The sequence below is a fragment of the Halosolutus halophilus genome (assembly GCF_022869805.1).
GTDB lineage: Archaea > Halobacteriota > Halobacteria > Halobacteriales > Natrialbaceae > Halosolutus > Halosolutus halophilus.
The window spans coordinates 1,914,493-2,373,066 of record NZ_CP094974.1 but is presented as its reverse complement, the minus strand read 5'-3'; the positions used below and the strand labels follow the sequence as shown (position 1 = coordinate 2,373,066).

Annotated in this window: 424 protein-coding genes, 9 tRNA genes and 17 pseudogenes (2 of these 450 cut by a window edge); 225 read left to right on the top strand and 225 right to left on the bottom strand. The window is 61.7% G+C overall.

The features are described 5' to 3' along the window. A protein-coding gene (locus tag MUG98_RS11630; RefSeq protein ID WP_265112271.1) for an SIR2 family protein crosses the window boundary here: on the top strand, positions 1-87 show its final stretch. It extends 1,620 nt beyond the left edge of the window; 87 of the gene's 1,707 nt are visible here — the last part of the coding sequence; the start codon falls outside the window, past its left edge; its stop codon occupies positions 85-87. A gap of 197 nt (positions 88-284) precedes the next feature. Here MUG98_RS11630 and MUG98_RS11625 read toward each other — a convergent pair whose 3' ends face one another. From MUG98_RS11625 to MUG98_RS11610, 4 genes are all read right to left on the bottom strand, one after another. Further along, on the bottom strand, positions 285-1,574 hold the full coding sequence (locus tag MUG98_RS11625; RefSeq protein ID WP_265112270.1) for an SGNH/GDSL hydrolase family protein: 1,290 nt from the start codon (positions 1,572-1,574) through the stop codon (positions 285-287). Positions 1,575-1,812: 238 nt separating this feature from the next. Continuing rightward, positions 1,813-2,079 (bottom strand): hypothetical protein, encoded by a 267-nt coding sequence (locus MUG98_RS11620; protein ID WP_265112269.1) that lies wholly within the window; start codon positions 2,077-2,079, stop codon positions 1,813-1,815. Between the two features lie 51 nt (positions 2,080-2,130). Then, positions 2,131-2,604 carry a hypothetical protein gene (locus MUG98_RS11615; RefSeq protein WP_265112268.1) on the bottom strand — a complete coding sequence of 158 codons (474 nt, stop codon included), beginning with the start codon at positions 2,602-2,604 and terminating at the stop codon, positions 2,131-2,133. After that, positions 2,601-3,065: a hypothetical protein gene (locus MUG98_RS11610; RefSeq protein WP_265112267.1), complete on the bottom strand. Its 465-nt coding sequence runs from the start codon at positions 3,063-3,065 to the stop codon at positions 2,601-2,603. The genes MUG98_RS11615 and MUG98_RS11610 overlap by 4 nt, the downstream gene beginning before the upstream one ends. Before the next feature lie 149 nt (positions 3,066-3,214). Here MUG98_RS11610 and MUG98_RS11605 point away from each other — a divergent pair, with 149 nt between their 5' ends. The 3 genes from MUG98_RS11605 to MUG98_RS11590 are packed head-to-tail and all read left to right on the top strand — an operon-like array spanning position 3,215 to position 5,645. Beyond that, positions 3,215-3,886 (top strand): hypothetical protein, encoded by a 672-nt coding sequence (locus tag MUG98_RS11605; protein WP_265112266.1) that lies wholly within the window; start codon positions 3,215-3,217, stop codon positions 3,884-3,886. 47 nt (positions 3,887-3,933) lie between these two features. Then, positions 3,934-5,361, top strand: a complete 1,428-nt coding sequence (locus tag MUG98_RS11595) for a lamin tail domain-containing protein (protein ID WP_425601090.1) — start codon at positions 3,934-3,936, stop codon at positions 5,359-5,361. A 5-nt stretch (positions 5,362-5,366) separates the two neighbouring features. After that, the gene (locus MUG98_RS11590) at positions 5,367-5,645 is read left to right on the top strand and encodes a DUF3006 domain-containing protein (RefSeq protein ID WP_265112265.1); all 279 of its coding nucleotides are present in this window, start codon (positions 5,367-5,369) and stop codon (positions 5,643-5,645) included. Between the two features lie 423 nt (positions 5,646-6,068). Here the strand turns inward: MUG98_RS11590 and MUG98_RS11585 are convergent, their stop codons facing one another. Both MUG98_RS11585 and MUG98_RS11580 read right to left on the bottom strand, forming a co-directional pair. Beyond that, positions 6,069-6,500: a universal stress protein gene (locus MUG98_RS11585; RefSeq protein WP_265112264.1), complete on the bottom strand. Its 432-nt coding sequence runs from the start codon at positions 6,498-6,500 to the stop codon at positions 6,069-6,071. Between the two features lie 88 nt (positions 6,501-6,588). Next, entirely contained in the window at positions 6,589-7,674 is a 1,086-nt protein-coding gene (locus tag MUG98_RS11580; protein ID WP_265112263.1) for a hemolysin family protein, read from the bottom strand. A 743-nt stretch (positions 7,675-8,417) separates the two neighbouring features. Here MUG98_RS11580 and MUG98_RS11575 point away from each other — a divergent pair. Beyond that, the gene (locus MUG98_RS11575; RefSeq protein ID WP_265112262.1) at positions 8,418-8,693 is read left to right on the top strand and encodes a PadR family transcriptional regulator; all 276 of its coding nucleotides are present in this window, start codon (positions 8,418-8,420) and stop codon (positions 8,691-8,693) included. Between the two features lies 1 nt (position 8,694). Here MUG98_RS11575 and MUG98_RS11570 read toward each other — a convergent pair whose 3' ends face one another. The 4 genes from MUG98_RS11570 to MUG98_RS11555 all read right to left on the bottom strand — a co-directional run bounded on the left by MUG98_RS11570 (position 8,695) and on the right by MUG98_RS11555 (position 11,188). Then, a complete protein-coding gene (locus tag MUG98_RS11570; protein ID WP_265112261.1) occupies positions 8,695-8,883 on the bottom strand; it encodes a hypothetical protein in 189 nt (62 codons plus the stop codon). Positions 8,884-9,325: 442 nt separating this feature from the next. Beyond that, entirely contained in the window at positions 9,326-9,601 is a 276-nt protein-coding gene (locus MUG98_RS11565) for a Fic family protein (RefSeq protein ID WP_265112260.1), read from the bottom strand. A 201-nt stretch (positions 9,602-9,802) separates the two neighbouring features. Beyond that, the gene (locus tag MUG98_RS11560) at positions 9,803-10,459 is read right to left on the bottom strand and encodes a hypothetical protein (protein ID WP_265112259.1); all 657 of its coding nucleotides are present in this window, start codon (positions 10,457-10,459) and stop codon (positions 9,803-9,805) included. Between the two features lie 231 nt (positions 10,460-10,690). After that, complete coding sequence (locus MUG98_RS11555; RefSeq protein WP_265112258.1) at positions 10,691-11,188, bottom strand: hypothetical protein; 498 nt, start codon at positions 11,186-11,188, stop codon at positions 10,691-10,693. Positions 11,189-11,377: 189 nt separating this feature from the next. Here MUG98_RS11555 and MUG98_RS11550 point away from each other — a divergent pair, with 189 nt between their 5' ends. Beyond that, the gene (locus MUG98_RS11550) at positions 11,378-11,590 is read left to right on the top strand and encodes a hypothetical protein (RefSeq protein ID WP_265112257.1); all 213 of its coding nucleotides are present in this window, start codon (positions 11,378-11,380) and stop codon (positions 11,588-11,590) included. 361 nt (positions 11,591-11,951) lie between these two features. Continuing rightward, a complete protein-coding gene (locus MUG98_RS11545) occupies positions 11,952-12,137 on the top strand; it encodes a hypothetical protein (protein ID WP_265112256.1) in 186 nt (61 codons plus the stop codon). Between the two features lie 64 nt (positions 12,138-12,201). Here MUG98_RS11545 and MUG98_RS11540 read toward each other — a convergent pair whose 3' ends face one another. The 3 genes from MUG98_RS11540 to MUG98_RS11530 all read right to left on the bottom strand — a co-directional run bounded on the left by MUG98_RS11540 (position 12,202) and on the right by MUG98_RS11530 (position 14,573). Further along, positions 12,202-12,801 carry a hypothetical protein gene (locus MUG98_RS11540; RefSeq protein ID WP_265112255.1) on the bottom strand — a complete coding sequence of 200 codons (600 nt, stop codon included), beginning with the start codon at positions 12,799-12,801 and terminating at the stop codon, positions 12,202-12,204. A 353-nt stretch (positions 12,802-13,154) separates the two neighbouring features. After that, positions 13,155-13,868, bottom strand: a complete 714-nt coding sequence (locus tag MUG98_RS11535; protein ID WP_265112254.1) for a hypothetical protein — start codon at positions 13,866-13,868, stop codon at positions 13,155-13,157. Positions 13,869-14,327: 459 nt separating this feature from the next. After that, positions 14,328-14,573, bottom strand: coding sequence for a hypothetical protein (locus MUG98_RS11530; protein WP_265112253.1), 246 nt, complete (start codon positions 14,571-14,573; stop codon positions 14,328-14,330). 175 nt (positions 14,574-14,748) lie between these two features. On the opposite strand from MUG98_RS11530, the gene MUG98_RS11525 reads away from it, so the two are divergent. The 8 genes from MUG98_RS11525 to MUG98_RS11490 all read left to right on the top strand — a co-directional run bounded on the left by MUG98_RS11525 (position 14,749) and on the right by MUG98_RS11490 (position 19,311). Beyond that, positions 14,749-14,946 carry a hypothetical protein gene (locus tag MUG98_RS11525; protein ID WP_265112252.1) on the top strand — a complete coding sequence of 66 codons (198 nt, stop codon included), beginning with the start codon at positions 14,749-14,751 and terminating at the stop codon, positions 14,944-14,946. A 1-nt stretch (position 14,947) separates the two neighbouring features. Further along, a complete protein-coding gene (locus MUG98_RS11520; protein WP_265112251.1) occupies positions 14,948-15,430 on the top strand; it encodes a hypothetical protein in 483 nt (160 codons plus the stop codon). Beyond that, a complete protein-coding gene (locus MUG98_RS11515; RefSeq protein ID WP_265112250.1) occupies positions 15,430-16,023 on the top strand; it encodes a hypothetical protein in 594 nt (197 codons plus the stop codon). Before MUG98_RS11520 ends, MUG98_RS11515 begins: the two co-directional genes overlap by 1 nt. Continuing rightward, the gene (locus MUG98_RS11510; protein WP_265112249.1) at positions 16,023-16,361 is read left to right on the top strand and encodes a hypothetical protein; all 339 of its coding nucleotides are present in this window, start codon (positions 16,023-16,025) and stop codon (positions 16,359-16,361) included. The genes MUG98_RS11515 and MUG98_RS11510 overlap by 1 nt, the downstream gene beginning before the upstream one ends. Continuing rightward, the gene (locus MUG98_RS11505) at positions 16,358-16,555 is read left to right on the top strand and encodes a hypothetical protein (RefSeq protein ID WP_265112248.1); all 198 of its coding nucleotides are present in this window, start codon (positions 16,358-16,360) and stop codon (positions 16,553-16,555) included. Before MUG98_RS11510 ends, MUG98_RS11505 begins: the two co-directional genes overlap by 4 nt. Further along, entirely contained in the window at positions 16,556-16,753 is a 198-nt protein-coding gene (locus MUG98_RS11500) for a hypothetical protein (RefSeq protein ID WP_265112247.1), read from the top strand. It begins immediately after the preceding gene. Next, on the top strand, positions 16,753-16,971 hold the full coding sequence (locus MUG98_RS11495; protein WP_265112246.1) for a hypothetical protein: 219 nt from the start codon (positions 16,753-16,755) through the stop codon (positions 16,969-16,971). Before MUG98_RS11500 ends, MUG98_RS11495 begins: the two co-directional genes overlap by 1 nt. Positions 16,972-18,249: 1,278 nt before the next feature. After that, complete coding sequence (locus MUG98_RS11490) at positions 18,250-19,311, top strand: Cdc6/Cdc18 family protein (RefSeq protein WP_265112245.1); 1,062 nt, start codon at positions 18,250-18,252, stop codon at positions 19,309-19,311. Between the two features lie 254 nt (positions 19,312-19,565). Here the strand turns inward: MUG98_RS11490 and MUG98_RS11485 are convergent, their stop codons facing one another. Further along, a complete protein-coding gene (locus MUG98_RS11485) occupies positions 19,566-22,622 on the bottom strand; it encodes a PAS domain S-box protein (protein WP_265112244.1) in 3,057 nt (1,018 codons plus the stop codon). 394 nt (positions 22,623-23,016) lie between these two features. After that, positions 23,017-23,520, bottom strand: a complete 504-nt coding sequence (locus MUG98_RS11480) for a DUF8162 family protein (protein WP_265112243.1) — start codon at positions 23,518-23,520, stop codon at positions 23,017-23,019. A 276-nt stretch (positions 23,521-23,796) separates the two neighbouring features. Between MUG98_RS11480 and MUG98_RS11475 the strand changes: the two genes are divergently transcribed. Continuing rightward, the gene (locus MUG98_RS11475; protein ID WP_265112242.1) at positions 23,797-24,387 is read left to right on the top strand and encodes an NAD(P)/FAD-dependent oxidoreductase; all 591 of its coding nucleotides are present in this window, start codon (positions 23,797-23,799) and stop codon (positions 24,385-24,387) included. A 122-nt stretch (positions 24,388-24,509) separates the two neighbouring features. Here MUG98_RS11475 and MUG98_RS25650 read toward each other — a convergent pair whose 3' ends face one another. Continuing rightward, on the bottom strand, positions 24,510-24,662 hold the full coding sequence (locus MUG98_RS25650; protein WP_486606254.1) for a DUF7837 family putative zinc-binding protein: 153 nt from the start codon (positions 24,660-24,662) through the stop codon (positions 24,510-24,512). A 260-nt stretch (positions 24,663-24,922) separates the two neighbouring features. Here MUG98_RS25650 and MUG98_RS11470 point away from each other — a divergent pair, with 260 nt between their 5' ends. Further along, on the top strand, positions 24,923-25,189 hold the full coding sequence (locus MUG98_RS11470) for a hypothetical protein (RefSeq protein ID WP_265112241.1): 267 nt from the start codon (positions 24,923-24,925) through the stop codon (positions 25,187-25,189). 8 nt (positions 25,190-25,197) lie between these two features. Here MUG98_RS11470 and MUG98_RS11465 read toward each other — a convergent pair whose 3' ends face one another. Further along, a complete protein-coding gene (locus MUG98_RS11465; protein ID WP_265112449.1) occupies positions 25,198-25,446 on the bottom strand; it encodes an ArsR family transcriptional regulator in 249 nt (82 codons plus the stop codon). Positions 25,447-25,982: 536 nt separating this feature from the next. Between MUG98_RS11465 and MUG98_RS11460 the strand changes: the two genes are divergently transcribed. From MUG98_RS11460 to MUG98_RS11435, 6 genes are read left to right on the top strand one after another with little or no spacing between them, the layout of a single operon-like run. Beyond that, positions 25,983-27,245 carry an FmdB family zinc ribbon protein gene (locus tag MUG98_RS11460; RefSeq protein WP_265112240.1) on the top strand — a complete coding sequence of 421 codons (1,263 nt, stop codon included), beginning with the start codon at positions 25,983-25,985 and terminating at the stop codon, positions 27,243-27,245. Further along, positions 27,242-27,616: a hypothetical protein gene (locus MUG98_RS11455; protein ID WP_265112239.1), complete on the top strand. Its 375-nt coding sequence runs from the start codon at positions 27,242-27,244 to the stop codon at positions 27,614-27,616. The genes MUG98_RS11460 and MUG98_RS11455 overlap by 4 nt, the downstream gene beginning before the upstream one ends. After that, a complete protein-coding gene (locus tag MUG98_RS11450) occupies positions 27,613-28,005 on the top strand; it encodes a hypothetical protein (protein ID WP_265112238.1) in 393 nt (130 codons plus the stop codon). Before MUG98_RS11455 ends, MUG98_RS11450 begins: the two co-directional genes overlap by 4 nt. Then, the gene (locus tag MUG98_RS11445) at positions 28,002-28,769 is read left to right on the top strand and encodes a hypothetical protein (RefSeq protein ID WP_265112237.1); all 768 of its coding nucleotides are present in this window, start codon (positions 28,002-28,004) and stop codon (positions 28,767-28,769) included. The genes MUG98_RS11450 and MUG98_RS11445 overlap by 4 nt, the downstream gene beginning before the upstream one ends. After that, on the top strand, positions 28,766-29,062 hold the full coding sequence (locus MUG98_RS11440; RefSeq protein ID WP_265112236.1) for a hypothetical protein: 297 nt from the start codon (positions 28,766-28,768) through the stop codon (positions 29,060-29,062). The genes MUG98_RS11445 and MUG98_RS11440 overlap by 4 nt, the downstream gene beginning before the upstream one ends. Continuing rightward, entirely contained in the window at positions 29,059-29,388 is a 330-nt protein-coding gene (locus MUG98_RS11435) for a hypothetical protein (protein ID WP_265112235.1), read from the top strand. Before MUG98_RS11440 ends, MUG98_RS11435 begins: the two co-directional genes overlap by 4 nt. Positions 29,389-29,562: 174 nt before the next feature. Here MUG98_RS11435 and MUG98_RS11430 read toward each other — a convergent pair whose 3' ends face one another. After that, positions 29,563-30,891, bottom strand: a complete 1,329-nt coding sequence (locus MUG98_RS11430) for a tyrosine-type recombinase/integrase (protein WP_265112234.1) — start codon at positions 30,889-30,891, stop codon at positions 29,563-29,565. A 462-nt stretch (positions 30,892-31,353) separates the two neighbouring features. Between MUG98_RS11430 and MUG98_RS11425 the strand changes: the two genes are divergently transcribed. Next, entirely contained in the window at positions 31,354-32,688 is a 1,335-nt protein-coding gene (locus tag MUG98_RS11425; protein ID WP_265112233.1) for a glycoside hydrolase family 68 protein, read from the top strand. A gap of 82 nt (positions 32,689-32,770) precedes the next feature. Here the strand turns inward: MUG98_RS11425 and MUG98_RS11420 are convergent, their stop codons facing one another. Both MUG98_RS11420 and MUG98_RS11415 read right to left on the bottom strand, forming a co-directional pair. Beyond that, entirely contained in the window at positions 32,771-34,927 is a 2,157-nt protein-coding gene (locus MUG98_RS11420) for a GH32 C-terminal domain-containing protein (RefSeq protein WP_265112232.1), read from the bottom strand. Between the two features lie 304 nt (positions 34,928-35,231). Next, positions 35,232-35,498 carry a cytochrome C oxidase subunit IV family protein gene (locus MUG98_RS11415; RefSeq protein WP_265112231.1) on the bottom strand — a complete coding sequence of 89 codons (267 nt, stop codon included), beginning with the start codon at positions 35,496-35,498 and terminating at the stop codon, positions 35,232-35,234. Between the two features lie 102 nt (positions 35,499-35,600). On the opposite strand from MUG98_RS11415, the gene MUG98_RS11410 reads away from it, so the two are divergent. Both MUG98_RS11410 and MUG98_RS11405 read left to right on the top strand, forming a co-directional pair. After that, a complete protein-coding gene (locus MUG98_RS11410) occupies positions 35,601-37,013 on the top strand; it encodes a hypothetical protein (protein WP_265112230.1) in 1,413 nt (470 codons plus the stop codon). Between the two features lie 127 nt (positions 37,014-37,140). Then, positions 37,141-37,464: a DUF7410 domain-containing protein gene (locus MUG98_RS11405; RefSeq protein WP_265112229.1), complete on the top strand. Its 324-nt coding sequence runs from the start codon at positions 37,141-37,143 to the stop codon at positions 37,462-37,464. A 413-nt stretch (positions 37,465-37,877) separates the two neighbouring features. On the opposite strand, the gene MUG98_RS11400 is transcribed toward MUG98_RS11405, so the two are convergent. Continuing rightward, positions 37,878-40,331 carry a cbb3-type cytochrome c oxidase subunit I gene (locus MUG98_RS11400; RefSeq protein ID WP_265112228.1) on the bottom strand — a complete coding sequence of 818 codons (2,454 nt, stop codon included), beginning with the start codon at positions 40,329-40,331 and terminating at the stop codon, positions 37,878-37,880. Continuing rightward, on the bottom strand, positions 40,331-41,110 hold the full coding sequence (gene coxB, locus MUG98_RS11395) for a cytochrome c oxidase subunit II (RefSeq protein WP_265112227.1): 780 nt from the start codon (positions 41,108-41,110) through the stop codon (positions 40,331-40,333). The genes MUG98_RS11400 and coxB overlap by 1 nt, the downstream gene beginning before the upstream one ends. 602 nt (positions 41,111-41,712) lie before the next feature. On the opposite strand from coxB, the gene MUG98_RS11390 reads away from it, so the two are divergent. After that, positions 41,713-42,003, top strand: a complete 291-nt coding sequence (locus MUG98_RS11390; protein WP_265112226.1) for an amphi-Trp domain-containing protein — start codon at positions 41,713-41,715, stop codon at positions 42,001-42,003. 11 nt (positions 42,004-42,014) lie between these two features. On the opposite strand, the gene MUG98_RS11385 is transcribed toward MUG98_RS11390, so the two are convergent. Next, positions 42,015-42,440, bottom strand: coding sequence for a DUF7975 family protein (locus tag MUG98_RS11385; protein WP_265112225.1), 426 nt, complete (start codon positions 42,438-42,440; stop codon positions 42,015-42,017). 59 nt (positions 42,441-42,499) lie between these two features. Between MUG98_RS11385 and MUG98_RS11380 the strand changes: the two genes are divergently transcribed. Beyond that, on the top strand, positions 42,500-43,135 hold the full coding sequence (locus tag MUG98_RS11380; protein ID WP_265112224.1) for an adenylate kinase: 636 nt from the start codon (positions 42,500-42,502) through the stop codon (positions 43,133-43,135). Positions 43,136-43,169: 34 nt separating this feature from the next. Here MUG98_RS11380 and MUG98_RS11375 read toward each other — a convergent pair whose 3' ends face one another. From MUG98_RS11375 to MUG98_RS11365, 3 genes are all read right to left on the bottom strand, one after another. Then, complete coding sequence (locus MUG98_RS11375; protein ID WP_265112223.1) at positions 43,170-44,606, bottom strand: DUF7289 family protein; 1,437 nt, start codon at positions 44,604-44,606, stop codon at positions 43,170-43,172. A 375-nt stretch (positions 44,607-44,981) separates the two neighbouring features. Continuing rightward, the gene (locus tag MUG98_RS11370; protein ID WP_265112222.1) at positions 44,982-46,514 is read right to left on the bottom strand and encodes a DUF7289 family protein; all 1,533 of its coding nucleotides are present in this window, start codon (positions 46,512-46,514) and stop codon (positions 44,982-44,984) included. A gap of 300 nt (positions 46,515-46,814) precedes the next feature. Then, on the bottom strand, positions 46,815-49,163 hold the full coding sequence (locus tag MUG98_RS11365) for a vWA domain-containing protein (protein WP_425601095.1): 2,349 nt from the start codon (positions 49,161-49,163) through the stop codon (positions 46,815-46,817). A gap of 325 nt (positions 49,164-49,488) precedes the next feature. Between MUG98_RS11365 and MUG98_RS11360 the strand changes: the two genes are divergently transcribed. From MUG98_RS11360 to MUG98_RS11315, 11 genes are all read left to right on the top strand, one after another. Continuing rightward, positions 49,489-50,430, top strand: a complete 942-nt coding sequence (locus MUG98_RS11360; protein WP_265112220.1) for a DUF106 domain-containing protein — start codon at positions 49,489-49,491, stop codon at positions 50,428-50,430. 143 nt (positions 50,431-50,573) lie between these two features. Next, positions 50,574-51,152: a (d)CMP kinase gene (gene cmk, locus MUG98_RS11355; protein WP_265112219.1), complete on the top strand. Its 579-nt coding sequence runs from the start codon at positions 50,574-50,576 to the stop codon at positions 51,150-51,152. Then, positions 51,152-52,060, top strand: coding sequence for an RNA-guided pseudouridylation complex pseudouridine synthase subunit Cbf5 (locus MUG98_RS11350; RefSeq protein ID WP_265112218.1), 909 nt, complete (start codon positions 51,152-51,154; stop codon positions 52,058-52,060). The genes cmk and MUG98_RS11350 overlap by 1 nt, the downstream gene beginning before the upstream one ends. Positions 52,061-52,377: 317 nt before the next feature. Then, positions 52,378-53,745 (top strand): ABC transporter substrate-binding protein, encoded by a 1,368-nt coding sequence (locus MUG98_RS11345; protein WP_265112217.1) that lies wholly within the window; start codon positions 52,378-52,380, stop codon positions 53,743-53,745. A gap of 10 nt (positions 53,746-53,755) precedes the next feature. Next, positions 53,756-54,574 (top strand): ABC transporter ATP-binding protein, encoded by an 819-nt coding sequence (locus MUG98_RS11340; protein WP_265112216.1) that lies wholly within the window; start codon positions 53,756-53,758, stop codon positions 54,572-54,574. Next, positions 54,571-55,269 carry an ABC transporter ATP-binding protein gene (locus MUG98_RS11335; protein ID WP_265112215.1) on the top strand — a complete coding sequence of 233 codons (699 nt, stop codon included), beginning with the start codon at positions 54,571-54,573 and terminating at the stop codon, positions 55,267-55,269. Before MUG98_RS11340 ends, MUG98_RS11335 begins: the two co-directional genes overlap by 4 nt. 118 nt (positions 55,270-55,387) lie before the next feature. Further along, positions 55,388-56,398 carry a branched-chain amino acid ABC transporter permease gene (locus MUG98_RS11330; RefSeq protein ID WP_425601094.1) on the top strand — a complete coding sequence of 337 codons (1,011 nt, stop codon included), beginning with the start codon at positions 55,388-55,390 and terminating at the stop codon, positions 56,396-56,398. Then, positions 56,388-57,755 (top strand): branched-chain amino acid ABC transporter permease, encoded by a 1,368-nt coding sequence (locus MUG98_RS11325; RefSeq protein WP_265112213.1) that lies wholly within the window; start codon positions 56,388-56,390, stop codon positions 57,753-57,755. The genes MUG98_RS11330 and MUG98_RS11325 overlap by 11 nt, the downstream gene beginning before the upstream one ends. Positions 57,756-57,912: 157 nt before the next feature. Next, positions 57,913-57,983 (top strand) — tRNA-Pro (locus tag MUG98_RS11320). Further along, positions 57,943-58,443: a DUF7563 family protein gene (locus tag MUG98_RS25550; RefSeq protein WP_425601093.1), complete on the top strand. Its 501-nt coding sequence runs from the start codon at positions 57,943-57,945 to the stop codon at positions 58,441-58,443. Before MUG98_RS11320 ends, MUG98_RS25550 begins: the two co-directional genes overlap by 41 nt. Before the next feature lie 98 nt (positions 58,444-58,541). Continuing rightward, positions 58,542-58,997, top strand: a complete 456-nt coding sequence (locus MUG98_RS11315) for a response regulator (RefSeq protein WP_265112212.1) — start codon at positions 58,542-58,544, stop codon at positions 58,995-58,997. 565 nt (positions 58,998-59,562) lie between these two features. Here MUG98_RS11315 and MUG98_RS11310 read toward each other — a convergent pair. Then, complete coding sequence (locus tag MUG98_RS11310; protein ID WP_265112211.1) at positions 59,563-60,282, bottom strand: hypothetical protein; 720 nt, start codon at positions 60,280-60,282, stop codon at positions 59,563-59,565. Between the two features lie 934 nt (positions 60,283-61,216). Next, positions 61,217-62,362 (bottom strand): S8 family peptidase, encoded by a 1,146-nt coding sequence (locus MUG98_RS11305; RefSeq protein WP_265112210.1) that lies wholly within the window; start codon positions 62,360-62,362, stop codon positions 61,217-61,219. 694 nt (positions 62,363-63,056) lie between these two features. Between MUG98_RS11305 and MUG98_RS11300 the strand changes: the two genes are divergently transcribed. The 3 genes from MUG98_RS11300 (at position 63,057) to MUG98_RS11290 (ending at position 65,833) form a co-directional block, all read left to right on the top strand. Beyond that, positions 63,057-63,878, top strand: coding sequence for an Nmad3 family putative nucleotide modification protein (locus MUG98_RS11300; RefSeq protein WP_265112209.1), 822 nt, complete (start codon positions 63,057-63,059; stop codon positions 63,876-63,878). A 204-nt stretch (positions 63,879-64,082) separates the two neighbouring features. Then, positions 64,083-64,628 (top strand): acyltransferase, encoded by a 546-nt coding sequence (locus MUG98_RS11295; RefSeq protein ID WP_265112208.1) that lies wholly within the window; start codon positions 64,083-64,085, stop codon positions 64,626-64,628. Positions 64,629-64,720: 92 nt separating this feature from the next. Next, the gene (locus MUG98_RS11290) at positions 64,721-65,833 is read left to right on the top strand and encodes a DUF4013 domain-containing protein (protein ID WP_265112207.1); all 1,113 of its coding nucleotides are present in this window, start codon (positions 64,721-64,723) and stop codon (positions 65,831-65,833) included. A 92-nt stretch (positions 65,834-65,925) separates the two neighbouring features. Here MUG98_RS11290 and MUG98_RS11285 read toward each other — a convergent pair whose 3' ends face one another. Next, the gene (locus MUG98_RS11285; RefSeq protein WP_265112206.1) at positions 65,926-67,095 is read right to left on the bottom strand and encodes an NAD(P)/FAD-dependent oxidoreductase; all 1,170 of its coding nucleotides are present in this window, start codon (positions 67,093-67,095) and stop codon (positions 65,926-65,928) included. A 96-nt stretch (positions 67,096-67,191) separates the two neighbouring features. Next, positions 67,192-68,112, bottom strand: coding sequence for an arginase (gene rocF, locus MUG98_RS11280; RefSeq protein ID WP_265112205.1), 921 nt, complete (start codon positions 68,110-68,112; stop codon positions 67,192-67,194). 92 nt (positions 68,113-68,204) lie between these two features. Here rocF and MUG98_RS11275 point away from each other — a divergent pair, with 92 nt between their 5' ends. Further along, positions 68,205-68,885, top strand: a complete 681-nt coding sequence (locus MUG98_RS11275; protein WP_265112204.1) for a metal-dependent transcriptional regulator — start codon at positions 68,205-68,207, stop codon at positions 68,883-68,885. A 136-nt stretch (positions 68,886-69,021) separates the two neighbouring features. Here the strand turns inward: MUG98_RS11275 and MUG98_RS25415 are convergent. Continuing rightward, positions 69,022-69,177 (bottom strand): annotated as a pseudogene (locus MUG98_RS25415) (RNA-guided endonuclease TnpB family protein); the annotation flags it as partial. Between the two features lie 154 nt (positions 69,178-69,331). On the opposite strand from MUG98_RS25415, the gene MUG98_RS11270 reads away from it, so the two are divergent. Both MUG98_RS11270 and MUG98_RS11265 read left to right on the top strand, forming a co-directional pair. Then, positions 69,332-69,565, top strand: coding sequence for a hypothetical protein (locus tag MUG98_RS11270; RefSeq protein ID WP_265112203.1), 234 nt, complete (start codon positions 69,332-69,334; stop codon positions 69,563-69,565). A 195-nt stretch (positions 69,566-69,760) separates the two neighbouring features. After that, complete coding sequence (locus MUG98_RS11265) at positions 69,761-70,294, top strand: Rrf2 family transcriptional regulator (RefSeq protein WP_265112202.1); 534 nt, start codon at positions 69,761-69,763, stop codon at positions 70,292-70,294. Between the two features lie 116 nt (positions 70,295-70,410). On the opposite strand, the gene gyrA is transcribed toward MUG98_RS11265, so the two are convergent. Both gyrA and gyrB read right to left on the bottom strand, forming a co-directional pair. Next, positions 70,411-72,960 (bottom strand): DNA gyrase subunit A, encoded by a 2,550-nt coding sequence (gene gyrA / locus MUG98_RS11260; RefSeq protein ID WP_265112201.1) that lies wholly within the window; start codon positions 72,958-72,960, stop codon positions 70,411-70,413. Between the two features lie 18 nt (positions 72,961-72,978). After that, positions 72,979-74,910 (bottom strand): DNA topoisomerase (ATP-hydrolyzing) subunit B, encoded by a 1,932-nt coding sequence (gene gyrB, locus MUG98_RS11255; protein WP_265112200.1) that lies wholly within the window; start codon positions 74,908-74,910, stop codon positions 72,979-72,981. Between the two features lie 704 nt (positions 74,911-75,614). Here gyrB and MUG98_RS11250 point away from each other — a divergent pair. From MUG98_RS11250 to MUG98_RS11210, 9 genes are all read left to right on the top strand, one after another. Continuing rightward, positions 75,615-76,871, top strand: coding sequence for a divalent metal cation transporter (locus MUG98_RS11250; RefSeq protein WP_265112199.1), 1,257 nt, complete (start codon positions 75,615-75,617; stop codon positions 76,869-76,871). Positions 76,872-77,026: 155 nt separating this feature from the next. After that, on the top strand, positions 77,027-77,806 hold the full coding sequence (locus MUG98_RS11245; RefSeq protein ID WP_265112198.1) for a sulfite exporter TauE/SafE family protein: 780 nt from the start codon (positions 77,027-77,029) through the stop codon (positions 77,804-77,806). A gap of 67 nt (positions 77,807-77,873) precedes the next feature. Next, entirely contained in the window at positions 77,874-79,013 is a 1,140-nt protein-coding gene (locus MUG98_RS11240) for an AI-2E family transporter (RefSeq protein WP_265112197.1), read from the top strand. Positions 79,014-79,401: 388 nt separating this feature from the next. Next, positions 79,402-79,830, top strand: a complete 429-nt coding sequence (locus MUG98_RS11235) for a universal stress protein (protein WP_265112196.1) — start codon at positions 79,402-79,404, stop codon at positions 79,828-79,830. 48 nt (positions 79,831-79,878) lie between these two features. Beyond that, the gene (locus MUG98_RS11230) at positions 79,879-80,193 is read left to right on the top strand and encodes a hypothetical protein (RefSeq protein WP_265112195.1); all 315 of its coding nucleotides are present in this window, start codon (positions 79,879-79,881) and stop codon (positions 80,191-80,193) included. A gap of 10 nt (positions 80,194-80,203) precedes the next feature. Beyond that, positions 80,204-81,472: a hypothetical protein gene (locus tag MUG98_RS11225; protein WP_265112194.1), complete on the top strand. Its 1,269-nt coding sequence runs from the start codon at positions 80,204-80,206 to the stop codon at positions 81,470-81,472. Positions 81,473-81,627: 155 nt separating this feature from the next. Beyond that, positions 81,628-82,626: a potassium channel family protein gene (locus MUG98_RS11220; protein ID WP_265112193.1), complete on the top strand. Its 999-nt coding sequence runs from the start codon at positions 81,628-81,630 to the stop codon at positions 82,624-82,626. Between the two features lie 223 nt (positions 82,627-82,849). After that, positions 82,850-85,330 (top strand): DNA topoisomerase VI subunit B, encoded by a 2,481-nt coding sequence (locus tag MUG98_RS11215; RefSeq protein WP_265112192.1) that lies wholly within the window; start codon positions 82,850-82,852, stop codon positions 85,328-85,330. Beyond that, the gene (locus tag MUG98_RS11210) at positions 85,327-86,415 is read left to right on the top strand and encodes a DNA topoisomerase IV subunit A (protein ID WP_265112191.1); all 1,089 of its coding nucleotides are present in this window, start codon (positions 85,327-85,329) and stop codon (positions 86,413-86,415) included. Before MUG98_RS11215 ends, MUG98_RS11210 begins: the two co-directional genes overlap by 4 nt. Positions 86,416-86,588: 173 nt before the next feature. Here the strand turns inward: MUG98_RS11210 and MUG98_RS11205 are convergent, their stop codons facing one another. The 4 genes and pseudogenes from MUG98_RS11205 to MUG98_RS11190 all read right to left on the bottom strand — a co-directional run bounded on the left by MUG98_RS11205 (position 86,589) and on the right by MUG98_RS11190 (position 89,619). Next, positions 86,589-87,566: a zinc ribbon domain-containing protein gene (locus tag MUG98_RS11205; RefSeq protein WP_265112448.1), complete on the bottom strand. Its 978-nt coding sequence runs from the start codon at positions 87,564-87,566 to the stop codon at positions 86,589-86,591. A gap of 120 nt (positions 87,567-87,686) precedes the next feature. Beyond that, a pseudogene (locus MUG98_RS11200) lies at positions 87,687-87,890 on the bottom strand (Nramp family divalent metal transporter); the annotation flags it as partial. A 182-nt stretch (positions 87,891-88,072) separates the two neighbouring features. Continuing rightward, on the bottom strand, positions 88,073-88,774 hold the full coding sequence (locus tag MUG98_RS11195; protein WP_265112190.1) for an MBL fold metallo-hydrolase: 702 nt from the start codon (positions 88,772-88,774) through the stop codon (positions 88,073-88,075). Positions 88,775-88,881: 107 nt separating this feature from the next. After that, on the bottom strand, positions 88,882-89,619 hold the full coding sequence (locus MUG98_RS11190; protein WP_265112189.1) for a fumarylacetoacetate hydrolase family protein: 738 nt from the start codon (positions 89,617-89,619) through the stop codon (positions 88,882-88,884). Between the two features lie 187 nt (positions 89,620-89,806). Here MUG98_RS11190 and MUG98_RS11185 point away from each other — a divergent pair. The 3 genes from MUG98_RS11185 (at position 89,807) to MUG98_RS11175 (ending at position 92,528) form a co-directional block, all read left to right on the top strand. After that, positions 89,807-89,881, top strand: a tRNA-Glu gene (locus MUG98_RS11185). A gap of 230 nt (positions 89,882-90,111) precedes the next feature. Beyond that, entirely contained in the window at positions 90,112-91,431 is a 1,320-nt protein-coding gene (locus MUG98_RS11180; RefSeq protein ID WP_265112188.1) for an APC family permease, read from the top strand. Then, complete coding sequence (locus MUG98_RS11175; RefSeq protein ID WP_265112187.1) at positions 91,428-92,528, top strand: 3-hydroxyacyl-CoA dehydrogenase; 1,101 nt, start codon at positions 91,428-91,430, stop codon at positions 92,526-92,528. The genes MUG98_RS11180 and MUG98_RS11175 overlap by 4 nt, the downstream gene beginning before the upstream one ends. Positions 92,529-92,558: 30 nt before the next feature. On the opposite strand, the gene MUG98_RS11170 is transcribed toward MUG98_RS11175, so the two are convergent. Further along, a complete protein-coding gene (locus tag MUG98_RS11170; RefSeq protein WP_265112186.1) occupies positions 92,559-94,205 on the bottom strand; it encodes a thiamine pyrophosphate-binding protein in 1,647 nt (548 codons plus the stop codon). Positions 94,206-94,464: 259 nt separating this feature from the next. Between MUG98_RS11170 and MUG98_RS11165 the strand changes: the two genes are divergently transcribed. From MUG98_RS11165 to MUG98_RS11140, 6 genes and pseudogenes are all read left to right on the top strand, one after another. Further along, positions 94,465-94,641, top strand: coding sequence for a hypothetical protein (locus MUG98_RS11165; RefSeq protein WP_265112185.1), 177 nt, complete (start codon positions 94,465-94,467; stop codon positions 94,639-94,641). Between the two features lie 435 nt (positions 94,642-95,076). Beyond that, the gene (ppc, locus tag MUG98_RS11160; RefSeq protein ID WP_265112184.1) at positions 95,077-97,767 is read left to right on the top strand and encodes a phosphoenolpyruvate carboxylase; all 2,691 of its coding nucleotides are present in this window, start codon (positions 95,077-95,079) and stop codon (positions 97,765-97,767) included. Positions 97,768-97,881: 114 nt separating this feature from the next. After that, positions 97,882-97,966, top strand: a tRNA-Ser gene (locus MUG98_RS11155). Positions 97,967-98,455: 489 nt separating this feature from the next. Further along, positions 98,456-98,602, top strand: a pseudogene (locus MUG98_RS25545) (4Fe-4S ferredoxin N-terminal domain-containing protein); the annotation flags it as partial. Next, positions 98,598-98,774: pseudogene (locus MUG98_RS11145) on the top strand (4Fe-4S ferredoxin N-terminal domain-containing protein); the annotation flags it as partial. The pseudogenes MUG98_RS25545 and MUG98_RS11145, both read left to right, overlap by 5 nt. 94 nt (positions 98,775-98,868) lie before the next feature. Further along, on the top strand, positions 98,869-99,066 hold the full coding sequence (locus tag MUG98_RS11140; protein ID WP_265112183.1) for a hypothetical protein: 198 nt from the start codon (positions 98,869-98,871) through the stop codon (positions 99,064-99,066). 336 nt (positions 99,067-99,402) lie between these two features. Here MUG98_RS11140 and MUG98_RS11135 read toward each other — a convergent pair whose 3' ends face one another. Beyond that, on the bottom strand, positions 99,403-100,974 hold the full coding sequence (locus MUG98_RS11135) for a right-handed parallel beta-helix repeat-containing protein (protein ID WP_265112182.1): 1,572 nt from the start codon (positions 100,972-100,974) through the stop codon (positions 99,403-99,405). A 396-nt stretch (positions 100,975-101,370) separates the two neighbouring features. Further along, on the bottom strand, positions 101,371-102,903 hold the full coding sequence (locus MUG98_RS11130) for a (R)-citramalate synthase (protein ID WP_265112181.1): 1,533 nt from the start codon (positions 102,901-102,903) through the stop codon (positions 101,371-101,373). 229 nt (positions 102,904-103,132) lie between these two features. Here MUG98_RS11130 and hpt point away from each other — a divergent pair, with 229 nt between their 5' ends. Further along, positions 103,133-103,690: a hypoxanthine/guanine phosphoribosyltransferase gene (gene hpt, locus MUG98_RS11125; RefSeq protein ID WP_265112180.1), complete on the top strand. Its 558-nt coding sequence runs from the start codon at positions 103,133-103,135 to the stop codon at positions 103,688-103,690. A 7-nt stretch (positions 103,691-103,697) separates the two neighbouring features. Here the strand turns inward: hpt and MUG98_RS11120 are convergent, their stop codons facing one another. After that, entirely contained in the window at positions 103,698-104,057 is a 360-nt protein-coding gene (locus MUG98_RS11120) for a DUF192 domain-containing protein (protein ID WP_265112179.1), read from the bottom strand. Positions 104,058-104,206: 149 nt separating this feature from the next. On the opposite strand from MUG98_RS11120, the gene MUG98_RS11115 reads away from it, so the two are divergent. Both MUG98_RS11115 and MUG98_RS11110 read left to right on the top strand, forming a co-directional pair. Continuing rightward, positions 104,207-104,746 carry a DUF7097 family protein gene (locus tag MUG98_RS11115; RefSeq protein WP_265112178.1) on the top strand — a complete coding sequence of 180 codons (540 nt, stop codon included), beginning with the start codon at positions 104,207-104,209 and terminating at the stop codon, positions 104,744-104,746. Between the two features lie 75 nt (positions 104,747-104,821). Beyond that, a complete protein-coding gene (locus MUG98_RS11110; RefSeq protein ID WP_320443130.1) occupies positions 104,822-105,268 on the top strand; it encodes a VOC family protein in 447 nt (148 codons plus the stop codon). 13 nt (positions 105,269-105,281) lie between these two features. Here MUG98_RS11110 and MUG98_RS11105 read toward each other — a convergent pair whose 3' ends face one another. Next, complete coding sequence (locus tag MUG98_RS11105) at positions 105,282-105,479, bottom strand: DUF5800 family protein (RefSeq protein WP_265112177.1); 198 nt, start codon at positions 105,477-105,479, stop codon at positions 105,282-105,284. A 145-nt stretch (positions 105,480-105,624) separates the two neighbouring features. Between MUG98_RS11105 and MUG98_RS11100 the strand changes: the two genes are divergently transcribed. From MUG98_RS11100 to MUG98_RS11075, 6 genes are all read left to right on the top strand, one after another. Continuing rightward, on the top strand, positions 105,625-106,476 hold the full coding sequence (locus MUG98_RS11100) for a polymer-forming cytoskeletal protein (protein ID WP_265112176.1): 852 nt from the start codon (positions 105,625-105,627) through the stop codon (positions 106,474-106,476). A gap of 184 nt (positions 106,477-106,660) precedes the next feature. Then, complete coding sequence (locus tag MUG98_RS11095; RefSeq protein WP_265112175.1) at positions 106,661-107,530, top strand: electron transfer flavoprotein subunit beta/FixA family protein; 870 nt, start codon at positions 106,661-106,663, stop codon at positions 107,528-107,530. A 2-nt stretch (positions 107,531-107,532) separates the two neighbouring features. Further along, positions 107,533-109,113 carry an electron transfer flavoprotein subunit alpha/FixB family protein gene (locus MUG98_RS11090; RefSeq protein ID WP_265112174.1) on the top strand — a complete coding sequence of 527 codons (1,581 nt, stop codon included), beginning with the start codon at positions 107,533-107,535 and terminating at the stop codon, positions 109,111-109,113. Further along, positions 109,113-110,783 carry an FAD-dependent monooxygenase gene (locus MUG98_RS11085; protein ID WP_265112173.1) on the top strand — a complete coding sequence of 557 codons (1,671 nt, stop codon included), beginning with the start codon at positions 109,113-109,115 and terminating at the stop codon, positions 110,781-110,783. Before MUG98_RS11090 ends, MUG98_RS11085 begins: the two co-directional genes overlap by 1 nt. Positions 110,784-110,785: 2 nt before the next feature. Then, a complete protein-coding gene (locus MUG98_RS11080; protein ID WP_265112172.1) occupies positions 110,786-111,163 on the top strand; it encodes a DUF8055 family protein in 378 nt (125 codons plus the stop codon). Positions 111,164-111,336: 173 nt separating this feature from the next. After that, positions 111,337-111,978 (top strand): cupredoxin domain-containing protein, encoded by a 642-nt coding sequence (locus MUG98_RS11075; RefSeq protein WP_265112171.1) that lies wholly within the window; start codon positions 111,337-111,339, stop codon positions 111,976-111,978. Positions 111,979-112,077: 99 nt separating this feature from the next. On the opposite strand, the gene MUG98_RS11070 is transcribed toward MUG98_RS11075, so the two are convergent. The 6 genes from MUG98_RS11070 to MUG98_RS11045 all read right to left on the bottom strand — a co-directional run bounded on the left by MUG98_RS11070 (position 112,078) and on the right by MUG98_RS11045 (position 117,286). Beyond that, a complete protein-coding gene (locus MUG98_RS11070; RefSeq protein ID WP_265112170.1) occupies positions 112,078-112,668 on the bottom strand; it encodes a hypothetical protein in 591 nt (196 codons plus the stop codon). A gap of 98 nt (positions 112,669-112,766) precedes the next feature. Next, positions 112,767-113,438 (bottom strand): phosphate signaling complex protein PhoU, encoded by a 672-nt coding sequence (gene phoU / locus MUG98_RS11065; RefSeq protein WP_265112169.1) that lies wholly within the window; start codon positions 113,436-113,438, stop codon positions 112,767-112,769. 185 nt (positions 113,439-113,623) lie between these two features. Next, a complete protein-coding gene (pstB, locus tag MUG98_RS11060) occupies positions 113,624-114,499 on the bottom strand; it encodes a phosphate ABC transporter ATP-binding protein PstB (RefSeq protein WP_265112168.1) in 876 nt (291 codons plus the stop codon). Continuing rightward, positions 114,496-115,392: a phosphate ABC transporter permease PstA gene (pstA, locus tag MUG98_RS11055; RefSeq protein ID WP_265112167.1), complete on the bottom strand. Its 897-nt coding sequence runs from the start codon at positions 115,390-115,392 to the stop codon at positions 114,496-114,498. The genes pstB and pstA overlap by 4 nt, the downstream gene beginning before the upstream one ends. After that, positions 115,392-116,315 carry a phosphate ABC transporter permease subunit PstC gene (gene pstC, locus MUG98_RS11050; RefSeq protein ID WP_265112166.1) on the bottom strand — a complete coding sequence of 308 codons (924 nt, stop codon included), beginning with the start codon at positions 116,313-116,315 and terminating at the stop codon, positions 115,392-115,394. Before pstC ends, pstA begins: the two co-directional genes overlap by 1 nt. Beyond that, positions 116,312-117,286, bottom strand: a complete 975-nt coding sequence (locus MUG98_RS11045; protein ID WP_265112165.1) for a PstS family phosphate ABC transporter substrate-binding protein — start codon at positions 117,284-117,286, stop codon at positions 116,312-116,314. The genes pstC and MUG98_RS11045 overlap by 4 nt, the downstream gene beginning before the upstream one ends. Before the next feature lie 854 nt (positions 117,287-118,140). Here MUG98_RS11045 and MUG98_RS11040 point away from each other — a divergent pair. Beyond that, the gene (locus MUG98_RS11040; protein WP_265112164.1) at positions 118,141-119,136 is read left to right on the top strand and encodes a phosphate uptake regulator PhoU; all 996 of its coding nucleotides are present in this window, start codon (positions 118,141-118,143) and stop codon (positions 119,134-119,136) included. A 110-nt stretch (positions 119,137-119,246) separates the two neighbouring features. On the opposite strand, the gene MUG98_RS11035 is transcribed toward MUG98_RS11040, so the two are convergent. From MUG98_RS11035 to MUG98_RS11025, 3 genes are all read right to left on the bottom strand, one after another. Beyond that, on the bottom strand, positions 119,247-119,618 hold the full coding sequence (locus MUG98_RS11035) for a 30S ribosomal protein S8e (protein ID WP_265112163.1): 372 nt from the start codon (positions 119,616-119,618) through the stop codon (positions 119,247-119,249). Positions 119,619-119,733: 115 nt separating this feature from the next. Next, positions 119,734-120,312, bottom strand: a complete 579-nt coding sequence (locus MUG98_RS11030; RefSeq protein ID WP_265112162.1) for a DUF2150 family protein — start codon at positions 120,310-120,312, stop codon at positions 119,734-119,736. A 107-nt stretch (positions 120,313-120,419) separates the two neighbouring features. Then, on the bottom strand, positions 120,420-121,277 hold the full coding sequence (locus tag MUG98_RS11025; RefSeq protein WP_265112161.1) for a TatD family hydrolase: 858 nt from the start codon (positions 121,275-121,277) through the stop codon (positions 120,420-120,422). 342 nt (positions 121,278-121,619) lie between these two features. On the opposite strand from MUG98_RS11025, the gene MUG98_RS11020 reads away from it, so the two are divergent. After that, the gene (locus MUG98_RS11020; protein ID WP_265112160.1) at positions 121,620-123,242 is read left to right on the top strand and encodes a S8 family peptidase; all 1,623 of its coding nucleotides are present in this window, start codon (positions 121,620-121,622) and stop codon (positions 123,240-123,242) included. Positions 123,243-123,303: 61 nt separating this feature from the next. Here the strand turns inward: MUG98_RS11020 and MUG98_RS11015 are convergent, their stop codons facing one another. Then, positions 123,304-123,762: an NYN domain-containing protein gene (locus MUG98_RS11015; RefSeq protein ID WP_265112159.1), complete on the bottom strand. Its 459-nt coding sequence runs from the start codon at positions 123,760-123,762 to the stop codon at positions 123,304-123,306. 185 nt (positions 123,763-123,947) lie between these two features. On the opposite strand from MUG98_RS11015, the gene gcvT reads away from it, so the two are divergent. Both gcvT and gcvH read left to right on the top strand, forming a co-directional pair. Continuing rightward, positions 123,948-125,075, top strand: a complete 1,128-nt coding sequence (gene gcvT / locus MUG98_RS11010; RefSeq protein ID WP_265112158.1) for a glycine cleavage system aminomethyltransferase GcvT — start codon at positions 123,948-123,950, stop codon at positions 125,073-125,075. Then, positions 125,075-125,458 carry a glycine cleavage system protein GcvH gene (gcvH, locus tag MUG98_RS11005; protein WP_265112157.1) on the top strand — a complete coding sequence of 128 codons (384 nt, stop codon included), beginning with the start codon at positions 125,075-125,077 and terminating at the stop codon, positions 125,456-125,458. The genes gcvT and gcvH overlap by 1 nt, the downstream gene beginning before the upstream one ends. A 47-nt stretch (positions 125,459-125,505) precedes the next feature. Here gcvH and MUG98_RS11000 read toward each other — a convergent pair whose 3' ends face one another. Further along, on the bottom strand, positions 125,506-125,697 hold the full coding sequence (locus MUG98_RS11000; RefSeq protein ID WP_265112156.1) for a hypothetical protein: 192 nt from the start codon (positions 125,695-125,697) through the stop codon (positions 125,506-125,508). Positions 125,698-125,707: 10 nt separating this feature from the next. Continuing rightward, positions 125,708-126,418 carry a helix-turn-helix domain-containing protein gene (locus MUG98_RS10995; RefSeq protein WP_265112155.1) on the bottom strand — a complete coding sequence of 237 codons (711 nt, stop codon included), beginning with the start codon at positions 126,416-126,418 and terminating at the stop codon, positions 125,708-125,710. Positions 126,419-126,559: 141 nt separating this feature from the next. Between MUG98_RS10995 and MUG98_RS10990 the strand changes: the two genes are divergently transcribed. Further along, the gene (locus MUG98_RS10990) at positions 126,560-127,219 is read left to right on the top strand and encodes a metal-dependent hydrolase (protein ID WP_265112154.1); all 660 of its coding nucleotides are present in this window, start codon (positions 126,560-126,562) and stop codon (positions 127,217-127,219) included. A gap of 49 nt (positions 127,220-127,268) precedes the next feature. On the opposite strand, the gene MUG98_RS10985 is transcribed toward MUG98_RS10990, so the two are convergent. Next, positions 127,269-127,469, bottom strand: coding sequence for a DUF7835 family putative zinc beta-ribbon protein (locus tag MUG98_RS10985; RefSeq protein WP_265112153.1), 201 nt, complete (start codon positions 127,467-127,469; stop codon positions 127,269-127,271). A 236-nt stretch (positions 127,470-127,705) separates the two neighbouring features. Between MUG98_RS10985 and MUG98_RS10980 the strand changes: the two genes are divergently transcribed. The 3 genes from MUG98_RS10980 (at position 127,706) to MUG98_RS10970 (ending at position 129,114) form a co-directional block, all read left to right on the top strand. After that, the gene (locus MUG98_RS10980; RefSeq protein ID WP_265112152.1) at positions 127,706-128,056 is read left to right on the top strand and encodes an ArsR/SmtB family transcription factor; all 351 of its coding nucleotides are present in this window, start codon (positions 127,706-127,708) and stop codon (positions 128,054-128,056) included. Between the two features lie 69 nt (positions 128,057-128,125). Continuing rightward, complete coding sequence (locus MUG98_RS10975; RefSeq protein WP_265112446.1) at positions 128,126-128,398, top strand: DUF7521 family protein; 273 nt, start codon at positions 128,126-128,128, stop codon at positions 128,396-128,398. A gap of 71 nt (positions 128,399-128,469) precedes the next feature. After that, positions 128,470-129,114 carry a metal-dependent hydrolase gene (locus tag MUG98_RS10970; protein WP_265112151.1) on the top strand — a complete coding sequence of 215 codons (645 nt, stop codon included), beginning with the start codon at positions 128,470-128,472 and terminating at the stop codon, positions 129,112-129,114. 32 nt (positions 129,115-129,146) lie between these two features. Here the strand turns inward: MUG98_RS10970 and MUG98_RS10965 are convergent, their stop codons facing one another. Beyond that, a complete protein-coding gene (locus MUG98_RS10965) occupies positions 129,147-129,905 on the bottom strand; it encodes a competence/damage-inducible protein A (protein WP_265112150.1) in 759 nt (252 codons plus the stop codon). A gap of 310 nt (positions 129,906-130,215) precedes the next feature. On the opposite strand from MUG98_RS10965, the gene MUG98_RS10960 reads away from it, so the two are divergent. After that, positions 130,216-131,577 carry a hemolysin family protein gene (locus tag MUG98_RS10960; RefSeq protein ID WP_265112149.1) on the top strand — a complete coding sequence of 454 codons (1,362 nt, stop codon included), beginning with the start codon at positions 130,216-130,218 and terminating at the stop codon, positions 131,575-131,577. Positions 131,578-131,614: 37 nt separating this feature from the next. Here MUG98_RS10960 and MUG98_RS10955 read toward each other — a convergent pair whose 3' ends face one another. Both MUG98_RS10955 and MUG98_RS10950 read right to left on the bottom strand, forming a co-directional pair. Then, positions 131,615-133,129: a glutamate-cysteine ligase family protein gene (locus tag MUG98_RS10955; protein WP_265112148.1), complete on the bottom strand. Its 1,515-nt coding sequence runs from the start codon at positions 133,127-133,129 to the stop codon at positions 131,615-131,617. A 101-nt stretch (positions 133,130-133,230) separates the two neighbouring features. Then, complete coding sequence (locus MUG98_RS10950; protein WP_265112147.1) at positions 133,231-133,998, bottom strand: phytanoyl-CoA dioxygenase family protein; 768 nt, start codon at positions 133,996-133,998, stop codon at positions 133,231-133,233. 610 nt (positions 133,999-134,608) lie between these two features. On the opposite strand from MUG98_RS10950, the gene MUG98_RS10945 reads away from it, so the two are divergent. From MUG98_RS10945 to MUG98_RS10930, 4 genes are all read left to right on the top strand, one after another. Next, on the top strand, positions 134,609-134,839 hold the full coding sequence (locus MUG98_RS10945; RefSeq protein ID WP_265112146.1) for an AbrB/MazE/SpoVT family DNA-binding domain-containing protein: 231 nt from the start codon (positions 134,609-134,611) through the stop codon (positions 134,837-134,839). After that, positions 134,840-135,214, top strand: coding sequence for a PIN domain-containing protein (locus tag MUG98_RS10940; protein ID WP_265112145.1), 375 nt, complete (start codon positions 134,840-134,842; stop codon positions 135,212-135,214). Positions 135,215-135,257: 43 nt separating this feature from the next. Next, positions 135,258-136,769 carry a replication factor C large subunit gene (locus MUG98_RS10935; protein ID WP_265112144.1) on the top strand — a complete coding sequence of 504 codons (1,512 nt, stop codon included), beginning with the start codon at positions 135,258-135,260 and terminating at the stop codon, positions 136,767-136,769. 124 nt (positions 136,770-136,893) lie between these two features. After that, complete coding sequence (locus MUG98_RS10930) at positions 136,894-137,100, top strand: hypothetical protein (protein ID WP_265112573.1); 207 nt, start codon at positions 136,894-136,896, stop codon at positions 137,098-137,100. Here MUG98_RS10930 and bioD read toward each other — a convergent pair. The 4 genes from bioD to bioB all read right to left on the bottom strand — a co-directional run bounded on the left by bioD (position 137,097) and on the right by bioB (position 141,459). Continuing rightward, the gene (gene bioD, locus MUG98_RS10925) at positions 137,097-137,795 is read right to left on the bottom strand and encodes a dethiobiotin synthase (protein ID WP_265112143.1); all 699 of its coding nucleotides are present in this window, start codon (positions 137,793-137,795) and stop codon (positions 137,097-137,099) included. The genes MUG98_RS10930 and bioD overlap by 4 nt on opposite strands. Continuing rightward, positions 137,792-139,024: an aminotransferase class I/II-fold pyridoxal phosphate-dependent enzyme gene (locus MUG98_RS10920; protein ID WP_425601089.1), complete on the bottom strand. Its 1,233-nt coding sequence runs from the start codon at positions 139,022-139,024 to the stop codon at positions 137,792-137,794. Before MUG98_RS10920 ends, bioD begins: the two co-directional genes overlap by 4 nt. A gap of 215 nt (positions 139,025-139,239) precedes the next feature. Beyond that, positions 139,240-140,319, bottom strand: a complete 1,080-nt coding sequence (bioU, locus tag MUG98_RS10915; RefSeq protein ID WP_265112141.1) for a (S)-8-amino-7-oxononanoate synthase BioU — start codon at positions 140,317-140,319, stop codon at positions 139,240-139,242. Positions 140,320-140,352: 33 nt separating this feature from the next. After that, positions 140,353-141,459, bottom strand: coding sequence for a biotin synthase BioB (gene bioB / locus MUG98_RS10910; RefSeq protein ID WP_265112140.1), 1,107 nt, complete (start codon positions 141,457-141,459; stop codon positions 140,353-140,355). Positions 141,460-141,632: 173 nt separating this feature from the next. Here bioB and MUG98_RS10905 point away from each other — a divergent pair, with 173 nt between their 5' ends. Together MUG98_RS10905 and MUG98_RS10900 are read left to right on the top strand one after the other, a co-directional pair. Continuing rightward, positions 141,633-142,532, top strand: a complete 900-nt coding sequence (locus MUG98_RS10905) for a haloalkane dehalogenase (protein ID WP_265112139.1) — start codon at positions 141,633-141,635, stop codon at positions 142,530-142,532. A 244-nt stretch (positions 142,533-142,776) separates the two neighbouring features. Further along, a complete protein-coding gene (locus tag MUG98_RS10900) occupies positions 142,777-143,529 on the top strand; it encodes an MSCRAMM family adhesin SdrC (RefSeq protein WP_265112138.1) in 753 nt (250 codons plus the stop codon). A gap of 304 nt (positions 143,530-143,833) precedes the next feature. Here MUG98_RS10900 and sucD read toward each other — a convergent pair whose 3' ends face one another. Both sucD and sucC read right to left on the bottom strand, forming a co-directional pair. Further along, complete coding sequence (sucD, locus tag MUG98_RS10895) at positions 143,834-144,706, bottom strand: succinate--CoA ligase subunit alpha (protein WP_265112137.1); 873 nt, start codon at positions 144,704-144,706, stop codon at positions 143,834-143,836. Next, positions 144,703-145,854, bottom strand: coding sequence for an ADP-forming succinate--CoA ligase subunit beta (sucC, locus tag MUG98_RS10890; RefSeq protein ID WP_265112136.1), 1,152 nt, complete (start codon positions 145,852-145,854; stop codon positions 144,703-144,705). The genes sucD and sucC overlap by 4 nt, the downstream gene beginning before the upstream one ends. Positions 145,855-146,292: 438 nt before the next feature. Here sucC and MUG98_RS10885 point away from each other — a divergent pair, with 438 nt between their 5' ends. After that, the gene (locus tag MUG98_RS10885) at positions 146,293-147,165 is read left to right on the top strand and encodes a UbiA family prenyltransferase (RefSeq protein WP_265112135.1); all 873 of its coding nucleotides are present in this window, start codon (positions 146,293-146,295) and stop codon (positions 147,163-147,165) included. Between the two features lie 100 nt (positions 147,166-147,265). On the opposite strand, the gene MUG98_RS10880 is transcribed toward MUG98_RS10885, so the two are convergent. Beyond that, positions 147,266-147,493, bottom strand: coding sequence for a DUF5795 family protein (locus MUG98_RS10880; RefSeq protein WP_265112134.1), 228 nt, complete (start codon positions 147,491-147,493; stop codon positions 147,266-147,268). A 463-nt stretch (positions 147,494-147,956) separates the two neighbouring features. On the opposite strand from MUG98_RS10880, the gene MUG98_RS10875 reads away from it, so the two are divergent. From MUG98_RS10875 to MUG98_RS10865, 3 genes are all read left to right on the top strand, one after another. After that, entirely contained in the window at positions 147,957-148,541 is a 585-nt protein-coding gene (locus MUG98_RS10875) for a hypothetical protein (protein ID WP_265112133.1), read from the top strand. Further along, complete coding sequence (locus MUG98_RS10870; RefSeq protein ID WP_265112132.1) at positions 148,538-149,188, top strand: DUF2238 domain-containing protein; 651 nt, start codon at positions 148,538-148,540, stop codon at positions 149,186-149,188. The genes MUG98_RS10875 and MUG98_RS10870 overlap by 4 nt, the downstream gene beginning before the upstream one ends. Before the next feature lie 188 nt (positions 149,189-149,376). Further along, the gene (locus MUG98_RS10865; RefSeq protein WP_265112131.1) at positions 149,377-149,928 is read left to right on the top strand and encodes an asparaginase domain-containing protein; all 552 of its coding nucleotides are present in this window, start codon (positions 149,377-149,379) and stop codon (positions 149,926-149,928) included. Here the strand turns inward: MUG98_RS10865 and MUG98_RS10860 are convergent, their stop codons facing one another. From MUG98_RS10860 to MUG98_RS10835, 6 genes are all read right to left on the bottom strand, one after another. Further along, positions 149,929-150,828 (bottom strand): polysaccharide deacetylase family protein, encoded by a 900-nt coding sequence (locus MUG98_RS10860; RefSeq protein ID WP_265112130.1) that lies wholly within the window; start codon positions 150,826-150,828, stop codon positions 149,929-149,931. 256 nt (positions 150,829-151,084) lie between these two features. Beyond that, positions 151,085-151,447, bottom strand: a complete 363-nt coding sequence (locus MUG98_RS25540) for a hypothetical protein (protein ID WP_425601088.1) — start codon at positions 151,445-151,447, stop codon at positions 151,085-151,087. Between the two features lie 236 nt (positions 151,448-151,683). Beyond that, positions 151,684-152,631: an isocitrate lyase/PEP mutase family protein gene (locus MUG98_RS10850; protein ID WP_265112129.1), complete on the bottom strand. Its 948-nt coding sequence runs from the start codon at positions 152,629-152,631 to the stop codon at positions 151,684-151,686. A 63-nt stretch (positions 152,632-152,694) separates the two neighbouring features. After that, the gene (locus MUG98_RS10845) at positions 152,695-153,330 is read right to left on the bottom strand and encodes an isochorismatase family protein (protein WP_265112128.1); all 636 of its coding nucleotides are present in this window, start codon (positions 153,328-153,330) and stop codon (positions 152,695-152,697) included. Between the two features lie 21 nt (positions 153,331-153,351). Next, positions 153,352-155,208 carry a hydantoinase B/oxoprolinase family protein gene (locus MUG98_RS10840; protein WP_265112127.1) on the bottom strand — a complete coding sequence of 619 codons (1,857 nt, stop codon included), beginning with the start codon at positions 155,206-155,208 and terminating at the stop codon, positions 153,352-153,354. Further along, positions 155,205-157,268 (bottom strand): hydantoinase/oxoprolinase family protein, encoded by a 2,064-nt coding sequence (locus MUG98_RS10835; protein ID WP_345779798.1) that lies wholly within the window; start codon positions 157,266-157,268, stop codon positions 155,205-155,207. The genes MUG98_RS10840 and MUG98_RS10835 overlap by 4 nt, the downstream gene beginning before the upstream one ends. Before the next feature lie 163 nt (positions 157,269-157,431). On the opposite strand from MUG98_RS10835, the gene MUG98_RS10830 reads away from it, so the two are divergent. After that, positions 157,432-158,088 (top strand): helix-turn-helix domain-containing protein, encoded by a 657-nt coding sequence (locus tag MUG98_RS10830; protein ID WP_265112125.1) that lies wholly within the window; start codon positions 157,432-157,434, stop codon positions 158,086-158,088. Positions 158,089-158,216: 128 nt separating this feature from the next. Here the strand turns inward: MUG98_RS10830 and MUG98_RS10825 are convergent, their stop codons facing one another. Then, positions 158,217-158,777, bottom strand: coding sequence for an FAD-binding oxidoreductase (locus MUG98_RS10825; RefSeq protein ID WP_265112124.1), 561 nt, complete (start codon positions 158,775-158,777; stop codon positions 158,217-158,219). A gap of 150 nt (positions 158,778-158,927) precedes the next feature. Here MUG98_RS10825 and MUG98_RS10820 point away from each other — a divergent pair, with 150 nt between their 5' ends. Then, on the top strand, positions 158,928-159,863 hold the full coding sequence (locus MUG98_RS10820; RefSeq protein ID WP_265112123.1) for an SDR family NAD(P)-dependent oxidoreductase: 936 nt from the start codon (positions 158,928-158,930) through the stop codon (positions 159,861-159,863). A gap of 76 nt (positions 159,864-159,939) precedes the next feature. Here the strand turns inward: MUG98_RS10820 and MUG98_RS10815 are convergent, their stop codons facing one another. The 5 genes and pseudogenes from MUG98_RS10815 to MUG98_RS10790 form a co-directional block, all read right to left on the bottom strand. After that, positions 159,940-161,031, bottom strand: coding sequence for a glycolaldehyde reductase (locus MUG98_RS10815; protein ID WP_265112122.1), 1,092 nt, complete (start codon positions 161,029-161,031; stop codon positions 159,940-159,942). A gap of 372 nt (positions 161,032-161,403) precedes the next feature. Continuing rightward, positions 161,404-162,276, bottom strand: coding sequence for an EamA family transporter (locus MUG98_RS10805; RefSeq protein ID WP_265112121.1), 873 nt, complete (start codon positions 162,274-162,276; stop codon positions 161,404-161,406). Positions 162,277-162,358: 82 nt separating this feature from the next. Then, positions 162,359-162,589 (bottom strand): hypothetical protein, encoded by a 231-nt coding sequence (locus MUG98_RS10800; protein ID WP_265112120.1) that lies wholly within the window; start codon positions 162,587-162,589, stop codon positions 162,359-162,361. A 166-nt stretch (positions 162,590-162,755) separates the two neighbouring features. Beyond that, positions 162,756-162,835, bottom strand: a tRNA-Glu gene (locus tag MUG98_RS10795). A 167-nt stretch (positions 162,836-163,002) separates the two neighbouring features. Continuing rightward, positions 163,003-163,634 (bottom strand): annotated as a pseudogene (locus MUG98_RS10790) (IS6 family transposase). Between the two features lie 95 nt (positions 163,635-163,729). On the opposite strand from MUG98_RS10790, the pseudogene MUG98_RS10785 reads away from it, so the two are divergent. After that, positions 163,730-164,732 (top strand): annotated as a pseudogene (locus MUG98_RS10785) (IS630 family transposase). 13 nt (positions 164,733-164,745) lie between these two features. On the opposite strand, the gene MUG98_RS10780 reads toward MUG98_RS10785, so the two are convergent. Both MUG98_RS10780 and MUG98_RS10775 read right to left on the bottom strand, forming a co-directional pair. Then, positions 164,746-165,369, bottom strand: coding sequence for an NAD(P)(+) transhydrogenase (Re/Si-specific) subunit beta (locus MUG98_RS10780; protein WP_265112445.1), 624 nt, complete (start codon positions 165,367-165,369; stop codon positions 164,746-164,748). A 12-nt stretch (positions 165,370-165,381) separates the two neighbouring features. Further along, positions 165,382-165,540, bottom strand: a pseudogene (locus MUG98_RS10775) (cobalamin-dependent protein); the annotation flags it as partial. A 404-nt stretch (positions 165,541-165,944) separates the two neighbouring features. Here MUG98_RS10775 and MUG98_RS10770 point away from each other — a divergent pair. Together MUG98_RS10770 and MUG98_RS10765 are read left to right on the top strand one after the other, a co-directional pair. Beyond that, a pseudogene (locus MUG98_RS10770) lies at positions 165,945-166,510 on the top strand (inositol monophosphatase family protein); the annotation flags it as partial. A 281-nt stretch (positions 166,511-166,791) separates the two neighbouring features. Next, the gene (locus tag MUG98_RS10765; RefSeq protein WP_265112119.1) at positions 166,792-167,652 is read left to right on the top strand and encodes an amidohydrolase family protein; all 861 of its coding nucleotides are present in this window, start codon (positions 166,792-166,794) and stop codon (positions 167,650-167,652) included. 203 nt (positions 167,653-167,855) lie between these two features. Here MUG98_RS10765 and MUG98_RS10760 read toward each other — a convergent pair whose 3' ends face one another. Continuing rightward, positions 167,856-169,556 (bottom strand): methylmalonyl-CoA mutase family protein, encoded by a 1,701-nt coding sequence (locus tag MUG98_RS10760; protein WP_265112118.1) that lies wholly within the window; start codon positions 169,554-169,556, stop codon positions 167,856-167,858. A 1,549-nt stretch (positions 169,557-171,105) separates the two neighbouring features. On the opposite strand from MUG98_RS10760, the gene MUG98_RS10755 reads away from it, so the two are divergent. The 3 genes from MUG98_RS10755 (at position 171,106) to MUG98_RS10750 (ending at position 173,075) form a co-directional block, all read left to right on the top strand. Then, the gene (locus tag MUG98_RS10755; protein ID WP_265112117.1) at positions 171,106-171,921 is read left to right on the top strand and encodes an enoyl-CoA hydratase/isomerase family protein; all 816 of its coding nucleotides are present in this window, start codon (positions 171,106-171,108) and stop codon (positions 171,919-171,921) included. A gap of 91 nt (positions 171,922-172,012) precedes the next feature. Continuing rightward, a complete protein-coding gene (locus tag MUG98_RS25535; protein WP_425601087.1) occupies positions 172,013-172,414 on the top strand; it encodes an MFS transporter in 402 nt (133 codons plus the stop codon). A gap of 181 nt (positions 172,415-172,595) precedes the next feature. Beyond that, on the top strand, positions 172,596-173,075 hold the full coding sequence (locus MUG98_RS10750) for a PaaI family thioesterase (protein WP_265112116.1): 480 nt from the start codon (positions 172,596-172,598) through the stop codon (positions 173,073-173,075). 97 nt (positions 173,076-173,172) lie between these two features. Here MUG98_RS10750 and MUG98_RS10745 read toward each other — a convergent pair whose 3' ends face one another. The 3 genes from MUG98_RS10745 to MUG98_RS10735 all read right to left on the bottom strand — a co-directional run bounded on the left by MUG98_RS10745 (position 173,173) and on the right by MUG98_RS10735 (position 176,003). Then, on the bottom strand, positions 173,173-174,396 hold the full coding sequence (locus MUG98_RS10745) for a class I adenylate-forming enzyme family protein (RefSeq protein ID WP_265112115.1): 1,224 nt from the start codon (positions 174,394-174,396) through the stop codon (positions 173,173-173,175). 117 nt (positions 174,397-174,513) lie between these two features. Then, positions 174,514-175,614, bottom strand: a complete 1,101-nt coding sequence (locus tag MUG98_RS10740; protein ID WP_265112114.1) for an Ldh family oxidoreductase — start codon at positions 175,612-175,614, stop codon at positions 174,514-174,516. A gap of 2 nt (positions 175,615-175,616) precedes the next feature. Continuing rightward, entirely contained in the window at positions 175,617-176,003 is a 387-nt protein-coding gene (locus MUG98_RS10735) for an aminotransferase class III-fold pyridoxal phosphate-dependent enzyme (protein WP_265112113.1), read from the bottom strand. An 881-nt stretch (positions 176,004-176,884) separates the two neighbouring features. On the opposite strand from MUG98_RS10735, the gene MUG98_RS10730 reads away from it, so the two are divergent. Next, positions 176,885-178,564, top strand: coding sequence for a class I adenylate-forming enzyme family protein (locus MUG98_RS10730; protein WP_265112112.1), 1,680 nt, complete (start codon positions 176,885-176,887; stop codon positions 178,562-178,564). A 35-nt stretch (positions 178,565-178,599) separates the two neighbouring features. On the opposite strand, the gene MUG98_RS10725 is transcribed toward MUG98_RS10730, so the two are convergent. The 4 genes from MUG98_RS10725 to MUG98_RS10710 form a co-directional block, all read right to left on the bottom strand. After that, positions 178,600-179,511: an NAD(P)/FAD-dependent oxidoreductase gene (locus tag MUG98_RS10725; protein ID WP_265112111.1), complete on the bottom strand. Its 912-nt coding sequence runs from the start codon at positions 179,509-179,511 to the stop codon at positions 178,600-178,602. Continuing rightward, entirely contained in the window at positions 179,508-180,617 is a 1,110-nt protein-coding gene (locus MUG98_RS10720; RefSeq protein WP_265112110.1) for a hypothetical protein, read from the bottom strand. Before MUG98_RS10720 ends, MUG98_RS10725 begins: the two co-directional genes overlap by 4 nt. A gap of 2 nt (positions 180,618-180,619) precedes the next feature. Continuing rightward, positions 180,620-181,183, bottom strand: coding sequence for a UGSC family (seleno)protein (locus tag MUG98_RS10715; protein WP_265112109.1), 564 nt, complete (start codon positions 181,181-181,183; stop codon positions 180,620-180,622). Between the two features lie 189 nt (positions 181,184-181,372). Next, positions 181,373-182,128 (bottom strand): SDR family NAD(P)-dependent oxidoreductase, encoded by a 756-nt coding sequence (locus MUG98_RS10710; protein ID WP_265112444.1) that lies wholly within the window; start codon positions 182,126-182,128, stop codon positions 181,373-181,375. Between the two features lie 400 nt (positions 182,129-182,528). On the opposite strand from MUG98_RS10710, the gene MUG98_RS10705 reads away from it, so the two are divergent. The 3 genes and pseudogenes from MUG98_RS10705 to MUG98_RS10695 all read left to right on the top strand — a co-directional run. Beyond that, complete coding sequence (locus MUG98_RS10705) at positions 182,529-182,981, top strand: nuclear transport factor 2 family protein (RefSeq protein WP_265112108.1); 453 nt, start codon at positions 182,529-182,531, stop codon at positions 182,979-182,981. A 66-nt stretch (positions 182,982-183,047) separates the two neighbouring features. Continuing rightward, on the top strand, positions 183,048-184,679 hold the full coding sequence (locus MUG98_RS10700) for a class I adenylate-forming enzyme family protein (protein WP_265112107.1): 1,632 nt from the start codon (positions 183,048-183,050) through the stop codon (positions 184,677-184,679). 212 nt (positions 184,680-184,891) lie between these two features. Further along, positions 184,892-185,272: pseudogene (locus tag MUG98_RS10695) on the top strand (transposase domain-containing protein); the annotation flags it as partial. A 401-nt stretch (positions 185,273-185,673) separates the two neighbouring features. Here MUG98_RS10695 and MUG98_RS10690 read toward each other — a convergent pair. From MUG98_RS10690 to MUG98_RS10665, 6 genes are all read right to left on the bottom strand, one after another. Then, positions 185,674-185,742 carry a hypothetical protein gene (locus MUG98_RS10690; RefSeq protein WP_265112443.1) on the bottom strand — a complete coding sequence of 23 codons (69 nt, stop codon included), beginning with the start codon at positions 185,740-185,742 and terminating at the stop codon, positions 185,674-185,676. A 524-nt stretch (positions 185,743-186,266) separates the two neighbouring features. After that, positions 186,267-186,980, bottom strand: a complete 714-nt coding sequence (locus MUG98_RS10685) for an ABC transporter ATP-binding protein (RefSeq protein WP_265112106.1) — start codon at positions 186,978-186,980, stop codon at positions 186,267-186,269. Next, on the bottom strand, positions 186,977-187,765 hold the full coding sequence (locus tag MUG98_RS10680; RefSeq protein WP_265112105.1) for an ABC transporter ATP-binding protein: 789 nt from the start codon (positions 187,763-187,765) through the stop codon (positions 186,977-186,979). The genes MUG98_RS10685 and MUG98_RS10680 overlap by 4 nt, the downstream gene beginning before the upstream one ends. Next, on the bottom strand, positions 187,762-188,937 hold the full coding sequence (locus MUG98_RS10675; protein ID WP_265112104.1) for a branched-chain amino acid ABC transporter permease: 1,176 nt from the start codon (positions 188,935-188,937) through the stop codon (positions 187,762-187,764). Before MUG98_RS10675 ends, MUG98_RS10680 begins: the two co-directional genes overlap by 4 nt. 2 nt (positions 188,938-188,939) lie before the next feature. Next, on the bottom strand, positions 188,940-189,803 hold the full coding sequence (locus tag MUG98_RS10670) for a branched-chain amino acid ABC transporter permease (protein ID WP_265112103.1): 864 nt from the start codon (positions 189,801-189,803) through the stop codon (positions 188,940-188,942). Positions 189,804-190,053: 250 nt separating this feature from the next. Further along, positions 190,054-191,379 carry an ABC transporter substrate-binding protein gene (locus MUG98_RS10665; protein WP_265112102.1) on the bottom strand — a complete coding sequence of 442 codons (1,326 nt, stop codon included), beginning with the start codon at positions 191,377-191,379 and terminating at the stop codon, positions 190,054-190,056. Positions 191,380-191,537: 158 nt separating this feature from the next. Between MUG98_RS10665 and MUG98_RS10660 the strand changes: the two genes are divergently transcribed. Beyond that, positions 191,538-192,323 carry an SDR family NAD(P)-dependent oxidoreductase gene (locus MUG98_RS10660; protein WP_265112101.1) on the top strand — a complete coding sequence of 262 codons (786 nt, stop codon included), beginning with the start codon at positions 191,538-191,540 and terminating at the stop codon, positions 192,321-192,323. 239 nt (positions 192,324-192,562) lie between these two features. After that, on the top strand, positions 192,563-193,522 hold the full coding sequence (locus MUG98_RS10655; RefSeq protein WP_265112100.1) for an MBL fold metallo-hydrolase: 960 nt from the start codon (positions 192,563-192,565) through the stop codon (positions 193,520-193,522). A 101-nt stretch (positions 193,523-193,623) separates the two neighbouring features. Here MUG98_RS10655 and MUG98_RS10650 read toward each other — a convergent pair whose 3' ends face one another. From MUG98_RS10650 to MUG98_RS10635, 4 genes are all read right to left on the bottom strand, one after another. Continuing rightward, complete coding sequence (locus MUG98_RS10650; protein ID WP_265112099.1) at positions 193,624-194,760, bottom strand: lipoate--protein ligase family protein; 1,137 nt, start codon at positions 194,758-194,760, stop codon at positions 193,624-193,626. A 230-nt stretch (positions 194,761-194,990) separates the two neighbouring features. Continuing rightward, positions 194,991-195,386: an AMP-binding protein gene (locus MUG98_RS10645; RefSeq protein WP_265112098.1), complete on the bottom strand. Its 396-nt coding sequence runs from the start codon at positions 195,384-195,386 to the stop codon at positions 194,991-194,993. Positions 195,387-195,555: 169 nt separating this feature from the next. After that, positions 195,556-195,963, bottom strand: coding sequence for a nuclear transport factor 2-like protein (locus tag MUG98_RS10640; RefSeq protein ID WP_265112097.1), 408 nt, complete (start codon positions 195,961-195,963; stop codon positions 195,556-195,558). Between the two features lie 216 nt (positions 195,964-196,179). Next, the gene (locus MUG98_RS10635; protein ID WP_265112096.1) at positions 196,180-196,509 is read right to left on the bottom strand and encodes a hypothetical protein; all 330 of its coding nucleotides are present in this window, start codon (positions 196,507-196,509) and stop codon (positions 196,180-196,182) included. A gap of 145 nt (positions 196,510-196,654) precedes the next feature. Between MUG98_RS10635 and MUG98_RS10630 the strand changes: the two genes are divergently transcribed. Then, complete coding sequence (locus MUG98_RS10630; protein WP_265112095.1) at positions 196,655-197,287, top strand: FAD-binding protein; 633 nt, start codon at positions 196,655-196,657, stop codon at positions 197,285-197,287. Here MUG98_RS10630 and MUG98_RS10625 read toward each other — a convergent pair. Continuing rightward, on the bottom strand, positions 197,248-198,423 hold the full coding sequence (locus tag MUG98_RS10625) for an acyl-CoA dehydrogenase family protein (RefSeq protein ID WP_265112094.1): 1,176 nt from the start codon (positions 198,421-198,423) through the stop codon (positions 197,248-197,250). The genes MUG98_RS10630 and MUG98_RS10625 overlap by 40 nt on opposite strands. Positions 198,424-198,757: 334 nt before the next feature. On the opposite strand from MUG98_RS10625, the gene MUG98_RS10620 reads away from it, so the two are divergent. Then, positions 198,758-199,927, top strand: coding sequence for a hypothetical protein (locus tag MUG98_RS10620; RefSeq protein WP_265112093.1), 1,170 nt, complete (start codon positions 198,758-198,760; stop codon positions 199,925-199,927). Positions 199,928-200,150: 223 nt separating this feature from the next. Further along, entirely contained in the window at positions 200,151-202,100 is a 1,950-nt protein-coding gene (locus MUG98_RS10615; RefSeq protein WP_265112092.1) for a 3-hydroxyacyl-CoA dehydrogenase/enoyl-CoA hydratase family protein, read from the top strand. Between the two features lie 146 nt (positions 202,101-202,246). Here MUG98_RS10615 and MUG98_RS10610 read toward each other — a convergent pair whose 3' ends face one another. From MUG98_RS10610 to MUG98_RS10590, 5 genes are all read right to left on the bottom strand, one after another. Continuing rightward, positions 202,247-202,477 carry a DUF7979 domain-containing protein gene (locus MUG98_RS10610; RefSeq protein WP_265112091.1) on the bottom strand — a complete coding sequence of 77 codons (231 nt, stop codon included), beginning with the start codon at positions 202,475-202,477 and terminating at the stop codon, positions 202,247-202,249. 41 nt (positions 202,478-202,518) lie between these two features. Then, positions 202,519-203,721 (bottom strand): phenylacetate--CoA ligase family protein, encoded by a 1,203-nt coding sequence (locus MUG98_RS10605; RefSeq protein WP_265112090.1) that lies wholly within the window; start codon positions 203,719-203,721, stop codon positions 202,519-202,521. 183 nt (positions 203,722-203,904) lie between these two features. After that, positions 203,905-205,743, bottom strand: a complete 1,839-nt coding sequence (locus MUG98_RS10600; protein ID WP_265112089.1) for an AMP-binding protein — start codon at positions 205,741-205,743, stop codon at positions 203,905-203,907. Then, entirely contained in the window at positions 205,682-206,116 is a 435-nt protein-coding gene (locus MUG98_RS10595; RefSeq protein WP_265112088.1) for a MaoC family dehydratase, read from the bottom strand. Before MUG98_RS10595 ends, MUG98_RS10600 begins: the two co-directional genes overlap by 62 nt. Continuing rightward, the gene (locus MUG98_RS10590) at positions 206,113-206,583 is read right to left on the bottom strand and encodes a MaoC family dehydratase N-terminal domain-containing protein (protein WP_265112087.1); all 471 of its coding nucleotides are present in this window, start codon (positions 206,581-206,583) and stop codon (positions 206,113-206,115) included. The genes MUG98_RS10595 and MUG98_RS10590 overlap by 4 nt, the downstream gene beginning before the upstream one ends. Before the next feature lie 190 nt (positions 206,584-206,773). On the opposite strand from MUG98_RS10590, the gene MUG98_RS10585 reads away from it, so the two are divergent. Next, a complete protein-coding gene (locus MUG98_RS10585; protein WP_265112086.1) occupies positions 206,774-207,628 on the top strand; it encodes a 3-hydroxyacyl-CoA dehydrogenase family protein in 855 nt (284 codons plus the stop codon). Positions 207,629-207,739: 111 nt separating this feature from the next. Here the strand turns inward: MUG98_RS10585 and MUG98_RS10580 are convergent, their stop codons facing one another. Next, entirely contained in the window at positions 207,740-208,198 is a 459-nt protein-coding gene (locus tag MUG98_RS10580; protein WP_265112085.1) for a nuclear transport factor 2 family protein, read from the bottom strand. A 135-nt stretch (positions 208,199-208,333) separates the two neighbouring features. Between MUG98_RS10580 and MUG98_RS10575 the strand changes: the two genes are divergently transcribed. After that, positions 208,334-209,275 (top strand): amidohydrolase family protein, encoded by a 942-nt coding sequence (locus MUG98_RS10575; RefSeq protein WP_265112084.1) that lies wholly within the window; start codon positions 208,334-208,336, stop codon positions 209,273-209,275. A 186-nt stretch (positions 209,276-209,461) separates the two neighbouring features. Further along, entirely contained in the window at positions 209,462-210,241 is a 780-nt protein-coding gene (locus MUG98_RS10570; RefSeq protein WP_265112083.1) for an enoyl-CoA hydratase/isomerase family protein, read from the top strand. Between the two features lie 220 nt (positions 210,242-210,461). On the opposite strand, the gene MUG98_RS10565 is transcribed toward MUG98_RS10570, so the two are convergent. Next, complete coding sequence (locus tag MUG98_RS10565; protein WP_265112082.1) at positions 210,462-211,604, bottom strand: acyl-CoA dehydrogenase family protein; 1,143 nt, start codon at positions 211,602-211,604, stop codon at positions 210,462-210,464. Between the two features lie 156 nt (positions 211,605-211,760). Between MUG98_RS10565 and MUG98_RS10560 the strand changes: the two genes are divergently transcribed. The 6 genes from MUG98_RS10560 to MUG98_RS10535 all read left to right on the top strand — a co-directional run bounded on the left by MUG98_RS10560 (position 211,761) and on the right by MUG98_RS10535 (position 217,374). Then, positions 211,761-212,927, top strand: a complete 1,167-nt coding sequence (locus MUG98_RS10560) for a thiolase domain-containing protein (protein WP_265112081.1) — start codon at positions 211,761-211,763, stop codon at positions 212,925-212,927. Next, positions 212,924-213,310 (top strand): Zn-ribbon domain-containing OB-fold protein, encoded by a 387-nt coding sequence (locus MUG98_RS10555; protein ID WP_265112080.1) that lies wholly within the window; start codon positions 212,924-212,926, stop codon positions 213,308-213,310. The genes MUG98_RS10560 and MUG98_RS10555 overlap by 4 nt, the downstream gene beginning before the upstream one ends. A gap of 225 nt (positions 213,311-213,535) precedes the next feature. Then, entirely contained in the window at positions 213,536-214,033 is a 498-nt protein-coding gene (locus MUG98_RS10550; RefSeq protein WP_265112079.1) for a Zn-ribbon domain-containing OB-fold protein, read from the top strand. A gap of 87 nt (positions 214,034-214,120) precedes the next feature. Beyond that, the gene (locus MUG98_RS10545) at positions 214,121-215,263 is read left to right on the top strand and encodes a thiolase family protein (RefSeq protein WP_265112078.1); all 1,143 of its coding nucleotides are present in this window, start codon (positions 214,121-214,123) and stop codon (positions 215,261-215,263) included. Further along, a complete protein-coding gene (locus MUG98_RS10540) occupies positions 215,260-216,429 on the top strand; it encodes a thiolase family protein (RefSeq protein WP_265112077.1) in 1,170 nt (389 codons plus the stop codon). Before MUG98_RS10545 ends, MUG98_RS10540 begins: the two co-directional genes overlap by 4 nt. A gap of 159 nt (positions 216,430-216,588) precedes the next feature. After that, complete coding sequence (locus MUG98_RS10535; RefSeq protein WP_265112076.1) at positions 216,589-217,374, top strand: SDR family NAD(P)-dependent oxidoreductase; 786 nt, start codon at positions 216,589-216,591, stop codon at positions 217,372-217,374. Positions 217,375-217,486: 112 nt separating this feature from the next. On the opposite strand, the gene MUG98_RS10530 is transcribed toward MUG98_RS10535, so the two are convergent. Continuing rightward, the gene (locus tag MUG98_RS10530) at positions 217,487-218,917 is read right to left on the bottom strand and encodes a zinc ribbon domain-containing protein (protein WP_265112075.1); all 1,431 of its coding nucleotides are present in this window, start codon (positions 218,915-218,917) and stop codon (positions 217,487-217,489) included. Beyond that, the gene (locus MUG98_RS10525) at positions 218,914-220,098 is read right to left on the bottom strand and encodes a thiolase domain-containing protein (RefSeq protein WP_265112074.1); all 1,185 of its coding nucleotides are present in this window, start codon (positions 220,096-220,098) and stop codon (positions 218,914-218,916) included. The genes MUG98_RS10530 and MUG98_RS10525 overlap by 4 nt, the downstream gene beginning before the upstream one ends. 136 nt (positions 220,099-220,234) lie before the next feature. Between MUG98_RS10525 and MUG98_RS10520 the strand changes: the two genes are divergently transcribed. Next, positions 220,235-221,389, top strand: coding sequence for an acyl-CoA dehydrogenase family protein (locus tag MUG98_RS10520; RefSeq protein ID WP_265112073.1), 1,155 nt, complete (start codon positions 220,235-220,237; stop codon positions 221,387-221,389). A 176-nt stretch (positions 221,390-221,565) separates the two neighbouring features. Further along, positions 221,566-222,501 carry a TIGR03619 family F420-dependent LLM class oxidoreductase gene (locus tag MUG98_RS10515; RefSeq protein ID WP_265112072.1) on the top strand — a complete coding sequence of 312 codons (936 nt, stop codon included), beginning with the start codon at positions 221,566-221,568 and terminating at the stop codon, positions 222,499-222,501. A gap of 97 nt (positions 222,502-222,598) precedes the next feature. On the opposite strand, the gene MUG98_RS10510 is transcribed toward MUG98_RS10515, so the two are convergent. The 4 genes and pseudogenes from MUG98_RS10510 to MUG98_RS10495 form a co-directional block, all read right to left on the bottom strand. Beyond that, positions 222,599-222,994 carry a cupin domain-containing protein gene (locus tag MUG98_RS10510; protein ID WP_265112071.1) on the bottom strand — a complete coding sequence of 132 codons (396 nt, stop codon included), beginning with the start codon at positions 222,992-222,994 and terminating at the stop codon, positions 222,599-222,601. A 15-nt stretch (positions 222,995-223,009) separates the two neighbouring features. After that, positions 223,010-223,306 carry a HalOD1 output domain-containing protein gene (locus MUG98_RS10505; protein WP_265112070.1) on the bottom strand — a complete coding sequence of 99 codons (297 nt, stop codon included), beginning with the start codon at positions 223,304-223,306 and terminating at the stop codon, positions 223,010-223,012. Between the two features lie 108 nt (positions 223,307-223,414). Beyond that, a pseudogene (locus tag MUG98_RS10500) lies at positions 223,415-223,956 on the bottom strand (transposase domain-containing protein). 42 nt (positions 223,957-223,998) lie between these two features. Next, on the bottom strand, positions 223,999-224,754 hold the full coding sequence (locus MUG98_RS10495) for an IclR family transcriptional regulator (protein ID WP_265112069.1): 756 nt from the start codon (positions 224,752-224,754) through the stop codon (positions 223,999-224,001). 2,056 nt (positions 224,755-226,810) lie between these two features. Between MUG98_RS10495 and rdfA the strand changes: the two genes are divergently transcribed. The 4 genes and pseudogenes from rdfA to MUG98_RS10480 all read left to right on the top strand — a co-directional run bounded on the left by rdfA (position 226,811) and on the right by MUG98_RS10480 (position 230,950). Further along, positions 226,811-227,422 (top strand): rod-determining factor RdfA, encoded by a 612-nt coding sequence (gene rdfA / locus MUG98_RS10490; RefSeq protein ID WP_265112068.1) that lies wholly within the window; start codon positions 226,811-226,813, stop codon positions 227,420-227,422. An 84-nt stretch (positions 227,423-227,506) separates the two neighbouring features. After that, positions 227,507-229,441: an archaea-specific SMC-related protein gene (locus tag MUG98_RS10485; protein WP_265112067.1), complete on the top strand. Its 1,935-nt coding sequence runs from the start codon at positions 227,507-227,509 to the stop codon at positions 229,439-229,441. Between the two features lie 276 nt (positions 229,442-229,717). Then, positions 229,718-229,906: pseudogene (locus MUG98_RS25410) on the top strand (hypothetical protein); the annotation flags it as partial. A 45-nt stretch (positions 229,907-229,951) separates the two neighbouring features. Further along, positions 229,952-230,950 (top strand): annotated as a pseudogene (locus tag MUG98_RS10480) (IS630 family transposase). A 221-nt stretch (positions 230,951-231,171) separates the two neighbouring features. Here the strand turns inward: MUG98_RS10480 and MUG98_RS10475 are convergent. Both MUG98_RS10475 and MUG98_RS10470 read right to left on the bottom strand, forming a co-directional pair. Further along, positions 231,172-231,348 (bottom strand): annotated as a pseudogene (locus MUG98_RS10475) (transposase); the annotation flags it as partial. A 27-nt stretch (positions 231,349-231,375) separates the two neighbouring features. Next, a complete protein-coding gene (locus MUG98_RS10470; RefSeq protein WP_265112066.1) occupies positions 231,376-232,212 on the bottom strand; it encodes a CBS domain-containing protein in 837 nt (278 codons plus the stop codon). 121 nt (positions 232,213-232,333) lie between these two features. On the opposite strand from MUG98_RS10470, the gene MUG98_RS10465 reads away from it, so the two are divergent. From MUG98_RS10465 to MUG98_RS10450, 4 genes are read left to right on the top strand one after another with little or no spacing between them, the layout of a single operon-like run. Further along, positions 232,334-232,690: a DUF8165 family protein gene (locus MUG98_RS10465; RefSeq protein ID WP_265112065.1), complete on the top strand. Its 357-nt coding sequence runs from the start codon at positions 232,334-232,336 to the stop codon at positions 232,688-232,690. A 56-nt stretch (positions 232,691-232,746) separates the two neighbouring features. After that, positions 232,747-233,016, top strand: a complete 270-nt coding sequence (locus tag MUG98_RS10460; protein WP_265112064.1) for a DUF8110 family protein — start codon at positions 232,747-232,749, stop codon at positions 233,014-233,016. Positions 233,017-233,058: 42 nt separating this feature from the next. After that, positions 233,059-233,967 carry an ADP-ribosylglycohydrolase family protein gene (locus tag MUG98_RS10455; protein ID WP_265112063.1) on the top strand — a complete coding sequence of 303 codons (909 nt, stop codon included), beginning with the start codon at positions 233,059-233,061 and terminating at the stop codon, positions 233,965-233,967. Continuing rightward, complete coding sequence (locus MUG98_RS10450) at positions 233,967-235,679, top strand: HEAT repeat domain-containing protein (RefSeq protein ID WP_265112062.1); 1,713 nt, start codon at positions 233,967-233,969, stop codon at positions 235,677-235,679. Before MUG98_RS10455 ends, MUG98_RS10450 begins: the two co-directional genes overlap by 1 nt. Before the next feature lie 264 nt (positions 235,680-235,943). Here MUG98_RS10450 and MUG98_RS10445 read toward each other — a convergent pair whose 3' ends face one another. From MUG98_RS10445 to MUG98_RS10435, 3 genes and pseudogenes are all read right to left on the bottom strand, one after another. Then, on the bottom strand, positions 235,944-236,699 hold the full coding sequence (locus MUG98_RS10445) for a hypothetical protein (protein ID WP_265112061.1): 756 nt from the start codon (positions 236,697-236,699) through the stop codon (positions 235,944-235,946). A gap of 202 nt (positions 236,700-236,901) precedes the next feature. Continuing rightward, positions 236,902-237,399 carry an HNH endonuclease gene (locus MUG98_RS10440; RefSeq protein ID WP_265112060.1) on the bottom strand — a complete coding sequence of 166 codons (498 nt, stop codon included), beginning with the start codon at positions 237,397-237,399 and terminating at the stop codon, positions 236,902-236,904. A 6-nt stretch (positions 237,400-237,405) separates the two neighbouring features. Continuing rightward, a pseudogene (locus MUG98_RS10435) lies at positions 237,406-237,450 on the bottom strand (hypothetical protein); the annotation flags it as partial. A gap of 6 nt (positions 237,451-237,456) precedes the next feature. Between MUG98_RS10435 and MUG98_RS10430 the strand changes: the two are divergent. The 3 genes from MUG98_RS10430 (at position 237,457) to MUG98_RS10420 (ending at position 239,365) form a co-directional block, all read left to right on the top strand. Next, the gene (locus MUG98_RS10430) at positions 237,457-237,615 is read left to right on the top strand and encodes a hypothetical protein (RefSeq protein WP_265112059.1); all 159 of its coding nucleotides are present in this window, start codon (positions 237,457-237,459) and stop codon (positions 237,613-237,615) included. 200 nt (positions 237,616-237,815) lie between these two features. Beyond that, positions 237,816-238,415, top strand: a complete 600-nt coding sequence (locus tag MUG98_RS10425) for a MarR family transcriptional regulator (protein ID WP_265112058.1) — start codon at positions 237,816-237,818, stop codon at positions 238,413-238,415. 203 nt (positions 238,416-238,618) lie between these two features. Continuing rightward, on the top strand, positions 238,619-239,365 hold the full coding sequence (locus MUG98_RS10420) for a proteasome assembly chaperone family protein (protein WP_265112057.1): 747 nt from the start codon (positions 238,619-238,621) through the stop codon (positions 239,363-239,365). Positions 239,366-239,405: 40 nt separating this feature from the next. Here the strand turns inward: MUG98_RS10420 and MUG98_RS10415 are convergent, their stop codons facing one another. The 5 genes from MUG98_RS10415 to MUG98_RS10395 form a co-directional block, all read right to left on the bottom strand. Next, complete coding sequence (locus MUG98_RS10415) at positions 239,406-240,029, bottom strand: SRPBCC family protein (protein ID WP_265112056.1); 624 nt, start codon at positions 240,027-240,029, stop codon at positions 239,406-239,408. 27 nt (positions 240,030-240,056) lie between these two features. Further along, positions 240,057-240,356 carry a hypothetical protein gene (locus tag MUG98_RS10410; RefSeq protein ID WP_265112055.1) on the bottom strand — a complete coding sequence of 100 codons (300 nt, stop codon included), beginning with the start codon at positions 240,354-240,356 and terminating at the stop codon, positions 240,057-240,059. Between the two features lie 458 nt (positions 240,357-240,814). Further along, positions 240,815-241,720 (bottom strand): alpha/beta hydrolase, encoded by a 906-nt coding sequence (locus MUG98_RS10405; RefSeq protein ID WP_265112054.1) that lies wholly within the window; start codon positions 241,718-241,720, stop codon positions 240,815-240,817. A gap of 870 nt (positions 241,721-242,590) precedes the next feature. Then, positions 242,591-242,977: a DUF4352 domain-containing protein gene (locus tag MUG98_RS10400; RefSeq protein WP_265112053.1), complete on the bottom strand. Its 387-nt coding sequence runs from the start codon at positions 242,975-242,977 to the stop codon at positions 242,591-242,593. Positions 242,978-242,995: 18 nt separating this feature from the next. Continuing rightward, on the bottom strand, positions 242,996-243,409 hold the full coding sequence (locus MUG98_RS10395; RefSeq protein WP_265112052.1) for a hypothetical protein: 414 nt from the start codon (positions 243,407-243,409) through the stop codon (positions 242,996-242,998). 210 nt (positions 243,410-243,619) lie between these two features. Between MUG98_RS10395 and MUG98_RS10390 the strand changes: the two genes are divergently transcribed. Next, the gene (locus tag MUG98_RS10390; protein ID WP_265112051.1) at positions 243,620-244,078 is read left to right on the top strand and encodes a DUF7344 domain-containing protein; all 459 of its coding nucleotides are present in this window, start codon (positions 243,620-243,622) and stop codon (positions 244,076-244,078) included. Between the two features lie 146 nt (positions 244,079-244,224). On the opposite strand, the gene MUG98_RS10385 is transcribed toward MUG98_RS10390, so the two are convergent. Beyond that, on the bottom strand, positions 244,225-245,019 hold the full coding sequence (locus MUG98_RS10385) for a DUF429 domain-containing protein (protein ID WP_265112050.1): 795 nt from the start codon (positions 245,017-245,019) through the stop codon (positions 244,225-244,227). A 162-nt stretch (positions 245,020-245,181) separates the two neighbouring features. Here MUG98_RS10385 and MUG98_RS10380 point away from each other — a divergent pair, with 162 nt between their 5' ends. After that, positions 245,182-245,703: a DUF7342 family protein gene (locus MUG98_RS10380; protein WP_265112049.1), complete on the top strand. Its 522-nt coding sequence runs from the start codon at positions 245,182-245,184 to the stop codon at positions 245,701-245,703. 720 nt (positions 245,704-246,423) lie between these two features. Continuing rightward, positions 246,424-247,440, top strand: a pseudogene (locus tag MUG98_RS10375) (DUF7961 domain-containing protein). 103 nt (positions 247,441-247,543) lie between these two features. On the opposite strand, the gene MUG98_RS10370 reads toward MUG98_RS10375, so the two are convergent. From MUG98_RS10370 to MUG98_RS10340, 7 genes are all read right to left on the bottom strand, one after another. Beyond that, positions 247,544-248,182 (bottom strand): HNH endonuclease, encoded by a 639-nt coding sequence (locus tag MUG98_RS10370; protein WP_265112048.1) that lies wholly within the window; start codon positions 248,180-248,182, stop codon positions 247,544-247,546. A gap of 45 nt (positions 248,183-248,227) precedes the next feature. Beyond that, the gene (locus tag MUG98_RS10365) at positions 248,228-248,425 is read right to left on the bottom strand and encodes a hypothetical protein (RefSeq protein WP_265112047.1); all 198 of its coding nucleotides are present in this window, start codon (positions 248,423-248,425) and stop codon (positions 248,228-248,230) included. 142 nt (positions 248,426-248,567) lie between these two features. Further along, a complete protein-coding gene (locus MUG98_RS10360) occupies positions 248,568-251,447 on the bottom strand; it encodes a UvrD-helicase domain-containing protein (RefSeq protein ID WP_265112046.1) in 2,880 nt (959 codons plus the stop codon). Next, positions 251,444-254,104, bottom strand: a complete 2,661-nt coding sequence (locus tag MUG98_RS10355; RefSeq protein WP_265112045.1) for a PD-(D/E)XK nuclease family protein — start codon at positions 254,102-254,104, stop codon at positions 251,444-251,446. Before MUG98_RS10355 ends, MUG98_RS10360 begins: the two co-directional genes overlap by 4 nt. Positions 254,105-254,274: 170 nt before the next feature. Then, the gene (locus MUG98_RS10350) at positions 254,275-255,963 is read right to left on the bottom strand and encodes an ATP-binding protein (RefSeq protein ID WP_265112044.1); all 1,689 of its coding nucleotides are present in this window, start codon (positions 255,961-255,963) and stop codon (positions 254,275-254,277) included. Positions 255,964-256,053: 90 nt separating this feature from the next. Continuing rightward, positions 256,054-258,339 (bottom strand): MBL fold metallo-hydrolase, encoded by a 2,286-nt coding sequence (locus MUG98_RS10345; protein WP_265112043.1) that lies wholly within the window; start codon positions 258,337-258,339, stop codon positions 256,054-256,056. A gap of 21 nt (positions 258,340-258,360) precedes the next feature. Then, positions 258,361-258,633: a hypothetical protein gene (locus MUG98_RS10340; RefSeq protein ID WP_265112042.1), complete on the bottom strand. Its 273-nt coding sequence runs from the start codon at positions 258,631-258,633 to the stop codon at positions 258,361-258,363. Between the two features lie 112 nt (positions 258,634-258,745). Here MUG98_RS10340 and MUG98_RS10335 point away from each other — a divergent pair, with 112 nt between their 5' ends. From MUG98_RS10335 to MUG98_RS10315, 5 genes are all read left to right on the top strand, one after another. Further along, on the top strand, positions 258,746-261,289 hold the full coding sequence (locus MUG98_RS10335) for a Piwi domain-containing protein (protein WP_265112041.1): 2,544 nt from the start codon (positions 258,746-258,748) through the stop codon (positions 261,287-261,289). A 215-nt stretch (positions 261,290-261,504) separates the two neighbouring features. Continuing rightward, positions 261,505-264,078 carry a DEAD/DEAH box helicase gene (locus tag MUG98_RS10330; protein ID WP_265112040.1) on the top strand — a complete coding sequence of 858 codons (2,574 nt, stop codon included), beginning with the start codon at positions 261,505-261,507 and terminating at the stop codon, positions 264,076-264,078. 155 nt (positions 264,079-264,233) lie between these two features. After that, positions 264,234-265,157 carry a PIN domain-containing protein gene (locus MUG98_RS10325; RefSeq protein WP_265112039.1) on the top strand — a complete coding sequence of 308 codons (924 nt, stop codon included), beginning with the start codon at positions 264,234-264,236 and terminating at the stop codon, positions 265,155-265,157. Positions 265,158-265,623: 466 nt separating this feature from the next. Then, a complete protein-coding gene (locus MUG98_RS10320; RefSeq protein ID WP_265112038.1) occupies positions 265,624-270,477 on the top strand; it encodes a sacsin N-terminal ATP-binding-like domain-containing protein in 4,854 nt (1,617 codons plus the stop codon). Positions 270,478-270,612: 135 nt separating this feature from the next. Next, positions 270,613-271,320 (top strand): DUF604 domain-containing protein, encoded by a 708-nt coding sequence (locus tag MUG98_RS10315; protein WP_265112037.1) that lies wholly within the window; start codon positions 270,613-270,615, stop codon positions 271,318-271,320. A 599-nt stretch (positions 271,321-271,919) separates the two neighbouring features. Here the strand turns inward: MUG98_RS10315 and MUG98_RS10310 are convergent. Next, the gene (locus tag MUG98_RS10310; protein ID WP_265112036.1) at positions 271,920-272,885 is read right to left on the bottom strand and encodes a DNA-processing protein DprA; all 966 of its coding nucleotides are present in this window, start codon (positions 272,883-272,885) and stop codon (positions 271,920-271,922) included. Next, on the bottom strand, positions 272,885-276,514 hold the full coding sequence (locus MUG98_RS10305) for a helix-hairpin-helix domain-containing protein (RefSeq protein WP_265112035.1): 3,630 nt from the start codon (positions 276,512-276,514) through the stop codon (positions 272,885-272,887). Before MUG98_RS10305 ends, MUG98_RS10310 begins: the two co-directional genes overlap by 1 nt. A 763-nt stretch (positions 276,515-277,277) precedes the next feature. Here MUG98_RS10305 and MUG98_RS10300 point away from each other — a divergent pair. Next, positions 277,278-280,466 (top strand): DUF5797 family protein, encoded by a 3,189-nt coding sequence (locus MUG98_RS10300; protein ID WP_265112034.1) that lies wholly within the window; start codon positions 277,278-277,280, stop codon positions 280,464-280,466. 103 nt (positions 280,467-280,569) lie between these two features. Here MUG98_RS10300 and MUG98_RS10295 read toward each other — a convergent pair whose 3' ends face one another. Next, the gene (locus MUG98_RS10295; RefSeq protein ID WP_265112033.1) at positions 280,570-281,559 is read right to left on the bottom strand and encodes an HNH endonuclease; all 990 of its coding nucleotides are present in this window, start codon (positions 281,557-281,559) and stop codon (positions 280,570-280,572) included. A 540-nt stretch (positions 281,560-282,099) separates the two neighbouring features. On the opposite strand from MUG98_RS10295, the gene MUG98_RS10290 reads away from it, so the two are divergent. After that, positions 282,100-282,489 (top strand): DUF7344 domain-containing protein, encoded by a 390-nt coding sequence (locus MUG98_RS10290; protein WP_265112032.1) that lies wholly within the window; start codon positions 282,100-282,102, stop codon positions 282,487-282,489. Between the two features lie 160 nt (positions 282,490-282,649). On the opposite strand, the gene MUG98_RS10285 is transcribed toward MUG98_RS10290, so the two are convergent. Continuing rightward, a complete protein-coding gene (locus MUG98_RS10285) occupies positions 282,650-283,477 on the bottom strand; it encodes an endonuclease NucS domain-containing protein (protein ID WP_265112031.1) in 828 nt (275 codons plus the stop codon). A 250-nt stretch (positions 283,478-283,727) separates the two neighbouring features. Between MUG98_RS10285 and MUG98_RS10280 the strand changes: the two genes are divergently transcribed. Further along, a complete protein-coding gene (locus MUG98_RS10280) occupies positions 283,728-284,387 on the top strand; it encodes a queuosine precursor transporter (RefSeq protein ID WP_265112030.1) in 660 nt (219 codons plus the stop codon). A gap of 81 nt (positions 284,388-284,468) precedes the next feature. On the opposite strand, the gene MUG98_RS10275 is transcribed toward MUG98_RS10280, so the two are convergent. From MUG98_RS10275 to csa3, 7 genes are all read right to left on the bottom strand, one after another. Then, complete coding sequence (locus MUG98_RS10275) at positions 284,469-284,939, bottom strand: hypothetical protein (protein ID WP_265112029.1); 471 nt, start codon at positions 284,937-284,939, stop codon at positions 284,469-284,471. Positions 284,940-285,038: 99 nt separating this feature from the next. After that, positions 285,039-286,190 (bottom strand): BREX system ATP-binding domain-containing protein, encoded by a 1,152-nt coding sequence (locus MUG98_RS10270; protein WP_265112028.1) that lies wholly within the window; start codon positions 286,188-286,190, stop codon positions 285,039-285,041. After that, complete coding sequence (locus MUG98_RS10265) at positions 286,187-287,089, bottom strand: hypothetical protein (RefSeq protein ID WP_265112027.1); 903 nt, start codon at positions 287,087-287,089, stop codon at positions 286,187-286,189. The genes MUG98_RS10270 and MUG98_RS10265 overlap by 4 nt, the downstream gene beginning before the upstream one ends. Next, positions 287,086-288,120 (bottom strand): tRNA-guanine transglycosylase, encoded by a 1,035-nt coding sequence (locus MUG98_RS10260; RefSeq protein WP_265112026.1) that lies wholly within the window; start codon positions 288,118-288,120, stop codon positions 287,086-287,088. Before MUG98_RS10260 ends, MUG98_RS10265 begins: the two co-directional genes overlap by 4 nt. Before the next feature lie 80 nt (positions 288,121-288,200). Then, a complete protein-coding gene (locus MUG98_RS10255) occupies positions 288,201-288,902 on the bottom strand; it encodes a DUF6884 domain-containing protein (protein WP_265112025.1) in 702 nt (233 codons plus the stop codon). A gap of 2 nt (positions 288,903-288,904) precedes the next feature. Beyond that, entirely contained in the window at positions 288,905-291,106 is a 2,202-nt protein-coding gene (locus tag MUG98_RS10250) for a queuine tRNA-ribosyltransferase tRNA-guanine transglycosylase (RefSeq protein ID WP_265112024.1), read from the bottom strand. Between the two features lie 453 nt (positions 291,107-291,559). Beyond that, positions 291,560-292,210: a CRISPR-associated CARF protein Csa3 gene (gene csa3, locus MUG98_RS10245; RefSeq protein ID WP_265112023.1), complete on the bottom strand. Its 651-nt coding sequence runs from the start codon at positions 292,208-292,210 to the stop codon at positions 291,560-291,562. 351 nt (positions 292,211-292,561) lie between these two features. Between csa3 and MUG98_RS10240 the strand changes: the two genes are divergently transcribed. Genes MUG98_RS10240 through MUG98_RS10210 form a run of 7 tightly spaced genes read left to right on the top strand, consistent with a single transcriptional unit; the run spans position 292,562 to position 311,379 of the window. Continuing rightward, positions 292,562-293,425 carry a hypothetical protein gene (locus MUG98_RS10240; RefSeq protein WP_265112022.1) on the top strand — a complete coding sequence of 288 codons (864 nt, stop codon included), beginning with the start codon at positions 292,562-292,564 and terminating at the stop codon, positions 293,423-293,425. Beyond that, positions 293,422-294,312 carry a hypothetical protein gene (locus MUG98_RS10235; protein ID WP_265112021.1) on the top strand — a complete coding sequence of 297 codons (891 nt, stop codon included), beginning with the start codon at positions 293,422-293,424 and terminating at the stop codon, positions 294,310-294,312. Before MUG98_RS10240 ends, MUG98_RS10235 begins: the two co-directional genes overlap by 4 nt. Continuing rightward, positions 294,309-297,674, top strand: coding sequence for an immunoglobulin domain-containing protein (locus tag MUG98_RS10230; RefSeq protein ID WP_265112020.1), 3,366 nt, complete (start codon positions 294,309-294,311; stop codon positions 297,672-297,674). The genes MUG98_RS10235 and MUG98_RS10230 overlap by 4 nt, the downstream gene beginning before the upstream one ends. Positions 297,675-297,676: 2 nt before the next feature. Continuing rightward, a complete protein-coding gene (locus tag MUG98_RS10225; protein WP_265112019.1) occupies positions 297,677-298,420 on the top strand; it encodes a hypothetical protein in 744 nt (247 codons plus the stop codon). Between the two features lie 2 nt (positions 298,421-298,422). Further along, positions 298,423-303,927, top strand: coding sequence for a DEAD/DEAH box helicase (locus MUG98_RS10220; RefSeq protein WP_265112018.1), 5,505 nt, complete (start codon positions 298,423-298,425; stop codon positions 303,925-303,927). Further along, positions 303,924-309,419: a DEAD/DEAH box helicase gene (locus MUG98_RS10215; protein ID WP_265112017.1), complete on the top strand. Its 5,496-nt coding sequence runs from the start codon at positions 303,924-303,926 to the stop codon at positions 309,417-309,419. Before MUG98_RS10220 ends, MUG98_RS10215 begins: the two co-directional genes overlap by 4 nt. Further along, complete coding sequence (locus MUG98_RS10210; RefSeq protein WP_265112016.1) at positions 309,412-311,379, top strand: phospholipase D-like domain-containing protein; 1,968 nt, start codon at positions 309,412-309,414, stop codon at positions 311,377-311,379. The genes MUG98_RS10215 and MUG98_RS10210 overlap by 8 nt, the downstream gene beginning before the upstream one ends. 17 nt (positions 311,380-311,396) lie before the next feature. Here MUG98_RS10210 and MUG98_RS10205 read toward each other — a convergent pair whose 3' ends face one another. Beyond that, complete coding sequence (locus tag MUG98_RS10205; RefSeq protein ID WP_265112015.1) at positions 311,397-311,963, bottom strand: hypothetical protein; 567 nt, start codon at positions 311,961-311,963, stop codon at positions 311,397-311,399. Between the two features lie 574 nt (positions 311,964-312,537). On the opposite strand from MUG98_RS10205, the gene MUG98_RS10200 reads away from it, so the two are divergent. Then, positions 312,538-313,632, top strand: a complete 1,095-nt coding sequence (locus MUG98_RS10200) for a hypothetical protein (RefSeq protein ID WP_265112014.1) — start codon at positions 312,538-312,540, stop codon at positions 313,630-313,632. A 79-nt stretch (positions 313,633-313,711) separates the two neighbouring features. Here the strand turns inward: MUG98_RS10200 and MUG98_RS10195 are convergent, their stop codons facing one another. After that, positions 313,712-314,884 carry a cold shock domain-containing protein gene (locus MUG98_RS10195; RefSeq protein WP_265112013.1) on the bottom strand — a complete coding sequence of 391 codons (1,173 nt, stop codon included), beginning with the start codon at positions 314,882-314,884 and terminating at the stop codon, positions 313,712-313,714. A 741-nt stretch (positions 314,885-315,625) separates the two neighbouring features. On the opposite strand from MUG98_RS10195, the gene MUG98_RS10190 reads away from it, so the two are divergent. Next, on the top strand, positions 315,626-316,945 hold the full coding sequence (locus tag MUG98_RS10190; RefSeq protein WP_265112442.1) for a tyrosine-type recombinase/integrase: 1,320 nt from the start codon (positions 315,626-315,628) through the stop codon (positions 316,943-316,945). 74 nt (positions 316,946-317,019) lie between these two features. On the opposite strand, the gene MUG98_RS10185 is transcribed toward MUG98_RS10190, so the two are convergent. The 3 genes from MUG98_RS10185 to MUG98_RS10175 all read right to left on the bottom strand — a co-directional run bounded on the left by MUG98_RS10185 (position 317,020) and on the right by MUG98_RS10175 (position 319,775). Then, a complete protein-coding gene (locus MUG98_RS10185; RefSeq protein WP_265112012.1) occupies positions 317,020-318,141 on the bottom strand; it encodes a tyrosine-type recombinase/integrase in 1,122 nt (373 codons plus the stop codon). 221 nt (positions 318,142-318,362) lie between these two features. After that, positions 318,363-318,437: transfer RNA gene (locus MUG98_RS10180), tRNA-Glu, on the bottom strand. A 102-nt stretch (positions 318,438-318,539) separates the two neighbouring features. Further along, entirely contained in the window at positions 318,540-319,775 is a 1,236-nt protein-coding gene (locus tag MUG98_RS10175) for a helix-turn-helix transcriptional regulator (RefSeq protein ID WP_265112011.1), read from the bottom strand. A gap of 196 nt (positions 319,776-319,971) precedes the next feature. Between MUG98_RS10175 and MUG98_RS10170 the strand changes: the two genes are divergently transcribed. Then, positions 319,972-320,550: an MBL fold metallo-hydrolase gene (locus MUG98_RS10170; protein WP_265112010.1), complete on the top strand. Its 579-nt coding sequence runs from the start codon at positions 319,972-319,974 to the stop codon at positions 320,548-320,550. 31 nt (positions 320,551-320,581) lie between these two features. Here the strand turns inward: MUG98_RS10170 and MUG98_RS10165 are convergent, their stop codons facing one another. The 11 genes from MUG98_RS10165 to MUG98_RS10115 form a co-directional block, all read right to left on the bottom strand. Then, positions 320,582-321,412: an ATPase gene (locus MUG98_RS10165; protein WP_265112009.1), complete on the bottom strand. Its 831-nt coding sequence runs from the start codon at positions 321,410-321,412 to the stop codon at positions 320,582-320,584. Next, entirely contained in the window at positions 321,409-321,675 is a 267-nt protein-coding gene (locus tag MUG98_RS10160; protein ID WP_265112008.1) for a DUF5827 family protein, read from the bottom strand. The genes MUG98_RS10165 and MUG98_RS10160 overlap by 4 nt, the downstream gene beginning before the upstream one ends. Before the next feature lie 144 nt (positions 321,676-321,819). Beyond that, positions 321,820-324,846, bottom strand: a complete 3,027-nt coding sequence (locus MUG98_RS10155; protein ID WP_265112007.1) for an FAD-binding and (Fe-S)-binding domain-containing protein — start codon at positions 324,844-324,846, stop codon at positions 321,820-321,822. A 319-nt stretch (positions 324,847-325,165) separates the two neighbouring features. Continuing rightward, positions 325,166-325,768 carry a superoxide dismutase gene (sod, locus tag MUG98_RS10150; RefSeq protein ID WP_265112006.1) on the bottom strand — a complete coding sequence of 201 codons (603 nt, stop codon included), beginning with the start codon at positions 325,766-325,768 and terminating at the stop codon, positions 325,166-325,168. Between the two features lie 194 nt (positions 325,769-325,962). Then, complete coding sequence (locus MUG98_RS10145; protein ID WP_265112005.1) at positions 325,963-326,337, bottom strand: DUF7344 domain-containing protein; 375 nt, start codon at positions 326,335-326,337, stop codon at positions 325,963-325,965. Positions 326,338-326,477: 140 nt separating this feature from the next. After that, positions 326,478-328,196, bottom strand: coding sequence for a sensor histidine kinase (locus tag MUG98_RS10140; protein ID WP_265112004.1), 1,719 nt, complete (start codon positions 328,194-328,196; stop codon positions 326,478-326,480). Positions 328,197-328,372: 176 nt separating this feature from the next. Further along, positions 328,373-328,837 carry a nucleoside-diphosphate kinase gene (gene ndk, locus MUG98_RS10135; protein ID WP_265112003.1) on the bottom strand — a complete coding sequence of 155 codons (465 nt, stop codon included), beginning with the start codon at positions 328,835-328,837 and terminating at the stop codon, positions 328,373-328,375. Beyond that, positions 328,834-329,232, bottom strand: a complete 399-nt coding sequence (locus MUG98_RS10130; protein ID WP_265112002.1) for a 50S ribosomal protein L24e — start codon at positions 329,230-329,232, stop codon at positions 328,834-328,836. The genes ndk and MUG98_RS10130 overlap by 4 nt, the downstream gene beginning before the upstream one ends. Further along, positions 329,232-329,456, bottom strand: coding sequence for a 30S ribosomal protein S28e (locus MUG98_RS10125; protein ID WP_006064297.1), 225 nt, complete (start codon positions 329,454-329,456; stop codon positions 329,232-329,234). The genes MUG98_RS10130 and MUG98_RS10125 overlap by 1 nt, the downstream gene beginning before the upstream one ends. Before the next feature lie 11 nt (positions 329,457-329,467). Then, on the bottom strand, positions 329,468-329,830 hold the full coding sequence (gene rpl7ae / locus MUG98_RS10120) for a 50S ribosomal protein L7Ae (RefSeq protein ID WP_265112001.1): 363 nt from the start codon (positions 329,828-329,830) through the stop codon (positions 329,468-329,470). Between the two features lie 242 nt (positions 329,831-330,072). Further along, entirely contained in the window at positions 330,073-331,686 is a 1,614-nt protein-coding gene (locus tag MUG98_RS10115; RefSeq protein WP_265112000.1) for an oleate hydratase, read from the bottom strand. A gap of 201 nt (positions 331,687-331,887) precedes the next feature. On the opposite strand from MUG98_RS10115, the gene tmcA reads away from it, so the two are divergent. Beyond that, the gene (gene tmcA, locus MUG98_RS10110) at positions 331,888-334,203 is read left to right on the top strand and encodes a tRNA(Met) cytidine acetyltransferase TmcA (RefSeq protein WP_265111999.1); all 2,316 of its coding nucleotides are present in this window, start codon (positions 331,888-331,890) and stop codon (positions 334,201-334,203) included. Between the two features lie 67 nt (positions 334,204-334,270). On the opposite strand, the gene MUG98_RS10105 is transcribed toward tmcA, so the two are convergent. Then, positions 334,271-335,005 (bottom strand): SDR family NAD(P)-dependent oxidoreductase, encoded by a 735-nt coding sequence (locus MUG98_RS10105; RefSeq protein WP_265111998.1) that lies wholly within the window; start codon positions 335,003-335,005, stop codon positions 334,271-334,273. A gap of 204 nt (positions 335,006-335,209) precedes the next feature. Between MUG98_RS10105 and MUG98_RS10100 the strand changes: the two genes are divergently transcribed. From MUG98_RS10100 to MUG98_RS10090, 3 genes are all read left to right on the top strand, one after another. After that, positions 335,210-337,009, top strand: a complete 1,800-nt coding sequence (locus MUG98_RS10100) for an SLC13 family permease (protein ID WP_265111997.1) — start codon at positions 335,210-335,212, stop codon at positions 337,007-337,009. A 71-nt stretch (positions 337,010-337,080) separates the two neighbouring features. Then, positions 337,081-337,566 carry a DUF456 domain-containing protein gene (locus MUG98_RS10095; protein ID WP_265111996.1) on the top strand — a complete coding sequence of 162 codons (486 nt, stop codon included), beginning with the start codon at positions 337,081-337,083 and terminating at the stop codon, positions 337,564-337,566. 47 nt (positions 337,567-337,613) lie between these two features. Then, a complete protein-coding gene (locus MUG98_RS10090; protein ID WP_265111995.1) occupies positions 337,614-337,778 on the top strand; it encodes a DUF8014 family protein in 165 nt (54 codons plus the stop codon). Between the two features lie 42 nt (positions 337,779-337,820). Here the strand turns inward: MUG98_RS10090 and MUG98_RS10085 are convergent, their stop codons facing one another. Continuing rightward, a complete protein-coding gene (locus MUG98_RS10085; RefSeq protein ID WP_265111994.1) occupies positions 337,821-339,539 on the bottom strand; it encodes a glutamate--tRNA ligase in 1,719 nt (572 codons plus the stop codon). Between the two features lie 203 nt (positions 339,540-339,742). On the opposite strand from MUG98_RS10085, the gene MUG98_RS10080 reads away from it, so the two are divergent. Next, positions 339,743-341,416 (top strand): vWA domain-containing protein, encoded by a 1,674-nt coding sequence (locus tag MUG98_RS10080; RefSeq protein ID WP_265111993.1) that lies wholly within the window; start codon positions 339,743-339,745, stop codon positions 341,414-341,416. A 9-nt stretch (positions 341,417-341,425) separates the two neighbouring features. On the opposite strand, the gene idsA3 is transcribed toward MUG98_RS10080, so the two are convergent. Further along, on the bottom strand, positions 341,426-342,484 hold the full coding sequence (gene idsA3 / locus MUG98_RS10075; protein WP_265111992.1) for a geranylfarnesyl diphosphate synthase: 1,059 nt from the start codon (positions 342,482-342,484) through the stop codon (positions 341,426-341,428). A gap of 1 nt (position 342,485) precedes the next feature. Further along, positions 342,486-343,838 (bottom strand): ribonuclease J, encoded by a 1,353-nt coding sequence (locus MUG98_RS10070; RefSeq protein ID WP_265111991.1) that lies wholly within the window; start codon positions 343,836-343,838, stop codon positions 342,486-342,488. Between the two features lie 346 nt (positions 343,839-344,184). On the opposite strand from MUG98_RS10070, the gene MUG98_RS10065 reads away from it, so the two are divergent. After that, the gene (locus MUG98_RS10065; protein ID WP_265111990.1) at positions 344,185-345,096 is read left to right on the top strand and encodes a DUF726 domain-containing protein; all 912 of its coding nucleotides are present in this window, start codon (positions 344,185-344,187) and stop codon (positions 345,094-345,096) included. 50 nt (positions 345,097-345,146) lie between these two features. Here MUG98_RS10065 and MUG98_RS10060 read toward each other — a convergent pair whose 3' ends face one another. Together MUG98_RS10060 and mvk are read right to left on the bottom strand one after the other, a co-directional pair. Next, positions 345,147-345,899 (bottom strand): isopentenyl phosphate kinase, encoded by a 753-nt coding sequence (locus MUG98_RS10060; RefSeq protein ID WP_265111989.1) that lies wholly within the window; start codon positions 345,897-345,899, stop codon positions 345,147-345,149. Next, positions 345,896-346,882, bottom strand: coding sequence for a mevalonate kinase (gene mvk / locus MUG98_RS10055; protein WP_265111988.1), 987 nt, complete (start codon positions 346,880-346,882; stop codon positions 345,896-345,898). Before mvk ends, MUG98_RS10060 begins: the two co-directional genes overlap by 4 nt. A 98-nt stretch (positions 346,883-346,980) precedes the next feature. Here mvk and MUG98_RS10050 point away from each other — a divergent pair, with 98 nt between their 5' ends. The 3 genes and pseudogenes from MUG98_RS10050 (at position 346,981) to MUG98_RS10040 (ending at position 350,224) form a co-directional block, all read left to right on the top strand. Next, complete coding sequence (locus MUG98_RS10050; protein ID WP_265111987.1) at positions 346,981-347,904, top strand: thiamine-phosphate synthase family protein; 924 nt, start codon at positions 346,981-346,983, stop codon at positions 347,902-347,904. A 228-nt stretch (positions 347,905-348,132) separates the two neighbouring features. Further along, positions 348,133-349,223, top strand: a pseudogene (locus tag MUG98_RS10045) (DUF354 domain-containing protein). 8 nt (positions 349,224-349,231) lie between these two features. Further along, complete coding sequence (locus MUG98_RS10040) at positions 349,232-350,224, top strand: glycosyltransferase family 4 protein (RefSeq protein WP_265111986.1); 993 nt, start codon at positions 349,232-349,234, stop codon at positions 350,222-350,224. Between the two features lie 481 nt (positions 350,225-350,705). On the opposite strand, the gene MUG98_RS10035 is transcribed toward MUG98_RS10040, so the two are convergent. The 16 genes from MUG98_RS10035 to moaA form a co-directional block, all read right to left on the bottom strand. Next, complete coding sequence (locus MUG98_RS10035; RefSeq protein WP_265111985.1) at positions 350,706-350,900, bottom strand: DUF7285 family protein; 195 nt, start codon at positions 350,898-350,900, stop codon at positions 350,706-350,708. A 117-nt stretch (positions 350,901-351,017) separates the two neighbouring features. Next, positions 351,018-351,146 carry a hypothetical protein gene (locus MUG98_RS10030; protein ID WP_265111984.1) on the bottom strand — a complete coding sequence of 43 codons (129 nt, stop codon included), beginning with the start codon at positions 351,144-351,146 and terminating at the stop codon, positions 351,018-351,020. Positions 351,147-351,335: 189 nt separating this feature from the next. Beyond that, entirely contained in the window at positions 351,336-352,124 is a 789-nt protein-coding gene (rpsB, locus tag MUG98_RS10025; protein ID WP_265111983.1) for a 30S ribosomal protein S2, read from the bottom strand. Then, entirely contained in the window at positions 352,121-353,332 is a 1,212-nt protein-coding gene (gene eno, locus MUG98_RS10020) for a phosphopyruvate hydratase (RefSeq protein ID WP_265111982.1), read from the bottom strand. The genes rpsB and eno overlap by 4 nt, the downstream gene beginning before the upstream one ends. Beyond that, positions 353,329-353,514, bottom strand: coding sequence for a DNA-directed RNA polymerase subunit K (locus MUG98_RS10015; protein WP_250139668.1), 186 nt, complete (start codon positions 353,512-353,514; stop codon positions 353,329-353,331). The genes eno and MUG98_RS10015 overlap by 4 nt, the downstream gene beginning before the upstream one ends. 3 nt (positions 353,515-353,517) lie before the next feature. Then, on the bottom strand, positions 353,518-353,712 hold the full coding sequence (locus tag MUG98_RS10010; protein ID WP_265111981.1) for a DNA-directed RNA polymerase subunit N: 195 nt from the start codon (positions 353,710-353,712) through the stop codon (positions 353,518-353,520). A 12-nt stretch (positions 353,713-353,724) separates the two neighbouring features. Continuing rightward, positions 353,725-354,123, bottom strand: coding sequence for a 30S ribosomal protein S9 (locus MUG98_RS10005; RefSeq protein ID WP_265111980.1), 399 nt, complete (start codon positions 354,121-354,123; stop codon positions 353,725-353,727). Then, positions 354,117-354,566, bottom strand: coding sequence for a 50S ribosomal protein L13 (locus tag MUG98_RS10000; protein WP_265111979.1), 450 nt, complete (start codon positions 354,564-354,566; stop codon positions 354,117-354,119). The genes MUG98_RS10005 and MUG98_RS10000 overlap by 7 nt, the downstream gene beginning before the upstream one ends. Continuing rightward, a complete protein-coding gene (locus MUG98_RS09995) occupies positions 354,563-354,916 on the bottom strand; it encodes a 50S ribosomal protein L18e (protein WP_265111978.1) in 354 nt (117 codons plus the stop codon). The genes MUG98_RS10000 and MUG98_RS09995 overlap by 4 nt, the downstream gene beginning before the upstream one ends. An 89-nt stretch (positions 354,917-355,005) precedes the next feature. Further along, positions 355,006-355,090 (bottom strand) — tRNA-Leu (locus tag MUG98_RS09990). Between the two features lie 134 nt (positions 355,091-355,224). After that, on the bottom strand, positions 355,225-355,974 hold the full coding sequence (locus MUG98_RS09985) for a DNA-directed RNA polymerase subunit D (protein WP_265111977.1): 750 nt from the start codon (positions 355,972-355,974) through the stop codon (positions 355,225-355,227). Between the two features lie 3 nt (positions 355,975-355,977). After that, entirely contained in the window at positions 355,978-356,367 is a 390-nt protein-coding gene (locus MUG98_RS09980; RefSeq protein ID WP_006182145.1) for a 30S ribosomal protein S11, read from the bottom strand. A gap of 3 nt (positions 356,368-356,370) precedes the next feature. Continuing rightward, entirely contained in the window at positions 356,371-356,892 is a 522-nt protein-coding gene (locus MUG98_RS09975; RefSeq protein ID WP_265111976.1) for a 30S ribosomal protein S4, read from the bottom strand. Then, positions 356,892-357,413 (bottom strand): 30S ribosomal protein S13, encoded by a 522-nt coding sequence (locus tag MUG98_RS09970; protein WP_265111975.1) that lies wholly within the window; start codon positions 357,411-357,413, stop codon positions 356,892-356,894. Before MUG98_RS09970 ends, MUG98_RS09975 begins: the two co-directional genes overlap by 1 nt. A 144-nt stretch (positions 357,414-357,557) precedes the next feature. Further along, positions 357,558-357,640 (bottom strand) — tRNA-Ser (locus tag MUG98_RS09965). A gap of 232 nt (positions 357,641-357,872) precedes the next feature. Beyond that, positions 357,873-358,898 (bottom strand): GTP 3',8-cyclase MoaA, encoded by a 1,026-nt coding sequence (gene moaA, locus MUG98_RS09960; protein ID WP_265111974.1) that lies wholly within the window; start codon positions 358,896-358,898, stop codon positions 357,873-357,875. 186 nt (positions 358,899-359,084) lie between these two features. Here moaA and MUG98_RS09955 point away from each other — a divergent pair, with 186 nt between their 5' ends. Together MUG98_RS09955 and MUG98_RS09950 are read left to right on the top strand one after the other, a co-directional pair. Beyond that, a complete protein-coding gene (locus MUG98_RS09955; RefSeq protein ID WP_265111973.1) occupies positions 359,085-359,759 on the top strand; it encodes a helix-turn-helix domain-containing protein in 675 nt (224 codons plus the stop codon). Positions 359,760-359,806: 47 nt separating this feature from the next. Next, entirely contained in the window at positions 359,807-360,022 is a 216-nt protein-coding gene (locus MUG98_RS09950) for a hypothetical protein (protein ID WP_265111972.1), read from the top strand. A 76-nt stretch (positions 360,023-360,098) separates the two neighbouring features. Here MUG98_RS09950 and MUG98_RS09945 read toward each other — a convergent pair whose 3' ends face one another. The 3 genes from MUG98_RS09945 to MUG98_RS09935 form a co-directional block, all read right to left on the bottom strand. Next, positions 360,099-361,565, bottom strand: coding sequence for an RtcB family protein (locus tag MUG98_RS09945; RefSeq protein WP_265111971.1), 1,467 nt, complete (start codon positions 361,563-361,565; stop codon positions 360,099-360,101). Between the two features lie 142 nt (positions 361,566-361,707). Beyond that, positions 361,708-362,820 carry a DoxX family protein gene (locus tag MUG98_RS09940; RefSeq protein ID WP_320443127.1) on the bottom strand — a complete coding sequence of 371 codons (1,113 nt, stop codon included), beginning with the start codon at positions 362,818-362,820 and terminating at the stop codon, positions 361,708-361,710. Positions 362,821-362,893: 73 nt separating this feature from the next. Then, positions 362,894-363,367 (bottom strand): archease, encoded by a 474-nt coding sequence (locus MUG98_RS09935; RefSeq protein ID WP_265111970.1) that lies wholly within the window; start codon positions 363,365-363,367, stop codon positions 362,894-362,896. Between the two features lie 159 nt (positions 363,368-363,526). Here MUG98_RS09935 and MUG98_RS09930 point away from each other — a divergent pair, with 159 nt between their 5' ends. Then, the gene (locus tag MUG98_RS09930) at positions 363,527-364,003 is read left to right on the top strand and encodes a GNAT family N-acetyltransferase (protein WP_265111969.1); all 477 of its coding nucleotides are present in this window, start codon (positions 363,527-363,529) and stop codon (positions 364,001-364,003) included. A 143-nt stretch (positions 364,004-364,146) separates the two neighbouring features. Here the strand turns inward: MUG98_RS09930 and MUG98_RS09925 are convergent, their stop codons facing one another. Next, the gene (locus tag MUG98_RS09925) at positions 364,147-364,683 is read right to left on the bottom strand and encodes a winged helix-turn-helix domain-containing protein (protein ID WP_265111968.1); all 537 of its coding nucleotides are present in this window, start codon (positions 364,681-364,683) and stop codon (positions 364,147-364,149) included. Positions 364,684-364,877: 194 nt separating this feature from the next. Between MUG98_RS09925 and MUG98_RS09920 the strand changes: the two genes are divergently transcribed. The 6 genes from MUG98_RS09920 to bcp all read left to right on the top strand — a co-directional run bounded on the left by MUG98_RS09920 (position 364,878) and on the right by bcp (position 370,655). Continuing rightward, positions 364,878-365,093 (top strand): heavy-metal-associated domain-containing protein, encoded by a 216-nt coding sequence (locus tag MUG98_RS09920; RefSeq protein WP_265111967.1) that lies wholly within the window; start codon positions 364,878-364,880, stop codon positions 365,091-365,093. Between the two features lie 6 nt (positions 365,094-365,099). Then, entirely contained in the window at positions 365,100-367,001 is a 1,902-nt protein-coding gene (locus MUG98_RS09915) for a heavy metal translocating P-type ATPase (protein WP_265111966.1), read from the top strand. Positions 367,002-367,033: 32 nt separating this feature from the next. Beyond that, positions 367,034-367,684, top strand: a complete 651-nt coding sequence (locus tag MUG98_RS09910) for a formylmethanofuran dehydrogenase subunit E family protein (protein WP_265111965.1) — start codon at positions 367,034-367,036, stop codon at positions 367,682-367,684. A gap of 128 nt (positions 367,685-367,812) precedes the next feature. Further along, the gene (gene priS / locus MUG98_RS09905) at positions 367,813-368,988 is read left to right on the top strand and encodes a DNA primase small subunit PriS (protein WP_265111964.1); all 1,176 of its coding nucleotides are present in this window, start codon (positions 367,813-367,815) and stop codon (positions 368,986-368,988) included. Then, positions 368,985-369,983 (top strand): DNA replication complex subunit Gins51, encoded by a 999-nt coding sequence (locus MUG98_RS09900; RefSeq protein ID WP_265111963.1) that lies wholly within the window; start codon positions 368,985-368,987, stop codon positions 369,981-369,983. The genes priS and MUG98_RS09900 overlap by 4 nt, the downstream gene beginning before the upstream one ends. A gap of 195 nt (positions 369,984-370,178) precedes the next feature. Next, on the top strand, positions 370,179-370,655 hold the full coding sequence (gene bcp, locus MUG98_RS09895) for a thioredoxin-dependent thiol peroxidase (RefSeq protein ID WP_265111962.1): 477 nt from the start codon (positions 370,179-370,181) through the stop codon (positions 370,653-370,655). A gap of 147 nt (positions 370,656-370,802) precedes the next feature. On the opposite strand, the gene MUG98_RS09890 is transcribed toward bcp, so the two are convergent. Beyond that, positions 370,803-373,067 (bottom strand): CDC48 family AAA ATPase, encoded by a 2,265-nt coding sequence (locus MUG98_RS09890; RefSeq protein WP_265111961.1) that lies wholly within the window; start codon positions 373,065-373,067, stop codon positions 370,803-370,805. Continuing rightward, positions 373,064-373,312 (bottom strand): DUF7127 family protein, encoded by a 249-nt coding sequence (locus tag MUG98_RS09885; RefSeq protein ID WP_265111960.1) that lies wholly within the window; start codon positions 373,310-373,312, stop codon positions 373,064-373,066. The genes MUG98_RS09890 and MUG98_RS09885 overlap by 4 nt, the downstream gene beginning before the upstream one ends. A 258-nt stretch (positions 373,313-373,570) precedes the next feature. On the opposite strand from MUG98_RS09885, the gene MUG98_RS09880 reads away from it, so the two are divergent. Further along, complete coding sequence (locus MUG98_RS09880; protein ID WP_265111959.1) at positions 373,571-374,347, top strand: alpha/beta fold hydrolase; 777 nt, start codon at positions 373,571-373,573, stop codon at positions 374,345-374,347. A gap of 234 nt (positions 374,348-374,581) precedes the next feature. Here MUG98_RS09880 and MUG98_RS09875 read toward each other — a convergent pair whose 3' ends face one another. Next, positions 374,582-374,776, bottom strand: coding sequence for a DUF7511 domain-containing protein (locus tag MUG98_RS09875; RefSeq protein WP_265111958.1), 195 nt, complete (start codon positions 374,774-374,776; stop codon positions 374,582-374,584). A gap of 209 nt (positions 374,777-374,985) precedes the next feature. After that, positions 374,986-375,798 carry a 3-methyl-2-oxobutanoate hydroxymethyltransferase gene (gene panB, locus MUG98_RS09870; RefSeq protein ID WP_265111957.1) on the bottom strand — a complete coding sequence of 271 codons (813 nt, stop codon included), beginning with the start codon at positions 375,796-375,798 and terminating at the stop codon, positions 374,986-374,988. 235 nt (positions 375,799-376,033) lie between these two features. Here panB and MUG98_RS09865 point away from each other — a divergent pair, with 235 nt between their 5' ends. Beyond that, on the top strand, positions 376,034-376,270 hold the full coding sequence (locus tag MUG98_RS09865) for a DUF5822 domain-containing protein (RefSeq protein WP_265111956.1): 237 nt from the start codon (positions 376,034-376,036) through the stop codon (positions 376,268-376,270). Between the two features lie 52 nt (positions 376,271-376,322). Here the strand turns inward: MUG98_RS09865 and MUG98_RS09860 are convergent, their stop codons facing one another. The 4 genes from MUG98_RS09860 to MUG98_RS09845 form a co-directional block, all read right to left on the bottom strand. After that, entirely contained in the window at positions 376,323-376,862 is a 540-nt protein-coding gene (locus tag MUG98_RS09860) for an HAD family hydrolase (protein ID WP_265111955.1), read from the bottom strand. Between the two features lie 91 nt (positions 376,863-376,953). Continuing rightward, a complete protein-coding gene (locus MUG98_RS09855; RefSeq protein WP_265111954.1) occupies positions 376,954-378,078 on the bottom strand; it encodes an acyl-CoA dehydrogenase family protein in 1,125 nt (374 codons plus the stop codon). A 121-nt stretch (positions 378,079-378,199) separates the two neighbouring features. After that, positions 378,200-378,877, bottom strand: a complete 678-nt coding sequence (locus MUG98_RS09850; protein ID WP_265111953.1) for a helix-turn-helix domain-containing protein — start codon at positions 378,875-378,877, stop codon at positions 378,200-378,202. A 407-nt stretch (positions 378,878-379,284) separates the two neighbouring features. Then, positions 379,285-380,601, bottom strand: a complete 1,317-nt coding sequence (locus tag MUG98_RS09845; RefSeq protein ID WP_265111952.1) for an HAD family hydrolase — start codon at positions 380,599-380,601, stop codon at positions 379,285-379,287. A 141-nt stretch (positions 380,602-380,742) separates the two neighbouring features. Between MUG98_RS09845 and gfcR the strand changes: the two genes are divergently transcribed. Beyond that, positions 380,743-381,399, top strand: a complete 657-nt coding sequence (gfcR, locus tag MUG98_RS09840; RefSeq protein ID WP_265111951.1) for a transcriptional regulator GfcR — start codon at positions 380,743-380,745, stop codon at positions 381,397-381,399. A gap of 105 nt (positions 381,400-381,504) precedes the next feature. Here the strand turns inward: gfcR and MUG98_RS09835 are convergent, their stop codons facing one another. Then, positions 381,505-382,467 carry a transcription initiation factor IIB gene (locus tag MUG98_RS09835; protein ID WP_006108914.1) on the bottom strand — a complete coding sequence of 321 codons (963 nt, stop codon included), beginning with the start codon at positions 382,465-382,467 and terminating at the stop codon, positions 381,505-381,507. 162 nt (positions 382,468-382,629) lie between these two features. Here MUG98_RS09835 and rnhA point away from each other — a divergent pair, with 162 nt between their 5' ends. Next, positions 382,630-383,223 (top strand): ribonuclease HI, encoded by a 594-nt coding sequence (rnhA, locus tag MUG98_RS09830; RefSeq protein ID WP_265111950.1) that lies wholly within the window; start codon positions 382,630-382,632, stop codon positions 383,221-383,223. A gap of 76 nt (positions 383,224-383,299) precedes the next feature. Then, positions 383,300-383,917, top strand: a complete 618-nt coding sequence (locus tag MUG98_RS09825) for a DUF7108 family protein (RefSeq protein ID WP_265111949.1) — start codon at positions 383,300-383,302, stop codon at positions 383,915-383,917. Positions 383,918-383,967: 50 nt separating this feature from the next. On the opposite strand, the gene MUG98_RS09820 is transcribed toward MUG98_RS09825, so the two are convergent. Next, entirely contained in the window at positions 383,968-384,336 is a 369-nt protein-coding gene (locus tag MUG98_RS09820; RefSeq protein ID WP_265111948.1) for a PadR family transcriptional regulator, read from the bottom strand. Positions 384,337-384,539: 203 nt separating this feature from the next. On the opposite strand from MUG98_RS09820, the gene MUG98_RS09815 reads away from it, so the two are divergent. From MUG98_RS09815 to MUG98_RS09795, 5 genes are all read left to right on the top strand, one after another. Then, the gene (locus MUG98_RS09815) at positions 384,540-385,073 is read left to right on the top strand and encodes an inorganic diphosphatase (protein WP_265111947.1); all 534 of its coding nucleotides are present in this window, start codon (positions 384,540-384,542) and stop codon (positions 385,071-385,073) included. 173 nt (positions 385,074-385,246) lie between these two features. Beyond that, on the top strand, positions 385,247-385,369 hold the full coding sequence (locus tag MUG98_RS09810) for a hypothetical protein (protein WP_265111946.1): 123 nt from the start codon (positions 385,247-385,249) through the stop codon (positions 385,367-385,369). A gap of 201 nt (positions 385,370-385,570) precedes the next feature. Next, positions 385,571-386,914 carry an alkaline phosphatase family protein gene (locus MUG98_RS09805; protein ID WP_265111945.1) on the top strand — a complete coding sequence of 448 codons (1,344 nt, stop codon included), beginning with the start codon at positions 385,571-385,573 and terminating at the stop codon, positions 386,912-386,914. A gap of 80 nt (positions 386,915-386,994) precedes the next feature. Next, positions 386,995-387,408: a DUF371 domain-containing protein gene (locus MUG98_RS09800; protein ID WP_265111944.1), complete on the top strand. Its 414-nt coding sequence runs from the start codon at positions 386,995-386,997 to the stop codon at positions 387,406-387,408. Positions 387,409-387,497: 89 nt separating this feature from the next. Continuing rightward, positions 387,498-388,310, top strand: a complete 813-nt coding sequence (locus MUG98_RS09795) for an endonuclease III domain-containing protein (RefSeq protein WP_265111943.1) — start codon at positions 387,498-387,500, stop codon at positions 388,308-388,310. Positions 388,311-388,373: 63 nt separating this feature from the next. Here MUG98_RS09795 and MUG98_RS09790 read toward each other — a convergent pair whose 3' ends face one another. Together MUG98_RS09790 and MUG98_RS09785 are read right to left on the bottom strand one after the other, a co-directional pair. Continuing rightward, complete coding sequence (locus MUG98_RS09790) at positions 388,374-388,784, bottom strand: EamA family transporter (RefSeq protein ID WP_265111942.1); 411 nt, start codon at positions 388,782-388,784, stop codon at positions 388,374-388,376. A gap of 173 nt (positions 388,785-388,957) precedes the next feature. After that, positions 388,958-390,892: a beta-CASP ribonuclease aCPSF1 gene (locus MUG98_RS09785; RefSeq protein ID WP_265111941.1), complete on the bottom strand. Its 1,935-nt coding sequence runs from the start codon at positions 390,890-390,892 to the stop codon at positions 388,958-388,960. A gap of 320 nt (positions 390,893-391,212) precedes the next feature. On the opposite strand from MUG98_RS09785, the gene MUG98_RS09780 reads away from it, so the two are divergent. Then, positions 391,213-391,692: a DUF7984 family protein gene (locus tag MUG98_RS09780; protein WP_265111940.1), complete on the top strand. Its 480-nt coding sequence runs from the start codon at positions 391,213-391,215 to the stop codon at positions 391,690-391,692. Positions 391,693-391,785: 93 nt separating this feature from the next. Here MUG98_RS09780 and MUG98_RS09775 read toward each other — a convergent pair whose 3' ends face one another. Then, positions 391,786-392,295, bottom strand: a complete 510-nt coding sequence (locus tag MUG98_RS09775; RefSeq protein WP_265111939.1) for a hypothetical protein — start codon at positions 392,293-392,295, stop codon at positions 391,786-391,788. A 121-nt stretch (positions 392,296-392,416) separates the two neighbouring features. Between MUG98_RS09775 and nucS the strand changes: the two genes are divergently transcribed. Then, positions 392,417-393,160 (top strand): endonuclease NucS, encoded by a 744-nt coding sequence (gene nucS, locus MUG98_RS09770; RefSeq protein WP_265111938.1) that lies wholly within the window; start codon positions 392,417-392,419, stop codon positions 393,158-393,160. Here the strand turns inward: nucS and MUG98_RS09760 are convergent. Together MUG98_RS09760 and MUG98_RS09755 are read right to left on the bottom strand one after the other, a co-directional pair. Beyond that, positions 393,137-394,762, bottom strand: a complete 1,626-nt coding sequence (locus tag MUG98_RS09760) for a PAS domain-containing protein (protein ID WP_425601086.1) — start codon at positions 394,760-394,762, stop codon at positions 393,137-393,139. The genes nucS and MUG98_RS09760 overlap by 24 nt on opposite strands. 156 nt (positions 394,763-394,918) lie before the next feature. After that, complete coding sequence (locus MUG98_RS09755) at positions 394,919-395,374, bottom strand: YbhB/YbcL family Raf kinase inhibitor-like protein (RefSeq protein ID WP_265111937.1); 456 nt, start codon at positions 395,372-395,374, stop codon at positions 394,919-394,921. Positions 395,375-395,664: 290 nt separating this feature from the next. Here MUG98_RS09755 and MUG98_RS09750 point away from each other — a divergent pair, with 290 nt between their 5' ends. Beyond that, a complete protein-coding gene (locus MUG98_RS09750; RefSeq protein WP_265111936.1) occupies positions 395,665-396,192 on the top strand; it encodes a GNAT family N-acetyltransferase in 528 nt (175 codons plus the stop codon). A gap of 10 nt (positions 396,193-396,202) precedes the next feature. Here MUG98_RS09750 and mutS read toward each other — a convergent pair whose 3' ends face one another. Beyond that, positions 396,203-398,968, bottom strand: a complete 2,766-nt coding sequence (mutS, locus tag MUG98_RS09745; protein ID WP_265111935.1) for a DNA mismatch repair protein MutS — start codon at positions 398,966-398,968, stop codon at positions 396,203-396,205. 158 nt (positions 398,969-399,126) lie between these two features. Between mutS and MUG98_RS09740 the strand changes: the two genes are divergently transcribed. Continuing rightward, on the top strand, positions 399,127-400,725 hold the full coding sequence (locus tag MUG98_RS09740) for a winged helix-turn-helix transcriptional regulator (RefSeq protein WP_265111934.1): 1,599 nt from the start codon (positions 399,127-399,129) through the stop codon (positions 400,723-400,725). A 295-nt stretch (positions 400,726-401,020) separates the two neighbouring features. Here the strand turns inward: MUG98_RS09740 and gvpO are convergent, their stop codons facing one another. Genes gvpO through gvpA form a run of 3 tightly spaced genes read right to left on the bottom strand, consistent with a single transcriptional unit; the run spans position 401,021 to position 402,939 of the window. Further along, on the bottom strand, positions 401,021-401,563 hold the full coding sequence (gene gvpO, locus MUG98_RS25255; protein ID WP_320443126.1) for a gas vesicle protein GvpO, halophile-type: 543 nt from the start codon (positions 401,561-401,563) through the stop codon (positions 401,021-401,023). A gap of 54 nt (positions 401,564-401,617) precedes the next feature. Then, positions 401,618-402,646 (bottom strand): gas vesicle protein GvpN, encoded by a 1,029-nt coding sequence (gene gvpN, locus MUG98_RS09725; protein WP_265111933.1) that lies wholly within the window; start codon positions 402,644-402,646, stop codon positions 401,618-401,620. A gap of 5 nt (positions 402,647-402,651) precedes the next feature. Next, positions 402,652-402,939: a gas vesicle protein GvpA gene (gene gvpA, locus MUG98_RS09720; RefSeq protein ID WP_250139719.1), complete on the bottom strand. Its 288-nt coding sequence runs from the start codon at positions 402,937-402,939 to the stop codon at positions 402,652-402,654. Between the two features lie 289 nt (positions 402,940-403,228). On the opposite strand from gvpA, the gene MUG98_RS09715 reads away from it, so the two are divergent. The 8 genes from MUG98_RS09715 (at position 403,229) to gvpM (ending at position 408,118) form a co-directional block, all read left to right on the top strand. Then, positions 403,229-403,846, top strand: a complete 618-nt coding sequence (locus tag MUG98_RS09715; protein ID WP_265111932.1) for a GvpL/GvpF family gas vesicle protein — start codon at positions 403,229-403,231, stop codon at positions 403,844-403,846. A 2-nt stretch (positions 403,847-403,848) separates the two neighbouring features. Continuing rightward, positions 403,849-404,103 (top strand): gas vesicle protein GvpF, encoded by a 255-nt coding sequence (gene gvpF, locus MUG98_RS09710; RefSeq protein WP_265111931.1) that lies wholly within the window; start codon positions 403,849-403,851, stop codon positions 404,101-404,103. Then, on the top strand, positions 404,103-404,906 hold the full coding sequence (locus tag MUG98_RS25250; protein WP_320443125.1) for an Hsp20/alpha crystallin family protein: 804 nt from the start codon (positions 404,103-404,105) through the stop codon (positions 404,904-404,906). Before gvpF ends, MUG98_RS25250 begins: the two co-directional genes overlap by 1 nt. Beyond that, entirely contained in the window at positions 404,899-405,804 is a 906-nt protein-coding gene (locus MUG98_RS09700; protein WP_265111930.1) for a hypothetical protein, read from the top strand. Before MUG98_RS25250 ends, MUG98_RS09700 begins: the two co-directional genes overlap by 8 nt. 77 nt (positions 405,805-405,881) lie before the next feature. Next, positions 405,882-406,451, top strand: coding sequence for a gas vesicle protein GvpJ (gene gvpJ, locus MUG98_RS09695; protein ID WP_265111929.1), 570 nt, complete (start codon positions 405,882-405,884; stop codon positions 406,449-406,451). A 1-nt stretch (position 406,452) separates the two neighbouring features. Next, positions 406,453-406,797 (top strand): gas vesicle protein K, encoded by a 345-nt coding sequence (locus tag MUG98_RS09690; protein WP_265111928.1) that lies wholly within the window; start codon positions 406,453-406,455, stop codon positions 406,795-406,797. Next, entirely contained in the window at positions 406,794-407,720 is a 927-nt protein-coding gene (gvpL, locus tag MUG98_RS09685) for a gas vesicle protein GvpL (protein ID WP_265111927.1), read from the top strand. Before MUG98_RS09690 ends, gvpL begins: the two co-directional genes overlap by 4 nt. After that, positions 407,717-408,118, top strand: a complete 402-nt coding sequence (gene gvpM, locus MUG98_RS09680; RefSeq protein ID WP_265111926.1) for a gas vesicle protein GvpM — start codon at positions 407,717-407,719, stop codon at positions 408,116-408,118. The genes gvpL and gvpM overlap by 4 nt, the downstream gene beginning before the upstream one ends. Before the next feature lie 197 nt (positions 408,119-408,315). Here gvpM and MUG98_RS09675 read toward each other — a convergent pair whose 3' ends face one another. From MUG98_RS09675 to MUG98_RS09665, 3 genes are all read right to left on the bottom strand, one after another. Next, a complete protein-coding gene (locus MUG98_RS09675; RefSeq protein WP_265111925.1) occupies positions 408,316-408,531 on the bottom strand; it encodes a hypothetical protein in 216 nt (71 codons plus the stop codon). 784 nt (positions 408,532-409,315) lie between these two features. Continuing rightward, positions 409,316-410,383, bottom strand: coding sequence for a zinc-dependent alcohol dehydrogenase family protein (locus tag MUG98_RS09670; RefSeq protein WP_265111924.1), 1,068 nt, complete (start codon positions 410,381-410,383; stop codon positions 409,316-409,318). A 62-nt stretch (positions 410,384-410,445) separates the two neighbouring features. Beyond that, positions 410,446-410,853, bottom strand: a complete 408-nt coding sequence (locus MUG98_RS09665) for a hypothetical protein (RefSeq protein WP_265111923.1) — start codon at positions 410,851-410,853, stop codon at positions 410,446-410,448. A 209-nt stretch (positions 410,854-411,062) separates the two neighbouring features. Between MUG98_RS09665 and MUG98_RS09660 the strand changes: the two genes are divergently transcribed. The 5 genes from MUG98_RS09660 (at position 411,063) to MUG98_RS09640 (ending at position 414,863) form a co-directional block, all read left to right on the top strand. Then, complete coding sequence (locus MUG98_RS09660) at positions 411,063-412,874, top strand: aldehyde ferredoxin oxidoreductase family protein (RefSeq protein ID WP_265111922.1); 1,812 nt, start codon at positions 411,063-411,065, stop codon at positions 412,872-412,874. Further along, positions 412,867-413,631, top strand: coding sequence for a DUF7124 domain-containing protein (locus MUG98_RS09655; RefSeq protein WP_265111921.1), 765 nt, complete (start codon positions 412,867-412,869; stop codon positions 413,629-413,631). Before MUG98_RS09660 ends, MUG98_RS09655 begins: the two co-directional genes overlap by 8 nt. Before the next feature lie 129 nt (positions 413,632-413,760). Beyond that, on the top strand, positions 413,761-414,018 hold the full coding sequence (locus MUG98_RS09650) for a hypothetical protein (RefSeq protein ID WP_265111920.1): 258 nt from the start codon (positions 413,761-413,763) through the stop codon (positions 414,016-414,018). 183 nt (positions 414,019-414,201) lie between these two features. Beyond that, the gene (locus MUG98_RS09645) at positions 414,202-414,555 is read left to right on the top strand and encodes a hypothetical protein (RefSeq protein ID WP_265111919.1); all 354 of its coding nucleotides are present in this window, start codon (positions 414,202-414,204) and stop codon (positions 414,553-414,555) included. 149 nt (positions 414,556-414,704) lie between these two features. Further along, entirely contained in the window at positions 414,705-414,863 is a 159-nt protein-coding gene (locus MUG98_RS09640) for a hypothetical protein (protein WP_265111918.1), read from the top strand. 60 nt (positions 414,864-414,923) lie between these two features. Here MUG98_RS09640 and MUG98_RS09635 read toward each other — a convergent pair whose 3' ends face one another. Next, positions 414,924-415,556, bottom strand: coding sequence for a TorD/DmsD family molecular chaperone (locus MUG98_RS09635; RefSeq protein ID WP_265111917.1), 633 nt, complete (start codon positions 415,554-415,556; stop codon positions 414,924-414,926). Beyond that, the gene (locus tag MUG98_RS09630; RefSeq protein ID WP_265111916.1) at positions 415,553-417,730 is read right to left on the bottom strand and encodes a hydrogenase iron-sulfur subunit; all 2,178 of its coding nucleotides are present in this window, start codon (positions 417,728-417,730) and stop codon (positions 415,553-415,555) included. The genes MUG98_RS09635 and MUG98_RS09630 overlap by 4 nt, the downstream gene beginning before the upstream one ends. A gap of 261 nt (positions 417,731-417,991) precedes the next feature. Here MUG98_RS09630 and MUG98_RS09625 point away from each other — a divergent pair, with 261 nt between their 5' ends. The 7 genes from MUG98_RS09625 (at position 417,992) to MUG98_RS09595 (ending at position 425,145) form a co-directional block, all read left to right on the top strand. Further along, positions 417,992-421,309: a molybdopterin-dependent oxidoreductase gene (locus MUG98_RS09625; RefSeq protein ID WP_265111915.1), complete on the top strand. Its 3,318-nt coding sequence runs from the start codon at positions 417,992-417,994 to the stop codon at positions 421,307-421,309. After that, positions 421,306-421,989: a 4Fe-4S dicluster domain-containing protein gene (locus MUG98_RS09620; RefSeq protein WP_265111914.1), complete on the top strand. Its 684-nt coding sequence runs from the start codon at positions 421,306-421,308 to the stop codon at positions 421,987-421,989. Before MUG98_RS09625 ends, MUG98_RS09620 begins: the two co-directional genes overlap by 4 nt. Continuing rightward, positions 421,982-422,656, top strand: a complete 675-nt coding sequence (locus MUG98_RS09615) for a hypothetical protein (protein ID WP_265111913.1) — start codon at positions 421,982-421,984, stop codon at positions 422,654-422,656. The genes MUG98_RS09620 and MUG98_RS09615 overlap by 8 nt, the downstream gene beginning before the upstream one ends. Continuing rightward, entirely contained in the window at positions 422,653-423,693 is a 1,041-nt protein-coding gene (locus MUG98_RS09610; RefSeq protein ID WP_265111912.1) for a cytochrome b/b6 domain-containing protein, read from the top strand. The genes MUG98_RS09615 and MUG98_RS09610 overlap by 4 nt, the downstream gene beginning before the upstream one ends. Before the next feature lie 148 nt (positions 423,694-423,841). Then, positions 423,842-424,021, top strand: coding sequence for a hypothetical protein (locus tag MUG98_RS09605; RefSeq protein WP_265111911.1), 180 nt, complete (start codon positions 423,842-423,844; stop codon positions 424,019-424,021). 208 nt (positions 424,022-424,229) lie between these two features. Then, positions 424,230-424,895, top strand: a complete 666-nt coding sequence (msrA, locus tag MUG98_RS09600; protein WP_425601092.1) for a peptide-methionine (S)-S-oxide reductase MsrA — start codon at positions 424,230-424,232, stop codon at positions 424,893-424,895. A gap of 100 nt (positions 424,896-424,995) precedes the next feature. Continuing rightward, positions 424,996-425,145 (top strand): hypothetical protein, encoded by a 150-nt coding sequence (locus MUG98_RS09595; RefSeq protein WP_265111909.1) that lies wholly within the window; start codon positions 424,996-424,998, stop codon positions 425,143-425,145. Positions 425,146-425,321: 176 nt separating this feature from the next. Here MUG98_RS09595 and MUG98_RS09590 read toward each other — a convergent pair whose 3' ends face one another. The 4 genes from MUG98_RS09590 to MUG98_RS09575 form a co-directional block, all read right to left on the bottom strand. Then, entirely contained in the window at positions 425,322-425,462 is a 141-nt protein-coding gene (locus tag MUG98_RS09590) for a hypothetical protein (protein WP_265111908.1), read from the bottom strand. A gap of 127 nt (positions 425,463-425,589) precedes the next feature. After that, positions 425,590-426,378 (bottom strand): DUF8081 domain-containing protein, encoded by a 789-nt coding sequence (locus tag MUG98_RS09585; protein ID WP_265111907.1) that lies wholly within the window; start codon positions 426,376-426,378, stop codon positions 425,590-425,592. Between the two features lie 366 nt (positions 426,379-426,744). After that, entirely contained in the window at positions 426,745-427,665 is a 921-nt protein-coding gene (locus tag MUG98_RS09580) for a DsbA family protein (RefSeq protein ID WP_265111906.1), read from the bottom strand. Between the two features lie 423 nt (positions 427,666-428,088). Continuing rightward, positions 428,089-428,163, bottom strand: a tRNA-Val gene (locus MUG98_RS09575). A 182-nt stretch (positions 428,164-428,345) separates the two neighbouring features. Here MUG98_RS09575 and trpD point away from each other — a divergent pair. From trpD to trpG, 4 genes are read left to right on the top strand one after another with little or no spacing between them, the layout of a single operon-like run. Next, complete coding sequence (trpD, locus tag MUG98_RS09570; protein WP_265111905.1) at positions 428,346-429,374, top strand: anthranilate phosphoribosyltransferase; 1,029 nt, start codon at positions 428,346-428,348, stop codon at positions 429,372-429,374. Beyond that, entirely contained in the window at positions 429,371-430,027 is a 657-nt protein-coding gene (locus tag MUG98_RS09565) for a phosphoribosylanthranilate isomerase (protein WP_265111904.1), read from the top strand. The genes trpD and MUG98_RS09565 overlap by 4 nt, the downstream gene beginning before the upstream one ends. Beyond that, positions 430,024-431,682 carry an anthranilate synthase component I gene (gene trpE / locus MUG98_RS09560; protein ID WP_265111903.1) on the top strand — a complete coding sequence of 553 codons (1,659 nt, stop codon included), beginning with the start codon at positions 430,024-430,026 and terminating at the stop codon, positions 431,680-431,682. Before MUG98_RS09565 ends, trpE begins: the two co-directional genes overlap by 4 nt. After that, positions 431,679-432,377, top strand: a complete 699-nt coding sequence (trpG, locus tag MUG98_RS09555) for an anthranilate synthase component II (protein ID WP_265111902.1) — start codon at positions 431,679-431,681, stop codon at positions 432,375-432,377. The genes trpE and trpG overlap by 4 nt, the downstream gene beginning before the upstream one ends. A gap of 56 nt (positions 432,378-432,433) precedes the next feature. Here the strand turns inward: trpG and MUG98_RS09550 are convergent, their stop codons facing one another. Further along, positions 432,434-432,613: a DUF8029 family protein gene (locus MUG98_RS09550; protein ID WP_265111901.1), complete on the bottom strand. Its 180-nt coding sequence runs from the start codon at positions 432,611-432,613 to the stop codon at positions 432,434-432,436. A 459-nt stretch (positions 432,614-433,072) separates the two neighbouring features. Here MUG98_RS09550 and MUG98_RS09545 point away from each other — a divergent pair, with 459 nt between their 5' ends. Together MUG98_RS09545 and MUG98_RS09540 are read left to right on the top strand one after the other, a co-directional pair. Continuing rightward, positions 433,073-436,183, top strand: coding sequence for an adenosylcobalamin-dependent ribonucleoside-diphosphate reductase (locus MUG98_RS09545; protein ID WP_265111900.1), 3,111 nt, complete (start codon positions 433,073-433,075; stop codon positions 436,181-436,183). Positions 436,184-436,324: 141 nt separating this feature from the next. After that, positions 436,325-436,465: an HVO_2523 family zinc finger protein gene (locus MUG98_RS09540; RefSeq protein ID WP_265111899.1), complete on the top strand. Its 141-nt coding sequence runs from the start codon at positions 436,325-436,327 to the stop codon at positions 436,463-436,465. Between the two features lie 138 nt (positions 436,466-436,603). Here the strand turns inward: MUG98_RS09540 and MUG98_RS09535 are convergent, their stop codons facing one another. Beyond that, positions 436,604-437,383 (bottom strand): TVP38/TMEM64 family protein, encoded by a 780-nt coding sequence (locus tag MUG98_RS09535; RefSeq protein WP_265111898.1) that lies wholly within the window; start codon positions 437,381-437,383, stop codon positions 436,604-436,606. Positions 437,384-437,478: 95 nt separating this feature from the next. On the opposite strand from MUG98_RS09535, the gene MUG98_RS09530 reads away from it, so the two are divergent. After that, positions 437,479-437,901 (top strand): DUF5830 family protein, encoded by a 423-nt coding sequence (locus MUG98_RS09530; protein ID WP_265111897.1) that lies wholly within the window; start codon positions 437,479-437,481, stop codon positions 437,899-437,901. A 56-nt stretch (positions 437,902-437,957) separates the two neighbouring features. Here MUG98_RS09530 and MUG98_RS09525 read toward each other — a convergent pair whose 3' ends face one another. Then, a complete protein-coding gene (locus MUG98_RS09525) occupies positions 437,958-439,148 on the bottom strand; it encodes a DUF7115 domain-containing protein (protein ID WP_265111896.1) in 1,191 nt (396 codons plus the stop codon). A gap of 112 nt (positions 439,149-439,260) precedes the next feature. Between MUG98_RS09525 and MUG98_RS09520 the strand changes: the two genes are divergently transcribed. The 8 genes from MUG98_RS09520 to MUG98_RS09490 all read left to right on the top strand — a co-directional run bounded on the left by MUG98_RS09520 (position 439,261) and on the right by MUG98_RS09490 (position 443,278). Continuing rightward, positions 439,261-439,411: transfer RNA gene (locus MUG98_RS09520), tRNA-Met, on the top strand. Between the two features lie 144 nt (positions 439,412-439,555). After that, on the top strand, positions 439,556-439,705 hold the full coding sequence (locus tag MUG98_RS09515) for a hypothetical protein (RefSeq protein ID WP_265111895.1): 150 nt from the start codon (positions 439,556-439,558) through the stop codon (positions 439,703-439,705). Then, positions 439,698-439,862 (top strand): hypothetical protein, encoded by a 165-nt coding sequence (locus MUG98_RS09510; RefSeq protein ID WP_265111894.1) that lies wholly within the window; start codon positions 439,698-439,700, stop codon positions 439,860-439,862. The genes MUG98_RS09515 and MUG98_RS09510 overlap by 8 nt, the downstream gene beginning before the upstream one ends. Next, entirely contained in the window at positions 439,846-440,394 is a 549-nt protein-coding gene (locus MUG98_RS09505; RefSeq protein ID WP_265111893.1) for a hypothetical protein, read from the top strand. Before MUG98_RS09510 ends, MUG98_RS09505 begins: the two co-directional genes overlap by 17 nt. A gap of 6 nt (positions 440,395-440,400) precedes the next feature. Further along, positions 440,401-440,526, top strand: coding sequence for a hypothetical protein (locus tag MUG98_RS09500; protein ID WP_265111892.1), 126 nt, complete (start codon positions 440,401-440,403; stop codon positions 440,524-440,526). After that, positions 440,519-440,746 carry a MarR family winged helix-turn-helix transcriptional regulator gene (locus MUG98_RS09495; protein ID WP_265111891.1) on the top strand — a complete coding sequence of 76 codons (228 nt, stop codon included), beginning with the start codon at positions 440,519-440,521 and terminating at the stop codon, positions 440,744-440,746. The genes MUG98_RS09500 and MUG98_RS09495 overlap by 8 nt, the downstream gene beginning before the upstream one ends. 283 nt (positions 440,747-441,029) lie before the next feature. After that, the gene (locus MUG98_RS25530; RefSeq protein ID WP_425601085.1) at positions 441,030-441,407 is read left to right on the top strand and encodes a DUF7344 domain-containing protein; all 378 of its coding nucleotides are present in this window, start codon (positions 441,030-441,032) and stop codon (positions 441,405-441,407) included. Between the two features lie 539 nt (positions 441,408-441,946). Beyond that, entirely contained in the window at positions 441,947-443,278 is a 1,332-nt protein-coding gene (locus tag MUG98_RS09490) for a hemolysin family protein (RefSeq protein WP_265111890.1), read from the top strand. A gap of 194 nt (positions 443,279-443,472) precedes the next feature. Here the strand turns inward: MUG98_RS09490 and MUG98_RS09485 are convergent, their stop codons facing one another. Beyond that, on the bottom strand, positions 443,473-443,886 hold the full coding sequence (locus MUG98_RS09485) for an EamA family transporter (RefSeq protein ID WP_265111889.1): 414 nt from the start codon (positions 443,884-443,886) through the stop codon (positions 443,473-443,475). Between the two features lie 700 nt (positions 443,887-444,586). Further along, positions 444,587-444,832: an MBL fold metallo-hydrolase gene (locus MUG98_RS09480; protein WP_265112438.1), complete on the bottom strand. Its 246-nt coding sequence runs from the start codon at positions 444,830-444,832 to the stop codon at positions 444,587-444,589. Between MUG98_RS09480 and MUG98_RS09475 the strand changes: the two genes are divergently transcribed. Next, positions 444,809-445,885 (top strand): DUF4397 domain-containing protein, encoded by a 1,077-nt coding sequence (locus MUG98_RS09475; protein ID WP_265111888.1) that lies wholly within the window; start codon positions 444,809-444,811, stop codon positions 445,883-445,885. The genes MUG98_RS09480 and MUG98_RS09475 overlap by 24 nt on opposite strands. A gap of 161 nt (positions 445,886-446,046) precedes the next feature. On the opposite strand, the pseudogene MUG98_RS09470 reads toward MUG98_RS09475, so the two are convergent. Both MUG98_RS09470 and MUG98_RS09465 read right to left on the bottom strand, forming a co-directional pair. After that, a pseudogene (locus MUG98_RS09470) lies at positions 446,047-446,322 on the bottom strand (Lrp/AsnC ligand binding domain-containing protein); the annotation flags it as partial. Between the two features lie 171 nt (positions 446,323-446,493). After that, complete coding sequence (locus tag MUG98_RS09465) at positions 446,494-446,676, bottom strand: recombinase family protein (protein ID WP_265111887.1); 183 nt, start codon at positions 446,674-446,676, stop codon at positions 446,494-446,496. 90 nt (positions 446,677-446,766) lie between these two features. On the opposite strand from MUG98_RS09465, the gene MUG98_RS09460 reads away from it, so the two are divergent. The 5 genes from MUG98_RS09460 to MUG98_RS09445 all read left to right on the top strand — a co-directional run bounded on the left by MUG98_RS09460 (position 446,767) and on the right by MUG98_RS09445 (position 450,819). Next, positions 446,767-447,264 (top strand): hypothetical protein, encoded by a 498-nt coding sequence (locus MUG98_RS09460; RefSeq protein ID WP_265111886.1) that lies wholly within the window; start codon positions 446,767-446,769, stop codon positions 447,262-447,264. Positions 447,265-447,274: 10 nt separating this feature from the next. Then, positions 447,275-448,081: an HNH endonuclease gene (locus MUG98_RS09455; protein ID WP_265111885.1), complete on the top strand. Its 807-nt coding sequence runs from the start codon at positions 447,275-447,277 to the stop codon at positions 448,079-448,081. Between the two features lie 169 nt (positions 448,082-448,250). Further along, on the top strand, positions 448,251-448,742 hold the full coding sequence (locus MUG98_RS25645; protein ID WP_486606253.1) for a DUF8162 family protein: 492 nt from the start codon (positions 448,251-448,253) through the stop codon (positions 448,740-448,742). A gap of 231 nt (positions 448,743-448,973) precedes the next feature. After that, positions 448,974-449,339 (top strand): hypothetical protein, encoded by a 366-nt coding sequence (locus MUG98_RS09450; RefSeq protein ID WP_265111884.1) that lies wholly within the window; start codon positions 448,974-448,976, stop codon positions 449,337-449,339. A gap of 298 nt (positions 449,340-449,637) precedes the next feature. Continuing rightward, positions 449,638-450,819, top strand: coding sequence for a PQQ-like beta-propeller repeat protein (locus MUG98_RS09445; RefSeq protein ID WP_265111883.1), 1,182 nt, complete (start codon positions 449,638-449,640; stop codon positions 450,817-450,819). 681 nt (positions 450,820-451,500) lie between these two features. Here MUG98_RS09445 and MUG98_RS09440 read toward each other — a convergent pair. Further along, entirely contained in the window at positions 451,501-452,331 is an 831-nt protein-coding gene (locus tag MUG98_RS09440) for an IS5 family transposase (protein WP_265112437.1), read from the bottom strand. Between the two features lie 485 nt (positions 452,332-452,816). Here MUG98_RS09440 and MUG98_RS09435 point away from each other — a divergent pair, with 485 nt between their 5' ends. Continuing rightward, a complete protein-coding gene (locus MUG98_RS09435) occupies positions 452,817-454,034 on the top strand; it encodes a hypothetical protein (protein ID WP_265111882.1) in 1,218 nt (405 codons plus the stop codon). 131 nt (positions 454,035-454,165) lie between these two features. On the opposite strand, the gene MUG98_RS09430 is transcribed toward MUG98_RS09435, so the two are convergent. The 7 genes from MUG98_RS09430 to MUG98_RS09405 form a co-directional block, all read right to left on the bottom strand. Further along, positions 454,166-454,429: a hypothetical protein gene (locus MUG98_RS09430; protein WP_265111881.1), complete on the bottom strand. Its 264-nt coding sequence runs from the start codon at positions 454,427-454,429 to the stop codon at positions 454,166-454,168. Between the two features lie 242 nt (positions 454,430-454,671). Next, positions 454,672-454,995: a GYD domain-containing protein gene (locus MUG98_RS09425; RefSeq protein WP_265111880.1), complete on the bottom strand. Its 324-nt coding sequence runs from the start codon at positions 454,993-454,995 to the stop codon at positions 454,672-454,674. A gap of 187 nt (positions 454,996-455,182) precedes the next feature. Next, positions 455,183-455,392: a Rid family hydrolase gene (locus tag MUG98_RS09420; protein WP_265111879.1), complete on the bottom strand. Its 210-nt coding sequence runs from the start codon at positions 455,390-455,392 to the stop codon at positions 455,183-455,185. Between the two features lie 57 nt (positions 455,393-455,449). Continuing rightward, entirely contained in the window at positions 455,450-456,130 is a 681-nt protein-coding gene (locus tag MUG98_RS09415; protein WP_265111878.1) for an ATP-binding protein, read from the bottom strand. Positions 456,131-456,466: 336 nt separating this feature from the next. After that, entirely contained in the window at positions 456,467-456,574 is a 108-nt protein-coding gene (locus MUG98_RS25640; RefSeq protein ID WP_486606252.1) for a DUF7989 family protein, read from the bottom strand. A 125-nt stretch (positions 456,575-456,699) separates the two neighbouring features. After that, positions 456,700-456,999 carry a HalOD1 output domain-containing protein gene (locus tag MUG98_RS09410; RefSeq protein WP_265111877.1) on the bottom strand — a complete coding sequence of 100 codons (300 nt, stop codon included), beginning with the start codon at positions 456,997-456,999 and terminating at the stop codon, positions 456,700-456,702. 107 nt (positions 457,000-457,106) lie between these two features. Further along, a protein-coding gene (locus MUG98_RS09405; protein ID WP_265111876.1) for a PAS domain-containing protein crosses the window boundary here: on the bottom strand, positions 457,107-458,574 show its 3' portion. 1,682 nt of this gene lie beyond the right edge of the window; the window shows 1,468 of its 3,150 coding nt (coding positions 1,683-3,150); its start codon lies off the right edge, out of view; its stop codon occupies positions 457,107-457,109.

Below are 458,574 nucleotides of genomic sequence, written 5' to 3'. Positions count from 1 at the left end.
CAGGCCCTTTTGGACGAAAATATCGGGGAAGACGTAGTCCCCGACCTAATTGAGAAGTTCCGAGATGAGTCGACTTGGTTCATGTAGAGGGTCAAGCACTCGCTACACTGTGTGTTCAACTCAGCAAATTCATCTAACGACTGTTTCGGTGATGGCACGCTGATGGAAGGTCGACTGCTGAGCACACCCTCTGTATTCAGCACCCCGTTTGTATCAATCGCTGAGGGTCTCAGCAGAGTCGTGTCGCGTAAAGATGGGATTGGAGTCGATGACCTCTATTGGCCCTACCCACGGGCCTGGAACAATGTGAGATCAACTGCTTCTGCCATCGCCTCGTAGCCGGCGTCGTTCGGGTGAAGTTTGTCACCGCTATCGTACTTCGGAAGGATTTGCTTGGGGTCGTCGGGATCGCGAATCGCCTTGTCGAAGTCGACGACACCGTCGAATTCACCACTTGTTCGGATGAATTCGTTGACCTGTTGGCGCTTCTGCTCGCCCTCTGGGTAATAGTACCCCGCTCCTTTGAACGGTGTCAGCGTTCCACCGATAATGCGAACCCCCTTCGCGTGGGCGCGACGGATGAGTTGCTGATACCCATCGATGATCTGTTCTGCCGTCACACTGGGTTCTTCAGGACCGAGTTTCTCAAAGCCGATGTCATTGATGCCCTCCAAGACGATGACGTCAGTTACCCCGGTCTGGGCGAGGACATCTCGGTCGAATCGAGCGAGTGCATTGACGCCACAGCAGGCCGAGTCATTGAGTACGCGGTTGCCGGAGATGCCGGCATTCAGTACCGATTTCCGTAGGCTCTGACGGTCGTTAACCCGTTCTGCAAGGAAGTCGGGATAGGCGGCATTGGCGTCAACGGTCGAGGCAAAGCCGTCGGTGATCGAATTGCCGAGACAGGCTATCGTGCCAACCGTGTCCGGCGAGATCACCTCGACACCGTCGAGGTAGAACCAATGCGTGGTCTCTGTCGTGAACGGATCAGCATCCGTCGTATCGGTGTAATCGCCGCCCGTCGAGATGTACGACGTTTTCGTCGGAAGTGCGTGCCACGTCGTCGGTCCGGTTGCCCCGGCAGTGTAGAGATTCACGACGAGGTCTTGCTCTGATGGGACCTGTAGGTCGACAGCGTCGCTCAGTACACGGCCTCCAGGAGTCAGTGTGACATCGGTGTCGCCACCGAATGTGAGTTGCCGAAGTGTCCCAGATTCGACCGCCGCACTCCTGTCGGCTGCTCGCAGGCCCACTGAAACGCGGTCAAACGTGACCGAGCCATCACCAAACGTGTTCGCCAGCCGAATGCGGACGCCTTGGCCGCCCACACTCGTTCGAGTCATCATCCGGAGTGTCTGATTCTCGAACCCCTGATTGGAGATGCCACTTGAGTACGGTGTCTGCGGGCTTGCTGTCCACGTTCCTACGAACTGTGTGTCGGGACGACTGAGCGAGGCTGTACCACTCTTATCTGATTCACCGGTCAGCACCCCGGTCGCGGATCCGCCCAGTGCAAGACCCGACGCCGCGCCAATCGATTTTAGCGTTTCACGACGCGTCAGCCCAGTCATCGCTCGTTCCTCCGTATCTGGTGGTTGGGTTGTAGTCGCATTCCATGACACCAAATCACAAATTGGTATTTATATTTTTATATCAAAAATATGTTATTATGTAGTCGAGTCGACTTGCGTGCAGATCTGAACTACTGATCGGCTCGAACAGAGAATCACGGCCAAACGTCAAATGCGTTCAATGGTTTCAGACGCACCCGTGAGAGGTTGAAGCGGAGGTTCACCGCGTCTCTCTTGCTCATCCTGATTTTTCGTCGACGCCATCCGGGTATTCGAGCACCTCCTGGCTGACGATCTCCCGTTGCTCGACCAGGACGACGTCGTGACCGAGATCGCCCTCCGGTCCCTTCATTAACCGATGCTTCTTCTGGTAGCCTTCCGCGGTCAGCCCCTCAACGTGCTCGGCAATGATCTGCGCACCCCCGTTCGCCCATCGGCGGATGAAGATTGACCACTCGTCTCCCCATCGTTCGGTGGCTTCCTCCTCCAGTTTTACTGAAGCCATATCAATTTTAAGACCTGAGTGAGACATTCCTTGAGATCATAATTTCAGAATCTATTCCATGTCTTCTAGAACTGATGGAGTCATACCCATTCGAGGAACAACACCGTTGAACGAGTTCCCGACAAGGTCGCCAATTGGTGTTATTATACGATGTAGGACGCCGGACTCTAGATGTTGCCTGAACTCTGAGTCCACATCATAATATGACCCGTCTTCCCATCTCTGATAATTCGGCTTGAAATTGTCATGTTCTCCCGGAATGAATATATATGTATTAGCCTCTATACGGCCAAATTCTTCGGGTGTTTCCGACTCAGAGACTTGCCATGGTGCATCTCCTTCCTGGTACAGGTCTAATTCCAATTTAGCTTCACAGGTTAACCCGTCGGGTTCTTCGATAAGCTCTGGGTTGGTTACCTCGAACTGGCTAGATACTTGTCCCTGAATTGTTTGGCCCAATTCTGGTGAGATATCAATGTTTACTGATGTAATATAGTACTCTGGGAGTTCAAGACTAGAGATCATTTTGGTAGAGGCGCTTCCTCAGATTCTGTATCTGAAACCGGACGAAGGTGATACCCCTCTACGATGAGGTCTTCACCAGTCCGTCTGTCTTGGTAGTTTTCCACCTTTTCGTATGGCTCTCCCTTCATGTCGAAGGAATCGACGGAACCGAGCGACTCAAAGAGGCAATGGACGAACCGTGATCCAAATTCGCTGATTTCGTAGTAAGCCTCGTACTCATCTTCATCGGCATCTGCAGCCCGCTTTCTGATCATTCCACTGGTCTTGAGGGGATCAAGCGCGTTGGTGAGTTGCTGAGAGTACAGTTCAAGCTCATCTTTGAGTTCTGTAAATGATTTAGGCCCCTCTTCCAGTAATGTGGCTATCACGGCCTTCGCATTCTCCTTTTCAAACGCTCCAACCGCCTGCCTGATCTCAAGCGGGAACATTTCTGCCCGCTCAGTTGTAATATCGTCGGACATGATCAAACTTATTTGACTTTTGGTGGTACGCTTGGAGTTGATTCGGCCCTATTGGGGGCTGTCGATCCAACCTCCACGCCACGTGGTCAACATTTCTTTACCTGGGGTATTAAAAGTGTTGGTCAGAAATCACTCCTCTGTAAGTAGACATGGACAAGAGGTTTCCTGATGGATTAAGTGGTGAGGTCGAAAAAGTCAATAATAGGTCGGATAAGGCCCTCTATCAATATTTGCAACTCCATATCTTCGGTCCCTATACTGGCGATTGTGAAGCATTTCTGAACGAAGTCAAAATTCGGCTACAGAAGCACCGATTCAAGAGAGCAAAGATTTGTTCGGATCGAGAAGACGAACCACCAAATGGTATTTCACGGGAGGAAAAGGCAGAGTTCTGGCGTGATGTGAGCTATGATTTTGCGGACCATGCTGACACAGCAGTTTTCATTTTCCTTGAGGGTCAACTTGATCGCGCAGATGAACTCCCCGATCGCGCTTTCAAAGACGAACCCTTTGGACATGGAGAGACCCCATCAGACCTCAATTCATCACCCATACAAGAATTGAACTACTGGCTGCGTGAGATAGACGCAGAAAGGGAACGCACGCTTGTACTCTTCGAAGGGGACAAAGCCGATGACATTGGACCTGTTTTTCGGGGCGAGGTAAGCAAAGAAGGTGTCGATGTAGATGAGATTGATGCTAACAATCCAGAACAGGCCTTCAAACGCATTCATGGTGTAGCTCGAAATTGGGCAATGGACACCTGCAAGCAACGTTTACAAGACAGATACATACGAGATACTATTGATGAAGGTGTGTGAACAATTATATTGAATCGTGTATGAACCGAGCGATCCTCGTGGTCTTCGTGGCACTTCTCGTAGTTCTTGCGGGATGTGCGAGCGGTACTGAAGGAACCGAAGATACAAGAGACGACCCACAGGCGGTTGGGAAAGCCCTGGAAGTCGTCGACCTGAATGTCAAGGATGTCTCACCCGATGAGGAGTACATCGAACTCGAGAATACCGCCGATGAGCCTGTCGATCTCTCAGGGTTCGAGCTCCGTGACCGAGAGGGTGGACAGGTCGATGGCGGCCTCTCACCATTTTCGTTCCCAAGTGAATTCGTCCTCGAACCCGGGGACACAGTACGGATAACGACCGGTGAAGGCGACTCGACAGAGACCGAGCTGTACTGGGGGTACAACGTGAATATCTGGCGGGGCGATGGCGACGTGGTTCGACTTGTCGACGCCAACGATCAGGTCGTACTCGAGCACGCCTACGGTGATATTGATCTCGATGAGTCGGACGGCGATGGAGATGGCGGAGATGGTGACGAGAACGATGGAGACGGTGCGAGTACTGTCGAGGGCGAACTCGAGATTCATCACATCGACGTCGGGCAAGGCGATTCGACGCTCATCGTCACGCCAGCCAATGAGACGATCCTGATCGACAGTGGCGACTGGCGACAGGATGGCAGTGAGGTAATCGCCTACCTCGAGGCCCAGGGGATCGATCGGATTGATCACCTGGTCGCGACGCACGCCGATGCCGATCACATTGGCGGCCACGCCGCTGTGATCGAACACTTCGAGACGAACGGTGAGGGCGTTGGGGCCGCGTACGACTCGGGCGTCCCATCGGATTCAGCGACCTACGGGAACTACCTCGATGCCGTCGACGAGTACGGTGTCGATCTTCTCATCGTCGAAAGCGGTGACGAACTGCCGATCGAGGGTGACGTCTCCGCCCAGGTGATGCATCCGCCTGCCGGGGATACCGGGAGCGATGTCAACAAGAACAGTGTGGTGCTGGCATTCGAATTCGGCGACTTCCAGTATATGATGACCGGCGATGTCGACACCGGAGTCGAACAGCGACTGGTCGATGAGTGGGGAAGTGACCTCGAGAGCGACGTGTACAAAGCCGGCCATCACGGCTCATCGACCTCCTCAAGTGAAGCCTTCGTAGATGCCGTGGGCCCAGAGACGGCCATCATCTCGAGTGCCTACGACTCACAGTACGGCCACCCGAGCGATGAAGTGCTCGAACGGTTTGCCGATCGGGATATCGAAACGTACTGGACGGGGGTCCACGGCAATATCGTGGTTCGAACCGATGGCACGTCGATCGATGTGGACACGAGCGAGTCGTTCTCGACAGACGCCGAGGATATCCTCGCGGAAACGCCCGAATCCGACGACGAGACGAATGCACTGGCATCACGTCCGCGTGTCGCAGGTGATGTAGCCAGTGGGATTGATGGAGCTGTCGCGCCTGTGATGGGGTGAGAACGATGGATGGGACCTACACCGGCGTTGTTGACCGGATCGAGGACGGCAAGATCGCCGTGGTCTTGCTCGAGGAGGGCGAGCAGGTGATCGAGCAAATCGATGTCCCTGCCGATCGACTGCCAGAGCCCGCTCAAACGGATGGTGGTGTGCTTTCGGTGACGCTTGAGGAAGGAGAGGTGGTGTCGATGGAGTACCGAGCGGACGCAACGCGAGACCGCCGTGAATCTGCGCAGGAGAAACTTGATCGGTTGTCGGAGAAATTGTCCGATCGGGAGAAATGAGTCGGTTCTGGAGTTGGCGAAGGGAGACTTTCGAGGAAAGGATCAGCTGTAGTGAACGATTGGTTCCGTTTCGGCATCTCCGTCCGATAGAGAGGTAAATCTTGGACGGTCAAACGCTCAGTACAGGCGAGGACGTTACCGAAGCGGCCATCTACCTCTTTGATAGCTGTCAGAAACGGCGTGCTGAATACAGAGGGTGGCCTTGTTTAGACGCGCCTGGATGAACGGGTCAGGAGTCATTTTGATTGAACAAAATCCGTTGGTAAGCACATCACAGTACGGTTTCACACTTTGAGAACGATGCGTTAGTGCCGATCTCGCTCGCGTCTAAACAAGGCCCAGAGGGTGTATTCATCAGCGTGGTTGCTCACGAACGAGCCGTTAGGAAGGTCTGCGAATGGAGCGCTACCGTTGTACCAGTAGTTAGGGGCGTGCGAGGAGTACAGATGTCTCTACTGTACGGATGACACGGTCGGACGTACTGCCAAGAAGGTGTTCTTTCAATCCAGATCGGCCGCTTGCCCCCATCACGATGAGATCGATATCGTAGTCGGCGACGTATGTCGCGATCTCATCATGCGGATCACCCTCGCGAATGGTTCGGTTGTAAGTGACGCCCGCTTCCTCGGCCCGATTCACAGCGTCGTCGAGGACCGTATCGGCTTCCTCCTCAAGTGTCTCCGTTATCTCCGGCGCGATCATTCCCGACGCACCCGCAGACATCTCCGTCCCCACGTCTATGACGTGGAGGAAGTGAACAGTGGTCGTCTCTCGGTCCGCTATCTTAAGAGCATCGTTGAGTGCAGCCGTGCTTGAATCGCTCCCGTCCGTCGGGACCAAAATATCGTTGAACATACTTGATAGTCTCGCCTCGACACAGAAAAACCAGAAGCGAGCGAATGCATGGTACCCCAAGACAGTACTCAAAGTATAGTCGACCGGACTAATTACCAGTCAGCCCTTCGACTTGGGCTCGATCCAATGGATCTTCGATATCGCCCATCACCGCCTCGAGAAGATCGGTCACAGTGATGAGGCCGACGACAGCACCGTCTTCGATCACAAGCGCAAGTTCCTGATTTTCGGCCTGAAACTGGTCAATCGCGTCGCTGACGTCCGTGTCGGGCGAGAGCGTCATCGACGGCGCGGCCAGTTTGGTGAAATTGATGTCGCCGCTAGCTAGGTCATTGCGGTGTCTGAGGAGGACTGGTGTGTAGACGATCCCGCGGAAGTCGGTCAGATCCTCACCGACGAGTGGAAACCGCGTCTGCGGGTGCTCCTCCATCGTCTGGAAGTTCTCCTCGGCACTGTCCTGAGCCGACAGCGCGACAATCTCATCAGTGCCGACCATTACATCTTGGATTGGGTGTTCGCCGACCCGAAAGGCATTCATCACCTCCTCGCGACGCTCGTTGGACAGATCCCCCTCCTCGAGAACCGAGCCGAGTTTGTTCCGGAGGTCGGCGCGAGACTCGATGACATCCTCTTCAGTCTCAAGCCATGCGCCGGTCATCTCAACCCCGAACAGCCTGAGCGTCCACTTCGCGATGGCATCGCCGAGCGTGATGAGCGGCGAAATGATCCAGTGGAACCAGTACAGTGGTGCCGCACCATACCGACAGACCATCCGCGAGCGTTCGACGCCAAGGTATGTCGGCGTCTGCTCCCCGTGGGTCAGGTGGACGAGGTTGATGAGGAGGAAGGCGAGAATCGCCCCCGCTCCGACCGTTGCTAGCACTGTATTTGCGAACAGCGGTTCAAAAATGGCCGCCAACGCTGGTTCGGCGACGATCCCGACGGCGATGCTCGAGGCCGTGATCCCGACCTGACACGTGGTGAGATAGATCTCGAGGTTGTCGGTCATCTCCCACGCCCGCTCGAGGGAGGGATTACCGGCGACGAACTCCTCTTCCGTGAACTGCCGCGCCCGAGTTAACGCGAACTCGATGGCAACGAAGAAGCCGTTCGTAAGGATGAGTAAGAGACCTGCAATGATGCGGCCTGTGATTTCGAATGAGTTCCTGACCATGGTTCTCAGCCTCGGACGTACCGGCTTTCCGCAAAGGAGGGCTGATACTGTTTCCGAGTTGCTCCTGCGAGCATCGCTGTCGCAACTGCGTCACTCGCAATCATAACGAGAAACAGAACCACCAAGAATAGCAGCATGAGAAGAACAAGGATCATATCTCTATCCATAATTATCCTTGTGTCACTTGCGTGTATGCCCACAATTTTTCGGGTAACTGACTTTGCGAATTATTGTGCATTCAGTGACACCCGTGTTTGCAGTCGGATACACAGAAATGTTGGCTTTCAAATGACGGCTTCTTCAACGAATCAAGATTTCACTGCGCCAACTCCTCACGAGTGTGTGAATTGACAAAGACTGTAGGGTACCCCCTCAGAACCGATCACTTGCTCTCTGTCGATATGAACCCCCGACGTGCCCGCTGTGCGTTTCGGGACTCGCTTATCAGCCCGATCGCAGTGAGAGGAAGTCAGCGGCTCATAGAGCAGATTGATTAGCGAGCAGACCAGTCGGTTCTCGGGTTAGCGGAAGGAGACTCTTGAGAAAGGGTCGTCTGTACTACAGTAACTCAACGAACTACCGAGATACTGTCAAAAGAGCCCTGGTGAATTCCACATCGCGAGTGATGAACGCTCGACAGGTCAGCCTTAGATATTAATCCGGTTGAGAGTTCTACATATTTCTGACATTCAATTCTAGTCTGAAAAGAAGCTAAATACAGGATCGTTGAACACTCACGTAAGATGTACGACCTGACCGGGTTTCAACGTGACCTGCTGTACGTGATCGCAGGTGCCGACCAGCCGTCAGGCCAGGACGTCAAGGACGAAGTGGATAAGTACTACAACGCCGACATTAACCACGGCCGGCTCTATCCGAATCTTGACATGCTCGTTAAGAAAGAACTTGTTGAGAAGGGGCAACTCGATCGTCGGACGAACTACTACGCGATCACCGACGCGGGAGAGGAAGCAATCCAGGACCGTCGGGAGTGGGAGAGGCAGTTCGTCGATCTCTAAGTTATGGAAACCTCTCACCGATTGGCAGTTCGTCGACTGCCTCTTTTGGGGTGACATCCCATGTAACCAGCCGATCGGCGGCCAGTTGCCACGCGTGGGCGGCAAGTTCAGGATCAACGTCCACGGTTTCGTAACTGAATTCGACGAGTACGACCGCAATCAGGAGGTCTTCCTGACGATTAGAGAGCATCGCTGACCTTGGCCGCGGCTTCTGGTAAAAAGTCTTGGTAGAATCAGGGCGAGAGAGTCGAGGAATAGGGGGTGTCTGGCCGGACAAGCACAAATCCATGCCCTCTCGCCACTTCAGTGGAGCCACCCATGGCAATTAATTCTAATGGCCGAGAAGATATTCCATTGACATATCCAGAAGAAACGGAACCAACGCGGTCACTGTAAGCGTGTTCGACGATATTCAGTCGAATATGCGCGATCAGGAACTGGCGTGATCAGATACGCACTTAGCAAGTGGCCCTTAGAACTCTGCGGCGACGTCAAGGCGATAGTCGATCGACTTATCCGTAGGTTGGGCCAGCCGGAGATCACGGACGGCCAGGGGACCGTTTCGAACACGTCGATCGACTTCGCTGTAGATTGTATACTGGAGTAGCGAGGAATAGAGTCGAGGCAGACGATCAGTGGGTAGGCTCTTCGCCAGCCTGCTCGGGCTGGAGCCAGTAGACACGAGCGCGAGCGCCGATCTTTTTCGTCGCGACGACGTCGTCGTCGACGAGCTCGTTAAGCTTGTTCGCTGCCGTCCGCCGCGACATATCCAGCCGATCGCCGACGCCTGTGGCGTCCATCGGCTCCGGATAGACCTCGCGGAGTAGCTCGAGGACCTCGCTGCTCGAGTACTTTTCTTTGAACTCTCCGGTCTCCTCCTGGTCGAGATCGCCGCGCACTTCGCCCATACCTACCGATAGAACACCGATCACTATACTGCATTCCCTCAACGGAAAGCACACGCGAGTAACGTTTAAGCCGATCGAGAGGAAAGAAGCGGCCGGTCAAGATCGGTCACCGGGGTAACCCACGACTCCGGCTTTTCACCGATCCTCCGACGTTCCTGAGTGGCGACGCCGGCGATCGCGCGGACGTCGACGTCGCGCACGCTACGCCGAGTCGTCGCGGTCGCGGTCTAGGAACTCTTTACGGACGATGTCCCAACCGTTCTCAGCGAACGCCTTGCTCGACTGTCGGCGAAGGGTCTGGAGCGCCTCGTAGCGCGGGTCGTCGTCGTCGATCGCATAGAGGGTCGACGTTCCGGACTCGGCGACCTCGACGAGCAGGCCGGACGCCAGGAGTTCGTCGCGAACGGTCGCATACCAGCTGGACGTCGAGATCCCGGCCGCGCGGCAGATGTCCGTGGCGTTCCGGGGCCGCGAGTTGAGCATCGCGAGCAGGACCTTCGCTTTCGCGCTGTTACCGATCAGAGCGATCAGCGGATCGGTCTCGACGAGGTCGGCCGGCGATTCGAGGGCGTCGACGTCGAGTTCGACCGTCCCGTCCGGTCGCATTATCGGAATGCCGTTCTCGTCGGTCGCGAGGCCGTAGCCGGTCTCCTCGTCGACGTAGCCGTAGTACCCGCGCTCGATGAGCTCGTCGTGACGCCGGGCCGGATCGATCTCGCGAAGTTCCTCGATCTCCTCGCGCGTGATCCCCAAGTCGGCCGTCACGCGCTCTCGCGTCTCTTGGCGGTCGGCCTCGAGGTTGGCACTGTGTGTATTCGGATTCGATCCACCATCTGCCATGAGTCTCCGTCGTGGCATGGCCCACCCTTGTCCAGTCAAATACATATTTTTGTCCAATTAATCGGACACAAGTGCCCACTATAGAAAGGCACTTGTCCGATATAATAATGGTAATCCTCAAAGGAAGCCATAATGTGGAAGGTGTTCTATTATCTAATTGCCGGGGCAGAACCCAGCGGAGGAAACGGCCACCTATGACCGACCTCAGACGCGAGGTGCCGGAAGACAAAAAACGACTCAAAGCCGTGGTCAGCCGTCGTGATCCGCTTGCTTGCAGCTTTCGCACTTCTCGACGGTCAAATCGTCTGTAGCGGATAGATCACCCGTAGTTTTTTGGTCGATCTCGGCTTCCTCAAGGACATCGCCACAGGCGAGTGTCAATTCATCGTTACCGTCATCGACGACCCGGTGCCACTGGTCGTCGCGATCTTTGACCCATGACCAGAGCGGTTCTGATTCATCGACCAAATCGTATGGATCGGCGACGACTTCTCGATCGACAGTGGCCCCAACTTGTACTTGAATCCGTTCGACGACGTGCTGGCCCTCATCATTGAGAAAGAGGAGTTCTTTCTCATGGACACGGCCGTCGACATCCTCGACGTCGACGAGACCACGCATATGGTAGGCATGTTCTGTAGTCGACCCGTCGGCCCAGTGCTTTTGCTGGATCGCCCACTTCTCTCCCCAGCGTTCGCGGGCGAGCTCTTCTAGACGTTCGAACCGGTTGATGCCGGTCTTACTCATCGTGTATCGCCTCCTTTGGCTTCAGAACCTGCTTTTACTTCTCGATATCGGGAACTTCATCAGGCTCTCAACGTTTGCTGGAATCCTCAGAAAATGACAGGTATAGATCCTCGATATTCAGTACAGGCGAAGTAGTGAGCAAACAATCTCTCACTGAAATTTATAGTACCTCAACAAAATACGTATGGTATGAGCGTTGGAGATACTCTGACTGCCGTGGGACAGTCAGAAATATCGCTTCTGAATGCAGTTTCAATCGTTATCGCTACCGCACCGTTTGGAAGCCTATTCGGGTTTTTCTTCACGACCCACTTCGTCTCCGAGGAGACAACAGCAGTGTGGCTGACAAGTACCCTGTTTGCCGTTCTGGCTTTAATCATCTGGTCGATTTGGTTTGAGTGAATCGCTCAGTTCGCCCATCTACGTAACAGTTGTTCCAGGCAAAATCACATCTGATGAATAGGGTTTCAATAGAAGCGTCTCAGTAGAATCGGAGCGAGAGAGTTGTGTAATGGGGGTGCCTGACCGGATACCAATAGATCTCCACTCCCTCGACACTTCAATGAAGTCACTTGTGGAAATTAATTCTAATGGTTAACTATTATCATATTGTCGATCTTGGAAGAAACAGATCTGCCCCGGTCAGCCCTAAGAGTGCTCGTCAACGCATTCCCAGTATGTACAAACAGGAACGGAACCGTCGGATCGTCAGATACAGTTCGACAAGCGCCTCCTGGAACTCCGTGGTGGCGACGTCGAAGCGATGGTCGATCGACTCGCCCGCGGGTTCGTCGATGGCGACCTGGTCGCGATCCGCGATCGCGGTCGCGAGGCACTGGTGTACGACGACGCCATGGCGGATCTGCTCGATGGCCGGCTCGATCTCTACCGGATTGATCGGGACGGGTCAACATCGCGTCTCGAGACAGGCCTGGCGGGGCGATCTTGAGGAGTGGCTCGCTGACCATCGCGACGAACTGGACTGGGTTCACCACGAGTGGCGATGACGCTACTTAGTATGGCTCATCAGTAGGGAACCGATCGGTGGACTGGTTTGTCATCCTGAAATTGAAGGTGCGACCACACACAGTCAGGGTATGACACAACTCTGGCTCGTCCCCGTCGACGAACCATCGTTCTAGGAGACGCTCGCTGACCCCATCGATCTCAGTGATCAGGACGAAAAGCCCGACGAATTTCCTGATGTAACTCGAGTGTGGGATGTTCGGACCGATCCAGAGCAAGGAGACTGGAAACGGAACAAGCGGAATCTCGAACGGATAGAGACGGGCGATCCGTTGTTGATCTACCGGAACAGTCTGAGTCGGTACCATGCGAAAGGCCGAATCGGGGAATTTTGGCTCGACACGGAGTATGTCCGGGACGAGTTCTGGAACGGCGGGCCAGCGCTCGATATCTTTGCCGTCGGGGAGTACGAGGAGATCGACGTCGATCGAGAGACGGTCAACGACAGCCTCGGCTACAAGGATCAGTTCTGGCCACAGGGACTCTGGCGTGTCGCTGACGATCGGCCAACTGATCGGATTGTTCGGAAGTTCGACATCTGAGGGCATGTTTGAGTACGGCGTTGCCTTTCTACCGCATTCCAGCACGCTGTGTCGCCAAGGGGACAACACAAAAAATTACAGCGCCCCCGCCCCCCTCCGCACGCGGATTTCCAGTTGAAGCACGTGAAAGAGGGGTCAATCACATCAAATTAGATAGAACATATGGTTAGATTCTAATTGTATGATATGCCATCTATTGAAGCTGCTACCGTACTTTTAACAGTTCTTTCGAGCATCCAAGAAGGGTGACGGCGGCTACGCTGGCTGGGTGGGCTATTGCTCCGCGTCTGAACGAGGCTAAAAGCTAGTATAGCCCCAACGCTGCCACCGGCAGTTCTACTTTTTCTGGTGTTGAACCGACCAGAATTTGGGGCGGAAGTACGTGACAAAGAGGATAGTTAGGAAGTCGTAAATCGGCCTCGTATTGGGCCGTCGGGATGGGACAGCCATTGCCAGTTCTCCATCTCACGAAGCGGAACACCACGTCTATTCGCCGTGATCTTATTGATGTCTAATTTTCCGTCGGATGCTATTTTACCGTACACCTCAATTTCTTTGAACCCTTTCCAGTGCTCTGTCGAGAGACGCAGGTCGATTGTGACAAAGCCCTCGTCTCTGATCTCGTCGTCGCTCGTGAGCAGCCCGACGATCACGATTCGTGGGCTATCACCATCGATGATATATGGATTATTCTGGAGGTTCTCGGAGTCAACTCGCTGTCCATCAATTCTCACAATCTTATCAGTCTTCCATGGCTGCCCGCCGTGTTCATACCAAAAATCGATACTCGACAGTTCAGCCCTGTCTGCGCACCAGAGATAGAAGTCAAGGTGGACATCATAAGTCTTGAAATCATCCGTGTCTTTCGAGCCGGGCCCCATCAATGTCCGTCGGAAGATGTTCGCTGCTTGTTGGTCGATAGGGAGTATAGTGAGGGGCGGCTGGACTGGCAACATGAGATAATGGAGAACGACAAACAATGCTAAGGCGAACACTACCCCAAAGATAAGTTCTCCACTTGTCTGCGCGAGGAGTGCGCCAGAAATAACGGAAATAAGGACTTCTATGGCTATTTGTCGTGAATCTTCTTGGAGGGTGGCACCAACTAACATAGCGATATACTACGACATCCACTACGATAAATAGAAGCCATCTTCTGTATTCAGTAGACAACCCCTATCAGTTATTGTGTATTTCAACAGAGCCACCTACGAGGGTTTATAGATGAAGCCACAGCCACACAAGGGCGGCATGCGACACCCACAAGAAGACCTGTTGATCGTCTACGCATTGGTATTGCTCACGCAGGAGTACAAAGGAAGGGAGAAAGAAGATTGGGCCTTGAACCTTGCCGCTGACATCACTGATCAGCATGGTCTGCGACATAGCCGGCCGGCGTCGAGTGAGGCCCCACATAGGGGCCAGCGCTGCTCAAGTTCATCGACGACGCTCTGGAACGACTCCGTGCGAGTGAGCGAGAGATCGGCCAGGTACGATTCGCGTTCTGCGGGTTCGGTTTGATCGGGCTGGTCGGGCCAGTCAACTATCCTGTCTCTGTCGGTCTCTGGTCGCTACTCATCGCCTTCTTCCTCGCAAACAATGTTGCGAAGTTCTTCAAGCAAATCTCGGTGGTGTTCGTCGAGTACTTCGACGTCCTCCTCAAGTGCATCCAGTTTCGTCCTAATTCGACTCACAACGCGGTAACGATAATTGTCAGTCACGTCCGCGTCGCCGGAGAGGATCTCACGTTCGCGCTCAGTGAGAAGCCCCCGGTACTGGTCATCAGCCATCTCTGGCTGTTTGTTTTTCGTCGCCATACATGACTGTATCCAGTCGCCACCAACATATAATTACTGCATACAGTATCGTTACTATCAACAGTAATGTTTATGTGACTGCATATAGTAAGTTCTGATAGAGGCGCAGGATAGTCGGAAAACTCTCGGCCGGGTGTTCCAGCACCCGACCTGCGCTTCTGGTGCTACAGAAGCAATGTCGACTACAACCACGACCCACGAAACGATTTCGGAAGAATCGGCAGAAACGGAACCCACCCAGATCGACCTAAGTACGATCGCGGCCCAGACGACATCGACGGTCGACGCGCTCCCGGACTGGGAGGTCCACAACGCGGCGTGTCACGCAGTCCGCGACACGCTCAAGCGCGCCGTCGAAACGGAGGGGATCTGAAATGCAGGTCAACACGCGCCCGAACCTGGACTGGGAGAAAGCCTATCAGCAGTACCGGGGTCCCGAACCGTCGATCGACGAAGCGGAGGCAGTCGCCGGTCCCGAAGGCGTCCTGACCGACGGCGGCGAGGATAGCCACGCCGAGCCCGCCGAGACCCAACTGCGCATGGCCGACGGCGCGGGCGACGGCGATCGCGGTCCGCTGTACGTCGGCGATCACGTCCATGACGTCACCGAGGACGACGACGAGAAGACGATGGTCGTTGTCGAAACGACGCCGCACAACGCCGACGAGTACCGCCTCGAGGGCACGAACAAGACCGTCGCGGACGTCAACCCCGAGTTCGATCCAAAGGATGACGTGTACGAGGTCGTCTACCCTGATCGAACTACCAAGTCGATCGAGACGCTGAAGCGCTACGCGTTCCCCCGAAGCCGACTCGAGCGCGTTGCATCCGTCCACGACGTCGGAGGTGAGGAGTGATGGCGATCGAGGCCAGTAGCGCCGACGTCGCAGGGGCGCTCGAAGGTGAGCAGGTGACGCCACTCCCGCGATCGTTTCTCGTCGAGGCCAGCGGACCGGCGACGATCATCCGCGAGCATGGCGACGTGACCGAACGAACCGAAGGCGAGGTCGAGATTTCCTACCGGATCGAGACCCTCGAGGAGTTCGGTGAGTTCTGGGCGCTGCGGAACAAGCGCCACCCGAAGCAGAAGGCGATCCACAAGCTACTCGGGCGGCAGGACGACGACCAAGTTCGGTACGACGAACAGGTCGAAGAGTGGGATGTCCAGATCGACGGCCACGTCCAGGCCTACTTCGGCCTCGCCGAGACGATCGTCGAGTTCGACGGTGACCTCGACGTCTTCGACGCGCCGGATCGACGGTTCTTCCAGCGCATCGCGAACAACATCGGCAAAGACGTCGACGAACTCGTTGCGGGCTTCGCTCACGACCTGAAACCATCCTCGCTGTGGGGACCTGGCGCTCGAATTGCCGAACTCGCAGTCAAGCACGGCAACCGGGAGAACCTCGAGGGACATGTCGAGGCACTGCTCAAGGAGGTCGATGCATGATGGCAGCCGCCGAAGCCGAGTCCATCCAAGAGGACGTCGACGGCATCGATCGCCGAGCACTGACGCAGTACCTCACCGTCCTCGAGGACGTCAGCCGCGTCGCCGGCGCCGATGGCCAGTATCTCGTCGTCTCGGAGAGCGGCTCGGAGTACCTCGTCGACACGAGGCTGAAGGCGTGCGAGTGTCCCGATCACCGGTACCGCGAGCGAGAGTGCAAGCACCTCAAACGGGTCGCCTACGCGACTGGCGCTCGGCCGGTCCCGTCGGTTGTCGATCGCGACGACATCGCCGGCGAGCTCGGCGAGCACTGCAGCGGGGAACCGCGGTGGTCGCGATGACCGAGCGAGGGTTCGACGTTCGCTGGCGTGGTGTCGATGGCAAAATCCGGAAGGTCGCGTTCGAACCGATGGCCGGCGGCGATCACATGCGGATCGAATACGAGCGCATCGCTGGCATGTGGAAGCCGGTGGGTCGCGAACCCGTCGAGGACGTCGCGATCGAGTGCGCTGACGGTGTCGTGGAGGGGAGATAGATGGGGCTCAAACGTGGCCTTCTCGCGGCGATCATCGAGACACTCCCCCTCGTGAGTGTGGCCGACGCCACGGGTGACGGTGAACTTGAGCTCGTGATCGGCCCGCAGCCCAGCGGGGCCGCTGGAACAGTGCTCCGACACACCGACAACCGGACAGTCGAGATCGGCCGCCTCGTGATCGTGCTGGGGGTGCGGTAATGCGTGACGCGCTCGCCCCTGAGACGGAGTACAAACTCATCCGGAGTGAGACGCCAGTCTGGGACGACGGCTTCAAAGTCGGCGAACCGACCGGCGAAATTGAGTGCTGTGGGTGTGGAAAGTCGGCGCTGAACATTGACGAGATCCCACATGCGTCGGACTGCCCGCAGCGCTGGGCGAAGACCGATTTCTGGCGCGATCGCTTCCTCCAGAAGTAGTCCTTTCTGATCCTATTTCATCCTCCGCCGGTGACACGTATTCGACAACTGTGATAAGTACAGATGTGAACTAAGTACGGATATTTAGTGCGTGTGAATTCAAACACAGTTCATGAAATGTGAACGATGTGGGAAAGATACCTCTGTCGAATGTTACGATGTAGACGGGTTTACCGGGTATCTTTGTGGCGAGTGCGAGGAAGTGTGGGAAACACTTCTGGACAAAGAATGTTAATCTCCAGTAGAAACGATGGGGGTGGGGGTGTGTGACGGGCTTTGAACTACCAAGCCCTCCAGAATCAATTTTTTCTCATAAGTCCTAACTCTGTATTTGTCCTGTATTGAGAGATATAAGGGTTGTCTGAACTGAACAGACCTTTCTTGGAACTGCTGATAGACTTCTGAACTCACCAGTTCCTTATCCGTGTCTGGATACACTGTACATACGCGGCCATTGGTTCAATTGCCCAACTACGAGTTGATGGCCGCAATACTTCTTCATGATCATCGTGACCAAAACAGAACATCAGATACTGTTGTATTCTCGTTTATTCGGTCCAATCGGTTCTGGTGAATCACTAGGCGGCGTCGACTTCCAGGGATAAGATCCGATAACTTGAGGCGCTATTCTGGGACAATTTAGCTACGATTTCGAAGGAATCCATGATAGCGGAGCGATTGGACTCTGCCACAGGCCCTCTAAAACCACTCAACCTAACGCCGTATGGCGATTCAGCAAAGCCATCCAATCTAATCGGATCTGGAATCCAGTTTCTGTCCCTTGACCCGGGCAAATCGCGAAACGTCTGGGTTTTATCAGCCTTGACAGAGTGTTCTGATTGGGTTTGAGATAGATGTCTGACGACGATGAAATCCAACGGGCGGCACTCCAATGTGCTAATTGCGGATCAATTGTGCCAGCCCAGATCAAGCCGAATGGGACGGTTACCCCACTCGGAGCGGCCAACACATGTGACTGTGAGGAGTCTGATTTTCAAGTCCTTAGTAAAGATGACCCTGCTAACGAGGAGTAGCGAGGCTTGCTTTTCCCTGCTGAATGGCTTTATATGTGACCTACTTTCATCTCACTTGCCTCGGGCATACCCCCCAGAGGAATTCTTCTATGGAAGGTGAATGAGTTCCTCTCCCGAGGCAGCTTTCACTGCCAGGAGTTCTCGTGTCCCAAATATCGTTTCAATAGAGCTGCTACCCCTATAACGAAAATACAATTCGGAATTGCAAGTAGTCTTTTTGTGTTACCTGATCGTCGGACAGAATATGATCGCGGATCCGCGGGTGTTCGACGACAAGTTCATTCCACCCAATCTGCTGCATCGAGAGGACGAGATCGAGCAGCTTCTCCGCCGATTCACGACCGGCCCCTGCGACACGGACGCACTCATCTCGGGCCCGAGCGGGGTCGGCAAGACACTCCTCGCGAAGAAGGCCGTCGATCGTCTTCAACGACAGACGGGCGTCACCCGTGTCTTTGTTGATTCACTCGGCAAAACCACTGGGGGCGTCCTTCGAGCAGTCCTCGAGCAGCACCCAAATGGACCAGACGACGTCCCACGGACTATGACAGTGGACGTGGCCTGCCGCGAACTCCGCGACGCGATCGACGACGAGACGATCGTCGTTCTGGACGAAGGTGACGACCTGCCGGAGACCGAGGCGATCGGCGAACTACTCGCGATTGCCGATGTGACCGTCGTCGCGATCGCTCACGATGGGACCGACTGGCTCTCGCGACTGGACGTCGACGACGGCCATCCATTCGACCAGGAACACGTCGAACTCGATCGCTATCGCGTACCCGAGCTCGCGGATATCCTCGAGCGGCGGGCCCGGCAGGGATTGCACGGGGACGTCGTCTCGCGAGCGCAACTCGAGGCGATCGCGGATGAGGTCGCTGGCGTTGCCCGCAAGGGAATCCAGTCGTTGCGAGCCGCTGCCGAGTTAGCACACGATCGTGGCCATCTTTGGATCCAGGATCGCGACGTCGACGATGCCTACGAGCGCGCGCAGCACCGGATCCGAGAGTTGAACCTGGAGTCACTCCCGTATCATCATCAGGTGCTCTACGCGATCGTCCACGAGGCCGGTGAGCTTTCGGGTGAAGAGTTACACGATCGCTATGATGCAGTGGCCGATGCGGTCTACGAAGGGACGCCCGTCTGTCCGATCGGAGAACGGGCCCGGCGTAATAAGTTCCCGAAGCTCGAGGCGTACGATCTCATCGCATTCGACGGGACGACCAAAGATCGGGTCTACGAGGCGATCGATCCGACTATCGAACCAGTCGTCGAGTTGCCGGACAATCCGACACTCTCCCGATAGTCTGATCGACTGAGAGCGCATCGGATGATCTCCATCGATCTGAGTTCACGTCTGATAATTGATCGGGTTGTGTTGAACTCCTATTCTTTAGATATAGTGCGATCTGAAACAGCTGTTATGTGGAGAGTGCGGACATACCGCTGATACTTCTATCAGTAATCGGTGATGTTGGCAGAGCCGTGCTGAATACAGGGGTGTATCCACCATTCTGTACGGTATAAACCAAATTAGAGAAACCGGTTGTTATAGGTAGTCTATCCCTCGTGGTCACTCGCCGCAGGTAGTGTAAACGAGAATGTTGTCCCCTCGCCAGGTTCGGAGTCGATCCAAATATCACCATTGTGGCGCTCGACGATGCGCTTGCACACCGCGAGCCCGATCCCCGTCCCTCCATGTTCGTCTGGGGGGTGGAGGCTCTGGAACACCTCGAAGACGCGGTCGGCGTCGTCTGGCTCGATACCGATCCCCTCGTCGCTGACCGAGACGACCCATTTAGCATCGTTTCGTTCGGCTGAGATATCCACCTTGGGCGGTTCATCGTCGCTGTACTCAATGGCGTTGTCCAGCAGGTTTTGGAACACTTGGCGCAACTGCTCCTCGTCACTGTTGACGCGTGGCAACGAGTCAGCGGTGATTTCGGCGTCAGTCTCCTCGATCCGGACTTGAAGATCATCGCAGACGTCCTCAACGACGGCGTTCAACTCGACTGGCTCAAAGTCGTCACCCTGTGTCTCGACTCGTGAGTACTGAAGGAGCCCATCGATCATGTTGCGCATTCGGTCGGCGCCGTCGGTGGCGAACTCGATGAACTCCTGCGCATCCTCGTCGAGGTCGTCAGCATAGCGTCGTTCGATGAGTTGGAGGTAGCTGGAGACCATCCGCAGGGGTTCTTGCAGGTCGTGAGAGGCGGCGTAGGCGAATTGCTCCAGGCGTTCGTTCGATTCCTCGAGCCTTTCGATCAGTTCTTCGAGTCGCTGCTCGCGCTGTTTACGTTCGGTGATGTCCTGAACCGCCCCGCGGAACGAGATGACCTCGTCGTCGACGGTCTCCGGATCTCCCTGAAGTCGAAGCCAGCGTATTTGGTCGCTGGCCGCCGTCCGGAGCCGCACCTCGACATCGAAGGGGTCGCCGGAGGCGAGCGCGTCCTCGACGGCATCCTCAACGATCGGTTTGTCCTCCTCGTGATACATGTCGAGCGCCTCGTCCAGCGGGGGTTCCTCGTCGGAGTGTACCTCCAGGAGTTCGAAGACGTGGTCGGTCCAGAACACGTCCTGGGTCTGTGGATTGAGCTCCCAGCCACCGACGTCCGCGATGCGCTCAGTCCGCTCAAGCAAGTCGAGTGCCCGTTCGAGTTCACGTTCGTGTTCCTTTTGCTCGGTGATATCTTGGGCGAAGCTCAGTCCGGCATATATCTCGCCGTCCGCATCCCGTAACGGTGTGGCCCATACCCGCCAGTCGCGACCGACAACCTCGGTTTCGATGGTTCCGGTCTCGCCGTCTTCGATGGCAGTTCGGAATAACGGCTCGAGATCCGTCACGGCATCGTCGGAGTATAGCTCTGGCATTCGTGTCCCTTCGATTTCCTCTGCGCTGGGTGCGGGGTCGCCCACTTTCTCCCCTGCCGCCAGCGTGTACCGGAGGTCGTGGTCGTAGACGCCGACCGTCCCGTTCGGAAAGTTCTCGGTCAATGTACGGTAGAGTCGCTCAGATTCTTCGAGTTGACGCTGCGCCTCCTTGCGCTCGGTAATGTCGCTCAGGGTGACGACTCCGCGGGTCACCTCGCCAGTCCCGTCCCGGATCGGCATGCCCTCCGCTCGGATGATCCGTCGCTCGCCGTCAGCAGTGTCAATCTCGAAGATATCGGGTTCGGTCACCTCTTCGCCGTTGACCACACGGGCCAGCGTCATCTCCTCAGGTTCGACTCGCACGTCCGAATGAGCCCATCGCACCGGGTACCGGTCGTACTCCTCGATGGAGTCGGCGTCGAAGACGTCCCCGCCCCAGATCATGTGTGCGGTATCATTGGCCTCGATTATCTCTCCGTCAGCCTCCGCGACGACGACACCGACCGGGAGCACCTCGAATAGAGTCTCGAGGTGCTCCTTATTTCGCTCGAGTTCGCGTTCGCGTTTCTTGCGCTCGGTAACGTCCTGGACGACGATCATGCCAGCGAACACCTCGTCTGTGGCGTCCCTTACCGGGAGAGCGTGCACGTGGAGGTATCGGCCCCTGAACTCGATCTCGAAGGTACCGGCCTCTCCCGCGAGTGCGCCCTGGAAGTATGGTTTGATTTGTTCAACGAGATCGTCCGAATGGATTTCGTGGATGGTTCTTCCGATTCGGTCCTCCGGCTCCATATCGAGCGTATTCAAGAGCTGTCCACCAACTGCGGTGTACCGCATATCCTCGTCGAACATACCCACCGATCCATTCGGGAAGTTCTCGACAAGCGTCCGGTACCGCTGTTCGCTCTTTTCGAGCCTGCGCTCGTTCTCACGTTGCTCGGTCACGTCCTCAAACACGAATACGGCCCGTTCCAGTTCACTGTCCTCGTTCAATTGCGGGGCGCCGTTGACTGACACCCAGACGCGCTCACCGGAGGGCTTGCGAAGGCCGAGGACCTGATCGTAGATCGCCTCTTCCTCCGTGACTACGTGGTCAAACGGTGCTTCTCCCGTCTTGAGCGGCTTGCCATTCTCGTCAACGAGATCCCAGCGAGGGTCGTCGTGGGAGAAACCGCTGAGTTCGTCACGGGAGCGACCGTATATCTTCTCGGCGCGCTCATTGGCGAAGGACACCTCGCCGTCGGCGTCGACGACCGCGATTCCGACGGGACTGGTCTCGACGATTCCTTTGACGAGATCGCGTTCTTGTCGGAGTTCGCGTTCCGCCTGCTTGCGGTCGGTGATGTCGCGCACGACCCCTATGGACCCCTGCAACGTGCTATCTTCGACGACCAGGTGTAGCTCCATTTCACACGGGATTGTGTCACCGTCGGCCGTCCAGGCCGTGAACTCGATGGCCTCGTTCTGACGGTCGTCGGCGGTGAGCCGCCGATCGATCTCGTGCTGGATACGGCTGACGTCGTCGTCGGCGAGCATGAGCGACGCGTGCTCGCCGAGGATCTCCTCTCGAGAGTAGCCGGTTAATTCGACGATGGTATCGTTCACCGCGACGAACCGCCCATCGGCGTCGAGCTGGTAGATACCGTCGTCGACCATATTGACGAGAGTAGAGTAGCGATCGAGTGCGTGTTCGCCGGCAGCGTCCGCCCAGAATCTGCCCCCTGAACTCCTTGCTTGATCGCTCATATGAACGATGGTGGGTCCCAGGTAGGATAAGTTCGTCGTGTACTGACCGGGTCGTGAATTCCTCCTCGATTGGATACCATGAGACGGCAGGTTCCACCCTCGTTCCAGATTTCAGGCACCGGTCTCGCATTCGATGAATGAGTCTCCTGAGAACGCCGTTGTCGGAGCCATACTCTGTATTCAGCAGGCCATTTTTGATAGCTATCAGATCGATTGGGGACAGGACCGGTAACAGCTTCACCTGTACTGGACGGCAACTATACGTGCGTACTGATCGATGATGATTCAACCAAGTAGTCGAGAACTTCTGACTGACTCGATGCATGTTTCTCGCCCTATACCAGGTTATGGTAGCCATTGCCACATCCGCCATCCAGCGGCACAGTCTGGTTACTCAGGGTCCGGTCATGACGTCCCCAAAGCCAGCAAAGAGGACGATGAGATAGGTCGGGATGATGAGCCACGGTAGATAGCAGATGGTTCCCCCGATGACGAGTGTAACCGTCGGTGACGTGTCTTTGTTTGAGTACCAGTCAACCCCATGAACTGGCAGCACGTACAGCAGCAGGGCTGGCCACAAAAGGACCGAGACCGCGGTCGCCACTATGATACCGTCCAGTCCGGCTACATAGAGCGGCGATGCATCGGTTGGCGGTCGGACGTCGAGGCTCAGCGAAATGACACTCCCACAGAGAAACCCCCAGCACACCGCCGGGAGCGGTATCCAGAGAACGTAGTTTATGTGCCAATCGAAGGAAGAAAGCAAGCCGAAGAGTTGACGAAAGTGTTCCGTAAGGAGGAAGGGCGACCAGAAGAGTGCGATGAGCAATCCGTAGAGTCCACTGACAATTGCGAGAAAGACCCCCATATGCAGAATTGCAATCGGTTCGATATTCATTTCGCATACGATTTCTACCTACCAGCATGAATCTTGTGTTCCGATTGACATCACTCTCCGATTGAAAACGTCCTCTGTATCTGACAACTTTTTGAGAATAAATTGATACTTCGATAACTGTTTTACATGAATAGAACGCGCAAAGGGGGCAAGGATGATCGATTTTTACAAGCAGTATAGAAATAAGATCGGATCGACAGTTATGTCATGAGTAGCAGGGGGTGACGTATACGTTACTCGGAAATACTTATTGCTGAGACACAAACCGATCAGTGCATGAGTGACACAGATGTCATCGTCGTCGGTGGCGGGCCGGCCGGATTGAGCGCTAGTCTCTACACGCAGAAGAACGGGCTCGAAACGATTCTCTTCGACACGGACTCGACGTGGATGCACAAGGCCCACCTGTTCAACTATCTCGGTATCGGCTCGATAGATGGGTCGGCGTTCATGGAGACCGCGAGAACGCAGGTAGACCGTTTCGGTGTCGAACGAAAGCAGGGTGAGACGGTCGAAGCCGTCACTCCCTCGGACAACGGGTTTGTTGTCGAAACACCAGCGGACGAATACGAGGCCACCTACGTCGTGCTTGCGACCGGCGCAAACCGTGACTTGGCAGAATCGCTCGGCTGCTCGTTCGATGGAGATGTCGTAGACGTTGATGTCACGATGGAGACGACCGTTACCGACGCGTACGCGACAGGAGCGATGGTTCGAGCCGAAGAGTGGCAAGCAATTATTTCCGCCGGTGACGGTGCAGCTGCCGCGTTGAATATCCTCTCGAAGGAGAAGGGGGAGCACTATCACGACTTCGACGTTCCGGAGGACGCCGCCGGCGTATTTGGCGCGATGGCAGCCGAAGAGTAGCGGAAAAGCGGGTGTACAGCGGCGCGTTCGTCCTTCTTCCGAGTGAGTAGTCCTACACAACGTCCCTGATATCTAGTGTGGTTTCAGCAGCACTGCCGATCAGAACAGTCGGATCACCGGTATTACTCTGGAGCGACGACTTCGTTACACGACGGGCATTCAGCGAAGACTCCGAGTGGTCCGTCATCGCGTTCGTACTCAATCAACTTCCATCCGCTCGAGATCGAACTGCCGCACTCTGGGCACTGCCCGACCGTCGATTGATCACCTGTCATAGACGTTGGAAGAGGGGGGTGGGGCGTGTGAGATAGTAGCCCACCATCTGGATCTGGGAACCCATACCATTTAAAATTTTGTAAATTAATTATATGTATATGTTATCATGGATACATATTATTAGCTAACTCCAATTTATTATAAAGATATTCAAAACCTCCTCTACTAGTCATTTGTGTCATATCATCATAACTTTCGGCATGAGGATTCGGAAATCCAAGGGGTTTTTAAGCAATTTCCAGCCCAACAAGCGACTGTTATGTCGACGACTGACCGCCAACGAATCGACATCGATCTCCGGCCCGATCTCGGGGCCGACGTACCACCGGAGGCCCCCAGAACAGCTACGTTAGAGTTGACCCACAGCGAGGACGGCGATCGAACGGTCACCATCGATCACGGCCAGGACGAGTGGGTCCTTGAGTTCGACAGCGCAGGGAAATGTGTCAATCGGGATCCACCGACGAGACCTCTGCCCCAGTGGATCAGTGACGCGATCGAACTCGTTCGCGGCAAACTTCGGTGAAAACGATGTCAGTCCTCGATATCCTCGACTGGTTCGAGTTCGCTCGCGTCGAGTTCCTCGTCAAGAAAATCCCGGCCGTCGTCGTTGAGTCGATAGAGGCCTTGTGCGATTCGGTCAACCAGCCCGTATTTCGCAAGTTTGGAAAGCCGAAGGCTTGCATGGCTACGGGAGCAAACGTCGAAGTTTTCCACAGCTTGCGGCGTGAGATTCCCTTCATCACGCATCGTTTCCATGATGCGCTCATCAACTGGGCGCATCCACTCGGCCCGTTGTCGTACCACATCTACGGTGGGGCGATTAGTAGCCATAGGTTTACCGATACGTACGAAAACGTAACCAAAGTGTTTGAAACTGGTGGTGTATCGTTATCAGACGATTGTAAATCGTTAGGAAATTATTTGTAAGGGGAGGCTCAATATTCAATCGACCCGGCCCTTTCGGGCCAAAAGTCCGACGTGTCCCTAGCACGCCGGGGTCGGGTCAACCTCCGCACGAGGTTTCCGACCATGCAAAACGAGAGCTTCGGGGTAAATGAGTATTGCCCCACTGACCGCGGTATAGCCGGCTGTGCGGACAGTCGAGATCAGAGTACGGATCGCGACGCCGTAGCAAAAACGCCGCCGCGCGAGGATGCGGCAGCACGGACGGGAGGTTGTTCAGGAGCTCAGGCCCGTCCAACTGGATCGTCAACGCGCGACGGGGATAACAACACCGGTGACAAATCGAACTACCTGGTGGCCGCCCTCGAGCGCACCGAGTTGCGCGCTGGCGTCTTCTTCCACGGGGGTGGACGATGAGCGATTGCCCGACCTGCGGGAACCACTCGTGGCTCTGCCAGCAGTGTAAGATGGAGGCCCTCGAGAGCCGCCACGGAGTTCCGTCCGACCACTTCGAGACGGCCGCCGACCTCAATGACCAAGATAATCAGGACAACCTCGAGTACCGGTGTACGAGCTGCGGGCACGAGTACACCGGCTCGGCTCCGTGTCCAGAGTGTAGTGCACATCGCCGCCGGTACATCGGTCCGCTTCCAGGCGAGGAATCTAGGACGGATGGCGAATCTGAGGTCGCGACCGACGGTGGCCGCGAGTCCGAGGGGCGTGAGGCGTTCCTCACCGGCAACGCCCACTGGTGTGATCTCTGTAAGCGACCGTTCGATACGATCACTGATCTCGCGAACCACGATTGCCGGCCAGTCCGTACAGACGGTGGTGCTGACCAGGACGACGAGTACTACGTTGTCGATGAGACACGATCGGCGGTCGTCGACGGGCCGTTCAACGCGAAAGAATTGGCGGCCGCAGCAGCACGCGATCGCGGGCCCGAGCACATCGTCGCGACCGACGGCGCACTCGAGTTGCTCGCACTCACGTCGAACACGACGATCCGCTGGGAGAACGACGACGTCGACCTGGTGACTGATGGCGGACGCGTCCAGGACCATGTCTCGATCGAGAATCGCCCCTCGATCAAGAGCCGCCTCGAGGAGATCGACCAGCTGACCGAGTCGCTCCTCGAGGACGTCCAGGACGACGAGGACCTCGCCGAGCCCACCCGGAAGGCAGGTGAACGCTACCTCCGTGGAATCCGCGCACAGACCGAGAGCGCGATGACCGTCCTAGTCGGACCCGAGGCTGCTTTCGACGACTGGCCAGACGACGATCACGATGACTCGGCGCCGGTCGCGACCACGGACGGCGGGCAGCCGATCCACCGTGCGACGTGCGAGGATTGCGCCTGGTCGTTCGAGAACACGGACCTCGTCGATGTCTCCGACGAGATGGACCGCCATGCGCGCAAGGAGATGCACGACGTCGACCTCAAGCGAGCCGTCGCGACCGACGGGGGGATCGATCAACCCTTGACCGGAACACAACGGCCGTGGCCGGCCAACCCGGACGTGACGTGTCACACTTGCGATGCTACGGTGCCGTACAACGACATGGAGTCAGAGGGTTGGACCTACGAAACCCTCGAAAACGGTGAGCAGCCCGCTTACTGCCCGGACTGTTCAGCAGACATGGGTACTGAACAGGACGGAGGTGAATCCGCGTGACGGGTGGATCGTACCGCATCACCTGCAACGGGTGTGGGGGAGAGATTCGTGCATCTGCGCGCTACTGTCCGATCTGCGGCGATCGGCAGCCGTGGATCACCGACGACGGGATCCAGGTCGGTGATCGCGAGACCGGCGACGAGATCGACGACGTTTGTTCGTCCCTCGAGGCCCTCCGCAACGAGGTCGACCATCCCGAAGTCCGAGCTGCGCTTCGATCGGCGGTCGGGCACGTCTGGCGGGCGTCCATCCTGCAGCGCGCCGACGAGAACAGCGACGTTCGACTGATCGCCGACTGCGGCGGCACGGGCGTGACCATCCACGGACCGGATCCAGTCGCGTACAAACGCGAGCGGGGTGAGAGCCGATGAGTGCCGGAGTACCCAGTGACATCCCGCAGGACCAACTGCCGTACATCCGGCGGAATGCCCAGCGGCTCCTGGCTCTTCCCGAACCAGGGGAGCGCTGGCGATCCGACGTGATCCCTGACGACCTCGCGAACCAGCTGGTCGGCCTCCAGAACAAGGGGATCGTTCGCCGTGTCGATCGGGTCAAGTGCACGGAATGGTCCAAACGCCGCTGTCTCTGGGAAACCGATCCGGACGCCTACCAGCGGATCCAGGCCGTCCTCGAGGGCAACGATCGCGATGGCGCCCTCCCGTGCGGTCACTCGGCGATCCGTAACGAGCGCGGCGTCGACGGTGTGACCTGCGGCGTCTGTGGAGTGGTCCACGATCGCGAGGAGGTGCGTTCTCGATGACGATCGCCGCTGACGACCTTCGCCGTTTCGCCGATGTCGTCGATGCACTCCAGAACACGCCGGTCGACATCGACGGCGCGCAACTACTGGAGGCCAATGAGGATGCGATCCGCGGCCGCGTGACGCTGACCGTTCCCGATGATGCTGAGCTGGATACCCTCGCGATGCCAACGGAGGAGCGGGGGGCCGACGCCGACGATGATCGCGAGAAGGATGCCGAGGAAATGCTCGACCACACGTCGACCGCGGATCTCCAGCGTGCCTACGACGAGGCGGACGGGAATATCAGCGCTGCGTCTGATCGCTTCGAGGTCGGCTACGGTGCAGTCTACCGTCGGATGGTCAAACACGGCGTCCACGAAACCGAGAGTGACGAGACTGGCGAGAGCGGCACTTCCATCGAGGACGACACACCCGATTCAAAGTCAACGTCAGAGTCAGAGGCACGAGACGTCGACCTCGAGGAGGATGGCGCGGACGACGCGCCAGCGGGCACCGGCGACGACGTCCAGGACGAACCGACGGATAATCACGACGCCGAGACGATCACCGTCGACGCCGTCGACGATCAGGACGAGATCGACGTCGAACTTCCAGAGGGGGTAACTCAAGGCGACGTCGAAGCGGCCGTCGACGAGCATGAAACGCTCGGCGAAGTCGCCAAAACGATCGGTGTCACACGTGGCCGGGCCAGAACGATCACAGTAGCGTTCGGGTGCTATAGTGACGTTCGCGATGTCCCACCGCGGGGTGAGAAGGCGTGACGGCGAAGTACTCCACCGGCCGCGACGACGCGACCCACTGGGAATCCGACACCCGTCACGTTATGGCGGAATGGTCGACGAAACCGTTCACTGGGTTTCGACACCGCCACGAGACGGTCGAGCATCGGCTCGTCGTCGAGTACACGCACGGCGTCGGTGTCGACATCCGCCACGAGGTTCGGTCGGAGGAAAGCAGCAAGTTCTCCGGCGAGTGGTCGGCGGTCGAGACGCTCGAGGTGCGAGAGTACGGGGCCCGTCTCGATCGCCAGCTTGAAGCGAGGTGGTTGCAGTGAGCGCCGCCACCTTCGGTTTCGACGACGATGTCGCCGAGCACGAGCGCCGGCGCGCTGCGGAGGTCTCGATCGGCGAGATCACGGACCACGTCGAAGACCGCTGGTCCGACCGGGCGCTACTCGACGACGTCGACGTCCAAGAGGCATGGCAGGAGGCCGCGCCGATCCACTACCCAAGTGCCTATCGGGGCGCCGTCGCCCGCTACCATCGTCGTACCGACACCGTCCTGCTCGCCCGTCAGGGTGGGCTCGTGACGTGTATCGAGTTGATGGACCGACCGTGGTCCGCGCGCGTCTACGTCCGCAATCAGGTGATCGACCGATGAGCCAAGCAACGAACTCTCTAACAGATGGGCCAGACGAACCGAATTCTGCCGAGGAGCTCTACGAGCAGCACGGTCCCGTCCTTGAGGACTGGGCTACCGAAGACTCCCGTGCCGGACAAATCGCGAAAGCCGTTCTCCAAGTTGCAGGGCAGGCGGGTGATGACGATGCGTGATTCAGTCGATGTGACCGAGCGTTTGGGCGAGTTTCTCGGCCAGTTCGGGATCGGTCTCCGCAACCCGAGCGATGTCGATCGCCACTTTTCGACGGTCCGGATCGTCCTCTTCGACGGCCCGGTCCTGCATTTCGACACGGGTTTCGTCGATCGCTTCGCGAATCTCGTCTCGAAGCGCGACTCCACACTTGGGACAGTGCCACGCCGAGGATTTTACCTCCGAACGGCAATTGAAACAGTTGACGATCTCGAGGCCGCCATCTTCGTCCTCATCTTCGTCGACAAACCCGTGGCGTTCGAAGATGGAATCGTTCCGCTCCTCGTGAGTGGTGTGATCGTACCTGTCGAGCATCCGCATCTGGTCGTCAGTCAGCATCGACATGTGCTCGATCTCGCGATCCTCGAGGTCGGAGTTCCGGACCCGAGTCATGAAGACGTGCCGGAAATGGTGGGGTGTGATCCGGCGCGAGATGCCGGCTCGTCGAGCGATCCGATCGAGCGTCCCACGGAACCCGTCGGTCGACAACGCCATCTCGTCGCAACGATCGTGGTCGTACTCCTCGATAACGGGGAACAATGGTGCGTCGTCGTGTGGTCTTCCCCGGTCACCGGTTCGATCGGGATGATGACGGTTCAACCACTCCCGGAGCTCCGCACGCGAGTACAGGATCGGGTACGGTCGGTCTTCGACACCCTTCAACCCGACTGCGGCGCTATTCGGCCGGAAGGTTGGTTTGGGACCGTCGATACCGGAGACGTCACCGACGCGCAGCGAGAGAGCCAACGAAATTCGGGCCCCGACGTCAGCGAGAAAGTCAATCAGAACTGGATCTCGATTGTTCGCAGCTGCTCGCTTCAGCTCCTCGATCTCGTCTTCGGAGAGGAGATCGTCACGGGTGATCGTGTCCTCTTCGACGTTCCGATCAGGGAGTTCGATTCGGTCGTAAAAGTCGAACTCGTCGTCATAGTCCGGATCGTCGTCGAGCCATTTGAAGAAGACCCGCAGCGCACGGCAGTAATTGTACATTCCGCTGCCGTTGGGGTCGAGGCCATAGCCGCCTGCGTCGCGAGGATCACTAAGCACGCCCAGAAAGACGCGGACGTCGCCGATATCCATCTCAATGAGCGATTTCTCGGCCCTCTCACTGGCACGCCGGAGGTTCCCGAGGTCGTTGATCAGCGTATTCTCGGCGACACCCTGGCGCTCGCGGTGGCGGGCGAAGTCCTCGATCGCCTCCCGGTCGGCGTCGTTGATCGACGACTTCTCGAGGTGTTCCCACTCGCGTTCGAGCTTCTCGAGCGTATTATTCGGATCGTTAATGTCGGCCATAGGAACATGATACTGCCCCAGATATTTGGTTCCCTAGCACAGAAACGCGCCAGATGTTCGGCAAAGAGTAACGGCCCGCAGTTCTTTTCGCTGTCCGGTTTCGTCTCGATCGTGACGCTGAGACGCCAATGCTCGTGAAGCCGTGAAACTGGCGTCACGACCGGCGTCCTGCCCGATCGTCGATCGAGTCAGTGTCCCGACCATCGACACCACGGAGGCCTGTATCTCGACTCGCAGCCTCCGTGACGATGAGCGAACGTACCTCGAAACGACTCGACGACCGCGTCGAACCCTGCGTCGTGACGCCAGCGAAGACGGTCTTGACGCTTCCGCCTCGGCAACGCCGTCGCGGTCGACGTCGACGGCGCCGGCGACGGTGAACCGTCCGGCAGCCTGGATATCAATTAACAACACATGTTGTGAACCGGAACTATTTTTCGCCGGTCGGCCGGAGGTCGACGTATGGCAAACCGGATGGAACCCGACAGAGCGGCACGATCGCCCCCGCAGTGGACGCGATCGCAGGCCGCCGGGATCGAGCGTACCGACGAAACCGTCGCCCCGATCGTCTATCCGCCCGATTCGGAGATCGATCCCGACGTTCACCTCTGGGACACGTGGCTGCTCCGGACCCGCGACGGCTCGATCGCCGAGATCGACGGCTATCGCGTCATCTTCTCGCTGACTGCGCCGTCCGATCTGCTGCCGGGCACACGCCACGACGTGGCGACGATCCGGTACTTCTACTCGTCGGACGGACGGAACTGGACCTGCGGCGGACCGGTCTTCCCGGAGGGGACCGCGTTCGGCTCCCGCCAGTGGGCCGGCTCTGCGCTCTACGACGACGATCGACTCTTCCTGTTCTACACGGCTGCCGGCTCACGCGACGAGGACGACCTCAGCTACACGCAGCGTATCGCAGTTGGTGCCGGCGGCAGGATCGCCGCAGACGAGAACGGGGTGTCGATCGCGGGACCGTTCGAGCACGAGATCCTGCTCGAACCGGACGGCGAGTACTACGAGCGTGAGGACCAGTCCCGGGGGATGATCTACACCTTCCGGGATCCGTGGTTCTTCGAGGATCCACGGTCCGGCGAGACGTGCCTGCTATTCGAAGCCAACACGCCGATTCCGGATCCCGAGGGCGAGGACCGCTTCGACGCCGATCCCGCCGCGCTCGACTTCAACGGTAGCGTCGGGATCGCCGTCTCCCCGTCCGGCGATCCGACCGACTGGACGCTAGAACCGCCGTTGCTCGAGGGAGCGGGGACGAACCAAGAACTCGAACGGCCCCACGTGGTGGTACAGGACGGCAGCTACTACCTGTTCGTCTCGAGCCACGAACACACGTTCGCACCCGGCATCACGGGTTACGACGCGCTGTACGGGTTCGTCGCAAACTCGCTTCGCGGCGAGTACGCGCCCCTGAACGACTCGGGACTCGTCGTCACCAATCCGGAACGCGCCCCGTTCCAGACCTACTCGTGGCTCGCGTATCCACACCGCGACGAGATCCTCGTCAGCAGTTTCTTCAATTACTACGACCTGCAGGGACTCTCACTCGACGACGTCGCCTACCTCCCGCCCGCAGAACAGCAGCGACGCTTCGGCGGGACGCTGGCACCGACCCTTCGACTGGCGGCCGAGAACGCGGAGACTCGCATCCTCGGGACGCTCGAACACGGCCACCTGCCGATCGCTGACGAGGACTTGCCACCACTGCTCTCGACGTTCGTGGACGACGGATCTGGAACCGAATCGGGGGACGGGTACGACGACGGAACCGCAAGTCACTGATTCGTCACTGACACACCGAATCACGCACGGCGCAGTTCGATCGAGACCGTCGATACTGTTCCAGTACGTCGCCGAACCCCTGTCACTCGTGTTCGGACCAGGCGCTGCCGAGTTCCCAGACGTCCAGTTCCTCGAGGGTGGCCGATCCGCCTGCCGCGTACATCGACACGCCGTCGCTCTCCTCGCGGGTCGGATAGATCCGGGTCGTCAGACAGTGGCGATCGTTCGCGAAGAGTTCGAGGACCGAGCCGTCGACGAAGAGCCGGAGCGAGAGCGAGTCGTCGACCGGTGAGACGGGCATCGAGACCGGTGCGTTCGAAGCGCGCGGGTCCAGGCTCGACCCCGCTCGATCGACTACCACGGTGCTCTCTCGCGTGTATCTGATCAGGGTCTCCTCTTCGTTGTCGGGCGACTCGCGAACGACGAACCCGAACTCGTCTGCGTCCTCGATCCGGATCTCCGCCCCGATCTCGAGCGCGTGTCCGGTGACGGGGAGCGACCGGTGATCGTCGGTGAGCGTCGTCGTCTCGCCGTGGACGTGTGCCTCGCGAAGGGCCGTCAGTTCGGGGGCAGGTCGCTGGCGAAGTCGACCGTCGGCGTCGAGGTCGACGTGACGCGGGAGCGACAGCGTGCCCGACCAGCCGGCGTCCCACTGGGCGCTCGCGTCCCGGTCCTCCTTCACCCAGCCCCACATCAGCCACCGGCCATCATCGTCGCGCAGCGACTGCGGCGCGTAGAAGTCGCCGTGATCGAGCAGCCCGGACCGATCGAGGTCGAACGAACCCTCGTCGGCGTCGTACGTACCGAGGTAGTACCGGACCTCCTCGTAGTTCGAGACGTGGAGCAGTTGGCTCTCGCCGAAATCGAGCAGTTCCGGGCACTCCCACATCGCCCCGTCGCGTTCTGGATCACCGACGAGGATCGGCCCCCGGTACTCCCAGTCGGTCATGTCGCCGTCGCTCGTGTACAGCAGGGCCGTCCCGCCGCCGTCCTCGATGCCGGAGCCGATCAGGTGATGCCAGGTCCCGTCGTCCGCCTGCCAGACGCTGTGGTCCCGGAACTCCGCGCGCCAGTGCTCCGTCGATCGTAACGGCGGCTCCTCGGGAGGGGCGTCGATAACGGGGTTCTCGCTCGACTTCGCCCACGCCGAGAGGTCGTCGTCGACGGCCGTCCCGAGACAGGGCAGTTGCAGGTCGCCGCGGCCACCGGTGTAGAGGATCGTCGGCGTTCCGTCGACCTCGATCGCACAGCCGGACCAGCAGCCGTTCCGATCGGGGCCGTCGGGTGACGGGGTGAGTGCCACGGGTCGGTCCTCCCAGGTGACGAGGTCGTCGCTGACGGCGTGGCCCCAGTGGATCGTCTCGTGGTACGGTCCACCCGGGTTGTACTGGTAGAACGCGTGGTACCTGCCGTTCCACTGGATCATCCCGTTGGGGTCGTTGAGCCAGTTCGCCGGCGGCGTGAGGTGATACTGCGGGCGGTTGTGATCGCCGGCCAGCGCGGCCCGACGGCGCGAGAGGGCGGCGGCGTCTTTCGGCCGTCGCTCCGCGATCCGTTCCCCGTCGGCTCCGAGGACGGCGAGGAGGTTGTCGACGAGCCGTGTCCGGTTTTGCACCGGGTCTCCGGTCGCCGGTCCCTCGAACTGCAGTGCCGTTCCGAGGCCGGCGACGTCGCCGTCACCGACCTGCCACCCCACGAGAGCGACCTCGGTGGGGGCTTCGTGGTGCTCGCGAAGGGTACTCGCGAGAACCTCGCCACGCTCGGGCAGGACGGATTCGTACCGCGTGGACGGCTGCGGGCCGTCGGCCGATCGCGTCGGAACTCGCAGCCCGTCCAGCCCGTCGAACGCCGGGTGACCGACGGACGCCGCCTTCACGAGCAGCCCGGTCGTCGACGTGGGTTCCTCGACGAGCGAGACGTCCGGCGAGACGGGATCGATCCCGAGGGACGTGACGGCCTCGAGCGCCCGGAGGGAGAGCAAGAGTCCACCCCCGTCCCGAAGGTGTGCCTCGATCGATTCCCGGCAGTCCGACAGTTCGGCGATCGACTCGATCGGGTCCGTCCGGTGCCACCAGAGGACGTCGTAGGCGTCGATCGGTCCGGGTCCAGCGGCAACGTCGGCGATCGCCAGCGGCCGGGCGTCGATCCCCGCCTCCGCACACCAGTCGAGCGCTGCTCGCTGTTCCGGCGACAACTCCCCGTCGACCAGAAACCCGACGGGATTCGCGGATGTACTCATCTATACGCAGTCCAACGCCGGACCGTTATAGAACTGCCGCAGTGGGTCGCCGATCGGCGTCGGAACCCTCCGTGGGATGCGTTTGACCCGGGCCATCGCCCGGGGGACACACGGCCACCATCCGGCGGATGCCACGCCCGTTCGCTATCTCTGCGCGACGCCGACCGTCGGCGTCCAACGACGGGTGGCTGGGATCGGCTCGATCGGGAAGCGCAGTCGAGTATACGCGTCAGTCTGACGCGGCCGATCGCGCCAGAACGAGATCCGGACGGAGAACCGTCGAAGAAGCGGTTTCGGGACCCGATTACTGGATCGAGTAGCCCGCCGCGATCGTCAGCAGGAGGACCATGAACAGGGCCGTCGCCATCAGATAGGTGATCGATCGCGGTTCCTCGATCAGGTGCTGGAAGTAGCCCGCGATCAGGCTCGACTTGATGATGGCGAGAACGATCGTTCCGCCCACCGCCATCTGATACGTAAAGATCTCGTCGAACTCGAAGAACACGAACTTCCCCGTAGCCAACACCAGCAGTGCGACGTAGATGAGTGCGTACGTGCGAAGGCCAGCCATTGGTACGCTATCGGATTGACGGCCACTTATAGCTTCCTCATGCGATCGAACCCGGCCGCCGAAAACGACACGTAGATGGGGCCGCGGACGAACCATCGGACAATGAGTGGACGTTCGGCTCTCGGTCGCCGGACCGCGATCGCGGTCGTGATCGTCCTCGCGACGCTCACGGTGGGCGTCGGTATCGTAGCCGCGAGTAACGTCGCCGCCGGACTCTCCCAGGAGAGCGGCGACGTCACCGTTCCGACGTGGCTCTACATCGCGACCGGTGGCGGCGTCATCGGCGCCTCCGCCCTCATGACGATGCTCGTCACCGATCGCGCTGTCATCGCCGACTATCACGACCGGACGCTCGGGATCACGACCGAGCAGTTACTCGCCGCCGGCTCGCTCGTACTCGGCACCATCGGGCTGTTCGGGCTGGCCCTCGTGATAATCGTCGCCGGGCTCAACCCCGACGTCGCTGGCTTCGCCAGCGCCGCGGTCCTCCTGACGTTCGTCGGCGCTCGCGCACTGCTGACGACGATCGCGTACACCGTCGGGAACCCGTGGCCCGCCCTGAACCCGTGGCGACGGATCGCCCTGGTCCTCCCGAACGGACTCGTCGCCGACGAGTATCCCCGGCGACTGGGCTCGTGGCCGGCGGTGGCTGCGCTCCTCGTGCTCGTCTGGCTCGAGATCGTCGCGCCGCTGAGTTCCTCACCGGGGGCACTGCTCCTCGCAGTGCTGGGCTACTCCGCGTTCACGATCGGCGGTGCCGTCGCGTTCTCGCCGGACTCGTGGTTCCAACGGGGCGACCCGCTCTCGACGTGGTTCCGCCTCTACGGGGCCGTCGCCCCGGTCCAGCGGACCGACGACGGCCTCGCGGTGCGGTTCCCCGGGGCGCGTCTCAGCGACGACGACGTGATCACCGACGTCTCGGCGATCGCGTTCGTGCTCGTCCTCGTCTGGGAACTGACCTACAGCGGCTTCATCGTCACCGCACCCGGCGTCACCACGATCGGATTCCTCGTCGACCTCGGGTTCCCGCCGGCGTTCGTCTACCTCGCGCTCTTGCTCGCCGGCTTCTGGCTGTTCTGGAAGGTCTACTGGCTCGCGGCCGAGCGAACGCGTGAACGCGCAGGGACCTATATCTCGACGCGCTACCTCGCGCTCCGGTTCGCGCCGGCGTTGCTGGCGATCGCGGCCGGGTATCACTTCGCCCACTACGCCGGATTCACGATCACGCTGTGGCCGTCGCTGCTGGAGACGCTCGCGGCACCGCTGAATCCGCCCGCGAACCCGACTCAGTACCGGCTTACGTCGTGGTTCGGCTACGTCGAGATCGCCGGCATCCTGATCGGGCACATCCTCGCGGTCTGGGTCGCCCACACGATCTCGTTCGAACTCTTCCCGGGAAAACTGCAGGCGATCCGTAGCCAGTACCCCTTCATCGTCGTGATGATCTTCTTTACGATGGTCAGCCTCTATCTCGTTTCGCTGCCGACCGTGAACCCGCCGTACGTGGCGGGGTGAGATGCCCCCGGTCACGGGCGTGTCACGGTCGCCGCCCGGGCACCGCCCGACTCGATCGGCGGGCAGCGGGGCCCGACCGACACCGGTACACACTTGATCGAGACGCCACAAGGTGATCCTACTGGCAATGAACGTCGAACGGGTCGCGGACGCCGAATCGGCGGCCGCCGTGGAACAGGTGACCGACGTCGAGTACGACGTCCCGACGGATGAGTCGCCAGATCACACCTGCCCCTACTGCGACCGTCCCTTCCGATCGGAACGGTACGTGACCTTCCACGTCGGGAGTACCCACCCCGAAGAGTGCTCCGAGTCGGAACGCGAGGCGTTCGACGAAGCGCGCGACGACGAACAGTACGAACTGTTCACCTTCCACCTCAAGGCAGCCGTAACCGTCTTCCTGCTGTACTTCGTTTTCACGTTCCTGTACGCCCTCGTCTGGTCCGGGTGACCGGAGAACGGGATCAGTCGCGGCGTCGACGACTGACCCGATCACCGGGTTCGAATCGCTGCCCAGTATTTCGATCCTTCGTCACTGTCCTGTAGAGGCCTCGCGGCCGCTCGTTTCCCGTTGGTTCCCGTCTCGCGAAACCACCGACGCGTCGTCCTCGCGGGTTCGCTCCCGCTGGCGTCGTGATCGCTGGAGACCCGATCGTGCGACTGACACGGGCGAACTACCCGGTGGCCGTCTGATCCGGGGGAGAGCCAGCGCGTCAGTCGCCGCTGTGGACCGGCGTGGCCGCGACACGGCTTCGGTCGATCGTCCCGCGGTCGAGAAGAGTGCGCTCGCGGAGAACAGTGTCGAACGGTGTGCAGTCGAAAGTGCGCTACAGTTACGGGGAATCGGATGAAGCGGGGAGCCCGCTACATCAGGTAGAACAGTGGGAACAGGAACACCCACACGATGTCGACGAAGTGCCAGTAGAGCCCGAAGTACTCGACTGGCCGGTGATCCTCGAGGTAGGCGTCGACGGACACGATCCGGTAGATCATGAAGCTGGCGACCAGCAGCCCGAGGATCACGTGCAGCGCGTGCATCCCCGTGGTCACGAAGTAGATCGAGTAGTGCAACTCCGTGAACCAGTAGACGCCCTGAGCGAACTCGTACGACCACTCCCAGCTTTTCACGCCGAGGAACGTGAGCCCGAGCAGGAGCGTCGCGACCATGGTTCCGAGCAGCCCCTTCCTGTTCTCGCGTTCGGCCATCACCAGCGCGAGGATGACCGTGAAGCTCGAGGTCAACAGGATGTACGTGTTGATGAGCCCGGCCTCCGTCGACGGCGGCACGGGATCCCAGGTGCCCCAGCCCGCGTGGATGCGCGCGAAGATGTACGCGCCGATCGCGGCACCGAAGACGACGACGTCCGACGCGAGGAAGACCCAGACGCCGAACTTGGTGTTGTCGACGCCGCCGAACGGCCAGCGTTCGGCGATCGCCATCTCGGGGACGTTGAACTCCTCTTTGCCGAAGTTGAACAGGGTGATCGCCAGGATGGCGAGCCCCGCGACCAGAATGACCGGATAGAGCACGTTCGTCTGGCCCATGTTGGTCAGTTCGGCGCCGCGTTGGGACGCGAACTGGGCCACGTACGGAGTCATGCCGCTCAGACCGAGGAAGAACACGCCCATCCCGAGCCCGATTCCGAGAGGCCAGATGCTGGCGTGGTCCGCGTGTTCCTCCTCGTGGGCCGCCGTCTCGGCGGTAGCGACGCCACCGTCAGTGGCGGTCGTCGAGTCGTCGACGAACTCGAGCTGACCGCTCGCGTAGCTCGGCCGATCGTGCCAGTTCTCGAGCGGCGGTGGCGAGGGGATCGCCCACTCGGCGGTTCGCGAGAACTCCCACGGGTTGTCGGGTGCCCGTGGCCCCCTGAGCCAGCTGTGGGCGAACGTCGCGAACATGATGAGGAACGACGCACCGAAGACGAACGCCCCGACCGTCGAGAGCTGGTGGTAGATCTGGACGCTTTCGGAGTAGTGGAAGACCCGTCGGGGCGTCTCCCACGCCAGGAACTGTGGGAAGTACAGCAGGTTGAACCCGATGAAGTAGACCGCGAAGTTGAGCTTGCCCAGCGCCTCGGAGTACATCTTCCCGCTGATCTTCGGCCACCAGTAGTAGAGGCCGCCGACCAGTGCGGTGACTCCCGCGACCATCACGTAGTGGAAGTGAGCGACGACCCAGTAGGTGCCCCGGAACTCGTAGTCCAGCACGACGGCACCGAGGAAGACCCCGGTGATTCCGCCGAGGATGAACAGTACGAGCGCGCCGAGACTGAACAGGAACGGGGTCGTAAACCGAACCCGGCCCTTGACCATCGTGTAGATCAGCGCGAAGACCATCAGGTCGAACGGGAGCGAGATCCCGATGGTCGTCGCCATGAACAGGGTCTTGATCTCGAGGTTGATCGCCGTCAGGAACATGTGGTGCATCCAGACGAGGAACGACTGCACCGCGACGAGCACCATCGCGATGATGACCCACTTCCGGCCGACGAGACGTCGTCCACAGAAGGTCTGGAACGTCTCGAACATGATCCCCAGCGCGGGGAAGAAGACGATGTACACCTCGGGGTGACCGAAGAACCAGAACAGGTGTGCCCACATCAGGCTCGAGCCCTCGTCGGTCGCGAAGTACTGCGTGAGGAAGATGCGGTCCGTGGAAAGCAACAACAGCGCAGCGAGCAGTGCTGCGAACGCGAACAGCATCATCCAGACGGTCAGCAGCCACGACCAGGTGAACATCGGGAGATTCCACAGCCCGAGTCCTTCCGCGCGCGACCGGTGGATCGTCACGAGGAAGTTCACAGTCCCGATCGTGATCGACATGACGAACAGCGTCAACGCGAGGATCGTCGCGGTACCGCCGGTCATCGCCTCCATCGCCGGCGTGTACGTTGGCACGTTCAGCGGCGCGTACATCGTCCAGCCACCGGCGAAGGAGCTGCCCTGGAAGAACGAAATCCCGAGCAGCATTCCCGAGAAGAGATAGAACCAGTAACTCAGGGCGTTCAGTCGTGGGAACGCAAGGTCTTTCGCCCCGATCTGAAGGGGGACGAGGTAGTTCGCGAACCCGGTCGCGATCGGCGAGAGGAACCAGAAGACCATCACGAGCCCGTGTACACTGACGGACTGGTTGTACTCGCGGTTCGTCAGCAGATCGATCCCGCCGGCTTCCCACAAGTGCGTACGGAAGATCAGGGCCAGGACGCCGCCGAAGACGAGAAAGAACAGGGACGTCGAGAGATAGAGGATGCCGACGTCCTTGTGGTTTGTCGTCACGAGCCACCGCTTGACCGATGTCCTCGGTGGAAGATCACTCATCAGTTCCCACCTCCACTCTCGTTGTCAGCGCTGTCATTGTTCGTTTCGTTTCCGGTTTCGCTGTCACTGTCTTCGTTGCCGCCGTTCTCTCCGTCGCTACTGTTCTCGTCACCGCCACCGCCGTCTTCCTCGGGTGCCTCTTCTTCGAGCCACTGATCGAACTCTTCTTGCTCCATGACGTTGACCTGGCCGGTCATCTGGGTGTGACCCTCACCGCAGAGTTCGAAGCACTTGATCTCGTACGTCGCGCCTGGCTCCTCTGCCATGAACCAGGTCTGTTCGTACTCACCGGGGATTGCGTCGGATTTCACCTTCAATTCGGGTATACCGAACGTGTGCCATACGTCGCCGCCGGTCGTCTCGATCCAGATCGGCGTGTTCGCCGGAATGTTCATCGTACTGACCGATTCTGCGCCGTTCTCGTATTCGAAGAACCACGCGAAGCCCTCACCGGTCACTTCGATTTCGACGGCGTCCTCACCCGGGCTCTCGCCCGGGCCATCTTCGACGTACAGCAGCATCCCGTACGTCCAGATGACCAGCGAAATCACGATGATGGCACTCAGACCGAACGAGAGGAACAGTTTTTTGCCGCCCTTTCCACCAGTCGGTAACTCTCCGAGCGTCGGTGTGTCGTCGTCGTCTGTCGAGCCAGTATCGCGGTACTTGTACGCGTTGTACAGCGTATACGCGACCACGACGACGCCGACGAGCGTCCCGAGTCCGAGGAAGACGAGGAAAATCTCCTCGAATACGTCGACGCGCGTCTGCACCTGCATCGGAGTCGTAACTGCGTTGAAGATCGTATTCACCTCTTTTGAAGACCTCTTATATGTCGGACGATGATGTCTGAGAGCACTTATCTATTTGGAAACCGCCCTGCCGCGTCCCGTCATTTGGCGGGTATCGGCGAACGTTACCGGAAATATTCAATCGGCGTTCGCGAACTCCGACTCGATCCATCACCGATCCGTTGGACCGCCACGACTTTTGTCTATCGTTCGTCTCGTGGGACAGCCGCGGTGCAAAACCGGATTACCACCGATCACGCCATCCCCGTCGAAGGCGTTCGGCGCTTAACCACCTGTTGCGCCGGCGGTGGCAAGAGGTCGGTTCGATCGCAGACGCAGGGACGGACGACTAATCCGACCGCAACAGGACAGTGAGTCGGCCGACGAAGATCTCCCCGGGGGCGCCGAGTTCAGGCGCACCCTGCTGTTCGACGTCCTTCCGCAAGAACCGATCGGGCCGGGGCGGGCGATCGCTCGCGACACGCGATACTACCCGATGCTGACTACCTGCCGGGGTGGATGGATCTCGTCCCGACGGCGTTTGTCCTCCCGTCGGTAGACTCTATACCCGGGGGAACCTACCGGCGAGCATGCCGGAAGAAGTTCTCTTCGAGTTCGAACAGTCGATGGAGACGGCGGAGATCGCCGACTACCTCCGGACGATCGCGGACAAACTCGAGCGCGGCGACGATCTCGCCCTCGAAGCGGGCGGGGAGTCGGTGACGATGTCACCGCCCGCCCGGCCGACGTTCGAGATCAAGGCCGAACGAGAGACCTCGAGTACCGGCGGTCCGGGCGAATTGAGCGTCGAGTTCGAACTCGAGTGGGACGAAGGTGCGGACGGCGGGGACGAGGGATCGGGTGGGCTGACGATCGAATAGCCCGATCGGCGTCAGAGTTCGACGACCCAGACCCGGAACTCCGACGGCAGGTCGTACACCCGCTGGAACGCGGCGTCGATGAACTGGGCGATCCGGTTCGGGTCGGCCTTGGCGCTGATCCGGGCGTTGACCCCCTCGGCTTCCTCGGGGCGATGGAGGTCGGCGATCTTGAACGCCGGGTACTCCCCCAGAAGCGTCTTCAGCGTCTCGAGTTCGTCGTCCGTACAGTCGAGGTTGATCGTGCCGTCGCCGAACTGGATCCACGGGACCCCGAGGTCGGGATCGGGACCGGCACCGGCCTCGGCAGTTTCGCCCGTGAGCAGTTCCTCGTCGACCTCGAGTGTGAGAAAGCCGCTTCCTCGATCGCGGTGGGCCGTGATCGCGTCGACGTACAGTTTCCGTCGCTCCACCGGGTCGACTGCATCGAATCTGGTCATACCCGTACGGATGTGACCAATTCTTTAAGCCTTTATGCGGTGGCGCTGAACGAGCGCGTATGGCACAGCCACGAATCCTCATCCTGGGTGCACCCGGGGCGGGAAAGGGGACACAGAGCCAGAAGATCACCGACGAGTTCGACGTCGACCACGTTACCACCGGCGACGCGCTCCGCGCGAACAAGGACATGGACATCTCCGACATGGACACGGAGTACGACACGCCACGCGAGTACATGGACCGGGGCGAACTGGTCCCCGACGAGGTCGTCAACGCGATCGTCGACGAGGCCCTCTCGGCGGCCGACGGCTTCGTCCTGGACGGCTACCCGCGGAACCTCGAACAGGCCGAGGAACTCGACGAGATGACCGATCTCGACGTCGTCCTCTATCTCGACGTGAGCGAGGAGGAACTCGTGCATCGGTTGACGGGTCGGCGGATAGATCCCGAGACCGGCGAGATCTACCACGTCGAGTACAACCCGCCGGAGGATCCGGACGTCGAAGCCCGACTCGAACAGCGCGACGACGACACCGAGGAGACCGTTCGCGAACGGCTGCGCGTGTTCCGCGAGAACACCGAACCCGTCATCGACCACTACGACGAGCAGGGGGACCTCGAACGGATCGACGGCGAGCAGGCACCGGACGAGGTCTGGGCGGACGTGAAGGCGACGATCGAGGACGCCGCGTAATCCCGGATACGTAACCGTATTTTTCGACGCCGCGCTACGTGTTCTCGACGTCGATTTCGTGGTGGGCGACGTTGAGGTAAGTGAGCTGAGGGGGGAGATCGTACTCGTCCGGGTAGAGCGTTACCGGTTCTTCCCCGAGGTCGTCGTCGTATTCGAAGTTAATGCCGCCGAGACCGCCCTGGAAGTGTGCCGTAGATGTGACGATTGCCCCGGTGAAGTCGACGTTCGAGAGGATACAGATCTGCTCGTCATCGCACCCGCCTTCGATCGGGTTCGTCCCCGTCCAGTCGTTACTGGGTGCGTAGATGGTCCCCGTGAACGAGCCGTCCCGCATCGCCACGTACATCTCCGACGTGCCGTACACCTGCATATGCGTCGCCGAACTCCCACCCATATCGCCATTTGTGCTGAGGTTGCCCGTCGAGTAGATCTTCAGTGAGTTGTTCGTTCCGGTAGCGTTTTCGACATTTAGCGCGGATCCGGTGTGATTGAGCGAGACGTCTCCGTCCACCATGAGTGTCGCGTTCCCGTCCGAGAGGTCGAACGTCACCTCGTCGGTATTGTCGTCGAGGACGACCTCGTCCGCCAGGTAGGTTCCGTTCGTGAAGGTTTCGTTGTCCGTGATCGAACCGACTTCTTCGACGTCGTCGTAATACTCGTCGTTTTCCATGTCTTCGAGCATCCTTTCGATCACGTCGTCGAGTTCGGGCATTTGCTCGTGCCGGACGGTCTCGTTTCCGTAATCGACCTCACCCGATTCTTCGGCCGGTTCCGAGAGCGTGACACCGGAGTCGAAGGCGTCCTCGATGTCGAGATAGCCAAGCCTGATCGAGACGGTCTGGTTCTCGTGATCGACGTCGCGGACGACGGTGTCGCCGGCTTCGCGCGTGAAGAACCGTTCCCAGCCACGGTAGTACTCGCTCGTGATCGTAATCCGGACCTCGGCGTTCTCGACGTTGGCGTCCGCGTAAACCGTCGTCCGTTCGTGACTGACCGAGATGTCGCCCGAGTCGAGCATCGTTTCGCCATTGATGGTCGTCACCGGCAACGTGAGCGTTTCCGTCCTCGCGTCGTAGTATATCGGCGGAACGGAGACGACGCGCGTCTCGTTACCCGTCCCGCTGAACACGGCCCCGGACTCGTAGGCGATCCTGCTTCCGTCGTCGCCTTCCCACTCGACGGTACCGATCGTCTCGTTGATCGGTCCGTCGAGTTCCGCCGAGGAGACGTTGATCCACCCGGTTTCGGCTCGCGCTACCGCACCTCGTTCACCGGCATCGAGATCCATCGAGTGTGTCACGTCGCTGTCGATCCGGGCCGACCCCATCTTCTGGCTCAGTTCGACGAACGCCGGTTCGACACGTTCCGCTTCCGTCTGTGCTTCCGTGTTCGTTAGCACTTCGCCCGCCGTGAGAAAGAGAACGGAACTGGTAACCCCGACCATCCCGATCAGGAGAACGATTCCAATCATCGCCGACTGACCCCGATCGGCAGTTTCGGGGCCGTCACTGTGATCCCGCGAATTCATATCTCTTTCACTGAACACCATCGTATTAAGAAAGACGACCTGCCAGACATTTCACGACGGTTTATACCACACTTTGTAGATATATAATAACCGTGCGGCAGGTAGATTGGACGATAAATGGTTCGTAATTTGACCACATTCTCGATCGAACAATACTCTCACTCGAGTCCTAGCTGCAGTTGGTCTGCCGACGCCGGACTAACGAATTGTATTCCGGATCCGACGCGAGCTCACGCCCCGATGTCGGTGGAACCGATCGTGGCGTCAGCCATCGGATCGTCGGAAAGAACGGTAGATCGAGTGTTTCGAGACCGGGAATTACTCGTTTTTCACGTCGAGTTCGTGAACTGCGACGTTCAGGTACGTGATCTGAGGCGGCCGTTCGTATCCCTCGGGGTAAGGATCGACGTCCGCATCTGCAAGGGCCTCGGCATAATTGAAGGTCGACGCATTCGATAGTGCACAGACCGAGTACGCAACTATTGAACCACTGAAATTCGTGCCTCCTCCTGCCTGCATGTGAACCTGGTAATCCTCCTTATCACGATTCTGGTCTGGTGCGCAGGTTCCTCCGTCTTGAATCGTTAGTCCATCCCACCAGTCTTTCTTTTCGTCTGATGCGACATAGAGAATCCCCTCGAAATGTCCACTGTTATTGGGACCAAAACTTACAGCCATTGTTGACGGACCGTAGAACTGGATCACCTCTGCATTTCCATTACACCCTTTAACACAGACTTCGCCGTCAAATTCGGCGATGTCACCACCGACATAGATCCGGAGAACGTTGTCTCCAGCACGGTCCGTGACGTTTATTTCCCCTTCATGTTTCCAGTCGCCTCCCACTATGAGCGTCGTATTACCGTCCGAGAGATCGACGTTGTAATCAACATCTCCGTTGACCTCATCGACGTAGTACGTTCCATCTTCAAGAGTGGCAGTCTGGTCACCAGTGAGGTTCTCGTCGACGTCACCGGACTGTGCGTCCTCAATCATCTCGTCAATGACATCGTCCATCGGCGGCATTGGGGTCCCGGTCTCGTATTCGTCACCGATAACGCCTTGTTTATCGTCAAAATCCCCTTCTCCACCGTTAATCATCACGCCTTCTTGGAACGCATCGTCGAAATCCGCGTATCCGAGCATCACTTTCACCGTTCGATTCTCGTGATCGACTTCTTGGACCGACACGCCGCCAGCCTCCTCCCGGAAGAACTGTTCCCAGCCGCGGTAGTACTCGCTCTGGATCGTCATCGTGACCGAATCGTTCTCCACGAACCGCACGCCGTCCATCGGATCCGTCGAGTTCTGCCGGACGGCGATCTCGCCGGAGTCGAGGGTTCCCTCGCCACTCAACGTCGTGATCGGGAACCAGAGGGTTTCGGCTTCCGGATCGTAGTTGACGTTTGGAGCAGAGAGCATCCTGGTCTGGTTCCCCCGTTCGCTCCAGACCCCGCCCGCCTGGTACGCGACGACCGTGCCGTCGTCTCCCTCGTACTCGACGGCACCGATCGACCTGTTGATATCCACGTCATCGCCTTCGATCCTGATCCAGCCGGCGTCGGATTTCGTGACCGCACCCGAGTCACCGGCCTCGAACTGCATGGACCGCATCCCATCACTGTCCGCCGACGCCGTCGCCATCGTGTGTCCCATCTCGACGAACGACTGTTCGATGCGTTCGTTCTCCGTTTGCTGTTCCGTATTAGTGATGGCCTCACCACCGACGAGGAAGATTCCGACGCTGGTGACTGCGACCATCCCGATAAGCAACACGATTCCCAGTAGCGCCGCCTGGCCTCGGTTAGATGTAATAGAGTTTATATATTTGCTCCCGAGTCGAGACTCCATAGCCGTCACACGGATACTCTTCGTATTAAGTAAGTCGACGTATCAAACCATTCAGGATAGTTTATACACCAGATCGTGATTGCTATAATTGGCAGACTGAAGCCGAATCGTTCTATAAACAATCCAGATATTATATATAATATATCAGTGATAATGTCGCCAGAAACGATCGTGATCTGACGACTACCGTCGGCGCTGAGTCGACGAGTTTTCGGACACAGTTCACGGTCCGGTTCGTCGATCGAATCGGTCCTGCTGAGAAATTCGATACCGGAGGATCGAAGGCTCCGAATTACCGACTCAGTCCTCGATCACGACGTTCTGTTCGTCGATGTCGATCACGTAGTCGCTCGAACCGCTCGACGAGTCGGGTGCCGATCCGACGTCGAAGCTAACGTCCGAGTCGGCAGTCACGTCGTCTGCGATGGCTTTGAAGACACTGTCGAGTTCGTCCGCGTTGTCGACGTTCACATTTTTCCCACCAGTTTCGTTCGCGATGTCTTCAAGCAACTCCTCGTCGAGGTCATTGAAACCTAGACCGATGGTATGAACGGTGACGTTCATGTCCTGTGCCCGGTCTACTTGAGCCATTGTCGCTTCACGGGCATTATCATATTCGGGGTTGGTCCACAACGCATACCGGCTCCAGGGTGGGTTGTTTTTACCGTCGCTTAGCAGGATCATCGTCCGATTTTGATCCTCCGATGGCTCGTCTTCGTAATCGTCTAGCGCAGTTTTCATTCCTCGGGAGATATCGGTACCGCCGCCAGCAGTGGCTTCGACACTGTCGTTAACTGATTCGAGATCGGAACCCAGTTCGTGTTCTACGTATCCGTCCGTATTGAATTCGTAGACACCAGCCCGATCGTTATTTGACTCGTCGAGATATCCGATAAAGTCCCGAGTCGCGTCGATACGTTCTCCGTGTGGATCGTTCGTCGACATCGATCCCGATCGATCCAGCACGAACGTCACGTCCAGCGGCTCTCGGTCGCCTTCCTCGACGAGTTCGATCTCCCTGTTCTCCTCGGGGATCGGCACCGCCGTTCGCAGCGATCGATCGAAGTTGACGTCGACGTGGTCGCCGAGGGTCGTTTCGCCGCCGATGACCGCACCGGTGATCTCGACGCCGTCTTCGATCACGAGATTACTCCCGGGGGCGTAGATCACGCCGTCGAAGTCGTCTTCGACTCTGACCGTCGCACCGCTTCCCGCGTAGACCCAGAGTGCGTTGGCCCGGTCATCGTCCTTGATGGTGATGTCGCCGTCGATCGTGACGTCGTCCTCGGTGTAAATGTACGCGGAATTCTCGTCCTTGACCTCGAGATCCGACAGCGTCACGTCCCCGTCGATGCCGATGTGAGCGTCGCCGTCGCCGGTCTCGATCGAGTTGAGATCGTCGTTCAGTTCGTCCCCGTAGTATAATCCGGCGCCGATGCTGTTGTTAGACTCGACATCTTGAGCGTCGCCGTTGCTCTCGAGGTACTCCAGGTCGTCGACGGCCGTCTCGAGTTCGTCGTCGATGTCGTCGATCGACTCGAACGGTTCCGACACGTTCGCTACTAATATCTCTTCTTCGTCCTCGTCAAGCCAGTACACGGCCGTCTCGCCGTCTCCGGACGTATTGATGTATCCGTATCCCGCCGGGGGATCGGCCCGATCGAGGTCCGCAGCGTACGCGATCTGTGAGACGGACGGATTCGAACCGTCGTCCTTGGTTAGTTCTCCGTTGACGACGGGGACCGCGTCGATATCGGCCCCGGCGTCCAGCGTGAGTCGGTCGTCGACGACGAACAGATCGTCGGTGACGTTCGCACTCGCGTCGTGATTATCGTAGGCCGTCACGCTCGTACTGTTACCGAACTGTCCCCCGATGCCTTCCGTGTGGAGGCCGCCGTAAACCACCGGATCGATCCCGACGTGCTCCGCGAACGGATTGGCGTTGTCGATCGTCGCGACGACGGTGACCGACTCGTTCGCCGGATCGTGACAGACCTCGTTCTCGTCCGGAGCGGGGTTCTCCTCGCAATCGACCGCCTCGAACTCCTCCTGTAGGAAGTCGTACCAGGCGTCGTGATACGGCGTGTTCGTAACCGTCAGTTCGATCTCGTCGACGAACCCGACCTCGTCGATCACGTCGTCGACGTTCGCCGACTCGTCCACCGGTTGACTGGTGACGGCGTGTTCGCCGCCCCCGGCAGTGCCCTGGTGATTCGTTACCGAGAGATCGATTCGGCCGACCTCTTCGCCCGCGGCGTTCGTTTCGGTATAGTACCGAACGTCCGGCTTCGAGACGAGCGTCGTTCCTCCGTCTACCTCACGCCAGATGCCACCGGCCTGGTGGCCGAATTTGTTGCCTGCACTGTCCTCGTACCGGAGCGTTCCCATCGTGATGTCGTCCAGTTCTTTCGGTTCACTGTATCCGTTGGAGACGCTGATCGAGATCGTGCCATTACTGGACACCTCGTATTTACCGTCCTCGTCGAGATACACGGATCCGCTCGAATCGCTATCCATCATCGCCGTCCGCAGGTCGTGGTCGAACTGCTGCATGACCTGCTCGCTTTGCGCTGCCGACGCTTGCGATTCGACCGTGTCGAGCGCAACCATACCTGTCAGTGCTACCACAGCAACTCCCACGGAGACCATCCCGAACAGCAATACGAGCCCCACCTGTGGACTCATCCCACGTTCGGTTCCGGATGGTCGATTGTCTATGCACCCCATAGAACACCCAATATATGCATGATAGAACTACAAAAATTTACCGAGTCAGTGACGTCTTTTAGGGGCCGTCTGGCGATCGGGCTATCGTAGGGTGTTCAGAGGCTCCGGGAGAGAGATACCGGCGGGAGAGCCGCGACGAGGCTTTCGGGAACCGGAATTCGGACTCCGAATAGCACCTCGGTTGCTCCGAGCGTGGCCCGCCGAAGAAAAACACTTGTATATCGGACGGGCCCTAGCCAACGACTAGATGACGCGTACAGCCGAGAAGATCAACGCCCTCGTCAGCGAGGATTCCTCGATGGCAGCGGCCCTAGAGGCCATCCGCGATGAGGCCGACGAGAACGGCGGCGAGGTCGAGTGGGCCGACGTCCGCGACGACCTGACGAGCGGCCAGTGGGGCCGCCTGATCGAAAAAGGAGTACTGGTCGACGGCGACGAGGGATTCGAGATCGCCGATCGCGAGGCCTTCGACGAGGCACTCGACGGTGACGGCGAGGCCAGCGTCCCCGACGTCGACATCGACGACAACGAGACGAGCTGGTCACAGTGGGACAAGACCGCTGCCATGGGTGCAGTCCTGCTGATGGTCGGTTACTGGCTCGACCCAGTCCAGAACACGGTTGGAAGTACCCTCGATCTCGTGCTCGGACCGCTGGACACGGCCCTGCCGTTTTACGCCGTGATCCTCTCCGTCGCGTTGCTGACGGGCCTGTACTCGACGCTGCTGCAGGCGAACCTGATGAACCCCGAGATCATCGGCAAGTACCAGGAGCGGATGAAAGCGATGCAGGACAAGCAAAGCGACATCAAGGAACGCAAGCAGGAGGCCGAAGAGCGCGGCGCGAGCGAGGCCGAGATCGAACGCCTCGAAAACGAACTCGAACGGGCGCGCGAAGAGCAGATGGAAGCGATGACGGAGAACATCGGGATGTTCAAAGAGCAGTTCCGGCCGATGGTCTGGATCATGCTGTTTACCATCCCGCTGTTCCTCTGGATGTACTGGAAGATCAGGGCCGGCGGTGTCGGCGACTCGACGGTCGTTATGCCGCTGGTCGGCGAAACCACCTGGCAGTCCGGGGTGTTCGGTCCGATGCAGGCGTGGATCGTCTGGTACTTCCTCTGTTCGATGGGATTCACCCAGCTGTTGCGCAAGTCGCTGAACATCGACATGTCGCCGACGGGATCGTAGCAATCGCCGTCGACATCCGTCGTCCCCGCTCGTTCACCGCCGTTCCCAGTGTAGACACGTTGACACCCGACTATGCCGCATAACAGCGCGGGCAACGCCGACTGATCCAAAACCCATTTTACCCACCGCATCGGAGCAGGGATATGTTACTCACCGTCTCCGGCCCACCGGGAAGTGGGAAGAGCACGACGGCGGGGTTGCTCGCCGATGCGTTCGATCTCGACCACGTCAGCGGCGGAGACATCTTCCGCGAACTGGCCGACGAACGCGGCTATACGCCGCTCGAGTTCAACAAACTCGCCGAAGAGAACGACCAGATCGATCGGGATCTCGATCGCCGACTGCGAGAGATCGCGACCGAGGAGGACGACCTGGTGCTCGAGTCGCGACTCGCCGGCTGGCTGGCGGGCGAACACGCCGACTTCCGGTTCTGGCTCGACGCGCCGGCGGACGTCCGCGGCGAGCGAATCGCCGAACGCGAGGCGAAAGATCCCGTGCGTGCGACCGAAGAGACCAAAGCGCGAGAGGCCAGCGAGGCGCAGCGATACGAGGAGTACTACGGGATCGACATCCGGGATCTGACGATCTACGACCTCTCTATCAACACGGCTCGCTGGGAACCGGACGCGGTGCTGGACATGCTCGTCACCGCCGTGGGGGAGTACGACGCCGCCGGTGACGAAGGGAAAGCACCCGTGACCGGCATCGACTACCGGTTCTGATGACGCTCCGAGGCCCACCCGAGGACCGATCGCCCGCCGAACTGCTCTCCTTCGGCGTCGTCAACCTCGACAAACCGCCCGGCCCCTCCTCACACCAGGTGAGCGGCTGGCTCCGGGACGCCGTTGCCGACACCCTCGCCGAACGCGACGCCGACGCGACGATCGACCAGGCGGCCCACGCCGGGACGCTAGACCCGAAGGTCACCGGCTGTCTCCCGGTCATGCTCGGCGACGCGACGCGGCTCGCGCAGGTCTTCCTCGAGGGGGCGAAGGAGTACGTCGCGGTGCTCGAGTGTCACGGCCCCGTGCCGGCCGACGCGGAGGCCGTCATCGCCGAGTTCGAGGGGGCGATCTACCAGAAACCACCGCGCAAGAGCGCGGTCGCGCGTCGTCTGCGAGTACGTGAGATCTACGATCTCGACGTGCTCGAGACCGACGATCGGCGGGTCCTCCTGCGGATCCGGTGTGAGAGCGGGACCTACGTCCGGAAACTCTGTCACGACCTCGGCCTTGCGCTCGGGACCGGTGGCCACATGGGCCACCTGCGGCGGACGATGACGGAGCCGTTCGACGACACCGATCTTCACACGGCCGCCACGTTCCTCGACGCGCTCGCCTTCTGGGTGGAGGACGACGACTCCGGACCGCTCCGCGAAGTCGTCTCGCCCGCCGAACGCATCCTCGAACCGCTCCCATCGGTCGTGATCGCCGAGAGCGCCGCTCGCGAGGTCGCCACGGGCGCGCCCGTCTACGCCCCCGGCGTGTTCGACGTCGACGACGGGGCGGATCGCGGCGACCTCGTGGCCTGTTACACGCCCGACGGCGCGGCGGTCTGTCTCGGCGAACTGGTCGGCGATCCCGCCGGCGAGAGCGGCGTGGTGGTCGATCTCGAACGGGTACTGGTGTGAACGCCCTCTACTCGACCACTACTGACACGGTTCACACTGTGGGACCGGAGGTTTCGCTTCGAGTCACCCTGAACCCGCTTCGGTTCTCGACCACGACAGATCACGCTCGATACAGCATTCCCGCATCTCGACACAGGGACCAGTCTCGATCCGGAGATCGATCTCGATCGGTCTCCACGTACTGCTCCCGATCGTAGCGGTTGGTCGACGCCTGCTCGTCTCTCGATCCGCCGACTCGGCGGTCGGGAGAACCTCACGATATGTTTACCTGTTAACCTACCACTCTTTGAAGATATAATGATACTTTATTAGTTAGTATGGTACGAGACCTCACGCGTCGAACGGTACTCGAGCGATCAGGTGCACTCGCCGCAGTCGGAACGGCGGCGCTCGCGGGATGTGTCACGGAAGACAGCAGCAACGACAACGGCGATCCGAACGACGAAACTATCCGGATCGGCGCGTTCCAGCCGACCTCGGCCGACCTCCAGTACTACGGACAGACGGCCCTGCAAGGGTTCTACGGTGGACTGGCGTACAAGTACGACGACGTCGACCCGATCGACGGACTCGACGTCGGCGAGTACACGATCGATCCCGACGACGGACCGACGTACGAGATTATCGTCGAAGACACGGCGTTCGATCCGGACACCGCACAGCTCGTCGCGGAGGACCTGGTGGTCGACGACGAGGTGGACGTGCTGTTCGGCGGTACGTCGTCCGACAGTGCGCGCCGCGTGATCGACACCGTCGTCACACAGTCGGACGTGCTGTATCTCTGTGGCCCGGCGGCGGACGGGGACATCACCACGTCGGACGAGTACTGCCACGAGCGGGTCTTCCGTGCGAGCGAACACACCGCGATGGACGCCCGCTCGGGTGCCACCTACGTCGCCGAGCAGATGGACGTCGAGAACGTCGCGATGTTCGGATCGGACAACTCGTTCGGCAAGGGTGGCGTCGAAAACTACGCCGCCGTGTTCGAGGAGTACGACCACATCGAACTGCAAGAACCCCGGTACACCGAGGCGGGGTACGCCGAGTTCGGGGGACTCCTGGACGAGGCCGTCGCCAACGGCGCCGACGCCGTCGCCGGCGTCTACACGGCCGTGACGCTCCCGTCGTTCATACCCACGGCGATGGACTACGACGTCGAGATCTTCGGCGGGTTCGCGGAGATGCTGACGATCGGTGCGCTCGGTGGCGCGTTGCGACAGGCACTCGGCGAAGACTTCACCGCCGAAGACATCGAAAACGCAGGTCTCGGTCCGTTCACGACGCGGTATCACTGGAACCAGTTCGACAACCCGATCAACGACGCGTTCATCGAGATGACCATCGACGCCTACGACCAGGTTCCGGACCTGTTCCACTCGGGAACGTTCACGCTCGCCTCGGCGCTCGCCCAGGCGATCGACGAGTCCGGCTCGACGGCCACCGACGACATCGTCGATGCGATGACGGGAATGACCGTCACGGACACGCCGAAAGGCGAGAACGGGTACGAGTTCCGGGAGGCGAACAATCAGGCAGCGTCGGAGATGGCGATCGCGTATCCGGTCCCGACGAGCGACGAGTGGGCGGACACCTGGGACGCCAACATCATGCCCGGTGAACCGGTCCAGTACGTGTCGGCCGAGGACGCGATGGTGCCGGAAGACGACGTCGGGTGCAGCCGCTGATAGCTCACCGATGTTGCTTTCGACGTCCGAACTGACGAAGTCCTTCGGTGGCATCACTGCCGTCGACGGTGTCGAGTTCGCCCTCGAACCGGGACAGCTCTGTTCCGTGATCGGTCCGAACGGTGCCGGCAAGACCACGTTCTTCAACCTGATCACGGGCGAACTCGAGCCCACGAGCGGCACGGTCGAGTTCGATTCCTCCGTCACGGAGGGGACCGCCGACATCACGACGGCGGACCCGGCAGCGACCGCGCGCCTGGGGCTGCACCGATCGTACCAGATAACGAATATTTTTCCGACGATGTCGGTCCTCGAGAACGTCAGAATCGCGGCCCAGGCCCACCGCGGAACCGATTCGTGGCGATTCTGGCGGAACGTCAACAGTTTCGAGGGACACTTCGAGGAGGCACGCGCGATCCTGGAGCGGATCGGTCTGGCCGACGACGCCGACATCGACGCTCAGAACCTCAGCCACGGTGAAAAACGGAGCCTCGAGATCGGTATCGCACTCGCCGGCGATCCGGATCTGCTCCTGCTGGACGAACCGACCGCCGGGGTCTCCAGCGAGGACGTCGGCCGACTCACCGACCTCATCGAGAACATCGCGGCGGACCACTCGATCATGCTGATCGAGCACAACATGGACATCGTGATGGACATCAGCGACCGTGTCGTCGTCCTCGACAACGGGTCGCTGATCGCCGACGGCGACCCGGCCGCGATCCGCGACAGCGAACGGGTCCAGCGGGCCTACCTCGGCGGCTACGGCGACGACGAACTGGACGGAACGGAGTCCGACGACACCGGGACGGGGGTGGCGACCGGATGAGTTTCCTCGAACTCGAGGAGGTCCACACCTACTACGGCGAGAGCCACGTGCTACAGGGAGTGAGCCTCGACGTGGAGGAGCGAGAGATCGTCGCGCTCATCGGTCGCAACGGGGTCGGAAAGACGACGACGCTGCGATCGATCCTCCAGCTTACCCCGCCCCGGGAGGGGACGATCCGGTACCGGGGCGAGGACATCACCGGCAAGAACACGCACGAGGTCGCAACCGACGGCATCGGCTGGGTCCCGGAGGAACGACGGATGTTCGGCTACCTCACCGTCGAGGAGAACATCCGCGTGGCGGTCCCCCCCGGCGGCGACTTCGAGGCCCAGCGCGAGTACGTTTACTCGCTGTTTCCCGCGCTCGAAGAGTTCCGGGAGAACGAAGCCAGGAACCTCAGCGGCGGCCAACAGCAGATGCTGGCGATCGCACGCGGCATGGTCGGCGAGAACGACCTGCTGCTGGTCGACGAACCGAGCGAGGGACTCGCCCCGATGATCGTCGACCAGGTCGTCGACGCCCTCGAGACGGCCTCCGAAGAGACGACGATGGTCCTCGTCGAGCAGAACTTCCCGCTCGCGATGGACCTCGCGGACAGGTTCTACCTCATCGACCACGGAACGGTCGTCGAGTCGGGTTCGACCGAGGGCGTCACGGCGGACGACGAACGGATACGGAGGTATCTGAGCGCATGATCGGATGGAGACTACGCGATAGAGACCGGAACGACGCAAGGCGCACGGCTCTCGAGAGGGTGACGCGCCGATGACGATCGAACTGGCGACCGGCCTACCGCCGGCGACCGACTTTCCGATGGCGACCGACCTCCCGCTGGTAGTCGATACGCTCGCCCGACTGTTCCAGCCCGATACGCTCGCGCGGATTCTCGTCGAGGGACTCGGCAAAGCCGCCGTGTACTTCGTTCTCGCCGTCGGGTTGACGCTCGTCTTCGGACTGATGGGGGTGCTCAACTTCTCTCACGGGGCGATGGCGATGCTCGGTGCCTACATCGGGGGGCTCCTCATGGTGCTCGCCGTCTCCGACGGAACGGGGACAGTCGCGAGAATCGCGTTCTTCTTCGTCGCCATCGTCGCGGTATTCGCCGTCCTCACCGCGTTCGGGAGCACGATCGAGTACTCGCTCATCCGGCCGATCTACGATCGGACGCCGATGTACCAGATCCTCCTCACGTTCGGGCTCGCGCTGATCGTAGAGGAGGTGACGCGGATCGTCGTGCTCGCCCGGGGGATCCAGCCGGATCCGGCGTGGTCCGCGGCGATGGCGACGGCGCCGACGCAGTTTACCGATCGGCACGATCTTCTGGGTGCGTCGATCCGCGGACTCTACGCGTTCGAGATCGTCCTCGGCGTCCTCGCCGTCGTCGGCGTCTGGCTGTTCCTCAACAGGACGCTGTACGGCCTCTACATCCGGGCCGGCAGCGAGGACCCGGAGATGGTCGAAGCGCTCGGGGTCGACGTGCGCCGCACGTTTACGATCGTGTTCGGGCTCGGAACGGGACTCGCCGGGATCGGCGGCGTGTTCCTCATGTGGGATCCACTCTGGGGACCGAGTGCACTGCTCGCCATGGACGTGTTGCTGTACGCGTTCGTCGTGGTGATCATCGGCGGCCTCGGCTCGTTCGAGGGAACCGTCGTCGCGTCGCTCCTGGTTGGGATCACCGACTCGTTCACGACCTGGCTGTTCTCGACCGGAATCGTGACGTTCACCGGGCTGCCGGCGCTCACGATATTCGGCCTGCTGGTACTCATGCTGATACTCCGTCCACAGGGGCTGTACGGCGTCGAGGAGGTGGGTGGCCATTAGCCCGACTGACCGCGGTCGCGAGCCGCGATCGGACGGCGGAGCCGACTCCGCCCTCGAGACGCCGTCGGACGGTGCCGACTCGGCCGACACCCGATCGACGGCTTCCGCGATTTCCAGCGACGACCACTGGCTCGCGTCGTACGCTCGCGATCACGTCGCACACCTGCTGGTCGTCGCCGCCTTCGCGCTGTACCCGATCGTCCTCGGCGTCCTCGATCGGACGCCGCTCGCGACCGAGGCGTCGTCGTTCCTGCCGGGACTGACGGCCATGATCGTCGTCCTCTACATGGGCCTGTTCGCGATGAGTTTCGACTTCGTCAGCGGCTACACCGGCTACCTCTCGTTCGGCCACGCCGCGTTCTACGGGACCGGCGCCTACGTCGTCGTCCTCGCGGCGAACGGGAAGGTGCCGGGTGTACCCGCGGACACGCCGTTCATGCTGATCGTGCTCCTGGCCGCGCTGCTTGCGTTCGTCGTGGCGCTCGCGATCGGTGCCGTGTCGTTCCGCCTCAGCGGCGTCTACTTCGCGATGATCACCCTCGGGTTCGCCCAGGTGATTTACGAGTTCGTCCGTCACTGGGGGTACGTCGGGACGAACCCGACCGAGGGCGCGACGATAGCCACTCCGGACGGGCTCTCGATCGGCGTCCCGTACGTCGACTCGCTCACCTTTGCGGTCGGACGACTGACCGGGGATCGCTTCGAGAACGTCCTCGGCCTGGGGATCGACGTCTCCGCGACGATGACGTCCTACTACGCCCTCGGAGCGGTCGTCCTCGTCTGCTACTTCGCGATGCAGCGGATCCTTCACTCCCCGTTCGGGAAGGTGATGGTCGCGATCCGCGAGAACGAGGAGCGAGCGAGAGCGGTCGGATACGACGTCTTCTGGTATAAAATGGCCGCGTTCGCGACCAGCGGGTTCTTCGCCGGCATCGCCGGGGCCCTGTTCGCCGCGTACGCCCGCGGCGCGTCGCCGGACAACTCCTTCTACTTCCTCGTCACGGCTGACGCGCTGATCATGGCGATCATCGGTGGTATCGGGTCGCTCGCCGGGCCGCTGTACGGGGCGCTCTTTCACGAGTGGCTCGGGGACATCCTCACGACGGACGACGAGGGAATCGCGACGTATCTGGAACAGTTCCTCCCCGAGGGAATCCTTACGACCGAAATCGGCGGCGTGACGCTCTACGACCTCGTCGGAACGGCCCTCACCGGTCGCGCACCGCTGTACCTCGGGATCATCTTCGTGCTGTTCGTGCTCTTCGTCCCCGACGGCTTGCTTGGCTCCCTTCGCGATCGGGTCGGCGGCCCCGTCGGCAAACGGCTCCCCGACGTGCTCGACCGCTACCGGCGGTAAGCCGACTCCCCCTTCTGCGACGACGGTGTCGCGCCCGATCGGACACGGCCCTGCGTTGGCTCGGTGACGCACGACGCTATCGAGACCCGGTCGATCACCCCGGAGCCCGGTCTCGAAACGACACGCTTAAACGGCAGACGACCGTCGATCCACGTGCGGGACCGTGGGGTAGTGGTATCCTCTGCGGATGGGGTCCGTAGGACCCGAGTTCAATTCTCGGCGGTCCCACTCGAAATTATCTAAGTGTTCAACTCTTAGCGTCTCATACCCTCGAGACGGCCGAAAATCCAATTCTCGGTTTCGGTGCATTATAACTTATCTTACAGTATATCCTGGGGGTGGTCGGCGTGACGATCGCGCCGTGGCCCTCAGTCGATCGACGTGTCTTCACTGTGGTGCCCACGCCGCCGATCGATTCCGTCGCGTCTTCGGTGACGATCGCCAGCCCGCTGCAGCCGTGCGGACGGTAGGCGACGAATACAGCGCGTCGCTCAGGCAGAACGCGACGGGGGTGACGATGCCGATCCTGCCGATCCGAGCTCGGATGACCACCCGTGGACGACTCGGGAAGTTGGTTCGATCGAGCGACAGCGAAGTACGGCTCGATGCCCTGTTCGGTGCCGCTGGCGTAGCCCTCGTTCTCTTCCCGGGGAGGAGAACGAGCTACCAGGAACTACCGCGTACGTAGAATTCGCCATTTTTGCAGTTAGGTGGTACGGAAGTCACTATCGAGTGCGGGGGATACTGACCACGCAACTTAAAGTCGGCACCAGCATAGTAGGGTCAATGAATCGGAAGTCCTCTGTCCCCGGCCAGGAGGCAGAGGTTCTGCTAGTAGAAGACAATCCCGGCGATGTTCGACTCGTCAGAGAATTGTTTTCAGACGCAGCTATTACAAACACACTTCACGTTGCTACTGACGAACAAGAGGCGCTCGATTTCCTGAATCAGCGCGGCGAGTTCACCGACGCCCCGCGACCAGATCTCGTTTTGCTCGATTGGTATCTCCCGCGAGCGACCGGTGAGGATGTGCTTCGTGCTATTAGGAATGATCACGAGTTGGAGGAGGTTCTCGTAATAGTGTTAACGGGCTCCGATGCGGGAGAAGATTTCCTCAATTCGCCCGAGATCCAGTTCGACGCCTATCTCACCAAGCCGATCGCTCCCGATGAATTCGTCTCACTCGTTCGCTCATTCGAGTTCTTTTGGCTGACCGTTCTCTGCTCACCATCTGATTCGTAGTACTGGCGAATTCCTACTCACTATACAGCGTTCAATACGCATCTACACGTAGCGGTTAGTTCAGTCTCATCGGATCGAAATTCCTGTCCCGTTAGACGACGTGCCGCTCGCGTATGATGATCAATCCCGTTCCAGTCGACTCGTTCGTGCTGTGGCAGTCTTCGGGGTGGACATCCCACTCGTCGTCCTCGCTGTCCTCTACGCTGGCAGCCGAGCAGCCGATCTCGAGTTCGGTATGTGGTGTTCGTCCTCACCGGAATTACCGCCATTGCGTGGGTGGTCCTCGCGGGATGGGGACGGCGGATGGATGCGGCGCGTCCAACCGGTGAACTGGTGCGCTTCTCGGCCGCAACCTACGCGAGGGAGGTCCCCGGGGGAACGTATGCCCAACTCCCACTTTCGATCCGTCTACTGTTTGTTCTGACAAGTGCGGTTATCCTCGGATGGGGCGTGCTTCTGGCCACGTTCTAAGCGGTACGCATCTACACATAGCGGCCGGACCATCCCCATTGGCTGGAAATCGTATCAAAGCACGAATGATCGTATACAATCCGTTTTGGGAGAATCAGTCAGTGGCCCATACCGTGATCCAACAGCCGATTCCGAGCGCCAGTCCAGCAACGGTGAACCCGATCGGATTCGTATCGATCCCCGAATAAATCATAATGTAAGGCCAGATGACGAGTGGAACGCCGTATCCAGTGGATCCGAGCGACAGCAGGGGATTAGATTCGCCTCTGTAGTACGCGAATCCGACGATGAACAGACCGTACGCAGCAAATGGTACTATCGTCACCATGTAGAGCAGTGCCGACACGTCCCAGGACGGAAGAACTTCAACCGCGACGTAGAGTTCGCCGTCGTGCGTCACGACACTCCCGGAAATCGAAGGCCCATCTGCGGCGGGAGCGTACGATTCGGTCGTTCGAAAATCTGGCCGCTCCGCGTACTCGTCACACACGAGCATTCCTCGGAAACAGACGTCGATATCGGTATGCTGCCAACCCGAGTGTCCCCCGTACCGTGACTCAACCGGTTGGGCTTTCAGTTCGTAAAACGCGCGTTGCGTCTCGGGTGAGAGGTCGCTAATTTCGACGGGATCGTCCGTGTCAAGGTTCGTCCCATTGAGTAGTTCGTCGAACGCCTCGGTTGACTCATGAGCAATTGCGTAGTCCGGCGAACGAGTCTCGTACGGTTGGTGAAAGGGCCCGGAGACAAAAGCGCCCAGCGTCAGAAACAGCGCCACGACAACCGCAAAACGGAGTGTGATCCGACGGTAGTTCATACAGATATGAAATTACAATATCTGTAAGTGTATTCTGGTGTCTCGCCTCGAGCGTTACATCGGTAGTATTTGCTGGGTGCGCATCTTCACAGACGGCTGGTTCAGTCTCGAGGGAGAGAAAGTGACGATTGAGTTACGATGAATCCAGACTCTGTCTTCAGCATGTGTCTTCCGTCACTTGCTGAGGGGTTCGAAACGGCCTAGGAAGTTGGTTTTCAGGTTCAGATCGCTTTCGCTATCGGGACTAGAGCCGAAGCGATCGAGCGGCATCGGCCAGATCGTCACCACTCGATCGCCGGACGTTACGCGCTCGCCGGCAACGTCCTCGATCAGCGCGGCCAGTTCGTCGCGGTGCGATTTGGGCCGCTGTTCCTGTTCCTGTTCCTGTTCCTGTTCCTGTTCCTGTTCCTGTTCCTGTTCCTGTTCCTGGATCGTATCTTTGTCCGGACAGTGGAGCGCTCGATTCGCGAGATACGCGAGTACGAACGTTTCACGCGTCTGGTGTGGTGCCTCGTCGAGATACCACGATGGGAGTTATCGTCGAGGTCGGTTTTCGGGCCGACGTGTGCTCCCAGGACGGCCAGCACTCGACCGAGCACCGTTCCGTCCTCGGTCGGCCGAAGCCTCACTCGCGCGATCGTCGCTGTCCGCGTGGACGAACTCGGAGGCGATACCCGTCGTTTCGAGAGCGTCGACGACGTGTGAATGGCGGCCGTTCTCGTTAAGTACGAAAAAGGGGACGGAGTTCCCCGTCACGATCGAGCAACCGGAGAACACATTCGCTACGAGCGTATTCGGAGCGGTTCATTCTCGATCGTCTCACCCGATTCGGTGAATCATCGAGCGCACCGGCGTCCGCGATCGGGGTCAGCCGCACCCGTCGACGTGGGCCCCAATAGCCGTTCGTGACCGACGAAACGGGGACCGAGCCGATTCAACTCGAGAGTCCGAGCGCTGCAGCGACGTCGAGCAGGCCGCTTCCCTGCTCGTTGTCCGCGAGGCCGATGTCCTCGGCGGTGTCCGTCAGTTGCTGGCGGGCTTCGGTATTCGTGTAGCCGTTGGCCATCAACTGGCCGCCTGCACCGGAGACGTGCGGACACGCCATCGACGTCCCCGAGAACGTGTCGTAGCCGCCGGGGATCGTCGAGTAGACGTCCTCGCCCGGCGCGGCGATCTCGACCTCGGGACCGGTCGAGGAGAAACTCGCCAGCGAGTCGTCCTCACTGGTCGCGCTGACGGCGACGAACTCCGAGTAGGCGGCCGGATAGCCGACGCAGTCGGTACACGGGCCGTCGTTACCTGCGGCGGCCACGAGCAACACGCCCTTGTCGTAGGCGTACTGACCGGCGTCCTTGACCGCCTGGGACCCGGAACTCGCGCCGAGACTGAGGCTGGCGACGTCCCAGCCCTGGTCGGCGACGTACTCGATGCCGGCCGCGACGTCGGAGAACGACCCGCTACCGCGCTTGTCGAGCACCTTCACCGCGTGCAGCGTCGCCTCCGTCGAAACGCCGACGACGCCCTCGTTGTTGTCGACGGCGTCGGCGGTCCCCGCACAGTGGGTGCCGTGGTCGTTGTCGTCGTCCCAGGGCTTGCGACACATCCTCGGATTACCCTTGCACTCCACGAACGCCTTGCCTTTCCCCAGGTTGGCCTGCAGGTCGGGGTGGTCGGAGTCGATCCCGGTGTCGACGATCGCGATGTCGGCACCGGCGCCGGTTTCGCCGTTGTCGTGGGCGACGTCCGCGTCCGTGCGATCGATACCCCACGGCATCGTCTGCGCCAGCGCGTGCATCTCGCCGTTCTCCTCGACGTAGCGTACGTTCGGGTTCTGCCGGAGCCCGGAGACCGCACGCTTTTGCGTCCGGATCGTCACGGCGTCGAAGGCGAACTCGCGGACCGTCTCCGACGCCGCGTTGAGCGCCGCGGACCGTCCGTCGGCGTTGGCGAACCCCACGTTGACTTCGACGACGTCGCCCGGATCGGCCGCTGCGAGTCCGGTCGTGCCGACGGTGGCGAGTGCGCCCCCAGCGGCTTTCAACACTGTACGTCTGTTCACTGGTTGGCTGTCATCTGACATCCATCCCCACGTGACACTCACTCATGCATGAATGTTTTGGCAACCACAATCAAAATAGTTATCAATTTTATACTATAGATTAATGGAGGTACCGCTGCCAAACTCGAGGGAGTGTGGCCCCATTCGGAAAGTACCCTACTGAACGCCGTCTCGAAGCCCGAATCGGGGAACGCCGGCTACGTGAGAGACGCCGATTCCGGCGAGAACTCGATCGTGGATCCGCGCGGACGAGGCGGGGTGTGTTGGAAAAGTGATCGAGATCAGTTCAGGGACGCTTCTAACGGCCGAAAGTCGCTGTCACCGCAACTGCATCCCTGCTTCGTTCCGATCGGCCGAACGGACCCGTCGTCCCAGACCTCGGAAACGAAGATGGCACTGCAGTTTGCACACCGCGCAGCGACCCGTCTTCGTGAAGTTGAGGATGGCATCGTACTAGTCCAGGGGTCCGTTTCGTAATCAGGCCATCTCCAAATCGTATTGGTGGCGAACCCGGGTTGTCGCAGATCGATCGATCGGAAACATTCGATCGATCGAGTCGAGGTTCGTTAGGCGCCCCGTGACCGATCGATCAGAGTAACGACTGTCGCCGTTCCCTGTCGGTACACAGCGGACCGACGAGGCGGATCGGGACGAGCAGGCGGCGTCTCCGCGAGCGATCGGGGGCTTTTTCGTCCCACCGATCCGACGGCCTGCCATGACGGTCGTCCTCGCGGGTGTCGGCGCGGACAGCACCAATCTCGGTGCGCTGGGGCCGCTGTACGACGATGGCCGCTTCGAGTACGTACCGATCCCGGAGAAGACCCGGCGAACGGACGAGCCCGAGACCCTGGGGACGTGGGAGTTGCGGGGCCGCGACGGGACGGCCGCCGACCTGACGACCCGAATCGATCCTCAACCGGTCCGCGGCGACGCCGACCCCGTCGGCGGGGACGCACTGGCGGACTGGCCGCTGCACCGCGACCCCAATTTCGAGGCGCTGACCTACGGCGAACACCGCACGAGCGGCTACGTCTCGCGGCTCTCGGCCCTCGAACCCGGCGACGTGGTCGGCTTTTACGCCGGCCTGCGGCGACCGGGTGGCGATCGCGCCCACCGCTATCTCGTCGGCTACATGACCGTCGCCGACGTGACGGTGATCCGACCCGACGCGCCGGCCGCCGAACGTCGCCGCCTCCTCGACGCCCATCCCGAAAACGCCCACGCGAAGCGCGCCCGCGACGGCGATCTCTACCTCGACAAACCGGTCGTCATCGTCGACGGCCGCGAACCCGGCGGACTCTTCGATCGCAACCCCATCAGGCTCAGCGACTACTACGTGAAAGACGGCAACGAGCGCCCGCAGTACTACCTCCGCGACGAGGTCGCGTCGGCGTTCGCCGTGGCGGCCGGCGGCCGAAACATGATGTACAAACCCGCCTACCGGTGTGCCCAGTCGGGTGCGACGTTCCGCGATCGGGTCGGGATTCCCGGCGAACGGACGGGTTTCGAACTCGGGTCGGCCTCGACCTCGCCGTAGGGCTGCGGGATCCACCGGTTCGAACCGCCGCGTCCGGGATTCCGAAGCGTTCCGGTTCGAGGCACCCCCGCGAAATCCGGCCGTCGAGACGCTCGGGTCGTGAGGCCGACGCACACCGACCGCTGCCGGGACAGCGAGCCACGCGGACGCCCACGATGCCGGATCGATCGAATTGATAAGGTCCTGGTGCGAACCCTGCTTGCAGTGACGGACGATACGACCCGGCGGCACGATCGCGTCACGTCCCACCCGACGCCCGGTGCCGGAAACTCCCTCGCAGCGTGGACGCGTGCACGCCACCCGCTGCGGGTCGCGATCAACTACGTGGTCGTCTGGCTCGTGCGGATCTCTCCGAGTCTTCGGCTCAAACGCTGGCTTCTGCGCCGGATCGGCGTCACGGTCGGTCCGGGAGTCTCCTGGGGTCTCGAGGCGACGCCGGACGTCTTCTGGCCGGACCTGATCACGATCGAGCGGGAAGCGATCGTCGGCTACGACGCGACGATCCTCTGTCACGAGTTCTTGCAGGACGAATACCGCACCGGCGAGGTCGTCGTCGGCGAACGGGCCATGATCGGGGCCGGCGCGATCGTCCTCCCCGGCGTCGAGATCGGCGAGGGTTCGAGCGTCGCGGCGAACTCGCTGGTGACCCAGGACGTCGCCCCCGGGGAGACGGTCGCGGGGGTTCCCGCTCGCCCGATGAACAGCGACGCGATCGACGACGGTGATCTCGGGTCCGGGTCCGCGACGTGACGCCGTTCGCGAGCGCGGTCCCGGCCTGATAGTCCATTCCTCAACAGCGATACTTCAGAACAGTTATCACTTTCTGAACGAATTCCCCGTCCATGTCCTACTGTCGCGACTGTGACGAGACCTTCGAGCGGGGGACGATACGCTGTCCGAGGTGTGATTCCGGGCTGGTCGATGAGGAGTCGCCCTCGGACTCGGTCGACGACTGGGGCGGCGACGACCCGGCGAACGCGACAGAGGGCTGGTTCGGCGACGATGGAGGTGACTCTGCCGACAACTGGTTCCGGGACGACGATGCGGACTCGTCGAGAGGCTGGTCCGGCGACGACGGAACTGGGTCGAGTAGTAGCCGGTCCGGCCCGGACGCGACGGATCGGCGGGGAGTCGACGACGCCACCGGCGGTGGGGCCGCGACCGCCGCCGCGCACCACGAAGCACGGGAATCGCGGGGCCCGAAACCGACCCAGCAGGAGCCAGCGTCGGCGGCGACGACTGGACCACAGTTCCACGACGCGGATCTGGTCAGTTTCTCGGTCACGTTTCCACTCGGAAAGAGCGGCAAACCCCTGCTCATCGATACCGTGATGTCGATGGCGTATTTCCTGATCGTCCCCATGTTGTTTTCCTACGGGTACTCGTTCCGGGTCGGCCGGGCCGCCGCGAGAGGGGATTCGGAACCACCCTCGTTCGACGACTGGGGTGGGATGGCGAAAGACGGGGGAATTCTCTTCGGGATCGGTCTCCTGGGGGTCGTCGTGTTCGTCGTCGGTCTCGTCGCAATCGGTGCCGTCGACGAAATGATGGCCGGATCACCGCTGGCCCCGGCGTTCGACGGCGTCGTCGTTCTCGGCGCGCTCGCCGGGACGTATTTTGCAGGTGCGATCGGTCCCGTCTTGATCGGCACCGGCAGCCTCCGCGAGACGGTCGGCGAGTTCCAGTTCGCGACGTTCGCCCTCACGAGACACTATCTTCTGGGGCTCGTGATAACCGCCGTGGTCGCGGTCGTCGGCTACGTCGCGTTCCTCGTCCTCCTCGTCGCGCTCGTGTTCACCATCGTCGGTATTCTCCTGGCGATTCCGCTGGTCGTGGCGTTCCCGGTCTATCTCGTGAACGTGCTGTTTGCCGTCTGGGGCTACGTCTACAACCGGGCAGCAAAAGCGGGTGACGTCGACCCAGTACAACCCGACGACTCCCTGGGGATCACGTAACGCTACAACTGGGAACGGCGACGTCGGGCGATTCGAATCCGATCGAGACGAGGACCGAAGAAAATCGAACTGTCCCTTCGACGATTCGAGCCCTACAGCGACGACCAGCACTTGCGGGCCGTGTTCCAGGACGTGATGTCGGCGATCCAGCGCGCGGCGATCATCTTCTTCAGGTTCTGGGCCGCGAAGCCGCCGAAGGTATCGACGGGCAGAGAGACGCCGAAAGCCGGCTTGATTTCGTGGGCGACGGCCTTCTCGCCGACGGAGACGACGGTCCCTTTGTTCTCGTACTCCCAGGTCTTCAGCGGCCGGCCCTCGATGGCACGGGCGATGTTCTCGCCGACTATCTCGGCGGCCTGCCAGGCAGCCTGTGCCGTCGGCGGTGCGGGCTGGTCGCCCTGGTCGATGATCGCCGAGTCGCCGATCGCGAACACGCGCTCGTCCGAGGTCTGGAACGTCGCGTCGGCGTGGACGCGGTTGTGCTCTTTCTCGACGTCGGCGTCCTCGAGGGCGTCGCGACCCGTGATCCCGCCGGTCCAGACGAGCACGTCGTGGTCGAGCGGCTCACCGTCGTCGAACTCGATGACGTCTTCGTTCGCCTCGGTGATCGGGTCGTCGGTGTGGATCTGGACCCCTGCCTCCTCCAGGAGGTCACGCAGTGCCTGCTGGATCTTCGGATCGTTGCCGGGGAAGATCTCCTCCAGCGCCTCGACGAGGTGGATTTCGATCGGGGCGCGGTTGTTGTCGCGGAACTCCGCAATTTCGCCGGCGGTCTGGATGCCGGACAGGCCAGCGCCGCCGATGACGACCTGCGCAGGATCGCCGCGCGTGGCGTCCTTGCTCGCCTGTTTGACCGCCTCGTGGATCTCGAGGGCGTCGTCGAGGCTCTTCAGCGTCAGCGAGTGCTCCTCGAGTCCGGGGATACCGTAGTAGGCGGTCTTGGTGCCGAGCGCGACCAGTACGTAGTCGTACTCGACGTCTTCCTCGTCCGCGAGTTCGACGACCTGCTCCTCGGTGTCGAGACCGGTTACGTCCGCCCGGATGAACTGGGTCGACGGATCGGCGATTTCGTCGACCGGGAACGTGATGTCCGACCGAACGTCGGGATCCCGGATCACGCGGTGGGATTCGTGGAGAACGAGGTGATAATCGACGTCGGCGATCCACGTTAGCCGCACGTTGTCCCCGAGCTCCGACTGGAGCGTATTGATCGCACCGGCCCCGGCGTATCCGGCCCCGAGTACGACGACGTTTTCAGTCATACCCGACCATCAGAAACACTCCGATACAAAGGTGTTGAAACACGAACCAGCGTGTGTCGTGTTCCCACTCGTCGAAACGTGCGGAAAGTGGCGGTGTCAGAGGATTCGCTTGCCGAACGCGCTCGCGGTCAGTTCGGCGGCGAGCGTGGCCGTCTCGTTCGCCTCGTCGAGGATCGGGTTCACCTCGACGACGTCCATCGATCGGAGCACGCCGTCGCGTTCGTGGCGCGTCGAGACGGTCTCGAGCGCGGAGTGGGCTTCCCGGTAGGTGACGCCGCCGCGGACGGGCGTCCCGACGCCCGGGGCGGTCTTCGGGTCGAGCCAGTCGAGATCGAGGCTGACGTGGACGCCGTCCGTCCCGTCGGTCGCGACCGCGAGGGCGTCCTCGACGACCGACGTCATACCTCGCTGGTCGATGTCCGACATCGTGAACGCCGTCATCTCGCTCTCCTGGACCAGTTCGCGTTCGCGGTCGTCGATACTCCGGAGGCCGACGTAGGCGATCGAGTCCTCGCGGATGCCCGGCGCGCGCGCCCACCCCATCTCACCGAAGACGCCCCGACCCAGCGCCGCAGCGAGCGGCATGCCGTGGACGTTGCCGCTGGGGGACGTCCCGGGCGTGTTCAGGTCCGCGTGGGCGTCGAACCAGATCACGCCGAGATCCGCCTCGCGCGACGAGCCGTGCATCGAGCCGATCGCGACGGAGTGGTCCCCGCCGAGGACGAGCGGAAACGCGCCATCGGCGAGCGTGGCCGCCACCTCGTCGTCCAGCCGTCGGCAGACCTCCTCGACTTCCCGGAGGAACTTCGCGCTCCCGCGACTCGGCGGGTCGGCGTCGGGGTCGCGTTCCTCCGCCCGCGGCATCAACAGGTCGCCGCCGTCGACCGGATCGACGCCCGCCTCCTCGAGTTCGTCTGCCAGGCCCGCGTATCGGATCGCGGACGGTCCCATGTCGACGCCGCGTCGATTCGCACCGTAGTCCATCGGCGCACCGATGATCCGAACGGTCTCTTCCATACCACTCGTTCGACGGACGGGGGTTTGACCGTGACGATTTCCGGTATCGACGCCGACAGATTTAGGGTTAGACCGCTCTAAATCCGGGTACGATGATGCTGAGCGACGTGATGGAGGACTACCTGAAAGCCATCTACCAGCTCCAGCGGTCCACCGACGACCGGATCAAGACCTCGGCGATCGCCGAGGAGCTGGACGTCACGTCGCCGACCGTCACCAGTATGGTCGACAAACTGGAGGATCGAGGGCTCGTCGACCGCGAGAAGTACCGCGGAGTCACGCTCACGGACGAGGGCGAGACGGTCGCACTCGAGGTCGTCCGCCACCACCGCCTGCTCGAGGCCTACCTGACCGAACACCTCGACTACGACTGGTCGGAGGTCCACGAGGAGGCCGACCGCCTCGAGCACCACATCAGCGAGGACTTCGAGGCACGCGTCGCGAACGCCCTCGACCAGCCGACGGTCGATCCACACGGCTCGCCGATCCCGAGTGCCGACCTCGAACCGCCCGAACGTCCAACCGGCGAATCCATCACGGAGTTCGCCGAAGGAGACACCGTGATCGTCGAGGAAGTCGCCGATCGGGATCCGGAGATGCTCTCGTATCTCGCCGACCACGGCATCGAACCCGGCGTCGAACTCGAAATCGTCGAGATCGCCCCGTTCGGAATGGTGACGGCCCGATCGGCGACACACGACGAGCCGGTGTCGCTCCCGGAAACCGTCGCTCACCAGGTCCGCGTCGGCCGTCCGGTCGACATCGACCACTGATTCGAGGGGCGCTGGCGACGGTCGGAACCCGTCTCAGCCCGGCGAACAGGTAGAGCGATCACAATCGACTTCTGCTCGAGGAAGAGATAACAGTAAACAGCCTCGAGCCACCGCGCCCGAGGCTTTGTTGGTTCCCTCAGCCGTGCGCTAGCACTCCCTGTTCCGCGAGGGAATGGGATGAGGTTGGGCGGCTTACGCGCCCCGACCCGGACAGACGCACCAACCGGACCCGTGGGTGGGTTCTGTGAGTCCGGTAATTCGTGTTGTTGCCGTCGAGTTTTGCCTTCTCGCGGTTGAGCGGTATATCGAGGAGACGGAACACTAGATCGAGTGTCGGGCTTCACCCCTGACCCCGGTGGGTCTGGGAACTCGTCCTTGCAGGTTGTTTCGACGAGCCTAAACACGGCTAATGGAACGGCAGGCCGGTCGACCCGAGGAGTCACACGGTGTCTGATCGGGCACCGATTCACGATCGGGTTCCACAGTGGGCGCTCGCGATCGCGTTCTACACCGTCGCCATCGGGGTGATCCCGCAGGTCCTGGTCGGACTCGAGGAACTCATCCGCTTCGACGCCGACGCGATTCTTTCGCGCCTCGACGCGACGACGTTCGTAATCGGCGTCGCCATCATGTTCGTCCTCGAAGACGGCGTGGTCGAGGGCTGGCTGCTTCCCGGCTAGACTGGCATCTTGCTATCACGCGCCGCTCGATCGGTTTCCCGACGGCGTCCCGACCGCTAGGAGCCGATCGGGGCGTGACGATTCGAAAACGACGAGAAAGGAAACTGATTACTGTACTGGGCCACCGATTCGTAACTGAACGAACTCTCCGGCACACCCGTCGGGTTTAAGGAAGTCAATTGCGAACAATTCACTATGTCATCCATCGAACTCACCCCGAGCCAGAAGAAAATCCTCCGTGCACTGACGAACCTTCACAAGGAGTCCGAGGACGCGATCAAGGGCGAAGACATCGCCGAACAGGTCGACCGCAACCCCGGCACCATCCGGAACCAGATGCAGAGTCTCAAGGCCCTGCAACTGGTAGAGGGAGTACCTGGCCCCAAAGGCGGCTACAAACCTACGGCCGCCGCCTACGAGGCCCTCGAGATCCAGCAGATGGACGACCCGGCCTCGGTCCCGCTCGAACACGAGGGTGAGGTGGTCGAGGGCGTCATCGTCGAGGAAATCGACCTCTCGAGCGTCCACCACCCGGAACTCTGCCGTGCAGAGGTCCACATTCAGGGTGCCCTCGGCGGGATTCGAGAGGGCGACTCGGTGACGGTCGGCCCGACGCCGCTGTCGAAACTCGTCATCGAGGGGTCGCTCGACGGGAAAGACGACACCAACAACATCCTCATCCTGCGCATCGACGACATGATCGCGCCGGCCGAAGAGCCGGAGCACTGAGTCGGTCGATTCCTCCGATCGGTCGCGTCACCGTCGACCCCCCTGTGGAATCGAACCCGGAGCGACATCGCCCTCCAGGTGGCCAAAACGGGCCATAGACTCCATAGAACCGATCGTCAGTTCGCTGTAGGTTCGTCGTCGGCCCCGCCGTCCGCTGCAGACTCGTCGTCGCCCGTTCCCTCCGCTGCAGACTCGTCGTCGACCGTTCCCTCCGCTGCAACCGCCGGAATCTCGTCGACGCTCGCGACGGCGTCGCCGTCCTCGACGTCCATCACGATCACGCCCATGGTGTTTCGTCCGACCGTCGAAATTTCGTCGACGCGCGTGCGGACGATCTGCCCACGTTCGCTCATCAGGACGATCTGGTCGTCGTCGGAGACGGCCTTGACGGCCGTCACGGGCCCGTTCCGATCGCCCGTCTTGATGTCGATCAGCCCCTTGCCGTAGCGCGACTGGGTGCGATACTCGGCGAGGCGAGTCCGCTTGCCGTACCCGTTCCGGGTCACGGTCAACAGCGCCTGCTCGTCGCCCTCGTCGGTGGCAACCAGCCCGGCGACGGCATCGCCGTCCTGAAGTTTGATGCCGTTGACGCCGCGAGCGTTCCGGCCCATCGCGCGCACTTCGTCCTCGTCGAACCGGATCGTCATCCCGCCTTCCGTCGCGATTACCAGGTCCTGCGAGCCGTCGGTCACCTCGACGTCGACCAGTTCGTCACCCTCCTCGAGGTCGGCGGCGATGATGCCGGTCGACCGGATGTTGTCGAACTCGTCGCCGGCCGTCCGTTTGACGTAGCCGTTCCGGGTGACCATCGTCACGTACTCGCCGTCACCGAAGGCGTCGGTGTCGACGATCGCCGTGATGTCCTCGCCCGGATCGAGATCGAGGATGTTGACCGCCGATTTGCCGCGAGCCGTGCGACCCATCTCCGGGATCTCGTAGGTCTTCAGCTGGTAGACCGCGCCGTGATTGGTAAAGCACAGCAGGTAGTCGTGGGTGTTGGCCCGGAACACCGTCGCGACGCGATCGTCCTCCTTGACGTCCGCGCCGATGATCCCTTTCCCGCCCCGACCCTGGGGGTCGAACTGGTCCATCGGCATCCGCTTGACGTAGTCGTCCTCGGTCATGACGACGAACACCTCTTCCTCGGGGATCAGGTCCTCGTGGGTGACCGTTCCCCGATCCTCGACGATCGAGGTCCGGCGGTCGTCGGCGTACTCCTCTTTAATCTCCCGGAGTTCGTCCTTGATGACGCCGAGCAACTCCTGCTCGCTCTCCAGGATCTCGGTCAGGCGTTCGATCTCGGCCTGGACCTCCTCGTACTCGTCCTCGATCTCGGCGGCCTCCATCGAGGTGAGGCTGCCGAGTTGCATCCGGACGATGTGGTCGGCCTGGTCCGTCGAGAAGTCGTAGGCCTCCTGCAAGGCCTCCTTCGCCGCCGATCGGTCCTCGCTGTTGCGGATCAGTTCGACGACGTCCTCGGCGTTCTCGACGGCCGTCAACCGGCCTTCGAGGATGTGCGCGCGGTCCTCGGCCTCTTCGAGGTCGTACTCGCTGCGCCGGCGGACGACCTCGCGCCGGTGTGCGACGTACTCCGCCAGGGTCTCTTTCAGCGAGAGGACCCGCGGCTGACCGTCGACCAGCGCGAGGTTGATGACCCCGAACGTTCGCTCGAGGTGGTTCTCGAGCAGTTTGTTCTTGACGACCTCGACGTTGGCACCGCGCTTGCACTCGACGACGATGCGCACGCCGTCCCGATCGGACTCGTCGCGGAGGTCGGAGATCCCCTCGATCTCGCCCTCGTTGACGTCGTCGGCGATGCGCTCGACGAGTCGCGCCTTGTTGGCCTGGAAGGGAAGTTCGGTGATGACGATGCGCTCGCGGCCCGACTTCCACTCCTCGACCTCGAACTCGGCACGGACGCGGATGCGGCCGCGGCCGGTCTTGTACGCCGAGTAGATAGCGTCGCGGCCGACGATGTTGGCACCCGTCGGGAAGTCCGGTCCCTTCACGTGCTCCATCAGGTCCTCCACCGTCGCGTCGGGGTTGTCGATCAACTCGATCGTCGCGTCGATCACCTCGCCGAGATTGTGCGGCGGGATGTTCGTCGACATCCCGACGGCGATCCCCGAGGAGCCGTTCACCAGGAGGTTCGGAAACGCCGACGGGAGCACGTCGGGTTCCTGCAGTCGATCGTCGTAGTTCGCGGAGAAGTCGACGGTGTCCTTGTCGATGTCCTCGAGTAACTCTTCGGCGATGGGTGCCATCCGGGCCTCCGTGTAGCGGGGCGCGGCGGGCGGATCGCCGTCCATCGAGCCGAAGTTCCCCTGGCCGTCGACCAGCGGATAGCGCATCGAGAAGTCCTGGGCCATCCGGACCAGCGTGTCGTAGATCGCACTGTCGCCGTGCGGGTGGTAGTCACCCATCGTCTCGCCGACGATCGAGGAGGATTTCCGGTGGCTCGATCCGCTCGTGACGCCCATCTCGTGCATCGCGTACAGGATGCGCCGGTGGACCGGCTTCAGGCCGTCCCGGACGTCCGGGAGGGCACGACCCGCGATGACGGACATCGCGTAGTCGATGTAGCTCTGTTCCATCTCGTCTTCGATGCGGACGTTTTCGATCGCCCGTGCCTCTACGTCGGTCGGATCGGGTACGTCTGAACTCATGTAGTTACCTCACCTCGTCTAGATGTCGATCCACTCCGCTTCCGGCGCGTTCTCCTTGATGAACTGCTTGCGCGGTTCGACGGCGTCGCCCATCAGGACGGAGAACATCTTGTCCGCCGCGGCCGCGTCCTCGATCGTGATCTGCTTGAGGATGCGGTTTTCGGGGTTCATCGTCGTCTCCCAGAGCTGTTCGGGGTTCATCTCGCCGAGCCCCTTGAACCGCTGGACCTGCGAGGGGTTGCCGTTGCACTTCTCTTCGACGATCTCGTCGCGTTCGGCGTCGGTCATCGCGTCGTACGTTTCCCCCCGGTAGCGGATCCGGTACAGCGGCGGCTGGGTGGCGTAGACGTAGCCACCTTCCAGCAGCGGCCGCATGTGCCGGTAAAAGAACGTGAGCAGAAGCGTCCGGATGTGAGCCCCGTCGACGTCGGCGTCCGTGGCCATGATGATCTTCTTGTAGCGGACGTCATCGACGTCGAACTCGTCGCCGATCCCCGCGCCGATCGCGGTGATCATGTTCCGGATCTCGTCGTTCTCTAAGATGCGATCGAGTCGGTGTTTCTCGACGTTCAGGATCTTCCCCTTGATGGGGAGGACGGCCTGGAACTCCGGATTGCGGGCCTGCTTCGCGCTGCCACCGGCGGAGTCACCCTCCGCGATGAACAGTTCGGCCTCGTCGGGGTCTTTGGTCTGGCAGTCGGCCAGTTTGCCGGGCAGGGACGTCGACTCGAGCGCGGACTTCCGGCGGGTCAACTCCTCTGCCTTCTGGGCTGCCTTGCGAGCCTTGGCCGCCTCCTCCGCCTTGGCGACGATCGCCTCGGCGGTGTCGGGGTGTTCCTCGAAGTAAGTGCCCAGGCCCTCGTGCATGGCGCTCTCGACGATCCCCCGCACTTCCGAGTTGCCGAGTTTCGTCTTCGTCTGGCCCTCGAACTGCGGGTCGGGGTGTTTGATCGAGATGACGGCGGTGAGCCCCTCGCGGATGTCCTCCCCTTTGAGGTTCTCGTCGAGGTCCCTCAACAGGTCGTTCTCGTCGGCGTAGTCGTTGACGACGCGCGTGAGCGCGGTCTTGAACCCGGTCAGGTGGGTGCCGCCCTCGCGCGTGTTGATGTTGTTCGCGAAGGCGTGGATCGAGCCCTGGAGTTCCTCGGTGGCCTGCATCGCCACCTCGATCTCGATGTTCTGCTCGCTGTCCTCGAAGTAGATGACGTCCTCGTGCATCGCCGACCGGGTCTCGTTCAGGTACTCGACGAACTCTCGGATCCCACCCTCGTACTGGTAGGTCTCCTCGATCGCGTCGCCCTCGCCGTCGGTCTCGCGTTCGTCGCGGAGCGCGATGCGGACGCCCGAGTTGAGGAAGGCAAGTTCGCGGAGTCGGTTCGACAGCGTCGAGAAGGCGAAGTCGTTCCCCTCGAAGATGCTATCGTCGGGCCAGAACCGGATCTCCGTACCGGTCTCCTCGTCGGGTTCCATGTCGCGAACCCGTTCCATGTCGCCGACGGGTTCGCCCCGTTCGAACGCGTGACGGAAGACACCCCCGTCGCGTTTGACCTCCGCTTCGAGTCGCATTGAGAGGGCGTTCACGACGCTCACGCCGACGCCGTGGAGTCCGCCGGAGACCTGGTAGGACTTGTTGTCGAACTTCCCGCCGGCGTGGAGGACGGTCAGAATGACCTCGAGCGCGGGGCGATCGTACTCCTCGTGGGTGTCGACGGGGATCCCGCGGCCGTCGTCCGACACGCTCACCGACCCGTCGTCGTGGATCGTGACGGCGATCTCGTCACAGTACCCCGCCAGCGCTTCGTCGATCGAGTTGTCCACCACTTCGTAGACGAGATGGTGGAGCCCTCGAGAATCGGTAGAGCCGATGTACATCGCCGGCCGTTTTCGTACGGCCTCCAGGCCCTCGAGGACCTGGATCTGTCCGGCGCCGTACTCGCTTTCCTGGGACATGTAAAACCTGTGTGCGGGTAGCGCCCGGCGGCCTATAAAGGTTCGCGTACGCGCGCGAGCGCGATCCGATCCAACGTGACTGTCGCGACAGCGTGACCGTTGCCACGACGTCGTGAACCCGCCAGCCTGCCCGGGGAGACCGCAGAGCCCGATCGGCGGCACCGATACAGTCGCCGGTCGACGCGTGAGAATCCATCCCTCGCCGATCGGTGCGTTCGCGTCGATCGAAACGGTGACGGAACTCGCGTGTGTAACCAGTCTGAGAGTAGGTCGTCGTCACGCCTGTCAGTGAACGGCGTTTCTGAGGCCTGAGAGCGCCCGAAAGCCGTACGGTCGCGGTTCACCTCGTTCTGTACGACAGCTATTGATAGGCTGCTTTCACATGACGGCTTCGTCCTCAATCCGCTGGGAACTTCCAGAGACACGTGAGGCGACTCAGACGACGTATCGCCCCCCGCGGTCGAACGCCGAGACGGCCGCTCCGTTTGGACAGGGGGCGACAGCGTTCGTCTCCGGAGTAACTCAGACATGTTAGGCCCATCCGATCGGACGGACGGACCGGAATCGAATACGACCACTCGCTTTCGTTCACCCGGGGTCGACCTGCCAGTCGATCCAGGAGTCGGAGTACCCGAATTCGCGATCGGTGCCCGCGTCTGTACCGACGAGCGCGTCCACCGATTCGCTGGTCGCGGTGATTACGGATGAGCGAACGAACTGCGTCGTCCTCCGAGTTCATCAAGGCGATTCCCGGCGGCGAAACCATCCACGGTGCACTCTACAGGTACGGGCTCGGCGTCCTGTTCGCCGCGAACGTCTTCGGCGCCGGATCGGTGTACATCCTCGCCGACACGGGAGCGAACTTCGCGTTTTCCCTGCTCTGGGTGCTCCCGCTGGCGTTCCTGATCGACATCGCGTTACACGACATGAGCGCCCGCCTCGCAGTCGCCAACGAACCGCTCGCGGACTACATCGTCGATCGGCTCCCGATCGGCGGGACCACGGTCGTCGTCTCGATGTCGCTGATGTCCGCGCTGTGGGCCGTGTCGAACTACGCCGTCGCGGGCGCCGCGCTCGCCTGGCTCCTCCCGGGGTTCGACGACGTGATCGGCGGGATCGTCCTCGCCGCCGGCGCGGGCATCGCCATCGTCCAGCTCAAGGTCTACGATCGCGTCGAAGCGGCGATCGCAGCGGCCGTCTTCGCCGTCTTCGGCTCGTACGGGCTGCTCCTGGCCGGACTGGACGTCCCGTGGCAGTCGGTCGCCGCCGGCCTGCAACCGGTACTCGAGAGCGAGATCGGCTACCTCACTGCGGTCATCGCCCTGCTCGGGACGACCGTCTACTGGCCGAACTTCTTCATCCAGTCGAGCATCAAGCCGACCAAGGAGTGGACCGACATCTGGCGGTACCGACAGGACAACGCCGTCGGGATCGCGACGACGCTGCTCATCGGGAGCTTCGTGATGATCGTCTCCGCGGTTACGCTCTCGGAAGGGGAGATGACGCTGACGGGACCGGGCGTTCCGCTCGCGGACATTCTCGGCCGGACTGCGCTCGTCGTCTTCATGCTCGCGGTGTTCCTCGCGAGTATCACGTCGGCGACCGGGACGCTGTTCGGTGCCGGCTTCATGGTGCCGCAGTCGCTCGGCCGCCACACGGTCTTCGGCGACGCCGCGTTCCGGCGAACGGTCGTCGGACTGATCGTCCTCTCGGCGCTGACCGCCCTCCCGATGCTGGTCTACACCGGTTTCGGGCCCGTGGAGATGGCGATCGTCATGCCTGCCATCAACGGCGCGATCGGTCTTCCGATCACCGTCTTCGCGCTCATCGGTGCCGTCAACGAGTTCTACGACGTCGAGTGGTACGAGAACCTCGGCTTTCTCGCCGCGGGGCTCGTCCTGCTGATCGGCAGCCTCCTGACGGTCCAGTCGCTCTACGAGACGATCGTGACCATCCTGTGATCGGGACGGGCGACGATCGGATCCATGTGCCGGACTCGTGTTTCCAGACCACTCCCCGCTCCCCGGTCCCAACTCACCGGAAACCGGTGAAACGGATACCGATCGGAAGGGTTAGGCGGATCCGGACGAGTGGGTAATCCGCTCCACGACGTGATATGCTCGCAGTCCCCTTCGACCCGTCCCTCGCGCTGTTGCTCGTCGCGATCGCGTTCTTCGCCGGCATCGGCATCACCACGATCGGTCCCGGCGGCATCTTCGTGACGATCGCGCTCTACTCGCTCACGCCGCTCCCCTCGAGCCAGGTCGCCGGCACCGCACACGCAACGTTCGTCGTGACGGGACTCGTCGGCAGCGCCGCGTACCTCCACTCCGGCGAGATGAACACCGGCGAGAGCCGCGCGATCGCGATCGTGCTCAGCCTCTCGAGTATCGTCGGGGCGCTGCTCGGCGCGCAGGCGAACACCTACGTCCCCCGATCGCTGTTCGGCGTCCTGCTCGGCGGCGTCTCGATGGCGGTGGGCGGCGTCATCCTCTACCGGGAACGGCGCGGCTTCAATCCGCTGTTCGAAGTCGATCCGATGTCGCGATTCGGTCGACTCGGGCTGGCTTGCCTCGGCCTGGGCCTCGGGGTCTGTAGCGGCCTGCTCGGCATCGGCGGGCCGGTGCTGGCCGTCCCGACGCTGGTGCTTGTCGGCGTTCCCATGCTGCTCGCCGTCGCCGTCGCACAGGTCCAGTCGATCTTCATCGCGGTGTTCGCGGCTTCGGGGTACTACCTCCAGGGGAACGTCTTGCTCCCGCTCGCCGTCGTCATCGGCACCCCGCTGCTCCTCGGCGTCGTCGTCGGGTGGAAGGTGGCCCACGTCGCCGATCCCGATCGGCTGAAGATCGCGCTGGGGGTCGTCCTCTTCGGCGTCGGCCCCTACCTGGCGCTCTGATTCCGGGCCGGCGCGGCTGACGCGTCGTATCAACGGGCTAATTTCTCGGACCGTCGAATTACCTCCCATGTCAGTTAGCCACGATCCGCCCGATTGGATTCTCGAACAGCCCGGACTGACCGCGATCGCACTGCTGAGCGGACTCCTCGCGGTGTTCGTTCTCCTGCCGTATCTCCAGTACGTCCTGTTCGGCGTCGTTCTCGCGTACATTCTGTTTCCCGTCCAGCGACGCCTCGAGAAGCACGTCAGGCCGGTAGTCGCGGCGATCGGCGTGGTCGTGGCGACGTTACTCGTCGTACTGATTCCGCTCATCTACGTCGTCACGGTCGCCGTTCGACAGGCACTCCGCGTCGTCCGCTCTATCAGACAAGGACAGTTCGACATCGAGACGATCGAGGACGTACTCGAGACCAACGGCTACACCGTCGATATCGTCGGCCTGTACGAATCGAATCAGGATCGGATCGCGACGGGTCTCCAGGAAATCGCGACGGAGGTGCTCAATCTCGTCGGCAGTTTGCCGAGGTTGTTCATCGGACTGACCGTCACGCTGTTCGTCCTCTTCGCCCTGTTGCGGGACGGAGATCGGCTCGTCGAGTGGTTCCAGTGGGTGCTGCCGATCGACGACCGGATTCTGGACGACCTCCGCGCGGGACTGGATCAGCTCATGTGGGCCTCGGTCGTCGGGAACGTCGCCGTCGCAGCCGTTCAGGCGGTGCTGCTCGGCGTCGGACTGGCGATCGCCGGCGTCCCCACCATCGTCTTTCTCACCGTCGCCACGTTCGTCCTGACGCTACTTCCGCTCGTCGGCGCGTTCGGGATCTGGATTCCGACTACGGCCTATCTCGTCGCGATCGGGCGGCCGACCGCCGGCGCGGCGATGGCCGTGTACGGTCTGCTCGTCACCTTCTCCGATTCGTACCTTCGGCCAGCACTGATCGGCCAGACCAGCGCCTTCAACTCCGCTATCGTCGTCGTGGGCATCTTCGGCGGTCTCGTCGTTTTCGGTGCCGTCGGGCTGTTCATCGGACCCGTCGTCCTCGGCGGCGCGAAACTCACCATCGATTCCTTCGCTCGAGGACACGCCGGAGGGTCGACTGCCGAAGCCCCGATCGAGAGTACAGACGACGATTCGGGATCGGCGGATACGGATGCCGAGACGGAGCCGTCGACCGATGGAGACGACGAGGGCGAGTCCGACGAGTGACCGTGCGGTATCCGGTTCACCCCCGACGCAGGGGTAGGTCGTCTCTCGTCGCCGTCCCTCGAGCGAAGGGGCGAAACGGGTGCGTTCATCGCCTTGTGCTCGGTAGAGGGTAGTACGGTATCTCGAACCGAACGCCGTGGACGGCGAGAGCGGAGGAGCGAAGTACCCGACCGAGAGGCGACGTCGCCCCGAACGGATCGAACCCCCGATTCGGGCCGAGGCGTAGCGAGCCCGTACCGAGCGAGTCGGCGGATCGCCCAGCGGGGCCCGAGAGCCGCGTTACGATTCGCGAACTGGTTTCGGTGACCGCGTACCGCTCGGACGCGTCTCCGAACGCGATCGCGCGAGGCGGAACCAGACTGAAGGCAGTAGGGGTAGACGAACGGGTATGGCCGCCCGGATCCTCGTCCCGTTCGACGACTCCGAACCCGCTCGCGAGGCCCTCGCGTACGCGATCGAACTATTTCCCGACGGCGAGTTCGTCACCGTCACCGTCGTCGACACGTCCGCGCTGTCGTTCATCCCAAACGCAGCCGACGATCCGGAAACCACCGACCAGTTGCAGGGACGGCTCGGTGAGGCAGCCGAGAAACTCGAGGCCGCAGAACGGATCGCTGCCGATCACGGCGTCGACCTCGAGACGCAGTCGCGCGTCGGCGCGCCAGCCCAGGAGATCGTCGACTGTGCGGAGAACGGGAACTTCGACCACGTCGTCATGGGGAGTCGCGGCCGATCGGGCGTCAGCCGGATCCTGCTGGGTAGCGTCGCGGAAGTCGTGGTCAGACACTCGCCGGTTCCGGTCACCGTCGTCCGGTGACGGCTGGACGGCTGCGTCGACGCCTCGCGTTCCGATCGAACGGATCCCATGCAGGACGACTACGGGGACACGACCGAGCACGACCCGGACGCGAAACACGACAAGCGCGGGGACGGGCAGGCGGTGACCCACCGCGACAGGATCGAGTACGAGCCGAACCCGGATCGTCGCGGTCGGTGGCTCTCAGCGATCGTCGGACTGCTCGGACTCTGGCTCGTCGGGACGGCCGTCGCGCTCGACCCGTCGGCGGCGGTCTGGAACGACGTTCTCGTCGGCGCGGCCAGTGACGACGCCGACACCCGCTTCGTCGACACTATACGTCGGATATTGCCGGCACAACGCACTTCCTTCGGGTTCCGATAGGGGGAATCGAATGCTACCGTACGTAGCGCTCGCGCTCGGTCTCGTCGTCGCAGCGATCGGTCTGGAGCGGGTGTCCTACGCCGCGCTCGAACGGATCCCCGCGGTCGCGACGGAGGAGTTTCCCGAGATCGATCGGGCCCTCCTCGAGAAGTTCAGCAGTTTCGACGCCGAACTGGGCTGGTGTCCCCAGCCGAACCGGGAGAAACAGAAAGACACCGGAGATCACCTCCCGGGAGAGGAGGTGCGAACGGTGGTCACGTACTCCACGGACGAGTACGCCAGCCGGGTCTGTCCCGCAAGAGAGAGGGACGCCGACGCGGACGTCACCGTCTCGACCTACGGCGACTCCTATTGCTTCTGCCGGGAGGTCAACAACGACGAAACGTTCCAGAACTACATGGCCCGGGAACTCGACACCCACGTCGCCAACTACGGCGGCGGTAACTACGGCCTGGACCAGGCGCTGATGCGACTCAAGCGCAAGTACCCTGAGGATCCGACCGACTACGTGTTCATGGTCGTCACGGCCTCATCGATCGCCCGCATCCTCTCGGTCTGGAAACACTACCAGGAATTCGGCAACATCCTCGCCGTCAAACCCCGGTACGTGATGGAGGACGGCGAACTCCGGCGGATCGAGAGTCCGGTCGACGCAAAGGAGGATCTGCTCGACCTCGAGTCGAAGGCCGACTTCCTTCGGGAGTACGACTTTCACTACGATCACTGGTTCCAGCCCCACTACGCGTCGCCTCCGTACACGCTCGACCTCTTCGACGACCCGGAACACCTCCGGTACACCCTGTACACGGGTGGGAAGGAACTCGAGCGCCGGCTCGGAACCTCGATCCCCGGCATCGACTTCGACGAGTCCCAGACCCAGTCGGCCCTGCGGATGGAACGGCCCCGGGTCCGGTACCACGAACGCCTGTTCGACACTCACGAGCGCCTCTTCGACGCGCTCATCGAGGAGTTCGTCGACTACGCGGACGAGCAGGACTTCACACCGGTATTCGTGATGGTCCAGCAGCTCCGGTACTCGAAGTACGAGGCCGAACACGGCCCGATCTACGGCGACCTGCTGGACAGGCTCGACGATCGGTACGACGACCTGGCGACGATCGACATGGCCAGACACCTCTCGCCCGCTGACGGCGACGTGGAGTCCCTGTACGTCCAGCGCGGCGAGGGCGGACACTACAGCCCGGAGACGAACGAAGCGATCGCGGACGTACTCGCGGACGTCGTCGAAGAGCGGGCGGAGATCGTCGAGGAGACGTGATCGCCACCGGGGTCGAGACCGAAGCGGACGAACCGATCCAAGGCCCGTCCGGTGACGTGACCCGACGGCACGGCTCCCGGATCCCGTCGGCACGGAAAAAACCGCGTCAATCCCCGGGGAACGGTTGACGGACGTCCGGACTGTAGGAAACCGAAATGCGTCCGCTGTATCTCGTCGCCGGTATCGGCCTGCTCGTCCTCGTCATCGTGGACATCATCTGGACGACGCTCTGGGTCGACGGCGGCTCCGGTCCCGTCTCCGGTCGGCTCACGTCCGGCGTCTGGCAGGGTCTCCGGGCCGTGAGTAGGAAGCACAATCGCACCCTCAGCCTCGCCGGGCCGCTCATCCTCACGCTCACGCTCGCGACGTGGATCGGTCTCCTCTGGGTTGGGTGGACCTTCGTCTTCGCCAGCCACCCGTACGCTCTCGTCAGCACGCGCAGCGGGGCCGTCGCGGACTGGTCGGGCAGATTCTACTACGTCGCGTACACGATGTTCACGGACGGCAACGGCGACTACACGCCGCTCGGAGACGTCTGGGAGATCGCCAGCGCGCTCACGACGGCCACCGGAATGGCCTTCGTCACGCTCGGCGTTTCCTACGTTCTCACCGTCCTCGGGGCGGTCTCCGACAAACGATCGTTCGCCAATACCGTCACGGGACTCGGAGGCCGAAGCGAAGCGTTCGTCCGAACGGCCTGGACCGGGGAGGACTATCGCGGTGCCGACCTCTCCCTCGAGACGCTGGCCTCCGAGTTGGGGACGCTCGCCGAACAGCACAAATCCTATCCGATCCTGCACTACTATCACAGCGAGCAGAGCGATCGAGCCTCGGCCGTGGCCGTTCCGATCCTCGACGAGGCGCTCACGCTCTACCGCCACGGCGTTCCGGACGGCCACGGGCCCGACCCGATGCTCGTCGAGGCTGCCCGCTCGAGCACGCAGGACTACCTCGAGACGCTCGATACCGCGTTCATCGAACCGGCGGACGAGGTTCCGCCGCCGCCGGAACTCGATCGACTCCGCGAGGAGGGAATTCCGACCGTCGACGACGAGGCGTTCGCCGACGCCCTCGCGGACCTGACCGAACGTCGGCGACGCCTGCTCGGCGTGGTCGAAGGTGACGCGTGGGAGTGGCCGCCGATCGACGAGTGAGAGTGGTCCACATATCGTACGTCGACGCCGACGGGATAGGTCCACGGAGATCGCATTCTAGATTATCGAGATATATCGATTTGTCTGTCAATAGTTGACTATAATTGTATAGTTTGATATTGATTCGAACGTTTGTGGCTGTTTTCATCGAAACACTACCTGACGTTCACTTTCACTCCGGTAGCACACACCTTTTAGCCCCGCCGTTAGTACAGGCAGAGTGATGACGTCGTTCCAGTCGACACTCGGTGACGAGCCGGGGATCGCCGAGGAGCTGGCCGAGAACCAGCAGGCGATCTCGATCGCCGAGTTCTTCGAGAAGAACAAGCACATGCTCGGCTTCGACAGCGGCGCACGGGGCCTCGTCACGGCCGTCAAGGAGGCCGTCGACAACGCCCTGGACGCCGCCGAAGAAGCCGGAATTCTCCCGGACATCTACGTCGAGATTCAGGAAGCCGGTGACTACTACCGCCTGATCGTCGAGGACAACGGGCCGGGAATCACGAAAGAATCGCTTCCGAAGGTTTTCGGAAAACTCCTCTACGGATCGCGCTTTCACGCCCGCGAGCAATCCCGCGGCCAGCAGGGCATCGGAATCTCCGCTGCGGTTCTCTACGCCCAGCTGACCAGCGGGAAGCCGGCGAAGATCACCAGTCGAACCCAGGGTGCGAGCGAGGCGGAGTACTTCGAACTGATCGTCGACACGGACAACAACGAACCCGAGATCAGCGTCGAGGAGACGACCTCGTGGGACCGTCCGCACGGTACGCGCATCGAACTCGAGATGGAGGGGAACATGCGCGCCCGCCAGCAGCTCCACGACTACATCAAGCACACGGCGGTCGTCAACCCCCACGGGCGTCTCGAACTCCGCGAACCGAAGGCTCACTTCAAGTTCGAGCGGGCGACCGACCAGCTCCCCGAGGAGACCGAGGAGATCCGACCACATCCCCACGGCGTCGAACTCGGTACCGTGATGAAGATGCTTTCGGCGACGGATTCCCAGACGGTCTCGGGGTTCCTCCAGGAGGAGTTCACGCGCGTCGGCAAGAAGACCGCGGAGTCGATCACCGACGAGTTCCGCGATCGCTACTACGGCCGCGAGATGCGCTGGCGACCGCCGGCAACTCGCGAGGACGTCGATCTCCACGAGGCAGTCTCGGACGCCACCGCGAACAAGGGACCCAACGCGACCGCCGCGTTCGCCGCGGCCGTCGCGGACGCCGTCGACGACTACGATCGGATCGCCCACCACGAACTGCTCGACGTCGTCGACGCGGCAGCCGAGGACGTCGAGGCCGAGCACGGGACGACGTTCGGCGACACCGTCCGCGAGAACGCCGTCGACGCCGTCTGGCGTGCGCTCGTCGACGCACCCGAAGCGGAAACGGACGACGTCGACAGCGATGACGATCCGGACGCCGAACCCGACGAGTCGCGTCTCGTCGCCGACCTCTACGACCTCGCGGACGAGGCGACGAGCACCCGCAAGGACGACGAGATCGTCCACGCCTTCGCCGATCGGCTCGCCGGTCGATTCGAGGACGAACGAAGCGAGGACGTCCGTCACCGACTCACGCACGCTCGGCTTCGCGAGTACGTCGATCGTGCCGCAGACCTCACCGAGGAGTACGACGACGTCGCGTTCGGCGAGACGGCCCGCGAGAACGTCACCGAGGCCGTCTGGGACGTGATGGCGACCGTCCCGGACGATCCGCCGCTGGTCCGCGAACTCGACGGCCACCGCGACGCCACGAGCGACCTCGTCGACGGGATGCGCGCGACCGACATCATGGCCCCGCCGACGCGGTGTCTCGCACCGATCACCGACGACCTCATCCGGGCAGGCCTGGAGAAGGAGTTCGACGCCGACTTCTACTCGGCCGCGACCCGCGACGCGGAGGTCCACGGCGGCGATCCGTTCATCGTCGAGGCCGGGATCGCCTACGGCGGCGAGATCGAGGCCGACGGCAGCGTCGACGTCATGCGCTTTGCGAACCGCGTCCCGCTGGTCTACCAGCGCGGCGCGTGTGCGACGACCGACGTGGTCAAGTCGATCGGCTGGCGCAACTACGGACTCGACCAGCCCGGCGGCTCGGGGCTCCCGAACGGCCCCGCCGTCGTCATGGTCCACGTCGCCTCGACGAACGTCCCCTTCACCAGCGAATCCAAGGACGCCGTCGCGAACGTCCCCGAGATCGAAGACGAGATCGAACTCGCCATCCGCGAGGCGGCCCGCGACCTCAAGAGCTACCTGAACAAGCGCCGATCGATGCAGAAACGCCGGAAGAAACAGAACGTCCTCGGGAAGATCCTGCCGGAGATGGCCGAGAAGGTCGCCGAGGTCACCGATCGCGACGAACCGGACATCGACGACGCGCTCGCCCGCATCATGAACAACGTCCTCGTCGAGCGCCACATCGAGGAGAACGGCGACGGACGGGCCATCTCGGTCGTCGTCGAGAACCACTCGGGGACGACCGAGTCACTCGAAGTGACCGACATCGTCTCGGCGGAACCGCGGAACCTCTCCGACGGCGCGACCGTCGTCGAGATGGACGGCGAGTGGTTCGTCAAGTGGGAACCGGACGTCTCGAGCGACGACGAAGCCGTCCTCGAGTACGAGGCACCCGACGACGCGTCGTTCGACCTCGACGTGAAAGGTGTCGAGGGCGAGAAACTCACCGTAACTGATACCCAATGAGCGCAGACAACGACGACGCACGAGACCAACTGATCGATCTCGCGGCACAGTTTTACGACCAGTTCGAACTGGGCGAGATCCCCCACATGTCCGTTCCGACGCGGACGAAGGCTAACATCGAGTACGACGAGGACAAGGAGGTCTGGGTGTACGGCGATCGCGAGTCGACCCGATCGGCGAACTCCGTTCGGGGTGCCCGGAAGCTTCTGAAAGCCGTCTACACGATCGAGTTCCTCGCCAACCAGCTCGACGAGGAGCGGTCGTCGACGCTGCGAGAGCTGTACTATCTCTCCGAGAGCTGGGACAACGACGAGGCCCAGTTCGGCGACCAGGACGAGTCCAACCAGTTGATCGAAGACCTGGAAATCGTCTCTGGGGTCACCCGCGAGGACTTCCACATGCGCCCCGAGGAGTCGGGCGCGACGATCATGGGCCCACTCCACCTCCGCGAGCAGACCCGTCGGGGGGAACGCGAGATCCACTGCCAGGAGGACGTCGGCGAGGGCGGCTACCAGATCCCGAACAACCCGGACACGATCGAGTTCCTCGACTGCGATTCCGACTTCATCCTGGCGGTCGAGACCGGCGGGATGCGCGACCGACTCGTCGAGAACGGCTTTGACGACGAGTACAACGCGCTGATCGTCCACCTCAAGGGCCAGCCAGCGCGGGCGACCCGGCGGATCACGAAGCGCCTGCACGACGAACTCGACCTCCCGGTGACCGTCTTTACGGACGGTGACCCGTGGTCGTACCGCATCTACGGCTCCGTCGCCTACGGATCGATCAAGTCCGCCCACCTCTCGGAGTACCTCGCGACGCCGGACGCGCAGTTCATCGGCATCCAGCCGGCCGATATCGTCGAGTACGACCTCCCGACCGATCCGCTCAGCGACTCGGACGTCAACGCCCTCGAGAGCGAACTCGAGGACCCCCGCTTCCAGACCGACTACTGGGAGGAACAGATCGAACTCCAGCTCGACATCGAGAAGAAGTCCGAACAGCAGTCGCTCGCGGCTCGCGGACTCGACTTCGTGACGGATACCTATCTCCCTGAACGACTCAGTGAGATGGGCGTCCTCTAGACGCCCGTCGAACCGTCGTTCAGGGAGATTATCCTCCGAACGGCTCGACGAGATGGACGTCCTCTGGACTCGACCGCTCTCACGACCGATCGCGACTTACCGTCTCGATTCCCGAGTTCGAGCGACGCGACCCGGTTAGTTCGGGACGTCGATCGCCGGACGAACGCGGACCGTCAGTCGTGATCTCGTTCGGGTTCCGGCTCCCCCAATTCGTCCGAGTCGCGATCGGATGGCGAACGAGTCCGGGCCGATCCCGTTCGGTCGGCGATCCCCTCAGATATTGTAGGGTCCCCTGCCTGCTCGGCGTTGGCACATCGCCGGCAGTAGTAGTTGGTCCCGTCCGACATCGAGAGCGGGAAGCCGAACAGGCAGCTCTCCTCCCGGTAGGTGCGTTCGACGCCCCGATCGACGATATCGGCACACACAGCACACGGTCGATCGGGTGCGACGACGGCCCGTTCGTCGACGGAGCGGATCCGGCCGGTCGCCGTCACCGGATGGCGTCGGTCGAGTCGCCGCCGAACCGACGGCAGCGTACCGACACCACCGATCGCGAAGAGGGTCGCGAGGGCGAAGAGCACGAAGCTCACCGCCGCTGCGGACACGAGAAGCCCCACGCCCGCGAGGACGGCGGTGACGAGCCAGCAGACAGCCGCCGTCAGGCGTGCGAGCGTTCGCCAGCGGGTATCCGCGTCGGTGCCCGTGTCGGTGTCCGCGGTCGCGGCCCCGTTCTCCGCCACCCGATCCGCACGGAGCACCAGCCGATCGGGGTCGCCGAAATACCGGTACGCGCCGTACAGCGCGTTCCCGATCCCACCGGTCCACCAGACGGTCACGAGTGCGACGAGGAGGTGATCGGTCACGCTGCCGAACGAACGCCGGACCACGACGGCACGATCGCCGAAATCGTGTTCGAGTTCCCACCCCCGCTGGACGGCGCGAGCGATTCGCCGTTCGAGGGCGGTCCGATCGGTCGACGAACGCGGGGACGTGGTCTCTCTCGATCGCCGATCGGTTGCCGATGAGCGTTCCCTCGACGGTGTTCCGCAACTGGGACAGTAGTTCGCAGACGGTACGAGAGAGTCGCCGCAGTTCGAACAGTACAGTCCGCCCTGACCACGATCCGGGCCGCGCGGACGATCGCCGCTCATACCCGTGCGCACGCCGACCGCGACAGTAACTCTTTGGAGCGGTCGGAAATCGAATGAAACGAGCCCCGGCGAAACCCGTTTCCTCGGGCAGTTGCGTTTCTGAAAGGACTGTACTACAGCGTACTTCGCGACGTAGATGAGCGCGAACATCCAGATCGCGACCAGTCCGAAGCTGCCGCCCATCGACGGCGCGATGACGATGTGACTCCCGCCGATGCTGATCAGTGCCCAGAGCATCGAGGGACCGAAGTGGTTCTTGAAGAAGCCCGCCCGCCCCGAAGACGGGTACGTGAGATCGGTCTCGGGGGGTTCCGATCGCCGCATCCGACTCTCCTGCCACGTCCATCACCCTCTTCGCGATCCACCGGTCAGTCTTCCATGCTGGCTGGTATCGCCCAGCATTTCGAAAGTGTATGTTTGTCAATATTCGGCGTGGATTTCATGAGTGAATTGGCGACACGTGACTTGTACTCGCGGATCCGTCGCCGGATGGACAGTTCCGGACGTCAGTGTCCGTCGAGGACCACCGGGATGCCCCGGTTCGCGACGTCGACGACGAACGCGTCCGCGTCCGTCTCGAGTGCGTCGAACGTGTCGTAGTGAATCGGCAACACGAGTCCCGGGTCCAGTCGCTCGGCCAGCGCCGCGGCCTCGCGTCGGTCCATCGTGAACGACCCGCCGATCGGCGGCAGGAAGAGGTCGACGTCGAGATTTTCGTGAATCGGGAGGACGTCGGTGTCGCCGGGCCAGAACGCTCCGACGCCGTCGACGGTGACGGCGAACCCGCAACCCTTCCCCTCCGGATGGTACGGCTCGCCGTTCTCGTCGACGTGCGGACCGGCGGCATCGTTGTAGGCGGGCGTCGTGAACAGGTCCAGCGGTCCGAGGACGAACGACTCGTCCGCGCGGACGCGTTCGACCTCGTATGGGAGGGCCTCCGGTCCTTCGTCGACTCGATCGATCTCGCTCGCGTCGATCGACTCGTGGACGACGACGAGCGCGTCCTCGTGGGCGACCCGACGGATGCCGTCCGGGTCGTAGTGGTGGTCGTGGGAGACGAGTACGAGATCGCCGTCCCGGGCGTCGTAGTCGTCGAGCACGCCGTAGCGACCGGGATCGAGGTAGATGACGGCCCCCGTCTCGCCCTCGAGGCGGACGGTCGCGTACCCGAGCCAGTCGACGGTCACGGCACCGAAGCGAACGGTCATACCAGCCCTTCGATCGACGCGGGGGAAAATCGTTCGACTCGGTTCGGGGCGGACGGCGGGTCGTCGGCCCGATCCCGATCGGATCGAGTCAACGGTCAGGATCAGGGTCAGGGACGGCGGATCGAATGCGAGAGGGTCCCGACGCCCTCGACCTCGATCTCGACCTCGTCGCCGTCTTCGAGCGGACCCACGCCCTCCGGCGTCCCGGTCGCGATCACGTCGCCCGGTTCGAGGGTCATGTAGGCCGTGATCTCCGCGATCAGTTCCGGGATGGAGAAGATGAGTTGCTCCCGGGAGCCGTCCTGTTTCAGTTCGCCGTTGACGCGCGACTGGACGGCCGCGTCGTCGGGGACCTCGTCGGGCGTCGCGAGCAGCGGGCCGATCGGGGCCGCGCCGTCGAAGGCCTTGCCGCGGATCCAGTTCTGTTCCTGGCGCTGGTCGTCGCGGTTCGAGACGTCGTTCACGCAGGTAAAGCCCTCGACGACGTCCATCGCGTCGCTCACGGGAACGTGCCGACACTGCTCGCCGATGACGACGCCGAGTTCGGCCTCGTAGTCGATTCGGTCCTTCCCCGCGGGCGCGGTCACGGTGTCGCCGTGGCTCGCGACCGCGTTCGGCGGCTTCAGGAACAGCAGGGGTCGATCGGGCACGTCGGATCCCATCTCGTCGGCGTGGTCGGCGTAGTTGCGCCCGATGCAGACGATCTTCGAGGGTTCGCACGGCGGGCGGACGTCGATCGACTCGTCGTCGAGCGCGTAGCTCTCGTTTCCGAAGTGAACGTGACCGTTCTCGTACTCGCCGCGGCGAACGGCACCGGCCGGGTCGCGAAAGCGGACGTATTTCATGACCGATCCGTCGCGTGCCGGCGCCAAAAGCGTTGAGATGTCGGCGCCGATCACCAGCCCGAGGCCGCGGGACGAACGTGGCGGGGCCGAATCCGATCTGCCGGCGATCGGAGTACGTGAGGGCGTGCCACTCCGCGATCGGAACGGAACGCTTTTTACTAGTCCCCAGCAAGCAGTGAATGCGTTGGCTCCGTTGGTGTAGTCCGGCCAATCATTTCGGCCTTTCGAGCCGATGACCTGGGTTCAAATCCCAGACGGAGCACTCTTCTGAACGAACGAAGCGAGTGAAGAAGGAAGTGTACGCTCCGGGATTTGACGTAAAGAATCGCGAGCATCGGAAACGTTTCGGGTAGTTCAAATCCCAGACGGAGCAGTTTTCGACGAGCAAATTCGCGAGTCGTAACTGCGACTTGCTGGCGATCGACTCCGCGAAGGTGTTACCGGGGGAGAACTTTTGCCGATCGAATACGTGTGGAGAGTTGTCACAGAGCAATGAGCAAGGAGACGGGTGACGTCACGCTCGTGCAGGCGGTGGCCATCGAGGTCGGGTTGATCGTCGGCGGGGCGCTGTTTAGCCTCACGGGCGTCGCGGTGGGGATCGCCGGCCCGGGCGTCGTAGTTGCGTTCGTGCTCGCGTTCGGCATCGCGATCCTCGGACTGGTGCCGACCGCGATGCTCGGGGCGGCGTTCCCGACGACCGGCGGGAACTACCGCTACCCGGCGCGGTTCGTCTCGCGACCGGTGGCGTTTCTCGCGGCCTGGGGGCTCGGGGTCAGCATGTTCGGCGGCGGCCTGCCGCTGTACGCTCTGACCGCGGGCCAGTACGTCGAAACGGTCGTTCCGATCGGCCCCGCCCTCGTCGGCGTGGTCCTGCTAACCGGCTTCTTCCTCGTCAACGTCGTCGGGATTCGGCCGGCCGCGACTGCCCAGCTGGCCATGTTCGTCGGCCTGATCGCGGCCCTGTGCTCGTTCATCCTGCTCGGCGTCCCGGCGGTGGAGCCCGCGAACCTGACGCCGGCCTTTCCCAACGGGGCGATCGGTGTCGCGACGGCTGCCGGCGTCCTCTACTTCGTCTGCCTCGGTGCGAACTTCGTCGTGGACATCGGCGGTTCGGTCCGCGACGCGACGGTAACGATCCCCCGCTCGTTCGCCATCGCCGTCCCGCTCGTGCTCGTCGTGTACGTCGGTATCGGTCTCGTCGCCGTGGGCGTCGCCGGCACCGACGCGCTGGGTGGCGAAACGCTCGCGGTCCCCGCCGGGATGTTCCTGCCCGGACCGCTGCAGTCGGTTTTCGTTTTCGGGGGTGCACTGTTCGCCATCGCCACGAGCATCAACGCCGTCTACATGATCACCCCGAAGTACCTCGAAGTTCTGGCCACGGACGGTCTCATGCCGTCGGTGCTGGCCCGCACGAACGACCGGTTCGACACGCCGCACTGGGGGCTCCTCGTCGTCTACGTGCTCTCTGTCGGGGCGTTACTCTCGCCGCTTCCGATCGCGGAACTGGGATCGTTGCTCGGCTTCGGCGGCGCGTTTCTGGTCGTCCCGGTGATGCTCGCGGCCATCGTGGTTGGACGGACGAAGGCGGAAACGGCCGAATCGGCGCTCGGAATCCGGTCGGGGTACGTCACGGCGATGGCAGCGCTAGCGATTCCCTGCAATCTCGCCTTGCTCGGACTGCTCGCCGTCCAGTCGCCGTCGGTGTTCGCCCTCTGGGTGATCCTGCTGGTGGTGGGCGGCAGCTACTACGTGTTCCGCACCCGGATTCGAACGCGTTCAGCGGACGGTATCCACGGAGATCTGAAATTATGACCCAGAACACGACTGGCGTCGTCGGTGCCGGACTGATGGGCCGCGACATCGCTGGCCTCCTCGCCAACGGCGGCTTTCCGGTTACCCTCGTCGACGTCGACGACACCGCGCTCGAATCGGCACGCGACTACCACCGAACCACCCTTCCGGAGGCACTCGAGTCGGCCGGTCTCGACCCCGACGATCCCGCGAGTCGCATCGCGTACGAGACGGACCTCGCGGCGCTTTCAGGCCACGACTTCGTCGTCGAGGCCGTCCCGGAACGCCTCGACCTCAAACGCGACCTCGTCGCCGACCTGGAGTCGATCCTCGACGCCGAGGCGGTCATCGCGACGAACACGTCGTCGCTCACCCCGGGCGACATCGCTGCCGACCTCGCCCGTCCGGAACGGGTCGTCCTGTTTCACTTCGCCAATCCGGCGCTGGAACGGGACATCGTCGAAATTTCGGGCGACGACGCCAGCGAGCGAGCCCTCGAAACCGCGACGACGATCGCCGAGGCGATCGATCGGACACCCGTCCGTCTCGGGGCCGAGTACCGGGCGAACTGCCTCTCGCGGCTCTCGGCGAGCATCAAGTGTGCCGGGACCTGGGAACTGCTCGCGGCGTCCCCCGCCGAAGTCGATCGAGGCGCACGGGCGATCGGATTCGACCGGGGACCGATCGAGTTCGTCGATCTCATCGGGATCGACGTCCACCTCGCGACGATCGACAACCTCGCGGCCGCGTACGGCGATCGATACGCGCCGCCGCCCGAAATCCGCGATCGGATGGAAGCCCTCGTCGACGCGGGCGACCTGGGAAAGAAGAGCGGGAAGGGATTCTTCGAGTGGGACGGCGAGGAACCCCGGATTCCCGTCGTCGACGATCCACACGACGTGACGCCCGTGGTCGGCGCGCTGGTCAACGAGGCTCACCGCCTCGTCGGGGACGGGGTCGCAGATGGAGAAACGGTCGACGACGTCCTCAAACGCGGCTCCGGGGGAGATATCGGCCCGTTCGACGTCGAAGCGATGCTCGGCAGGGAGTTCCTCCGGGAGTCGTTGCGGGACCGACACGAGGAAACGGGTGCCGAGGTCTATGATCCGGTCTTCTGATCCGCTTGCATTACGGCCGGGCCCAGCCGGTCAGACCAGCAACGGCGGCGCGGCGTAGGGATCGACGCGCACGTCGAGGAGGGTCGGAACGTCGCTCTCGAGACTCTCCTCGATCGCCGGGCCGACCCGGTCGGGATCCTCGATCGTTTCTCCCGCACAGCCGAACCCGCGAGCGACCTGGGCGTAGTCGACACCACCGTGAAAATCGGTCGACATGTCGAAGCTGTACGTTCCGAGTTGGCTCATCTTGGAGGAGCCGAGCGAACCGTTGTTGGTGACGACGACGGTGATCGAGAGGTCCTCGCGAACGGCGGTCTCGAGGTCCGCGACGTGGTAGCCGATTCCGCCATCGCCGGACAGCGCGACGACCGGCCGATCGGGCATCGCGGTCTTGACGCCCAGCGCCTGGGGGAGACAGACGTTGATGCCGTCGCTGCCCCTGGCCTGGAGGTAGGACAGGCCGGCCCGCTCGGGTTCGTAGAACGCCCCCGAGAAGAACCCGGGGAAACTCGTCGCACTCACGAGCACCGCCTCGGCCGGGAGTCGATCGTTCAGTTCGTGAATTACGCGCTGTGGCTTCACCGGCGTCTCGTCGCTCGTCAGGTCGTCCTCGAACCCCGCGCGCCAGTCGGCCCGGGCCTCGGCGAGCGCGTCGATTCGAGACGCCCGGTCGCCGTTGCTCGACGCGCTCTCGGCGAGCGCTGCGAGCGTCGATTTGAGGTCCGCCTGCACGGCGACCGTCGGTTCGTAGTTTCGCCCCAGCCAGGCGGGATCGAGATCGACGTGGACCAGCGGCACGTCCTCGGGCACCAGCGACCAGCCGACGGTCGTGAGTTCGCCGAACCGGGTTCCGAAGCCGAGAACCAGGTCCGCGTCCTCGACGGCGTCGTTCGCCACCTGACAGAACCCCCAGCGGCCGACGACGCCGAGCGCGTGCGGCTCGGTTTCCGCGATCGCTCCCTTCCCGTTCATGGAGGTCACGACGGGGACGTCAGCCGTCGTCGCAAACCGTGTCAGTTCGGCGGTCGCGTCCGCGCGGACGACGCCCTCGCCGGCGACGATCACGGGACTCTCGGACCGGGTTAGCAGGTCGACGATCGCGTCGACGGCGTCCGGGTCGGGTGCTGGCCGGGTCCGCGGGTAGATTCCGGACACGTCGTCGCGGGGCTCCCGTTCGGTTTCGCCCGCCAGGACGTCTTCGGGGAGGTTGACGTGTGCCGGACCGGGAACTCCGGTCGTGGCTACCCTGAGCGCGTTCTCGACGGCCTCGACGGCGCGGCCGGGCGTTTCGGCGTCGAACGTCGCCTCGGTGAACGGGTCGAGGATCGCCTCGTTGTCCCCGTCCTGGATGACGCCGTTGCCGCGGGTCTCCCGATCGTTGCCGCCGGTGAGGGCGAGGACCGGCGACGACGCGCCGGCGGCCTCGCACAGTCCGACGCCCATGTACGCGGCCCCGGGACCGCTGACGCCGTCGACGACGCCCGTGGTTCGCGCGGCCCGGGCGTAGCCGTCCGCCATCAGGGCTGCGCTCGCCTCGCTCCGTGCGAGGACGTGCCTGACCGTCGACCCGTCGATGCTCGCGTAGTATGGATCCATCTGCTCGCAGGGGAACCCGAAGACCGTCTCGATCCCCGCCCGCTCGAAGAGCGCGGCGATCGCGTCCGACGATCGCGCCATCATCGCCACCTCGCGTACAGTGGTTGCTGGTGACACATAACGATCGATACTCACGGACCGAACAAAAAACACGCCCCTGGACAGTCGTCCGTAGCCGACGGTCTACACTGGAGTCACCGCCAGGCGAAGCGCACTGGTCGGGAGTCGGCGAACTCGTAGACGGGGGAGCGACGCCGTTGCTGGCTCACACCCGTTTGCGTGTACCGCCGCCTGAATCTGAAACCGCGCCCGTTATTCGGCCTCGGCCCTGAGTACTGGTGTGACTTCAGCCGAACCGAACGCAATCGAAGACGGCGAGCCGCTGCGGAGTCGCGGCTACCACATCACAGTCGACGACGGACGGGACTCGTTTTTCGCGCTCAGCATCGAACGAGCGGACAGTGACACGGCGTGGCTCATGTCGGACACCGTACTCGCACTCGACGAGATGCGGTAGCTGATACGTTCCCACGCGCCGCGCCGTCGTCTCGGTCTTCCACACGACTACGACTCGATCGATCACCAGACGCGTGGCGAGTTGCGCGCGCGAGCACCGTCGCCGTCGTACTTCGGCCCAGCCGGGCCGGAACTGGCACTGTCTTGAGCCACGACAACTAATCACAATAATACCGAAAGTGAATGTCGGCGCGTCTGGCCGGCCATCGAGTGTAGAACAGACAGATGCATTATGAATTACGATGGTAGTAAATATTGGCCCCATCGGCGTCGAACGCCGGTGTTCTAGAACGAATAGCTCCTTGTGATTCGATCGCATACGTTCGACACTGTTCTGTTCGCTGTCGCACCGCCAGTAACTATCACGGAAGACGATGAATGACGGTGAAATTGTGTGACACGGGGATTTTTAGCGTCGGCCACGTACGGGCCGGATATGACACTACATAACAGGGGCGTTCGGCAGGACGTCCGTGAACTCGGGGCACTGCTCGGGGAGGTCCTCGAGGACCAGACCTCGCGACGCTCCTTCGAAACCGTCGAATCGTGCCGACGAGCGGCGATCGATTACCGCGCCGACGAACTGGAGTCGCGAGAACCGCTCATCACGGAACTCGAGGGGCTGTCACCACACGAACAGCGGATCGTCGCACGGGCGTTCACGACCTACTTCGAACTGATCAACCTCGCAGAAGAGCGCGAGCGGGTCCGATCGCTTCGAACCGAATCCCACGAGGGGACCCTCGAGGACAGCCTCGAGACGGCGGCCGCCGAACTCGCGGAGACCGACATTGAGACGGTCAGACAGATCCTCGACGACGTGCTGATCGAGCCGACCTTCACGGCCCATCCGACGGAAGCCCGTCGAAAGACGGTCAAGTCGAAGCTCCGGACGGTCTCGACGTACCTCGAGACCCTCGACGAGCGGCTGTTGACGAACAAAGAGACGGAGCAGCTGTGGCGGGACATCGACGCCGAGGTGACGAGCCTCTGGCAGACCCCGCAGGTCCGGCGTCGCCAGCCGGAACCCGAGGACGAGGCCCGGAACGTCCAGTGGTACCTCGAGAACACGCTGTTCGACGTCGTCGGCGAGGTCTACGACGAACTCGCCGACGCGATCGACGAGGAAGTCGAGGGCGACCTCGAGGTGCCCAAACTGTTCGAGTTCCGCTCGTGGGCGGGGAGCGATCGCGACGGGAACCCCTACGTGACTCCCGAGGTGACGGCGAACACGCTCGAACGCCAGCGCGAGGTCGTCCTCGACCGCTACCGGGAACAGCTCAAACGCCTCTCGGGCGTGTTGAGCCAGGACGGGAGTCGGATCGACGCCGGTTCGGAGTTCCAGGCCTCGCTCGAGGAAGACCTCGATCGGCTGCCAGGCAGCGCCAGAACCGCCGAGGAGCGGTATCCCGGCGAACCCTATCGACAGAAACTCAAGCTGATGCGCGAACGTCTGGAGCGCGTCGGTGACGTGCGTCCGGGTGGCTACGACGACGTCGACGAACTCCTCGAGGACCTCGAATACATCGCCAAGAGCCTCCGGAACAACGGGGCGGAGGTAGTCGTCGACGCACACGTCGATCCGATCCGTCGGCAGGTCGCCACCTTCGGCTTCTCGCTGGCCAGTCTCGACCTGCGCGAACACCAGCAGAAACACACCGACGCGATCGCGGAAGCCCTCGAGACGGAGGGGATCGACTACCACACGCTCTCGGAAGACGAACGCGTCGACCTGCTGACCGAGGCGATCCTCCAGGACGAGTCCGTCATCGACCTCGGCGATACAGAGGGACTCTCGGAGGATTCGACGCGCGTTCTGTCGCTGTTCGACAGTCTCGCCGACTGGCAGACCGAGTACGGCGTCGAGGCGATCGACACGTACTGTATTTCGATGACCGAGGAACCGAGTCACGTCCTCGAAGTCCTGTTCCTCGCCGACCAGGCGGACGTCGTTTCCCTGCCGGAACACAGCGGGATCGACATCGTCCCGCTGCTCGAGACCGAGTACGCCCTGTCGGGTGCCCGTCGAATCATGGGGACCCTCTACGAGAACGAGGCCTACGCACAGGCGCTCGAAGCCCGCGATCGGACCCAGGAGATCATGCTCGGGTACTCCGACTCGAACAAGGAGAACGGGTTCCTCGCGGCCAACTGGTCGCTGTACAAGAACCAGCGCCGACTGGGCGAGATCTGCGACGACCACGACGTGACGATGCGGCTGTTCCACGGCCGCGGCGGCTCGATCTCGCGTGGCGGCGGCCCGATGAACGAGGCCCTGCTCGCGCTCCCCAACTCGACCGTCACCGGACAGGTCAAGTTCACCGAACAGGGCGAGGCCATCGCCGAGAAGTACGCCAACCCGCGGATCGCGGAGCGAAACATCGAACAGATGGTCAACGCACAGCTCCGATCGCGCCTGTACGCGATGGACCGGCCCGAAGAGGAGGTCCGAGAGGAGTGGATCGACGCGATGGACACGATGGCCGACGCCGCCCGGCAGGAGTACCGCGACCTGCTCGAGAGCGAGGGATTCGTCCAGTACTTCGAGCAGGCGACCCCGATCACCGTCATCGAGGACCTCGACCTGGGCTCGCGACCGGCCTCACGGAGCGGCGAGCGAACCGTCGAAGACCTGCGGGCCATCCCGTGGGTGTTCTCCTGGACCCAGTCGCGGTGCATTCTGCCCGGCTGGTACGCCATCGCGACGGGCGTCGACGCCTATCTCGAGGACGGCGGCTCGATGGAGACCCTACAGGAGATGTACGCCGAGTGGCCGTTCTTCCGGACCACGCTCGACAACGCCGCGCTCTCGCTCTCCCGGACGGAAGTCGAGATCGCCGAACAGTACGCCGATCTGGCAGACGACGACCTCCGCGATCGGTTCTTCCCGCGGCTGACCGACGAGTACGAGCGGGGTGCCGAGTTGATCAAGGAGATCGGCCAGCGCGAGGAACTCCACACGCGCGACTGGCTCGGAGAGAACCTCGAGCGGCGCAACCCCTACGTCGACCCGCTGAACCTGCTCCAGACGTACCTCCTCGATCGGACTCACCGGACCGACATCGAGGAACGGACGCTCCGGCTGACGGTGAAGGGGATCGCTGCCGGGATGAAGAACACCGGATAGGTTCGTCGCCGAGGCTTCGTCTTTCGGAGGGCACACGGGCGGCGAACGTGACACGCTGACAGACCTGCGAGGAATCGAAACGGGTAAAAACGTTACCCGGGTAGATAGGAGTGAGCCGAGATAGCCTAGCCCGGCCAAGGCGGCAGATTCGAAATCTGCTGTCCTCACGGACTCGGGAGTTCAAATCTCCCTCTCGGCGCTTTTCCGCGAACCAACCCACGAGCACCGCGTAGCGTGTGCTCGCAACTGTGAGCGGAAAACGACGACCAGGGGAATTTGAACTAAACGGGTCGTAGCCCGGGAAGGGAACGGAGTGAACGACCCGGAACGTCTCGGCGTAGTTCAAATCTCCCGCTCGGCGCTTTTGCAGCGACAATTCGATGAGCGTCGCGTAGCGGCGCGAATCACTTCGTTGCTGCAAAACGGCTCGGAGATTTGATCGAGAGAAGTCGCAGCGCCGAACGGAGTGAGGCGATCGTCCTCGCGTAGTTCAAATCTCCCGCTCGGCGCTTCGCTGCGACCTCGTCGACGAGTACCGCTACGCGGGACTCCCCCGGTCGCGACCACCAAGCACCGGCAGTGCGATCGGTACCGGAATCGAGATCGGAGACGGTGAGTCGATCGAGTGTAATCGATCGTCGGCTGCCTTCTAGAACCATGGCAGAACGGTCGGGAGTGAGGGAGATCGATGAGTTCCAACGAGGACGGCGACTCGGGGGACGAACCGGTCCATCCACTCGGGGAAGGATGGCAAACCGAACTGGAGGGGATGCTCGAGGAGACCGAGTACGACACGGAACTCGGCCTCGAGATGGCCGAAGACGAGATGAAGGTTCCGGCACCTCGAAGAGATCGGTACGCACCCGAACGTCGTCTACATCGGCAACGAACCGGGGCCGGAGGCCGAGCAGGTCGAGGGGTCGGTCGCCTACGAGGACGTCGGCCGGACCGACAACCGCAAGACGGTCCGCGACGACGAAACGGTCGACGCCGATTCGTTCATCTGACCCGGCCGATCGGGCCAGCAAAGCAGCAAAGCCCACTCCCTCGACGGTCGTGGCGACTCGAGAGCTTCTTACTCCGTGACGCGAAGGGACACTCATGGACCGTCGCCAGCGAGTGATCGTCGGCCTCCTCTGGATCAGCGTCGCGGGAGTGATGGCGCTCACGCTCGAACCGGCGATCCCGTCGTCGGCGAGCGCGATCGCGCGACTGTTCGTCGTCGTCCTCGCGCTCTTTCTCGCCGTCGTCTACCTGTTCGATCCGTGGGGCGTCCTCAGTCGCCAGCCGTTTCACTGATGGCACGACCGTGATCGCGACGGCCGCGGACAGCCCCGAACGCCTTCGAGAGCCGTCAGCGCCTTCCGGGTGTGGCAAGCCCTGGCCAGTCGCGACCGTCACTCCGTGTTCCGGCAGCAACGTCATCGCCATCGCAGTCTGTCGGGTGAGCCGGTCATTTTCACGGGCGATCGTCTCGTTCTGCGTGACATCCGTCCGATCGGGACGCACTATCGAAGAATCGTATCCGGGGTGAAACCAGTCTCCGCCGGCGAGCCTACGGCCGTCGGAGACCGCTTACACGCACCGGAACGACGGTCAGGACAGGACGTCCCGCGAACGGCGTCCGGGACGCGGTCAGACGGTGAATCCGAAGTTGAAGTCGCCCTTCCAGTTCGATCGCTCCCCGCGGAAGACGGTGTCCCCGCGGTGGCGATTGCCGATCCAGAGTACGTCGGCGAGCGCGGTACCGGGATCGCTCATCACGAGGCCGTCGAAGACGGCGTTCTCGATGTTGTGTGCCCGCCCGCTTTCGCCGAACCGGAGACTCGCACCGTCGGCGTCGATGTCGCTGTTGTGCAGGACCAGTCGGTCGACGTCGGTGCCCCGTCGACTGACGAAGAAGCCGTGCCGATCCTGATCCGTCTGGGATTCGAGGTCGTACTCGCAGTCCTTGAAGACGACGTTCGACGAGCGGACGTACACCGCGTAGTCGGAGACGCTCGGGCTGGTTCGATCGGTGATCGTACACCCTTCGAACACCGTCCGCGTGTCGTCGTTGTCGGCGACCCGGATCGCCCGGCCGTTGCCCCCTTTGTCGGTGATGTGCACGCCCGACAGCCGCGCCGGACCGTCCTGGGTCAAGCGGATGATCTCGGTTTGCTTCTCGACGCCGTTCCAAACGGTGACCCCGTCGACGACCTGGCCTCCGCCGTTCTCGAGCCAGAGGCCGGACCACGGGTACTCAGGCTCTTCGGTTTTCGTGATGCGGCAGTTCTGGACGTAGTCGTTGGCGCCGATGCGGATGGCCGCGCCGGCGCAGTCGCGGACGTGACAGCCCCGTATGATGTTTCGGCCGGAGTTGCTCGACACGTAGATCCCGTTGTCGACGTAGCCCGTCACCTGGCACCCCTCCCAGAAGTTCGTTCCCCGGTTGTAGATCTCCGAACTGAGGGGGATCGCGTGCCCGACGTGTGTGTCTCGGTCGTAGTGGGTGTCGCCGTTGTTCAATTGGCAGCCGCGGATGATGTTCGTCGTCGTGAACTGCCGACCGGCGACCATGATCGTGTGTCGGTCGCCGCCGAAGTCGGGGTTGCGCCTGTCCCGCCGGCCGCGCATCGAGACGTTCTCGATCAGACCGTACGCGTAGGTGTACCAGCGGCCGATTCCGGTGTCGTAGTCGCCCCGGATGTCGATCCGGAGGTCTTTCATCACCGTGCGCTGGGCGTGTGGCAGCGAGTCGTCGATCTGTCCGACGGTCATCATCCGGTCGACGTCCTGGTCGGTGACCCTGAGCGTGGCGAACGGTTCGCCGACGAGTCCGAAGTGCTCGTGGGCGTCCAGGTGGATGTTGTCGGTCCGGACGTCCCACGTCCCGGCCGGGATCACGTAGCGATGGTTCCGCTCGGTCGGTCTGAACGACTGGTAGTGCTCGTAGATCGCACCCCAGACGTCGTCTTCCTCGGGTTCGACGTCGAGGTCGTCCCGCACGTCGACGATGTTCGGGGACAACGAATCGCCGCGAGGCTGGATCCGCACGCTTCGTGCGTCGTTCGCGCCGTCGGGACTGACCGGCGAGAGCGAGCCAGCGAAATCGAGGTGCGTTACCCCCTCGCTCACGGCCGCCCCCGAGTCGGTGACGGTGAGTCCCCGCCCGCTGGCTCCTTCGTTTGCGGTCGCTGCGGCGGCGTCGTACCCGTCAGAACCCACAGCCTGCGAGCCTGCGACTCCGCTACCGACGCCCAGCGCGCCGAGTACTCGAACGTACGAGCGTCGCGTTACTCCTCGATCCGTTGTACCTGACCGATCGTGCCGTCGATCTCCGTTCATCGCAGGAAGACACTCATCCAAATTGACGATTTGTTATCAGACGACTACTTCGAGACAGTGACCGGATTCACGTCCGTTGCAGATCTGTAACTGATCGGGATTCCGTTTCGCGTTCGCAAACGACCGGGAAACGGCAGGTTTGATGACTACCGTGGCGGATTGCGACCCCGGACTCGACTGTCCGACGGTAGATCGAACGAAATGACGCTGTGACGAAAGAACCGACGACGGATCGACAGTGGATCGAACCGACGAATCGCGGCCGCCCGCTCGCGGTCAGTCGTCGGCCGGTGTGAGTGGCTGTGCGTCCGTCGCCAGCAATCGATCGAGCGCGTCGACCATCGCCTCGACGCTCGCACGGGTGATGTCGGCCTCGCTGCGGGCGACGGTGACCGAGCGATCGTTGCGCACCATCGTCACTTCGACGGTGACGACGGCGTCCGTCCCGCCGGTGACCGCGTCGACGTGGTAGGACTCCAGTTCCGCGTCGGCGGCGGAGCCGAGTGCCTCGCGGACGGCGGAGACGGCGGCGTCGACGGGACCGGAACCGGTCCCGCTGGCGACGCGCTCCTCGCCGTCGACGTCGAGTCGGATGCTCGCCGTGGGGACGGCACCGCCGCTCGTGGCGGTGAGATCGCGCAGTTCGACTACGCGTTCGCGGTCGTCGCCGGTGACGTCCTCGGCGATGGCGAGCAGGTCGGCGTCCGTGACGCGACGCCCGCGGTCGCCGAGTTCGGTGACGCGATTTGCGATCGCGGCGACGTCGTCGTCGCTGGCGTCGACGCCGTGTTCCTCGAGCGTCGCCGCAACCCCGGCACGGCCCGTGTGTTTCCCGAGTGCGAGTCGGCGTTCGCGGCCGACGGTCTCGGGCGCGTAGGGCTCGTACATCTTGTCGTCCTTGAGGGTGCCGTCGGTGTGGATCCCGCTCTCGTGGGTGAAGGCGTTCTCGCCGATGACGGCCTTGTTCGGCGGCAGGGCCACGCCCGTCGCCCGCGAGACGATCTGTGCGAGGTCGTACAGTTCCTCGAGTTCGAGCGTCTCGACGTCGTACACGTGGGCGAGTGCGATCGCGACTTCCTCGAGCGCGACGTTGCCGGCGCGTTCGCCGAGTCCGTTCACGGTACAGTGAACGAGGTCGGCACCGGCCGAGACGGCCGAGAGCGCGTTCGCGACGCCCAGTCCGAGGTCGTCGTGGGTGTGGGCGCTGACCGGCCCGAGTTCCGCAAGTCGGGAAACGGCTTCGGCGGTACGCTCGGGCCCCGTGTGGCCCACCGTGTCGGCGAAACAGGCCCGATCGGCCCCGGCGTCGAGTGCGGTCCCCATGAGTTCCTCGAGGTAGTCGAGGTCGGCCCGTGAGCCGTCCTCGCCGATGACCTCGACCCACAGGTCGTGGTCGCCTGCGTACTCGACGAGTTCGGCGGTGGCCTCGAGGTTGTCCTCGCGGGACGTGCCGACCTTGTCCTCGACGTGGCGGTCGCTGGAGGGGACGACGAGGTGGACCCCGTCGACGTCACACTCGAGCGCGAGGTCGATGTCAGTCCGCATCCCGCGACAGAAACTGGTCACGCGAGCGTCGAGATCGAGGTCGGTGACCCGCGAGATGGCCTGTCGTTCACCCGCACCGGTACAGGCGCTGCCGGCCTCGATGACGGCCACGCCCGCTTGCTCTAGCGCACGGGCGATTTCGACTTTCTCGTCGGGTGAGAGTGAGACGCCCGGCGCTTGCTCGCCGTCGCGAAGCGTCGTATCGAGAAGGCGGACGGTACGGTCAGATGGAATCGTCTGCTCGGCGGAGTGATGTACAGGCAAGAGTGATGAACTGCGACTACGTTCGTCGCGGAATTTCGCGTCCAGCCGGGTTGCCCCGACTTCCTCTATCCTCGTCCGGCGTTGAGAACGAATCTCGTGCCATTGTATCCGTCCTATCGAAGCATGTGGACTTAAGTTCGCCGGTCACGGTACCATCTGCGCGACGGCGGCCGCGATCGGCGGGTGACCCGAACACCCTTTCACGTCCCCGTCGTAGCGAGGATCGAGCATGGACCCCACGCTCGAACCGCTGGCGCGATCGCTTCGCGACGCGCCGATCGTCGATCGGGACGGCTATCACTACTTCGTCCACGGCGTCACCGACGGGATTCCGTCCGTCGAGCCGGACGTACTGCGAGCGATCGCGGCCGGGATCCGCGACCGGATCGACCTCGCGGGGGTCGACAAGCTGGTCGCGCCCGAGGCGATGGGGATCCACCACGCCACCGCGCTCTCGCTCGCGGCCGACGTTCCCTTCGTCGTCGTCCGCAAGCGGGCCTACGGCTTCCCGGAGGAGATCGTCGTCCACGGGGAAACCGGCTACAGCGAGAGCGACCTCTACCTGAACGGGGTCGACGCGGGTGACCGCGTCGTGCTCGTCGACGACGTCCTCTCGTCCGGGGGGACGATCGAGGCCGTCTGTGACGCACTGGAGGAGTGCGGGGCCGACCTGCAGGACATCGTCGTGGTCCTGCGACGCGTCGACGGCGATCACGACCTCGAGCAGCCGGTGACGAGCCTGCTCGACGTCCGCGTCGAGGACGGCGAACTGGTGATCGTCGACTGAACCCGGATCACGACTCTACCCCTTCGAGGACCAGTCGATCGCCGGGTTCGACGTCCGCAGCCGCGCCGGCGGGCAGTTCGACGATCCGATCGGCTGCCTCGCGCGCGAAACCCCGCCACGGTCGCAGCCGCTCGACGCGCTGAACCTCGTCGTCGACGATCCAGACCGCGTCGATCGGAATCCCGACGAACAGCATGTGGACGTCGCGGGTCCTGGCCGTCCCGAATTCGAACACCAGCGCGTACTCGTCCGGGAGCGACCGGCGGAACATGAGGCCGCGGGTCTGGCTCCAGAGCGAGTCCGCGAGGTCGACGGTCGTCGCGAGGACAGCGTCGTCGTCACCGACCGGGTCGTGAACCAGGCGCACGCGATCGAGTCGGCACGCGGACGAGAAAAAGCTCCCGACCTCCCGACCTCTCGACCGATCGCTGGCCGGCGATCGTGTCCGCCGAGGCCCGGGTTCTCGGATCCCCGCACCGGACGATTCAACTTTCCGCGGGGCATACGGTACAGACGATGGAGAAAACGCCCCAGGGAACCGCCGTCGGCGTCGACGATCCCTACGAGTTCGCCGGCGTCTGCGATTACCTGACGGGCGAGGGGAAGTGTAAGTACGCCTTCGACCACTACGAGCACGACCCCGAGTTCGCCCGCGAACGCGCGCAGGCGGACTACGCCTGTCCCGTCGTCGACCCCGAAACGGACGAGACGTGGGCCGACTGCCCACACTTCCGGTCCCGGAACCGCGATCGCGAGTGCGTTCGCTGTGGACTCGAGGCAAAGCGGATGGCCCACTCCGACGAACGGCCGCTCCTCGAGGAACACCACCTCTCCTACGCCCGCGACGGCGAGACGCTCTCCCACGAGATCACGATCTACCTCTGCCGGTGGTGTCACGCCAAGGTCCACAACTCCTGGGCCCGCATCACGGACGATGCCGCCCCCGATCCGGACGCGATCGCCGCACTCGAGACGCGCCGCGGCCGTGAACTCGACGAGGCGGCGTTCGAGTCGGCGGCACGGCGATACGAGGGCGATGACGACGGCCGCGCGTAGGACCGCAGCCAGCGACGTGCTCGTCGTCCCGGCCACGCCGCTTTTCTCGCCCCGCGACCGAGCTATCGGTACAGAATCCCCGCCCGCCATCGGCCACGTGCATCTAAAATCCGCGAACTGGAGCGAGCGATCGCGTTCTACACCGGCTGTCTCGACCTGGAGATCACGGAACGCCTCGCCTCCTTCGCGTTTCTCTCCCGGGGCGATCGTCACCACGACCTCGCGTTGCAAGCGCTGGGTCCGAACGCGCCAGCGCCGGGAGCGGGCGTCGGCCTCTATCTCGTCGCCTTCGAGGTCGAGGACGAAGCAGCGCTTCGATCGATCTACCGGCGATTCCCGGACGACGTCGGTGTGAGTTCCGTCGACCACGGAATCAGCAAGGCGCCGTACTTCTCCGATCCCGACGGAAACGGCGTCGAAGTGTACGTCGATACCCGATCGGGGACCGGAGAGCGCTGGCTGGGAGTGTCACAGCCCTTCGATCCCGAGGAGTTGGGAGACGACACGAGCGTCGCGAACTGAAGTGAGCCCCGGATCAGTCGAGAATGTCGCCGACCCGGCGCGGTTCGCCCTGGAGGTTCGGCTGTTCGGCCACGATCTTCAGCACTTCGTGGTCGGTCACGTCGTGGTAGGGTTTCTCGATCGCCTCTTCGATCAGGTCCCGTTCGAGGCGAAATTCGGTCCCTTCGTAAACGACGTCGACACCGTCGTCGTCGAACGCGAGAGTCGTCATACCGGGTCGTACGAGGTGGTGGGTCAAAAGCGAGACGACTGCGTCCGACGCCGGCGATCGATCGCACACTCCTCGATCGGTGGCGTCAGACGGACGGCAGACGACGCGCGAGGTTTAATAGGGGGTGTCATCATTTGGTTGGAGTGTGGCCATCAGCAGGGATCCGCTCGACGAACTCGTCGTTCCGGACGAGACCGAAGCCAAGGAAGTCGCCCTCGAGACCGACGGTGACGTCCTCGTCGGTGGCCGATCGACCGTCGAGTTCGGCGTCCGCGGCCGGAACGTCCTCGCCGGCGAAGGCGTCCAGTTCGGCGGCGACATCGAGGCCGAGGGCGACTGCCGCCTCGACATGTGGTGTGAGGTCGCCGACAACGTGCTGGTCGGTCAGGACGCCTACATCGGCGAGCGCGTCCACGTCGGCGGCGAGATGAAGGTCGCCGGAGACCTGGACATCGGCGACGACGTCGAGATCGAGGAGGGATTCGAGGCCAACGGCTGGATCGTCATCCGGAACCCGATGCCGACGATCGTCTTCCTGTTCGTCTACCTCAAACACCTCCTGTTGATCGGCGAGGAGGACGCGGCCCAGCAACTCATCGCCGAACTCACCGACGAGGACGAACCCGACGCCGAACCCCTGGTAATCCCCCGGAACGCGTCGGTCGGCGACGACGCCTGGCGCGTCTCGACGCCGGCGACGATCGGGGACGCCTGTCGACTCCACGGCAACGTCCGCGCGGAGACGATCGACGTGGGAGCCGACTGCAACATCTTCGGGAGTCTCCGGGGTCGCGGCGACGTGACCGTCGGCGAGGAGACTCGCATCCACGGCGACGTGACGACCCGCGACGGAGACGTGGTGATCGAGGCCGAGGCCCGCGTCCTCGGGGACGTCTCGTGTGCGGACCTCGAACTCGGTCCCGGTGCGGAGGTCGACGGGACGATTCGCGCCGACGGCGAAATCACGATGGGGACGACCGAGCGCGACATCGAGTAATCAGCGTGTGCTCGTCGGACACGACGAGCAATCGATCGTGACATTTTCACGGTTGTTATTCGACAGTTGTCAGTTCCGATACAGTAGTGTGAGCGAATACCATCCCACATTCTTAATAGCCGGTGTTGCGATACAGTGACACGAGTATGGTACGTAAATGCACGACATCCTCGGAGGGAGTACTGTGAGATCTGTCGTATTGACCAAGGGCGTCCCCGACTTCTCGGAAGGAGCCGTCTCGTTCGACGAGGACGGCCACTTGGAGCGGGGCAAGACGCCGACAGTGATGAACCCGAACGACGAGTTCGCCTACCAGGCCGCCCTGCAAACCAGGGTGCGCCACGGCGGTCACGTCAGCGGGATGAGTATGGGGCCACCCGGCTACGGAGACGTTCTCAAGGAGGGAATGGAGTCCGTCTACGCCAACGACAGCTATCTGCTCTCGGACCGGGAACTCGCCGCTTCGGACACCTGGGCGACGGCGATCACCCTCAGCGCCGGCCTCGAAAAGTACCAGGAGGAGGTCGCCGATATCGACATCGTCTTTGCGGGATTCAAAACGGCGGACGGGGAGACCGGCCAGACCGGTCCCCAGACCTGCTGGGCGATGGACTGGCCGATCGTCACCCACGTCCTCGCGCTGGACATCGACCCCGACGAGCGGTTGGTCCGGGCGAAGCGGCTCGTCGAGGGCGACGTCGACGAGATCGAGACGGTGGAGGCACCGCTTCCCTGCATGATCGTGACCGATCCCGAGTTCGAGCCGACCTACCGCAAGGCGTCCCACCGGCTGACCCACAAGGAACTCCGGGCGGAGACGAAAGCGCGCGCGGCCGATCACGACGAACACCTGACGACCTGGAATCACGAGGACCTGAACCTCGATCCCGACTACATCGGGCTCGACGGCTCGCCGACGATCGTCTCCTCGGTCGATCCGATCCCGAAGGCACCCTCGGAACGTGAGGCCACGATGGTCGATCCCGGCGACGAAGAGGAGATGGGACGGGTACTCTCGGAACTGCAACCGTACGCGGCGGGGGCGGGTGAGTGAACATGACGGCGATCGATCCGGACGACTACACGGTCGACGAACTGACCGAGGAACTCGAGACGATCGACGACGAGGACGAACTCCAGGCGGTGCTGGAGGCCGAGCAGGCCGGCAAGGACCGGAAGACGGCACGTAAGGCGGTTCACAGCCGCCTCGAGGATATCGGCGACGGCGGCGATGCCGACGGCGTCGAGGACGGGACGGAGACGGAAGGCGAGTACGAGGCGACGAAAGAAGACGTCGGAGAAGACGCGGCGGGCGAAGCGATCGACGACGCCGACGATGAGGAGACAGAAGTGGTCGAAGAAACGGATGAAGCGGGCGAATCGGACGAAGCGGAGGAAGACGACGGCCTCTCCCATCCAACGCGCGACAAAAGGCACGTACGCGCGCTCTCGAACGGGGAATACGCCGACATGTGGGTCTTCTGTGAGACCCAGCAGGGCGAGTTACTCGACGTCTCGACGGAGATGCTGGGCAAGGCCCGCGAACTGATGGATCAGTTCGCGGACGACTACGGCGAGGAGGAGAACGTCGTCGCCTTCCTGATGGGCGACGACTGCGAGGGGCTGGCCGAGGAGTGTATCGCCTACGGGGCCGACGTCGCCGTCTACCACGACGACGATCGACTCGATCGGTTCCTGCACAAACCCTACACCGAAATCTCGGCCCACATGGCCCGCGGCGAGGGATCCGTCGAGAGTACCGACTGGCGCGACCACGACAAACCGCGGTACGTCCTGTTCCCGGCGACGAACAACGGGCGGGACCTCTCGGCGAAGGTGCAGGCCGAACTGGACTCCGGGCTGGCCTCCGACTGTTCGGACCTCTTCATCGAGGAGAACGAGGTCTCGAACCCCGTGAAGACGGGCGAACCCGGCGTCAAGAAGACCTTCGAGAAGGTCCTGCACATGAAGCGACCGGACTTCTCCGGGTTCGAGTACTCGACGATTCTCTGTCTGGACAATCCGGAGCGGGAGTTCCACCCGCAGGGTGCGTCGGTCATTCCCGGCAGCTTCGAGCCGATGGAGCCCGATTACGATCGGGAGGGGCTCGTCGTCGAACACGAGATGGAACTGGACGACGAGTGGTTCGCGGTCGAGATCACGGAGTGCGACCAGCTGGAGGCCGGGATCGACCTCACCGGGCACGAAGTGATCGTCTGTCTCGGTCGCGGCATCGCCGACGATCCAACGCACGGGATGGAACTCGGACTCGACCTCGTCGACGCCTTCGAGGACGCCGAACTCGGCATCACCCGCGGTATCGTGACCTCCTCCTACGAGTTCGAGGGCCACGTCGAGGAGTACTCGAAGGAGGAACGCCAGATCGGCGAGACCGGACAGGTCGTCGCGCCAGACCTCTACGTCGCGGCCGGCGTCTCCGGCGCGGTCCAGCACAAGGTCGGCATGGACGAGTCCGACACCATCGTCGCGATCAACACCGATCCCGACGCGCGGATCAGGGACTTCAGCGACTACTTCGTCGAGGGCGATCTCTTCGAGGTGTTGCCCAAACTCACCGAGGCAGCCAAATCCGGGGAGATCGAGGTACCGGCCGTCACGGACGGAGGTGAGGACTGATGACCGAGCACGAACACTACGAAGCGATCGTCGTCGGCTGTGGTCCCGGCGGGGCCGCGGCCGCAGCACGACTGGCCGACCACGGGGTCGAGACGCTCGTCCTCGAACGTGGAACCGAAGCGGGATCGAAGAACGTCTCGGGCGGATTGATTTACGCCGAGGAGTCGGCCGCCTACACGATCGACGACCTCTTCGACGGGTTCCGCGAGGCCGCTTCCGAGCGGCCCGTCACGGACTACCGGATCCACAACATCGCGGGCAACGAGGTCTCGACGTTCGACCTGACCGATCTCCACGAGCACGACACCGACTGGTGTGACGCGGTTCTCCGACGGAAGATGGACTCGTGGCTCGAGCAGCGGGTCCACGAGAAAACGAGCGAGACCGGCGGTGGCGTCCTGACGAACGTTCGCGTGAACGGACTCCTTCGCGAGGACGACGAGATCGTCGGCGTCACCTGCGACGAACTCGATCCCATCGAAGCCGACCTGATCGTCGCCGCCGACGGGGTCAACTCCGAACTCGCCCGCGACGCCGGCCTGATGGACTGGGAGGAACCCGAGGAGTGGTTCCAGGGCGTCAAGGCCGTCGTCGACGTGGAACCGGACGTGATCGACGATCGGTTCTCGATCGGCCCGGACGAGGGCGTCGCCCACCTGTTCTCGGGTGACCTCTTCGAGGACGTCCGCGGCGGCGGCTTCCTCTACACCAACGAGGACTCGCTGTCGATCGGGACCGTCTTCCACCTCGACAGTCTCGTCGAACAGCGGGCCGAACCCCACCAGTTGCTGGACGCCCTGCTGACCCATCCGTTGCTCGCCCAGTGGCTCGGCGACGAGTACCACGAACGGGAGTACGCCGCCAAACTCGTGCCGGACTCGAAGAAGGTCGCCCACCCCGAACCGTACCAGGATCGGCTCGTGCTCGTGGGCGACGCCGCCGGCCAGATGCAGGCGCAGGGACCGATCATCAAGGGGATGAACCACGCCGTCACCGCGGGCGCGCTCGCGGCCGACGCCTTCGCGACGACGCGGGGCAACGCCGATCCGGCCGCTGCCGGTCGGCGCTACGCCCAGATGCTCGAGGACTCGGGGACGATGGACAAACTCCGACCCCGACGGTACGACCTCGCCCGGACCGTCGGCGAGCGCGACGCCGTCACCAGCGTCGTCGAGACGGTGCTGAAGTCGCCGATCGGTTCCGTCGCGATCGGCAACCCGATCGCGAAACGGGTCCTCGAGCGAGCCTACAACTCGCCGTTCATGGTGTCGATGTTGCCGGACACGCGAACCGGCTACGTTACGCTGCCGGCGATCATCGGCGAGCAACACGGCAAGACGGTGTACTGGGACAACGAGATCGAACCGCCGTCGCTCGAGGAACGCATCGGCGACCTCACCTACGACACGGACGTCGGCAACCCACACATCGAACTCGCCGACGAGTCGTTCGAGGCCAGCGGGGCTGCCGTCTATGCCTGTCCGGTCAGCGCCGAAGACTACGGCGGCGGCTGTTACCGATCGGAGGAGGTGAAACGAAACGGGACCGAAGAGACCGTCGTCAGCCTCGACACTCAGCCTTGCGTCGAGTGTGGCACGTGCGCGATCGTCGCCGACACCGAGTGGGAACATCCCCGCGGCGGAAAAGGCGTCGAGTATCGCGAGGGCTAACCGTGAGTCGCTACGGGTCACGAATCGCCGCGCTCGCCCGCCAGGCCGAGCGCGATCGGGCGGCCGTCGATCCGTACACCGCGACAGCCGACGATGCGATCGAGTACCTCCGGGAGGGCGCTGGCCAGGCCATCTGGCTCTACGTCGAGGCACGGACCGGCGGCCGGATGGTTCCGTTCGCCGAGGCCGAACTCGCCGCGCTGGAGGACGCGATGAACTCGTGGCTCGAGTGTTACACGCGGTGTCACGGCGTCGCCCTCGACGCAGAGTTCACGGTGCGCGAGGCCGCCGAAATCCTGCTCGAGACGCGAAACGTCGTCGACACGGCCCAGCTACTGACGTGTGTCCCTGAACGTCCGCACGGTCACGGAAACGAATAGGAAGCGACCTGTTCACGCGGACAGCACACGTTCAGGCTCGGCGGAAACGAATCTGGAACCGTCGATAACCTGTAACGTAGGCTGGACTCTCAATGGTCCTGAGCATACTCCCTTTTGACTAACAAGCAAGTGACGGGTTATCGATTATCGGGATCGAACCCTCACAGGAGTATATGGAACGTGACGACCAGTTTTCCCGACGACGGCTGCTCCAGTTCACAGGTACCGCGGCAGTAACGACGCTCGTCGCAGGGTGTGCAGACGGCGGTGGCGGTGGCCCCGGCGAAGGTGAAAACGGAGGGGACGGTAACGGCACCGGCAACGAGACCGGAGACGGGAACGAAACCGAAGACGGTGCAGCTGGCGGCGAGGCGATCAGCCCGGACGACGAGATCGAACTCGGCGCCGAGGTCCAGGCCTGGCAGGGCCAGGCACCCGACCAGATCGCCGACCAGGAGAACCCGACGCTCGTCCTCCAGGAGGGCGAAGCCTACAGCTTCACGTGGGAGAACCTCGACGGCCAGACGCACAACCTCGAAATCGTCGACGAGAACGACGAGGTCGTCGACGACTACTCGACCGACACGATGGGCGAGCAAGGCGAGACCCAGACCCTCGAGGTCGACGAGATCACCAGCGAGATGGCCGAGTACGTCTGTCGACCACACGAAAGCACGATGCGCGGCACGATCGAAGTCGAAAGCGGCGGCGGCATGGGCGGAGACGGTAACGAAACCGGCAACGAGACCGGAAACGAGACCGGAAACGAAACCATGGACGACAACGAGTCCGAAGACGACAACGAATCCGAATAATAACGAGCGCCGACGGATCACACGCGGCAAACGGTACGGTACCGGTCGATCGCGCTTGCGTTGCGCGGTCCCGACGTCCTACTGCAGGTGCCGTTCGAGTTACTCGAGTTGTTCGAGTTGCGCCGAGAGTACTGCAGTCGGCTCGTGACGGCGTAACTCGAATCGCTCGTCGAGTCGCTCGTCCACGGACCGGGTTCGATCGAGGTACTGTTCGAGGGCCCGGAAATCGACGTCCGACGCCGCCTCGTCGCCGAGTCTTCGATCGACGGCCAGCAGCAGGGCGGTGCCAGCCGCGAGTGTGTCGACCTGTGCGTCGGTACACTCGTCGACGGCGTCGATACCGTCCTCGAGTTCTCGTTCGAAGGCGTCCAGCAGTTTCGAGTGGGCCGCGTACAGATCCGATATCGTAGATTCGATGGATTCCGATCGCGCTCGCTCGGGAGTCCGTCCGGTCTCCATCTCCATCTCCATCTCCGTCCCCGTCGGATCGCCAACTGCCTGACGGGTTGCGCGAGTGGTCGCACGGACGGCTTCGAGTCCCAGACGCTGGACTGCGACCTGTCCTTCGAGCGCACGCAGCGTGGCCCCGGAGAACGCTCGCTGGATCGCGACACCCTGTGAGAACAGGTGCTTCGGTCCAGCCGTGGCCGTTCGCTGTGCAGCGAGCAGCGTCTCGAACGGGAACGGCACGCTGCACCGGGATCGACGGTCGCGGTCCTCGCGATCGTCGTCGACGCGTTTGGCACCCGCGAACGACCCGCTCCGGAGACGACCGACGGTCGAGGGAATCAGTAGATGAGTTCGTCGTCGTTCTCGACCATGTAGAGCGTCCGTGCGGCGATGTTGACGGAGTGATCGCCCACGCGTTCCAGGTCACGGATCGTCAACAGGAGCCGCGAGACGTCCTGCAGGAGTCGTTCGACCTCGTCCGGTGATTCGAGTTCACGCTCGATGAGGTCCCGGACGACGATTCCGCTCGCGCGCTCGGCGAACTGATCGAGGGCGTCGTCGCGCTCGGCGATTTCGCGACAGGCCTCGGTGTCCTCGGTATCGTACGCGTCCATCGCGTCCTCGATCATCTCGAGGGTCAGGTCCCCCATCTCCTGGACGTCGACGTCGGGGAAGAGGTTACGCTGGGAGTCGAGCGTGTACTCGCCGAGATTGGTGGCGAGGTCGCCGATCCGCTCCAGGTCGGTGATGATCTTGAACGAGGCGGCGATGAACCGGAGGTCGCTCGCGACGGGCTGTTGAAGCGCCAGCAGGTCGATACACTCCTGTTCGAGGTCGAGGTACATCTGATTGATTTCGTCGTCACCCGCGATCACCTCGCGTGCGAGTTCTTCGTCTTTCTGCTCCAGCGCGTCGAGACCCATCCGAAGTCGTTCCATCACGACCTCGCTCATGTAGAGGGTGTCCTCACGGAGTTCCGCGAGTTTCTCCTGGTAGGATTTTCTGGCCATACGTCTGCCCTATTGTCCAGCCTTGATGTAGTTTGCGCTCATCGACGATTTTTCCAGCGCACGTTCCAGAAAAAGCGACGATCGATACTCGATACCAACGTCTGCCGGAGCCGTCGCTCGAACGGGACGAAACCGGCGTCGAGGCCGAGGCGGGAAGTCCGGCCGCCGGGACGGCGACGAAGGGACTATCCGAACTTACCGGTGATGTAGTCCTCGACGCGATCGCTCTCGGGGTTCTCGAAGATCTTGTTGGTATCGTCGAACTCGACGAGTTCGCCGCCGGTGAGGAAGACGGCGGTCTTGTCGGAGATGCGGGCGGCCTGTTGCATGTTGTGCGTGACGATCACGACCGTATACTCCTCGGCGAGGTCCTCGATGAGGTCCTCGATCTTCGAGGTTGCGACGGGGTCGAGCGCCGAGGCAGGTTCGTCCATCAGGATGACTTCTGGATCGGGCGCGATGGCACGCGCGATACAGAGCCGCTGTTGCTGACCGCCCGAGAGATCCAGTCCGCTCGAGTCGAGTTGATCCTCGACTTCCTCGAGCAACGCGGCCCGTTCGAGTGCGGTGTGAACCTTCTCGTCGACGTCGTCGTCTTTCCCCTGGACGCGCAGTCCGTAGGCGACGTTGTCGTAGATCGACTTCGGGAAGGGGTTCGGCGACTGGAAGACCATCCCGATCTTGCGGCGCAGGGCGACGGGATCGACGTCGTCGTCGTAGACGTTCTTCCCGCGGAAGTACAGGTCGCCATCGACGCGAGCGATGTCGATGAGGTCGTTCATCCGGTTGATCGAGCGCAGGAACGTCGACTTCCCACAGCCCGACGGCCCGATGAGCGCCGTCACCTGCTTCTCCGGGATCTCCATATCGATTCCCCGAAGGGCCTGATCGTCGCCGTAGTAGACGTCGAGATCGCGCGCCTCGATGAGCGTTCGATCCGCGACCGTCTCGCTCTCGTAGTCACCAGTTCGATCGGCGAGGCTATCGCCCCCCGGCATTGGACCGGTTCGTTGTTCGTCGGTCTGTTCCGCCTCTGAGGAAGTCATTGCTTCTTGTGTCATTGTGCGTTCCTCCGCTGATATCTGTTCCGGATGAGGATCGCGATCGAGTTGATCGTAAGCAGGACGACGAGTAGCGTGACGACGCCGGCGGCGACGACGCCGTACTGGAACTCCGTTTCGGGGTAGGACGCCCAGTTGTAGATCTGCAGGGGCATGGCGCTGACCTTACTGAAGAGGCTGTTGGGGATTCCGAAGACCGTCGTCGGGGCAGCGATCATGATCAGCGGTGCCGTTTCGCCGATCGCTCGCCCAAGCGCGAGGATCGTCCCGGTCATGATCCCGGGCATGGCTCGCGGCAGAACGACGTTTCGAATCGTTTGCCACTTCGTCGCACCCATCCCGTATGAGGCCTGCCGCTGGGAGTCGGGTACCGCCCGGATCGCCTCCTGGGCCGAGATTATCACGATCGGAAGGATGAGCAGGGCGATGGTAAACGCCGCGGCCAGCACCGTCCCGTAGCCGATATTAAAGAAGCCCACGAACAGGCCCAGCCCCAGCAGGCCGTAAACGACCGAGGGGACGCCCGCGAGGTTAGCGATGTTGAGCTGGATGAACCGCGTGAGGTAGCCGTCGTTGGCATATTCCTCGAGGTAGACCGCAGCTCCGACGCCGAGCGGGAACGTGATCAACGCGATCAGGAGCATGATCGCGATAGAGCCGATCAGTGCCGGGAGGAATCCGGCTTCGTACGGGTTCGGATGGGGCGGGCTCGTGAGGAATCCCCAGTCGAGCCAGCCGACTGCGTCGACGGCGACGTTCGTCAGCAACGTCGCGAGCGAGACGATTCCGACGAGAGTCGCCGCCAGCGCGAGCAAGCGAAAGGCGACGTCTTTCCCTCGGCTGACCTGACCGAACCCGGAGTCGACGGGTGCGTCGTGAGTGTCGGCTGCCATTAGCGATACACCTCCCGATAGCGTGATGCGACGAGTTCACTGATCAGGTTCATGATGAACGTGATGACGAACAGGGTCAGTCCGACCGCGAAGAGGCTCTTGTAGGCGACGCCCTGCCCGACGATGTCGCCCGTCCCGATCTGGACCATCGCGGCGGTCATCGTCTGGATCGAGTCCAGGAACATCCCCGCCGGATCGGTCAGGTCGGCCATCCGCGGCGTCTGTCCCGCGGCGATGGCGACGATCATCGTCTCCCCGATCGCCCGCGAGAGCGCGAGGATGAACGACGAGAAGATCCCCGACAGCGCCGCCGGTACGACGACGGACGTCGAGACGGTGAACTTCGTCGCGCCGAGGCCGTAACTGGCCTGGCGCAGCGAGTCCGGCACCGCACTCATGGCGTCCTCGCTGATCGAGGAGACCATCGGGATGATCATGATCCCGACCATGATCGACGCCGACAGCGCGTTGAACGTCGACAGCGGCAGGAACGTGTCCAGTGCCGGCGTGACGTAGACGAGCGCGAAGTAGCCGTAGACGACCGTCGGAACGCCCGCCAGCACCTCGAGCGCCGGCTTGAGGTAGGCTCGCCGTCGCTCTGAGGCGTACTCGCTGAGATAGATCGCCGTCAGCAGCCCGATCGGGAGCGCGACCAGCGCCGAACCGATGGTGATGACCAGCGTCCCCGAAATCAGCGGGAGAACGCCGAACGTGACCGGTTCGTTCGTCGGGCTCCACCGCGTGCCGGTGAGGAACTCGACGAGCGAGACCTGTGCGAAGAAATCGATCGCGTCGACGAGCAGCGTCAGGACGATCGCGACGGTCGTAAGAATCGACAGGAGCGCACAGAGCATGAAGAGGTACCGAAACGCGGCACCTCGTGCCGAGCGAATGTCGTCGTGAGAGAATTCGGGGGTGCTCATTCGGTCACCTCCTCGATCGCTGCCTCGAGTTTCTCGAGGTTCTCGTCGCGTTGCTCTTCCGTGACCGGCACGTAGCCGACGTCGGAAACCAGATCCGTCGCAGCCCGCTTCAGGTAGAAACGGGCGAAGTTCCGAACGGCTGGTTTCGTAAGCGACTCCTTCGCGATGTAGATGAACAGCGGTCGTGAGAGGGGCTTGTACTCGCCGGATTTCGCCGTTTCGATCGACGGTTCGACGCAGCCGTTCCCGTTGTCGATCGAGATGCCCTTGATCGTCTCCGGGTTTTCGCTGTAGTACGCGAAGCCGAAGTAGCCCATCGCGGCCTCCGAACCGCGGACCCCCTGAACGATCGTTCGATCACGCTCGGTCGCGTAGTAGTCGCTTCGGTGGTTCACTTCCTCGCCGAGGACCGCCTCGTTGAAATAGTCGAACGTGCCCGAGGTGGTCGCGGCACCGTACAGTTCGAACTCCTCGTCGGGCCACTCCTCGTCGATGTCGCTCCAGCGCTGGGCACCGTCGGCGCGCCAGATCTCGCGGAGCTGTTCGACGGTGAGACAGTCGACCCAGTCTGCGTTGGGATTTGCGACGACCGTCAGCGCGTCCGTCGCGATCTGAAATTCGAGGGGTGTGACGCTATTGTTCCCGCACTGTTCGACTTCGGCGTCGGCGATCGCCCGACTCGCGTTGTTAATGTCGGTCCGTCCCGCACAGAAGAAGTTCCCGAACCCACCTCCGGTCCCGGTCTTGCTCAGCGAGAGGTTGATGGTCGGATGTTCTTCTGAGAACGCGGAGGCGATCGCCTCGGTCACGGGAAAGACAGTACTGCTTCCCGCGATGTTTATCTGATTGCCCTCTTCGGCGAAGACTCCGGTACAACCCGCCAGTCCCCCGGAGAGAGCAACACTTGCCGCGGCGAGAAAATCACGCCGACCGAGCCCAGTCGACAGTGACGCCGTGGAATCTCTCGACATCATCGAATCGAAGCCCCACTGTAGGTAAGTAGACTACTATGAGCACTATATAGAGATATGTATTCACTGGAGCTACGTATCAGATTCCCAATTGATGTCCGCGTCGGACCACTGAGCTATACGTATGTCAATTCTTCCCACGAGGCTCGGTCGGATCGATCCGAACTGCGTTCGAGGAACCGGTTTCCGACAGGAACCGACCAAACATATATAGACGAGGCCGTGGCAGTCGTCCAGTCCGTCAGGATGGGCATCACATCGCTTCCGTTCGTCGCCTGGCCTGCCACGCGACGTCGAGCAAGCGGCGAATCGCCGGACATCGCAACGCCGGCCTATCAACCGCTGAAATCGAACGTCGAAACGCTCTGGGACCCGCATGCGGTCGTACTGGAGTTGGTACACCTTGCCGTTCAGACAGTCACTCGTGGATGGCGGTGCAACGCGTCCGATTCAGAATCAGTCGTCACGGTCGCACTCGCCGATCGAATCGAGCTCCGTCTGGGTCGTCCGGGGCTGATCGGCCAGCGCAAGAGGTTCACCGGTCGTTGCCGAATCTCCAGGGCTAACGCCTGTTCGTCGCCCTCGAACCGATCCTCGAGGACGAGCAGCAGCTGTTCTCGCAGCGAGCGCCAACTCCGGACCGTGACGGCACCCATCGCCGGAATAGGAGATCATGACGTATCCAGAAGCACCATCTAAATATCCGTCTATTCGGAGCCCGTTGTCAGCGGCTATTCGGCGAGTGTATTTCGACCGAATATCCGGAACAGCGGCGATATTGTGCACGTATGTCGTGGATAGTGGCGGCTATAGAGGAAGGTGAATTTATAGGTACACGGCCGAAACCGCCCCGTATGGAGACGCGAAAGGTGCAGGTAACGGGCGGTTCCACGTTTACCGTCTCACTTCCGAAGACCTGGGCGACCGAAAACGGCGTCAGTTCCGGGACGACGGTCGAGTTTTACCCGGAGGACGATGCACTGTTGTTGACTCCCAGAAGCGAGACCGACCGTCAGGAGGGTACGCTCGACATCACGGACATCGAAGGCGAGCGACTCACCCGGGCCGTGATGACGATGTACGTCAGCGGCTTCGACATCATTCGCCTCGAGGCGAACCGTATCACGACCGATCAGCGAAGTGCGATCCGCAACGCGACGCACGGACTGGTCGGCGTCGAGGTGCTCGAGGAGACCACCGACAGCGTCGTCATCCAGGACCTGCTCGACTCGTCGGAGCTATCGATCGTCAACGCCGTCTCCCGGATGCGCCTCATCGCCCAGTCGATGCTCGAGGACGCCGTCACCGCCCTCATCGAAAACGACGACGACATCGCCCAGGACGTCATCGAGCGCGACGACGACGTCGATCGGCTCTGGTTGGTCGTCTCCCGGATCTTCCGGGCGACGCTGCGGTCCCCGCGTGCGGCCGAAGAACTCGGCGTGCCCCGCGAGGACTGCTTCGACTACCACTCGAGTGCGCGGCAACTCGAACGGGTCGCGGACCACGCCGCCAAGATCAGTAACCTCGCGCTGAAACTCGACGAGATCCCCGCGGACGTGGCCGACGCACTCGTCGCCCTGCACGAGGACGCCTTCGACATCCTCGAGAAGTCGATGGACGCGCTGGTCGCCGAGGAAACCGAGGAGGCAAACCGGCTCGGACACGCCGCTCGCGAGGCGGTGATCGACATCGACCAGCACACCCGGCGGATCGACGACATGCTCCGGGAACTGGACCCCGTCCAGGCCCAGTCGCTCGGACTGATCGTCGACTCGCTCTCCCGGAGTGCCGACTACGGCGGCAACATCGCGGAGACGGCGCTGCAGAAGGCAGCGCCGCGCCCGTAAGCGTCCGACGTTCTGAGTCCCGACGATCGATTTCGAGTGCCGACCATCGCGCGTGAGCCGCGGGTACGGCCACGGGGTATCGGTCGAGAGAAACGGCCGCAGAAGTTCGTTCAGTCGAGCAGAACGGCGTTGACCTGGCCGGTCTGGCCGGGACGGGACGTCACGCGGGCGGTTCCCTCGGAGGTCTCGATGACGGCACCCTTCGTGATGATGTTCCGGCGGACGTAGTTCGGGTTCGCCTCGTTCTCGACGACGTCCTCGATGTCGGCGCTGACGGTCTCGTCGCCCTTGTTGACGCTCGCGACGTTCGTCGCCAGTGCGCGGGTTTTGGTGTCGTTACCGCGGACGTCGACGGTCCGGAACCGGGGCTCGCCGACCTGCGTCTCGGTCGGCAGCCGACCGAGTTCGTTCTTGCGGCGCTTTCGAACGTTCTTCAGTCGACCACCGGTTCGCTTGCGCGTAGATCGTCCCTGGTCTTGCATACCCGAACCCAGTCGCGGCGGCTATTTGAATGCAACGAGTCGGCCCGCGAGGAAGCCACGATCGGTCGGGCGCGATCGAACGTCGGCCGATCGGCCCGAGGTTGTCGGAGTCGCGCTATTCGTCCTCTTCGACGACTTCGGGGTCGCTCATCGCACTCTGGAGGCTGTCTAACCCGTTGATCCACTCCGTGACGAGGCCGTACTCGAGGTCCTCGGCGATATCCATATCGAGTTCCTCGCCGTCGACGATGAGGGTTCCCGCCTGTGCGGCGTAGCCGAGCGCGGCGTCGAGATCCTCTTCGGCCTCCGCGTCCGCCGCAGCGCCGAGGTAGTCGCCGACGCTCCCCTCGTCGGCCGGTCCGTTGGCGATGTACTCTTCGGCGGCGAAGAAGACGCAGACGAGGCTCGTCTGCACGCCGTCGACGAGGATCAGTTTCTCCTCGTCTTCGATCTCGACCTCGCCGAGGACGATCTCGCGGACGTCGTCGATCTCCTCGAGCGCTTCCTCCTCACCGAGTTCACCGTCGTCGTAGGCGGCGACGATCTTCGCGATCGCGATCGCCGTGTCGTCCTGCAGGTTCAACAGCAGTCGAGCCGACGATTCGTCTTCCGGATCGATCTCTTCGTCTTTGATGCGATCGATCCAGTTCTGCCAGCGTTCCTCCGAGTAGAACTCGGTCGGCGGATTGCTCATACAGACACCTACACCGGCCGCTTGAAATGCCTTTCTCTACACCATCTTCGGCGCGTGACTGTCACGCACGGCGAATACTCGGACTGCGTCCGGACTAATTGCTCGCGTCACCGATCGCCGGGCGCGAGCGTGGCCTCCGTGTCGATGCCGTAGACCAGTTCGGGCGTCTCGACGTGTGCGTTCCGGACGGCCTCGTCGTGGCCGTTCTCGAGCAGCCACGAGACGCGGCGGGGGACCGTCTTGGGACCCAGTACGGCCCCCGGTCGATCGGGGTCGTCGATGTAGTCCGTCTCCATCAGGAACGGGTCGCCGCGTTCGGCGGCAACCTCGAGGCGGGCTTTCTCGCTCATGACGCTCGGAATCGGGCCCTCGAGTCGGCCGCCCGCGTAGTGTTTGACGACCCTGTGGGCCGGCAGTCCCGCCGCCTCGGCCCAGTCGGTCACCGCGGTCATGTCCTCGCTCGCCTCAGCGTGTAGCTGGACGGCGCAGTCGATCTCCGCCGCCCGTTCGAAAGCGCGCCGCATGACGGCGTTCGAGGCGTCCCAGACGGCTTCGTCGACGTCGTAGTGGGGCCGGCCGGACTTCAGGGCCAGCGCGTCGCCGCGCTCGACGTACTCCGCGGCGACGTCGATGCCGCCCCGCATGATCTCCCGGGCCTCCTCGGGCGCGTAGCCGCGATCGTCGACGAGTCGGGAGATCAGCCCGGGGTGGACCCCCAGCACCGGCCAGGCGCGCCCGTCGAGTTCCGCGGATGCCTCGTCGACGATCTCGATGGTGCGCTCGAAGACCGGGCGGAAGTCCTCGCCTGCAACCGCCTCGACGCCGAGATGCCAGGACGGTTTGTTCACCACGAGCAGATGCGTGCCGCCCACGCGTGCGAAGTCCCGGACCGCGTCGATGCCGCGGTTGGCGTCCGGATCGAGGTGGAGGTGGTTGTCGAGAATCGGCGTTTCGTCGGCGATCATACTCCCGGTTCGGCGATCGAGCCGGGAAAAATCATCGACTTTGCGTCCCGCGCGTCGCTCGCGACAGGTGCGCGTCCCGGTGTCCCCGCGACGGCGTTCCGGTCGGACGCCCGTCTTCCCCGTTGCGATCGCACAGTCCCGCTATGGGTGTCGATCCGCCATCAAACGCCGGGTTAGTTTTCCGACGTCGATCGGCGTCGTTTCAATCGGCGGCTGTACGAATGTACGCTTTAAGTCGACGATATATTTGCTACTGACAGGAGAGTCGCGATTGTAATCCGGATAAATAATCTTCAGTTCGATAAGAGTTTACTAATTTCAGGGAGTGATGATAGTCACTCCATGCCACAGGACGGCTCCAACGATCGGGGCAGAACACCGCCGGTCGATCGGCGAACGATTCTGCGGTCTCTTTCACTCGGTGGCTTGCTCGGATCGACCGGGCTCGCGAGCGCGAGCACGACCCCTGGAGGCGATTCGGGCCCCAGGAAAGACGAACTCCTCGTCGGCGTCTCCGAGTCGGTCTCGGACGTTCGCGGAGCGGTCCGCTCGGCCGCCCCCGCTAACGCCGAAATCGGTCGGACGAACGACGCGATTTACTACGCCACCGTCTCGTTTCCCTCGGACGCTCCGGATCGGGCACGCGAGCAGTTCGTCGAGGCCGTCACCCGATTCGACGAGGTCGAATACGTCGAACCGAACGCGACGATCGAGGCGATCGGCGAACCCGACGATCCCTACTACGATTCCCAGCACGCCCCGCAGCAAATCGGCTGCGAGACCGCCTGGGAGACGACGCTCGGCGACGACGACGTCGTCGTCGCCGTGGTCGACCAGGGCATCCAGTACGATCATCCGACGCTCGCTGGCACGATCGACGATCGACACGGCGAGGACTTCGTCCGGTCGGGGAGCGAGCCCTATCCGGCGAGCGACGAGGAACGGCACGGAACGCACGTCGGAGCGATCGCCGCGGGTGAAACCGACAACGCCACCGGACACGCGGGCATCAGCAACTGTTCGCTGCTCTCCGTTCGCGCGCTCGACGAGTCCGGTCGCGGTTCGCTGTCCGACATCGCCGACGCGATCCAGTGGGCTGCCGACGCCGGCGCGGACGTCGTCAACCTCTCGCTCGGGACGGGCGACGACTACGCGACCCTCGCGAACGCCTGCGAGTACGCGCGGGATCGGGGGTGCCTGCTCGTCGGAGCCGCCGGCAACGAGGGGGCTGACGGCGTCATGTATCCGGCAGCCTACGAGGACGTGATCGGCGTCTCGGCGGTCGACGAGAACGACTCGATCGCCGCTTTCTCGAACAGGGGCACGGGAATCGACCTCGCGGCACCGGGCACCAGGCTCGTCTCGGCCGTCCCCTGGGACGGGTATGCACGGATGTCGGGAACGTCGATGGCAGCGCCGGTCGTCTCCGGTGTGGCCGGCCTGGTGCGATCGGCCTATCCCGATCTCTCGCGCGAGGCCCTCCAGGAGCACCTCCAGGAGACTGCCGTCGACGTCGGCCTCGACGCGGACGCGCAGGGCCACGGTCGCGTCGACGCGGGGGCTGCGGTGACGACCGATCCGTATCCGGATTCCGACGAGGGATCGGGTGGCGACGGGGAGTCGAGCGGCGAGTGTGGCGACGAAACGATCACCGCGAGCGCCGACGGGGAACTCAGCGGCGGCTGGTGGGGCGAAAGCGATCGATACAGCTATCCCCTGTACACGTCGGATCCGTGTTCCGTCACGCTCACACTCGAGGGACCGGCTGACGCCGACTTCCACCTGTACGTGACCCTCGACGGGCGGTCACCGAGTCGGTGGGACTACGACGAAGGGAGCGCCGAATCCGGCGCCAGCGAGTCCATTTCCGTTTCGCTCTCCGGTGACGAGGACCTGGGAATCCAGGTGCACGCCGATACCGGAAGCGGTGCGTACACGCTGACGGTCCGGGAACGGGGGCAGTAACGACGTTCGGATCGAGCGGCGGCCGACAGCGACGGATCGCACGTTCGACGCCGCCGATCGATCAGGTACCGAGCGTGATCGCGTCGTCCGCTGCGTTCCGGAGCGCGTCCGATCGGCCGTACGATCCCGGTGCGATCGCGACGGTCTCGACGCCGACGGTTCCGGCGTACTCGAGGACGGGTTTGAAATCGGTGTCCCGCGAGGCGATGGCGAGCCGATCGAACGTGCCGTCGCCGGCGAGCGCGGTCGCGTCGACGGCGAGTTTGACGTCGACGTCGCCGCTGGTCACGATCACCTCGAACCCGCGGGCCTCAGCGGCCTGGATGAGTCCGGGGGTGGCGTGTTCGTCGAGATAGAGGCGAATGACGCCGACCCGGCCGAGGTCCCGCGCTGCCGTACGGAGGTCGTCGAGGTCGACGTCGAACTCGTCGCGGAAGACGTTCGGCCCGTCGACGAACAGACCGACGGTCGGCGGTCCCTCGGAATCGGGCGCGAGACGGGCACGAACGCGGTCGAACATGCTCGCCCGTTTCCCCCCGCCGGAAATAGGTGTGACGGATCGGCGTCGTCACTCAACGGGGGAACGGATCGCCGAACGGCCGCCGAACCGATCGCGCTCGAACCGACTTCCGATCGGTCGTGACGACGGCCGCGGACGCCCGACTGACGAAAAGACATTACTATCCCGAGAGTGTCCACCCGAGTATGCCGCTTCAGACGCCGCCGTTGCGTGGGATTCACGACGACCGGGGGGCGAAGTTCACGGAGTTCGGTGGCTGGGACATGCCAGTCGAATTCGACTCGATTCGTACCGAACACGAGGCCGTTCGCACCGACGTGGGGAAGTTCGACGTCTCCCACATGGGCCAGATTCACGTCACCGGCCCCGACGCGACGACGCTGATGCAACGGCTCACCTCGAACGACGTCACCAGACTCGACGTCGGCGACTCGCAGTACGCGACCATCACGAACGAGGATGGCAACATCATCGACGACACGGTGGTCTACCGGCTCCCGGACGGGGATGGCGAGCGATCGGCTGGTTCGGCCGGAGGCGGCGACCCGACGTACCTCTTCGTCCCCAACGCGGGGACCGACGAGGCGACCCACGAACGCTGGATCACCCACCGAAACGAGTGGGACCTCGACGCGACCGTCGACAACCGGACCGACGAGTACGCGATGTTCGCCGTTCAGGGGCCCGAGGCACCCGACCTCGTCGATCGAGTGGTCGACGACTCGGTCACCGACCTGAATCGGTTCGAGGCCAGATACGCAACGATCGGCGAGACGACGTGCTGGACCGCTCGCACCGGCTACACGGGCGAGGACGGGTTCGAACTGATCGTTCCCTGGTCCGAGGCCGAGGCGATCTGGTCGATGCTCGACTGCCAGCCCTGTGGCCTCGGGGCCCGCGACACCCTGCGGATCGAAGCGGGCCTGTTGCTCGCCGGGCAGGACTTCGACGTCGAGTCGAATCCACGGACGCCTTACGAGGCCGGTATCGGCTTCACCGTCGACCTTGAGACGGAGTTCGTCGGCCGCGACGCGCTCGCGCGGGTTCGCGAGGAGGGTATCGAAGAGGAACTCGTCGGCTTCGCGCTGATCGATCGGGGCGTCCCCCGCCACGGCTACGACATCACCACCACCGAGAGTCGGGTCGTCGGAACGGTCACCAGCGGCACGATGAGCCCGACCCTCGAGAGACCGATCGGGCTCGGCTACGTACCGATCGAGTACGCCGACCCTGGCACGACGTTACAGGTCGTCGTTCGCGGACAGTCCAAAAAAGCAAGAGTTGAACCCATCCCCTTCATTGACACAGTATAATGAGCTTCGACATTCCCGAAGACCGGCAGTATCTAGAATCGCACGAGTGGGCCGAAGAGACCGACGGCGTCGTTCGCGTCGGCATCACCGACTTCGCACAGGACGAACTCGGCGACGTCGTCTTCGTCGAACTCCCCGACGAGGGCGACGCGGTCACACAGGAGGAGGAGTTCGGCGTCATCGAATCGATCAAAGCGGTGTCCGACCTCTACGCACCCGTCAGCGGCGAGGTCGCGTCGATCAACGAAGAACTGTTCGACGCGCCGGAACTCGTCAACGACGATCCGTTCGGCGAGGGCTGGATGCTCGAGATCGACCCCGACGACGCGAGCGAACTCGACGCTCTCCTGACCGCGGACGAGTACGAGGACCAGATCGCCTGAATCACTGGATCGGCTGCATCGCTGTGGCTGGCGGTGCCGGACGGAATTCACTCGATCGACTCCGATCGGGCGACCAGCACCAGCACCGTCCCGACGAGGACGGCCATCGCAACGCTCCAGACGAGCCAGCCGATCGTCTCGTCGACGACGGCGACGATCGCGAGCGTCGCGAGGAAGACCACGGTCACCGCGAGGGTCAGGCGGTCGGCCCGATCGAGCGCGGAGCGGCGGTCGGTCACGGTTACGGGCTCACTCGAGAGTGACGAGGTGGTCGAGCATCTCGTCTAACGGCTCGGTCGTCACGGCCAGCGAGTAGCCGTCGATCCGCGCCAGGTCGGCGGCGTGATCCCACAGGTCGGGTTCGTCGATCCCGTGCAGGATGACGGCGTTGGGGGTCGGGTTGACCACTCGGAGTGCGACCAGCGGCGATTCGCCGCGAGTGACGCCCGTGAACACGAGGACGCGGTTCGTGCTCTGGCCGTAGAGCCGGAAGAACTCCTCGCTGGAGAGCCTGGTGATCGCCTCGATGCTGTCGATAACGGTGTGGCCGCTGATCCGATCGGTGGCCCCGGTCGCGATTTCGGTCGCGTCGATCGCGTCGTACAGCCGCGTGAGCGGGATCGACGTCGCGTACTCCCGGAGATCGTGGACGACGTCGCTGTCGAACCCGGCCGACAGCACGCGGCCGTACTGTCGAATGCGGTCCCCGCCGCGGCGTTCGTCGATCGCGAGCAGGCCCTCGACGAGGCGGCTGACGACGCCGATGCCGGGGCTCTCCCGGCGACCGCTCTCGTAGTCGGAGATGACCGAGGAGGAGACGTCGATCTCCGCCGCCAGATCGGTCTGGGAGATTCCGAAGTCGGTCCGCCACTTGCGTAACGTGGCACCGGGATCGGCACTCAGCGTGATCTCCCCGGCGATCTTCTCTGCGAGTTCTCGTTTCGGTCCACGTCCGCCCATGTGCGTCGGTTGCGTGGTCGCATCAAGTAGCTTCTGGAGACCGATCGATCTCGCAGGCGATCCGCGGTTGATCGCGATCGCAGTCGCGCGTCTCGAAAGACGGGAGTACATTGAATATCGGTACCATACCACAGACAGCGTATGCCATCGGTTCTCGTCCACGTCGCGTTCGCGGGACTGCTCGGGACCGCATTGCTCGGCGACCGGTTCGACACGAAGGCGATTCTCACCGTGATGATCGTGACCGCGACGATCGACGCCGATACGGTGATCGGAATCTACTTTCCCGGCGCTCACCGTGCGCTCTTTCACAACGTCTGGTTCCTCCTCGTTCCGGGCGCGCTGTTGTACTGGGACGCGAGTCTCCGCGAGGAGTCGGCCGTCCACGCGCGCTGGGGGGCGTACGGCTACCGGGTGATCTGGGTTACCCTCGTCACGCTGTTGTTCGCACACGTCCTGCTGGACGCGTTCTACAACGGCGTCAACCTCCTCTGGCCGCTTCACGACCGGTTCTACGATCTCTCGGGCGAGTTGCTCCTCTCCAGCGATCGCGGGATCGAACAGACGTTCGTCGAGTTCGACGATGGCAGCCACAGAATCACCGACGCGACGGCCCGCGGCACCACCGAGGATACGTACTACTCGACCGGGTTCAACCCGACGCCCGGAGAGCCCGCGAACGGTGCCGAACGGACGTTTCCGATCGCGGACACGGGAGAGCTGTTCGTGCTCACCGCGGCGGGACTCGGGACGGTACTCTTTCGAATCGCCGAAACGTATCGGACCGAGAAGAACGAATGAGCGTCGCCACCGTCCCCGCCAACGTCGTTCCGGGTGGAAACCGGTACGCTCAGGCGTTGTTCATCCGCTGGCTCTCGCGGTTGCCACAGCGCTGGCACTCCCGGACGCGGTAGGGTTCCCGCGAATACTGGGCGTTTTCCCCACTCCCTGCTTCGGTTACGAGCTGGACGGACACCTCGTGTAGCGTCTCTGTCTCGCACTCGGAACACGGTTCGGTCATCCCGTTTGACACACCATCTGTCGTTGCCATACCGGTCCATCATACCGGTAGATCATATACCATCGGCAGTGGCTTCGGACGGGGATAAGGGGTATAAATAGGTATTTTCGCAAATTGAGAAAGCCCCCTCGGAACGGGACGGTTTTTGCCGCTCTCCGACCGGGTTCGATCGAGCACCGGGCTTTCACGCCGTAAATATCTCGATCGCGACTGACGGTTTGAAAACTGGGAAAGTCTTTTGCTCCGTCTCTCTATAGGAACACCACATGGATGAAGAGTCCTCCATCGAAGACATTCTTGACATGATCGGGGACGAACACGCCAGAACCGTCCTCGCCTCGATCAGCCGCGAACCCTGTTCGGCGAAGGAACTGGCGGAACGGCTGGATCTGTCCCAGCCGACGATCTATCGACGCCTCGAACTCCTCGAGGACTACGACCTCATCAAGCACCGGACGCTCGTCGCGGACGACGGCAACCACTACAAGGAGTTCCAGTCCAATTTCAATAGCACGGTCATCTCACTGGAAGACGACGAGTACGACGTTCGTATTTTCCGTGAAGAAAACCTCCCGGACCGGTTTACCCAACTCTGGGACGAACTCGGTGCGACCTAGGAGAGACGATGTCCCGCAACTACAGCCGTGACGTGATCGTGCGATCGATACCGACGGGTGATGGGAGACATGAATGAGATAGCCGAAGCCGTCCTTATGACGATGCAGATGGCCGTGTTTGCGCTCGCACTGGGCCTGACGCTCATCAGCTTTCAATCGTACAGAATGAACAAAACGAAGCGGCTGGAATCCGCGTTCATCGGGTTCGCGTTTCTCAGTATGGGGGTTGCACTCACGACGATCGTTTCACAGGTCCCAACGCTTTCGACCCTGTTCCGGATCGTCGAGACGATTCCGTTTATCATCGGGTTCGGGATGCTCTACCTGTCGCTGTATCGGTGACGATCTCGTCCGAGAGACTGACTTTTCGATCGCCCAAACAGTAAAGCCCTCGCGGTTCGAGTCGGCCCGATATGCCATCGACCGTCGTCCACGTCGCGTTCGCGGGATTGGTCGGGGTCGCGTTGCTCGGCGAGGAGTTCGATACCCGGGCGATCCTGATCGTGATGGGGTGTAGCGCCCTCCTCGATCTGGATACGCTGATCGGGATCGTCGTCCCCGGAACGCACCGCGCGGCGTTGCACAACGTCTGGATCGTGCTCATCCCCGCCGCCGTCGTGCTGTGGGACGGCGCGATCCGCGAGAAGTCCGCCCTCCGTGATCGGTGGGGTGACTACGGTCACCGCGTCGCGTGGGCCACGCTCGCCGCGGTGCTGTTCGCACACGTCCTCTTTGACGCCTTCTTCAACGGAGTCAACCTCTTTTGGCCGCTTCACGATCGCTTCTACGATCTCTCCGGGGAGTTGCTCGTGACAGACCAGCGCGGGGTCGTCCAGACGTTCGTCGAACTCGAGACCGGGGAGGTCGCCGAGTCGACGGCCCGCGGCACGACCGAGAACACCCACTACAGGACGGGGGTCGATCCGACGCGGGACGAACCTGCAACGGGCATCGAGCGGGTCTTTCCGATCGCGGGAACCGGTGAGCGATTCGTGCTCACCGTCGCCGGTTTGCTGACGGTTCTCGTGCGGATCGTCGAGGATCGGCGATCGGACTGAGCGGAATCCACGCCGGGAGCACCGCGGGACGGCTACTCCGTTTCTCCCTCGCTCGCCGGCGGGTCGGTCGTCTCCACGTGCTCCCGGAGCCACGCGATCGCGTCCGCGACCGTCTCCGGATCGGTACTCGAGACGCGGATCCGGCCGGGTCGGTGCTCGCTTCGGGGATAGCTACCGACCGCGACGTCGAACCGATCGGTGACCCCCTCTAGCGCTTCGTGAAGCGCACCCTCCGGGGCCGGCGTGTACAGCGTTTCCGCGGTCGAATCCCCCCGGAACTCGTCGGCCACCTGCCCGAACATGGCCCGCATCTCGTCGGGGATCCCCGCGAACACGTAGACGTTCTCGACGACACAGCCCGGGGCCCAGCCCTCGTCGACGACGATCGGCGTCGCGCCCGCGGGGATCGAGGCCGCGGCGTCGACGTCGAGTTGCAGGTCGTACTCCGCCACCAGATCCGGGTTCTCCTCGCGGAACGCGGCCGCTTTCTCGGCGAGTCGATCTCGGATCCCCTCGTGAACCACGAGGTCGCGCTCGAGGCCCTCCGCGACCGCCTCAACCGTCAGGTCGTCCGGCGTGCCGCCGATGCCGCCGGTGACGATCACGGCGTCGAACGCGTCGCTCCAGCGATCGACGTAGTCGGCGATGAGGCCTCGATCGTCGGGGATCGTCAGGATTCGTTCGACCGAACTCCCACGATCGGTGATCCGCTCGGCCAGCCACGACGCGTTCGTATTCGTCGTCGTTCCGGCCAGTAACTCGTCACCGACGGTGACGATCGCGACGTTCATAGCCGGCCTTCGGGGCTCAGGCAGTTATCCGCTCCGGGTTCGACGGGGATCGCTTCCGGGGGACCGAGGTCACTCGTCACCGACGCGACTGGGGCGATCGCTTGCGGCACGGTTTTGTAAGCCCTGTGCCAAGCGTTCGTATGATCGTGGTTACTGGCGATGAGACTGCCAGTACATCTCGTCCGTCGATCGGCGACCGCCGGTCGCCCGGATCGGCCGGACGAATCAGTCGAATCGAGCGTCGAAGACGGAGTGCGCCCACCCCGGTACCGGCGCAGCCGGGTCGATCGCAGTCTGCGAGGGTAGGCCGATGGTAGAGGTAGACCTCGCGTTCTCGCTGGGTCGACTCGCGTTCGCCTTCTTCCTGGTCTTCCTGAACGGCTTTTTCGTCGCGGCGGAGTTCGCGTACGTCAGGATCCGACCGACCCAGATCGACGCGCTCGTCGAGGAGGGTCGACGGTCGGCGAAACTCCTCCAGGAGGCCGAGGAGAACCTGGACGACTACCTCGCGACCACCCAACTGGGCATCACGATCGCGTCGCTGGGGCTCGGGTGGGCCGGCGAACCGGCGATCGCCTCGCTCATCCAACCCGTCCTCGGTTCGGTGCTACCGGCGGGGTCGATTCACCTGGTCGCGATCGCGATCGGGTTCGGCATCATCACGTTCCTGCACGTCGTCTTCGGGGAACTCGCACCGAAGACCCTCGCCATCGCCGACGCCGAGCGGATCGCACTGCTGGTCGCCGCGCCGATGAAGTTCTTCTACTACGTCTTCCTCCCCGGGATCGTCGTGTTCAACGGGACGGCGAACTTCTTTACGCGACTCATCGGCGTCGAACCGGCCTCCGAGAGCGACGACACCCACAGCGAGGAGGAGATCCTGCGCATCGTCTCCCAGTCCGGCCAGCAGGGAGCCGTCGACATGGACGAGGTCGAGATGATCGAGGCGATCTTCGACCTGAGCGACACGGTCGCCCGCGAGGTGATGGTCCCGCGCCCAGACGTCGTGACCGTTCGCGCCGACATGCCCCTCTCGGAGCTCCGGGCCGCCGCCTCGAGCGGGAGCTACACACGCTTGCCCGTCGTCGACGAGGACGCCGAGGAGCCCGTCATCGGATTCGTTCACGCCAAAGACGTCCTCCAGGCGATCGAGGCCGCAGATCGAACGGCGGATCGGGGCGCCGACGAGCCGACCGCACGCGACCTCGCTCGTGAGGTGATCATCGTCCCCGAAACCCGCCGGATCGACGAGGTCCTCACGGAGTTCCGCAAGCAGAACGTCCAGATGGCAGTCGTGATCGACGAATGGGGTGCCTTCGAGGGCATCCTGACCATCGAGGACGTCATCGAGGTGGTGGTCGGCGAGATCCAGGACGAGTTCGACACCGCGGAGATGGAGCCCTCGATCGACGAACTCGCAGACGGACGCCACGCCATGGACGGCGGCGTCACGCTCGCGGCGGTGAACGACCTTCTTGAAACCGAATTCGAGAGCGACGCGTTCGACACGATCGGCGGACTGGTGTTGCACCGCCTCGGGCGCCCGCCCGAAGTCGGTGACACGATCGGGGCCGACGGCTACGAGATGACCGTCGAAGCGGTTGAGGGAACGCGCGTCTCGCGAGTGATCGTCGGCGAGACCGTTCCGGAAGTCGAGGAACCGTCGGGCTGAGTTCGCCGGAACCCGTTCGATCGCTGCCGAGACGCGGTCAGGACCACTCCGCGATCGGCACACCGGACTTCGCCCGACGGAAGTACTCGGTTTGCATCTCGGCGACGGCGTCGTCGAATCGCCTGCCGGCGTCGAGGTGGTCGGTGACGCGGGCCAGCTTCCACCGACTCGGCGTCGTCCGATCGGTCCAGCGAGCCTCGATCGGATCGAGATACTCCTCGATAGTCGCTGCGGGAACGCCCTGTTCGCGGAGCCCGCGGCGGGCGAACTCGAAGAGTTCCTCGTAGATGGCGGTTCGATCGGTCGTTCGGTCGCCGTCGACGGTGACCCACGCGAGTTCGGCGTCGAGTCCGTCTTCGACCGCGGCGTAGAAGCTCCGTTCGGCCGCGCCCCGATCGAGGGTCACCAGCGGATGGTCGACCGCACACAGGCCGCGGACGAGTCCGGCGACCAGACACTGCAGCCCGACGTTCTCCGTGATCGTCGGCTGGGTGGGAAGCGGTCGGTATTCGATGCGAATCGACCAGCGGTCACCTCGATCGACCGGCTGACCGCCGATGACGGTGCGGAGCCACCGCCAGTACGTCCCTCGCTTGTGGTTGAGCTCCCAAAACAGGTCCGGGAACGCCTCGCGGTCGTCGTCGACGAGCCACTCGCGAAGAAACGGAGCGCAGGTCGGATCTTCGACGAGCCTGTCGACGGTCTCGGCTGCGTGCCGTATCTCGCGGGGGAAGCGGACTTTCTCCCACGCCCCGTTGATGGACTGTTCGAACACCGGTATCCGGAGTTCGTGGTACGTGTCGTCGAGCACGCGGTGCGGATCGTCGACGTCGTACAGATCCGGTGGCAACAGCGGTGAATTCGTCGCGAGCGCGAGCACCGGACCGAGGGTCCCGAGGGCGGTGTTGTAGTAGCGCGGATACGCCTCGCTGTCGGGAACCTGCAGGTGGGGCTGGATCGAACTCGCGAGCGATTCGAACAGGATCGACGGGAACGTACGCTCGACACCCGGCACCGAGAGGGAGATCGATCCGCCAGTCTGCCCCAGGATATCGTTGTCGATCGCGCGATAACGGGGTGACGGCGTCATGTTCTCGGCGATCGTCACCCCCTCAGTTTCGCGGGCGTCCGCGAGATACGCGCGACTGCCCTCCGGGGGCGGGATCGTCCACGTGGCGTCCAGGACGATCGCGATCCCCTCCCGATCGGCGGCGCGTTGCACGGTCCGATAGTCGCGACGGAGCTGTGCCGCCTGTACGGCGATTCCGTCACCGTCGAACTGGTCCGGGTCGGTGTTGAATTCGACGTTGTGCACTCCGAGTTCCTTCTCACAGGGCCCCTCGAGTACGGTGTCGGGTACTCGGGCGAGCCGACCCGCGTCGTCGACGGCGTAGGCTTCGAGTTCCAGCCCGAGTCCGAAGGTGGGGCTGTCGAGTCGGCCTGTGGGAAGGGTGTCGGTGAGGCGGGCGGCTTGCTCGTCGACGCGACGGTCGAACTCGCGTCGCGTCGCGTCGCGGAGCGATCGGGTGACGAGATCGATGCGATCCGCCATCACGGGAATACAGTGCTGGCAGTTGCTTAGAAGTACCGTGTATCACGATGGGCGATCACGCCCGGTTCGATCGCTCCCTCGAGGCGGTCGATACGGTGAGTCTACTTCTCGACCCCGTCCCAGTATTCGAACGGGTTTCTGGCGGCGTTCTGGCTCGTTTCTTCCTCGTCGTGGCGGCGGAATCGGGTGAACGATGCGATACGTGGCTGTCGTCCCAGATTACACCCGCCCGTGTGGACGAGAAGGTTGTGCCAGAGTACGACCGTTCCCGCAGGTCCACTGACTTCGAAGGGGCTCGCACCCGAGTCGAGTACCTGCTTTACCGCCTCATTTGAGAACGTTTCGAGGCTGTGTTCGGAGAGGTATTCGGCGATTCGCCAGTGTGTCCCGGGCCAGACCGTTAGGCCGCCACCGCGGGGATGCACGTCCTCTAGATACGTCGTCGCGGCGATCGTGAACGGCTGGAGTTCTCCGGACTCGTCGAAGATGTCAACGTGTGGGTTTCCGTGCGTGGTAGTCATCGGATGGTCCGGAGTACTGGAGAACTCACCCGTCGGATACCGAACGGCAATTTGTGCGAACTCATCCGGTGATACCAGCCCACCCGTTCCGACGAATTCCTCGGCATACTCCTGAAGGTGGTCGTTGAGTGGTCGGAACGGAGCCATGTCGTCGAGGGTATTCCAGTAGTGGCGGTCTTCAGGACCGGCGGCCATCTCCTCGAAGTCGTTCAAGTCCTCGGGAACCGTTTTCGTGGCTACTGCAAGCGCCTCGTCGAGAAGCGCCTGTGGGATCGCGTTTCGGAGAACGACGAAGCCATTATGGACGAACCTGTCACGTTGTTCTCTGGTAAGTACGTCTTCGGTCATGATCTGATCACCTCCACATCCCCCGCTTATGAGGCTCTACGGGTATCCCCGGAACACGCCGGTAGAACTATGTGTTTTTAACCGAAAGAACATGATGAGTTTCTATCCCGCACAGGAGTACCTGTCCAGCGACGCTTCGATACGATCAGTTACGCGGTAGTCTCTCGGCAAATTCGCAGCCTAACTCGCCGACCGTTTCACGCCAAACTGTGTCCGAAGACTCGGGTTTCGACAGAGCCGCATACGAGGGATTCGCCTCTCGACTCGACCTCGAGACCGTCAAAGGGGAACGGCAGATAGCTCTGGAACCATTAACCGCCCCGGGCCTCTCGACTGATAGTGAACAAGACGTCACATCTCGTCTCGACTTGCAAACGATCGGCGAGGAGTAACGCTCCGCAACCACTAAACGCGACTCACCCAATCACGCAGCAATGATCGACTGGACCGAGAAGTCGATAAAATGCGATGTAGATTCGGTGTGCTAACCTCGACGGACGCTCGTCGTTCGCTCACGAATACGGAAACGAATGCTGACGTGTAATACCAGAGATGGGTGTCTTGGCTAAACCGGGGAACGTTTTTATTTTTGCCCACCGTACACGGAGACATGTCCGACGTAGCGCTGGACGACCGCGGCCGTCTCACGCTTCCGAAGGAAGTCCGTGAACGATACGGCGACCGGTATCACATCGTTCAGCTTCCCGAGGGAATCAAGTTAGTTCCGATCGCCGACGACCCGCTCGAAGCGCTCAGGGACGAATTCGCAGATATCGACAAATCGGCCGACGAACTCCGCGACGAAGCACGCGAAGCAGCCCTTGACGAGGCCGGACGCTAAATGTACGCCGAAACCGATTTTCTTCTCGCGCTCATCAAGGACGAAGACTGGCTGGGAGAGGCCGCTGAAACCGTGTATCGGGACCACCGGGACGAGTTGTGGACGTCACAGTTCACGCTCATCGAACTCCTTCTCGTTGCCTACCGTGAGGAACGAGATACCGAACGCGTCGTCACGAACGCCGCCACTCTCGTCGACGTCCGCGGCGACGTCGATACGGTCGTCTCCGCGGCGACGTACGTCGAAGACCACGGGTTCACGCCGTTCGACGCACTCCATCTCGTCGAATCGGGGGACGATCCGATCGTCTCCAGCGACGACACGTACGCAGAGTTCACAACTCGTCTCGATCTGAAGACGGTCGCCGAGGAGTGACGCTCCGCAACCACTAAACGCGACTCGAACCAACCAGTGTCCAATGACCGACTGGACGGAGAAGTACCGCCCGACGACGCTGTCGGAGGTACGCGGCAACAACAAGGCCCGCGACCAGTTGAAAGAGTGGGCCGAAACCTGGGACGAGCACCGGCAGTCAGTGATCGTCCACGGCAGTCCCGGCGTCGGGAAGACCTCGGCCGCCCACGCGCTGGCCAACGACATGGGGTGGCCGGTGATGGAACTCAACGCCAGCGACAACCGGCAGGCGGACGTGATCGAACGAATCGCCGGCGAAGCCGCAAAGAGCGGCACGCTCACCGCGGGCGGGGCCGGCCGCCGACTCGTCGTTCTGGACGAGGCCGACAACTTCCACGGCAACGCGGACTACGGCGGCTCCCGCGAAGTCACGCGGGTCGTCAAGGACGCCAACCAGCCGATCGTCCTCGTCGCCAACGAGTTCTACGACATGAGCCAGTCCCTGCGCAACGCCTGCGAGACGATCGAGTTCCGGGACGTCTCCAAACGATCGATCGTGCCCGTCCTGCGGGACATCTGCCGTCGCGAGGGCGTCGAGTACGAGGAGGAAGCCCTCGAGGCCATCGCGGAGAACACGAGCGGCGACCTTCGATCGGCGGTCAACGACCTGCAGGCGGTCGCCGAGGAAGCAGAGACGTTAACCGTCGAGGACGTGGTCACCGGCGAGCGCGACACCACCGAGGGAATCTTCGACTACCTCGACGCGCTCATCAAGGAGGAAGACGCCGAGGGGGCCCTCCGGGCGTCCTACGACGTCGACGAGACGCCGGACGACCTGCTCAACTGGATCGAGGACAACGTGCCGAAAGACTACGAGGGCGCGGAACTGGCCGACGCCTACGAGTTCCTCTCGAACGCGGACCGCTGGCTGGGTCGCGTGCGGGCCACGCAGGACTACTCCTACTGGCGGTACGCGACCGACAACATGACCGCCGGCGTCGCCGCCTCGCGCCGCGAACCGAAAGGCGGCTGGACCCGGTATGGGCCGCCGAGTTACTGGTCGAAACTCGGGCGGACCAAGGGGGCCCGGAACACGCGAGACGCGATCGCAGAACGCATCGCCGAACGCGAGGGGACGAGCGTCGCGACGGCCCGCCGCGAGATCCTGCCGTTCCTCTCGGCGATGACCCACCACTGCAAGAACCGCGATCTCACCGTCCGCATGGCCGCCATCTACGACCTCGACGAGAAAGAGGTCTCGTTCGTCACCGGCAGCGGGAAAGACACCAACAAGGTCCAGTCGATCGTCGAGGACGCCGACGAACTGCGAGACGAACAGACGGTCGCTCACTCCGGGAACGCGTTCTTCGAGCCCGAGGACGCGAACGGGGGGACAGCCACCGACTCGTCGGAGGACGAACCCGGCAGCGATACCGGGGACGAGAGCGAGAACGACCAGCAGACCCTCACCGCCACGAGCGAGTCGAACGACGACGCCGACGGTAGCGAGACGGACGAACCGTCGTCGGCCGACGAACCGGACGACGACCAGTCCGGACTGACGGACTTCATGTAGTGCGCGTCGTCGAACGCGACGTCGTCACGCCACCCGCCGAAAATTATCGATTCATTGAACCACGTTTTATCAGCCAGTAATATATCGAGATATAGACTGATCGACACTATTACGTCGGTGACTGATGACAGTACTCGACGGTGAGCGGCTACCGATGAACGATTACAACTGTCCACTCTGTGCGGACGCGTACGGCGAACAGACGGATCTCCACGTCCACCTCGAGGTGAAACACCGCAAATCAGAGATCGTCTCGTACCTCATCGACGAACTCGACGACGTGTCCGAGTCGAGCGTCGAGAGCGACCAGCGGCCGACCCCGCCAGTCTAGAACTCCCCTGCCGAAAGCCGGTCGCGAAACGCCGGTGACAGCGCGTCGCGAACCCCTTCGGCCAGTCGTCGTGGATCGGACCCCGAGAGCGGCGGAACCGTCTCTACCCGCGTCCCCGTCAGCCGTTCGAGTTCGGCAGGGTTCGTCCGCTCCGCGACAGTCTCGCCCTCGTACTCGTTGCAGACGATTCCGCGGACCGGAACGCCACGGCGGTGGAGCGCCTCGACCGACAGCGCCGTGTGGTTCAGGGTTCCCAGCCCCGATCGCGTGACGACGATCGCCGCCGCCGAGCAGTCCGCGACGAGGTCGATCACCTCCCTGTCGCCGGCCAGCGGGACGCGAAGGCCGCCGATTCCCTCGACGATCGGGACCGGCGTCGCGTCGATCGCCTGCTGGCAGGCGGCGAGGATCGACTCGTAGGTGAGCGTCTCACCGGCTTCCGCGGCGGCGACGCGCGGCGCGAGCGGCGGTTCGAGGTACCGCGGACAGATCGCCGCGTCGTCGTCCCTACACGCCTCGGCGACGAAGCCCGCGTCGTCGTCGGGCGGGTGGCCGGTCTGGGCGGGTTTGATCGCCCGCGCTTCGAGTCCCTCCTCGCGGAACCAGCGCGTGAGTCCCGCCGTGACGACGGTCTTGCCGACGTCGGTGTCGGTGCCGACGATCGCGATCGGTGTCGCGGTGCCCGCGTTCGTCACAGTATCCCGACCTCCTGGCCGGCGGCCTGGAACGCTTCGAGACAGGCCACGACGTCCTCCCGATCGTGGGTCGCCATCGGCGCGACGCGGATCCGGCTGGTTCCCTCGGGAACGGTCGGCGGCCGGATCGCCGGTGCGACGACGTTTCGGTCCCGGAGTTGGTCGGCCAGCGCGAGTGCGTCGCTCCGATCGCCGACGAGGACGGGGAGGATCTGGGAGTCCCCGAGTACCGTAAAGCCCATCGACTCGAGTCCGTCCCGGAGGTGGGAGACGTTCTCCCAGAGTTGTTCCCGGACGGTCCCGTGGCGCGCGACGTGCAGCGCTTCGCTCGCGGCCGCGGCCGCCGGCGGATTGAGACCGGTCGAGAAGACGAACGATCGGGCGTCGTTGACCAGACACTCGATCAGGGCGTCGCCGCCGGCGACGTAGCCGCCCTGGCTGGCGAGCGCCTTCGACAGGGTCCCGAGCTGGATCTGGACCCGGTCTGCGAGTCCTTCTGCCTGGACGACGCCGCCACCGTTGGCGTAGAGGCCGGTCGCGTGAGCCTCGTCGACCATGACCCACGCACCGAACGCCTCCGCGACGTCGCAGATCCGTTCGAGCGGCGCGACGGTGCCGTCCATGCTGAACACGGAGTCGGAGACGATCAGCCACGATTCCGCCTCGGCCCCGGGCCGGTCGGCACGCGCCTCGAGCTTCGACCGCAGGCTCGCCGCGTCGCAGTGGTCGTAGACCTCTGTATCTGCCCCCGAAAGCCTGCAGCCGTCGACGATGCTCGCGTGATTGTATTCGTCCGAGAAGATCACGTCCGGGGCCAGTGCGGCGATCGTCCCCACGTTGGCGGCGTACCCCGACGAGAAGGCAAGCGCACGATCGGTTCCCTTGGTCTCGGCGAGCAATCGTTCGAGGTCCCGGTGGGCCAGCGTATCGCCCGTCACCAAACGGCTGGCCCCGGCTCCCGTCCCGACGGTCGCAGCGGCCTGTCGGGCCGCATTCTGGATGCGCTGATCGTCGGTCAATCCGAGGTAGTTGTTCGACGCGAAGACCAGTGCTTCTTCGGCCCCGAGCACCGGCAGGTCACCGCCCGACGGTGGTGCGAAGTAGCCGCGCTCGGCGACCCGATCGACGGGAGCCAGCGTTCGCTTCAGATCGTTCGCCTCGAGGTCGTCGAGTCGGCCCCTGAGGTCGAACCCGCGGTCGCGGTCGTCCATTCGAGTGAACCGAGTCATCGACGTGGTTTCATTTTCACGGTTCCGATCGACGCGATTCGCGCCGACCCAAGAACGCTGTTTCTGAGGCCAGAATCGGCCGGTATCGGCAGTCTGGGTGGAAATCAGGTCGAGTGAGGTGGCAAATGTCGTCGCGTCTCGGCGCACCCGAACCGAGTTCCACACCGATCTCACAGCCGTCGTGCGATCGGGTGCGCAGTGACTGTCAGCGCGGTCTAGAAACCGGGCATCAGTTCGGCCGGTCCGAAGACGCCGTACTCGCCGGCACGGTTCCGCCGGACGCCGGCTTTCAGGTAGCCCAGCGCGGGGCCGTTGACGTTCGCCTCCATGCTCGTCGCGTCGTCGAGCCGGAAGGTGTTGGTCGCCGTCTCGCCGTCGAAGGTCGTCCCCGTCACGGAGACGGTGGTCGTCGTCGGCTTCTCGTCGCTGCGAACGTCGAGAATCCCGCCGACGCGCACGTCCTCGGCGTCACAGACGCCGGCGCGCTCGAGCAGCACGTCGTCGGCGTGTTCCATGTCCTCGAACTCGATGACGCCGTCGTGCTCGTCGATGATCGCCTCGATTTCGGTCTCGGAGAGGTCGCGCACGGTTTCGATGTCGTACTCCGGGAGGTGCGCGATGTCCTCGCGGACGGTGCCGCGGTTGTCCTCGTAGCCGGACTTGAGACCCACGCCCCACCGGATATCGACGGCCTCGACCTCGACGAACGACTGGGCCGCCAGCGCGGCCGCGCCGGTGAGAAAGCCCGGGGTCGCGCCGGCCCCACAGATGAAGGTGATGCCCTGTTCCCGGAACTCGTCGCTGCGATCGTCGAGCATGTCGATCACGCGGGAGCGCTTGAGGACGTCGATCATGACGCCCGAGTAGCCGCTCTCGACGAACCGATCGGCCACGCGCGGGATGAAGTCGTGTTCGTAGTTGGGGAGGGCGAGCAGGACGGCGTCGATCCGATCACCGCGATCGATGACGTCCCGAATGGGGTCCTCGCTGGGGCGGGCCTGACTCGAGGCGACGACGCCCCTGTCTTCGCCGTGCTGTTTGATGCCGCCCTCACCGTCGGCGGCCGTCGCACCCGTTCCGCCGTCCGTCGCGACCTCGTCGTCTCGCGGTTCGCCGTCGATATTCCCCTCCGTCGCCGCGAGCAATTCGTCGACGTCCAGTCCGTCGAAGTCGATCGCGGTGCCGTGGCGATCGCAGGCCGCGACGGGGGTGAGAGCGTCCTTGTGCTGACTGACTTCGAGCGTTCGTCGTCCGATGCCGCCGGTTCCGAGTACCGCAAACGTGGTTTCCTCCATGGATGTCGGTGTACTGGTAATCGCCTTGATCCGCTAGTCGTCGCTCGGTTCTGCGCCTGTGCTCGCTGCCGTCTCGGACGACGAGTCGGATGACGCGCCGTGGCGAGCCTTGACCACCTCGGGGTCGAAGTCGTTCGCCTCCCGGTTTGGCTCGAGACCCGCGCGTTCGATGATCTCGATGTCTTCGCCGGGCGATTGCCCCTCGGTCGTCAGGTAGTCGCCGGTGAGGATCCCGTCGGCACCCGCCTCCAGCGGCAGGTGCTGCTCGTCGGAATCGAGATTCACCTCGCGGCCGCCGGTGAGTCGCACCCGCGACTCGGGATGGAGCAGTTTGTACACCGCGACCGTCTTGACGATCTCCTCGGTGGTGATGTCGACGCCCTGCTCGGCGAGCGGCGTCCCCGGGACCGGGTTCAGGACGTTCACCGGGAGCGAGGAGATGCCGACGTCCTGCAGGGCGATCGCGGCCTCGACCCGATCGGTCGGCGTCTCGCCCATGCCGAGGATGACGCCGGCACAGAGGTCCATCCCGGACTCCTTGGCCACTTCGAGCGTCTTCACCCGATCTTCGAAGGAGTGGCTCTCGACGATTTCAGGGAAGTACCGCGGGGAGGTTTCGATGTTGTGATTGTAGTGGTTGATCCCCTCCTCGGCGAGGATGGCAGCCTCCTCCTCGGTGAGAATCCCCAGGGAGGCGTCGACCTCGAGGTCGCACTCATCTCGGACGAGTCGGATCGATTCGAGGACGTCCGCCCACTCGTCGGGTCGGCGTTCCTTCGAGACGCCCTTCTCGGCGACGACGATCCCGAACCGCTGTGCGCCGTCGCGCTCGGCGCGCTTGGCCGCTTCGAGGATCTTCTCCGGGCCGAGGAAGCCGTAGGTGTCGATGCCGGTGTCGAAGTGAACCGACTGGGCACAGAAGCCACAGTCCTCGGCGCAGTTGCCCGCCTTCGCGTTGACGATCGAGCAGGCGTCGACCGTGCCGTCGCCGAAGTGATCGCGCACGGCTGCGCCGGCCTCGGCGAGCGGTTCGACCGGCTGGGCAAGCAGCGCGAGCCCGTCGGTGCGGTCGAGTCGTTCGCCGGCCAGAACCCGCTCGAGCGCGTCGTCGACCGTCTCGTTGTTCGTCTCGTAAACCACGATTCGAACGACGGTTGACGAACCTATAATTGTTGGGGACAGTCATGGCAGTTGCACGTTCGGTCTGCGAGACGATCGATTCACTCGGAGCCGAGTTCGTACACGAGTCCGACGATTCGAGACGGCTGTTGCGATTCCGAAGGCTTGAATAGTGTCACCTGGCACCACAACACATGGTTGTTCGCATCCCCGAGGACCGATTCGCGGACCTCCCGTCGTTCGACTACGAGCCCCAGTACGTCGACGTGGGGGACGTTCGGATGGCGTACGTCGAGGCGGGACCGTCGCCGGAGGCTGGTGAGACGCACGAGACGTTCCTCTGTCTCCACGGTGAACCCACCTGGTCGTTCCTCTACCGCAAGATGATCCCACGGCTAGCCGATCGGGGCCGCGTGATCGCACCCGATCTGATCGGCTGTGGCCGATCGGACAGGTACGAGGATCGGGCGGCGTACACGGTCGAGATGCACTACGACGCCGTCGAGACCTTCGTCGAGGAACTCGACCTGACGAACGTCACGCTCGTCTGCCAGGACTGGGGCGGGTTGCTCGGACTCTCGCTCGCGGCCCACCAGCCCGATCGGTTCGCGCGGCTGGTCCCGATGAACACCGGTCTCCCGGACGGCACGCAGGACATGCCGGCGATCTGGCACCAGTTCGCCGACCTCGTCGCGACGGCCGACGACCTGGACGTGGGGCGACTGATCGAGAACGGGACCTACCACGGTCTCTCGGAGGCCGTCCGCGACGCCTATCGCGCCCCCTTCCCCGACGAACGTCACATGGAGGGGATCCGAACGTTCCCGGGGCTGGTCCCCCAGTCACCCGACGACCCCGGGGCCGACCTGTTCGCGTCCGCCCGCGAGCGACTCGCCGAGTGGGAGAACCCGGCGTTCGTCCTCTTCGCCGCGAACGATCCCATCACCTCCGGGAACCGCGACCCCATGCGCGACCTGTTGCCGACGGCGGGCGACCAGCCGGACGTCTGGATCGAGGATGCCGCGCACTTCCTGCAGGAAGACGCCGGCGAAGCGATCGCCGACCGGATCGTCGATTTCGTCGATCGCACGTAGCACCCGTCACGCTTCCAGCGGCCATCGTTCTCACCGCGGCGCTGACTTCCGTGCACAAGTAGTGTCACAGAGATTAAAATAACGGGTCACATTCCCGAACGGGGATGGATGCGTGTACGGGTCGAGCCACCCCGGAACGGGTCGACAGCCACTACACTCACGTTTCAGTTATAACACTCCTCGAAACTGACAAAAATTCCAAAAGTTAAAGGCGTGTGATAATCAATTGGCAGTGAGCGAGTGTATGACTGATAGTACCGCAGACAAAAACGCGAGCGACGGGTCGTTCGAGGCGGGGCCGAGCGCGGACGAACTGTTCGGGGAGATCGCGGAGTCGGTCGAGGGGGGGCCGACCGATCGCGAGCGCGGCGACGCGTCGACGGGGAGCGAAACGATCGAGGACCGGACGGCCGCCGACGTCTTCGATCAGCTCCAGTCCGACGTGGGGGACGACACGGACGGCGTGCTCGCGGACGAAAGTCCCGAGGACATCATCGCGAGTGCGGACGAACCGGATCCGGATCCGGCCGACGACGACTTGCTCGTCGACGAGGACGCGCTCGAGGACCTCTTGCTCACCGGCCGAACGAAGGAAAAAGAGTTCCTCTGGGTGGACTCGGACGACGGGGCCGGCGACGATACCGACGGGGACGGGACCGGTCGCTCTGCCGAAGCTACGGATACACCGGCCGGCGCTGCGGACGAGTCGCCGACTCCCGATGCGGAGGGCGACGATGACGACGTCGGACGCTCATCGCAGTCTGGAGGCTCGATCATGGTGTCGGACGAGGACGACGCCGGCGACACCGATTCGGAAACCGGACTGGACGCGGACGCCGATTCGGAAGCGCCGTCGGATCGCGAATCGGCGTCTGAATCCGACGACTCCGCACCGATCGTCCAGGACGAGGACCGGACCCTCGCGAACCCCGAAGACGAGCAGTCGTCGTCGGGAATCCTCGGCTGGCTCCGATCGAAAATCGGCGGTCTGTTCTAGGTCGTCTCGGGACGGCGATATCCTCGGCATCCGCGGTCGAAGGGGACCAGCACGCGTCCGTTCTCCGGATCGATCCGTCCCCGTTCGCCGCCTCGTGTGCCTCTTTGCGCCGCGCTCTCACCGGTTCTCGAAGCCCGACTGTTGTCGCCGATGCACAAACCGATCGCGTCGACTCGCGGAACCGTGCCACACGCCGCGAGTCCGGACGAGAACCCGTTCGGCGGGGAGTCGATCGGGACGCGAGATTTGGATCGTATAGAATCGGGCACGGAGAGAGCGATCGAGAAACGAACTCTGCGCGGCGTTATCCGAGGAACTCTTCGATGTGGTCGGCGACTTCCTCGGGGGTGTCGCCGACCGGGACGCCGGCGTCGTTGAGCGCGTTGATCTTGCTCTCGGCGGTGCCGGTGCCGGAACCGGAGACGATCGCGCCGGCGTGGCCCATGCGCTTGCCCGGCGGTGCTGTGCGGCCGGCGATGAAGCCGGCGACGGGCGTGTCGACGTGCTCGTCGATGTAAGCGGCGGCCTCCTCCTCGTCTTCCCCGCCGATCTCGCCGCACATGACGATCGCGTCGGTGTCGGGGTCGTTCTCGAACAGTTCCAGGGCGTCGACGAAATCCGTTCCGATGATCGGGTCGCCGCCGATGCCGATGGCGGTCGTCTGGCCGATGCCGCGGTTGGTGAGGCTGTCGACGACCTGGTAGGTCAGCGTGCCGGAGCGGGAGACGAGGCCGACGTTCCCCTCGGCGAAGATGTTGCCGGGGAGGATGCCGAGTTTGGCCTCGCCGGGCGTGATGAGACCGGGACAGTTCGGCCCGATGAGCCGGGTATCGGTCTCGGAGAGCCGTTTGTTGACCCGGGCCATGTCCTGGGTCGGGATGCCCTCGGTGATGGCCACTGCGAGGTCGAGACCGGAGTCGAGCGACTCGAAGATGGCGTCGCCCGCGAACGCCGGCGGAACGAAGATGACGGACGTGTCGGCGTTCTCCTCTTCGACGGCCTCGTGAACCGTGTCGTAGACCGGGACGCCGGCGGCTTCCTGCCCGCCCTTGCCGGGGACCGCGCCGGCGACGACGTTGGTCCCGTACTCCATCATCTGTTCGGCGTGGAACTTGCCTTCCCCGCCGGTGATGCCCTGTACCACGACGCGCGTGTCGTCGTCGACTAGTACGCTCATTGGTCGTTCACCTCCCCAGCGTACTCGACGGCACGCTGGACCGCGTCCTCGAGGGTCTGTTCGACCGTCACGAGGTCCTCGTTCAGGATCTCCATGCCTTCCTCCCAGTTCGTCCCCGCCAGTCGGACGACGACCGGCTTGGGGATGTCGTCGAACTGTTCGAGTGCTTCGTTGATCCCGCGGGCGACTTCGTCGCCGCGAGTGATTCCGCCGAAGATGTTGAAGACGACCGAGTCGACGTTGTCGTCGGAGAAGACCATGTCGAGCGCGTTCGAAATACGCTGGGCCTTCGCGCCACCGCCGACGTCCAGGAAGTTCGCGGGTTCGCCACCGTAGTGGTCGACGAGGTCGAGCGTCGTCATGACGAGTCCGGCACCGTTGCCGATGATACCGACGTTCCCCTCGAGGCGAACGTAGTCGAAGTCGTACTCGTCTGCCTTCTGCTCGAGTTCGTCGCCGCCCGCCGCCTCCTCTTCCATCTCGGCGAGTTCGGGCTGACGGAACAGCGCGTCCTCGTCGATGTTCATCACGGCGTCGGCCGCGATGACCTCGTCGTCGCTCGTTACCATCAGCGGGTTGATTTCGGCGTCCGCACCGTCGCGGCTCTCCCAGAGTTCGTAGAGCGTCATGAGGACGTTCGAGACGTCACGCGCGACGGATCGGCCGACACCCGCGTCGTAAACGGCCTTGCGGGCCTGGTAGGGGTGCATGCCGAAGGAGGGATCGACGTGCTCGCGTGCGATCGCATCGGGGTCTTCCTCGGCGACTTCCTCGATGTTGACGCCGCCGCGGGTCGAGACCATCGCGACCGGTTTGCCCTCGCCGCGGTCCATCGTGATCCCGACGTAGAGTTCGTTGGTGAAGTCGACCGCTTCCTCGACGAGCACGCGATCCACGCGGTAGCCCTTGAGATCCATCCCGAGAATCGAGTCGGCCGCCTCGCGGGCCTCGTCCTCGTCCTCGACGAGTTTGATCCCCCCGGCTTTCCCTCGGCCGCCGACCTGGACCTGCGCTTTCACTGCTACTGGGTACCCGATCTCCTCGGCTGCGGTTACGACACCGTCGACGTCGGAGGCGAGTTGAGAGGCCGGCGTCGGAATACCGGCGTCGGCGAAGACCTGCTTCGCCTGATACTCGTGTAATTTCATGGCCATTCGAACGGGTGTTCCGCCGTTGCTTAAATCCTGCCAGTTTCCACTCGGGCACAGCGTTCAATTGACAGGTAGATGCCAGCGACGGCGGCTGACAGGCCTCCGAGCTGTCACACTCGTCGCACGTTTGGACCGTACATTACTGCTGAGCGAAACGACGCGACGGCCGGATGCCTCGAAACGCTCGACTGGACGGCCGACGAGCGAAAGACGACCCGAGACACCGAAGCGTTTGACTCCGTACAGAACCAAGCAGTGACAACCGGTGTCTCCTGGTATCGCGTCCCCATCCGATCACCATCCCGGTCCGACGGAGAGCGGGTGCCGTCCCCGATGCGGTCCCGCCGAGTGCCGCGTATTCGACGCGGCCGACGATCGGGACCCGCGGACGCCACCGGTCGCCCGTCTGCACCCCGATCGAGAGGGTGATCGGCCGTGACAGCCGGTGCGACCACTCACCGCCAACGGCGATGGGTCTCGTCGCTGACGGCGGTGTTGCGCGTGCTCGTTCACAGCAACGTCTTCATCTCGATTTCCGCGGCGAGCGTCGTCGTCACGACGATCGCGCTCGCCGACCTGCCGCCCGATCCGCGGCCGTTTTTCATCGTCTTCGCGGTCACGATGTTCGTCTACACGGTCAATCGATTCACGGATCTCGAGGAAGACGAGACGAACGTCCCCCAGCGGGCGGCGTTCATCAGGCGATACGGCCGGATCTGGCTCGCCGTCGGGGCCGTGCTCTATCTCGCGGCGATCGGCTTCGCGATCGCACTCGACGTCCCGGGCGTCGGATTCATGCTCGTGCCCCTGCTCGCCGCGATACTGTACTCGACGGTGGGGGTCAAGCGCCTGTTCTTCGTGAAGAACCTGTTCGTCGGCGCGGCGTGGGCCCTGATTCCGCTGGGGGTCGGCTACTACTTCGGCCAGCCGTGGCGGTTCGAGGTCCTGTTTCTGGCCGGCTACATCGGCGCGATGATCACCATCGCCGCGGTGATCTTCGACGTCAAGGACATCGAGGGCGATCGAGCGGAGGGTATTCGCACCGTCCCGAATACGTTCGGTCCCGGCTGGACCCGGACCGTCTCGCAAGTGGCGAACGTCCTCGTCGCGGCGAGTCTTGTCGCGATCGTCGCGACTGGTGTGTTATCCACGGTTTTTCTCGTTCTCCTCGCGTTCAACGGCTACGTCGGCGCGTACATCCCGTTCGCGACGCCCGATCGGGGACCGCTGTTCTACGGGTTCGTCGTCGACGGCGAGCATCTCTTTCTGGCCGTACTCGTGGTCGTCTTCGAGTGGGTCGTCTGGTAGCACCGCGTCGCTCGATCCGGCTGCTCGACCGATCGCGGCCGCTCGATCGGCGACGGTGTTCACGATCGATGGCCCGTCGGTTCCGTCGCGCCGCTACGCGTCAGTCCCGATCGGTGTCGCTCCAGTCACAGTCCTGGCACTTCCGGCCGGTGACGAACTCCGTGACCGACGGCATGTAGCCGACCTCCAGGACGTTGCCGCCACACTCCGGACAGTCCTCGTCCGCGTCCTCGATCGAGTCGACTTCCATCACCGAGTCGTCCTCGATCAGTTCCGCGAGTTTCTCTGCCGTGACCATCCGGCCCTGAACGACGCGATTTCCACTCACGTTCGACGTTCGGACGGCGACCCTCTAAGGGTTTCCGCTCGCCCGTCTCAAGCCCGGAACGGCGGGCGCGTCGATCGAGGGGCAGTTCGATCGCCGATTCGTCGCCGCCATGGGCACGACTCCCCCCGTTCGACCAGCACAGCGAGTCTCTCCAGCGCACCGAGAACCCGCTGGAGCGATGCAGTTCTAGCCGAGGCTGTGTCGAAGGGACCCCGCCAGACTCGCGGCGTTCGTCCACTCCAACGGCGATCGAGTCCAGCCAACTCACCAACGACCGTTCGAATCGCGGGCACCGGTCGCTTGGTATGAAAGCCGCGTCGGTTTCCGCCTTCCCGTTCAAGCGAGACGTATGCGACGACGCGAGCGCGACTCGAGACTGACGGTGATCGATGGCCGGCCGACGGATGCGGTCGGCGACGAACCGGGCACCGGGCCGATCGCCGACGAATCACCGTGAGGGAGTATGCCGGTCCTCCAGTCGCTCATCGAGAACGAACGGATAAACGCGGTGTTCGCCTGGCCGGTGGTGTGTTCGATTATCGTTGCAGCCCTCGTAACCGTCCGGCAGGGCTCGTTTCTCTGGGCAACCCTCGCGACGGCGATCGCCGCCCTCGCGTTCGTGCCGGCGATCGTTCGGCGGGACGCGCTGGTTATGCCTCCGTGGGAGGTACTGACAGTTGCAGCCATCCCGATCTGGGTTCGACTGTACGGAACCCTGCCGATCGCCGGCTTCCTCACGGTCGCGACGATCGCGCTACTCGTCACCGTCGAACTCGACGCCTTCACGCCGATCGAGATGTCCGGACGCTTTGCAGTCGCGTTCGTCGTTCTCGCGACGATGGCCGTGGCAGGGCTGTGGGTGATCGCCCAGTGGGTTTCCGACGTCGTCTTCGCGACGACGTTTCTCACGACGAAAGGCGAACTGATGTGGGATCTCGTCTACGCCACTGCGTTCGGCGGGCTCGCAGCCGTTCTCTTCGTACTCTACTTCTATCGCCACGAGACCGCCAGCGTCGGCCGTCGCGGACTGTCGGGTGATGCGTCGTGACGGCCGATAGCGACACCGTACTGGCTCTCTCCGAGCGTCGGTGCTGGCACGCCGTCCGGTTGATCCAGGGGCTGCTGGCGATCGTCGTGGGCTACGCGCTCGTCACGGTCGATCCTGGGCTGGTCGTGAACGCTGCCATCCCGCTGGCCGTTACCTTCCTGCCGACTCTCGTGCGCCGCGAGTTCGCTCACGAGATGGGTGCTGGACTCGCACTCTGGATTGCGGCGGCGGCGTTCCTCCACGCGGCCGGCGCGCTCGGCCCCTACGAACTGTTCGGCTGGTACGATTCGATTACGCACACGGTCTCGGCGACGCTCGTCGCCGGCGTCGGGTACGCGATCGTCGACGCACTCGATCGGTCCGCCGAGTCGGTCGACGTTCCCGGGGAATTCCGCTTCGTGTTTATTCTCGTTTTCGTCCTCGCGTTCGGCGTCCTCTGGGAAATCGGCGAGTTCGCCTCCGGCGGCCTGGCGAGCGCCGTCGGCGGCGAACCGGTGCTGGCCCAGTACGGGACGAGCGACATCGTCTTCGATCTCCTGTACAACACGGTCGGTGCGCTTCTCGTCGCCCTGTGGGGGACCGGCTACTTCGACGGCGTCGCACGACTCGTCAGCCGACGGTACGGCCGAACCAGCGACTCTTCGTGAGCGATCCTCCTCTCTACCTCTCGAGGAGAGGGTGGAACGACGGCATCCGTTCGGGCTCGCTGTCTCCGGCTCGGGCGCTATTCTCTGTCGCCCTCTCGAGACGTGTGGGCGGTACGAAACGACGTCTCCCCGCCGTGGATAATCTACCCCGGACTATCTTTTCGGTCGTTACCGTGGGACGTGACGGTATGAACGTCACCCTTCTCAGTACGGGCGGCACCATCGCCAGCACCGACGCCGATAGCGGCCCGCGGCCGACGCAAACGGGCGCGCAACTCCTCGAGGCCGTCCCCGAACTCGAAGCCCACGCCACACTCACGGTCGAGGACGTCGCGCAGGTACCGAGCTACGAACTGGACGCGGCGACGCTCGAGACGATCGGCGAGCGGGTGCGCGAACTCGACGCCGATCCGACTGTCGACACCGTCGTCGTTACCCACGGGACGGATACGATGGAGGAGACGGCCTACTATCTCGACGTCACTGTACGGCAGGAGACGCCGGTGTTTCTGACGGGTGCGCAGCGACGGCCGGACGAGGTGAGCCCGGACGGGCCGAGCAATCTACTGACGGCAGTTCGTGCCGGACGCGCGTTCGTCGAGCGCGACGCTGGTGGCACGTTCGTCGCGTTCGACGAGGAGATCCACAGCGGGCGTGCGGTGACGAAGGCACACACGTCGGCGCTCGAGGCGTTCGACGACGCGGCGTCGATCCGGGAGGCGTTCGCGTCTGCCGACTGATCAGACGTAGTCGCTCTCGCTTTCGTACACTGATGGATCGTCTTTGAACTTCTCGGCGACGGTCTCGAGCGTGACGAACTGCGCGTTCTCGTGGTCCTTGACGTACTGGATGAACTCCTCGAACAGCGGAATCATGTGCGGGAGTCCGTGGATGTCCGGATGGATCGTGAACGTGTAGACGCCCGCGCCGCGGCGATCGTACAGGAAGTCGAACTGGCGCTTGTAGTACTGCTCGTACATCATCTCCGGATCCTTGTACCCCGCGTGGTAGATCGGCTGCTTGATGAACAGCATCGGCGGGATATCGTCGCGGTACCAGCTGATCGGGATCTCGACGACGTCGGTCTCCTCGCCGTACTGGTAGGGTTCCATCCAGGTCTCCGGGCTCTCGTCGTACTCGATCTTCTCCCAACTGTCACCGTTGCGCATCCAGCCCGGCTCGAACTGGCGTTCCATCAGACTACTGTCGTAGAGGAAGTCGTGTTTCTCGACGAGGTCGGGCGTGTTCTCGCTGAACTCCCACCAGCTGGCGCGGTGGCCGACGGGCTCCGAGCCGGTGACGTCCTCGATGAGGTCGATCGACACCTCGAGGATCTCGTCCTCCTGTTCCCGCGAGAGGTCGGTCGGGTTCTCGTGGGAGTAGCCGTGGACGCCGAGTTCGTGACCGGCGGCTGCAACCGCCTCGACCTCGTCGCGGAAGGTCTCGATCGTGTGCCCGGGGACGTACCACGACGTCTCGACGTCCTGGTCTTCGAAGAGCGCGAGCATCCGCGGGATCCCCTCGTTTCCGGCAGCCAATCCTCGGGAGAGATCCGCAGGGGAGTCCGCACCGCCGTAGGAACCGAGCCAGCCGGCGACACAGTCCGCGTCGACACCGATTGCAACGTCAACTGTTCCCATAATGCAAACGGGTCTCTCACTAACCAGGGGTAAAGAGGTGTATCACGTCCTCGCGTGACGGTACCGCGTTCTGATCGGTTTCTGTCGATAGCCGTGTTCTCGTTCGGTCGAAGGGGCATCCACCCGGAGTCACAGATTTACCTTCTGGCAGAGGAAACTGCTGGGCGTAGTCTTTCCATTAGATCCAACGGACAGTACACTGCCAGGTGGGTCGGACCCTCCTCCGGAGGACGACGGCTCCATCACGGTCCGTCCGTTACGTGACCGCGCCGAACCGGAGGAAATCCAGTGTTCGTCGGACTACGACGCGATCGACGTCTCGAAAGAACACCGATTCTCCGTCAGAGCAGCGAAGATCGTCGATCGAGATGGCGAGGTGGTATCTACGTCTTCCGACACGACTATCAAAGAGTGAGAGGCCGAATGGGAACGCTCGAAACACCGCCTCTCGGTCGATGTCGAGGACTACGACTGCCTCTACGACAACATCGCCTGCGTCGCTGACGACCTCCGTGTTCAGTGCAAGATGGACACCGTTCAGAGCCAACACGGTCCCTGATCTCCGGAGCCACAACTCCCTATTCACATACATCGTCTCGAACGATCGACGATCGATCACGGCCTCTCTTTTCGGTCGAAGTCAGCCAGCTTCGGGAAGGAGTCCTTAGTCGCAGATATATGGGGTTCAGATAACCAACCAGGTTTCAAACGAGGTGTAGACGTAACACCGCGTGTTTCAAATGAATTGCTTAGGGCAGGATATCCTACTCCTCCAGAGGTATGGTCTGGCAGCCAAGATTCCATCGTTAAACAGAGACAGAGGGTGAGAATTCTCCTCAGGCTCGAAGAGGAGTACTATTCGGTTTCAGGATCATCACCGAGTGACCCTTCGTATTTGTCCTGTTCTTCGCCGGGGAGATACTGTCGTTCCCATTCGACAACCTCTGGGAAGCCGGTGAATTCGTGAAGGCTTCCAACAGGCTGTGCGTCGAAATCGTCATCAATGTCTCGCATCGCTGCCACGGGATCGTCTGCGAAGGCACTGAGGTCAGCGTAGACGTTTGCAATCGTTGACAGTGTCGACGTAATTGGGAACAGTACGAGGTCGAATCCCCACTCAGCAAGCGATGGCAGTTCGACATATGGCGATGAACCGAGATTGCCGACGAAGTTGTAGACGAGCGGCCCGTCGACTTCTCGACCGATGCGTTCGAGTTCCGATTCGTCAGTCGGTCCCTCGACGAACGCGACGTCAGCGCCAGCCTCGAGGAAATCGTTGGCGCGGCCGATCGCCTCGTCGAGCGATCCGTCACCCGTTCCGCGGGCGTCAGTTCGAGCGATGAGAACGAAGTCTTCGGCCCGATTGTCTCGAACGTCGGCGGCGGCTTCGATCTTTCCGACCGCTTCTTCCCGCGGGATAACCTGCCGTCCTTTCGTGTGTCCACACCGTTTCGGGAACGTTTGATCTTCGATGTGGATAGCACCGACACCGGCTTTGATGTACTCCCGCACCGTTCGGATGACGTTCGTCGCGTTCCCGTATCCGTTGTCGGCATCGGCGATAAGCGGAACGTCGATCCGTTCCTGAATGTTCGCGGCGTTACTGATCATCTCCGGCATCGTAATGAAGCCGGCATCGGGATAGCCGGTCTTCGATAGCGAGGTCCCGTATCCGGTCATATAGATCGCGTCGAAGCCGACGGCGTCGGCGACGCCGGCAGTGAGTGGGTCGTGGACACCGGGACAGACCAGTAGTTCGTCGCGGTCGAGATGCTTTCGGAGCGTGGCACCGGAATCGGTCATAAGCGATCACTCGCTGGACGTGAGAAAGTCGGTGTCGATACGGCTCGTACATTGGAATGCTTATTACTCATTGGTAGAGAGGTGTTCGAGTACGCTATCAGTGGTGACGACATCGCCGTACTTTGCGTCGATGTCGAAGAGATTCGCTCGGTGCGGTCCTTCGGCACGGTCACCGACTGCGTCGGCCGGGACGATAGTCCGATACCCGTGTTGAAGACTATCGACAGCCGTCGCACGGATACACCCGCTCGTCGTGACGCCAGCGAGAACCAGCGTGTCCACGCGGTTCGTTGTCAGTTCCGTCTGTAAGTCAGTCCCGAAAAAGGCGCTCGCGTACTTCTTCAGGATGACCCGCTCGTCATCTACGGGAGCGACCCGATCATCGACTGCAACTGCTTCAGTGCCAAGTTGCAACTCCCGTAACGCTGGTACTTTCTCGATGAATCGTCCGGCGTCTCCGTAGGATTCTTCGAACGCGACAGTTGTGAAATAGCGCGGCAGATCCTGGTTCCGGAAGGCGGCGAGCAGGCGCTCGGTCTGTTCGAGTACTCCAGTGACGTCCGAGCCGAGTCTAGTCTCGGGATCAGTGAAAGCGTTGATCAGATCGACGACGAGTAGCGCAGGCCGATCGCCGAGGCCGACGCTCGTACCGAAGTCCTCCTCGTCGTAGTGGGCGTCGATGTCGTGTGGCCAGTCCATGGTTACTGGATTGTCTGCAGGTCAATTATGTCGGTCAGCGAACTCCCGGCGCTCGTCAGCGATGCGCGCTTCGAGCGCCTCGTCGTCCGGCAGCGGACCGTAATCGAACGAATCGAGATCCTCACGAGACGACCGAATTTCGCCGCGTCGCTCGGCGGTTGCTGCCTCGTCGACGGTGCCGTCATCGGCCAGAACGACACCGTATTCCGTGCGGGCAGCCGACTCAGAGACGAGTCCACGTTCGATTTCTTCACCGACGACACTGGGGTCGCGCTCGAGCGGATCGCCGAGCCCACCGCCGCCGGCGGTGCTGAAGACGAGTTTGTCGCCCGCCTGGACGGCGACGTTTTCGACCTTCGAGGGCAACTCCTCTTCGGTACCGTCAGTCCGAATCAATTTCTTTTCGCTCGTCCGGGCGTGCTTACCGCCGTCGACACCCCACGGATACGTGTGCGCACGGTCGTCCTGGAAGGTTATCGCTCCGTCTTCCTCGAAGGTATAGACCTTAGTGATCCCGTGGCCGCCCCGGAACTCGCCGGCGCCACCGGTGTCGACGCGCGTGCTGTACTCGTCGATCGTCAGTGGGTAGTAGGCTTCCTGATACTCAGCCGGAACTGTGCGGAAGAGCGGCCACCACGAGTGGCCGTCGAGACCGTCACCGCCCGGTCGGGCCGGAATCCCACCGTACAAAATTTCGAGCATCTGGAAGTCGTTCCCTTCTGAGTCCGTCCCCGCGTACACGAGATTCGGTGACGTACCGTAGCTGCCCGCAACGGAAAAGCCATCGATGAGTTTGGAGAAGGTCGCCTGCAAGACGTCGAACTGGCGGGCCATCATCGGCAGGCGATTACCAAGCGCTGCCGGGAACTCCGGCTGGACGACCGATCCCTCCGGCAGCGTCACCTCGAAGAGGTCGTAATAGCCGTCGTTGAACGTGAGCAACGGGTCGAACGCCATGATGAGAAAGACCCCGGTGAACATCTTGAACATCTTCTCGTTCAAGAGGAAGTTCACCGTTCCCGGGACCTGCTCGTCCGTACCGGTCCAGTCGAGGTAGACCGTTTCTCCCTCCCGATAAATTTCGAGGTGAAGTTTGATGGGGCCATTGCCCATCCCATCGTCGTCGACGTAATCTTCGAAGGTGTACCGCTCGCCTTCGGGGATGAATTCGTGGATGAGGTCTATCATCCCATCGCGGGTGCGGTCAAGAATGGCATCACACGCCTCAACGTACGTTTCCTTCCCGAAGCGGTCACAGAGTTCGTGAACGCGCGTTTCGGCGGCTTTTGTCCCCGCTGCCAGTGCCTTGATGTCGGCTTCCGCGTGATCGGGGAGTCGCGTATTGTGGGCAAAGGTTTCGAGCAGTTCGCTGTCGAACTCGCCTTGCTTGTAGAGTTTGACTGGGGGCAGTCGCATCCCTTCCTCGAAGATCGTTCTCGCTTGAACGGGCATGCTCCCCGGCGTCTTGCCACCGACGTCCATCAGGTTCCCCCACTGGCTCGAAAAGCCGATGAGGTCGTCGTCGTAGAAGATTGGGCGCAAGAGAAGCATGTCCGGCGTGTGCGAAACAGCACCGGCACACATGTAGGGGTCGTTGGTCGCGATCACGTCACCGTCCTCAAGATCCGCACGGTCGAACGGCGAATTCTCGAGGATGGTATCGATAGCGGACCCGAACTGCCCCATGATCATCCGTCCTTCGGCATCTGCGATAAGCGGGAACTGGTCGGACTGTTCGCGGATAACAGGACTGATTGCCGTGGTTTCGACGACCCGATCCATCTCGTCACGGGTGTTTGAAAGCGTACTCTCGATGATGTCAAGCGTGGTCTGGTCAACGTCGTGGTCGCCGACGAAGTCGGGGGTTGAATCGCTCATTGGCTCTCACCTCTGTTAATTTCGATGTTGGCGTAGCGGTCGATGGTCGCAGTGTGATCCGGCTGAACGACGACTGTCGAGTCGTCGTCGGTCACGATCGCTGGACCGGTAATCACGTTCCCCGGCCGCAGCTCAGTCCGGTCGTACACCGGGGTCTCGTAGTGGTCGCCGCCGAAATATACCTCATTGGTGTCGAGTGTAGCTCCACTCGGATCAGAACCGGCCAGTTCCTGTTCTTCAATGGTGACTCCTTGAAGCGTTCCTTTCCCTATGACGCGGAGATTAGCGATCTCCAGCGGTGCATCGAGTGAGAACCCGAACTGGCGCTCGTGACGCGCTTCGAAGTCATCTTTGATCTCTGTGAGTCCGGTCTCGCCGCGGAGATTCTCGATCGTAACTGGAATCGACATTTGGATATCCTGGCGGAAGTACCGACACTCGGCGAAGTAGTCGAACGCGTGAGCTGTCTCGTCGACACCCTCGGAAACGAGCCACTCGCTCGCCTCTTCTTCGAGAGCCTGTAGCTCCTCGTAGACGTCCGTACCGTCAACGTCTTCCTCTGTCTCCAGATACGTCTCTGAGAACTCGTTTTGGATGTCAGAGGTGAGGAATCCGAAGGCGGACATCACGCCGGGACCCGGCGGGATGATCATGGGGTAGGCGTCCATCACGTCCGCGAGCGCGTTCGCGTGCATTGGGCCGGCACCGCCAAAGGCAACGAGTCCGAACTCTCGAGGATCGTAGCCTCGTTCGACAGAGACGACGCGAAGCGCACCGTGCATGTTCTCGTTGACGATGTCGAGAATGGCCTGTGCGGCTTCTTCGACCGTGGTGTCGCGCTCGTCGGCGATCATCGCAACGGCGTCGTGAGCGGCCTCCCGGTCGAGTTCCATCCGTCCGCCGAGTTGGACCGTCGGTGGGATTCGACCGAGAACGACATTAGCGTCCGTGACGGTCGGCTCTTCGCCGCCCTGTCCGTAACATGCCGGGCCGGGGTCTGCGCCGGCGCTCTCGGGGCCGACCTGTAGTGAGCCGTTCAACTGGACACGGGCGATCGAACCACCGCCGGCACCGACCGTATTCACGTCGAGAGATCTGGATTTGAACTCCCGATAGCCGACTTTCGTCTGACGGGTCGTCTCGGGCGTGCCACCTTCGACGAGCGAAACGTCAGTCGAGGTGCCGCCCATATCGAGCGTCAACACGTCGGGAACCCCCTTCTTCGATGCGATGGTCGCTGCACCGACGACCCCCCCGCTGGGGCCGGAGAGCGCGAGTTCGACGGGTCGCTCCTTCGCGGCCTCGGAACTCATTAGCCCACCGTCGGACCGGACGACGTTCATTGTCGCCGTTGATCCGGCCGCCGCGAGCGACTCGTCGAGATCCTCGAGATACTCGATCACCGTCGGTCGTGCGTAGTCGTTGATGACAGTGGTGAGGGTACGTTCGTACTCCCCGTACTCTGGGACGATTTCGGAGGAGAGGGATACTGGAAGGTCCGGCGCTTCCTCAGCGACGATCTCGCGGACACGCTCCTCGTGTGCGGGGTTCAGATACGAGTTTAATAACGCGACGGTCAGTGACTCAACGCCAGCCCCATCGAGCTCTCGGACAGCTTCTCTAACTGCCGTCTCATCGAGCGGTTCGGTCTCTTCTCCAGACGGAGAACTGATCGTGCCGGCGACGCCTCGCGTGTCTACCAGATCGGCGAGCGGCCCCGGTTTCTCCATGTCCATCCATCCGTATAGCGGTCCGGGCGTCCATGCTCGTGCCAAGTGGAGGATGTCCTCGTGGCCCGCAGTCGTGATGAGTCCAACGCGTGAGCCCGTCTCCTCCAAGAGCATGTTCGTCACGACCGTCGTGCCGTGAAACAGAAGTTCGAGCTCGGACACCGACGTTCCTGCCTTTTCTGTTGCCTCCTCAACGCCGTGTATAACACCCTCTGATGGGTTAGCAGGCGTTGAGAGTACCTTGTCTATCGTGAGTTCGTGGGTCGATTCGTCGAAGACGATGACGTCAGTGAACGTCCCACCCACGTCGACGCCAAGATTGTATGCCATGTGGTATCGTGTGGTATGATGGATACCACGTTGGGGAGTAAGGATTTCCCCAACACCTGTTGGGAGGTTATATATCACCTTTTGTATCAATACTGTCACGTCTCGCTTTCACCCCGTCGCGTACCTTTTTTACTGTGCGTGACTTTGACGGGCGGACGTAGCGATGTTTACCGCGACGCTCCATTTCACGCAGCATCGAGAGTGCATTCTCCGACGGCTTACAGCGGATATCGACACGCCGATCCCGATCGAGATCGAGGAGATTCAAAATGGCTTCGTGACGTTCGTTCTCCGCGCCGGGCCTCATGCAGATGCCTTTGAATCGGAACTCGAGGCTGCGGATCACGTCGAACACGTCAAGCGCCTCGACAACGAGAACCTGCTAATCACTAAGCCGTCCTGTGGAGCGTACTCGGCCATCTACCAGAACCATGGTACGTTACGACGATCGAATACAGTTTCCGGCCGTCAGCGAGAATACAACGTCCTTGTATTCCAACGCGACGATCTCAAAAACATCATCGACGATTTGGAAGGCTTTGGAACGGTCACGCTTGGCAAACTCGAGGAGTTCAGAGCGAGTACCGACTCGCTGCTAACTGAGCGGCAACGCGAAGTCGTCACTGAAGCACTGACGCGAGGATACTACGATTGGCCGCGGAAGATCACAAACGAGGAACTCGCTGAAGAACTGGAGATCAGCCGGGCAACGCTCCACGAGCATCTTCGAAAAGCTGAACAGACACTGTTGTCGTCAGCATTGGCGGACAGTCACAAACAAACCGGGAGAGGACGGTTCGAACATATCGAACTCGAATGACAGTAGCTGTACGAAATGGTGTAAGAGATATATAGTTTCTGCTTCTTCAATGGGCACTACTCTGGGGTATGATTATCGAACTCTCGGTATCGAACCAGCTCGTTGATTCCTCACCTGACGGTGGGTCTCTAGCACGTCCTCGGCGGCGTCGTACGGGTTGAAGATTCCGAGGGCCTGTACCATCGGGTCGAACTCGAAGTTGGTGACGACGCCGAAGTTACCGACGCCACCGCGGGGGTGGCCCAGAACAGATCTTCGTTGTGGTCGGGACTTGCCGCTCGAAGTTCGCCGTCGGGCGTAACGATCTCGCCGCTGCGGAGCGCGTCGATTCCGAGGCCATGCTTCCGGCGGATCCAGCCGATACCGCCACCGAGCGTCGAGCCGGGAATGCCGACCTCTCCCGCGCTCCCGGTCGGCGTGGCGAGGCCGTACTGTTGCGTCTCGGCGAGGACGTCCTCTGCGCGGGTGCCGGGCTGGACGTGTGCGACCTGCTTTTCGGCGTCCACGCGTACAGTGTTACCCTCGAGATCGATGACGAGTTCTCCCTCGACGATGGCGCTGCCCTCCTGATGGTGGGCGCCGCCGCGAATAGCCAGTTCGAGGTCGTTGTCGCGGGCGAACGTGATTGCGCGAGCGACGTCGGATGTGCCAATGACGCGGGCGATCACGGCGGGGTACTCGTTAATCAAGTCCGCGTTGCGTATGTCCTCGTACAGAGACGACGTCCTCTACGAGGGCCGTGAACTGCTCGGGAGTATCGCCTCTCGTAAGCACCTCGATCGTCACCAGATAACAAGGTGAGGGGGTGTCGTTTTGAGGACGGAACTCGTGGTCGAGGTATGAAAGATCGTCCGGAAGAACTTGCAGGCGTGAGTCACGTGAATTGTGCCGGGCAAACCGCGCTGATTACGGGTTCGACGAGTGGGATCGGGCGTGCTGCTGCACTCGCGCTCGGCCGACTCGGCGCTGACGTGATCGTCCACGGACGAGATGTGAGCGCTGGCGAGTCCGTCGTCAACGAACTGGAGACGATCGGTGTCGAGGCGACGTTCATCCCGGCTGAGTTCACAGATCCCGATGCCGTTCGAGAACTCGCCATGACAGTTCGGGAGGAAACCGATGGTCTCGATTACCTGTTCAACAACGCCGGCGGGTATTTCCGTACGGGTCGACTCACGGACCTGGGTGTCGAGTACACGTTTCACATCAATCACCTTGCACCGTATCAGCTGACCACGGACCTGATCGACCACCTCACCGACGATGCCTGCATCGTAACGACATCGTCGGCAGCACACCGCGGTGTATCGCTCGACCTGGAACGTGTCGAAACCGTCGAGTCGTATTCCTCGATGTGGGCCTACAGCCACTCGAAACTCGCGAATATCCTCTTTTCCTGGGAACTCGCACGTCGGGTAGCTGCTGTGGACCAATCGATCAGTTCGAATAGCGTCCATCCAGGAGCGATACCGGGAAGCAACTTCAGCCGGTTCCTGCCACGACCGCTTCCAGCGCTCATCTCTACGCTCGATGTGGTTCCAGGTATCACATCGGTTGCCGACGGTGCTGCAGAACTGTTGTACGTCGCTCTCTCGCCCGAAGCCGCTGACGTCACCGGCCAGTATTTTGCGAACCAGTCGACCAGAACACCTTCGGGTCAGGCTAGAAACGACGATGCTGCCCGCCGACTTTGGGAACGAAGTGCGACCCTCCTCGACATCGATGAACCGCTTGCGGAGTTCGGCGAGAGCATCAGCTCCCATCAGAGTAACTGACTCGAGGTAGCAGGGACGAACCGGAAGCCAGACCTACACCGACCGTCAAGCGGTCCCGCTCCGATACGGGGACGCGCTACTTGTGGCGTTCGCCGAGCCCGTTCACGGTCACCAGCGCGTCCCGGACCATCGCAGGCTCGACCGGGAACGGCTCGTTGTGGATCGTCTCCTCCTCGACGCAGGCCGCCTCGGCGACCGTATCGAGCTGGTCTTCCGTCGGATCGTCGAGACCGATGTCCGCGAGCGTGACCGGAAGCCCGATGTCGAGCGAGAACTCGATGACGTCTGCGACGAACTCGTCGTCCTTGCCCTCGAGGACGAGTTGGGAGAGGGTGCCGATGTTGACCTTTTCCCCGTGGGTCGCGTCGTGGGTCGCCTCGAGTTGCGTGAGTCCGTTGTGGATCGAGTGGGCCGCCGCGAGCCCGCCGCTCTCGAAGCCGAGGCCGCTCAGGAGCGTGTTCGCCTCGGTCACGGCCTCGACGCTTTCCGTCACGGCGCCGTTCTCGACGGCGTGGACGGCCGAGACGCCGTGCCGGCGGAGCGTCTCGTAACAGAGTTCGGCGAGCGCGTGACCGGCCCGGGTTGAGGCCCCACCGAAGATGTTCTCGCCGTGCGAGCGGTAGGTCGCGTCGGCCTCGAACCACGTCGCGAGCGCGTCGGCGATGCCCGACTGGAACGTCCGGGTCGGTGCCTCCGCGATGATCGCCGTATCTACGAGGACGAGTTCCGGGTTCGTCGAGTGGAACCAGTACTCCTCGAACTCGCCGTGTTCGGTGTAGATCACCGAGAGCGAACTCGTGGGAGCGTCCGTCGACGCGATGGTCGGCATCGAGACCATGGCGATGTCGAGCCGTTCCGCGACCGCCTTGGCCGCATCGAGCGCCTTGCCCCCGCCGGCGCCGACGATGACGTCGCTCCCGTACTCGTTCGCCTGGTCGGCGACGCGTTCGATCTCCTGTTCCGAGCACTCGCCCCGGAACTCCACCGTCTCGGTGGCGAACTCGTGGTCTTCGAGACTCTCCGTGACGGTATCACCCACGATGTCCATCACAATTTCGTCAGCGAGGAGGACGGCGCTACTCCCGAGGTCCTCCGCGTGCGTTCCGATCTCCGCAGCGACGCCACGGCCCTGTGTATAGTTCGCGGGGGACGCGAATATTTTTGCCATATGTGAACGAACCACAATCACGGTAATGTAGTTTGGCCCGGCTCTCGTGAGCATTGTTCAGATCAGCTGGTTCCAGCAGTATGCGTAGCTCTGGAGCCATGTTTCAGCGGTTGTCGGTTCGGCGTTTCGAAAGCAGTTCACAAATTGGCAGGTATACCGTTTCGCTCCATCGTTAATTCTGCCGACGAAGATTTCGTCGCCGAGCGTGGGCTGGATGCTTTGGCACCAGTTCGTGGTTCTCACGCCCCGAACTGAGTCACACCCCCTGAGGTCCTCACGATCGTATTGAGACACAGCGTTCCAGCGGAACTACGAGCGTGTAATTCGACCCGTAGCGAATCTCCCAGAGGCGTTCCGTCAGACCGGGGCCGGCTACATCGCGATCAGCGAGACTCCGACGACCGCCAGTGCGGCGGCGACGAGCCGGATGCGGAAGTACCGTTCGTCGAGGAGGACGCCGCCGAGAACGACGGCGACGATCGCCTGCGTATTGATGATCGGCGAGGCGATACTCGCCGGCAACGCCGCGAACGCGAGCGTCGTCGTGTGTTCGCCGAGTGCGACTATCGCCCCGCCAACCGCGAGTTTCGAAAGGTCGGCGCGAACCGCCGTCGGCGGATTCCGGACGGCGCTCGGAAGAAGGACGATCGCGACACCAACCAGCAGGATCGGGACCCAGAGCGTCCCCGGGATGGCGAGTTCTTGCAGTGAGACGCGCTTCCCGAGGTCGCTCACCGCGTAACACATCGCACTCAGTAACGCGAGTTGCGCGGGTCGTGACCGCGCGGCCTTGACGAACGGGCGGAACAATCCGCCGGGGTCGTAGTTCGCGACGTACACCGCGCCCGTCGCGACGACGACCCCGAAAACTTGTAGCCGAGTGAGAAACTGGCCGAGAAACAGGATTTCGAGCGGCAGAACGAACAGCGGGACGAGTTTGTTGATCGGCGTCACGTAGGAGACGTCGCCCTCGGCGATCGCCCGGAGGAACAGCACGAACGCGAGGGCGGTCGTGAGTATCGTCACTGCGACGACGGCCAGGTCGACCAGGCCGAAGCTCTCGAGCAGCACGTCCGAAAACTCCGTCCGTGTGACGACGATCGGCAGGTACCACGCGATCGCGAACGAGTTGAGAAGGACCGTCAGCGCCGCCGGCGGATACCCCGAAAACGACCGTTTCAAAACGTAAATGTAGAACCCCCAGACGAGGGCTGCAGCAATCGCAAATCCGATCCCGGAATCCATCACTTGGGTGGAGGGTGATGTCGTTTATCAGTCGTTCGATCGATTGCTCGCAGTTTTCGCCTCTGAAACGTGATCGAACGTATCAGCCGCTCGGCAATCCGATCCGAGCTCCGCGATCTGTACTGCCCCTGGACCCGATCTGACACGGCACGCAGCGGACGTCCGCGTACCCTTCTGCCGTCTCGGGATTCTTGCCGAACGACAGGAGCCACCGGAGACAGACCTCGCGTTCGCTGCGATAGTCAACCAACTGGCGCTGCCCGAGTCGCTGTTCGGTCGGTTCGGGGACGAAAACGAAGTCGCTCAGATCCATCGCTGGACCCCCGTCCGGAGCAATGCTAATCCGATTGCCTGTCCAAATTCGGTAATCGCAAGTCTGTGTCGGGATTGGCCGGCTATGCGAATCGAATTGATTTCGAGTCCCATGGTTACCTGATGTTAGCACGGGCTCTAAATCACGGAACGGCGTCGGGGAGAAGTGCTCCGACGGGGATTTGAACCCCGGTCATTGCCTCGAGAGGGCGACACTCTTTGTCGGTGATATGTTCACCGCTCAGCCCCTCGACCGCCCGCGAACCGGTGCGTTTCGACCGTGTCACCAGTGATTAACGGGTTCCAGATATATAAAACAGCGTTACGTTGCCCTCCAGGCAAGTTTCGTTCGTCGGAAATACAGCAGTTTCTGAGATTTCCCGCTGAAAATCCGGGTGTCTATAGTGGCTTTGTTCAGATTAGCTGGTTCCAGCAGTATGCGTAGTTCTGGAGCCATGTTTCAGCAGTTTCTGGTTCGGCGTTTCGAAAGCAGTTTCCAAACTGGTAGGTACGTCGTTTTATCTCTTGAAAGAGTCGTTCGACAGTGTTCCGATTTCCGTGTTTTCGTATCGAATTCGGAGTCTAGGTCGATGGAGTGCTGCTTTGAGCCACGGGGCAGAGTCAATGAGAAACACGACGTCGAAGACGCCGTGTTTCTCGGTGAGTTCTGAGAGAAAGATCGAGAACACCTTCGTTCCGGCTCGAAAACAGCCTGACGTGGAGGAATACGTTTGTCTCGGGATCGACGGCGGCGTACAGCCAGTAGCGCTGATCGTCGAGGTGGATCACGGTTCCGTCGACCGCGACGTGATCCGGCTGTTTCCCAGCAGTCGGCTGTAGTTCGGCTTTCTGCACCCAGTTATGACAGTCGAGCGCGCCCGTTCGACACCGAAATTCTCTAATACAGAAACAGTATTCGAAAGTGATAATTTATGCAGTTGGAGCTGGATACTCAACTGCATCAGCTCGCGCGGTGTCTGCTCACGCTCCACAAAATCTAACTGGATCTCGATGCTAGATCCGGCGAGGCGGTCGAATTCAGGCATAAGCACCACGAATTCCACCGCCTCGCTTCTTCAAACTCTAATCTGAACAGCGCCGTCTATAGTAACCGTTAGAACTTTTCACTCAGATAGTGTCGTTGAGTGTAGTAGATCATCTCGATGAGATCTCTATTCAGGAATTACAAGACGCCCTCGACAAGGTGGAGGGAAAGAAGCCGACACAACGGTTCTTAGCCGCAATAGCGTACAAAACGGTCTTACGCAGACTGAACTATCCGAGTGGTACGACGTTCAACGACGGACAATCTATAGCTGGCTCAAGCGACTCGACACCGACGAGTCGCTTGAGCAGGCCGTTACTAATGTCATCAAACTAGGGAAAAAAGAAATCTCTCAGAAAGAGAACAAAAAGAATTCGAAGAAATAGTGCACGAACCTCCCGAGGAAGTTGGCGTTGACGCGCCGGCGTGGACGCCGGCGCTCGTCCAGCAGTATCTCGACGAGACGGACGATGTCGAGTACTCAATCCCGAACTGCCGGCGATTGCTCAAAGAAGCGGGATTGAGCTATCAAAAACTACGACGTACAGCCGCCGAATTTGATGCTGACGAGCAAGAAACGTTCCGAAGAACTAAAAAAAGCGGTGGGAAATGGACGCTACGGTAGTCTGTCTCGATCAAACCAAGAAATCTGTTCAGGTCGAACCGCGTGCCGCGTGGTTTCCGCGCGGTACGCGGCCATCCGTCGAATTGTCTGGGCAACGCGACTGGATGTGTCTGTTGGGCGTGATCACCGAGGACGGTGATTGCTTTTTCTCTCGATTCGAAGAGTACGTGATTGCCGAACATGCAAAACATATCTTTCTCATATTATGCTAAGAATTCGAACATTATTTGACCATTATACTGGATGGAGCACCGTATTTTCAGGCGTCGGCCGTCACGGACCTGGTGGCCTGTAACGACCTCGCCTTCGTGAAGTCACCGGCATATTCACTTGAACTAAATCCGGTCAAATAGTGCTGGAGACAACTCCAATCAGCACTTAGCAACCGATCCTTCGACTCACTTCCTGAACTCACAACAGCGATCGATACCGCTTTTGATCAACTTTCTTCCAAAAGTGAGTGATTACTTCTAATAACTACTGTAGCTTATGAAGCTGCGTCTTTGTATTGGTTGACCAGTTCCTGCATCGATTCTTTGGCGTCGCCAAAGAGCATGCTCGTATTGTACTTTGCAAACAGCGGGTTCGGAATTCCGGAAAAGCCAGGACTGAGACTTCGCTTGTTGACCGCCACTGATTGTGCTTCTCTAACATTCAGCACGGGCATGCCGCTGATGGGACTAGAGTCGTCGGTGTTTGCCTTCGGATTGACAACGTCGTTCGCCCCCGTGACGATCACGAGGTCAGTTTGTGAGAAGGTTGGGTTGACCGCCTCGAGTTCGCGCATCTTGTCGTAGGGCACGTCGGCTTCGGCCAGCAACGCATTCATGTGGCCGGGCATCCGACCGGCGACGGGATGGATACCGAACTCAACGTCGACACCGTTCTCGTCGAGGAGTTCGACGAGTTCGGCGACGGCATGCTGTGCCTGCGCGACAGCCATCCCGTACCCGGGAACGATAACGACGCGCTGGGCCGTTTCCATGAGCATCACAATCTCCTCGGCAGAAGATTCGGTTATCTTCCCTTCGTAGATGTCCTCCATATCCTCGCTGTCTCTGTCACCGGTGCCGAGGCCGCCGAATAGGACGTTCGTCAGCGAGCGGTTCATCGACTCGCACAGGACGATTTCTTCGGGTGCCTTGTGAAGGCCGGAGTAGATGACCTCGAACCCGGAGTCACGGAACGCCCGGGCGATGACGTGGGCGCCCCGATCATGACCATCCAGACCGACTTTCGCGACCATACACCGAACGGTTTGCTGCTCACCCTCAGCACTCATACGCCGAGTTTTCACATGAGCCCGTATGGTTCTACCGGAATCCGAGAAAATAATCCGTATATTTGTAGAAGTCTAAGCCGAATTGTGGTACATGCCCTTCGATTCGTCAGTTCCAGGGCAGTTGAAACAACTAATTTGATCTATATGGTTAGTGGTGTGTAGCAGTGTGCAAAGCAGTCATCGACGATATCGACAAAATCCAGTGCGAGATGTATAATTTACAGTTATAAGATTATCTTGTAATTTTAAGTTACCTTCCATTCACTAAGTTCTAGCGGTTACCAGGGGTGTTTATCTGATCATTCTTTGAGGACCAGCTAGTACCAAGTTCATCATGAAACAACGGAAGCACTAATCGTACTTGTTAGTCCGGACAGCGACAAAGAATTAAAATACACGGGTCGATCGACCCGTTAGATGGGACAGGCAACTTTGCTCACGGAAACCCGAATTACTCAGTTTCAATCGCACTCCTTGAGGACGATACACCCATTGTCGGTGTCGTCTATGCGCTCGAAACGGATGAGCTGTTCAGCGCGATTCAGGGCGAACTAGCGACGCTCAACGGGAAACCGCTTGAAACGACAGATCGAACATCTCTCGACGAGTGTATGTTGCTCTCTGGATACGACCCAGACGGTACCTTCCTCACTCATAGCTATCGCGAGTCTTGAGGTATTCGTCGGTTGGGTTTGGCTGCGCTCAACCTCTGTTACCTCGCAGCCGGGAGCGCGGACGCGGTTTGGGAGTACCACACTATCCGTGGGACGTTAGCGCAGGTCTCGTTATTGCCCGGTCCGCCAGAGCGACCGTTACAAACGCGATCGGACAAACCTACGAGGTGAACGGGGATATCGACTCGGGAAACGAACTCGTGGGTTCAAACGGACCACTTCACGAGACGTTACTCTCACATCTTGACAACGCTGGGACTCTCCAAACCTCGGCAACGAGTATGATCGACGACTAACGAATTTGTCAGCATCCGTGTGGATTTTGGAACAATAACTATTGTACTCTGCGGCGGATCGGTTGCTCCTACTTTCGGTACGTGACGATGTTGGACGCCTGCTGGAACTTAAAACCAGGATACGCCGGCGATGAAGAATTGCTACCAAAAAAACAGGGATCCATGTCATTCGTATCAGGACGCTCGGTGGAATTTCAAAGACGCTAAAGCGTCGAGAATCCGGCGTTGAACGAGACCGGTATCATTAAGCAAGCAGACGCGCCACAGGGAAAAGAGAACAGATGAGTTCGAGTGACGGCAAGATCATCGACGTGTGGTGTAACATCTTCACTAGAGCGGGGACAGAAGAATACTACAACTCACAGGCGCAGGAAGTCGCTGCCCAGGTCTTCGGGAAACACGATATGTATGATCCCGATCGGGGAATGGTGCCAGAGGCGTTCCTCTCGAAGATGGACGACCACGGGATCGACCAGGTGTTCGTTCCCGCTCTCAAGTTCGGGAACCCCGACGGCGGGATGGAGATCGACATCTCTCACGAGATGATCGCCGACCTGTCCGAATCCCACCCCGAGCGAATCAAGGGGCTCGCAGGGATCAATCCACGGGAGGGGATGGACGGAGTCGCGAAACTGGAGGAATACGTTGAGGACCACGGGTTCGTCGGTGCCGTGCTGGAACCCTACGGCTGGGATCTGCCGCTCAATCACCGTCGGTACTACCCGTTTTACGCGAAGTGTGCGGAACTCGGGGTACCAGTGATGATGCAAACCGGTCACTCGGCGATGCAGATGCCGAGCCGGCACGGCAAGCCTAGCCTTCTCGACGACGTCGCACTCGACTTCCCCGGTCTGGACATTGTTGGCGCACACACTGGCTGGCCGTGGTCGAAAGAACTCGAAGCGCTGGCCTGGAAACATCCCAACCTCTATATGGGCGCGACCGCCCACGCACCGAAGTACTGGGAGGACAACGTTAGACACTTCATCGAGACTCGCGGGCGCGACAAGGTCGTTTTCGGAACGGACTACCCCGTGCTCGACTACCCGGAGACGCTCGCCCAACTCGAAGAGATGGACCTCGACGAGGAGGTTGAACGCAAACTACTCTACGAGAACGCGCGAGAGCTGTTTGATGTATAATCGGAAAGAACGTTCTCACTGACTATCCAACAGCTGCCGGGATCGCATGCGGTCAGCGTTCGGCCGGGTGATAGGCAGCCGTCGTTACTTGAACCAGTCTGTTCAGACTTCATAGCTACCTACTCCCGGTTTACTAACTTACGGAGGAGCGGCGACTACACCGTTCAGGGCCCGCCGCTGACCGGCCCACTTGAATATACCGGCTAGACTGCCGGCAACTCTTCCTGGTAGGTCCCGTAGTGAGTCTTGAAGACCTCCATAATCTCGCCCATCGTTGCGTAGGCCTTGACGGCGTCGACGATGAACGGCATCACGTTCTCGTTGTCCTCGATCGCCTCGGTAAGAGCGTCGAGAGTCGCATCGACGTCATCATCGTCGCGCTCGGCCTTGACGCGTTCGAGTCGCTCGAGTTGGCGATCGCGGGTCGTCTCGTCGACGTGGAGGAGGTCCGGGCGCGTGTCCTCCTCGATCGTGTACCGGTTGACGCCGACCACGACCTCTTCGCCGCGCTCAACGCGCTCCTGATATTCGTAGCTCGATTCGTGGATCTCCCGCTGGAAATACCCGGAGCTGATTCCCTCGAGGACTCCGTCGCGAACCGATCCGTCGCCGAGTTCCTTGATCTCCTCGATATAGCCCATGATCTCCGACTCCATCTCGTTGGTGAGCGCCTCTACGGCGAAACTGCCTCCGAGAGGGTCGACGATATCCGCCGCACCGGACTCCTCGGCGATTATCTGCTGGGTTCGCAAGGCGACCCGAACGGCCTTCTCACTGGGAAGTGCCAGTGCCTCGTCGAAACTGTTGGTGTGCAGTGACTGTGTCCCGCCGAGAACGCCCGCCAGCGCCTGAATCGTCACCCGGGTGATGTTGTTGAGTGGTTGTTGGGCCGTCAGCGATTGTCCTGCCGTCTGGGTGTGGAACTTCAGCCGGCGAGCCTCCGGCGATTCCGCATCGTACCACTCCGCCATCACGTTAGCGTAGATGCGCCGGGCGGCGCGGAACTTCGCGACCTCCTCGAAGATAGAGTTGTGCGAATTGAAGAAAAACGAGAGAAGCGGTCCGAACTCGTCAACGTCAAGGCCGCGATCGAGACAGTCCTCGACGTAGGCGAAGCCGTCGGCGAGCGTGAACGCTGCCTCCTGGGCAGCGGTGGAACCGGCCTCGCGGATGTGGTACCCCGAAATCGATACTGGGTGGAAGTTCGGCGTCTCCTCGACGGCGAACTCGATGGTGTCGGTGACGACGTCGAGCGAGGGCCCAGGCGGGATCACCCACTCCTTCTGGGCGATGAACTCCTTCATCATATCGTTCTGGAGCGTTCCCTTAATCTCCTCACGGGGAACGTCCTGTTGGTCGGCCAGCGCGATGTACATTGCGTAGATTACCGCTGCGGAGGGATTAATCGTGAATGACGTCGAAACCTCGGAGATGTCGATACCGTCGAACAGCACCTCCATGTCCGCAAGCGTGTCGACTGCGACGCCCTCTTTTCCGACCTCGCCCTCGCTCATCGGGTGGTCCGAGTCGATGCCCATCAGCGACGGCATATCGAACGCGGTCGAGAGGCCGGTCTGCCCTTCGTCAATCAGGTAGTGGAATCGCTCGTTGGTTTCTTCGGCCGTCCCGAAGCCTGCGAACTGGCGCATCGTCCACGTCCGCCCGCGGTACATCGTCGGGTACGGACCACGGGTGTACGGCGGTTCGCCGGGGAAGCCGAGATCTACTTCGAGATCCAAGTCGGCGACGTCCTCGGGCGTGTACAACCGGTCTACCTCGTGGTTCGACACCGTCGCGAATCGTTCCTTGCGTTCGCCGTGAGCGTCGAGGACGGGGGCGAGCGTATCCGCCTCCCACCGCTCGCGTTCCGATCGAATTTTCCGTATCTCGTCGGTGCTATACATTAGCTGGTATTCTCTTGTCCGTCTCTAAAACCCTGTTGGTCGGACGGTTAGTCTGACCCCGAGTACCGACCCCTGTGACGATGTGACACAACTTGGAAGCAACGAACGGAACGTCTAACCTCTGACTGGAGACATTCGGGCTTAATCCGGGGTGAAATGAGGAATCAATCCGAGTGGCAGCCTGCGGGGATTTGGAAGATCTATCAGTTCGGTATTTCCGAATTCTGTCCGTCACCATCAGATTAAAACTACAGGAAACTAACTGCGAGTCTTTCAACATTTCTCCGCCTGGATTTTCGTGGTTACCTGACAGCGACGAACGGGCCCGCTAACGGCCGTCTCAGCCCGCAAATCGTGCCTCCGAGCAACGCCGTCCCGCATTGAGTTTGCCGAAAGCGTTCATCGTAGGCTCGATTCGATCCGGCAATTCCGAAACGGGGGGAAGATACGAATATCGGTATCGCGAATTATGAGGAGCGAACCATAACAAGAGTACCATTGTTACGATGCTACCTCCTATGCGATAATGTTGGATGATACCACTTTACACACTATGTGCGGTTCGTTCGCATATATCGGACAATTTAGTCACAACTATCGTATTCTGTGTGCGGGTAAATCCCACTTGACCGTGGTACGAGGCCTCGTCCGTTGCGTTTCGGCATACCGGAATGAATGTTGGTAGCTATGTACGTGTTATCATTTACCATCATTCGTATAGGTGACGCGAAATCGTTTCAACGTACACATATCCGGGGCCACGGAACCAATTCGAACGTCGATCGATCGACGGAACAGGTAACGGGACAGCGCCGTCTTCAGTCGAGTACACGCCTGTTCGTGTGTGAGCGTGCCGTCACCGTGCTGGTTTCGCCGAGTGAGTCGCTCACGGAATAGCCGGACGGACCAGAACAGAACCGTGTCGGAGCGGCACACCGACTGCCGACGCCGGCTACGCCGTCGAACGAACGATGTGACGGTGAGCGATCGACCGTTCTGGAGGCCGCATTTAGTACTCGATTTCCCGCTCTTGAGGGGCACAGACCGAGCCGGTGGCATAGAGACCATCGATCGGCAAATCGTTCCTTTCCAGGACCGGCCTCCCCTGCGGTGACCGCGGCGGCGAGCCCGCCCACACCCGATCCGCCGACAACGACGTCGAATTCAGCGGCTGGTTCGGTCATGTACAAAAATGGATGGGCAGCACACACCTGAAACGTTCTATTCTTACGAATGACAATGATTGATAACAGGGTCCTCAAAGCCCCGATGGCAGACCGACTCGTCACCAACTCCGCCGTCACCGAGGCTAAACCGATCGAGTGATGTCGGTACTACGATCTCGAAACGAGAAAGCTGAACGCCAGCTAGGGCCACATCATTTAGGAAGAGGCCAGGGCCAACCGTGTACTCCACGGGTGAGCGAAACACTTAATCGGTCAACGGCACCCACAACGAGTATGCACCGATTGACGACGCGACCAACGAACACAGAGACTGTGGAATCGACGCGCCCGCCCGCGAGCCGAACCCGAGGGGGAGCCGACTGATGAGCGCCGACCTCGAGACCGTCGCAGCCGGCTTGGAAACGATCACCATCGAGTTCGACGCACCGGTCGACCATTGCTTGACCGTGGTATTCGACCGGCCCGAAGCACGAAACGCGATGAACCAACAGCTGCGCGACGAGTTCGCCGAGCTCGCCGAAACGATCAAGAAGTCGGACGTCCGCGTCATTGTCCTCACCGGTTCGGATGACTCGAAATCCTTCGTTGCCGGTGCGGATGTCTCCGACTTACAGGACCGACCTCCGCTCGAACAGCGCCAGCAGAGTGCGGGGACGCGCATCTACGATCGCGTCGAGGCCCTCCCGCAACCCGTCGTCGCCCGGATTAACGGGTTCGCTTTCGGCGGTGGCTGTGAGCTGGCGATGGCTTGTGACGTCCGCGTCGCACATGAAGACGCATTACTCGGGCTTCCGGAGGTAGGCCTCGGACTCATTCCCGGCGGTGGCGGTACTCAGCGATTGCCGCGACTGGTCGGGCAGGGACAGGCCATGCGGTTAATCCTCACCGGCGATCCCGTCCCGGCCACCGAGGCGAAAGAACTCGGGCTCGTCGACGTCGTCAGCGACCCCGACGATCTCGATAAGGCAGTGGGTGAGCTGGCGTCGTCCATGGCTGAGAACAGTCCAGTCGCTCTTCGACTCGCCAAACGAGCGGTCCAGGCGAGCGGTCAGCTCGGAATCGAGGATGGCATCGAGTACGAGACGGAACTGTTCACTCAGGCGCTCGGGTCCAAAGACAGTACCGAAGGGATCGCTGCGTTCCTTGAAGACCGGGAACCGAAGTGGGAAGGAAGGTAACGGGTTCGACAAGCCTGAGCTGGTTGTAGTCCGATCGACCAGCGAACAGCCACGTCGACTCGTGAACTGATAGCGGAGCCAACTGCGTCGGGTGACCGAATTACAAGTCCTTTCGATACCCGAGATATTGCTGACCGTCCTGTTCGCTGCCTACGCTGTTGGGCAGTTTCCCAGCGGCATCCTCACAGACCGTGTCGGCGAACAGACCACACTGGTGGTCAGTCTCGTTACGACGAGTATCGCCATAGTCGTGCTCCTGAGTGGAGAGCCGCGTGCGCTCCTGTTAGGGGTGACCGGCGTATTCGGGTTTGGAGCTGGACTCTATGCGATCGCTCGCTTCACGGTGCTTGGGCGCGTCTATACTGATGCCTTCGGAACAGCCGGCTGTCATACGTCATACCTATCACACCGCTACGTGCGTCACATTTCCACCCATCCACTAACGGGACAACGAGCAATCGAGAAGCTGAATAGATTTATTACCGATGGGTAGATAGAGAGTTACCAATGGAAGCTACACCCGACAGCGAGAGCAGCGTGCGTCGACGAGCGATTCGAACATCCGAACGGACGGGCAGTCCGAGTGGCCACGATCCCTCTCGTTCGAGACTAACCACCCAACCTACTCAACCGGACGCGTACGGACCGATGGACGAGTCCGGGAGCGTGCAACCATGACGGATGGTAGTCGAGACGATGAGACGACAATCGGGTACACCCCTCGTGGGTCGAACATCGTCGAAAAACTGAACGAGTACGCGCGAGACCACAAGTTCATCGCCGAGCTCGGCGCAACCGTCGATTCCTACGAAGACGGGACGGTACGTATGTCCGTGCCGTACAACGAGAAGTTCAAGAATCCGGGGATGGGGGGTCCCGTCCACGGCGGCGTTCTTCTATCAGTACTCGATACGGTAATGGGCTTTACCCTGATGGCGACCGCCGGCGAGGACGGTCGCACGTCGACTGGGCCGACAATCTCGTTAACGACCAACTTCCTGACTGCGAGCTCGGAACCGCTCGAAGCAGTTGGAGAACTCGTTCGGATGGGACAGTCGACCGCGGTGATCGACGGTACCCTGATCGGTCGCGAGTCCGGAGAACGGATCGCGACGGCACAGGGCGTCTGGCGAGTCTACCGGGAGCGGGAGTGACCTCGGTGCAGCGATCGGGATCCGCCGTACTGGTCAGACGGGTTGGCCCACTCGCCGGAACGACGCGTAACTTCCGACGTGATCGTGACTGGAGCGCTCAGACCTCCCTGATGCGTTCGTCGGGGTCGAGGTTCCACGCTTGGACGTCCTCGCGGACGATTTTCCCCGTTTCCGACCGGGGGAGCACGTCAGGCGTGACGACGTTGACGTAGTGAGGGAGTTTGTAGTTCGCGAAGCGTTCTTCGACCGCGGCGAGCAGATCCTCGGCATCCAGTTCGTCTGGTTCGTGTGTTGCGACGACGGCGCGGGGAACCTCACCCCACTTCTCGTCCGGGACACGAACGACGATCGCCTCCTCAACGAGTCCGTTCTCGAGCAACACGTCTTCGATCTCCGCTGGATAGATGTTCTCTCCACCGGATTTGATGAGGTACTTGCGCCGATTGACAAAACTATAGGTACCGTCGTCGTTGTGCTCGAAGATATCTCCCGTCCGAAACCAGCCGTCCTCGAAGTCCGCTCGATTGGCCTCCGGGTTCTTGAAGTAGCCGCTACAGACGACTGGTCTGCGGACGGCGAGTTCGCCGTGGCCCTCGTCCTCGTTCCAGTCTTCATCGATCAGTTTGAGGTCGACCCATGACGACTCGACCTTCGCCAACTCTTCCGGACCGGGGCGGACATCGAACGGTACAACGTTGGCGGCGCTGAGTACGTTGCTGACCTCCATCGCTCCGTAGGAGTTCTTGAAGGGCATGTCGAACAGTTCGGTGACTTGCTCGACCTTCTTGAGATCGATCAAATGGACGAGCGCACCGATATTACGGATCTCCCGGAACGTGTTGAGGTCAACATTGTGTTCGTCCATAGACTCGAGTAACTGTCCGACCACACCGAAAAGTAGGACGAACCAGCCGATGCCACCGTCCTCCTGGAGGATCTCGACGATTCGCGCGGTCTCGAATCCGTCGATCGGATAGTAAATGCCACCGACGGACGCTATCGTCGGAAGCCAGTTGGCGGAGACGATGTGGAACAGTGGCGTCCAGGAGAGTTGACAGTCACCCGACTGCACGTCGAAATCTACGACGTAGTTGTCACCGCGAGCGATCCAGGCGCGGTGGCTAATCACGACTCCCTTCAGCAGGCCGGTCGTCCCCGAGGTGTAGAACACGAGGAGACCTTGTTCGGGGTCGACCTCGTGGTCCGGAAGAGGTTCGGCGGCGTCGCCTGATTCCACCAGTGCCTCGAAGGCGACGGTGCCCTCGGTGCCGTCAAGCGCCCCGTCACCGCCATCGAGCCCCAGATTGTAATTGCGGTCCATAGCTGCTATAGACGAGCGGCCACGAGACCGAAAATGTAGTTGGTTCGAACATCCTTCGTTATCGCTGACCGAAACCGGGTCGAAGTATCCAGTAGACCGACTTATCTCGTCAGGTGGTCACCACGAGCTCACGTCGTCGGTGTGGTCGGTGTCTGCCTCGTCGGGGACCGCACCGGCTGCCGCTTCGATCGGTTCTGGGACCTCAACCCCGTGGTCGCGGGCGAGGACGACAAGCGAGGAGAGGACCGACGGCTCCACGGCGATCCCCTCCCGTTTGGAGCGCTTGAGGCGTCGATGGGCGCCCTCGCCGGGGAGCCTGACCTCATCGCTCCGGAGGTGAGTTGCGACGGCATTGACACGGTCCTCGAACTCTTCCAGGGGGCCGAACCGCGACGGATCTAGAAACATCATACACGCTGCGTTCCCGAACCAGTCGGGGTTGCGTTCGCCAACGACGTGGCCCCCGACGAGCGCCGCGAACAACTCAACGGCGACCGACAGCCCGTATCCCTTGTGCCCGGTCTCTCGACCACCGAGCGGAAGCAAAGCTCCCTCGCCGTGCATGAACGCCGCGGGATCGGTCACTGGGTCGCCTGAGGCCGTCGTTGTCCAGGCGTCCCGGAGATTCCTGCCGACCAGATGACGATTCCGGACCACGCTCCCGGAGACCTGGCTCGTGGCGACATCAACGACGATGTCGAACGGGAGCGCCTCGAATGTCGGGATGCCAACGGCCAGCGGGTTGGTCGAGAGCTTCCGCTTGTGGCCGCCGAAGGGTGCCGTATTCTGTGCTCCACCACCGGCATTCGCGAACATGAGGAACGCCAGTCCCTCGGCAGTCGCACGCTCGGCCCACTCACCGAGGCGGCCAAGGTGGGTTCCGTCCCGAATTCCGACGGCGGCAATGCCATGGTCTCGGGCGACGGCGACGCCGTGGGCCGTCGCCGTCCTGCCGGTGAGGGCGCCGAAGGCGCTGTTCCCCTCGACCACAGTGATCGCATCGTCGCCAGTACCGTCCGGCTCCGCGCAGGGATCTATCGCGTCGTCAGCGACCATCTCGGCGTAGAGCGGGAGCAAACCGACGCCATGGGTGCCCGGCGTGCGAGCGTCGGCGGCGACTAGCGAATCCGCCACCGCTGTCGCAGTCGACGACGGAGCACCCAGGGACTCGACGGCATCACAGGCAAGCGCATGCAGGGGTTCGCGTTCGACTCGCATGCTCACGGGGCAACCGCACGGAGTGCCTCCCCCGCCGCATCGAGGGTCTCTTGGACATGGTCGTCGGTGAGGCTCGCGTTGAGCAGGTTCGCGCAGGGGAACCGGGGAACCGCCATGATGTCGCGTTTGCCGATGGCTTCCATCACCGCACGGTTCACGTCCTCGTCGGCGTGTCCGAGGATGATCGGACCCCACCCGTTGAGGTAGTCGACGTATCGATTGCCGTCGGCGTCGAACAGTTCTGCCCCCGAAGCACGCTCAAAACAGATTGGGTAGCCCGATCTGGTCTCCATCATCTGCGTTCGCGATGTCGAGTTGATTCCCCCCGGAATCACCCGTTTGGCACGGTCGACGGTCGACACGGAGCGGGAGTGGTCCTGACGGTGCATGATAGGTACAGTCACCCGTTTCGGTAATAGTTCTTGTGACGGGTTCTGACGGCGTATTTAGCAGTAGCAAGCAGGATTATTTAGCGATCAAACACAATTCTCCGAGCGGGTCAGGCCTACCAGCGAATGGCAGACGAAGACGGGCAGCTGTCCGCTACAGTCCGCGATTGTTGGGTAACCCGTATGGTCGGTCCGATCGCGACCATTGTCACGACGGCTACGCGTAACTTTCGACTATCGGGGTATAGGCGTTGGTGCCCCGAAAGTGGACTGGCAGGATACAGCCGCTGTCCGCTACGGTCCATGTTGGGTTGATACTTGGAAGTGCCACTAACTACAACCGGCGGTACGACGACCATGTGCAACTGCGATACGTCGATCTATAGTGGTTCTGGTGATACTGGGACACCACGGTTCGAGTGAAAGCTAGCTACAGATGACGCGGGCGTCGCCATACCCACGAACTTCGGTGTCGATCGCAGAACTTCTCGTAGAAAGTCGCAGGTGGCCAGTCGAGACTTCCCAGTCGACATCGTCGCTTCCACAGTCGGGACAGCAACCCAGTCGGTGATAGGGGCGTCAGTTATCATGCTCACCTGCGCCTCTCGGCACGCCGCAAAACACTCCCCGTCCGGTACTCCGGGTCCGTAAATCCATGACCGATGTAACCGCCGCAGCACTGGTAGCGTGTCTCCTGCGGTTCCGGGCCACGATCGGTCGATGGATTGACGTCGATGCCTATCTGTCAGAGGATCGTGTGGCACGGAATCGCTAATCTGTCCAATGCCAGTTTGGATGTCGACACGCTTCAATTAGTCATCGATGAAACGGTGCTGATTGGCATCAGAACGGCTAAATGTGAGAGATTCTAGCTTGGATGTATGACCGCGAACTTCGATCTGGGTATCGACGGGACCGCCAGGTTCGTCGACCGATCGGCACAGTTCAGCGTGGCCGACCAGTTGCGGAAGACAGCGCGGACGGATCCGGACCGCCAAGCGATCGTCGATCTCAAGCGGGAACGCTCGGTCACGTACGCTGAACTCGACGAGCGGACGGATCGGCTCGCGTCGTCGTTGCTCGACCTCGGCGTCGAATTCGAGGTAGGTTCGGTCGCCATCGTGGCCGAGAACCGCCTCGAAACCATTGAACTGGCACACGCTTGCGCAAAGGTCGGCGCCCTGCTCGCGCCGCTGAACTGGCGGCTGGAACGCGACGAACTCGTCCACTGCGCCGATCTCATCGAGCCGGATATCCTCGTCGTCTCCGATCGGTTCCGCGAGAAGGTCGACTGGATCGTTGAGGACGGAGTCGCCGATCCGCTGATCGTGGACTACGATAGTGACGATGAGTCCGGCGGAGTGGCCGAGTCCGATCGAGACGACGACCGTTCCTTCGAGTTGCTGCGCGAGAATGGCGATCCAGACGAGGCCCGATTGGAACGGATTGTCGACCCGGAGCAGGGATTCGCCGTCATCAACACATCGGGAACGACCGGCCTCCCCAAGGGCGCGGTCGTCAGCCACCGGGCAGAGTTGGCGCGATCGAACCAAGTGGCCCAGGACTTCGGCCTCGAGCGTGGCGACAACTACGTCGGCTGGGGCCCGATCTTTCACATGGGTGGGCTCGACTGGATCGTCACGATGGCCGCCCTGGGCGGCACCTACTACGTCGTCGACGGCTTCGAACCGGAGGCGATCCTCGACTCGCTGACCGACTCCGAACGGCCGATCGCCTGGCTCTTTTTGGTGCCTGGCATGATCGAACCGCTGTGCGATCACATTGAGGACACCGACCTTGACGCGACCGATCTGCCGCCGATCCGGACAATGGGGGCCCTAGCTGATATACTCGATCCCGCGCTCGTCGCCCGAGTGACGACGCTGTTCGACACTCCGTTTCAGAACACCTACGGCTCGACGGAGGCTGGTCACGCCACCTCGGGAAACCAGCTCCCGATCGGGGTCGAGCCGGACGACGAACTGCTCAGGAAACGGGAAAGTCCGAACTGCGCCATCGACCTCGACATAGACGGGTACGGCGGAGACAACCGCGGCGAGATGCTGGTCAGGGGACCGTCGTTGTTCAGTGGCTACCTCGACAATTCGGAGGCTAACCGCGAGGCGTTTGAAGACGGCTGGTACCACACTGGCGACGTCTTCGAGCGACACGACGACGGCACGTACAGCTATCTCAACCGGACGAAGTACCTGATCAAATCGGGTGGGGAAAACATCTACCCCGCCGAACTCGAGGAGGTTCTCGAGTCCCACGACCGGGTCGCTAAGGCCGTGGTGGTCAAGACTGACGACCCGACTTGGGGGGAGGTTCCACGAGCGCTGGTGGGTGTTGAGGACACCCTCGACGGTGACGAGGACCGCGATACGCTCCGAAAAGAGTTGCTCGGACTGTGTGAGGGGCGCCTCGCTCGCTACAAACTTCCCCACTACATCGAGTTCGTCGATCCCGATCGGTTCCCTATCTCGGGTACTGGAAAGGTCGCCAGGCCCGAGATCGAGGAGTGGCCACGAAGCGAAGACGCGCGGGTACGGGGCGAGTAGCCGGTCCACGACCGATCGCCGTCGGCCGTCGACATCTACCGCGTTCGTTCCACGTACGACACGGCCGAGTGCGCCGCCGTGGTACCGTCGCCGATCGCGGCAGCGACAGTTCGCGGCGACGACTGGCGAACGTCGCCGGCGGCGAAGATCCCCGACGTGTCGGTCTCGAGTCCCGCGTCGACGACGACCTCTCCACGGTCGGTCAGCGAGACGACGTCCGAGAAGGCGTCGGTGGCGGGATCGATTCCCTGCTGAACGTAGAGGCCGCCAACGGACTCGGCGTACTCGCGCCCGTCGTCGCGATCGACCAGCTGGAGTCGTTTGAGGACGTCCTCACCCTGGATCTCGGTGATTTCCGTTCGAGTTCGAACGTCGACCGTCGGGTTGTCGACAAGCCGATCGCGAAGGGGGTCGCCAGCGTCGAGGCGGTCGCCCGGCTCGATCAGGACCACGCGATCGGCGTGATTCGTCAGAAAGAGGGCGTCGGTCGCAGCCCAGTCTGAACTGCCGGCGACGGCGACGGTCTTGCCTGCGTACAGCGGCCCGTCACACGTCGCACAGCGGAAGACGCCGCGGCCGGTGAATGTCTCTTCGCCGGGGACGCCGAGGGACGTCGGGACGCCGCCGGTCGCCAGGACGACGCTTCGGGACCGGTACTCCGCGCCGGTCGTCGTTACCCGGAACGGATCGTCGTCGTAGACCCGCTCGACGGTACCGAGCGTGATCGACCCGCCAGCCGCCCGGAACTGCTCGACGAACGTCGATCGTAACTCGGTTCCGGAAACCGGCGGGTGACCCGGCAGGTTCTCGATGGTGTTCCTGTTGACGAGTTCGCCACCGACGCTCTCGGCTTCGAGAACCGTCGTCTCGAGCCCTGCGCGGTTGGCGGACAGACCGGCCGAGAGTCCGGCCGGCCCGGCGCCGACGACGAGGACGTCCACCATCATCTTGGCCCTTTCCAGCCCACGCCCCAGTCCCGGTCGAGTTCGGGACCGTACCGTTCGACGAGCGACTCCCAATTGTCCGGCAGGGAGATTCGCTTCGTGGTGGGACCCCCCATCGTCGGGCCGATGATCGCGTTGAATCGGCCGCTCCCCCCCGCGACGAACAGGTTGATCCGGTCGGGGTCGTCGAACTGCCGGACCGAGATCGGCGGGAGCGTCCCACCGTCGGGATCATCTCCGATTCCGAGCCCCGACTCGCGGGCCGGGTTCCGGGCGTTCTCGTAGATGTACGACTTGATCTCTGACTTACTGTAGTCTTCCAGTTCCCCCGCGTTGTATGGACAGAGTCCGTAGAACACCTCTGTCTGGAACCCTTCAAAGCGCTCGTTTGCGGTTTCGGTCTTCATTCCGGTCATCCCAGGTGGCGTGTTGTGGATCAGGTTCGCGAGGACGCCCTCGGGACTGATCCGGCGTGGTAACGTCTGGAGGTAGCTGTTCGGGGCAGCGAAGGTGATCGTGCTCTCGTTGGCGTCGTATCCACGTTCGACGTGGAGAGGATCCCAGGGACTTTCCTCCTCGTTCTCGCCGGCAAGGAGACTGAACTTGAACGGGGAGCCTAGCGTTGACATCTCCTTTTCGCCGGGGTGGATGCGCGCACAGTTCTTGTAGATGAGGCCAAGTGCACGGGCGACGGTCCGGTTCGTCCGAAAGCCGGGACCAAACGCGGCGGTTCCGCAGTTGACGTCAAGAACTTCCTTGATGGGGCCGTTGAGGAGGAACAAGTAGGCCCACGAACCCGTACTTACTGAGGCCTGAATTGCGTTCGACTTCGGGTCCACGAGGGCCTCCGCACCAGCGAGCAGGACCGGCATATGAATCGGGAGACAGCCAGCCATCACACCGTTCACAGCGACGGTTTCGACCGTCAAAGATCCCTCTCTGGTTCCTAACGTCCCGAGTTCAGTTTCGGGGGGACGGTCAGTTCCTTCAAGCATACGTTCGACCCGTTCCTCGGATGGCGGAACGACCGGCAGTCCGTCGGTCGCCCCCCGTTCGTAGAGTTCAGCTGTCGTCGCTTCGATCGAGGTATCGCGATCGTCCACGGGCATCGTCACCGATCCCCGTCGCCCAATTCCTCCTCGGTTCGAGGCGTGGTCAACCGGGCGACCAGTTCGTCGATATCCTCGTCGGTGATTCGCTCACGGACCCGTTCGATATCCGTCACCTCGGAGTACTCTGGGACCGAGTGCTGTCGCAAGGGCCGCCCCAGGTCCCGCGAGTTCATCTCCCAGTCGAGCGCGAAGCCGCTATCGATCAACCCGACCGCTGGCGTCCCGGATCGTTCAATCGCATTGACCCCGTAGACGAGGAACTTCGTACAGGAACCGCAGTCACCGATCGCCCCGATACAGGCGTCAGTCTCATCGTCGGCCCACGATCCGATTTGGTCGAGCACATCGTCGTTTTTCAATCGGTTGAGGTGCTCGACGGCGTAGGTCACGATCTCGACATCCGGGTATCGGTCCTGTAGGCGCTCGCCGATCACTGCCAGTGCGGGTTCGGCAGCTGGTTTTCCATTGTCGAACAGGCCGATTCGGGCATTCTCAAGGCTCTCTAACCGGGGCGAGATGGGCTTTTGGCCCACGTCTTCAGTTTCAGCCACTGGATCGAACATAGACATTCACACGCACTTTTAACGTTTAATCGTTTGGGTCACACATGGGGCCGTGTTGTAGAATTGTATCAGGCAGTAAAGTTTTGATACTATACCATCAATTGTTTTATTTATATGATTCAAATAATTTGATAACAAAGAACCATACTATTTATTTAAAAATAAAAACGCCATTCCGGTTGTCTTCGATCAGGCGAGATGCCCGCCTTCAACCGGGAGGGTAGCCCCGGTCACTCGGGATGAGAGGTCTGACCCGAGGAAAAGTACGGCGTTCGCGATCTCCTCAGGTTGGGCTAGACCCGGCATAGGTTCCATTGCGAGGAACTCTTCCTCTTGACCGGGGTCCTCCTCAAGAACGCGGCTAATCATCTCAGTTTCGACGATTCCCGGAGCTACAGCATTACATCGAATTCCTTCTTCGGCATACTCGTTTGCAACAGTCTTTGTCATGAGGCTCACCCCTGCTTTCGTAGCTCCGTATACGGAGTACGTCGGGATTCCTCGAAACCCTCCGATGGAAGACGTGCTGATTATCGATCCGCCGCCATCTTCAATCATCGCTGAAATCCCAAACTTCATCCCGAGCCAGACCCCCTTCAAGTTCACATCAACAACATCGTCGAATCCTTCTACGGGCTGATCAGCCAATTTGGCCACATTGCCCTCAATTCCGGCGTTGTTATAAAGGACGTCCAATCCGCCGTATTCGTCGACGGCGGTTTGGATCATCGCCTCCACATCGTCCGGGTCGGCTACGTTGGTCTCGACAAAGGTAGCAGTTCCACCTGCTTCCCTGATATCCGCGACCGTTTCTTCGCCGCCTTCGACATCAATGTCAGCAACGACGACATTCGCCCCGTGTTCCGCGAATACTTTCGCTGTCGCTTGCCCGATTCCCGATGCAGCACCTGTGATAATCGTGGATTTCTCCTCTACAAGTCCCATGGCTTTTGACACCACATCAGTCGTCTTCTCCCACCTAATTATAATTTTCTGTCGGAACGGGGATATCAATTCCTATATTTTTATATTATTTATATTATAAAAATATATGTTACTAATACTTAAATTAAATCGATTTAATCATCAGTGGACCTGTCTCGGTGACAGCTGGACCAGTGATTGGATGTCCGGAAAATCCAAAGACCCGAATGTAGTCGCGAACACCATCGTCTGGCTGTGCTTGGATGAAGCCTCATTCTTACTGAGAACACGTATCCGGTTGACAGTGGATATATGACGCACTGAGGGCACTCAGACAGAAGATGGTTCGATTTTGAGATGAAGCGAAGGTCTCACTCAACAAAAGTTATTTATCGCTTCGCAATAATTGGTAACTTGTATCATGAAAGAGGTAGAAGATCCCGCAGCAGCGTTGACAGTATCGAACCTTGCCCACTGTTACATGCTCAGGATGGACAAACACGACGTTGATGGTGTCCTAGAGTTGATGACTGATGACTGTGTCCTTGATTATGGCGACTTTGGGCGATACGACGGGAAGGACGAACTCAGGGGGTTTCTTGAAGGATACGTTGAGGGGGAGACGGGAATTCTCGATTCCTTCCACTTAGCAATCAACCCGTGGATTACCGTGGATGGAGACACTGCCACAGGACGCTGGCACTTCCTTGATCTCGGTCACGTGGAAGATATGGGGGCAGCGTGGCTCGCTGGCTTCTACACAATCGATTTCACCAAGGAAGGCAACGAGTGGTTGATTAACAAACTCACCTACGAGGCGAAATACTTCTCGCCCTACGACGACGGCTGGGCCGAAACGCCGATGGCCATTTAATTTCATCCCCCTCGTTCCTATATGGGGCCAAATGTTTATGTACCTTGTTAATGATAATCAAGACGTATGGAGTTTAACTTCGACCTGGGGATAGGGGACCAAGAATCGTTCGTAGACCAGACCCAACATTTCAACGTCGGCGATTTGATGCGGAAGGCCGCACGGATGTACGCGGATCAGACTGCCGTCAGTGAACCTCATCGGAAGGTCACGTACACCGAACTCAATGAACGCGTCAATTCACTCGCGAATGCGCTGCTTGACCGCGGGTACGAAAAAGGGCAGGCTCGGGTCGCTGTCCTCGCGGAGAATCGAGGGGAATACATCGAGCCGTACTTCGCCGCTGCGAAGGTAGGATTCATAGTCCCTGCGCTCAACTGGCGGCTCGAAGAGGAGGAACTCGTTCACTGTGCCAGCCTCGTCGACCCGGACGCACTCGTAGTCTCCGAACAGTATCGGGAGAAAGCCCAATGGATTGAAGATGAGCTTGAAGATCCGCCGGAAATCATCAATCTTGACGGAGACGACGGCGACATCTCCTACGAGTCGCTAATCGACGAGGGGTCATCTGAGGAGCCCGCTCCTGAATACACGGCCGATCCTGAGCAAGGACTAGTCGTCCTTTACACGTCAGGGACCACTGGTCTTCCAAAGGGTGTCGTAATCAGCCACCGAGCGTGGCTGGCTCGAGGACAAAACTACATCATCGATTGGAATATGGAGCGGGGTGATGGGTGGATTGCGTGGGCACCGCTATTCCACATCATCTCGGCGGATGCCCTCCCAGCGGTGTTCACTCTCGGCGGAACTTACTACCCACCCAACGGCTTCGACAACGAACGCATCGTCGAAATCCTCCTTGAGGAAGACGAGGGCGGGATTGGATGGCTGTTCCTCCTTCCGGGAGTCATCAACAGCTTCCTCGATTATCTCGAAGAAAACGACATCGATGTTGAAAACATGCGCGAAATTAGGGGCGTGGGTGCCTTGGCAGACCTCGTTGATCCGAAAAAAGTCCAGCGGGTCACGGATAAATTCGACATGCAATTCACCAACTCCTATGGCGCTACTGAGGTCGGGAACGTGTTGAGCGCTGGGAACGACATCCCGATCGGTGTCCGACCGGACGATGAGGATCTCCGAAAGATAGAGTCGTCATTCGTCGATCTGAAACTCATCGACGAGAACTGGAACGAAGTTGAGGAGCGAGGCGAACTCGCTGCACGCGGGCCGGCTCTCTGCAGCGGTTATATCAACAACCCAGAGGCCAATGAAGAGGACTTCAAGGACGGGTGGTTCCGGACCGGCGATATCTTCGAGTACAATGACGATTGCACGTACAGTTTCATCAACCGCCGAAAGTACCTCATCAAGAGCGGTGGAGAAAACATCTACCCCGCAGAGATCGAAAAAATGCTCCTCCAACGCGAGGAGATCGAAGAAGCGACGGTCGTTCGGGTCCCAGACGAGAAGTGGGGAGAAGTCCCGCGTGCGATTGTGAGCACATACAATCCTGACGAGCTTGACGTAGATGACCTCATGGAGATGTTGAAGGAAAATCTAGCGAACTATAAACTCCCACAATATATGAAAATCACTCATCCCGACGATCTCCCCCGGTCAGCGACCGGAAAGGTCGTCAGAGAAAATCTCGAAGAGTGGGAAGTCGACGAAACGAATCGGGTCCGTGAAGTCTGAGGCGGGCACGGCCGAAGTTCGGTTCCGTGACGAGTACTGATTTCACCACTGAATCGGACCCCTGCTTTTAGAACAGTCGTCTCGTCCCTGTTGCTCTGTATTCATATGCATGTTTGATTGGCACTGCCGTAGTTCAACGAATCTGAGAAACGAGGAGGGCGTAGCGAGAAGTTTCCATGTAACTCGCAGACCTCCTCAGAGAACGGTTAGACATCGAGAACCAAGACGTACGGGAGAACGAGCGCACGCCGACACCCGTCCATTGTTTCGCGGTCGGACTTCACTCAATGGGATTGTCGTTACGTGAAGTCGAGGCAGTCTTAGACTGGCTGGGTGTCGATCCCAGTCATCAGACGATCTGGCACGGGAAAGAGACACTTGCTAAGATACAGAGCGACCCGCCAACGGCCTCGCCGTCACGGATCGCGGTCGATGAGAATCAGATTGGGGTTAACGGCGAAAAGAAGTGGCTCTACGTCGCGATTTACACGGATTTAAAATTGATTCTAGAGGTGAATGTCTACAGCCGCCGCGGGGTCAGTCCCCTGGCGGCATTTCCCCACCGTCTCACCGAGAAACACGACGTGTCTGAGGGTACTGACTAGTTTAGAGATTCCGGGATAGAGCGGCGTTCAGCGGTTCTCGCGGCACCAATAATGTGCCGTAAGATGATCACTCGCCGTGGGGTGAGCTGAACCGGCCAAATTCTCGCCACCCGTGGAGCCAGGATCACTATTGTTAGGATTTAGATGAAAGTTTCATAGACCATTCCTCAACTTCACCAGCCCCACGTCTTGCGGACCCCTCTAGACAGTACCGCGGGATCGGTTACTACGACACGTGATACGGATGTGGGGAAGAGCGGCGGAGATTGCCTTCGACCGGCGGCTCACATACGCGGCCAACTGTCGGTGAAATTGATGTTGACCGTCTCCGTCTGGCGGTACTCGTGATACGCCTATCTGTTCATCTCGCGGCCGGCGCCGCTCTGTTTTTAGCCGCCGTGGGGAACGCCCGTCTGGAAGGCGTCGTAGCAGTTGACCCAGACGACGTCGGCTTCCAGTTCGTTGCTGACGGAATGGGCAGTCTGGAGATCCGTCGTCCAGACCCGGCGGCCAGCCCGTACTCGGTGTCGTTGGCCGCTCGATCATCTCCTCACAGCCGCTCCACTTCAGGACAGTCAGGACGGGGCCGAATACTTCTTCACAGGCCACTGTGTCGTCGTTGTCGGCGTCCGTTAGGATGGTCGGCTTGAAGAACAGCGTTTCCGAAAGCGGACTCTTGATACAGAAGTGACAATATTCCCGGGAAAGAGAGCACTTTCCTGATCAATCCTGGAGCTTCATTGCTTACAACGAAAAATGCAGTGAGGTCGCTGAGAACGATTACGAAGGATTCGAACTGAAACAGTCTCTCGAATCGACGATCGCAGATTGAGTCGATGACAGCGACCAGTGATATGGATTGCTCGAGCTGTCGATTTCTTTCTCTCCGTACAGTACCGTGAGCGCGCCCCGTTCGGAACGAAAACGAGGTGGAGGCGATCGTCGCCGATGCACTCGAGGAATTCGGCCAGATTGCCGACGACTACGTTCCCACGTAAGTCTCGCGGATGTAATCGTCACCCTTCATCTCCGATGCGATGCCCGCCTTCTTGACGGTTCCGTTCTCGAGGAGGAAGATTCGATCGGCGTGGTCGAGCGCGAACCTGACGTTCTGTTCCGCGAGCAGAACGGTAACGCCCTGGTCGACGATCGTCTCGAGTGCATCACTGATGTCATTGACGATGACGGGCGCGAGTCCGATCGTCGGTTCGTCGAGGATGAGGAGGGTAGGATCACCCATCAGCGAGCGGCCGATCGCGAGCATCTGCTGTTCGCCGCCGGACATGGTTCTCGCCTCCTGATCCGCTCGTTCTTCGAGCCGAGGGAAGAGGTCGTAGACGAACTCACGGCTCTCCTCAAGTGCGTCGCGGTTGTGGTACGCGCCGAGTTCCAGATTCTCCTCGACGGTCATGAACGGAAACAGATCACGCTTTTCCGTACAGTAGATCATACCGTCTTCGACCAGCGAATTCTGTTCAACCATCTCGACTTCCTCTCCGCGGTACGTGACCGACCCCTCGTACGGCAGAAAGCCGCTGATCGTGTCCGCGAAGGTCGTCTTGCCAGCACCGTTCGGGCCGATGATCGAGACGATTTCCCCCGAATCGACATGGATATCGACATCGCGAAGAGCCTGTACCTTCCCGTAGGCGACCGACAGCGAGGACGCCTCCAGCAGCGGCATGTTCGCGGTCATATCTCCTCACCTCCCAGGTAAGCCTCCTGGACTGTCTCGTCCGCCTGGATCTCCTCCGGAGACCCTTCGGCGATCTTCGAGCCGAAGTTGATCACGACACCGCGGTCGATGAGTTCCATGAGTCCTCGCATGTTGTGATCGATGATGATGAGCGTCAGTCCCTCCTCACGAAGCTCGGAAAAGAGCGTCGAAAGCCGTTCGACCTCCGTCGCCGACAGGCCGGCGAACGGTTCGTCGATCAGGAGGAGGTCCGGGTCCGTCGCGATCGCTCGGGCAATCTCGAGGCGGATCATACCAGCGTGAGGCAACTCGTCGGGCGTCTTGTGAACGTCGTCACCGAGGCCGACCCGCTCGCACACCTCTTGTGCCTCGTCTTCCGTCCCACCGAAGATACCGTCGAAGGTGAAGAGCTTGTCAGACACCTTCGACAGTTCGACGTTCGCGAGGACGTCGCGGTCTTCCAGCGGTCGAAACGTCTGAAACGTCCGAGCAATGCCAGCTCTGGCGACCCTGTGCGCCGGTTTGCCCGTGATGTCCTCGCCGTCGAATCGGACCGTCCCACGCGTCGGTTTGTACGTGCCGAAAATGCAGTTGAACGTCGTCGATTTCCCGGCTCCGTTCGGCCCGATCACCCCGAGAATTTCCTGTTCGTAGACCTCGAACGAGAGGTTATCTACGGCGGTCAGTCCGCCGAATTTCTTTGTCAGGCTGTCTACTTTCAGAATCGGTTCTCCCACCACACGGCTCGCTTCGCCCGCGTTGGCCGCATTGATCTCCTGGCTCATCGCGTCTTACCCTGGTTACCCGCGGTTCGTTCTCGGTTCGATCGATCGCCTGTGGCTTCCGGTCGGCTGGCGTCCGTTCGATCGTCAGGCGTCCGCCCGCCATCGGCTGCGACCTCCGCATCGTCTGCTCGGCGCCGCTCTAGCAAGCGCTGGCCGCGTTCTTGGGCCCACGGAACGAGTCCCTGGGTGAGGAACATGAGCAGCGCGAGTAGCAAGAGGAAGAACAGGACGTCGTTGATGTCGCTGACGCCAATGTCGAGTACCGGAATGGTCCAGCTGACGTCACTCAGCCACTCGCGCACCCAGAAGATCGTCATGCCGCCGACAACAGCCCCGGTGATCGTTCCGAGACCGCCGAGGATACTCGCGAGCAGAACGTCGATTATCACCACGAGGGAGAGCAACTGACTCGGTGAGGCGCTGCCGGCCGGCGTGTGGACGAATACGGCACCCGCAAGTCCACCCATCATCGCGCTCATGACGAACGCGTAGACCTTGTACTTGTTTGGGTTGATCCCGACGGACGCGACTGCATCTTCGCTCTCTTTGATCGCGGTGAATATCGTCCCCGTGTCCGATCGGGTTATGACCCACGCGAGCAAGAAGATAACGAGGAACAGCCCGAACGCGAGATAGTAGTTGACCCAGGCCGTCATGGCGAAGCTGTCCATCTCGATCAAGTTCTCGGTACCGATGAGACCCGTCTCGCCGCCGGTCGTATCCTTAAACAGGCGAAACACACGCTCCAGAATCAGCGGCGGGAGCAGCGTCATCAGCGCGAGATAGTGCCCTTCGATATTGCGCGCTGGCAGCCCGTACAGGAGACCAGCTATCGCTGCCAGAATCACCCCGCCGACGATTCCGGGGATGGGGTGGACACCGTAGTGGATGTTCAGAATTGCGGTCGTGTACCCGCCTACGGCGAAGAACAGCGTGTGACCGAAACTCATGAGGCCGGTGTATCCCGAGACGAAGTCCCAACTGATTACGAACATCACGAAGAACAACGAATAGGTGAGCAATAGGATATTCGTCGTCCCGAGTACGCCGGGGATCAGTGCGAGGAACGCCAGGAAACCCACAGAGAGGTAGTAACTCGGTGGAACGCGCCTGAGCCGGCCGATACTGCCTCCCGATTCGTCGTTGCCCGTCGTATGTGCGTTTTCAGCCATGGTTATTCCTCACCTGGTCGTCCGTACAGGCCGTGGGGCCTGACCAACAGTACGATCAGTAGCACCACAAGCGCGATGACGCCGGTCAATCGGGCATCGATTACCGTCGTCGTAATTGTCTCGAGGACACCGACGATGTACGCGCCGACGACGCTCCCTTTGATCGAGCCGATTCCGCCGATGATGACGATCGCAAACGCAATCAGTAGCGGATCCAAGCCCATGTCAAAGGTCACTCCATTACGGATTCCGAAAAACAGGCCGGCGAGGCCGGCGAGCGCACCCGCGATCGCGTACGTGTACGTCGTCGTCCGCTCGTGGTTGATGCCGACGAGCGCGGCACCACGTTTCGTCTGACTCATCGCCTTGATCCCCCGGCCCGTCCAGGTGTGGTTTACGAGCAGGAGGAGGGCGATAATGAGGATCCAGGACAGGACGAACATGATGATCTCGTTGTTCTGGATACCGACCGAACCGACGTGCGTTCTCCCGGAGACGAGCCCTGGAATCAGATGTGTCGACGATCCTGCTAGGAATCGAAACGTGTATTCGGTCACGAGTAACAGTGCGAGCGTGACGATCACGACGAGAATTTCGTCGTGTTCGACTCGCTTGACGAACACCTTGTACACGAGGACGCTAAAGATGGCGCCGAGCACTACGGCCGCGGCCCCTCCGACCCAAGTGTTCACCTCCACCACTCTAGTCGCATAGTATGCTGTAAACCCGCCAACGATGATGGCCGCACCGTGGGCGATATTAAGAATGTCGGCGACCCCGAATATCATGGTAAATCCGACAGCGATGAGCGCGTAGAACGCGCTCAGGACGGTCGCATTGGTAGCTAGTTGCAGTACATCGACCATGTCAGTAGGTGTCTCACACGTGACTTAGTATTTTCGGTGATCGAGGGATCGAATCTGGTTTTTCGAGAATCTGAAAACACCGTCGGTGATCACTTCCGATGTTTTACATTCTGAGCGCGTAGAGAACCGATCGGTCGGCTCGATCGGACAGCGACCGGTTCGATTGCCTTCACAAGGGAATGCCCATCATTGACGCGGTGCCGACGCGCCGACCGTCGACGAGTTGAACGAAACCGAGCAAACCGGTAACCTAGAACCAGGGTGGGTCCTGCAGTTCGCCCGCCTTGACAGAGTCGGGCCACAGTCCGACTTGGGTCCCCTCGCCGTCGACCTCCTGCCACTGCATGATCGGCGGCCGGACGCCGTCATCACCGAAGACGGGGTCGTGCGGAAACTCCGCATCCTGCTCCTGGAAGGAGAGCGTCCCGGTCGTCGCCTCGAACTCGACATCCTGTTCGAGCACCGGGACGAGTTCGTCGGAGTCGATCGATTCCGCGATTTCAACGGCCTCTTTCCAGGCCATGACTGCGTCATACATCGTGTACCCTTGCGCATGCTCGGGCACGTGACCGTGCATTTCCTCATGCGCGGCGATCATCTCGCCGGTTCGCTCGGTCGGTTCGACGCCGGGCGCACCTCCGCCGACGTACGACCAGACCCCCTCGATGACCCCGTCGGTGTTCTCCCACTGGGCCGGTTCACCGGCGTGGACGTCGGCACCGCCGTAGTGGAAATCCGGCCGGCGCTGGGCCCATTCCGCCGTAAGGCCGACGCCGGCCTGAGAGACGAACGCGAACAGCATGTCGATATCTTCGTCCTCGGCCTGGTCGAGGATCGGGGCGAAGTCGGTGGTATCGACGGAAAAAGATTGATCGAACGCAACTTCCACGAAGTCCGGTGCGTTGTCGAGAGCGGTCGGCTTGATCGTGTTGGTGAATCCTTCGATGTCCTCGACAGCGACCCCGATCCGTTCGAATCCCCAGTCCTCCCACTTGGCGTCCATTACATCCGCCAAATTTCGGCCGTAGTGGACGCCGTTGTACATCGCCCGGAACATGTATTTGGACTGATCGTAGTCGTTCCGGATTTGATCGTTGATCCCCGTGTCGGCGACTCCGGCGAAGATGTGCAGTGTCCCGTGCTCTGGAATCTCTTCGGCGACGGCCAGTCCTTCCTCCGAGCCGAATAGCCCGAATGTCGCATCGACTTGCTCGTCGATGACGAGTTCGCGGTACCGGGATCGGGCCGTGGCCGGATCGAGCTGGGTATCTTTGACAATCAGATCGACCTCCTGGTCAAGGATGCCCCCGTCGTCGTTGATTTGCTGAACCGCCAGCTCAGCGGCTTCCTGATGGGCTGTCCCGCCAGCGAAGTCACCTGGCAACGCGACCAATGCACCGAGTGTTATCCCGTCGCCATTGCCGCCATCGCCACCATCGCCGCCAGTACCGCCTATACACCCGGCACCGGCAGCTAACGCCCCTGCGCTGGTTGCTTTCAGAAACCGCCGTCGGTTGAATGTTCCTACTGTTCGCTTAGCTCCTTCTGCCCCTGGAGAATTGCCATCAATTGGCATAGGCGTAGCTACGCACGCCAGTATTTAAATCTTTCCCAGATTTTGATGTATATCTCCTGGATATGTGTTCAATGATGGAATCGCCATTCGATCTGGCCGAACGCTGGTGCCCCGACCAACAAAGTTACTGTGGATCCTCAGATAGAGTTCTGGTACCTATGACCAGCCAGTTCAGTGTCGCCGGGAGAACCGCTGTCGTCACCGGGGGCTCCAGCGGGATCGGGCGGACGATCGCCGAACAGTTTGCGACCCAGGGAGCGAACGTCGTATTGTGCTCCCGCGAGGCCTCCCGGGCCGATGAGGCCGCCAACGGGATACGCGAGACCACCTCCTACGGGGCGGTCCAGGCCGTCGAGTGCGACGTTCGCGACCGGGACGCCGTGACTACACTGGCCGAGACGGCGGTGGACTCGTTCGGTGGGGTCGACATCCTCGTGAACAACGCGGGTGCCAATTTCTTCTCGGAGTTCGCGGACATCTCGCCCAACGGCTGGCAGACGATCGTCGACGTGAATCTCACCGGGACGGTCAACTGCACGCAACTGGTTGGCAAGGAGATGCGCGAGGGTGACGGCGGCTCGATCGTCAACCTCTCGAGTTTCGTCACGCAGTACCCGTCGCCACGTCAGAGCCACTACGGCGCGGCGAAAGCCGCGATCTCACACCTCACGAAGTCGGTCGCCTACGAGTGGGCGGCCGACGACGTCCGCGTGAACGCGGTCGCCCCCGGCGTCGTGCTCACGCCAGGGGTCGACCACGTCCTCGACGAGTCCGTCGATGAGATCGACGGTCGAGAGACCGTCGACCGGACGATCGGCCACCCCGAGGAGATCGCCGACGTCGTCCAGTTCCTCGCGAGCCCGGCGGCCTCCTACCTCACCGGCGAAGTACTTACTCCCCAGGGCGTCCCGCAGCCGGTGAACCTCGAGGATCGGTTCCCCTGAGGGGGATCGACGCAGGGACTGTCGTATTTGAGGCCAAACCGGGGAGTAAGTGAGAGCAAATCGATGACTGTGAGAGGGCGAATAGAGGATTTCGTTCGAACGATTCGAGGACTTTGTGCGTCGAACGTTCGAAACCGGCTGGCCACGAACAGGGTGGCACCTCGACGAAATCACGTCACATCGAGGTCATTGGCCTCGACCACCACAGTAATTATACGGGTGGCTATCGAGTCGGTGACATGGACCAGGTCGATCGACTCGAGATCCCGACCCCGTTTCATATCGGACGGGTGAACGGCTACCTGTTCGACGGGGACGGGCTGACGCTGCTTGATCCCGGACCGGCGACCGACGAGGCCTACGAGGCACTGACCGCCCAGTTCGAGAAGCACGGGCATGCGGTCGAGGACCTAGATCGCATCCTCATCACTCACCCGCACATGGATCACTTCGGTCTCGCCTCAAGAATTCGGGAACGTTCGGAGGCAACAGTATACGCCCACCACGACGCCGCCGAGATACTGACCGACCCAGACGCTCACCTCGAGCATGAGCAGGCGGTCTTCGAGCCGTACTTCGTCCGGATGGGCGTCCCCGAGTCGACCGTCGGGACCGTCGTGTCACTGCCGACATCGTTCGTCGAGTTCCAGAAGCCGATCACCGTCGACGAGCCGATCGGCGACGGCGACCGCCTCGACGTTGGGACCGATCTCGATATCCTCTACACGCCCGGCCACTGCCCTGGATCGGTCTGCTTCCTCGATCGGGCGAACGACATCGCCTACACCGGCGACCACGTCATGGCCGAAATCTCCCCGAATCCGTTGCTCACGATCGTTCCCGGGACGACCGACGAGCGGACGCGAAGCCTCCCGACGTACCTCGACTCGCTCGATCGGCTCCGCGAGACCGGAATCGGAGGCGCCCGCGGGGGCCACCGTGGGCTGGTTACCGATCTGCCGGCGCGGATCGACGAAATCGTCGACCACCACCAGTCGCGGAAACGTCGGATCGCGTCGATTCTCGAGACCGAGGGACGAGCGACTGCCTACGATCTCATGAACGAACTCTTCCCGGACCTTCCCGTGACCGAAGTGTTCCCCGGCATGTCGGAGATCATCGGGCACCTCGACTTACTCGAAGATGAGGGTGCGGTCGTCAGAACCGGCGAGGAGACCTGGTACTACGAACCCGCATAACGGATCGAAACCGCTCTCCACCGGCGAGTCGGCCGAAAAAAGGTGGCTGCCGTGGTGGAACGAGACGCAACGACGGACGAGCCACACGAACGACCGAGGGATTACTCCCGCGAGAACTCGGAAGCGGGAACGAGATTATCCCGTGCGCGGCGTAGCGGCTGGACAAAGTCCTCGGGGGGAAGCCACGGCATTTCGACGTCCTCCTGCTCGTAGACCGACTCGATGGCCGCCTGGAGGGCGTCGTCGTTCGTCAAGTCCGTTCCGGCTACCGCCTCGTTGAGTCGGTCGATCGCGTCGAAGCCCGGCCGGTGGTACATGTCACCGGTGAACTGCATCCGGCCGATCGTCCCGTCCGCATCGACACAGACGCTCGCCTTGATCAGCTTGCGGCCCTTGTAGGCCACCTCCGCCACCCGATCGTCCGGACCAGCACTCTCGACCAGATTGTTCGTCGAATAGTGCTCGAACCATTCGCTGTCGCCGAACGTCTGGCAGTGTGACTCGATTGCCGCCTCCTCTTTCTCTGTGAACGACCCGGGTTCGGGGGTCCCGCCGGCGATGTCGGCCAGGCGCTCGGTCGCGGCGTCGAGAACGGCCGCCAGTTCGAGGTCGGGAGCGACCTCGTCGACGGAGGTCATCCGCCCCTCGACGCTGTCAGTCTTTTTGTCCTCGAACTTCTCTTTCGGCAAGCGCATCACGTCGTCGATGATCTCGAACTCGTCGGGGCCGTAACTCCGGTAGATGACGTTCGCGAAGACACCCCAGACGCCGTCCCGGTAACCCGCGCCGGAGACGCCGATCTTCAGGAGTTGGCCGTCATCTTCCGGAACGAGTTCGACGTCGCCGCCGTCGCGGTAGGTGGCGTTTTCGACACCGGCGTCTCGCAGGGCGCCCGCCATCGCCTCGCCGGCGAGGTCGATGTACTCGGACATGGTGTGTTCGCCACGGTCGGGGAAGAAGGCGTACAAGACCGGTGTGTGATCCTGACGGAAGAAGCCGGTTCCGCCGCTGACGTTGTATCGGCGTCCGTAGGAAACCCCGTGGGCCTCCGCGCGCTCGCGGTCGATGAGTGCGGCGTCTTCGACCGGACCGAGTTCGAGGAAGAGGTCCTCGTCGAAGGTCCACTGCATTACCGTCGGCACCGACTCGCCGTTCGAGATGCCGTCGATCAGCGTCCGTTCGATCGCCGGGTAGGTGTCCGCAGTGACGGTTGCCTCGAGTGTGCGTACTGTTGTCATAGTGGTGGCGCTCGTTCGAATCGTTTTCGCCCCGACGAGATAAAATCACTGGTAGTCGGCCGTTTCGGAGGGTAAACCCCTGTCTCGACCGATCGAGGTCCGACTACCATCGACGATCGCAATGAACGGTCGACGCCGTTCGATAATCAGCCTCTAAGCCGCTCCTTTCCTCTCTCGTAGCTCCGAGCGGTGGAGTTTACCCGATCTACGAGACTCGTCGTCGACGCCGATTACGCCAGCGTCTGCGACCGTCTCATAGTTCGCGAGCGTCTCTTCCAGTTCCACCGGGCTAACGCGGTAGCCCGAGCAGATGATGGCGTCGTCCTTCTACCCTGGAAAGAGATGTAGCCAACCTCGTCTTTCTTCCCAAGGTCCTCGGTCAGGAGCCATTCGTTCGCGAACTTCCCCTCAGTGAGTTCGGGTTTGTTCCAATAGCCATTGAAGATGATCGGGTTCCTCTCATGTCTGACGGCGATCTCACCGACCTCGCCGGGTTTGAGGGGTTCTGCAGTCTCGGTGTCGACGACGTCGACCTCGTGCCCGGGGATCGGCTTGCCCATCATGCCCTTTTTGCTCTCGAGGACGGCGCCGCACTCTCCGATCGTGAGCAGGGCTTCGCTTCCCAACTCACGTGCAAAGAGGGATCGGAAACTATGATAATTAGGTGATAGCGCACACGCCCTCGGTTCGACGTTAATTGGCGGATTTGCGACCGAGACCGCACCCCGGTCTACGACTCTTTTCCATCAGTGGCCAGCCGAACAGCGTCGTCGATCGAGGCCGACGGCCGTGAGATTACTCGGAGACCGAGTCGGGCGCGACGGTATACCGCGAGATGAGGTCGTCGGTCACCTCGACCCAGCCAATAAAACCAGCGGTGTCGCCCTCCGGACCGACGACCTCAGCCTTGAACCCGCCGCGGCCGTCTTCGTAGACGGCGTCGCGAACTTTGTGTTCGATCCCGACGACCTGCATCTCGTCGATGCGATCGTCGAGGAACGCGTGGAGCTCCTCGCGGCCGTCGAGGAAGTCAGTCTCCCGACTCGTGTGGCCGTCGTGCTCCCATACTTGCGTGTGCGTCCAGTTAACATCAGGGTGCATCGCGGTCACCGCTGTGTCGGCGTTGCCCGCGTCGACTCCATCGAAATACGTTCCCTGCAGCAGTTCGCGGAGGTCGTCGCTGTCTTCTATCTGCGTGACCATGCCACAAGGTCTGCCGGGGGCGAGTAATATGTTTGGGTACCGACCGACTCTAAAGTGACGAGTCGAACAGGGAGAACGTGGTGGCGAGAGTGAGGTGCCAGTTGCGTCGATCGCAGACGGACGGCGCTGTCACCGCACATCGGCGTTAGTCGAAATCGACATTGAACGAGAACGTCCACTGGTGACTATGCGCATAGCATCCGCAACCGACTGGGATCATTCAGTCGACACCGTCGTCGGCTCGGGCGGCTCCGGGCTCACCGCCACACTGGCCGGCGCCGTCGCCGGCACCGAGACGCTGGTCCTCGAAAAAGCCGAGGTCCCAGCGGAACGACCGCCGTCTCCGGCGGGGCTGTCTGGATCCAGAACAGCCGACCGGTCGTCGAAGCGATCGGCAAGATTCCGTCGGAGGACGTCCACAACTACATCAGACATATCGCCGGCGATCGCGTCCCCGAGGAAATGATCCGGCAGTTCGTCGAACGCGGCCCCGAGATCGCAGATCGAATCGAGGACGAAACGCCGCTGGAGTTCGCGTTCTCCCACTATCTCGACTACCACCCCACTTCTGCGGCGGGCGGGACGAGGGTCAGAGCATCGTCCCGAAGCTGTACGACGGGAACCGCCTTGGCGACCGGCTCCACGACGTGTGGGACAACCCCATACTCCGATCCCAACTACGACCGGCGAGATGGCAAAGTTCCCCGTGATCGCCGACTGGGAGGAACTCGCCGAGCGAATGGAGGACGACCAGATCGGCACCGGCCGGGCCCGGGTAGCCGATCTCTACGAGGCCTGTCTCGACCGCGGCGTCGACTTCGAGACCGACGCCCCCGTCGAAGAGCTCATCGTCGACGACGGTGCGGTCGTCGGCCTCGTCGCCGAGGTCGAGGGCGAGGAGACCGCCGTTGAAGCGGCAAGCGTCGTCATCGCCGCCGGCGGGATTGAGTGGGACGAGGAGCTGTGCGAGCACTTCCTCGCCAGCCCGATGGACGTTCCGACGAGCATGGCCCAGAACAGGCGATGGCATCAAGACGGGCATGGAGATCGGCGCCAAGCTCGCCAACGTGAACGAAGCCTGGTGGTGTCCTGCCGGCCACGTCCCCGGCGAAAGCTGGGTGGATACGAAACCGAAACGGAAGCTGGACTGGCGCGCACCGTGACCGCGGCCGGAACAGTTCGTCGGGTCGCTGATGCTCGGTCCGGTAGCCGAGCGACCGAAATGAACGGTACAGTCATTCGAATCGCGATCGAGAGTCGAGAACGCGATCGAGTAGCCGCGAGTCAGTTACCGTACGAGCGCGGAAGTCCGAGAACGTGCTGACCGATATGGTTGAGGATCATCTCCTCGGAGACGGGACCGGTACGCTGGTGACGGGCGACGCCCCAGCAGGCGGCGATCCCCATCTCCTGACTGGCGGACATCCCGCCGTGAACCGACATCGAAGCCTCGGCGGCCTCCCAGCCGGCCTGGGCGGCGAGGTACTTTGCGATGTTGGCGGTCTCGCCGACGTCCTCGGCGCCGTTGTCGTACTTCCAGGCGGCCTTGCGGAGCTGCGTCCGTGCGGACTCGATCTTGGTGTGGGCCTCCGCCAGCGGGTGCTGGATCGCCTGGTGAGCGCCGATCGGTTCGGACCACACCTCGCGATCTTTGGCGTACTGGACGCCCCGGTCCAGCGCCTCTTTGCCGGCTCCCCAGCCCGAGATCGCCGCGGTGACGCGTTCGACGTTGAGCATGCCGAACACCTGGTAGAGGCCGTTCCCGACCTCGCCGAGCACCTGGTCCTCGTGAACGCGCAGGTCCTCGATGAACAGGTCGTAGGTCGGTTCCGTGTAGTACATGTCGAGGGGAATCTCGCTGTACTCGATAGCAGGGTCGTCCGGATCGACGATGAACATCGTGAGTCCGTCGAAGCGGTTGTCGACCTCGTCATAGGGCGTTGTCCTTGCGATCAACAGCAGGTGGTCGGCGAACTCCATCCCCGAGATCCACTGCTTCCGGCCGTTGATGACGTATTCGTCGCCGTCTTTCTCCGCGAACGTCGAGATGCGCGCGGAGTTCAGCCCTGCGTCGGGCTCGGTCATCCCGAGCGCCCAGACCGCCCCCTCCTCGGCGATCTCCGGAATGTACCGCTCTTTTTGCTCCTCGGTCCCGTTCTCGACGAGCGAGATGCCGCCAAAGACCGTACTCATCGTGAACCGGAACGTCGTCTCCCAGCAGTGTTCATCGCAGAGCGCCTCCAGGACGATTACGGTGTCGAGCAGGTTGAGCCCCTGTCCCCCGTACTCGACCGGCAACGGCGCTCCGAACCAGCCCCCCTCAGCGAGGTCCTCGAAAATTTCGGTTGGCTGACGGCCAGTCTCGTGGATCTCCTGCCAGTAGTCGACGCCGTATTGGGAGGCGATGTCTTTCACGCCACGCTTCATCAGTTTGTGCTCTTCCGAAAGCTCAAAGTCCATACGGATAGGACACGAATTTCGTTTCCATCAGTATAGGGTTGTCGTTCTCAAGGATTCCGGCCCGAGAGGATCCTCTCGATACCGCTCCGCAGCCAGTACGACGGTCTGTCGACCGCTGTGAGCGGATACACGAGCCGTCCGACGCGCACACTGGCTGGACCGTACGGAAGCACAACGGCGGCCTGAATACTTGGGAGTGCGACGATCACGGAAGACATGACGGACCAATTTCAAGCGGACGGATCGGTTCGCAGAACTCGCAAGACGCTGGATCGAAGCTCGCCTATGGAGGACCACAAGAAGGCTTATTGCGGCCGGTGAGTGTGCCTGTGACATGGTCAGGAAACTAGTCATCGACGAGCCCACTATCGGTAACTGGGCGGCGCTCGACGAGGCGATGGTCGAGGAGTACTACGACGGGGCGTTCGAGCCGACGGTCGCGGTCCTCGACTGGCCGGAAGAGCCCGGTTCGATCAGCATCGGTGCCCACGAGGACGGCGACATGATGAAAACCGACGTCGCGAGGGACATGGACTTTCACGTCAGCCGGCGGTACGGTTACGGCGGTTCCGTCGGCGTCTACGGGCCGACCATCGCGCTGTTCACGCTGTGGTTCGACGCGGGTGACCGCGAGATCTCGCTCGACCTGCTGTCGCGAACGAGCGGCGAGGCGATCGTCGAGGGCGTCGAATCGTACGGCGTCGACGCCGTCTACGACCACATCGGCGACGTCAAGTACGTCGTCGACGACAAGCAGTTCAAGGCAGTCGCCAACGCACCCGTCCAGTTCCACGGGACGGATCTGTGGGCGATCACGGTTAGTGTCATCTGGGGCGAACTGCAGGAAGAAGTCGGCGATGTGCTCGATGCCGCCGTCCGGGTTCCCCCGGAGAAGTTCGAGGACAAGGACGAGAAGACCGTCACCGGCCGGATGAAGCCGCTCTCGAAGCAGTTCGACCAGTTCGGCGAGGAGGTGAGCAAGACGGAGTTCCTGGATGAACTCATCGAACGGAACGTCGATGCGATCCTCGATGAACCGGCAGCGATCAAGGAAGTATCGCCGGAGTCGGTCCTAGAGTACGTCGAGGCGACGACGCCGTTCTACGAGAGCGACACCTGGGTGAACCGCCGGGCGACCTCGCGGATGTGCCGCAAGCAGCCCGCCGACGCCACGGTCGGCGTCGCTGCGTACAAATCGCGCAAGTTGATCAAGGCAAGCCTGATCCTTGAAGACGACACGATCGAGGACGCGCTCATCACCGGCGACTTCTTCGTCCGGCCTCATCCGACGGTCACGAACAACGGCGCGCCGCAACTTCTCGACGACACGATCCGTGGCGTCGACGTCTCCGACCGCGATGCGCTTCTCGAGGCCGTCTCCGCGGTCTTCGACCGCCCTGACTTCGAGATACCCGAGGTGAGTCCGGAGGATATCGTCACCGCGATCGTCCACGCGGGGGAGAACACCATGTCGGTCGATGAGTACCTCCGCGAGCACGTCTAAACGAACTGAACGACGACGGCCACTGTGCGACGCGAATGGACACCGCCACACTGTTTGTCGATCCCACCGGATTCGATTGTCGACCGATCGACGAGTGACGTCGACAGGCGACGACTGCGACGCAAACTACGGTACCGACGATTGAACCGATGGCTGATGTCGCGACATCCTACCCCCAAGTCAAACCCTGAAGATTGAGGTACGTTCGGAGATAGGGGATGATATGGAATCGACAGCGATCGATACCGTCAGCGTTCTCGGCGCAGGGAGTATGGGACACGGCATCGCCCAGGTGACGGCGATGGCCGGCTACGACGTCACGCTGCGCGACGTCGAACAGGAGTACGTTAACCGCGGTTACGAACAGATCGAGTGGAGCCTCGAGAAGCTCGTCGAAAGCGGCCGCATCGAGAAGACGACTGCCAAGGAGACGCTCGACCGCATCGAACCAGTCGTCGAGATGGACGCCGCCGTCGCCGACGCCGACATCGTCATCGAAGCGGTCCCCGAGCGAATCGAGATTAAGGAGGCGGTGTACGCCGACCTGGAGGAACACGCCCTCGACGAGGGAATCTTCGCCTCGAACACCTCGAGCCTCTCGATCACGGAACTCGCAACCAACACCGAACGGCCGTCGCAGGTCTGCGGACTGCACTTTTTCAATCCGCCGGTACGGATGGAACTCGTCGAGGTCATCATGGGCGAAGCGACCAATGAGGAGACCCGCGAGGCGGCGATCGAGTTCGTCGAATCCATCGAGAAGACGCCCGTACTCGTCTCGAAGGACGAGCCGGGTTTCGTCGTCAACCGCATCCTCGTCCCGCTGTTAAGCGAGGCAGCGTGGCTCGCCCACGAGGGCGTCTCGACGATTCGCGAGGTTGACGCCAGTGCGACCGAGGAACTGGGACTGCCGATGGGGCCGTTCGAACTCGCCGACCAGATCGGCGTAGACGTAATCCTCGACGTCCTCGAGCACCTCCACGACGTGCTCGGCGACGCCTACGAGCCGAGTCCGCTCCTGCTCGAACAGGTCGAAGCGGGCGACGTCGGCAAGAAGTCGGGGGCGGGATTCTACGACTACGACGGCGACGGCGCCGACTACCAGGCGGAGGCGGCAGACGAATCCGTCGCCCGCCGGCTTGCCGCGGTGATGGCCAACGAAGCCGCGAAGCTCGTCGGCGGCGACGTCGCGGACGCGGACACCATCGACGAAGCCGTCGAACTCGGTGGCGGCTTCCCGACCGGTCCAGTCGCGCTCGCTGACGACTATGGTGTCGACACGCTTGGGACGGTGCTCGAGACCGCCCTGACATTGAGCGGGCACGCCCGCTATGTCCCGGCCGCGTATCTCCGCGAGCGGGCGGCGGTCGGCACGTTCCGCGACGGTGGAGACTTTGAAACGATCGCGATCGAACACCCAACCGAGCGAGTCGTCCACATCGTGATCGACCGACCCGACCGCCTGAACACCATCAATCCGACCGTGCTCGAAGAACTCGACGCCGCGATCGACCGCGTCGAGGAGAGTGACGCCCGAGCACTGGTCATCTCCGGTCGGGGTGACCGGGCGTTCTCCGGCGGTGCGCAGGTCGACAAGATCGTCGACACCGACGCCACGCAAGTGGAGATGATCGAGACGGCCCGAATGGGACAGCGCGTCTTTGGTCGTCTCGAATCAACGACGCTGCCGGTCGTCGCGGCGATCGACGGCCACTGCCTGGGTGGCGGAATGGAATTGGCGACCTGTGCCGACATCCGCATCGCGAGCGCATCCAGCCGCTTCGGACAGCCCGAGCACGACCTTGGTCTGTTACCCGGTTGGGGAGGTACTCAGCGGTTGCAGTGGCTGATCGGCGCGAGCCGCGCGAAGGAGGTCATCTTCACCGCCGAGATTTTCGACGCTGAGGCCATGGTTGAGTACGGCTTTGTCAATGAACTGGTCGACGATACGGCGGCCATCGACCGTGCCGTGGAACTGGCCGACATGATCGCCGCGAAGGCCCCGATCGCCCAAGCGTTCACCAAGACTGCGATGGACCTCGGCCGCCACGACGTCGAGGCCGGCCTCGAACTGGAGACCCAGGCGTTCGGCGCGCTCACGTCGACGGACGACGTAATCGAAGGGATGGCCGCGTTCGAAGACGACCGCGATCCCGAGTTTCGGGGTCAGTGACGGTCGACGACGGTGCGAGAACCGCGGGCGAAACCCCGGCCGATCGTAGTCGACTGGCCGAGTTCAGTTTTCCGTCGGGTGGTGTAGTCAATGAGACCCGAATGATATCGGAGTGTGTCGACCGGAACGCGATCGGACTAACTCGGTCACTCGGCGGTCGAAATGTAATAGTAGTCGTCGAACTTGACAACGACCTCCGCCAACGGCGGCCCGATCACCGGTGGATCTGCGGGCACGGCAGAGGCGTGCTCGTCGAGGAGTTCCAGCAGAAGCTCACGTTCGGAGTCCGTGAGTTCGTCGACGTGGCGGACGGTTGTCTCTGCGGAAATCTGGCTTGGATCGATACGAATGGCGGTCGGGTTCGCGTTGGATGCCATTGGTGTCAGTGTCTGTATGGGGTGAGAGGTGGATTCGACGTTTAGTACCGGCTATCGACGACCGTTGGACCCTCCTCAAGCTCGTCGACAAACTCGATATGGTCGGGTTGGATCTGCAGCTGGGCGGTGAGCTCCTCGTGGAGTTCCTCTCGGTCGGCCTCTCCTTCGACGACGACAGTGAGTTCGTCGGTGTTGCCATCGCGATCGATCTCGATCCGGTGGTTCATCGAGAGGTCCGGGAAGCCGGCGAGCACGAGCGCGACGCCCTCGGGGTAGAGCTTCATCCCCTTTACTTTGTGGCGCTCGTCGGTGCGCCCGAAGACGCCGCGGGGCATCGTGACTGTCGCGCCGCAGTGGTCGCAGGCAGATTTGTCGAGGACGCTGAGGTCGCCTGTGCGATATCGGACGAGCGGGGTGCCCTCGCGATCGAGATGCGTGAGGACGACCTCGCCGCGTTCCCCTGGTTCGAGGACCTCGCCGGTCTCCGGATCGATGATCTCGACGAGCATGTAATCGTCAACAACGTGGAGCCCTGCCTCGCCGGCACACTCGAGCGAAACCGGCCAGGCCTGACGGAGGCCGAAGACGTCGACCGCACACTCGAGATCGCCGAAAGCTTCGTGCACCTGCTCGCGACGACCTGGGACGCTGGTAAACGGTTCGCCGCCGCCGAGAAACACATCGAGCGAGTCGCCGCCGTGTTCGGCGATCTCGAGGGCGAAACTCGGGTTTCCCCAGAGCACGTCGACTTCGAAGTCGTCGATGAGCTGGGCGGTCTCCTCGGAGTCGCCCGGTCCCGACGGGATAACCTCACAACCGTAGTTTTCCAGCGTGCGGTGCAAGAGGAATCCGGTACCGAAGCCGTGGTACCCAAAGGTGATGACCGCCCGGTCGCCGGGTTCGATTCCCAGACGCTCGAAGACGGTCTCGTGAATCGCACTGAGCTGCTCAAGGTCGTAAGGCGTCTCGTAGACTGGCAGCTGCTGATCTTTCGCCGGTGTGAACGTGATCATCGAGCCCTCGACGTGGAGCGACCCCTCGGGACCGTTCTCCTCGAGGTCCGCGAGCAGGTCGTCAGTGGTCGTGAACGGGAGATTCCGAAATTCCTCCCAAGACTCGATCGCCGTCGGATCGACGTCGGCATTGGCGTAGTGATCCTCGTAGAGGTCGATCGACGCGATGCGGTCGAGCTGGTTTTGGAGCTGTTCGAACGTCTCGTCGGGGTACAGGTCGTACAGCGTCATGATTGGAATGGTACAGGGTCGATCGCGCTCGATCGGAGGGAGTGAAGTGGTATCATGGGTCGATGTCGGTACATGTTTGGTCGACCGACTATATAAAAACTCGTACCGGCGCGTAAGCTCACTCGATGACTAGCAGCGAAGAAGATGACCGTGAGTCGGTCGTCGTGACGGAGACGCCGAGTGCTACTCCTTGGTAATGGTGACGTCCGACTCCATTCGATCCCACGTGTCCGTGGAGTTGCCCCACTCGCGCAGCTTTGCCTTCTGGATCTTCTCGTTCTCAGTCGTCGGCAACTCTTCGACGAATTCGAGGAACCTCGGGATCATGAAATACGGCATACGGTCATCACACCACTCGATGAGTTCTGCAGGCGTCACGGATTCTCCCTCCTTGGTGACGACCCACGCCTTGACCTCATCCTCGCCCCCCTCCTCAGTCGCGTCCTCGCCGACGACCGCACAGGCGTCGACAGCTGGGTGGTCGATGATTGGCTGTTCGACCTCATAGGTCGAGATGTTCTCTCCACGTCGACGAAGTGTGTCGCCCATCCGGTCGACGAAGTAGAACCAGCCGTCCTCGTCGCGGCGCAGCCCATCGCCGGTGTGGAACCAGCCGTTTCGCAGCGCATCCACAGTCTTCTCAGGCATGCCGAGGTAGCCGGGCGTCATAATCCACGGGATCCTCGGCCGAATCGCGTACTCGCCCATTTCGCCGGTATCAACGGGTTGGTCGGTCTCCGGGTCGACCAGCTGGACGTCATAGTACTCCGAGAGGAGGAGTCCAGCGGCCCCCTCGGGTCGGTCGACGCCGTATGGCGCCATGACCGGCATGCAGGTCTCGGTGGTGCCGATCACCTCGGTCGTGTACTCGATACCGTAGCGCTCCTCGAACTCCTTCTGGATGCCGTAGGCGGTGGGCGCGGCGAACAGACAGCGAAGATCGTTTTGGTCGTCGACGTTGCGCTCCGGCTGCTGGTAGACAAAGTCCATCATCGATCCGAGGAAGTTACAGACCGTCGCTCCGGTCTCGTGAAGCCGGTCGACCCACCCAGAAGCGCTGAACTTCTCGAAGAGACAGAGTTTGGCGCCGGCGATCAACGCTGGGAAGACGACGAGTACCTGGCCGTTACTGTGAAAGAGCGGGTTTCCGGTCATGTAGACGTCGTCGTCGCTGAGTTGCGTCAGGTTCACACACTGCTCGGCAAAAAAGTACTGGTGAGAGTAGGTCTTCTGGATGGCTTTCGAGGGGCCCGTCGTCCCCGAGGTCATGATGATCGAGGCAATATCATGGTAGGCGATGTCCGTGTCGGGGTTCGACTCGTCGTCGGACTCGAGGCTCTCGTAGGATCTGACGTCGAGATCGAGATCAACGTCCGTCTCCGGTTCGTCGTCCTCGCCCAGGATTGCGATCGCTTCCAGATGGTCGAAGTCGTCTTCGATCTCCGCAACGCGCTCGACGTATTCCTCGGCGAAGAATCCGTACGTCGATTCGGAGATGTTCGCGACGTGGGCCAGCGTATCGCGCTTGTAACTCGTGTTGACCGGCACTTCGACCGCCCCAAGTTTGCTTAGGGCGAACCAAATGTACAGGTACTCGAGGGAGTTCGGGGCCATGATGAGGACGTGATCGCCCTTCTCGACGCCCCACTCCGTGAATCCGTGCGCGAGTCGGTTCACGATCCGGTTCGTCTCGGCGAACGTCACGGTGCGGTCGGTCGTCTCCCACTGCAGGAACGTCTCGTCGGCGCGCGCCTCGGCCTGATGCTCGAGCACCTGTGGCAACAACCAGTCTTCCTGGTCCTCCCACTCAAGGTCGAAGCTGTCGTAGTCCTCGTATGTCTCCATCAGGTCATTAAATACGTCTGTGATACATATAACCAACGCTCGTCGGCGAGCCGGATCACGAGGGAGCGAGCCAGTGAAGAGCGCGGCCAGTCCGATTTCGATTCGGCCGACCGGATCAATCCGCGTCGATCCGGTCGAGCGGAACGGCCGCCTCCACCGTTCCGCCGACGGCAACATCGCCCTCGTCGTTCTCGAGGGCGACGGCGAACGTGACGACGCCCTCCCCGTTTTCGACGCGAGTCTCCTCGACCGTTGCGGTCGCTCTGACGGTCTGTCCGACGAACACCATGTCGTCGTACCGGACATCGAACGACCGGACATCCGTAGGCGATTCGAGGGCTGCCGTCACCGCCTGCAGGAGGTACGAGAGGTTCGCCGGACCCTGGTGGAGTAGGTCAGGGTAGCCGAGTTCGTCGGCCCGTTTCGGGTTGAAGTGTGGCGGGTACGGGTCCTGTAAGATCGCCGCCAGTAGCTTCGTGTCCGATTCCCGTACCTCGTCGATCGTCTTCGGTGGAATGGAATCGCCTTCCGAGAGCGTTTCCCCTGTCATTGGCCCAGTAAAATGAGATCTGCTTCCATGTCGTATACCGGTTCGTCCGCGCTGTCGGTCACCTCGTAGTCGAACGTGATGATGCTGAGTCGCCCCGAAGAGCCGTCCTTCTGCTCGACCGAAGCGATCTCGCCGCTCACTTGGAGCGGTTCGTCGACGACGATCGGCGCGTGCAGATTCGTACGGAGCCCGCCCAGTGCGGCGCCTGACGCCCAGTTATCGCTGACACGTCCGAGCGTCTCATCGATTCCACCGCTCGCCTCGAAGGCGATATGTTGACACAGCGACGGCGGGACGAGTTGTCCGTCGGCGCCGAGTTCCTCGCCCTGCTCGGGGTAGCGATACGCGTCCTCGTCGTTTCGCGTGGCGTCTGCCCAGAGGAATGCTTTCCAGCTCTCGACGGTGAACGTTCCGTCGGGCAACGGTTGGCCTTCCAGTTCGTCGATATCCATGCGGTTCGTTCGCATAAACGAAGTTCACCTAATTAAACGATCGGTCGATCTGGCGGGAAAGAGCGATCCGGCAAGCGTCCGAACACCCGTTACCTCGGGTCCACAACGTGCTCGTGCCTCGACCAACTCGCGACGGCATGCATACGGCGTTCCAGGCGGTGGGGCGATCACCAGTCTTATTACGATTATCGCGTATTGGATCTGTATGGCAGAAGGTGTCATCGGCATCGTTGGTGCCGGTACGATGGGCAGTGGAATCGCACAGCTCGCGGTACAGAACGGATACGAAGTCGTCCTTCGTGACATTGAGGACGACCTCGTGGAGGACGGTCTCGCCCACGTACGGGAGGGGCTCGACGAGGCCGCCGAGCGCGACATCATCGACGACGCCGACGCGGCGTTCGATCTGCTGGAGGGAACAACGGAAATCGATCGGTTGACCGCCGACGCGACGTTCATCGTCGAGGCCGTCCCGGAGCAGATGGACCTGAAGCAGTCGGTGTTCGAGGAACTCGACGCCAACACCGACTCCGACGTGATCCTCGGGTCGAACACCTCGTCGCTGTCGGTCACGGAGATCGCGAGCGTCACCGAGGAACCCGAGCGCGTGATCGGAACGCACTTTTTCAACCCGCCGGTGAAAATGAAGCTGCTCGAGGTGATCACGGGCCACCACACGAGCGAGGAGACGATCGAGCGCGTCGAGGAATTCGCCGAGGACGTCGGGCGTGAGTCGATCCTCGTCGAGGATTATCCCGGCTTCGCCACGTCGCGGCTCGGCCTCGTCCTCGGGATGGAAGCTGCCCGGATGGTCCAGGAGGGCGTCGCTTCGGCAGAGGACATCGACACGGCGATGGAGATGGGATATAACTTCCCCGTCGGTCCGTTGAAGCTGGGCGACCACAACGGCTGGGACGTTCGAGTCGAGGTCGGCGAATACCTCGCCGACGAACTCGGCCACGAGGTGTATCGGCCGCCGCAGAACGTCAAGAAGATGGTTCGGGCGGGCGACTACGGCGTCAAAACCGGGCAGGGCTTCTACGACTGGGACGACGACTGATCTTCGTCCGAGCCGCGACGACGCCGTGACGTCGCCGCGACCCGGTCGACCGAGATTCTGTCGGAAACGGTGGATAGCAGCGTCAGGTTTCTCTCGCCGCCACCCACAGTCTCAGCGGTGAGGTGTGAAGTCCGGCCACCCCGACTCGGGCTCGTAGTCCATGGAGTGGGTGAATCGCATCTGAGCGTCGCTGATCAACCACTCGCCGTCGACGCAGCGGTACTCGTCGTCATACTGGCCGATCCGCCAGCCACCGGTGCCGTCCGCATAGGTGATCGAGGAGATGACGTAGTGGCGACCGGTGGCCCGCTCGCCGTCGATATCAATAAGCGAGTTAGTTACCAAGTGTGTGGTACGCTCGAGTTCGGATTCGACGAAATCAGCGAAGGCGGCGACGCCCTCGTGGCCCTCATAGGATCCCATCCCGCCGTAGTCGAGGGAGATATCCTCAGTGAACAGTTCCGGGAGTGCGTCGAGTTCGCCATCGTCGATCAGATAGCAGTACCGGTATCGGAGATCCTGTATCTCCATTCGATCAGCGAGTCGTGCGTTCGAATCGTCGGATGACATGCGATATGGCAGAATTTGACCAATCGAGCTAAAAAGATATCGACGATTCGGGCGGCAAACCCGATGCGTTCTCCGCGGGGTCCGCCGAGGTGGCCTCACCGCAAGTTATTCGGTGCGTTCGCCACAACGACAGGTATGGCATCGATCATTGACGTCCACTCACACCTCTGGGCAGAAGACTGGCTCCCGGAACGGTTCTGGGAGGCCTTCGTGAATATCGCGGTCAGGCAGAACGAGAAGAAAGGCAAAAGCGTTGACCCCGAGCGGATCCGTGAATCGTACCTCCCGACCTACTGGGACCCGACCGGCGAGAGGTTGCTCCAGCGGATGGACGAGGCCGGGATCGACCACCAAGTCGTCTTCGGCGTCGACTTCGGGCTGGCACTCGGTGAACCGGAGACGCCGATCGAGGAAGTCAATCGAACGATCGCCGACTTCCGCGACGAGAACCCGGATCGCATCTCTGTCCTCGCGACGATCGATCCCCGACGCGAGAACGCCGTCGAGCATATCGACACTGCTCTTGGCGACTGGGACATGGACGGGCTTAAACTCCATCCGACGGCTGGCTTCTATCTCCACGACGAGGAAACATACGAACTCCTCGAGGTCGTTCAAGATCACGACAAGATCGTCCTCACCGATACCGGGCCGATCTTCGCCCCGCTGTATAGCGAGTGCTCCCATCCGAACCACCTCGACCGTGCATTGGCCGACTTCCCGAACCTCGACATCATCGCCGCCCACATGTCCTTTGGCTGGTGGCGCGATCTCTACGCAATCGCTGACAGCAAACCCAACTGTGGGCTGCACGTCGACATCAGTGCGTGGCAGGAACGTGCGAAACAACACCCGGAGGAGTTCGCCACCGCAGTCCGCCGACTCATGGACGCCGTCGGGTCCGACCGGATTCTGTGGGGAACCGACGACCCGGCATTCGATCCGGTGCACCCCAAAGAGGAGTGGCTCGATAATGTCCGCGCGCTGGGCGAACGGAAGAGCGGACCGCGATTCACTGACGACGAGATCGACGCCCTCTTAGGCGAAAACGCGGCCAGACTCTTCCGCCTCGATTGAGCGTCTACGGGGCTGGACGGCTCTTGGGACGCCGCTCGACATCATCGAGCAAAACGCTTTTGCCAGCGCGTAATCCACGTATGAAAGCATGTCTACACGCACGAGCCCCTTGAGGAACGCTGCCGGCGAGAGTCCATTGAGCCGCGCGGTCTGGAACACTGGTGGCAATTGGTGGGAGGCTTGAAAATGTACGACGACATCGACTATGCCGTCGACGAGGGCGTCGCGACGCTGACGATCGACCGCCCGGACGTCAAGAACGCGTTCCGAGAGACGACGCTTGACGAACTGAACGACGCCATCCGTCGGGCCGACGAGGACGACGGCGTCTACGCGCTCGTTCTGACGGGTGCCGGCGACGCGTTCTGTGCCGGCGCCGACGTACGCTCGATGCCTGACTGGAGCGACGGATCGAAGGAGGAGTATGCCGGGTTCCTCTGGAAGGCCCAGAACGTGGTTCGCCAGCTCCGTTCGATCGAACTGCCGACAGTCGCCGCCGTCTCCGGGGCCGCGATCGGCGCTGGCTGCGACTTCACATTGGGGTGTGACCTGCGCGTGGTCAGCCCCGATGTGAAACTGCGACAGGGATTCGTGACGGTCGGTCTGGTCCCCGGCGATGGCGGCGCCTGGCTCCTGCCGAAGCTCATCGGCGAGTCGAAGGCCCGCGAGTACCTGCTGACCGGCCGAGACATCACCTCCGACGATGCCCTTGACCTCGGCCTTGCTGTCGACGTCGACGAGGATCCGCTCGACGGCGCGTACGACCTGGTCGACGAACTGCTCGACAATCCCGCCCACGCAGTTCGGAAGACGAAGGCACTGATCGACCCATCCCTGTCGTTCGAAGAGTACTGCGAGCGGGCGATCGAGTATCAGTGGGAATGCGTGAACGATGAGGAACACGAGGAGGCTATCGCCGCGTTCAGCGAGCGGCGTGAACCCGAGTACGACCGGGACTACTCCTGACGAGCCCGGTTCGTCGTTGGTGTCGGGACCGGAAGCTGGCAGGTGAATCGTTCTATCGCCCCTTGAGTTGTTACTGATGTCCCGCGAGTTACAACCGTGTTCGACTAGCAGAGAGCGCGCACGGACGGATGTACCGCTCGGTAGTTCCACGTCGAGAGCGGAGCTGACAGGCTTCGAATGAAACGAAGATGTCGAGCGATTCCAGTAGTCGTCGAGCGACTCAGGTTAGGGAGGGTCGGCCGTCCTTCTTCAGGACGCTCGCGATCGTGTTCTTTTGGATTTCGTCGGTGCCGGCGGCCAGCCGCCGGCCGCGGGCGAGTCGGTAGAGGTACTCGAGGGGATGTTCCCGCTGGTAGCCGTTGGCGCCATGGATCTGGAGGGCCTCGCTGACAACGGACTCCACCATCTCGCCGGAGGTGAGTTTGGCGAGTGAAGCGTCGAGGCGGTCCGGAATCCGGCCCTGCTCGTGGGCGTTGGTCGCCGCGCGGTAGGTGAGGGCGCGCGACTGTTCGAGTTCTTTCACCATGTCCGCAAGCTTCCACTCGATGCCCTGGAAGTCACCGATGGACTGGCCGAACTGTTCACGCTGGTCAGCGTAGTCGAGAGCATGGTCGATCGCACAGCCAGCGATGGCGTTCGAGAGGGTTGCGCTGCCTAGCCGTTCCCAGTTGAGCGCTTTGAGCTGATTCTTGAACCCATCTGGGCCACGGGTGAGGACGTTCTCTTCGGGAATAACGATGTCCTCCATATAGAACTGTGTCTGTACGTGGTCGGCCATGTTCGTGTAGTCCTGGGCAATCTCGATGCCGTCAGCGTGATCATCAAAATCGAGTACAAGCGAGCCAAGCCCCTCGGGGAACTTCGCCCAGACGACGGCCGCGCTGGCATGTTCAACGTGGCTGACCCAGATCTTCTCGCCGTTGAGCACGAGGTCGTCGTCGACCTCCTCAACCGTTGTTGACATTGAACCGACATCCGAGCCGGCTTCTGGTTCAGAGATGGCGACTGCGATGCTCTTCTCTCCCGAGGTGACGCCGGGGAGATACCGTTCTTTGACCGCCTCGGAGCCGAACATCTCAATCGCGCGTGGGGCAACCATCTGCTGATTGTATAGGTACTCGGCCGTATCCGGACAGATTCGACCGACAGCCTCGATACTGAGCATGGCCTCAAACTCGGACATGCCGCCGCCGCCGTACTCCTCGGCTATGTTGATTCCTAGGAAGCCCTGCTCGGCGAGCAATTCGACGTTCTCGGTCGGCAAGTCTCCCTCCCAAGTGAACGCGTCGTCAGCGAACTCCTCCTCGGCGAGTTGTTCCAGTGAAGATACCACCAGCCGCTGTTCGTCTGAGAGTGCGAGCATATCTCCCTGATTCGGGCGCGCCAAGTTAAGACTTCTCGTCCGACCTGGAATAGTGATGAATCGTCGATTGCCCCCCGTGCAACCGCCATAGGAAGTCCAATAGGAGGGCCATGCGGAACGCTGAAGAATGAGCAACGCTCATCGGTAGCCACAGTAATGACAGCTGTGAGAATAGCGGGCGTCGGAATGACGCCGTTCGGAAGCCACCCCGAGACGACCGGGCGCGAACTGTTCGGCGAAGCCAGTTGCGTCGCGCTGGACGACGCCGGCGTCCCTTGCGACGACGTGGATGCACTGTTCTATGGGAACTTCATGGGAGCATTTGCCGAGAAACAGAACCACCATGGACCGTTGATGGCCGACGCCGCCGGAGTCACCGCTCCGGCGACACGATTCGAGAGCGCATGTGCCTCAAGCGGAGTTGCTGTACGTGAGGCGGTTTCAAAAATCCGTGCCGGGCAAGCGGACGTGATACTCGTCGGTGGGATGGAACGGATGACGAACCTATCGACTGCGAGCACCACAGAGGCACTCGCCACCGCTGGAGACGAACTGTACGAGGGGCGGGCCGGCCTGACCTTCCCCGGTGCCTATGCCATGATGACCGACGCCTACTTCGCGGCTCACGACGCCGACCGGACCGACTTGGCCCACATCGCCGTGAAGAATCATGCCAACGCCGTCGAGAACGAGTTGGCTCAGTACCAGCAGGCCATCGACATCGATGACGTGCTTGAGGCCCCCATGGTCGCCGACCCCGTGGGGCTCTACGATGCCAGCCCAATCACCGACGGGGCGAGTGCGCTGGTCCTGACCGGCGAGGACTATGCCGAGGCAAACGACCTTGACGCGTCCATTGCCGTCACCGGCAGCGGCCAGGGCACCGACAGCCTCTCGCTTCAGGGCCGCGAGTCGCTGACGCGGACACCGGCCGCGGAGCAGGCGGCCGAGGACGCCTACACCGACGCCAACGTCGGCCCTGACGACATCGACGTCGCCGAGGTTCATGACTGCTTCACCATCGCAGAGGTGCTCGCCATCGAATCCCTAGGCTTCTACGAGCCGGGCACTGGGTACCGTGCCGCCCGCGACGGCGAGACAACCCGTGACGGCGACCTGCCGGTGAACCTCTCGGGTGGCCTGAAAGCGAAGGGTCATCCAGTCGGGGCGACTGGCGCAGCCCAGCTCGTCGAACTAACGAAGTTGCTCCGCGGCGAGCACGTCAACAGCGACGCCGTGGCCGACGCCGAGACAGCCGTCACGCACAACGCGGGGGCGACCGTCGCGAGTGCTGTCGTCCATGTCTTGGAGGTGGTCGAATGAGCGACGAATCCGTCGAGACGGCGTTCGACACGTTCCTCAATGCACTGGCCGACGGGAAGGGCTACTACCTCAAGTGCATGAATGGTCACGCGTCACTGCCGCCGCGGTACGGCTGTCCGGATTGCGGGGCGACGGACCTCGAGCGCCAGCCCCTGCCCGACGTCGGCGAGATCGTCGCGATGACGACGATCAGGGTTCCAGCACCCGCGTTCGCCGAGGCGGCCCCGTACGTGCTCGCTGTCGCCAAGTTTGGCCCGGTCAGGCTCACCGGTCGGCTCCTCAATATCGATCCGGACGACGACACGGTGGAATCGGGTGCACTGGTATCGGCCACCGCGAGTAGTGTCGGTGACGAGTCGTTCGTCGCCTTCGAGTTGCGGTAACTACCTCGTTCTCGGGCCGACTGTTCTATCGCTCCTACCCGTTTGTCTCGACGGTCCGGCGATCCACCAGCAACGCCGTGCTCACTGACGTTCAACCGTGGCGAATCGAGTGTCCATCGTATCATGCACCGATCTCGGCGAATTCGCAACAGCGCCCTTGAGGTCCCTGGAACATCGCCCGAGGGAAGTTTTTTATACATCGACTCCGAGGTGTCACTTGACAATATGGCCGACGAACCAGACCCATCAGTTCAAACTGGCGATGTGAATCCAGAATATAAGTATCCGTTTCACTGGGACCTCGACTTCTCGCTGAATATCGGCGAGGACAATCGGAAATTCTTCGACGCAATCGAAGACAAGAAGCTCCTCGGGAAACGGTGTCCCGAGTGTGGTGCGACGTTCGTCCCGCCACAATCGGTCTGTGTCGAGTGTTACGTCGAGACTGACGAGTGGGTAGAGGTCGAACAACGCGGCATCGTCGAGAGTTACACGGCGTGTTTCTTCGAGTTCGAGAACCTCCCGGAACCGCCGTACATCACCGCAGCGATACGGATCGACGACTCCGATATCTGTCTGTTACACTTTATTGACGACATCGAGTACGACGACCACTACGAACTGGTCGAGAAACTCCACAAGGGGACCGAGGTCGAACCGGTCTGGGCGGACGAGCGCGAGGGCCACATCCGTGACATCAGCCACTGGCGACCAGTAGAATGAGCACGCATCGAACGGTATCGCAGCTAAACACGGACAGAATACCAAAACACACAATGAACGAGAACCAACAAGTGGAGGCACAAACAGATGGATAGAGTAGCGATCGCCGGTCACGCAACGTACGGCTTCGAGGGAGACACCGGCCAGCGTTCCGACACGGAGATGATGTTGGAGGCGTCGATGGCCGCGCTCGAGAACGCGGACGTGACGCACGAAGAGCTCGATTCGGTCATCTATACTGGACAGGACACCTACGACGGTGCCGCTATCAGTGACGGACAGCGGGTGTCCGCCGCGGGTGGTTACCGAAAGCCCTTCATGCGTGTCCAGAACGGCGGCGGCAGCGCGATTCACCAGGCGACGGCGAAGATCCTCTCTGGGAAAGCGGACATCGTCTCGATCGTCGCGACGGATTCCGTTCGTGCAGACCCCCGAAAGCTCAGCTGGACGTCTCACGAGGCGCTGTACCACCGGCCGTTCGGGCAGAGCAACGACCAGTCCTTCGGACTACTGGCGACGGCCCACCAGGAGGAACGAGGCGTCACTGTCGACGAGCTTGCACGCGTGGCGGCGAAGAACTACGAAGCGGCGGCAGAAAACGACGTCGCGCACCGGCAAGAGGCCTACTCGGTCGACGAGATCCTCGACGCCGAGCGGGTGGTCGGGCCCCTCACCGAACTGATGCTCCGACCGAACTCCTTCGGGGCGGCGGTCTGCGTCCTCGTCAGCGAAGAGGTCGCCGAAGCGAAGGGCAACGCCCGCTCCTGGATCAGCGGAACCGGTCTCAGCACGGACCGGTACTGGTACCGCGAGATGAGCCGACGGCTCGAACAGCCCACGCTGGAGAAGGCCGCAGCGGCCGCGTTCGATGAGGCCGGCGTCTCCATCGACGACGTCGACGCCGCCGAGATCGCCGCCTACTCGCCCACCCTCGAGTTGACGAGTTACGAGGCGCTGGGCCTCTGTGAGGAAGGAGCGAGCGTCTCACTGGTCGAAGACGGCGTCACCGCCGCCGGCGGTTCCTTCCCGGTGAATCTCTCGGGCGGACCGCTGGCAACCAGCCCGCCCAACGCGGGCGGTATTTACCGGGCGATCGCCGCCTCGCAGGTCATCGAAGGCGAGCTGGGAGACGTCGACGCCGATCGAGTTCTCCTCGCCGACAACGATATGCACCTGGGCGAGCCGGGTCGGACGGACGCCGTGTTGGTCCTCGAAGGAGGTGCAGCATGAGTCGCGACGTCGCCGTGGCCGGAGTCGGGTATTCCGAACCCGAGAGTTTCACGGACTACCGCCACTCGACCCAGTCAAAGGAGGAACAGGCATTCACCGCGGTGAGCAATGCCCTCGATCACGCCTCTATCGAGGCGGACGACGTAGACGCGACGATGTTCTGTACCGTCGACGGCTTCGAGGGGACCTTCCGCGTCGAGCGAACGCTCGAGGTGCTTGGAATGGGCGACGACGTGCCCGTCCTGAGCATCAACACCGGTGGGACGGCCGGTGGGAGCGGCGTCAAGGTCGCCCACGAGTACGTTGCCTCCGGCAAGTACGACGTCGCGGTTGTCTACGGCTCCCCGTCGTTCGACTCGGTCGTCGAGGCCCAGCCCGTGATGAACACGAACGCCGACCCGCTGTTCGAGCGCAACTTCGTCACGGCGATCCAGATGGGCGCGCTGCCGAGTTCGGGGTACATGGAGATCTCGGGGGCGACCGAAGAGGACTTCGCCGAGGTCGCGGCGAAGAACTACCGTGCAGCCGCTCGGAACCCCTACGCCCACCGGAACGAAGAGCGGACTGTCGAGGAGATCCTCGATTCGCCGATGGTCTGCTGGCCGCTCCGTCGGGCGATGACCTGTCCTGTCTCCTCCGGGGCCGCAGCGATGGTCGTCGTGAGCGAGGACGTCGCCCACGAGGTCCGGGATAACCCAGTCTGGATCGACGAGATCGGCAGCACCAGTAACACGTTCTGGAGCGGGTATCGGACGTACGACTGGTTCCCGAAACTGAAGGAACTCTCAGAGGAGGTCTACGCAGACGCCGGGATCGAGGACCCGCGCGAGGAGTTCGATGTCGCGGAGACGTTCAACCCCTACATCCCGTTCGAGATGATCGAGTACGAGGCGCTCGGATTCTGCGAGAAGGGGGAGGCCAAGCACCTCGTCCGTGAGGGGGTAACCGACGTCGACGGCGACATTCCGGTTAACCCCTCCGGCGGGACGTTCACGACGAACTCAGGGATCTGTGCGTCGCTCGCGCGCCACTCGGAAGTCGTCTTGCAGCTGATGGGCGAGGCGGGCGAGCGCCAGATCGAGGGCGCCGAGAAGGGGCTCTCACATTCCTGGGGTGCCAACCTCGGGCAATTCCACCAGATGGCTATCTTCTCCACCGAACAGTAACCAGGCGCGCCGACCCAGGCGGCTCCCGTTTCACACTCGACTCGAAACCGAGGCTCGTGGGGGACGATCTGTAATCCGAACCCGCCGTCAGTGCCGCCGTCCTATCAGTTCGAAACCAATCGGATTTACAAGCGCCTTCTACGTACCACCGGCGTAGCAATGGCAGGAACTGAGTTCGACATCGACGGCGAGGCAGCGATCGTGACCGGGGCATCGAGCGGCATCGGCCGAGCGATCGCCGAACGGTACGCGGACAACGGCGTGAACGTCGTCGTCTGTGCACGATCAGTAGACGACCTCGAGGCGGTCGCTGACGGCATCAACGAGAGCGACCGGCCGGGCAAGGCGCTCGCGGTCGAGTGTGACATCACCGACTGGGACATGGTCGAGAGCGTCGCGGAGGCGACCATCGAGGAGTTCGGGAGCATCGACGTGCTAGTCAATAACGCCGGCGCGAGCTTCCGAGCCCCGTTCGAGGAGTTCAGCCAGAACGCCTGGTCGACCATCGTCGACATTAACCTGAACGGGACGTTCAACTGCATCCAAGTCGTCGGCGAGTATATGCGAGAGGCCGGCGACGGGACCATCATCAACATCTCGTCGGTCGCGGGTCGCGACGGCGCCCCGGACATGGCCCACTACGCCGCCTCGAAGGCCGGGATGAACAACCTCACCCGAACGCTGGCTTATGAATGGGCGGAGTACGGAATCCAGGTCAACTGTATCGCCCCCGGCCTGATCGCCACGGAGGGAGTTGAGAGTCAGATGGGGATCTCGGTGGACGACATCGACCTTGAGAAGACCGACCGCCAGATCGGCGTCCCGGACGAGATCGCACGCGTCGCACAGTTCCTCGCGAGTCCAGCTGCCCAGTACATTCAGGGCGAGACAATCACTGTCGAGGGCGTCCCCCGGATCGCACGGACGAGACATCACCAGGAGTAGTCGAAACAAAGAGAAACGCTCGAGGCAACGCCCGCCGCGCCACTGGGGCTCTTAACTATCCATTTCGAGATAAAGTTCGGTTCGATCGACCGTCGATATCCTGGTTGGCTGATCAGTCGATCGGTCGCACCTTCACGCCGTACCGCGTCACGCCCTCTTGGGTGTAGATCTGTCGGATCGTGGCTTCGACTCGGTCACCGACCTCGACGGTCGTCGGTTCGGTATCGGTGACGAGCAACGGTGCGCTCGCCGTGTCACCGTCTGGACCGTCGAAGGCGACGATAGCAGTCGCATAGTCGCCCGACCGAGCCTGTAGCTCCGCGAACTCGGGTGGCGCACCGCCTTGAGAGATGACCGAGACGGCCTCGACGGTCCCGCGGCGATCGAGCTGGACGGAGTCGTACTCAACGAGTTCGTGACAGCGGCGACAGGCCCCGTCTGGCAGGAAGTTGAGTGCCTCACAGGACGGACACCGACCGGCCTCGAGCCGGTATCGCTGTGGGATCGAGCGCTTCCACGACGGAACACTCACGTAGGCGCCGCCGCCAGCCGGTTCGCCGGGCGTGACCTCGCCGCGAAGCCGCAGGTATTCGCTGTAGGAGACCGTGCGCTTGCCCGTCAAGTCGAGCGAGTCGGGCGAGCCGGGGATTGTGTCCTCCCGGTCCACGATCAGGGCAGTCGCCGTCGCGCCGCTTCCGTGCCCGACGGCCAACACCGCGTCGGCGTCATCGACCAGCGCCGCTGCCAGGGAGAGCGGAACGCTCGCCGCACCGACGTCGCCGATATCGTGGACGACCGCATAGTTCTGCACCGCGTCCGTATCAGCACCGATCGCTCCAGCCGCGCGGCCGGGGCTCCTGCCGTCCGGTGCCTGGAGCGCGATCGCCGAGAACGAAGCCGGATCGGCGTCGAGACCGTCGACCGCGCCGGCGATGACGTCCGTGTACGCAGACCGCTCGTAGGTTCCGATATCGAGGGAATCGACGGTTCGCGAGCCCGGTTCCCGAAAGCGCGTTCCGGGGTAGTCTGTTGCGTAGGTCGACGACTCTCGGATCGCCGCGGCCCCGCCGTCGGTGAGGACGAACGCGGCCGCTCCGGTGCCGGCAGCGTGGTCGATCGCGCTCGACGGGTCTCCCCGCGGTGCGTCGCTCGCGACTACGAGCGCCGGACCGTCGTCCGTGTGCGCCTCAGCGAGGGCATCGATGCCCGCGTTCGTACTCTGGGTTCGCATCGCGTGGGAAACGTCGTCCGGGAGCGCGAGGAACTCGGCGAGTCGGACCGAGAGATCCGTCTCCTCCAGTGGCGGCGTGGTCGTCGCGAGCGTAACCGATGCGACGTCCCCAGCATCGACGGCACTTGCGTCGAGCGCCCGCCGGGCGGCCGCCGCCGCCATCGTAAGCGTGTCCTCGTCGGCATCCGGGACGGCCGTCTGCTGAATTCCAGGGCCGTCGAAACGGTTCCAGGCCTCATCGACCGCCTCGGCAGTGAGCCTGATCGACGGGATATACGTACCGACAGCCGCGATTCCGGGATTGTCGCTCATGCGCTCACCTCCATTTCCTCGGGTGATTCCAGGACATGGACTACCGCCGCGCCACCGCTCCCGCCGACGTTGTGTGTCAGGCCGCATCTGGCGTCCTCAACCTGGCGGTCATCAGCCTCGCCGCGAAGTTGGTCGAACGCCTCGACGAGTTGGCCGGCACCGGTCGCGCCGATTGGGTGACCCTTCGATTTCAGACCGCCAGAGGTGTTCACAGGCAGATCGCCCTCCAGCGTGGTGACGCCGTCGGCGATCAACTGCCCGCCCTCTCCAGGCTCACAGAAGCCGAGGTCCTCGTAGGCGAGAATCTCAGCGATCGAGAAGCAGTCGTGCACTTCGGCGAAGTCAACGTCGTCTGGGCCGACCCCCGCCATCTTGTAGGCCTGCTGACCGGCCTTACGCGTCGCCGGGAGGTTGGTGTAGGACTCGCGCTGGAAGAGTCCGACGCCGTCGCCGGCCGCCCCGACACCCGCGATCCTGACCGGTCGATCAGTGTACTCGGCGGCGACATCCTCGCTCGCGACGAGGACTGCGGCCGCTCCGTCGCTCGTCGGACAACAGTGGTACAACGTTAACGGATCTGCGATCGTCGGCGCGCCCTCGGCCTGCTCGAGCGAACACTCGAACCCGAGGTGGGCCTTGGGATTCTTCGCTCCATTTGAGTGGCTCTTGACGGCGACCTGGGAGAGTTGCTCGCGGGTCGTTCCGTAGGCCTCCATGTGGGCACTGGCGATCTGGGCGTAGACGCCGGAGAACGTGGTCCCGGCCATGCGCTCCCACTCAGTCTCCCCAGAGACGCCGAACCAATAGCGAGTCGTGTCGCTGCTGAGGTCGGTCATTGACTCGACGCCGCCAGCAAGGGCGACATCGGCCATCCCCGATTGGACTGCTTGAACCGCATGACGAACCGCTGATCCGCTGGCCGCACAGGCATTCTCGACACGGGTCGTCGGAATTCCATGCAGGCCGACGTGCTCGGTGACCGCCGGCGCGGAGAGACCCAACTGGCGCCCGCCGATGCTGATCATGCCGACGAACGCCTCGTCGATCTCGTCGGAGTCAATGCCGTTGTCGACGCTGTCTGTCGCCGCTTCGTAGGCGGTCTGGAACAGCGATCGATAGCTCTCGTTCGGGTATGAGCCGTACGGACTCTGCCCAGTTCCGATGAGGTATGCGTCACGCATGTCCAGAGTATCTGGACTCCACGCGCATAAGTGTGCCCGGACGACAATCAGTGGGACCGGCGAGACCTACCGAACCCGGGCCGAATTGGTGCACGACAAGGTATAAGCATGTCCCAGCATAACCGGTCAGTCGAGTATGACGAGTCTTCCTGGACTGGAGCCGCACCACGAGGAGTTTCGAACGCGCGTGCAAGAGTTCGCCGATGAGACGGTTCGTCCCGTCGTCGAGGAACACGAGCGCGAGGGGCGTTTTCCGGTCGACTTGGTCGACGACCTTGTCGATGCCGGGCTGTACGGGATCACGATCCCCGAGGAGTACGGTGGTGAAGGCCTCGACAACCGGTCATTCCAGATCGCCGTCGAGGAACTCTCCCGCGTCTGGAAGATTCCGGCTGGGATCGTCTCGGTTACCTGCTCGCTGGTCGGCACGTCCCTCGCGAAATTCGGTGCGGATTGGCAACGCGAGGAGTGGCTCCGAGAAATCGTCGAGACGGGCCAGGTGACCGCGCTCTCGCTGACTGAACCTGAGGCCGGCAGCGACGCGGCGGCCCTCGAAACTAGCGCACGGCGAGACGGCGACGAGTACGTCATCGACGGCCACAAGGTATGGACCTCTCATGGCGAGGTGGCCGACTTCCTGATCGTGGTTGCACGGACCGACAACGACGGAGAACACGGTGACGTGAGTCTCATCGGAATTCCCAACCCCCAGGAGGTCGACGGCGTTGAGTTCGTCCGGGACATCCCCTGCATGGAGGGAGATGCCGTGGTCGAGAACGAGATCAAGTACGAGGGTGCGCGCGTACCGGTCGAGAACGTTGTTGGTGAGGAAGGCCGTGGATTCAAGTACATCATGAGCGCTCTCGACATCGGACGTATCGGCGCTGCCTCACAGGGCGTCGGTATCGCCCAAGGCGCGATGGACGAGAGCATCGCGTTCGCCGACGAACGCGAGCAGTTCGGTCAGCCGATCCGTGAGTTCCAGGGCGTTTCGTTCAAGCTCGCGGACATGGCGTCCTCCGTTCAGGCAGCCCGTCTGCTGACGATCTGGGCCGCCCAGAACCTAGACGCCGGTCACCGAGTCAGCCAGCAGGCGGCGATGGCTAAAACGTTCGCCACGGACGTCGCGATGGACGTGACCACCGAAGCCGTCCAGATCCACGGCTCACGCGGCTACTCGAAGGATTACCCAGTTGAACGGTATATGCGCGAGGCTAAGGGAACCCAGATCTACGAGGGAACCAACGAGGTCAATCGGCAGGTCATTGCACAGCACCTCTACGACGATTGACCGTCAACGGTCGCGGTAGAAGTTATGTCAATGAAATCGGTTCGCGCCGACGGAGCCCAGCAGACATCCCGTTCGACGAGACCTGCCCTCGACCGCGCGGTGAGGTTAAGACCTACTGGCCGACTGTTGGACAGTCGAAACTGATTTGCACTCCCCGCGAAATCACTTGAGTAACGATGGTCAACCAATCCGACGTCGAGTTTGGCGTAATGCTGTCGGCCACCAGTAACGACTACGGGATCGCCGATGCGGACCTTCCTGGTGTATTCCGGGAAACGGCGCGAACGCTCGAGAATAACGACTTCGACGTGGTCGTCGCCGGCGACCACATCGCCTATCCCGACGAGATTCCGACCGACTACGAGTTCTCGAAGTCCGGTGAACCGCCCTTCACCTCCGAAACGAGCGTCTACGAGGTATTCCAGGTTCTCTCCCACCTCGCGGCGGTCACCGATGACCTCGCGCTCGGGACGAACGTGGTGGCAGCGCCCTACCGACACCCGATCACACTGACGAAGCACGTCCTCACGCTCGAGTCGCTCTCGAACGGCCGGGCCGACCTCGGCGTCGCACCAGGCTGGCTCAGTACCGAGTTCGACGCTCTCGGCGTCCCGTTCGACGAACGTGGTTCACGGACCGACGAGTTTCTCGAGGTCTTCTCGCGGGCCTGTTCGGAGGGGAAGTTCGCATACGACGGTCGGCACGTTTCCTTCGACGAGATCGGCTTCTATCCGGCGCCCGACCGCGACATCCCCGTCTGGATCGGAGGCCACTCCGGGGCGACGTTCCGTCGGGTTGCCGAGTACGGGACCGGCTGGTCGACTCTATGGGATAGCCCGGACGAAGTTGAGTCCGCCCGCGAACGGATCATGAACGCGTGGACCGACTACAACCGATCCGGTGACCCCGAAATCGCCGTCTTGCGTCCGGTGAACGTCGGCGGCGATAGCAACCATCTCCTTTCTGGTTCGCCCGACGACATCATTGAGGATGTGGAGGCGTACGTCGACGCCGGCGTCACGCGGATCATCGTCGACTTCTTCACTACCGACGTCGACGAACAGCATGAACAGATCGAAGCAGTCGGCGACGACGTAATTCCCTCGTTTTGAGGGCATACTCCGTCTCCAGAGACGTAACTCGTTCGCGGTTACCTTGGATGTCTAGTAGAAATCGTCACACTCATCGACGAGAGAGAACTGGTTCGTCTCAGACGTCGTCCGTCTTGTCCAGTTCGTCTTCGAAGATTGCGTCGTCGGCGACGTTCGGTGCGCCGACTGCGAATATTCGCGTCTCTTCTTTGGCAGTGATCTGACGCCACGGACCAGGATCGATCACGACAACGTCTCCGGCTTCATACGGGAACTCCTCGCCGTCGACCTCCACCACACCACGTCCCTGCTCGAAGTAGAATACCTCCTCCTGTTCCACTTGTTTATGTCGGCGCACGACGTCGCCGGCATCGTAATGAAAGTAGTTGAATCGCATTTGGACCGGCCGCTCTCCGTCGGCTTGCTTCATTTCGTAGCCGAGGGTCTTCACGGCAGGTTCGCGGTCGGTCCGTGTGCGCCACTCCGCGTCGTCGAGGTTGAGTTTAGTGTACATCGCTTCGGTAAGTGATTATCCGGAGACCGTAAATACATTCGGTCTCCGGCGGTCGGCAGTGTTCAGATAACGAAAAGCGAGGGAGAACAGGATATAACGGTATCTGCGGGAGAACCAATCCATGCTATCGTCAGTATCAGCTACTACGATCACTCCCTGCCCCATTCGATAATTTTCGACACTAATAGCCCCTCTTCCCTCGATTATAATTCGCTGTCCTGCGTATGTGAATCGGATTTCCAGAGACGACGGGCCCGTCGCGACGGGCTTGATAAGCGAATCCAGCGCCTCGGGATCAATCGCATCATACAAGGGCGGTCACTGGGTTACCTCTTGGCCCGTGACCGCTGCAACACGTTGGACAACGTTCATCGTCATTATTCAGATTAGCTGGTTCCGGCAAACCGCAAACGATTGAAGCTACGTTTCTGCGATTTCCGGCTCAGCGTATTGGAAATGGTTGGCGAACGATTCAGTTCGGCGTTTCAGCTCTTTAAACGCCCGTTCGACTCTACTCCGATTCCCGGTGGGAGACATGGAGGAATCGGAGGATGTGGTGGTAGCATGTCGCTTTCAGCAACAGCGCTTCGTCAACCAGAATGAGCGCGTCGTTGACGAGATGTTCCTCGCGGAGTTCTGCGAGGAACATCTCGGTCAGCGTGATCGTTCTGGTCGGAAACAACCGCACGTGTAGGAAGTGATTCGTGTCGGGATCAATTACCGCGTACAGCCAATAGGGATAGTCATTCACCTGAATCACCGTCTCGTCAACCGCCACATGATTTGGGCTACATCCTCTCGAAGGCGTAGATCGGCCTCTGAATCCAGTTGTGCACGGGAGTGGGACACCGCTCGACATCTATGCCAGCGAGGACCAAGACGGTATCCGCCAGCGACAGTCCCGCCAGATGGAGTTGGATACCAAGCTTCATCGCCGACTCGGGTGTCACTTCTCGCTTCATAAGTTCCAACTAGGCGATTGTACAGAGGCACTCGCACACCGGTCAAGAGTGCAGATAGTTGACCTCGATCACGTTGGCCGCCTCCAACAGCAACTCCGGGAACTCGTCGGCGAGACGTTCGTCTGAGAACCTTCTGACGGGGCCCCCGAGGCCGATTGCGCCGACGACGGTCCCTCGAACCACTATCGGAGCGCCGATAGATCGGATGCCCTCGACGTGTTCTTCTAGATCCAGTGCGTAGCCACGTTGTTCGATGCTGTCGAGTTCGTCAAAGAGATCTTCGCGGTCGATTATCGTGTTCGGCGTCGCTATCGGAAGTCCGTGCTTGTCAAGGATGTCTTCAATACGTTGGTCGGGGAGGTGGGCCAGGATCGCTTTCCCTGGCGCGGTGGTAGTGAGAGGAAGTCGCTGACCGGGTCGGACATTGAGACTTACCGCCTCATCGCCGATGGCGGTGTCGAGCAACACGCCACGTCCATTTTCTTCGATCATCAACGACGAGTGCTCCCCGGTTTCGCGGGCGAGTTTTCGGATATTTGGACGTGCCGCCTGATATATTGCCATGTCTCGGCGGCGCTGTTCGCCGAGGTCAAGAAACTTTGTGCTCAGATGATACTTGCCGTCGGATTCGATGAGATATCCCAGCGTGAGCAGCGTCTGGAGATAGTCGTGTGCAGTACTTTTCGGCATATCCATTGCCTCCATCACCTCAGAGAACGTCACGCCGTCGTACCGTCCGACGTGCTCAAGGAGATCAAGCGTCCGCTTGGCCGTATTGACCGATACATCTTGTCCCATACTACCATGGGTTGGGACTGAACGATATTAAATCTATCCGGTATAACTGGACCAATCGATCGGTGTCGAATATGGTTGTCTCTAGCAGCAGTGATACGAGACTATACACGCAGAGAGCCACCGTAGCCGATAGGAGGAATACAACTAGTCAATAGGTTCAGAGTCAGCTTATGGCCGCTTCAGAGCTTTCAATGTCGATACGTGCCGAGGAAAGTTTTCCGGTATAGCCGATAGCAAGCTTGATTGCCAATGTAGACAGCCCGGGACAGCCCAACAGCAGCAAAGCAGTTTGAGGTCGAATGTACGACGTGATATGTGGTGAGATATTTCCGGTATTCTCAGAGGAGTTCTAAGCCATCGACAATCGCTTTCCACAGGCTTTTAGGCTATTTTCTTGCTCTGAGTAGTACTCACATTTACGGATATACCGAACACGAGTGTTTTTCCCGGGTGATAGCGTACGGGAGCCGTCGAGCGGTTCTATATTAAGAAACGGACCCTGCAGCAGAGGGTGACAGTGATGGATCCGACTGGTCCTACTGTGAGAACGGAAATACGTCTTTGACAATTCAATAATAGAGGTACGGTTGTTATGGAATGGTTCCAGAACAGGGGGAGTTCATGAGGGAACGCGAACTGCGTTGAAACCACGTACGCTGATCATTCCTGAGACACTCGCTGAAGGAGAGTACTATCGTTGGAACCCACATTGTAAGGTGGGCTGACTAGTGACTCTCAACGCCCCGTCCGTCCCGAGACCACATCCGCGAAAGCACAATGACGAACTCTCGAGAGGTGGTTGACGGCGATCAATCACTCGTCACTCGAACCTGGGCCGATAATCGAACTATCGGGAGGGTGTCCAGCCGGAATTCGCGTATAAGTGCTGTTTTCGGTCGAGTTCGGCAACCGAGCGGCACATCGGTGATACACTCAGACATTCGTATGAGACGGTACAGCATGGGTTCATTGACCAGCTAATTTGTTGATCCCGATCCTAGCAACGCCTGACTGTGGTGGACAGCGAGAGAAGATACCGTTGGCAGGAGCGGAACTGCGCCCACGTAGCGATCGGCGTGGACTCGTTCGAAGCGATCGACATATTTTCAGACCTCCATTGACGCATTTCTGTTCCTCCGAATCATCCCAGGGTATTGACCGGGTGCCGCGATCACTACGCGAATCACGGGAGAATCGGTGCTCGACCATACGATCGACAGTATGAACACCGTCGAGAAACGCTCGGGAACGTCCGATCACGGGTTTGAGGTCGGAACATTCGACTTACCAGCGATCCGGTTTCCCGCTCAGTATCTCGTCACAGTGCTTGGCACTCACCGAATCGGCGAACGAGAAATAATCGTCTGTTCACTATACGCCCCGCTTCTGGAAAGTCTCCGATCGGGTTCCACGAACTACTGCCGGTCGGCGGAACTGACCCGGAAATCACACAGTTACCGACACTGACCAGTCGGCTGAAGACGTGGTAACAATATAGTATATTTGTGAGTTCGGAATATAGTATTGGACGCACCCGTAGGTGAGGCCAGCCACACACGGACACTGTGGCTGATCATCCAATCGGCTCGTATCGGCCGAAAAGCTACTTTCCAGGATTCGGTAGGTCCACTAGCAAAGGGACGCAGAGGTCGGGCACGCTGCCGCAGATTGCCTCGTCAGCGAGTAGCGAGAAACCTTATTCTGAGCGGCTGTTTGGCATTCAAACGAACAGACTTCTCTACGATAGAACTTCTAGGTTTGCCACTGCCTCTCCACACGTACTCTGAAATTGCGATTTGGGTCGCTTTACCGGAACTACTGGGGGACTATATGCCGGAATCGTAGCGTTCGGTCAAGAGCAGCAAACCGCACCGAGCAGCACCAGTCCGCTCCCGACCCCGGTTCATACCCGGCTATCAAAACGGAATATGACAATCCGGTTATATCTACAGACTTCTATCTTTTTACGTAACAATGGTACGGTTGTTATCCCAATGAACTGGCCCCCGATTGACTGATGGCAACACTCTTTATTCCCTAGTTCGTCCATCCCAATATGGGAACTTTAGAGGACAAAACTGAACACCGGACTAAAGTTAGCCGACTCATTGACAAATATGATCTCGGGAATTTAGGCGAAGAACTCGAACATATGTGGACTGCAGAGGGCAATGAGCGCAGAAGTTTACGACAATTATCAACCTTATTTAATAAGCGCCTTCTTCGATCTGCAATAGAAGATTCAGAATTCGAAACCGTTAGCGGAGAATTAGACAGCATTTATCAGCAAATTCAGGGAGAAAAAGGCTCGCCAGCCGACCAGACACGCACCCGACGGCAACTCGAACGGGACGGAGTCGTAGTTGAATCAGTAGAGTCAGATTTCGTCACGTATCAGGCTATCAGATCGTACCTGAAGAAGGAACGAAACGCTGAGTACGAACCAGCAGACGATCCGATCGAACGAGACAAAACGAGCATTCAACAGCTCCGCAACCGGACGGCGGCAGTGACCGAAACGAAGCTTGAGGGACTCGATAAAGCCGATCAGATCGAGCTGGGACCACATCAGGTAACGGTCGACATTAACGTGTTCTGTGAGAATTGTGGACGACAGTTCGACGTGACCGAAATCCTGGATCAGAAAGGCTGTGGATGCGCGGAATAACCTTTAAGTCATAAGTCTCGTCAATATCCTCTCTGGGGATTCAAGCAAGGCATTTATATATTTCCGAAGCTGAATCACATTTGAATGAGCGTTGAACAATCAAAGCAGAAGGTTCAGCTCAACGTCGAGAACATCGGTGGAATCGAGAAAACGTCGGTAACGTTCTCACCTGGTGTGACTCTCCTCGTTGGCCGGAATGCGACGAATCGAACGTCCCTCCTGCAAGCAATAATTGCGGCACTCGGCAGCGACAATGTGTCGGTCAAAGGAGACGCCGATGAAGCAACAGTCGAGATGACTGTTGATGGTGAAACATATACGCGAACCCTCAATCGAGTGAACGGCCATATCACGGCTAGCGGTGACCCATATCTGGAGGACTCGACCCTCGCAGATCTCTTCGCATTCTTACTCGAATCGAATGAGGCTCGCCGAGCCGTTGCAAATAGTGATGATCTTCGGGAGATCATAATGCGGCCGGTCGACACAGAAGAAATTCAAGCAGAAATCGAACGGTTGGTCCAACAGCGGCGGAACGTCGATCAGGAACTCGAGGAGATCGAGTCGCTAAAAAAACAGCTCCCGTCGCTCGAAGAGGAGCGAACGAGACTCCGGGATCGAATCGACAAGGTCGAGTCGGAACTCGCCGAGACAGAGGCCGAACTGGACTCCAAAGACGCAGACCTCAAACAGACACGCGAGGAGAAGGCGGAACTCGAAGAGAAACTCTCGTCTCTCCGCGAGAAGCGATCCGAACTCGAAGATATCCGATTCGATATCGAGACTGAGCGTGACAGCCTCGGCTCGCTCCGCAGCGAGAAACAGGAACTCGACGAGGAGCTGTCGAAACTCCCGGAGGCCCCCGTCGGCGAGATCGAAGAACTGGACACCCGTATCGATCGCCTCCGGACACAGCACCAGCAACTCAATTCCGAGATCAGCGAGTGTCGGAGTGTGATCCAGTTCAACGAAGAAATGATGGAAGAGACAAACAACGAAATTATGGCCGTACTCGGCTCGGACGAGGCGGTTACGGACCAACTCCTACCCGAAGAGACGACGACCTGCTGGACCTGCGGGACCGAAGTCGATATCGATCAGATCGAAGCGACGGTCGATCGCCTTCGGGAATACTCCCAACAGAAGGTCCGAGAGTCGAAAGAGATTCAAGACGAACTGGACGAGTTAAAGGAGAAACAGCGCGAACTCGAGCAACAGCAGCGTCGTCGTGAAAACGTCCAGGAGCGACTTGCAGAGATCGAAGACGAGATCGAATCCACTGAAGAGAATATCGATGAGCTTTCCGATCAGAAGGAGGCGTTGCGGGACGAAATTGCCGAGATCGAAACTGCAGTCGAAGACCTCGAAGACGATTCCTACGAAGAAATTCTCGATCTCCATAAGGAAGCGAACCAGTTAGAGTATGACCTCGGAAAACTCGAAGGGGACCTAGAACGGATCGAGACAGAAATAGTGGAAATCGAGGACCAGATCTCCAGAGATGACGAACTCAAGGCCGATCGAGAGGACCTCACCGAGCAAATCTCGGACCTGCGCACGAAAATCGATCGGATCGAACAACAAGCCGTCGACGAGTTCAACGAGCACATGGCTACTGTGTTGAATCTGCTTGAGTACGAGAACCTCGATCGAATCTGGATCGAGCGAGTTGAACGGGAAGTTCGCGAAGGAAGGAAAAAAGTAGCGAAGAGTCAGTTCGATCTCCACGTGATCCGTCAGACCGAGAATAACGCGACTTACGAGGATAGCATCGATCACCTGAGTGAGAGCGAGCGCGAGGTGACTGGCCTAATCTTCGCTCTCGCGGGGTATCTGGCACACGAGGTCTATGACATCGTCCCCCTGATGACACTGGACTCTCTGGAAGCGATCGACTCTGAACGCATTGCGAATCTGGTTGAATACCTCTCGGAATACAATGACTACCTCTTAGTCGCGCTACTTCCGGAAGACGCTGCAAGTCTGGACGGTAATTACAATCGGGTTACAGAAATATAACAACACTCTATAGTAGAAACTAGAAATAATTACTCACATTTGGTACAGAGAGTTGATCAAGCGCAGTATCGATCGCCCACAGATGGCAAATACACGAAAATCATACCCAGTCCGACTACCAGCGTGATCATACCCCATCCCACAATGTGGAAACAGGTACTTCGTTACGTGATCGTTGCGCCTCGGACCGCAAAATTGTGGACGAACGATCGTAAAACGCTTACACCCGTATCTGCGTTCGGGTAGGATTTGAGGGTATCGATATAGCAGCGAACCGAACCAGGCGGAACGTACGATATCGTGTTCGACCAGCATACGTACGAGGGGAAATCACTTGGCCGCGACGGGGCGTTCTTCAGAACTCACGGCGCGCGCGTCGGTCCCGAGAGCGAGCCGGAACTGAGTCGTCAGTGGCGGCTGCGAAGTGTGAAACTCAAAGATCGGTCCTATACAGATGACGAACTATAGTAACCGTTAGAATTATTCACTCGAATATTGTTGCTACATGTAGTGGATCACCTCAACGAGATCTCTATCGAGGATTTGCAAAACGCCCTCGACAACGTGGACGGAAAGAAGCCGACAAAACGACTGTTAGCAGCGATTGCATACAAAAACGGCGTCACACAGACTGAACTATCCGAGTGGTACGGCGTTCAGCGACGAACAATCTATAGCTGGCTCACGCGACTTGACACCGACGAGTCGCTTGAACAGGCCGTAACCGATGCTCATCGATCTGGGAGAAAACGGAAGCTCTCAGAAACACAGCAAAAAGAATTCAAAGAAACGGTCCACGAGTCACCCGAAGAAGTTGGGGTTGACGCGCCGGCGTGGACGCCGGCGCTCGTTCAGCAGTATCTTGCCGAGACGTACGATGTCGAGTACTCAATCCCGAGTTGTCGGCGGTTGCTCAACGAAGCGGGATTAAGCTATCAAAAACCTCGCCGTACAGCCACCGAATCTGACGCTGACGAGCAAGAAACGTTCTGCGAGGAACTCAAAAAAAGCGGCGGGAAATGGACGCCACAGTAGTTTGTCTCGATCAAACCAAGAAATCCGTGCAAGTTGAGCCGCGTGCCGCGCGAAAACCACGCGGCACGCGGCCGTCCGACGAATTGTCTGGACAACGCGACTGGACGTGTCTGTTGGGCGCGATCACCGAAGACAGTGATCGCTTTTTTCTCGATTCGAAGAATATGTGACTGCCGATCACGCAAACATTTCATTCTCACATTATGCTAAGAGTTCGAAGATAACTTGATCATTGTACTAGATAGAGCGCCGGATTTTCATGCGTCAGCAGTCACGGACCTAGCGGCCCGTGACGACCTCGCTTTCGTGACGTTGCCGGCGTATTTGCCTGAGCTAAATCTGGTCGAAGAGTGCTGGAGACAACTCCAATCAGCACTTAGCAACCGGTTCTTCGACTCATTTACCGAACTTACGACAGCGATCGATACCGCTCTTGACCAGCTTTCGCTTCCAAAGGTGAGTAATTATTTCTAGCGACTACTATAACTGCTCCTGTACAGGACGTCGAGACCGTCACGACGGCCGAGGAACGGCGATCATTCTACGTGGCGACTACGCGATCGAACGAGTCATAGGATATCTCCACCCTCGGGGATCGATGTCATCCTTCGTCGACGAGATCGACGTGTATCTCGATGAGTCGTGTCGGTTGCTGGTCCAGAAAGGCCAGCGACAGGTCGCCGCTATAGGAGTCATTAGAAGCAATTGTTCACTTTTGGAATCGAGAGTTGATCAAGAGCGGTATCGATCGCTGTCGTAAGTTCGGTAAATGAGTCGAAAAATTGGCTGCTGAGAGCCGATCGCAGTTATCTCCAGCATTCTTCGACCGGGTTCAGTTTAGGCGAATACGCTGGTAACGTCACGAAGGCAATTTCAGGATTGCTTCTAAGAGGAGCTGATTAAGCTCGGGGTGACGATGTCGCTGACGCGCCTGGGTCGTACCCTGCGTTTTGGAGGTTCGTGAGGACATCGTCGATGGTTTCGAGGGTGTTGTGGAGGTTTTCTGTTGTGCGGCCACTGCTGAGGAACTCGTTGCTGTCTGTGTTTTCAACGACGAGGTTTGCGTGCGCTACGTCGTTCCGAAGGTCAGTGATCTCGTGCAGGCTAGTACCGGCAGCGCCTTTGGTTGAGAAACCGCAGGTCTGCCAGCAGGCTTCGACGCTGGTGACGATGGTTTCGAGCGTCGAGAACTGGGCGTAGTGAATCTCCTCTAAGGCGACGTTAGCTGCTTGCGCGTCTGCATGCCGTTCTTCGATATCGTTGAGTTCGTCTGGAGTGACTGGTGTTTGTCTCCAGTTTGGTGCTTTGTCGAGGATGAGTTCGCGGAGGTGTTCTTCGAGGTACGTGATGCGATCGAAGAGGTAGATGCGTGCGGGAGCGGTGTTGAGATCGGCGCGGGTGAGGATGCCGGCGACGTTATTATGGCCGCCGAGGAAGTAGACGGGGGTTTCGATGAGTGCGGAGAGGACAGTGGTGAACGCGGCGTCGCCGCTAATCAGGTGGTCGATAGTAAGTGGGGTGAGGTGGTCGGCAAGCGTGTCGCCGTCGGTGTCAGTGGTGACGTCATCTTTGTGGACGAAGCCGACGGGGTCGTCATCTTGGTAGACTGGAGCGGCGTCGTACCCGTTTGCGTCTAGCCAAGCTGCAACATCGCTCGGTGGGGTGTCATGAGGGCGGTGTTCGACGGGTTGAGTGGCGAGTTCTGCTGCTGTGCAGTTGTAGAGATCGCGAGGCATATTGGATCGATTGGAAGCAGGGATAGTCAACTTATGGGAATGCGATTTGTTGAAGTGATGGATGAGGTGGAGAGTCTAATCATAAAACTAATGCATGATGGGAATATATTTCTCTGTAGTTATGCTCAAAGGGCATTTCACGTCTGCGGGGACGAGTATCGAGTACGGGGATGCAAGTGTCCTCTTCCCTATTGGTGACCTTGATGCGGTTGTCCACCAGTACCGAGATGCCCAACGGACACTCACAGACACCGACGGATCAGATGTCATCGTCATCGCGCCGACGAGCCTGGCAACCAGTTACCGACTCACTCAGCACGCCCTCACTGCGATTCCCGTCGACAGTCTCTCACCTGAAACCCGCGAACAGGTCGCCGATGCGCTTGACGAGCCTATTGAGACCTTTGAGGTCATCCAGATCGGCAAGTGGACCACAGATAGCCCGAACCACTCCCTCGTTGAGTTCACGGACGCCTGACCGTCATTACTGTGACGAGCCGGCATTGAACACCAAGCAACATCCAACCCCGAACAATGACCGAGTCACTTGAGGAAGACTACCCCGAGGCAGCACCGTATATTCAGCAAACAGTCGCCGAACACGGCGAAGACTGGGTTCTGGAACATTACTATGAGGAACTCTACCCACTTGGTGTACTGATGGATATGCCGGAGAAAGACGAACTCCCGTTCTACGATGACACGGAACACGAGACGATGACAGAAGATGAACGGGTGGAGATGTATCAGGCGTGGAGTAAGTATCGGGAGAATCTCCATACAGGAGCGAAACCTGACGGGTGACTGTCACCGTACATTTTTCTTGAACGTATTCGTTGGTTGCGTATGAATTCAGATCGAACACGCGGTGTTCTACTGGGGCTTGCGTGTGGGGATGCGCTTGGACGACCGGTTGAGTTCGCATCGGCTTCGGGGATCGCCGCAGAGTACGGGAAACTCGACGAGATGGTCGGGTATGGAACGTGGAATCAGCCGGCGGGAACGATCACTGACGACACCGAGCAGGCGCTGTGTATCGCAAGAAGTCTCGCCGAGCAACAGGGGTTCGATCCAGCGGATGTTGCTGATCGGTTCGTCGCGTGGTACGATAGTGACCCGTTTGACATCGGTCAGATGACCGCACGGTCGCTGCGTGAGTTCAAACGCGGCTCGACGTGGGACGAGGCAGGCCAGCAGGTCTGGGAGAACAGTCAGGAAGGCCAGAACGCTGGGAACGGGAGTGTGATGCGATGCCCGCCGCTTGCCATCTCGTATGCGACTAACTGGGATCGACTCGTCGAGGTGAGCCAGCAATCCTCGCAGATTACGCACGCTGATCCGCGGTGTACCTATGGCTGCGCGATTCTCAACCTCACGCTGGCTGGCCTCCTCGATGACGTCAACACTCCACTACAGGACGCGCTCGACTACGTCGATGCGGGTGTACCAGATGAACTTACGACCGCGCTCAGACCGATCGCCCAAGGCAACTCGCCCAGCTCGCTCGAAACATCGGGGTACGTTGTTCACTCGCTTCAAACGGCGCTTCACGACGGCTTAGGCTCCGAGAGTGCTGGAGAAGCGATCGTGACCGCTGTCAACCGTGGTGGTGACACTGATACGATCGGTGCGATTGCCGGAGCAGTTGCGGGTGCACGGTTCGGTGCGTCACAACTCCCAGACCGATGGCTCTCCGCCATTGACGAGACGGACGAACTCGAATCGCTGGCGGATGATCTCTTGGAGGTAGTGTGATGTACGTTCTCGCGTTCGATCGGGACTGGACGGTCGATGTGAATCCGCATCCGCGACGGGAGGCGGTGCCGCTTGAGTGGGTTCAGTATTGGGCACACGAGACCGATCACGAGGTCTGGGCGATCGGGAATCAGGACCTTGTTGACGAGGCCGACATTCCGGGGACAGTTGAATCCGTTCGGCGGCGTGATGGGGACATCGATACGTTAGGTGACCGCGACGAGTTCGGGAACTACGAGTGGTGGCCAGAGCGGGAGGAGCGGCTTCGAATACTCGCGGAACTATTTCCCGGAGCAGATGGGCACGTAGTCGTTGACGATCTCGACTTGAGCCACGTTGATGGGTGGGACCATTACCACGCGTGGGACTTCGTCGATCTCCTCCAGGAGGGAGAAATGGAGTTATCGACGCCCTCGAGCGATCTGATTCCAGACGGCGGATTCGAGTCAGCGGACGAGGTACGAGACATCCTAAACGACGGGTACGTGTTCGAACTCACGTATCGGACGGACGGTGAGACGAAGACGCATCTGGTCACGCATTTTGAGCCGGAGCGCCCATCGATGACGCCGTTGAAAGGCCCGCCGGTGTTTTGGTTCGAGACCGTGGGGACCGGCGAGAAGTTCTCTGTTCGACTGCCAGATATCGAGTCAGTACACCCCGTTTCGTACGAACGACTCGCTGACCCGTTCGTAGGGGCGGCGTTCGCCGCGGTTCGATCACAACTCGAAGATGACCCGGAGACAGTGGACGGTGAAACGATTCGCACGATGCTGGCTGATGCGGTGGCAGAGTCAACTAGCGTGGATCGGCGTGAAGCGCTTCGCCTTGCGATGAGTACACTGCAACACCGGGACGATGTACGTGAGACGGCTATCGAGGCCGTGTTCGAGTTATTGGCTGACGAGCCAACGGCGCTCGATCGGGCGGCGTTTCAAGCACTCTGGGACTCCACGAAGGATGACCCGTTAATGCTGAAAGGATACGTATATGAGTTGGCGAGTTATACGAGTCAAGAGTCGATGTACCAGCCGGCTGCCTGTTTAATGGAGTTAGCTGAAGCTGATCCGGGTAGTGTTCTTGATGCGGTACCAGCCCTGGAGACTGCCGTGGCAGCTGATACTGGAACGACGCAGAGCTACGCAGTATACACACTCTCCGCTGTTGCAGAGGAGTACCCTGAAGAGGTGTTTCCAGCGGTCAGTGTCCTGATCGAGGCGTTGCAGAGCAAAAATGAGACGACGCAGACGAACGCGTTAGCGGCACTTGGGAAGATCGCGTCGAACTATCCGGACGCTGCTGAACCGATCGTAGACGAGTTAGTCGCGTTGCTGGATGATGAGGCGAAGCGCGTTCGGAATAATGCGGTCGGGTTGCTGGGAGATATCGCGCAAGAACATCCCGACATTGTGATCGAGCACGCCGACCCGATTGCTGCTCGGCTTGAGGACAACAACATTCAGGCGCGCGTGAATGCGTCGCTCGCATTGCTTCGAGCAGGCGAGGCGGATCCGAGCGCGATTCGGGCCCAACAGAATCACCTGGAGAGCGCGCTGGAGGATGCGAGCCCGGAAGTTCGAGCAAACGCGTGCTCACTCATCGGGAACGCGAATGTACCGATTCCGATCGAGGAACTCCAGGAATTGAAAGCGAACGACTTGGACGAGACAGTCCGCGAGCGTGCAGCTTGGGCGATTACACGCCTGTCTTGAGAGCTACATCGAACCAGATCGCAGGTTCAGAGTCTGGAGGCTCTGCTGAAGTCCGCAGCGGAAGATGATTCCTATTCTCTCACTTTGAAGACGCCACAGAAGGAGATCGGCGCAGTTCCCGGTATGCACGTCAAGTTCTGGAATATCGAGCAAGAAGGAGAATCAGCGGTTCACCGTAGATCCAGTGTGAAGTAATGACACAAGATGGTTTGAGATCACATCATGTGGGTTCTGCTCCATCGCGAAGAGTGCGAGCGACGTACTCTACTGCCACCACGTTTTCCCGCCAGGATGTGCATAGAGAATTTCTGTTGAGCCAGCAGCCGCTTCGTTGGAGAGCCATGTGTCGACGGTCCATCCGATCTTCCGGTTCTTTTTTAGGGTGGCGCTGTCCTTGTCGAGGAGAGTGGGTTGGAAGAGGTAGTTGTAGTGTGAGAAGACGACGAGATACGTTTCGTCAGTCGGCAGGTCGTTGAGTCGGTCGAGATCGTGTTCGAGTTTCCGGTTCGCCGTGTGTAGTTTCTCGACGGCGCTGTCACGGCGCATCTCAGCCTCAGATGCGGAGCGAAGGGTTGAGTTGTCGAAGTCGTTTGAGAGTACGTTCTGATTGGTGATAAACTTCAGTTCAAAGGCGGCCGCGACGTCGCGCTCATCGTATCGTTTTGATCCACCGTTCCAAAATACAGGATGCGAGAGTTCGTCGTCAAAGACGACCACGTCAATCTGTTCGTTCGGGCCGTCCGGATCAGAGAGATTGACCTCCGGATGCACTCGGGATAATACGCCATCGTTCTGGCCGCATTCGGCGATGCGGTCGATGTACGGTCGCTTGTACACGGCGTAGTTTCCATCGGTCGTAAGAGTCGGGTCTGGGAACGTGGCGTAGAGTGCGTCCGCGTCCTGAAGTTCGGTGCGGAGGGATTCGATAAGACGGCACTGCATATCGGCCTCCATACTGACGTCAAGCGCGGTTTCGAGGAACCAGTCTGCGAGTTCGTCGGCGATAGCGTGATAATTCATATGTTATCGAGAACGACCGGATTCTAATGTTTACGGGGAAGAGTGCTACTGAAACACTCTCCGTCTGATTGGGGACGTACTAAATAGATAATGTGTGGACGCCATGCAGTTCGGGTTAGAGGACTTGACCGGTAACTCACTGGTCTTCTCGACTGCGGTTTACTAGATCCTGCGGTGACTGCGATATCGAGACGGGGGGATGCTATAGCCACGAGAGGCCGGTGTTGAGTTCTTCGAGGAACGATGGTCGAACCTGAACGTTAGGCGGGAGCGTGAGCTGTTCGCCCGTTCGTTCGAGGATGGTTTCGCGGAGGAACGGATGCGCGGGATTGAACGATGGGCTCGTTCGAATACGGTGGTTGCTGTCGATCGTGAACAGCGCGGCATCGAACGCTCGATGGTGTAGTGAGTTTAGCACGAGGACATTTTCCGGGTGTTCGGCGAGGTCAGGGTGTTGACTTCGTGGGAGGATGTGGGCCAGATCCAGCAGGTCATCTTCTCGAATACCGGTCATAGTGCACGCGTGGCCGTATCGATCGAACGTTTCTTCCCGGAAGGCATTACTCACGACGGTTTCGGAGGTTTCGTAGCGTCGAACCCGCCCGCTGTGATCGAGGGTCTCGCCGGTCGGCCACTGGGCGACGTTGCCGGTTTCGACCCAGCGCTTCCAGACGTCCGGCGCTTGGGCGTCGTCGTTCATCCGAGCGGGATCGTGTAGCCACGAGACGGGAACAGCCTGAGTGTTGAGGATCGAGAAGTGGAAGAGGTAGTTCGGGATCTGTTGTACGGCGTCTGGGCCGGGAAGTCGGGATTAGAGTGGCAGCGTGAGCAACTCGACGTTAGCATTCGAAGTCCTGTCGTCGAGCCACATCTCGAACGTGATCTCGGCCTCATCGAACAGTTCGAAGAATTGTGACGGTCTAACTACGAGTCAGCCTTGTTGAGCCATTTCCTCTCCACTATGGAGCATACCCGAAGTGAAAGGATATCAGAGTGGATCAGCTATCTCACCCATACAGTAATAATATTAACATCTTCCCAGGTCATTCTTCCATCGGCCACTTTCTTTAGGTACTTTGTATTTATATAACGGATGTTGAAAGTACTATCTGGTCCATGAGTATTGAATTATCTGAGACCAGCGAAGCGAACGAACTGGTTGTCGAACTGAACGGGGAATTACACGCAGATGACCTGCAAAACGTGATCGATCAACTCAATCCTGCTGTCGAAATCCGCTCTTTCCAGATCGGAATCGCCGCCGATAATCCGGCTGCCCTCTCGGTGTTAAGTGCAGAACCCGAGGCCGATGCTGGACTGGAAGAGACCACCGACGAAGGCAGTGAGCGTCGATCGGAGCACCCAGATGCCTCTGCTGTCGATGCCAAAGAGGACGACTCTCCTGATCAATCCTCAGTACCACAGCTTCAGACCGACGGTGATCCGTTCCAGATCATGCGGACGATCGATACACTGGATACGTGGGTCCGAACCAAGGAAATCCGAGAGGGCATTCCTGACGAAGTGGACGTCGCCACTGACTCAATCGGAACGAATCTGTGGAATCTCGCTGATCGTGGTTTACTAGAAAAACGCCCGTACGAAGAGGATAAGCGCCAGAACGAGTATCGAATGACGGAAACTGGTGAAGCAGCCTTCGAACAGGCCCTCGAAAAGTCCGACGAATCCTCGAGCACGGACCAAACTGACGAGTAGCGAACTACCTCAAAGGCGTTCTGTGTTGACCACGGATTGTCCGACTGTTCGATAAAGGGAACATCTACCTCGGGGCCAGTAGCATATCATAGGACACACATTCTGATCGCTCGTCATGCTTTGATGACAGAGTCCACTCAGAAACCGAATTTGACAGTGTCCCGTAAACATATGTGATGAGTCGGTGTAGTCCGATGAGAATCATGCCAGATACATCTGACGTGCAATTTCATCGGTCGACCGATCTTGAAGCGGAGTCACCGACGCTGATCGAAGGATTACCGGGTCACGGGCTGGTTGCGTCGATCGCCGTCGATCAGATCACCGATCAGCTCGGACTTGAGGAATATGGATCGATCCGGTCCGATTCCTTCCCGCCCGTTGCGTCATTCACAGATGGGCTAGTTCAGGATACGGTACGGGTCAATGGCGGAACAGATCCGGATATCATGACGCTACAGAGTGATGTTCCGATCCCGGAAGACGCGTTCACCGATCTGAGTCAGTGCGTTCTAGAGGAATTGGCCGATGATTTCAGCCAGGCAATTTTCCTTGCCGGTGCGCCGGCCCAATCTGAGGAGCAGCAGGGCGATGTCGTTGGCGTTGCGACAACCGAGGAATTGAAGACGGAACTCGAAGATGCCGGGATTGAGGTGGCGGCGGAGTCCGGTGCCGTGAGCGGTGTGACCGGTGCGCTCATCAATGCCTGTTATCAGGCAGATGTTCCGGCAGCATTGCTGCTTGTCCGTGCAGATCCTCGGCTTCCGGATCCAGCCGCAGCACGATCCGTAATCGAAACGGCGCTTGAGCCGCTCGTCGAGTTCGATATCGATACTACCAAGCTTCGTGAGCAGGCTGAGGAGATTCAGCGCCAGAAACAGCAAGTCGCACAACAACTACAACAGGCACAGGACCAACAGGACGAACCCGTCCGAGGGATGTTCCGATAGGAAGCGGCCAAAAACGATCGTCAGGTGACTGAAATGTTCGTTACCGAGGTTGAACAGCAAACGAAATCAAATCAGGTAAATTTGAATAATAACGTTCCACGAGAAAAGTACCATCATAAGAAAGGCGTCGAATCCAGTGACCAATCGATGGCTTTGGTTCCGCAGGCGGCGCCGATTCGATACGATCCTTGAAGAATACGAGTTCCTTGTTCGTGTGGTCGTAGAGTTTCGCCTTCCCGTCGAGGACGGTCGTGAACATCCACTTCAACGCTCGGCCACGCCGGTTGTTCGGGAAGTCCATCCAGACGGCGTGTGACATCCGCGTTCCGTCTTCGGTCTCCTCCAGTCGAATGGTGCCACCTTCGGGAATCCGAACAGTGATGAGCCCGCGAAGGAGCGGATAGTACGCCGATCCCGTCCAGACTGCCACGTTCGGATAGTCGATGTAAGGGAAGCGACCGTGCAGGTCGGCGTACATCCCGGCGACCTCTTCGGCCTGGTGGAACGTCGCGCCCTCACGGGGCCGGTTGTCGGGCGTGTCGTATTCGAGCCCGTAGTGTTCCTCGGGGTTCGATGCCGTCCAGTGGACCGGGTCAGTCACGTACTCCCAGATCTCTTCGGGACTAGCGTCGATGACGATTTCCGCTCTGTCGGTAACGTACATGGTAGCGTCTCCAATCTTACTCTGCTCTCATCGTGCGAACGCGTTGTACAACCACGCAAAGGCGTACACGAGAACGAAACTAATGACAGCTGCCTCTACCATGCCCGCCACGGTCCCGACGACAGTCGGTTCGAAGAACAGGTGCCACTGTTCCATCGCTTCGACTGCACCCTCATAGACACCGGTCGCTCCGAACACACCGAGCAGGAGCATCACGACGGCGGAGAGTACAGCTGCAGCTCCGGCGAGCGCCAGCGCATCGAGGCGCATCCCACTGGCGGTGGAGTCCATTTCGTACGCATCTTGGTTTGTGGTATCAGTGCTCATGACTAAAGATACGCTCGACTCCTTCATACGGATTTCTCTTAGAAATCGAAAGGGAGAGCTGCTCTATTAACACGGCACGAGATCATCACGGGAGGAAACTGGAGATAATAAAACCATCTTCAACAAGGGAAAGCAGTGAGTCTGCAGTCTTCAGCGTACAGCAGTTTCATACTGCGTTTTGTCTAAAGAATAGGATTTCAACAGAGCCGAGAACAAGATACTCCAGAGACCGAGCTGGCAAGTGCGAAAGCCGGGCAAGTCGGCATTCCCATCGATACGGTCTACAGCCGCGGTGAACAGCGCGCCTGGGAAGTCGGTATGCGCGAACGCTGCCGCCAACAGTACTAGGACTTCGACGAGGGACTTCGGTGGCTGCGGGCCGGTCAGCCGATCCAGTCGGCCCAGCCGACCTTCATTTGCGCCAGGTCTGTCCCAACTCCTCCTTTATCGATCGTTCTTTAGCCGTCTGCTTCCGCCAGGTGGTCAACAAACCACTCGCGTGCAGGACCGCTCGATTCGTCGAACTTGTTGACGTAGGCATCGAAATGTCCACCGTCAAGCGTCACGAGCCGCTTCGGTTCACGTGCCTTCTCATACGCTTCGAAGGCCTTGTCGGCGACTGCGAGATGATCACCCTCCGCGATGATCATCAGCAGGGGTGTCGGACTGATGCGGTCAATATAATCGATCGGCGCATACTCGCTCAGCATCTCGACGGTTTTGAGCGTGACCTTGTTCTCCCAGTTCGGAGCGCGTTCTTCTTCCGTCTCCATGAACCACTCGTAGGCATCCTGAGTCGGTAATGCTGCCTCGCCGAGCAGTTCTTCGGAGACGACGGGCACCGTCTCGGGCTCCTCGCCCTGGAACCGGGCCAGTCGGTCCTGATCGAATTGCTCCCGATACTGGTCCATGATGTCCGACCGGACAAGTCGGCGGACGTTATGGTAGCCATCGGTCAGCGGAACCTGTGAGACAACAGCGCTAACCCGATGATCAAGCGCGCCGACGGTGAGGACGTGGCCACCGCTGTAACTTGAGCCCCAGACTCCGATGCGATCACCATCGACTTCGTCTCGCGTGATCGCGTAGGTGATCGCATGGCGGTAGTCGCGGACCTGCTGCCACGGATCGATCTCGTAGCGCGGCTCCCCCTCGCTGTCACCGAAATTCCGGTTATCAAAAACGAGTGCCCCGAGTCCGGCGTCACTGAACACCTCGGCATACTTGTCGAGGTACATCTCCTTCACCGCCGAAAATCCATGGGCCATCACGATCGTTGGGACTGGTCCCGTTGCGTCCTGTGGCGTGTAGAGCCAGCCGCGAAGCGTATCCCCTTCCGCCTCAAATTCGATATCTTCTCGCATTACGTCTGTAGCTACCATCCATCACTTTTTATAATTATATGACCTATCCCACACATTCATCTTACCGAGTAGGTCTTCTCATGTGCCCCTCAGGATCGTCTCATACGCCGAATTACGATTCTTGGGGCGTCAGCCCCTCCCGCAACAACTACGGTTTCGAATCTGCCTCATATTCACTGATTTTCCCGCTGTGACTACGTGTCTCCGGGGCGAGCACTCCGATGTGTTTGACCTGCTGGACAAAATTGAACAGCACGTTGGGTCGAATGACATCCTTCCAGATCGCTTCCTCCTCGTCGATGCGAGATACCTGGCTCGCGGCGCATGATCGAGTCACTCCTGAACCAGTCGTCGTTGCCTGGGCATGTTCTGCCTGTCCTCCAGAAGCGCCGTTTGGCGTGGACCGAGCCCCTCGATATATATGACTCTTCGAACGGAAGTCTCGGGGCAAAACACGCTAGCCGGAACCGAAGATCTCGTCTAGATAAGTAACTGTCTTCACTACTGATTCGAATACGGGTTAGTAGAGACCGCAGAGTATGATATCTAGCGCCCTCCCGCGGTATAACGGCAGTCGGGTCTCTCAATTGGGAGAGCATGCCGTGATCGTCGGGGCAAGTATGGCCGGCCTGTGTGAACGCCCTCTTACTCGAGTTCTTGGAGTAATCACACCCACTCGATCGCCGCGTTATGCGTTGCGACGTCGTCCGAATCGATGCTCCCGTCCGGTAACGGAAACCGCTCTCCAGCCTGATCGACGATCTTCCGCTGAAGTAGATTGCTTTCCGTTTGGAGTTGCCTGCAGCCGATACTCTTGATCGATGGTAAATAGCTCTCGGTCTCTCGATTACCACCTTCGCTCTCTATCTCTCAGTTGATCGCCCAGCGGGCATCCCACTCTCCTGATATTCCCCCTTGATATCCCTCACCCGTATAGCTAACTTCTACGTTTTCCGGGTCTAGTTCCGCAGGTATTTCGTACACAATCCATCCCTCACGTGAGATCTCAGGGCGGATTTGGCTACTTTCGTATCTTCCTTCCTCTCTACTAATGAACGTATTTTCAAACTGCTGGTCATCGGCGATGATACTAATATCGATACTATGTGGGATATATTCGGATTCATCTCCGACATTCTCCGCATATACATCGAGGAACGCCCATTGTGAACCAGAGGGAGCAGATTCTTCGCTCGTCGTGCCATCGTAATCCTCGTATTCATATATTTCTGTGAACTCGAGATTGTCGATTATCAAACGGATGTCGTTGGGCGATCACCATGCCTCCCCTAATTCATGAGATGCTGGAATCGCCTCAATGGAAAATGATTCTTCAAATGCCTGAATTTGGTACCTAAGTGTCCCGAGATACGGCGAGTAGGCGGTATTGACTTCTACTGTTTCTTCCTCGCCCGCTGGAATCGCTAACGCATGTCGTTCTGATGTGACCTCGCTCTCGCCCCACGCATCGATGGTGAAGTACGTCCAAAAAGTGCCATCTTGGTCACCTGTATTCGCTACCGTATACGAATACGTGAACGAATCCATCACACCAACCTCGGAAGGTGAATTTATTTCGACAAGTTCGAATTGACTCTCCTGTGCCGATACCCTTGGTACCTCCCCTATGCTCCCCACAACCGCGACTGCGCCTGCTCCCGCGGCAACGAGATAATCTCTGCGTCGCATAGCACCTCTTCCTGCCATCAGGAATTTACTTCAAATGCTGTCACGGTGACGGAGAGTGTCACTTCGTTTGGTAATACGAGACAATAGCTCTGTAGACATTCAGACTGGGTTCATTTGTCGATACCTTCGACAGTCTCAAGCGAAACGACGAATCCACGATGTCGGCAGCGTCGAGAACGGCTGAATTCCTCACTGCCCGCTGCTCAAAGAGTGGGTGGCACAAGACAGCGATCCCGTCGAGAACGTCCACGCCCAAAGCTGTTCGTCGGCGACGAGTTCTCGAGCGCTGCCAGCGGGATCGGCGAGAGCGGCCTCAAGATCTTCGAGGAACCCAACGTCTTCGAGTTGCTCTACGCGCTACAATGTGTGCAAGAGAATGATCAGGTAACCGTTCAGGTACCGGATCTGGTTCGACAGGTGGCGGCAATCGAAGCAGATGTCGATTCTGCGACGGTCGGCCGCACGGTCCAGCGGTCATCGAAGGTCGGGCTTCATCATACACATCTGCTAAAGCTCGACGACTACGGCGTCATCGAGTACGATGCAGAGGCTGACGAAGTGTCGACGACTGATCGTACTAGAACAGTCGCACAGATAATGCGGAGCATCGTCGATCCCGTTGAGGATACGGAGATTGGGCTCGCCCAGTCTCCCAATATAGACAGCTGACTCGCCGTGTTCACTCTAAGCAGCCACTCAACACCAATTCTCTCAAAAGAAGCGATCAGACCGAGCCCACGGGAATATCGAGTGTTAGTCTCACAGCCGTGACCATAGTCCCATGAATCTAACTTAGCCTCACACGGAACCGTTGTCTACTCACAACTGAGTTCGCTCTTACTACGGTAGACCATTTGCATCGGTAGCCCTTTCGCATCATGAGGGGGGTCCGATGGGAGTCGATGCAACTCCTCTTTCGGCGCATACGCTGTGAGTGCGAGCGCAAATGCATCTAGCACATCATCGAGAGCGACTCTGTGCCCCTTGCTTCCAAGATCTCGAGCAACCGTGTGCCAGTCGCCACGTGTGTATTCATCGACGTTCCTGAGTACAGCCAATCGTTCTGCAACTCCAGCTGCCGTGCGTTTGCTGTGTTCGAGTGGTGTTCCGCTCAGTGCACGAAAGCACACTTCCGGATGTCCTTCGACCAGAACCTCCGGATCGCCATCGCCCCGGAGCAGGTTGTCTACTTCGACGATTCCCTCTGCGATACCGGCTGCCTGTTGCGTCAGCCGTTTTCCGGTCAGTTCTTCGTTCTTGTCGCTTATTTCGCTATGATCTGCACCGGCTACAGCTAACGTCGCAGCCTCTCGTGCCGGTGCGGTAAACACCGACCTGTATTGCGATCCAATGACGCTTCTGGCGAGATCGTCACATTGTCGGGTAAGCTCTCCGTCTTCTTCGACGCACGAACACGCATCTGATTCAAGCGACTCACAGAGGCCGATCGGGACATCGACCACGATGCGGCGTGCGGATGTGCCGTAGTGATCCCAAACTCCCGCGATCGCCTCGAATACCTCAACTGATGGGGCCTCCGACTCGTCTGTATACGCTATAGAAACCCACTCGCCGGACGACCAGTCAACCCCAACGTACTGTGAACACATCCGTAACTCGACTCTATGGCTAACTGACTTGTATATATCGTGGAGTAACAATATCAGTAGTTGGTAATATGATTTCTTTATTCAGTTCTGCAGTCGAAAAGACCGAGGTCAATTATTTTACTCAAAGGTAGATTTATTGCGCTGTATCTATTACAGGGAGCCATGGCCGACCAGAGCCCGGGTGTCGAAGCCTGGAAAGAACACACAACAGCGTTCGACCGTGTTCAATCAGTCGCCACTACAGTCTCCAAACCACGTCCAGCATCGTATATCGCGGATGAGGCCCACGTCGCGGAGAATACAGCACGAGACCATCTTGAACGACTTGTCAACCTGAACGTACTACTGAAGACAGAACGCGACGATGGCGCACTCTATTCCCCTGACCCACTCCACACACGGATACAAACACTTCGGGACCTTCTCGAAGAGCATGACCGCGACGGGTTGATCGATCTGAAGATTGAGTTACAGTCCAAAATCGAAGACTGGGAAACTGACTATAGCGTGGACTCCCCCGACGAACTCCGTACTCGTGCCGCAGAGACGGATACCGCTTCGCAGACGCGGGATCTCAAGAAAACCGCAAGTGACTGGGAACTCGCACTATATCGTCTCTCAGTCCTTGAGGACGCGATCGAAAACTACGCAACGTACACCAAGGACTTTCGGGCATCCGCGTAGCGCCGGCAAATGGCTGACTCATACAATTCATCTGAAGCGTCTCATCGAGCACTTCGTGCAATCCAGCAAGAGCTCGAACGGCATCCAATAGTTACTGCCGTACAGGGGTTCCCAGATGGCGATTTCACAGAGCTACGGGCAGACCTAGCGGTAGAGCGATGGGGGATCGAACGTGAGAATACAACATTGACTGTTCACTGGTTTGCGGGAGAGACACCGGACGCACGCCCTGAGTTCGAGTTTCATTACAGCGATGAGGAGACCGATTTCGGATGGCACCATCATGAGCAAGAGCATGTCGATGGGTGGGGCCATTTTCAGGAACGCGCTGGTGACGCCGGATATACATACGAACCACATACGTTCCACGCACAAAACCCAGCGCAGCTCTCATGGGAAATCATGTCAATTCTTTCTTCCAATTTAACCCCTGGATAAAGTAATCGCGTTACCAACTACTGGTAAACGCCCAACTTGTTCTTGTAGAGCCTGAAGATAGGCCAATTTCTTGTAGACATTGCAAACACTAATTCATAAATCAGACAACTACTACGTTTGATCGTCGTTTCGAGATCCACCTATCCTACCAAGCGACTCGTGGACTTTTCATCTTCGTGAGGTGCTTGGGCTAGTACAAGACAGACGATTCGTTACGGTTCCCGACTCCGTAGCGATAACCAGTACACAAAGTATATTTGACTAATAGATGATCTGCGTGTAATGTATCTGTATTCGCCGGGCGAGATCGACCGTGAGCGAGCGAATCCTCAAGCGGTCATACAAGGTGCAGACGACATCGACGTGAAACGAATTGGAAATCTCGGTGAGTTCGCGTTCGAGCAGTTCTGTCGAGAGTACCTTCCAGTTGAGATGTGGGAGTGGGAGAACGAAGAGGCGATTCGGCGGTGTAATTCCGAGAGTTTCTCCGGGCACGATTTCGAGGTGTTCGGGTACGAGGTGGATGTGAAGACGTCCCGGGACGTCTCGGCGTTTCGTCCGGCGAACCTGCTGGAGAACGACCCTGACGACGATATCATCGTGATGGTCTAGCATCGAGACAACGAAGACGCCCTGATCATGTTGGGATGGGAGCGTACTGAAACGCTCAAATCGAAGGTTGAGACGCAAGAGGCGTACTCGGGAGAAGAACCAGAGAAGTTGGCACACCTCGCAGCGCGGCCGATGAACGAGTTACAGGAGTTAGGGCCGAACACGGCGTACATGAATCAGAAGCCGGAGAACCCGTTCAAGCCCGGAGACCGCGTCGTCAAGACTGGTGACGAGGACGCGTCAGTCGGCGTCGTCATCGAAGTGATGCCGCCGGAGAAGAATACCGGTGCCTTCGGGCAGGAACTGGACGGTGAGGCTGTTCGAGTAGCATTCCCGAGTGCACTCGATCAGGGACCCGCTGACTGGCGCGAGTACCACCCAGGAATCCTCGCATCGTACTGCGTCGACACGGACATCAAACTCTGGACCTACAAACACGAGAATCTTGAATTCGCCGACAACCCGTACGTACCGGGCGACCACGTCATCAAAACGAGTCACTCTGATCCGAACACGGCTGTAGTCGTCGAACGCGGTAACGACGGCGACGAAGGTTCAGTTACAGTTGCGTACCTCGGCGACTTTGACGACGAGGGAGTGTGGCCGTCGAAACTAGCAGAACACTGTGAAGAAAACGGAATCAAATGCTACACGTACTCGGCTGACGAATTAGCGTTCGAGAAATGACTTGACTGCTAGGACTAGGTCCACGAGTCCAAAGGCAACCAGGATTTTGGAATTATTATGCACGCTGACGCAGACCACGTCGCTTTGTCGTTTCGACCGATATCTACACCCACGCAAGCGCCGCGTTATGCTTTGCGACGTAATCCGTGTCGACGCACCCATCTGGTAGCGGGAGTCGCTCCCCGGCTTGATCAAGAATCGTCTGCCGTAGCAGGTCACTCTCCGTATCGAAATTCGGGTTCACTCGCAGCCGGTTGCCCCGATCGATGGTGAAGAGTTCTTGGTCGAAGGCTGCGTGATGCGTCTTACTGAGTGCCAGTACGTTCGATAAGTCAGCTCGGTGCTCCGGATAGTCGCTCCACGAGAGGACGTGCGCGACGTCCAGTAGCCCTGGATGATCCACATCTGAGATCGGACACGTATGGTCGAACCTCGCTAATGCAGTTGCCCTGAACTCCGGATCGATAGCTCGTGCATTGACCGTCGACTTGTAGGTTCCCGCAGTCATTGGATCCGCTGTACTGGATGCAGTTGATGCAGCAGTCTCTGCCCACGTCTCGACAGCGTTGTCGGTGAACTGTCTCCCGTCCTCGGTGAGTCGATACTGATCGCCGTCTTCCTGGACACGGCCGAGACTTCGCAGCCAGTTAACGCGCTGGAGTGCCATGTCGGGGTTCTCCGTATTCCAACCGATCTCGGGATGTGTATTGAGTTGCTGGCGGCTGATTTCGTCGATCGGCATCGGCCCAACTGAGAGCGCATGGAGCAGGCTTCGCAGGCCGACATTTCACCGGCACATGATTTCGAGGAGCGTCTCTGTCGAGCGGTCAGTGAGGTATCGCTCACCCTCGGGACCGAGTGTCCAGACGCCGTTCTCACCAGTGAGAAATCCGACATCCTCGAGGTACTCGACGCGGCGCATGATTGAGTCCCGGCTCGAGACGTGGGCGAAACTCCCGCGATGCCAGCCAACGAGTTCGTCCATCGTAGGGTGCTGTTCGTCGACGTAGTCGATGATTGTATCGAGTGTGTCGACATAGCTTGTTGCCCAACCGAACATCGGGGCGATCGAGCGGAGGCGACCTAGAGGCATCGATGGTTCAGAATGTTCGTCAGATTACACGAGCTTATCGTTGGTCGCTAGCGAGTGCCGCGAGTTCTGCCTCCGATAATGGGTCAATCTCTACTTGAGCGTCTTCGGCCGTATAGAAGATCGATGCAGTGACGGTCCGATTACTGAACCAGTCTTCGAGGACGTGGTAGTAGACGCTGAGTTGGATCCGGTACTCGGTCTCAGCATGCCGAGTGAGGTCCGTTTTGAAGTCGACGATCTCGACGGTGTCGTCCGTCACGTGAACCAGATCGATCACACCTGAGAGCGTGACCTGCTTACCATCGATTTCGAGCGGGAGGTAGGCTCGCTCCTCGACGCGCAGTTCTCCCGGAAGACTGTCGAGGAACGCCTCGATGTGTTTCTCGTCGTCACTGTCGGGAGTTACGTCCTTGTCAAGTGCGTAGTCCTCGGCGAACTCGTGAACCTGCGAGCCGAAATCCATCCCTCTTCCGCCCGACACATCCTCGAAGATACTGTCGTCCATCAGCGAGTGCGGCGAATACCCTTCTGGCCCCGCTGGATCAGGAATGTCGACATCGAGTTGCGTCTGATTCGTCTCATCGACATCTACTGCTGAGACGACCGGCTCGAGCGACTCAACGTCAACTGGCAACTCCTCGAGGAAGGTGTTCGGTTCGTCGCCCCCTGTGAACAGGAGGTGGTTTTCCGCCCGCGTCATTGCGACGTAGAGGAGGCGCCGTTCTTCGTCGTGCTCGGTTGGTCGGCATTTGCGGAGGACGTCGGCTCGCCAGTTGTCGTAGACGTACGGGTCGCCGTGGGCGTCGTCGTAACACTTCCGCTGGCGGAGCCCAGTCGTCTCGGAGTACATGATCGTGCCCTCGGAGCCGCCGCCGGGCGGGAACTTTCCGTTGTTCATGTTCCCGAAGATCACGATCGGATACTCGAGGCCTTTGACAGAGTGGACCGTCTGGACGGTGACCGAATCGGCGCCCGCAGCTGCCTGTACTTCCTCGGTGTATCCGTCCTCGGTCCCCCGTTCGATGATCCAAATCAGGTCTCCACGCGTCATCGTCGTCGACCCATAGATCGACTGGACCGTCGTGAGGACGACGTCCGCCGTCGCCCCGTCGTAGCCGTAGCGATCGAACACGCGCCGAGCGACCGCCGTGTGGGTCTCGAGTGTCGACAGTTCGGCGCGAAATGCCTCCATCTCGTCGGGATAGGCGGCGTGTTCGAGGATGTGATCGATCTCGTCGAGCGTATAGCCGGCGCGCTCGAGCACGACTGCCCAGCCCCGTTCGGCGTCCGACCCGTCCTCGAGGATGCGCAGCCATGCGAGCAGGAGTTTGGCTTGATCGGTCCGGAAGAGTTCGATCCCGCCCTCGTAGGCCATCGGGAACTCGTACGCCTCGGCCGTCGAGAGCAACTCGCGGCCGAAATCACGGGTTCGAGTGAGAACAGCGATATCCCCGTACGTCGGCGGCCGCAACTCGCCGTCATCTTCGACCGCGTACTCGGCGTTGTCGACGATCTCTTGGATCTTCGTGAGGATCGCCTCGTGCTCGTCGGTGTGCTGAAGAGCCTCGATCTGTGAGTGATCACGGTCGGTGTTCGCGGTCAGCGAGACGACGTCCTCGAGGACCGACTCCCGATCGACCGACTCGTTGCTGCTCCCTGGAGTCACGAGCGCGTGCTCGGAGAAATCCAGGATCGACTGCGTCGAGCGGTAGTTCCGCTCGAGTTCGATCGTCGTCACGGGCTCGAGCGGGAACGTTACCCGGTCGGCGTCATCATTCAACTCGCCGGCGAAGCGCTCCAAGCGGGACTCGAACTCGGTGATGTTCTCGACCGCCGCGTACTGGAAGGAGTAGATGCTCTGTTTCCAGTCGCCGACGACGCAGAAATTGTCCGTCCCCGACAGGAGCAACGCGAGTTTGAACTGGATCTCGCTCGAGTCCTGGAACTCGTCGATCATCACGTACTCGAACTCGAGGTCCTCGCGGAGCTCGCCGTCCTCACAGCACAGGACGAACGCGAACAGCTGGAGGAACGAGAAGTTCAGGTAGTTCCGTCCGAGTGCGAACTCGAGATACTCGAAGTAGACATCGTGGACGAACGCGATGAGGTGGTCGCGGTCCTCGGTGAAGACTCGTTCGGCGACGTCCTCGGGGACGGCCTTCGAGCCGTACTCGCCGCGGAGTTCGCTCCGATCAGGAGCGTCGGGCAGGTAGCACTTGTTCCTCCCGTAGCGACCGAGACGGGAACGTAGTGTCGACTGCTTGCTACCGCCGTTTCGCGGCTGATTCACCTCGTCGAATGCCTCCTTGAACGCCTCGAAATCTCCCTCGAGAGCCTCCCTGCCATCGCGATACCAGCCGTCTGCGGTCGGAAAGATCCCCTTCGACGCGAGATTGTTGAGTAGATCGAGCAGTTCGGTCGGATCGGAGAGACACCGGAGGAGGTCGGCGTATTCGTCGTGATCGTCGCTGAACTGATCGACGAACTCCTGAAAGTACTCCCCTTCGATGGTCTCGTTCTCGAGGATCCGCGTCGAGCCGGTGATTGCGTCGTCGATCCCGAGATAGGTGGGCGCATAGAAGCCGTGTTGATCGAGGATGTCGTTACACAGGCTGTGGAACGTCTGAATCGGCGCGTCGTTGAGTGCCCGCATATCGTAGTCACACTCGGCGACGATCCGATCTTTCATCTCCGTCGCCGCGTTGCGCGTGAACGTGATCAGGAGGATATCGTCAGGTTCGACGTCGGGTTGTGTGACGATATTCGCGTAGCGCCGGGTCACGGTGAACGTCTTCCCGGTCCCGGCGCCGGCGTCGACGAGATACAGTCCGTCCGTACTCTCGATGAGTTCCCGCTGGTGGTCGTTCGGCGACGGCGTCTCGGTTGCTGACCGCTCTTCGATCGGTGTCGTCATCGCTGCACCTCCGCGTCTTCAGCTCCGGTCGCAGTCGGATTCTGTGAGTCGTTTCGCGCGGAGCGGGGTTCGGTGAGAAGCATATCGCGGTTGTCCACGTAGCGGTAGTTCGGTTCGCCGGCACGGCCTTCGACCGGGAATCGGCCGTCGCCGCGACGGTAGCGGTTCAATTCCCCGAGTTGCTCGTCGACGAAGCGTTCGAATTCATCGAGATCTTCGACGAAGTATCCCTCTTTCCGATAGCTGCAGAGATGTCTGAACGCTTGCGTACAGCCCTTCCTGACGTACTTGTAGTCTCCAACGTCGTCGATCAGTCGTTCGAGGAGCGCCTCGCCGAAGGGGGAGTCGGTCATCTCGTCAGCGTCCCGCGTTCTCGGAACCTCGTGGGTATCGAAGACGGTCAGATACGTCTCGTAATCGGTCTTCGAGAACGTCTTATTGCACTTGTTGGCGGCATCGTCCCGGAGTTCGTCGAAGACCGTTCGGGACTGGACGAACTCGTCGAACGCAATCGGATGGTACGTCACCGTCGTCAAACAGTCCTCGAGGGAGCCGTTGCCGGTAACGACGTCGTCGAGCGTTTCGAGGAAGTGGCAGAACGTGAACTCGAGGCCCTCGTCGGGCTGGTGCTGCCGCCAGTGCGTGAGGTAGCACAACGCCTGAAAATCCGGCTTGTCGCTCGGGTCGTCGATCGAGGCGTGTTTCGTTACCTGTGTCGCGGCGTTTCGACTCCCGCTCTTGAAATCGACTAACTGCGTCGGTGACTGCACGAGATCGATCTTCCCCTTGAGCCGAAGCTCGTCGTCTTCGAACCACCGTTCGGTCACCGGCGAGTCGACTGGTCGATCGAAGTATTCCGCGAAGAAATTCGCTCCCCAGCCGCTCGACGGCGTCAGGAACGCCGTGTCGACTGGCGCGTGTTCCGCGAGGTACTCGCAGATCGTCTCGAGGCCGATTCGATATCGCGTTCGCTGCGTCTCAAGGTCGGTACTCCGATGAAACGCGCGCGTTTCTTCAATCATGACCTCGACAACTTCCTCGAGTCGCGTCTCATCGACGAACCCGGGATGATTGACGACGAACTCGGCGAAGTCGTGAAAGATGTTCCCTTCGACGAAATAGTGCTTATCCGGCGTCTCGACGAGTCGTCCGAAGCAGTAGTCTCGCGGAGAGTTCGCGTAGGTGTTCAGACTCGACTGACTGACCGTCTCGACAGGTTCGGGTTCGACGGCTGTATCCAGCGGCTCCCGTTCAAAGCCGTCACCAGTCGTTCGCCCCGTCCGCGCGTGCCGGATCGACGCGAGATCGCTGAATCGTTCGAACTCGCTATCGAGCAATTCGTCGAAGTACAGACACGGTGTGACGGGTGAGCCACCGGCCGTATCCTGCACGAGATAGTGCCGTTCGACGCCGCTCTGGAGGAGCGATTGAAAGCCGTCGATGTTTCGCTCGTACTCCTCGTCGCGATCGACCCATGGCCGGTTCGGTGAGTCGTGGGTCCAGTCTTCGTCGAGTCCCAAATAGAAGACGACCGGTCGGTCGACGAACGACGCTGATTTCGCATCCGCCAGCAGGACCCCCTCGTTGTCCCGATCGATCGGCACCTCGTAGGTCTCCAGATAGAAGACGAGTTGATCGATCCCGTCGGCCGTGATCGACTCTGCGAGTAGTCCGAGTCGCTCGAGTTCCTCGCGGAACGCCTCGAGCGTTCGTCCCGTGCGTTCCTCGTATGCATTGAGCGCCTTCGCGAAGGTGAGCGTGTCCGCACGCTCGCTGAACTCGCGCAGCCAATCGATCTCGGGCTCGTCGACGTCGGTGAGTCGCTTTTCGTCGTGCTCGACGGGCACCGTTGCATCGAGACACGAGAGCAGTGGCTTTACGGAGCGAACGCGGGTATCGGATCCGGCCGTCGTACACCGAAGTAACTGGACGAACGCACGGTGGTCACGTTTGTCCATGAAGCCAGGGCCGCCGTAGTACGGAACCCCAGCCGTTTCGAGCGCCGACTCGACGAGCGGTGAATACTCGCTGCTCGCATCGAGGACGATCCCGATATTGTTCGCATTGTCGCGCGTGACGGTGTCGAGAACCGCATCAACGATCGCCGCCGGCGACTCGAAGATTCGAAACGGAGGCAGTTCGAATAGGTCCTCGGTGAATCGGTCGATCGAATCGTATTCGTCGGGAAGAATCGAGCGTTCGAGGTTCGTCAACTGACGTTCGCCAACGACTGCGACCGATTCGTCCCTATCGACGTCGATCTCGTAGTCTGCAAGGAGCCGCGAAGACGTCTGCAGCGAGGTAATGATGTCGACGACGGTTCTGGTCGCTGGCGTGTCGAACGCCTCGTACTCGAGGATTGCGTCGGCGCTTCCTCGATACTCCCAGCACTGGAGGACGTTGCCGACGCTGTAGGCGATTTCCTTCCAGCCCAGCTCGGTCCTGTCGATCACCTCGAGGAACGCAGTCCGGTCCTCCGCGGTCTCCCGACGCCGCGTCGCAAGCCGTCGCGGTGTGATCGCGAACGGGCCGAAATGAGGCCGTTGGAGGCGTCGATTGAGGGCGTCTGCGAGCGGCGAGTCGGGGACGATCACGAGGTCGTAGTCGGCGACCTCGTGATACAGCCGATCGATCGGTTTCGACTGCTTGAATGTCACGATGCATAGCGTGTTGGATTATCGGACAATAAGTTTGTATGTCGACTGTCCTAGACGGGTATTCCAGAGAAATTCTCTCGTCCCTCAGTGGGTTCGATCGAGATTCTCGGAACGATATCTGAGATGAGTAATTATTCGAAGAAGGCGGAGAGAAGACGGTATAGAGATAGTCAACAGATCAGTAAGAATACCCAGTACGGCAGGTAGCAGATATCGTTATCGTCACGGGAAACACGTAGTGATCCCTGCTCGAGTACGTCCTTCGGAAGACTATCTGTGATGATGAACCGACATGGTGCTTCGTAGTTGTAGTCCTGTAGCTCCTCGCTATCGGGTTTCGTATGTTGTCCGGCAGAAGGATCGAATTCGACCGCGGTTTGTTCGGCAGCGTCTGTATAGGGATGGTACGAGAGGACGAACGGCAGAACGTGGCCCACGCGCTGAAGGACGTAATCTACGAGTCCGGACTCCGTCTCGCAGTATTCGACGTCGTAGGCGCCGACAGTGAACGCGAGACGCTTCGCATGGTCGAACGCGACCGTTCTGGCTAATTTGTACTCGAACTCATGATTGAGTGTGCTTTCGTGACTGTACTCCTCGAATCCATAGTGTTCCTGACGCTGTGAGAGCAAAACAACGTGCCGGGGATTGCGGAGATAGAGACGAGTTCGCCGATACCGACGAAGCGAGTAATCGTGAGACTCAGAGACTGCGATTCCCTCATCCAATGCCTCGAGATAACTGTCGACCGTCCGGCGATCGACACCGATTCGATCACTGATATCTGTGTACCGAAGTTCTTCGCCGGCTTGACTCGCCGCGATCGAACTGAGTTTATGGAGATTTTCGGGCTTTTGAATGGATTCGTGCTTCGCTAACTCCTTGTATAGATACAGCAAAAAGTGTGATTTGGTGAGTTCATTTCGTACCGACGCGTCACCAGCGCGGTGTACCGTCCCACCGATCTGCAAGTACTCACGCGACGCATCGTGGAGATCGTCTCGCTGACTCGGTGAGAGGTGTTCGAAATAGAGCTCGTCGAGGGACGCGATCGCGTCATCGATACTGGCTCCACCGTCTCTCAAATCGAGCGACCGTCGAACAGCCTTGATCGGTGCCGGTCCGGGTAATCCGTCCGACTGATATGCTTCGAGCCGCTCCCGGAATTCGGAGCCGAAATCTACCTGGAATCCGCCCTCGGCGGCACGATGTTGAACCGTATCGACGAATTTCATCGGGAGTACTGGTGTGGGGCCTTCGAACGCGTCTATTTCGTCGGCATCCGATCCCGTCTTGAGATCGACTTGCGAAGCGACGATCCCCGTGAGAAACAGATACGTTCGTTGGTTTACAAGATCGAGAAGCTCATCGCGTTCGTCTTCCTCGAGATTGAGCGCACCGACGTCGTCCAGGAGTATGTACTTTCGACCTCGCCGCGGAGCAACGTGTGAGTCGAAGTAGTCTACGACTTGCTTCAACCGTGTAATCGCATCGTCTGGGCGCTCTAAGTGATAGAGGGACGCTTCGAGTGGGACATATAGTATCTGACGTGGCGATACCGATCCGACGATTTCGTGATCGCGTCCGCCTTCCGGAAAGTCGGTCGTGTCCAGCAGTGCCGCGATGAGCTGCTGGAAGAGCGTCGTCTTTCCGATCCCGGTCTGTCCGTAGATCTGGTAGACGAGATTCTCCGTGCCGTTTTGTCGCGCTTCGTCAACCGTTTTGAGAAGTTGGTGAAAGTCGGAACGCGGAGTGAGTGAGGCAGCTTCCACGACTGTCGCCGGTCGATCCTCGCTCCACCACTCGTTGTGGCGCTTGGCGTCGGCGATAAACTCCTCTTCACTACCTGCGTCGGTCATTGTCTCTCCTTTTTAGCGGTCAGCATAAATATTCGTGCATCTCAATTGCGCTATTTCGATTTTCCTGTAGATGGACTGTACTACTATCAATTACAAGACTCGTCGCTCGAGAGCCGCCTGAACGACTTCGTCCGTCGTTTCGTGGGGACAGTTCTCGTTCTCGGTCGTCGCGACGATGAGTTCATCCATTTCCTCGAGGGCACGAACCGGTAGCTCGCGATCATCGACGTCGAGACCGATCGCATCGCAGAGCGTCCGGACGACGAAGGACTCCGCGTCCGATGTGTCGTCGTTCGCAGCAGTAGTTGCGATGAGCTTCTCGAGTGCTGGATCGGCATCGATCGTGAGTTCTCGTTCGGTGACTCCTGCCGTTTCGGACCACGGTTCGTTGCCGCGCAGCGCTTCCGCGAGGTATGTTCTGACTGCCGACTCGACGAACGATTCGGTCGATTCGCCCTCGCTACTAGCGCGATGTTCGGCGAGTGTTCGAATCGCGGGATCGATTCGAACGGTTTCAGTTACTGGTTCGTCGGTCACCGTTCCTGTCGCCTCCTCAGTCGTGGTTTCACTCATTGTCGAATCCGAATCTGACGTCTCCTCGTCCTCGGCCTCGCTCCCAGTTCGTTCCGTGTACGAGATCTCCGTCGTTTCGTCGGCGGTTTCCGTCGCGGTAGCGGATTCATCCTCTTCACCGCCGTTGGTTTCTTTTCCGCCGGTTTCCTTCGTATCGGCTTTCGGTGTCCGTTCGGCAGTAGTCTCGTCCGGGGAGGTATCGCTCTCCGCTGACGCCGAGTCGCACAACACGTTGATGACGGTCGGATTAGCGATTTCGTCAGCTACCTCTGTCGGATCTGGTGTGATGTGTTTATTGTCACTGGATGGCTGGCCAACGGTTCGATACAATCCCCCATCGGTCACACAAACAGGAGCGCCGCGTGCGTTCTGCGTGGTATCTGTCTCCGCTTCGGGCTCCACGGTAGTAGTCGCCATTGCCTCTTCGCTGTGCCCGATATGGAGTTCTTCACGGAGTCGAGCGACATCGACACCTTCTCGTTCGAGGTCGGCCGTTTCTCGCCGCTCGAGTTTCGGAACACTCGCTGCTGCTTGCAGGACTCCGTCTCCGAGGTCGATCGTACTTCGTTGCTTGTCGCGATTGCGCACGCGTCGCTTCGTGGCATCGCCGATCCAACCCGGGGCACAGAAGCTTCCATCTAGATACAGCTGCTCCGTCCCGGAACTGCCGGTTGCCCACGTATATGCGTCCCACTTGTCCTTGTACCGCTCCAGAGATCGGCCACGCTGGTGCGAAACGACGACGTGAGTCGGAGCGATCGTTTCGACGATCTCGTCGAGAATCGCTTCAGTCGGATGATTCGAGAACGCGAACGACGAAACGGTTCCAGCGAAATCGCCAGCGTCTTTCGCGGTCGTGGTTCCTCCTTGTACCTGTACCAACGTCGCGTTCCCGTCGTCACGAATCGCCTCGAAGAGTCGTTCGCTACTTCCTTCGACTGGAACCTCCGGCCCAGCGATAGTTACGGTCCCTTCCTCGAGGCAGTCGTGAGGAATCGCAAACTCTGGGACGGTATCTACGTTCGGATAGTCGTATTCCAGCGCATCGTAGAGTTTCGCGACCTGTCCGACGAGGGTAACTGGGATCGCGTAATCGAGTTCGTGCTCGATCGAACCGAGAAGCGTCGCCAGATGAACGCCAGTCAGCCCGCTTGCCGTACAGAGCGTCTTCGATCCGGCGTTCGCACGAGCGGCGAGCGTTTCGACGATACCCGTGATCGTCTCGTCGACGCCATCGTTCGTCGCGGCCGTGAGGAACAGTGCATCGACCTCGAGGAACTGCTCTGGATCGAATCCGACGTATCCGCCAGCCTCGCGTCGTGTGAAGTCTCCGGTAGCGAGCGCACGGAAACTCTCTTGGCTATCACGGGCTCGAATCAGGAATCCGCACGCTCCTGGCGTATGCCCCGCTGGCACGGGGGCCACGCTGATGTCATCACCGACGACGTCGACCCAGTCGTCGATCGCTTCGACGCGCTCGAGTATCGTGTCCGTATCTGACATCGAATGATGCCGTGCACCCTCTGCTAAGACGTCCTCGAGAATCGCTGCCGTTCCGGGAGATGTGAAAATCGGTGCGCCGTCACGATGGGCTTCGTCCAGCGATTGGTAGTGATCGAGGTGCGCGTGCGTGAGGAGTATCGCTGCCAAGTATTCGTCGTCACCGAGTAGCGTCGATGTGTCGACACCGTCTCCCGCATCCACGAGAATACAAGGAGTCCGCAGCTTGCATTCTTGCTCGATCCGAAGAAGAAACGACTCGTTGCCCGCCCTCGGATTCGCATGCTCATAAGAAATCTCCATACTACCGATAACATGCTCTAGTCATATAGTTGTTTCTACTAGGGACATTGAAAACACGCTAAATGGAAAATGCCACTCCCCCACTTCGAACGAATACTCAGTGAGTTCCTCGCCGGCGAAGACGGTGACCTTCACGTGGACTCCGTTTAGATCCGAACAGTGGACGATCTGCCCCCACGCATCGTGTTCCGGTGTCTGTTCGATCGTATCAATGCGAATCGGAATCGAAAGCCCGTACTCCCTCTTCCAGTCAGCTGTGACGAGGAAATCGGCAGTCGAAAATGTCGAATCCATATGTAATATCGAGTCCCAATAAGGATTTTTGAGAACGGTATTTTCTAGATAGCGTTTTCTGAAATACGCTAATGGAAAAGTATTTAGGGTTATGGACATCTTGTTCGAATCGATGCCGACGCAGTCCGATATCGAGGACGAGGAACGAATCGATATGCGGGTCAAGGTCCTTTCCGAACTGGACCGGCCCTCTAAGAAGATGGCAAAGCGACTTCGCGTTCGCGACACCGACGGCAACGAGTTTCCGCTTACGATCTGGAAGAACAACGCCCTGAGCGACTTCGCATGGGAACGCGGTCGGTGGTACGAACTCGAGAACGCGCGCGGCAACGAATTTCGTGGCGAAAAGAGCCTGAACGGTTCGTCACGACTGCATGCAGACCCGATTGATAATCCGACAGATTCCGATCAGTCACAGCAGTCCACGACAGTCGAACCAACTGATGAGTTATTTGATAGCCTAGAAGATGGGCTGCCCTACCTCTCACTGTTTCCGATCGACCGTAATTTCGAAACCGTAGACGTCTACGAGTATCGGATCGAGGCTGACGGACCGTTCGATGACGATCCGATGGACGTAACGTATAACCTCGCTGCGTATCTTCGATCGTGTAGTAACGCCGCCGTCACGCACGCTGGCGTTTTCTCGGTTATCGCGACCAGTCGATTGACGAACGAGCATCCCACACCGTTCGAATTAACGGACGAGTCTCAAGTGACGCTTCAGGCAGATAACGAGGCAGACAACGAGCGCCTTATTCGGCTACTCCAGCAAGCCTTCAAAACGGCAGTCGACGATGAAACGTACGAGACCGGCCGCGTCGATCGCATCCGAACACAGGACCCGGTCATCACAGGGCAGGATGGCCTCTTCGAGGCGTGTCTCGCGTACACTGCACGTCTCGAAATTCTCCCGTCCGGCAAAGCGTTCGCCGGGATTGACGTTAGTCACCAGGCCCGAAGTCAGGTCACCGTCGACGAATACGTTGATCGAATCAATGCGTCCGTCGACGAACTCGTCGATACACCTGTCGAACACGATCCGGAAACGTACGAAAAACCGGGTAACGGCCGGCTCAAAGGGTTTGCAGACGTAACGTTTACCGATCCCGTCGATGACTTCGGGAATCAGTCGCTCGCCGACTGGTACGAGCAAAAGGGCCGCATCTCCGATGACATGCTCGATCGGCTTCGATCGGAAGACCCGCAACTCGTCGAAATACAGTACAATCCCAATTCCGACGAGACGAATCTTCATGTTCCGCAGTTACTCCGGGTCGCTCCGCGCAAGGAAATCGTCAAGAAACTCGCGCCGACGTTCCACCGTAAATGGGACCGTTCCGCCAAGATGCTTCCCGACGACCGGTTCCGAAAGGCGACGCAATTCATCGCTCATCTGGGTTCGCTTTCCGAGGTCGACGCGCAGGTCGAATCGACTCCCGTCGGACCGAACATCTCGTTCATGTCTACGGAGGTCGACCGTTCGGACAACCTGCGATTCGGCGACGATCAGACTGCGACCCTGCCAAAGAACGGACTGAAGCGATACGGGATCTATCGCCGGCCATCGTCATTCCACCTCCACTATCTCGTCCCCGAACACTACGCTGGCAAGTTCGAGCCGTTCAGAGGGCAACTCGAACGACAGCTCACGTCCATCGGCTGCGCACCGGACGACATCTCTTACGACGAGTACGAACTAGGGAACGCGATCGAGTACAATACGACGGCCGCAGCGGTCGACGATGCCGACCTCGTTCTCGCTGTCGTTCCCGCACCGAACAACGACTTCATCCGGGACGGGACTATCGACGATCCATATCCCGAGTTCAAGAAATCGCTTGGTAAGCAGACCATCCCGTCACAGATGGTCCGTGGAGACAACCTCGACGATAGGTGGATTCTCCGGAACACTGCACTCGGGGTGATCGCGGGTGCCGGCGGCGTTCCGTGGCGCGTCGACGAGATGCCGGGCGATGTTGACTGCTTCGTCGGCCTCGACGCGACGCGCGACCCGGAGACTGGACAGTTCCTCGGTGCGAGTGCAAACGTCGTCCTCTCAGATGGGACCGTCTTCGTCTCGAAGTCGCAATCGCTCCAGTCCGGCGAGACGTTCGACGAGAACGCTATCGTCGACGTTCTCAAGGATGTCCATCGCGAGTTCGTACGTGAAGAGGGTGAATCCCCCGATAACATCGTGATTCATCGCGATGGCCGCCTCTTCGAGGACGTCGATACCATCCTCGAACCGTTCGACGAAACGGACATCGACATCGATATTCTCGACGTTCGAAAGAGCGGTGCTCCGCGAGCGGCAGTCTATCGGGACGACCAGTTCGAGGTCGATCACAAGGGCCGACTCTTCGTTGCCCAGAGCGGCGACTACGGATTCCTCACGACGACCGGACGTCCGGAGTTCGATGACGACGACGGACTCGGGACTCCACGGTCGCTTCGAGTCGTTCGACGAGCAGGCGAGACGCCAATGCGGACGTTACTGGAACAGGTATACTGGCTGAGCGAGAGCCACATTGGGAGTGCACAGCGGAGTACACGCTTACCGATCACGACGTACTATGCCGATCGCTGTGCCGAACACGCTCGAGAGGGATATCTCGTCAACGGAGAACTCATTCGCGGTGTCCCGTACCTCTGAGCCAGCGCTGCTGTGAGCTTCGAACCAACCCGGATCAGTACGTTCAGACAACCATTCCACGACAAATGCAATTTGACATTCCGATCGACACCGCCGAAACGGACAATAGGATCGAATTCATGCCGAACCTAACCCTTCTCTGACAGTACAAACTGTCGTAGGGCATCGATTCGATAGGCGAACATTGAAAATGTCACAAAGCCATCGAACACTCAATGGACCAGCGGCCTGATATTGAGGAGATGATTTCTTGGCTCCAGGATCGAGGCTATTATTCCGACCAGATCGTTCACCATGAGATCGTTGACGGTCAGGAAGCTACGACAGACGACCTCGAGATCGAACCACCGGTAGCGACTGCACTCGAGCAGAGGGGTATCTCTAATCTTTACACGCATCAGGTTCGAGCGATCCAGGCAGTTCGAGAGGGGTACAACACCGTAGTTGCGACACCGACTGCGTCCGGAAAGACGCTAACGTACACTGTACCAGCGCTCGAACGCGGCCTCGAAGGAGCGGGAAAAACACTCTACGTTGCCCCCTATCGCGCCCTCATCAATGATCAGGAGCAGACCTTTCGTGAGGTCACTAGCGAACTTAGGTTTGGTGAGAGCGTTGATATTGCTGTCCAGACCGGCGAAACAGAAACGTCCGAACGACGAGCTATCAAGCAGCGGCAACCAGACGTTCTCCTGACGACTATCGACCAGATTCACCTAAGTCTCATCCCGTTTGCTCATGGACACAATCACTGGCGGTGGCTGTTTCAGCAGTTAGAGACAGTTGTCCTCGACGAGGTCCATATGTATCGGGGCTACTTCGGAAGTCACGCTTCTCTGGTCCTTCGGCGACTGAACCGACTGTTGGATCATTACGATACGGATCCGGAGTACGTTTGTTGTTCGGCGACGATTGGAAATCCGGTTGAACATGCAGCAGCTGTTACGGCCCAACCAGAGGATTCGTTCACACTCGTCAACGACGATCGGAGTGCGTCCGGCGACCGTCACTGGCTATTCTGGAATCCGCCGTTGAAAGAGGAGACCAATGACTCTGCCTCAATTGACGATCCAGCCGTCGATCCTGATGGAGAGATTCAAGCTGGTCACAATGAAGAGTCTCCTATCGCTATCGCGGCTTCGACGAATGGTTCCCAAGAGGACAGTCACTCACGATCGAACACCGACAACCGACAGGCCAGTCCAATTTCCCCACCAGCTGGACAATCTGTAGTTGGGCCAGACGAACGCACCGTTTCTCACCACGACGAAGTCGCCGGCGGTGAACGGCGTTCACAACATATCGAGTCAGTACGGCTGTTCTGCGACCTCGTTGCACGAGGCTATCAGACGCTCGTGTTCACATCGGCCCGACAGGGGGCTGAGCAGTACGCGAACTGGGCCGACAAGGAACTCCGGTCGTGGGGTCATCACGACCTCGCTGACGATATCTACGCTTATCACGCCGCTCTTGACGGCGAACGTCGGCAAGAACTCGAGATGGCCCTCCGAAAGGGAGAGGCACGTGGAGTCTGGAGTACGAACGCACTTGAACTCGGGATCGACATCGGAACGCTCGATGTAGTGTTACTCGATGGGTACCCGGGAACGTCGATGAGTACATTCCAGCGAGCAGGCCGGGCCGGCCGCGGCGAGGACTCGTGTCTGGTTGTACTGGTTGGAGCTGATAATCCATTAGATCAGTATCTGTTGCGTGATCCAAGTCAACTGTTCGAGAGCGGAGCTGAACAAGCTACGGTCAATCCCTCGAACGATGCGATCCTTCCCGATCACGTCGTTTGTGCTGCTTCAGACCATTATCTCTCGCCAGATGACGAAGAGTACTTCGGACCGGATCTTCCTTCTATAGTGACCGACCTCGAAGCAACCGAGCGACTCCGGCGTGTTGATGGTGATCGGATCCGATGGAATGCTGTTGAAGATAATGTCCAGTGGGAGACGAACATTCGAAGTATCGACGAGCGTGAGATTACGCTTATTGACCGCAATCGTGACGAACACCTTGGGACGCTCGAATATAGCGCAGCGCTGCGAGATGCTCACCCTGACGCCATCTATACCCACCAGAAGCAGTCTTACAGAGTCGCCGAGTTGAATCTAGAGCGCGATCGGGCGTACTTTGAATCAGTGGAGACATCAGCTTACACTCGGCCGCTCCGTGAAAAAGAGATAACTATTGAGGATACGGTAAACACGGAAACAGTAGACTACGGTGGTGTAGCGTTCGAAAAGACGCTTGCTCGAATGACGGTGGCAGATTCAGTCACTGGATACCTCCATTACACGCATCCGAATGATGAGTCGCCTGCTGAACAAACGTTCGACAAGCCGTTGCCTCCGGCGACGGTGGAGACAACGGGATTATTCTTCACTGTTCCCTCAGAAGTCGAGGCATCCATCACTGCGCAAACTGAAGAACAGGATGAATACCTGAGTGCCCTTCATGCGATCGAACATGCGCTTATTTCGCTGTATCCGCGTGAGGTACTTTGCGACCGGGCAGATATCGGTGGATTATCGATCGTAGCTCATCCACAGACGGTGCGAGGAACGATCTTTGTCCATGATATCTATCCTGGAGGTGCAGGATATTCTGCAAGTGCGTATGAACAGTTGGAAGGGTTACTCGAGCAAACATTGGAGCTTGTAAAAGGGTGTAGTTGCGAGGAGGGCTGCCCCTCATGTATCCATTCGCCGCATTGTGGAAATGCGAATCGTAATCTCGACAAAGTTCTTTCAGTTGATCTCTTAGACGCTATTCTTAACTAGCCGACTCTGTAGTTTCGATCGGTGAGAAGATCGCTACTGCGTTATTGCTACAGAAGGAGGAATTACTCCCGGTCCTAGCATCTGATATCGGCGTCATTCAGTTATCCACTAGAGCCAAAATATTGATTGTGTGCTGGACAACGTTATCAAAAGCAATGGGCGCTCCCTGGATTGAGCGGTTTGCTCCAACATCAGAAATACAACTTACCAAGCACTCTGGTCGGGTTGGTGCTGTAGATGCACTGAATTGGGTGACGAAGATGGCTACCGGCGTTCAATCAAATGTTCCGTCACACATGTGGTCAAATTCAAATGGAAATGGTGTAGCGCATGTGATTGGTACGATTAGCGGTGTCAGGAAATACATTCGATCTGATATTCCGCTGATATTTATATATGACGGAGAATTTTCAAGTTCGGTACGGCAGATGACTGATCCAGGTCGGTCAACAGAGGCAACGCCCTATCCACAAAGCAGGTTTTTCAAAGAATCAACAGCAAAAATTTTGGATGCTCTTGGTATCCCGTTTATTAAGGACTATCCATTCGACGGAGAAGCGGGCGCAGCCGTTTTGAACCGCGATGGTTATGCTGATTTTGTGTTATCAAATGACTGGGATACGCTTCTATTTGGTGCAGAAGTCCAGATACGGGATTTTACTGGCCAGGGGTCAGAAGTGTTAGCTAATCGGCGGGCGCTTGAGGCAGAAACCGGGTTTTCACAAAAGGAACTAGTTGATATAGCCATTCTTGTCGGAACGGACTACAACGATGGACTTCAGAATGTAAGTGCCGAATCTGCGATGGATGCACTTGAAATGTATGGATCACTCGAAGCCGTATATGATCGTGTTGACGATCCAATGCCGGAAATTGTAGATGACTTACGTGATTTGTTTCTTGACCCGCCATGCTTTGAGGGCATAGATTCAGCTCTTCTCAATGATCCACCGATCCCAAGCCCTAATCTAGATACTGTTGAAGCGCTGTTGGCGGAATATGGGGTACCATCTCAGTTCATCAATCGTGAACTAGATTACCTTGAGCGTGCCGTTACCCATGCTGAATCGGTCAGTTGAAGTATCCCTTCTGAAGAAGTACTTAAAAGACTCTTCACGGCATAGCATATTGCCTCGAGTTCGGTTAATCCGAAACACCCTTATCGACACCGGATTCCACAAAATTCCGAAAATTCAGTACCACCTGAGATCGGACAGATATGGTCGAACATCGCCAAGGCAGTCGTCCGGAACTCTGCGATCGAGCGCCCGTCAACTGTTATCGTAGATTCCCGCGGTCATCTGATCCGTTGTACTAAACGCAGCCGATGCAGCAGAATCTGTCCAGGACTCAACAGCGTCGGATCCGATGCCTGGATCACGACGGCCAGGGGTACAAATCATATGTCGCGGTGACGGGGCCGTGGACAGCGAAGCCGCGGCTACCGAGATTAGCCGACTTCTCGGTGAGGAACCGGAGTGATTTGGACCGAGAAGCCAATCATAGCCAGTGGCTTTTTCAATTGATCTTAGAATTATATATTCAATGCAGAATACAATACTGGCGGAGAGACCGTGTGTCAGGGACTTGCGCGAGTCGCGGCTGAACACGTATCGAGAGATGCCGAACGACATCTCCTCGCACTACAACGATGAGGGGGAGAACGAGGAGAATTACTACGGCCGGTTCGCCTACGAACTGATCCAAAACGCGGACGACGCGGTTGGGAAAACCGACGATCCGGAGAATCCGTGCGTCACGCGGTTTGAGCTGGAGACCGGCTCGGACCCGCATCTCATCGTAGCCAATTCCGGGTCACCCGTTGACGACGAGGATGCACGGGCCCTGACCACCATTGGGGACACGACCAAACGAGACGCGGACCGGAAAGCGACGATCGGGCACAAGGGACGGGGATTCAGCGCTGTGCTCGAGATTACGGAGCATCCGTACGTGTTTTCGACGGATGTCTCGTTCATGTTCGACCGAGCCCGCTCCCGCAAGCGGATCGAGGAGGCCATTGCCGAACTGGACGAGTGGGAAATGGACGATATCGCGGGGATCCCGCTCATGCGGCTTCCCTTTGCTCCGGATCGCTGTCCATCACGGGTGGAATCGCTGCTTCAGGCTGAGCACGAGACGGCGTTCTACTTCCCACTTCGTGAGGAAGCGGTCGCAGACGTCCGCAACGCGCTCGCTGAACTCGACGAACAGACGGTACTCTTTCTCAACAATTTGAATCGCCTCGAGGTGGCCATCGATGGCGAGACGACGACCTGGGAGATCGGTCGGCACGACAGCACCATCGGCGCGGTGTCTTCGGACGTCGACAGCGTGAAAATCCGCCGTCGCGGAGCCACGCCGACCGAAGTGGGATATCTCCGATTTACTCGAGACGAGGTCGAGATCGGGGCACACACGGCTGGCATCTCGAACAACACGTGGGGGGATGTGGCGCACACGCAGGTGAGCGTCGCAGTTCGAGCCGACCGCCGAGACGACGGCACGCATCTCCTACCGGTGCGAAACGATCCCCAGGCCCACGTGTTCCTGCCGACGGAAGAACGGTCGCCGATCCCGCTACTCGTTAACGGCGCGTTCGACTCGAATCTGTCCCGCAAATCGATCGACATTACGGAACACAATCTGGACTACAACCGATTTTTGATCCGCGAGGCTGCAAACATCATCAGTTCCGATATCGCCACCGTCGCTCGCCGGACGGCGACGACGGCCAGCGAGTTTCTCGCCTGCCTCAACTTCACCACGTGGGCCGACCCCGACAGCCGGGACGACAACACGTTCCGAGATGAGTTAATTCGCGCCATACAGGACGAGATGGCCGACGTCGACTGTGTGCCCGTCGGCGACACCACCGATACGGGGACGACGCACGTGATGCCGATGCAGACCCTCATTCCCTCGATCCTGGACGAATCCCGAGAGGCGATAGTCGATTTCGTGGACCACTGGGACGGCCGGCACGTCGAACTCGACGACGACACGACCTCGATTGCGGGATTCTTTCCGCGGGCTCAGCTGCTCGACGCAGAGCACGATCACGTGCCTGACGTTCTTCGAACGCTCGGCGCATCGGCGTTCCCCATCGAGTACCTGCCGAAGCTGCTTCCGGAGCTGCCGGACGATTGGTTCGCGATTGACTCGTATCCCCCGGGCCCACAGCGCACGGCGACGGATCCGGTCATCGAACTCGTGGCGGCCATGTGGGAGCCTCTCGATGACGACGCCAAAGAAACGTTTGCCGCCGCCGCTCGGGCCCAGCCGCTCGTTCCCGTCGGCACCCCGTTCGATGACGGCTCCGTGACCCGCGTCCGTGCCGACGACACGGAGCTGTACCTCCCGCGAGAAGACGGGGAACTCGACGTCGACATCCCCGGCGTGCGGTTCGTGACCGAATACGTGTATCGACCACGAAGTCGGCTCGGCAGCCAGGCGCTACCGCCGACGGTCGAGTCGCGCCAGAGCGTCATCAGACAGGTTTGGCGACCCGACTCGTTCCAGTTCGAAGAACTCGTCCGAACGACGGTCGCTCCACGGCTCTCCGGAGGTCAACAGTCCGAACGGGGAGACGGGACAATCGACATCGGCATGCTGGCGCTGTTGCGGGAACTCGGCGAGGAAACTGCCGACCCTGACGCGCCTCTCCCGCTGCGCGACCGATACGACGCACAGCCGCTCTATCGACTCTGTCAGCTGCCCGTCCCGATCCAAAACCAGGGGTGGTGTCCGGCCCATCGGGTGTACTTCGGTACGGACTGGCTCTCGGACGACGTCCGCAGCGTCGAGCGGCTACTCGAGAAGGCCGAGATCGATGCACCGATGCTCGTCTCCCCCGAAACCATCGCGGAGCGGTTGCGAGACCAGGGGTTCGACCTTGAGGACGGAATCGACGTGTCGGCGTGGTTTGAGTTCCTGCGCTGGATCGGCGTCTCACCGCACCTTCGCCTCAGACCGTTTTTCGCTCCCGACGAACAGCGCCAGTTCTCCGCAACGGTGGCTGAGGGCGTCGTCGACCGGCCGTCGAACGGGACCTCGGTTCTCGGCGACCTCGACGAGGACACCTGGGAGGCGTACCGCGATCATCTCAAGGCGGCGCTCGACGGCATGTCCGCCGGTCGCCAAAAGTACGATTCGATCCACGAGGTAAACAGCTTCGAGTTTTGGGAGACGATCCATCGAAAAGCCCGATCGGATACGGATGTCGGGCAAGCCCTGATGGATCACCTCATCGCGTGGTGGGAGCCCGTCTTCTCCGATCACCGCGTGGCGACGCTAGCAACACACTCGGTTGGCGGATTTTCGGGACGTAATTCGAGCTCGCAATCCAGCAGTGAGCTGCGTGAAGTCGGGACGAATCTGTGGCTGTGGCAACTCCAGACTGACGCTTGGTGTCCCAGCTCGCGAGGCGCCGTCGAACCTTCCACCATTTGGGATCCTCCGCAGCGGCAGTCGATTCCCTTCACCATCGGCGAGCAGTCCTTGCTGCCGATTCTCGAGCGCGGCCTCGATCCGGCCGAGTACGAGGCCCAGCCACTACTCGAAGACCTCGGCATCCGACGCCATCTCTCATCGGAGACGTTTACGCCCGTCGACGCGCGCACCGTGTGCGAGGGGCTGGCAGACGTCTGCCGCACCGGCGATATCACCATCGCCGAGTCGCTCCGCGACATTCAGCCGATCTACAGACAGGTGCAGGATCTCGCGCCGCCGGTCGACGAACCGCTTCCAGAAGACAGCGCGTGGCAAGATGCGACCGCCGAACTCGCGAACTGCCCGGTGCTCTGTCGGGTGAGCGGCACGTTCGAATTTTGCGACGCGCGGGAGGCCTACTTCGCCCGCTCCCCGAGCGTCAGGGCAGACTACCCGTTCGACGATCTCCCCTTCTTCGTTCTCGAAGAGCAGCGATCGGCCCGGTTCGGGCAGTATTTCGGCCTCCACGATTTCACCGCCGCCGTCATGGAAGATGGCGAGCCGATCACCGCCCGAGAAGACAGAACGCGGGCAGTTACCGACCATCTGAAGTCCTGCGCTTCCCACATCCTCTGTCGACTCGAGGCGGAGCGTCCGTCCCAGCGGCTCATCGACCGTGACCGTGACAGAATGCGGTCGTTCCTGAACTCGCTGACAGTCGTCGAGGAGATTCAAGTAACGTACACGCTCGATCCGATCGGTGACGAGACAGAGCGGAAGAAGACCACGACGACGGAGTTCTACATCGAAACACGACCAGATGGCGCAGTCGAAGAGCGATTCCCGTACGCCGTTCATCGCGAGCACGAACGGGAACAGTGGCAGCTGTTGGCCCGCGCATTATGCGCATATCTCGATGTGACGCAATTCGAGGGAATCGATGCTCTGCTTTCGGCCTCCACAGACCAAGAGCGTCGCCAGTACCTCCAGTATGCGAATGCACCGTCGTCGCCGGATGCAATTCGCCAGAAGCGATTGCGGCTCGATGAGTCTGAGAAACGATCTCCACGAGGGGAGTTCGGAGAGCCCGAGCCGGTCGGTGGACAGGGCGAGGACGGAGATTCTTCCGAGCGCGAAGAGGAGGCCGACTCGGAAATCAGCCAGACGGAACCCTCCGAGCAGTCAGTTGCAAGTGATGTGCGGTCACCCCCTGCGGAGCTGTACGACGCCTCGGAGCTTCGAGTCGGAGGCGAGCCGATCCCAGTGACGCCGTCGTCGACAAGTGCGATCGATTCGGCGTCGGACGCCGACCTGGAGTCGGTTGAAGAAGTTGGTATCGATTCGGAGGAGTCGGCGTTACGGGAGACATCGCCGAGCGACCGCAGGCGTGATCAATCCCAGTACGATGTCGAAGATCTGGGCGCCGCCCTCGTTGAGGCGTGGGAAGCGACGCGGCTTCGCAGGGAACACCCGGACTGCGACGATCCCAGCGAGTTCGTGTTCCGAACCGATGAACGGCATCTCGTGGACGCGGCGCGAGAGCATCCGAATGCAGCGCGTGCGTTCGAAGTGCTGGAAACGGAGGCGGGAATCCCGGAGCACTTCCCCGGGTTCGATCTACTGACGGTGAATCCGGAGACCAAAGAGCCTGATCGACTCATCGAGCTCAAGGCGGCGACGTGCCGACGTCGTAAGCCATCTGTCTCGTGGAACGAGTGGACGACAGCCCGAAATGATTGGATTCAGGCCCGCGAAATGCCACTCTACTACCTCTATGTCGTCGGCCATCTCTCGAAGCGAACAAGTCCCGACCCCTACATTCGAACGATTCCAAATCCGTTCCGACTGCTAAACGCGCAGGTCGAACGCGAAGTTACGGTCACACAGTCCGTTCAAGTTGACGTCAACGCGTTCACGGACGAAGAGCCGGTGCTCGAGGTCCCTGTTGCGACGCAATCAAAGGAGTAGTAGAAGTTCAACCGCGTGACAGACGGACATCCCTTCTCACAATATCGGTGACCATATTAACCGCATCGGGCTGCTGAGAGCGGAGCGTCTAATACCAGTGGGTAGCTACACTCGCTGGTCTCGTCAGAATTCGAGGTGGGCACAGTCGGTGAGGATACCGGGACCGATCACGGTGCAGCCGAGCATCAAGGACCCGTCCTTTCGGATCTCACCTCGTTGGTCTTTTCCGACAGCGCCGTGGATTTCGTCCCGTCCGGTGGTCCGGAGTCGACCGACCTCCTGGGAACCGGAGATGTGTCGCTCAACATCTCGAGCGGATCGCAACGCGGCGGCGGCGGTGGCAGGTCACAGTTCCGCGGTCAAGGCCAGCATGCCGAGGCGTTCGTCATGGCCAGCGTCCTCGGCCGAGCGGCCGGCTGGCTCGAGGAGAATCCGAGCGGCGTCCTCCGACAGCTGCGCAGCGGCTTCAACCAGTTGCACCGAGACCAGCGGAACGCCGAGTACAGCTGGCATCTCGACGGCGTCTGGGAGGAGAACCTTCTGCCCCTGCTGGACGATCCAGAGGGACTCACGGAATCGATGATCGTGGACTGGCGATCGTGGATCGAGGAAGACGGCTTGCTGACCGCCCACCCGCTCGTCGAGTTGGTCAACGTCACGATGGAGCACGGGCCGGGCTTCGACGTGATCGATCCGTTCGGTCCCCGAGTCGACGCAATCGAACAGCGCGTTCGGCCTCAACTTCGCTCCCGTCGAGGTGAAGGCGGTCGACGGAACCGAACCGCCGTTCCGGTTCCGGTTGACGACGAACGAGTATCGCCAGTGCAAGGCCTTCGTTCGTGACTCCGATGCACCCTACGTCGTTCGGCTCGTCTCGGTTCCCGAGGCGGGGACGGCGAACTGGCCGGCACAGAGCACGGTGGCAATGGAACAGGTGATCGACTCGGTCGACGATCTGGACGCGATGGTCGCCGAACAGGGGTTCGAGCGCGTCGTCAAAGGCGGATACATGAACCTGAACGTAGAGTAAATCTCCACGAAAGAGGGATGTTGAACCCTTCTTTTGCGATCCGCTAGTGAAGGTGGTGTAGCAGTTTACGGAATCCGATCCGGCTCCATCCGGTAGTGGCAATCGTTCACCGGCGCAGTCGAGGATCGTTCACCGCAGAAGATCACTTCCAGTCTCGAACGCTGGATCGATCGTGAATAGCTCTCGATCGAACCTCCCGAACAGTCACTCGAAACTCCGGATCAATGGCTCTCGCTTCAACCGTCGTATCGTAGGTCCTGAAGTCATGGGATCCGCCAAGTCGAAATCCGTCGGGATAGTGTTGATCCCGGTCTTGACGGCATTTCTCTTCGATCAAAAATCAACCTCTCTGTCCGGTATCAGTTAAGTAAAATCATGGGTTGCGGACGGGAAACAGTTCGACCAGAGAGGATCACCCCCAGTCGTCCAGACTCGTTTGGTTTGCCTCTTCCTCGGAACTGTCCGTATCACCGGGTTCCGTCCCGTCACCGGGAGTCGCTTCTACGAGTTCGGCTTCGATCGACGCGGTCGAGGAGACAACCGTTGTTGCCTCGGCAGTTCGCAACTCTCTAAGGCCGTTATCGGGCCGTATGTCGCGGTCCACTTCGGGAACGAATATTCGGCGATTCTGTTCGACAGCGATGTCATACTGGGCCATCGTTCCGCCCGTCCCATCGGTAGCGACGACGATTGTCCCGCGACTCAGCGCAGAAATCGTCGGGTTGCGGTCGAGGAACGAATGACGAGTCGGTCCTGCGTCCGGTGGCCGGTGTGAGAGTAGAAGGCCACCCGCATCGACGATATCGGAAAACAGAGCCTCGTTCTCTTCCGGATACGGGGTATCTACGCCCGTCCCGAGGACGACAATCGTTTCGCCAGTCGCATCGAGGGCACCTTCGTGAGCCGCCGTATCCGCGCCTCGAGCACCGCCGCTGACTATTGTGTACCCTTTAGCGGCCAGCTCGCGCGCGATCCCACGGATCCATTGTTGCCCGGCTTCGTTGGTCTCGCGCGATCCAGAGACGCTCACTGCTGGTCCATCCAACAGATCGACATCTCCCCTCGCATAGAGGATGAACGGTGCATGATTACGGCGTAATACCGCCGGATACCGGTTGTCGTCGATGCCGATGATCTCGGTTCCATCGTTCCTGTAGCGATCGAACCGCTCGCAGTAGTCGTCGATGGTCTCCGGCAAACTCCGTAGCTGCGCGTGGGTTTCTTCATCCACGTAGTGAAAGTCGTCGAATGCGGCTAACGGGCTCGACCAGAGTTCCTCCAACGTCTCGACCGCTCGATACAATTCGAGGGCGCGCTTATCACCGATCCCGTCGATATCCGTCAACCCGACCAGAGCGGCGACCTCGTCTATTTCCATCATTCTAACCCCGCGATGATATCCGACGCGTAGGCATCGGGCTTCTTGATTTCTTTCGTCTGCATCTCGTCCTCGCCGGGTGTAAACCCGAGGGTCAGACCGACCACGCGATCGGCCCCGGCTTCACGCAGCAGGTACGCTCCCGCCAGTAGCGAGTTCCCGGAAGTGCAGATATCGTCGAATAGAATCACGGTTTCTCCATCGAGTGAGGCGCGGGCTCGCAATGTTGCCTCCGGATTTCGTGCGACCTCCTTGCGTCCCTCGCGCGATTTCTCGCGCTGCCGTTCCGTCGTTTCCGTTCGTTCCAGCAGCGGTGAGTAGAGGGTCGATGTTTCGAGGACGGAGTCCTGGGCCAGTTCGACGAGTTGCGGGCTCAAACTCCCGGCCTCGTGGCTCGGGACGACCGTGATGTAATCGTACTCCCAGCGATCGCGCAGGAATCGACGATGCACCATATCTCGAAGCCGTGGCCGGAAGATCGAAACCGGGTCGTCCTTACCGTGCTTCGCGAGGTCTTGCAGGGCGTCGAATGATCCGGATGCCGAACGGTACCAGTCGAGGCCGAAGACGGGCAGCAGACGTCGAACAGGCGACTGAGTCGGGGGTTCGACCTGTTTATACAGGTGCGTGAGTTTGCCGTAATCGAGCAGTACTGACTCGGCGTCTGCCTTTGATGTCGGCGTCGCGTCAGCCACCGGTCCCGTGATCGGTTCAGGACTTGCCGAACCTAGGTCGGAAAGCGTCTCAACGTCGATCAACTGCGCACCATCCACTTGGCCGAACAATGATGTATAGAGGGTTTCGACCGGTATTGTACGGTCGGAGGCTCCGTTCTCCGTCGGCAGGGGAGGATAGGCGGGGAACTCGCTTAATACCTCAAGCGCGTAGCGGAGGTCGTCAACTGAGCCGACGCTCTCCGGGAGCGGCTGCTCGATCCCCGGCGGGATCGGCCGAACGAATCGCTGTGTGTCCTCGAGATACGTCTTTTCCTCGAGCCAGTCTTGCGTCTCTTCCCGATACGGTGCCACATCGATGGTGTGATACTCGGTCACCCAGTCGCCATCGCCGAACGCATGGCGATAGTCATCGGTTCTGAACGAGAGTCGATCCCGATGCTGCTGACCGTATCCTGACAGCTCAAGCTCCGAATGGCCACTGATGCACGCCTCGAGGAGCACGTAGTACTGAACGCAGGAATCAGTCAAATCGTCGGGGTCGATAGCGGTTCCCGGGAGCTGCATGACTGTCGAAAGGACCTTCCGGACGCTGCGGATCGCTTCGTAACATTCGGACAATTGATTTGCCGAGATCTCTTGACCGTCGTGGGTGACGACCGGCAGATCGTCCGTCGCACGTGACCGGGATGTATCAGCAGAACGGGTCCGTGACTCGCGCACTTTCTGGGTCTCGCTACCGGTCTCCTTGGAAGCGGCGGTGACGTCCGATTCAGACGCGGCGTCGGCTGTGGCAGCCGATGAACCGTCGTTCGCTCCCGTGGCTGCCGGTGTCAGCTCCCCGCTTCGGGCGTTTTCCAGGATTCTTTGCGCGTGGTCCTCGAGCAGTCCGTCGATCGCCTTCACCTCCTCGAGCGAGGTTGACGCCAGTTCCTCAGGGGTCGTGATTCCGGCCTGGGCAAGTGTGTAGCCGGCGACCGGACCCAGCCCATTAATTGCGTAGAGCCCGTCGCCGCGTTCCATGTCGAAGGCATATTGTCGAACGTACTGCAGCGCCTCATCACGCGACGCGCCTCGCTCGGCGAGATTATCAAGGGATCTTTCAATATCATCAGAATCGAGTATCGACGAGTGTGCTTCGATCGATTCGACCGTCGCTTCCACATTGACGTCGACATCGGTTGCGGTCGGTTGTGGGATTGACCTGCCCTCCGCATCGCGGGTCGAGTCCTCGTGAACCCCGAGGTCTTCCCGAAACGATTCCATGTTCGGGATATGGTCGGGACTGTCCACTCCGGCGAGTTTGTAGTACAGCGGCAGCACTTCCAGGATTGCCTGTCCCGCGAGTTCAACCAGGTCGTCGCATGCGTAGAGGTCTTCCAGCGAAAGAGCGAGGGTGAGAGCGAATCCCTGGGCAAGGTGATCGGCTCGTCTCGTGACGATATCGGGGGTAAGTGTCTGCCACGTTTTGTCTCCAGTGATGAGGACGTAGTCCGACTGGGTGGTCAAAAAAGAGGCGACATTGGCGTGATGTGCCCAGAGACGATCGGCGACGTCCCCAGCGACCGAATCCTTCACCCAGGGTCCGAGATACAGGCCACAGATTACGCTGCGGCCGAAGAACCCGCGACTGGAATCCGTATCGATCCCGAACTCGAACTGAAGCGCACTGGACTGCGTGCCGAGTGAGCGGTACGAGTCGTGATACAGACCCAACCAGAGATACTCCGATTCGTCAGAGTCGGGAGGTTCGACGTACGGCGAGCCCGGGTCGCCGGACCAATCGAACGACTCGAACCACGGGGCATTCCGGAAGAGGGTCTCGATCTGCGCCTGCAACCGCCTGAATTTGACCGCGAGATGTGAGGAGTCGGGAGAGGTCCCGTCAGCGACATCGAGTTTGTCGATATCGTCGCGCGTAATCTCGACGGGATTGATTGTCCTTGTACCGTCGGCAGGAGTGGAATTCGTTCCGCCATCCGCGTCAAGAGGTGCCCCGGTCGTTGCATCGGATCCTCCCGACGTACCATCAGAAGCATCGACATCGTCCCGTCGGTCGTAGACACGAGCAATTTCAGCCCGGGCCGATAGTTCGTCTTGAATCGCATCTCGCGACGGGTTTGCTGGGCCGTTCTCGCCTCTCAGGATCAGCAAGACCGCCTTTTCTTTCAGATCGAACTGATCCAGTCGTCGCTTGACGTCCTGCATGGTCGTTTGTGCATCGACCCGGATTTCGATTCCCTCGTAATCCCGAGCATCGATCACACTGGATTCGACGGAGATCGATTGTTCGGAGATTGTGTAGACGTTGACGCGGCGCGGCTGGCTCCACGCGCTGGTCCCGGCTCCGGTTTCGGTCGTCCACTTTCCTATCACTCGTTCGGGGCTGCCGGGAGAGAGAATTCGGCAGCCGGATTCCATGCGGTTGACCGAGCCTTCTTGATCGCCGAGAAGCAACGCATCGACTTCCGACCCCAGGACCCTGTTGAGGGTGGAAACCGCGACGTCTTCATGCGCACAAGCGATCCGCGGTCGCGGTGGCTTGACCTCTGGGTGACTGGCCGATCTCAGATCGGTCGTCGCGTCGATGCCATAAACCGAGACGTCGCCGATGGTGTGCCACTCTGAGGTCAATCGCCGAAGCAATCCCTCTTCTTGAAACTCATCCAGAAGGCCGGTCGCTAGCTTGTCATCCCGATCCCCGTACACCAGCCAAAACGGAATTCCCGCCTTCGCCAGCCGCCTCAGAGGTTTTTTGCACTCTTCAACGATCTCCTCCGAGGGGGCTCTCGTCCAGAACAGATCGCCCGTGTGGATCACGCCGTCGACGTTTTTCCGAAGTGCGTGTGCGATCGCTTGTTTAAATGCAGCTAGATAATCTTTCAGACGGGATTTCCGACCCATATTTTTGCGGTCTAAGAAAGTATCTGTCGTGTGTAAGAGACGCGTTGTCATTAAGTTTTCATCACCCCGACTCGCTCAGCGTGAAAGTTTAATCGTGAATTTGTAGATTCATTATTTGATGAGTCATCATCCGATGATACTGATGCCATGAAGATGTCCTTCAAGCGGAATTGGACCGACCCCGCTATTTCACTCACTTGATTACTAGCTCATGAAATTATTGGCCGACGTTTATCGACACGTTATCCTGCCATAGTCCGTGACGACGTTTTCATCAAGTAACGTAAGTCGCTCTCCAGCCTGATCGAGGATCGTCTGCTGCAGCAGATCACTCTCCGTTTCGAAATCCGGATTCACCTGGAATCGATACTCTTGATCGATGGCTCGTGCGTCGACCGTCGTCTCATATGTTCCTGCGGTCATCGGATCCACTATACCAGACACAGCCGATGCAGCAGAATCTGCCCCGTACTCAACAGCGCCGTCGGTGAACCTCGTCAGTGACCCGATACTGGTCGCCGTCCTTCTGAACGAACCTGAGGCTTCGCAGCCAGTTCACGCGCTGGAGTGCCATGTCAGGGTTCTTTGGGTTCTAACCGAGTTCGGGATGTGTATCGAGTTGTTGGCAGCCGATTTCGTCGCTCGTCATCGAACTATCAAGACCGTATAGAGCAGATCTCGCAGACAGCAGTTCGTTGACATATAATCTCAAATAACCTCTTGAGGTTGACAACCAAATCAGAATAATTGATCTATATAAGTAGTTCCGCGAAACGCAGTGAGTTGTTTGCGCGATAGCCTAACCCACACATATATGAGAAAATTAATATATCGGCATGATTCATTACGATTCTATCGAATGACTGAATGGTATGTCCATGCACACTGTGGCCGTGAGTTGGGACTGGATCCGGCCACAGTCCGATTGGTCGATCTGTTGATCGATGCTCCATATGTCGTATCCCGTGCAGCACCGCAGTTGGAATTTGAGTTCCCTGCGTCTGCCCGACGAACTCAGGATTGGATCACTGACTGTCCACGGGCTGGTGTCACTGCGTTTGCTGAACAGTTTGGATCCGACGCCGCTGTCGCGGCAATCGTTCACTATACCTTAGCTGGTGCACAACGAAAATTTGAGTCCGGCAGTCGATTCCTTGGGAAGGAGATTACAGATCAGATTAGTGAACGGCTCGATATGCTTTCCAGTGTATCTGAGATTGAGGAGCCAGTAGCGACTGCAACCAAGTTTCTGGAAAATAACGATGCAGTGATTCGAGATGCTTTAGAGAGCGCTGTCTCCAATAAGAACGAGGATAATCTCTATTGTGATCAGTGCGGAAATTCGTTCGAGTCTGCACCGCTGCTGTACTGTTCTAACTGCGGGACACTCCTTGGTGGGTGGCCGCAGATCGTTCACGACGAGGCGAAACGAGAACGACAAGATCGCTACAACCAGCGTCTCTCTGGTGAGATTACTGAACACAATCCTAGTTCGAAGTTCGTTATTGTTGGAACGGCACATCGCCCTCCAGACTGGATCGAAGATGGAAGTCAGGTCGGCTATACGACAAATGATCAGCGGCTCCTGCTAGGAAGAGTCATCAACACCACTGAGAGCGAAGTACACGTCGACTACGGAGAGATGGGATCACTCCCGCTCGCAGAGGGAATGTCGGTTGAGTTGTGGAGTGCAGAATCACATATCACTACGGTCCTGCAACAATCGTGGCTGCTTGAGGCGCAACGTGATTTTGAAGGTCTTGCTACATCTTCTCCGGATCACGAACGCCTCGTACAGAACTCGAAACGCTTACTCAAGACACTGAATCGTGACTCACTACCGCAAATAACCCCTGAGCAGAACACGCAGTTGGAGAGTGTTGGCGCCGACAGTTTCCCGCTTAATGACTCACAGCGCGAAGTTGTCAATCACGTTCTCGGTATGAGTCCGGGGGACCTGTATACCGTCGTTGGCCCACCTGGAACTGGCAAAACCGAAGTAATTGCGAAAGCAGCAGATGAACTTGCGAATCGGGGAGAACGCGTACTAGTAACATCTCACACGAATATTGCTGTCGACAACGTCATTGAGAACCTAGCTGGTGATAACCCACATAGGGTCGTTCGGGTTGGGCGGCCTGAAAAGGTCTCAACAGAAGCGAAGGAATTGATGTTGGAAAAAGTGGTTGATAGCGAGACGTCATCGGTGAGCGGGTTGCTCGACCGAGTTGATGAGCTCAAATCGGCAATCAGTGATCAACAAGAGCGAATTGGCGCCCTCGAAGAACACAAGGGATACCTGAACCGCGAAGTCGATCATCGGCTTCGTGACTCCAATAGAGAAGCCGAGATAGACGCGGAGATTGCGGCAGAGCGGGAAGAGCTAACCACGCTGCAGCGAGAATTGCGAGAGTTGTGGGATGAAGCGGAGGCCACATCAGTCAGACAGGCCGATATTACTGGGGCGACCTTAGTCCGTTCTCAGCTCGGCGGCCTCGCACAGGTCGAGTTTGATACCGTCATCATCGATGAAGCGAGCCAGATCAGTACCCCGATGGGCTTGCTGGCGATGGTAACTGCAAAGAAGTGGATTGTCGTCGGTGATCACAAGCAACTTCTCCCAGTCCTGAAGAGCGTCAATACCGACTCCGGACGTCCGCCGGCGGGGTCGAGTATCTTTAATCTCCTCCGCGACCGCTTCGGTGAAGATGCTTGGCTCCGAACACACTATCGGTCCGTCGCTCCGATCATCGGGTTTGCGCGTGACCGAGTCTACGACTCGAATATCGAGCTGGCGCATACCGGTGATGGAACGATCGAAACACCATCTCATCTGCGCTCGGACGAGATGTTCGTAGATGAGGTCCTGGACGAGCCACTAGCGATGGTTGCTACCAGCGAGGAACAGGGCTGGCGCAAACGCTACGGAAGTCCGTTTAACAAACAAGAGGCCGATGTCTGTGTCCGGCTGGTTGCTCGACTCATCCAAGATTATGGTCTCGACACCGACCAGCTCGGTATTATAACACCGTATCGCGGGCAGCGAAACGTAATCCGCGATGCACTCGAAACAGAGTATGCCGTCGATGTCGAGACAGTCGATGGTTTCCAAGGCCGCGAGCGAGATGTTATCATCTACAGTGTCGTCGGCACTGACCCGGGGAGTCTAAAGTTCGCTGGAGACCAGAACCGATTCAACGTCGCGGCAACACGGCCGAAATCGAAACTCGTAGTTGTAGGTAATGTCGACCGCATCGGTGCAAAGACAGAGCCTGATAACATTCTTCGTTCGTTTATTGAATATGCAGATGCCCGTGACGCGTTTTTTGACTGGGAGACGGAATCACGAGTCTCTCCTGACCTCCCTAGTCCTCTTTCTACCGAACCTGATGAGGAGCTGGTGGAGGAGACCGACCACGAGCTTCCCCCACGTGATCTTACCCGGCTCAGCGATATTGTTGCGATGCAACCGACGAGTAACGGTGAACTGGCATCTCGGTGGGATCTCGATTCTGGCAAGGACGTCCACCGCTATCTCTCCTCAACTCTGGATGAGTATGTTTATCGTGACGAAACGGTTCGGATTCGAGCGACTGCAGAAGCCGAGCAACTTGTTGAAGCCTGCCAACAAGCAGCACTCTCCACAGCAAATCTCCAAGAAGAAGAGCAGGAAGGAGCCACACAGACTGACCAGGAAGGGCATGAAGAGGCTTCGAAGAATGACTCTGACCACAATCGGCGGGACGAATTGATTGCTGAATTGAAACGCCTCAGCAAGAACTGGTCCAACGTCAACAGAAGACTGCTTTACTCAGTCGGTGACAACCACCCACAAGTGTATGAGGAGGTTTTCGGAAGCCTCGACGCAGCACTATCTGCCGCTGGTCTCGAGGACACAACTGACGATGATACTGCCACAAAATCATCGAATACTGGCACTACAAATGATAAACTGGAGCAGGCGCTCAGAGAGGTTGGGTTAGCTGACGAACCAGATAGCTAATCTGAGGAATGTTTCACCCAAGATGAAGCAATAGTACTTACTCAGATCTTGTGAAACGGACTGAGACCGATATCTTACTGCCCAAAGACGAATCTATGAACTGTCACACCCACTCGAGTATCTCGTTGTGCTGAGCAACGTACTCAGGATCAACGGCCCCGTCGGGCAGCGGCACTTGCTCGCCAGCACGGTCAAGGATTGTCCGTCGCAGCAATTCGCTTTCTGTCTCGAATGCCGGGTTCACTCGCACTCGGTAGTCCTGATCAATGGTAAATAGCTCCCGATCGAATGCTGCGTGATGGGTCTTGCTGAGTGTCAGTACGTTCGATAAGTCCGCCCGGTACTCCGGATAGTCGCTCCACGGGAGGACGTGCGCGACGTCCAGTAGCCCTGGATGGTCTACCCCTGAGACCGGACAAGTCTGGTCAAACCTCGCCAGTGCGGCCGCTCGGAACTCTGGATCGATTGCTCGTGCGTTGACTGTCGTCTCGTAAGTGCCCGCAGTCATTGGATCAGTCGTATCGGATGCAGTCAATGCAGCGGGCTCTGCCCAGGTCTCGACGGCATTGTCGGTGAACTGTCTCCCCTCGGCAGTGAGCCGATACTGGTCGCCGTCTTGCTGGACGAGCTCAAGGCTTCGCAGCCAGTTTACGCGCTGGAGTGCCATATCCGGGTTCTCAGGGTTCCAGCCGAGTTCGGGGTGTGTTTCGAGTTGTTGGCGGCCGATTTCGTCGATCGTCATTGGACCGACCAAAAGCGCATAGAGCAGGCTTCGAAGGCCGACGTTTCGTCGGCACATGATCTCGAGGAGGGTTTCAGTCGAGCGGTCTGCGACGTATCGCTTGCCTTCGGGACCGAGTGTCCAGACGCCATTCTCGGCAGTGAGAAAGCCGACATCCTCGAGATACTCGACACGGCGCATAATCGAGTCTCGACTTGAGACACGGGCGAAACTTCCTCGATGCCAGCCGACGAGTTCGTCCGTCGTGGGGTGTTGTTCGTCGACGTACGCAAGAATGGCATCGAGTGTCTCGATGTAGCTTGTTGCTCCGCCGAACATCGGCACGATTGAGCGGAGCCGTGCTGGGGCCATCGATGGCTCAGAATGTTCATCTACCCATTTCGATCTTTTGGGAAGCTACTGTGTAGAGCAGACGTCGGCTAAACTGATCATTACAATGCGATCGCTCTTTCTAAAGAACCCCGGTAATGTGGTGGATCCGGGTGTTCTCGTGGTTGTGACAGAGAGGTCAACCCTGACTTCTGACTTGCTACCTTTGTGCAGGTAGCACTCGATCCGTTTGATCGCTCAACACATAATATTCGCGGCCATTTGGTTAGCACTTAGAAATACGAGCGCTTTTTATGATTAGTCGCCCATCCCGAGGTAGCGCGGCCGTCCCAAAACGGGCCCGGCGCTGGGACGCCGGAGCGCCGCGCTGCCAACCTATGACAGCAATCGAGTCTACACAAGCCGAGAGTGATAACTCTGTCCGATTGGTGGACAGCGAGCCAGTTCTTGGCTTCGGCGGAACTGTACAGTTGACTCTGAAGAGGATCGCACACCAACATTCCAAGATGGTCTCAGTCAGGTTTTGATCGCTGACGAGTCGTCCATTAGAGGTGACCAGTCATGAATAGCGCGGTGGATGCACTCTTGGACCTCTTCCAATCGGAGCGCCGTCGAATCGTACTCGAGTTGCTCTACGCGCTCCAACTCGAGCAAGACAGCGATGATGTGACCGTTCAGGTCCCGGATATAGTTCGACAGGTCGCAGCGAGAGAAGCAGACGTCGATTCTGCGACCGTCGGTCGGACGGTCCAGCGATCATCGAACGTCAGGCTCCGTCATACTCATCTGCCGATGCTTGATGACTATGGCGTCATTGAGTACGACGCAACTGCGAGCGAAGTGTCGACGACGGACCGGACGCGGCCCGTCGCACAGACAATGCAGAGCATTGTAGCTACTGTTGAGGAGGCTGAGGGAGGACTTGTCCAGTCACCGGATCTGGACAGTTGACTCACTGCATCCAGTAGAACAGTAGTCGGCAACACGATTTCTTCATTCAAATCCGAGTGTGAAAATGAGGTGGCCAGATTCGGTAACTCTGGGTGCATACTGAGTAGACGGCTTCCCGAAAGGACCTGTGGCACGTATTAGACTTAGTACCTAATTGGTTTTAGCACCAGTCATCGAACGAAGTTTGTCCTGGTGAGGTCTCATTGACTTGGTATTGCTTGAGCTGTACCCATTCCAGATTTTGTCGTCGTAACAATCGTTTCACGCCACTTCCGATCGACGGAGCGACTAGAATCCCACGCACCGTCGCATCGTCTGACGTGCGAAAATAGGAGACATACCGTTGGAGTTGATCGACGTGAGAATACTCGGCTTCCGGCTGCTTGATCTCGAGAATCACGCTGTTACCGTCTGCGTCTGCTGCGAAGAAGTCAACCCGACCATAGGGAGTCTGCCGCTCGTGTTCGAGGATCCGAAGATTAGCCTCAATCTCCTCGGGATTCGACAGAATGTACTCGTGCATTTGCGCTTCAGTTTGATTCTCCTGCAGGGTCGCATCGTCGACGGCACTATCCCGTACTGCGAGCGAGGCATCAGTGATGTCCACTCGAATCCGCTCACTCTGACCTTTCGCGGCATAGATGCGGACACAGTCGTCAAGTAATACTGTCTCAAGCGAACTTCCAATACCCTGCCGAGCTACTGCACGTGCTCCAGTCGGTCGGTGCACTGCCACGGCACCATCTCCTTTACAGATAACAACTCGGTCACCCGAGCCGAGCTCTCCTTCCCTATTGCCGGTATATTCGACACTACACGTTGCATGGATCGTCACCAGTTCGTCTGCAGTATGTGCTCGAGAGATGAAATCGGCAAGCGCTGCATGATCTGGCGAATGGAGTACGTTCAAACCTACAGTTCTGTTGATTAGTTCTCCATAGTAATTTGTTTGGTTTGAACGGTCGAAAGAGATCTGACTCACCTCCATTGAGATAGATTTGGGGCTTTCAGAGGCGCTTCAGGCTGCTGGACTCGCTGATTGACAGAAATATCTAATCGAGAATTCTTGCAAATCGAGACAGATTCCTGATGACCGTCTCTTTAACTGATCAACCAATAAGACTATACCTTCCATCGTTATTCTACTAATATGCTCCAGAGAATATCCGAGGGATCTTCAAATAGCATCCCGCTAATCGAGAGCGAACCGATATCCCAGATTGAGAAGGTGGTTCTACATGCAAACTGAGGACACTCGAGCGATGTTCACCGCTCTTTTCGCGGGGTCTATCGTCCTCGCCAATGTACTGGCGGCGAAATTGACGTGGGTCGAGTTGCCTGTGATCGGTGGCGTTGCCGTCCCAGCAGGGTTCGTTGCGTTCGGTGTCGCGTATCTCGCGTCAGACTTGCTTGTGGAGTACCACGGGCGCGAGTACGCAGCGTCGGTTGTCAACGGGACTGTCGTCACGCTCGTTGTCGCGTACGCGCTGGTTTTCGCGGCGATCTGGATGCCGACAGCACCATTCTACGACGGGCAAGCGGCGTTCGTCTCGACGCTTGGCGACTCGGCGTCGATCATTCTGGCATCTGTTGTGGCATTAGCGATCGCGCAGCACCTGGATGTTCGACTCTTTTCGGATCTCAAGTCACGAACGGATGGTCGACATCGATGGATCCGGAACTGCGGCTCAACGGCAGCCAGCCAGGGTGTCGATACGGTCGTCTTCATCACACTCGGGTTTGCGATCTTCCCAACGCTCGGGCTCGGTGGCGATCCAACGTGGGGCTGGGCGCTGACCTCGATCATCGTCGGCCAGTATCTGGTCAAGTTACTCGTAGCGCTCGTGGATACGGTGCCGTTCTACGCGGTGACAGAGGTTGTAGAGCAGATGGCCTGAAAGTACGACACGAAAGTTTAGAGAAGTCTGCCCGCTCTGTCGAATAGTCACTCCAGAAAAGAACATTGCAAGAGGCCTCAATCAACTTATTCGCTTGAGAGCTAACTTGATCGAGGCTAGCCGTTTGTCCACGTTCCCAGGGCTTACACGCATCAAGCCCTGCGGATAGTAACCCTCTGTGTATCCGAAAATCGTGTTTACCTTCTGTCTTGGTACTGAAATCTCTTCGAAGTCCGTGAGCGTGTAGATCAAGTATGATTCGCCACCACGCCAAAACTTTGTGCTGGCCCACCTCTCTTCGTCTCTAAACTTGGAATCGACCCGTGCTGTACCAACGTAGTCACCCTCTTGGTAGAACAGAACGAGGTCACCGTTCTGCATCTTCTCGAAGTTTCTTTCGTTCCTCTCACCGATTCTGGCTCCCCAGAACCGTACCTCTTGCTCACCGGTCAATGGTTCCGGATAGTCCGACAATTGACTCAGATCGATAGCATTCTTTACGGTGTCATCGAAGTTCGGTGAGTCACACGGAGCTAGGTATACATTTCCCATTGTATCTGACTGTTCTACAAGTCGAAATTTGATAAGAGATTGGGCTATACCATTGTGTAGCCATTCATTTGTGTTTCGAGTCTCTCGAGGTCATATCGGTTAGATCGATTCTTCAATGAACTCAGCAGTTATCTCTGACCGCTGTGCTTGTGCTGCCGCGTCAAGAAGTCGGCTACATACCGAGAGGACCTGGCGGATGTTACCCTGCGAACGCTGCAAGATCATATCTAAACCATCAGCAGTGAACGGATGAATTCCGGATTCTTCGGTAGCACGTTCTCGATTGAGATACTCTTCGACAAGTTCGTATAGATGCTCATTCGTAAGCGGTCGAAGTGCCACTTCCTGACCGATCCGTTCGCTGAACGCGTGGTACTCGCTCATCACGTCCTGCCACACCTCCGGGGCACAGCCGAATAGGAGACAGAGCCCCTCGCTGTTCTGGTCCATCAAGTGACGGATGCTGTTCAATGTCGCCTGCTCGTCTTTCGACGAGAGCCGGGCGATGCTCTCGAATTCGTCGATGAAGACGAACACTGCGGTGTATCCCAACTCGAGAAGCATGTTTTTGAACGCCGTGAACGCTCGCACGCCCATCGTGTCGTCGTCGAGAGCGGTGTGGATCTCCATCTCTTTCCGCTGTTCGTATCGGATCCCTTCAGCCGTAAGCCACTGCCAGGCGTAGAGGTTCGTATCTTCATATACCATGTGGATGATCGCTCTTGCAAAATCGGCGAACCGCGTTATGTCGCTCAAACGCTTGATCGCCTCCGGAACGATCTCCGAGAGGAGCACATCCCCCTCGTCGATCAGCGATCGCATCGCGCTCCCGCTGACAGGGTTCGTTTCCGTGACATCTCGGGCGACCGAGGCGAGGAACTCGTACGCAATATTTTGTACTTCGGCGAATCCGAGATCGTACATGAACTCGTGGTAAATGTCGACGAATCCCTCTCCCGGTTGCGCAACGTAGCCGACAATGATGTCGTCTCGATCGCGGAGGAGCGATCGGGTATATTTGAGCGTGTGTGACTTCCCGTTACCGTATTTCCCGGTGATCACGAGGTGCTTCGACTTTCCCGTCGAGAGCGTCTTCGAGACGGTCGAACTGATCGTCGTCGTCGCGTGTTCCTGACCACAGTAAGTCTCCGGGTTTTCGGCCGGGACTGGGCTGTACGGAAACGGGTTGCCGTCGAGGCCGAACCGATTGTAATCCTGTGCTTGGTCGCTGATGTCGAAGGCTTCGCTCATGGGTCTGGAGTGAACGTGATGTTGCGGTCGTACACCGCGAGGTAGTAGTACTGCTTATCGAACTGTTCGAGACCGGCCATCACCTGCTGTGTTGATTGTGAAGTCGATACGAGCGTGTCACCGTCGGCGAGTTCGATCTCTTTGATTCCCAGCGCCGAATCCTTCGCAGATGTATCTAACGGGGCCCCGGAGAGTTCGAGTTTGCCGACGTTCTGTCTGCACAACGCTGAGAGTGCTTGATCGAACGCGTTTCGTGGACAACCGAGTCGTTCACAGGTCCGTTCGCGCAACCGCGGGATCGAGAGATACCGCTGACGAAGGTTAACGCCGGCCGTCTCCTCGAGTTCGTCGTACGCCTCCAGCAGCACGTACTGGAAGTTCATCGGAACGTCTGCGCGATCGACGACATAATAGTCTCCAGTGAACGCATTCCGCTGAATTCCGCCGAGTCGCTCCGCCCAGTTCCCGACGACCTCGATACCGGTCTGGTTGAACGTGTACGGTGAAAACTCGTGTTCCTCTTCCAGATACTCGAGCAACTCATTGGGATGGACAGGCCCGATCTCTGCGAGTGCCTCGAACATCGCACCGTAGTGCGGGCTTCGAACGGCAAGGATCTCATCAGCCGTCTCCCACTCCTCGTTGCGGATCGCCGTCAGAAATTGCTCACCAACAGGCGTCGTGCGGTAGACTTCCTCGTCGTCATTCTCACTCCTTTCTCGCTCTTCGAGTAACCCGATCCGGGTTGCTTCAAGAATCGCTTCTCGAGCTCGGCGAGTTGTGACACCAAGCTCCTCCTCGACGTCTGATGTCGATTTTGGAGCACTCTCACAGAGGTGAGTGAGTTCCGTAAGGCGCCCTAGAGTAACTGGACGGATCGTTGCTCGCTCTGAGGTCATGTTAACCTCCGGACCTGCTGTTTAGCAATCCGATACGCCCGCTGGGTGACTTCGTTGCCCTGGAACCGTAGGTCGAGGTAGTCCTCGATATCCCTACCGGCGGAAGCGACGTATCGGAACCGGCGCAACTCAGTCGTCAGCGCCCAGAGGTTGTGTACAACCAACGCGTCACGATCCTCTCGGATATCATCAAGCGTCCGTGACCCGCAAACGGGACACGGACATGGGAGGTACTCGAGATCGTCAATATTCCACAACTCTTCGCCGCCGAATCCAGGAAGCAGGTAGTTTCTGTTTCCCGCGCTTCGAATGAACGCTGACGAGTCGAAGCTATCGACGCCGAGATAGAGCAAAAGTGGTTGGTAGACGAGGCCGCCGAGTCCGTAGACGTGGAGGTGTTTGTCCGTCGCCGTTCGCGCTGCCAGTACGAGTTTCGTGACTTTCTCGTAATCTGTACGAACGGGGACGAGGCTTCCGAGGGCGTATCCATCGAACTCTCCACGTCGTTCCAGGTATCGAATCCCGTTCCGGATCGTCTCGGGATCGTACCCGTGGACGCTCGCCAAAAGAAGTTCATCCCCGTCGTGATGCGTACTTGCTTCCAATGCGAGGTCGATACTTCGATCGATCCGACGCTGATTCTCCGCCGATCGATTCTCTCTGGACAACGGAATATCGACGGTACCGAAGATATCCGCCTCGAGCAGGCGTTGAGTTTCTAGCGTTTCTTGGGGTGTCGTGTCGGGATCTTTCTCGCTGAAATCGTACCCACCGCTGTCCGCATAGACGATTGTATCATCCGGCACCTCCATCTCTTCCCGAAGGGACACCCCATTAGTCAAGCGATCCCACATCGGGTCCCGTTCCCTGATCGCCCGGACGTTTATCATCGCTGTGGGTAGATCAGGGATGGAACTGATGTATTCTGGTGTATTGTCACTCGATCGCTTCCCGAGGTTGCGCACGGGGAACAGCACTGGCGTCTGTAATTCCCCGTGAGGAAGATCGAGCAACCGTTGCCGATACAGCATGCGGTCTTAGCTCAGTTTCTTCTATAATGGTAATAGACTGCCTAGCTCGAGAAAACGTATCTTATACCTGGGTGAGACGTCTAAAATTCAGTTAAGTCCTTCTGTGAGGTCGGCTCGTTGAGGCAGGCTGCTCTCACGTCTTCGAGAGACGTCGGCTCACTACCTTGCGCGAGGTTATCAGCGAAGTTCTTCAGATAGATTCCCTTGAGCGCAACGACGATCGTCCCGTATTCTTTCGCTTGGTCAGTCCGAGCCGGGATGGAAATGACGTTGTCGTACTGATCGGTGATTTCTTCTTGATTGAACGTTACACCGATCGTCTCCTCGGGGACTGCAGAGAGAGCGTCTGGCAGAATTAGCGCTCGGTAGTAATCACTCCCGAGCGCGAAAAAGACGATATCGTACGGTTCAGACGAAATCACATTCCGAGTCCGCTCCGTGAGTTCGAGAGTATCGGCTCGAGACTCAATCTCGTCTGCGGTCATATCCGCGAACGTAACGTTGTACGGCGGGAGTTCTTCGCTCTCTGCGACGAGTCCGAACCCCGCGCTGATGAAGTACCGATCTACGTTATGGCCGTTAGCACGGAGCGAATCGACTGCGTCATTGACGTATTGCTGTTGTCGGCCAGCGTAGAGTTTGCGTGCCGGAATGCTCGCTGCCTCTTTTCGGTTTCGGAGCGCGTTGAGGCCGGCGTCATCGATTTCAGATGCATCGAAAGCGACGCTATTCTCTGGATAGGATTTGCTGTTCGAACATTGGTCGATGATGAGTACCCTCATCGTTAGAACTCCATCAGCCCTTTTTGAATCATGAACTCGGGTAGGAACTCGCTCTCATATCCAAGTCGATCAAGAACGGCCGCTCGAAGCTCCGACGAATCTCGATGCGACTCTACGACGCATCCCTTCGCTTCAATCGCTTCGATGACCTCCTGATCAACGATCTCATCTGGATCGTACAGGAACAGATTCTGATACCGCGTACAGAAGTCTCTGATCGATGCCGTCATTTCGGTCGCGTCGAGCGACACCGACGTTGGTGATTCCGACCACCACTCGTGGACCCCATCGGCACTGATGGCACCGATTTCTGCAACAGGAAGATCGTGGACGTCCGACCAGAAGTCCTCACGTTCCGTGAGGAGGTAGCCCTCTACCGTGCTCCACGACGTAAGCGATTCTGAGGCCGGCGTAGTGACGAGTGTCTTCGGAAGCGCCTCTCGGAACTGGTCGTAGAATCGTTTCGTGTTATGGAATCCTCGACGCCGATTCCGGTTGTTCGCACGGAAGATTGCCACTTCGATCCCGTGTTCTTCGCAGATTCGACAGTCGCACTCCCGCCACGGCTCCTCTCGGAGAAGTCGTTTGTACTCGTCAAGCAGTCGTTCATCACCGATCCACGGAGCATAATCTTCCACAAGGAGCCAGATTTGATCGAACGTCGCAACGTTCCCCGAAAACTCCTCGCGCTGTTCGATCGTCTCGGCCATCCTGGGGAATTCCTCGAATTCCTCTCGAACGGTCTCGATCAGTTCCTGATACTCGTCGAAACCGATCGGCGATTCGGGATCGTCATCCCGAAGCAACTTGATAATCCGCTTCCGGAGCGTCCGGCTGAAAGACGCTCGGAGTTCTCGCCCGTGGTCGTAGTGGTCCCTGAAATGCTCCTCAACGTCACGTAGGAGCCGCCGATCGTACTCGTCGTCATGCCTGTGCTCTTTCAGGTAGGGCGCCAATTCGTCGAGTGCCCGCGTCGCGTCGGCGTGCCACTCCCGGATCGCCTCCGAAATCGACGATCCCTCGTCGAACGCACGAAGCGAGTGCAGCAATTCTTGACCCCGCAGAGCGGTCTGTATCTGTTTCTCGAGCGGGTCTCTGTTCGATCCGAATCGGACGCGCAGTGCATCGTAGCGCCGCTCGCTGCCGAGGTGATAGTTGTCGCCGCCTGTCCAGGCCGACCGAAGCATACTCGCACTATCGAAACTCGACATCCCGGTTTTGCCGATCGCATCGAACGCGTCCGTCTTCGCAAACCCGAAGACGTGTGTGTCCACCCTCGTCTTCCGGTTTCGCTCGTGTTCCTTGACTGCGTTTCCGACGCCGGTGACGATATCTCGAATCCGTGCGGCATTGCTCCCCGCGACGCCGCCGATCCCCACGTACTGGTATCCGAGGTCAAGGACCTGCTTAGCCGCACGCGTATAGGACATCGGATCCCACCCCTGAATCGCAACCATCAGCCGGAACGAGTAACCGTTCTCGTCGTACAGTTGCTTCATCTCCTCGGCGTTGTCGAGCGTCAACTCGTACCGGAACTCCATATCGTCCTCGCGGTAGATGGCGCGAGGATCGTCCTGGAACCGCTCGATCACTTTCGTCGGATCACCGTCGAAGTCCTCGGGATCGAACGGTTCGATCGACGACACATCGTAGACCGTTGAATCGTACTCCTTGACGTAAGATGGCCATTCAGCGGGCCACTCGTCCACCATGACGTCGACTTCGTCGGTCAATTCCTCGGGAAGGTCGTTCGGGGTAAGCGATGAGTCAGCGAATGCGCGTTTATCGAGATAGAGCCTGGAATCGTGTCCGGAGCCAAGTACGAGATGGTCGATCGTCACGCCGACCGTGACGTCGAGTTCCTCATAGAACGCCAGCATCTCGTCGTTGTCGTAGGGAGGGAACGGGAGCGATTTGTACCCCCAGGCGCCGCAGTCGCTGATCGTCGGGAGCCAATCGGGGATATCGAGTCCTGACTGTTCGTCGTAGACTCCATAAGACGTGAGTTGATCGAATTTCGTTGCGCTTTCTTCGACCTGCTCGCGCGAAATGAGAACGCCGTCGATTGGGGTCGTCTCGTAGTCGAAGATGTCCCAGATATACTGCAGTTCGCGCTCTTCAGTTCCGAGCTCCGAGTGCTCGTCGTGCTCGAAGTCATAGTGAGCGTCGACGTTGTCATCCCATTCAGGAACGAAGAACCTCACAGATGATATTCACCACGACAAGGTTGCTCGCTCTCGCATATGAATCTCCCCATCCGACCGAGATGCCATACTGCCGATTTGACACGCTATCTACATAACTTTGCGACGTTATTGCGTTCCATGGAACTCCGGGCGTACAGGACAATTTCTTCCGGCAATCGGCTAAGTCATGGTCGGGCGTCCATAGCCCGACACCTGCCGTTGCATCTTCCAAACTCAAGGAAAGCCGTTGAGAGCATGCTCCTTCCAGTCGATTTTCTTCGCGTTTTTCAGGCCCCTTTTTGATCAGTTCTCGTAACTGGCCGGAAACCTCAGCCAAGTCGTCGACCATAGGGATGTTCGTCAGGGCAGCCCTCGGGCCATCGAATAGCCTTGTCCGCGAAACCTATCCGAATAAGCGGAAGCGTTGCAAACGAAAGCAATGACGGAAGCGTCTATCCGGTACTACGAAAATTAGAAGATGTTAATATCGATAGCGAGACGCCCCTCTTCTGTAGGATATACCATCTTAGACTTACCATGTTTTTCTGCATGGACAAATCCGCGTTCTTCGAGCTCGCCAACGTGACGGGCGACAGTACTCTTCGCGACGTCGAGTGTGTTCGAGATGGACGTCAGTGATGTCCCTTCATCAACGTCGACGATCACCTCAAGGGTCTCGACAACAGAGTCACTCAGAGGATCGACGAAGTTGGGGATCTGTATCTCTGAGACGGACCCCGTGATATCACTGAACTGGAGGACTGTGTGGATCTCGTCGCGTGCGAGGAAGGCGGAGAACGCGACAGGGAGGTAGATATCTCGTGCGCCCCCACCGAGAACGATGACGACGTCGTCGCTTTCGGATTCAATACGATCGATGCTACGACGGATGCCCTCGTAGAACTCCTCCGGATCTAGTGCGACCGGATCGACGGTGACGTTCGGTTGCAGTTCAGTAACCATTCGGCGCACGTCCTCGCGTGCCTCGTTCGATCGGTCGTTTTCCCCGTCGTCCATCGGTTGTACCAGAACGATTTCGTCGCCCTCTTCGAGTCCGTAAGTGAGTACCGGTCGTGTGACACGGGTACTGTCGAATCCGATCGTAGCAATGAACGTCGTCATTCGTACCATCGTATTGGACGTCCCAAATAAAACGATGGTGTTGCACGATCGTAGAACGGTCCGGTCTCGTTGTAACCGATTTGCAACGATCAATCGAGGCGTCAGGCCGAACACGACAGGGGGCCACAAAGAATTTAACTATAACTTCTGTTTAGATCCCATAAATCTAAAATTCACTCGATGAATTCTGGCATTCCGAAACACTAATCAGATTAGCGGAAAGTTTAATAGGATTACACACCCCCTCGAAAACACGAACAAACGAAGCGAAGTTACCGCGATCAACGACCGAACGGCGTATCGACGTCAGAACATGTTTGCCACGATACATAGTGGAGACACTGTAATAGGATGACCACAGGACACTGGTACGAACGGTTCGACGACTCGGGATCGGTACAACTTGTCGATATAGCACACACGAAAACACCGACGATCGTCGTCAGGGACTCGCAGTTACAGAAGCGAGGGAAACAAGCGCGAGCGCAACTCCGATCGCTCCCACTGTTTCAGTCGCTCGGACTGAACCGAGTCGTTCACACGGACCTGTGGGACAACGAGTACAGCCCGATAGACTACGAGCACGTCTCGAGCGAGGACGCAGACCCCGAAGAGCTTGAGTTCCCCCTCGTGCACGTGGTTACGCAGGACGGTATTCTTGAACACGGTGAGGAGGACCTCGTCCGTCGGCTCCTAGAGCGTTCGCTCGACGAGGACGGACAATACGTCCTGGTTACGGACACAACGGCGCCGCGGACACCGACCTACACGAAAAAGCCCGGGCGCTCTGTCGTGGACGATTTCCCAGCTATCGCGGTCCGCGATTACGCCTCGCTGGCGAACTCGTTCGTACAGGACGCCCTCGATGGTCGATCTCGGATTCCCGTGGTCGACACGCGGAACGTGTTCTTCCACGCCGCGTCGGCGATCCACGCTGAGGCAGGCGCTCCGGCGGACGGCATCGAAGCGGTGTTCGACTACACTCGAGCACCGACCGACAGCCCGGTGTGGGACTCGGCCCGCTACTTCATCGAGCACGATCTTGAAAACGTGTTAGAGGACTACTCTGACCACATCCGCGAGGCCCTGCGTTCGTGGATGGAGAAGGGAGACACCCAGCGTGTCGCCAACCACATCCTGGAGGTGCTTCGGGTCTGCGACTACGACGCATCGACGCTCGAAAACTACCGACAGCGAGACCCCAACTACCGATGACAACTACCTACGAGACGAACGACAACAAACCGCAGAAAGACCTCGTGAACTACTCGACGGTTCGCGTCCCCGAGTTGCGGCTCATCTACCGCAACCTCAAGGCCGCTGGGGGCGGGCCGATCAACGTGTCCACGCTCAAGGACACGATGGTACCGAGCGACGACCACGGCTCGAAGGACGACGCCCACCTCGGGGAGTGTCTCAAGTTCCTCCGCGCAATCGATCTCCTCGAGCGTCCGGAGGACCGCGTGGTCTCACTGCTCAACGAAGACGTCTATCCCGACCTCTCGTTCGAGCTCCGGTTGCTCTACCACTTGAACCGTCAGGAACATCCTCAGGACCACATCGTCGAGGCCCAGCGCGTTGCGTTCGAGTTCGCCCCGAAGACGGTCAAACGCGAGCGCCTCGTGACCGAACTCAATAACGAGGTGGAGTACATCAATTGGAACAAGACGAAGATCAACGGCTGGTACCACCTCCTCGAGGGCATCGGCGTATTGTCGTACATCGACTCTCGGGAGTTGGTGCTGTCACCGCGGCCGACGCTGCTGTACGAACTCCTCGAGACCTTCCGGGACGAGGAGAACTCGACCGACTTCGGTGCCGCAGTCGGGTGGATCGAGGACGAGTTCCTCACCGTCCTCACGACCCGCCCCGGGACGCCGCGGCTTCACCAAGGCGTCACCGACACGCTACAGACCCTGATCGACGATGACTACGTCGACGTACGCGGAATGTCGGACGCGAAGAACGAGGTCGTACTACCCTCGACGCACTCTCGAAACGAGGAACCGAGCGTGACGAAGTTTGAACTGCACGGTTGGCCGAAGGAACTGCCCGCGAGCAAACGCTACCTCTTCGACCGATTCACGGAGGTGGACGCATGAGCGAGTACCCCATCGACTGGTCCGACGACACCGTTCGACAGTACCTGACTGCGGAGGCGCACCAGAAGTCCAAAGAGGAGTTCGAGCGCACCCACATCGACATCGACAAACTCAGAGCGGACTACCTGTTCCCCCACCCAACGAACGATGAGTTTGTTACGCAAGAGGAGTTCCGCGACGCGATCCTGAAGTCGGAGACCGAAGACGACAATCGGATCTTCATCCTGCGCGGGGAGACCGGGAGCGGGAAGAGCCAACTGTGCCAGTGGCTCGAATACCAAATCGGGCACGAGGCAGACTCCGGAATGGACGATATGCACGTCGCCCTGCACGTCTCCCGGAGCGAGACCCGCATTAAGGACATCGTCGAGATCCTCACAGAACCGCTCGAGATGGACGTCAACGTCCGCGATGTCGGCGGGCTCGACCCCGAAAAGGTCGCGAACGCCATGCTTGCGAACCTCGAAGCGTACAACCCGATGCTCGAGTCGTTCACAGAGGAGGAGATCCAGGCGCTCGTCGAGGACCGTCCCCGGAGCACCGATCTCCGGGGCATCCTCGAGGAGAACGTCCGCGAGTACCAGGAGGCAGTCCTGAGCGACGACGAGGAGGACATCCCGGAACTCATCACGGAGGAGGACTACCGCGACCTCTCGGTGGCGGCGTTCGGAAAGGCGGAAGGTGGCGATACCATCTTCCCGGCGCTCCAGAGTTTCATCGATCAGGAACTGTCCAGCAAACTCGGCGTTGGCGACTTCCAGCAGCGGCTCAAGGAAATCTCCGAGGAGTACGTCGAGCAGGGACTTCGTCCGGTCTTGATCTGTGAGGATCTCACGACGTTCAGCGTGCTCAAAGAACAACTGCTGGACCACATCTTCCAACTCGACAGCGGACACTACGACGTGGTGCTCGGCTGGACGACCGGTTGGGAGAAGGACAACGTCGACACAGCATTGGGGACGAACGAGGACGCCCAGACGTACATGAAAGACCGGGCCGAGGGGTACCTCAGCACGACCGACGACACCGGTCAGGCGTACTTCCTCACGGACGACGTCACCGTCGAACTGACAAAGCAGTACCTCTCGGTCATTCGCGAGGACTCGGCGGTGTCGGCCGACATGGACATCCCGGAGGAGGACTTCGACGGTCTCTATCCGTTCAACGCGGAGTTCATCAAACGTGCGTACGAGAACCTCGTTCAGGACGGAAACGAGCGACGGACGCCGCGACTGCTCCTCATGCGGATCGTCCGAGAGTGCTTGACGTCGACGAAACCGCCCTTCGAGGCGATCGACGGGAACCCGTACGTCAAGCAGTTCCCGACGCCTGTATCGCTGGACTATCCCGCCGAAGTCCAGTCGATCGTGAAGTGGTACGGCATCCCGACCGCCGAGGGGAACATGCGGGTGCCCCGCAGCGTGTTCGAACTTTTCGACGTCCCGGTGCCCGAGCGCACGGTCAGAACCACAGAGTTCGAGGTGGTCTTCGACGCGGACATTGGTGCGCCGTCCGACCTCCGACTGCGGCAGGTCGACGGACAGATCGAGCCCGGTAGGACGATCACCGTCGAGGCGCTGCTGAACGACCGACCTGAGTCCGATGTCGAGGTGACTCTCGACGGATCGGTCGTTGGTCACACCGATGATGACGGGCGGCTGACGGTAACGCTCCCTGACGAGGAAGGAGACGTGGAGATCATCGGCGAGAAGGCCGACTGCACCGGCACGCTCGAACTCGCAGTCGGGACGGACTCGCTCGCGCTAATCCCGACACCGTCCACCCCGAGCGAGGGCGAGACGGTCCAACTCACCGCGCGGGTTAACGGGGAGCCGACCGCTGAGGTCACGGTCAAACGCGACGGACAAGTATTGGGAACCACGGACGAGGACGGGACGTTCAAGATTACCGCCGACGACCCACCCTCGATAAGCATCGCCGCGGAGTACGAGAACCTCGAGGACGAAAAAGAGGTCCGGATCGCGGGGATTCGAACCTACCCGGTCGAGACTGACTACGACGGCGAGACCGTCGACGAGTACCGCTTCGACTACCAGCAGTGGGTGTCCAACGGCGAGGAGTACGCCAGTTCGGCGACGCTACGAGACGGGACGGCGGAGTTGCTCGAAGAGTGGTACGAGCCGAGCCGCCTCGCCAATCCTAACTCCTCGACGCGTGGAACGGCTGGCATCTACTACACGCGTGGAGCCCAGGTCCCCGTATCGCTACAGGGGGTCGACGAGCGGACGGGTATCAGCATCGAGCTCCCGTTCGGTTCTGAGTACGATCGGATCTACGAGCCGCTGTTCTGGTACGGAATCAGCGCCGACGACGAACTCCCCTACGAGGACCGCTACGACCTCAACTACGGATTACTGCGCAACTGGGCCGACGATTCAGTCGCCGAGTTCAAGCGGACGATGCGCGAGCGCATCGAGGACTGCTTCGAGGGCTGGACGATTGAGGAGTTCGTCGTCGTGGCCCAGTACCTCCTCGTCAACGCAGCGCGGGGGGAGACCGGGCTGACGCGCGACCAGGTGTTCGAGTCATACGAACACCCGGACGAGTATCCCCACCCGGTCGAGAAGCGGTTCGACAGGACTCACCCCTTCTTCGAAGCGCTCACCGACCTGAGCACCCAGAGCAGCGTCCCGACCGATCTCGCGGAGGGATTCTTCAAGATCAAGGAGAACTTCGTCGACGCCGAGCGGCTGAACGAGGCCTACGGGGCGGTCGCCAACGACCTCGAGACATACCTCGAGGAAGCAATGTTCATCGACACCGACGACCTCCCGGACGCATACAAGGTCGGAACGACGCGGTCGAACGCGACGATTAAAATGGCGCCCGTCCTCGAGTACGTGAAGGTCTACGCACAGGAACTCAACGGGCTCGGTCCGAACGATGTCGAGTACATCACCGAGACCGTAGAGGAGATCGACGCTTGGTACGACGAGAGCCACTCGCTCCACGAACTCCAGGAGCTATACGATGAATTGCTGGAGATCGTCGGCGACCTCGACGTGAACATGCGTAACAAGTGGGAAAATCGGCGACAACGCCTCGAAAACGAGGACCGGTTCCAGCTCGGGGCGTTCGCGAAGGACATCGAGCGGTTCCGAGAGGTCGAGTCCGCAAGCGGACCCGAACTCGTCGGACTGATGCACGAGTTCGAGGAGAGTCGGGAGACGGCCGCGGAGTGGGAGATCTACGAGGCCATCGGCGAGATGATCGAGACCGCGCAGGTCGTCGAAGTTCCCGAGATAGACAACGAACTGGAGAGCGCAGTTAGGGACTCCGAGGAGTTCCGCACCCTCGTCGCGACACGCGATGAGATCGCCGACGTCATCGGAGGTGAGTGACCATGTCATCGAATCTCGAAGAAACGGTCGAAGCACTGCGATCGAAAGCGGACGACTACCAGGAAGCAACGAACTTCGAGGCCAAACTGCAGGAGCACACCGGGAGCGCGTCGTCGCTGGAGACGTCTCTTGTCGGGCTTCGGAATCGAATGGAAGAGGTCGAACGACTGAACGATATCTACACGCGGGTCTTCGGTCGCGACACGCCCGGGACGGTCGAGGACGCGCGTCATCAGGCACGTCAGGTCCTGGACCGGACCGCGGACGACTACTGGGAGCTGATCGACGACGGCCGGAGCGAACAGTACACGGCCAAGGTCCAGACCGCGAAGTCGGAGGCCGACGACGCGCGGAACCTCCTCCGGACGGAGCTGAACGAGCTCCAGGCCGCTTGGCGGAGCGACGTCCAGGCGGCACGGCGTATTCAGACGCTGATGCCCGACTCTCGGGAATCGTCCCGGCTGCTCAACGACATCGAGGAGTTCGTCGACAGCCGCATATGGGACGACTCCACCGGCGTCAATTCCCTGCAGTCAGAGTGGCAGGGACTTGAGCGGAAGTGGAACGACGGCGTCGTTAGTTGGGACGAACTGCAGGACCGGTACAGCCTCAGCGACGACACGATCAACCTCCTGAAGGAGCTCGGTCGCGGAGAGAACGTCTCCTTCCGTGACCTCGATGGTGACGTCGTAGAGGAACTGCTAGGCGTCGACGAGTTCCGCGACGTGCTTGAGGTGACGCTGTAGGAATGGAGAATCCTACTCAGCGCGCCACCGAGGCCGTTCGCGCTTACCAGAACCACTTCGTCGGCCGGACGGGGCCGGCCGCGCGAAGCATCGCGAACCGCCAAGAGCGTCTCCTCGACGACCCCGACGACCTCATCAACGTCCGCGGGCCGTACCTCCAGGCGCTGGACGTGCCCAACTGGAGCGACGAGTCCTGGCGGTCGTTCGCCTCAAGCGTGGGGCTGAACCCGCTCATCAGGAAGACCTTCGACGACCTGGGGTTCCGGCGCCTGTACGACTTCCAAGAGCGGAGCATCGAGGCGATCCGCGACGGCCGCGACACCGTCGTCACGGCCGCCACGGGTCGGGGGAAAACCGAAGCATGGCTGATCCCGATTCTCGACCGCATCTTAGAGAAGAAGCGCCGCGGCGACGGGGACGGCACAACCGCGACGCTCATCTACCCCACGAAGGCCCTGGCACAGGACCAGTTCAAGCGGCTGGTCCAGTACCTCTACCGGATCAACGAGCAGTGGCCGACGAACCAGCAGATCACGATCGGGATCTACGACGGCGACACGCCGACGAATATGAGCGCAAACGCCCAGGGGTACCTCGAGTCGTCGTTCAAATACACCGAATGCCCCGGTGCGAATGAGGATCTCGAGAAGTGCCGCAACTGCCGGCAGGGCGTCCACGTCCACAACAGCGGGCAGTCTTACGAGCTCCGCCCGGAGAAGCGCCAGTGCACCGAGGACGTGCCGCTCGATTTTATCCGGCTTACCAAGCACGCGATCCTCACTGAGGGCGTCGACATCCTGTTGACGAACCCGGACACGATCAACATGAAACTCGTGAACGTCAACGCGCCCGACGAGCACGAGACCTTCGTGTACGATCCCGAGTTCCTCGTGTTCGACGAGGTTCATACCTATGACGGGTTGTTCGGGAGCTATACTGCCACGCTGACCAAGCGTATGCGCGCCCTCCGCGAGGACCGCGGGTGCGACGACCTCCAGGTGATTGCCAGCAGTGCGACCGTGGAGAACGACGTTGAACTGTTCCAGCAGATCAGCGGCGCGACGGAGGTTGAACATGTCGACGAGCGATCTCGTTCCCTCGACGCGCCGTCGGAGACGAGCATGCCGCCCGCGTTCACGGAGTCGACGCTCGAGGAGAAGGAACTACTCTCGTTCGCACGCGGGAAGCGAACTCCGCCGTTACTGGCCGATATCGATTTCAACGTTGACGCGTCGGCGTACGACAACGACCGGTTGCTCGAACTCCTGGGCGACGACCTTTTCGACGCCATCGCGAACGAGGGCGCGGACGCGTCGCCCGTTGTCGCCGCCTTCCGAGTACTACACGACGAACTCTCCTCGGAACCCCGGACCTATGAGGCATTCCTTGAGTGGATCGCAAGTGAGTTCGACCTGACGGAGACCGAGGCCGAACGGGTGCTGGAGAATTTCACCATCCTCGGGACGTTCTCCGGCCTCCTCGAGAACCGAACGCACCTCTTCTCGTGGCCGATCGACGGCTTCTACGCCTGTACCGCCTGTGAGGCGGTGTACGCTTCGCCACAGGAGACGTGTAGGGCCTGTGGCCACGGCTTCGTCACACGCAGCACGTACTGTAGCCGCTGCGACGACGAGGCGCTAGTCGCGTGGTTTTGTCCGTCATGCGAGCAGCTGGACCCCTATATCCCGAGCGAGGAGGGTGAACGCCGTACCGACGAGGAACACCACTGCCAGCACTGTCTGGCGGCCCGCGACGAGGAGGTACGCTCACTTCGGATTACCTTCCAGCCGACGCTCGAGTGCGAGTCCTGCGGGGAACGGACGACGCGGTCGACGAGGGGGGGCTGTCCCGAGTGCGCGACCGATCTCGTCCACGTCGGACCGGACCAGTACCGGTGTCCGAACCCCGACTGCGAGGCGAGCGTCGGCTACGATCCCGGCTGTCCCACCTGCGGCGGGGACCAGCGGCCGGTCACAGGCGACGGTCCCGTCGACTGCCCCGGCTGCGGGCGATCGCACGAAGCGGACCTTCCGGTAACCTGCGACTGCGGCCGATCACTGACGCAGACGCGACTAGTCCCCTGGGTGTGCCGGAAGGACTCTTGCGACCAGGAGTACTTCGGCGATCCGCCCGACACCTGCCCCTGCGGATCGTACACCTTCGCGCGGGCGGGGCTGTTCGAAGTGCTCGCCGACTCGTACTGCGAGTCCTGCGGGACGAGTACCGTCGGCGATCCGGTGTGTGACTGTGACGGCGCCGTCAGGACGCGAGAAACGCCGTTCCAGGCGTACCAGACCATCCAGCCGGACGGGAGCGTACGAGCGGCGAGTTCGTTCTCAAGCGTCGCGCCCTGCACGCACCAGGGGCAGAACTACGACACTGACCGCCGGTACGACGAGCTCGTCCGTGGGCCGGGGAACCTCGCGGTGACGACCAGCCAATACCTCCTCCGGCGAGTCGCCGACGAAGAGGGGCACAGAGCGGCCAAGCTCCTCTCGTTCGCGGACTCCCACCGCGACATGAAGGAGGTCAACCGCGACTTTTCAGAGCCCGAAGCGGCGACGCTGATGGACCAGACGCTGGTCGAGGCCACCCGTCGGCGCGAACCATGGATCGACGCCGAAACCGTCCTTGACGACGCGATGGAATTAATCGAGGACCTCGGCGACGAGTTGGCGCCGCCGCAAGACGTCCGTGGAGTGACCTTTGATCTCACCGAGGAACTCGTCGATATCCCGAGGCGGCACATGGACACCGAGGAGGCCGTCCGGGACCGACTTCGGCGCCGGTTGTATCCCCACAGCTACAGCGGCCGGTACGGGGAGTTCGGGGGTGCCCTCGCTGACGCCGGACTGGTCGACGTCCGACTTGATCCGGACGTTCGCGCGGAACTCTCTGCCGAGGAGCGAGGGATCGTACAGGAACTCGTCAAGAACGGCTCTGGAAGTTCGATCGAAAATATCGATCCGCCGTCCCCGTCGACGGACGTCCGGGGGGTCGTGAACGACCTCGACAATCAGGGCGTGCTCGAGGCGGACGACGACTACGTCGAGTTCGATCCGAGTGCGCTTGAAGTGACGCTCACGGGCGACGACGACGATCTATACTACAGACCGTCGATCGGCAGCTACGATCAGACGATCGACGCGCAGTTCGGCGGACGAAGCGGGGACGCCGTCCCCTCGAACACGTCGATCGAGGCCCTAGCGGACCCGGAGCACCCCCGGTTCACCGCTCGTGCATACCGGACGACGTACTCGGAGCCTCGCATGCTTGTCGGGCAGGTCTACCACGGGATGACCGAGAAGAAGGAGCGGCGCGAACTCGAGTATCTCTTCCGCGAAGGAAACCAGCCCCACTTCCTCTCGTCGGGGCCGACGATGGAACTCGGCGTCGACATCGGCGACCTCGACGCACTACTGCTGTACGGCACGCCACCGAACATGAATGCGTACCTGCAGCGGATCGGTCGTGCCGGGCGTGACTCCGGATCCTCGCTCGTGCACTCGGTCAGTCAGCGCAACCCCATCGACTACTACTACTACGAGCAGCCGGCGGACCTGATGGCTGCCGACCCGCAACCGGTCCCGCTCAAGGAGTACAACGAGGAGGTGCTCCGCGTCTCGCTAACGTGGGGTGTGCTCGATTACGTAGCCGCGAACTTCGTCGTCCCATGGGAAGTCGAGCGGCGTGGACGATACGCGTCGGTTAGCGGCGGTGATGAATTCGAGCACCGTCACCCCTCGTCCGGCGACGATGTCGCGAAGCTGACTCACGTGATGTCGGCACGGACGAAGGAACTCGGCCTGCAGTCGCGGAACTCGAAGTTAGCCGCCCTAGGGACAGTGGTCCACGACTACGATCGAGAGATCCGGGAGCACCTCGAGCGGCTGTTGGACCACCGGTACTGCGTCGAGTGCAATCGCAAGTACGACCGCGACACCGACCGCGAGACCTGCGTCGACGACGACTGCTCGGGCGACCTCCGCGACGCGCTGTCAGAGTTCGAGCACTTGATCGACGAGGCGGTCGAGCGGTTCGGTGAGCGATTCATCGACCACTACGGTGAGTATCGCCGCGAACTCGAGGACGAACTCGAGGATGTCCAGCGGCGCTGGAGGAAGCTCAAGCGTGATCGCCGCCGAGCAAGTTCCGGCGAGGAGGCACGACGCATCTCGGAGGAGCGCGCCACGCTCGCCGACCGGAAAGAGGCGCTCAGACGGCGACTGGACCAGATCGAGCGAATGTCCTATCTCGACTTCCTGCGCGAGTCACGACAGAGTCGCTACGCGTTCAACATGCGGAGCGTGACGAACAACGTCGGCGTCGGCCTCATCGACGCGGGCGAGGACGGCTACCGGACCCGTAGCATCGGCGAGGACGACGGGCGGTCGATGCGGATGGCGATCAGCGAACTCCACCCGGGAGCGGCGTACCTCGATGGCGGCGACGCGTACGTGGTCTCCCAACTCTCGACCGATGAGTTCGCGTCGTCGGAACTCCGCGAGCGCGTCCGGCGTAGCCAGGCGAGTGGACTCGCCGAGGAGTACGTCTGTCCCGCCTGCGGAGAGGGCCACGAGGCTCCGGGAGATACCTGCAGTTGCGGCGCCGACACGGATCTCCGGCGGCGTCGATTGGTCGTCCCCGAGTCGGTACGGGCCCACCGGTCTGACCTCCTGATGTCGGCGGACGGCGATCCCGCACGGACGGTGTATCGGGAGCCGTCGAACGAGATCCAGAACACCTACGCCGAGCGGAAGACGGAGGTCCTCGAGTTCGAACCGGTCAAGCGCTTCGATCTGACGGGCGAGGACGGCGAGCCGCTGGGCACTGTCGAGTACGGGAGCATCGACGTGTTGCTCCACACGGACGGCTTCCGTGCGAAGTACAAGTCCGGCGAAATGGACGGCGAGACGACGCCGTTCATGCTCTGTGGCGACGACGACTGCCCCGGTACCGTCTATCGGAACGAGGACGACCAGTTGCACTGCAGCGCGAACGCAGACCATGGCCCCGCACACGATACCGGCTACGAACTGGCCCGGCTCGGCTACGAGTATCAGACCGACGGGATCCGCGTCGATCTGGACGATACCGCCGAGGCGCACACCCTGGTCCACGGGTTCCGAGTCGCACTCCAGTATCTCGGCGGCGTGAGCATCCGCGAACTCTCGGAAGTCGTCCACGGCGACGGCGTCGTAGACCTGTTCGACGCCCAGGAGGGCGGCGCCGGGGTGACCGGGCTGCTGTTCGAAAGCGGCGAGGGCCGGCGGAACTTCGAGCAGGCAATCTCGCTCCTCCGCGAGCACTTCCGGTGTGACTGCGACGACGGCTGCCCCTTGTGCCTCTACCAGTACGGCTGCGACACGCACAACCGGGGGCGCTCGTTCGATCGCGAAGGACTGTTCGAACGCCTCAATCGGGCCTCGACAGCCGTACTGGCGACCGACGGTGGAACCGGCATCGAACGAACCGAACCGAACGAAGACACCAAACCCGACTCATGAGCTCACAAGACGACACGATCGAACTCGCGGAACAGACGAAGCGAGCGTACGCGGAACACGTCGTCGCGTCCGGTCAGTCCCGGGTCCTCCGGGACGTGATCGACCGGTACGCGGAAACGGATGCCGACGAACCACTGGAAGAGGCAGTGACCTCGTTCACGCGGACGCGGGGCCCCTTCCTTCAGGCGCTGGACCTCCCCCAGCGGGGGCCCGACTGGGAGTCCTTCGCCGACGAAGTCAGCCTGCACGAGGACGTCGTTCGCACGTTCACCGAGGCAGGATTCGAGCACCTCTACGAGTTCCAAGCCGAGACCGTCCGGTCGGTCCTCGACGGTGACCACACCCTGGTGACCGCAGGGACTGGCCGGGGAAAGACCGAGAGTTGGCTCGTCCCGATCCTCCAGTACATCTGCGAGGCGAAAGCCGGCGAACATCCCGAGCATCCGCCACAGAGCGTCAAATGCATCCTGACCTACCCGACGAAGGCACTCGCTCAGGATCAGCTAAAGCGCCTCATCGAGTACCTCTACGAACTCAACCGAAACCGCACGGGGACCGACCGCATCACGGTCGGTATCTTCGACGGCGACACGCCCCAGAACGATCCGCAGGAGTTCGAGTACCTGCAGACCGCCTACAAGTTCTTCGAGTGTCCCTGCGAGCACTGTGACGGCTCACTGACTGTCGAGCGGACCGAAGACGAGCAGTTCCGTGTCGACCACGACGCGACCGGAACACCGGATGTCGATCTCGACTTCATCCGCCTGACCCGTGACGAGATCGTGGCCGAAGAGGTCGACATCCTCCTGACGAACCCCGACACCGTCAACTACCGGTTGTTCAACGTCAACGAGACCGACGAGCAGTCGGCGTTCGTCGAGCAGCCACGGTTCGTCGTCTTCGACGAGATTCACGAGTACTCCGAGCTGTTCGGCGCGTTCACCACCGGGCTGATGCGACGCTACGCCCGGTCGCGACAGGAACTGCTCGATAACGACGCCATCGAGGACGACGATCTGCAGGTGATCGGTGCGAGCGCAACCGTCTCGAACCGCCGGGCCATCTTCAACCGGATCCTGCCATTCACCGACCCCGAGACATCGGTCGTGACCGAGGATCCGCAGACGCTCGATGCACCGATGCCGACGACCGTTCCGGAGGCGTTCCGTTCGAACTCACTCGACGTTGAGGCGTTCGGACAGGCGCTGGCCGACAGCGACGATCCGGGGCCGGTCGGTGAGCGGTTGCTCGAGCTCGCCGACGTCAACGTGCCCGACGACGCGACGCCGACGACCGCGCTTCGTCGGGTCGAAGATGCCCTATACGAGCGGTTGCTCCACGGTGGGGACGACGACCTTGACTTCGTCCGGGCGCTGTACCTGGAACTCTACGAGGACCCGCAGGAACTCGCCGGATTGACCGAGACGGTCGCCGCCGAACTTGACGTCGACGAGAGGGTCGCGGCGACGATCCGGGAGAACTTCGTCGCGATCGGGCGGCTGGCGGGCGTCCTTGAGAGCCGGGTCCACCTGTTCTCCTGGCCTACCGACGGATACTACACCTGCCTGCACTGCGGGACGGTCTACGACACGCCCCGGGGCCAGTGCGCGGAGTGCGACCACCACTTCGTGACGAAGTTTTCCTACTGCCGACACTGCGGAGAAGAAGCCCTGGAGTCCTGGTTCTGTCCTGCCTGCGAGCGTCTTGAACCGCTCACGGTGACGTCCTCGGAGGGGCGATTCGAGTACTTCGACGTCCAGACCTGCAACTGCGACGAGGGAACCGAGAGCGAGACGGATATGATCCGCGCGCTCTGGCGGCCATTCTACGAGTGCTCCGAGTGCGGCGACCGCCAGACCATCGACCGCGTGCGGCAGTGCACGTCCTGCGACGCCGAAGCACCGATGGTGCTTACGGACGACCGTGAGGCTTACGAGTGTACCAACCCTGACTGCGGCGCACACACCGAGGCGACGGACACCCACGAGTGCCAGTCCTGTTCGCACGAGGAACTTCACCCCCTCGCCGACGATACTCTCTACTGCGACGAGTGCGACGAGACCTACCCCGACACTGCTGGAGAACGCTGCGCCTGCGGCGGCGCCCTGCGACCCAAGCGCTTCCTCGGGTGGCAGTGCAGCGGCGAAGACTGTAACGCGGTTTACCTCGGCGAGGCCCCGCGGACCTGCGAGTGCGGGAAGCGGCGGTTCGCCCGCACTGCGCTGTTCGATCTCGACCGCGTTTCGCAGTGCCAGTCCTGCGACCGCGAACTGTTCCCCGAGCAGGAGTGCTTCTGCGACGACCCCGACGTTAAGACGGTGCCGAAGGGGTACCGGACCTACAAGATGGTCGACGAACGTGGTTCGGTGCGCTCGCCGACCGACTTCCCGGGAGCCGTGCCCTGCTATGACAGGGGGAAATCGTACTCGAAGCATCGCCGCTACGAGTCGATGCTCCGCGGTCCGGGCAACACGGCCGTGACCTCGTCTCAGTACCAACTCCGGGCGTCAGCCGATCCCGATGACCCCGAGTCGTTCGAGCGGGCTAAGCTGCTCTCGTTTGCGGACAGTCAGTCCGACATGAAGGAACTGGCCCGGAACTTTGAGGAACCGGAGACGTCGCTGTTCTTCAGTCAGTTGACCACCGAGGCTCTTGAGGAAGTCGACAACGACTGGGCGACGCTTGAGGAACTCGGCGATCGCGTCTGGGCGGCCGTCTCCGAGTACGAGGAGATGCTGGAGACGTCGGCTGACGCCCATCGCTCGCCACTCGAGCGACGACTGACGGCATACGACGAGTCCCTTGAACGCTACGTCCGCGACGAGGTGGCCGCACGCGTGCTGTCCGGGCGGTTCAACAACCGCCGCCGGACGCCTCGCCTCGTGAAGAACGGGCTGGTCGATGTCCGTCTCGACACCGATATTCCGTCGCTCGACGAGACAAAGCAGGAACTGCTCACCGAGTTCCACGCCCAGAGCGCGCGCTACGTCTCTACGCTCGCCGAGGAGGTCGAGGGCGCGGGCCATCACGTCGAGGAACTGGTCGACGCGGGCGTCCTCGAAAAGCGAGACTCGGACGGGAGCGTCGTCGTGGCGCTGGCGCCCGACGCCGTCGAGGTTACGCTGACCGACGAGTCGACGCCGGTCAAGTACGACCCGGCGGCAGAGCAGTTCTACACGACATTCGACCTGGCCTGCCGTGATGTCGAGGCCGACCTCGTCTCGTTCACTGACGACTACGTCGCACGGTCGGCGTTCTCCCATCCCCACTTCGATCGGCTGGCGTACCGTATCGAGTCCTCGGACCCGATGGTGTTGCTCAGCGATTCGTACTTCGGGCAGACCGAGCGGTCCGATCGGCGCCGCCTGGAGTATCAGTTCCGCGAGGGACGCCACCCCAACTTCCTCTCGTCAGGGCCGGCGATGGAGGTCGGCGTCGACATCGGTGATCTCGACTCGCTGTTGCTGTACGGGACGCCTCCCAACACGAACTCATACCTCCAGCGGGTGGGACGGGCCGGGCGGGACTCCGGATCCTCGCTCGTGCACTCGGTCAGCCAGCGCAACCCCATCGACTACTACTACTTCCGCCGCCCGGGGGAACTCATCCAGTCGGAAGCCCAGCCGGTGCCACTGAACGAGGTGAACCGCGAGGTCCTCCAGCGATCGCTCACGTGGGCCGTCCTCGACGCCGTGGCGGCGACGCGTTGGGTCCCGTGGCGTCGCGAGATGAGCGCTATGGACGATCTGTTCGTCTACGAGGAGGACGACGAAATCGTCTCTCGCGCCGAGACGCCTCGGCCGAACGACGTGGTGACCTTCAGCACGCTGCTGGCAAACGGGTGCGGACAACTCCAGCCCGGAGCGCCCATCTCGCCGCTGGAGGCGCTGCACGAAGTGGTCGAAGAGGACGCCGACCGCCTGCAGGAGTATCTCGCCGATATCGTTCGATTCAGCCCCTGCGATCGCTGCGGTCGCAAGCACGAGGCGGGGTATGAGGGGCCCTGCGCCGCCGACGACTGCGACGGCACGACAGTGTCGCTGCTCGACGAGTACGACGAGCTCGTCGCGGACGCCCTCGAGAGTTTCGAGCGGGATATCGTCGACCGGTACGTCGCGTTCGAGGACGACCTCTACGAGGAACTCGATCGCGTGGAGGACCGCATCAGCGACCTCCGGCGGTCCTCGCGAAGCCGGCGACGCGGGTGGCGAGGCGACGAATCGGGGACGGATCAGCGTGAGGAACTCGACCGACTTCGGGACCGGCGGACACGACTGGACGAGTTCCTGATGCGACTCGAGAGCATGCAGTTCCGAACGTTCCTGAACCGGTACAGCGACGCCGCGTTCAGTCTTCGGTCGGTCTCGGCTAGCGTGACCTACGATCTCATCGGCGATGGGTTCCAGTCGGCGACCAACGGCGAACTCGACCGCGACCGCCAGATCGCGCTCTCGGAGCTCCACCCCGGCGCGGCGTATCTCCACGGCGATGATGAGACCTACGTCGTCACCGAGGTCGTCGAGGACTCACATATGACCCAGGAAGTCCGGAAGAACGTCCCGGACGAGGCGATCTGTCTCCGGTGTGGCGAGACCGAAGACGTCGACGCCTCGCACTGCGAACACTGCGGTGAGCGCCTGAAGCGGCTCGAGACCGTCGTCCCGCGGCGTGTCCGGGCCTACAAGGACAGCCTGCCGATCGATCGCACGGCAGACGGGGACGCGCTGACACCCGCGGCGATCTACCGGAACCAGCAGGAAGAGGTCCAGAACACGTACGCGCCCGTCGAAGACGAGGCGGTGTCGTTCGAAGCCGCCGAGAACCGCCAGTTCCGCATCGTGACCGAGGATGGGGACTATGTCGGGACGCTGGAGCACGGAGATCTCCAGCTCCGATCGTCATCGACCCAGTTCTTCGCCACGTACAAGGGCGGCGGTTCGGACGGTCTCCCGACCGTCTTCGAACTCTGTGACCGCGACAATTGCTCGGGCGTGGTTGCGCGTACCGACGACGCTGCCTACTGTCTGCAGAACCCCAAACATGACGTTGGCGACTCGAAGGCCGTCCGCCTGGCCACCGAGTTCGAGACCGCTGGCGTCCGGCTGCAGCTGGCCTCCGAGGAACTCGAGCACACACTCGCACACGGGTTCCGTGCGGCGCTGCAGTACATTGGCGGCGTCGGCGTCAGGAAAGTCCCCGAGACGATCGAAGAGGAAGGGACATTCGTCTACGACGGCGACGAGGGTGGGAGTGGTATCAGCGTCCTCCTGACCCAGGGCTCTGACGGCGACGACGACGGGAACTTCCAGCGGGCGATGGAGATCGTCGCCGAGACGTTGGACTGCGACTGCGAAGGCGGATGCCCGTTCTGCCTCTACCAGTACGGCTGCACGAATCACAACGACCCCGACACCTTCGACAAAGAGCACCTCGTCGACCTCCTCGGGGAAGGGCTCCAACTCGAGCCCGTTGACGGAGGAGCGGATGAGTAGGGATATAGACGACGCCGCGACCCTCGCGGTGGCGAACCCGGTCCGGCTGTGGGGTGTCTCGCCCGAGAGCGTCTATACCGCTCTCGACGCGACCGCCCGCGGTCGGTCCGTAGAGACCGCTCTCGCCCGATACCGACGGGTCGAACTGGCAGCCACGAACGAGGAGCGCGACCTCGAAGCTCTCGTCTCGTTGCACAGACGGCTGTTGGTCGACCTCGGATTCGTCGACGCCGAGCAGGAGTCCGAAACTGACCCGGTCTCGGAGGTCGGCGCGCTCGTCCTGTGCGGTGAGGATCCCCGATCCCTCCTGCAGACTCTCGCCGTCGCCAGGTGGCAGAGTGCCCGCCGCCTCCTCCGGGAATGTCTGGCGATCGACGGTGAACTGCCCAGGGAGGAGTACGACGGACTGCTCCGCGACGATTGGGAGGAGACCGTCCTGACTCCCCTGCTCGGTTCATTCGGACTCCTGACCGCGTATCCGACCGGCGTCGACGTCGCCGACTCGGCCGCACAGGCTGGCCTGGACGCGTACGACGAAGTCCCGACGGACATCGCCAGGGCATCGCTCTACCGTCGCGTGCTCTCGTCGGCGATGAATCTCGACGCCACTACGGCGGCGGACATTACGGGTGAACTATTGGACGTCAACCCGGGCGGCGAGGTCGCTCCCGCGGACGTCATCGGGACGCTCGGAGAAGGCTACTCCCGCGTGATCGACCGCGACGTAATCCTCGAGGCGGCGGGCGAGGTCCGGGTGGAGTACGAGCAGATGGCCCGGAGATACCGCCGTCTGGCCACCGGCGATGTCACAGTGCCCGAGCGCGCCGACGAGGTCCATCATGTTGCGTCCGAAGACGTCGATCCGCCCTCCGCTGTCGCGTCAGTCGACGCGGTCTTGGATCTGGTCGCGACGATCGCCGACGGCGATCTCGGTCGAATCGACACGGGCTACGTCACAGACGCCCTCGACGCTGAGCCCTACGACTGTTTCCGGGTGCTGAACGACGTCCCCGGGTTCGAGTGCGAACTCGTGGACGAGACCGTCGAAGTGGCGCGCGTCCCGTCCGACGTTGCCGGGACGAGCCGTTACGACGAGTACGTCGAGTACCTGTTGGATCGGCATGCGACCGTCTCGCAGCGGATCGACGCGCTCTCGGATCCCGAGTTCGAACTCGAGGGGCGTCACGCCGACGCGAATCTTGTTGATCGCCTCGATCGACTCCGCGATCGGCAGGTCGCGCCAACGTACTTCGCGTACACGCTGATCGACCCCGAGTCGCTCGGCGAGGAGGCGATGGACGACTACGTCGGCGACTCCCGGGGCCTCCGCCGCGAGCGCGCACGCCTCAAACGGTGGCACGAGGATCGGCCGAGCGGCCTCCGGTCGTACACGGCGATGACCGACCGCCTGATCAGCCTCGGGCTCGAGGAGGATCTGGAACACCGTGTCCTCCGGATCATGACGCCGTTCGACGACGACACGTTCAGCGAATACGCGGCGCAACTGCGGCGCCTCCTGGAGCAGGGCTTCGAACTCCGCCTGCTCACCCGGCACACGAAAGAGCCCTGGGAGTGGCGTCGTCTCCGGGACAATCTGCTCGCACAACTCGAATCGAATCGCGAGAACGTTCATATCCGGACCTACTCGCGCTTCAAGACCCACCAGCGGATCACCCGCGACCTGGACCTCCGCGACCTCAGCGAGGTCGGGATTCACGGCAAACTCCACGTCATCGGTGCCCCCGAGGAAGGCGCCGCGCTGCTGGGTTCGGCGAACTTCATGGAGAACAGCTATCACTGGAATCCCGAGTGTGGCGTCTACACTGAGCAGTCCGCGTTCGTCGACAGCGCCACCGAGTTCTTCGACATCGTCTGGGACATCGCCGAGGCTGACCAGCTCTCGCTGGAACGGCTGCAGGAGATTCCCGAGCGGCGGTTCATTCCGAGTTACTACAGTTAGCCCTCGCTAACTGCTCTTCAGACCTTCTCGAAGAGCCCTGGGCTGGTCGGAGGGGTATAGGAATCGAGGAAGGATCGGACGCTCCCGTGCTTCGCGCGGAGCGTCTCGAAGCGCTCATCGGTGGGTCGCATGAATCCCTGCGGGTACTCCATCGAGTACCCCAGCGCCTCGTGAAGTTCCTCCGCGGGGAGATCGATCCGCCGAACGCGATCCAGATAGATCACGAATGGCCACGGCTCCTCCTTGTCCGCGACGATCCGGCCCCCGTCGTAGGGCTCCCACAGTTCCTCCGCGAGCTGTTGGTTTTTCTCCGTGTCGGTAACGACTGCGGCGTGGGTGTACGTTCCCGACTTCGTGTAGAAGACCAGCGCGTCACCCTGTTCGATCGACTCCCAGTGCGTCCGGTTGCCGCTTACGACGCCCCAGATCGATGTCGGCGTCTCGAATCCCGCCTCGAGGAGCGGTTCAAAGTGATCCGGCGAAACCGGGTTCAGGACGGTTCTTTTGAAGTATCGATAGGTATGCTCCTTGTGTTCCCGACTACAGGGAGCGATATAGAGTTCGACATCCTCGTCGTCTGTCATGCCCCCGAGTTTCAGTGGAGCTGTCAAAAAAGAGTCGTATTCGCTCGACGGATACGTCCACGAGCGGAACCTCACTCCGCTAATCACGGGAACTCGATTCTAATTGGGAGAACGGGATGATCCGGCTATACTCGCTACTACCCTCGTGACCTGAAGGAATTCGGTATCCACGCCAAATTGCAGACTACCGGTCACGCAGAGGTGGGTGCTGCGTTGCTTAGGTCGGCGAACGTATGGAGAACGGCTGCGGTTGGAATCCGGAACGTGGCGCCCATACGGAGAACGCGAATTTCGTCACTGCAGCGTTAGAGTTCTTCGATTTCGTCAGAGAGGTGGCGAGTGCCGACGAAGTTGATCCGATCGGGTGCAGGAACTTCCGAATGGAGAGTACTATCCGAGTTACTACACACAGAAGCGGCTTTGATGAGATAATTCTCAAGTGAAGGAACTTTCTTATCAGGACAGTTCGTTCGTGTGCGACATGGGGAACTCGACGGCGGAAGCCGAGATTTTCTTGCCGCTCGCAAATTGGCTCGATGACCGCGGATACGATTTTTTTGTCCACGTCCCCGATATGCACCAGTCTAACGAGGGATACTCTCGGCTCTACGATCAGTATCCCTCCCACTCCATCTCTATCGGGCCGTATAAACCCGACGTCTTGGGGTACACCCCGTCGAATCGCGTATTTGCGATCGAGGTAAAGGGAACTGAGAATCTCCGAAAGGGACTCGGGCAGGCAATTAGTTATCAGCGAGGTGTTGACCACGCGTACCTGGCCGCTGACCAGACGAAACTGAACCGGGTGCACGATCTCGCGCTGAGTAAGGGCATCGGCGTCTTCGAAGTCGATCGTGACGCACGAGACGTCGCGGAGAAACACCCCTACGCGGCGGAGATGAAGGACTTGCTCTACAACACGCGCCACCAGTTGGAGAGTATGTACGTCACTGCCAATCAGCAGTCACGACGACTTCCGAACTACGCTGATCCATTGAATCAACTTATGCCCGTGGTCGCCATTGCTGGGCACGATCGTACCACTGACGCCGAGATCGAGGACCTCGTGGAAGCGGCGGACTACCCATATCGGAGCGCGTACAAACGGATGATCCGCCTCGCGGAGTATCTCGGAATGATTCACGAGGCGAACGACGAGTACTGCTTGACCCAGCAAGGGACGATGGGGTGGACCATGCTACAGGGATACGGTACCGAGTCAGTCGCTGACCTGAAAACGCTGAAAGAACGCGGCCCGCTCTACCAGAATCACCCTCCGATCGCGACGTATCTCCGTAACCGGTTCGTCTCCAATCCAGACTTCCGAACCCTGTTCGAGGTATTGCTTCGACGAAGCGGTGACCGACTCTCCATTCAGGAGTTGTGTGCGACGTTGATCGACAACTATCCGAGTACTTTCTTGAATCTGGTGTATACGGATCCCGACGGTGGAGATGCGCCGTACCTCATCGAACAGGGGCGCGGTGACGAGATTTACGAGGATCCGGACTATCTCGGGCGGATCGTTCACAGCCAATTTATCTCGAATACGGCAAGTCAGTTCAAGAGTCTCGGCGTGTTAGGTGAGGGTTCTCCTGTTATCGAACCGAAGTCAGCGCTGGATCCGAGGAACGATTATTGGTATCCACGGGGGTTCCAACTCGGATGATTCTCCCCGTTTCGTGACGTGAGTCGGCCACGAGCTACCGTCTCAGGGCTATGAGACGAGGCGGGAGGATTCGTTGCGTTCAAGTATCAGTTCCCCACCGCGGTCGGGTGCTCGCAAAAGTATCGTCTCTGGTTTCAATTCGCTCTCGTTGAGCGAAGGAGATATTGACAGCTTTAAACCTGCGATCGGTCTTCTTGATATCGAATCTCAATTTTTCGTTCTCTTGAACCTTGCTTCCGGGATACTCGTTTATGTGGAAGAATACGTCTTCAGATGCATCCGAGTCCGTGTTCTGATGTTTGAGCACTGCAGAAGAGTCGATGAAACCGTAGCCGCCGTCAGCATCGAAATACACTACGAACCCTGTGGCACCGCGTTCGATCAGTTCCGTGTTAGAACACGACCGGGTTCGTGACGTGGTTCGCGCCCGCGACGCCGAATTCGAACGAGAGTGGGTGTGTTTGTGCTTTATCAATCGTTGCGGTGACTCGAATTGTTCGCCACAGGTTTCGCAATCGTAGATGACGGTTGTGCCGATCTCGCCACAGTCTTCGAGATGGCGGCTCAGTGCGCGTTCAGAAATGTACTCGTTCTTGCAGTGCTCACACTGGAATCGGGCGTCGCTGGGACGCTTGTCACACTGGATCGAGTGCGACATTAGGTCGCTCTCGGATCGGAACGAAGCAGCACAGAATTCACAGTCAAGTCGCTCCCCGTCGTCGCTGTCGTTCGAAGTTGTGCTTTCCGCCGCTGGTTCGTCGTTGTTGGTTATTTCGTCCTCTGCTGTAGTGTCAGTTCCCGATGGCGGCGTCTTGCTACTGGCAGTTGGAGCCGTCTCCGGTGACGGCGCGGCGTCAGTAGAATCCTCGGTCTCAGACGAAGCGTTCGAGGTGCTGATCAAACCGGGAGAGTTGAGTTGTGCTTCGGTAAGCAATCTACCGATTGTCCGTTTACGCTCTGTATCCAGTGAATCCCGCACCTCGCTCAGGAGCCACATGGTCCCCTTGACCGTCTCCACCGGGATTTCCGCCGCGGGTGCTCGATCGACGTTCTCCGATGCGATACGAATGTACTTCTCGGAATCCGACTCGACGGGTGCGAGTTGTTCGGTTAAAAGGCCAAACAGAATCAGGGCTCGAGGAACGGATTCGTCAGGGAGAGTCTCCAGTACCCGTCGAAACTTTCCCTCGACTCGATACTCAGTTTCTGTGGTATCTGAAACGAGATGGTCGTCTTCTAGATAAAATCCCATCTATAATTAAGGATAGAGAAATAATATGTTATAAATCTAATTCCTCCGATAACTCATTACTGGCACGACTTATACCGATCCTCGAAGAGAGCTTGGGGGCTACGTTGTCATTACTCCTCTCTGGCGGGGTAACTGCTGAGAATCAGTTGAAGCAGGCCGATGGCTATACCGATAATTGCGATCTGCTCGAGGCGGTACGTCGCTTCCGAGATGGTGAACGATGCCGCTTGTTCCTCTGAGTAGACGTATACCTCTGATTCGGAGAGGGGTACGACCTGTTCTTCGGACCGTTCTGGACCGGTCGGGTTGAGTTGGGTATTGAGCAGAAGACGGAATTGATACGCACCCGGCTGAGCCGGCGTGTATGCCTCAAACGTCCGATCGAGTGTTGGATTGGCTGAATAGCCGTAGGGATGCGCGACGCGCGTTGTTTCCCTCTGGCGAGAGCCGCTCCCATTCTGCAATGAGGAGTGGTTCTGACCCAATCCGGTCCAAGAATGTCCGGTCGAACGTTACAAGTTCGGTTGTGCCATTGACGCTATCAACACGTTCGAGTAGTCAACTCATCAACGAGCGCGGCTACGAATCGGGGTTTCGTCGGTCGACTCGATTCGATCAAACCCTGCTGTCGAGATCTTCTGTACCGGGTGCTGAGGGCGAGGGTTTTTAAGTGAGAGTTTAGTATGCCGTTTCGCGAGACTCATGAGTTCAGAACGCTCACACGTAGAAATAACAGGAAAGATGCAGTCGGTGGCTGGAAATGAGGCCGCCCAGGTCCAGGCAGAGTACGACGACTTCTACGACTGGATGCGTCGAGAGGGGAAGAAACCGCGTGAAGGAGAGCCGTTGCAGCAGTCCACGGCGAAGAATTACGTTCAACGGCTCGACCAGGCTCACCGGCATCTAATTCACGTGTTCAATCCCGAGGACAAAGCGACGATTCGGCCCGGGCACGCGGAGGAGTACCTTAAACTGCTCAGTGACGACGAGATCAAAAAAGACGACGGGGACGAGTACGGAAACTCGGCCAAGCGGAAACTCGAAGAGACGCTGCTAAAATACTTCCAGTGGCGGTTCTACGAAGGCTCACTGGAGGACGAGTGGGAGAAACCGATCAACTTCTCGGACGGCAAGGGAGAGGAGGCGTACCGATTCACCTACACGGAACTCGGGCAGTTACTCGAGGCGACCGCGTCCTACGGGGCGCTCCCATCGTACGATGACCTCTCGGAAACCGAACGCGACGAATACAGGGCCATCATCGCTCAGCGTCTCGGCATCCCCAAGGACGAACTGACGCGAGAAGACTGGCTGCGCGCGGATTACACTACGAAGAATCGCTCACTCGTCTTCGTCGGGCACGACGCTGGACTAACACCGAAAGAAGTCGCAAATGCGGAACGAAGCTGGTACGATCCGAAACGCAACGTCCTCAAAATCCCCACCGAGAAAGCGTGTAAACAACGCGAGAAAGAAGAAGTCGCGCTCAGCGATGCATCTGCTGAAGAACTCGAGCGGTGGTTCGAACTCCGTCAACGCCTCTCAGTGTACGACGGGACGGAGAAACTCTGGCTGAACCTGAACGGGAACCCGTACACGTCGGGGAGTCTGTGTCGCCTGCTGAAGCAGCTCTGTGAGGAAGCCGGAATCGAAACCGAGGGGAAAGCGATCAAATGGTACAGTTTACGCTACACGATGGGGAGAAACGTGACCGAAGAAGGCGAGCTGTCGGAGGCGAACGATCAACTGCGACACTCCACCAGAAAGGCGACCAAACGGTACGACAAGACACCGGTGGAAAAACTCCAGAAGCGAGTGGACATGACACACCAGAAAGCAGCCGCTGCTGCCGCTGATCCTGACTACGACCCGTTCGACGAATCGATCGATCACGGCCAAACTACGACGCAGCACGAACCCGTCGATATAACCGCGAAGGTCGCTGCCGATCCAGTCACGAAAACAAGCGGCGGGAACATCCACGCCGACGTCGTGATCCCGGACACGACCGAAGCCCGCGCGAAACTCGCTCAGCGAATCCTCTCAGAAGATGCTGAGTAGTCGGGTGACGGTGTGATGAGCCGAGCGCGCCGACTCGCCGGTGCGCGCGGTGAAAAAAGGCGGCGTTGGAGACGCTATCCCATCCGCTCGAGGGCGTCTTTCCGGGCTTCGACCGGCACCTGATCGTACTTCATCGTGCTTTTCGGATCGCGGTGGCGTAACTGCGTCTGCGCAGCGGCGAGATCTTCTTCGCGGACCATGTACGTTCCCGTCGAGTGCCTGACAGTGTACCAGCTCATCTGCCGATCCGTCGTGTCGATGTCGGCGATCTCGCAGAGTCGGTGCAGCACCGACCGGAGCGACGCGGACTGGTACGGGTTCGACTCACGGGTTAACCACAGCGCGTCCGTCCCGTGGTATTTCTCGATCGCTCGCCGCTGATCGAGCCACCGGTCCAGCATCTCGACGGTCTGGTCTTTGAGCCCGACGATCCAGTTCTCGCTGTTCTTCGAGGCGTCTTCGCGTGGGATCCTGAGCACACCGTTCTCGATGTCGACCCACGACGTGCGCGCTCGCTCGACCTCGATCGGGCGGAGTGCGGCGTCAAGACTCGTCCACACGAGCGTCGGGGTCTTCCACGAGTTCGCACGCTCCCAGTCCTCTCGCGTGAGCTCCGATTTCGGTTTCTCGAAGCGTTGCGCGAGGTACGTTTTCCACCGCTCGCGTTTCTCACCGGAGACGCTGTCGACGTTCGGGACGCTCCCGTACTCCAGCGCCGCCTCGCGGATCTTCGCCCGTTCTTCCCGCGTCAGGTAGTCACGCGGCGTGGTCGTCTGATTCGATCTGGAGAACGTGATCTGCGGCTCCCACTGCTCGGCACCGCGCTTGTGGTGGCGCCACTTGTACAGCATCATCAGCGCTTTCCGACACGCCGATTTGTGCGCGTTCGACGTCTCCTGCCGTGCGAGGTACTCGAGGTACCCGTCCGCGTGCTCGTGCGTGAGGTCCGTCGTGTACCTGCCTTCCTGCTCCCAGACCCAGCGGTAGTGCTGGTCCATGCGACTCGCTCGGTTCTTCACGGTCGAGTGCGCGTACCCGTCGGCCCGTTTGGGGTTCTTGCCGAACGTCAGCAGCCACTCGAGGCAGTGTTCACGCTCGGTCCGGTAATCGATCACCTGCCGCTCGTTCAGTTGCGCTGCCGAGGGTTCGGGGACGACAGAGACCTCCGCTAACGGGCCGGCTGCGTCGTCGGTCATTGCCCCACCTCCGAATGGGAGACCCGTTGATTGCCCACGAATTTCGCCGATCGCCGGACGGCGCCGGAAATTCCCCGTCGAGTCTCGATGCCCTTTCTTTCAGACGAATCGCCAGAGGGCGACGGGTTCGGTACACCTATTCGAGTCGAATTGCCCAATGTCATGGTCGTGTTTCTTGCTCGTTCACGACCGAAAACCGCAGGAAGGAATCGGGGTAGGAGTGCTCCGACGGGGATTTGAACCCCGGTCATTGCCTCGAGAGGGCAATATGATTGGCCGGACTACACTATCGGAGCGGTTCGCGACTCCAGTTCTTCGTAGCGCCGACCGATGTTTAAGCATTCCGTTTCATTTCGAGAGTGTCGGACGGTGACACGCGCTGCCGTCGCCCGATCGGCTCACTCCTCGAACGGTGACTTCGTCGCCTCGGGTTCGAACCCTTCGAGGCTGATGATGTTCTCGCGACCGACGCGGAGTTTACTGATGGTTCCCTCCTCTTCCATGTCCGACAGGAGCATGCTGACCTTGGATTTCGACCAGCCGGTCTCCTCGACGATGTTGACCTGTTTCATCCGGCCGCCGTTCTCGCGGATGAGTTTGACGACGCGATCGTCGTCGGTGAGCAGTTCCTCGTCGGGCAGCCCGCCGTCGTCAGCGTCGTCGGGTTCGCCGGGGGCCTCCTGCGATCGACCTCCAGCGCGGTCCGCGGGAGGGGCCGGTGCGGGCGACTCGGTCGTCGCCTCGGTCGCCCCGTCGTCGCTCCGGCGATACCAGACGACGGCACCGCCGATACCCACTAGGATGGCGAGGGCGACCAGCGGCCACAGGAGGTCACCGACCGCACTGGTCAGCGTCGAGATGGGACCCGAACTGTGAGCGCTTATGTTGGGATTGTCGAAGACGACGCGCGGATGGCCGTCGATGAACTCGCGTTCGCCGCTCCAGATCACTTCGTCCGCATTCTCGAGTTCGGTGGTGGCGTATTCCGCCCCGTCCGGAGCAACGGACTCGAAGACGAGATCACCGCCCGCCCGGAAGACGATCGACTGGTCGGGGTAGATGTAGAGGCCGTTGAATACGTCACCGACCTTGACCGTCCCGCCCTCGACGGCCGCGAACCCGTCCCAGGTGAACGACATTTCGACGACACCGACCTCCGAACTTCCCCCCGCCAGGTTGATTTCCTCTTCGACGTATGCGGACCGCGTGAAATCGCGCGCCTCCATCTCGCGGTCCGTGGCATTGGATCCGGTCCCCGCCAGTGCGTGAGCCTGGTCCACGAAGGTTTTGTACAGGGGTTCGTAGGTGTCGCTCTCGTTCGATTCGAATTCCTCGGCGGTCGTCTCGAAGTCTTCCACTTCGGATTCGTTGAGTTGCATCTCGTGACGGAGGGTCCACGTCGCACTGCCGTTCTCGTAGACGGTGACCTCGAACGTGGTACTGTCGAACTCCTGAGACTGGAGGCTGGCTGGGACGGCCGCCATCGTCGATTCGCTACCAGTGACTGACGCAGTGCCAGACGTCGATGCCTGGGGCGAGGCAGTCGCCCCGACCACTGCAAGTGGTCCGCCGATGCCGGCAACAGTGACGACCACAGCGAGGACGACGAGTCCTACGGAGCCCGGCCGGTTCATTCGTCTACCACTACGTGCCGAAGCTAAAAATCCTTGTGAATAGGGAGTTGAGACCGGGATCCGGCGCGTGACGGCTCTTTTCCCGGCAGAAGCGGAGTTCGCAGACGGCATCGATCGTTCTGTCACCGTCGGATACTGTTCGTCCCCCACGGATCGTGTCGATACGCACAAACGGTTCGACTCCCTACCGGCGGCCATGATCGCCAATCTCGCGCAGGGAGTGCAGGCCTTCACGAGTAACGTCTATCTCGTCCCGGGAGACCGAACCGTCCTCGTCGATCCGGGCGCGAACTTCGACGTCGTCGCGGCGATCCGATCGCGCGTCGACGACCTCGACGCGGTCGTGCTCACGCATACCCACCCGGACCACGTCGGCAACCTCGCGGCAGTGACGGACGCCTTCGCCGTCGACGTGTGGGGATACGATCCGTCGATCGACGGCGTCGACCACGCCGTCGCGGACGAAGAGCGGGTCCAGCTGGGCGATCACGAGTACGTCGCGTTGCACACGCCCGGCCACAAGAACGATCACCTCTGTTTCTACTCGGACGACGCCGGCGTGCTCTTTGCGGGCGATCTCGTCTTCCAGAACGGGAGCTTCGGACGGACTGATCTCGAGGAAGGCGATCGCGAGACGCTGATCCGGAGCATCGATCGCGTCCTCGAGTGGATCGACGAGGACCTCGCGGAGATGCACACCGGCCACGGGCCGAGCGTGACCAACCAACCGTACGGTCACGTCGAACTGTCGGCCCGGATGGCGCGCCAGGCGTAGGCATCCCCGCGAGATCGCGCCTCCGAACGCACTAGACCCGTTTCACGGCGTCCAGCAGCGCGTCGTAGGCCGGCGCGTAGGCGTCCGCGATCCGCCGTGGATCCGCCCGGTCGTCGCCCGGAAGCGGCGGCAGGCGGACGCGTTCGAGCGGCTTCAGGTAGTCGAGTACGTCCGGAACGCGCTTCTCCAGCGTTCCGTCTTTCGGGCTCGAACTGGCGATCTCACAGGCGCGGCAGTAGCGGTCGCCGGGGTAGATCCGCGCCCGTCCGGGTTCGACGGCTGCGACGGCGGCGATCGCGGCGGGGTCGAGCGCCGAGAGCGGCTGTGCGATGTCACCGTAGGACTCGACGACGGCCAGGTCGGCCGCCTCGATGTCCGCGGCGAGCGCCTCGAACGCCGGCACGTACTCCCGCTGGACGACCGCGTTGAGTTCGTCGACCGTTTCGACGGGGATCGCGTCCGCGAGCGGCAACGCGTCGGCGACCGCGTCCGGCAGGTCGACGGTGGCGTTGCGGACGATCGTCGGCTCTCCGGGCGATCGCCCGATCCGATCGACGAGGAACTCGCGGTCCGATCGGCCGAGCAGTCCGGTCCCGCCGTTCGTCGACGGCTGCCACAGCCGGTGGACCGGATTGAGTCGTTCGGGCGCACGATCGCGCCCCTCCGCGGCCGCGAGGCGGGCTGCGTCCTTGCCGTAGAGACGACCGTCCGCGATCGCGGTCCGACAGTCGTCGTGGTCGAACCAGTAGTCGTTTCCGGCACGCGGCTTGTAGCCGACCGCGCCGGTTCGCTCGAGCAACCCGGCCGAAAACGTCGTCTTTCCGGCGTCGACGCGATCCGAACCGACGACGAGGAGGATCATTCTTTCAGGCCGTAGTAACCGGGTTCGTCCTCGGTTCGTGGTTCCGCGACCACGAGGTCGTCGGCGTTCGTCATGATCCAGGGGATCGCCCAGTCGAGCAGGATGTCTTCGGTCTCCCGATCGATGTCCGCGTCGGGCTCGAGGCCCTGTAGCATGCGGGCGATCTCGTAGACCGTGTACATCTGGTCGTCCTCGAGTAACTCGTCGGGCGTGTAGAAGTCACACGGCGGAAGCTGGTCGAATTCGGACTTCGGAACCGGCATGGACGATACTAGTAGCGCACGACTCAAGACCGCACCGATCCGGTCTCGTGCGATCCCCGACCCGAGTGGCGTTCGATTCCGAGGACGCCAGCGTCTAACTCGTGACGCCGGACGTGCCGGACCGGCCATCGTGACGGGACGGCGTCACCGATCCAGATCCCGCGCGAGGACCTCGATCGGGTGGGGCGGACGATCGTACCCGTCGAAGTCGCCGATCTGCGTTCGACAGGAGGTTCCGGGTGCGACGACGGTCTCGCCGTCGCTGTCCGCGAGCTGATCGGCAAGCAACGCACCGATCGCCCGCGAGAGATCGTAGTGTTCGGCCTCGTAGCCGAAGCTGCCGGCCATCCCACAGCAGCCCGAGTCGACCGGATCGACCGCGTAGCCGGCGCGCCTGAGGACGCCGACCGCGTGGTGATCGGTCCCACGGGCCTTCTGGTGGCAGTGCCCGTGATAGGTCAGCCGATCGGCCGTCGCGTCGACGGTCAGGTCCTCGTCCAGCCGGTGCACGTCGAGGTACTCGGAGACGTCGTAGGCGGTCGACGCGAGCGTCCCGACCCGATCGTCGTCGAGCAACGAGCGGTACTCGTCGACGACCATCGACGCGTCGGAGGGTTCGACGAAACAGATCGACCATCCCGCCTCGAGATACGGGTCGAGGTCGTCGAGCAACGCGCGAGCGTCCGCGGCCGCTCGATCGAGCAAGCCTTGCGAGTAAGCCGCGCGGCCAGTCGGGCCGAGATCGGGAACCCTGACGTGGACGTCCGCGGCTTCGAGGACCCTGACGGCCGCCTTGCCCGTCTCGGGATGGGAGTAATTCGTGTCCGTATCCGGGAAGAGGACGACCCGATCGGTCGCCGCCGCGGCGTCCACCCGGGGCCCCCGATCCCGGAACCAGTCCACGAGGGACTCCCGCTGGAAGGTCGGCACCGATCGCTCGGAGGCGATTCCTGCCGTCCGCTCGAGAAGCGTCCGCGCACCCGGGAAGTCGGGAAGCCGGTTCGCGATCGGGGCCACCGCGCTCCCCGCGGCGGCGAGTCGATCGACGTTCGCGAACAGCCGCTCGCGGCGGCTCACCCCCTCGCGGTCGTGGTACTGGTGTTTCACCTCGACTTTGAGTTTCGCGAGGTCGACGCCCGTCGGACAGTCGCTCTGGCAGCCCTTGCAGCCGATACAGAGGTCGAGCACCTCGGACTGGAACCGCTCGGAATACAGTTCCTCGGGGTCGATCTCGCCGCTGATCGCGGCCCGGAGGAGGTTCGCCCGCCCACGGGTCGTGGCGACCTCCTCCTCGGTCGCGCGGTAGGTCGGACACATCACGTCGCTGTCCGTCTGGCGACAGGTGCCACAGCCGTTACAGAGTTCCACGAGGTGGGAGAACCCGCCGTCGTCGTCGAAATCGAGCGTCGTTCGCGGCTCGAGCGACGCGTAGTCGGGGCCGTACCGGAGGTGCTCGCGGATGTCTGTGGGGTCTTCCTCCCGGTAAACGACCTTGCCCGGGTTCATGCGCCAGTCCGGATCGAAGGTGGACTTGACGTCCTTGAACGCCGCCCAGAGGTCGGGACCGTACAGCTTGGGGTTGAACTCCGTCCGTGCCAGCCCGTCCCCGTGTTCGCCCGAGAACGCGCCGTTGTGCTCGCGAACGAGGTCGGTCACGTCGTCGGCGATCGATCGCATCGTCTCGACGTCCTCGTCGGTCTTCAGGTTCAGGACGGGCCGGATGTGCAGCGTCCCGACGCCGGCGTGGGCGAAGTAGGCGGCCGTCGTGTCGTGATCGTCGAGGATCTCCTGGAATCCCGCGACGTACTCCGCGAGTTCTGCGGGCGGAACGGAGGCGTCTTCGACGAAGGGATACGGTTTCGGGTCCCCCTCCATGCTCATCAACAGCGGGATGGCGGCCTTCCGGAGCTTCCAGAGTCGATCCTGTTTCTCGGCACCGAACGCCTCGATCGACTCGAACGCGGTGCCGTCGTCGACCAGTTCGTCGGTCGCCAGCCCGATCGCGTCGGGCAGGTCGTCGACCACCTCGTCGTCGAACTCGAGCATCAGCGCCGCGGCTGTGCCGTCGGGGATCGGGTCGGCGTACTCGGCGTACTCCTGTGAATCGGCCGCGAGCCGGAACACCTCGCTGTCCATGAGTTCGACCGCGCTGGCGTCGAGCGCGAGCGCCTCGGGAACCGCCGCGAGGGCCTCGAGCAGGTCGTCGTAACAGTAGACGACGAGCGCGGTCTCGTCCGGACGGGTCACGAGCGACAGCGTCGCTTCGACGACGACGCCGAGCGTCCCCTCCGCGCCGACCAGGAGTTTCGAGAGGTTGACGATCCGATCCCCCTCCGCGTCCTCCCGGATCACCTTCTGGAGGTTGTAACCGCTCACACACCGCTTGAGGTCCGGATACCGCGCCTCGATCTCCGCCGCGTTGTCCTCCACGATCGCCCGGACGGTTCGGTAGATCGCGGCCTCCCGATCGACTTTCGCGACGATCCGATTCCACTCGGGGCTATCCAGCACGACGTCACGGGTGCGGATCAGCGAACCGTCCGCGAGGACGACCTCGCACTCCTCGACGTAGGCGTCGGTGATCCCGTACCGGACCGAGTGAGCACCCGTCGAGTTGTTCCCGATGCCGCCGCCGATCGTCGCCCGGTTCGAGGAGGCAGGGTCCGGTGCGAAGCGCAGTCCGTGGGGTTCGAGCGCGTCGTCGAGGTCGTCCTGCACGACGCCCGGCTGGACGACGGCCCGCCGTTCGTCGGCGTCGATCTCGCGAACGTCGTCCATGTGACGCGAAAGGTCGAGGACGACGCAACCCGGACCGACGGCCTGGCCGGCCAGCGAGGAACCCGCGCCGCGAGGCAGGACCGGGACGTCGTGGTCGGCCGCGACGCGGACGGCGGCTTGCACGTCGGCCGTGTCCCGTGGAAACACGACGCCGGCCGGCTGTGCGCCGTAAATGCTGCCGTCGGTCGCGTAGAGGACGCGCGTGTATTCGTCGAACCGTACGTCGCCCCGACAGGCGTCGGCGAGCGCACTCGCCAGCGACGCCGTCGCTACAGTCCCGTCGCGATCGTCTCCTCCGTCCCGTGATCGGCCCAGTCCGACCTCGACGTCGCCGTTCTCGATGTCTCGCCCCCCGGCGTCGCCGTTCTCGATATCGCTGTCCTCGACGGCCATATACCCTCCAATCGTCGCGGGCGTTGTTAAACTATGGTACTACGTCACAGTGTGGTCGAACCGTGACCATGGACGCCCGCGACACGGTCACGAGACACCCACTCCACCTGGAACGGCCCCTCGCCGATCGGGCACAAATCGAGGCCGACTATCGACTCGATGGAACCGATTTACACACCGGTCGCACGGACACCGTGCGACGGGGGTGCAGCGACGGTCAGTGGCGACTCGTTCGTCGTATCTGTCGTCGCTGCAAGTCAGTGAATCGAATTCGCCGAGACCGACCGGCGAATCCGACGAACGGGTACGGGCGACGGTATTACTCGAAGTGGTCGAGACACTTCTGGTACTCTTCTTCCGCCTTCTCCCAGTCGACGACGTCGAAGAAGGCGTCGATGAAGCTCCCGCGGTCCGGACCGTAGTCGTAGTAATAGGAGTGCTCCCAGACGTCCAGCGCGAGAACGGGATGGGACCCCCAGAGTGCACCCTGATCGTGTTTGTCGACTGCAAGGTTGCGCAGTTGCTTGGCGACCGGGTCGTATACCAGCAGTGCCCAGCCACCGGCAGCACCGGCAGCGGCCTCGAACTCGCCCTTCCAGCCCTCGTAGGAGCCGAAGTCCTCCTCGATCCGGTCGGCGAGGTCGCCCTCGGGTTCGCCGCCGCCGTCGGGAGACATGTTCTCCCAGAACAGCGTGTGGAGATAGTGTCCACAGCCGTTGTGGGTGACGTTGTTGAGCGCCCCGGGCGTCGAGTCGAAGTCGCCCGACTCGCGGTTGTCGGCGAGGGTCTCCTCGGCGGCGTTGAGGCCGTTGACGTACCCCTGGTGGTGCGTGTCGTGGTGCCAGGTCAGCACCTGTTCGGAAAGCGACGGTTCCAGTGCGTCGTAGTCGTACGGTAGTGGTGGAAGTTCGTGATCAGTCATGGTTCTCACCTGTTATCTTGTATCGGTAGCTCCCCTGTTAAGTTTTGAGGAGTGAAATGATATCACACCTCATAAATCGTTAGCTACCGACGTGTGCGTTGCCGACCCTCCACTGGACCAACGACGGACCACGTGTTAAACCTTTCAGCGACGGCGACCCCAGAACCACGGCCTGTCGATCCGTCGAGTGAACCCTACGCCCGTTCCTTGTGTTGTGCGTGTTCGAGCCACTCCTCGAGCGACGGCTGAGTCCAGTACCGAACCGTCTCGCTGCGCCGATCGTGCTCGATGATCCCCGCGTCCTCCAGTTTCGGCAGGTGAACGTGCTGGAGTTCCGTGCGAATCTGGGTGCGGTGCTCGTCCGCGTCGAGGTCCGTCCCGCCGGATCCGTGCTCGCGTGCTGCTACCGTGTCGGCCAGTTCGTCGATCGTCGCGACGCCGTCCGGCCGATCGTTGAGATCGTACAGCACCTGCCGCCGCCGTCGGTTCGAGAGCATATCGAAGATGAGATCTAGCGACGGCGTTGCCTCGACCGCGAGTGACGTCGGCTCACCCTCCGTTTCACGCATCCACGAACCACCTACCGTAAGTTACCATTCGAAACCACCAGCCGTCCCTACTGCAGCCGACACATTAGATGTTACGTCTCTCTAGAACGATACTTGTATTACTTCTTGTATTTTCAAATCAGTAAAATAGGCGCAGGTACCTACCGAGCCGGTTCGGCTGTTTCGTCGACCGACTCGATCGGGGCCGAGTGGAGTGCGATCTCGACCGTCGTTCCCCGTGGTGATCGATCGGTGATGTCGAGCGTCCCGCCCGAAACGCGGACGAGCCACTTGACCAGCCACAGACCGAGCCCGCTGGTGTGTTCGAGTGCCGTCTCCCGTCCCGTCTCGAGGACCTGTCGTTCGTGACCCGGGATCCCCGGGCCGTCGTCGCTCACGCGAAGGACCGTCTCGGATCGATCGCAGTCGATCGCCACGGTCACGTCCGGTACGGGCCGATCGGCGTGTTCGAACGCGTTACTGAGTACCTCCTCGAGTGCGAGTTCGAACGATTCGTGGGCGACCACCGGGGCCCGTTCGGGGAGCGTCGTCGAGATCGAGTCGTCCGCTCGGTTCGATCGAAACTCGGCGACCGTTCGTTCGACGAGCGGGACGAGGTCGATCGGCTGCCGGTTCGCGCTCGCCTCGCCCATCGTTCGCTCCGCGAGACGCGATCGCTCGCTCAGGGTGGCGAGGTTCTCGGCGGCCGCCTCGATCTGCTCGAGGTGGTCGTGCTGGTCGGCCGGGAGTTCCTCGCGCAGAATCGAACTGTGGCCGAGCATGAGGTTCGTATCGTGACGGACGTTGTGTCGAAGCACGCGGTTGAGGACGTCGAGTTGCTGTTCCCGGAGTGCCTGTTCGGTGACGTCGTGCAACAGGAGGAGACGGCCGACGACGTGTGTTCCCCGTTCGATATCGCTCACTTCGACGTCGTAGTGACGGGTTCCCGACGCGGTCCCGATCACGACCGGTCGATCGACCCCGTCGTCGCTCTCGAGGACCTCCACGAGCGGTTCGGCGGACTCCTCGAGTCGAGAGCCTCGCGAGAGATCACGATCGGTGAACTCGTTCGCTCGCGCGTTGTACTCGACGATCCGGTGTTGCGTGTCGACCACGATCACGCCGCTTTCCATCTCCGCGAGGACGGTCCGACTGGCGACGAGGGGAGACACCGGAACGACTTCGAAGAGGTCCCGTTCGAAGAGTGCCCAGCCGAAACAGACCATCGAAACGGCAAACGCGACCGGCGTCGCATCGACGCCCTGGATCGGGCCGACGTAGAGCAGTTGCCACCCCCCGGCGAGCGACGGCACGAACACGCCCAGCAACAGCGCCGTCGTGCGACCGCGATAGAGCCCCTGCGAGGTGCCGAGCAACGCGAGCAAGACCGCCGCACCGGCGAGAACGAGCAGAAAACTGTAACCGACCGCGAGGTAGTAGGGAAGTTCGAACGCGACTTCCCACGTCGGATAGCCGCTGCCGATCGTAAACCCCGACGGATCGCCGTCCCGAACGAGTCCGTGGTACGGATTCGTCCAGACCAGGACCTGCACGAGCACGGGGACGACGGACAGTGCGGCGATCGATCGCCGCGTGACGTACTGCTGCTGGCCGGCGTAACTGAGGGAGAACACGATCCACGCGACCGGCGCGAACATGATCCCGATCCACTCGAGGTTGACCCAGATCCAGAACGTCTCGAACGTCGAACTCGAGAGGCGAAACGCGTGCGTCGCGGTCCAGACTCCCATCAGTCCGGCGAGGACCGCGAACGCACCCGCTCCGGGGAGTTCCTGTCGCTGGTAGCCGTACCACGCGATCGCCGCCGCACCACCCGACAGCGCGACGAGTGCCAGCGGCAGGAAACTCACGTCGTTCATCTCTCGGTCCTGCGCTCCGGTTCGGGGTAGACAGGCATCCTACTTGAATGACTGGTTCTTTCGGTGATTTGTTAGAAATTTAACATTATCTCGCGGCGGTGCCGCCGCGATACGGCACACCATCGGCTACGTCGCCGCCGAAACCACAAAATAGACGCGACGGCCGAGGCGGGCCGCTACTCGTACAGCCACGCGCCGTCGTGTTGATCGTAGTCGATCAACTCGTCTTCGTCGAAGTGGATCGCGATCTCGCGTTCGTTGGCTCCCTCGTCCTCGTGATCGGCCGCGTGGACGACGTTCCGTCCGAGGTCGAGCGCGTAGTCGCCCCGGATCGTGCCGGGGTCGGCCTCGAGCGGGTCGGTCGCGCCGATCATCCGGCGGACCTGGCGCGTGGCGTCCTGGCCCTCCCAGACCATCGGGACGACCGGACCGGAGGTGATGAAGTCGACGAGGTCGTCGTAGAACGGCTTGTCCTCGTGCTCGCTGTAGTGTTCCTCGGCCCGTTCGCGGGGCATGTTCTCGATCTTGATCGCGACGAGTTTGAGCCCGCGCTCCTCGAGGCGGGAGACGACATCGCCCACGAGTCCGCGCGCGAATGCGTCGGGCTTGACCATCACGAACGTGCGCTCGTGATCGGTCATTGTTCGGCCTCTTCGGCTTCTTCGGCTTCTTCGGCTTCTTCGGCCTCGTCGACCTCGTCAGCCTCTTCGGCCTCGTCGACGGTTTCGTCCCCGGCTGGCACGTCTTCCTCGTCTTTGTCGACCGTTTCAGACTCGGTTTCGAGGTCCTCGTCGGTCTCGACCTGTTCGGTCCGATCGGTTTCCTCGTCGACGGGCGTCTCGGCCTGGGCCGGCCCCTTGCCGCGACGGCCCTCCTCGGTCCACTCGAGATCGCGCGGTTCGCGACCGAGCTTGTAGTTTTTCTCCGCCTTCGAGTCGACGAAGTGGAGCACGGTACCGTCGTTGCGGACGTACATGATACCCGTGCCGGGTTCGATCTCTTCCCCGGTGTAGTCGCAGGTTCGTTTCTCGACCATTATTGTCCTCCGATGGAGTCGGCCTCGCGGGCGGTCTCGCGGAGCTGGAGTACGTCCCCCTCGCGGACCGGCCCGAGGCAGTTTCGGGTGATGATGCGTCCCTGGTTCTCGCCCTCCTTGATTCGGCACTTGACCTGCATGGCCTCGCCGTGCATGCCGGTCTTGCCGACGATCTCGATGACCTCGGCGGGCGTAGAGCCGCTTTCTTCCTCTTCAGCACTCATCTCTAATCACCTCAGTCGAGGTCCTCGACCTTGTCGGCGATATCCTCGACGTCGCCTTCGGCCTCGCCGGCGTCGACGATCGCTGCAGCGGCCGAACCGACCTCGAGGCCGGCGGCGTGGCCGACGTCGTCCTGGGTCTCGATGAAGACGACGGGAATTCCCTTCTCCTCCGCGAGGTCGGGGAGGTGCATGACGATCTCCTCGGGAGAGACGTCTTCGGCGACGTAGACGAGGTCGGCGTTGCCGCGCTCGATCGCTTTCGTCGTTTCGTTGGTTCCTTTCTTTACGCGTCCGGTGTCTCGGGCGACCTCGAGCGCCTCGAGGGCGTCGTCTGCGAGGTCGGCTGGGATGTCGGTTGTGACGTAGACTGACATTGGTTGTTCACCTCTCCTACGCGTGGGCTCGCGCTCCCCTGCCGTCCGAGGTCTGGGTCCCCGGGCCGAGTAGAATCCGGCGGAAGTCCTGTGAGGCTAGGAGCATCATCAACCCCGCGTAGGGTGTACTACGTCAGTAGCGCTGCCCCCCTTAAAAGCGTGTTCAAACGGTCGGGGCTGTGCGACGGTTCCGCACGGGTGAGACGGTCAGTCGGGAGTCGGCGGGATCGGCGACCCGCCGGCTACCTGAACGCGGCTTTTCCGACGTCTATCAGTACGTCCGGCTCGTACTGGTGGGCGCTGATCGGCGGTACCTCGTCCTCGATATCGAGCTGTTCGTAGACCGCCATCATGGCGGATCGGACCGAGTACTCGACGGTGAACACCACGTCTTCGGGAACCTCCGCGAACTGACCGATGAACGCGAGGTTGTTCGATCCCGCCGGGACGACGTCCGGTCGATCGCCAGGGGTTCGCGGCATGAACTGGCTCGTGATGAACGGCATGTTGCAGGGAATGCAGTTCGCGTCCTCGAGGACTGACGGCAGTTCGTCGAGGTAGCCGAGGTGGTAACAGAGTTCCTCGAGGATCTCTTCGCCCGTACAGTTCTCCATTTTCTTCTCCACGTGGTTTCCTTCTTCTTCGGGGAAGAGGCCGTATCCCCAGAAGACCTTCACGTCGTCGGGCTGGTTCGCAAAGTGGGGCTGAGCGGCGACGACGATCGACATCAGCCAGTTCGATTCGGTGAACGTGATCAGTCCGTTCCCGGGTTCTTCACCGGTAACCTCGACGATGTGTTCGAGCAGGTCCGGCTCGTCGAGTGTGACCGTGTAGGATGGCCACTTCGTCTCCTGGACGTGGTCGGCGAACGCCGACGGCGATCCGAACTCCGGATGGTCCTCGACGATGTTCTTCCATAGCTCGAAGGAGGCACCCGTCGTGTTCAGGTCGGGCGAGTCCGTCATCGATCCGAGGTCCGATCCGTCGGTCATCGACCCGTTCGTCACGAAGACGAGGTCGTTCGGCTCGACGTCGATCGTTTCGGCCGTTCCGTCGGACTCGTAGTGGATCGTCTCGACCGTCTTGCCGGCCCGGGCGGGCGCGATGTCCAGATCCGTCACTTCACAGCCGCTCCGGAACTCGACGCCGTGCTCTTCGAGCCACCGCCGGATGGGACGCACCATCGAGTCGTACTGGTTGTACTTGGTCCGGTCGATGCCCTCCAGCGTGTGTAGCCGGGGGAACTCGTGCATGAAGCGGTGCATGTACCGGCGCATTTCCGCGACGCTGTGCCACGGCTGGAAGGCGAACGTCGTCGCCCAGATGTACCAGAGCGTCGTCTCGAAGAACGACTCGGAGAACCACTCCTCGATCCGCGTGTCCCCCAGTCGCGTCTCGGGCGTGAGGACGAGTTGCAACAGCGAGAGTCGGTGCTCCATCTCCAAGCCGTACGACGAGACGTCCAGTACCTTCTGATCCTCACCCATCAACCTCGCTACCGCGTACGTCGGGTTCCGTTCGTTGAACTCGTCCATCACGTCCTTGATCGACCTGTCGCGGTCTTCGAGCGAGGGGATCGACTCCAGCAGATCCCACGTACACTCGTAGGTCGGATAGTTCAACATCCGGCCGCCGCGGATGACGTATCCCTCTTCCGGCGATCCGGAGCCGTCGAGTGCACCGCCCATCACGTCCAACTTTTCGAGGACGGTAACGTTCTCACCGGGCATCTCCCCGTCACGAACCAAAAACGCGGCCCCAGCAAGGGACGCGATTCCGCCGCCCACGAAGTAGGCCGCTCGATCGGTACCGTCCGGTTGCCGTCGGACACCACTGTCGTCAGCGTCGGAAGTCATGGTCACTCACGTATCGTCGTTCGACACCAATTGTATAAGAAACTACAAATTGATTCCCAATTTGGGGGAACGACCGACGAGGAGTATCCCCCGGTTCAGTGGTCACAGGAACGTCCGAAGAGAACCCACACGTGCCCTGCGCGCCATGGCCGCCGCGGATATCGAACACCGCTATTACGCTCGAGTTCCCAAGGCAGACGTATGGACGCGGATTCGGACGCGGACGCGGCCGTCCTCGAACTCGCCCGCGAACTCCGGCACGAAGCGCGCCGATCGAACGAGCGCCGACTGCTCGTCCTCGCGGGCGATCGCGACCGGGGCTACGACGCCCTGGAGGCCGTCCTCGACGGTCTGTCGGTCCCGATCACGCGGACGACGCTGGTCGGCCCCGACGATCGACTTCGCTGCGAGCAGGTCCCCCAGTCGCACGCCGGCGACCTGCTCGGGACGACGAGAGACGTCGTGGCGATCGACACCCACGCGGAACTCCGGCCCAACGCCCTCGGGAAACTCGTCGGCACCGTCGACGGTGGCGGCCTGCTCGTCCTCCTGACGCCGCCGCTCGACGCGTGGCCCGATCGGCGCGACGGGTTCGACGAGTCGCTGGCCGTGCCCCCGTTTTCGCTGTCGGACGTGACGGGTCGGTTTCGCCGCCGTCTCGTCGAGACCCTCTGCGCACATCGCGGAATCGCGATCGTCGACTGCGACGCCGGCGCGATCGAAGACGACGGACTCACCCGGCCTGCCCCCCGCCTGGCCGCTGAATCGACCTCGATCGCCGCCCCCGACGACCACCGGTTCCCGGCCGCCGCCTACGAGGCCTGCCTCACTGCCGATCAGGCCGAGGCCGTCGCCGCGTTCGAATCGCTGGCCGTCGACGAGGACGGCATCGGGACAACCGATCGACAGTCCGGGGACCCACAGGCCGTCGTCCTCGAGGCCGATCGAGGCCGCGGCAAGTCGAGCGCGGCCGGACTCGCGGCGGGGGCGTTCGCCGCCGACGGCCGAGACGTGCTCGTCACCGCACCCCAGTTCCGGAACGCGCGAGAGGTGTTGGATCGCGCGGGCGAACTCTGCGAGACGCTCGACGTCGCGACGACCACCGAACCGAAGTCGATCGAGACGAGTACCGGCGGGCGGGTCCGGTTTCGCGATCCTGACGAGGCCGTCGATCGACTGGAGCGTGCCGACGTCGTCGTCGTCGACGAGGCGGCCGCACTGCCGGTCGCGACGCTCGGATCGTTGCTCGACGCCGACTGCATCGCGTTCGCGACGACGATCCACGGTTACGAGGGCGCCGGTCGCGGGTTCTCGGTCCGCTTTCGCGATCGGCTCGCGGCGAGCGATCACGCGGTCACCGACTGCACGATGTCGGTGCCGATCCGCTACGCTGCGGGGGATCCGATCGAGGTCTGGGCGTTTCGCGCCCTGTTGCTCGACGCCAGACCGCCCGTGGAGCCGCTCGTCGCGGACGCGAAACCCGACTCGGACGCGATCGAGTACCGCCGGATCGATCCGGACGCGCTCCTGGCCGACGAAACCCTGCTGCGGGAGGCCTTCGGACTCCTGGTGCTCGCCCACTACCGGACCGAACCCAACGATCTCGCCAGACTCCTCGACGCTCCGAACCTCGAGGCGCGGGCGCTGGTCCACGACGATCACGTCGTCAGCGTCGCACTGCTGGCCCGCGAGGGGAACCTCGCGAGCGAGACGCGATCGGCGATGTACGAGGGCGGTCGCGTCCGCGGGAACATGCTCCCCGACGTGCTCACGAGCCAGTTGCGAGACGAGGCGGCGGGCGATCCTGCGGGACTCCGGATCGTTCGGATCGCGACCCACCACGTCGCGCGATCGCGCGGACTCGGATCGCGACTGCTCGCGGAGATCCGGACGGAGTTCGCCGACGACGTCGACTGGCTCGGAACCGGGTTCGGGGCCACGCCCGGCCTCTTGCGGTTCTGGAACGAAAACGGGTACGGCACGATCCACGTCTCGACGACGCGCAACGACGCCAGCGGCGAGTACTCCGCGCTCATGCTCGCGCCCACGAGCGACGACGGTCGAGCGCTCCACGATCGCCACGCCGACCGGTTCGCCCGCCGGTTCGCCGCCGTCTGCTCGGATTCGCTCGCCGATCTGGACCCGGACGTGGCCCGCGCAGTCCTCCGGAGCGTCGACGCGACCCCGCCGCTCGACCTGTCCGATCACGAGTGGCGCGTCGTCGCCGGCGCCGCCTACGGACCCGGACTGTTCGACGTGAACCCCGGCCCGTTCCGATCGCTGGTCGTCCGATATCTGACTGAGGACCCCGATTCGATCGACCTGACGGCACGCGAGGAACGACTGCTCGTCCTCCGGGCCCTGCAGGGACGCGAGTGGCCGACGGTCGCCGATCGCCTCGATTATCCCTCATCCGGGCAGTGTATGCGCGCCCTCGGCGAGGCCTGTTGCCCGCTGGTCGATCGCTACGGAACGGACGCGGCGCTCGCGGTCCGCGATCGGTTCGCCGGGGAGTAACTCTCGAATTCGGGGACGGATCGTACGGGGACGGGAGAACGCCCACGGCTATATCTGCGGGCCGAGGTCACGGAAGGACACGCCGGAGGACGAACTCTGGTAGCAGGTCAAGCGTCCACGCGACGAGTCGCCAGCGCCGGGTTACGTACGCGTGCTCCCGCCGCATCTCGATCGCGCGGGCGATCTGTTTCGCCGCCGTCTCGGGCGAGCACTCCCAGAACGTGCCCATGGACATGCCGGTGTCGACGAATCCGGGTTCGATCGTCGTGATCGTCACGTCCGAACCGACACCGCGCTGGCGGTTTCGCAGGCCCTCGAGATAGGTCGAGACGAACGCCTTCGAGGCGTTGTACGCCGGCGTACCGCCGTTACCGAAGTGGGCGGCGACGGACGAGATTCCCACGAGGTGGCCGTCCGTTTTGCTCGCCAGGTTCTCCTTCTCGAAGTACTCCATCGCGGCCGTCGCGATCGCCGTAAACCCGCGCACGTTGACGTCGATCGTCCGGCGTTCCGGTTCCCAGTCGAGGTCGTAGTTCGCGCAGCCCACCCCGGCACTGATGACGACGAGATCGACCGACTGCATCGCGTCCACCAGTTCGAAAAACCCCTCGCGGGCGTCCTGGGTATCGGTCACGTCCATCGTCGCGACGTAGGCCATCGTCGGCAACTCGGCACCGATCTCCGTCAGTCGCTCGGTGCGTCGCGCCGCCAGGCCGACCTCGTACCCCTCGTCGGCGAGTTCCCGGGCGAGCGCTTCGCCGATCCCCGAGGACGCGCCGACGACGATCGCACCGTCCGTCATAGGTAATGGTTCTACCGAAGGCAGGTATGTGTACCGAATCGACGGGGGCTCCGGGATGGGCCATCGACGGCGACCGATATGGGCGCTCGACGATCACAATCCGGTGCGTCGGGACCGCCCGACGATCGCGATCCGGTGCGTCGGGCGCCCGGCGAGACGTGACGGGGGTTATTTGACAATCGCTCCGGAAGTACGCGCAACCGGATGGCCGCGCTGACGACTGGGGCACTGTTGGTCTTTCTGATCATCTTCGTGGCGCTCGTGTTGTTCGTCACCGAGCCAGTCCCTATCGACGTCACGGCGATCGGGATCATGGTCAGCCTGATGGTACTCGGTCCGTGGACGGGCGTCTCGCCGAGCGACGGCGTGGCGGGATTCTCGAACCCCGCGACGGTCACGATCCTCTCGATGATGATTCTGAGCGAGGGGGTTCGCCGGACCGGCCTGATTCAGCGCCTCCAGCAGACCATCGCGTCGTACACCGGCACGAACGAATACAGGCAACTCGGCGCGACGATCGGCATCGTCGGGCCGCTGTCGGGACTGATCAACAACACGGCCGCGGTCGCCGTGCTGGTGCCGATGGTCAACGACCTCGCCCACGAGAACGGAACCTCCCCCTCGAAGCTCCTCTTGCCCCTGTCGTACGCGTCGATGTTCGGCGGCATGCTCACCCTCATCGGTACCTCCACCAACCTCGTCGCGAGCAGTCTCTCCGCGCAGTACATCGATCGGCCCTTCTCGATGTTCGAGTTTACCCACCTCGGCGTCGTCGTGTTCGTCGTCGGTTCGGCGTACCTGCTCACGGTCGGCAACTGGCTCACTCCGTCGCACGTGACGCCGCGAAGCGAGCGAGAGACGACGGCGAAAGAGGAGTTCCTCACGGAACTCGTCGTTCGCGAGCACTCGCCGGTGATCGGCACGACGATTCGAGACGCCCTCGAGGAGGTCGACTTCGAGGCCGAGGTCACCCAGCTCATCCGGAACGATCGGTACGTCTCCTCGCCCCCGCTGTCGACGACCGTCCAGAGCGACGACGTCTACACGGTCCGACTCACCGACGACGCGCTCCAGACGTTGCTCGACGTCGACGGGGTCGACCTCGTTCCCGGCGTGACCGCCGAAGCTGACCTCGAGACCCTCGCGCCGGAACAGACGCTCGTCGAGATCGTCCTCACGGCGGGGTCGGAACTGATCGGCGAGACGATCGACTCGGCCGGCTTCTCCGACACCTATCGGGCTCGAGTGCTCGCCGTTCGCCGCGGCGGCAAGATCACCCACGAACGGCTGTCAGAGTTCACCTTCCGGCCGGGAGACGCGCTTCTCATCGAGTCCGAGCCCGAGACGGTCGACCGCCTCGCAGACGATCCGAACGTCATCGTCGCCGGCGATCTCGCGCTCCAGCAGTTCCGAAGCTCGAAACTGCCGATCGCGGTCGGCGTCATTCTCGCTGTCGTGGGACTGGCCGCGATCGATCTGTTGCCGATCATGGTCTCCGCCCTGGCCGGCGTCCTCACGATGCTCGCGACCGGCGTCGTCAAACCGGCCGAGGCCTACGAGTCCGTCCAGTGGGACATCATTTTCCTGCTCGCGGGCGTCATCCCGCTGGGGAACGCGATGGCCGAGACCGGCGGCGCGGATATCCTCGGTGCGCTCGTCGTCTCGAGTGCGGACGTTCTGCCGGCGGTCGCCGTCCTCGGCCTGTTCTACCTGGTGACGGCCCTGATGACCAACGTCGTCAGCAACCAGGCGAGCGTCGTGTTGCTCGTCCCGGTCGCCGTCGACGTGGCCTCGCGACTGGACGCGAACGCGTTCGCGTTCGTCCTCGCGGTGACCTTCGCCGCCAGCACGGCGTTCATGACGCCCGTCGGCTACCAGACCAACCTCTTCGTCTACGGACCGGGAAAGTACCAGTTCCGGGACTTCGTCCGCGTTGGCGGCCCGCTCCAGTTCCTGCTCGCGATCGTGACGACCGTCGGTATCGCGTTCTTCTGGGGCCTGTGATCGCCGATCCCGGTCCCCGACCTGCTGAAGCCAGCGGTACGATTTTGATCCGAGGGCCCGTCGGTGGGCGTATGGTCGATGCAGTGACGGTCCTCGCGATCGCGTTGCTCGTCGGTGCCATCGTCGGGGCGGCCGTCCCGATGGTTCCCAGCGGCCTCCTCTCGCTGGCCGGACTCGGCCTCTACTGGTGGGGCTCCGGATTCGCCAACCTCGGGGTTCTCACCTTCGCCGTCCTCGTCTCCATCGCCGTCGTCACTGCACTCGTCGAGTTCTTCGGCGGATCGATGGCGGCGAAAGCCGGCGGCGCCTCGTGGGGAACGACCGCCGTCGCCGCGGTCGTCGGGCTCGTCCTCATGGTCGTCACCGGCCCGCTGGGGCTGGTCGCCGGCCTCTTCGGCACCGTCTTCGCCCTCGAGTTCGTCCGGAAGGGGGAACTCGAGGGGAGCACGCGCTCGGCCGTCTACACGACCGTCGGCGTCTTCGCGTCGACAGCGGTGCAGGTCCTGCTGACGGCGTCGATCCTCTTCGGCTTCCTCGTGGCCGTCTTCCTGTTCTGATCGGGAACGGGGGAAACACTCAAACGGTGGGTCACGTTGACACCGGTATGGAGTGTTCCGAAGCGGACTGCGATCGGCCCGCCGCCGTCGAGTTGCACATTCCGTGGGCCGCGAACCGGTACGTCTGTGCCGCCCACGCCCGCGTGCTCGGCCGTCAGGACGGCGTCGTCGCGGACCCGGTGCCCGATCGGGCCGACGATCTGCTCGAGTGAACTCCCCCGTAGCGGCTGCGATCGGCGAACCAGTCGATCGCGTCAGGGGTGCGTGAAGTAGACGACGGTCTCCCCGTCGTCGTGGTGATCGATCCTGGCAAATCCGACGCGCTCGAACTGGACGACCTCGTCCGGTTCCAGGTCGGCGACGCCGGGTTCCCCACGCCCGGCCACGTCGCCGTCGGGCGTGCGCATCCGGACGGGGACGCTCTCGCTCGCCGGGACCCAGTGGATCACGTCGACGTCACCCTCGCGGACCACGTCGATATCCTCGCCGGTGTACTGGAGGACGTCGCGGGTGAACTGAAAACAGCCCAGCCCCTTGAGCCAGACGCGCGCCTCCCGTTGCGGGACGTCTTCGGACTCGAGCAGGACCGCGTCGCCGACGGGGATCTCGCGGACGCCGCGATCCTCGTGGTCGGGGTGCAGCGGCGGGTTCGCCTCCGCGGGTGGGTCGCCGCCGATCGGGAGTTCGGTCCCGTCGCGGACGAAGAACCGCCGATCGCTCTCGTCGTCGATCAGGTCGCGGTTGTTCGCGTAGATCGAACTCATCGCGAGGTCGACGTCGCTGGTCGAGGTGCCGAGGTCGACCATCGCGTCGACGATCGCCTCGCCGCGGATGCCGCGGCGACGCAGACTCTTGAGCGTCGGCGCCCGGGGGTCGTCCCAGCCGTCGAGTTCGCCCTGCTCGATCAGTTCGGCGATCGTCGAGGTGCTCATCTTCACGTCGTAGGCGTCGATCTGGACGTGCCCCCAGTGGACGACCTCGGGGTACTCCCAGTCGAAGTAGTCGTAGACGAATCGCTGTTTCTTCGCCGAGTCCTGGAGGTCGATCCCGCGGATGATGTGGGTGATGCCGATACGATGATCGTCGATCCCCGACTGGAAGTCGAGCATCGGCCAGCAGCGGTACTCGCTGGCCTCCTCGCGGGGATGGGGCGTGTCGATCATCCGGAAGGCGACGAAGTCGCGCAACGCCGGGTTCTTGTGACTGATATCGGTCTTCACGCGGAGGACCATCTCGCCGCTGTCGTACTCCCCGTCGACCATCGCCTCGAACTCCTCGCGGACGGCCTCGGGAGCCTTGTCGCGGTGTGGACACGGCTCGCCCGCGTTCTTCAGGTCCGAGAACTCGTCACCCGGACACGAGCACGTGTACGCGCCGCCCAGGTCGATCAGTTCTCGTGCGTGCTCGTAGTAGGTTTCGAGCCGATCGCTCGCCCGGTAGACGTCGTCGGGTTCGAAGCCGAGGTAGTCCAGGTCCTCCAGGATGGCGTCGTAGGCGTCGAGATCCGGACGTTTCGTCTCGGGATCGGTGTCGTCGAACCGGACGCAGAACCAGCCGTCGTACCGCTCCCTGTAGGTGCCGATGACGGCGGGCATCCGGGCGTGGCCGACGTGCCAGGGGCCGTTCGGGTTCGGCGCACACCGCATCCGGATCTCGTCGTACTCGTCGGCGTTCGGCAGCGACGGGAGGGCGTGCTCGTCCGCCTCGTCTTCGGCCTCGATCGCGGCCAGTTCCTCGGGCGCGAGTTCTTCGAGGCGATCGCGCTTGGCGTCGTACTCGAGGTCGTTGACCCGACCCACGACGCCGCCGATGACGCCGGGGATCTCGTCGCCGTGTGCGCGGAAGTCGGGATTGTCGCCCATCAGCGGCCCCATGATGGCACCGACGTCGGCGTCGCTCTCGTGCTTGACCGCGTTCAACAACGCGTGCTTTTCGGCTTCGCGTTCGACACGCTCGCGTAACTCGTCGTCCATTGGTGGGAGATTTACCGCGCCCGTTCAAAATCCCCGCGGTGTGGAGTCGTCCCGGACAGATGCGGGGTAGGGTCGCCCCTGGCGGATGCGGTGTAGAGTCCCCCTGGCAGATGCGGTGCTCGCGCTGGCCGCTGGAGAACCTAGCTGAAATGAACATTATAACTATCCAAACATAGTAGTGGTGACCCACTGTCGAGACGCACATGATACAGCGGAGACGGGGGTACGTGATAACCACGCTCGCGGTCGTCGCGATGCTGGTGCTCGCGGGCTGTTCGTTCGGCGGCGGTCTCGAGGCCTCGTCCGGTGGCGACGCTGGTGACAGTCTCGGCTACGCTGTCGGCGGCGCACAGGACGTCGACAACTTCAGGGACAACGTCGAGGCGGGTTACCTGCCGATCCGCTCCGACGTCACCCACGAGGGACTGTTCTACGACTACTACTTCGAGACGGGGGATCGCGACTGCGACGAACTGTTCTGTCCGGCCTACAGCCGGGCCGTGACGGCCGATCCGCTCTCGAACGAGACCGAACAGTACCTCTCGGTCGGGCTGAACTCGAACCTCGAGGCGTCCGAGTTCGAGCGCGAGAACCTCAACCTCGTCGTCGTCCTCGACGTCTCGGGGTCGATGGACTCCGGGATGGCCGAGTACCACTACGACGACGAATCCGAGACGGTCCCCGAGGAGACGAAACCGAAGATGGACGCGGCGAACGAAGCGACCGTCGCCCTCCTCGATCGACTCGAGGACGACGACCGCTTCGCGCTGGTCACCTTCGACGACCGCGCCGAGACCGTCGCCCCCCTCGAACGAATGGACGAACGCGACCGCGACGCCCTCGAGACGGAGATCCGTTCGATCGAAGCCGACGGCGGGACGAACCTCGAGTCCGGGATGGACGAGGCCCGCGAACTGGTCGAACCGCACGCCGACGACGCGGGCTACGACACCCGGATCGTCTACCTCACCGACGCGATGCCGAACGCCGGCGACACGAGCGCCGGCGGGTTAGAAGCACGCCTCGAGGCCGACGCCGAGCGGGGGATCCACTCGACGTTCGTCGGCGTCGGGATGGACTTCCACTCGGCGCTTGTCGAGGAGATTACGGCCGTCCGCGGCGCCAACTACTACGCCGTCCACTCCGCCGAGCGCTTCGAGGAGCGGATGAGCGAGGAGTTCGAGTACATGGTCACGCCGATGGTGTACGACCTCGAACTCACCCTCGAGTCGGAGGGGTACGAGATCGAGGAGGTCTACGGCTCGCCGGACGCCGACGAGGCGACCGGGGAGTTGCTGTCGGTCAACACGCTGTTTCCCTCGCCCACGGAGGACGGCGCCAGCAAGGGAGGAGTCGTCCTGTTGCAACTGAACGAGACCGGCGACGACCCTGACCTCGAACTGACTGCGAGCTACGAGGATCGCGACGGCGTGCGCCACGAGACGTCCGAGCGCGTGGTTTTCGACGATCGCGAGCCCGAGTACTTCGAGACCGACAGCGTCCGCAAAGCCGTCGCTCTCTCGCGATACGCGACCCTGATGGAGAACTGGATCGACCACGAGCGCGCCTCGCTCGCCGGCGACGACCCGGAAGCCCCCGACGGCGGTCTCGAGCGGACCGACGCGCCCGACCTCGGCGAGTGGGAGCGGCAGTCGGCGGACCTGCAGGTTACACCCCCGTACGCAGAGCGCATCGACGCCTTCCGCGATCACTTCGCCGCCGAGGCCGACGCCATCGGCGACGACTCGCTCGAGCGGGAACTCGAGACGATGGCGACGATCCTCGAGGCGGCCGAGGAGAAGTCGGGTGACGAAGCGGGTGGCGAGGAGAGGACCGACGGAAACGAGCGCGACGCCGTCGCGCCGCCGGCCGACTGACCTCGACGGTCAGTACCCGCGCTCGATCAAGTAGTCCGCGAGATCGCACAACTGGCCGCGAGCCTCGTTGTCCGGCAGCACTTCGAGCCGGTCTTTCCCCTGGCTGACCAGTTCGCGAGCCGTCTCGTTCGCGTACGAGATCGAGCCGACGGTTTCGAGTTCGGCGACTGCGTCGTCGATCTCGGACTCGGTGACGGCGTCGACGTCGGTCGTATCGACCAGGTCCTCCACGTCGAGTCCGTGGTCGCGAGCGTGGACCGTGATCAGCGTCTGTTTGTTCTCGACGAGGTCGCTACCGCGTTGTTTCCCGAGTTTTTCGCTCGGAACCGTCAGGTCGAGGACGTCGTCCTGGATCTGGAACGCGCGGCCGATGTCGAGCCCGTAGCCGTAGAGGGCGTCGACCGTCTCCACGTCGGCACCCAGCAAGACTGCGGGGAGACACGCGGAGGCAGCGTACAGTACCGCCGTCTTCTGTTCGACCATCTCGAGGTACTCCGCCGGCGAGACGTCCTCGCGTTCCTCGAAGGTCACGTCGAGCGACTGCCCCTCACAGATCTTCGTGCAGGTGGTCGCGAGCACCTCGAACGCCTCGACCAGCCGATCGGCGTCCGCGCCGGTCTCGAGCAGAATCTCGAAGGCCTTCGAGTAGAGGGTATCACCCGCGAGGATCGCGGTTTCGAGGTCGTACTCCCTGTGGACCGCGGGGACGCCCCGACGAAGGTCGTCGTCGTCCATGATGTCGTCGTGGATCAGCGTGAACGACTGGATGACCTCGACGCTGATTGCGGCCGCCATGACGTCGATCGTGGACGCCTCGTCCGCCGCTATCGGCTGGAACGATCGGTAATCCTGGCTCATCGGCTCGACGTCGACGAGCGCCTCGGCGGTCGTCAACAGGACCGCCGGGCGGAGCCGCTTGCCGCCGGCGTCGAGCAGGTAGCGCGATGCCTCGTAGAGCCGTTCCGGCCGCTGGATCGGGAGTTCGTCGGGGATCGATTCGTTGACCTGTTCACGCCGTTTCCGGACCGCCTCGAGCACTGCTTCTTCTCGTGCCTCGGGGCTCGTCATATCAGTCGACAAGCTGGATGAGGTTGCCGTTTCGCGTGACGTGGAGATCCCGACCGAGCTTGTACCCCTCGCTCTCGCAGAGGTTGACGTAGCTGGAGTAGCCGCTCATGTCCTGGTGGGCCGGAATGACGTGCTGTGGCTGGAGGGCGTCCAACATCTCGTAGTGGCCCTCCTGGTTGAGGTGGCCCGAGACGTGGATGTCGTCGTAGACCCTGGCGCCCTGCATCCCGAGCAGCTTTTCGGCCTGGTAGCGCTGGCCCTCGTTGGTCGGTTCCGGAATGACCCGCGCCGAGAAGACGACCTTGTCGCCGTCGTCCAGTTCGTACGGCGTCTCGCCGCGTGCCATCCGGGTGAGCATCGCACGGGGCTCGCCCTGGTGGCCGGTGACGACGGGCAGGAAGTTCTCCTTGCCCTCGTTCATGATCCGCTTGAACGTCCGATCGACGGACTTGCGGTGGCCGAACATCCCCAGGTCCTCGGGGAAGTCGACGAAGTCGAGTCGCTCCGCAGTGCCCGAGTACTTCTCCATCGACCGGCCCAGCAGGACGGGCTGGCGGCCGATGTCCTTGGCGAACTCGACGAGGCTCGTCACGCGAGCGATGTGACTCGAGAACGTCGTGGCGACGATGCCGCCGTCGTAGTCCTCCATGCTGTAGAGGACGTCGCGGAGGTGCTCGCGGGCGACGTTTTCGGAGGGCGTCCGGCCCTTCTTGTTCGCGTTCGTACAGTCCTCGATGTAACAGAGGACGCCGTCGCCCTCGCGACCGATCTCGCGGAATCGCTCCATGTCGATCGGGTCGCCGATGACCGGCGTGTGGTCCATCCGCTTGTCCAGCCCGTAGACGACGGCACCCTCGGGCGTGTGGAGAACCGGGTTGATCGCGTCGATGATCGAGTGGGTGACGTTGACGAACTCGAGTTCGACCTGCCCGCTGTCGCCGATCGACATCGTCTCGCCGGCGTCCATCTTGATCAGGTCGTTCTCGACGCCGAACTTCTGCTCGCCCTCGATCTGCTGCTTGACGAGTTCGATCGTGAAGGGCGTGGCGACGACCGGCGCGTTGTACCGGTGGGCCAGCTTGGAGATGGCACCGATGTGGTCGAGGTGGCCGTGGGTCGGCACGATGGCCTGGACGTCGCCCTCGAGATCGCTCATGACCCGGTCGTCGGGGATCGCGCCCATGTCGATCAGGTCGAGACTGTGCATCCGCTCGGTTTCGACGTTGTCGTGGATCAGAACCTGCGAGAGGTTCAGTCCCATGTCGAAGATGACGACGTCGTCACCGGCACGGACGGCAGTCATCTGCCGTCCGACTTCTTCGTAACCGCCAATCGTTGCAATTTCGATTTCCATGGTCGTTGTACTGAAAGCCGCGTGTGGACTCTCATCGAAACGGTCCGCGGACTCCCGGTTGTGCGGCCCCGGCGTCTTGCAGCACGTTGGCCATCCCGCTATGCGCTCGTGGCGGCGACCGCCGCCGATCGGCCCACGGCACCGCCGTGGGCCGCGAACGCACTTGCCCGCGGGTTTCGCTACTGATCCCTACACGCCCGGGTGTTAAAAACACAGCGGGTTGACCACGTGCCGGCCGACTACGCCGCCCGTCGTCGACTCGATCCGGAGACCGAACCCCGTCGAGCGGCATTTTCCGACCCGTATTTCATAAATATTAATTGTATTGGAGTAATGGTCTACCGTTATGTCACGGCATACCAAGAGCTCGAGTTCGTCTCCTTCGACGACCCCCTCTCGACGATCCGTCCTTCGAGGGGTCGGCGCGGTCGTCGTCGGAACCGGAGCGATCGCGACGGCGAGTTCTCCCGTTTCGGCGGGGAAGAAAGGCAGTTGCGACGATCCGCCGATGTCCTATCCGCGGGTGACGACCCGCGGCCACTTCGATACGACGTGGTACGGGAGCGTCGTCCTGACCGACGGCAATACCGCCACCAACTTCGAGTACGCCGGAGACGGGATTCCGGGCGTTCACACCGATCCCGAGGACGAACTCCTGATCCACGCCCACGGGTGGAACAACGATCTGGAGGGCGGCGTCTGCTCGGTCAGCGAGGCCGGCGAGACGTTCGCGGCCGAAGGATACGACTCCCCCGTCGTCGGCTACTCCTGGGACGCGGATTTCGGCTGGTACAACGCGACCGAAATCGCTGAACGGAACGGCGCGAAACTGGCAGCCTTCCTGACCGAGTACGCGGATGCGAATCCCGACGTCACGCTCCGCGTGTGCAGTCACTCGCTCGGTGCGCGAGTCGCGCTCAGCGCCTTGCAATCGCTCGACGCCTGGGGCCGGACCGACGTCGTCGAATCGACGGTCCTGCTCGGCGGTGCGGCTGACGACGACGCCGTCTCGATGGCTGGCCAGTACGGGTCGAGCATCGAAGCTGCGACCGGACGTCTGGACAACTACTGGATGGAAGACGACGACGTCCTGGACTGGGCGTACAGCACCGCCGAGTGGGGAACCGCCGTCGGGGCTGCCGGCGTCGACGGCACGCCGCCGGAGAACTACACCGACCACAACGTCGATTACGTCCCGGACCACTTCAGCCACTACAAAGAAGACGGCTGTCTCCACGAGGTCGTCGACACGTTCTGACCGCTGCGTGCGCCGTGTCGGAGAACGAGTCAAAATCGTGCAACAGCGTCCTACCCGATCGTCGTTCCCGGTTCCGCGCCCTCCAGGAACGCGTGCAAGTCGTCGAGGCCGAAGATCGAGGCCTCGGCATCCAGTTCGAGCAGCGCCTGGACCTTCGCGGCCATCCCGCCGGTGACGTCCGTCGAATCGCTCTCCCCGAGCACGTCCGCCACGTCCTCGTAGGCCCCGATCCGATCGATCACGGCGTCGTCCGCGTCGAGGACGCCCGGAACCGTCGAGCAGAGGCCGATCCGATCGGCCCCGAGATCGCGCGCGAGCGCCGCGACGAGTTCGTCCCCGCTGACGATGGTCGCCCCCTCGCCTTCGTGGGCGATCACGTCGCCGTGCAGGACGGGGACGAACCCTTCTGCGAGCAGCGTCTCGATCTGGCCGGTCGAAAGCGTCAGTGTTGCTTCGCTGTCGCGGTGGCCCGCCGAGAACGGATGGACCGGGACGGCCGCGACGTCTCGCTCGTGCAGTCGCGAGAGGACGAAGCTGTTGAGCGTCTTCATCGCGCCGTGGATGTCCAGGACGGCACCCGCGTCGTGCGTCCCGGCGGTCGTGCTGACGCCGTGTTCGCTCGCGTTGTGGTGTCCGAAACTCCCGCCGCCGTGGACGACGACCAGTCCATCCGCGAACGCGTCGCCACTTTTCGCGGTCGCCGCGGCGATCGCGTCCGCCGCCCGATCGAGCGCCTCGCCGTCGAGCGTCTCCGGGCGGTCCTTGTCGGTGACGACGCTGCCGCCCAGTTTGCACACGATCATTCGAGCTGTTTCACCCCCGTATCGGCCAGTTCCGCGCGGAAGGCGTTCTCACAGCCCGGCGTGAAGGAGAGGGCCGTCTCGGTCTCGTCGGTCGGATCAAGGGCGACGATACAGCCGCCGCCGCCGGCGCCGGTCAGTTTCGCGCCGTAGGCCTCGGCGTCACGTGCCGCCCAGACCATCGCGTCGAGCGACCGCGAGGAGACGCCCAGCGCCGACAGGAGGCCGTGGTTGAAGTCCATCAGCCGCCCGAGTTCCGCGAGGTCGCCGTCCGCGAGCGCCTGTTCGCCGTTCCGGACGACGTCACCGATCGCCTCGACCGTATCCGCCGCGAACTCGTACTCGTCGCGCAGGCCGCGGACGCCCGCCACCAGTTCACCCGTATCGCCAGCGCCGCCGTCGAAGCCGATCACGATCGGCAGATCGGGTGCCTCGATCGATCGGCAGTCGTCGCCCTCGACCCTGACCGCGCCGCCGGTGGCCGAACAGAACGTGTCCGCACGCGAGGCCTGTCCCTCCTGGACAGCGTACTCGGTCCGGAAGGCGCGCTCGGCGAGGTCGTCGGTGTCGAGCGCGACGCCGAGTTCGCGAGTGGCGGCGTCGATGGCTGCGACCACGACGGCCGCGGACGACCCGAGTCCCGCACCCAGCGGAATGTCGCTCTCGATGGTCACGTCGAAGCCGACGTCCTCCGCGCCGGTCACCTCGCGTACCTGTTCGATCGCGCCGTCGACGTACTGCGTCGCCGCCGTCACCAGCGATTCCGGAACGTCGACGTCGGGCTGGCTATCGGCCGTCGCTCCGTACTCGACCGTGAACCCGTCGAGGCTGAGGTCCTCCGCATTGACCCGGAGCCGTCCGTCGTCGCGTCGTTGCACCTCGACCCGCGCCCGCCGCTCGATCGCACATGGGACGGCGGGCTCGCCGTAAACCACCGCGTGCTCCCCGAACAAGTACACCTTCCCGGGGGCGCTCGAACGTGTCATGCCCGGCGGTTCGCACGACGACGGTTAATAGCTTCTGTGTCCGACGGTCGGGGTCGCGGTGGCTGGACTTATGTCCTCGTCGGCCGAATCCGGGGGCAATGTCACTGGTCTTGCCGAGCGAACTCGTCGTCGAGCGGTTCCTGCCGACGGTGCGCGGGATGCTCGCCCGACGGCTCGCCGATCGCGGCCTCACTCAGCAGGAGATCGCCGCCAACCTCGGCGTGACGCAGGCTGCAGTCAGCAAGTACGTCAGCGGCGATCCGGAGGGCGACGATCGCTTCCGCGGGGATCCGAACACCGTGGCGACCGCCGATCGAATCGCCGAGGGGCTGGCAAGCGGCGACATGGACGGCTACGACGCGCTCGCCGAACTGCTGTCGCTCGTTCGCCAACTCGAGGACCGGGGACCGATCTGCGAACTCCACGAGGAGGAGATGCCGGAACTCAGGGGGCTTGGCTGTGACCTCTGTGTCCGCGGCCTCGATCCGGACGTCCGAGCCGAGCGCGACGTGCTCGCGACCGTCCGCACGGCAGCGCGCACGCTCGCCTCAGTCCCCGGCATGGCCGACTTCGTCCCGAACGTCGGGACCAACGTCGGCATGTGCCTGTCCGAACCGCACGACGAGACCGACGTCGCCGCGATCCCCGGCCGGATCTACGCGATCGGCGGTCGAATCGAAATTCCCGCGAATCCGGAGTTCGGCGCTTCGAAACACGTCGCCACGGCGATCCTCGCCGCCACCGACGTCGACCCCGAGGTCCGCGGGGCGACGAATATCGCGACCGACGACGCGATTCTCGACGCCGCCCGATCGCTCGGAATCGACCCCCTCGAGTTCGACGCCGACTACGACGATCGGTGCGCACACCTCCGATCGCGGTTCGACGATCGGGGCAGCGTGCCGCTCGTCGCCTATCATCGGGGCGCGTTCGGGATCGAACCGGCCACCTACGTCTTCGGCACGACGGCGATCGACGCGGCCGAACTCGTCGAAGAACTGATCGCGACGGCATCGTCGTGATTTCCCGGACCTGATGGGCGGTTCCGGGGGGCTACCGCCTCACACCAGTCGGATCCGTTCGGCGATACTCGATCTCGAGCAGGTCGGTCGATTGCACTCCACTGTGGAAGAGAGAACGATCGATCGCCGGATCCGGGTCCGATGATGAATAGTTTCGTGCGCCAGTACGGCCGTAATATCCGTATAATAATCCGCAGCTGCTGTCTCGAGGGTCTCACGCTCACGCGTATGGATTGCATCATCACGATACAGCACGCGGCGAACGTCCACTTCTTCAAACACGTGATTCGTGAACTCGAGTCCGCGGGACACGACGTCCACGTGTTCGCCCGGGAAAAGGGCGTTACCAGCCGTCTCCTCGACGCCTACGACATCGGTCACGAACTTCTCTGTCCGGAACCCGACAGCTGGCTCGAGCTGGGAGTGACGCAGCTACGGTACGAGGCACGGCTCTTCCGACGGGCACGCGCGATCGATCCGGAGTACATCGTCACCAGCCACGGGATCGCGGCGACGCACGTCGCGACGCTGGTCGGCGCGGAGAGCCACGTCTACGTCGACACCGAAACGGCGGTCAACGGTGGGAACCGGCTGACCCTTCCCTTCGCGGACGTGCTCTATACGCCCGTCAGTTTCCGCGAAGCGTACGGCGACGATCACGTTACCTACCCCGGCTACCACGAACTCGCCTACCTCCACCCCGATCGGTTCGAACCGGATCCGGCGATCCTGCGACGACACGGCGTCGACCCAGACGAACGGTACGCGGTCCTCCGCTTCGGTGCGTGGGAGGGAAATCACGATATCGGGAAAGAGGGCATCTCTCCCGAGGGGCGCCGCGAGATCGTCGACGAACTCGCCTCCGAGGGACGGGTGTACGTCTCCGACGAGCGCGGGGGCCCGGTCCCCGACGGATGCGAACCGCTTCCCATCCCGTCGGCAGCCTTCCACCACCTGCTGGCGTTCGCCGACATCGTCGTCGGCGAGGTCGCGACGACGACGCTCGAGGCGGGGATTCTCGGGACCCCGACCGTCCGCATCAGCCCGTTCGCGGGACCGGACGAGATGGGGAAGTTTCGAGCGCTCGAGGAGTACGGCCTCGTCCGATCGTTTCATACGGATCGCGAAGACTGGGCATCGACGTCATCGAACGGATCAGTCGTAACTCGAACGCCCGCGCAACCTGGGCGAACCGACGCGAGACGCTCCTCGCGGAGTCGATCGACGTGACCGAGTACGTGACCAGCCAGTTGCTCGACGACGTCAGCGAACCGACGCCGGTCACGCGGGAGCGAGGCGATCGGATTCCACCCCGGTGACAGTGACCATGAGACGCGTCCTGAGCCTCACGACGACCGACTGGCGGAGCTTCTACCGGAGCCAGGTGGCTGCCCTCGAGCGAGCCGACGTCGAGGTGACGACCCTGCCGGTCCCCGGCGAACACCGCGCACTCGAGAACGACGTCGAGCGGCGGACGTCGCTCGATTACGCTCGATACCTCCCACGAGTGCTCCGGGAAGCGGGCGGCGACTACGATCTCGTCCACGCCAACTACGGCCTCACCGCTCCCTTCGCCGTCGCATCGTCGATGCTCTCGCGGACCGATCTAGAGGTCGTCTGTACGCTCTGGGGCGGCGAGTTCCGCGACAATCCCTACGCCCCGGTGATCGAGCGGTTCACGGCCCGGGCCGATTCCGTCGTCGTACCCTCGAACGCGATGGCCGATCGGGTCGATCGGCCCTGCCACGTCGTCCCGTTCCCCGTCGATACGTCGCAGTTTCGACCGATTCCCAGGGGCGAAGCGCGCGAGCGCGTCGGCTGGGAAACCGACGAACGAATCGTCCTCTTCCCGTACGCCCCTGCTCGCGAGGAGAAGAACTACCCGCTGGCGAGACGCGTCGTCGACGGCCTCGAGCGCGAGGTCAGCCTGCGGACCGTCGCCAACCAGCCCTACGAGGCGGTTCCGCACTACCTGAACGCTGCCGACGCCGTCCTGATCACGTCGCGGTTCGAAAGCGGTCCGATGACGATCAAGGAGGCCGCCGCCTGCAACGTCCCTGTCGTCTCCCGCGACGTCGGCTTCGCTCGATCGGTGCTCGCGAACGTCTCGAACTCGTTCGTCGCGGACGAGGAAGGCGCGCTCCGCGATCGACTGGCCGCGGTCCTCGAACGCGACGAGCGTGCGGACGGGAGAGACCGGATCACCGGCTACACCATCGACGAGATGGGGGCGCGTCTGCGTGCCGTTTACGACCGCACCCTCGCGGAGACAGCGCCGTCGGAGCCTGCACGACAACCGGAGCGACCGTCACAAAGCTGACCCCGACTCGATGGCCGCGAGTCGGTCGGCCTCGAACGCGATCGCCCGATACGCGAGGTCGTGCGACGATCGCGATGGAAGCAGCCCCGACGTGGGGTATCGATGAGCAACTACCGCCCCTATCATCCGTCTTTTTTCTAGTAATCCGTATTGGGAGAGTTATTTATTTGAAGTGTTTGTGCGGACAGGCAATGACTGATCGGGTCTCACAGACGCGGCGACGATGGCTCGGTACCTGTGCAGGGGTTGCGGGCACAACTGCCCTCGCTGGCTGTTTCGGAAGCGACGAAACCGGCAATAGTGAGAATGGCGAGGACGATGGCGGTGATGGTGAGGAACTTGACGAGGAATCGCCGGGTAGTGACTGGCCGATGTACGGCGTCGGTCTGCAGAACACGGCCCATCGCCCAGATGCGACAGGACCCGAAAGTGGTGAAATCACCGCGCGTGCAGTAACTGATACAGGGGAAAAGGCGGGAACTTACCCTGTAACGATCGCCTCCACCATCTTCCCGTCCATGCCGGACTCGCAGACGGGAAAGACGCCGCGCTCCCCGTCTTCCAGGTCCTCCCAGACGAGGTCGATCGTCGTCTCCTCGCTCGCTCGATCGCTCTGCCCGGGGCGGACTCTACCGACGTAGACGGTGTACAGTCCGATGCCGACGACGAGTGCCATCACGGCGATCGCGTGGCCGCGATGGGTTCGGTCTGTGCTCCAGACGGTACCGATCGTGACATGGTACTTTCCAGTTGATGCCCTGTATTCACACGATTCCGTCTCGACGCTGGCCCGTTAGAACGCGACGATCGCAAGCAGTCGGTAGGCGATCCCGACAGCGAACAGTGCAATCAGTGCCAGGGTCGAGAGGACGACGGCCGGCGGCAGCGTCTCCTGCTCGAACTCGAAGAGGGACTCGATCATATCGGCACTTCCGGCGGTCAGCACCTAATTCTGTCGCTCCGCCGATTCGGCGCGGACGGGGCTGGTTCTACCGGCCCGGCGTAGACGGGGCTGATCGATCGGGTGCAGGCCTCCGATCGGCCGATCGAGGTGGCCGCGTGGCTCGAGGGGCGAGTCGACGGAAAAATCACGCTACAAATCCGAATCCGCTCAGACCATACTCTCGAAGTCCTCGAGCGAGTAGGACGGCTCGGCGCCGCGTCGATCGAGGACTTCGTTCGCGAGCAGCCAGTAGACGACCGAGAGGGCCTTGCGACCCTTGTTGTTCGTCGGGACGACGAGGTCGACGTTGCTGGTCTGGTTGTTCGAGTCACACATCGCGATGACCGGGATGCCGACCGTGATGGCCTCCTTGACGGCCTGGGCGTCGCCGATCGGGTCGGTGACGACGAGGACGTCGGGTTCGATGTAGCCGTCGTACTTCGGGTTCGTGAGCGTGCCGGGGATGAAGCGGCCGGTGCGGGCGCGAGCGCCCACGGCTTCGGCGAACTTCTCCGCCGGGAACCGCCCGTACTGACGGCTCGAAGTGACGAGGATCTGTTCGGGGTTGTAGTTCGCGAGGAAGTCGGCGGCCGTGCGGATGCGGCTGTCGGTCTTCGAGACGTCCAGCACGTAGAGACCGTCGGTCCGGACGCGGTGGATGAACCGCTCCATGTCCTCGGTCTTCTGCTGAGTGCCGATGTGGGCACCGGCGCCGAGGTAGTCCTCGACGGGGATCAGCAGGTCCGCTTCCTCGTCCGACATCACGTCGTCGTCGAGTGTAGGGCCCTCGTCTTCCGGTTCGGCCTCGGCCTCGCTGTCGGCCTCGGCTGGCTGTTCGTCTGCTGGCTCGACGTCCTCCTCGGGTTCGGCGGCGGGGCCAGCCCCTTCGGCTGGCTCCTCGTCGATCTCCTCCTCGGCGGCGTCGAGCCCTTCCTGGGATGCGTCGTTGTCTGTCATGTCGCGTCGTCTGCGATTCTTACGAGCTCGTTGAGCTTGGCGGTTCGCTCGCCTCCGACCGTGCCCGTCTTGATGAACGGCGCGTTGGTCGCGACGGCGAGGTGTGCGATCGTCGTGTCCTCGGTCTCGCCCGAGCGGTGAGAGACGACCGAGTCGTAGCCGTTCTTCGTCGCGAGTTCGATCGCGTCGAAGGCGTCGGTCAGCGTTCCGATCTGGTTGGGCTTGATCAGGATGCTGTTTGCCGCGCCGCGATCGATCCCCTCGACGAGCCGATCGGTATTGGTGACGAACAGATCGTCGCCGCAGATCAAGGTCTGCTCCCCGACCCGATCGGTGAGATCCGCGAAGGCGTCGTAGTCGTTCTCGTCGAGCGGGTCCTCGACGTAGATGAGGTCGTACTCGTCGACGAGGTCGGCGATGTAGTCGATCTGCTCGTCCGTGTCGCGGCTGGTGCCGGCTGACTCGTACTCGTAGGTTTCCGAGTCGTCGTCGTACATCTCGGCGGCCGCGACGTCGAGCCCGAAGCCGATCTCGAAGCCGACCTCGTCGGCGACCATCGAGACCGCCTCGTCGACGATCTCGAACGCCTCGCCGTCGTCGATCGACGGTGCCCACGCGCCTTCGTCACCCTTGCCGGCGGGTTCGTCGCGTTCCTCGAGGAGGTCTGCGACGGCGGCGTGGACGGCGGCGTTGGCGAAGACGGCGTCCTCGACGCTCGGCGCGCCGACGGGCGCGGCGAGGAACTCTTGAATGTCGGTCGCGTCGGCGGCGTGTTCGCCGCCGCCGACGACGTTGCCCAACGGGATCGGGAAGTTTTCGCCGCGGAACGTACCGCCGAGGTGCTGAAAGAGCGGGGCACCGAGGACGTCGGCACCGGCTTTCGCAGCGGCCATCGAGATCGCGACCGCGCTGTTGGCACCGATCTCGGAGAAGTCGTCGGTGCCGTCCGCGGCGTGCAGGATGGCGTCGACTTCGCGCTGGTTGCCTGCGTAGGCCTCCCCGACGAGTCGCGGGACGGCGTGGTCGCGAGCCGCGGCGATCGCCTCGGTCGGCGGTCGCTCGACGGCCTCGTACTCGCCGGTGCTGGCTCCGCTCGGTGCTGCGGCACGGCCGAAACCGCCGCTTTCGGTCACCACGTCGGCCTCGACCGTCGGGTTCCCTCGCGAGTCGAGGATCCGCCGGAGTCGGACGTCGGTAATGAGCGTCATTTTCGATCGTAGCCCCGCTTGACGGTGAACGGCAACACGCCCGCGTCGTACTCTTCGGCGGCGATCAGGATCGGCTCCGTCTGATCCGTCTCGATCAACACCGGGGCGCCGTAGGACACCTGCAGCGCTCGCGCGCCGAGGATCCGTGCTTTCTCGTATCGGTTGTGTCGTTCCTGTTGCATGGGTTACTGGTACGGAGCGACGACGTCGACGAGGTCGGTGTGTGAGACGAGCATGCGCCGACAGCAGTAGCGATCGACGCCGAGTTCGTCGAGAACCGCTTCGGGATCCTCGTCGCCCTCGTTTGCTCGCTCGTCGAACTCCTCCCAGTGTTCGCCGACGACGTTACCACAGGTGAAACACCGGACCGGTACCATCATGATTGAATCACCTTAGCGGTAGGACTTCTGGTAGCGCGCCCGAGCGCCCGGGCCGCCCCACTTCTTCGGTTCGGACTGGCGAACGTCGTTGACCAGCAGCGAGCGATCGAACTCCATGAACGCGTCACGGAGTTCGGCGTCGTTCGTGTGCTGGACGATCCCGCGTGCGATGGCGGTGCGGACGGCGTCTGCCTGGCCGCTAATTCCGCCACCCTCGACGTGGACCTCGATATCCATCTCGCTGCGCAGGTCCTCGCCGGCGATGCGGAACGGTTCGAGCATCTTGAGACGGGACATCTCCGGATCGACCAGTTCGACCGGCTTGGAGTTGATTCGCACGCGACCATCGCCCTCGCGCACGGTGGCGCGAGCGACGGCGGTCTTTTTCTTGCCACTCGTGTTGGTTACCATGTGACGTTAGCACCGAGTTGTTCGGAGACTTCGCCCAGGTGGACGAAGCGGATGTTCGACAGCCGATCCAGCGACGTGTCTTCGAGGATCTCGGCCTCGTGCTCGTCGTCGTCCGCGTAGGGGTTGCCGACGTAGACGCGGACGTTGTCGAACGCCTCGCGTCCGCGCGGCTTCTTGTGCGGCAGCATTCCGCGGACGGACCGCTTGAAGATCGTGTCCGGCCGGCGCGGGTAGTTCGGCCCCCTGTCGGAGCCGAGCTGGAGCCGCGTCCGATAGGTGTCGAAGACGTCTTCCTTGTCGCCGGTGATGACGGCGTCTTCGGCGTTGACGATCGCGACTCGATCGCCGTCGAGGGCGCGCTGGGCGACCTCGCTGGCGACGCGGCCGAGAATACAGTTGCGGGCGTCGACGACGACGTCCGCGTCGAACTCTGCGATGCTCATCGAATCACCCGCACGTTTGCTCCGTCTGGGTTCTCTTCGAGCGCCTGCTCGAGCGGTACTGGGTCACCGACCTGATCGATCTTCGTCTCGGCCGAGGACGAGAAGTCGACGGCCGCGACGGTGACGTTCTTCTGTAGTGCGCCGGAGCCCAGCACTTTGCCGGGGACGACGACTGTCTCTTCTTCGCGTGCGTATCGCTCGATGCGGCCCAGGTTCACCTCTGCGTGGGTGCGCCGGGGCTTCTCGAGTCGATCCGCGACGTCTCGCCAGACGTCGGCGTCCGTCTCGCGGGACGTCGACTTCAGCTCGGCGATGAGATCGGTGAGCCTCGGATTGGTCTTGCTACTCATTGGTTTCCTCCAAATACTGCGAAACTGCGACCGCTCGACGACGCGAGGAGTCGCGTCGCCGAGCGAGAGTGTGTTCTGCGAGAAGTGGATGCAGGGAGCAGGATTTGAACCTGCGGACTCCTACGAGACAGCGCCCTGAACGCTGCGCCGTTGGCCAGACTTGGCTATCCCTGCTCGCACTTCCGTCTATCCGTCGCCCCTTCAAACCCCTTTCGATTCGGCGTGCCGACGCGTCGCCAGTCTCGTCGTTCGCGGCGCTGGCGACGGGTGCGTCGATCGCGTGGTGGGGTCGGGGGCGTTGGATCATACTATAGCTGTACTGCGTCTTCGAGTTCAGCCGCGCGCGCCTCGATGGTGTCGGCGGCTCGCGTGACCAGTTCCTCGATGTCGAAGGAGCCGTCCGTCTCCACGTGGAAGACGAAGGCGTTCGGAACGTCCTCGATCCGGACCTCTTTCCCCGGATAGCGGTTCGAGAGATCGTGATCGAACTCGTCCGTCGGCACGAGTTCGCCGTCTTCCTCTATCACGCCGCGGACGATCTGGCTCTCTTCGTCCTCGAACTCGGGCAGATCGCCGACGACCTCCACGCGCTGGAGGTGTCGGTAGCCGACCGCGACGCCGCCCTGGTGTTTCGCGTGGCCCTTGCCACGATCGAGCACGGCGTCCGCCTCGGCTTCGAGCCGCTGGTCGTCCTTGAGATCGATGATCGGGACGTTCTCGTCGGCGGGCCGAACGAGGTCGTCGCTCGAGACGAGATCACCCGAGTAGGCGGTGGCCGGCCCTTCGACGTCGATCGAGAGCGTGACGGTGTCGTCCTCGCCGAACTCGCCTTCCGGCGGGGTCGTCAGCGGGACGAGTCCCAGCCGCAGGGCGAGTTGCTCGTCGAACATGACCGACGAGTTCTCGACGAACCGGACGGTGTCGATCGCCATCGTCGGCACGTCGGCGACCATCGCGCGACGGATGCCGTTGGCGAACGCGGGCGTCACGCCCCGGACGAGGAACCGCGCCTCGCGATCCTCGCGTTCGACGAACTCGACGTCGTACTCTTCTGTCATGGTCTAGTAGCCGCCCTTGCCTTTCGGAGCGCGCGATCCGTCGTGCGGGATCGGCGTGACGTCCTCGATGCGTCCGATCTCGATACCCGATCGGGCGAGTGCGCGGATCGTCGCCTGTGCGCCGGGGCCGGGGGACTTCTGGAGGTTCCCGCCGGGGCCACGCACGCGGACGTGCAGGCCGGTGATGCCGGCCGCCTTGACCTCCTCGGCGACGGACTCGGCCATCTGCATGGCCGCGTACGGCGAGGCCTCGTCGCGGTTCTGCTTGACCGCCGTCCCGCCGGAGGACTTGGCGATCGTCTCCGCGCCCGTGAGATCGGTCACGGTCATGACGGTATTGTTGAACGATGCGTGCACGTGGGCGATGCCCCACTTTTCGTCGTCCTGACTCATGGTTTACTGACCCTCCGCGCGTTCGGGGTGAAGTTCGTCCGCGAGCGGACTGTTCTCGTCGAACGCCACGAGGTCCTCCTCGTCGACGTCGACGACGTACGACGGGATCCGGTGGCGCTGGTCACCGACCACGACGTGGCCGTGGGTGATGAACTGGCGTGCCTGCTGGGTGGTGTTGGCGAGCCCCTTGCGGTAGACGACCGTCTGGAGCCGGCGCTCGAGGACGTCCTCGATTTCCAGCGAGAGGACGTCGCCGAGTTCGTCTTCCTCGTCGAGGATGCCGACGCGCTTGAGCCGTCCGAGGAACTCCTCGGAGCGGCGGATGACGGCCTCGTCGCCCTGGGCCTGGCCGAGCAGGTCCCGGGCCTCGCGCCGGTAGGAGCGAAGCTGGGACTGGGCCCGCCAGAGCTCTTCTTTGTTCTTCAGGCCGTAGCGATCGAGCAGGGAGTGTTCGGTCGCGATGCGTTCACCCTGGTAGGGGTGGTTCGGCGTCTCGTACTGCTTGGTGTCAGTGCCCAGTGGCATTATTCACCCTCTCCCTCTTCGGCGGCTTCTTCGGCCTGTTCTTCGCGGATCTCTTCGACGTTGACTCCGATGGTGCCCTCCGTTCGGCCGGTGGACTTGGTTCGCTGGCCGCGGACCTTCTGGCCGCGCTTGTGGCGAACGCCCCTGTAGGAGTCGATCATCTTCATCCGGTTGATATCGTGCTGTCGGGTCAACTGGAGGTCGTTTCCGATCTCGTGGGTCGTTTCGCCGGTGTAGAAGTCTCCCTGGCGGTTGTTGAGCCAGTCGGGGACTTCGTCGGCGTAGTTCTCTACGAGTTCGACGACCTCGTCGATGACGTCGTCGTCGAGTCGACCGAACGTCGCCGTCCGATCGACGCCCGCTTCGTCGGCGATGATCCGGGCGGTCCGACGACCGATCCCGTTCATCTCCGAGAGCGAGCGCTCGACGGACTTCGTTCCGTCGAGGTCGGTTTGACCGATGCGGACGAAGTATCGAAGGTCTTCGTCCTCCTGTTGTTCTTGAGGTGCTTCCTCGCTCATGTGTGATGGATGTGTGTCTGGTCTGCGCGCATTGCAAGCGACTGGCGAAATCGCCAGTCTCTACTGCCGGACAAACCTATTCACGCACCGATCGGATTCGATCGGGCGTTCACTGACGTTTGTCCGACAGTATCGTGTATCCGACGTCGTGGCGGGGATTCGAACCCCGGAGGCTTGACGCCACATGGTTAGCAACCATGCGCCTTGGGCCGCTTGGCTACCACGACACCGTGGTGCTATCATCGCCCTCCCGGACTCGGGGACTGCATCCCCTACACGTATCGCACCTGAAGGTACCGCCGACGGGTACTTAAGCGCAACGAAAGGTGGCGGAGGATTGATCGCGGCGGGCGTTCGGTTCTATCGAGTCGGACTGCTCGTAAACCGGCGGTCGACTACGGATGCGACGCTCTCGTTGGAAGGCGTCTCGCACCGAATTCGATCCGGACAACATCGCGGTCAATCCGCCGGCGGCTCGATTTCGAGGTACTCCTCGTTCAGTTCCCACTCGCCCTGGTCGTTCTGGATCATGTACTCGCCGTAGTAGGGCACCCGATTCGCGACGACCTCGCGGAACGCGTCGCGGATCTCGGGCTTGCTCATCTCGCCCATCGGTCGGAGGTCGTCGTTGCGGTTGAGACAGCCCTTCAGGTACCCCTCGTGGGTGACCCGGACGCGGTGGCAGTTCGCGCAGAACGTCGGGTTCTCGACGGGATCGACGATTTCGACCATCCCGAGATCCGCATCGTTCGGCGAGGAGGGTTGGGCCGCGGTGCTCTCGTCACCGCTGCCGATCCAGTACCGCTTTCGATCGTGCATCTCGCGGTGTTCGATCTCGACGGCCTGCTCGGCGAGCCAGTCGTGGACGCGCCCGATGTCGATGTTCCACTCGGGCTTGCCCGTTAGTTCGGGCATGTACTCGATCAACTGGAGCTGGAGCCCGTCGTTTTCGGCGACGTGGTCGACCATCTCCGGCACGTAGCCCGCGGTGTGCTCGAAGACGACCATGTTGAGCTTGACCGGGTCGAGGCCGGCGTCGAGTGCCGCCTCGACGCCCTCTAGGACCCGTTCGTACGCGCCGCTTTTCGTGATCTCGGCGAAGTCGTCCGGATCGAGCGCGTCCTGTGAGACGTTGACCCGTTCGAGGCCGGCGTCGACGAGGTCCTCGGCGCGGCCGGGAAGGAAGGTTCCGTTCGTCGTCAGCGAGACCTCCATCGAATCGGGCGTGCGATCGATGATCTCCTCGAGATCCTGCCGGAGCATCGGCTCGCCACCGGTGAACTTGACTGCGTCAACGTCGAACTCGGCGGCGACCTCGAGAAATCGGACGACGTCGTCGGTCGTCATCTCGTCGTTCTGTGGATCCATCGGTCCCCTGGTGTCGCCGAGCCCCTCGTTGTGACAGTAGACACAGTCGAAGTTACACCGATCGGTGAGCGAGATACGGACCCCGGTGACCTCGCGCCCGAATTCGTCGGTGAGCATATCACCCCGTTGCAGACGGAACTGCTTAAACACGCCGGGCATTTCGCACCTTCGTAACCGTATTTGGTTTACGTCCGGGTCGTACGGCTCCGGTCGTGCAGCCGTCCGATCGCCGATCCCGTGAGCGCGACGAACTGTCGGTCCGGTTATGAATCACTCTTGGGTCTGGGTGTAGTGGAGAGTCACATGAGCACGATCGCCGAACTCGCGGTCCCCGCCGACGAGTTCGCGCTTCGCCGGACGCTCGAGGCAACGGACGCGCTCACCGTCGAAATCGAACGCGTCGTCGCGTACGATCCGGACGCGGTCATGCCGTACGTCTGGTTCGGCGGGGACGACTCGACGCTCGCGACGGTCGACGACGCCCTCGCGGACGACCCGACCGTCGACGAGGCCGAACTGCTCACGGATACCAGCGACGAGCGACTGTACCGGATGAGCTGGGTCGACGACGTCACCGTCATGTTGCACATCCTGACCGAGGAGCAGGCCACGGTCCTCGACGCGGCCGTCGAAGACACGCAGTGGCGGTTTCGCGTCCTCTTTCCGGAACGGGACGCACTCTCCCGGACCTACGAGTTCGCGACCGATCGGGGTCTGACGATCGGCGTCAGGAAGATCCACCGGCTCGACGAGACCCACGAGACTCGCCACGGGCTCACCGACGCCCAGTACGAGACGCTGGTCGCGGCCCTCGATCACGGCTACTACGAGATCCCACGGGAGATGGACATGGAGGCCCTCTCGGACGAACTCGAGGTTTCTCACCAGGCGCTGTCCGAACGGCTCAGACGGGCCCACCGGACGCTCGTCGAGGAGGCAGTCGACGTTACCGAACGCGACGGGAACGGCCCACTCTAGTTGCCACAGCCGGAACAGCTACCCGGATCAGTCCCAAACCGGCCCGTATGGACGACGATATGCTCGCCGATCAGCGCCGACTCGTCGAACTCGTCGAGGACGAGGGCTGGGACGTGACGGACCTCGAACTCTCGGCGTACGACAGTCCCTGGGCCGACGAGGACGACCCGGAAGCAACCGTGACGATCACGGCGCGGAAACCGTACGAGACCGCGGACGGGGAAGACGAAGACGACGAGGACAATCCGTTCAGGCTAAAGTGAGATCGGCCGTCCTACGGGGCGAACGAAGCGTTTCGATCGGCCTCGGGTAGGAATTCGCCGATCGGGACCGACGGGGTCAGCCCTTGATGTTGCAGACGGGGAACGTCCGCGCGACCTTGTCGCCGATGCCGAGTTCGTCGGAGACCCGGACGACCTCGTCGACGTCCTTGTAGACGCCGGGGGCCTCCTCGGCGACGGTCGCGCCGGACTGGGCCTTCACGTAGATCTGATCCTGCGCCTCGAGTTGCTGCTTTACGTCGCCGCCCCAGTACTCGTTTTTGGCCTGCGTGCGACTCATCAGCCGGCCCGCGCCGTGTGCGGTCGAGCCGAACGTGAGGTCCATGGAGTTCTCGCCGCCGCGCAGGACGTAGCTGCCGGTCCCCATGCTGCCGGGGATGATGACGGGCTGGCCGACGTCGCGGTAGGCCGTCGGGACCTCGGGGTGGCCGGCGGGGAACGCCCGCGTCGCGCCCTTGCGGTGGACGTAGAGTTCGCGTTCCGCCCCGTCCACGACGTGCGTCTCCTTCTTCGCGATATTGTGCGCCACGTCGTACAGGAGATGCATGTCCATCTCTTCCCACGAGCGCTCGAACACCCGTTCGAACACCTGCCGCGTGCGGTGCATGACCAGCTGGCGATTGACCCACGCGAAGTTGATCGCCGCGTTCATCGCCCCGTAGTAGTCCTCGGCGAGCTGCGATCCCGCGGGTGCGGCCGCCAGTTCCTTGTCCGGCAACTGGTTCAGCAGCCCCTGGTGTTGCCGTTCGATCTTCCGCAGGTAATCGGTGCAGGTCTGGTGGCCCAGGCCGCGGGACCCACAGTGGATCAGGACGACGATCTGATCTTCTTCGAGGCCGAAGGCCGCGCCCACCTCGGCGTCGAAAACGTCGGTCACGCGCTGGACCTCGAGGAAGTGGTTCCCCGAACCCAGCGATCCGATCTGGTTCTTCCCGCGATCCTTGGCTTTCTGGCTCACCTTCGAGGGATCCGCGCCCTCGCGCATCCCCTCGTCCTCGCAGTGGAGCAGGTCGTCCTCGACGGCGTGGCCGTTCTCGAGCGCCCAGTCGACCCCCCTTGCGAGAATTTCGTCGACGGTATCGACGCCCGATTCGACGACGCCGCCGCCGCCCAGTCCAGAGGGGATGTTTGCGAACAGCGAGTCGACGAGTTCCTCCTCCCGGCCCTGAAGGTCGTCGTACGTGAGGTTCGTCCGCATCATCCGGACGCCGCAATTAATATCGTAGCCGACCGCTCCGGGCGAAATACAGCCGTTCTCGGCATCCAGCGCACCCACCCCGCCGACGGGGAAGCCGTACCCCTGGTGGCCGTCGGGCATACAGATCGCGTGCTTCGTGATACCGGGCAGGTGGGTCGTATTCTTGATCTGCTCGAGCGTCTTGTCCTCCTTGATCTCCTCCAGGAGCGCCTCGCTCGCCAGTACCCGTGCCGGAGTCCGCATGTCACCCTCCCGCGGGATCTCCCAGACGTACTCGTGCACCTGTTCGAGCGTGATTCCGTCCGCGTCGAACGTGGCCTTGCTCATACGTGATGCTCCGTCGGCAACGATGAAAGATGTTCGTCTCTCCGATCGACATCGCGTACCGGAATCACGGTGGTCGCAGGTCGATATCGCCGGACACCGCGGCTCGAAATCACCGGATACCGCGGTAGACGGCCGAGTACCCCTAGTCCTCGACGGCAGTGGCGCTGGCTCGATCGTCCGTCGGCGCGTCCGTCGGCGTCCGGTGGTCGCGTCCCAGTCGCCCGTCGACGGCGTACGGGCCGCTCCCGGTGATGAGCAACACGGAGGCCATCCCGAAGAGTCCCACGTGAGCGAGGACGGGATCGTCGGGGAGCGCGAACAGCGTCAACGAGAACATCCCGATCGCGACCATGGCGCTCGCGCGGGTGAAGAACCCGACGACGAGTGCGAGTCCCAGCGCCACTTCCGCCAGTCCCGCGCCGAGCGCCCACAGCTCCGGACTCGCCGGCACGACCGCGGTCAGGTCGTACCGATCGACGACCGAGAGTGCGATCCCGGGCCGCATGAGCTTCTGACCCAGGCCGAGGTAGACGAACGTCACCCCGAGTCCGAGCCGGACGACCACCGGCAGGAGGGCGGTGTAGGCCCCGATCCACTCCTGGAACGCCCGCGCTCGATCGTAGACCGGATCGACGCGAGCGAACGTCGCGCCCGGAGTGCCGGCGATCCGCTGGAGCACGTGGTCGGCACTCGGTCGTCCACTCCCAATCAGTGCGATCGCGGCGAGTCCGCCGACGAACTCGAACTGTAACAGGAGCGTCGGTCGAATCGCGACGCCGACGAGGTAGGCGGCGAGCGCGAGGAGCGCGACGAGGCGCGTCGCGAGGCCGAACAGCAGGCCGAAGCCGAGCGCGACCTGCAGTAGTCGCAGGTTCACCTCGATTTCGGGGCTGATAAAGTAACCGCCGAAGCCGGCCCCGATCAGCGGGATTCCCAGCGAGATTCGCAGGAGCCAGGGCACGTACGGTTCGTACTCGCGCATAGCCGATCGGAAGGCGGCGACGTCCCGCCCGAACGGACGAACGGCGAGATACGTCGCGACGACTGCGAGGACGACCACCGCACCCACGAGCAGCGGCCCGACGACGAGCGGATCGGTGAGCGCGTCCGCGAGGAACTCCGCCGCGCCGACGTTCCGTTCGTCGTCGACGACGTACTCCTCGTGGGCGCTGACCGTCCCGACGCCGAGAACGAGCAGGGCCGTTCCGAGGACGAGACGCCGCCGAACGCGATCGACCGCGAGAGTCACTGCCACAGTTACGCCTCCCAGCGTGAAAACCCGCTCGGCCAACACGCCGTCGCGGGGTTCGGTCCGGCTGTCGATCGATTCAGACGTCGAACACGACGTACGCCTCCCACCCGTCGTCGACCCGTTCGAGGCGCATCTCGGAGTAGGTCACCGCCTTCACCTCGCGTGCGTCGATCGCGGAGAGGGGGACGCCGCGGGCGCTCGCCTCGAGCGACCACGCCTCGGCGGGGACGTCGTCGACGCCGGAATTCGGTTGGCCGCCGTCGTCTCCCGTCCCGTTCGCCGACCCGGCGATCGATTCGACGCGGTTGTCGACCGGGAGTTCTGCCCGGACGTCCCGGAGGTAGATCAGTTCGTCGAGGTAGTCGAACAACAGTGCGTCGCGGCTCTCGGCGGTGACCGACAGCGAGAACCGATCGCCGGTCTCGGCTGGCACGTCGTCGCACATCGCGGCGGCGAGTCCGTCCGCGACCGCCGCGAAGACGGCCGCGAGCGTGTCACCGGTTGCCGCGACCCCGACGTCGGCCGTGTGGTCGCGCAGTTCGAACCCCATCGTGAGGTGTGTTCTCCGGCCGCCGTCGTATGCCCGTCGGTTCCCGGCCGCGATCGACTGTCCCGAGAGGGGAGAACCGGCGCGGCGTCGTCTCCATCCGACGGTCCCGAGCAGGTGCTGCCGGTGGAATTATATTGGCGACGATGGTAGGCTGTGGTAGTGAGCGTCAACATCGACAGTCGCGTCGTCACGCCGGGGAGTGACGACTTCGTCGACGAAGCGTGGGAGCTGAAAGAGCGGATAAATCGACGTGAGGGGGTACTCAAGCAGCGATACGACTTCTTCACCGACGCGTATCGTCGATCGACGGTTCACTGTTACCTCCAGGACGGTGATCTCGTCGGCTTCGCGGCCGTTCGACGCGACGGCTACATCCTGTTTCTGGCGGTCTCGCCGGAGTGCCGCGGCGAAGGAATCGGGAAGCGACTCGTCGCTCGCGTCGCCGAGGACCACGACACGATCACGTGTCACGCCCGGACGAGCAACGAGAACGCCCTCCAGTTCTACGAACACCTCGGGTTCGAGATCAAACGCCGGATCGACAGCTACTACGAGGACGGCGGCGACGCCTACTACCTGAAACTCGGCTCCGACGTCGGCATCACCGATCGGATTTCGGACCTGATGCGGCGCTGACGGCCGGTTCTGCGATGTGATCAGACTCGTCAGCTCCAGCTCTCCGTCGACTATACGGCCTCTTCCTCGCGATTACGGCGATCGACGCTCTCCTTCCGTTCTCGGCGATCGACGCTCTCCTTCCGTTCTCGGCGATCGACGCCCTACTCTCCGTCGTCACGTCGGACGACGCCCTCCACGAACGCCCGTCGGAGGACGGTCGACAGCAGGTAGGTCCTGTACTTCTGGTTGCGACAGTGTTCACAGGGTGCCATCTCGCCGACGATCCGATCGATCGTCTCCCCGTACTCCGACTCGAGGGATCCCACGAGGTCCGCGATTTCGGGCGCGATCTCGTGGGCCATCGCGTCGAGATCCTCCTGGCTGCCCGCGGGAAGCGCGTACGAGAGGACGATCGTGTTCGCACGATAGTACTTCGTCGTGCCGCCGTTGCGTTCCTCGAGTCGTGCGACCTCGACGAGGCCCGCGTCCCGGAGTTCGTTGACGTGGTGGCGCACCGTGTTGCGCGTCCGATCGTATCCTCGCCCGGCGAGTTCCGCGTCGATATCGGCCACGGAGAGTTCGGCTTCCGCGAGCATGTCGAGGATCATCGCCCGGACGGGTTCGTCGACGGCGCTCGAGACGTTCGTATCCCTGACCGCGATGTCTTCGACCGTGACGTCCGACGTGAATTCGGCCATCGGTTGACAGTGGCTAGGTGAGCGACCCGTATAAGTCGTGCAGGCTGGCGGCCGGTTTGCCACGGTGGCTCGATCGACTCACGATCACCCCCTAGACGAGTCGTTTCACCGGTGGAAGCACGCGTCGGCGAACACAAACAAGTCATTTGAGTGATATATTTACGGGCGGGCTTCGTAGGGACACTCGAAGAACGATGACCCAGATCACTGAATACCGCGTAACCGACTTCGACTGCCCGACGTGTGCGAGCAACGTCGAACGATCGCTTTCGAGGACCGACGGCGTCGAGCGCGTCGAGGTCCACTACACGACCGGCCGCGTCGAGATCGAGTACGACGAGGATACCGTCGATCCCGACGCCTTCGAACGAACGATCTCGAACCAGGGGTACACCCCACAGCCCAGGTGATCGGACGTGAATCTCAAGAGATACGTCCGAAAACACCGCAAACCGGTCGTCGTCGCCGCCAGTGGCCTGCTCTTCGCGATCGGCTGGGGCCTCGGCTACTTCCACGACCTGGACCAGATAAGCGCCGCGCTGATGATCCTCGCGTCGATCGTCGGCGGCTACGACGTCGCGAAAAAGGCCTACTACACCCTCCGAAGCGGTACTGTCGGGATCAATTCCCTCGTCACGCTGGCCGCGATCGGCGCGATCGTCATCGGCGAGTACTGGGAGGCAGCAGCCGTCGTCTTCCTGTTCTCGCTCGGGAACTACCTCGAAGCGCGGACGATGGGCAAGACCCGATCCGCTCTCGAGGAGTTGCTCGAGATGACCCCGGACACGGCCATCGTCCGCCGTAATGGGGAAGACGTCGAGGTCTCGGCACGCGAGGTCGAACCCGGGGAAACCGTCGTCGTCAAGCCCGGGGCGAAGGTCCCCGTCGACGGCGAGGTCACCGAGGGTGAAAGCGCGATCGACCAGGCCCCCGTCACCGGCGAGAGCGCTCCCGTCCACAAGTCGGCGGGCGACGAGGTCTACGCCGGCACGATCAACCAGGAGGGCGCGCTCGAGGTCGTCGCGACCGGCACCGGCGCAGACACGACGCTCGAGCGGATCATCCGTCGGGTCGAGGAGGCCCAGGAGGCGAAAGCGCCGACGGAGACGATCATCGAGCGGTTCGCGAGGTACTACACGCCCGCGATCGTCGTGCTTGCGGCCGGAACGTACGCGTACACCGGGGACGCGATCGTGGCGCTGACGCTGCTCGTCATCGGCTGTCCCGGCGCGCTGGTCATCGGACCCCCGGTCAGCATCGTGAGCGCCATCGGCAATGCGGCGCGATCGGGCGTCCTGATGAAGGGTGGAGAGCACCTCGAGACCGCGGGCAAGATCGACCTCGTCGCGTTCGACAAGACGGGGACCCTGACGAAGGGCGAAACGGCCGTCGCATCCGTCGAGGGGTTCGGCGTCGAATCCGACGAGGTGCTTCGCTACGCGGCGATCGCCGAGAAGAAGAGCGAACACCACCTCGCGGACGCGATCCTCGAGGCCGCTCGGGGCGAAGGCGGCGGCACCAGCGCGGCCCACCTGACCGACGGGGGAACGGTCGTCGAGCGCCCGCAGATCCCCGATCCCGACGCGTTCGAGGTCGTTGCCGGGAAAGGGGTCGTCGCCCAGTACGTCGATCGCCGGATCGTCGTCGGCAACCGCGCGCTCCTCGCGGAGCGCGGGATCGAGGTTCCGACGCGAGTTGCTGACCACGTCCGCGAGCGCGAGGAGGCCGGCCAGACGGCGGTCCACGTCGTCCTCGACGGTAACGTCGTCGGCGTCGTCTCGCTCCGGGACGAACTCCGTTCCGCCGCGGCGGACGTCGTGAGAGCGCTGAAAGACGCCGGCGTCCGCACGGTGATGCTCACGGGGGACAACGAACGCACCGCACGCGCGGTCGCCGAGACGATCGGCATCGACGACTACCGGGCGGCCCTGCTGCCCGAGGAGAAACAGGACGCGATCGAGTCGTTCCAGGAAGAGGGACACGTCGTCGCGATGGTCGGCGACGGCATCAACGACGCGCCCTCGCTGGCTACCGCGGACGTCGGGATCGCGATGGGTGCCGCCGGAACCGACACGGCGATCGAGACGGCCGACATGGCGCTGATGGCAGACGACCTGGAACGCATCCCGTACGCCGTCTCGCTCAGCAAGGCGACCCGCTGGAACGTCACGGAGAACGTCGCGATCGCCGTCGCGACGGTCGTCCTGCTGCTCGCCGGCGTCTTCGCCGGCTACGTCCACATGGCCAGCGGTATGCTCGTCCACATCGGGAGCGTGCTACTGGTCATCCTGAACGGGATGCGACTGCTACGGTACTGACGACTGATCGATCCGACCCAGAGGACACGACAATGAACGACACCACCGAAACCGACCGCACGACCACGAACTGGAACGTTAGCTACGAGGACGTCGAACCGATCCGGCTGCGCGACCCCGTTGCCGAGGCGCTGGCCGTCGTCGACCCGGGTGACCCGATCGTCGTCACGTACGAGGACGTCGTGAAAGCGGCGGGCCACTCCTGTCCGACGGCGGCAGGGGCCTACCGCATCGCCCAGGCCGGACTCGACGCACTGTACCCCGGCGACGAACTCCCGGTTCGCGGGGACGTTGCCGTTCTCGCGGGCGGGCCGCGGGACGATCCGAGTTACGGCGTCACGTCGCGACTGATCTCGTACATTACGGGTGCCGCGGGCGAGGACGGCTTCGCCGGGCTGGCCGGCGGCCACGGCGGACGCAAAGACCTGCTGCGGTTCGGCGCAATCGGCGTCGACGGAATCGCGTTCGAGTTCACGCGAACTGACACGGACGAGACGGTCCGCGTGACGTACGACACGTCGAAGATCCCGGACGCTGGCCCCGCTACACAGCACCTGCCGGCGCTGATCGAGGGCGACGCGACCGCGGACGAACGGGCTGCCTTCGCCGAGGCCTGGCACGGGCGGGTCGAAGCGATTCTGGACGGCGACGGCTACGTCACCGTCGAGCGGCAAGGCGTGTAATCCGGCCCGTCGAGCGTTACCCACCTCCGACGTCGACCCACGGTCCGCGGTCGGCCACCTACCCCGTACCGCGCGAGACGAACAGTCCAATACAATTATACCGGACCCACTCCGAGTAGGCCAAGCGCATGGAGGAGCGAACGAGGGCCTATCTTCGGGGGCGATTCCGCGATCACTACCGTCGGACGGAGCTGACGCCACCGCCCGCGGCCAACGAACGGGAGTGGGGCTTCATCCCCTGGACCGATGGACCTGGAACGACGATGGTCCGCCATCGTTCGCTGCTCGAACTCGGCGACCTATCGGAGTTTCTCGTCCGCAAGCGGCCGCGACACGTCTACTTCTCCGCGGGTCGGTTTCGCGATCCGGGTGCCAGTTCGATGCACGAGAAAGACTGGCAATCCGCGGACCTGGTCTTCGACCTGGACGCCGACCACCTGCCGAACGTGACGCTCGGCGAGGACTCCTACGCGGAGATGCTCGCGACCTGCAAGGACGCCCTCCTCCGATTGCTGGACTTCCTCGAGGACGACTTCGGCTTCGAGGACCTGGAGATCGTCTTTTCCGGCGGGCGCGGGTACCACGTCCACGTCCGGGACGAGAACGTCCTGCACTTAGAACGGGAACACCGCCGCGAGATCGTCGACTACGTCCGCGGTATCGGCCTCGACTTCGAGGAGCTGATCGAGACCGAGACCGTCGCGGGGCTGGGTCGCGAGACGCCGACGGAACGACGCACGCTGCGGATCCACGGCGGCTGGGGCGATCGGATCCACGAGCACTTCATGGCCTTCGTCGACGACCTCCTCGAGATGGAGGAGGCGGCGGCTCTCGACCGCCTCCAGGAGTTCGACGGCATCGGCGAGGGGAAAGCGCAGGCGACACTGAACGCCGCCCGGAACAACCGCGAGGGGCTCGAGGCGGGCAACGTCACCGTCCACACCGCGGTCGCACAACTGGCCGAACGGTTCGCTGCCACGGCCGTCGAACGGGACAACGCGCCGATCGACGAACCCGTCACCACCGACACGAACCGGCTCATCCGGCTGCCGGGTAGTCTCCACGGGGGCAGCGGCCTCGAGACGGTTCGGCTCGAACGCGACGAGATCACGGCTTTCGATCCGCTGGTCGACGCCGTCCCCGAGACGTTCACGGGCCACGAGATCACGGTCGACGTCACCGACGGCGGCGAGGTCGAACTCGGGGGGAATAGTTTTACAGTCTCGGACGGAGACCAGTCTCTACCGGAGTACGTTGCCGTGTTCCTCATGGCGCGTGGCAGAGCTGAAAAGGAGAAAGAATGAATCTAGACGAGTTGCGTTCGGTCCAGAGCAAGGAGCGCCAGAAGGACAGCCTCCAGAATCTGCGCCCCTCGTTCTACCAGGAGGTCGGCGACTACATCGCCGACCTCGAGGCCGAACGCGACCGCGTCGCCGAGCAGGCCGACGACCCCTTCTCCTCGCCCGAAGTGAGTCGACTCACGGACGAGATCGAGACCGCCCGCGACGTCGTCGAGGCCGTCTACGAGCGCCGCATGGGCAAACTCGTCAAACAGGCCAGTCTCGCCGCGGCCGGCATGCCGGCCGACGACGAGGGTCTGACGGCCGAAGAACGGGATCTCTTCGCGGACCTCGTCGATCGGATCCGGTCGAACAAGGGCCGGGTCCTCGATACGCTCGAAAGGAATCCGGGCGACGGAGCGGAGGCGACCGATTCCACACCGGCGGCCACGACCGACGATCCTGCGACCCCCGACGGCCCACCGAATCGAGACGATTCGGGACAGCCCGAACCGCCCCCGGTACCGCCGGAGGAACCTGTCCCCGACCAGCCTACACCAGCGGACGGAGACGCGGACGGGGCACCGGCCGACGCCAGCGGCGTCACCCCGGCGGACGTGATGGGCGGCGACCCGACGTCGTCCGGAGCGCCGACGGAAACGCCCGACCGTGACACTGACGGAGTCGATTCTCCGTCACAGTCGGGCCGTCGCGATACCGGGCCGGATGACCCGGACACCCCGACGGAACCGTCCGATCGGTCCCGATCCGAACCAGCTACCGACGCCGATTCGTCCAGGGCTCCGTCGGACGCCGACACGGCGGCCACTGGGGCCGATCGCACTACGGCCGACGGGTCGGACGTCGATCGGGTCACCGTGCGGATCACGCAGGACGTCGGCTCGATTCTCGGGGTCGACGACCGCGAGTACACCCTCTCGCGTGACGACGTGGTCACCCTGCCGGAACAGAACGCGACGCCGCTCGTCGAACAGGAGGCGGCCGAACCGCTCGAGTAGCCGCGTTCGATCGCGGCCCGGACGTGCTGCACTTCCGTCGATCGGAAGGCAAGTCCGTATCCGAGACCGCACTACGAGATCGGGAATTCGGCGCGTGCTCGCACTCGCGTCGCTACCTGAACTAACACGTGTAGGATAGTGGGAAGTGAACTTTCCAATCATAAAATATACAACCGCACTCGCTAACATGGCGCTATGCTCGACGTAGGCGACGACGCGCCGGAGTTCGAACTTTCCAACCAGCACGGTGAGACCGTCCGCCGCTCCGACTTCGAGGGGCAGCGACTCGTCGTGTACTTCTATCCACGTGCAAACACGGATGGCTGTACCACCGAAGCCCGATCGTTCGACGACGCGAAACCGGAGTTCGACGATCGCGACGTCCACGTCGTCGGTATCAGCGACGACCCCGTCGACGACCTCGCCGACTTTGCGGCCGAGTACGACCTCGACTTCGATCTCCTCTCGGACGAGTTCGGCGAGGTTGCCACGCTGTACGAGTCTTACGGCGAGAAACGCATGTTTGGAAATACTTTCGACGGCGTCTTCCGGAACACCTACCTCGTCGGTCCCGACGGGACGATCGAAGCGGTCTACGAGGGCGTGACGCCGGAGGGGCACGCGGAAGAGGTGCTCGCGGATCTCGACGGCGCCGAAGTCGCCGCCGACTGAGCCGGAGTCCGGTTCCGTCGGACGACGGCCGTCTCGGGGACTGATTCGACAGCGGGGCCGTCGCTCGTCCCGGAACGGGACCGTCGTTTACCCCGACAAAAGAACGTCGGTCGGTCCGTCAACAATCGATCGCGTCCGCGATCGTCGTCACTGGAAGGTACGTCCGAGCTGCTCCTCTTCCTGGGCCGGTTCGGCCTGCTGGAACTCCTCTTCGATCTCCTCGTAGCGCTCGCGCGTCTCGGAGGTCACGCTCGCGCTGACTTCTTCGAGCGCTTTCTCGAAGTGCTCCTTGCTGATGCGGACGTTCCCGATCGTGTCGTCCATCTCCTCGGGATCGACCGAGTTGATGAACTCGCGGCTCGCCGCCATCGAGGCTTCGCGGCAGACGGCTTCGATGTCCGCGCCGACGTAGCCCTCGGTCTCGCTCGCCAGCCAGTCGAGGTCGACCGCGTCGGCCAGCGGCTTGTCCCGGGTGTGGACCTCGAAGATCTTCTTGCGGCCGCCCTCGTCCGGCACGGGGACGTGGACGTGGCGGTCCAGCCGTCCGGGCCGGAGCAGGGCCGGATCGATCAGGTCGGGTCGGTTGGTCGTGGCGATCACGACGACGTCCTCGAGTTCCTCGAGACCGTCGAGTTCGGTCAGCAGCTGTGAGACGACGCGCTCGCCGACGCCGGAGTCACCCTGGCGCTGGCCGCGTTCGCCGGCGATCGAGTCGATCTCGTCGAAGAAGATCACGGTCGGTGCGTTCGATCGTGCCTTCTCGAAGACCTCGCGGACGCCCTTCTCGGACTCGCCGACGTACTTGTTCAGCAGTTCGGGGCCCTTGATCGAGATGAAGTTCGACTCGGCCTCGTTGGCGACTGCCTTGGCGAGCAGCGTCTTCCCGGTGCCGGGCGGGCCGTACATGAGGACGCCCTTGGCAGCCTCCATGTCCATGGCCTCGAACACCTGCGGGTAGTCCAGCGGCCACTGGATCGTCTCGCGCAGGCGCTCTTTGGTGTCCCCGAGGCCGCCGACGTCGTTCCAGGTGATGTCGGGAACCTCGACGAAGACCTCGCGCATCGCGGACGGCTGGATCCCCTTGAGCGCATCCTTGAAGTCCCGCTCGGTCACCTGCAGGGATTCGAGCACGTCCGCGTCGATCTCCTCGGATTCGAGGTCGAGTTCCGGCCGAATCCGTCGGAGCGCGTTCATCGCGCTCTCGCGGGCCAGCGACTCGAGATCGGCCCCCACGAAGCCGTGCGTGTTGGCAGCGTAGTGGTCGAGATCGATCGACTCGGTGAGGGGCATCCCGCGGGTGTGGACCTGCAGGATTTCCTTGCGACCGTCCTTGTCCGGGACGCCGATCTCGATCTCGCGATCGAACCGGCCACCGCGGCGCAGTGCGGGGTCGATGTCGTCGATGCGGTTGGTCGCGGCGATGACCGTGACGCGACCGCGTTCCTCGAGCCCGTCCATCAGGCTGAGTAGCTGGGCGACCACGCGCCGTTCGACGTCGCCGCCGGCCTCCTCGCGCTTGGCGGCGATCGAGTCGAGTTCGTCGATGAAGATGATCGCGGGGGCGTTCTCCTCGGCCTCTTCGAAGACTTCGCGGAGTTGCTCCTCGCTTTCACCGTAGTACTTCGACATGATCTCCGGTCCGGAGATCGTCTCGAAGTGGGCGTCGATCTCGTTGGCGACGGCTTTCGCCATCAGCGTCTTGCCGGTGCCCGGCGGGCCGTGCAGCAGGACCCCCTTGGGCGGTTCGATGCCGAGCTGTTGGAACAGTTCGGGGTGGCGCATCGGCAGTTCGATCATCTCGCGGACCTGGTCGAGTTCGTCGTCCAGGCCGCCGATGTCCTCGTAAGTGACGTTCGGAACGCCCTCGGCGGAGGGAGCGCCACCGGCGCTGACCTGCTCGGCCGGCGTCTCGGAGATATCGATGTCCGTCGAGTCGGTGATGACGACGGTGCCCGCCGGTGAGGTGCTCGCGATCTTCAGTGGTACCGACTGGCCGGAACTCGCCATCGGGCCGAACGAGAGCGAGAACGGGACCGTCTGTCCCTCGGTGACGGCCTGACCGCTCAACTTGTCGCGAACGAGCGGGCCAATGTCACCGCGGATGCGGAGGTTCTGCGGGAGCGCCACGGTGACCGACTTCGCAGGACTGACGTCCGCGGGCTCGATCGTCACGCGGTCGTCGATTCCCACGTCGGCCTCCTGCCGGAGACGGCCGTCGATCCGGACGATGCCGCGGCCCTCGTCTTCTGGGTAGCCGGGCCAGACCCGGGCGACGGCCTGGCCGTCGCCGTTGCCCTTGAGCGCGATGTAGTCCCCGTTCTCGAGATCGAGTTCGCGCATCGAGACCCGATCGATCGCGGCCAGTCCGCGGCCTGCGTCTTTCTGTTTCAGTGGTTTGACAGTAAGTTTCATCGGTGACCCTCCATCTCGACAGTGAGCACGCCGTTTTTGATAAACGTGTGCGCGTCGTGTGCGTCAACCGGCAGTTCGAACTCGTATTGTTCTTCGTCGACCACGACGATAACGGTATCGTCGACGAGGTCGACGGATGCATCCGTTTCGGTAGCACCGAAGTCGACGGCAACCACCATCTCGTCGTCGTATTCGTACTGCCGGGCGACCTGCCCGTCCTCGCGAGTGAATTGTTCGAGTGTCATCTTTAACTAACCCCAGGTAAGCATTACTAGTATATAAATATTGTGTAGATCGACCCGATGACGGCAGCCGAATTCGGAAAAGATAGTTGTTCGTAGTTCACATCAGCTGGGACCGATGGCGCGGATCCGGGCCCGGATCCGCATCGGTGCGGTCGTCCGAATAGAAACTGGGTCGGTACCCCGATAGCGCCGGGGCCGGCAATCTCGTGGTCCCTATCGAATCGAGCCTTTATAGGGGGACCTGTCGTTCCCTTACGTATGGAAACGGTCACACATCACGGCCGGGAGACGGCCTACGACGTGACGGATCGAGGTGGTGGTGGGCCCCCGATTTGCTTCGTTCACGGAAGCGGCGCCTCACGCGAGGTCTGGGCCCCACAGCGGCAACTGGCCACTCGAGCACCGATCGTCCGCGTCGACCTGAGCGGGCACGGGGAGTCGACCGACATCGACGCCGAGCCGGGCTACGTCACGCTCTCGGCGTACGCGGACGACCTCATCGCCGTCGCCGAGGCCACGGACGCCCGGGTGCTCGTCGGAAACTCCCTCGGCGGCGCGGTCGTCATGCACGCGTTGCTCGAGCGCGAATTCCAGACCGACGCGGCCGTCCTTACCGGCACCGGTGCCCGTCTCGGTGTACTCGAGGACCTCCTCGTGTGGCTCGAGGAGGACTTCGAGCGAGCCGTCGAGTTCCTCCACGCCCCCGATCGGCTCTTCCACGATCCCGGCCCGGAGGTCCAGGAGCGATCGATGGAGCGGATGCACGCGTGCGGACAGGCGGTGACCCGCCGTGACTTCCTGACCTGCCACGAGTTCGACGTTCGCGATCGAGTCGCGGAGATCGACGTGCCCGCGCTCGCCGTCCACGGGGAGTACGACCGGTTGACGCCGCCGTGGTTCCACGAGTACCTCGCCGACGAAATCGACGACGCCACGCTTGCCGAGATCGAGGACGCGGCCCACCTCGCGATGCTCGAACAACCCGACGCGTTCAACGCGACCGTCGAAGACTTCCTCGACTCGATCGACGAGTGACTTCTCCCACGGCTACAGCAGCGGGCTTTCGCCTCGGATCTCTGTAACGGGCTGCCGGCAGTCGATCACCCTTCGCGACCACTGGCCACACCCCTTGTCCGCACGATCGATCGGGCGCGAGTTGCCACGCTGGCTGGTCGGGTTCGGCGGAAAAGCGAGACGCGGGAGTATAGCCACCTCGTCCGACTGCATCGTGTGTCGACCGATCGCGAGCGTCACCCTGTCGGCGCGGCGCTAGCGACGCTCGCTCAGCGAGACGAACGAATCACCGCTGGCGGTGATCCACTGGGTCGCCATCGCGTTCTCGTCGAGATCCCGTGGGAAGATCGTACACGCTGCGAGGGCACCCTCGTCGACGGTCACGTGCTGGAGACGGGCCGCGTACTCGGACCCCAGGCCGATATCTCGGGGCGGTTGCGTCGTAGACATCGTGTTCGATCGCTACGTGTCCGCGGATACGACGGGGAGTGATATAACTATTCCCGACACGTGAACAATGTCCCTTTGTGATCATAATATGGCCTTAGTATTCGATCGAGAGACCGATCGGGTGGATGAGAGACGGCTGGCAGTCGCCCGACACGGGCGAGAGCGGTGTGACAGCGATCCTGGTGAGGACGCACTTTCGTCGGGGCGAATCAGTAGAATTCGTCGAGTTCGCTCTCTTCGTGGCTGTGCTCGTCGGCCGGGAACGATCCGGATTCCACGGCCGAGACGTAGTCGCCGACTGCGCGCTCCATCTCCCGGCGGACCGCTCCGAACTGCCTCGAGAACGAGGGCGACCACTCGCTCAGTCCGACGGCATCGTTGAATACGAGTACCTGTCCGTCGCAGTCCGGTCCGGCACCGATCCCGATCGTCGGGATGTCGATCGCGTCGGTGACCTCGGCCGCGAGGTTCGACGGGACGTGCTCCAGTACGAGCGAGAACGCGCCGGCCTCCGCGTGAGCTTCCGCGAGGTCGAGGATCCGGTCCGCGGCTTCCCGATCGGTCCCCTGTCGCGGGTAGCCGCCGTACTGGTTGACGTGCTGTGGCGTCAGGCCGAGGTGGGCCATCACCGGAATGCCGAGCTGGACCATCGTCTCGGTCAACTCGACGGTGTGGGGGCCGCTCTCGAGTTTGACCGCCTCCGCGCCCTCCTCCTTGAGCATCCGCCCGGCGTTCTCCAGACTGTCTTTTTCGTCGACGCCGAACGAGAGGAAGGGCATGTCGGCCACGACCAGCGCGTCTTCGGCCGCCCGAGAGACGGCCCCGACGTGGTGGGCGATGCCGTCGACGGACACCGGCAGCGTCGTCTCGTAGCCCAGCGACGCGTTCCCGACGCTGTCACCGACGAGGATGACGTCGACGCCCGCGTCGTCGACGATCGCGGCCGTCGGCGCGTCGTAGGCCGTCAGCATGGTGATCGGTTCCTTCCCCGCCTTTGCTCTGAGATCCCGTACGGTAGGCATGCGTACAGGTTCGTCCCACACAAGTAAACGTCACCGCTTATCGATCGCGCGGTCGGGAGCGAACGCGGTTCGGAGCGAACGAAGTGAGCGAGAACCGCGAAAAGCGATCGAGGAACGAACGTGACCCGTGAGCTATCGAGTGATCGGATGTCACGGATCGCGATCGGCAGCGAACGGCACACGGACCGATCGCACACCCGCGGTGCTTATTAGTTCCCGGTCGACACCTTCGCATGTGCCAGAACCCGTCGAAACCACGAATCCCGACGGCGTCGACTACGGGTGGGTGATGCAGGTCACCTTCGTCACCACCATCCTGGTCGGCGCGCCGATCGTCGCGCTCCTCTCGACCAGCGTCGACCTGCCGACGTGGGGCGCGCGGGCCGAATTCGCCGTTCGCGTCGGCGCCGTCGTCTGGCTGGTCGTCGCGCTCGCCGTGTTCGCGTACGCGAAGCGCCGCCAGTCCGACTGACCCCGGAATCCTATACTCGATACCTCGATTCGTCGCGGCCTCGCGTGCCGCGCTAGACGCCCGACGGACCGTCCCCGACGTACTCGAACGCGACTCCGGCCCGATCGGCCGTCCGTTCGTCGGTCGCCGAGTCGCCGACGAACAGGGTCCGATCGGGCACGACGGAGAGTTCGGCCACGGCCTCGAGCAACGGCTCCGGGTGGGGTTTCTGGTTCCCGACCGTGTCCCGGCCGACCACGATATCGACCTGCTCCGTGAGGCCGTGTTCGTCGAGCGCGATCCGACAGGCGGCCTCGCAGTTGAGCGAACAGATGGCGATCGGCACCTCCTTCTCGGGAAGTTCGTCCGCGCGGGGCAGACGGTGCGAACTCCGGGCCCCCGCTCGCTCGTGGTCTGCGATCGCGGCCTCGACGGATTCGGCGAGTTCCAGGTCGCTCGCGGCGTCGAGCATGTCCCACAGCCCCTCGCCGGGTGGCGTGACGTCGGCAGCCTCGTAGACCGCACGGACGTCGCGCTCGACGACTTCCCAGTCGACGTCGAGGTGGACGAGCGTGCCGTCGAGGTCGTAGACGATGGCGTCGTAGTCGGTCACGAATCCCGATACGAGCGACTCGTGAATAGTGACTTCGGTCGCCGGGCGGGATCGCCGGTGGGTTCGACCGGCACCCGAGAGCGATCGATCGTCACTCGAGTAACTCCCGCGCGATCACCTTCTTTTGAATTTCGGTCGTTCCCTCGTAGATCTCGGTGATCTTGGCGTCCCGGTAGAGCCGTTCGACGTCCGTCTCGGTGACGTACCCGTAGCCGCCGTGGATCTGGACGGCCTCGTTCGTGACGAACATCGCCGTCTCGCTGGCGAAGTACTTCGCCATGCTGGCCTCGAGCGCGGCGTCACCCTCGGCTCGCGTCTCGGCCGCGTTGCGCGTGAGCAGCCGGGCCGCCTTCGTCCTGGTGGCCATCTCCGCGAGTTTGTGCCGGATCGACTGGATGTCCGCGATCGGCCCGTCGAACTGTTCGCGCTCCTGACTGTAGGCGAGCGCCTCGTCGAGCGCACACTGTGCGAGGCCGACCGACTGGGCGGCGATGGCGATCCGGCCGCCGGTGAGGATGTGGAACGCGGCCGACAGCCCCTTCCCTTCCTCGGTGAGGCGGTTTTCGGCGGGAATGCGAACGCCGTCGAAGGTCAGACTCGTGGTGTCGCTCGCCCGAAGGCCGAGTTTGTCCTCCTTCTCGCCGACGGTTAGCCCGTCAACGTCGCCCGGAACGAGAAACTGCGTGACGGTCGACGGATCGTCCCGATCGGTCTTCGCGAAGAGGACGTAGACGCCCGCCCGCTGCCCGTTCGTGATCCACTGTTTCTCCCCGTCGATGACGTACTCGTCGCCCTCCTTCCGCGCCTCGGTCGACATCTCCGCCGGGTTCGATCCGGCGTGGGGCTCCGAGAGCGCGAACGCACCCACCGGACGGCCCTCGGCCATCTCCGGGAGCCAGCGCGCTTTCTGGTCCTCGTCGCCGAATGACGCGATGCACGACGTCGCGAGCGAGTGGACCGACAGGGCCGTCGCGACGGCGAGCATCCCGTAGGCGACCTCCTCGTTGACGATCGCGGCGGTGACCGGATCGGCGTCGTAGCCGCCGTACTCCTCGGGAACCGTCAGCCCCGTCAGGTCCAGGTCGGCGAGACCGTCCCAGACCTCCTCGGGAAATTCCTCGGTCCGATCGGCCTCGAGGGCGGTCGGCCGGATCTCCTCACGGGCGAACTCGCGAACCACGTCCCGTACTGCTGCTCGTTCCTGCGTGCGGTCCATGCCGGCCGGTACGAGTCCACCACACAAATATTTCGAGTTATTCGATCGCCAGCGGTCCTCGGTCCCGACGGCGGTGCCTCTCGAGCGGCGTCACCGGTTCGGAGTCGGGGCGATTGCCGCGTCAGTCGGTGGCCATCTCGCCCGTCGGGTCCTCGATCTGCTCGCTCGCCAGGACGCGGTTCGCTCGCCGGAGTCGTTCGGACAGCGCCTGATGGGAGATATTGAGTTCGTTGGCCAGTTCTTCGAGGGAGATCTCCCGAGGGACGTCGTAGTAGCCCTGCCGGTAGGCTTCGGCGATCGCTTCCCGTTGGGGTTCGGTCAGGGCCGCGGTCGCCTCGAGGTCGTCGTCCTGGCCGGCTTCGACCATCCGGCGCACGTCGACGTGTGTCCCCTCGTTCTCGATCTCCGAGACGGCACTCGAGAGTTCGTCGCGGTGGGGAAACAGGAGTCGAAGGGTCCACCGGCCGTCGGCGAACTGTGCGTCGAGAACGGTCCCGCCGTGGGTGTAAAGCGCACAGCAGACGGAGCCGACGGCGTCGCTGTACTGGAGGCGGTACAGCCACTCCTCGGCGCCGGTGTTCTCGAGCAACTGGAGGGATTCGTCGACGGTCGGATCAGCGTCGAGAGCGTCCTCGAGGCGATCCCGATCGACGTTCGAGAACCAGACCAGCGGCATCGTCCGCGTCGGCCCCTCGGCGACGACGCTTTCGACACGGAGTTCGAGATCCGGGAGCGTCTGGAGTGTGTCTGCGAGTGCGAACTCCTCGGTCGAGAGCGTGAGTTCTGCGATCGTCGTCATCGTGAATTCACCTCCGCGTGTGCACTCGAGTCCGGTTGGCGAACAACGCCGCTGTCGTCGTGATCGTGGGACTCGAAGCGTCTCATAATGTACCAACCGATCCACTCGGATCGTGGCGAGAGCGGGTGTCGACGCTGTACGAATCGGGCGACAGTACGCCGGCGAGTCGCCGCATCGACGCTAACCGCCACTCTCGTTCGGATCGTGCTGGTAGAGCAAACAGCGCCAGTACCGATGACGAGCAGGCCTTTGTGTTCCAGCGTTTTAAGAGGGACAGTCGTACCGGCCGCAAAGCTGTGGTAGCGGCCGCCGAGCGTGCTCCGAGAGTCGGGTAGTCTGGGTCGAGCCAGAGAATCGGAGTCGAATCGGAGTCGGGTAGTCCAGTCGGGCGAGTCGATCGAAGCCGGTTAGTTCAGCCGAGCGAGTCGATTGAGCGCGTAGATGGTCCGCAAAACGTCCACGCTCTTTCCCTGATCGAAGACGAGTTCGTCCGTCTCGATGACGTGCTCCAGGGTGTCACGGGAAGCGTGTTCCGGCGCTGCTGCGATCCCCGCGTCGTTCCGGTCGACCCACTGCATCACCCGCAGATCGCTCTTCGAGTCGCCCATCACCAGCGCGAACGGATCGTCGACGCCGAGCACCTCGAGCGCTCGCTCGACCCCGACGACCTTGTTGAGTTCGAGACTCCCGATTTCGGCCGCGTCGGCCTCGTAGTAGGCCACGTCGATCCGATCCAGGATCTCGGTCAGGGTCCCGGGTACCGCGTCCGTCTCGAGATTCGGGTAGGCAGCCTCACTTTCGAGGACCTCCCTGATCTCGGGATCTTGCGCGGCGTAGAAGGCACGGGTCCAGTCGCGGACGGTTTCCCCCTCGAGTTCGACGTCACCGTTGCCGTCACTCGCGTCGCCCTCGCCGTCGTCACCGCTGGCCTCGCGTTCGTCGTCGAGTCCGAGTGCCGTTCCCACCGCGTCCGCGAGCAGGTCGATCAGGTACACCAGGGCTTCGTCGATGATCTCGCGCGCCTGCGATGATCCGGTCTCGTAGTTGGGTTTCATCGTGACGTTGAACTCGTTGCCCTGCAGGTGACAGCCCCGCCGGAGGCTCTCCGGGGCGTCCGGGAGGACTCGAGCGCGCACGTCGTCGAAGACGTCGCGGATCTCCGCGTCCAGGTCCTCGTAGAGGAGTTGCTTCGTCTCCGCGCCGTGGCCCGGCGTGAACACGCCCGTCCCGGCCTCGTAGACGATCGAGAGATCGCCGGAGTGGACGATCTCGCTACCCAGACCCTGGATCGCGAAGCCCTTGACGTTCTCCAAGGTCTGGCCCGTACAGATGACGATCGGAACCCCCGCCTCGTGGAACTCCGTCAGGACGTGCAGCGTATCACGAGGAATCTCGTTGTCGGTTCCGCCGGCCGACCGGAGCGTCTCGTCGACGTCCAGCACGAGGACGTTCACCGCGCGGCCGTACTTGGCGTCGAGGTCGAGCGCGGTGAACGCCTGGTCGCGAGTCGCGCGGGCTGCGATCTCCGCGAACGTCTCGCCGGCCGCGAAGTCCGATCGGATCTCGTCTTTCAGGTCCTCGAGTTCCTCCTGGACGCCCTGCCAGTGTTCGAGGGCGACCCGCGAGTCGACGGCCGGAAAGACGTCGACGAACTCCTGGTACTCCCGTACCGTCTTCGTGTCGTACTCGTCGTAGAGGCGATAGACGAGATCGTACCGTTCCATATCACCTACAGGTGTCGGCAGTGGGATAATCGTTTCCAGTCGGCGAAGGCCACGGTGGCCCGCTGCTGGCCGTAACCCGCGATACGTGTCCGTGGGACTGCCTCGCAGCATTGATAAAAGCGGCCCCCGAACCCGTACCATATGAAAAACGTAGACGACCTCATCGAGAGTGCAGCCGAGCTCGCGTCTCGGGGACTTTCGAAGGGTGAGATCGCAGACGAGTTGAACGTCTCCCGGGAAACGGCGAGCTGGCTCGTCGAACGCAGCGGTGCGACGACGCAACCGACCGACCAGGCGGCCCCCGAGGCGGCCGAACTCCGCGCGAGCGGTCCGCAGGACATCCACGTGGACTGGTCGGCGATCGGCCGCGACAGCAAGCGCATGGGCGCGATCGCCGAAGCGATGGCCGACATGCTCGCCAAACACGGCGAGGACGTCGACCTGACGATCGGGATCGAGAAAGCCGGCGGCCCGATCGCGACGCTCGTCGCGCGCGAACTGGAGACCGACCTGGGCACCTACACTCCCGCGAAACACCAGTGGGAGGAAGGCGACATCGAGGATCTCGGTGGCACCTTCTCGCGGAATTTCGCCGGGATCCGCGATCGGGAGTGTTACGTCGTCGACGACACGATCACGAGCGGCACGACTATGCGCGAGACGATCGAGGCCATCCGCACGGAGGGTGGCGAACCGCTGGCTTGCATCGTGCTGGCGGACAAACAGGGCGTCGAGGAACTCGAGGGCGTACCCGTCTACTCGCTGTTGCAGGTCATCAGCGTGGGCAAGGACGAATAGCGACGCCGCGGCGGGTGAGCGCCCGCTGACGGTCACGAGAGCGGGCAGTCGCTGGTCGAACGGGTTGGATCCAAGAAAAACGGAGTTCGCGGAGACGGGTCGGCTCTAGCCGTGGATTCCCATCGCTTCGATCTGTTCCTGGTAGCGGTTCCGGATCGTCACTTCGGTCACCTGTGCGACGTCTGCGACCTCGCGCTGGGTCTTCTTCTCGTTGCAAAGCAGCGACGCGGCGTAGATCGCGGCTGCAGCGTAGCCAGTGGGTGACTTGCCCGAGAGGAGCCCTTCCTCGGCCGTCTTCTCGATGATCTCGTTGGCCTTGGTCTGAACTTCCTCGGAGAGTTCGAGTTCGGAGCAGAATCGCGGGACGTACTTTTTCGGGTCGACGGGACGCATCTCGAGACCGAGTTCTTGCGAGATGTACCGATACGTGCGACCGATCTCCTTCCGTTCGACGCGGGACACCTCCGAAATCTCTTCGAGACTTCGCGGGATTCCTTCCTTGCGACAGGCGGCGTACAGTGCCGACGTCGCGACGCCCTCGATCGATCGGCCGCGGATGAGGTCCTCCTTAAGTGCGCGTCGATAGATGACCGACGCGACCTCACGGACCGAACGCGGGACACCCAGTGCGGATGCCATCCGGTCGATTTCGCTGAGTGCGAACTGCAGGTTCCGTTCGCCGGCGTCTTTGGTCCGGATTCGCTCCTGCCACTTGCGCAGTCGGTGCATCTGGCTGCGCTTCTTCGAAGAAATGGACCGCCCGTACGCGTCCTTGTCCTTCCAGTCGATCGTCGTCGTCAGCCCCTTGTCGTGCATCGTCTGGGTCGTCGGTGCACCGACGCGGGACTTTTCCTGTCGTTCCTGGTGGTTGAACGCCCGCCACTCAGGGCCGGGGTCGATCTTTTCTTCCTCCACGACGAGCCCACAGTCTTCACAGATGAGCTCACCCCGGTCGGAGTCCTTTACGAGATTGTCCGATTCACACTCGGGGCAGGCACGTACCCCCTCCTGATCCTCGGTCTCGTCCGTCTCACGCGTTCGCTCCCGCTGGCGGGTGGACCGTGTCATCGCACTTTTATAGTAGTATCACCAAAGTATATAAACCCTTGGGAAGGGTTTTTCGGTAATGGCGCGTATCCCTCGAAAACGGCACTCAGGTCCCCTCATACGCAAGGTTTACGATTTGGAACCGGAAAGCCTTTATCCCAATCCTGCCGACCACAGCCACGAATGCCGGTTATCGAGTGTGACGTCGACGCGGCTCGCGATCGTCTCGAGGAAGCGGGTGTCACCGTCGAACCCGGGAATACGGATCACGAGCGGTGGCGTGCGAGCCGCGGCGACGCGACCGCGGTCGCGTACGACGACAAGGTGGTGATCCAGGGCGGGACGCCGCGGGATCTCGAGGCGCTGCTCCGGGAGGGCGGCGGCCGCGCGCACGTCTATTTCGACGGTGCAGCCCGCGGTAATCCGGGTCCAGCGGCGATCGGTTGGGTGATCGTCACCGGCGACGGTATCGTCGCCGAGGGGAGCGAGCGGATCGGGCGCGCGACGAACAACCAGGCCGAGTACGAGGCGCTCGTCGCCGCCCTCGAGGCAGCCCGCGACTACGGCTACGACGAGGTCCACCTGCGTGGCGACTCGGAACTGATCGTCAAGCAGGTCCGAGGCGAGTACGACACGAACAACCCCGAACTGCGCGAGAAGCGCGTGACCGTCCGCGAACTCCTCGCCGCCTTCGACGAGTGGACCCTCGAACACGTCCCCCGCGAGGTCAACGATCGAGCGGACAAGCTGGCCAACGAGGCCCTCGACCAGGACTGACGCCCCCAAAGCGGGCTGTGGGTCGGTACGGTTACGGACCAGCAAGGGAAAATCCCTCGAGCACGAACGACGCGACATGGACGATCGGAACGCGACTGACGAACCGACCGGCGGTGACGTCGACGAGGACGACTCCGAACTCCCGGCCGACGTCGTCGACGACGCGGAACGACTCACCAGACTCGAGCGACACGCGACCGACGAGAACGAACGGGCGGCGTACGCCGAACGTCGCGAGACCCTGCTCGCCGGACACGGGTTTACCGCCCGCGTTCGGGACGATGCCGGAGACGCGACGCTCGTGCTTCACCCCGAGGAGTGGCTCGAGGACGGCGTCATCCGGACCGATCGCGTCGCCGACGTCTCGCGCGCGATCGAGATTCCGCTCGAGGGCGCCGGTGATCCGGACGACTGGAACGCAGTCGACGAGCACAACCGCGAACTCGCCGGCGAAGTCAGAGCGGCCCACGGCGACGTACACGGCGACAACGCGGCTGCACTCGCCGATTTCATGGGCAATCACTACGCGAAGCCGATAGAGACCGCGACGGCCGGGGAACTCGAAGAGTTTCGGTCGGACTACTTCGTGCGTAATGCGTGGCCCGCAGAAAAACAACGAGAGGTGATCGACGACTCGATCAGGCTCGTCTTCGAGACGGCCGGTGAACCGGTGCCCGGATTCCAGGTTCAGTAGCAGTCAGTGGGACACACCAGCACGCGAATTTGCGAGCGGTGTGGTGCGTTTCACTGGCTACTGTAGCTCTCGTTTACGATCTCTCGGATCTCGTCGGCGCGATCGTCGTCCGTGACGACCTTCGAGAGGGTCCACTGGATGCCGTCGAGGACCGCATCGTAGCCGTCGTCGGTCAGCGAGTACTGGTTCGTCCGCTTGTCCAGTTCGCTCTTCTCGACCAGTCCGAGGTCGACGAGTTCGTCGAGGTTGGGGTAGAGTCGTCCGTGATTTACTTCGGTTCCGTAGTACTCCTCGAGTTCTCGCTTGATCGCCAGCCCGTACATGGGTTCTTTGGCGAGGATGACGAGGATGTTGTTCTGGAACGCGGTCAGGTCGCGTGCAATACTCTGTTCGCCGGTGATTGATTGTGCCTCTGACATACGTGTGCAAATGTCACCAGACTATTTAAGACTTGCCAACTATTTGCCCACTTCGGTCGATTAGGCGCGTCTAATCGACATCCGCGGATCCCAGCACGCTGGTGCGACCGGGTCGTGTCCGTCGGCTGTCTGGAAGCCGTCAACTGAAAGATGAAACTCGATTACGAAAGTACTTTTTGATCCACCCGTAGAGTTTCCGGTACATGGTCAATCTCTGGGAAGACCTCGAGACTGGACCGAACCCGCCGGAAGAGATCTACGCCGTCGTGGAGTGTCTCAAAGGCGAGCGCAACAAGTACGAGTACGACAAGGACGTGCCGGGCGTCGTCCTCGATCGGGTGCTCCACAGCAACGTCCACTACCCCTCGGACTACGGCTTCATCCCGCAGTCGTACTACGACGACGAGGATCCCTTCGACGTGCTCGTGCTCGTCGAGGACCAGACGTTCCCCGGCTGCGTGATCGAGGCCCGTCCCGTCGCGCTGATGAAGATGGACGACGACGGCGAACAGGACGACAAGGTCATCGCCGTCCCGTCCGAGGATCCCCGCTACGATCACATCGAGGACGTAGACGACATCCCACAGCAGCAACTCGACGAGATCGACGAGTTCTTCGCGACCTACAAGAACTTAGAGGAGGGCAAAGAAGTCGAGACGCAGGGCTGGGAGGACCACCAGGCCGCCTACGACGCGATCGAACACGCCCAGGACCTCTACGAAGAACACTTCGAGTAGCCGAAGCCGGTCCCGGCTTCTGTCAGCGGGGCCGTCCCGGTTCCGTTCCCCTGATTACGTTCCGTTTCTCGGCCATCGCTCCCCCGATTCGCGAGGGTTATCCGTAGGCACGCGGCTCATGCGTTATGAGCATGGGTAATTTTATTGGGAGCAGACCCGTAGTTGCTCCTGTCATGGCAGCCACCAACCCCGCCCGAGACGACTCGTCGGTCCCCGAATCCGACGACTCCGGTGTCGGTATGAAACACCCGACGGTCGTCCCGACGAACTTCGACCCCGAGGACGACCACGAGTAGGCCGTTCACGCCCCCGCCGCCGATTCGTCTTTCCGCCGTCGACGGTCCGTCTTTCCGCGCACCTCCTGCTGCCGGGAGTTATCCGGTCGCCGACAGCACCGGCTACGATTGCCGCAACGTGTGGCCTACGCCCTGTCGCTACTTCTCGAAAACCGTGTCTCGAAACGAACCTTCTTGTATACGGTCGAACTACGACCGTCCATGGGTCTGTTCGACCGATTGCGGGGCGACGGCGATCCCCGGGTCGCATTTATCGGGATCGACGGCGTACCGTATAGTCTCCTGTCGGAGCACGAGGAACTGTTTCCCAACTTCGCTGCCCTCGCCGAGGACGGAACCGCAAGCGAAATTTCAAGTATCGTTCCGCCCGAGTCGAGCGCCTGCTGGCCGTCGCTCACGACGGGGATGAATCCCGGCGAAACCGGCGTTTATGGCTTCCAGGACCGCGAGGTCGGCACCTACGACACCTACGTTCCGATGGGTCGAGAAGTGCAGGCCGATCGCGTCTGGGACCGCATCCAGGAGGCGGGTCGACAGTCGACGGTGCTGAACGTTCCCGTCACCTTCCCGCCCCAGCGCAACGTCCAGCGGATGGTCTCGGGCTTTCTCTCCCCCGGCCTCGACAAGGCCGCGTATCCCGACGACGTACGCGACTACCTCGAATCGCTCGACTACAGGATCGACGTCAACCCGAAACTCGGCCACGAGGACGACAAGTCCGAGTTCATCGAGGACGCCCACGCCACGGTCGACGCTCGCTTCGAGGCGTTCGAACACTACATCGAGGAGGACGACTGGGACCTCTTCTTCGGCGTCTTCATGACGACCGATCGGGTCAACCACTTCCTCTTCAAGGACTACGAACGCGACGGCGAGTACAAGGACGAGTTCCTCGAGTTCTACCAGAAGATCGACGATTACGTCGGCCGCCTCCGAGAAGCGCTGCCGGAGGACGTCACGATGATCGTCGCCTCGGACCACGGCTTCACCAGCCTCGACTACGAGGTCCACTTCAACGAGTGGCTCCGCGAAGAGGGCTGGCTCTCCTTCCGAACGGACGACCCCGAAGAACTCGCCGACATCGCTTCGGACACGAAAGCCTACTCGTTCATCCCCGGCCGGTTCTACATCAACCTCGAGGGCCGCGAACCGCGGGGATCGGTACCCGACGACGAGTACGACGCCGTCCGGGACGAACTCAAGGCCGAACTCGAGGCCCTCGAAGGCCCCGAGGGGCGGACGGTCGTCGATCGAGTCGTCGAGAAAGAGGATGCCTTCCGGGGCGACCACGACGACATCGCGCCGGACCTCGTCGCCATCCCGAACGAGGGTTTCGACCTCAAGTCGGGCTTCAAGGCCGACTCGGAGATCTTCGATACCGGACCTCGCAACGGAATGCACAGCTTCGACGACACCGCCCTGTACATCGACCACCCCGAGGCGTCGATCGGCGACGCCGACCTCTTCGACATCACCCCGACGATTCTAGACCTGATGGACGTCGAGTACAGTCGCGGTGACTTCGACGGCGCAAGCCTAGTATAACCGTCTCGAATCCGGGCCCGATTCCGAGTCGGCGCGTCAGTTCGATTCCGTTTTCCGATCGCGGGGCCCGAAAGACGGGTATGGAGGAAGTGATCCACGCCCGCGGCCACGAGAACGTCAGCGCCGAGCACCCGAGCACGTTCGAGGTAACGACCGACGACTACCTCACGCCCGCCGGCGACTGCATCCTCGCAATCCGTGCCGATCGCGCGCCGGCCGACTTCGATCCCGAGTTCGTCGCGGCCTGCCGGAACGCCGACGCGACGATCACGGTCACGATCGAGGCCGACGGGCACAGCGACAGCGTGACGGGCCGTGGCGATCCCGACCTCGAGTTTACCAACGAGCGCAGCGCGGTCGGCCGGACCAGCGACTACGTGGACGATCGGACGATCATGACCGGTGCCGAGTTCGCCGCCGAGGGATTCGATCGGGACCTCGTCGATGCGCTGGCCGACGGGGGCGAGGCGACGGTGACGATAACCGTCGAGTGACGCCCGGATGGGGCGAGGTACGGGGCGGCGAGACGATCGGACAGGGCCGATTCCGTCGCGGTTTTGAGGACTGCGTTCCAAGCGTCCGTATGAGCGACGATCCGGAGCCTGCGGTCAACATCAGCGGCGGGACGACCGGCGGCGGGACGCCCGCCGAGTTCGATCCGGCGACCGCCGAGACGCGCGCCGAGCGCGTCGTCGATCGACTCGGCGAACTGTACTGGCAGAAGTCCTACGGCGGCCGGGACGCGTTCACCTGTCTCGTCCGGACGATCCTGAGCCAGAACACGAGCGACAAGGCGAGCCAGCCGGCTCACGACGCGCTGATCTCGAAATACGACGGTGACGAAGTGGACCTCGCCGAGTCGCTCGCCGCCGCCGAGCAGTCGGCACTCGCCGAGACTATCAGTTCCGCGGGGCTGTACAACCAGAAGTCCGAGATCCTCGTCGAGACCGCCGACTGGGTCCGCCAGGAGTTCGGTTCCGCCACAGCCTTCGACGAGTTCGTGAAGGACGAGGACCCGAAGACGGTGCGCGAAACCCTGCTCGACGTCCGCGGTGTCGGGCCGAAGACCGCCGACTGCGTCCTGCTGTTCGCGGGCGGCCGCGGCGGCGTCTTTCCCGTGGACACGCACGTCCACCGGATCTACCGTCGGATGGGGATCGCGGAGCCAGACGCCGACCACGAGGGGGTCCGTGCCGTCCTCAAACGGGACGTCCCCGCCGCGAAGTGCGGCTTCGGTCACACGGCGACGATCCAGTTCGGCCGCGAGTACTGCAGCGCCCGCAAGCCGGCCTGTCTGGACGACCCGGAGGCCTGCCCGCTGGCCGATCTGTGCGAGCGAGTCGGCGTCTATCCCGCGACCGACGAGGTCGTCGATCCCGCCGCGACGATCGAGTGACGAAACCGGTACGCCGGTTCCCCGGTCGGCTTCGATTTCGACCGATCGAGTCAGAGTAGCGGCTCAGTTGGCGAGAAGAACCACCGCGAGCACCGCGAATCCGATCCCGAGGACGTCCGTGATCGCGATCGATTCCCCCAGCACGAACACGCCGAGCACGGTGGCGACGACGAAATACAGCGCCGAGACCGTCGTCACGACGCCGACGCGACCGTAGCTGAGGCCGGCGTAGAACGCGACGGCGCCGAGTCCGGCGAAGACGCCCGCGGCGAGCGCCAGAATCACGCCCGATCGATCGAGGGAGATCGGATCGTTCTGGAAGCCGACGTACCCGAGCGCGACGACGACGCCGGTCGCGTACGAGAGGATCATCGCAATCGGGGGATCGATCGTTCGCGTCGCTTCGTTCGCGAGGACGGTCCAGACGCCCCAGCCGAGCATCGAGAGGACGGCGAGCGTGATGGCGTGGTTCATACGCGATGATCGGACCGCGCACTCCTCATTGCTTCGCAGTGGGTGGCCGTCGTCGCCGCCGGAACCTGCTACGCGAGACGACCCGAACGCCCGTCGTACCGAAAACGAGTCGAAAACGAGTCGCGGGTACGGAACGGCGCGGAGAAATCCGGCTCTTTAGGCCGAAGCGGGTGTCACAGGAATCTGAACGTCTCGAGGTTCTTCGGAGCGAACGTCCGCATGTCGAAATCGTGGTAGAGAGCCGAGGAGAGGTCCTGCGTGGAGCGTTCGTCGCCGTGGACGCAGAGCACCTTCTCCGGACGTGGGTTCATCGTCCGGACGAAGTTCTCGAGGCCGGCCCGATCGGCGTGGCCGGAGAAACCGTCGACGGTCTCGACGTCCATGTTCAGCGAGAGGGTGCCGCGGCCGCCGCCGTTGCCCATGGCGCCGACCTCGTTGGTGGGGATCTCGTCCCAGCCGTTCTGGATGCGCCGGCCGAGGGTTCCCTGGGCCTGGTAGCCGACGAAGACGAGCGTCGAGTCCGGATCGGGGCCGATGTGGGAGAGCCACGACATGATCGGGCCGCCGGTGACCATCCCGGAGGTCGAGAGGATGATACAGGGTTCGCCGTCGGCGACGTCCTGTCGTTCCTCCTCGCCGGCGTCGATGTGGTTGAACTCCTCCGCGAGGAACGGGTTCTCGTCCTCGTGGAAGATACGGTCCCGCAGATCGTCCCGGAGATACTCGGGGTAGGTCGTGTGAATGGCGGTCGCCTCCCAGATCATCCCGTCGAGGTGGACCGGCATCGAGGGGATGTCGCCGTTGCGCATCGCCTCTTCGAGAACGAGCATAATCTCCTGTGAGCGACCAACGGCGAAGGCGGGAATGAGGACCTTGCCGCCCCTGTCGTAGGTGTCCTTGATGACCTGTTTCAGTTTCCGCTCGGAGTCCTCCTGGTCGGTCTGGTAGTCGTTGCGGCCGCCGTAGGTCGACTCGAGCACGAGCGTCTCGACGCGCGGGAAGTCGTTGACCGCGCCGTTGAACAGGCGGGTGTCCTCGTAGTGAATGTCACCGGAGAACGCGACGTTGTAGAGTCCGTCGCCGATGTGGAAGTGCGAGACGGCCGAGCCGAGGATGTGTCCCGCGTTGTGGAACGTGAGTTTGACGTCCGGCGCGATGTCGGTGACGTCGCCGTACTCCAGCGGAATGGTGTGTTTGATCGCCTCGCGAACCTGTTCGCTCTCGTACGGCGGGGTACGTCCCTCCTTTGCGGCGACGTCGAGGTAGTCCAGCGTGAGCAGCCCCATCAAGTCCCGCGTGGGTTCGGTACAGTAGATCGGGCCGTCGTAGCCGTACTTGAAGAGGAGGGGAATGAGCGCGGAGTGGTCCAGGTGGGCGTGGGTGAGGACGACCGCGTCGATCGTCTGCGGGCCGGCACCGAGCGCCTCGGGTGCGTGGAGGTACGGCACCTCGCCTTCGGCTCCCGGTTTGTCACCGCAGTCGATGAGAATCCGCGTCTCGGGGGTCGAAAGAATAAATGAGGCGCGGCCGACCTCGCGACAGCAGCCGAGCGTCGTGATGCGGACGTACTCGTCGTCGGACATCTCCTCGCGGTGGATCTGTCGGCCCACCTTCTCCAGGATGTCCCGGCGCTCGTCGCGCTCCTGCTTGAGGAAGCTTCGGACGTTCGAGACGGTCGAGGACTCGATCGGCGGCGTGCGGACGACTTCGGGGGTCCAGCCGACGTTCTTGGTGATGTCCCGAAGCGTCGAGCCGTGGCGACCGATCACCATGCCGGGCTTTTCGGCCTCGATGACGACCTCACCGGTGTCGGCGTGGAAGTCGAGGTCGGTGACGCCCGCCTCGTCCGGGATGACGTTCATGATCTGCTCGCGGGCCTCGTCCGGTCGCGAGAGAACGCTCGGATCGGGGCGGACGGTGATGCGCTTGCGGAGTTTACTCGCGAGTTTCCGAATCAGGTCGCCCTGCTGGGCGAATTTCTTCGGGTCGCGCGTGTAGACCACCAGTTCCGGGCCTTCGTATTTCACCGAGGAGACCGAGATATCGCTCGGTAACTCGCTCGTGATCTCTGCTTTCAGATCGTCGAGTTGCTGCTCTACAGTACTCATAATCGCCGATTGGGCTTGCGTGAACTCGCCGACGGGAGTCCTCGTGTCGTCGTCTCGGAACCGGTTCCCATCGACCATCGATATCCACTCGGTTGTGAACTGATTGTGATAGGGTGTGATGACGGAAGACGACGAGAGTCCGATGCCGTCTCGTGTTCCGGATCATCCTGTCCTGTTCCGTGCGTGACGACACGCTCCCGGGTCGGTCGTCCTGGTCCGTGCGGGAAGATTCCAGGGAGAACCCGCTTACCCGACGCTATTCTTTGCGTGGTATAAAAGCCTTCGCAAAAACCAGGGCCGTTCGACACGTTACCCCTCCTATGCGACTGACACTGGACCGCGTCGTGGCCGAACGCGACTGGGTCGTACAGCGTGCTGACCGCGTCGTTCCGCTGATCAACCTCGTCCGATCGGATCTCGGCGAGGTCTTCGACACCGACGTCGACCCGGTGACCGACGAGCAGTACCGCGCGGAAGTCGACGCCGTCTTCGCCGACGGTGATCTGGCCGTCAACGTCGCGGCGATGATCGCCATCCTCCGCGAGTTAGACGTCGAAGGAGATTATCCCGGCTTCGTCGTCGACGAGATTCTCGGTCGCGAACTCGCGGCGACGATCGCCGGTACGCAGCCGCTGCGGACGCTGGGCGAGGCCACCTTCCACTACGCGGACCTGCAGGTCCACGGCGACGACGAGAACGCGGGCGTCGACGACTGCGAGGCGGCGCTCGCGGCCGGCTTCCAGGTCCGGATCCCCGGCTGGAACTGGACCGAACGCGAGAGCCCGTTCAGCGTCGACTGAGGAGCCGGCGGCGATCGGTCGGCCAAACCGAGACGGATCGTCGGCACAGACCGGAACGCGTACCCAGGCGGTGTCGGAGTCGTCGTCCGCGTCCTATTCTCCGTCCGACGAGTTGTCCGTCTCGTTCTCCGATCCCTCACCGGGGGCAGGACCCTGCTGTTGTTGCTGTTGCTCGATGATCAGGTCGTAGGCCTCGCTTCCGTACAGGACGGTCAGGGGACCGCTCCGGAGTGCCTCGAGGATCGCCCCGTCGTCGCCGTCGATCAGGTACAGCCCCTCGACCTCGTCGCTCGACTCCTCGATCGTCACGTCTTCGTCGTCGACGTACCGTTCGAACTCCTCGATCGCGTCCTGTCTCCGTTGCTCGAGTTCCTGCTGGAGTTCGGACCGGTCGATCTCTCCCGCCTCGAGTTGCTCGGAGAGTTCCTCGAAATCCTCCTGTGAAACGTTGACGACGGCGGTGATCCGTTCGTCCCCTTCGTCCCCTTCGTCGCCGCCGTCGTCCTGGCTTAGAAGACTTGCTTCGGTACAGCCCGCGATCGACGCTGTAGCGCCTGTGCCGGCGATCTGGAGGAACCGTCTGCGATCGTGATCGGTAGTCATGTCGTGGTCCAACGCCACCCCCCGGGGAGATAATGGTTTTTGACACGCTGTCACACGATCCGAACTGCCAGTCACGACGGGTCCGGGTCGCTTTTATTCGACGGCAGGCTATCCCGACACAGTGACAGCCAGTTCCCACTCCTCGCGAGCGGTCACGCTCGAGCAGCCTTCGCTCGCGGCCGCGTGCGAGGCGGTCGCCGACGGGATCGAACGCGAGGCTCTGGTCACGGTGTTCGGTCGCTGCACCGTCGACTACGAGGGCCGCGCAGCGAGCACGCTCGACGCGGGCGATCGCCACGTCATGCTGAAACCCGACGGCGCGGCGCTGGTCCACACCCACGAGGGCCAGCAGCCGGTCAACTGGCAGCCGCCGGGCTGTGACCACGAGGTCTCCTGTGCGGACGACGACCTCCTCCTCGAGAGCCGCCGGTCGACGCCCGAGGAACGGCTCCGCGTGCGATTCCAGCGGGTGCTGCAGGTCTCGGCCTTCTCGGGCACGGATACGAACGAACTCACGTTGCAGGGGACCGAGGAGGATCTCCGCCAGCGGATCCTCGACGAGCCAGCCCTGCTCGAGGACGGGTTCACGCCGCTCGCGACCGAACGCGACACGCCGGCCGGTGCCGTGGACATCTACGGCGAGGACGCCTCCGGCCGCGCGCTGGTCGTCGAACTCAAACGCCGCCGGGTCGGTCCCGACGCCGTGAGTCAACTCCGTCGGTACGTCGACGCCCTCGAACGCGACCTCCACGCCGACGCCGCCGTTCGCGGCTTGCTCGTCGCGCCCTCGGTGACCGATCGGGCCGATCGGCTGCTGGCAGAGCACGGACTCGAGTTCGTCTCACTCGAGCCGACGGCGGAGTAAGTCGCTCACTACTCGGACTCGGACTCGGACGCAGACGTGGACGCGAATTCGAGTTCGGGTTCGTCCTCTAGCACCGCATCGACGAGTTTTCGCTCGGCCGTCCGGAGGTGCTGGGAGAACGTCGCCGGCGCGATGTCGAGCGTCTCGGCGACCTCCCTCCTCGAGGTACCCCCGTTCGACGCCGGCTGCTGTCCGCGGTTCGATCTCCTCGGTCCCGCGATCGATTCCGCCGATCCAGGCGAACCGGTCGGACTCGGTCTCGGCGAGTCGATCACAGACCCGCCGTTCCATCTCCTCGCGCGAGGAGAGGTCGATCAGCGACTGCGTGATGTCCTGCTGGACCCGGTGGAGCTGGTTGATTGCCGTAAGCCGTTCGCGCTGGCGCTCGAGCTGTCGCATCCGCTCCTTGCGGTCGCTCGTGTCCCTGACGACGCCAGCGGTCGCGCGCGGGGCCGGCTGCTCGTCGTCCTCGTCAGCCAGCTCGGCGGCCGGAAGGGTCGTGAACCGGACCTCCGCCGGGAACGTCTCTCCGTCCGCTCGTTCGATCCGGGCCTCTCTCGTCGCCACGTCGCGTCTGCCGGCGGCCAGTTCGGAGCGCAGCCGCTCCGAGTCCTCCATCGAGTCGTCGATCGTCGAGACGTGCCGGCCGAGCAACTCCTCCCGGTCGTAGTCCGTCATCGAGACCAGCGCGTCGTTGACGAACCGGAAGCAGAACGAGTCGTCGAGGACGTAGACGCCGTCGGGAACCGTCTCCACAACCGTCTCGTACTCCTCGAGGTTCTGCTTGTGCTGGTGGCGTTCGGTGACGTCCATGACGAACCCCTTCAGAGCGACCGCTTCCCTGATCCCGTCGTCGTCTTCCTGACCGTTCCGACCCGCGTAGACGGCCGAGCCGCGTTCCTCGACCCATCTGTGTGCGCCGCTGGCGGTCTGGATCCGGTAGGTGACCTGGAACCGATCGACGTCCGCGAGTTGCGCCTGGATCGACTCCCAGACGCGATCGCGGTCACCGGGATGGATCAGGTCCGTGCTCCAGGAGACGTCTCCGCCGGTGATCGCGTCGGGATCGTAGCCGGTCAACGCTTCGCATTTGCCGCGGACGACCTCCATCGGCCAGTCCCGCTCGTTGCGACAGCGGTAGACGACTCCGGGGAGATTGCCGATGAGGGTGTCGAGCTGGCGTTCCCGCTCGACGAGTTCGAGTTCGGTCTGCTGGTGGGACACGACGTTTTCGATGCGGTTCCCGAGGACGGCCGCCCGTTCGTCTCGAGGTTCGGTCGGGGCGTAGTCGGTCACGTCCGCCGAGATCGCTTCGCTCGCGGTCTCCTCGCTCCCCTCGGCGGCGTACAGAAAGAAAGGGAGTTCCGGCCGATCGTCGCGCACCTCGTACAGCAACGACAGGCCGTCGTTCTCGGGCAGGTCCAGTGCACTGACGACGCAATCGAGTCGCCAGTCGTCCGATTCGAGGACGTCGAGCGCGCTGGTCGCGGTCGACGCGGTTCGGACGTCGATATCGAAGTCGCCGGCTCGGAGATCCGGAACGATCGCCTCGAGATCCGGGTCGGGGGCGACGACGAGCGTCTCCACCGATTGGACACCCATCGTTCTATGTTACACGGTCGGGGAGTCGGAAGAAACCCATGGTGAGTACCCGGTCGGTCGAACAACCGTGGAGTGAGTGTCCGCCGATCGGTTTTCGACGGCGAGGCCGGTCATCGATCGACCCTCGGCACCGACGCCGATCGGTGCGACCGCGACTCAGGCGGGATAGGTTCCCTCGAGTCGTGCCTCCTCGAGAACGTGCCCCTCGACCGCCGACTCGAGCGCGTCGGCGTCCGTCCCGGCGTCCAGATCGAGGGTCGTGTCCAGCGCGTAGAGCGTGAACTCGTAGGTGTGTTCTCTGTCCGGCGGGTTCGGACCGCCGTAGCCGGGTTCGCCGTAATCGTTCGTTCCTTCGTCGGCGTCGTCGGGGCTCCAGTCCTCCGGAATCTCCGTCCGCTCCGGCGGGATATTCCAGACGATCCAGTGGTCCCACACCTTCCCCGCCGGTTCGACCGCGTCGGGATCGTCCATCACGAGAGCCAACGATTCGGCGTCGTCCGGCGCGCCGTCGATCGACAGGGGCGGGTTGACGTTATCTCTCCGATAGCCGTACCGGTCGGGTATCCGTTCGCCGTCGTCGAACGCGTCGCTCGTGAGCATGAGGGCTGTCATGTGTATCACCTATTGTTGGGCGGCCGTCGGCGGTGTCGTGGGCTCCCAGCCGATCGAGACGGCCACGCTACAGATGGACGTTCCACAGCGATCAAAAATAACCTTACAGTGACCCCGTCAATACGATCGACCGAATCACGGTCGACCGTCCGTTCTCCTGGCCCTGAAACCGGTCAAAGCGACGACTGAGAAGTGCACTCTTACACGAGCGTCGCAACCAGCGCCGTCAAACTGGCGCAGTACTTACCGACAGACGGTATTATTTGCAACACCCGATAGGGCGTTCGGATATGGGATCTCAGCTCACGGTCCGGCGCTACCGACCGGGTGACGTCGAGCGAGTTCGCGAACTGCACGAAGCGGCTATGCGAGATGTGGGGGCATACGTCGAGGGCGGGCCTGACGAGGATCTCGAGAACATCACCGAATCGTATCTCGACACCGGCGGCGAGTTTCTGGTCGGGACGATCGACGATCGGCTCGTCGCGATGGGTGCGTTCCAGCCGGTCGCGGACGATCACTATCTCTGGAACTTCGTGTCCGAGCTGCCGACCTCGACGGTCGAGCTGACGCGGATGCGCATCGATCCAGACCACCAGCGACAGGGGTACGGACAGGCGATCTACGAAGCGCTCGAAGCGCGGATGCGATCGAACGACTATCACCACGTCGTCCTCGATACGAGAGCGATCCAGACCGCAGCACAGGCGTTCTACGAGACGAACGGGTTCGAACTGACGAGTCGCGAACGGATCGATTCGTTCGACGAGCCGTTCGAGCTGCTGGTCTACGAGAAATCGCTGACGAGCGGTCCGTAGCGCGTACCGCTTATTCTTCGAGCAACCGTTTCAGCCGATCGAGTTCCGTCAGCGCCTCGACGGGCGTGAGGTGCGCGAGGTCGAGCGCGCGGAGTTCGGCGGCGACGTCGGTCGGGACGTCTCCACCGTCAGCAGTCGCCTGTCCACCGCCGGGATCGTCGCCGCTGGCAACCTCTGGACTCAATTCGGCTGTCGACTCGACCGACGGATCGTCCGTGTCGTCGGCCGCCTCCGCGACCAGTTCCCGCGATCGATCCACCACCGACTCCGGAATCCCCGCAGCGGTGGCGACTTCGACGCCGTAGGACCCCGTCGCCGCGCCGGGGGCGATCTCGTGGTGGAAGACGACTTCGCCGTCCCGCTGGTCGACCTCGAAGTGAAGCGTGAACGCGGCCGGAAGGTCGGTTGCCAGTTCTGTAAGGGGGTGGTGATGCGTCGCGAACAGCGTCGTCGCCCCGACTTCGTCGTGGATGTGTTCGGTGATCGCCTGCGCGATCGCGAGGCCGTCCGCGGTGGACGTGCCGCGGCCCACCTCGTCGAGCAGCACCAGCGCCCCCTCGTCCGCCTCGCGCAGAATCGTCGCGAGTTCGTCCATCTCGACCATGAACGTCGATCGGCCGCCGGCGATGTCGTCGCTCGCGCCAACGCGGGTGAAGATCCGATCGACGGGCGTCAGCCGGGCCGATCGGGCCGGGACGAAACTGCCGATCTGCGCGAGCAGCACGATCTGGGCCACCTGCCGCATGTACGTCGACTTGCCCGACATGTTCGGACCCGTGATCACCGCCAGTCGCCGATCGGGGTCAAACCGCGCGTCGTTCGGGACGAACGACTCCTGCGTGCGTTCGACGACCGGGTGGCGGCCGCCCTCGACGTCGATGACGAGGCCGTCGTCGGTTCCGTCGTGTCCGCCGTGCCCGCCCCGATCGAGGATCTCGGGGCGACAGTAGTCGTACTGGGCCGCGACGGTGGCCAGCGAGACGAGCGCGTCGAGCGTCGCGATCGCGTCGGCGAGGGCCTGGACGCGTTCGACCTCCGCTGCGACCTCGCGGCGGGTCTTCCGAAAGAGTTCGTATTCGCGCTGGTCCGCGCGCTCTTCCGCACCGACGATCTCGTCCTCGCGCGTTTTGAGTTCGGGCGTGACGAACCGCTCGGAGTTCTTCAGCGTCTGGCGACGCTGGTAGTTCTCCGGCACCGCGTCGAGGTTCGGGTTGGTCACCTCGATGTAGTAGCCGTGGACCGAGTTGTAGCCGACCTTCAGCGAGTCGATCCCGGTCCGGTCCCGTTCCGACGCCTCGAGGTCGTCGATCCACCGTTTGCCGTCCCGTGCGGTGTCGCGAAGGTCGTCGAGATCGTCGTCGTACCCCTCGGCGATGACCCCGCCTTCGGTGATCTCGATCGGCGGGTCCGCGACGATCGCGTCGTCGATCAGGTCCCGGACGTCCGCGAGCGGATCGAGGGCTCCGTGAAGGTCCTGCAGCCGCTCACAGTCGGCGTCGGCGAGTCCCTCTCGGAGCCCCGGGACGCCGGCCAGCGTGTCGCGGAGCGATCGCAGGTCCCGCGCGTTGGCTCGTTCGCGGGAGATGCGGCCGATCAGCCGTTCGAGATCGTAGACGTCTCGCAGGCGGTCGTGAAGCCGTTCCCGTTGCTGGACCGCCTCCGTTAGCTCCTCGACCGCGTCGTGGCGGGCCGCGATCCGATCGGGATCGAGCAGCGGTCGACGGAGCCAGTCCCTGAGTTTGCGGCCGCCGAGCGCGCTGGCGGTCTCGTCGAGCACGCCGACGAGCGTGGCGTCGTCCCGGCCGTGGACGGCCCGCGGCTCGAACAGTTCGAGGCTCCGCAGGGCGACGGCGTCGAGCAGCAGGTACTCGCGAGGATCGTACCGGGTGAGGTGCGTGATGTACTCGAGGCGCTGGCTCGTGCCGTCGCCGAGTACCGTATCGACGCCGTCTCCCGTCGCGTCTGCGTCGTGATCCCCGTCTTCGCTACCGTCGCCATCGCCGCGTTCACCCTCGTGGTCCCCACCGCGAACGTACTCGGCGTAGGAGAGCAACGCACCGCTGGCTCGAATTTCGGCCTCGCTCGCGAGCAACGCGTCGGGGTTCCGGAAGTACGTCGAAACTTTCTCACCGGCCCGATCGCGATCGAACGCCCGCGCGTCGAACGGCGTCACCATGCAATCCTCGGGGAAGAGATCGGCGGGTGCGTCGGGGCCGACCACCGCCTCCGAGGGCGCGAATCGGCTTACCTCGTCGGCGATCGACTCGCTCGCGGTCGAACTCGTCGCGAGGAAGTCCCCGGTCGAGACGTCGAGGAAGGAGAGCGCGAGGTCGTCGCCGTCCCGTGCGATCGCCGCGACGAAGTTGTTGTCGTCGCCCGCGAGCAGTTCGTCCTCGGTGAGCGTCCCCGGCGTGATCACGCGGGTGACCGCTCGCTCGACGACGCCGGACGACTCCTCCGGTTCCTCGACCTGGTCCGCGACCGCGACACGGTACCCCGCCTCGAGTAGCGTCTCGACGTACGATTCCGCGTTGTCGATCGGGATGCCGGCCATCGGGTACTCGCCGGTGCTGTCCTCGCGGCTCGTGAGCGTGATCTCGAGCAGCCGCGCGGACCGTTCGGCAGCCTCACAGAAGGTCTCGTAGAAGTCGCCGACCTGGAAGAGCACGAGCGCGTCGTCGTAGCGCGCGCAGAGATCGTGGTACTGGCGCATCATCGGCGTCAACTCGTCGCGTTTCTCGGCCATCGCGTCGGGCGGGCCAAGCGCCGAATCCATGTCTCAATCCCGCCGCTGCACGGTGAAATACCTTGCTGGATCGGCTCCCGGCTCGCCAGCGATCGACCCGTCTTCCGTCCGACTGGTCGGGTTGCATGACTATCACGAAAACGGAAAAAGCGTATTACGGATACTCTCGAAGAGGGGGAGTGATTGACATGGAACCGGGCTCGTCGATCGGACGAACACTCGCGTGTCTGGTCGTCGCACTGGTGATCGGCAGCACACTCGCTGGTGTCGCCGTCGCCACGCCGGCGAGTGCAGCCGACGGCGACCTGCTGGACGCGGAGCGCACCGATCGAACCGCCTCCATCGACGACGAACTGAACGAGACGACGGACGCGATCGAGAACACCACCGACGAGACGACCGACACCGTCCAGAATACGACGAACGAGACGACGGACGCGATCGAGGGCACGACGAACGAGACGACGGACGCGATCGAGGGCACGACGAACGAGACGACGGACGCGATCGAGGGCACGACGAACGAGACGACGGACGCGATCGAGGGCACGACGAACGAGACGACGGACGCGATCGAGGGCACGACGAACGAGACGACGGACGGCGTCCAGAATACGACGAACGAGACGGCGGATACGATCGAGGAGACGACGAACCAGACGACCGATACCGTCCGGAACACGACGAACGAAACCACTGGCGAACTGGACGACCCCGTCACCAACGCGACCGACGACGACGTCGCGACCGCCTCCGACGAACTCGAGAACGCGACAGCGGTGACGACCGGAATCCTCGACGACAGCGTCGAATTGACCACCGGACTCGTCCAGTACACCGTCGACGAAACGACCGACGCGATCGAGTACACGGTTTCTGGAACGACGACCCTGGTCGACACCATCGTGTCGGAGACGGGAACGCTCACGACCGTCGAGGACGGGACGCTGGGGGCGGAGTCGTCCGCATCGGTCGAGACGTCGACGGACGGCGACTCGGGCGGCGCAGACGCGAGCGACGACGATACTGGCAGTTCCGATCGCTCGAATCCGGGTGCCAGGGCCACGGCTGCCGACGCCGTCCTGGTCGGACTACTGGGTGCGATGGCTGCAACGGGCGCTGCGACCGGCGGCACCGGCGCGGGTGCTGGCGGTGCGAGCGGAACGACGACCACCACGAACCCGCTTCGCCGCGTCCGGCGCGCGGGATCGGGTCTCCCCTGGAAGCTCCTCCCGATCTTCAAGTACAGCCGGTACGACGATTCCGATCCGCTCGAGAACGATCGCCGGCGGACGGTCTACGAGATCATTCAGGCCGATCCCGGCTGTTACCTCTCGCGGATCGGCGAGCGCAGCGACGTCTCCCTCTCGACGGTCCGCCACCACGTCCGCATCCTCGAGGACGAGGGGCTGGTGACGACCGCCAAGGTCAACGGGAAACGGCGGTACTACGTGGATTGCGAGACGTCCGCGGCGGCTCAGAGAAACGACTTCGCCGTCGAGGACGTCGAACTCCACGCCGCACTCGACGAACCGGCCAAACGCGAGGTCCTCGAGACGCTCGCGGAACTCGGCCGGGCACACAACGGGCGACTCGCGGACGCCATCGATCGGGACCCGAGCACGGTCTCGCACCACCTCTCCTCGCTCGCGGAGGACGACCTCGTCGTCCGAGAACGCGACGGACGATCGATCGCCAACGAACTCGCACCGAAGGTCGAGGCGGTCCTCGCCGGCGAAGAGACGACCGAGGGCGATGCCTCGTCGCCGACTCTCGCGGACGATTGAGTGGCGGCCTCGTCCTGTACTGCTGGATCGAATCCGCTGTGGTGTAACGATCGATCCGACCACTGGCTAGACCTTCGGTGTGCCGTTCACAGAAGTCGTGGCCCGCGGGCCTCGACCGGTATCGATCGGTACCGCGTCGGTGATGGAGTGGCCGAACCGGCGCTGGTGCGGGGGTGGTGAGCCGTACCGAGTGCGAGGGAGTGATCGATTCGTACCGGAACCGGAACCTGGTGACGGAGTCGTGACTGACGGCCCCAGGCGAGTGGGGAGACGAGAGTTCCGAGCGCAGATCGACCTAGCCCTCGAACGACGTCGTGTCGCCGCGCCGGTAGCGATCGAGTCGGCGGTAGCCGTGGACGGTGCCCTCGGTGCCGAGTTCGATCTCGTACCGGCCGATGATGTCCTGCGTGTCGGGCACCGATCGGCGTTCGACGACTTCGACGATCGCGCGCCAGCCGTCGTCGGTCGGTGCGATCTCGCTGACGGCGTCGAACTCTCGGCCGATAAGCTGGCCCGCAGTCGATCGGACGGTCTCGCGAATGGCGAGGACGCCCGCGATCTCCTCCCGATCGGCGTCGACGTCGGCGTCGACCGTCTCCGGGTCGACCCGTTCCTCGTCGGTCATGTGGGCCGCGGGCGGTTCCCCGGCGTCGCTTTCCGTCTCCTGTTCGTCCGCTCGCTCCTCCTGTTCGACGGCCTGGCTGTCGTTCACGGTTGGATCACTCTCGTCGTGCTGGAAACAGAATCCGTCGTCCTGGGCCGGCCGCGAGCAGCGCTCGCCGTCCCCGGTGAGCGCCTTGCACTGGTCGGCTGATTGTTTCGTATCGGCTTCGGCCATGGGTCGTGGTGGATCTCGGTGTGCGTGCTGTGCGTGCGCCGGACCGGTGCCGGCTCAGATCGTCTCGGCGATCGTCGATCGGAGCGCGTCGACGTCGTCCGTTCCCTCACCCGCGATCTTCGGCGCGAGCACGTCGGTGAAGACGTCCGTGAGTACCTCGTCGTCGATCGTGCCGTTCTCGGCCGCGCCGTCGAAGACGGTCACGCCCTTCGCGGCCGTGATCGCCGCGCGCGTCCCGACGACCATCTCGAGTTCGTCGCGAAGTCTGCGGGTCGTCGCGACGATCGTCGCGATGTCCTCGTCGGCGAGGTCGACGTGAGCGGCGACGATCTCGCGTTCCGTCTCCTCGTCGTAGTAGTCGACGTGGACGCCGACGAACCGATCGAGCAGCGCGTCCTGTTGCTGGTGGACGCCGGCGTACTCCGCGTCGTTCGAGGTGAGGATCACCCGGAACTCCGGGTGGACGTCGATCGTCCGGTCCGCGCCACGCTTGCCCGGTCGCTCGAGGACGCCCTCCTCGAGCACCGAGAGCAACACGTTGTGAGCCTCCGGATCGCTGCGCGAGAACTCGTTGTAGACGAGCGTCGCGCCCTCTCGAACCGCGACCGAGAGGGGGTTGTCGACCCATCGCTGACGGACGATCTGGGTCTTCTTGTCCACGCCGCTGACGAACCGATCGTGCTCCTCGTACCGTTCTCCGCCGGCGTGGGTGCCGACGAGCGCCGCGGTGTCGACGGCTTCGTCACCGTTGAGCCAGACGACCGGACGGCCGCGTTCGGCCGCGGCCGCCAGCGCGAGTGCCGTCTTCCCACACCCCGTCGGGCCGATCAGATGCACTGGCTGGTTCGCTTCGAGCCAGCCGGTAATCCGATCGCGGATCGACGCGACCGCGTCGGTCTCGACGAACGGGTCGGGAACGACCGCCGCGGGATCGGCGAGCGGGCTGTCGCCGTTGCGTTCGCCCGCCTTCGACGCCGTTCGCGCGAGTTCTTTCTTCGCTTGCCGGCCCTCCTTCTGCTCGCGATCGCGTCTGATCTTGCGCCCGCGGACCTTGCGCTCGCGGGAAGACGAATCGTCGGCCATTCTGGTTATTCGGTCGCGGATTGCGGTGATGACTCCGGCCGTGGCTCGACCTCGAGTTCCTCGAGTTCCTCGAGATCGCCCTCTGCGGTGGCTTGCTCAATTTTTGCGATCTCCTCCGCGTAGTGGAGGAACGTGTCGACCGATGCGACGACCACGCGGGCCTCGATCGTCAGCAACTCGATCCCGACGACCGAGATTCGCGCCCAGACGTCGATGACGACACCCTTGTCGAGAATGCGGTCCAGTACTTCCGCGAGACTCGAGGAGTCGGGTCTTCGTTGTGGTTGTGCCATAGCTACGTCCGATCGTTCACGCCTGCCTCGTAACACGGCTTGCGCTGCGACTGCAAGCCGTCAGGAGCGAGGTCAGGAGTTCGCGGGTCGACCGTCACGGAATCCACGAGATGAGCGCCACGGGATCGCTGCGCTGCCATTGCAAGCACCACGATAACGACGCGGGGACCCAAACGTCGCGTGACGAGTTATCAGAACAACCGGAGTATCGTTCCAGATCGCGTTCGAGCAGCCGAATCGAACTGCACGGCCCACCACGACTCAACCCCCACGAGCACGTCCCCGACCGATGACACACCGCTACGTCTACGGCGTCGTCGACTCCGATGACGTCGAATTCGAGACCGACGCCGTCGCCGGAGCGACGCAGATCTACACGATCTCGCACCGCCGACTCGGTGCCGTCGTCTCCGACATCGACACGACCGATCCCGAAGAGACCGACGAGGACGCACAGCGCCACGACGACGTCCTCCGCGAGATCATGGACGACGGCCAAACGGTCGTCCCGATGCAGTTCGGCATGGCGTTCGAGAGCGATCGCGCACTGAAGAACGTCCTGCGGGGCGCTCGCCCCGCGTTCCGCCGGGCATTGAACGATGTCGAGGGCCGGATCGAACTCGGCATCAAGATCGTCCGCGACGAGGACGCCGACGTCGATCGGGCGGCGATCGAGGAATCGGTCGCGGACGAACTCGAACCGATCGCAGCACAGTCCGTCGCGAACGACCTGTTCAGCGATCGACTCGTACTTAATCGCTCCTATCTCGTCGAGCGCGACGATCGCGAGGAGTTCGACGCGGCGATCGTCCGTCTCGAGGACGAACACGAGGACCTCACGGTCCGGTATACGGGTCCGTTCGCGCCGTACAGCTTCGTCGACGTCAAGATCGGGGCGCAGCGATAACCATGTTCATCCTCGACGACCTCCTGTTTCGACCGATCGTCGGCATCGTCGACACGCTCCACACGCTGGCACTCGACGAACTGTACGACGTGGAGGGGCTCGAGGACGAACTCAAGGAGAACCAGTTGCTGTACGAACTCGGTGAGCGCTCCGAGGAGGAGTACCAGCGCCGGAAAGAAGAACTCGAGGAAGAACTCGAGATCGCCCGGGAGATCCACGAAGAACTCGCGAGCGGCCGCGTAGAGGTGAAACGATAATGAGCGAGTGGACCGACGACAGCGACGACGAACCGGCCGACGACCACCGCGAGGAGTCCGACGAGGCCGACGAGGCCGAGGAAACCGAGGAGATGGCCGACGAGCCGAGCGACGTCGAGGTAGCAGACGATTCGTCTGAGACGGAGTCGGAGCAGAACGATCGCGAGCCGAACGCAACCGCGTCCGGGGACGATACTCGCGACGGAGACGAGCCGGATCGAGAGCCCCACGACGACCGGCCAGCCACATCCCGTGATCCACACCCACACACCAGGGCTACGAACGCCGGCTCCGACGGGGATGGGGACGACCACTGGCTTTCGAGCCTGATCGACGCGCTCGAGCGACTCGAGGGGAGTTCGACGTCGGGCCAGCGCCGCAGTGACCGGACGGTCCTCGACTACGACGTCTCGATCGGCACGGCGTTCGATTCGGACGACGAGGTATCGGACTCGCCGTTCGGTTCCAATCCGATCGACGAGTCGTCGGGGGAGGACTCGCGACGGGGGCGATCACGAAAACGCCGCCGTCGGCACAGTTCGTCGGGGGCCCATCACCTGACGACGCGGACCACCGAGGACGAACTGCTGGTAACCGCCGACGTCGCCGGCGCCGATCCGGCCGACGTCACGGTCGGGTTCGACGACGGAACGCTCGTCGTCGCCGTCGCGGGCTGGGAACTCGATCGGGTCGACGTCCCCTGGGCCGATCGATCGGCGGACGCGTCAATCAAGAACGGGATCCTGACCGTCGAGGTGACGCCCGGTCCTAAATCGACGGGCGAGGAGGACGAGGATGGGTGACGAGGACTCCTTCGAGCGCCTACTGGCGGACGCGGAGGACTGCCTCGAGAACCTCGACGAGTGTCTCGGCGGCGTCGAGAGCCTCGACGACCTCGACGACGAGACCCTCGGACAGGTACGAACGGACGTCGACACGCTCACGCAGGTCGCGACGGAAGTAAGCGAACTGGTCGAGGCGATCGATCTGACCGACCTCCCGGACGCCGTCGACGCCGACGAGTTGCTCGAAGCGATCGACGCCGGTGAGATTCCGGACGCGATCACGGACGAGGACACCGACGCCGGAGACGTCGTGGACTTCACACAGGTGTTCAGGGCGATCGACCTGCTGAACGCGTGGGACGCCACGGACTTGGTAGACCTCTGGGGTGAGAAACGCGAACTCGACGACGCGCTCGAGGCGGCTGCCGACGAGGGTGAGGACGCAAGCGTGGTCGAGAAGGCCGCCGCGACCGTTGCGGACGACGACGAGGATCTGATCGGCGACGACGACGGGGACCTGATCGAGACCGACGTGGATCCAATGGCGGGTGCGAAGGAAGCGCTCGGCAAGCCCGACGTCACCGAGGACCCCGAGGCGTACCAGGCGTTCATCCAGGAGCAGGCGACGCGGGGAATCGACGCGTTCCGGGGTGCGCTGCTCGAGACCAACGCGAAGTTCGAGCGCCTGTACGAGATCAACCGCGAGAAGATGCGCCGCCACGACACCAGCGCGAACTCCCGGAATCCGACGGCGGCGTCGACGATTCAGACCGATCGGCGCGACCTCGGCGGCGGCGCCCGGCACGCGACGGTGCCACAGCAGGTCAAACTCTCGACGGCCCCCAGCCGCAAGCGGATCTACGGCCGGCGATTCGAGATCGAGCGACAGAAACGGAGAAACCAGAATGACGACTGAACCACCACCTCGACGTCAGGCGTACCGGGCGGGAACTGCACTGCGGTCGCGAGGTGCCGGATCGAGAGGTGAGACCCGTGCCGCATGACTTCCAGCCCAGCCGCCAGAAGACCGACCTCGCCGAGGTCGTCGAGATGCTGCTCGACAAGGGGATCGTCATCAACGCAGACATCGCCGTCTCGATCGGCGACACGCAACTGCTCGGCGTGCAGGTCCGGGCCGCGATCGCCTCCTTCGAGACGGCGGCCAAGTACGGTCTCGAGTTCCCGGAGGGGACCGACATGCAACGGCTCGCGGCGGCGGTCGACGAACCGGAACTCGCGGAGATGGAACGGCCGAACCCGGCGATCGACCCCACCCGCGGCGTCAACGTGACGCCGAATCCGGAGGACGAGGAAGAGGCGGAGGGCGGCGACGGGACCGATGCCGACGCGAGCGACGACGGCGACGAAAGCACCTCGCTGGATGAGGATCGCGTGACCGATCGGCTCGGGAAGCGGCCCGAACCCGAACGGCCTACCAGCGGCGGGTTCGACCTGCCCAGTGACGACGCGGACGAGGGGGGCGACGAATCGTCGGCAGAAGAGGGTGGCGAGGACGGTAGCGAAGACGAAGCGGAAGCGGCCCCGAAAACGGAGGAGTCCTGAGATGACGACGATCGACGTCGGCGACGGTGAGGACGCACGCCAGGGACTGATCACCCTCGTCGTCACCGTCGTCGAGATCCTGATCGAAGCCTTAGAGCGCGAGGCGGTTCGTCGCATGGAGTCGGGCAACCTCACCGACGAGGAGATCGAACGGCTCGGCGGTCAGCTCGCGACGATCGAGGCGGAAATCGAACAGCTCAAAGACGACGAGGGGATCGAAGAGGGCGTCGACGACCTCCGAAGCGACCTGGACGGACTGGTCAACGACGCGATCGAACAGCTCCACGGCGAGCCGACGGTCACGTCCGCGCCCGGCTACTCCGTCTTTGGAGGTGAGAACGAATGAGTTCCGACCAGCCCGATGGAATCGAAACGCTCGACGACGTCGAGGGTATCGACGACGTCGAGACGGCCGCCGATCACGAGGAGCTCCCCGAGATCGACGACGGACGGTATCTCTACTGCGTCGTCCGGGCCGACGACGACGCGACGCTCGAGACGACCGGCGTCGACGGCGAACCCGTGTCGGTCGTCGCCGAGGACGGTATCGGAGCGATCGTCCACGAGTGCGACTCGATCTACGATTCGGCGGATCTCACGCAGGTCCGGCGCTGGCTCGTCCGCCACCAGACGGTCGTCGACGAGGCTGGCGAGGCCTTCGGCACCCCCATTCCGTTCCAGTTCGACACGATCCTTCGGGCCGACGACGACGGCGTCCGCGAGTGGCTTCGCGACGAGTACGAGACGCTCGAAACGGCGCTGTCGGAACTCGAAGGCCACTGGGAGTACCGCGTCGAGGTCGTCGAAACCGACCCGATCAGCGACGACGCGCTGATCGACCGCGACGAGCGGCTGGCCGATCTCGACGCGCAGATCGACGATTCCGGGGAGGGAACGGCGTTCCTGCTCGAGAAGAAGTTCGACCAGCGGCTCACGGAACTGCGGACGGCCCGCCGAGAGTCACTGACGACCGATCTGCAGGCCCGACTGGACGAGCACGCACGGGAGGTCCACGCCCTGGAGCGGTCGCCGACTGCATCGCTCTCGGACGACGTGACGGGAGCGGGTGAGGCCGGAACCGACGGCGAGACGCTCTGTCGTCTCACGCTGCTCGCTCACGAAGACGACGAGGAGGCCATCGGCTCGGTACTCGACGATGTCGCGGCCACCGACGGGCTGACGGTCAGATTCACGGGTCCGTGGCCGCCGTACACGTTCGCGCCGGAACTGGGCGGCGACGACGAGGAGGCGACACAGTCCCACTCATGAGGCCGCGAAAGGACGACGAGACGTTCGTCGACGTGCTCGACGTACTGCTCAGGGACGGGGCGATCGTGCGTGCGGACGTGATCGTCTCGGTCGCGGAAATTCCACTCGTCGGGATCAAACTCACGGCGGCCATCGCCGGGATGGAGACGATGACCGAGTACGGACTCTTCGAGGAGTGGGACGCCAGACGGCGCCGCCGAGCGATCGGTCGGCAGCGCCGCGAGGACGGCGAACTCGGCGAGCAGGTGGCCGACGATCTGGCCGATCGACTCGCCGTCGGTCACAGGAACGGAGTTGCCGACGCAGACGGAGAACGGACGACCGCGGAGGGCGACCCCAACGGCGAGCACACCGACGAAGATAGCGCCTCCAGCGGAACTGCCGAGGACGAACGATAGCAACCAGCGGAACGGTTGGCGACATCCATTATCAGGAGCGGAACGGTTGGGAACATCGATAACAACGAGCGGAACGGTTGGGAACAGCAAAAATCAACGGTAGGTTCGGGCGGCATCGTGGAGGGCAATCACGACCAGAGCCGCGATCGAACGTGGCGCAATCGGTCGTCGGTCGCCCCCGGATCGGGGGCGATCGGTCAGGCTTGCTTCGGCCGTTCCGTCGTGAGTTCGACGTCGCCGGAGACGGTGGCCTCGTCCCGATCGTCGTCGTAGACGTACTGGCCGGTTCCCTCGCAGAGGGTACACTCGTAGGTCTCGGAGATCTCGTTGATCATCTCCCCGTCCTCGAAGTAGACGCGGCTCTGGGTGATCTGCAGGAACTGGGGGGTCTCGCAGTTAGTGCAGGTGATCATATCCAATCCGTCAGGACGATCGGTTGTAGTTATCCGGCTTGTAACCGAAAGCGAGCGTTTCCTATGGCCGTCTTACTCCGAAATCCCGCACACAGTCGCCCCCGAATCGTGTTATTCTTTCCCACACCTACTGACAGGGGGTCAGCCAGTCCGTACACGGTCCGTAATCGGTCCCTAATCGCCGGACACCGATGGGATACGATCGATTCTGTAACCACGGCGCGACCGCTAGAAACGGTCGCTTATTCGCGATCGAGACGGACTCTTCGTCCGGTCGTATACGACGGCGTCGTCGCTCCCGTCCCCGACGGTCGGGAGTCGACGGTCGGGTCCCGCCACCATCGACAGGAGTCGGACCGCACGCCCGGCCGTTGCAAGCAGAACCGTTTATGCGGGGGCTAGAGCCGCGATGGCCGTCCGGGGGATTCGTAGGTCGCTCTTAGCCCCGAGGTAGTCCGTCCCTTGCTGTGGATCGGCGACGCTACCGGGCGTAAAACCGCCGTATAACAAATGGGGGTTCACTCGTTGGCCTGACGTGCGGGGATGGAACGCCCCGCCGGGTACACGCCAGGCCCAGACCACGATGTGCTGACCAGCCGATTGCGTGCGTTCGTGCCCGGATCGCTCGGAAGTGGACTCGCCCCCGCTTCGAGTTAGCTCATGTCTCTCACGCCAGGCGGGTTCCCGCCCCCGCCCGGCTTGCAGCACCGACGATCGATGACCACCCGGTCTCGATCGGATCGCCAGTGTCACCGGCTCAGAACGGAGTTACAGCGCCGGCCCGTTACTCCTCGAACTCGGTCACGACGGGAATGCCGATCGTCTCGTAGTCGTCCATCGAGGCCAGCGTCTCGGGCAGTTCGTCGAGCGAGAGCGTTTCGCCGACGATCTTGCCCGGTTCGAGGGTGCCCTGTGCGATCAGGTCGAACAGTTCCTCGTAGCGAACCAGCGGCATCCCGAAGGAGCCGTGGAAGTCGATCTCCTGCATCGTCATCCTGTCGACGGGGAGATCGATATGTCCCGCTTCCTCGCCGGTCGTCAGACCGACCTGTACGTGAGTCCCCCGCGTGGCGAGGCTATCGATCGAGTTCTGGCACGTCTCCGCGATCCCCAGTGCGTCGATGGAGACGTCCGCGCCGCCGCCGGCCAGCGCCTTCACCTCGTTCGCCGGGTTCTCGACCTCGGTTACGTTGACCGTCTCGACGGCACCCAGTTCGCGGGCGCGATCGAGTTTGTCCTCGCGGACGTCGACCGCGATCGGATGCGCGCCGAGGGCGCTGGCGATGTGGATCGCCGAGAGGCCCACGCCGCCACAGCCGTGGACCGCCACCCAGTCGCCGGGCCGGAGGTCGGCCCGATCGGCCAGCGCGTGGTAGGCCGTCATGAACCGGCAGCCGAGGCCGGCCATCTCGGTGAAGTCGACCTCGTCGGGAAGTTTCACGCAGTTGTAGTCGGCCTCGCGAACGGGGAACGCTTCGGCGAACGCACCCGGCGCGATGCTCGTGAACCCGAGCGGGATGACCGTTTCACAGTTGTTGGCCCGTCCCTCCCGACAGTGGGGACAGGTCCCGTCGCCGAGGTGGAACGGGACCGTGACACGATCGCCTTCCGACAGCGTCTCGACGTCCTCGCCGACGGCGGAGACGATCCCTGCGGGTTCGTGTCCGAGGATCTGTCCTTTCGGGGCTTGCACCCCGACCCATCCCCAGTCGCCACGCCAGGCGTGCCAGTCGCTCCGGCAGACCCCGCAGGCTTCCGTCTCGACGATGACCTGGTCCGGCTCCGGTTCCGGATAGTCGACGTCCTGTACTTCGAGCAACTCCCCGTGTTCTTCGAGTACGGCGGCTCGCATGGACAGACAATTCAGCGAACGAGTACAAAAGTGTGGGAGGTGTTCGCGAGCGCCGGTGGGCCTCACCGCGATCCGACCAGCAGTTCCGAACTCTCGGGGGAGAGTTCGACGGTGACGTCCTGACGGGTCTGGTCGTCGATCTGGTCGATGTTCCGCGTCAGGACCTCGAGGACGTCTTCGGGTTCGGGGTAGACGAGCAGGTTGCCGTCCCCGTCTTCCATCACGAGTTGCGTATCCGCGAGGGTCACCTGATCCTCCTCGATCCGGGCCGCGATCGCCGGAAGCGCCTCCGCGCCGCCGACGTCGCCTTCCTCGACTCTGGCGATGTACAGCGCCTCGACCCCGATCAGGTCCTTGTACTCCCGGACCACCTCGGCACACGCGACCATGTCCCGCGTGATGGCCGTCTTCGAGTCGTTCCCGTGGGTCCCCTCGTAACAGTGATTGCAGACCCGTAGTTCCATTCGCATGTCTCCCTGCTAGCGATGGACGGGCAAGGGAATTTTCGTGAGCAGACGTGAGAGTCGGTACATTCGTCAGGTCTCCCCGTCGAGAAAACTAACGATCCGCGTACAAAGACGTTCGTCGTGAGAAGACGATCGACGACGGCGGACCGTCGACGGTAGTTGCAGATTCCCGGCCAACTGTTAAAGACCGCCGGGCCCGTACGTGGGAATCAATGGCACGGGAAACTCCGGGACGCCTCCTCCGGGTCGACTGCACGACCCGGACCGTTACCAGCGAGCGGATCCCGGAGGCGTGGCTCGAGGCCTACGTCGGGGGGAAAGGACTCGGCGCGAGATATCTCTACGAGGAACTCGAGGCGGAGACGGACCCGCTGGCACCCGAAAACGCCCTGCTGTTCATGCTCGGACCGGTCTCCGGACTGACGCCCGGCGAGGCCCGGTACGCGGCGATAACGAAGTCGCCGCTGACCGGTGCCTTTCTCGACTCCTACGGCGGCGGGAGCTTCCCCGATCGCCTCGCCGGGTCGCTCGGCGCTCACATGGGGATCCTCGTGACCGGTCGATCGGACGAGCCGGTCGTCCTCGAAATCGACGACGGCGACGGACGGCTCGAATCCGCGGCCGACTACTGGGGGTACGACGCCGAAGCGACCTGCGAGGCGTTCCCCGACGCGGCCGTCGCCTGCATCGGTCCCGCGGGAGAGCACGGCGTCCAGTACGCGACGATCGCCTCCGACGGCGGCGACCACCACGCCGGACGCGGCGGTGCCGGGACCGTGATGGGATCGAAGCGGCTCAAGGCGATCGTCGCCCGCGGAGACCCCCTCGACGAGCACGCCGCCCTCCGCGAGCGCTACGAACGGGAGTTCGCCGAGAGCGACGCCGGCCGCTGGCAGCGTGCGAGCGAGACGCTCGAAACGATCGACTTCGCGAACGAGGTCGGCGTCCTGCCGACCCGGGGCTGGCAAGAGGGGCAGTTCGACGGCGCGAGCGAGATCGGCATCGAGGCGGCCCGCGAGAACGCCAGCGAACGCGAGCGCGAGGACGAGTCCGTTCCCGGCGGCTACCGCATCGAGAGCGAGGAGGGCGACAGCGTCCCCAGAGGTGCGACGCCGATCGTCCTCGGGGCCGGCCTCGGGATCGACGACTTCGACGCCGTCACCGCGCTCGGGGCGATCTGCGACCGGCTCGCGCTCGACGTCATCACGGCCGGGAACGCCGTGGCCTGGGCCGTCCGCGCGAGCGAGGAAGGAATAATCGACCGGGACCTCGCGTTCGGCGACTACGAGGCCGCGAGGCGTCTGATCCGCGAGATCGCGACCCGGGAGACGCCGCTCGGCGACGCCCTCGCGGACGGAATCGACGGTGCAGTCCGCGAGTTCGGCGGCGAAGACCTGATCCCGACCGTGAAGGGGATGGACCTGTCGTCGTACGACCCTCGCGGTGCCGAGACGATGGCACTCGCCTACGCGACGAGCGATCGCGGTGCCTGTCACCGTCGCGCCCGGCCCGTCGAGTCCGAGGCGCTCGGCCGATCGTGGCCGACGGATCGGGCCAGAGTCGCCGCCGTCGTCGGCGAACAGAACCGTCGCGCCCTCCTCTGGTGCCTCATCGTCGACGACTTCCTCGAGGACGCGCTGGCCGATCTCGGGGCCGAGTGGCTCGCCGCCGTGGGCCGGCCGTACGATCGGGACGCCCTCGCGACCGTGGGCGAACGGGTCTGGACGCTGATCCGACTGTTTAACGTGCGCGAGGGGTTCGACCGGGCCGACGACGACCTGCCAGCCCCCATGCTCGACCCGATCGCGGACGGCCCCGCCGACGGGAACGCGATCGATCCGGCGGAGTTCGAGTCGCTGCTCGATCAGTACTACCGATACCGGGGCTGGAACGAGGAGGGGCGACCGACCCGGGAGACCGTTCGTCGACTCGGACTGGCGTCGGTCGTCGACGACGCGACGCCCGTTCCCGCGTCGGACGGGCCCGGAGGCGATCACGTCACGGAGGCCACCGACGATGACTGATCGGATCGATCTCGACGACGTCGAAACCGAATCCGACGAGGACGACGAACCGGACGGGAACGACGGGAACTGGATCTGGCGCGACGACGGCGGTGCGGACCCCGAACCGGACGCTGCTTCCTCTCGGCGGTCGACGGCGGCCGATCGGGGTCGGGACCGTGAGGAATCGGCCGACGACGCGGCGGGGACCGCCGAGAGTGTCGACCCTTCGGACGCCCCGGCACCGCACGTCCCGAAAACGGGCGACAGGATGCCGGCCGGAATTCCGGCCGCAGGAAGCAGCGGAGACGAATCACGATCGACCGGTGAGAGAGCGGGCGGCGCCGATCCCTCGACGCCCCGAGCGATGGGTACCGACGAAGCGTCTGGTCCCCACGGCGGCGGTGCCGACGACATGACGATGGCGATCACGTACGACGCCGTTCGGAAACTCGAACGACCGGACCGGGTCTTCGCGGGCGCGACGTGGGCCGACTGGATCGGCATCGTCGGTGACGTCCCCGCACACGTGATACAGAAGTTCCAGCGCGACCGCGGGATCGACGCGGACTTCTTCAACGGCACCGGGACGGCCCCGGCCGAACGCCTCGCCGAGATCGATCGCAACTCCATGTTCTACGCCGATCGGCTGGTCGTCGTCGGACTGGAGGGCGAGGACGAACCGATCGCCGAAAACGCCGACTGGGAGTTCGTCCCGTTCGCGGAGGCGGCCGCGAAAGCCGACTGGAACCTCGCGTCGGACGACGACGCGGCGTGATCGGTGGGCTGAAACTTCGTTTTGCGCCGCTCGCTCGAGCGAGCCGGTACACCGATCGACGTCCGTGACACTCACGGCCGGAAACCGGTGTCGGGAGGAATTTTCACGGTGGGACGCGATACCGCGCCTATGGGGATCCGAACTGCAATCGACCACAATCCGCTGATCGCGTTCGGACTGCTGTTCGTAGCGGGCTGGACCGTGCTGATCGGACTCAACGTCGTCAACCAGATGGGGGGTCTCGGTCCCGGCAACTGGGTCGGACAGCACGGCTTCGGCGGCCTGATGGGCGTGATCGTGATGGCCGCGTTCCTCGGACTGATCCTGCTCGCGTTCGGTGCGCTCGGCGAACCGGACCCGGCACCCGAGGAGTGGCCGCCCGAGTAGTTAACCGACAGAATCGTCACTTCGTCCCCGCGCTACGACCATGTACTCCGACTCGACACGCTGCGGACGATCGAATCGTATCGGACGCGAAGCGGCCACCGACCCGTTTCGCCCCGCTCATATCGTCGAAGATCCGACTCGCTGGCCGATCGAGATCGAGACGAACGCGGAGGGACAACCGCGATGACGCTCTCGATCACCGTCAGCGATCGGTTCCGGGAGGCCGCGGCCGACTGGGGCGACGATCGGCTCGTGGACGAGGAACGGGCGCTCGAGACCAAGGCCGAACAGGCGCTGCTCGAGATCGAACACCTCGTCGCCGGAAGTAGCGAGGTCTCCTTCGAGGTCGACGGTGAGACGATCCGTCACGAACCGAGCGACGATCTGGAGGCGTATCTCCAGCGACAGGCCGACGCGTACGGGCTCGATCCGGCGGACGTGCTCGCGTTGCACGTCGACCTCTTCGCTCGCGCGTTTCTCGAGGACGAGGGCGGATCGGGCCCGGACTGGTCCGACGATCCCCGTCCCGGACGGTGAGTCGCCGATCGGAGACGGCCGCGCGATCGACCCGCCCACCCCGCTCGTCCGGCCGGACGAGAGCGCCACCCGAAACCGGTCGGCGGACCTGACAGACAGCCCGATCGCCACAAAGCTATATCCGCGCTACCGGTACACATGGACATAGAATGACCCACACGAACTGGCGACCGAAACCGGGTCTCGACAGGAAGTACGCAAAGGAGATCTGGTACCACACCGCGCCACACGACGTCAACGACGGCGAAGTGGACGGGGAGGTCTCGTTCGACGAGGAGATACTGGAACCGTTCCGCGACGACGAGTGAGAGCCGTCGACGAGACGTTCCCGGACCGTTCCGCGACGACGAGACCGAGGACGCGGCGTCTCAGGCCATCTGCATCGCGATCTCTTCCTCGAACGCGACGTATCCCTGCAGGATCGCCGCCACTGCTTCGTAGAACCGATCGTCGGTCTCCTCGCGGACGTCGGCGGCGAGATCGTCGATCCACGCCGAGAGGTGCTCCTCGTGGAAGACGCGCTGGTAGCCGAAGGTCTCCTCGTCCCCCCGGCGCTGCTTTCGGATCAGGTGCCGTAGGAAGGCGAGTTCTACGGCGACGTAATCGTTCTCCTCGGGATACTCCTCGGGCGGCGACCAGCCGGCAGCACCGTAACTCGCCTCGACCTGTGCCAGCCCCGACCCGCGGAAGTCGGTGTCCTCGCGGTAGTAGGTCTCGTGTGCCATGATCTGCGGTCGCGGACCGACGAACAGGCGCGTGAACTCCCGTTCCAGTTCGTCCCGGACGGCCCCGGGATCGCGGTCCGCGTTCGCCTCGACGAACGTCTCGAGTGCGTCGAATCCCCGATCGAGGTCCGCGCCGACGCTCTCTTCCGGAAGCCGGATCTCGCCGGTCAGCAGCGTCTCGACGAACGACTCGGTCGGGACGTCCGCGAACGCGTCGACCAAGAAGTTCACGAGTTCGAGTCTGGCGTCGTACAGCGCCTCCTGATCGACGCTCATTCGTTCCCACCTCGATCGTACAGGAGCGTGGCGCGACAGTCGCCACAGTAGTCGAAGATAGTCCCCGACGCGCTCGGCGCGAGGTCGGCGACGAGATCGCCGACTTCCGACTGGATCTTCTCGACGGACTCCTCGCTCGTGAACGGCGTTCCACAGCGTGCACACTCGCGCATCGAGCCCTCGAACACCTCGATCCACGGATCGCCGTCGCGGCGCTCCGGGAGCAGGGAGAGGTCGAGGCCGTCGCGCATGGTGATGACGTCCTCGATACAGCCCTCTTCACAGGTTCCGCAGTTGACGCACTGCTCGTGGTTGAACTCGAGCGTCGCCGTCTCCTCGTCGCGCCGGATCGCGTCGGTCGGACAGAGGTTGGAGCAGGTCGGCGTGAGCGTACAGCCCTCCGCGACGTCCATCCGTCCGAAGTCTTTCAGGCCGCGGATCACGTCCCGATCGGGGTCGACGTGCTCGACGATCGCACGGACGCTCTCTAACGTCCAGCCGTGACTGTCGAACGGCGGGGTCTCCCGATCGGCGTCGCCGGACTGCGTCCGGCTGTTCGCGGAACGTGGTTCCGCGCTGTCGATGCCGCCGGTGGCCTCGTGCTCGCCGGCGGGGATCGACGAGTCGTCCAGTTCGGCGGCGAACGTCGAGATTTCTTCGACGAACGCGCCGTGATCGTCGGGATCGGGCGCGAAGAAACCGACCCGCTCGCTCAGCCCGAGGTCCGTCGCGGCCCGGTTGAGCCGGGCCACGAGGTCTGCTTTCGGATCGGGGCCGGAGTGCAGACAGTCGCCGCCGCAGCCGACGATCGCGACCCCGTCCGCGCCGCAGGCCAGCGCGTGCATCGCGTGGGCCTCGCCGACGGTGTCGGTACAGTTCACGTGGACGGGGAGGATCGGCGGGTACTCGACCTCGGCCTTGCCCGCAGCGGCCAGGCGGCCGTACTCGGCCAGCGCGTCGTCCGCCCGTTCCGAGCAGACGAACGCGACGATCGCCGTGTCGACGTCCGATCTCGATCGATCGAGGACCCAGCCGCCCTCCTCGTCGGTGGGCCGGAGGAGGGCCTCGACCTCGCGGGCGAGTCGTTCGTTCGACGGTTCGCGGAGCCTCGTCGCGCCAGTCGGACAGGCGCTGGTGCAAGCGCCGCAGTTCTGACAGGCCTCCTTGTGGAACTCGACCTCGTCGATGCGCGATCGCTCGACGGCGTCGTGGGGACAGGCCTCGACGCACTCGTTACAGCCCGGCTGACTAGAGTTCCCGGCCGCGCAGACGTCCATCTCGAGGTCGAGGTGGTCCGGTTTCTCGATGCCGCCGAGCAGGTCTTTGACGGCCGAGATCGTCGCCGCGTCGATCGGAGCCGTGTAGAAGCCGATCCGCCCGCCCCGGGTCCGGCGACCGGCGGCCGGGTAGACGATCTGGTCGAACGCGAGGGTCCGCTCGGCCCCCTCGAGATCGATCGCGTCGGTGGGACAGACGTCGGTCCACTCCCCCTCGGGCGCGTCGGGGTCGATATCGACCGGGTAGCGCGTCACCGCGCCGTCCGGGCCCTCGTGGACGCACTTCATGCAGGAGATACAGTCCGCGGTTACCTGCGCCTCGAGACGGACGGAGAAGTCGCCGTAGCGCCCGTCGACGTCGACGACGCGCCCGCGCTCGATCGTGACCTCGTCCAGATTCGCAGCCGCATCGACGTACTCGTTCCCGTCCGCGATCAGGGTGACCTCGGCCTCTCCCGAGAGTGCTGCGGCCGTCTCCGGATCCGCGACGACCGCGACGCTGTCGCCCGCCTCCCGCGAGATCGATCGGGAGACGGACTCCGCCTCGAGACCGGCGTACCGGGCGTTGACCATGCGGGCCGTCTTGGCCGTCGCTCCGGCCTCGCCGTGAACCCAGCCGGCGCTCTCGCGCTGGTCGACGAACGAGACCGCGTCGGGATGTAACCCCCGTTGCTCGGCGACGCGTTCGATTTTCCGCTGGGCGCCTCGCTCGGGACAGGTCACGATCAACTGGTCGAGGTCGTACTCGTCGACCACCTCCTCCATCGCGGGGAGTCCGTCCTGACAGAGCAGACTCGAACTCGCCGCGACCTCGACGTCCTCGATCCCCTCCCGGACCCCCTCGAGATCGACGTCACAGGTGTCAGCACACGAACAGACGAAGCTCCCGACTCTCATCCCGTCGTGCTATTTCGTGGCACGATAATAGCGTTATGTGCGAAATTGCTAACGTTCCACGAATCCGGCATGAGTTAATCACATATAATGTATAATTTGTTCTTTGAGTGGCCACAACTCTAGTCGATATATAAATTACATATGCATTTTCAAAGCAAATATTCATAGTGGCTAGCGGGGAAGTGCGCTCATGGGAATGGGTAGCAGTAACACGGTATCACGATCGACCGCATACCTCGTCCCTGTCGTGGTGGCACGCAGATGAGTACCGACCGGGAACCGGTGACGATCGACCTCGATCGGCGCTCGTTCGTGAAAGCGAGTGCGCTCGCCGGCGGACTGTTCCTCGGCGGTGGCGTCACCGGGCACGTCCTCGGCGGAGCACAGGAGGACGAGGAGGACGGCGTCGTCGCCGACGCGGACACGTCGAAGGTGATCTGTAACTACTGTGCCGTCGGCTGCGGGTTCAAAGCGGTGAAAGAGGGCGACTCCTTCACCGCGATGGAACCCTGGCACGAGAACCCGATCAACAACGGCTCGCTCTGTTCGAAGGGGGCCGGCATCCTCGAGACCGAACACTCGCCCAAGCGGCTCAAACACCCGATGCGCAAGGAGGACGGCGAGTGGCAGAAGGTCTCCTGGAACGAGGCCTACCAGGAGATCGTAGACACCTGGCAGGAGACGATCGACGAGTACAGCCGCGAGAGCGTGATGCTGCTGGGAAGCGCCCACCACGCCAACGAGGAGGCTTACGCCATTCGGAAACTGGCGGCGTTCATGGGAACCAATAACGTCGACCATCAGGCGCGGATCTGTCACTCCCCGACGGTCACCGGGCTGGCCAACACCTGGGGCTTCGGCGCGATGACGAACACGATCAACGACTACCGTAACTTCGACCTGCTCATCATCCTCGGGCAGAATCCCGCCGAATCGCACCCGATCGCGATGCAGCACATCCTGGAGGGGCAGGCCCGCGGCGGGACGATCGTCTCGATCGACCCGCGGTACACGAAGACGTCGGCCCACGCCGATTACTACTACCGGATGCGGCCCGGGACGGACGTCGCGCTGGTGATGGGGCTGCTCAACTACGTCCGCGAGCAGGGCGAACTCGACGACGAGTTCCTCGACGGCCGCGTATTCGGGTGGCCGGACGCCGCGACGGAACTCGACCAGTACGACCGCGAGACGGTCGCCGACATCACCTGGCTCGACGTCGAGCAACTCGAAGACATCGGCGACCTGATCATCGAGAACAAGCCCCGTATCCAGGTCGAGTGGGCGATGGGCGGCACCCAGCACAACAACGGGACCCAGAACATCCGCTCGTACGCGCTGTTCAGTCTCGCGACGGGGAGCGCGGCCCGATCGGGCGGCGGCCTGCAGGTCATGCGCGGCCACGCGAACGTCCAGGGAGCGACGGACCTCGGCGTCGACGCGAGCATTCTGCCCGGCTACTACGGCGTCGACTCGCCGGGCTCGTGGGAACACTGGACGGAGGTCTGGACCGAGAGCCCGTGGACCAGCGGCAGTATCTCCTTCGCGGACCTGTACGAGCGGTTCGAGATGATGCCCGACGAGATGTGGAACGCCCTCCAGGTGCCGGCTCAGGTCGAGGAGGAGGAATCCACCGAGGACGAAGAGGGGGAGGACACCGAGAGCGAGGCCGAACAGGAGGGCGAGGAGGACGGCCTCGAGGAGAGCGAAGACGCGCCGATAGAAGAACCCGATCCGCAGTCGCTGATGTTCCAGAAAGGGCTAACCGTCGCCCGGTGGTACGAAGCGGCGCTCCAGCAGGAGGACCGACTCCTCGAGTCGGAACTCTACCAGCCGGAGCCGCTGAAGATGGCGTTCTTCTGGGGCCACTCGGCCAACTCCATCAGCGAGATGGACCGGATGAAACAGGCCATGGAGAACCTGGACCTCATGGTCGTCGTCGACGTCTTCCCGGCGGTTGCGGGAACGCTCCCCGACGACGCCGACGTGCTCCTGTTGCCGGCCTCCAGCCAGTACGAGCACGTCCGATCGGTGACGAACTCCCACCGATCGGTCCAGTGGAGCCAGGCCGTCGGCCCGCCGGCGCACAACTCGCGGCCCGACCTCCGGATCATGCAGGAACTGGCCCGCGAGATGGGCTTCGGCGAGCACTTCGACTGGGGCTCCGGCCCCGAGATCCACAACGGACAGAGCTCCTACGAGGACGCCCTCCGGGAGATCAACCTCGGCGTCCGCTCGATCGGCTACCAGCAGTCCCCGGAAAAGCTCCAGCAGCACCAGGAGTACGACTGGGCGTTCAGCACGGAGACCCTCCGGGCGGACACCGAGGGGCTGCCGGTCGACGGCGACTACTGGTCCTTACCCTGGCCCTACTGGGGCGACGACCACCCCGGCTCGCCGATCATCTGGACGAAGGAGGCCGACCCGCGAGACGGCGGCCACGACTTCCGCGAGAACTGGGGGACGACGGCACCGACTCCGGACGAGTGGGAGGAGATGAACGTCGACAAGGACTACCCGATGCAGGAGACCTACGACCAGGGCGGCGAGGACGGCCTCGACCTGATCGCCGGCTCGTTCGAGGCTCCGTGGTGGGACGACCAGGAGATCAACGGCGTCCCGTCGTACCCGGGCTACGCGACGATCCTGCCCGACGATCGAGCCAACGCGTCGACCCAGACGACGCCGGTGGAGATGGCGCTCGACGAGGAGTCGTCGGTGTACGACGCGGCTCAGGAGGTCGCCGACCAGTACGCCGACGTCGACGTCGATCCCGACGAGTACGAGGAGTACGACTACGCACAGCCGGATCCGCCGACGGGCCGCGGGAAGGCGCGAGCGGTCGTCTGGAACTTCCTCGATACGGTGCCGGTCCACCGGGAACCCGTCGAGAGCCCGCGCCCGGACCTCGTCGAGGAGTGGCCGGCCAACGGCGAACAGGTCAACTTCTGGCGACTCGACCAGAACAACGCGACGGTCCAGCAGCGGGCGACCGAGGCGGTCCACACGGAACTCGGCAGCGACGCCGAGGGCGGCCGGACCGTGATCATGACCTCCGGTCGGCAGGTCGAACACCAGGGCGGCGGCGCGGAGACGCGAAACAACGAGTACACCGCCGATCTCCAGCCGCACATGTACGCGGAGATCAGCCCCGGTCTCGCGGAGAATCTCGACGTCGTCGGCGGCGACGACTACGTCGTCGTCACGTCGGCCGACAAGGGATCGATCCTCGTGAAGGCCAAGGTGACCAATCGGGTCAACGGCGAGGAGATCTTCCTCCCCTACCACTGGGGCGGGGTCTTCCACGGCGAGAACCGCTCCGGCAACTGGCCCGACGGGACCGAGCCGCTGGCGATCGGGGAGAGCGCGAACGTCATCACCCCGAGCGGGTTCGACGCCGAGACCCAGATGCAGGAGACGAAGTCGGGCGTCGTCCACGTCCAGAAGGCCACCCAGCAGGTGGTCGACGACCTGGACCTGGAGTTCATCGACTACCCGCAGGACGAGCACGGACTCGGCGCGCAGAAGAAGTACGACGTCCGTGAGTGGGATCTCATGGACGGAGGTGAGCAGCTATGACACAGGAGGAGCCAGTCGGCGAGGTACTGAGTCAGGGCGTGATGAGCACCGGCGAGGGGATGCGGATCTTCCCCGACGTCGAGGCCTGTATCGACTGCGGGGGCTGCGTCGTCGCCTGCAAGCGCACCTGGGACCGGGAGGTCCAGAACCAGCGCATCGACATCACGACGATGGCCGAGGGGACCGCGGGTCCCCAGGGCGAGAACGCCAGCAAGACCGATCGGCTGGTCGCCGGCGAGAACCCCGGCGAGACGAGCCTTCCGATGCAGTGTTACCACTGCGAGAACGCGCCCTGCGTGTCGGTCTGTCCGACGAACGCCCTGCAGAAGGAAGACGACGGTTTCGTGACGGTGACGGACGATCTCTGCGTGGGCTGCCAGTACTGCCTCTCGGGGTGTCCGTTCGGCGCGCCGCAGTTCCCCGACAGCGACGACGGCACGGCCCAGATCTTCGGCACCGGCGGCATCATGGACAAGTGTACCGGCTGTCGGCCGCGACAGGAGGCCGGGAAGGGGCCTGCCTGCGCAGAGGAGTGTGCGACCAACGCGATCCTCGTGGGCAGCGCCGGAGAGATCGCGGACGAACTCGAGAAACGCGGCAGCGGCTCGTTCTTCAACGACGAGGCCATGGAAATCATCTTCGGCGAGGAGGACGCCCGGAACTTCCAGGACAATGAGTGACGACCGACCACCCGACGATCCCGACGATCGCGCCGGCGGGCCGACCGACCCGAGCGACGACTCGCCCGTAGACGAACCGACCGATCACGAGACCGACGCCGATCGTCCCGACGGCGACGGGCCCGACGCCCCTTCTCCCGAGGGACAGGCAAACGGCGGCTACAGCGACGATCGGTCCCGAGAGAGCGCGGCGGACGAGCGAGTCGCACCGCGCGAAACCGAGACCGAAACGGAGACCGGCGGCCTCTCCGACCGCGCCGCCTTCTGGATCGGCGTCCTGATCGGGGTCGTCCTCTCGGTCGGATCGATCGCGCTCGTCACCAGCCAGGCCCCGTTCTTCGAGAACGTCCTGCGCGTCCGCCCCAGCGTCGAGGGCGGCGGCGTCGCTGCGGACTGGGTCGTCGGCAACACGGAACCGGTACTCGAGTGGCTGATCGTGCTGGTCCACTTCGCGGACGTCGTCCTGGGTATCTTCATCCTCGTGATCCTGTTCATCCACTGGGCCGCGTTCCGCCGACTGGCAGCGCGGATGCAGCCGCCGGGGACGAGGACGCGCACGCGGGAGACGGCCGCCGCGACCGACGGCGGCGCGAGGACCCACGACGAAGCTCGTGAATCGCCCGACGAGGGTTCGACCGATCCATCCAGCGGAGGTGACCGTCCGTGACGAACCTCGACCACGGCAAGTTCTCGCGGGTCACCACGATGTTCCACTCGCTACTGGCGCTGACGGTGTTCGTCCTGTTCTTCACCGGCTACTCGATCGCCTTCAACACGGAACTGTGGTGGCTGATCGAACTGATGGGCGGCAACGAGGGCGTGCTCTCGATCCACCGACTCGCCGGCTTCACGCTGATCCTGCTGACGGGGTTCTGGGTGCCCTACATGCTCATCCGATCGAGCAGTCGATCGAACTTCGGCGAGGTCCTGCCCGATCTCCGGGCCGATACGGCGGCGTTCGTCCAGGACGTCAAGTTCGCGCTCGGCCGGGCCGACGAACGCCACCCGGCCGCCCGCCAGTTCGCCGGCTACAAGGCCGACGAGGTGCCGCTGCTCTCCTACGTCGGCAAGGGCGTCGTCGCCATCTTCACGATCGAACTGGTCCTCTTGATGCTCTCGGGGCTGCTCATCTGGCGGAAGACGTGGCTGATCGACGTCTACAACTCCCAGTCGGTCGTGATGGCGTTCGTCGCGTTCCACGGCCTGCTCGGAGTCATCATGCTGATGGGGGTGATGTTCCACACCTTCGAACACGGCTTCCACCCCGCCTTTTACCCGGTCGAGATGAAGGCGTTCCTACCGAAAGACCGGACGCCGAACTTCCACGGCGATCCCGAGGAGTACGAGACGACCGGGATCGAGCGCCTCCAGCTGCGGCCCTCGTGGCGGTGGGCGACGAACGTCGTGGGCGTGCTGGTCGTCGTCGGCATCGTCAGCTTCCTCATAGCCAGTCTCGAGTACGGCGGCTATCCGGTGCCGGACGGGCTCGTGTTCGGCGAGGGTAGCGTCCTGCGGACGATCGGGATCAACATCGGAATCTTCGTCCTCCTGCTCGGACTCGTGCTCTCGATGTACGGGAACGTCCTGCGAGCGCGCTACATGCGCCAGCGCCGCGAGGAGCCGGCTTCCAGCACGCCCGCCGCCGACGGGGGCGAGACCGACGCCCAGGGGGACCGGGCCGCCGCGAACGGAACCGACGACTGACTCCCGTCCCTGCGATCCCGTCCTCCCGATCGGACCGCGATATTCGGGTCGCGTACCCCGTCGATCTTCGAATCGAGTTCCCCACGATATCGACGAAATCCGACCGGTCCGTCGGGGATTTACGTCGCTGGCTGCAGTACGTGAAACCATGGCGGGCCTCGTGTACTCGATCTACGCGATCGCCGTCCTGATCGTCGCCGCCGGGGGCCTCCTCGCGGTCGTGTTCGGGACGCCCGATCCCGGAGGCGAGTCGACTCGCGGCTACGACGTCCTCGCGATCGTCGCCGCCCTGTTCATCCTCGCGCTGGTCGGCACGTTCTTCATCTAGGGTCGACCGGACGGACAGCGACGATCCGTGACGACCGCGTCGGGAGGCGTAGTCGGCGATTCTGCGCCTGCCGCCGGCCGGCAACTCGGTTCCGATCGGTGACGATCGCTAGGTCGTCCCCGTTCCGATCGAGCCAGTCGCTCGCGTCCGATCGCAGCGGAGGACGGATACGGTTGCAGGGCGTCGGGACCGTATGGAACGGACGAACGTGGACCAGTCGAGCAGGGAACCGGCACTCGCGGCACCGCCCGCGGAGGCGGCGACGCTGACCCCGGCGACGACGCGAACGGCGACGTTCGGAATGGGGTGTTTCTGGGGGCCCGACGCCCGGTTCGGGGCGATCGACGGCGTCGTCCGGACGCGTACGGGCTACGCCGGCGGGACGACGCCGGACCCGGCCTACTACTCGCTCGGCGACCACACGGAGGTCGTCCAGGTCGAGTACGATCCCGAGGTGTTGTCGTATCAGGATTTGCTCGACGTGTTCTGGGCGAACCACGACTGGCGATCGTCGGGACCGAAGCGCCAGTACCGGGGCGTCGTCCTCACCACCGACGAGAGCCAGCGGGAGGCCGCCCAGCAGCGCCGTGAGAAACTCGCGGAGCGAACCGGCCAGTCCGTCACGACCGACGTCGAGCCCCTCGGCGAGTTCACCCCCGCCGAAGACTACCACCAGAAGTACGAACTCCGATCGACCCCGATCGTCGGTGACGAACTCGTGGCCCTGTACGGCGACGCGTTCGTCGACTCCACGGTCGTCGCACGGCTCAACGGGTTCGTCGCGGGCCACGGCGATCCGGACCAGCACCGCGAGTGGCTGGCTCGTCTGGAGTTGCCGCCGGCCGCCGTCTCTGAACTCCGCCGGCGGCTCTGAGTCGCCGGCCGCCCCGATCGATTCGGCTCGACCGACAGCCATCCGATTCCGCGGGCGAGCTATTTTGCCGTTCCCGCCCCTACTCCCTCGTAGAGGGGCGATGACCGAATCCTGCGCGAACTGCGGCGACGCCGTCCCGACCGATCGCTACCACGTCTACCTGGCGACGGACGAGGTCGTCGAGGTGCGCCTCTGCGAGGGCTGCCGGTACAAGTTCGCCACTGCGGACTGGGTGCAGGCCATCGTCTAGGGCCGAGTCGCCACAGTGGTCGACTCGGCCCGATCGTCGGTTCGTAGCCGCGACGGGAAGGCGATCGCGGCGTCGCAATGGACCTGCGAGGGCGTGATGGGTTGCAGGGGGTTGACGGACGTGGTAGACGCCGCTAGCCCGCTATACGGGGACCGGTCGGTCGCGGGGTGTCGCGATCAGGCGTGTTGCAGGTCGTGAATGCTCACCCAGTGCTCGGTGAACTCGGCCTCGTGATCGCTGGCGTACCTGTTCGCGTCGGCCCAGTCCGCGAACTCGCGATCGAGATCACAGCTATCGCACCGGAGACGGTATGCCATATTGTACCATACGACACGCCGTCGTTTAAACGTTCGTCGCAGGAACCCGCCAGCCAGGTGGCTGTCCGGTCGTCCGTACGGGTTTCCTCGTGACCGCCGTCCTCACAGTGTACCCTCGTGACCGTCGTCACGGTTCGACTTCGTGAATCCGGACGCCGTACTCGTCCGGCAAGGCGTCGATCTCGACCCGGATTTGCAACACGGTGGTGCCTGGCTCCGCGGCTTTCCGTTCCATCACCGTGGCTTGCTGCCGCTCGAACGACGCGTTGCCGGTCTTGATCTCACAGCAGTACGTCCGGAGGAGTGCTCCGGTCGACTCGCGAGTCGCCTCGGCGACGGCGTCCGGAAGCCACCGCGCTCGCGCCCCGTCGGCCGTCCGCGCCGTCACGACCGACGGCTCGCGCAGACGCACCCTGAGACCCCCCTCGTCGTCGATCCCGAGGTCCTGCCGGACGTAGTAGGTCAGCGCCGGCGGGTTGGTCCGCGGCGTGGTCATCAGGGCCTGCCCGATCGCGCCGTACTGGTTCGCACCCGGCTGGAAGGCCCACGTCGTCGCGTCGGGATCGATCGGGGCGTCCCTGTGGCGAATCGGCTGCGGGACGAGGTAAGCGTCCGCCGTCGTCTCGTCCTGCGGCGCGACGGCCTGGAGTCGGACGCGAACGCCACCCTCTCCGGTCATTCGGGCGGCGAACGCCTCTGCCTCGACACGGGAATCGAACTCGAGTAGTCGCCCGCCGTCGGCAGCGATCGCGTCGACTGCGGGATTGCGCTCGCGGGTGCTGGGCTTGAGTTCGAGCACGAACGGCTCTTCGGGCGGTCGATCGTCGCTCTCGCTATCGGTTCGACCGTCGTCCTCGATCGGAGCCTCGTCGCCGTCGAACTGGATCAGGTTCGTCTGGCCATCATCCCCTGGCACCACGATCACCGTGCCCGTCGACAGTCGTCACGACGTGTCCATCTCAGGGATGGGCCGTGAATTTGGCGATCGACTGTCGCACAGCGTCCCCGTTCGGCGGTACCCAGACAACGAACCCCCTCGATGCGGGGCCTCACGGCGTCGATGCCCGGACGCGGACCGGGAGAGACCCCTCCGCACCGAGTCGATCGGTCCGCCTCAGACCATTGCCGCGGGGATTCAGTCGTGCTCTGGGTTTCGAACTGGCTCTCGTCTCGGGCGATCGGTTCGGTCCGCGGTTCGCCCCTCGATCCCGGTTACGACCGGTCGTCGAGACCGTCTCGAGTCAACGCGATCGTTCGTCGAGACCGTCTCGAATCATCGGAACTAACAGTCATCCTCGGTGCCGATCCCGGTCTCACCGCCGGAATCCGATTCCGCGGGTTCCGTGACCCACACGAATTCGTCGTCTTCACTCTCTCCATCACTATCGTCCGTCGCTTCGTCTTCCTCGTCGGGGTCGTCTTCCGTCTCGGCTTCGTCCTCGGTTCCTTCTTCGGCGTCGACGGAGTCGCCGGTCTCGGAGTCCTGCTCTTCGTCATCGGAGTCTTGTTCTTCGTCGTCGTCCCCGAGACGACGCTCGATCCAGTCGAGAATGGCGTCTCGTTCGTGATGTGGCGCAGTCGTGTCGCCGGCGAGTTCCATCGTCGGGGTGAACGCGACGCCGTCGTCGGCCGCCGTTGTGGCGACCCGTTCGATCTCGTCGTCGTACTCCCCCGCTCGAGCGCGATCGACGATCGCCTCGGCGTTGGAGACGCCCGCCGACCGGACTCGCTCCTCGAGTTCGTCGTAGTCGACGGTCCCACTCGGCATGTCGGCGAACGTTTCGCGGTGGAACCCCCAGTAGTTGTCCGGGTCCTCGTTCCAGACACCGACACCGACGGCCGCGAGGCGCGGATCGCTACTGGAGATGTAGTACTCCGACGTGTCACCCGGTTCGTAGGCCAGGTTGTAGAACTCGAGGTTGAGCCGTCCCGGTTCGACGAACTCCTCGACGATCGCCTCGAGGTTCCCGAAGACGAAGTCCCGCGTATAGGGACACTTGTAATTTCCATAAATCGTCGCCGTCGGGGCGTCGCTGTCGGTCCCCATCGTCGGGTACGTGTTCGCGTCCGCATTCTCCGGCACCGGCGCGTTCGCGACCGTCGACGAAGACCCGCCGGCGACGACGCCGGTGATCCCGAACAGGGAAAGCGTTCCAGTGGCTGTCAGTACGGTACGGCGTGACGTTCGTGGCTCACGACGCATCGCCCTCGCGTCTCGATGGACCCAGCATAAACCGACTCGACCGTTCCCGTCGCTTACCGTGACTTACCGATCGTTGGACTGCTCGCAACGACGTCGGTTGACCGTTTCCAACTCGCGACGATCGGTGCAACTGTTGGATCGATCGTTTCGGCTGTGTGTACTTTCGCAGGCCTCGCTTGAGGGCGGTCGATCCATCGTTCGTTTTCGAGAACAGTGCTGGAATACCCCCTCGAAAGGCAACGGTCGGGTTCCGGCGGGCCCGATCGGTGTGAGAGATCCTCAGAGAGAACGGGCCTGCCTCGTACGATGTCTCTGTGTGAGCAGCAAATGAGAATGACTATCCTCTAACCAACTCGCAGAATCTGAGAGAATATATAAACGTCTCTCCGCCGTCCCGTGCTTCGTCAGGAGTAAGGTTCCGAGTGGGTTGGGGCAGATTTGAACTGCCGGCCTCCTCCATGTCAAGGAGGTGTCATAACCAGACTAGACCACCAACCCGCCTGGTTTCGCTCCCGCGGCGTCCGTCGCCACGTTGTCTGCACTCGTTCGTTGCCCGCCGCCGTAATTGAAGGTTTCGAATCGGGCGCCGTACGCGAGTGCGACCCACGACCCCTCCGACAGCCTTAAGTTGATGTACTGATTTGGACATTGTAAGACAACTACGTACATTGGTGTCCACTATGCAGGAGTACGTCAAACGGGTTACCGACGGAGAGGACCTTTCACAGGCGGACGCTCGCGCGGCCTCGACGGCCGTCTTCGAGGACGCGACGGAGGCACAGATCGGAGCGCTGCTGGCGGCACTGCGCACGAAAGGCGAGACCGAGGCCGAGATCGCCGGCTTCGCCGAGGGCATGCGCGCGGCCGCCCGGACGATCGATCCCGATCGGGAGCCGCTGGTCGACACCTGCGGCACGGGCGGTGACGACTACGACACGATCAACGTCTCGACGACGAGCGCGATAGTCGCCGCCGGGGCAGGGGTGCCGGTCGCCAAGCACGGAAACTACTCGGTCTCCTCGACGTCGGGGAGTTCAGACGTGCTCGCGGAACTCGGCGTCACGCTCGACGCCGAACCGCCGGCCGTCGAGGCGTCGATCGAGGACCGCGGCATCGGTTACATGCACGCGCCCGCGTTCCACCCCGCGATGAAGGCCGTCATCGGCCCCCGTCGCGAACTCGAGATGCGGACGATCTTCAACGTGCTCGGTCCGCTGACGAACCCCGCAGGTGCGAACACACAGGTCGTCGGGGTCTACGATCCCGACCTCGCACACGTCCTCGCGAACGCCCTCGCGCGAATGGACACGGAGCGCGCGCTGGTCGTCCACGGTTCCGGAACCGACGAAATCGCCATTCACGGGGAGACGACCGTCGCGGAAGTCGACGGCGAGGACGTCGAGGAGTACAGCCTCGAACCGGCCGACATCGGACTCCCGGAACACGACGTCGCGGATATCGCGGGCGGAGCGCCGGCGGAGAACGCGGCGGACCTCCGCGGCATCGTCGAGGGCGACGTCACCGGCGCGAAACGCGACGTCATTCTCGCGAACGCGGGCGCGGCGATCTACGTCGCGGGGAAGGCCGACTCGCTCGAAGCGGGTGCCGACGCCGCACGCGAGGCGATCGAGTCCGGAGACGCAGCGAGCACGCTCGACCGGCTCCGGACGGCACAGGAGCCGGAGACGGCGGAAGTGGACGGACGATGACCCGCGTGAAGATCTGCGGACTGACGACCGAGGACGACCTCGAGACGGCGATCGTCGCCGGTGCCGACGCCGTCGGCATCATCTGTGACGTTCCGGTCGACACCCCACGGGAGGTCTCGACGGAGCGCGCCGCGGCGCTCGCGGCGGCCGTTCCGCCGTTCGTCACGAGCGTGCTGGTGACGATGCCGGACACGCCCGCGGACGCGATCGATCTCGTGGAGGCAGTCGAGCCCGACGCGGTCCAGATCCACGGCGGGATTCGCCTCGGCGACCTCGCCTATCTCCGTGCCGCCGTCGACGCCGGGATCCTGCTCGCGATCGACGCCGACGACGCCGCCACGGCCGAACGGTACGACGAGGTCGCCGACGCCCTCCTCGTCGACACGACGAGCGACGATGGCGGTGGCGGGACCGGCGAAACGCACGACTGGAATCGCACCCGGATCGTTGCCACCGACCTCGATTCGCCACTGATCCTCGCCGGGGGCCTCACCCCCGACAACGTCGCAGAAGCCGTCCGGGCCGTCGACCCGTTCGCCGTCGACGTCGCGAGCGGCGTCGAGGCCGAGGGTGGCGTCAAGGACGCTGCCGCCGTACGATCGTTCGTCGAACGGGCGACGACCGCCCACCGATCGGTACACCCGGAATCATGAGCGGCCTCACACCGCCGACGCTGGACGTCGATCGAGACGCGTTCCGCGACCACGCCGGCAGCAGCGACGAGCGACCGGCGGTCGTTCGCGCCGTCGCCACGCTCGACCTCGATACGTCGCCGCTGGCCGCCTACGCCGCGCTCACCGGCCGATCGAACGGAAGCGACCGCGACCGATCGTCGTACGCGTTCCTGCTCGAGAGCGCCGAGAAGACGGCCTCGAGCGATCCCGACGGCGCGTTCCGTCCCAGTTCTGCCGACGCCGAACGCCACGCCCGTTTCTCCTACGTCGGTTACGATCCCGAGGCCGCGGTGACGGTCGGCCCCGATGGAACGACCGTCGAGGCCCTCTCCGAGGGCGCCCCGGTCGATCTGATCGAACCGGCCGTCGACGGCGACACCGTCGACGCGCTTCGAGGTGCGCTCCCGGACGTCCGACTCCCCAACCTACCGGAGCACGATCGCCAGCACCTCGAAGGCGGCCTCGTCGGCTTCCTCGCCTACGACGCCGTCTACGACCTCTGGCTCGAGGAGGTCGGACTCGAGCGACCCGAGTCGCGGTTCCCGGACGCCCAGTTCGTCCTGAACACGAAGACCCTCGCGTTCGACGAACTCGAGGGGACGATCTCGCTCGTCTTCACGCCGGTCCTCGACGCCGACGACGATCCAGACGCGGTCTACGACGAACTCCGATCGGAAGCCGCCGCGGTCGCGGAGACGCTCCGCGAGGCGGACCCCCCGGAAACCGGAGGATTCGATCGGGAATCCGAGGACGCCGGGCCGAAAGCCGAGTACGAGGAGAGCGTCCGGCGCGCGAAAGAACACGTCCTCGACGGCGACATCTACCAGGGCGTCGTCTCGCGGACGCGGGAACTCTACGGCGAGATCGATCCGATCGGCTTCTACGAGGCCATGCGCGACGTGAACCCGTCGCCGTACATGTACCTGCTGGACCACGACGACCTCACCGTCGTCGGGGCGAGTCCCGAGACGCTGGTCTCCGTTCGCGGGCGCGAGGTCATGGCGAATCCGATCGCCGGCACCTGCGATCGGGGAACGAGTCCCGTCGAGGACCGCCGACTCGCGGGCGAGATGCTGGCCGACGAGAAGGAACGTGCCGAACACACGATGCTGGTCGACCTCGCTCGAAACGACGTGCGTCGCGTATCCGAACCCGGAACCGTCAGGGTCGACGAGTTCATGAACGTCCTGAAGTACAGCCACGTCCAGCACATCGAGTCGACGGTGACGGGCGAACTGTCGGCCGACGCGGACGCCTTCGACGCGACTCGCGCGTCGTTCCCCGCCGGGACGCTCTCGGGCGCGCCCAAGATCCGAGCCATGGAGATCATCCACGACCTGGAAGCCGAGCCGCGGGGGCTCTACGGCGGCGGCGTCGGCTACTACTCGTGGTGTGGCGATGCGGACTTCGCGATCGTAATCAGGACCGCCACGGTAGAAACCGGTGGTGAGCGGGACCGGATCACGGTCCAGGCCGGTGCAGGCCTGGTCGCCGACAGCGATCCGACCGCCGAGTACGAAGAGACCGAGAAGAAGATGGGCGGCGTCCTCGCGGCGCTCGAGAAGATCGAGACACCGGCCGACGACGCGAGTCCGACCGACGAAGCCGAACCGACCCCGGAGGTGAGCCGATGAGCGCGACGGGAGAGGAACAGGCCGTCGATTCGGACGCGGACGCGGAACCGGTCCGGGTCCTGTTTGTCGACAACTACGACTCGTTCACCTACAACATCGTCGAGTACGTCAGCCAGCAGGCCGGGACCGAGACCGAGGTCCTGAAGAATACGGCGTCGCTCGACGACGTCCGGGCGGTCGACCCCGACGCGATCGTCATCAGCCCCGGACCCGGCCACCCGAAGAACGATCGGGACGTCGGCGTGTCGATGGCCGTCCTGCGCGAACTCAGCCCCGACGTGCCGACGCTCGGAGTCTGTCTCGGCCTCGAAGCCGCCGTCTACGAGTACGGTGGTTCGATCGGCCGTGCGCCGGCACCGATCCACGGCAAGGCCTCGGCGGTCGACCACGACGGCGCGGGCGTCTTCGAGGGCCTCGAGCAGGGCTTTCGCGCGGGTCGATACCACTCGCTGATCGCCACGGACGTTCCGGGCTGTTTCGAGGTGACGGCGACGGCCGAACACGGTAGCGCGGAACGAAGTGCCGCCGACGCTGCGATGGCATCGCAGAACGACGAGACGCTCGTCATGGGCGTCCGCCACCGCGAGCACCCGATCGAGTGCGTGCAGTTCCACCCCGAGAGCGTGCTCACGGCCGTCGGCCACGACGTGATCGAGAACTTCCTCGAGTCGATCCGAGTCCGGACCCCCGAGTAGTACTGCCACAGTGGACGATCGTCGGAGGAGGACGACCCGGGGCGTAAACCGGACGGTTAGAACGGCAGATCGACGATGCCTGCCGTATAGAGTGCGGCGAGGACGACGGCAGCGAGGAGTCCGACGCGGACCGCCAGTTTGATCGCGATTCGGATCGCCACGATGGCGACGGCGATGGCAGCGAGCGCTGCCAGGACGAGGAGTATCGCCGATCCAGATATCAGTGGTTCCGGCATACCACAGTCCCTGCACTGAAGGGACGTAATCTTTCTGGATATCGTGACACAATATCGCCGACGACTGTACCGATAGCTGAACTGTCGTACCGAGAACCCCGACGCCGTGACGAACCGCCGGCAGCGTCGTAAAAGAGAAAATCACGTGCGGGAACGGCGACTCGCGTCTATCGAGTTCACTTTCAGGTCGGTCTGAAAATCGTTAAGGCAGTTGGCCACGTAGACCGTCACAGACGACACCACGGCCGATTCGACAGTCGTGGCGGGGATGGACTCGAATAGGGTACAGACCCATCTGTACAACCACAGTTGCACTAATACAAGAAAAGTAGGAGGACATCACACGTTTTAAGATGGATGCAAGAATACCAGACCTTCGTCACGAATGATGGAACTCACGACCAGACCCCAGGCCGAAATCGGCGTGTGGCAGCGGGATAGCGACGAGGTGACCCGCGCATGAGCGACTCCGAACTCTCCGCGGCGGAACTCACCCTTCCGATCAAGCGCACCGACGGCGACACGCTCGAGGAGCGGTTGACGGACAACGCCTATCACAACATCCTCCCGGCGCGCTATCTGCGCAAGGACGCCGACGGCGAACTCGTCGAGGAACAGGAGGACCTCTTCGATCGCGTCGGCAAGAACATCGCGCTGGCCGAGGCCGTCTACGAGGCCGAGAAGCGCGACGTCGAGATCACCGTCACGCCCGACCAGCTCAAGCCGGACCACCCGCGGCGGGACGAACTCGCCGAGGAGGTCTTCGGGGAGGGAGTCACGGCGGCGGACGACGCCAAGACGACGCTCACCGAGTACAACGTCAACAAGTTCGCCTACGACACGATCGTTCCCGAACTCCCCGACGAGGTTCGCGGGCACGTCGAGGACGTCGCGGACACGTTCATCGAGGGTATGGAGTCGCTCTCCTTCATGCCGAACTCGCCGACCCTGATGAACGCGGGCGACGAACTCCAGCAGCTCTCGGCCTGTTTCGTCATGAGTCCGGACGACGACCTCTCGGACATCCACGAGACCGCCAAGAAGGCGGCGGAGGTCTTCCAGTCCGGCGGCGGCGTCGGCTACGGGTTCTGGCAACTGCGTCCCTACGGGGACGCCGTCGGCTCGACGGGCGGCATCGCCTCGGGGCCGATCACCTTCATGCGGACCTACGACCAGCTCTGTGAGACGATCGCCCAGGGCGGTACTCGACGCGGCGCCCAGATGGGCATCATGCGAATCTCCCACCCCGACGTCATCGAGTTCATCCACGCCAAGAACAAGGACGTTTCCCTGGCCCACTGTCTCCGTCTCAACGATCCCGACGACTACACCTACACCAGCTTCTCCGAGGCGCTCGAGGAGGCCCGCGACCTCATCGACGAGGAGGGGCGCGTTCCCGAGCACCTGCGCAACGCCGTCGAGGGCCACCTCTCGAACTTCAACATCTCCGTCGGCGTCACCGACGACTTCATGGACGCGGTGCAGAACGGCGAGGAGTACACCTTCACCAACCCGCGCACGGAGGAGCCCCATATCGCCACCGAGGAGACCAAGGAGATGTACAGCCGGTACGACCTCGGCGAGTACGTCGAGGTCGGCGAACCGCTCTCGATCCCCGCGGAACTCGTCTGGGACCGTATCGTCGAGGGGGCCCACGAGAACGGCGAACCGGGCGTCATCTACCTCGAGCGCGTGAACAAACAGCACTCCTTCGACGTCGAGGAGCAGGACGACCACCGGATGCTGGCGACCAACCCCTGTGGCGAGCAACCCTTAGAGGAGTACGAGGCCTGCAACCTCGGCCACATCAACCTCTCGACGCTGGCGGACGAGGACGCCCCCGACTGGCGCGTCTGGAGCGAGGCCCACGCCGACGAGTACGACTCCCGGGAAGCGGCCGTCGACGCCTTCCTAGAGGAAGCGATCGACTACGAGGAGTTCGACGAGCGCATCGAGTACGGCACCCGCTTCCTCGAGAACGTCGTCACGATGTCCGACTTCCCGGTCGAGGAGATCGAGGAGAAGGTCCGAGACATGCGCAAGATCGGGCTGGGCGTGATGGGACTGGCCCAGCTGTACATCCAGCTCGGTATCAAGTACGGCAGCGAGGAGGGCAACGAGGTCGCCCGCCAGTTGATGACCCACATCAACCACGGGGCCAAGGCCACGAGTCACGAACTCGCCACGGAGCGGGGCTCGTTCAACGACTGGGACGACTCCAAGTACGCCGACCCGACCGAGTACCGCGAGTGGTTCGAACACCAGACCGGCGAGGACGCCGACGACTGGGACGACGGGTTCCCCATTCGGAACCACAACGTGACGACGATCGCGCCGACGGGCACGACCTCGATGGTCGGCAACACCACCGGCGGCTGTGAGCCGATCTACAACGTCGCCTACTACAAGAACGTCACCGACGACGTCCAGGGCGACGAGATGCTGGTCGAGTTCGACGACTACTTCCTCCGGACGCTGGAGGCGAACGACATCGACGTCGACGCCGTCAAGGAAGAGGCACAGGAACAGATGGCGACCAACCAGTTCGAGGGCGTCGAAGGCCTCTCGACGGTGCCGGACGCGATCGGCGAACTGTTCGTCATCACCAGTGACCTCTCGGCGAAAGACCACGCTGCCGTGCAGTGTGCCTGTCAGCAGGGCGTCGACTCCGCCATCTCGAAGACCGTCAACGCGCCGAACGACTCCACGCTCGAGGACGCCAAGGAGGTCTTCGAGTACATCTACGAGCACGGCGGCAAGGGCGTCACCTACTACCGCGACGGCACCCGGAGCAAGCAGGTGCTGACGACCCGGGCCGACAACGCGGACTTCGCCGACGAGACCGAAGCCGCGGAAGCCCTCGTCGAACAGATCGACGAGATCTTCGGTGGCCTCGAGGCCTTCCTCGACAGCCAGGAGGTCAAGGACGTGCTCGAGGAAGACGTCGACTCGCTGCTCGGCGACGATCGACAGCCGGTCGAGATCGACTTCACCGAGAAGCGCGAACGGCCCGACGCACTCCAGGGCGTCAGCCAGCGCATCGACACCGGCTACGGCAAGGTCTACGTGACGATCAACGAGGACCCCGAGACGGGCCAGCCGTTCGAACTGTTCGCGAACATCGGTCACTCGGGCGGGTTCACCAACTCCTTCACCGAGGCGCTGGCGAAGGTCATCTCGACCTCGCTGCGATCGGGCGTCGACCCCGAGGAGATCGTCGACGAACTCTGCGGAACCCGCTCCCCGAAGGTCGCCTGGGACAAGGGCGAACAGATCCAGTCGATCCCGGACGCGATCGGCACCGCGATGCGGCGGTACCTTGAGGACGAAATCGACAAGCCGTACCCCACCCAGCAGACCCTGGAGGAGTCGGCCGACCCCGGGGCAGTCGACCCCGACGGGCCCAAGACCGACGGCGGCGCAGCGGCCGCGAGCGAATCGACCGACGGCGCCACTCAGGACCTCATCGACGCCGGCGAATCGCCGGAGTGTCCCGACTGTGGCTCGCTGTCGCTGTACTACTCCGAAGGTTGCAAGACCTGCGAGTCCTGTGGCTGGAGCGAGTGCTGACGCCGCGTCGATCCGTTTCTGACGGACGCTGACGGCGGCTCGTCGCAGAACGCACGCCGCTCGGACCGCGAGCGGAGCCGGGTTCGATTTTCGCCCGGCGTTTCCGAGTACTTAGCACCCCGGCGTCCGAAGCTACCCGCGATGACGGACGACGAGGACGTCGAGCAGCGTGGTGGCCCGCCCTGTCCCCGGTGTGAGCAGCCCCTGTTCAGGCGCCACTGCAAGTACGTCTGTCCGCAACACGGCGTCGTCTACGACTGTTCGGATCCGTTCTGGCAGTGATCACGCCGACGATCGAGAACTCGCGGATCGCGATCGACGCGAGGCGACGGAGAGTACGACGTCCTGGCTGCACGACGGTCGATCGACACTGGGGCGTGTCCACGGACCGTCGACGACGGTCGAACGGTGGCCACCGTCTCAGCCGTCCGTCGCGTGCCCCGACTCCGCCGATCCGCGCCGGGTTCGAACCGCGCGATACACGGGTCCCGCGAGCAAGACTCCCGCCGCGATCGCACAGACCACCGTGAGGAGGGCTCCGACCTCACCGAGTCCGTCGGTCGTCACCGTCGCTGCCGACGCACCGACGACGACCGCGGCGATCGTCCACGGCAGTTCTCCGATCGCGGTCCCGAGCACGAGGTGCCGGAGTCGAACGTCGCTGGCCGCCGCTGCAGCCGTCGCCACGTCCGACGGGAGGGGTGCCAGTCGCGACGCGACGACGCCCCGGAGCGGCCCGGCAGCCTCGTAGTAGCGAGCGAGCGCGGTGCCGGTCCGTTCGAGAAGCCGATCGGCCGCCCCGCCGATCGGGACTGTTCGCGTCGGCCGACCGGACCCGCCCGTCGGCTCGACCCCGCCATCGGGTCCACCGTCGTGGCAGGCGGCCGTGGCGGTCCCGGTGAGCCAGCGCACGGCGACGAAAACTGGAATCACGGTGGCAACGACGCCGAGCAGGGCGATCGGCACGCCGAGTGAGACGCCGTAGCCGTAGCCGACGACGACCGCGAGCGGCGTCGTCGGCCAGGCGAACAGCGGGCGCACGAAATAGAGCCCCGCGACGACGAGCCCGAACTGGTATGGGTCCGTCGCGAGGCTCGCGACGAATTCCATCGTCCGCGACGGAGAGACCAGCAGTCCCACGGCGACCATGCCGCTGACGGCCAGGAGGCCAGCGATCGCACGACCGGTCGCCGCCGTCATCGGTCGCAGTTTTCTCTCGAGTATTGAAGCTTTTGTGCCTCGTCCCACGCCGAGCGACGCAACGTTTATTCGACCCGCGAAAACAGGACACAACGATGGCCGACGACCCCGGGCACGCAACCGATGCCGATCGCGGCGAGGGCGGGACCGCCAGCGACGACGTTGCCGACGATCGCGTCGCACTCGGTCTCGCACTGCTCGAACGGTTGGAACACGAGTCGCTCCCGCTTCCCGAGGTCGTCGATCGCATCGAGACGGTGACGACCGATCCGACGGTGACTCGGACCATCCTCGACCGCGCCGAGTTGCACGGGATCATCGACCGCGAGGACGGCATCATCCGCCCGAAGAGTCGCCAGTACGTCCGGTTCGAGCAGGACGTGATCACGAAGGACGGCGACTTTTCCTGCAAGCGCTGTGGCTCGGGCCTGTCGACCGGCTACTTTATCGACCTCGAGGCCGGTGAACTCGGGCCGTTCGGCTCCTCGTGTATTCGAAAGGTGACCGGTCGAGAGTGAGGCCCCGCACGAACCGCCGTCGATCGGTCTGATCGGCCCGGATCGCCCGGGGTCGGCTATCGACCCTGTCGCAGTTCCGCGATCAACTGTTCGATCGTCTGTTGCTGTTTCTCGATGCGGTCGTTCTGCCGTTCGACGGCGGCCTCCAGATCCTCGAGTCGGTCGAGGATCTCGGGATCGGGACCGCCGCTGGTTCCGGCGATCGACGTGGATTCGGGGGCCGTCTCCGTCGCGACGTCGGTCGTACTCGTGGCCGCGTCCAACAGGTCGTCGGGATCGATGCCCGTCGAATCGAGAGTTTCCTCCGGGGATTCCCGTCGAGCGGGCTGTCCGTCCGACTCGGCGATTCGATCACGGTCCCGGCTGGCGTCGACGGCGTCGGGGACCGCGCTATCGCTCGCGAGCGGGTCGGACGACTGGGACTGGGACTGGGACGCGGTCTGCGATCCTGATTCGGTCCGGGAGGAACCGTTCGATTCGCCGGTCGTGACTGTCGTCTCGCCGTCACCGGCGTGCTCGTCGGGCTCCGGCGGGTCCGCGTCGAGCGGATCGACACCGTCGCCGAAGTCGACGGTTCCGTTGCTACGATCGGCCACTGGCTCCTCGTCCTCGCCTACGACCTCGTTGAGTTCCGCCAGCGAGTCGACGTCGTGATACTCGAACAGGGCGCGTTTGAGCCGTTCCCGACAGTCGTTGGCTTCGTCGTTCGGAGCCTTGATCCGCTGGGGACGGCCGTCGACGGTGAGGACGATCTGCGTGGCGACGCTTCCGTCCTCGAAGGCGAGGTGGGTCACGTCGTCGAAGTGGTACTCCTCGTAGTCCTCGTCCCAGACGGCTTCGCCGATGTGCTTGACGAGCCGATCGCTGGTGATGATCAGCGTGAGTTCGCTGAAGCGGTAGGTCTTGACGACCGTCTCGCCGGCGTCCGTGATACCGTTGCCGTTCAACACGCCCGCGAGGACGGGGTGGAGCACGGCGTCGGTCTTGCTTGCCGGGACCGAGAATTTCGTGGTCCCCTCGAGGGCGTACTCGAGGGTGAACTTGGTCTTGCGTCGCCCCTCCGAGAGGGTGAGGCGATCAGCGTCGTGGGGAAATTTGTCGACCGATTCGTCACTCAGGAGACCATCGGCGCGATAGATGATCGTGTTCGTGGGGGTGATGAAGAGTTCGTCTTCCCCGCCGAGAGAAACTCGCGCCGAAATCTCCTCGCCATCGAGGGTAGACTGGACGATGCCGGGAACGCTCATGCTCCGCAGTTCGTATGGCCCTGCCATAAATCCGTGGGTCCCTGTGAGTTCCTCTTGCACGACGGTCACGAATGAGAAGGTTAAAGAACAGCACCGCACTACGGGAGAACGAGCCCGGGTGGCTTAGCTGGACATAGCGCCGCACTCATAGGGTTCAGAGATTCGGTGCGGTACGCCTTGGAAGCCTCCGTGTCCCCGAGAGGACTGCCGAGCCTCGGACCTGGGACATGCGGAGATCGAGGGTTCGGAGCCCTCCCCGGGCACTACTCAAATTCTTTATATGCCCGCGTAAAAAACCCCTTCTACCGGGGCGTTCGCGGGGCTTCCGATACTTCAGATACTGTCGGGGATGAACCACATTCCGCGATAGCGGCTGCGATAGGGCTTCTAACGGGGGGTATCTGCGCTTGAACTCCGCGACCGACGGGTTCGGCCCGTTCTGCGGAGCGCTCGGCTGTACCGAAAAGGCCGACGTGGTCATCGATCACCCCGAGCACGGCGAACGGACGGTCTGCGAGGGCTGCGCCGGCGACTACGAGGTGATCCGGCATGTGTAGTGAGGTCGGTGACGCGAGAGCATCGGATGCGCTCGTCATGTCGCAACGCGCGCTCGGTCGATGCGTCGACCTCGAGCGCGACCTCGCCGAACTCCGCGAGGAGATAGACGATCTCGATCGCCGAGTCAGGGCCCTGGAGCGTGATCTCGACAAGTGACGGCAGCAACGTCCGGCCGGAGGACGCACTCCGGGTCGCCCAACGGGCGATGGCTCGCTGCTCGGAACTGGAAGACATCGTCGACGAACTCCGGGAAGACAACCTCGATCTCCAGGAACGAGTCACTGCACTGGAGTTGCGCTACGAGGGCATCGAGGAGAACCGCTCCTACGACGATCTCGATCGAGATGGCCGTGTCGGCGCTGTTCGCGAACACGCCTTCCGCGGGGCGACCGAGAGCCACGGGAAGGCCGCACTCGACTACAACGACATAATGTGGAGCGTGTTCGACGGCGAACCCAGCGCGGACTACTGCTACAAGCTGATGCGTCTCGCCGCGAAGGAGCCGGGATTCGAGTACCAGAACCCCACCGGGAAGGGGAAGCAACTGATCGTGGACGCCCGCGAGGCAAGAACCGGCGCCTCGTTTTCGTCCGCGAAGAAAACGGATTCGGAGGGGGAGATCTACCGATGGGTTTCTTCCACCGAGGGATTCCACCATCAGTTTCATAGAGTGAAAATTGCGTTGTAGTGGCGTTTGTACAAACTGTCGAGTAGCTGTGAGTACGCCGAATCCGACGCCGTCCGACTCGACATGGCGATCTTGGATCCCGACGGGGTCGTCGCGATCGATTTCAATCGAGGTGACCAGACCGATGTCTAAACAGCAAGTACGGGACCTCGAGGCCCTCTCACCGAGTGCGAAGTTCGTGTGCAAAGTCCTCGAATACGAGGCACCGCTCACACAGAAAGAGATCATCGAGGAGACACAGCTGACTCAGCGGACCGTCTACAATGCGCTCCAAGATCTCGAAAAGATCGACATCGTCGACAGCCATCCCCTGCGGACAGATCTTCGTCAAGACGTCTACTACCTAACGTAAGCCTCGCCCTTTCTGGATGATCGCTCACTACAGGTCAAGCAGTTACCGCAAAGGCAGTCAATACCTCTGATAACTGCCAAGAACAGCGTGCTGAATACAGAGGATGAGTTTAGCACGACGGCTTCGTTTGTTTCATCCTGAAGTCAATGAATCAGCTGTTCAGTGAATATGCGAACTGAACGGGGCACACTTAATCACTCAGTTAATCAAAACAACAGTGAATCGTAAAAATGATGCATATTTAACGTCATGAGGGACCATAGTTGAGGCCAAGGGATGTGGAATGGTCAATTATGATGATGTCTTTGACGCATTGGCGGATAGCCACCGACGACAGTTACTAGTCAAATTACTCTCCAGCCCCCAACGCGTCTCAAAACCGTCCGGCATTTCCCGAGAGGTTGCAGAAGCAGACGAGAACCTACTTCACAGACATCTATCCAGTTCTCGAACGATTGCAGAAGCCGATGAGTACTCGGTTAGTATGCACCACGTCCACCTTCCTAAATTATCGGAGTACGGGTTCATCGAGTGGGATCGAAATGACGAGCTTGTAATGCAAGGCCCCCATTTTGACGAGATACGACCTCATCTCAAACTATCGGCTGAAAAGCAGGAGAGACACCGTACAAAGGGTCCCGTTGCAACCCTTCGTAGATGAGGGGTGAGACAGAAGACACTGTTCAACAGTTCTCCTAGACTGAACGATCACTAACCTTCGCAAATCGACCCGAATCTCGTGCGACATTCGCACCCTGTATTCGGCAACTCCTGACCGAGATCCCGAGTCGCTGTCACGAGCGGCGTGCTGAATACAGAGCTTCAGCCTTGTTTAGACGGTCCCGCAGGCACCGGTTAGCAGTTACGACGGGTAAATAGAACCAGTCCGAGAGCGTCTTTCGACTCGGTTTGTTGTTTGGATAACAGCCGTAGAGGACGATCTGCACCGCGTCTAAACAAGGCCCAGAGCATCTCTTCAGCAGGACCCGATGTTGATGCGCCTACTAAATGTCGGAGCCCATGTTCGCAGGCAGTCGGCAGAACGAGGAGGACAGTCGATGGCCTCTAGATCCACAGAACCAGTTCACTACTGACAGCAGTCAGTCACCCGCGAATTCATTAGATGGTTTTAGTCGATGGAACGAGATGCATGAATATGGACACGCTACAATCGAACGGCAGTACGTTCCGGGGGTACCGATGGTAAACGTCGCGCTCTCGGCGGCACAAATCGTCTTAGCGCTGTTACTCGTGGTGCTCAACGGCTTTTTTGTCGCAGCAGAGTTCGCCTTCGTTCGGATTCGGGGAACGTCGGTTGACCAACTCGTCGAGGAGGGGCGGCCCGGCTCGGGAACGCTCCAAGAAGTGATGACGAACCTCGACAACTACCTCGCCACGACACAACTCGGCATCACCATCGCATCTCTCGGGTTGGGATGGGTCGGCGAACCCGCAGTGGCGGCGCTCATCGAACCCGTACTGGAATCGGTTCTCCCGGCAGATCTCATCCATCTCGTCGCGTTCGCAATCGGCTTTAGTATCATCACGTTTCTCCACGTCGTCTTCGGTGAACTCGCGCCGAAGACGATCGCAATTGCCAAGACCGAGCGACTCTCGCTGTTCCTCGCCCCGCCCATGAAGGCCTTTTATTTCATACTCTATCCGGGAATTGTCGTCTTCAACGGGGCGGCCAACGCGTTCACGAAGTCGCTCGGTGTGCCACCCGCTTCCGAAACGGATGAGACACTCGGTGAGCGGGAGCTCCTTCGGGTACTAACACGATCCGGCGAGGGCGGGGACATTGACGTGGCAGAAGTGACGATGATCGAGCGCGTCTTCGATCTTGACGACACCGTGGTACGGGAGGTCATGGTCCCACGACCGGACGTGGTGAGCGTTCCGGCGGATGCCACACTATCTGAACTTCATTCGATCGTCTTAGAGGCCGGACACACGCGCTATCCGGTTCTGGATGCCAATGACGGTGACCAAGTGGTCGGATTCGTAGATGTCAAGGACGTGCTGCGAGTAGAGGTGGACAATGGGGATGCCGAGATGGTCGGTGACATCGCCCGTGAGATTCTCATCGTCCCGGAGACGATGGCAATTAGCGATCTCCTGATACAGTTCAGGGAGGATCGCCAGCAGATGGCCGCAGTCATCGACGAGTGGGGAGCGTTCGAGGGGATTGCGACGGTCGAAGACATCGTCGAGGCCCTCGTCGGGGACCTTCGGGACGGGTTTGATCTCGATGAGCGCGAACATTCGATACGCCAGCGTGACGATGGGGGGTACGACATTGACGGCGGAGTCCCATTGTCGAAAGTTTCTGACGCCCTCGATGGCGACTTCGATAGCGAAGCGGTTGAAACGATCGGTGGGCTGGTGCTGGGACGACTCAACCGCGCGCCGGAACGCGGCGACCGCGTCAAGATCGACGGTCACGTCGTTGAGGTAACGAGCGTCGAGGGGACCCGAATTTCGACGGTATGGGTCCACGAAAGAGATATCGACGATCCAGCAGTGGACTGATAGGGATTTGCGTTGATCCTCATACTTTCCAGTGTAGCAGATCACAAATCTGTTGGAATCGGCGTGCAAGACTTAGAGGATAAGTTCAGCACGAGGACTCCGTTTGTTTCACGTCGAAATCGGTGAACTACCCGCTCACTACACATGCTTACTGTACACTCTTGCTCAGGCTACGAGTGCATAGACTCGGGTCATCACGTCGCAAGGAGGACGACTGCGGCAGCACCGAACGCGATGCCGAGGGCTTTCTTCGCCGTGACTGTCTCTCCCAATACGACGATGCCGAGGAGTGCACCACCGACGAGAAACATCCCGAAGATTGGAACGACGACGCTGACGGGGCCAGTCGAGAGCGCACGAAAATAGCCGACGACAGCACCAGCGAGACAGAGTCCTGCTGCGAGTGCGAACCCGACGGGCCGGCTCGTCACCGACGGAACTGACCACTCACCGAACAGGGCCGCCACAGTCGTCGCTCCTACGGCCAGTATGCCGACCGCAATCGGCATGACGGTGAATGTCGGCAGATCTTGGAGTGAAATTTTCATAAACAGGAACGCGAACGAATAACAGACCATCGCCAGCAGTGCCCATAACACGTAGTTCACAGAACCTTTCCCTCCAGATCAACTATTACTCGTCCTTGTCGGTGTGTCATACGTTCACGTGCACGTATGGAAACCGCAGAAAGAACCTTACTGACCAAGCGATGACTGAATTCGGTGCCAGCGTTCAGTCAGTCTACTGTACTGAGCATTCAGCCCTTCGCATTGATCGTGCTCCGCCTCGTGCTACATTCGCGCTATCTATTCAGCAGCCCAGATCCGAACTGACGAGCCGCTGGTAAGAGTGATGTGGTGAATAGAGAGCATGAAGTCAGCACGACGGTTCCTTTTGTTTCGCCTCTATCACGCTGAACCAGCCGCTCACTACGCCTGCGAACGAAACAGTACACTGGTTTCAAAAACAAAGCAGAGACTATTGGCCTGCTATTATAAAATGGCAGGAGTGATGGCCTCAGACACTCCCGAAGGCCCCAACCACTTGTGGAGGCCGTTAAGTATGGTATGAATTGGCACACAATATAAATCATCTGTATCGACCGATCACCTCTCTTGATGACTGCCTCCAGTTCGTGCTGCATTCGCGCCTTGTATCTCGCACGCCTCGTTCGACCCATCCAGTTCCCGTCAGGAAACGTGTGCAAGATACAGAGGATAAGCTCAGCACGACGCTTTCGTTTATTTCACGCTGAATTAGGTGAACCACCTGCTCAGTATATTTGCGAACTGAACGCTACTCGTGTTCTCATTTGTAGAGAAGGAAAGTGCGGTGGCAATTAGAAGACGAGAGTGGACCGCCTTTCTGCGTTTCACGCTCGCCAGTAAGAAACGCAGTCTCCTCCGGATGGGCGGCGACGATTGGATCGGCGCGTGCACGGACCTCTTCGATCCCGCCGACGTGGTCCCCGTTGTGGTGAGTTAGGGACACTAGCCAGATGTCCTCAAGTCCATAGCCCAGATCCGAGAGGTGGACCTCAAGGGCGTCGGCAATCCCTTCGGATCCGACGTCGACCAGAACGAGGCCACGTTCCGTCTCGACGGCGACGGGCAGGGCGTGGGCGTATCCGGATTATTCCATATCGGGTGGTTCGCTCGGACGGCCCAAAGCGTTGGATCTCGAGCCTCGGAACTGCATCGGCATGTGCCTGCAAGTGTTAGCACCATTACCTATATAACCGTTCATGATATTTGCATGACTGAAGATTGCGTGAGTCGACGACGAATTCTACAGATCGGCGGCGGCTTCGTGGTGGTCAGTGGCGTCGGAGGTACTACGGCCGCCTCGAGTGACCACGAAACGAACGACCAGCCAACCGATACTTGCTTCCAAACTCGAGTTGCACACCTTTCACCCGACGCACCCAACATCGACGTCTACGTCGACGGAGAGCGGGTCCGGGAGGGCATCTCGTACGGGACGGTCACCGACTACCGCGACCTCGCGCCTGGCACGTACAGGATCCAGATCGTTCCCGCCGGTGAAGACCCGGCCGAAGCAGTGCTCGATGAGACCGTCGAGGCCGGCGTGGACCCCACCCTCGACGGTCTCCTCGCAGTGATCGGCGAAGTGGCCGCCGAAAACCAGCCCCTCGAGGCGCTGTTTCTCGATGACGACAACAGCCCGGTCAATTCGGGTACCGCTCGCGTTCGCGTCCTCCACGCCTCACCCGACGCGCCCGCGGTGGATGTCGTTGCTGGTGAAAACGGGGACACGCTGTTCGAGAACGTCGCTTTCGGTGAATCCGGCTACATCGAGGTTCCGGAGGGCGAGTATCCACTCGTCATCTATCCTGCGGGTGACCGAGAGACCAGCGTCTTCGAAATCGACGTTTCCCTCGCCGGAGGAACCGTCTACTCCGCGTTTGCGATTGGCTACCTCGAGCCGGAGGGAGCACCCGCCGATGAGCCGTTCGAGATACTCCTCACGGAGGATTCCCTTCTGGATGAAGAGGTCGTCGAGCCGGACGAAGAGGAGCCAAAAGAAGACGAACCCGAGAAAGAGTCTGAAAGGGAGGAGAAGTGCGAGGGCAAGAAAGCTACGTGATACTGCCGGCTGCCCGTCGTGGAAAATTCTCGCTGCCATGTGGTAGTGAGTGTTTTCACGCAGGTACAGCCGAACGTATGAGCAAACGCGATACGTTTGCGATGTTCGAAGAACTCACAACTACACGAATGAGTTGATAGGAGAGCAGACTCGTCGAGACGTCATCCGAGTTGCTCGTCGAGGATGAGCCGCGTCTTCGTACTCACGACCCTTCTTGTTCGCGTACCTGCGTGATGAGTTCGTTGACGCCACGGGTGTCGGCGGCGTCGATGACGAGGACGATGTCCTGTTCGCACGAGACCTGCCAGATGAAGTCGACTTCCTCCCACTCGACCATCCGTTTTGTAACCTCGCGGATGCCGACATCGACCGCGACGCCGACCTCGATTATCGCCTATGACGTTCCACGCACGCGTCGAGATGGCAAATCGGGCCAGATCTCGTGCGACATTCGCGCTGTGTATTCAGCACGCGATTCCGAATATTTCTCAGTCCTGATAGACCGTCCAGCGTTCAATAAGCACATCTACCCAACGGCTGTTTCAGCGGGAAAGTTGTCGAACCAATAGGATTTCAACAGAGCCAAGAGTTCCGTAAATCCATCTCTGTCAAACGGGTCTGTCCCACCAGAGACGTTCCGGTTTTTTCCACTTAACAAGTTTGTACCCGTGTTCTTTACAGTATTCTTCGACGTCATCACGTTGCCCCTCAAGCGACGTTTCATCATCGTCATCTGCATCCGAGATCCGACCATAGCCGAGAACCCGGATACTGTCTGCTTCTGCGCTCATATTACGGTAGAGGCAACCCCTTTCTACGGTTTGTCTAATTTGGTTGATATACTGTGGGACTTAACATCCAGTGACAAGCAAAGAGACGGTATGGAATTCGACGAGGAGAGGGTGGCACTGTACGAAACGATCCTCGATGAACTCTCACCACCGGACGGTGAGGCTGTCTCCAGCGCTCACTTCGAGAAGGAACTCGAACTTGAGAACGCATATCAGGCAATCGAGGATCTCATCCGACTCGGTGAACTCGAGATCGTCAACACAAACTGTGGGCATGTTCGTGTCCGTCTGCAAAAGCCAGTCCCGTCGTCTACGCCCTCGACACGGTTAGAGGATTTTAGCGAAAATACAGTCTGGCTTGCGTATATCGTATCAGGAAGCAGTCCAAGACAGCGACGAGCACAGCGGTTGTTTCAGAATTTCGAAGTTGGCGAGGAACATTTGGCGAATATTAGCCATACCGACTCACTCGCACAGGTTCCGGGGTTAGAAGACGTCTGGTGTGAGGAGGTCAAAGGATTGTCCACAGAGTATGCTATACTACGGAAGGAATACGTATTCGAACAAGCCGATGATCCATGGCCATAAATTTGCTTAGATGACAATTATGAAATGGCCTGAATATGGTGAGAAATTCACAGCAAAAATAGATCGAATTAGCGGTTCTGGGAACGAGATAATCGAGACCAGTAAGGCTTCCATCAATATTGGGCCGGTGGTTAAGGGTAGTGAAGGGAAAGAGATTGAGGCTCTAAAGGTATCTGGAAACTATGCAAAGTGTCTTACAGACTCTGTCAAGTCACCAAATTACACCTCCGAGTTTCTCCGATTAACAAGAAACACGAGTCCAAAGGTACTACCAGACTTTTCGTCCGGTTATTCTGGTGGAATACAGACAGATGCCGATATTGAGTTCTGTGATAATTGTGGTACGTTGCTCTATAACGAGGGAGGGACCTGGAAATGTGAAAACTGCGACCAAACTGAATCTGATACTGATTCGGCACCTTCTGAGGAGGACCTTTCGCGTCAAGGTTCACCAGACGAACTTGAGAGACTTCGAAAAGAGGCTGAAGAGGCTGCTGTAGAGCAAATTACTGAAGGTTCAGTCACTAAACGACATCCGACCCCAGAATATACTCGTTCTTCAACGATCCGCCAATACGTCAAGGCTCGAGCAAACGGGTATTGTGAAGGGTGTGGGGATCAGGCTCCGTTCACCAGCAAGACAGGAGAACCGTATCTCCACGCTCACCACATCCACGAATTGAGCGACGGTGGTTCGGACACGCCGGATACCGTCATCGCTCTCTGTCCGAATTGTCATTATCATGTCCATCACGGAGAGGGTGGAGAAGAATACAACCAAGAGTTACTCGAAGTCGTCCAAGGACTCGAGCAGTGAGTTTGTGCTGGAGGCACATGTCTCAAATATGGTTATCGGAGGCTCTGTTGAAACCCTCAGTAGCTGATAGGAATGGCGTGCTGAATACAGAGGGATGAGTTCAGCAGGCTGGACTGGGTTGTGTCTTGATGTAAAAAAGTTTATCTATATGGCATATAATATATAGATAATGGGTGGTAACCTCGTCTCTCTTCTAATCTCTGAACTCCAATTCGCATTCATTGGTGCAGTTCAAGGCTTGGTTATCGCGGTCCTGTGGGCGCCGTTCTTGTTTGCGAAGCACTGGCGTAGATTATTTTCTTCTCTGCCACCTACTGAGTGGCAAATAAATTATCTATTTTGGATGCCACTTCCGGCAATAGTCTGGTATCTCATCTTCGGGATTGCCCTACGGGTTGGACTCAACACTGGGTCGTCAACGTCCTCGTCGGTTATGTTTACCGCCGGTGTCAACGCTATCGTCGGCGCAACGGTGGTTTCACTCCTTCTTTGGCCAATTCTACTGCTATACGTACTTCCAGCAAAGGGCTTTAATTGGCATGGCGACGAACACACGCCGACAACGGTAGTTCTCGTACTCAGTGGCCTCCTCTGGTATCTGCTAGTGCTTACAATTCCAGTCGGACTGCTCGTTTTCTTCGGTTCTTTACCAACTCATTGAGTAAATGACTAAGAGTGGTTCCACCACTTCTGAAAGATATGCGCTTTCTATTCAGCAGGAACTGAACGCTTTATTCAGATGCTGTCAGAATGAGCGTGCTGAATATAGAGAATGAGTTCAGCACGAGAACTCCGTTATTTTCGCCAACTGAATCCCGAATTAGACGATAGAATGTGCCTGCTTCGTGACTAATGCCCGTAATTTAATATATTTGAACGAAACGAGTTCGTCATGGTCTCCTCAAAGCGTATTGCGGCGGCATCGGTACTGATTGGCATAAGTGGATTTGCGTATTCGGTGCTGATCAGTCAAATCTTAATTGGAGCGAGGTTCACGCTTTCAGCGTTCGTTGTCGCGGCACTGGTGTACTACGGCAATGCCGAACGTCATACGCTCACTCGGGCTACGATCGCTGTTACGGTTGTCTATGGTGTTTTTACCGTCCAGCTGCCGATGGCTGTCATCGCCGCCTGTGTTGTCTACCTCTCTGCGTGGCTTACTGGACCAGACAGTCCATTCAACGCACCTGACACAGAGATATTCCCAGCTGAACAAGCAACTACCGAGCAGTCGGAATACAGTGATCGACAGTCCTGATTTCTCGTGTTGACCAGTCCGCTACTGTTCTGTACTGAGCAAATCGAGCTATCCCTGATCTCGTCACTGTGACGTGCTACATTCGCGCTCCGTATTCAGCACTACTTTAACAACATTATCGGAAGTTGATAGAAGCCGCTATGTTAGGTTCGTGTACCAACTTGTCGGCCCATTCACCATAGACGTGAGTGTAATCACCACCGTAAGGAGACTTCTCTGACACTCTCATCGCCTATATTCAACCCGACGTTACGCTCGTTCGGAAGGTTCTTTTTGCTGTCGAGGACACCGTAATTCGATGCCCTCACGGAGAGCCCTCCTGTCGGCTATCGGTACTGCTGCCTCCGTCGGAACGGCCGGCTGTGTCGGTCGGATTCGCCGCGAACTTGTGGGCTATACCCCGATCGAAGACCCTTGTGACAATCCAACTGGAACGTGGCCGACCGCCGGTGGTGATCCCGGACGCACCGGTCGGGCTGACACCGCTCCGCCAGCACCCGACGCCGCCGCTGTGGACCTGCTCGCCGCCGCCCGTGACGATGGTCAGCAGCAACATGCCTCGACTCTCCCTGTGGTCGCGGATGGAACAGCGTATATCCCCGTGACCGGTGGACTCGTCGCGGTTGACCTCGACGCGCCGATGAACGGGCCGATCTGGGATCGCGACCTCGACAACGGCATCACTGCCGTACCGGTGCTCGCCTGCGGGGCCGTCTTCGCCCCAGGAATGAACCAACTGGCCGCCCTTGACCGTGCATCGGGCGAACGGTACTGGCGAGCTGACGCCGTAAGTCACCACCGCAACGATGCCACTGCCGCGGCTCTCGACGACACCATCTACGTCGCTGGATTCAGTCCCGCCGCCGTCGACATCCGTACCGGAACGGTCCAGTGGCTCGAGGGTGCCGGCGGGACGCTGGCCCTTGACGACGATGGCGTCTACACGACTCGAAGTGACTCACAGATCAGCGGTATCTTTGCGTACGACCTGAACGGCGAGGAGCGCTGGCGCATCTCGGGTGAGTTCGTTGGGTCCGCCTCAGTCCTCAACGGAATGGTCTGGGTCGCCGACTACCGTGGGACAGCCTCTGCTATCGACGCCAGAACCGGAGAGGTGTACTGGTCCCGCTCGCTTTCTGGTGTCAGCAAAGTCGACTCCGGACTTGCGGTGGCTGGAGACGAGGTATTCGTTCCCGCCGGTACTGGGACCACGAGCGTGGCTCTCGACGCGACCACGGGCGAGATCCGCTGGGCCGTCGATACCGGCATCGTCACCGGCCGTCCGGTGGTCGGCGACGACTGGGTCGCGTTCGGTCGGACAAACGACGGGGTCAGCGTCTACGACCGATCGACAGGCGAGGAGCGAACCACCTGGTCGCGTGCGGAGCACCACCTCGGGACGATCGATGGGGTCGTCCCGGTCAAGGAAGGGTTCGTGATCCGGGAGGGATCCTCCTCGGGACTCTCACTGCTTCGCTGACTGATACGCATCTGTACTTAGCGTGGATTCTGTGTGTCCGAGAAGTGGAGAAAAGTTGGACAGGTAATCGTGGAGCAGCAGTCAATACAGGCATTTTAGCTCTATTGAAATCCTCAATCGTGCCACATTCGCGCGTTGAGTTCAGCACAGGTTGTTCCAACTACTCGGCTTCTGTCAGGAGCGGGGTGACCGACTCAGAGGATACATCCATCACGCCGAGTCTGTCAATTTCCAGCCAATAGTGGTCACGGAACTGCACCCAACATCCAGCAATTAGCGCTGTTTCTGCTCGTACTGGAACTGATGGACTCCCCAGACAAACAGACCAACGCCGGCTAGGGCGTAAACGAACCACGGTGGCGAAGGGGCATATCCAAACCATTGAGCGCTCCCATACACAAGAAGGGGAACTCCTACGAGAAATAGCAGAGTCGCTCGCTTTCGACTCGTATCTGAGGTGTCTTCACCGGATACATTTTGGGTCATAGTTCGTGTTCGTAGAACTTCGCTAATAACCTTCTTGAGTCCTTCAATAGACTCGACACATGCAGAATGAGGGCTGACCCGACTGCTGATTTATTGAATACATGCCTTGAATGTATCGTTCTGATTTCCAGACGAGTAAAAGCTGGTAGCCGATTTGCGCCCTGGGTCTTGTTTAGATGGTCGAAATCATTTGAGTTAGGCCCTGAGCGATTGTTCGATGTTTCTGACGGCGGCCTTAAGGACGAGTTCGCGGAACTGTCCGAACCACGTTCTTGCCTTAAGTGTTGAACCGAATCGCTTGCGTAACGCGAAAAACATCGATTCTGCGATAGACCGTTGATGGTAGGTTTCATCATCAATCCGAGCATTGTGTGTGGCATCGAGCGAGTAGAACTCACGATGCTTGATCACCGGTCTAATTCCCTCGTTTCGCAGCATCTGCCGGAGTTCATCCCAATCAAACCCTTTGTCGGCGACGACGGTTTCCACGTTGCTGAGGTTTCTTTTCAGGACTTGCCACGCAATCTGCGTGTCATGTGGTAGGTTCATTGAGCAGTGTACGTCGAGAATAGCTCGCGTAGAACAGTCTACGAGAATAGTGGTTTTAACCGACTCAAACGTTCCTTTGACGCGCTTTGCGTAGTTGTGGCTGGACGAGCGATGAGCGATGCTGGTTGAGTCGATTGCTTGTACCTCTCCGGTATCGAATAGTTCCGCCGACAGCTGCAGCAGCATCCGCCAGACGGGCATCTTGAGATCCTGTTTTCGAACACAAACGGTGGTGAAGTCCGGCAACTCATCCGGTGAAAGGCCGAGTTTGGCGACAATAGCTGGCATTTCTCGAAGAACGTCTAGCAACCGTCGGTAGGAGTGATCGAGGTATTCCCGAAGACCATGGATCGCTACGATCACCCAATCAGCGTAGCCACCCTTTCCTTTGCTGAGAGGTTCTTTCGAACCGCTTCCGACAGCTTTTTGAGACAATTCGACGCATCGTTCGGTGAAGCGGGCCAGTTTGGAGTGCACATCCACCTGTGCTCGCTTCATTTCCTAGAATTCCCGACATAGAGGCAATATTACTAGCGTCTAAACACGGCCTGCGCCCTGTATTCAGCAAGACCTGATCGAACTACCGAAGTGCTGTCAAGAACAGCGTGCTGAATACAGAGCATGAGCTCAGCAGGGCAGCCTCGTTTGTTTCACTCTGAAATCGGTGAACCATCCGCTCAGTATACTTGCGAATATTGCCAATATACGTCTGCGGAGTATGATAAACAAACTTTTAACACATTCGCTTCCACACCGATATATGACTGTAATAAAACAGGCTTTGCTCGGAGTTCAAACGACATTGATCGACATCTGGATGCTGGTTTTCTCTATCCCCCCACAAAACGCGAATGGATTCTGTCTCAGTATCATCTTCCTGCTTATCGGAACAATTGTCGTCGGTTCAGCGCTCTCATCCAGCTTATAACCATCTGCTACAGATATGTGATAACTGATTGACTATGATTGAACCATTTGTCACTCTGTTCGGGATAACCCTCCTGGAATTCGTTACGTTCCGAGTGTGGGCCCGATACGTTACTCGTGTGAATGACTCGTCACAGGAGACGAACCGTATTCTTCTCGCGTCGTTTGTCACGGGCGCCGTTATCGCGTGGGTGATAACGATAGCAAGTTTGCTTGGAACTGGAAGTCTAGAAGATACCCGCCGTGTGCTTTCGGTCGTCGGTGTTGGAGCGTATCCCGGTGCTGAGTTTCTCGCATGGTTGCCAACACTCGCTGGCGCGATCGTCCCGATCGTTGGCGCGTATCTTGGTGTATTCCCCTATACGTCTGCGGGAATGGATCCAGACGTTTCTCGACGAAATGCAGTTGAATATGTCGTTCGAGTCGCAACGGTTTTGAGCGGATTGTTCGTACTTTCCGCGCTCACTACCGTCGTTCTTTCGTCGTCTCTCACTGGCGTTCTTTCGCCGTATGGCGCACAGTTCGCGGCTGGTCTCGTGCTGCTCGTACTGTATGGCGTCTGTTGGTACGCCGGCACTCCACTCTGGTACCGCCTCACGGAACGGTCGGTGCCAATGGACGGATCTACTCGTCTCGGCGACGTCGTCGAAAACGTCGGTCTATCCGTCAACCGAATCGAACTCGTTCCCCGAGCAGCGTACAAACTCAATCCACGAGTTCCGTTCAATTATCACGCTGCCTCCGTTCGCGGCCCGCCCAGCTATCGTTGGTTGTTCGTGACCGGAAAATTACACGAAGAGGCGTCCAAAGAGACATATCGTGCTCTCCTAGCAGTGCTCGCGGGCATGGAACAGCGACACGTTCGCGAGTTTGACGTGACCACGCTGCTGGCGATTGTCACCGCGTTAACCCTTGGAATACCCGCAATCGCCGTTGGCGTGCTTCCATATGGATCTTCAGTCGGACAATTCGTAGTGCTCGTAGCGGTCACAACAGGTTTTATTATTGGGCGACTCACGATCGGGCGTCGGTTAGTGTTCGAAGCCGACCGAATCGCTGCCGATACGACGTCACCGAAGCACGTTCGAGAGGCGCTTGAATGGTTGCTCGAAGCGGACGTCGAGCCACCGTCTCGAGGCCCGTTCGGACGGTTGCTGATGATCCCGTCGGCGACGCGGCGGATCGAGGAACTAGACACAGTCAGATCTGGGAGTGGGACTGAGGATGGTGTCGGCGACACTACCACCGAATAGCCAGAAAAATCGTCTAATTTGGCTCTGTTGGAATCTGATTCTCCAGATATAATTTTGTCTGAAGCAGTTGTTACATAGATATGCGAACTGACCGCTTGGAATATCACTGAATTCTATTGTAACGTCATGGACTAATTCCGGAATGGCGGGATGAGATTAAATGCTGCTGCGGCCAGCAGACATGAGATAACAATGAATGTCCCGCTGATAGCCATTGAGGAATCGACAAAGAATCCTCTCACACCAATGAAGAGGGCTAAAAGAGAGAATCCAAGGAGGGCAATGGTTCCGATAGCGTCGAGTACCCCGTTTCTGACAGCACTCTGTGGCACACCCACATGTTCATCTCGATTTGTCTCAGTCGTTCCACCGTCCGTTTCAATATCGGGAACCATGTATCCAAAATTAGATGAGATAACATATAAGTCTGCTTCTGTCAGCTGTTTGTATAGTGATATTCAGCGCCAACTTCGGCCAGTACATCATCTGTACTGACCGATCACCGTCCTCCGCAGATTGACCTTCAGCTCGTGCCACATTCGCGCTGTGTATTCAGCAACGGTTCAGTGATCTCTACCAACATTGTCACAAGTAGCGTGCTGAATACGGAGGATATAGTCAGTAGGGCCGCTACTCTTTAGAGTGCGTCTTCGAGGATTGCGTCCCACTCGTCTGGCTCGAACACCTCAAACGCCTCTGTGCGGGCGAGGCCCTCTCGCTCGTAGGCGAGTTGGACTTTCGCCACAGTTTCACTATCAGGCGCGTCAACAATCGCGACCATCTCGTATTCGCCGAGTCCATAATAGAGACCTCGTATCTCCGTCCCGTACTCTTCGTTGATCTCTATCCCCTTCGCTCGTCGTTGCCGTGCGTCCTCAGCCGTTATCTTCCGCCCTTCTTCGGTTTTCTTGAACAGGACGATGTAGGTTGGCATTGTTGTGTGCTCCCGTTCGCGTTCCATACAACACGCACGTCGATTCCACCTCTCTACATGAGGAACGCCTCTCCCAATTCGTGACCCAGTATGTTAATGGTTACCAAGGACGGATTTCACCGACCATTGAGAGAAGTACTGCAATGAATCCGCGCTCTATATGCAGTACGGGTACTGAATATATAGGAAATTAGTTCAATCAGGCCGATTTGTTCTATTCTTCAAGTGGGACCTCTACGTCGATCTCGATGAGGAGTCCTTCGAGAGCCAGTTGGTCGACCCCGATTAACGTATGACAGGGGTAAGGGGAGTCGAAAAACTCGTCCCAGACAGAGATGACGTCTTCAAGACGGTCATGTGGTTTAACAACATAGGCCATGACCTTTGGGATGTCAGTATAGTCTTTATCGATCTCGTCAAGCAATATACCGACGTTTTCTCCCCTCGTCGACCAACAGTTTCCCACGGAAGAGAATTGGTCTTATCTGATCGCCGCTGTTGTGAGACGATCTGGTCTCGATCGATCCCAGATTGCCTGGAAGATTTGCTCGTGAAGCGTTGCAATCGGTAGTTCTGCACGGAAGGATAGCCACCCAGGTGTTGCACATTCGTCGTACATGTCAATGACGGTGGCATAGTACTGCCCATCGACCGCTTGATCAACAGTGTCCATCCGTGTCTGGACCGTGGTGAGGTCAGCATCCAAGTAAATCATCCGCCACGGTCGGGGAAGGAGATGTGAAAGCGGGATACTTGCCGACCCGTACACGTCATAGAAGAACTGGTGGTAGTACCGGTCAAACACCACGACTTGCCTCTTGTTGCGAACCTGGACGGAAATCATCCCAATTGTGAGCAGCGCGAACCAAAAACTAACGAGCCCGAACAGTACCCGTCGAACGAGGTAGAGTGAGCCATGTTCCGGCTCTTGGGGACGCGTTTTCCGTGGGCCGAGGTGTCTCCGGAGCCGGTTTGCATAGGGGATGTTATCAGAAAGATAGTACAGCGCGTGAACGTACTGCGCGTCGTAGCCGGTCGCTTGCAGGCGCTCTGTAAGGAGTTTTGCCTGGGTGGTTTTCCCGCTCCCATCCGGCCCAAGATGGCAATCGTGCGTGCTAGCTGTGGCATTCGATGAGAACCGATGGAAGTTCGCGTCGGACACGCATAGCCCTTCCTCCAACGTCGGAGTGTGACCCAGTACTACGTACCCTCGCTGTACGTAGTGGTTCGACACCGATCTCGTAACTAATATGCGCTTTGTATTCAGTACGGCTCGAAGTTCATCAGAGATAGTAGAATAATCCGCTTCCTTCTCACAATTTAAGACTCACGACACCCAATCTGCTCCATCGAGAGGACGAGATCGAGCAGCTTCTCCGACGATTCACGACCGACTCCCGCGACACGGATGCACTCATCTCGGGCCCAAGTGGCGTTGGCAAGACCCACCTCACGAAGAAAACCGTCGATCGACCGTCGGTGAGCCGACTTCGGGCAGTTACTCGTCGTGGAATTCGTGGCCGCGGTACCACACGTTGGTGACGGAGTTCCCGACCGGTGGGGTGTGGCTAACGTCTTTCATTGTCTGCGTGTGTTGTTCAGGCATGGATTACGTCTCGTACATGAGCACCCTATATAGAGATTCCGGGTGGTGGATAATTACAATATAATGTGTTTATACACCACTGGTTTATCGCGCGAATATCGAGAAACAGAAACGGAAGTCGCGTGTTACGCGGATTCGACTCTGATTTCGCCGTCAGAATCGACGGTTACCAGACAATCGTTGTATTCGAAAGTCACCGACCCCCCGGATCGGAGTCCGTCCGCCCGCGGCTCGAAGAGGCGCTCGAGTGCGTCGGCGTTGATCGAGTAGTGAAGCGGATCGAGCGCGGTGACGTCGTCGTTACAGAACGCCGCGACGGCGTCAGCCACGGCGACGCTGAGTGGTTCGTCGTCGAGTCGATCGTACTGTACGGTGTACGGCTCCTCAGTCGATACCGACGGCGATCGTGAAGTCATTTCGGTCATTGGATAGGTACCCCCATACGCTGGAAGACATTCGCCCTGTTTGCGACTCGGTGCAAAGAGGCTAACCGTTAACTGTATAGGCTGCGTTTCGGTCTGAGGTTAATCAATTAACCGTCAGGGACCGCGGTCGTGCTGTCGAACAGCGCGGTAAAGAGTTTCCCCTCGACGGACCGGACGTGTTTGTGAAACGCCGGGGCCGAAATGTCGAGCGATTCGGCGATCTCCTCGCCGGTCGTCTCCCGTGGCCACTCGAAAAATCCGCCGTGGAAGGCGGTCTGGACGACTTCTCGTTGCCGATCGGTGAGCGTCTCGAGCAGGGCATTTCGGCTCCGTGCGTCGAGCGACGTGTCTTCGGCCGTCGGCTGTTCGCGACGGGCGACCATCGACGCGGGGATCCCGTGGCGTTCGATGTCCGACAGCACCTCACGGATCTCGATCGCGTCCGGGACGTCGATGACCGCCCGGGCGGTCGTCCCGTCGGTCGTGAAGGCCCGCAACGTGGCACCGTGTGCGTCGACGATCGATCCGAGGAACGATCCGGTGAACTGGAGTTGCACCAGCGTCTGCGCTTCGATATCCGCGATGATCGACGCGTGCTCGATCCCGTCGACGTCGGCCGCCGATCCGTCGAGGTCGGCGCCGTCGATCGACCGGTCGACCGAAACGAACACGATCGTCGAGCCGTCTTCTCGCGACGTCGCCCCCTCGAACGTCAGCCGCGCGTCGAGTCGAGTCGCGAGTCGACACAGCGTGGACTCGCGGTCGAGTTCCAGTTCGACCTCCGTGCGATCGTCGTCCACCAGGGCGTTCTTGCGCTTGACCGCGTCGATCGTGTACGCGATGGTCTCCCCGAGTTCCGCGAGCGTCGAGCGAAGCGTCTCGTCGAAGACGTCCCGATCCTCGCCGTAGATCGTGAGGACGCCGTAGAGGAAGTCGTCGTAGACGAGCGGGACGGCGTACACCGACTGGAAGTTCCGAGAGAGGGCATCGGCACGCCAGGCACCGTCTCGGACCGCGTCGGCGACGTTTTCGACGTGGGTCGGCGTACGGCTTCGTGCGGTCCGGCCGGCGGGTTCGGCGGCAGTGTCCTCGACGGTCGTCACTGCAACCGAGTCGAGATAGCCCCGATCGAGCCCGGATACCGTTCGGGAACGGATCTGATTCCCGCTCGGATCGGGTTCGCCGATCCAGGCCATCGAGCACGACTCGAGATCGACCAGTCTGTCGCAGATTCCCTCCTCGATCTCGGTCCGGGAGTCGGCCATCAACAGGAGCTGTTCGATGTCCTGCCGGACCTGGTTGGCGTGGTTCAGTCGCTCGAGGTGGATGTTCTGCTGCTTGAGTTCGCGCTCGTGATCGTGGAGCCGTCGAGTCCGGCCGATCCGGTCGAGCGCAGCCTCGGCCGTCGTCGCGAACAGTTCCGCGAGTTCGACGGTTTCCTCGTCGTACTCGTTCGACTCGGGCGAGAGGGCGACGAGCACGCCGTGTTCACCCAGCGGTACGTAGAGGCCGCTCCGGACGGCCGACGCGTCGAACCACTGTTCGGAGGCGTCCACGTCGTCGAAGACGGTCGGT

What these genes read in the sequence shown, in the direction of transcription:
- MUG98_RS10395 (WP_265112052.1), bottom strand. Translation starts at nt 243,409, where the DNA reads ATGCGACGCAGAGATTATCTCGTTGCCGCGGGAGCAGGCGCAGTCGCG.
- hpt (WP_265112180.1), top strand. Translation starts at nt 103,133, where the DNA reads ATGGACCCCACGCTCGAACCGCTGGCGCGATCGCTTCGCGACGCGCCG.
- MUG98_RS11385 (WP_265112225.1), bottom strand. Translation starts at nt 42,440, where the DNA reads ATGACCAGATTCGATGCAGTCGACCCGGTGGAGCGACGGAAACTGTAC.
- MUG98_RS11360 (WP_265112220.1), top strand. Translation starts at nt 49,489, where the DNA reads ATGACGCGTACAGCCGAGAAGATCAACGCCCTCGTCAGCGAGGATTCC.
- MUG98_RS11175 (WP_265112187.1), top strand. Translation starts at nt 91,428, where the DNA reads ATGACCCAGAACACGACTGGCGTCGTCGGTGCCGGACTGATGGGCCGC.
- MUG98_RS10685 (WP_265112106.1), bottom strand. Translation starts at nt 186,980, where the DNA reads ATGACCGCGAACATGCCGCTGCTGGAGGCGTCCTCGCTGTCGGTCGCC.
- MUG98_RS11590 (WP_265112265.1), top strand. Translation starts at nt 5,367, where the DNA reads ATGGATGGGACCTACACCGGCGTTGTTGACCGGATCGAGGACGGCAAG.
- MUG98_RS10665 (WP_265112102.1), bottom strand. Translation starts at nt 191,379, where the DNA reads ATGCCAATTGATGGCAATTCTCCAGGGGCAGAAGGAGCTAAGCGAACA.
- MUG98_RS10405 (WP_265112054.1), bottom strand. Translation starts at nt 241,720, where the DNA reads ATGCGAGAAGATATCGAATTTGAGGCGGAAGGGGATACGCTTCGCGGC.
- MUG98_RS11400 (WP_265112228.1), bottom strand. Translation starts at nt 40,331, where the DNA reads ATGAGTGATCTTCCACCGAGGACATCGGTCAAGCGGTGGCTCGTGACG.
- MUG98_RS11415 (WP_265112231.1), bottom strand. Translation starts at nt 35,498, where the DNA reads ATGGCTGGCCTTCGCACGTACGCACTCATCTACGTCGCACTGCTGGTG.
- MUG98_RS10760 (WP_265112118.1), bottom strand. Translation starts at nt 169,556, where the DNA reads ATGTATAGCACCGACGAGATACGGAAAATTCGATCGGAACGCGAGCGG.
- gvpN (WP_265111933.1), bottom strand. Translation starts at nt 402,646, where the DNA reads ATGGCCGACGATTCGTCTTCCCGCGAGCGCAAGGTCCGCGGGCGCAAG.
- MUG98_RS10065 (WP_265111990.1), top strand. Translation starts at nt 344,185, where the DNA reads ATGTCACGGCATACCAAGAGCTCGAGTTCGTCTCCTTCGACGACCCCC.
- gyrB (WP_265112200.1), bottom strand. Translation starts at nt 74,910, where the DNA reads ATGTCCCAGGAAAGCGAGTACGGCGCCGGACAGATCCAGGTCCTCGAG.
- gvpO (WP_320443126.1), bottom strand. Translation starts at nt 401,563, where the DNA reads ATGGCCGAAGCCGATACGAAACAATCAGCCGACCAGTGCAAGGCGCTC.
- MUG98_RS10160 (WP_265112008.1), bottom strand. Translation starts at nt 321,675, where the DNA reads ATGCCGGTTCCGAAGTCCGAATTCGACCAGCTTCCGCCGTGTGACTTC.
- MUG98_RS10905 (WP_265112139.1), top strand. Translation starts at nt 141,633, where the DNA reads ATGGTTGTTCGCATCCCCGAGGACCGATTCGCGGACCTCCCGTCGTTC.
- MUG98_RS11530 (WP_265112253.1), bottom strand. Translation starts at nt 14,573, where the DNA reads ATGGCGACGAAAAACAAACAGCCAGAGATGGCTGATGACCAGTACCGG.
- MUG98_RS09460 (WP_265111886.1), top strand. Translation starts at nt 446,767, where the DNA reads ATGGAATTCGACGAGGAGAGGGTGGCACTGTACGAAACGATCCTCGAT.
- MUG98_RS10005 (WP_265111980.1), bottom strand. Translation starts at nt 354,123, where the DNA reads ATGGTAACCAACACGAGTGGCAAGAAAAAGACCGCCGTCGCTCGCGCC.
- MUG98_RS11470 (WP_265112241.1), top strand. Translation starts at nt 24,923, where the DNA reads ATGTCGACGACTGACCGCCAACGAATCGACATCGATCTCCGGCCCGAT.
- MUG98_RS10985 (WP_265112153.1), bottom strand. Translation starts at nt 127,469, where the DNA reads ATGGCAACGACAGATGGTGTGTCAAACGGGATGACCGAACCGTGTTCC.
- MUG98_RS11495 (WP_265112246.1), top strand. Translation starts at nt 16,753, where the DNA reads ATGCGTGACGCGCTCGCCCCTGAGACGGAGTACAAACTCATCCGGAGT.
- MUG98_RS09750 (WP_265111936.1), top strand. Translation starts at nt 395,665, where the DNA reads ATGGGATCTCAGCTCACGGTCCGGCGCTACCGACCGGGTGACGTCGAG.
- MUG98_RS10710 (WP_265112444.1), bottom strand. Translation starts at nt 182,128, where the DNA reads ATGGGACTTGTAGAGGAGAAATCCACGATTATCACAGGTGCTGCATCG.
- MUG98_RS11075 (WP_265112171.1), top strand. Translation starts at nt 111,337, where the DNA reads ATGGAACGTGACGACCAGTTTTCCCGACGACGGCTGCTCCAGTTCACA.
- rpl7ae (WP_265112001.1), bottom strand. Translation starts at nt 329,830, where the DNA reads ATGTCAGTCTACGTCACAACCGACATCCCAGCCGACCTCGCAGACGAC.
- MUG98_RS10190 (WP_265112442.1), top strand. Translation starts at nt 315,626, where the DNA reads ATGCAGTCGGTGGCTGGAAATGAGGCCGCCCAGGTCCAGGCAGAGTAC.
- MUG98_RS11140 (WP_265112183.1), top strand. Translation starts at nt 98,869, where the DNA reads ATGGACCGTCGCCAGCGAGTGATCGTCGGCCTCCTCTGGATCAGCGTC.
- cmk (WP_265112219.1), top strand. Translation starts at nt 50,574, where the DNA reads ATGTTACTCACCGTCTCCGGCCCACCGGGAAGTGGGAAGAGCACGACG.
- sucC (WP_265112136.1), bottom strand. Translation starts at nt 145,854, where the DNA reads ATGAAATTACACGAGTATCAGGCGAAGCAGGTCTTCGCCGACGCCGGT.
- MUG98_RS10520 (WP_265112073.1), top strand. Translation starts at nt 220,235, where the DNA reads ATGACGAGTCTTCCTGGACTGGAGCCGCACCACGAGGAGTTTCGAACG.
- MUG98_RS11520 (WP_265112251.1), top strand. Translation starts at nt 14,948, where the DNA reads ATGCAGGTCAACACGCGCCCGAACCTGGACTGGGAGAAAGCCTATCAG.
- MUG98_RS09510 (WP_265111894.1), top strand. Translation starts at nt 439,698, where the DNA reads ATGTGTAGTGAGGTCGGTGACGCGAGAGCATCGGATGCGCTCGTCATG.
- MUG98_RS11515 (WP_265112250.1), top strand. Translation starts at nt 15,430, where the DNA reads ATGGCGATCGAGGCCAGTAGCGCCGACGTCGCAGGGGCGCTCGAAGGT.
- MUG98_RS10930 (WP_265112573.1), top strand. Translation starts at nt 136,894, where the DNA reads ATGACAGTACTCGACGGTGAGCGGCTACCGATGAACGATTACAACTGT.
- MUG98_RS10455 (WP_265112063.1), top strand. Translation starts at nt 233,059, where the DNA reads ATGAATTCAGATCGAACACGCGGTGTTCTACTGGGGCTTGCGTGTGGG.
- MUG98_RS09910 (WP_265111965.1), top strand. Translation starts at nt 367,034, where the DNA reads ATGAACGACACCACCGAAACCGACCGCACGACCACGAACTGGAACGTT.
- gcvH (WP_265112157.1), top strand. Translation starts at nt 125,075, where the DNA reads ATGAGCTTCGACATTCCCGAAGACCGGCAGTATCTAGAATCGCACGAG.
- mvk (WP_265111988.1), bottom strand. Translation starts at nt 346,882, where the DNA reads ATGACACGTTCGAGCGCCCCCGGGAAGGTGTACTTGTTCGGGGAGCAC.
- MUG98_RS10525 (WP_265112074.1), bottom strand. Translation starts at nt 220,098, where the DNA reads ATGCGTGACGCATACCTCATCGGAACTGGGCAGAGTCCGTACGGCTCA.
- MUG98_RS11475 (WP_265112242.1), top strand. Translation starts at nt 23,797, where the DNA reads ATGAGTGACACAGATGTCATCGTCGTCGGTGGCGGGCCGGCCGGATTG.
- MUG98_RS10765 (WP_265112119.1), top strand. Translation starts at nt 166,792, where the DNA reads ATGAGTTCGAGTGACGGCAAGATCATCGACGTGTGGTGTAACATCTTC.
- sucD (WP_265112137.1), bottom strand. Translation starts at nt 144,706, where the DNA reads ATGAGCGTACTAGTCGACGACGACACGCGCGTCGTGGTACAGGGCATC.
- MUG98_RS10170 (WP_265112010.1), top strand. Translation starts at nt 319,972, where the DNA reads ATGATCGCCAATCTCGCGCAGGGAGTGCAGGCCTTCACGAGTAACGTC.
- MUG98_RS10440 (WP_265112060.1), bottom strand. Translation starts at nt 237,399, where the DNA reads ATGAACGACGACGCCCAAGCGCCGGACGTCTGGAAGCGCTGGGTCGAA.
- MUG98_RS09740 (WP_265111934.1), top strand. Translation starts at nt 399,127, where the DNA reads ATGGAACCGGGCTCGTCGATCGGACGAACACTCGCGTGTCTGGTCGTC.
- MUG98_RS10060 (WP_265111989.1), bottom strand. Translation starts at nt 345,899, where the DNA reads ATGATCGTGTGCAAACTGGGCGGCAGCGTCGTCACCGACAAGGACCGC.
- MUG98_RS10335 (WP_265112041.1), top strand. Translation starts at nt 258,746, where the DNA reads ATGCCGACGCAGTCCGATATCGAGGACGAGGAACGAATCGATATGCGG.
- MUG98_RS11490 (WP_265112245.1), top strand. Translation starts at nt 18,250, where the DNA reads ATGATCGCGGATCCGCGGGTGTTCGACGACAAGTTCATTCCACCCAAT.
- bioU (WP_265112141.1), bottom strand. Translation starts at nt 140,319, where the DNA reads ATGGAGGAAACCACGTTTGCGGTACTCGGAACCGGCGGCATCGGACGA.
- trpE (WP_265111903.1), top strand. Translation starts at nt 430,024, where the DNA reads ATGAGCGGCCTCACACCGCCGACGCTGGACGTCGATCGAGACGCGTTC.
- MUG98_RS09465 (WP_265111887.1), bottom strand. Translation starts at nt 446,676, where the DNA reads ATGAGCGCAGAAGCAGACAGTATCCGGGTTCTCGGCTATGGTCGGATC.
- MUG98_RS09775 (WP_265111939.1), bottom strand. Translation starts at nt 392,295, where the DNA reads ATGACTACCGATCACGATCGCAGACGGTTCCTCCAGATCGCCGGCACA.
- MUG98_RS11195 (WP_265112190.1), bottom strand. Translation starts at nt 88,774, where the DNA reads ATGACCGTTCGCTTCGGTGCCGTGACCGTCGACTGGCTCGGGTACGCG.
- MUG98_RS11560 (WP_265112259.1), bottom strand. Translation starts at nt 10,459, where the DNA reads ATGCCACGACGGAGACTCATGGCAGATGGTGGATCGAATCCGAATACA.
- MUG98_RS10705 (WP_265112108.1), top strand. Translation starts at nt 182,529, where the DNA reads ATGAAAGAGGTAGAAGATCCCGCAGCAGCGTTGACAGTATCGAACCTT.
- MUG98_RS11505 (WP_265112248.1), top strand. Translation starts at nt 16,358, where the DNA reads ATGACCGAGCGAGGGTTCGACGTTCGCTGGCGTGGTGTCGATGGCAAA.
- MUG98_RS09755 (WP_265111937.1), bottom strand. Translation starts at nt 395,374, where the DNA reads ATGACAGCCCTCATGCTCACGAGCGACGCGTTCGACGACGGCGAACGG.
- MUG98_RS09495 (WP_265111891.1), top strand. Translation starts at nt 440,519, where the DNA reads ATGTCTAAACAGCAAGTACGGGACCTCGAGGCCCTCTCACCGAGTGCG.
- MUG98_RS10330 (WP_265112040.1), top strand. Translation starts at nt 261,505, where the DNA reads ATGGACCAGCGGCCTGATATTGAGGAGATGATTTCTTGGCTCCAGGAT.
- MUG98_RS10965 (WP_265112150.1), bottom strand. Translation starts at nt 129,905, where the DNA reads ATGAACGTCGCGATCGTCACCGTCGGTGACGAGTTACTGGCCGGAACG.
- MUG98_RS10845 (WP_265112128.1), bottom strand. Translation starts at nt 153,330, where the DNA reads ATGGACTGGCCACACGACATCGACGCCCACTACGACGAGGAGGACTTC.
- MUG98_RS10960 (WP_265112149.1), top strand. Translation starts at nt 130,216, where the DNA reads ATGGTAGAGGTAGACCTCGCGTTCTCGCTGGGTCGACTCGCGTTCGCC.
- MUG98_RS10425 (WP_265112058.1), top strand. Translation starts at nt 237,816, where the DNA reads ATGAGTATTGAATTATCTGAGACCAGCGAAGCGAACGAACTGGTTGTC.
- MUG98_RS09970 (WP_265111975.1), bottom strand. Translation starts at nt 357,413, where the DNA reads ATGAGCGAGGAAGCACCTCAAGAACAACAGGAGGACGAAGACCTTCGA.
- MUG98_RS11545 (WP_265112256.1), top strand. Translation starts at nt 11,952, where the DNA reads ATGGTCGATCGACTCGCCCGCGGGTTCGTCGATGGCGACCTGGTCGCG.
- MUG98_RS09650 (WP_265111920.1), top strand. Translation starts at nt 413,761, where the DNA reads ATGGGGATCCGAACTGCAATCGACCACAATCCGCTGATCGCGTTCGGA.
- MUG98_RS09935 (WP_265111970.1), bottom strand. Translation starts at nt 363,367, where the DNA reads ATGGGGTTCGAACTGCGCGACCACACGGCCGACGTCGGGGTCGCGGCA.
- MUG98_RS10485 (WP_265112067.1), top strand. Translation starts at nt 227,507, where the DNA reads ATGAGCGTTGAACAATCAAAGCAGAAGGTTCAGCTCAACGTCGAGAAC.
- gvpA (WP_250139719.1), bottom strand. Translation starts at nt 402,939, where the DNA reads ATGGCACAACCACAACGAAGACCCGACTCCTCGAGTCTCGCGGAAGTA.
- MUG98_RS10290 (WP_265112032.1), top strand. Translation starts at nt 282,100, where the DNA reads ATGAATAGCGCGGTGGATGCACTCTTGGACCTCTTCCAATCGGAGCGC.
- MUG98_RS11220 (WP_265112193.1), top strand. Translation starts at nt 81,628, where the DNA reads ATGCGTCCGCTGTATCTCGTCGCCGGTATCGGCCTGCTCGTCCTCGTC.
- gcvT (WP_265112158.1), top strand. Translation starts at nt 123,948, where the DNA reads ATGCCGCTTCAGACGCCGCCGTTGCGTGGGATTCACGACGACCGGGGG.
- MUG98_RS10300 (WP_265112034.1), top strand. Translation starts at nt 277,278, where the DNA reads ATGAGAAAATTAATATATCGGCATGATTCATTACGATTCTATCGAATG.
- MUG98_RS10510 (WP_265112071.1), bottom strand. Translation starts at nt 222,994, where the DNA reads ATGTACACTAAACTCAACCTCGACGACGCGGAGTGGCGCACACGGACC.
- MUG98_RS10675 (WP_265112104.1), bottom strand. Translation starts at nt 188,937, where the DNA reads ATGGCTGAAAACGCACATACGACGGGCAACGACGAATCGGGAGGCAGT.
- MUG98_RS11205 (WP_265112448.1), bottom strand. Translation starts at nt 87,566, where the DNA reads ATGAGCGGCGATCGTCCGCGCGGCCCGGATCGTGGTCAGGGCGGACTG.
- MUG98_RS11040 (WP_265112164.1), top strand. Translation starts at nt 118,141, where the DNA reads ATGGAGACGCGAAAGGTGCAGGTAACGGGCGGTTCCACGTTTACCGTC.
- MUG98_RS10450 (WP_265112062.1), top strand. Translation starts at nt 233,967, where the DNA reads ATGTACGTTCTCGCGTTCGATCGGGACTGGACGGTCGATGTGAATCCG.
- MUG98_RS11235 (WP_265112196.1), top strand. Translation starts at nt 79,402, where the DNA reads ATGGCCGCCCGGATCCTCGTCCCGTTCGACGACTCCGAACCCGCTCGC.
- MUG98_RS10840 (WP_265112127.1), bottom strand. Translation starts at nt 155,208, where the DNA reads ATGAGCGATTCAACCCCCGACTTCGTCGGCGACCACGACGTTGACCAG.
- MUG98_RS10875 (WP_265112133.1), top strand. Translation starts at nt 147,957, where the DNA reads ATGCCGGTCCTCCAGTCGCTCATCGAGAACGAACGGATAAACGCGGTG.
- MUG98_RS10340 (WP_265112042.1), bottom strand. Translation starts at nt 258,633, where the DNA reads ATGGATTCGACATTTTCGACTGCCGATTTCCTCGTCACAGCTGACTGG.
- MUG98_RS09810 (WP_265111946.1), top strand. Translation starts at nt 385,247, where the DNA reads ATGGCAGCCACCAACCCCGCCCGAGACGACTCGTCGGTCCCCGAATCC.
- MUG98_RS10990 (WP_265112154.1), top strand. Translation starts at nt 126,560, where the DNA reads ATGCCATCGGTTCTCGTCCACGTCGCGTTCGCGGGACTGCTCGGGACC.
- gfcR (WP_265111951.1), top strand. Translation starts at nt 380,743, where the DNA reads ATGAAAAACGTAGACGACCTCATCGAGAGTGCAGCCGAGCTCGCGTCT.
- MUG98_RS11300 (WP_265112209.1), top strand. Translation starts at nt 63,057, where the DNA reads ATGACGGTCGTCCTCGCGGGTGTCGGCGCGGACAGCACCAATCTCGGT.
- MUG98_RS10050 (WP_265111987.1), top strand. Translation starts at nt 346,981, where the DNA reads ATGTCACTGGTCTTGCCGAGCGAACTCGTCGTCGAGCGGTTCCTGCCG.
- trpD (WP_265111905.1), top strand. Translation starts at nt 428,346, where the DNA reads ATGCAGGAGTACGTCAAACGGGTTACCGACGGAGAGGACCTTTCACAG.
- MUG98_RS10535 (WP_265112076.1), top strand. Translation starts at nt 216,589, where the DNA reads ATGGCAGGAACTGAGTTCGACATCGACGGCGAGGCAGCGATCGTGACC.
- MUG98_RS10725 (WP_265112111.1), bottom strand. Translation starts at nt 179,511, where the DNA reads ATGATGGTGGACGTCCTCGTCGTCGGCGCCGGGCCGGCCGGACTCTCG.
- MUG98_RS10030 (WP_265111984.1), bottom strand. Translation starts at nt 351,146, where the DNA reads ATGATCGAGTCCCTCTTCGAGTTCGAGCAGGAGACGCTGCCGCCGGCC.
- MUG98_RS09885 (WP_265111960.1), bottom strand. Translation starts at nt 373,312, where the DNA reads ATGACACTCGAACAATTCACTCGCGAGGACGGGCAGGTCGCCCGGCAG.
- MUG98_RS10270 (WP_265112028.1), bottom strand. Translation starts at nt 286,190, where the DNA reads ATGAGCGAAGCCTTCGACATCAGCGACCAAGCACAGGATTACAATCGG.
- MUG98_RS11420 (WP_265112232.1), bottom strand. Translation starts at nt 34,927, where the DNA reads ATGAGTACATCCGCGAATCCCGTCGGGTTTCTGGTCGACGGGGAGTTG.
- MUG98_RS10590 (WP_265112087.1), bottom strand. Translation starts at nt 206,583, where the DNA reads ATGCGAACGAACCGCATGGATATCGACGAACTGGAAGGCCAACCGTTG.
- MUG98_RS11390 (WP_265112226.1), top strand. Translation starts at nt 41,713, where the DNA reads ATGCCGGAAGAAGTTCTCTTCGAGTTCGAACAGTCGATGGAGACGGCG.
- MUG98_RS10970 (WP_265112151.1), top strand. Translation starts at nt 128,470, where the DNA reads ATGCCATCGACCGTCGTCCACGTCGCGTTCGCGGGATTGGTCGGGGTC.
- MUG98_RS10205 (WP_265112015.1), bottom strand. Translation starts at nt 311,963, where the DNA reads ATGACAGACGACGAGGATGTCGAACTCTATATCGCTCCCTGTAGTCGG.
- MUG98_RS10530 (WP_265112075.1), bottom strand. Translation starts at nt 218,917, where the DNA reads ATGAGCGACAATCCCGGAATCGCGGCTGTCGGTACGTATATCCCGTCG.
- MUG98_RS09435 (WP_265111882.1), top strand. Translation starts at nt 452,817, where the DNA reads ATGATTGAACCATTTGTCACTCTGTTCGGGATAACCCTCCTGGAATTC.
- MUG98_RS11020 (WP_265112160.1), top strand. Translation starts at nt 121,620, where the DNA reads ATGCCACAGGACGGCTCCAACGATCGGGGCAGAACACCGCCGGTCGAT.
- MUG98_RS10265 (WP_265112027.1), bottom strand. Translation starts at nt 287,089, where the DNA reads ATGACCTCAGAGCGAGCAACGATCCGTCCAGTTACTCTAGGGCGCCTT.
- MUG98_RS11290 (WP_265112207.1), top strand. Translation starts at nt 64,721, where the DNA reads ATGTCCTACTGTCGCGACTGTGACGAGACCTTCGAGCGGGGGACGATA.
- MUG98_RS10700 (WP_265112107.1), top strand. Translation starts at nt 183,048, where the DNA reads ATGGAGTTTAACTTCGACCTGGGGATAGGGGACCAAGAATCGTTCGTA.
- csa3 (WP_265112023.1), bottom strand. Translation starts at nt 292,210, where the DNA reads ATGACGACGTTCATTGCTACGATCGGATTCGACAGTACCCGTGTCACA.
- MUG98_RS10130 (WP_265112002.1), bottom strand. Translation starts at nt 329,232, where the DNA reads ATGGTCGAGAAACGAACCTGCGACTACACCGGGGAAGAGATCGAACCC.
- MUG98_RS11410 (WP_265112230.1), top strand. Translation starts at nt 35,601, where the DNA reads ATGAGTGGACGTTCGGCTCTCGGTCGCCGGACCGCGATCGCGGTCGTG.
- phoU (WP_265112169.1), bottom strand. Translation starts at nt 113,438, where the DNA reads ATGGCCAGAAAATCCTACCAGGAGAAACTCGCGGAACTCCGTGAGGAC.
- MUG98_RS11565 (WP_265112260.1), bottom strand. Translation starts at nt 9,601, where the DNA reads ATGGGCGAAGTGCGCGGCGATCTCGACCAGGAGGAGACCGGAGAGTTC.
- MUG98_RS10650 (WP_265112099.1), bottom strand. Translation starts at nt 194,760, where the DNA reads ATGACAACAGTACGCACACTCGAGGCAACCGTCACTGCGGACACCTAC.
- MUG98_RS11615 (WP_265112268.1), bottom strand. Translation starts at nt 2,604, where the DNA reads ATGATCTCTAGTCTTGAACTCCCAGAGTACTATATTACATCAGTAAAC.
- MUG98_RS09595 (WP_265111909.1), top strand. Translation starts at nt 424,996, where the DNA reads ATGACCGAATCCTGCGCGAACTGCGGCGACGCCGTCCCGACCGATCGC.
- MUG98_RS09615 (WP_265111913.1), top strand. Translation starts at nt 421,982, where the DNA reads ATGAGTGACGACCGACCACCCGACGATCCCGACGATCGCGCCGGCGGG.
- MUG98_RS11345 (WP_265112217.1), top strand. Translation starts at nt 52,378, where the DNA reads ATGGTACGAGACCTCACGCGTCGAACGGTACTCGAGCGATCAGGTGCA.
- MUG98_RS10015 (WP_250139668.1), bottom strand. Translation starts at nt 353,514, where the DNA reads ATGCAACAGGAACGACACAACCGATACGAGAAAGCACGGATCCTCGGC.
- MUG98_RS11510 (WP_265112249.1), top strand. Translation starts at nt 16,023, where the DNA reads ATGGCAGCCGCCGAAGCCGAGTCCATCCAAGAGGACGTCGACGGCATC.
- MUG98_RS11335 (WP_265112215.1), top strand. Translation starts at nt 54,571, where the DNA reads ATGAGTTTCCTCGAACTCGAGGAGGTCCACACCTACTACGGCGAGAGC.
- MUG98_RS10805 (WP_265112121.1), bottom strand. Translation starts at nt 162,276, where the DNA reads ATGGATTCCGGGATCGGATTTGCGATTGCTGCAGCCCTCGTCTGGGGG.
- MUG98_RS11425 (WP_265112233.1), top strand. Translation starts at nt 31,354, where the DNA reads ATGGCAAACCGGATGGAACCCGACAGAGCGGCACGATCGCCCCCGCAG.
- MUG98_RS09640 (WP_265111918.1), top strand. Translation starts at nt 414,705, where the DNA reads ATGACCCACACGAACTGGCGACCGAAACCGGGTCTCGACAGGAAGTAC.
- MUG98_RS25530 (WP_425601085.1), top strand. Translation starts at nt 441,030, where the DNA reads ATGGTCAATTATGATGATGTCTTTGACGCATTGGCGGATAGCCACCGA.
- MUG98_RS10420 (WP_265112057.1), top strand. Translation starts at nt 238,619, where the DNA reads ATGCCAGATACATCTGACGTGCAATTTCATCGGTCGACCGATCTTGAA.
- MUG98_RS11380 (WP_265112224.1), top strand. Translation starts at nt 42,500, where the DNA reads ATGGCACAGCCACGAATCCTCATCCTGGGTGCACCCGGGGCGGGAAAG.
- MUG98_RS10410 (WP_265112055.1), bottom strand. Translation starts at nt 240,356, where the DNA reads ATGAGCACTGATACCACAAACCAAGATGCGTACGAAATGGACTCCACC.
- MUG98_RS09525 (WP_265111896.1), bottom strand. Translation starts at nt 439,148, where the DNA reads ATGAGCGTTCCCGGCATCGTCCAGTCTACCCTCGATGGCGAGGAGATT.
- sod (WP_265112006.1), bottom strand. Translation starts at nt 325,768, where the DNA reads ATGACTGATCACGAACTTCCACCACTACCGTACGACTACGACGCACTG.
- MUG98_RS10230 (WP_265112020.1), top strand. Translation starts at nt 294,309, where the DNA reads ATGAGCGAGTACCCCATCGACTGGTCCGACGACACCGTTCGACAGTAC.
- MUG98_RS11610 (WP_265112267.1), bottom strand. Translation starts at nt 3,065, where the DNA reads ATGTCCGACGATATTACAACTGAGCGGGCAGAAATGTTCCCGCTTGAG.
- MUG98_RS10900 (WP_265112138.1), top strand. Translation starts at nt 142,777, where the DNA reads ATGACTGATAGTACCGCAGACAAAAACGCGAGCGACGGGTCGTTCGAG.
- MUG98_RS09490 (WP_265111890.1), top strand. Translation starts at nt 441,947, where the DNA reads ATGGTAAACGTCGCGCTCTCGGCGGCACAAATCGTCTTAGCGCTGTTA.
- MUG98_RS10310 (WP_265112036.1), bottom strand. Translation starts at nt 272,885, where the DNA reads ATGGAAATAGACGAGGTCGCCGCTCTGGTCGGGTTGACGGATATCGAC.
- MUG98_RS09785 (WP_265111941.1), bottom strand. Translation starts at nt 390,892, where the DNA reads ATGAGTACTGTAGAGCAGCAACTCGACGATCTGAAAGCAGAGATCACG.
- MUG98_RS09605 (WP_265111911.1), top strand. Translation starts at nt 423,842, where the DNA reads ATGGCGGGCCTCGTGTACTCGATCTACGCGATCGCCGTCCTGATCGTC.
- MUG98_RS11245 (WP_265112198.1), top strand. Translation starts at nt 77,027, where the DNA reads ATGCTCGCAGTCCCCTTCGACCCGTCCCTCGCGCTGTTGCTCGTCGCG.
- ndk (WP_265112003.1), bottom strand. Translation starts at nt 328,837, where the DNA reads ATGACCGATCACGAGCGCACGTTCGTGATGGTCAAGCCCGACGCATTC.
- MUG98_RS10145 (WP_265112005.1), bottom strand. Translation starts at nt 326,337, where the DNA reads ATGCGTGAAACGGAGGGTGAGCCGACGTCACTCGCGGTCGAGGCAACG.
- MUG98_RS11460 (WP_265112240.1), top strand. Translation starts at nt 25,983, where the DNA reads ATGAGCGATTGCCCGACCTGCGGGAACCACTCGTGGCTCTGCCAGCAG.
- MUG98_RS09760 (WP_425601086.1), bottom strand. Translation starts at nt 394,762, where the DNA reads ATGGGTGTCCAATCGGTGGAGACGCTCGTCGTCGCCCCCGACCCGGAT.
- MUG98_RS10220 (WP_265112018.1), top strand. Translation starts at nt 298,423, where the DNA reads ATGGAGAATCCTACTCAGCGCGCCACCGAGGCCGTTCGCGCTTACCAG.
- MUG98_RS10830 (WP_265112125.1), top strand. Translation starts at nt 157,432, where the DNA reads ATGTTTACCGCGACGCTCCATTTCACGCAGCATCGAGAGTGCATTCTC.
- MUG98_RS11585 (WP_265112264.1), bottom strand. Translation starts at nt 6,500, where the DNA reads ATGTTCAACGATATTTTGGTCCCGACGGACGGGAGCGATTCAAGCACG.
- MUG98_RS09925 (WP_265111968.1), bottom strand. Translation starts at nt 364,683, where the DNA reads ATGGCCGAATTCACGTCGGACGTCACGGTCGAAGACATCGCGGTCAGG.
- MUG98_RS10975 (WP_265112446.1), top strand. Translation starts at nt 128,126, where the DNA reads ATGAATGAGATAGCCGAAGCCGTCCTTATGACGATGCAGATGGCCGTG.
- MUG98_RS10835 (WP_345779798.1), bottom strand. Translation starts at nt 157,268, where the DNA reads ATGGCATACAATCTTGGCGTCGACGTGGGTGGGACGTTCACTGACGTC.
- MUG98_RS09450 (WP_265111884.1), top strand. Translation starts at nt 448,974, where the DNA reads ATGGTCTCCTCAAAGCGTATTGCGGCGGCATCGGTACTGATTGGCATA.
- MUG98_RS10865 (WP_265112131.1), top strand. Translation starts at nt 149,377, where the DNA reads ATGAACGTCACCCTTCTCAGTACGGGCGGCACCATCGCCAGCACCGAC.
- MUG98_RS10460 (WP_265112064.1), top strand. Translation starts at nt 232,747, where the DNA reads ATGACCGAGTCACTTGAGGAAGACTACCCCGAGGCAGCACCGTATATT.
- MUG98_RS11015 (WP_265112159.1), bottom strand. Translation starts at nt 123,762, where the DNA reads ATGTTCGACCGCGTTCGTGCCCGTCTCGCGCCCGATTCCGAGGGACCG.
- MUG98_RS10980 (WP_265112152.1), top strand. Translation starts at nt 127,706, where the DNA reads ATGGATGAAGAGTCCTCCATCGAAGACATTCTTGACATGATCGGGGAC.
- MUG98_RS10380 (WP_265112049.1), top strand. Translation starts at nt 245,182, where the DNA reads ATGGCCGACCAGAGCCCGGGTGTCGAAGCCTGGAAAGAACACACAACA.
- MUG98_RS09620 (WP_265111914.1), top strand. Translation starts at nt 421,306, where the DNA reads ATGACACAGGAGGAGCCAGTCGGCGAGGTACTGAGTCAGGGCGTGATG.
- MUG98_RS10660 (WP_265112101.1), top strand. Translation starts at nt 191,538, where the DNA reads ATGACCAGCCAGTTCAGTGTCGCCGGGAGAACCGCTGTCGTCACCGGG.
- MUG98_RS11275 (WP_265112204.1), top strand. Translation starts at nt 68,205, where the DNA reads ATGATGCTGAGCGACGTGATGGAGGACTACCTGAAAGCCATCTACCAG.
- MUG98_RS11225 (WP_265112194.1), top strand. Translation starts at nt 80,204, where the DNA reads ATGCTACCGTACGTAGCGCTCGCGCTCGGTCTCGTCGTCGCAGCGATC.
- MUG98_RS11085 (WP_265112173.1), top strand. Translation starts at nt 109,113, where the DNA reads ATGACCGAGCACGAACACTACGAAGCGATCGTCGTCGGCTGTGGTCCC.
- MUG98_RS11405 (WP_265112229.1), top strand. Translation starts at nt 37,141, where the DNA reads ATGAACGTCGAACGGGTCGCGGACGCCGAATCGGCGGCCGCCGTGGAA.
- MUG98_RS10720 (WP_265112110.1), bottom strand. Translation starts at nt 180,617, where the DNA reads ATGCCCGTGGACGATCGCGATACCTCGATCGAAGCGACGACAGCTGAA.
- MUG98_RS09535 (WP_265111898.1), bottom strand. Translation starts at nt 437,383, where the DNA reads ATGACGGCGGCGACCGGTCGTGCGATCGCTGGCCTCCTGGCCGTCAGC.
- MUG98_RS10165 (WP_265112009.1), bottom strand. Translation starts at nt 321,412, where the DNA reads ATGATCCTCCTCGTCGTCGGTTCGGATCGCGTCGACGCCGGAAAGACG.
- MUG98_RS11315 (WP_265112212.1), top strand. Translation starts at nt 58,542, where the DNA reads ATGAATCGGAAGTCCTCTGTCCCCGGCCAGGAGGCAGAGGTTCTGCTA.
- MUG98_RS11450 (WP_265112238.1), top strand. Translation starts at nt 27,613, where the DNA reads ATGAGTGCCGGAGTACCCAGTGACATCCCGCAGGACCAACTGCCGTAC.
- priS (WP_265111964.1), top strand. Translation starts at nt 367,813, where the DNA reads ATGGAGGAGCGAACGAGGGCCTATCTTCGGGGGCGATTCCGCGATCAC.
- MUG98_RS25645 (WP_486606253.1), top strand. Translation starts at nt 448,251, where the DNA reads ATGGGTGGTAACCTCGTCTCTCTTCTAATCTCTGAACTCCAATTCGCA.
- MUG98_RS10920 (WP_425601089.1), bottom strand. Translation starts at nt 139,024, where the DNA reads ATGACTCGGTTCACTCGAATGGACGACCGCGACCGCGGGTTCGACCTC.
- MUG98_RS11250 (WP_265112199.1), top strand. Translation starts at nt 75,615, where the DNA reads ATGAGCGAACGAACTGCGTCGTCCTCCGAGTTCATCAAGGCGATTCCC.
- MUG98_RS09665 (WP_265111923.1), bottom strand. Translation starts at nt 410,853, where the DNA reads ATGCGAATGGAACTACGGGTCTGCAATCACTGTTACGAGGGGACCCAC.
- MUG98_RS10445 (WP_265112061.1), bottom strand. Translation starts at nt 236,699, where the DNA reads ATGAATTATCACGCTATCGCCGACGAACTCGCAGACTGGTTCCTCGAA.
- mutS (WP_265111935.1), bottom strand. Translation starts at nt 398,968, where the DNA reads ATGGATTCGGCGCTTGGCCCGCCCGACGCGATGGCCGAGAAACGCGAC.
- MUG98_RS10255 (WP_265112025.1), bottom strand. Translation starts at nt 288,902, where the DNA reads ATGAGGGTACTCATCATCGACCAATGTTCGAACAGCAAATCCTATCCA.
- MUG98_RS10115 (WP_265112000.1), bottom strand. Translation starts at nt 331,686, where the DNA reads ATGACTTCCGACGCTGACGACAGTGGTGTCCGACGGCAACCGGACGGT.
- MUG98_RS10745 (WP_265112115.1), bottom strand. Translation starts at nt 174,396, where the DNA reads ATGGACCGCAATTACAATCTGGGGCTCGATGGCGGTGACGGGGCGCTT.
- MUG98_RS10605 (WP_265112090.1), bottom strand. Translation starts at nt 203,721, where the DNA reads ATGACGCTGTACGACCTGTACCCCGACGAGACGTTCGAACAGCTCCAA.
- MUG98_RS11555 (WP_265112258.1), bottom strand. Translation starts at nt 11,188, where the DNA reads ATGAGTAAGACCGGCATCAACCGGTTCGAACGTCTAGAAGAGCTCGCC.
- MUG98_RS10780 (WP_265112445.1), bottom strand. Translation starts at nt 165,369, where the DNA reads ATGAACCGCTCGCTGACGAACGTCCTATTCGGCGGCCTCGGCACCGGT.
- MUG98_RS10995 (WP_265112155.1), bottom strand. Translation starts at nt 126,418, where the DNA reads ATGGGCGGACGTGGACCGAAACGAGAACTCGCAGAGAAGATCGCCGGG.
- MUG98_RS09995 (WP_265111978.1), bottom strand. Translation starts at nt 354,916, where the DNA reads ATGAGTAGCAAGACCAATCCGAGGCTCACCGATCTCATCGCCGAGCTG.
- MUG98_RS10095 (WP_265111996.1), top strand. Translation starts at nt 337,081, where the DNA reads ATGGTCGATGCAGTGACGGTCCTCGCGATCGCGTTGCTCGTCGGTGCC.
- MUG98_RS10800 (WP_265112120.1), bottom strand. Translation starts at nt 162,589, where the DNA reads ATGGATCTGAGCGACTTCGTTTTCGTCCCCGAACCGACCGAACAGCGA.
- MUG98_RS11210 (WP_265112191.1), top strand. Translation starts at nt 85,327, where the DNA reads ATGAGCGCAGACAACGACGACGCACGAGACCAACTGATCGATCTCGCG.
- MUG98_RS11330 (WP_425601094.1), top strand. Translation starts at nt 55,388, where the DNA reads ATGGCGACCGACCTCCCGCTGGTAGTCGATACGCTCGCCCGACTGTTC.
- MUG98_RS11550 (WP_265112257.1), top strand. Translation starts at nt 11,378, where the DNA reads ATGAGCGTTGGAGATACTCTGACTGCCGTGGGACAGTCAGAAATATCG.
- MUG98_RS10610 (WP_265112091.1), bottom strand. Translation starts at nt 202,477, where the DNA reads ATGGCATCCAACGCGAACCCGACCGCCATTCGTATCGATCCAAGCCAG.
- MUG98_RS09835 (WP_006108914.1), bottom strand. Translation starts at nt 382,467, where the DNA reads ATGACACGGTCCACCCGCCAGCGGGAGCGAACGCGTGAGACGGACGAG.
- moaA (WP_265111974.1), bottom strand. Translation starts at nt 358,898, where the DNA reads ATGCTCACCGACGAATTCGGGCGCGAGGTCACCGGGGTCCGTATCTCG.
- MUG98_RS10940 (WP_265112145.1), top strand. Translation starts at nt 134,840, where the DNA reads ATGTACGCCGAAACCGATTTTCTTCTCGCGCTCATCAAGGACGAAGAC.
- idsA3 (WP_265111992.1), bottom strand. Translation starts at nt 342,484, where the DNA reads ATGACGAGCCCCGAGGCACGAGAAGAAGCAGTGCTCGAGGCGGTCCGG.
- MUG98_RS10350 (WP_265112044.1), bottom strand. Translation starts at nt 255,963, where the DNA reads ATGACCGACGCAGGTAGTGAAGAGGAGTTTATCGCCGACGCCAAGCGC.
- MUG98_RS09545 (WP_265111900.1), top strand. Translation starts at nt 433,073, where the DNA reads ATGAGCGACTCCGAACTCTCCGCGGCGGAACTCACCCTTCCGATCAAG.
- MUG98_RS10495 (WP_265112069.1), bottom strand. Translation starts at nt 224,754, where the DNA reads ATGGGACAAGATGTATCGGTCAATACGGCCAAGCGGACGCTTGATCTC.
- MUG98_RS10735 (WP_265112113.1), bottom strand. Translation starts at nt 176,003, where the DNA reads ATGCACCGTCAGGACCACTCCCGCTCCGTGTCGACCGTCGACCGTGCC.
- rdfA (WP_265112068.1), top strand. Translation starts at nt 226,811, where the DNA reads ATGGGAACTTTAGAGGACAAAACTGAACACCGGACTAAAGTTAGCCGA.
- MUG98_RS10090 (WP_265111995.1), top strand. Translation starts at nt 337,614, where the DNA reads ATGGAGTGTTCCGAAGCGGACTGCGATCGGCCCGCCGCCGTCGAGTTG.
- MUG98_RS10040 (WP_265111986.1), top strand. Translation starts at nt 349,232, where the DNA reads ATGAGACGCGTCCTGAGCCTCACGACGACCGACTGGCGGAGCTTCTAC.
- MUG98_RS10935 (WP_265112144.1), top strand. Translation starts at nt 135,258, where the DNA reads ATGACCGACTGGACGGAGAAGTACCGCCCGACGACGCTGTCGGAGGTA.
- MUG98_RS10630 (WP_265112095.1), top strand. Translation starts at nt 196,655, where the DNA reads ATGGCAAAGTTCCCCGTGATCGCCGACTGGGAGGAACTCGCCGAGCGA.
- MUG98_RS10820 (WP_265112123.1), top strand. Translation starts at nt 158,928, where the DNA reads ATGAAAGATCGTCCGGAAGAACTTGCAGGCGTGAGTCACGTGAATTGT.
- MUG98_RS10345 (WP_265112043.1), bottom strand. Translation starts at nt 258,339, where the DNA reads ATGGAGATTTCTTATGAGCATGCGAATCCGAGGGCGGGCAACGAGTCG.
- MUG98_RS11035 (WP_265112163.1), bottom strand. Translation starts at nt 119,618, where the DNA reads ATGCAAGACCAGGGACGATCTACGCGCAAGCGAACCGGTGGTCGACTG.
- MUG98_RS10155 (WP_265112007.1), bottom strand. Translation starts at nt 324,846, where the DNA reads ATGGCCGTCGAGGACAGCGATATCGAGAACGGCGACGCCGGGGGGCGA.
- MUG98_RS09530 (WP_265111897.1), top strand. Translation starts at nt 437,479, where the DNA reads ATGGCCGACGACCCCGGGCACGCAACCGATGCCGATCGCGGCGAGGGC.
- MUG98_RS09675 (WP_265111925.1), bottom strand. Translation starts at nt 408,531, where the DNA reads ATGATCACCTGCACTAACTGCGAGACCCCCCAGTTCCTGCAGATCACC.
- MUG98_RS10285 (WP_265112031.1), bottom strand. Translation starts at nt 283,477, where the DNA reads ATGGAGGTGAGTCAGATCTCTTTCGACCGTTCAAACCAAACAAATTAC.
- MUG98_RS11310 (WP_265112211.1), bottom strand. Translation starts at nt 60,282, where the DNA reads ATGAACTACCGTCGGATCACACTCCGTTTTGCGGTTGTCGTGGCGCTG.
- gvpL (WP_265111927.1), top strand. Translation starts at nt 406,794, where the DNA reads ATGAGTTCCGACCAGCCCGATGGAATCGAAACGCTCGACGACGTCGAG.
- MUG98_RS25650 (WP_486606254.1), bottom strand. Translation starts at nt 24,662, where the DNA reads ATGACAGGTGATCAATCGACGGTCGGGCAGTGCCCAGAGTGCGGCAGT.
- MUG98_RS10550 (WP_265112079.1), top strand. Translation starts at nt 213,536, where the DNA reads ATGGCCGACGAACCAGACCCATCAGTTCAAACTGGCGATGTGAATCCA.
- MUG98_RS10670 (WP_265112103.1), bottom strand. Translation starts at nt 189,803, where the DNA reads ATGGTCGATGTACTGCAACTAGCTACCAATGCGACCGTCCTGAGCGCG.
- MUG98_RS10325 (WP_265112039.1), top strand. Translation starts at nt 264,234, where the DNA reads ATGGGCGCTCCCTGGATTGAGCGGTTTGCTCCAACATCAGAAATACAA.
- MUG98_RS10295 (WP_265112033.1), bottom strand. Translation starts at nt 281,559, where the DNA reads ATGGCCCCAGCACGGCTCCGCTCAATCGTGCCGATGTTCGGCGGAGCA.
- MUG98_RS09715 (WP_265111932.1), top strand. Translation starts at nt 403,229, where the DNA reads ATGACACACCGCTACGTCTACGGCGTCGTCGACTCCGATGACGTCGAA.
- MUG98_RS09880 (WP_265111959.1), top strand. Translation starts at nt 373,571, where the DNA reads ATGGAAACGGTCACACATCACGGCCGGGAGACGGCCTACGACGTGACG.
- MUG98_RS10085 (WP_265111994.1), bottom strand. Translation starts at nt 339,539, where the DNA reads ATGGACGACGAGTTACGCGAGCGTGTCGAACGCGAAGCCGAAAAGCAC.
- MUG98_RS10545 (WP_265112078.1), top strand. Translation starts at nt 214,121, where the DNA reads ATGGATAGAGTAGCGATCGCCGGTCACGCAACGTACGGCTTCGAGGGA.
- MUG98_RS09955 (WP_265111973.1), top strand. Translation starts at nt 359,085, where the DNA reads ATGAGCACGATCGCCGAACTCGCGGTCCCCGCCGACGAGTTCGCGCTT.
- MUG98_RS10850 (WP_265112129.1), bottom strand. Translation starts at nt 152,631, where the DNA reads ATGACCGATTCCGGTGCCACGCTCCGAAAGCATCTCGACCGCGACGAA.
- MUG98_RS09635 (WP_265111917.1), bottom strand. Translation starts at nt 415,556, where the DNA reads ATGAGCGTCGATCAGGAGGCGCTGTACGACGCCAGACTCGAACTCGTG.
- MUG98_RS10585 (WP_265112086.1), top strand. Translation starts at nt 206,774, where the DNA reads ATGGCAGAAGGTGTCATCGGCATCGTTGGTGCCGGTACGATGGGCAGT.
- MUG98_RS10195 (WP_265112013.1), bottom strand. Translation starts at nt 314,884, where the DNA reads ATGGGATTTTATCTAGAAGACGACCATCTCGTTTCAGATACCACAGAA.
- MUG98_RS10615 (WP_265112092.1), top strand. Translation starts at nt 200,151, where the DNA reads ATGGAATCGACAGCGATCGATACCGTCAGCGTTCTCGGCGCAGGGAGT.
- rpsB (WP_265111983.1), bottom strand. Translation starts at nt 352,124, where the DNA reads ATGACAGACAACGACGCATCCCAGGAAGGGCTCGACGCCGCCGAGGAG.
- MUG98_RS09780 (WP_265111940.1), top strand. Translation starts at nt 391,213, where the DNA reads ATGCGACTGACACTGGACCGCGTCGTGGCCGAACGCGACTGGGTCGTA.
- MUG98_RS10125 (WP_006064297.1), bottom strand. Translation starts at nt 329,456, where the DNA reads ATGAGTGCTGAAGAGGAAGAAAGCGGCTCTACGCCCGCCGAGGTCATC.
- MUG98_RS10070 (WP_265111991.1), bottom strand. Translation starts at nt 343,838, where the DNA reads ATGGAAATCGAAATTGCAACGATTGGCGGTTACGAAGAAGTCGGACGG.
- MUG98_RS10570 (WP_265112083.1), top strand. Translation starts at nt 209,462, where the DNA reads ATGTACGACGACATCGACTATGCCGTCGACGAGGGCGTCGCGACGCTG.
- MUG98_RS10080 (WP_265111993.1), top strand. Translation starts at nt 339,743, where the DNA reads ATGATACAGCGGAGACGGGGGTACGTGATAACCACGCTCGCGGTCGTC.
- MUG98_RS09540 (WP_265111899.1), top strand. Translation starts at nt 436,325, where the DNA reads ATGACGGACGACGAGGACGTCGAGCAGCGTGGTGGCCCGCCCTGTCCC.
- MUG98_RS10210 (WP_265112016.1), top strand. Translation starts at nt 309,412, where the DNA reads ATGAGTAGGGATATAGACGACGCCGCGACCCTCGCGGTGGCGAACCCG.
- MUG98_RS09855 (WP_265111954.1), bottom strand. Translation starts at nt 378,078, where the DNA reads ATGGACCGCACGCAGGAACGAGCAGCAGTACGGGACGTGGTTCGCGAG.
- MUG98_RS11030 (WP_265112162.1), bottom strand. Translation starts at nt 120,312, where the DNA reads ATGAGCAATCCGCCGACCGAGTTCTACTCGGAGGAACGCTGGCAGAAC.
- MUG98_RS10235 (WP_265112021.1), top strand. Translation starts at nt 293,422, where the DNA reads ATGACAACTACCTACGAGACGAACGACAACAAACCGCAGAAAGACCTC.
- tmcA (WP_265111999.1), top strand. Translation starts at nt 331,888, where the DNA reads ATGGACGCGGATTCGGACGCGGACGCGGCCGTCCTCGAACTCGCCCGC.
- MUG98_RS11570 (WP_265112261.1), bottom strand. Translation starts at nt 8,883, where the DNA reads ATGCTCTCTAATCGTCAGGAAGACCTCCTGATTGCGGTCGTACTCGTC.
- MUG98_RS10465 (WP_265112065.1), top strand. Translation starts at nt 232,334, where the DNA reads ATGCTCAAAGGGCATTTCACGTCTGCGGGGACGAGTATCGAGTACGGG.
- MUG98_RS10595 (WP_265112088.1), bottom strand. Translation starts at nt 206,116, where the DNA reads ATGACAGGGGAAACGCTCTCGGAAGGCGATTCCATTCCACCGAAGACG.
- gyrA (WP_265112201.1), bottom strand. Translation starts at nt 72,960, where the DNA reads ATGAGTTCAGACGTACCCGATCCGACCGACGTAGAGGCACGGGCGATC.
- MUG98_RS09550 (WP_265111901.1), bottom strand. Translation starts at nt 432,613, where the DNA reads ATGCCGGAACCACTGATATCTGGATCGGCGATACTCCTCGTCCTGGCA.
- pstC (WP_265112166.1), bottom strand. Translation starts at nt 116,315, where the DNA reads ATGAGCACCCCCGAATTCTCTCACGACGACATTCGCTCGGCACGAGGT.
- MUG98_RS11180 (WP_265112188.1), top strand. Translation starts at nt 90,112, where the DNA reads ATGAGCAAGGAGACGGGTGACGTCACGCTCGTGCAGGCGGTGGCCATC.
- MUG98_RS11115 (WP_265112178.1), top strand. Translation starts at nt 104,207, where the DNA reads ATGGAGAAAACGCCCCAGGGAACCGCCGTCGGCGTCGACGATCCCTAC.
- MUG98_RS09820 (WP_265111948.1), bottom strand. Translation starts at nt 384,336, where the DNA reads ATGTCAGAGGCACAATCAATCACCGGCGAACAGAGTATTGCACGCGAC.
- panB (WP_265111957.1), bottom strand. Translation starts at nt 375,798, where the DNA reads ATGCCTACCGTACGGGATCTCAGAGCAAAGGCGGGGAAGGAACCGATC.
- gvpM (WP_265111926.1), top strand. Translation starts at nt 407,717, where the DNA reads ATGAGGCCGCGAAAGGACGACGAGACGTTCGTCGACGTGCTCGACGTA.
- MUG98_RS09950 (WP_265111972.1), top strand. Translation starts at nt 359,807, where the DNA reads ATGGACGACGATATGCTCGCCGATCAGCGCCGACTCGTCGAACTCGTC.
- MUG98_RS10750 (WP_265112116.1), top strand. Translation starts at nt 172,596, where the DNA reads ATGACGGATGGTAGTCGAGACGATGAGACGACAATCGGGTACACCCCT.
- MUG98_RS11430 (WP_265112234.1), bottom strand. Translation starts at nt 30,891, where the DNA reads ATGGCCGACATTAACGATCCGAATAATACGCTCGAGAAGCTCGAACGC.
- MUG98_RS09455 (WP_265111885.1), top strand. Translation starts at nt 447,275, where the DNA reads ATGACAATTATGAAATGGCCTGAATATGGTGAGAAATTCACAGCAAAA.
- MUG98_RS11625 (WP_265112270.1), bottom strand. Translation starts at nt 1,574, where the DNA reads ATGACTGGGCTGACGCGTCGTGAAACGCTAAAATCGATTGGCGCGGCG.
- MUG98_RS09645 (WP_265111919.1), top strand. Translation starts at nt 414,202, where the DNA reads ATGACGCTCTCGATCACCGTCAGCGATCGGTTCCGGGAGGCCGCGGCC.
- pstA (WP_265112167.1), bottom strand. Translation starts at nt 115,392, where the DNA reads ATGGCAGCCGACACTCACGACGCACCCGTCGACTCCGGGTTCGGTCAG.
- MUG98_RS11525 (WP_265112252.1), top strand. Translation starts at nt 14,749, where the DNA reads ATGTCGACTACAACCACGACCCACGAAACGATTTCGGAAGAATCGGCA.
- MUG98_RS11230 (WP_265112195.1), top strand. Translation starts at nt 79,879, where the DNA reads ATGCAGGACGACTACGGGGACACGACCGAGCACGACCCGGACGCGAAA.
- MUG98_RS11105 (WP_265112177.1), bottom strand. Translation starts at nt 105,479, where the DNA reads ATGACGACTCTCGCGTTCGACGACGACGGTGTCGACGTCGTTTACGAA.
- MUG98_RS09425 (WP_265111880.1), bottom strand. Translation starts at nt 454,995, where the DNA reads ATGGAACGCGAACGGGAGCACACAACAATGCCAACCTACATCGTCCTG.
- MUG98_RS10260 (WP_265112026.1), bottom strand. Translation starts at nt 288,120, where the DNA reads ATGCTGTATCGGCAACGGTTGCTCGATCTTCCTCACGGGGAATTACAG.
- MUG98_RS10565 (WP_265112082.1), bottom strand. Translation starts at nt 211,604, where the DNA reads ATGCTCGCACTCTCAGACGAACAGCGGCTGGTGGTATCTTCACTGGAA.
- MUG98_RS09700 (WP_265111930.1), top strand. Translation starts at nt 404,899, where the DNA reads ATGGGTGACGAGGACTCCTTCGAGCGCCTACTGGCGGACGCGGAGGAC.
- MUG98_RS10655 (WP_265112100.1), top strand. Translation starts at nt 192,563, where the DNA reads ATGGACCAGGTCGATCGACTCGAGATCCCGACCCCGTTTCATATCGGA.
- rocF (WP_265112205.1), bottom strand. Translation starts at nt 68,112, where the DNA reads ATGGAAGAGACCGTTCGGATCATCGGTGCGCCGATGGACTACGGTGCG.
- MUG98_RS11575 (WP_265112262.1), top strand. Translation starts at nt 8,418, where the DNA reads ATGTACGACCTGACCGGGTTTCAACGTGACCTGCTGTACGTGATCGCA.
- MUG98_RS10470 (WP_265112066.1), bottom strand. Translation starts at nt 232,212, where the DNA reads ATGCCTCGCGATCTCTACAACTGCACAGCAGCAGAACTCGCCACTCAA.
- MUG98_RS09660 (WP_265111922.1), top strand. Translation starts at nt 411,063, where the DNA reads ATGGCACGGGAAACTCCGGGACGCCTCCTCCGGGTCGACTGCACGACC.
- MUG98_RS11375 (WP_265112223.1), bottom strand. Translation starts at nt 44,606, where the DNA reads ATGATTGGAATCGTTCTCCTGATCGGGATGGTCGGGGTTACCAGTTCC.
- MUG98_RS10580 (WP_265112085.1), bottom strand. Translation starts at nt 208,198, where the DNA reads ATGTCATCCGACGATTCGAACGCACGACTCGCTGATCGAATGGAGATA.
- MUG98_RS10640 (WP_265112097.1), bottom strand. Translation starts at nt 195,963, where the DNA reads ATGGTCACGCAGATAGAAGACAGCGACGACCTCCGCGAACTGCTGCAG.
- MUG98_RS09565 (WP_265111904.1), top strand. Translation starts at nt 429,371, where the DNA reads ATGACCCGCGTGAAGATCTGCGGACTGACGACCGAGGACGACCTCGAG.
- MUG98_RS10100 (WP_265111997.1), top strand. Translation starts at nt 335,210, where the DNA reads ATGGCCGCGCTGACGACTGGGGCACTGTTGGTCTTTCTGATCATCTTC.
- MUG98_RS09630 (WP_265111916.1), bottom strand. Translation starts at nt 417,730, where the DNA reads ATGAGAGTCGGGAGCTTCGTCTGTTCGTGTGCTGACACCTGTGACGTC.
- MUG98_RS10140 (WP_265112004.1), bottom strand. Translation starts at nt 328,196, where the DNA reads ATGAACGACGTGAGTTTCCTGCCGCTGGCACTCGTCGCGCTGTCGGGT.
- MUG98_RS10625 (WP_265112094.1), bottom strand. Translation starts at nt 198,423, where the DNA reads ATGGACTTTGAGCTTTCGGAAGAGCACAAACTGATGAAGCGTGGCGTG.
- MUG98_RS09845 (WP_265111952.1), bottom strand. Translation starts at nt 380,601, where the DNA reads ATGGAACGGTACGATCTCGTCTATCGCCTCTACGACGAGTACGACACG.
- MUG98_RS11620 (WP_265112269.1), bottom strand. Translation starts at nt 2,079, where the DNA reads ATGGCTTCAGTAAAACTGGAGGAGGAAGCCACCGAACGATGGGGAGAC.
- MUG98_RS10000 (WP_265111979.1), bottom strand. Translation starts at nt 354,566, where the DNA reads ATGAGCATCGCAGAGTTCGACGCGGACGTCGTCGTCGACGCCCGCAAC.
- MUG98_RS10275 (WP_265112029.1), bottom strand. Translation starts at nt 284,939, where the DNA reads ATGGGAAATGTATACCTAGCTCCGTGTGACTCACCGAACTTCGATGAC.
- MUG98_RS11500 (WP_265112247.1), top strand. Translation starts at nt 16,556, where the DNA reads ATGGGGCTCAAACGTGGCCTTCTCGCGGCGATCATCGAGACACTCCCC.
- MUG98_RS11365 (WP_425601095.1), bottom strand. Translation starts at nt 49,163, where the DNA reads ATGGTCTCCGTGGGAGTTGCTGTGGTAGCACTGACAGGTATGGTTGCG.
- MUG98_RS10555 (WP_265112080.1), top strand. Translation starts at nt 212,924, where the DNA reads ATGAGCGACGAATCCGTCGAGACGGCGTTCGACACGTTCCTCAATGCA.
- MUG98_RS09980 (WP_006182145.1), bottom strand. Translation starts at nt 356,367, where the DNA reads ATGAGTCAGGACGACGAAAAGTGGGGCATCGCCCACGTGCACGCATCG.
- MUG98_RS09690 (WP_265111928.1), top strand. Translation starts at nt 406,453, where the DNA reads ATGACGACGATCGACGTCGGCGACGGTGAGGACGCACGCCAGGGACTG.
- MUG98_RS10365 (WP_265112047.1), bottom strand. Translation starts at nt 248,425, where the DNA reads ATGGACGAACTCGTTGGCTGGCATCGCGGGAGTTTCGCCCACGTCTCG.
- MUG98_RS10035 (WP_265111985.1), bottom strand. Translation starts at nt 350,900, where the DNA reads ATGGCACTCGTCGTCGGCATCGGACTGTACACCGTCTACGTCGGTAGA.
- MUG98_RS11190 (WP_265112189.1), bottom strand. Translation starts at nt 89,619, where the DNA reads ATGAAATACGTCCGCTTTCGCGACCCGGCCGGTGCCGTTCGCCGCGGC.
- MUG98_RS10755 (WP_265112117.1), top strand. Translation starts at nt 171,106, where the DNA reads ATGAGCGCCGACCTCGAGACCGTCGCAGCCGGCTTGGAAACGATCACC.
- MUG98_RS10370 (WP_265112048.1), bottom strand. Translation starts at nt 248,182, where the DNA reads ATGCCGATCGACGAAATCAGCCGCCAGCAACTCAATACACATCCCGAG.
- MUG98_RS10540 (WP_265112077.1), top strand. Translation starts at nt 215,260, where the DNA reads ATGAGTCGCGACGTCGCCGTGGCCGGAGTCGGGTATTCCGAACCCGAG.
- MUG98_RS10955 (WP_265112148.1), bottom strand. Translation starts at nt 133,129, where the DNA reads ATGGCGGATCGCATCGATCTCGTCACCCGATCGCTCCGCGACGCGACG.
- MUG98_RS09805 (WP_265111945.1), top strand. Translation starts at nt 385,571, where the DNA reads ATGGGTCTGTTCGACCGATTGCGGGGCGACGGCGATCCCCGGGTCGCA.
- pstB (WP_265112168.1), bottom strand. Translation starts at nt 114,499, where the DNA reads ATGACACAAGAAGCAATGACTTCCTCAGAGGCGGAACAGACCGACGAA.
- MUG98_RS10360 (WP_265112046.1), bottom strand. Translation starts at nt 251,447, where the DNA reads ATGACGACACCGATCGAAGAGCGGTCAGCAACCGAGACGCCGTCGCCG.
- MUG98_RS09920 (WP_265111967.1), top strand. Translation starts at nt 364,878, where the DNA reads ATGACCCAGATCACTGAATACCGCGTAACCGACTTCGACTGCCCGACG.
- MUG98_RS09580 (WP_265111906.1), bottom strand. Translation starts at nt 427,665, where the DNA reads ATGCGTCGTGAGCCACGAACGTCACGCCGTACCGTACTGACAGCCACT.
- MUG98_RS11045 (WP_265112165.1), bottom strand. Translation starts at nt 117,286, where the DNA reads ATGTCGAGAGATTCCACGGCGTCACTGTCGACTGGGCTCGGTCGGCGT.
- MUG98_RS10730 (WP_265112112.1), top strand. Translation starts at nt 176,885, where the DNA reads ATGACCGCGAACTTCGATCTGGGTATCGACGGGACCGCCAGGTTCGTC.
- bcp (WP_265111962.1), top strand. Translation starts at nt 370,179, where the DNA reads ATGCTCGACGTAGGCGACGACGCGCCGGAGTTCGAACTTTCCAACCAG.
- MUG98_RS11485 (WP_265112244.1), bottom strand. Translation starts at nt 22,622, where the DNA reads ATGAGCGATCAAGCAAGGAGTTCAGGGGGCAGATTCTGGGCGGACGCT.
- MUG98_RS09445 (WP_265111883.1), top strand. Translation starts at nt 449,638, where the DNA reads ATGCCCTCACGGAGAGCCCTCCTGTCGGCTATCGGTACTGCTGCCTCC.
- MUG98_RS10385 (WP_265112050.1), bottom strand. Translation starts at nt 245,019, where the DNA reads ATGTGTTCACAGTACGTTGGGGTTGACTGGTCGTCCGGCGAGTGGGTT.
- MUG98_RS10950 (WP_265112147.1), bottom strand. Translation starts at nt 133,998, where the DNA reads ATGACCGAAGACGTACTTACCAGAGAACAACGTGACAGGTTCGTCCAT.
- MUG98_RS11580 (WP_265112263.1), bottom strand. Translation starts at nt 7,674, where the DNA reads ATGGTCAGGAACTCATTCGAAATCACAGGCCGCATCATTGCAGGTCTC.
- MUG98_RS11265 (WP_265112202.1), top strand. Translation starts at nt 69,761, where the DNA reads ATGTCATCCATCGAACTCACCCCGAGCCAGAAGAAAATCCTCCGTGCA.
- MUG98_RS11090 (WP_265112174.1), top strand. Translation starts at nt 107,533, where the DNA reads ATGACGGCGATCGATCCGGACGACTACACGGTCGACGAACTGACCGAG.
- MUG98_RS11240 (WP_265112197.1), top strand. Translation starts at nt 77,874, where the DNA reads ATGTCAGTTAGCCACGATCCGCCCGATTGGATTCTCGAACAGCCCGGA.
- MUG98_RS10215 (WP_265112017.1), top strand. Translation starts at nt 303,924, where the DNA reads ATGAGCTCACAAGACGACACGATCGAACTCGCGGAACAGACGAAGCGA.
- MUG98_RS09985 (WP_265111977.1), bottom strand. Translation starts at nt 355,974, where the DNA reads ATGACAGAAGAGTACGACGTCGAGTTCGTCGAACGCGAGGATCGCGAG.
- MUG98_RS10680 (WP_265112105.1), bottom strand. Translation starts at nt 187,765, where the DNA reads ATGAGCCAGGAGATCAATGCGGCCAACGCGGGCGAAGCGAGCCGTGTG.
- MUG98_RS10415 (WP_265112056.1), bottom strand. Translation starts at nt 240,029, where the DNA reads ATGTACGTTACCGACAGAGCGGAAATCGTCATCGACGCTAGTCCCGAA.
- MUG98_RS11285 (WP_265112206.1), bottom strand. Translation starts at nt 67,095, where the DNA reads ATGACTGAAAACGTCGTCGTACTCGGGGCCGGATACGCCGGGGCCGGT.
- MUG98_RS09625 (WP_265111915.1), top strand. Translation starts at nt 417,992, where the DNA reads ATGAGTACCGACCGGGAACCGGTGACGATCGACCTCGATCGGCGCTCG.
- MUG98_RS10225 (WP_265112019.1), top strand. Translation starts at nt 297,677, where the DNA reads ATGTCATCGAATCTCGAAGAAACGGTCGAAGCACTGCGATCGAAAGCG.
- MUG98_RS11535 (WP_265112254.1), bottom strand. Translation starts at nt 13,868, where the DNA reads ATGTTAGTTGGTGCCACCCTCCAAGAAGATTCACGACAAATAGCCATA.
- MUG98_RS10515 (WP_265112072.1), top strand. Translation starts at nt 221,566, where the DNA reads ATGGTCAACCAATCCGACGTCGAGTTTGGCGTAATGCTGTCGGCCACC.
- eno (WP_265111982.1), bottom strand. Translation starts at nt 353,332, where the DNA reads ATGACGCTCATTACCGACGTCCGACTCCGGCGGATCCTCGACTCGCGA.
- MUG98_RS09800 (WP_265111944.1), top strand. Translation starts at nt 386,995, where the DNA reads ATGGAGGAAGTGATCCACGCCCGCGGCCACGAGAACGTCAGCGCCGAG.
- ppc (WP_265112184.1), top strand. Translation starts at nt 95,077, where the DNA reads ATGACACTACATAACAGGGGCGTTCGGCAGGACGTCCGTGAACTCGGG.
- MUG98_RS10240 (WP_265112022.1), top strand. Translation starts at nt 292,562, where the DNA reads ATGACCACAGGACACTGGTACGAACGGTTCGACGACTCGGGATCGGTA.
- MUG98_RS10105 (WP_265111998.1), bottom strand. Translation starts at nt 335,005, where the DNA reads ATGACGGACGGTGCGATCGTCGTCGGCGCGTCCTCGGGGATCGGCGAA.
- MUG98_RS09850 (WP_265111953.1), bottom strand. Translation starts at nt 378,877, where the DNA reads ATGACGACGATCGCAGAACTCACGCTCTCGACCGAGGAGTTCGCACTC.
- MUG98_RS11445 (WP_265112237.1), top strand. Translation starts at nt 28,002, where the DNA reads ATGACGATCGCCGCTGACGACCTTCGCCGTTTCGCCGATGTCGTCGAT.
- MUG98_RS11340 (WP_265112216.1), top strand. Translation starts at nt 53,756, where the DNA reads ATGTTGCTTTCGACGTCCGAACTGACGAAGTCCTTCGGTGGCATCACT.
- MUG98_RS10575 (WP_265112084.1), top strand. Translation starts at nt 208,334, where the DNA reads ATGGCATCGATCATTGACGTCCACTCACACCTCTGGGCAGAAGACTGG.
- MUG98_RS09825 (WP_265111949.1), top strand. Translation starts at nt 383,300, where the DNA reads ATGGACGATCGGAACGCGACTGACGAACCGACCGGCGGTGACGTCGAC.
- MUG98_RS11215 (WP_265112192.1), top strand. Translation starts at nt 82,850, where the DNA reads ATGACGTCGTTCCAGTCGACACTCGGTGACGAGCCGGGGATCGCCGAG.
- coxB (WP_265112227.1), bottom strand. Translation starts at nt 41,110, where the DNA reads ATGCAGGTGCAGACGCGCGTCGACGTATTCGAGGAGATTTTCCTCGTC.
- gvpF (WP_265111931.1), top strand. Translation starts at nt 403,849, where the DNA reads ATGTTCATCCTCGACGACCTCCTGTTTCGACCGATCGTCGGCATCGTC.
- MUG98_RS09875 (WP_265111958.1), bottom strand. Translation starts at nt 374,776, where the DNA reads ATGTCTACGACGCAACCGCCCCGAGATATCGGCCTGGGGTCCGAGTAC.
- MUG98_RS09890 (WP_265111961.1), bottom strand. Translation starts at nt 373,067, where the DNA reads ATGAAACTTACTGTCAAACCACTGAAACAGAAAGACGCAGGCCGCGGA.
- MUG98_RS11465 (WP_265112449.1), bottom strand. Translation starts at nt 25,446, where the DNA reads ATGCGCCCAGTTGATGAGCGCATCATGGAAACGATGCGTGATGAAGGG.
- MUG98_RS09410 (WP_265111877.1), bottom strand. Translation starts at nt 456,999, where the DNA reads ATGACCGAAATGACTTCACGATCGCCGTCGGTATCGACTGAGGAGCCG.
- MUG98_RS10600 (WP_265112089.1), bottom strand. Translation starts at nt 205,743, where the DNA reads ATGTTGCCGTCGGCGGAACGGTGGAGGCGGCCGTTCCGCTCGACCGGA.
- MUG98_RS10560 (WP_265112081.1), top strand. Translation starts at nt 211,761, where the DNA reads ATGACAGCTGTGAGAATAGCGGGCGTCGGAATGACGCCGTTCGGAAGC.
- MUG98_RS10715 (WP_265112109.1), bottom strand. Translation starts at nt 181,183, where the DNA reads ATGTTCGATCCAGTGGCTGAAACTGAAGACGTGGGCCAAAAGCCCATC.
- MUG98_RS11170 (WP_265112186.1), bottom strand. Translation starts at nt 94,205, where the DNA reads ATGGCGCGATCGTCGGACGCGATCGCCGCGCTCTTCGAGCGGGCGGGG.
- MUG98_RS25550 (WP_425601093.1), top strand. Translation starts at nt 57,943, where the DNA reads ATGGGGTCCGTAGGACCCGAGTTCAATTCTCGGCGGTCCCACTCGAAA.
- trpG (WP_265111902.1), top strand. Translation starts at nt 431,679, where the DNA reads ATGAGCGCGACGGGAGAGGAACAGGCCGTCGATTCGGACGCGGACGCG.
- MUG98_RS10280 (WP_265112030.1), top strand. Translation starts at nt 283,728, where the DNA reads ATGCAAACTGAGGACACTCGAGCGATGTTCACCGCTCTTTTCGCGGGG.
- MUG98_RS11480 (WP_265112243.1), bottom strand. Translation starts at nt 23,520, where the DNA reads ATGAATATCGAACCGATTGCAATTCTGCATATGGGGGTCTTTCTCGCA.
- MUG98_RS09900 (WP_265111963.1), top strand. Translation starts at nt 368,985, where the DNA reads ATGAATCTAGACGAGTTGCGTTCGGTCCAGAGCAAGGAGCGCCAGAAG.
- MUG98_RS09975 (WP_265111976.1), bottom strand. Translation starts at nt 356,892, where the DNA reads ATGCCACTGGGCACTGACACCAAGCAGTACGAGACGCCGAACCACCCC.
- MUG98_RS09815 (WP_265111947.1), top strand. Translation starts at nt 384,540, where the DNA reads ATGGTCAATCTCTGGGAAGACCTCGAGACTGGACCGAACCCGCCGGAA.
- MUG98_RS25640 (WP_486606252.1), bottom strand. Translation starts at nt 456,574, where the DNA reads ATGCCTGAACAACACACGCAGACAATGAAAGACGTTAGCCACACCCCA.
- MUG98_RS09655 (WP_265111921.1), top strand. Translation starts at nt 412,867, where the DNA reads ATGACTGATCGGATCGATCTCGACGACGTCGAAACCGAATCCGACGAG.
- MUG98_RS11370 (WP_265112222.1), bottom strand. Translation starts at nt 46,514, where the DNA reads ATGGAGTCTCGACTCGGGAGCAAATATATAAACTCTATTACATCTAAC.
- MUG98_RS10740 (WP_265112114.1), bottom strand. Translation starts at nt 175,614, where the DNA reads ATGCGAGTCGAACGCGAACCCCTGCATGCGCTTGCCTGTGATGCCGTC.
- MUG98_RS09790 (WP_265111942.1), bottom strand. Translation starts at nt 388,784, where the DNA reads ATGAACCACGCCATCACGCTCGCCGTCCTCTCGATGCTCGGCTGGGGC.
- MUG98_RS10815 (WP_265112122.1), bottom strand. Translation starts at nt 161,031, where the DNA reads ATGGCAAAAATATTCGCGTCCCCCGCGAACTATACACAGGGCCGTGGC.
- MUG98_RS25250 (WP_320443125.1), top strand. Translation starts at nt 404,103, where the DNA reads ATGAGCGAGTGGACCGACGACAGCGACGACGAACCGGCCGACGACCAC.
- MUG98_RS10175 (WP_265112011.1), bottom strand. Translation starts at nt 319,775, where the DNA reads ATGAACCGGCCGGGCTCCGTAGGACTCGTCGTCCTCGCTGTGGTCGTC.
- MUG98_RS09670 (WP_265111924.1), bottom strand. Translation starts at nt 410,383, where the DNA reads ATGCGAGCCGCCGTACTCGAAGAACACGGGGAGTTGCTCGAAGTACAG.
- MUG98_RS09430 (WP_265111881.1), bottom strand. Translation starts at nt 454,429, where the DNA reads ATGGTTCCCGATATTGAAACGGACGGTGGAACGACTGAGACAAATCGA.
- MUG98_RS11025 (WP_265112161.1), bottom strand. Translation starts at nt 121,277, where the DNA reads ATGATCGCCGACGAAACGCCGATTCTCGACAACCACCTCCACCTCGAT.
- MUG98_RS10945 (WP_265112146.1), top strand. Translation starts at nt 134,609, where the DNA reads ATGTCCGACGTAGCGCTGGACGACCGCGGCCGTCTCACGCTTCCGAAG.
- MUG98_RS09795 (WP_265111943.1), top strand. Translation starts at nt 387,498, where the DNA reads ATGAGCGACGATCCGGAGCCTGCGGTCAACATCAGCGGCGGGACGACC.
- MUG98_RS09590 (WP_265111908.1), bottom strand. Translation starts at nt 425,462, where the DNA reads ATGGCATACCGTCTCCGGTGCGATAGCTGTGATCTCGATCGCGAGTTC.
- MUG98_RS09945 (WP_265111971.1), bottom strand. Translation starts at nt 361,565, where the DNA reads ATGAGCAAGGCCACGTTCGACGCGGACGGAATCACGCTCGAACAGGTG.
- MUG98_RS10860 (WP_265112130.1), bottom strand. Translation starts at nt 150,828, where the DNA reads ATGGGAACAGTTGACGTTGCAATCGGTGTCGACGCGGACTGTGTCGCC.
- MUG98_RS10010 (WP_265111981.1), bottom strand. Translation starts at nt 353,712, where the DNA reads ATGATGGTACCGGTCCGGTGTTTCACCTGTGGTAACGTCGTCGGCGAA.
- rnhA (WP_265111950.1), top strand. Translation starts at nt 382,630, where the DNA reads ATGCCGGTTATCGAGTGTGACGTCGACGCGGCTCGCGATCGTCTCGAG.
- MUG98_RS11305 (WP_265112210.1), bottom strand. Translation starts at nt 62,362, where the DNA reads ATGTCAGATGACAGCCAACCAGTGAACAGACGTACAGTGTTGAAAGCC.
- MUG98_RS11605 (WP_265112266.1), top strand. Translation starts at nt 3,215, where the DNA reads ATGGACAAGAGGTTTCCTGATGGATTAAGTGGTGAGGTCGAAAAAGTC.
- MUG98_RS10185 (WP_265112012.1), bottom strand. Translation starts at nt 318,141, where the DNA reads ATGACCGACGACGCAGCCGGCCCGTTAGCGGAGGTCTCTGTCGTCCCC.
- MUG98_RS10620 (WP_265112093.1), top strand. Translation starts at nt 198,758, where the DNA reads ATGGTCAGGAAACTAGTCATCGACGAGCCCACTATCGGTAACTGGGCG.
- MUG98_RS10200 (WP_265112014.1), top strand. Translation starts at nt 312,538, where the DNA reads ATGCACCAGTCTAACGAGGGATACTCTCGGCTCTACGATCAGTATCCC.
- MUG98_RS10320 (WP_265112038.1), top strand. Translation starts at nt 265,624, where the DNA reads ATGCAGAATACAATACTGGCGGAGAGACCGTGTGTCAGGGACTTGCGC.
- MUG98_RS11350 (WP_265112218.1), top strand. Translation starts at nt 51,152, where the DNA reads ATGACGCTCCGAGGCCCACCCGAGGACCGATCGCCCGCCGAACTGCTC.
- MUG98_RS10305 (WP_265112035.1), bottom strand. Translation starts at nt 276,514, where the DNA reads ATGACAACGCGTCTCTTACACACGACAGATACTTTCTTAGACCGCAAA.